The sequence below is a fragment of the Variovorax sp. MSC1_012 genome, assembly GCF_023667525.1.
GTDB classification, from domain to species: Bacteria; Pseudomonadota; Gammaproteobacteria; order Burkholderiales; family Burkholderiaceae_C; genus Variovorax; species Variovorax beijingensis_B.
Genome location: NZ_CM174443.1, coordinates 338,210 through 793,076, shown reverse-complemented (window position 1 = coordinate 793,076; position 454,867 = coordinate 338,210). Strand labels below are relative to the sequence as shown.

Here is a 454,867-nt window from a genome sequence, read left to right as displayed (position 1 = left end):
GCTGCGTGGGCTACCGGCAGGCCTGGGAAATGCTCGACGCATGCAGTGGCGCGCAGCCCGACGCCAGGGCCATGGACGAGCTGCGCGAACGCGGCATCGCGGCCACGCGCCAGCTCGCCAAGCGGCAGATCACCTGGCTGCGCAGCATGCCGTCGCGCACCGTCATCGCCTGCGACGCGCCGGACGCGGTGCAGACGGCCGTCCAACGCATGGCAGGCACCACCGCATGACGCTGCGCATCTCCGGGCTCGCCAAGCACTACGGCGACGTGCCTGTCTTCGAGAACGTGACGCTCAGCGTCGAGCCCGGCGAGTTCGTCGCCATTGTGGGCGAATCGGGCGTCGGCAAGTCGACGCTGCTCAACTGCATGGCCGGGCTCGACCGCTGGGACGCGGGCACGGTCACGCACGGCGGCATCGACATCGGCGCACTCGACGGCGAAGCCTGCGCGCTCTGGCGCCGGCGCCACGTGGGCTTCGTGTTCCAGGCCTTCCACGTGCTGCCGCACCTGGACGTGGCGCAGAACGTCTCGCTGCCGCTGATGCTGCTGGGCGGCAAGCGCGACGAAGGCCGCGTCGCGCACATGCTCGAGGCGGTGGGCCTGCCCGGCATGGGCGCGCGCCTGCCGCAGACGCTCTCGGGCGGCCAGCTGCAGCGCGTCGCGATCGCGCGCGCGCTGGTGCACCGGCCCGCCCTGCTGCTGGCCGACGAGCCCACCGGCAACCTCGACCCGGGCACCGCTTCGAAAGTGATGGAACTGCTGATCGGCCAGACGCGCGAGCAAGGCGCCTCGCTGGTGCTGGTGACGCATTCCGAGAGCGCGGCGGCCCGCGCGGACCGCCTGCTGCACCTCACGGCCGAGGGAATCCGCGCCTGAGCGAGCTAGGGCCTGTTAACAGGCCCTAGGCGAGCAGCGCCGCGTAGCGCGAGAGGTCGACGTTGCCGCCGCTGACCACGATGCCGACGCGCTGGCCCGCGATGGCCTTGCCCGCGGCAATCGCGCCCGCGAAGGCGAGGCAGCCGGTCGGCTCCACCACGATCTTCATGCGCTCGGCAAAGAAGCGCATCGCCTCGACGAGCTGCTCGTCGGTCACGGTGAAGATGTCGTCCACGTCGCGCCGGATGATGCCGAAGGTGTATTCGCCCAGGTGCTGCGTCTGCGCACCGTCGGCAATGGTCTTGGGCGTTTCGATGTGCACGATCTTCCCGGCGCGCAATGATTGCTGGCCGTCGTTGCCCGCTTCGGGCTCCACGCCGTAGACCTTGCAACCGGGCGCCAGCGCACGCGCCGACAGCGCCGAACCCGACAGCAGCCCGCCGCCGCCCAGGCACACGAACAGCTGGTCGAGCGGGCCGGCTTCCTCGATCAGTTCCTTCACCGCCGTGCCCTGCCCCGCGAGCACGTCGGGGTGGTCGTAAGGCGGGATCATCGTCATGCCGCGTTCCTGCGCGAGCCGCTTCGTGAGCGCCTCGCGGTCTTCGGTAAAGCGGTCGTACGTCACCACTTCGGCACCGTAGCCGCGCGTGGCCGCAACCTTGGCGGCGGGCGCGTCCTTGGGCATGACGATCACGGCCAGCATCGACAGGAGCCGGGCCGACAGCGCGATGGCCTGCGCATGGTTGCCCGACGAGAACGCGATCACGCCGCCCTTGCGCTGCGCGGCGTCGAACTTCGACAGCGCGTTGAACGCGCCGCGGAACTTGAAGGCGCCCATGCGCTGAAAGTTCTCGCACTTGAAGAAGAAGCTGGCGCCCCAGCGTTCGTCGGCCGTCTGCGATCGCAGCACGGGCGTGCGGTGGGCATGGCCCTTAAGCCGCGCGGCCGCGGCGATGACGTCGTCGTAGGTAGGGAGTTGCATGGGCCGAGCTTAGCGGCGGGTTACGTTCTTTTGCACCCCCATGGGTAAAAACCCGGGATGCGCGGTGGATCCGGATTCCGTACTCTGTATACAGAGTTAAAGGAAAGCCATCCATGCCCGCCCAGCTCGTCAGCATCGAAGCCACGCCCGACCTCGTCGACCAGGTCTATCGCGTCCTGCTCGGCGCCATCAGCAGCGGCGCGCTGGCACCCGGCGAGCGGATCACGCAGGAAGACATCGCGCAGCGCCTCTCGGTGTCGCGCCAGCCCGTGCTGCAGGCGCTGCGCCTGCTCAAGAAAGACGGCTTCGTGCATGACGCACCCGGCCGCGGCGTGCTCGTGGCGCCGCTCGACGCCGACTGGATGCGCAAGGTCTACCAGGTGCGCGGCGCGCTCGACGTGCTGGCCGCGCGGCTCGCGGCTGCGCAGCGCTTTCGCATCGACGCCAGGCTGCTGGAGCGCGGCCGCCGCGCGGCGCGCGGGCGCAATGTCGAAGCCATGATCGATGCCGACATGGCGTTCCACCAGGCCATCTACGAGGCCTCGGGCAATCCGCTGATCGGCCAGAGCGCCGACCAGCACTGGCGCCACCTGCGCCGCGCAATGGGCGCGGTGCTGCAGGCCGAGCCGCAGCGCGAGACGCTCTGGGACGAGCACGAAGCCATCGCTGCCGCCATTGCGGCCGGCCATGCGCAGCGCGCCGCGCAGCTGAGCGAGGAACACGTCGCCCGGGCCAGCGAGGCACTGGGCCGGCGGCTCGCGCAGCAGCTCGCGCGCACCGCATCCGCATCCACCCCCACCCGCAAAGGAGACAAGGCATGAAGTTGACCCCCGAGCAGCGCGCGCAATTCGAGCGCGACGGCTACCTGTTCTTTCCCGGCCATTTCTCGCCCGAAGAAACCAGGGCGCTGACCGATGCGGTGCCCGACCTGTACAGCCGGCGCGAGGCCTTCAACGTGCGCGAGAAAGGCTCGGATGCGGTACGCACCAACTTTGCCGCGCACCTGATCAGCGAGCCCTTCGCGCGGCTCGCGCGCCATCCGCGCATGGTCGGTCCGGTGATGGATCTCTTCGACGAAGAGGTCTACATGCACCAGTTCAAGATCAACGGCAAGATGGCCTTCGAAGGCGACGTGTGGCAGTGGCACCAGGACTACGGCACCTGGCTCAACGACGACCTGATGCCCACCGAACGCGCGATGAACGTCGCGATCTTCCTGGACGACGTGAACGAGCACAACGGCCCGCTGATGTTCATTCCGGGCAGCCACCGCAAGGGCGTGGTGGATGCGAAGCACGACCTCACGACCACCAGCTATCCGCTGTGGACGGTGGACAACGACCTGATCCGGCAGCTGGTCGATCGCGCCGGAGGAAAGAACGGAGGCATCGTTTCGCCCAAAGGGCCTGCCGGCTCGATGATCCTGTTCCACAGCTGCCTCGTGCATGCCTCGGGCAGCAACCTCTCGCCCTTCAACCGCGTGGCGGTATACCTGAGCCTGTGCGCCGTCAGCAACCACATTCGCCGCCACAAGCGGCCCGAGTACATCGCGCACAGAAACTTCACGCCCATCGAGATGCTGCCCGACGACTGCCTGCTGAAGCCCTACCCGGTCGAGGTGCCATGGAAGAACGGACTGCCCGAGAGTGCGCTCAAGACCTCGCTCGAAGTCCTCGACACCGCGGAGGCCTGACGCCATGAGCCTTTACACCCGCCTGCAGCAGCGCGCCGCCGAGGGCCACCCCATCCGCATCGGCCTGATCGGCGCCGGCAAGTTCGGCTCGATGTACCTCGCGCAGATTCCGCGCACGCCCGGCGTGCAGTTGGTGGCGATTGCCGACCTCTCGCCCGCGGCGGCACGCGCCAATCTCGAACGCGTCGGCTGGAAGCCCGAGCGTGCCGCGGCGGGCTCGATGCAGGAGGCCCTGAAGACGGGCAGCACCTGGATCACCGACGACTGGCAGGCCGTGACGCGCGAGCCCTCGATCGACATCGTGGTCGAGTGCACCGGCAACCCGGTGGCCGCCGTCGAGCATTGCCTGGATGCGTTTGCGCATGGCAAGCACGTGGTCAACGTGACGGTCGAGGCCGATGCCTTCTGCGGCCCGCTGCTCGCGCGCCGCGCGCAGCAGGCCGGCGTGGTCTATTCGCTGGCCTTCGGCGACCAGCCCGCGCTGATCTGCGACCTGGTCGACTGGGCGCGCACCTGCGGCTTTCCGGTAGTGGCGGCCGGGCGCGGCCACAAGTGGCTGCCGCACTTCACCGAATCGACGCCCGAGACCGTCTGGGGCAACTACGGCCTCACGCCCGAACAGGCGCTGCGCGGCGGGCTCAATCCGAAGATGTTCAACAGCTTTCTCGACGGCTCCAAGCCGTCCATCGAAAGCTCGGCGGTGGCCAACGCCACCGGCCTCACAGTGCCTTCGGACGGCCTGCTCTACCCGCCCGCGAGCGTGGAGGACATTCCCTTCGTCACGCGCCCGCAGAGCGAGGGCGGCGTGCTCGAGCGCAAGGGCATGGTCGAGGTCATTTCCTCGCTCGAAGCGAACGGGCGAAAGATTCCCTACGACATCCGCATGGGCGTGTGGGTCACGGTCGAGGCCGAGACCGACTACATCAAGAACTGCTTCGAGGAATACAACGCCCACACCGATCCGAGCGGACGCTACTTCACGCTCTACAAGCGCTGGCACCTGATCGGCCTGGAGGTCGGCATGTCGGTGGCCAGCGTCGCCTTGCGCGGCGAGCCGACCGGCGTGGCCACCTGCTGGAACGCCGACGTGGTGGCCACGGCCAAGCGCGATCTCGCGCCCGGCGAAATGCTCGACGGCGAAGGTGGCTACACCGTCTGGGGCAAGCTGCTGCCGGCCGAGCGCTCGCTCGGCCTGGGCGGCCTGCCGCTCGGGCTCGCGCACAACCTCAAGCTGGTGCGCCCGGTGAAGAAGGGCCAGAGCCTCTGCTGGGCCGACGTGGCCATGGACACCTCGATCCCCGCCTACAAGCTGCGAAGCGAGATGGAGGCCATGTTCGCGCCCGCCGCCCAGGCCAAGGCGGCCTGAAGCCCTAGGTAGCGCAACCGTTGCGCCAAACGTCAATAGCGTAAAAAATCATCTGCTCGACACGGACGCCGTGTCGAAATGACCGGCAGCGGGCCGTCATTGTGGTGAGCGATCCTGCTCAGCATCTTTTCCACGATGGAGAGACACCATGCAGTACATGTTGATGTTCTATCAGCCCGCGGCCGAATTCGAACAACGGGACGACGCTTCCTCGCAGGCCTACCGGGCCAACTGGATCGCGTATGCCGATGCGGTGCGCCAGTCGGGCATTTCGCTCGGCGGCCACGGCCTCTTCCCGCCAATGACCGGCACCACGCTGCGCGTGCGCGGCGACAAGCGCCAGGTGCAGGACGGCCCCTTCGCCGACACCAAGGAGCAGCTCGGCGGCTACTTTGTGGTGGACGTGCCGGACCTCGATGCCGCGCTCGAATGGGCGGCCCGTGCGCCCTGCGCAGCCAGCGGGGGCGTGGAAGTGCGACCGGTCTTCACGGCCACAGCCATCGCTGCGGCGACACCGTGAACGACCCGGCGGCTCACCAGGCCGCCGAACGTGCGGCGCGCGAGTCGTACGGCCGCCTGCTGGCCATCCTGAGCGCGCGCACGCACGACATCGCCGCATCGGAAGATGCGCTCGCCGAGGCCTTCGCGCGCGCGCTGGAGCGCTGGCCGGCCGACGGCATCCCCGCGCAGCCCGACGCCTGGCTGCTGAGCGTGGCCAGGCACCGCAAGCTCGACGCCTGGCGCCACAGCCGCGTGCAGGACAACTCGACACAGACCCTGCTGCTGCTGGCCGGCGAGGTGGACAACGCCGCCGGCACCGAAGGCGCGGCCGTGCCCGACGAGCGGCTGCGGCTGATGTTCGTCTGCGCGCATCCGGCCATCGACGCGGCGGCCCGCGCGCCGCTGATGCTGCAGGCCGTGCTCGGGCTCGACGCGGCCCGCATGGCCGGCGCCTTTCTCACCGCGCCTTCCACGCTCGGCCAGCGGCTGGTGCGGGCCAAGGCGCGCATCCGCGCCGCGGGCATTCCCTTCGAGTACCCGCAGGCGCGCGAACTTCCGCAGCGGCTGCAGGACGTGCTGGACGGCATCTATGCGGCCTATGGCACCGGCTGGGACGACGTCGACGGCGCCGACGCCCTGCCGCGCGGACTCACCGCCGAGGCCATCGACCTCGGCCGCATCCTGTGCAGCCTGATGCCCGCCGAGCCCGAGCCGCTGGGCCTGCTCGCGCTGATGCTTTTTTGCGAAAGCCGCGCCGCGGCTCGGCGCAGCGAAACCGGCGCCTACGTGCCGCTGGACCAGCAGGACCCGCTGCGCTGGAACCCCGACCTGCTCGCGGAGGCCGAACGCTGCCTGCGCCGGGCTTCGGACATGAAACTTCTCGGCCCCTACCAGCTGGAGGCAGCCATCCAGTCGGCCCATTGCGAGCGCCGCGTCGGCGCGCCCGTGCCGCCCGAAGTGCTGGTGTCGCTCTACGAAGGATTGCTGGCGCTGCGGCCCAGCATCGGTGCCCAGGTCAGCCTGGCCTGCGCGCTGGCCAATGCGCGCGGTCCCGACATCGGCCTGCGCGCGCTGGAGGCCATGCCAGCGGCCGAGGTGCAAAGCTACCAGCCGTTCTGGGCCGCCCGCGCGCACCTGCTCGCAGCCGGCGGTGCGCGCGCGGCGGCACGCCAGGCCTACGATCGCGCGATCGGCCTCAGCAGCAACGCCGCCGTACGCGCCTACCTCAACGCAATGTCGGAACGACTTTGATCTTCTGGCGCCGGAGCGGTCAATCCTGCGGAACCGCCACCGCCTCGCTCACCACTTTCTGCGCATCGAGCCGGCTGCCGCCCTGCGCCAGCGTCACGCCGACCACCGCATTGCCTTCGCCGCGCCGGAACCTGACCTCGGCGCCGATGGCCGTGACCGCGAAGCGGTCGCTGCCGATGGGCGTGAGCGCGTTGTAGCCCCGGCCCGTCTCGCGCACCTGCAGGCGGCCGCTGCGCGCCGCAAAGCCCAGCGTCTTGGCCTTGTTGATGCGGAACTCGCCTTCGTAATCCGCAAGGCGCTGCGGATCGACGGGCACCTCCACGGTCGGCACCGGGTAGCGGCTTTTGCCGATGGCCAGCATCACGGGCTGAAGCGGCGCGCGCGCGTTGCTGCCGAACACGATCAGCGCTTCTGCGGTGTCGGGCGCAAGCAGCCACAGCGTGCGGTAGCCCTCGGTCACGCCTGCGTGGTAGTAGGTGCGCCGGCCGCCCTCGGGGCCGCGCACCATCACCGCGTAGCCAATCTCGGCACCTTCGTAGCGCGCGAGCGGCGTGAGCATGCGCACGGCCGCAGGACCCAGCGGACCGCTGGCGCCCGCAAGGATCGCGCGGCTCAGCGTGAGCATGTCGGCCGCCGTGGAACGCAGCGCGCTGGCCGGCGCATAGGCTGCCATGTCGAGCAGCCGCTGGCGCCGGTCGCCGGCAAAGGCCGGGGCCATGCGCGAGGCCTTGTCGCCGAGCTGGATCACCGTGTCGTTCATGCCCAGCGGCTCGGTGATGCGCGCGCGCACCAGCTCGCCCCAGGTGGTGCCGTCGTGCTCGGCCAGGATCTGTCCCAGCAGCGCCATCCCGAAATTGCTGTACGCCGCCTCGCAGGGCGGCGCCGGCGCCGTGAGCCTGATTCGCGACAGCGCGGCCCAGAACGCCGCCTTGTCGAAGGCACGGAACTGCGCGGCCAGGGCGGGCCCGCCGGTCACGCCGTCGGCCATCACGGGCATGCAGCCGGTGTGGGTCACGAGTTGGCGCAGCGTCACGGAAGCCACCGCAGGAGAGAGCCGCGCCGCCAACTTGCCGGCCAGCAGCTGACCCACGGTGTCGTCGAGCTTCACCTCGCCACGCTCCACCGACTGCGCCAGCAGCAGGCCCGTGAACACCTTCGTCACGGAGCCGATCTCGAACATCGGCTGCTCGGCGCTGTTCGGCTCGATGGCGCGTGGTGCCGCAGACGGCTCGGGGTTGTGCGCCACGCCATAGGCGGCCTTGCCGCCGCGCAGCACGCCGACCACGAGCGTCCCCCTTTCGGCGCCCAGCGCCATCTTCGCGATGGCGGCGGGATCGCTGGCCAGGGTGATGGGCAGCGGCTGCGCCAAGGCGGCGGCTGCCGGCAGCAGGGCAGCAAGCCAGGCCGCCATCCATCGGCGGACCAAGGCGGAGCAAGAAAGCCGCATCGTGGAATTCCCCAGGCATCGAAGAGGCGCCATGGTGCCACGGCGGCAGAACTTCGCGCGCGGCGGCCACAATCGCGTCATGCGTGCCTTGCTCTCCACCTTCTCATGGCAGGAACTGCGCCACCATCCCTGGCGCAACGCCGCGGCCGTGCTGGCCGTGATGTTGGGCGTGGCGCTGGCGTTCTCGGTGCAGCTGATCAATGCCTCGGCGCTCGACGAATTCTCAAGCGCCGTGCGCTCGGTCAACGGCCAGCCCGATCTCGAAGTGCGCGCCGTGCAGGGCAGCTTCGACGAAGCAGTGTTCGCGCGGCTCGTGCAGCATCCGCAGGTGGCGCTGGCGAGCCCGGTGCTCGAGTTCCAGGGGCTCGCGCTGGCCGGCGAACGCCAGTTGCCGATGCGCGTGATCGGCATCGATGCGCTGGCGCTGCCCACCATTGCGCCGGCGCTGATGCCGCAGCCCGGCAGGAACGCCGCGCGCTTTGCGATGCTCGCGCCGGGCCATGTGTTTCTCAACGCCGCCGCGCGCAACGCGCTCGGGCTTCCGGCCGAAGCGACGGAAGCCCGCGTGGAGACGGTGCAGCTGCGCACTGGCGGCGGCGCCTGGCAGCGGCTCGAGGTCGCAGGCCACATCGCCGCCGGCGGCGCGGCGCTGGCGGTGCTGGACATCGCGGCCGCGCAGGACCTGTTCGACAAGCTCGGCCAGCTCAGCCGCGTCGACCTGAGGCTCGCTCCCGGCACCGACCGGGCGGCCTTCACCGCATCGCTGCAGCGCTCGCCGGCCTGGCCCGCCGGCCTGCAGTTTGCCGAGCCGGGCGATGCGGCCGAACGCGTGAGCAATCTCTCGCGCGCCTACCGCGTCAACCTGACGGTGCTCGCGCTGGTGGCGCTTTTCACCGGGGCCTTCCTGGTGTTCTCGGTGCTGGCGCTCAGCGTTGCCAAGCGGGCGCAGCAGTTCGCGCTGCTCGGCGTGCTGGGCCTGACGCCGCGCGGGCGATTGCGCCTGGTGCTGATCGAGTCGCTGGTGCTGGGCCTGATCGGAAGCGGCGCCGGCCTCGCGCTGGGCACGGCACTCGCGGCCTTCGCATTGCGGGTGCTCGGCGGCGACCTGGGTGGCGGCTACTTCGAGGGCGTGGCGCCCACGCTGCACTGGAGCAGCGCCTCGGCGCTGCTGTACGGCGGGCTCGGCGTGCTCGCGGCGCTGGTGGGTGGCTGGTGGCCCGCACGCGCGGCGCAGGCGCTGCCTGAAGCGCAGACGCTCAAGGGCCTGGGCGCCGCGCCGGTGCAGGGCCACAGCCACTGGCTCGCGCTCGGCCTCATTGCCGCCAGCGCGGCGCTGGCCAACATGCCGGCCGTCGGCGGCATTCCGGTTGCGGCGTATCTTTCGGTGGGCTGCCTGCTGGTGGGCGGCATCACCGCATTGCCCTGGCTGATTGCGCTGCTTTACGACCGCGTCGCGCCTGCGTTCGCCCAGCGCGTGCTGCCGATGCTGGCCATCGAGCGCGCACGGCGCATGCGCGGCACCGCGGCCGTGGCGGTGAGCGGCGTGGTCGCGAGCCTGAGCCTCGCCGTGGCGCTCACGGTGATGGTGGCGAGCTTTCGCGATTCAGTCACCCGTTGGCTCGACGTGGTGCTGCCGGCCGACCTCTATGTTCGCGCCACGTCCAGCGGCCGTTCCGGCAATTCGGGCACACAGAGCGGCAGCGACACGGCCACCTTTGCGCCGGCCTTCGTGCAGGCGCTGGCACGGCTGCCTGGCGTTGCGCGCATCGGTACGCTGCGTACCCGCTCGCTGCAGCTCGACCCTGCGCGGCCCGCGGTCACGCTGATCGCGCGAAGCCTCGAGGGCGGCGCGTCGCAGGCGCTGCCGCTCGTAGGCCCCGCGCTGCCGGTGCCTGCTGGCCAGGTCGGCATCTACGTGAGCGAGCCGATGGTCGAGCTGTACGGCGCGAAGCCGGGTTCGCTGTTTGCGCCGCTTTCGCCGGCATTGGCCACCACGGGCTCTGCCCCGGCTGCGTTCTTCGTCGCGGGCGTGTGGCGCGACTATGCGCGGCAGTTCGGCGCCATCACCATGGACGCGCGCGACTTCGAGCGCCTGACGGGCGAACGCAACGTGAGCGATGTGTCGCTGTGGCTTGCGCCCGGCACGTCCGAGGGCGCGGTGCAGGCCGCGGTGCGCGATCTGGCGGCACGCGGCGGCGGCTCCGATTCGACTACGAACGTCGAGATCTCGTCGGTCGGACAGATCCGCGCCACCTCGCTGCGCATCTTCGACCGCAGCTTTGCAGTGACCTACTGGCTGCAGGCCGTGGCCATTGCCATCGGCCTGTTCGGCATTGCGGCGAGCTTCAGCGCGCAGGTGCTGGCGCGGCGCAAGGAGTTCGGGCTGCTCGCGCACCTGGGCTTCACGCGGGGGCAGGTGCTGGCCGTGGTGGCGGGCGAAGGCGCCGCATGGACCGCGATCGGCGCCGTGGCGGGGCTCCTGCTCGGGCTCGCGGTGTCGGTGGTGCTGGTGAAGGTGGTCAATCCGCAGAGCTTTCACTGGACGATGGATTTGCTGGTGCCCTGGGGGCGGCTGCTGATGCTCTGCGCTGCCGTGGTTGCTGCGGGGACGGCGACTGCGTGGCTGGCGGGGCGGGCTGCTGCGGGGAGGGATGTCGTGCTTGCTGTGAAGGAGGATTGGTAGTTTTTTTGAGTTCGGGGGCCGGGACTCGCCCCGGCGGGCGACTCACTTTCTTTGCTTCGCCAAAGAAAGTAAGCAAAGAAAGGCGACCCCTACTGTCTGCGTCCCTCCGCTTCGCTGCGGGCAACCTGCGGTGCTCACGTTTCGCGGGGTCTCGCAGAACTCGCTTCGCTCAAACAGCTGCGAGCCCTTGTCCGCGAAACGCTGCGCTCCTCGGCGCATACAGAAGGGGTGGGAGCCGACGGGCCATCGCTTCGCTCGGCCCGATACCAATCCCAACAGCCAATACCAACCACCGCGGCGCTGCGCGCCGCGGTGGCTTGGTGGCCGAGCGAAGCAAAGGCCCGTTCGGTTTGCCTTCCCCTCTGGCTGCGCCGAGGAGCGCAGCGTTTCGCGGATCAGGGCTCGCCCTTGTTTGAGCGAAGCGAGTTTGGGCGAGACCCCGCGAAACGTGAGCACCGCAGGTTGCCCCGTAGCGAAGCGAAGGGGTCGCAGACAGTGGGGTCGCCTTTTCTTTGCTTACTTTCTTTTGGCGAAGCAAAAGAAAGTGAGGCCGCCGCCGGGCGGAATCCCGGCCCCGGAACCCCAAAAAACTCACGGCAAAGAAGGCACCAACCGAATCCGCTCCACAGTCTCCCTCTCCACCGCAGACCGGCTGTACACCAGCGGCACATACTTCCCCTCAAGCCAAAGCGGCGCCAGATCCCGATAGTGCGGACTGTCGGGATCCCCCGACTGCCCCGGCGTATTGATCGCCCGCGAAGCATCCCAATTCCCCACGTCCAGCACCATCCGGAACGAAGCCCCCGACGTGAGCCTGTAGTCGCTGGCGCGGTAGCTCGCAGCCATGGGAGTGAACGCCGAACCCGACATCGGCCAGTCGCCGACTTCCAGCTTCTTGCGCGTGGCCGCATCGACCACGCCGCCGAGCGGATGGCGGAATTCCGCGCGGTGCAGCGCGCCCCACTTCCATGCCGCCATGTCCGGCCCGAGCTTGGCCGTGAGCTCCTGCATCGCGGGCGGCAGGGTCTCCAGAAGCAACGCATCGCGCTGCGCATCGCTGATCCAGCCGAAGGGGTTCTCCAGCAGCAGCACCATGCGCGTGTTGTCCCCCGGCGCAGCCAGCGAGGCCGCGGCTTCGCCGGCACCGGCCTTGAGCACCGCCGCGCGCAGCGTCCTGGCGCTCCACACCTCGTACAGCGCAGCGGCGGCGCTGTCGCGGTCCATGGTGCCGTCCCAGCCTTGCAGCAGCCGCAGCCCGGCGGCCGTGCGCGCATCGTCGCTGCGCAGGCCGGTCAGGAGCTTGAGCAGCCGCTGGGCCGGCGTGGCAACGATGTCGTTCTGCATGCGCTCCGAGTCCTCGAGCGTGAAGCGCGAACCCGAGGCCGCCTTTTTCTCGAACAGCTCCTTGAGCCGGCGCGAACGCGCACTGTCGCTCCATTCGTAGCCGATGCCTTTCTTCGCCGCCGGATGATCGGGCGGAATGTTGTTCTCGTTCGCGGTCACAACATAGCCGCGCGCGGGATTGAACTCCGAGGGCAGTTCGTCGCCATTGCGAAAGCCCGACCACTCGTAGCGGCCATCGCCCGGCACCGGCATCAGGCCGTCCCAGTTGGGGCGGATCGGCGTGAGGCCGCCCGGAATCCAGCCGACGTTGCCATTGCGGTCGGCATAGACCTGGTTCTCGCCGGGCGCGCCCCAGCGGTTCATGGCGGCGCGGAACTGGTCCCAGTTCTGCGCGCGCATGTAGTCCATCGAACCGAAGTACGGCGCCATGCCGGACTCGAGCCACGCGGCGCGCAGCGCGAAGGCGCGCCGCTTGCCGGGCTCGGACAGCAGCACCGGGCCGTGGCGCGTGAAGGTGTTCACCACCTCGCGCGGCGCGCTCTCGCCGCGCACGGCAATGCGCTCGGTGACGCGGGTCATCGGCTCCCATCGGCCCTGGTAGCGGTATTCGTTGGGGTTCCTGGGATTGAGCTGGTAGACGTACAGGTCTTCCTGGTCCATGTAGAAGCGCGTGAGGCCGAAGGCGATGGTGCCGTTGTGGCCGATCGAAAGGCCCGGCAGGAAGGGCTCGCCGGCGCCGATGGCGTCCATGCCGGGCGCGCTGAGATGCGCCATGTAGCGCAGGCTCGGGGCGCCGTGGGCGCGGTGCGGATCGTTGGCGAGGATCGGGCGCCCGGTGGCCGTGAGCCTCGGCGCGATGACCCAGTTGTTGCTGCCATAGGCGGCCGTCGGGTCGCCTTGCAGCGCCTGCTGCCGCTCTTGCTCCTCTTCGGCGCTGCCGGGCGGCACGAGCGCGGACGCAGCCGCCGCGCCGGCCAGCCGCGTGTTGTCCTTGGTGAAGCGCGGCGGCTCCGTGGCGCGCAGGTAGGCCGCGCGCAACTCGGCCGACGGGATGGTGCAGGGATCGAGCCCCACAGGCACCTTGGGCGTGACCGGCGGATCGAGCTCGCGGCGCAGCCAGTCGGCCTTGATGCCCTGGCCGCCGGCGCAGAAGGCGCGCGCGCGGTCGATCTCGGAACTGAAGTTGAGCGTGAGGCCGTGGTGGCGAATGCGCACCACGTCCTCGGCCGACCAGGACGATGGCTCGTAGCCCAGCAGCGCGAATTCCTTCGGCAGCAGCGCCGGCTGCGCGCGCACCTGCGCCACATAGGCGTTGACGCCGACCGTGAAGGCCTCGGCCACGCGCTTGGCATCGGAGCCGTAGGCCAGCCATTCGCGGTACATGTCGCCGCGGTAGAGCACGGCGCGCGCGGCGCGGTCGCTCTCGACCCAGGCGGGGCCGAAGTCCTTGGCCATTTCGCCCAGGCCGCGCTTGCGCCAGAGATCCATCTGCCAGAGCCGGTCGCGCGCGGCAATGAAGCCCTGCGCAACGAAGGCGTCGTAGAGCGTGCCGGCGTAGAGATGCGGCACGCCCCAGCGGTCGACCAGCACCTCGGCCGGCTTCTCCAGGCCGGGCACCGTGAAGGACGACGGCGCGCGCGGTGGCGTCTGCACACCCGGAGGCCCCGATGCGCAGCCCGCAAGCACAAGGGCCGCGAGCGCCGTGGCGCCAATGGAATGCCTTTGACCTAACGAGCGCCGCGACGTGGGGCGCAGGTGTCTTGTTCTCATGCGTCTTGTCTCCTGCCGGGTGGAATTTGGCAGCGCACAGTATCCCGATTTGCGCGTTCGCTGGGTGCTGCGAGGGATGACTTGTAGACTTCCTCCTACATGCAGCAAACACCCTCCTCTTCCTCCTGCGGCGGCTGGCTCGGCGGCGCGATCCGCCGCATCGAGGCCGACTACCAGCGCAGCGCCGACACGCACCTGATCCCGCTGCCGCTGCCCGCGCTCGCCGCGGCCGGCATCGACCTGTACCTGAAGGACGAATCGACCCATCCCACCGGCAGCCTCAAGCACCGGCTCGCGCGCTCGCTCTTCCTCTATGCGCTGTGCAACGGATGGGTGCGCGAGGGCACCACCATCGTCGAGGCCTCGAGCGGTTCGACGGCGGTCAGCGAAGCCTATTTCGCGCGGCTGCTGGGGCTGCCCTTCATCGCCGTGATGCCGCGCAGCACCTCGCCCGAGAAGGTGGCGCAGATCGCCTTCTACGGCGCGCGCTGCCACTTCGTCGACCATGCGGCACAGGTCTATGAGGAAGCGCACGCGCTCGCCGAGCAGACCGGCGGCCACTACATGGACCAGTTCACCTATGCCGAGCGCGCCACCGACTGGCGCGGCAACAACAACATCGCCGAAAGCATGTTCCAGCAGATGGCGCACGAGCGGCATCCGGTGCCGGCGTGGATCGTGGTGGGCGCGGGCACCGGCGGCACCAGCGCCACCATCGGGCGCTATGTGCGCTATCGCTGCCATGACACGCAGCTGTGCGTGCCCGACCCTGAAGGCTCGGTGTTCTCGGCCTACCACCGCACCGGCGACGCCACGCTGACGGCGGCAGGCTCCCGCATCGAAGGCATCGGCCGGCCGCGCGTGGAGCCGAGCTTCATCCGCACGCTGGTCGACCGGATGATCGAGGTGCCCAACCTCGATTCGGTGGCGGCCATGCACGCGCTCTCGGCGCTGCTCGGCCGCAAGGTGGGCCCGTCGACCGGCACCAACTTCGTCGGCATGCTGGCCGTTGCCCATGAGATGCACGCGGCCGGCCGGCAAGGCTCCATTCTTTCGCTGCTGTGCGATGCGGGCGAGCGCTACCTGCCGAGCTATCACGATGCGGACTGGGTGCAGAACGCGTTCGGCGACATCGGGCCGGCGCAGCAGCGCATCGACGCACTGGTTGCGGGGTGATGCCGCCGCCTGCCTTCTTTCACGAGCTCTCGCGCCGCAGCCTGCTGCTTGCGGCATTGGCCGCCGTGCCCGTCAGCTGGGCGCTGCCCGCGCGCACGCTGCAGTTCCCGCGCGACTACGGCAGCCACCCCGATCTGCAGACCGAGTGGTGGTACATCACGGGCCATGCGAAGACTCCGGCGGGACGCGAGTTCGGCTTCCAGGTGACTTTCTTCCGTTCGCGCGTCGACGCGGCGCAGGGCCTGCGCTCGGCCTTTGCGGCCAGGCACCTCGTGTTCGCGCATGCGGCCGTCACCGATCTCGAAGGCCGCGTGCTGCTGCACGACCAGCGCATTGCGCGCGCGGGCTTCGGCGTTGCATCGGCCAGCGAAGCCGATACCGACCTGCGCCTGCGCGACTGGTCGCTGGTGCGCAGGGAAGACGGCAGCTATTCGGCGCGCATCCCGGCCGGCGAGTTCTCGCTCGACCTGCGCTTCACGCCGACGCAGCCGGTGCTGCTGCAAGGCAAGGCCGGGCTCTCGCGCAAGGGACCGGAGGAAGCGCAGGCAAGCTACTACTACAGCGAGCCGCAGCTGCGCACGCAGGGCAGGCTCACGCTCAAGGGCCAGGCCTTCGATGTCGACGGCACCGCCTGGCTCGACCACGAATGGAGCGAGGCGCTGATGCATCCCGAGGCCGTGGGCTGGGACTGGATCGGCATGAACCTGGACGACGGCAGCGCCCTCACCGCCTTTCGCCTGCGGCGCCGCGACGGCAGTGCGCTGTGGGCCGGCGGATCGTTTCGCACGCGCGATGGGGCGCTGCGCGTTTTCGGCAACGACGAGGTGCGCTTCGAAAGTGCGACTACGTGGACCAGCCCGCGCACGCAGGCGAAGTACCCGACCCGATGGCGCGTGCAGACGCCCTCAGGCAGCTTCGAGGTGCGCGCACTGCTCGACGATCAGGAGCTCGACAGCCGCGGCTCCACCGGCGGGGTGTACTGGGAAGGCCTGAGCGACCTCGTCGATGCGCAAGGCCGCCGCGTCGGCCGGGGCTACCTGGAGATGACCGGCTACGCCGCACCACTGCGGCTCTGAGCCGCGCAGCCCTGTGCGACTGTCATCACGCCGTCATGCCGGGCCACTGAACTCGGCATTCGACGTTTGCACGATGGACGTGCGCCGAGGCTTGAATGAACAGAAGATCCCGGGTCATCGCACTGCTGATGGTTCTGCTGGCTGCCGCGGGCGCCGCCTGGGTGTTCACAGCCGCGCGGCCGGCGCCAGCCGCAACGAACGCCGCGCTTGAAATCCGCTGGCACGGCAACGGCATCATCCTGCAGGGCGCTGTCAGGGATGCGGCCACGCAGCGCGCGCTGGTGGACGGCGCGGCCGCGCGGCTCGGCGGCGAAGCCGACCAGGTGGTGGACTGGCTCGACATCGTGCCCGCGGCACTGCCCATCGCGGATGCCGCTTCGCTCGCCAGCCTGATCCGCATCGGGCAGGAGGGCTGGCACCTGCAGCGGCGAGCCACCGAGGGATGGCTGGCCGTGCAGTCGCCCGGCGATGCACAAAGCGCCCAGGCCGGCGAATTGCTGCAGCGGGCCTTCGGCCCCGGCGTGGCCATTCGCGTGGTTCCCCTGCCCTGATCACTCTTTCTGCGGGGGGTGGTCATGGCGACGTCATCTGCCATGTCCAGCATGCGCTGCATTCCATCCAAAGAGGAGAGGCTCATGCACGCATTGTTGAAACATCTCGCCATGGCGGGAGTGGTCCTGGCCACCTTGTCCGCCTGCGGCGGAAGCAGCGGCAATTCGAACGGTTTCATTCCGTTCCTCCCGCCCGCCCCTGCTCCCGCGCCCCCGGCACCGCCCCCGCCCGCCGCGCCCGGCAGCATGGACGTGAAGCTCATCGCCTTCAACGACCTGCACGGCAACCTCGAGCCGCCCCGGCTTTCCATCGCCGCGCCGGCCAGGGAAGGCGGCACGGTCCCGGTGCCCGCCGGCGGCGCCGCGTATCTCGCTTCGGCCATCGCGTCGCTCAAGGCGAAGAACGAGAACAACGCCGTGGTCTCCGCCGGCGACATGATCGGCGCCTCTCCGCTGGTGTCGGCGCTGTTCCTCGACGAACCGACCATCGAAGCCGTGAACGCGATGAAGATCGACTTCAACGCCGTCGGCAACCACGAGTTCGACAAGGGCCAGACCGAGCTCCTGCGCATGAAGAATGGCGGCTGCGCCAAGAACACGCCGCTGGAGCCCTGCCGCGTGAACAAGGCCTTCCCGGGCGCCAACTTCGGGTTCCTGGCGGCCAACACCGTGAAGAGCGACGGCACCACGCTGTTCCCCGCCACCGGCATCAAGACCTTCACCAAGGACGGCGCCACGGTGAAGGTGGCGTTCATCGGCATGACGCTCAAGGGCACGCCCAGCATCGTGACGCCGGCCGGTGTCGCGGGCCTGAGCTTCAAGGATGAAGCCGACACGGCCAACGCGCTGATCCCGCAGCTGAAGGCCCAGGGCGCCGACGCCATCGTGGTGGTGGTCCACGAAGGCGGCACCACCACCGTGGGCTACAACGAAAAGAGCTGCGCCGGCCTGAACGGCGACATCCTGCCGATCCTCAACAAGCTCGACGCCTCCGTCGACGTGGTGATCTCGGGCCACACGCACCGCTCCTACATCTGCGACTACGGCAAGACCAACCCGGCCAAGCCTTTCCTGCTGACCAGCGCCGGCCAGTACGGCACCCTGCTGACCGACATCAACCTGACGATCGACACGCGCACCCGCAAGGTCACGGCCAAGTCGGCCGACAACGTGATCGTCCAGGGCGAGGCCTACACCAGCGGCGCGACCACCGTCGCACTGACCGACCAGTACCCCGTGTTCGGCAAGAACCAGGAAGTGGCCGCGCTCGTCAGCCAGTACCTGTCCGTCGCGGCGCCGCTGGTGCAGCGGGTGGTGGGCACGCTCTCCGGGCCGGCCATGCGCACGCAGACGGCGTCGCGCGAAAGCGTGCTCGGCAACCTGATCGCCGATGCGCAGCTCGCCGCGACCAGCGCCAGCGACAAGGGCGGCGCCCAGATCGCCTTCATGAACCCGGGCGGCGTGCGCGCCGACCTGGTGCCGGCCGGCGACGGCAGCGTGACCTATGGCCAGATCTTCAGCGTACAGCCTTTCGGCAACAGCCTGGTGGTGAAGACGATGACCGGCGCGCAGATCAAGGCCTTGCTCGAGCAGCAGTTCAACAGCGAGAGCAACACGGTCACCTCACCGAGGGTGCTGCTGCCTTCGCGCAGCCTGAGCTACAGCTACAGCCTCTCGGCGCCCGCGGGCTCGCGCATCAGCAACATGGCGCTCAACGGGACCGCGATGAGCGACGGCGCGAGCTACCGCGTGACGATGAACAGCTTCCTGGCCACCGGCGGCGACAACTTCACGGTCTTCAACCAGGGCACCGACACGCTCGGCGGCGACCAGGACGTCGACGCCCTCGAGGCCTACATCAAGGCGAACAGCCCGCTGGCGCCGCCCGCGGCCAACCGCATCACGGCACTGCCCTGAGCGGGCTTGCGCCAGAAGCGAAGAAGGCGGACAGGGTCCGCCTTCTTTCGTTTCAGGCCTTCCTGCCGCGGCGCCGGTCGACGAAGGCGATGATCTCGCCCATGATCCCGCGCCGGAACGCCAGCACGCAGATCACGAAGATCAGGCCCGTGACCATGGTGACCGACTCGCCCAGCGTGTTGAACCAGTCGACACCGGTGAGGCGCGCCATGAAGGTGCCGAAGTCGCCCACCTTGTTCTCCAGCAGCACCACGACCGCCGAGCCCACCAGCGGGCCCGACAGCGTGCCGAGGCCGCCCACCAGCGTCATCAGGATCACATGGCCCGATGCGGTCCAGTGCACGTCGCTCAGCGAGGCGAAGCCGAGCACCAGCGTCTTGAGCGAGCCGGCCAGGCCCGACAGGGCGGCCGAGATCACGAAGGCCAGCAGCTTGAAGCGGTTGACGTCGTAGCCGAGCGAGATGGCGCGCGGCTCGTTCTCCTTGATGCCCTTGAGCACCTGTCCGAACGGCGAATGCACGGTGCGCGCAATGAGCAGGAAGGCCGCCACCACGATCACCAGCGCCACGTAGTACATCGTGAGGTCGTCGCTCAGGTCGATGAGGCCGAAGAGCTTGCCGCGCGGCACGCTCTGCAGTCCGTCCTCGCCGCCCGTGAACGGTGCCTGCAGCGCGACGAAGTACATCATCTGCGCCAGTGCCAGCGTGATCATCGAGAAGTAGATGCCCTGGCGGCGGATGGCCAGCCAGCCGAATACCAGTCCCAGCAGCGCGCCGGCCAGCGTGCCCATGACGAGGCCGAGCTCGGGCGTGAAGTGCCAGACCTTGAGCGCCTGTCCCGTGAGGTAGGCCGAGCCGCCGAGGAACGCGGCATGGCCGAAGGACAGCATGCCGGTGTAGCCCAGCAGCAGGTTGAAGGCGCAGGCGAAGAGCGCAAAGCACAGCACCTTCATCACGAACACCGGATAGAAGCCGATGAAGGGTGCGGCGACGAGTGCCAGCAGCAGCACCCCGTAGACGACGAGCGATATTTTCTTCATGGACTTCACTTCTCGCTGCCGAACAGGCCCGCGGGGCGGATCAGCAGCACCACGACCATGATCACGAACACTACTGTGGCCGAAGCCTCCGGGTAGAACACCTTGGTCAGGCCCTCGATCACGCCGAGCCCCAGGCCCGTGAGGATGGCGCCCATGATCGAGCCCATGCCGCCGATCACGACCACCGCGAACACGATGATGATGAGGTTCTGCCCCATCAGCGGCGAGATCTGGATCACCGGCGCCGCGAGCACACCGGCAAAGGCCGCCAGCGCCACGCCGAAGCCGTAGGTCAGCGTCACCATCAGCGGCACGTTGACGCCGAAGGCCTCGACCAGCCGCGGGTTCTCGGTGCCGGCGCGCAGGTAGGCGCCCAGCCGCGTCTTCTCGATTGCATACCAGGTGGCAAAGCACACCACCAGCGACGCCACCACCACCCATGCGCGGTAGTTGGGCAGGAACATGAAGCCCAGGTTGGTGCCGCCGCTCAGTGCCTCGGGCGTGCTGTAGGCCAGGCCCGACACGCCGTACACCGAACGGAAGCCGCCTTCGATCAGCAGCGTGAGGCCCAGCGTGAGCAAGAGGCCGTAGAGGTGGTCGAGCTTGTAGATCCAGCGCAGCAGCAGCCGCTCGATCAGCACGCCGAACAGGCCGACGATGAGCGGCGCCACCGCCAGCATGACCCAGTAGTTGACGTTGAAGTAGTTCATCGCCATCCACGACAGCACCGCGCCCATCATGAACAGCGCGCCATGCGCGAAGTTGATGACGTTGAGCAACCCGAAGATCACCGCCAGCCCCAGGCTCAGGATCGCGTAGAACGACCCGTTGACCAGCCCCAGCAGGAGCTGGCTCAACAGGGCAGGCATAGAAATATTCATCGTGAATGGAATCGAGGTTCAGAAAGGAGGCAGCGGCTTTGCGGGGGGGCCACCGCGTACGGCCGCCTCCCGCTCAGGCAACAGTTACTTCCACAGCGCGCAGGTGCTTTCTTCCTTGGTCGTGTAGACCTGGTCGCCCGGCACCTTCTTGATGATCTTCAGCAGGTCCCACGGGCCCTTGGATTCGGACGGCTTCTTGACCTCGGCCAGCAGCATGTCGTGCACCATGCGGCCGTCGGGGCGGATCACGCCCTTGGCGTAGAAGTCGTTGATCGGCGTCTTCTTGAGGTGCGCCATGACCTTGTCGGCATCGGTGCTCTTCACCGCTTCCACGGCCTTGAGGTAGGCCATGGTGGCCGAGTAGTCGGCGGCCTGGATGTCGGTCGGCTTGTTCTTGGTCTTGGCTTCGTAGCGCGCGGCCCACTTGCGCGACTCGTCGTCGGCATCCCAGTACCAGCTGGTGGTGTGCAGCAGGCCCTGCGTGGCCGGCAGGCCCAGGCTCTTCACGTCGGTGAGGAACACCAGAAGGCCCGCAACCTTCATCGACTTGTCGATGCCGAATTCCTTCGATGCCTTCATCGAATTGATGAAGTCGCCGCCGGCATTGGCCAGGCCCAGCACCTGGGCCTTGGAGTTCTGCGCCTGCAGCAGGAAGGAAGAGAAGTCCGACGCATTGAGCGGCGCCCGCACCGTGCCCACCACCGAGCCACCCTTGGCCTTGACCACCTTGGCGGTGTCGGCCTCGAGCGCATGGCCGAAGGCATAGTCAGCCGTCAGGAAGAACCAGCTCTTGCCGCCCGTATCGACCACCGCGCCGCCGGTGCTCTTGGCGAGTGCAACCGTGTCGTAGGCGTAGTGCACGGTGTAGGGGCTGCACTGCGCGTTGGTGAGCGCCGAGGTGGCCGCGCCGTTGGTGAAGAACACGCGCTTCTTTTCCTGCGCCACCTTGGCGGTGGCCAGCGCCACGCCCGAATTGGTGCCCGCGAAGATCATCGTGGCACCCGCCGTGTCGATCCACTCGCGCGCCTTCGAGGCGGCGATATCGGGCTTGTTCTGGTGGTCGACGCTCAGCACCTCGACCGGCTGGCCGAGCACCTTGCCGCCCATGTCGTCGATGGCCATCTGGATAGCCGTTGCGCCGCCCTTGCCTTCCAGGTCGGCGTACAGGCCCGACAGGTCGCTGATGTAGCCGATGACGACCTTCTCCTGCGCCTGCACGGCATGGCTCGCAAGACCCGCGGCCCCGAGCATGAGAGCAATGATTTTGAGCTTGGTTTGCATGGTGTCTCCTGGAATGGTTGAGAGAATCAACGGAAAAAAAACGTGGCCGCGGCTACACGCCCAGCAGCTCGCTGAGCACGGGCATCTTGGCGTCGAGCTCCTTGGCGCCGAAGGCCTCGACCATGCGGCCGTGCTCCATCACGTAGAAGCGGTCGGCCAGCGGTGCGGCAAAGCGGAAGTTCTGCTCCACCATCACGATGGTGTAGCCCTTGCCGCGCAGCGTGTGGATCATCCGGGCGAGCGCCTGCACGATGACGGGCGCGAGACCTTCGGAAATCTCGTCGAGCAGCAGCAGCCTGGCGCCGGTGCGCAGGATGCGTGCCACCGCCAGCATCTGCTGCTCGCCGCCCGACAGCCGCGTGCCCGGGCTGTTGCGGCGCTCGGCCAGGTTGGGGAACATCTCGTAGATCTCGGCCACCGACATGGCCGGCCCCGCACCCTTGACGTTCTTGAGCGGCGGCGGCAGCAACAGGTTTTCCTCGGCCGAGAGGCTGGCGAAGATGCCGCGCTCCTCGGGGCAATAGCCAATGCCCAGGTGCGCGATGCGGTGCGTGGCCATGCCGATGGTCTGCACGCCATTGACTTCGATGCTGCCCTTGCGCGAGCCGGTCAGGCCCATGATCGCGCGCAGCGTGCTGGTGCGCCCCGCGCCGTTGCGCCCGAGCAGCGTCACGACCTCGCCGGGCTGCACCACCATGTTCACGCCGTGCAGCACGTGCGATTCGCCGTACCAGGCGTGCAGATCCTTGATTTCCAGGGCAGCGGTCATAGGGCCTCCTGCCGGGCCGCCCCAAAGGAGGCCCGCGCCCCCTCGGGGGGCAGCGCATACACGAAGTGAGGAGCGTGGGGGCTCATATCAGTGCGCCCCTTGAAGCTGGCCGTCGGTGGTGCCCATGTAGGCCTCCATCACCCGCGGATTTTTTGAGACTTCGGCATAGGGGCCTTCAGCCAACACGGCGCCGCGCTGCAGCACGGTGATGGTGTCGGCAATGGTCGAGACCACGCTCATGTTGTGCTCGACCATCAGGATGGTGCGGCCGGCCGACACGCGCTTGATGAGTTCGGCCACGCGGTGCACGTCCTCGTGGCCCATGCCCTGCGTGGGTTCGTCGAGCAGCATCAGTTCGGGGTCCATGGCCAGCGTGGTGGCGATCTCGAGCGCGCGCTTGTGACCGTAGGGCAGGTTCACCGTGAGCTCGTCGGCCTCGTGCGCCAGGCCGACCTCGTCGAGCAGTTCGCGGGCACGTGTGTTGAGCGGCTCGAGCGTCTTCTCGCTCTTCCAGAAATGGTACGAGGTGCCGAGCGCGCGCTGCAGCCCGAGGCGCACGTTCTCCAGCAGCGTGAGGTGCGGAAACACCGCCGAGATCTGGAACGAGCGGATGATGCCGCGCCGCGCGATCTGCGCCGGCCGCTCGCCCGTGATGTCGTGCCCGTTGAAGAGGATCGTGCCGCTGGTGGGTTCGAGAAACTTGGTGAGCAGGTTGAAGCAGGTGGTCTTGCCGGCCCCGTTCGGGCCGATCAGCGCATGGATCGAGCCGCGCACCACCGAGAGATCGACCTTGCTGACCGCAGTGAACCCCTTGAACTCCTTGGTGAGCTGGCGTGTTTCGAGGATGACGTCGCTCATCTCGCGAAGTCGCCCGGGTTCAGGAAAGATATGTCGGTCATGCGGTCCATCTCATCGCGCCACTGTCGAGCGCGGACCGATTGTTCGTGGCCGCCTCCCGCTTGCATACTGGGGCAAATGCCTATGCTGCAGTGCAACCTGCCGTCGCGACTGTCTCCGGCGGCGCACGACTGTCGTCACAATGACAATGACTCATCGGTTCGAACCCTTACGCCCATGCCGAACTTCCGCTCGCCCGAATTCCTGACCGGCCACATCCTGCACACGCTGGCCTTCTACGAGCCGGTCAGCCGTGACTCATCAGGCGGCTTCTTCCACTTCTTCAAGGACGACGGCACGGTGTACGACCGGCGCACGCGGCACCTCGTCAGCAGCACGCGCTTCGTCTTCAATCATGCGATGGCGTACCGGCGCTTCGGCGATCCGAAGCACCTCGACGCTGCGCGCCACGGCCTGGCTTTCGTGCTGCACGCGCATGCGCAGCCGGGCGGCGGCTATGCGTGGCAGATCGACTGGCACGACGGCCGCGCCGCCGTGCAGGACGGCACGCAGCATTGCTACGGCCTGGCCTTCGTGCTGCTCGCGCATGCGCATGCGCTCATGGCCGGCATCGAAGAAGCGCGCGCGGGGCTCGAAGCCACCTGGCAGCTGATGGAGCGGCATTTCTGGGAACCGCAGCACGCGCTCTATGCCGACGAGGCCACCCCTGATTGGCATGTGGGTGCGTACCGCGGCCAGAACGCCAACATGCACGCCTGCGAGGCGATGCTTGCAGCCTTCGAGGCCACGCAGGACGCGCGCTACCTCGATCGCGCGCTCGCGCTCGCGGAGTCGATCACGGGCCGGCAGGCTGCGCTGGCCGGCGGGCTGGTCTGGGAGCACTACCGCGACGACTGGTCGGTCGACTGGGACTACAACCGCGGCGACAAGAGCAACATCTTCCGGCCCTGGGGCTTCCAGACCGGGCATCTCACCGAATGGGCCAAGCTGCTGCTGCAGCTGGAGCGCGCGCTCGTTGCCGCGGGCCGCGAAGCGGATTGGGCCGTGCCGCGCGCCAGGCACTTCTTCGATACCGCGATGCTCCACGGCTGGGACGCGGCGCATGGCGGCCTCGCCTACGGATTCGGCCCCGACGGCGCGGTGTGCGACGGCGACAAGTACTTCTGGGTGCAGGCCGAGAGTTTTGCCGCCGCCGCCCTGCTGGCCGTGCGCACCGGCGATGCCGGCTACTGGAGCTGGTATGACCGCATCTGGGCATACAGCTGGGCGCATTTCGTCGACCACCGCCATGGCGCGTGGTACCGCATCCTCGCGCCCGACAACCGCAAGATCAGCGACGAAAAAAGCCCGGCCGGCAAGACCGACTATCACACCATGGGCGCGTGCCACGACGTGCTGCGGGCACTCGGCGCCTGAAGCGCAACGCGTGCCCTCAATGGGCGCCGGCCGCGGCGTCGCCACCGCCCGCACCGCCGCGCTGCGGCCTGGCCAGCCACACCAGCGGAATCAGCAGCAGGAACAGGATCGCCGACGCATAGAAGATGTCGTTGGTGGCCAGCATGAACGACTGCTGGTCGACGATGCGGTTGATCTGGCCCATCACCTGTTCGGTGCTCAAGCCGCTGCTCGCCAGCCCCGACATCGCGCTGGCCGCTGCGTTGTTGCCCTGGTTCACCGACTCCGCGAGCTGCGAGTGGTGCAGCGCCGCGCGGTTCTCCCACAGCGTGGTGGTGATCGACGTGCCCATGGCGCCCGCGGTGATGCGCAGGAAGTTCGACAGCCCCGACGCGGCCGCGATGCGGTCGGGCGTGAGGCCCGAGAGCGTGATGGTCACGAGCGGGATGAAGAAGAACGCCATCGCGATGCCCTGGATGATCGTCGGGATGATGATCGTCACGAAGTCGGCCTGCGTGTTGAAGTTCGACCGCATCCACAGCACCAGCGCAAACACCAGGAATGAGAACGTGGCATAGCGCCTCGGATCGATCTTGGCCACAGTGAGCCCGACCAGCGGCGAGAAGAAGATCGCCAGCAGCCCCACCGGCGCCATGATCATGCCGGCCTGCGTGGCGGTGTAGCCCATCCACTGCTGCAGCCACAGCGGCAAGAGCACCACGTTGCCGAAGAACAGGCCATAGGCGATGGCCGTGGCCACGGCGCCCGACCAGAAGTTGCGGCGCTTGAAGAGCGACAGGTCGACCACCGGGTGCTTGTCCGTCAGCTCCCAGATCAGGAAGAACGCGAAGCCGACCACCGCGATCACGGCCATCGTGACGATCTCGGGCGAGTGGAACCAGTCGAGCTCCTTGCCCTTGTCGAGCATGAGCTGCATCGCGCCGACCCACAGCACCAGCAGTGCGAGGCCGATGGCGTCGATCGGCACCTTGTGCGTGCTGCTCTCGCGCTTGCGGTAGAGCGCCCAAGTGATCGCAGCCGCGACGATGCCTACAGGAATGTTGATGTAGAAGATCCACGGCCACGAGATGTTGTCGGTGATCCAGCCGCCCAAGAGCGGCCCCATCACCGGCGCAACCAGCGTGGTCATCGACCACATCGCCATCGCGAGGCCCGCCTTGGCGCGCGGATAGCTCGACAGCAAGAGCGTCTGCGACAGCGGAATCATCGGCCCCGCGACGAAGCCCTGCAGCGCCCGGAACAGGATCAGCGTGGTCATGTTCGGCGCCAGGCCGCACAGCAGCGAGGCGACCATGAACAGGATCACGCTCGCCATGAACAGGCGCACCTGTCCGAAGCGCTGCGTCATGAAACCCGTGAGCGGCACCGCGATGGCGTTGGCCACCGCGAAGCTGGTGATGACCCAGGTGCCTTGCGTGGTGCTCACGCCAAGGTCGCCCGAGATGGCCGGCAGCGACACGTTCGCGATCGACGAGTCGAGCACGTTCATGAAGGTGGCGGCCGACAGCGCGATCGTGCCCCAGACGCGGGCGGCGCCCTCGAGCGGCGGATGCGCGACGTAGGCGGGAGCAGCAGTGGCCATTGGCTTTGCCTCGGGAACCGTGAGCGGCGATCAGCCGGGATGGGACTGCGAAGCGCCGTGTGCCGCGGTTCCGGCCGTTGCCGCGGGCGTGGCGGAGCGGCCCGCCGCGGGCACTATGGCGGCCGTCGGCGCGCCGCGGCCGAGATTCGCGGCCACGATGCGGTCGACTTCGGCATCGGCGCCGTGGTCGAGCTTGCTGTAGACCTGCGTCTGCGAAATGGCGGTGGCGCGCGGCGCGTCGGCCAGCATCTTGCCGCCCTTCTGCGAAATGTCGATCTCGGCATCCATCGACAGACCGATGCGCAGCGGATTGGCCTTGAGCTGCTCGGGGTCGAGCGCGATGCGCACGGGCACGCGCTGCACCACCTTGATCCAGTTGCCGGTGGCGTTCTGCGCGGGCAGCAGCGCAAAGGCGCTGCCGGTGCCCACGCCCAGGCCCGCGACCTTGCCGGTGTATTCCACCTTCTTGCCGTAGACGTCGGCCGTGAGCTTCACGGGCTGGTCGATGCGGATGTTGCGCAGCTGCACTTCCTTGAAGTTGGCGTCGACCCACAGCTGGTTCAGCGGCACGATTGACATCATCGGCGTGCCGGCCGCCACGCGCTGGCCGAGCTGCACGGTACGCTTGGCGACGTAGCCGTCGACCGGCGCGGGCATGGCCACGCGCTGCGTGGCCAGGTAGGCCTCGCGCACCTTGGCGGCGGCGGCCTGCACGCTCGGGTGCTGGGCCACGCTGGTGCCTTCGGTCAGCGACTGGTTGCTGGCCAGCGCTTCGCGCGCGGCCACCACGCCGGCCTGCGCGGCGGCGAGCTGGCTCTTCGCGTTGTCGAGCGCCGTCTCGGCATGGTTGAGTTCTTCCTTCGAAACCGCGCCGTTGCCCGAGAGCGCGCGGCGGCGCTGCAGGTCGTCCTGCGCCTTGGCGATGTCGCTCTGCGCCTTGACGATGTCGGACTGGCGCAGCGTGACCTGCGCGGCCAGCGAGCCGTTGTTGGCGTAGAGCGTGCGCACCTGGCGCACCGCCTGCGCGAGCGCGGCCTCGGCCTGCTCGAGCGCCACCTTCGCATCGGCGGGGTCCAGCTGCACCAGCGGCTGGCCGGCCTTCACGAAGTCGGTGTCGTCGGCGTTGATGGCCATGACGGTGCCGCCGATCTGCGGCGTGATCTGGATCACGTTGCCCTGCACGTAGGCGTTGTCGGTGTCCTCGTAGTGGCTGGCGACCAGCCATTCGTAGAGGCCCCAGCCGCCGCCGGCCACGATCACCACGGCCGCCAGCGCGGTCAGCGCGCGGCGGCGCTTGCCGTTGCCGGCGGGTGCTTCGGGAGCTGCGGAAGCGTTGGCTGCAGCGGGCGTCGGAGTGTTGTTGTCGCTCATGATGGAGTTCTTTCCGAAGACGAAAAAAGTCGATTCAGTTCAGTTCAATGCAGCAGATGAGGCGGGCGCCGTGGCGGTGGCGGTTGCCGGCGGCTGCCAGCCGCCGCCGAGCGCGCGCGCCAGGCCCACCTGCGTGTCGAGCGCGCGCGCGGCCAGGTCGACCGCCAGCCGGCGCTGCGCGAGCACGGCGGTTTCGGCGGTCAGCACGTTGAGGTAGTTGCCCAGGCCCGCGCGATAGCGCTGCACGGCGATGTCGTATGCCCCTTCGGCGGCGGCCTGCGCGGCGCGCTGTTCGGCCTGCTGGCGCGTGATCGACTGGGCGCTGGACACCTGGTCGGCCGCGTCATGCACCGCATCGAGCACGGTGGCGTTGTAGCTTTCGATCGCGGCATCCAGGTCGGCCGCCTTGCCGCGCAGGTTGGCGCGCAATTGGCCGCCTTCGAAGATCGGCAGATGGATCGCGGGGCCCACGCCCCACTGCTCGCTGCCCGACTTGAGCAGCTTGCCGAAACCCAGGCTCTGGAAGCCGACGAAGGCCGTGAGGTTCACGTTGGGATAGAACTGGGTTCTGGCATTGGCCACGTCGCTGGTGGCGGCCTCGACGCGCCAGCGCGCGGCGGCGATGTCGGCGCGGCGGCCCAGCAGGTCGGCCGGAATGCTGGCCTGCAGCGCGATCGGCTTGACGGCCTCCAGCATCGGCGGCTTGAGCGATGCGGACACCTCGGGCTGGCCCACGAGCGCATCGAGCGCGTGCTGCTGCAGCGCGATCTGCTCGCCGAGGGCTTCGATCTGCTGGCGCGCTTCGGGCAGGCCGCCTTCGCTCTGGCGCAGCTCGAGGCGGGTATCGAGGCCCGCGGACACGCGGTCGCGCACCAGCTTGAGCGTTTCCTCGCGCTGGGCCAGCGTGCGCCGCGCCACCCCGAGCTGCTCGTTCAGGCGCGCCCACTGGAAATAGCTGCGCGCCACGTTGCTGGCCAGCAGCACGCGCGCGGCATCGGCATCGGCCGCCGCGGCGTTGGCGCTGCCGATGGCGGCTTCGAGCGCAGTGCGGTTCTTGCCGAAGAAGTCGAGCTCCCAGCTCGCGCCGAGCTGCAGCAGGCCGATGTTCTGCGTGGAGCCGCCGAGCGGCTCGGGGTAGATGTAGTTGCTGTTGAACTTCTGGCGGCTCAGGTCGAGTTCGCCATTGACCTTGGGCTTCAGTGCCGCCCCGGCGATGTCCGCCGAGGCCTGCGCGCGCGCGAGCCGCGCCCGCGCCACCTGCAGGTTCGGATTGCCGGCCACGGCCTGGTCGATTAGCGCGTTGAGCTGCGCATCGCCAAAGGCCAGCCACCATTGGCGCTCGACAGCCGGCACGGCGGCGGCGCTGCGGTCCGCGGCAATGCCCAGCGACGAGGCGTCGCGCAGCCTGGCCTGGGAGCCGATGCCGGCCATGTCGGCACAGCCGGCCAGCGCGGCCATCAGCAGCACGGCGGCAACAATGGAGGTGCGGCGAGCGGCGCGCACGGCAAGGGATTCAGTCATTTTTATCTCCACGGGCCGCCAGGGCCTGGGCGTTGTCGAGAATGCGGCGCAGATAGCCCTTGAGCTGCTCCCACTCTTCCCTGGTGAAACCCGCCAGGTGCTCGTTCTGCACGCGGCTCAGCACGTACGGCACTTCCTGGGCGGCGGCGCGGCCTTCTTCGGTGAGCTCGATGTTGACGACGCGTCGGTCTTCGAGCGAGCGCACGCGCCGGCACAGGCCCTTGGCCTCGAGGCGGTCGAGCAGGCGCGTCATGGCACCGGCGTCAAGTTCGCAGGCCCGGGCGAGTTCGGCCACCGTGGTGGCTGCGCCGACGTGCAGCTTGTACAGCGGCAACCATTGCGGAAAGGTGGGACTGCCGGGCTCGCACATACGGGTTTCTACCGCCTGGGCCACCGCGCTCAGGATGCGGCGCATCAAATACCCGATGCTTTCCTCGGCCTTGTAGGTCTCGGCCCGGTAGAAATCGACCGGCCGGCGCTCGGTGTCGCCGGAGGCTGGCGGGACTTGCGGATTGTCTGCATCGCTCATTGGTCAAAATATTAATTGTCTGGGCAATTATTGTCAAGGCCGCCTTTGCGATGGCAAGGGTCGGTAGAATCCGGGCCATGGCTTCCTCCCCTCTGTCTTCACCGGCCAAGGGCTCGCCCCGATCGCTGTCGGGCCTGAGCCCTTTTCTTCGGCCCTACCGCGTCCAGATCGTGCTGGCGGGCATCTTTCTGGTGATGGCCGCCGTCACCACGCTGGTGTTTCCACTGGCGCTGCGCAGCCTGATCGACGGCGGATTGGTGAGCACCGACAAGGGCGCGCAGACCATGGCACTGCGCGAGCACTTCGGCGCCCTGTTTGCGGTGGCCGTGGCGCTGGGCCTCTTTTCGGCGGCGCGCTTCTATACGGTGAGCTGGCTCGGCGAACGCGTCACGGCCGACCTGCGCAACGCCGTCTACGGCCATGTGCTGCGCCAGAGCCCGGCATTCTTCGAAACCACGCAGACCGGCGAAGTGCTGTCGCGCCTCACGGCCGACACCACGCTGGTCCAGACCGTGGTCGGCTCGTCGCTGAGCATGGGCCTGCGCAATGCCGTCATGGGCGTGGGCGCGCTGGCGGTGCTGATCTGGACCAATCCTTATGTGATGGTCCAGGTGCTGGGCATCCTGGTGCTGGTGGTGCTGCCGAGCATGTGGTTCGGCCGGCGCGTGCGCAAGCTCTCGCGCGCGAGCCAGGACCGGGTGGCCGATTCGAGCGCCATCGCGGCCGAGGTGCTCAACGCGATTCCGGTGGTGCAGAGCTACACCGCCGAATCGCGCGAGGCCGGCCGCTTCAATGCCTCGACCGAAAACGCCTTTCGAACCGCCGTGCGCCGCACCAGGGCGCGTTCGGTGCTGGTGGCCTTCATCATCATCGCCACCTCGGCGGCGCTGCTCTGGGGCCTGTACCAGGGCACGCAGGCGGTGCTGCGCGGCGACATCACGGCCGGCCACCTGGGCCAGACCGTGGTCTACGTGGCCATTCTTGCGAGTGCGACCGCCGTGCTCGGCGAGGTCTATGGCGACCTGCTGCGCGCTGCCGGCGCAACCGAGCGCCTGATGGAACTGCTGCATGCCCCGGCGGCCATCGTTTCGCCGCCCAACCCGGCGGCCGCGCCCGTCCCCGTGGCGGGCAGCGCCGTCAAGCTCGAGGCGGTGACCTTCCACTACCCCTCGCGGCCCGGCACGCCGGCGCTCAAGGACTTCAGCCTCGACATCGCGCCCGGCGAAACCGTGGCCCTGGTGGGATCGAGCGGCGCCGGCAAGAGCACGGTGTTCCAGCTGCTGCTGCGCTACTACGATCCGCAGTCGGGCCGCCTGCTGCTCGACGGCGCGCCGCTGGCCTCGCTCGCGCTGCCCGAGCTGCGCACCCGCATCGGCCTGGTGCCGCAGGATGCCGTGATCTTCTCGGCCAGCGCTTTGGAGAACATCCGCTACGGCCGTCCCGACGCGACCACCGACGAGGTGCATGCCGCCGCCCGCGCGGCCTTTGCGCACGATTTCCTGCAGGCGCTGCCCGAGGGCTACGACACTTTCCTGGGCGAGCGGGGGGTGCGCCTGTCGGGCGGGCAGCGCCAGCGCATCGCGATTGCGCGCGCCATTCTCAAGAACCCGCCGCTGCTGCTGCTCGACGAAGCCACGAGCGCGCTCGATGCGGAGAGCGAGCGCATGGTGCAGGCCGCGCTCGAATCGGCCATGGAAGGCCGGACCACGCTGGTGATTGCGCACCGCCTGGCCACCGTGCAGAAGGCCGACCGCATCATCGTCCTGGACCACGGCGGCATCGTCGAACAGGGAACGCACGCCACGCTGGTGGCGCAAGGCGGGGTCTATGCCCGCCTGGCCGCTCTCCAGTTCACGGCTTGATGAACCGGCGGCGGCAGGCTGCTGCTACTGCAGCGTTTCCTTGAGCGCCGCGGGGATGGCCAGCGGCAGCACCGGAATGCCCTCTTCGAGCAGCGCTTCGGTCTGCTCGCGCGTCGCCTGGCCGCGGATCCCGCGCTCTTCGGCTTCACCGTAGTGCATCCTGCGTGCCTCGTCGGCAAAACGGTCGCCCACGTCCTCGGTCTTTGCGAGAACCTCGCGCACGGCGCGCATCCAGCGGGCCTCCGGCGACTGTTCGGCCGGTGCTTGGGCCTTGGCAGGCGCCGGAGATGCCGACGGCGATGCTGCGGCGCCCTCTGCCGGCGCCTTCGCATTGCCCAGGTTCAGGCGCGGCGCGCTCAGCAGCTTGACGATGCGCGTGTCGGCGCATACCGGGCATTCCACCAGTCCGGCGGCAAGCTGGGTTTCGAAAGCTTCATTGGACGCAAACCAGCCTTCGAAGCCGTGGCCATGCGAGCAGCGCAGATCGAGAACCTTCATGCGCGGATTATCCCGCGCCGCCCTGCGAAGCGGTGGCCTGCCAATCGAGTGACCATGCACCCGAAAGAACGTTCTGCAGCCAGAGCGTGCAGGTCAGCGACTTGGCATCGGTGAGCGTGCCGTCGCGGCACCAGAGCCCAACTTCGTCCGGTGTGGCCGTGAACACGTCGAGAAACTCGCCGTGGTCGAGCTGCCGCTTGCCGAGCGACAGGCCGCGGGCAAAGTAGATGTGGATGATCTCGGTGGAATACGCCACGGCCAGGTGCATGGCACCGGCGTAGGCCCATTCGCTCGCGGTGTAGCCGGTTTCCTCGAGCAGTTCGCGCTGGCCGCAGACGAGCGGGTCTTCGCCCGCATCGAGCTTGCCGGCCGGAAACTCGACCATCACATGTCCGACCGGATAGCGGTATTGGCGCTCCATCACCACACGGCCGTCGTCGAGCAGCGGAATCACCACCACCGCGCCCGGGTGGATCACGTACTCGCGCGTGGCGCTGTGGCCGTCGGGCAGGCGCACGGTGTCGCGGCAGACCTGGAGGAAATTGCCCTTGACCAGGACCTCGCTGGCCGTGCGTTCTTCCTTCAGGTGCGAATCGGCGATGGGAGAAGTCATGTCGGTCATCCGTGCCTGTGCTTCATGAGGTAGCGCCAGGTGAACCCTGGAAAGGCCAGCACGATGAAAAGCGCGCCGGTCACCGCATAGAACTCCCAGCCCTGCGGGGCGATCTGCCCGGCCCGGCTTTCGAACAGCAAACCCACGCCGCCCGCGGCGAAATACAGCACCACCAGTTCGGCGAGCCGCACCGCCAGCGGCTTGGGCCGCGTGGCCAGTGGCACGACGCCGAACAGCCGGTCATTGAAGAACGGCAGGTTGGCCGCCACCAGCGCCACCAGCAGAACGACCCAGACCGATGCGGTTTGCGACACCGTGGGCAGGCCGGGGTCAGTTCGCCAGCGTGGCCACGATGGCCTTGGCGCACAGCGTCATGAGGCCGCCGGGAACAATGCCCAGCACGAGAATCAGCAGGCCGTTGATCGACAGCACGGTGCGCACGTCGCGCGGCGCCGACACGGTGCTGGCCGTGACCGGAGCGTCGAAGTACATGACCTTGACCACCCGCAGGTAGTAGAAGGCGCCGATCAGCGACATGATCACCGCGAACACCGCCAGGCCGATGTAGAGCGCCTGGCCGGAGGCGATCAGCGCCTGCAGCACCGCCAGCTTGGCGTAGAACCCGACCAGCGGCGGCAGGCCCGCGAGCGAGAACATCGCGATGGCCATCACGCCGGCGTACAGCGGGCTGCGCTGGTTCAGGCCGGCCAGGTCGGTGATCTCTTCGCTTTCGAAACCCTCGCGCGCCAGCAGCAGGATGATGCCGAAGCTCGCCAGCGTGGTCAGCACGTAGGTCACGATGTAGAACATCGAAGCGCTGTAGGCGAACTGTGCGTTGTAGGTGTTGCCGTTGACCACGCCCGCCACCAGGCCGAGCAGCATGAAGCCCATCTGCGCAATGGTCGAGTAGGCCAGCATGCGCTTCAGGTTGGTCTGGGCGATGGCGGCCAGGTTGCCCACCAGCAGCGATGCGATGGCCAAGAGCGCCAGCATCTGCTGCCAGTCGATGGCCAGCGGCAGCAGCCCTTCCACCAGCAGGCGGATGATGATGGCAAAGGCGGCCAGCTCGGGCGCCGCGCCGATCAGCAGCGTGACCGCCGTCGGAGCGCCCTGGTACACGTCGGGCACCCACATGTGGAAAGGCGCCGCACCCACCTTGAAGGCCAGGCCCGCCACGATGAACACGAGGCCGAATACCAGCACCTGGTGGTTCACCTTGCCGCTGGCAATGATCTTGAACACTTCGTTGACGTCGAGCGAACCGGTCGCGCCGTACAGCATCGACAGGCCATAGAGCAGGAAGCCGCTGGCCATGGCGCCGAGCACGAAGTACTTCATGGCTGCCTCGCTGGCCACCGCGTTGTCGCGGCGCAGCGCCACCAACGCGTAGCTCGACAGCGTGAGCAGTTCGAGGCCCAGGTAGATCAGCAGGAAGTTGCTGCCCGAGATCATCACGAACATGCCCAGCAGCGCGAACATGCCAATGGTGAACATCTCGCCGCCGCGCAGCATGTCGCGGTCCGCCGCATAGGGCCGTCCGTAGACCAGCGTGACCATCAGGGCCACCGTGGCAAAGCACTTGAGCCAGTTGCCCATGGGATCGCTCACGACCATGCCGCCGAAGCCGTAGACCGTCTTGCCCTCGTTGGCGGCAAGGCCGGTCAGCACGGCCACCGCAGCCAGCGTGAGCAGCGTCAGGACGTAGGTGCGCGTGCGGCGGGCGTCGGTGGTCGACAGGTCGACCAGTGCAATGATGCAGGCCATGACCAGCAGCACGATTTCGGGGTAGATCGCGACCCAGCTGAGTTTGTCAATCATCTCGTTCTCTTCTTCAGCGTGGCATCAGGAGGGCAGCTTCGAGATCGCCACGTGGCGAAGAAGCTCGGTCACGGAAGCATCCATCACGTCGGTGAAGGGCTTCGGATGGATGCCCATCCACAGCACGGCAATGGCCAGCAGCGACAGCATCAGGAACTCGCGGGCATTGATGTCGGTGAGTTCCTTGACATGGTCGTTGCCGACCGGGCCGAGGTACACGCGCTTGTACATCCACAGGGTGTAGGCCGCGCCAAAGATCAGCGCGGTGGCGGCGCCAGCGCCGATCCAGAAGTTGGCCTTGACCGCACCCAGGATCACCATCCACTCGCCCACAAAACCGGCGGTGCCCGGCAGGCCGCAATTGGCCATGGCGAACAGCAGCGCGAACGCGGCGAACTTGGGCATGGTGTTGACCACGCCGCCGTAGTCGGCGATCTGGCGCGAATGCACGCGGTCGTAGAGCACGCCGATGCCAAGGAACATGGCGCCCGACACGAAGCCGTGGGCAATCATCTGCACGATGCCGCCGGACACGCCCAGGTCGTTGAAGATGAAGAAGCCGAGCGTCACGAAGCCCATGTGGGCAACCGACGAGTAAGCCACGAGCTTCTTCATGTCTTCCTGCACCAGCGCCACCAAGCCGACATAGATCACCGCGATCAGCGACAGCGCGATCATGAGCCAGGCCCATTCGTGCGAGGCGTCGGGCGCGATCGGCATCGAGAAGCGCAGGAAGCCGTAGGCGCCGAGCTTCAGCATGATCGCGGCCAGCACGGCCGAGCCGCCGGTCGGCGCCTCGACGTGCACGTCCGGGAGCCAGGTGTGGACCGGCCACATCGGCACCTTGACGGCAAAAGCGGCAAAGAACGCGAAGAACAGGAAGGTCTGCGCCGTCGAGCCCAGCGGCAACTTGTGCCAGCTCAGGATGTCGAAGCTGCCGCCCGACTTGTTGTACAGGTAGATCAGCGCCACCAGCATCAAGAGCGAGCCGAGCAGGGTGTAGATGAAGAACTTGAAGGCCGCGTAGATCTTGTTCGGGCCGCCCCAGATGCCGATGATGAGGTACATCGGGATCAGCGTGGCTTCGAAGAACACGTAGAACAGGATGCCGTCGAGCGCGGCAAACACGCCGATCATGAAGCCCGAGAGAATCAGGAACGCGCCCATGTACTGGTTCACGCGCTCTGTGATCACTTCCCAGGCCGAGATCACGACCACCACGGTGATGAACGAGGTCAGCAGCACCAGCCAGAGCGACAGGCCGTCGACGCCCAGGTGGTAATTGACATTGAAGCGCGCGATCCAGCTGCCCTTCTCGACGAACTGCATCGCGGCGGTGCCGTTCTCGAAGCCCGTGTAAAGCGGCACGGTCACCAGGAAGCTCACGATCGCGCCGACCAGCGCGACCCAGCGCACGCCCCTGGCATGCTCGTCACGGCCGAACGCCAGCAACGCGACACCGAATGCGATCGGCACCCAGATGGCAAGGCTCAACAAACCCATTTTTGTTTTTCTCCAGCGCTAAAGCTCAGCGTTTGAACCAGACGAAGTACGTCATCAGGATGAAGATGCCGAGCAGCATCGCGAAGGCGTAGTGATAGATGTAGCCCGACTGCAGCCAGCGCACCGCGCCAGAGATGCGGCCCACGACCTTCCACGAGCCGTTGACCACCGCGCCGTCGATCAGCGCCTGGTCGCCGCCCTTCCACAGGCCGGTGCCAAAGGCACGCGCACCGCGGGCGAGGATGTTCTCGTTGATCCAGTCGAGGTAGTACTTGTTCTCGAGCAGGCGATAGACCGGGCCGAAGGCGCGCTTGATCGCGGCCGGCAGCGCCGGGTTGACCATGTACATGTAGAACGAGAGCACCACGCCTGCCAGCGCCAGCCAGAACGGCGCCGTCTGCAGGCCATGGATCGCCATGGCCAGCGGGCCGTGGAAGGCTTCTCCGAGTTCCTTCATGGCATGGTGCTTGTTTGCGTCGACTGCGATGGCGTCCTTGAAGAACTCGCCGAAGAGCATCGGCTCGATCGTCATGAAGCCGATCACCACGGACGGAATCGCAAGCAGCACCAGCGGCAGCCACACCACCCAGGGCGATTCGTGCGGCTTGTGGTCGTGGTGGCCGTGGTCGTCGCCGTGCGCGGCATGATCGTCGTGGTGCGCGTCGGGGTTCTGGTCGTAGCGCTCCTTGCCGTGGAACACCAGGAAGTACATGCGGAACGAATAGAACGCCGTCACGAACACACCCGCCAGCACCGCGTAGTAGGCGAACTGTGCGCCCCACAGGTGGCTTTCATGCACCGCTTCGATGATGCTGTCCTTCGAGTAGAAGCCGGCGAAGAACGGCGTGCCGATCAGCGCGAGCGACCCCAAGAGCGACGTGATCCAGGTGATCGGCATGTATTTGCGCACGCCGCCCATCCAGCGGATGTCCTGGTTGTGATGCATGCCGATGATCACCGAGCCCGCGCCTAGGAACAGCAGCGCCTTGAAGAAGGCGTGCGTCATCAGGTGGAACACCGCGACCGAATAGGCCGACGCACCGAGCGCCACGGTCATGTAGCCGAGCTGCGAGAGCGTCGAGTACGCCACCACGCGCTTGATGTCGTTCTGGATGATGCCGAGGAAACCCATGAACAGCGCCGTGATGGCACCGATCACCAGGATGAAGCTCAGGGCCGTGTCGCTCAGCTCGAACAGCGGCGACATGCGCGCCACCATGAAGATGCCGGCCGTGACCATGGTCGCGGCGTGGATCAGCGCGGAGATGGGCGTCGGACCTTCCATCGAATCGGGCAGCCACACGTGCAGTGGGAACTGCGCGCTCTTGCCCATGGCGCCGATGAACAGGCAGATGCAGATCACGGTCACCAGCATCCACTCGGTGCCGGGGAAGGTGATGCCGGCCAGCGTGCCGGCCTTGGCAAAGGCTTCGCCGTAGTTCAGCGTGCCGGCGTAGGCGGCGATCAGGCCGATGCCGAGGATGAAGCCGAAGTCGCCCACGCGGTTGACCAGGAAGGCCTTCATGTTCGCGAAGATCGCTGTCGGCTTGTTGAACCAGAAGCCGATCAGCAGGTACGACACCAGGCCCACCGCCTCCCAGCCGAAGAACAGCTGGAGCATGTTGTTGCTCATGACGAGCATCAGCATCGAGAAGGTGAAGAGCGAGATGTAGGCGAAGAAGCGGTTGTAGCCCTCGTCCTCTTCCATGTAGCCGATGGTGTAGACGTGCACCATCAGCGAGACGAAGGTCACCACGCACATCATCATGGCCGTGAGGCCGTCGACCAGGAAGCCGATTTCCATCTTCAGGCCGCCCACCACCATCCATTCGTAGATGGTGGCATTGAAGCGGGCGCCGTCGGCCACCACGCTCTTGAGCGTCATGGCCGAGATGATGAAGGCGACGAGCACGCCGAGGATGGTCAGCGAGTGCGTGACCTTGCGGCCGATGTGATTGCCGCCGAACTTGGTGCCGAACAGGCCGGCGACGACGGCGCCGACCAGGGGTGCCAGCGGAACGGCCAGCAGGGTGGATGCGGAAAGGGTTGCGCTCATGTTGCTTTCAACCCTTGAGCGAGTTGAGTTCGTCCACGTTGATGTTCGACTTGTTGCGGAACAGCAGGACCAGCAGCGCAAGGCCGATGGCCGACTCGGCCGCGGCCACCGTCAGGATGAAGAACACGAAGATCTGGCCGTGCATGTCGCCCAGGTAGTACGAGAACGCCACGAAGTTCATGTTCACCGCAAGCAGCATCAGCTCGATGGCCATCAGCAGCACGATGAGGTTCTTGCGGTTCAGGAAGATGCCGATCACCGACAGCGCAAAGAGCATGGCGCCGAGCGATAGAAAGTGTCCGAGCGTGAGCGTCATGCCTTGTTTTCCTTTGCCGCTGCTGCTGCGTCTGCGGGTGCTTCCACCACGGGCTCGGCGGCGCGCGTGACCGGCATCTGCACGATGCGCACACGGTCCCGCGCCTTCACGCGCACCTGGTCGGACGGGTTGACGTACTTGCTGTCCTTGCGGGTGCGCAGCGTCAGCGCAATGGCCGCCACGATCGCCACGAGCAGGATGACGGCCGCGATCTCGAGCGGATACAGGTACTCGGAGTACAGCAGCTTGCCGAGCTCGAGGGTGTTCGAGCTGTTGGCCGCCATGGCGGCTCCGGCGCGCGGCGGCTCCGCCAGGCGGAAGCCGCCCATCAGCACGGCGGCCATTTCGAGCGCAATGAGCGCGCCCACGCCGGCTGCCAGCGGAAAGTGCTTCCAGAAACCCTGCCGCAGACCGTCGACGTTGATGTCCAGCATCATCACGACGAACAGGAACAGCACCATCACCGCGCCCACGTAGACGAGCACCAGCGAGATCGCCAGGAACTCGGCGCGCAGCAGCAGCCAGATCGCCGAAGCCTGGAAGAAGGCCAGCACCAGGTACAGCGCGGCGTACACGGGATTGCGGGCAGTGATGACGCGGAAGGCTGCGAACAGCAGCACCGCGGCAAAGAGATAGAACAGACCGGTCTTGACGTCCATTGGAATTCGAGTTGGTACGGGGTTCGGACTGATCGGGATCAGCGGTACTTGGCGTCGGCCGCCTTGTTCGCTGCGATTTCTTTTTCGTAGCGGTCGCCCACGGCCAGCAGCATGTCCTTGGTGAAGTACAGGTCGCCGCGCTTTTCGCCGTGGTATTCGAAGATGTGGGTCTCGACGATCGAATCGACCGGGCAGCTCTCTTCGCAGAAGCCGCAGAAGATGCACTTGGTCAGGTCGATGTCGTAGCGCGTGGTGCGGCGCGAGCCGTCGTCGCGCACATCGGATTCGATGGTGATGGCCAGCGCCGGGCACACGGCTTCGCAGAGCTTGCAGGCGATGCAGCGCTCTTCGCCGTTCTCATAGCGGCGCAGCGCATGCAGGCCGCGAAAGCGCGGCGACAGCGGCGTCTTCTCTTCGGGAAACTGCACCGTGATCTTGCGGGCGAAGGCGTACTTGCCGGTGATGGCCAGGCCCTTGAACAGTTCGAACAGCATGAAGCTGCCCAGAAAGTCCTTGAGCGAGAACGGCGCGGACGCAAGCTTGGAAGGGCGCGCGAGCGCGCCGGCGGTATGCGCAGCAGTCATGATGTTGGCGCTTCCAGTTATTTCCAGATGTTGAACGGGGTCTGCATCCAGGCACCGACCACAACCAGCCACACGAGCGTGACCGGAATGAAGATCTTCCAGCCGAGCCGCATGATCTGGTCATAGCGGAAGCGCGGGAAGGTGGATCGGACCCATAGGAACATGGTGACCACGCAGAAAGTCTTGGCGCCGAGCCAGATCCAGCCCGGGATGAAGCTCAGGAACTCGAACGGCGGCAGCCATCCGCCGAGGAACAGCACGGCGCACAGGATCGAGACCAGCCACATGTTGGCGTACTCGGCCAGGAAGAACATCGCGAAGCTCATGCCCGAGTACTCGATCATGTGGCCCGCAACGATCTCGGACTCGCCTTCGACCACGTCGAAGGGGTGGCGGTTGGTTTCCGCCAGGCCCGAGATGAAGTAGACGACGAAGATCGGCAGCAGCGACAGCCAGTTCCACGACAGGAACCCGATGCCCATGTCGGCGAAGATGCCCTTGCCCTGCCCCGTCACGATGTCGGTCATGTTCAGGCTGGCCGAGACCATCAGCACCACGACAAAGCAGAAGCCCATCGCGATCTCGTAGCTCACCATCTGTGCCGAGGCGCGCAGCGCGCCCAGGAAGGCGTACTTCGAGTTGGATGCCCAGCCCGCGATGATCACGCCGTAGACCTCGAGCGAGGTGATCGCCATCACGAACAGCAGGCCGGCGTTGATGTTGGCCAGCGCCACGTCGGGACCGAAGGGAATCACGGCCCATGCGACGAGCGCCGGCATGATGGTCATGATCGGGCCCAGCAGGAACAGGCCCTTGTTGGCGACCGTCGGAAGAATGATTTCCTTGGTCATCAGCTTGAGCGCGTCGGCGATGGGCTGCAGCAGGCCCAGCGGTCCGATGCGGTTCGGGCCGATGCGGATCTGCGTGAAGCCGATCGCCTTGCGCTCCCAGAGCGTGAGGTAGGCCACGGCCCCCATCAGCGGAAGCACGACCACGATGATCTTGATCAGTGTCCAGATCACCGGCCAGGCCAGGCCTGTCCACCAGCCCGCGTGGACCAGTCCCTGGCCGAAAGCATGCACTGCGTCGATCATGCCAATGCCTCCTCGGCACGGGCCGGAGCAGCCGATGCGTTGCGTGCATCGGCGGTGAGTTGCAGCGACGGTGCACGGCGCACGATCGAGTCGAGTTGATAGATGCTCGCAACCACGGGCACGGCAACCGCGCCATTGGAAGCCACGGCCTTGGCGGCGGTGGCATTGTTCAGCGCATTGGCCGGTACGCTGCCGTTGTCGCCGATGGTGCGCAGCACGTCGGCGGTCGATTCGAATGCAAAGCCCGGCAGGCCGAGCAGGTTGGCCAGCACGCGCAGCACCTTCCAGGCCGGACGCGCTTCGCCTTGCGGCTTCACGACAGCATGGAAACCCTGCACGCGGCCTTCGGCATTGACGAAGGAACCCGGCGTCTCGGTGAACGGTGCGATCGGCAGCAGCACGTCGCTGAACTCGAGGTTGGCCTTGAAGGGGCTGAACGTGACGACCATCTGTGCATTGCCGATGACATCGGCGGCTGCGGCACCCGCGGCTGAGTCGAACACCGGTTCGGTGTTGAGCAGCATCACGGCCTTGAGGCCGGAACCGGCTGCCAGCATGCGGCCGGCGTCGAGGCCGCCGTTCTTGGGGAATGCGCCGACGAGTTGCGCACCCACGGTGTTGGCGGCTTCGGTCAGGTAGCCCACGGTGGCGCCCGTCTGCGCGCCGATCCAGTTTGCAAGGGCCAGCAGGCTGCTGGCTTGCGCGTGGTGGGCGGCGGCATTGCCGAGCAGGATGGCCTTGCGCTCGCCGCTGAGCAGCGAGGCTGCGATGGCTTGCGCGGCAGTGTCGGGCTCGCTCTTCGGTGCCAGCGGTGCGGTCGCGCCGTTGGTCTTGCCGATCGCGGCAGCGACGGCAGCGAGTGCCTCGACCCACTGGTCGGCTTCGACGACGGTCGATTGCGCCACGCTGATGGCCCACGCGTCGCGGTCGGCCATCAGGCCGGCCGAGGTGATCACCGACAGCGCCGCGCCCTTGCGCACAGCCTGGCGGATGCGCTGTGCGAACAGCGGATGGTCCTTGCGCAGGTTCGAACCGACGACCAGCGCGCGCTGCAATTGCGTGAGCGATGCGATCGAGGTGCCGAGCCAGCGCACGCCTTCGAACGCCGCGAATTCGGCATTGCGCAGGCGGTAATCGATGTTGTCGCTGCCGAGTTCACGCGTGAGCATGGCGGCAAGCTGCAGCTCTTCGAGCGTGCTGTGCGGGCTGACCAGCGTGCCGATGCTCTGCGCGCCGTGGTCGGCCTTGATTTGCTTCAGGCCGTTGGCCACGTATTCGAGCGCGGTCTGCCAGTCGACCTGCTGCCACTGGCCGCCCTGCTTGAGCATGGGCTGCGTGAGGCGCTCGGGGCCGTTGAGGGCTTCGTACGAGAAGCGGTCGCGGTCGGCGATCCAGCACTCGTTGACCTCTTCGTTCTCGAGCGGCACCACGCGCATCACGCGGTTGTTCTTGACCTGCACGATCAGGTTGGAACCGGTGGAATCGTGCGGGCTCACCGACTTGCGGCGCGACAGCTCCCAGGTGCGGGCGCTGTAGCGGAACGGCTTGCTCGTGAGCGCGCCGACCGGGCAGATGTCGATCATGTTGCCCGACAGTTCGGAGTCGACCGAATCGCCGAGGAAGGTTTCGATTTCGGAGTGCTCGCCGCGCTGGGTCATGCCGAGCTCCATCACGCCGGCCACTTCCTGGCCAAAGCGCACGCAGCGCGTGCAGTGGATGCAGCGGCTCATTTCTTCCATGCTGATCAGCGGGCCGACGTCCTTGTGGAAGACGACGCGCTTTTCTTCTTCGTAGCGCGAAGAAGAACCGCCGTAGCCCACGGCCAGGTCCTGCAGCTGGCACTCGCCGCCCTGGTCGCAGATCGGGCAATCGAGCGGGTGGTTGATCAGGAGGAACTCCATGACCGACTGCTGCGCCTTGATGGCCTTTTCGCTCTTGGTGCGAACGATCATGCCCTGCGTGACGGGCGTGGCGCAGGCCGGCATCGGCTTGGGCGCCTTTTCCACGTCGACCAGGCACATGCGGCAGTTGGCCGCGATGCTGAGCTTCTTGTGATAGCAGAAGTGCGGGATGTAGGTGCCCGCCTTGTCGGCCGCATGCATCACCATGCTGCCTTCGGTCACTTCGACCTTCTTGCCGTCGAGTTCGATTTCGATCATGAGTAGTGTTTCTTCTCGCGCTCAGGCCTGGACGGGCGCCTTCGGGACGTAGCCCGGAATCAGGGCCTCGAACTCGTGACGGAAGTGCTTGATCATGGCGCGCACCGGCATGGCCGCCGCGTCGCCGAGCGCGCAGATCGTGCGGCCCTGGATGTTGTCTGCCACGGAGTTCAGCAGGTCCATGTCCGACGCCCTGCCCTGCCCGTTGTGGATGCGGTCCACCACGCGGTACAGCCAGCCCGTGCCTTCGCGGCACGGCGTGCACTGGCCGCAGGATTCGTGCATGTAGAAGTACGAAAGGCGCCGCAGCGACTCGACCATCGAGCGGCTGTCGTCCATCACGATCACCGCGCCCGAGCCCAGCATGGAGCCGGCCTTGGCGATGGAGTCGTAGTCCATCGTGCATTCCATCATGATCGAAGCCGGCAGCACGGGCGACGACGATCCGCCAGGGATCACGGCCTTGAGCGTGCGGCCCTTGCGAACGCCGCCGCACAGTTCGAGCAGCTTGGAGAACGGCGTGCCCATGGGCACTTCGTAGTTGCCCGGCAGTTCGACGTCGCCGCTCACCGAATAGATCTTGGTGCCGCCGTTGTTCGGCTTGCCGCATTCGAGGTAGGCCGGACCGCCGTTGTTGATGATCCAGGGCACCGCCGCGAAGGTCTCGGTGTTGTTGATGGTGGTCGGCTTGCCGTAGAGGCCGAAGCTCGCCGGGAACGGCGGCTTGAAGCGCGGCTGGCCCTTCTTGCCTTCGAGCGATTCGAGCAGCGCCGTTTCCTCGCCGCAGATGTAGGCGCCGAAGCCGTGGGCCGCGTGCAACTGGAAGTTGTACGTACTGCCCATGATGCCGTCGCCAAGGTAGCCGGCGGCGCGCGCCTCTTCGAGCGCTTCCTCGAAACGGTCGTAGCTCTGGAAGATCTCGCCGTGGATGTAGTTGTAGCCCACGCTGATGCCCATCGCATACGCGGCGATGGCCATGCCTTCGATCACGATGTGCGGGTTGAACTGCAGGATGTCGCGGTCCTTGCAGGTGCCCGGCTCGCCTTCGTCCGAATTGCAGACGAGGTACTTCTGGCCCGGGAACTGGCGAGGCATGAAGCTCCACTTCAGGCCCGTGGGGAAGCCTGCGCCGCCGCGGCCGCGCAGGCCCGAGGCCTTGACTTCGGCGATCACCTGGTCGGGCGTGAGGCCCTCGGTGAGGATCTTGCGCAGTGCCTTGTAGCCGCCGCGCGCCTCATAGTCGGCCAGGCGCCAGTTGGTGCCGTCGAGGCCGGCGTAGATCTGCGGCTCGATGTGGCGGCCATGGAAACAGGTCTGGACGCCCGTGGCCTGGAATTGCTGGAGCACTTGTTCGGGCGACATCAGGCGGCCTCCCCTTTGGTTGAGCCGCGCAGACCGTCGATGAGCTGGTCGAGCTTCTCGTTGCTCATGAAGCTGCACATGGTGCGGTCGTTGACCAGCATCACGGGCGAATCGGCGCAGGCGCCCAGGCATTCGCTCTGCTGCAGTGTGAACATGCCGTCGGCCGTGGTCTCGCCCATCTTGATGCCGAGCTTCTTCTCGAGGTGGACCAGCGCGGTGACGCCGTCGCGCAGCTGGCACGGCAGGTTGGTGCACACGTTGAGCTTGAACTTGCCCACCGGGTGCTGGTTGTACATGTTGTAGAAGGTCGTGACCTCATGCACGGCGATGGGCGCCATGCCGAGGTACTCGGCGATCTCGCGCTCGCGCTGCATGCTGATGAAGCCTTCGTCCTGCTGGACGATGGCCAGGCAGGCCATCACGGCCGACTGCTTGCCCGCTTCGGGGTACTTGGCGACTTCGCGCGCAAAGCGCTCGAGAATTGCCGGCTTCAGAGGAGCAGAAGGCGCCGAGGGCGCCGTGTCATGGTGGGTCGAGGAAGTCGTCATTCGCTCTTTCTCACCTGTCGATTTCGCCGAACACGATGTCCATCGTGCCGATCACCGCGACAGCGTCGGCGATCATGTGGCCGCGCGACATTTCGTCGAGGGCGGCGAGGTGCGGGAAACCGGGCGCGCGGATCTTCAGGCGGTACGGCTTGTTGGCGCCGTCGCTCACCAGGTAGATGCCGAACTCGCCCTTCGGGTGCTCGACGGCGGCATAGGCCTCGCCTTCGGGCACGTGGAAGCCTTCGGTGAAGAGCTTGAAATGGTGGATCAGCTCCTCCATGTTCGCCTTCATCGATTCGCGCGCGGGCGCGGCGACCTTGTGGTTGTCGGTGATCACCGGGCCGGGGTTGGCACGCAGCCAGGCCGAGCACTGCTGGATGATCCTGTTGGCCTGGCGCATTTCTTCCACGCGCACGAGGTAGCGGTCGTAGCAGTCGCCGGTCTTGCCGACCGGCACGTCGAACTGCATCTGGTCGTAGACGTCGTAGGGCTGCTTCTTGCGCAGGTCCCATTCGACGCCCGAGCCGCGCAGCATCGGGCCGGTGAAGCCGAGGTTCAGCGCGCGCTCCGGCGTCACGACGCCAATGCCCACGGTACGCTGCTTCCAGATGCGGTTGTCGGTGAGCAGCGTCTCGTACTCGTCGACCATGCCGGGGAAGCGCTTGCAGAAGTCGTCGATGAAGTCGAGCAGCGAACCCTGACGGTTCTCGTTGAGCTTCTCGATCGCCTTCGCATTCTTGATCTTGCTGACCTTGTACTGCGGCATCGCGTCGGGCAGGTCGCGGTAGACGCCGCCCGGACGGAAATAGGCCGCATGCATGCGAGCGCCCGACACGGCTTCGTACATGTCGAACAGGTCTTCACGCTCGCGGAAGCAGTAGATGAGCATGTTCATCGCGCCGCAGTCCAGGCCGTGCGCGCCGAGCCACAGCAGGTGGTTCAGCAGCCGGGTGATCTCGGCGAACATCACGCGGATGTACTGCGCGCGGATCGGCACGTCCAGGCCCATCATCCGCTCGATGGCCAGGCAGTAGGCGTGCTCGTTGCTCATCATCGACACGTAGTCGAGACGGTCCATGTACGGCAGCGACTGGATGAAGGTGCGCGATTCGGCGAGCTTCTCGGTCGCGCGGTGCAGGAGGCCGATGTGCGGATCGGCGCGCTGGATCACTTCGCCGTCGAGCTCGAGCACCAGGCGCAGCACGCCGTGCGCGGCCGGATGCTGGGGACCGAAGTTGAGTGTGTAGTTCTTGATTTCGGCCATATCAATGCAAACCGCTGCCGTAGTTGTCTTCGCGAATCACGCGCGGCGTGATTTCCCGCGGCTCGATCGATACCGGCTGGTAGACGACGCGCTTCTGCTCTTCGTCATAGCGCATTTCAACGTGGCCGGACACCGGGAAGTCCTTGCGGAACGGATGGCCGATGAAGCCGTAGTCGGTCAGGATGCGGCGCAGGTCGTCGTGGCCTTCGAACACGATGCCGTAGAGGTCGAAGGCTTCGCGCTCGAACCAGGTGGCAGCGCTCCACACGGGCTGGAGCGAATCGACCACGGGCAGGTCTTCGCTCGGCGCAAACACCTTGAGGCGCACGCGCTGGTTGAGGCCCACCGACAGCAGGTGCGTGACGACGCCATAGCGCTCGCCCTGCCACTCGCCTTCGCGGTAATCGGAGTAGTCCATGCCGCAGAGGTCGATCAGCTGCTCGAAGCGGCAGCCGGGCGCATCGCGCAGCAGCATGGCCGCCTCGATGTAGTCGGCAGCGCCGACCACCACGGTCACCTCGCCCAGCGCAACCGTGACGCTCCTGGCCTTGGCACCCAGGGTCTCGGCAATGGTGGCGCGCAGCACCTCCGGCGAAATTGCAAAATCAGTCATCGTCGGCAATCCCTCAGGCGCGCGCAATGGTGTTGGTGCGGCGAATCTTCTGCTGCAGCTGGATCACGCCGTAGAGCAGCGCTTCGGCGGTGGGCGGGCAACCCGGCACGTAGACATCCACCGGCACGATGCGGTCGCAGCCGCGCACCACCGAATAGCTGTAGTGGTAGTAGCCGCCGCCATTGGCGCACGAGCCCATGGAAAGAACCCAGCGCGGCTCCGGCATCTGGTCGTAGACCTTGCGCAGCGCCGGCGCCATCTTGTTGCACAGCGTGCCGGCCACGATCATCAGATCGGACTGGCGCGGGCTGGGCCGGAACAGCATGCCGAAACGATCGATGTCGTAGCGGGCTGCGCCTGCGTGCATCATTTCGACGGCACAGCAGGCCAGACCGAAAGTCATCGGCCAAAGTGATCCGGTCTTCGCCCAGTTCACCACCGAGTCGTAGGTGGTGGTGACGAAGCCTTCCTTCATGACGCCTTCAATGGCCATTTTGTCGATTCCTTGTCATTCCCAGTCGAGCGCGCCTTTTTTCCACTCGTAGACAAAGCCCACGACGAGGATGGCGAGAAAGATCATCATGGCCCAGAAGCCGACGGCGCCGATTTCCTTGAGCGCAATGGCCCACGGAAAGAGAAAGGCAATCTCGAGATCGAACAGGATGAAGAGAATGGCGACGAGGTAATAGCGCACGTCGAATTTCATGCGCGCATCCTCGAAGGCCTCGAAGCCACACTCGTAGGGAGCGTTCTTCGCTGCGTCGGGCCGGTTGGGACCCAGGATGTAGCCGATGACTTGCGGTGCGACGCCTACACCGACACCGACCAAAATGAACAAGAGGACGGGGAGATAGGAATCGAGGTTCATCGGGAGATTTTTCACCGCTTGCCACCGGCAGGAAAACACTCTGGATGAGGCTTTCTGCCGGTGAGATTTGGTGCGGTCGGCGAGACTCGAACTCGCACAGCTTTCGCCACTACCCCCTCAAGATAGCGTGTCTACCAATTTCACCACGACCGCGGTTTTTTGTTCGGATGGCATGAGGTACCTGGAAAGGTGTTTGGCTTTCCGAACAGCTTTAGAGTTTACCCTGAAATGAAGCAGTTTCTCACCGACGGCTTCATGAAAACAACTTGATTATTTGCTCGGGATCTGGCCCGCGCCCGAAACAGGTGCGGCAGGCGCCGAAGCGGGCGCACCGGCAGGCGCTGCGCCCGAGGTGCCGCCCGGAATCTGCCCCGCCGCGCCCGAAGCGGGCGTCGCCGGCGTACCGACAGCCGCGCGCTCCAGCAGGCTGCCGCCGCCCGCAGGCCGCGCATGGCTGAAGTAGGCCAGCAGCAAGGTGCATGCAAAGAAGACCGCCGCCAGCACAGCCGTGGTGCGCGAAAGGAAATTGGCGCTGCCGCTCGCACCGAACAGGCTGCCCGCGCTGCCGCTGCCGAAGGCCGCGCCCATGTCGGCACCCTTGCCGTGCTGGATCAGGATCAGCCCGATCATTGCAAGGGCCGACAGCATCTGCACGCCGACCAGTAGATTGAGGACCACATTCATTCGTTCTTACTCCTAATTGATGTCGGCCACTGCCCGCGTTCAGCGGGAAGCGGCGGAAATGATCTGCAAAAAGTCGGGGGCCTTGAGCGACGCGCCGCCGATCAGGCCGCCGTCGATGTCGGGCTGCGACAAGAGCTGCGCGGCGTTGGCCGCGTTCATGCTGCCGCCGTAGAGGATGCAGATGCCGGCGGCGTGCTCGCTCGCGGCATGGTGCAGCTGCGCGCGCAGCACGGCATGCACCGCCTGTGCCTGTTCCGGCGTGGCCGTCTTGCCGGTGCCGATGGCCCAGACCGGCTCGTAGGCCACGACGATTTCGCTGATGCAATGGCCATTGACGTGGATCACCGCAGCCAGCTGGCGCTTGACGATTTCTTCGGTGCGCCCTGCTTCGCGCTCGGCCAGCGTTTCGCCCACGCAGACGATCGGCGTGATGCCGTTCGCGAGCGCAGCCGCCGTCTTGGCCGCCACGGCATCATCGGTTTCGCCATGGTATTGGCGGCGCTCCGAATGGCCGACGATGGCATAGCGCACGCCGAAATCCTTCAGCATGGCCGCCGATTGCTCGCCCGTGAACGCACCCTGCGGATGCGCCGAGATGTCCTGTGCGCCCAGCGCCATGGCCGTGGAGCCCGCCAGCAGCGATTGCAGCTGCGCGAAGTACGGGGCCGGCGCGCAAAGCGCGATGTCGCAGCTGGCCGGCGCCGCGGCCAAGCCCTGCTGCAGGGCCTTCACCAGCGCCTCGTTGGCAGCCAGGCTGCCGTTCATCTTCCAGTTGCCCGCGATCAGCTTCTTTTTCGTGGTCATCGTGTTGTTGTCCGTCACCATGTCAGCACGATCTTGCCGATGTGCTGGTTGGATTCCATCAGCGCATGCGCCTGCGCCGCGCCGCTGGGTTCGCCATCTGCCGCGAAGGTGCTGTGGATCACCGGCTTGACCGCGCCGCTTTCGAGCAGCGGCCAAACCTTTTCGCGCAGCGCCCTGGCGATGGCACCCTTGAACGCCACCGGCCGCGGACGCAGCGTGGAGCCGGTGATCACCAGCCGCTTGCGCAGCACCAGGCCCGCATTGAAGTCGCTCTTGACACCGCCCTGCACCGCGATGATCACGAGCCGGCCGTCTTCGGCCATGCACTCGATCTCGCGCGCCACGTAGTCGCCCGCGACCATGTCCAGGACCACGTCCACGCCCTTGCCGCCGGTGAGCTTCTTCGCCTCTTCGGCGAAGTCGCTCGTGCGGTAGTTGATGGCGTGGTCGGCGCCCAGCTTCCTGCAGGCCTCGCACTTGTCGTCGCTGCCCGCCGTGGCGATCACGGTGGCGCCCAGCGCCTTGGCGATCTGGATGGCCGTCACGCCGATGCCGCTCGTTCCGCCCTGGATCAGCAGGGTCTCGCCCCTTTGCAGGCGGCCGCGCTCGAACACGTTGCTCCAGACCGTGAAGAAGGTCTCGGGCAGCGAGGCGGCCTCGATGTCGCTCCAGCCCCTGGGCACCGGCAGGCATTGCGCCACGGGCGCCACGCACAGCTGGGCATAGCCGCCGCCCGCGATCAGCGCGCAGACGCGGTCGCCGATCTTGAAGCCCGCCTCGGCCAGGGCCGCGGCGTCGCCCGACACGATCTCGCCGGCCACCTCGAGGCCCGGCAGGTCGGAGGCGCCCGGCGGAACCGGGTAGTGCCCCTTGCGCTGCAGCACGTCCGGACGGTTCACGCCGCTCGCCGCGACGCGGATCAGCAGTTCGCCCACGCCGGCCACCGGATCGGGGCGCTCCACGGCGCGCAGCACCTCGGGGGCGCCGTACGAAGTGATTTCAATGGCTTTCATGGTCTTTGGCCTGCAACGCCCGCTCCCGGGCGTGGTTAGCAATACTGGAAAGATGGATGGCAGCGGCATGGTGCCGCTGCGCCCTTCTTTCTTACTCTTGCGGTTCGCGCGGTGCGTACGGCTGCTCGCCGACGGGCGCCGGCTGCTGCTCGTTGCGCGGCTGCTGTTGCTGCTCGTTGTTGAAACGCGGAGCGCGTTCACCGCGATCGCCACCACGGTCGCCGCGGTCCGAACGCTCACGGCGCTCGCCGCCGCGGTCTTCGCGCGGCGGGCGCTCGCTGTATTCCATGCCGGCCGGACGCTCGGTCAGGGCCTTCATGGACAGCTTGACGCGGCCCTTTTCGTCGGTCTCGAGCACCTTGACCTTGACGATCTGGCCTTCGCTCAGGTAGTCGGTCACCTTCTCGACGCGCTCGTGCGCGATCTGGCTGATGTGCAGCAGGCCGTCCTTGCCGGGCAGCAGGTTGATGAGCGCGCCGAAGTCCAGGATCTTGGTGACCGGGCCTTCGTAGACCTTGCCGATTTCGACTTCGGCCGTGATCTGCTCGATGCGCTTCTTGGCGAATTCGGCCTTTTCAGGGTCGGTCGAGGCGATGGTGATGGTGCCGTCTTCGTCGATGTTGATCGTCGTGCCGGTTTCTTCCTGCAGGCCGCGGATGACCGCGCCGCCCTTGCCGATCACGTCGCGGATCTTCTCGGGGTTGATCTTCAGCGTAGTCAGGCGCGGTGCGAACTGCGACACCTCGGTCTTGGCCTCGCCCATGGCTTCCTGCATCTTGCCGAGGATGTGCATGCGCGCTTCCTTGGCCTGGGCCAGTGCGACCTGCATGATTTCCTTGGTGATGCCCTGGATCTTGATGTCCATCTGCAGCGCGGTGATGCCGTTGGTCGTGCCGGCCACCTTGAAGTCCATGTCGCCCAGGTGATCTTCGTCGCCCAGGATGTCGGTCAGCACCGCGAAGCGGTTGTCTTCCTTGATCAGGCCCATGGCGATGCCGGCCACGTGGGCCTTCATCGGCACGCCGGCGTCCATCATCGAGAGGCAGCCGCCGCACACCGATGCCATCGACGAGGAGCCGTTCGACTCGGTGATTTCCGACACCACGCGGATGGTGTACGGGAATTCTTCCTTGGTCGGCAGCACGGCGACGAGCGCGCGCTTGGCGAGGCGGCCGTGGCCGATTTCGCGGCGCTTGGTCGAGCCCATGCGGCCCACTTCGCCGGTGGCAAAGGGAGGCATGTTGTAGTGGAACAGGAAGCGGTCTTCGTACTCGCCGGCCAGCGCGTCGATGCGCTGCGCGTCGCGTTCGGTGCCGAGCGTGGTGATGACCAGGCCCTGCGTCTCGCCGCGCGTGAACAGCGCCGAGCCGTGGGTGCGCGGCAGCACGGAGTTGCGGATCTCGATGGGGCGCACGGTGCGCGTGTCGCGGCCGTCGATGCGGGGTTCGCCCGAGAGAATCTGGCTGCGCACGATCTTCGATTCGATCGAGAACAGCAGGTCGTTGACCTTGCCGGCGTCGAAGGGCTCGCCGCTTTCCTTCAGCGTGCTCATCACGCTGGCATTGGCTTCGCGCAGGGCTTGCGTGCGGGCCTGCTTGCTGCGGATCTGGTAGACGGCGCGCAGCTTTTCCTCGGCCAGGCTCTTGACCTTGGCGACGAAGGCTTCGTCTTCGGCCGGCGCTTGCCAGTCCCACACCGGCTTGCCGGCATCGCGCACGAGTTCATGGATTGCGTTGATCGCGATGTTGGCCTGCTCATGGCCGAACACCACGCCGCCCAGCATGATTTCTTCGCTGAGTTGCTGTGCTTCGGATTCGACCATCAGCACGGCGGCTTCGGTGCCGGCCACGACGAGGTCCATTTGTGAATCCTTGCGGGCGGTCTGGCCCGGATTCAGCACGTACTGGCCGTTGATGTAGCCCACGCGGGCAGCACCGATCGGGCCGCTGAACGGAATGCCGGAGATCGACAGGGCAGCGCTCACGCCGATCATGGCGGCGATGTCGGCGTCGACTTCGGGGTTGAGCGACAGCGTGTGGATGACCACGTGCACTTCGTTCAGGAAGCCCTCGGGGAACAGCGGGCGGATCGGGCGGTCGATCAGGCGGCTGGTCAGGGTTTCGTGTTCGCTGGGCTTGGCTTCGCGCTTGAAGAAGCTGCCGGGGATCTTGCCCGCGGCGTAAGTCTTCTCGATGTAGTCGACGGTCAGCGGAAAGAAGTCCTGGCCCGGCTTGGCGGTCTTGGAGGCGACCACGGTCGCGAGGATCACGGTGCCGTCGATGTCGACCACCACGGCGCCGCTGGCCTGGCGGGCGATTTCACCCGTTTCCATGACGACGGTCTTGTCGCCCCATTGGAAGGACTTGGTGACTTTGTTGAAGAGGCTCATGTTTTGCTCCTGTTTTGAGAGCGGATGACCTGCATTCGGCACAGGTTCCGCAGGGACGGAGGCTTCTCAGAACACGATGCCATTCCAGCGAAGCTCGGCGGGAACTTCATTGGAATGACACAGCTTCGCTCTGTTTTGGCACTCCGAAAGTGGATCGCGAAGTAAAAAACGCCTGAGCTAGCGGACTAACCCAGGCGTTTTTTCATGCGATTCGGTTTACTTGCGCAGACCCAGCTTGGCGATCAGCGCGGTGTAGCGGTCGGCATCCTTGGACTTGAGGTAGTCCAGGAGCTTGCGGCGGCGGCTCACCATGCGCAGCAGGCCGCGACGGCCGTGGTGGTCCTTGGCGTGCGTCTTGAAGTGGGGGGTGAGCTCGTTGATACGGGCGGTCAGCAGTGCGACTTGCACTTCGGGGCTGCCGGTGTCGTTGGCGGCGCGGGCGTTGTCCTTGACGACTTCGGCCTTGATGGAGGCTGCGATCATTGAATTTCCTTTGTTCCGGGATGTTTGACTTGCGGTGAGCGCTGGAACTGCCCTCACCGTGCGCCTTGCGTATGCAAAGCCATGGAATTATAGCTCGCCCCCAGGCTCCGCGCACTTCGTGTCGCTCCTCCCTCCCCCTACCGGGGGCGACGCCTGCGGCCCGGCGGAGCCGGTTCCGCGGCATCCCTGGAACGGAGGGCTCGCCTTCGGCCTCGCTATTTCTGAGCGGCGAGCCAGGTTTTGAGGCGCTCCACGCCCTGGACGAGGCGCTGGGGGTCCTTGGAGGCAAAGCACCAGCGCAGCCAGCCCTGGGCCTCCGGGGCGAAGGCGTTGCCGGGGGCCAGGCCGAGGCCGGCTTCGACGACCAGGCGCTTGGCCAGGTCGAGGGAGTCGCCGAAGCCTTCGAGGCGGAAGAAGGCGTACATGCCGCCCTTGGCTGGAGCCACCTGCACGCCGGGCAGCGCGGCCAGGAGGGGCACGAGGGTGTCGCGGCACTGCTTCAGGTGGGCCACCACGCGAGGGGTGATCTCCGCGGTGTGCTCGATGGCGGCAACGGCGGCGCGCTGCGTGAAGACGCTGGCGCAGGAGGTGTTGAACTCGATCAGCTTGCCAATGCCGTCGACCAGCGCGGGCGGCAGCACGAGCCAGCCGAGGCGCCAGCCGGTCATGAGGAAGCTCTTCGAGAAGCTGTGCGTCACCACCAGCCGGTCGTCGGGCCGGGCGATGTCGAGAAAGCTCGGCGCGCAGCCGTTGGGCGTGGGTTCGAAATACAGCCGCTCGTACACCTCGTCGGCCAGGATCCAGGCGCCGGTTTCGCGGCAGTGGTCGAGCACGGCCTGCTGCTCTTCGCGCGTCATGGTCCAGCCGGTCGGGTTGTTGGGCGCGTTGACGATCAGCAGCTTGGTCTTTAGCGTGACCGCCTTGCGCAGCGTGGCCAGGTCGAGCGTCCAATGGCCCTCGGCGGGCACCAGCGGCACCGTACGCACGTGGGCGCCGAGGATCGCGGGCTGCGCCGTGAGGTTGGGCCACACGGGCGTGACCGCGACCACCTCGTCGCCCGCATCGACCAGCGCCTGCACCGCGAGCATCAGCGCGCTGACGCCGCCGGACGTGACGGCAATGCGCGACGCATCGACCGCGGGATGCAGCGCGCTGGTGTAGCGCGCGATGGCCTCGCGCAATTCGGGCAGGCCGAGGTTGTGCGCATAGAAGGTTTCACCGCGCTGCAGCGAGTCGATGGCCGCCTGGCGGATCACCTCGGGCGTGACCTCGTCGCTTTCGCCGAACCAGAACGCAAGCACGTCGTCGCGGCCGAGCCCGGCATTGGCAACCTCGCGGATCTTGGAGGCTTCGAGGTTGTGGATGGCTTCACGCATGTCTTCGTTTCCTAGATTCTTTTCATCTTGCAGGTGGTCGGCAGTTCGGCGCGCTCGGGGGCGATGGTCTTGACCACGCGAAAGCCGTAGCCCGAACCCTCGACATCGAACTGCACGCCCGGCCTGCCCTGCTTGTCCATCACGCCGACCACCAGCTGCTGCTGGAACTGATGGTCCGCCGCGCGCATGCGGCCGCGCTGTCCGTAGAGGTTCACGTCGGCCTGCTCGAGCGCGCGCGCCACGGCCACTGCGTCTACGCTGCCCGCACGCGCTATCGATTGCGCGAGCGACTCCACGAGCAATTGCATGCGCATGTGCACGTAGTCGTCGGCAGGCTTGGGAAAGCGCGTGCGGAAGGCGCGGTAGAAGGCCTCGGACTGCGCGGTCTGCACGTTGGGCAGCCAGTCGGCCACCGCGATCACGCGGCCGATGCCCGCATCGCCGATGGCCGCGGGCGCGCCGAGCGCGTTGCCGTAGAAGGTATAGAAAGTGCCGTTGAAACCGGCCTCGCGCGCGGCCTTCACGAGCAGCGTGAGGTCGTTGCCCCAGTTGCCGGTGAACACCGCCTGCGCGCCGCTCGCGATGATCTTGCTGGCGTAGGGCGCGAAGTCCTTCACCTTGCCCATCGGATGGAGTTCTTCCGCGACGATCTCCACGTCGGGCCGCTGCAGGCCGAGCTGGCGTTTCGATTCGCGCAGCACCGCCTGGCCAAAGCTGTAGTCCTGTCCGATCAGGTAGGCGCGCTTGATGGCCGCATCGTCCTTCACCACTTCCATGAGCGCCGCCACGCGCATGTCGGCATGCGCGTCGAAGCGGAAGTGCCAGAAGCTGCAGCGCTCGTTGGTCAGCACCGGATCGACCGCCGCGTAGTTGAGGAAGATCACGCGCCGCGCGGGGTCGCGCTCGTTGTTCTTCTCGATGGCATCGACCAGCGCCGCGGCGGTGGCCGACGAGTTGCCCTGCAGCACGATGCGCGCGCCATCGTCGATGGCCGCGCGCAGTGCCGACAGCGCTTCTTCGTTCTGCCCCTTGCTGTCGTAGCGGTCGAGCTGCAGCGGCCGCGCGCCGCCGGGCAGCTTGATGCCGCCGCGCGCATTCACGCGCTCCACGGCCCACAGCAGGTTGCGGAACACTGCCTCGCCGGTGTTGGCGAACGGCCCGCTCATGCTTTCGATCAGCGCGAGGCGGATGGGCGCGGGCGGTGTCTGCGCCGGCGCTGCGAAGGGGGTCGCGCATAGCGCCAGCGCCGCAAATTTCAAGGCCTTGCGACGCCAAATAAAGGGGGGACTCATTGTCTTGAAACGGGTGCGGCTGTGCCTAGATGGGTGTCAAGCGGCACTCAGCATTGAATGGCCGCGCAGTGTAAGGGACACACATTCCTTGTCCCCATTGTGTTCATTCAGGAGTTCTCACATGTTTTTCGCACCCACCCTTCGCACCGCCCGCTTTGCACCCCGTTCGTACGACCGCGCCTTCGAGCGCTTCGTCAACGATGCCTTCGCCGGAACGCGCCCTTCGCCGCTCGTCGAGCAGGACGACAAGAGCTGGACGCTCTCCATCGACGTGCCGGGCCTCTCGCGCGAAGACCTCGCCATCGGCATCGAGGGCGCCGTGGTCCGCATCGACAGCAAGGTAGAAGCCAAGCGCCAGTTCAAGGCAGCCTACGAATTGCCGCTGGACATCGACGTGGCTTCGAGCGAGGCCAGGCTCGAGAACGGCGTGCTCACGCTGAAGCTGGGCAAGCAGGTGCCGGTCAGCCAGGTGGCGCAGCTGCCGATCAACTGAGCCTGCAAAGCCCACAAGAGGAAAGTGTCGTTATCTATTGTTTTTGACTTTGAAGACGCTCCCTAATCACAATACGACAGCGAATAACGTCACATCATGTGACGTTTTCACATTTTCCTTTCTTCGTGGGCGTTTCGACAGACGCACCGAATCCATGGCGGTGTGGATTCGGGTGCCCCTCAAGGCACGCCATGATCACGCACCTCAAGTCAGCCAAAGACGATGAACGGTCCGATACGCTCCTGGTCTTCCTGCCGGGCGCCTACCTGAAACCCGACGAGTTCGAGCGCGAAGGCTTCATCAGCGCCGTGCGCGAGCGCCACCTGGCGGCCGACTCGCTGCTGGTGGATGCCGACGTTTCCTACTATTACGACCAGACGCTCAGCGAGCGGCTGCATGCGGACGTCATCGAGCCGCAGCGCGCCAAGGGCTACAAGTCGATCTGGCTGGTTGGAATTTCCATTGGCGGCTTCGGCGCGCTGATCCATGAACTGTCGCGGCCGGGCTCGGTCGATGGCATCGTCGCGCTGGCGCCCTACCTGGGGCGGCGCGTCCTTGGTGCCGAGATCCTCAAGGCTGGCGGCCTGCGCACCTGGCAAGCGCCGGCCGGCCCCTTGCCCGACGAGGAAGTCGACCGCAAGCTGTGGCCCTGGTTCCAGCAATACCTCGAGCCGCAGAAATCACAAAGCCTGCCCCAGCTCTATCTCGGATTCGGCCTCAGCGACCGCTTTGCCAGCAATCACAAGCTGCTGGCGGACGCCCTGCCCGAAGGCCGCGTCTTCACCACCGAGGGCGGCCACGACTGGCCGCAATGGCGACAGCTCTGGCGCAATGTGCTCGACGTGCTGCCGCTGCCGTCGCTCGGCCGTTCGCGTCCGTCGCCGGCTATGCGGGCACCGGCGCCGCGGATGACGTCATCAGCGAAGCCATGGGCCATCGCGGCTTGACGTCGAAGGCATAGCGTTCGCTCGCCTGCGCGAGGCCCGACTGCAGCCGCATGGCGGCCGCCATGGCAATCATGGCGCCGTTGTCGGTGCACAGGTGCAGTTCCGGATAGTGCACGCGCACGCCGCGTTTGGCGCAGGCGGCGTTCAACTGCTCCCGCAGGCTTCGGTTCGCGCCCACCCCGCCGGCCACCACCAGCCGCTTGAGGCCCGTCTGCCCGAGTGCGGCCAGCGATTTCTTCAGCAGCACCTCGACGATGGCCGCCTGCGTGGACGCGGCCAGGTCGGCCTTGTTCGCCTCGAGCTCGGCGCCGAGCTTCTTGGCCTGCGTCAGCACGGCCGTCTTCAGGCCGGCGAACGAAAAATCCAGATCGCCGCTGTGCAGCAGCGGCCGCGGCAGCTTGAACGCCGCGGGGTTGCCCGCCTCCGCCAGCTTGGCCAGCCAGGGGCCGCCCGGATAAGGCAGGCCCATGAGCTTGGCGCTCTTGTCGAAAGCCTCGCCGGCCGCATCGTCGATGGTTTCGCCCAGGAGTTCATACCGGCCCACGCCGTCGACCCGCATGAGCTGCGTATGGCCGCCCGATACGAGCAGCGCCACAAAGGGAAATTCCGGCGGATCGGCACTCAGGAACGGCGACAGCAGGTGCCCTTCGAGGTGATGCACCCCGAGTACCGGCTTGCCGAGCGCCGCCCCCAGCGCGCAGGCCACGCCCGCGCCCACCAGCAGGGCCCCGGCCAGGCCCGGCCCGCGCGTGTAGGCGACCACGTCGATCTCGGCCAGCGTGCGGCCCGCTTCGGCCATCACGGCCTCGGTCAGGGGCAGCACGCGGCGGATGTGGTCGCGGCTGGCCAGCTCGGGCACCACGCCGCCATAGGCCTGGTGCATGGCGATCTGGCTGTGCAGCGCATGCGAGCGCAGCTGCGGCAGCGCGCTGCCATGCGTTTCCACCAGCGCCACGCCGGTTTCGTCGCAGGATGATTCGATTCCCAGGAGAAGCATGCCCGGGAGTGTAGGCGGCGAGGAATGCCCGTGCGGCACGGATGTTGCAGCAAGCCTTTTGCTTCCCCTCCCCCACCATGAAATCCGGACTGAGTTTTCTGATCGCCGCCAGAAAGTGCGAAATCGACGAGCTGGACCAGCTCGCGCGCACCAGCGACCTGGTCGGCCTGATCGCGCGGCTCGTCCATGCGCTGCAGCGGGAGCGCGGCATGTCCAACGTGTTCCTCGCCTCGCGCGGCGGCCGCTTCGCCGAACAGCGCGATCCGCAGATCGCCGAATGCCTGGCGCTCGAGCAGGAGGTGCGCGCCGGATTCGACCAGCTCGAGACCGAAGCGCACCCCGGCGCCACCGCAGGCAACAGCGCCCGCCTCTTCAGCCGCATTGCCTGGGTGCTTCCGGGGCTCGACGGCCTGCCCGCCCTGCGCCGGCGCATCGGCGCGCTCGAGCTGACGCCTGCGCAGGCCACCGCCGCGTTCGCGAAGCTGGTTGCCGGCCTGCTGGCGGTGGTGTTCGAAGCGGCCGACGGCGCCACCGACCCCGAAATCTCGCGCCTGCTGGTGGCGATGTTCAACTTCATGCAGGGCAAAGAATTTGCCGGCCAGGAGCGCGCCTTTGGCGCCGCGTCGCTGGCACTGGGGCGCAGCGACGAGGCGCAGCGCCAGCAATGGCTGCACCTCATCGAACTGCAGGAGCGCTGCTTCCAGGTCTTTACCGATTTTTCGAGCAGCGGCGTGCTGGCGCTCTGGCACCAAAGCCAGTCCGATGCCGTCATGGCCGAGATCGAGCGCCAGCGCCGCATGAGCGTGAGCCCGCCCCAGGCGTCCTCGGCGTGCGTTCCCGACGCCCGGCTGAGCCAGGCCTGGTTCGACTGGTGCACGCGCCGCATCGACGCAATGAAGACCGTCGAACACCGGCTCGCCGCCGACCTGCGCGAGCTCTGCGCCCGCAAGACCGCGCAGGCGCGCGGCGAACTTCAGAAATACCAAGAGGTGCTCGGCAACCTGGCGCCGCAGCCCGAGGGCGCGGTGTTCTTCGACGATGCCGACACCCGGGCCACGGAGCCCGCGCAGTACGGGCGCCATCTCGAGCGCTCGGTGCTCGACATGGTCCAGGAGCAGTCGCGCCGCCTGCAGGCCATGAGCGACGAGCTCGAGACCGTGCGTGCCTCGCTCAACGAGCGCAAGCTGGTCGAACGCGCCAAGGGCCTCCTGATGGCGCACCGCCGCATGAGCGAGAACGAGGCGCACAAGATGCTGCTCCAGACGGCCATGAACCAGAAGCGCCGCCTCGTCGACGTGGCCGAGTCGATGCTCGCCATGGCCGACTACCTGCCGCTCGATGCAGCGCCCCGGCGCTGAGCCGCCGCCCGAAAAGCGTTCGAATTGGTGCAGCGCACAACAACCGTGCATGGATCAGGATTTCCGCCTTGCAGCCGTTTCGGATACGCCGGCAACCGCTCTCCTGCTGCCGATTCGATAGCAATCGGCAGCCATGAAAGCTGGCATGTAGTTTGCTGAAGTAGTACATGGACCCTCGGGTCCCAGGCAGGCGGCACCCAACGGCGGGTGTCGTCCACCGAAACCGGACAAAGGCGTCCCCATCCCGCAAGGGCTCGTTTTCGAGCAGCCCCTGCGCGGTGCGGACGCCTTTTTTGTTTTCTGCTTTTGTTCGTTCTTCTTCCTTCATTCACCGGAGCCCGCCACATGACCGACCCGCTGACAACCCGCCTCAGCCGCCGCCGCGTACTGCAAGCCGCCGCCATTGGCGCCGTGGCCATCGATCCCGCGCTGCGCGCCGCCGTCTGGGCCCAGGGCTCCGACAAGCCCGAGAAGGAGGAAGTGAAGATCGGCTTCATCCCGCTGACCGACTGCGCCAGCGTGGTGATGGCCTCGGTGCTGGGCATCGACAAGAAGTACGGCGTGAAGATCGTGCCCAGCAAGGAAGCCAGCTGGGCTGGCGTGCGCGACAAGCTGGTCAACGGCGACCTGGACATGGCGCACGTGCTCTACGGCCTTGTCTACGGCGTGCACCTGGGCCTGAGCGGCCCCAAGAAGGACATGGCCGTGCTCATGACCCTCAACAACAACGGCCAGGCGATCACGCTGTCGAAGAAGCTCGCGGACAAGGGCGCCGTGGATGCGGCCTCGCTCGCCAAGATGATCGCGGCCGAGAAGCGCGAATACACCTTCGCCCACACCTTCCCCACGGGCACGCATGCGATGTGGCTCTACTACTGGCTCGCATCGGCCGGCATCGACCCCTTCAAGGACGTCAAGAACATCACGGTGCCGCCTCCGCAGATGGTGGCCAACATGCGCGTGGGCAACATGGACGGCTACTGCGTGGGCGAGCCCTGGGGCCAGCGCGCGATCATGGACGGCATTGGCGTGACGGCCATCACGACGCAGGACATCTGGAAGGACCACCCGGAGAAAGTGCTCGGCACCACGGGCGACTTCGTCAAGAAGTACCCCAACACCGCGCGCGCCGTCACCGCGGCCATCATCGAGGCCGGCAAGTGGATCGACGCCGGCCTGCAGAACAAGAACAAGATGGCCGAAACCATCGCTGACAAGAGCTACGTCAACACCAGCGTGGACGCGATCAACCAGCGCATCCTGGGGCGCTACGTCAACGGCATGGGCAAGAGCTGGGACGACCCCAACCACATGAAGTTCTACAACGGCGGCGCCGTGAGCTTCCCCTACCTGTCGGACGGCATGTGGTTCCTCACGCAGCACAAGCGCTGGGGCTTGCTGAAGGAGCACCCGGACTACCTGAAGGTGGCCACCGAGATCAACCGCATCGACATCTACAAGCAGGCCGCCGCCGCCACGCAGACCCCCGTGCCAAAGGACGTGATGCGCAGCAGCAAGCTGTTCGACGGCACGTTGTGGGATGGCAAGGATCCGAAGAAGTACGCCGATTCTTTCAAGCTGCATGTCTGAGGAGAAGCACATCATGGTCAGCGCCGTATTTCATTCGCCGATGGACGCATCTCTCCCACTCCCGCGTGCGGGAGAAGGCCGGAGCGAGGCTGCGGCCCGCTCCGAAGCTGCCCCTTACCCCGCCCCCCTTCCCAAAAAGGAGAGGGAGCAAAAACAACGCACGTCCATCGACCTGCGCGCCTTCTGGATGCGCGTGCTGCCGCCACTCGCGGGCTTCGGCCTGCTGGTGCTGGTCTGGGAACTGGTGGCCATGAAGAGCACCACCGGCTTTCCGTCGCCGCTGGCCACCTGGCAGCAGGCGCTCACGGTCTTCAGCGACCCGTTCTACAGCAAGGGCCCGAACGACCAGGGCGTGGGCTGGAACGTGCTTTCGTCGCTGCAGCGCGTGGCGCTGGGCTTCGGGCTGGCGGCGGCGGTCGGCATTCCGGCGGGCTTTGCGATCGGGCGCTTCGAGTTCCTTTCGCGCATGTTCAATCCGCTGATCAGCCTGCTGCGCCCGGTGTCGCCGCTCGCCTGGCTGCCGATCGGCCTGCTCGTCTTCAAGGGCGCCAACCCGGCGGCCATCTGGACCATCTTCATCTGCTCGATCTGGCCGATGGTGATCAACACCGCGGTCGGCGTGCAGCGCGTGCCGAGCGACTACATGAACGTGGCCAAGGTGCTGAACCTGTCGGAGTGGAAGATCTTCACGAAGATCCTGCTTCCCGCCGTGCTGCCCTACATGCTGACCGGCGTGCGGCTGGCCGTGGGCACCGCCTGGCTCGTGATCGTGGCAGCCGAAATGCTGACCGGCGGCGTCGGCATCGGCTTCTGGGTGTGGGACGAGTGGAACAACCTCAACGTCGCCAACATCATCATCGCGATCTTCGTGATCGGCATCGTCGGCCTGGTGCTGGAGTTCGCGCTCATCAAGCTTGCCACTGCATTCACGTTCGAAGAGGTGAAGTCATGAACGATGATTCCAAGTACATCGAGATCCACGGCGTCGAGCAGCGCTTCAAGACCGCCAAGGGCAGCTTCCTCGCGCTGCAGGGCGTCAACCTGAACGTGGCCAAGGGCGAGTTCGTCACGCTGATCGGCCATTCGGGCTGCGGCAAGTCGACGCTGCTGAACCTCATGGCGGGCCTGACCACGCCGACGCAGGGCGTGCTGCTGTGCGCGAACAGGGAAATCAAGGGCCCGGGCCCGGAGCGCGCGGTGGTGTTCCAGAACCACTCGCTGCTGCCCTGGCTCACCTGCTTCGAGAACGTGTACCTGGCCGTCGAACGCGTCTTTGCCGCCACCGAAGGCAAGGCGCAGCTGCGCGCGCGCACCGATGCGGCGCTTGCGATGGTCGGCCTCTCGGCCGCCGCGCAGAAGCGCCCCGGCGAAATCTCCGGTGGCATGAAGCAGCGCGTGGGCATTGCACGCGCGCTGTCGATGGAGCCCAAGGTGCTGCTGATGGACGAGCCCTTCGGCGCCCTCGACGCACTCACGCGCGCCAAGCTGCAGGACGAGCTGCTCGCCATCGTGCAGAAGACGCAGAGCACCGTCGTCATGGTCACGCACGACGTCGACGAGGCGGTGCTGCTCTCCGACCGCATCGTGATGCTCACCAACGGCCCGGCCGCCACCATCGGCGAGGTGCTGCAGGTCGACATCGCGCGTCCACGCAACCGTGTCGAACTGGCCGAAGACCCGGCCTACGTTCACGCCCGCAAGGCGGTGATCGATTTCCTCTACACGCGCCAGGCGCACGTGGAGAAAGTCGCAGCCTGAGGCGGCGCGCAAGGCGGAAGATGCGATGTCTCCCCTTCGTGGAACACCGCGGAACCGGCTTCGCCGGGCCGCTGGTGTTGCCCCCGGTGAGGGGGTTGGCGAAGCGACACGAAGTGCGCGCAGACTGGGGGTGAGCCAGGCTCAGGACATGATGACCTGCAGGCTGTGCTCGTACCAGGCGGTGAGGCGCTCGAAGGTGTCGACGAGCGCCTCGCTCGAACGCACCAGCGTCGCGCGGCCTTCGGGGCTGGCCTGCGCCTGCACGCCGCCGACCAGGCGCAGCCATTCATCTCGCGCGGCCGCCAGCGCGGCGCGGATTTCGGGTGAACTGAGGGGCGCGCGCTCCAGCTCCAGCAGCGCGGCTTCGAATTCGTTCATGGTCGGCAGCAGCCGCTCGCGCGACGCCTCCGCCGCGATGGTCGATGCAAGCAATGCGTCCTTCGCGAGGCGCTGCGCGCGCATGCGCTGGCGCCCGCAGATGTTGACGATGCGCAGCGCACGCCGCGCGCCCGAGGCCTCCAGCGCTTCGGTCATGGCCTCGGCGGCCAAGAGCAAGGCCTCGCCGCGCGCGTCGATCTCGGCCAGCCCCGGCTGCGTGGGACGCGCGGCCAGCGAGCCGGCAAGCCCCTCCCAGGCGGCCTGCACTTCGCCCAGCGCGAGCACGCCGGCCGCGCCCAGCTCGAGGGTGCCCAGATGATCCAGGTTCTGCTGCACCCGTTCGGTCGACTGCGTGCGCAGGACCCGGGCGCGCTGCACGTCGATGCCCGACAGCAGCTGCGCCGCCACGCGCACCAGCCGCTGCGAGAGCATGCGCAGCTGCCCGGCGCGGTTGATCGCGTCGGCCCACTGCGCCGCCTCGATCACGGAGCGCGACACCTCGCCCAGCCGCAGGTTGGCATGCATCGCGGCACCGCGCAGCAGGCCGAAGGCCTCGTCTTCGCCGATGCCGCGTGCCGACATCAGCAGGCCCTTGGCACGGTCGACCCACTTGCGCTCGTCCATGCGCGTGCGCAGGGCGTCGAGCTCGGTGCGCAGTGCGGCCTCGCGCTGCCAGCGGGCCTGCGCGCGGGCGAGCAGTGCCGCGAGCGACGGGGCGTCCAGCGCATCGATGGGCGCCCAGGCATGCACACCGAGCGCGGCCAGCGCCTCGTGCTGTTCTCCGCTCAGCGGCGCACTGGCCAGGCTCAGCGCGCAAGGCGGCGCGCCGCCCCAGGCCTGCAGTGCTTCGACCAGCTCCGGCAGCTGATCCGCCGGCTCGGGCAAATGGACCCATGCCTGTTGCGGTGCAAGTGCACTCACCTGCTGCACCAGCGTGTGGCAGGTGGCCCTTCCGAGCACGTTGGCATTCGCTCCCTCCAGCGCCAGCCGCAACGGCTCCGGCAGGGCCGGCAAAGGCGCGGAGCCGGCGAATTCATTGGGCAGGACGGCGAGAAGAGAAATCATGGCAAGGTGATGCAGAGCAGTGCAAGCATAGGCCAGGCCCGCGCGCTTTCGCAGGCACGTCTCTTGCGTAGAACAGGGTGCGGTGTAACGAAGCACCGCTTTGGTGAGGCTGCAGGCTCCTGCATCCGTCCTGGCACTGCACGTGCCGGGAAGCACCCCCACGCCGACAGCGTCCGCTGCCGGCATCCCGCCCCAACCCCGTCCGTCGACACGGCTCCTGCAAGGCCGCGCCGCGGCATTTCGCACGATTGAACGCCATGTCCAGCTTCAAGACCTTTCTGCATTCCGGCCACGGGCCGACGCTGTTTGCGTCCTTCCTGTACTTCTCGTTTTCGTGCTGCATCTGGGTGCTCAACGGCGCGATGGCGCCCTTCATCGGCGAGACCTTCGACCTCTCGCCCGCGCAGAAGGGCCTGATGCTGTCGGTGCCGATCATCGCGGGCGCGCTGATGCGCTTTCCGCTCGGCATCCTGTCGCAGTACATCGGCCGCAAGAACGCCACGCTGGTCGAGATGGGGCTGATCGCCGTGGCGATGCTGTTCGGCTTCTTCTTCGTGAAGAGCTTCAACGACCTGCTCGCCATGGGCGTGCTGCTGGGCATTGCCGGCGCGAGCTTCGGCGTTGCGCTCTCGCTGGGCTCGGGCTGGTTCCCGCCGCAGCACAAGGGTCTCGCAATGGGCCTTGTAGGTGCCGGCAACGTGGGCACGGCGGTGTCGGTGCTGGTGGCGCCGCCGCTCGCGCAGTGGCTCGGCTGGCAGGCGGTGTATGCCGTGGCGGCTGCCGCGATCCTGGTGCCGATGATCGTGATGATCGTGTTCGCCAAGGAGCCGCCCGACGTCGACAGCCATGCGAGCTTCCGCGAGCACATCGCCTGCCTGTTCGAGAAGGACGGCTGGGTGTTCAGCCTGATCTACGGCGTGACCTTCGGCGGCTTCATCGGGCTCATCACCTTCCTGCCTTCCTACTACTACGACCAGTTCGGCGTGAGCAAGGTGCAAGCCGGCCAGCTCACGATGCTGGCCGCCTTCATGGGCGCCGCGGTGCGCATCGTCGGCGGCTGGATCTCCGACCGCTGGGGCGGCGTCAACACGCTGACCGTGGTGCTGCTGGTGGTGGCCGTCGGACTGGTGCTGGTGGGCATCTCGTCGGCGTCGCTCGCGCTCACCACGCTGCTGCTGATCCTGTGCTTTGCCGCGCTGGGCGCGGGCAACGGCGCGCTGTTCCAGCTGGTGCCGCTGCGCTGGCCCACGAGCACCGCGGTGGCCGGCTCGATGATCGGCGAGATCGGCGCACTGGGCGGCGGGCTGGTGCCCAACGCCATGGGCCTGTCGAAGCAGTACCTGGGCAGCTACGTCTGGGGGTTTGTGTTCTTCGGTGCGCTGTCGCTGGTGATGCTGGGGGTCATGCGCGTGATGCAGATCCGATGGACGCGCACCTGGGCAGAAAAAGGCGGCCGCGCGCGCACCTCGCCCCACACGGCCGACGCCAAGTACGTGCCTCCAAGGAAGACGGCGCGGCCATGAGCTTCCTCCGCCCGTCCTCACCGTGGCAAGAAGAGCAGCCACACCACCAGCAGTGCGTTGAACAGCAGCGACACGGCCAGCGCGATCTTGTAGAGCGCGGCCGGGTCGCGGCGGATCAGCGGCGTGGCGGCGGGCGCGCTCACGGGGCGGGAGGCGCCGCGCTCCAGCGCGAGCAGCATTTCCTCGGCGGTCTCGAAGCGCTCGCGCGGATCGCGCGCGACGGCCTTGCGCACCAGGTGGTCGAGCCACACGGGCACGTCGGGCCGCAGGCGCGAGAGCGCGGCCGGATCGCGCCGGTAGCGCGCCACCTGGTAAGGCTCGATCTCGCCGTAGGGCAGGTGGCCGCCGAGCCACTGGTACAGCGTGACGCCGAGCGCGAACAGGTCGCTCGCGGTGTCGGCTTCGGCACCCTCCCACTGCTCCGGGTTGATGTAGCTCGGCGTGCCGGCATGCAGTTCCCGCTGGGCCGCGCCTTCGCGGCCCGACAGCGCCACGCCCAGGTCGAGGATGCGCCAGCGGCCGTCGTCGCCCAGGTGCAGGTTGCCGGGCTTGATGTCGCGATGCACCACGCCATGGCGATGCAGCCGGCCCAGGGCCTTGGTCAGCTCGATGGCCGCGGCAACCACCTCGGCCACCGCGCCGCGCGCGCCAGCCTTGCGCATCTGCTCCAGCGTGCGCCCGCCGTGCCAGTCGAACACGATGTAGAGCGCGCTGGCGTTCTCGGCGCGCTCGTGCACGCGCACGAATCCGCTGTTGCCCACGCGCTGGCCCAGCCAGGCTTCGTGCGCGAGCATCGCGCGCTCCTGCGGGTCGCTGGCGCGCGAGGGATGCAGCGTCTTGAGCGCCACCAGTTCGCGCGTGGCCGTATTGCGCGCCTGGTACAGCAGGTGCACGCCGGTGTCGGCCACCAGCGCGGTGACGACGTAGCCGTCGAGCGCGTCGCCCACCTTCAAGAAGGGCGGCGGTGCCAGGCGGCGGCCGTCGCCGAGCTCGTCGTCCAGCTGCCGCACATCGAGGCCGACGACGCGGATGACCAGCGCGGTCGCGTTGTCGCGCGTGCCGGCGTCGAGCGCCGCGCGCACCAGCGCCTCGCTCGCTTCCTCGGCACTGCCCTGCAAGGCGAGCACGGCCAGGCGCTGCGGCTTGAGCACGCCGTGCACGCCGTCGGTGGTGAGCACGAAGCAGTCGCCCACACGCACGTCGCCCTGCGCATAGTCGACGCGCACCTGGTCGTCCAGGCCGATGGCGCGCGTCAGGCGGCTGCGCATGTCGGGATGCTCGAAGGCGTGGTCCTGGGTCAGCGGCATGGCCGGCTCGCCGCCGGCGCGCACGCGCCAGGCGCGCGTGTCGCCCACATGCGCGAGCGTGTAGCTCTGGCCGTGCAGCACCAGCGCCGTCAAAGTGGTGAGCGCGGTGGCGCCGCCCTGCCGCCGCCGGTTGTGGTCGGCGAGCCAGGCGTTCTGCGCGGCGACCAGGCGGTCGAGCGCGGCGGTCGGCTCCCAGGTGTCGGGCGTCGCGAAGTAGTCGGCCAAAAGGCCCATGACGGTGGTCTGCGCCGCCTCCAGGCCGCGCCCGCCGGTGGACACGCCGTCGGCAATGGCCGCGATGAGCCCGCGCGACTCTTCGCCCGGCGGCGCGTTCACGGCGCCGGCAAAGTCTTCGTTCACGTCGCGCGGTCCGCGCTGGCTGCTGTAGCCGATGTCCACTTCAAAGCTCATGGCGCCATTCTCCATGTGCTTTTCCACGCGCGCCGTGCGCTTCCCCTTGCTTGATTTTCGGAAGGCCCCACCCATGATGAAGAAACTCAACCTCGTGATGGTCGGCAACGGCATGGCCGGCGTGCGCACGCTGGAGGAGCTGTTGAAGCTCGCCCCCGACCTGTACGACATCACCGTCTTCGGTGCCGAGCCGCACCCCAACTACAACCGCATCCTCTTGTCGCCCGTGCTCGCGGGCGAGCAGACCGTCGACGAGATCGTGCTCAACAGCTGGGAGTGGTACGCCGAGAACAAGATCACCCTGCACGCCGGCAAGAAGGTGGTCGAGGTCGACCGCGTCAAGCGCATCGTGCGCGCCGAGGACGGCACCGAAGCGCCCTACGACCGCCTGCTCATGTGCACCGGCTCCAACCCCTTCATGCTGCCCGTGCCCGGCCGCGACTTGAAGGGCGTCATCGCCTACCGCGACATCGCCGACACCGACTACATGATCGAGACCGCCAAGACCCACAAGAGCGCGGTCGTCATCGGCGGCGGCCTGCTCGGGCTGGAGGCGGCCAACGGCCTGATGCTGCGCGGCATGGACGTCACCGTGGTGCACGTCATGCCCTGGCTGATGGAGCGCCAGCTGGACGACGTCGCGGGCAAGCTCTTGCAGAAGTCGCTGGAGGACCGCGGCCTGAAGTTCCTGATCGGCGCCCAGACCCAGGAGCTGGTGGGCGACGCCGAGGACGGCAAGGCCGGCCGGGTCCGGGCCATCCGCTTCAAGGACGGCACCGAAGTGCCCGCCGACCTGGTCGTCATGGCCGTGGGCATCCGCCCCAACACCGAGCTGGCCGAGAAGATGCGCCTGCACTGCCACCGCGGCATCGTGGTCAACGACACGATGCAGACCGTGACCGATGCGCGCATCTACTCGGTCGGTGAATGCGCGGCCCACCGCGGCATCGCCTACGGCCTGGTCGCCCCCCTCTTCGAGCAGGCCAAGGTCGCGGCCAACCACCTGGCGCAGTTCGGCATCGGGCGCTACCTGGGGTCGCTGACCTCCACCAAGCTCAAGGTCACCGGCATCGACCTGTTCTCGGCCGGCGAGTTCATGGGGGGCGAAGGCACCGAGGAGATCGTCATGAGCGACCCCTTCGGCGGGGTCTACAAGAAACTCGTGATCAAGGACGACAAGCTGGTGGGCGCGTGCCTGTACGGCGACACGGTGGACGGCAGCTGGTACTTCAAGCTCCTGCGCGACGGGCGCAGCGTGCACGACATCCGCGACAAGCTGATGTTCGGCGAATCCAACATCGGCGACACCGGCCACGAGGGCCACAGCAAGGCCGCCAGCATGCCCGACGAGGCCGAGGTGTGCGGCTGCAACGGCGTGAGCAAGGGCACCATCTGCAAGGCCATCAAGGACAAGGGCCTGTTCACGCTCGATGAGGTCAAGAAGCACACCAAGGCCAGCGCCAGCTGCGGCTCGTGCACCGGGCTGGTCGAGCAGATCCTGATGTTCACCGCCGGCGGCGACTACTCGGCCACGCCCAAGAAGAAGGCGGTGTGCGGCTGCACCGACGCGAGCCACCAGGACGTGCGCGACGCGATCAAGAAGGAGCACTGGCTCAGCCACGACGCGGTCTACCGCGGCCTGGGCTGGCGCACGCCCAATGGCTGCGCCACCTGCCGCCCGGCCGTCAACTACTACCTGATCAGCACCTGGCCCAAGGAGGCCAGGGACGATCCGCAGAGCCGCTTCATCAACGAGCGCAGCCACGCCAACATCCAGAAGGACGGCACCTACTCGGTCATCCCGCGCATGTGGGGCGGCCACACCACGCCCGACGAGCTGCGGCGCATCGCGGACGCGGCCGACAAGTACCAGATCCCGACCGTCAAGGTCACGGGCGGCCAGCGCATCGACCTGCTGGGGGTGAAGAAGGAGGACCTGGAGGGCGTGTGGAAGGACATCGGCATGCCCTCGGGCTTTGCCTATGCCAAGAGCCTGCGCACGGTGAAGACCTGCGTGGGCAGCGAGTGGTGCCGCTTCGGCACGCAGGATTCGACCCAGATGGGCAAGGACCTGGAGCGCGCGCTCTGGGCGATGTATTCGCCGCACAAGGTCAAGCTGGCGGTCTCGGGGTGTCCGCGCAACTGCGCCGAGGCCGGGATCAAGGACGTGGGGGTGATCGGGGTGGATTCGGGCTGGGAGCTGTATGTGGGGGGCAACGGCGGCATCAAGACCGAGGTGGCGCAGTTCCTGGTGAAGGTGAAGACGGCCGAGGAGGTGATGGAATATTCGGGCGCCTTCCTGCAGCTGTACCGCGAGGAAGGCTGGTACCTGGAGCGCACGGTGCACTACATCGGGCGGGTCGGGCTGGACTATGTGAAGAAGAAGATCCTCGAAGACACGGAAGGCCGCAAGGCGCTGTGGGAGCGGCTGCAGTTCGCACTCGATGGCGAGCCGGATCCGTGGTTCGCGTCGAGCCAGGCGCAGGTGGATGTGCGGCAGTTCACGCCGGTGGCGGTGGTGGATGACAACGCGACCCAGGCGGCCTGAACGGCAAGGAGAAACAACCCATGAGCAACAACAGCAACAACACCACCACCAACAACCCCAACGAATGGCAGGTGATCTGCCGCGTCGAGGACATCCCGGTGCTGGGGGCGCGCCGCGTGGCGCGGCCGGTGGGGGTGGATGTGGCGGTGTTCCGCAATGCCGAGGACCAGGTGTTCGCGCTGCTGGACCGCTGCCCGCACAAGGGCGGGCCCTTGAGCCAGGGCATCGTGTTCGGCACCAGCGTGGCCTGCCCGCTGCACAACTGGGCCATCGGGCTCGATGACGGCTGCGCCAAGTCGCCCGATGAGGGGTGCACGCCCAAGTTTGCGGTGAGGCTTGAGGATGACCAGGTCATGATGAACATCGTCGAACTGAAGACGCACGCGCTCGACCTGGCGCCGCCGCGCGCCGGCCCAGGTGCCGCAACGGCCGGCAAGCTGGGCGACGAGAGCTTCGACGTGCAGGCGCCGCACGGCAGCTAGGCGCGAAACCGAGGCATCGATCCATGGCTGAGACTCGCTCCACTTGCCCCTATTGCGGCGTCGGCTGCGGCGTTGTCATCGAATCCGATGGCGCGCAGATCACCGGCGTGCGCGGCGACCCGGACCATCCGGCCAACTTCGGGCGCCTGTGCACCAAGGGCTCGACGCTGCATCTGACGGCCACGGCCACGGTCACGCGCCAGACCCGGCTGCTGCAGCCGATGCGGCGCGCCGAGCGCGGCGCCACGCCCGAAGCCATCGGCTGGAACGGCGCGCTCGACACGGCGGTCGACAAGTTCGCCCAGGTCATCCGCGCCCACGGCCCCGACGCCGTGGGCTTCTATGTCTCGGGCCAGCTGCTCACCGAGGACTACTACGTCTTCAACAAGCTCGCCAAGGGCCTGATCGGCACCAACAACATCGACACCAACTCGCGCCTGTGCATGAGCAGCGCGGTGGCCGGCTACAAGCAGACGCTGGGTGCCGACGCGCCGCCGGCCTGCTATGACGACCTCAAGCATGCGCAATGCCTTTTCATCGTGGGCAGCAATGCCGCGTGGGCGCACCCCATCCTGTTTCGCCGCATCGAGGATGCGAAGGCCGCGAACCCCGGGCTGAAGATCATCGTGGCCGATCCGCGCCGCACCGACACGGTGGAAATCGCCGACCTGTTCCTGCCGATCCAGCCCGGCACCGACGTCATGCTGTTCAATGGCATGCTGCACCTGATGCTGTGGGAGGGCTGGACCGACAACGGCTACATCGCGGCCCACACCAGCGGCTTCGATGCGCTGAAGACCACGGTGCGCGAATGCACGCCCGACAAGGTGGCGCAGATCTGCGGCATCTCGAAGGACGACCTGCTCGCCGCGGCGCGCCTGTTCGCCACCTCCGCCGCCACGCTGAGCCTCTACTGCCAGGGCCTCAACCAGTCGTCGAGCGGCACCGCGAAAAATGCGGCGCTGATCAACCTGCACCTTGCCACCGGCCAGATCGGCAAGCCCGGTGCCGGCCCGTTCTCGCTGACCGGCCAGCCCAATGCGATGGGCGGGCGCGAAGTGGGCGGCCTGGCCAACCTGCTGAGCGCGCACCGCGACCTGGCCAATCCCGCGCACCGGGCCGAAGTGGCGGCGCTGTGGAACGTGCCCTCCGTGCCCGAAAAGCCCGGCAAGACCGCGGTCGAGATGTTCCAGGCCGCGGCCGACGGCGAGATCCGCGCGCTGTGGATCGCCTGCACCAACCCCGCGCAGTCGATGCCCGACCAGGCCACGGTGCGCCGCGGCCTCGAGCGCGCCGAATTCGTGGTGGTGCAGGAGGCTTTTTCGACCACCGCCACCTGCGCCTTCGCCGACCTGCTGCTGCCCGCCACCACCTGGGGCGAAAAGGAAGGCACCGTGACCAACAGCGAACGCCGTATCTCGCGCGTGCGCCCCGCGGTGGCGGCGCCCGGCGAGGCGCGGCACGACTGGTCGATTGCCGTGGACTTCGCGCGCCGGCTCGAACAGCGGCTCGGCCGCAGCACCACGCTGTTTCCCTATGACAGCGCCGAACGGGTGTGGAACGAGCACCGCGAATCCACGCGCGGGCGCGACCTCGACATCACCGGCATGAGCTACGCGATGCTCGACCGCGCGGGGCCGCAGCAATGGCCGCTGAAGGAAGGCGAAGCCACCGGCCGCGCACGCCTCTATCAAGACGGCGTCTTCCCCACGCCGGACGGCCGCGCGCGCTTCGTCGACACGGTCTACAAGCCGGTGGCCGAGGCGCGCGAGGCGCGCTATCCGTTCTCGCTCAACACGGGGCGCCTGCGCGACCAGTGGCACGGCATGAGCCGCACCGGCACCGTCGGCCGCCTGTTCGGCCACGTGGCCGAGCCGCTCGTGCAGATGAATGCGCAGGACATGGCGCGCCGCCAGCTGAAGGACGGCGACCTCGTGCACCTGACCTCCAAGCGCGGCTCGATCCTGCTGCCTGTGCAGGCCAGCGCCGAGATCGGCCTGAGCCAGGCCTTCGTCGCCATGCACTGGGGCGAGGAATACCTGAGCGGCTGCTCGTCGACCGGCACGCCGCTGGCCGGCATCAATGCGCTGACCACTTCGGCCTACTGCCCCACCTCGAAGCAGCCCGAGCTCAAGCACACTCCGGTCAAGATCCTCAAGGCCGAGCTGCCGTGGTCGCTGCTGGCCATGGCCTGGCTGCCGCCCGACGCCGCGCTGGCCGCGCACCAGGCGCTCAAGCCGATGATGGCGATGTTTCCGTTTGCCACCTGCGTGCCGTTCTCGGGCAACACGCCTGGCGAGGAGCGCAGCGGCATCCTGTTCCGCGCCGCCGCGCACGATGCGCCGGCCGACGAAACCATCGACCGCATCGAAGGCCTGCTCGGCCTGCGCGGCAGCGATGCCCTGCGCTACGCCGACCGCCGGCGCGGCCAGCGCCGCGTGGCGCGGCTGCTGCGGCGCGCCGACGGCAACGCCGGCCTCGAAGCCTTCCTGCTGGGCGGCGACACCAGCGCCGAAGCCTGGATCGGCACCCTGCTGCGTGAGGAGATTCCGGCGCAGAGCTACGGCCGGCTGCTGCTGTCGCCGGGCGCGCGCGCGCCGGTGGCGGTGCAATCGCGCGGACATCCGGTCTGCACCTGCTTCAACGTGACCGATCTGGCGATCCAGGCCGAGCTGGGCCGCTGCACCGGCACGCCCGACGAACGCCTGGCCGCGCTGCAGGGTGCGCTGAAATGCGGCACCAACTGCGGCTCCTGCCTGCCCGAACTCAAGCGCATGGTGCGCGCAACGCCCGCCGAGACCGTGGCCGAGGGTGCATAAGCCGACTTGCATTCCGGCATAAGCATTGCGGGACAATCGGCGCACCCATGGGAATCAGCCAATACATCAAGGAAATCGGCCGCGGCGCGCGAGGCGCCAAGCCGCTCACGCGCGAACAGGCCACGGACCTGTTCGGCCAGGTGCTGGACGGCACCGTCACCGACCTGGAGATCGGCGGCTTTTGCCTTGCCATGCGCATCAAGGGCGAAACGCCCGAGGAGATGGCCGGCTTCCTCGATGCCACCCATGCGCGGCTCAACCACCTGCCCGCCGCCGACCGCCCGCTCATCGTGCTGCCGAGCTACAACGGCGCGCGCCGGCTGCCGGTGCTCACGCCGTTGCTGGCGCTGCTGCTGGCCCGCGAAGGCCTGCCGGTGCTGGTGCACGGCAGCGCCACCGAGACCTCGCGCGTGCTGGCGTCGAACGTGCTGGAGGCCCTGGACGTGCCCGCGCTTTCGGCGATCCGGAAAATCCCGTCCGGCGAGGTGGGCTTTGCGCCGACCGAACTGCTCAACCCCGCGCTCAAGCGGCTGCTCGACGTGCGCCGCGTGGTCGGCCTGCGCAACCCCGGCCACAGCGTGGTCAAGCTGATGCAGCCAACCACCGGCCCCTGCGTGGTCGTGGCTAGCTACACGCATCCGGAATACGCGCGCACCATGGGCGAGACCTTCGAGCTCATGGGCATGACCGCCCTGCTCTCGCGCGGCCTGGAGGGCGAGGTCGTTTCAGACCCGCGCCGCACCGCGCAGATCGACGGCTTCGTGCGCGGCGTGCGCAGCGAACTGCAGGCCCAGGAAAGCGGCACGGCAAGCGAAGTGCCGGGCCTGCCGAAGGAGATCGACGTCGCGACCACGGCCGAATACACGCGGCGCGTACTGAATGGCGAGCTTCCCGTGCCTGAAGCCATCGCCACGCAGGTGAGGCACATCACGCAACTGGCATCCCACGCATGACCAAAGCCACTTCTTCATCCGCCGCCGGAAGCTGCACGCTGGTGGGCGCCGGCCCCGGCGACCCCGAACTGCTCACCATCAAGGCCGTCAAGGCGATCCAGGCCGCGACCGTGCTGCTGGTGGACGACCTCGTGAGCGAGAGCATCCTGGCGTCGTATGCGCGGCCCGATGCGCGCATCGTGCACGTGGGCAAGCGCGGCGGCTGCAAGAGCACGCCGCAGGCCTTCATCGAACGGCTCATGATCACCGCGGTGCGCGAAGGCGAAACCGTGGTCCGCCTCAAGGGCGGCGACCCCTTCATCTTCGGCCGTGGCGGCGAAGAGGTCGAGCACCTGCGCGAAGCCGGCATCGAATGCACGGTGGTCAACGGCATCACGGCCGGCCTCGCGGCCGTCACCTCGCTGGGCGTGCCGCTGACCCACCGCGACCATGCGCAGGGCGTGGTGTTCGTCACGGGCCACGCCAAGACGGGCGCCGGCGCGGCCGAAGATCCGACCGACTGGCGCGCCCTGGCCGCCACCGCGCACAGCGCGCGGCTCACGCTCGTGATCTACATGGGCGTGGCGGGCGCCGGCCACATCGAACGCGAACTGCTGCACGGCCTGCCCGGCGACACGCCCGTGGCCGTGGTGCAGCACGCGAGCCTGCCGCACCAGCGCCACGTTGCGACCACGCTCGACAGGCTGCAGGCCGGCATTGCCGAAGCCGGCATCGCGAGCCCCGCGGTGATCGTGGTGGGCGACGTGCTGCGCGGATTGGCCGCGGCGGCGCTGCCGGCCGACGCGAACCGCTTCGGCACCTAGGCTTCCGGGGATTTCGCGGCGGGGCCATGGGCCCTTGAACCGCCAACGTGGCATGGAGCGTGCTTAACGCCAGCATGCTCGCCTTCCGATCATTTCCCGCACCCGGGGCCCATCGATGACCGCCGCCATCGCGCCCCCGCCCGCCGCCGTCGAGGTCGTCGCGCTCAGCAAGCGCTATGCCGCGGGCACGCCCGCCGCCGTCGACCGGATCGACCTGCGCATCGCGAGCGGCAGCTACTGCTGCCTGCTGGGCCCGTCGGGCTGCGGCAAGAGCACCACGCTGCGCATGATCGCGGGCCACGAGTCGGTCACGAGCGGCGACATCCTGCTGGACAACCGCAACATCACCAACCTGCCCGCGGCCGCGCGCGGCACCGCGATGATGTTCCAGAGCTTCGCGCTGTTCCCGCATCTTTCGGCGCTCGACAACGTGGCCTTCAGCCTCAAGATGAAGGGCGTCGGCAAGGCCGAGCGCCAGCAGCGCGCGCGCGAGCTGCTCGAGCGCGTGGCGATGGGCCACCTGGCCGGGCGCAAGCCCGGCGAACTCTCCGGCGGCCAGCAGCAGCGCGTGGCGCTCGCGCGTGCGCTCATCACCGAACCGCGCGTACTGCTGCTCGACGAGCCGCTGTCGGCGCTCGATCCGTTCCTGCGCATCCAGATGCGCGCCGAGCTGCGGCGCTGGCAGAAGGAACTGGGGCTGACCTTCGTCCACGTCACGCACTCGCAGGAAGAAGCGATGGCATTGGCCGACACCATGGTGGTCATGAACCACGGCGTGATCGAGCAGGTCGGCTCGCCGCACCAGGTCTACAACCATCCGGCGACCGAGTTCGTGGCGCGCTTCATGGGCGGCCACAACGTGTTCGACACGCCCGCCGGCCCGGTCGCCGTGCGCAACGACCACATGAAGATCGCCCGTGGCGATGCGAGCGGCGGCCTTGCCGCCACGGTCACCGACGTCGAGTACCAGGGCACTTACGTGCTGCTCGGCCTCGCGCTGCAGGACGCCGCGCCCGGCCGCGGCAGCGTCTCGGTGCTGCTGGGCGAGGCCGCCTTTCTTGCGAGTCCGCATGCGCCTGGCGATGCGGTGCGCCTGTCCTGGGCCGAGGCCGATGCACGCGTGCTCGGCCCCGGCGCCAAGCCACCCGCCGAGCGTGCGCCGGAACCGGCCGGCAACAGCAGCAGCCTCGCGCGCGACGACCTGGCCGCGCTCGCGAGCATGCCGCTGTGAGGGCGCGGCCGTTGGTGCATTGCCTGCATTCGCGTTTGCCCTTCACGTCCCTTCCCCTGATTTTTTCCACGGAGACTCTTCCATGACCGACCCCATCGACTCGTCCACCGGCCTCCAGCGCCGCACCCTGCTGCAAGGCACCGCCGGCATCCTGGCCACGGGCATCGCGCCCTTCGTGCATGCGCAGGAAAAGATCGTGCTGCGCTACCTGGGCACGGCGGTGAACCAGGACAAGGCCATCGCCGAGAAGTTCAAGGCCGACACCGGCATCGAGATCCAGTACGTGGCCGTGACCACCGACGACGTGACCAAGCGCGCCGTCACCGCGCCCAACAGCTTCGACCTGATCGACACCGAGTTCTTCTCGCTCAAGAAGATCGTGCCCACCGGCAACCTGAAGGGCATCGACACGAAGAAGATCAAGAACGCGGACAAGATCACCACGCTCTTCACCAAGGGCGAAGTCGCCGGCAAGGCCGTGGGCGACCAGGGCACCGCGCCCAAGAAGGTGATCTATCTCGAAGGCGAGAAGTCCAAGAAGTTCGCGACTGCGCCGACACAGTTCATGTCGCTCATTCCCACGGTCTACAACGCCGACACGCTGGGCATCCGTCCCGACCTGATCAAGCGGCCCATCGGCTCCTGGGCCGAACTGCTGAACCCCGAGTTCAAGGGCAAGGCCGCAATCCTGAACATTCCGTCGATCGGCATCATGGACGCGGCGATGGTGGTGGAGGCCAAGGGCATCCACAAGTACAAGGACAAGGGCAACATGACCAAGGCCGAGATCGACCTCACGATCAAGACCCTGATCGAAGCCAAGAAGGCCGGCCAGTTCCGCGCGCTGTGGAAGGACTTCAACGAGTCGGTCAACCTGATGGCTTCGGGCGAGGTGGTGATCCAGTCGATGTGGTCGCCGGCCGTCACTGCCGTGCGCACCAAGGGCATCGCCTGCAACTTCCAGCCGCTCAAGGAAGGCTACCGCGCCTGGGCCGCCGGCTTCGGCCTGCCGGCCACGCTCTCGGGCAAGAAGCTCGACGGCGCTTATGAATTCATCAACTGGTTCCTCGACGGCTGGGCCGGCGCCTACCTGAACCGCCAGGGCTACTACAGCGCCGTGCTCGACACCGCCAAGGCCAGGATGGAAGCCTACGAATGGGCCTACTGGATGGAAGGCAAGGCCGCCACGCAAGACATCAAGGGCCCGAACGGCGACCTGCTGGCGAAGGCCGGCGCGGTGCGCGACGGCGGCAGCTACGAGCAGCGCATGGGCGGCATTGCCTGCTGGAACGCCGTCATGGACGAGAACGAGTACATGGTCAGAAAGTGGAACGAGTTCGTCGCGGCCTGACCTCGTGAGCGCCCCCACCGCCAGCGCCCACGCGCCCAGCCCGTCCGTTCACGCCGTGAAAGCGTGGTGGCAGGCCGCGCCGTTCGCGCTGGTGTTCCTGCTGTTCTTTTTGGTTCCGCTGGCGCTGGTCGCAATGGTCAGCCTGTGGAACTTCAATGAGTACGAGCTGATCCCGGCCGTCACGCTGCGCAACTACCTGAGCCTGTTCGAGGGCTGTTCGCATCTGACCGACAACGGCGACCTGTGCGTCACGCTCAACACCTATCTGAGCACCTTCAAGTTCTGCCTGCTGGTGTGGGGCATCACGCTGCTGCTCGGTTTTTCGGTGGCCTACTTTCTCGCGTTCCACGTGCGATCGCCGGGCATGCAGACGGCGCTGTTCGTGCTGTGCACGGTGCCCTTCTGGACTTCCAACGTGATCCGCATGATCTCGTGGGTGCCGCTCCTGGGCCGCAACGGGCTGGTGAACCAGGCGCTGATGGGCCTGGGCGTCGTCAACCAGCCGGTCGAGTGGCTGCTGTTCTCCAATTTCTCGGTGGTGCTCGCCTTCGTGCATCTCTACACGATGTTCATGATCGTGCCGATCTTCAACAGCATGATGCGCATCGACCGCTCGCTGCTCGAAGCGGCCAGCGACGCGGGCGCCTCGGGCTGGCAGACGCTCTGGAACGTGGTGGTGCCGCTGTCGCGCACCGGCATTTTGATCGGCTCGATCTTCGTCATCACGATCGTGATGGGCGACTTCGTCACCATCGGCGTGATGGGCGGGCAGCAGATCGCATCGATCGGCAAGATCATCCAGGTGCAGACCTCCTACCTGCAGTTTCCTCTGGCCGCGGCCAACGCGATGATCCTGCTGGCGGTGGTGCTGATGATCATCTGGGGTCTCACCCGGCTCGTCGATATTCGCAAGGAGCTCTGAATGGGACCTTGTTTTTCTGCTCGCCGCGTTGTGCGCTGTTCAGGGCGCGCTCCCGCCGACGGGGTACGCGGCGAAGCGAATGTCCCCCGCCCTTCGGGCTCCTCCTTGATTTCGCTGCGCAAGGCACCCCATCGGCGTGAGCGTTATTCGCAGCGCTGGTTGATCGGCCGCAAACCAACAGCGTGCCCGGTGCCGAGAGCATCGGGTGCTCCCCGCAGCGAAATAAAGGAGGAGCCGAAGGCGGGGGACATTCGCGGAGGGGAGTACCCGATGTTCTCGGCACACGCCCTGAAGGAAAAACACAAATGACCCAACGCATCGGAGAACAACGCGCCCCCGGCTTCTGGCCCCTGGCCACGGTATTCAGCCTGTTCGTGCTGTTCCTCTACGGCCCGATGATCACGATCTTCATCCTGAGCTTCCAGGGCCCCGAAGGCGGGCTGACATTTCCGCTGCGCGGCGTCTCGCTGCACTGGTTCCACAAGCTGGCCGAGGGCCTGGGCACCGTCGACATCGGCGCGGCCTTCCGACGTTCGCTGGCGCTGGGCGCGGTGGTCATGGGCTTCACCGTGGTGCTGTCGGTGCTGGCCGGGCTCGCGTTCCGCAAGAAGCTCGCGGGCAGCAACGCCCTGTTCTTCGTCACGGTGGCAAGCCTGATCATGCCGTCGATCATCATCTCGCTCGGTATCGGCCTGCAGTTCCGGCTGCTCGACACCGGCATCAAGAGCGTGCTCACGGCGGTGGACGCCACCACGCTGCTCGAAGGCTACGGCACCGCGCTCGGCCTGTTCAGTTCCGCGCTCGGCGCGCACCTGACCTGGACCCTGCCCTTCGGCCTGCTCATCATGTTCGCGGTGTTCAACCGCTTCAACCCGGCCTTCGAGGAAGCCGCGCGCGACCTCGGCGCCACGCCGTGGCAGACCTTCCGCTTCGTGGTGCTGCCGCTGATCGGCCCGTCGATCGTGGGCATCGGCATGTTCGGCTTCACGCTGTCGTGGGACGAGATCGCCCGCACCTCGCAGGCCATCGGCGACGTCAACACGCTGCCGCTTGAACTGCAGGGCCTGACCTCGACCGTCACGACGCCTTCCATCTATGCGCTGGGGACGGTGACCACCGTCGTGTCGCTGCTGGTCATGGCCGTGGCGCTGGGCACGGCTGCGCTGCTGCGCCGGCGCGCCGTGCGGCCGCGCTGAGGCCCGGACGGCATGGCCATGCCTGGCCGTTCGGCCGACGTGAGAGTTTTCCTACAGCCGCCTAAAATCGCGCCCAACAAGACACAACACGAGCGAGAGAGAGGCGGGCAATGCTGGACATCGACAAACTCAACGAATTCACCCAGACCCACGGCGAACTGCAGCGCGGCCGCGGCCTCGTCACCGGAACCATCGCGCTGAGCCTGGGCATCCTGTGCTTCCTCGGCGTGCTGGCCTTCCACTTTCCCCAATACCTCACGACGCCCGAGCTGCGCAAGAGCTACAACGTCGACGTAATGCGCTTCATCCTGCTGGCAGCCATGGTGGTCTCGGGCGGGCTGGCGCTGGTGAACATCATCTTCAACCGCTCGCGCTGGCTCTCTTCGGCCGCCTTCCTGCTGGTGGCCGCGGCCGCGCTGCTGGGCGGGCACAAGGTGCCGGTGAACGACTTTGCCGACAACACGCCCTACATCGGCCTTGACTGGTTCATCCTCGACCTGCTGGGCTCCTCGCTGATCTTCATCTTCATCGAGAAGCTGTTCGCGCTGCGCAAGGACCAGCCGGTGTTCCGCGCCGAATGGCAGACCGACTTCCACCATTTCGTGGTCAACCACATGATCGTGGGCTTCGTCCTGCTGGCCACCAACCTGATGGTGCACAAGTTCTTCGGCTGGGCCGCCAACGACGGCGTGCGCGGCTGGGTGGGCGGCCTGCCGTTCTGGGCCGGGCTGCTGCTGATCGTCCTGGTGGCCGACCTGGTGCAGTACTGGACCCACCGCGCCTACCACGAGGTGCCGGTGCTGTGGCGCCTGCACGCGGTGCACCACAGCGTGAAGAGCATGGACTGGATGGCCGGCTCGCGCCAGCACATCCTCGAGCTGCTGATCACGCGCACGCTGGTGCTGGCGCCGATCTACGTGCTGGGCTTCTCCAAGGAAGTGATCGACGCGTACATCGTGGTGGTGGGCTTCCAGGCGGTGTTCAACCACTGCAACGTGAGCGTGCGGCTCGGGCCGCTGCGCTACATCGTCGTCACGCCCAACTTCCACCACTGGCACCACAGCCAGGACGTGGAGGCGCTCGACAAGAACTATTCGGCGCACTACGCCTTTCTCGACTATCTCTTCGGCACCGCGGTGAAGAGCACCAAGCTCTGGCCCGAGAAATACGGCGTGCTCGGCGACTACGTGCCCAACGGCTTCTTCAAGCAGTTGAAGTTTCCTTTCGTCTGGAAGGGATGATGCGGCGCCACCTCCGCGCGGCGGCGCTCGGCGCTGCCGCATTGCTGCTGCTGTCGGCCTGCGCCACCCGCGTCGACCTGCCGTCGAAAGACGCGGGGCTGCGCCTGCGCGTGCAGAGCTCGGTCATCGCGCCCGGCAACGGCGGCGAGCTCATTGCCGCCGACGCGCTGCAGCCCGGCGACATCCTGCTGACCTCCATCGCCACCGTCAATTCCTTCGGCATCCGGCTGGGCACCTTCTCGCCCGTGAGCCACGCCGTGCTTTATTTAGGCGACGGCCTGATCGCCGAGGCGGTGGGCAGCGGCGTGCGCGCGCGGCCGCTGGCCGACGTGGTGGACGAAGAGCAGATGGTCGTGGCCTTCCGGGTGCCCGGGCTCGATGACTCGGGGGCCCAGAAACTGCGTACCTGGGCCAACTCGCAGGTGGGCATCCGCTACAACACCACCGGCGTGCTGCTGAATGCGCCCTTCGTGCTGAACCGGCGCCTGTGCGAGCTGCCGCTCATTCCTTCCGCCGTCAGCCACTACTGCATCAGCGGCATGGCCATGGTGCAACTGGGCGCGAGCCGCGACGACCAGTTCTTCTGCTCGCAGTTCGTGCTCGAGGCCTACCGGCGGGCCGGCCTGCCGATCACCGACGCCGACCCGCGCTGGGTCAGCCCGGCCGACCTGCTGCACATGCGCGAGGGCGACGTGCCCTCGATTGCCGCCACGCAGCCGCTGCGCTACGTGGGCCACCTCAAATACAACCCGCCGCCGCTGCTTGCCGCGGACGGCCCCTGACCGCCTTGAGCAATTCTTCTCCGGTTCATTTTTTCGACGCCGTCGTGGTCGGCGCCGGTGCCGCGGGCCTGTTCTGCGCGGCATTGGCCGGGCAGCGCGGGCTCAAGGTGCTGCTGGTCGACCACAGTGAAAAGATCGCGGAAAAAATCCGCATCTCGGGCGGCGGGCGCGCCAATTTCACCAACCGCGACCTCGACGTGCGCGCGCCGCAACGCCACTTCATCGGCGACAACCCGAATTTCTGCCGCTCGGCGCTGTCGCGCTATGCGCCGCAGCAGTTCATCGAGCTGGTGCAGAAGCACGGCATCGCCTTCCACGAGAAGCACAAGGGCCAGCTGTTCTGCGACGGCTCCTCGCAGCAGATCATCGACATGCTGCTGGCGGAGTGCGATGCGGGCCATGTCACGCGCTGGCAGCCGTGCAGGCTCGGAAAGATCGTGTTTTCGGCTTCCGGAGCCGATACAAGCGGCGCAGGCAGCTACCAGATCGATAGCACCAAGGGTCCCATCGAAACGCCCAGGCTGGTGGTCGCCACCGGCGGCCTGTCGATTCCGCAGATCGGCGCCAGCGATTTCGGCTACCGCCTGGCCGAGCAGTTCGGCCTGCGCGTCGTCACGCCGCGCCCGGCCCTGGTACCGCTGACCTTCGGCGGCGAAGCCTGGGCGCCGTATGCCGGACTGGCCGGGCTGGCGTTGCCGGTGCGCATCGAAACCGGCGCCAAGAAAGAAAGGATGGCCTTCCTCGAAGACCTGCTGTTCACCCACCGCGGCCTGTCGGGCCCGGCCGTGCTGCAGATTTCGAGCTACTGGAAGCCCGGCAGCCCGCTCACGCTCGACTTCGCGCCCGGCGTGGACGTGGCCGAAGCCCTGGGCGCAGCCAAGCTGCGCTCGAAGAAGCGCATCGCCAACGAACTGGCCGCGCTCGTGCCCTCCCGGCTGGCGGATGCCTGGGTCGGGCAGGACCCGGCCCTGCAGCGCCCCGTCAACGAGGCTGCCGACAAGGCCCTGGCGGCGCTTTCCGAGCGCATTGCCCGCTGGCAGATCACCCCCAGCGGCACCGAGGGTTACAAGAAGGCCGAAGTCACGGCCGGCGGCGTCGACACCCGCGATCTGTCCTCCCAGACCATGGAATCGAAACAGCCGGGCCTGTATTTCATCGGCGAAGTGGTCGATGTGACGGGCTGGTTGGGCGGATACAACTTCCAATGGGCCTGGGCGAGTGCACATGCGTGCGCAACCGCGCTATAATCGCGGGCTAACTTTGGCCTTCCCTCAACGGCCGCAAAAATTTTTCAGTTGAGGAACCCCGGCTTGGGGCCTCGATCTCCCCAGGCCAAATTCAGTTCAACGATTCATCAATGACCACCATCCGCGTTAAAGAAAACGAGCCTTTCGACGTCGCCCTGCGCCGCTTCAAGCGCACCATCGAAAAGCTCGGCCTGCTGACCGACCTGCGTGCCCGCGAGTTCTACGAAAAGCCGACCGCCGAGCGCAAGCGCAAGAAGGCAGCCGCCGTCAAGCGCCACTACAAGCGCGTGCGCAGCATGCAGCTGCCCAAGAAGCTGTACTAAGCAACACCCGGGCCCGGCCGTCGACGAAAGTCACCGCCAGCGCTCCGTTGCCTCAGCCGCGCCAGGGAAACCTGCCGCGGCTTTTGTTTTTTCCGAAAGGTTGTGCTGAATGACACTCAAAGAACAGATCACCGAAGACATGAAGACCGCGATGCGCGCCAAGGACTCGGAGCGCCTGGGCACCATCCGCCTGCTGCTGGCTGCGCTGAAGCAGAAGGAAGTCGACGAGCGCGTGGAACTCGACGACGCCATGGTCGTTGCCATCGTCGACAAGATGGTCAAGCAGCGCAAGGACTCGATCGCCGCGTTCACCACCGGCGGCCGCACCGACCTGGCCGATAAGGAATCGGCCGAGATCAAGGTGCTCGAGGTCTACCTGCCGCAGCGCATGAGCGCCGACGAGGTGGCCGCCGAAGTGAAGGCCATCGTGGCCGAGCTGGGCGCCAAGGGTCCCGGCGACATGGGCAAGGTGATGGGCGCGGTCAAGACCCGCCTCGCGGGCAAGGCCGACATGGGCCAGGTGAGCGCCGCCGTCAAGGCCGCCCTCGCGAACGCCTGATGAACGACAGCAGCAGCGGCCACACCAGCCCGATCCTGAAGGCCTGCGCCTGCCTGGTCGACGCCAGGGGCCGGCTGCTGGTGTTCCGCCACCCCGGCGACGGCAACATGCAGCTGCCCAAGGGCACCATCGAGCCCGGCGAATCGCCCGAGGTGGCGGTGCGCCGCGAGTTGCTGGAGGAATCGGGCATCAACCACGTCGGAGAGCTGCAGCCGCTCGGCACCCTGCAGCGCGACTGCGAAGCCGGCATCGAGGGCAATACGCTGCGCCACCCCCAGCTGTGGCATCTGTTCCTGATGCGCGCCGATGGCCCGCTGCCCGAAACCTTCGACCACGTGGCCATGGGCAGTCCCGAGGAAGACGGCCTGGTGTTCTCGTTCAGCTGGCTGGCGGCCGGCGACGACACGGCCAACTTCACCCTGCCCTACCAGCAGGCCATCGAGCGCGTTCGCGCGGCCCTGCTCGCAGCGTAAGTCCCGTCGGGTTCACGCCAGCGCGCGAACCACCATGTAGAGCCCCAGCAGCGCCAGCCCGGCCAGGAAGCAGCGCCTGAACACCGCCACCGGCAGCCGCTTGCGCAGCCAGGTGCCGATCGCCATGCCGCCGATGGCCGGCACGAGCATGGCGAGCGATCCCCCCACCGCCGCCATCGGATAGCCGCCGTTGCCCGCGAGTCCGATGGCGAGCACCACGGTCGAGGTGGTGAACGAGATACCCATCGCCTGGATCAGCGTATCGCGCTGGAAGCCCAGGGCCTGCAGATAGGGCACGGCCGGCACCACGAACACGCCGGTCACCGCCGTGACCAATCCGGTGGCGGCGCCCACCACCGGCCCGAGCCAGCACTCGTGCGCCGCGGGCACCTGCAACTGCCGCCCCGTGAGGCCCCAGAGCGCATAGGCCACCAGCGCCACGCCCAGCGCCACCGAGGCCCAGGTGCCCGCCGGCACGCCGAGCCACAGTGCGCCGCCCAGGGTGCCCGCCGCGATGCCCGCCTGCATGCCGCCGATGCGGCGCAGCACCGCCCAGAAGCTCGCGCGCGGCCCGGTCTGCCAGAGGTTGGTGACGAGCGAAGGCGCGATCAGCAGCGCCGCCGCGCGCACCGGCGGCATCCAGAGCGCGAGCAGCGCCATCGACACCGTCGGCAGACCGAGCCCGATCACGCCCTTGACCACGCCGGCCAAGAGAAACACCAGGGTGACCGCCGCCCAGTGGCCTGTTGCAAGATCATTCGAAATCGTCATTGCGGCGCAGTCTGCCGGCCGGCGCCACGCCTGGAAATGCGGCATTCGCGCAGCCGGCCTCAGGCACACGCTGAGGCTCGCGTGCTACCTTGCGGACCATGCGATTCGATCTCACCGACCTGCGGCTTTTTCTCCACGTGGTCGAGGCCGGCAGCCTCACGGCCGGCGCGGCGCGCTCGCACATGACGCTCGCTTCGGCCAGCCAGCGCGTGCGCGGCATGGAAGACGCCCTCGGCAGCCCGCTGCTCACGCGCCATGCGCAGGGCGTACGCCCCACCGAGGCCGGCCGTACGCTGCTGCACCATGCACGCGTCGTGCTGCAGCAGATGGAGCGCCTGCGCGGCGAGCTCGGCGAATATGGCCAGGGCCTCAAGGGCCATGTGCGCTTCATGTGCGGCACCTCGGCACTGACCGAGCACCTGCCCGAGGTGCTGAGCCGCTTTCTCATGCAGCATCCGCGCATCTCGGTCGATCTCGAGGAGCGCCCCAGTCCGGACACGGTCGACGCGCTGCGCGGCGGCCGGTGCGACATCGGCATCGTCTCGGACGCCATCGACACCGAAGGCCTCGAATGCCATCCGTTCCGCCGCGACGACCTGGTGCTGGTGATGCCGCGCGGCCATGCGCTGGCCGGCCGGCGGCGCGTGATGCTGGCCGAGGTGATCGACAGCGAATTCGTCGGCCTGCCCGCCGACAGCGCGCTGCAGCTGCTGCTCACGCAGCATGCCCGCGCACTCGGCAAGCACCTGGCTTACCGCGTGCGCGTGGGCAACTTCGAGGCCGTGTGCCGCATGGTGGAGCACGGCATCGGCGTGGGCATCGTGCCGCAGACGGCGGCCGAACGCTGCGCCCGCTCGATGAAGATCGCGCGCGCCGCGCTCGGCGACGCCTGGGCCGAGCGCACGCTGATGGCATGCGTGCGCTCGTCGCAGGAGCTGCCGCTCAATGCGCGGCGCATGCTCGAGCACCTGGTGGCACCGGTGGAACAGGTTGCGGCGAAGTAGCCGCGGCGCCCTTCCCCGGTCGGCTCAGCGCGCGGGCGCGGCGAGCAGTTCCGCCATCTTCTGCAGCGCCGCTTCCGGCGTCGGCGCCATGTGGATCGAGCAGGCCAGCATGAGGTTCAGCGGCTGCCCGAAGTCCTCGACCGCGATGCCGCTGCTGCTCTCGCGCAGCACCCCGGCCGCATCGGGCGCGCACTGCAGCGCCGAGCGGGCGCGGTCCGCATAGCTGCCCGCGGGCACGCCGTAGGCCACGACCGGAATCTGCAGCGCCACCGCGGCGCCCACCTCGAACACCGTGCCCGAATCGGGCTCCAGGCCGCGGAAGCACGCGAGGTTGGCCACCACGCCGTCGGCGCCGCGAAGGCGCTGCATGTTGGCCTGATAGATCTGCATTTCCGGCGGCTGTGCACCCGGCTCCTCGTTGCCGTCGGCCGGCAGCAGGGCCGCCAGCCCCAGCGCCTCGCAAGCTGCCGCGAGCCGCACGAAGTGCTCCCTGGCGTCGGGGCGAAAGACGTCGGGGCCGGCAAGGTAGATCCGAGGGCGCGCCGGGTTGTCGGAAGATGTGTCCATGAAGGGCACATCTTAGGTTTTTGCGGCCCGCCGTACTACGATGGCATTTCCTCACGACGAAGGAGCCGCCATGCCTCTCTATCTGATCGAGCGCAATTTTGCGGATCAACTCGAGGTCTCGCCCGAGGCCGCGGCCGGCATCATCCGCGTCAACGACGACGTGGGCGTGCGCTGGCTGTATTCGTTCCTCAGCGCCGACAAGAAGAAGACGTACTGCCTGTACGAAGCGCCCGGCATCGAGCCGATCCGCGAGGCGGCGCGGCGCAACGGACTGCCGGCCGATGTGGTGGTCGAGGTCGGCGAGCTGCGCCCGCCGCCGCTGCCGGCCGACCTCATGTCGGCCTGAAGTTCACTTCGCCCGCGGGTCGTCCGCCGGATTGACGTAGGTGACGCCCCAGGGGCCGGTGCCGTGCAGCTGCACCACGGTTTCCTCGCTGGTCCAGGCGAAGTGCGGCGTCTTGGCCTGCAGGATCATCATGCCGCCCGCAACCACCGGCATCGACTTCTGCATGTCGAGCTTGTCGCCCAGGCCCATGTGGAAGGTGCCCGAGAGCACGGTCACCCGCTCGACGGCCGGATGCCAGTGCGACGGGATCCGGTAGTTGGCCGGCACCTTGATGCGCACCGTGAAGGGCACGGCCTCGCTCATGGGGCCTTCGATCACCGCGAGCTTCGCACCAGGCGGGAGCGACGGAACATCGGCCCATTTGAGGTCGGCGGGCGAGATCATCCGGTGGTCGCCGGACTGGGCCCAGCTGGTGACGAGGCCCGCGATCAGGGCGGCGCCGATCGCCCAGGCGGCAAATGGTTGGCGTGTCATGGGGAGGTTCCTTTCCTTCCGTGTCACCGGCGAAGCGCCGCCGGGGGCGCGAGCGAGAGCTGCGGCTTCGTCTACAGCCGCACCACGTCGCCCTTCAGCGAATAGAGGATCGCGACCACCTCGTTCTTCTCGGCCTGGTCGTAGCCGTTCTTGGTCATGGCCGCGACGATGTCGTCCATTGCGGCGACCAGCTCCTGCTCGCTGATGTTCATGCCCTTGTGGGCCGACACCAGGTCCTTGCCGGTGTAGCACTGCGGGCCGCCGCTGCCGGAGCAGAGGAACTCGACCACGTGGCGCTCGACCTCGGCGCGGTTGCTGTTCGCAAAGCGCGAACGGATGAGCGGGTTGGAGTAGTGGTTCTCGACGACGTCGGTGACGAGCCGCTGGATGCGCTCCTCTCCGCCAAGTCGTTCGTACAGGGTTGCGGGCATGGGGCGCACTCCTTCGGGTTGAGGGCCCGGCGGCGCCGAGCCCGAGACCCGAAGTTAGGCCTGGGCGCGCGGCCACGCATCGCCCGAATTGACCATTTCGCGCCGGGCCGCCACGGCGATCAGGATTGCTCCAGGCCCTCGGCCGCGACGTGGTGGCGGTGCGCCCAGGCCGCGGCTTCGGTACGGCTGCGGCAGTCGGTCTTCGAAAGGATGTGACGCACATGGTGTGCCACCGTGTGCGGGCTGATGAACAGTCGCTCGGCGATCGCCTGGTTGCTGCAGCCGGCGCAGAGCAGCCGCAGCACGGCGAGCTCGCGCCGGCTCAGGCCCTCGGGGGATGCGGACGGCGCCGCGCCGGCGCCTGCCAGTTCGCGCTGCAGTGCCTCGCAGCGCCGCGCCAGGCTGGCCATGCCCAGTTCGCGGCCGAGTGCGAGTGCCGCATCGAGCTGCATGCTCGCGGCCGCTGCATCGCCGCGCGCGGCCAGCCAGCGCCCCCATTCGAAGCGGCTGTGCGCGAGCCAGGGGCGGCCGCCGCAGCGCTCGTCCAGGGCGACCGCGGCCTGCAGATGCGCCGCGGCGTTCGCATCGTCGCCGGCCAGCGCGGCCAGCATGCCCCGGTAGCGGTCCACGGCGCCGAAGCAGGCGATGTTGGTGCCGGTCACCACGTTGCGGCCGGCATAGGGCGCGAGCAGCCGGTACAGCAGCGCCGCGCGCGGCCGGTCGCCGAGGCGGGCGCAGACCTCGGCCGCAAAGACGATGTTGGTCAGCCACATGCCGTCGCGCGCAATGCCGGCAAAGCCATCGGCCGCGAGCGTCTCGTAGGCCTCGCGGGCCGGCTCGTGCAGGTCGAGCTCGGCGCAGATCAGCGCGAGGCCGGGCTGCCAGAGGCTGTCGCGCGGCACGCTGCCGACCAGGCCGCGCAGCACCGGCAGTACCTCGCCAAGGCGGCCCTGGTGCCGCCGCAGCACGAATATCTGCAGGCTGTAGGCGCCTTGCGCGTTGCCGGGCAGGAAGCGCTGCCCGATCGTGAAGGTCTCGCCGGCCAGTCGCTCGGCATCCGCGAAGCGGCCCTCGTAGGCGGCGAGCAATGTGAGGCTGGCCAGCCCCATGGCCTGCATGAAGGGCTGGCGGATCGCGTCCGCCACCCGCGCATGGACCTGCGCCAGCGGACGCGCCGCGCCGAGTTCGCCTTTCTCGACCAGGTCGCCGAAGTACCAGCCGGTCAGCGCGTCGACCCACTCCATGTGGCCGGCACGCTCGGCCACTTCGAGTGCCTCGCGCGCACAGCGCAGGCGCTCGTCGAGCTGGGTGGGATCGGCGCGCGCCGGCAGGATCGCCGCCAGCGCCTTGAACAGCGGCTGCGGCATCGCCAACCCGCGCGCCAGCGCAACCGCCTGGCGCTGCGCCGCGTTGGCCTGCGGCTGGCGGCCGCAGAAGATGCAGGCGCGGCACAGCGCGGCCAGCAGGTCGACCCGCAGCGCGGCGTCGAAACTGTCCGATGACGCCAGCGCTTCCTCGAGCAACGCCACCGCCTGCTCGCCCGGGCGGCTGATGCGCCAGCCGTTGTTCTCGAAGCCGAGCGCCGCCTGCGCGAACAGGTCCGCGTCGCCGAGCGACCGCGCCAGCGTGGCCGCTTCCAGGAAGGTGGCGGCACTGGCGTCGTTCTCGCCGGCGTGCGTCTGCACCGCACCGAGCGCCAGCAGCAGCGCGCCATGCCGCGCACGCTCGGCCGGCAGCCAGCGTTCCTGCAGTTGCAGCGCGAGGCGGTAGCAGCGCAGGGCCTCTTCGTAGGCCATCAGCGCCACGGCCCGCGCGGCGGCCTGCTGCGCGATGTCCAGCGCGCGCGCCGCGTTGCCCGCGGGCAGGGCCGCGGCCGCGTGGTAGGCAAGCTGTGCCAGCACCGCGTCGAGCCCCCCCGCGTGGCGCGCCTCGAGCGACTCGGCGATGCGCGCGTGCAGCGCGACGCGGCGCGCCGCTGGCAGCTCGTCGTAGAGCACCTCGCGGATCAGCGCGTGGCTGAACTGGTACTGCGGCCCGGGCAGCACGAGCTCGATGACGCGCTGCGCCAGCGCCTCGTCGAGCCTGCCCAGCAGCGCGGCCTCGCTGCCGGTGCCGGCCAGCTCGGCCAGGAGCGGCAGGTCGAAGTCGCGGCCGATGCACGCTGCGATCGCAAGCAGTTCGCAGCACGGCGCCGAGAGCTGGTCGAGCCGCCGGCCGATCACCGCGCGGATGCCGCTCGGCACCGTCTCGGCCCGCGCCGCGGTGGCGTGCGGGTCGTTGCCGCAGTGCCCCTGGTGCAGAAAGCGCAGCGTCTCGACCAGGTACAGCGGATTGCCCTCGGTGCGGCGATGCATGGTCGCAATCACGGCGGGCGGCGGCGTCACGGCGCTGGCCGCGGCGACCATCCGCTCGGTTTCGTCGAGGCTCAGGCCCTGCAGCGGCAGGCGGCAGAACTGCCGGGTGTTCAGCAGCTCGGCCAGGGTGGCCGCCAGCGGATGCTGGCGCGACAGGCCGGCCTCGCGGTAGGAGCCGAGCAGCAGGATGCGGGATTCGCCGACATCCTGGGCGATGAAGGCCAGCAGCCGCAGCGACGAGGCGTCGGCCCAGTGCAGGTTGTCCAGGATCAGCAGCAGCGGGCGCAGCGTCGCCACCTGACGCCAGAAATGCGCGACCGCGGCAAACAGCCGGAAGCGCGCCTGATCGCCCTCGCCGATCGCCGGCACCGCGGTGCCGGGGGGCAGCCGCCCGGCGAGTTCGGGCGCAATCTCGACGGCCGCGGCGGCTTCGCGGCCGAGCAGCACGGGCAGGCGCTCGTCGCGGCAGGCCCGCAGGCAGGCCTGCATCGCGCGGGTCCACGGCAGGAAGGGCGGCGCGCCGGGTTCCTCGAGGCAGCGGCCCCACAGCGTCAGCATGCCGCGCCGCAGGGCCAGCGTCGCCACCTCCTGGGCCAGCCGCGTCTTGCCGATGCCGGCCTCGCCGCTCAGCATGACGACGCGGCCGCGCCCGGCCAGCGCCCCGCCGAGCGCATCGTGCGCCAGCTGCAATTCACCGCGGCGGCCGACGAAGGGCTCGTTCGCGCCCGCTGCCGCCGCTCCCGCGGCAGGCGCCGCGCCGCAGGCCGGACATGGCGCATCGGCGTGCAGGCGAACGCGCCCGCAGCGATGACAGCCGATCCGGTCCAGCGTAGCCATGCCGCTCCTTGTGCTTTGCCGGCCATGGGGACCGGCAAGCGCGAGTCTGCGCGCGGCGAAGGGTTATAGGACTTAGGACTTACGCCACAGTGAAGGGAGGCCGAGAGCCCGGTGGTCCCGGCCGTGATGCCAAAGCATCGCGGCGCGCACGCAACACCCATGGCGTGGCCAGCAGGGCCAGCAGCCGCACCAGTGCGATCTCCTGCTGCGTCCAGCGCGCGCGTGTGCCCAGGACGTTGAAGGTGGCCGCGCATCGGCCGTCTTCCAGCAGCGGCACGTTCACCACCGCGCGCAGGCCCAGCGCAGCAATGAGCGCATGGTCGTCGAACACCTCGGCCAGCGCCGCCTCGCCTTCACCGACGAAGACCTCGGCGCGCACCAGCAGCTGCTGCGTCCAGCGCGTGAGCGTCTTGCGCTTGCGGCCGGCCACCGGGTAAGCCTGCGGGTCGGAGGACCAGAGGCGCTGCAGCTGCACTTCGTCGGGCGGATCGTTCGGGGCTGTCGCGTTCAGGTTCACCGTGAGCAGCCCCGGACCGAGCAGCGCGCGGCGCGCCGACTCGATGTGCCCCAGCGCGGCATCGACCGTGGCGGCCCGCGGCAAAGCGTCGCAGAGTCGCTCGCACACTTCGGCGGACAGCACCTCAGTCAAGCTTGATCCCGAGGTCCCGGATGACCTTGCCATAGCGCTCGGTGTCCCTGCGCAGCGCCGCGGCCAGCTGCTCGGGTGTGCTCTTCACCAGCTCGACGCCAATCGCATCCATGCGGGTGCGCACCTCGGGCATCGCCAGGGCCTTGTTGATTTCGGCATTGAGCCGCGTGACCAGCTCGGCGGGCATGCCCGCAGGTCCGAATGCGGCGTACCACACGCTCATCTCGTAGCCGGGCAGCGTCTCGGCGACGGTGGGCGTGTCGGGCAGCAGCGCGGAGCGCTTGGGCTCCGTCACGGCCAGCAGGCGCAGCTTGCCCGCCTTGACGTGCGGCAGCGTCTGCGTGCCGGCGGAGAACAGGACCTGGGTCTGGTTGCCCACGGTGTCGAGCACGGCCGGCGCGCCGCCCTTGTAGGGCACGTGCAGCATGTCGATGCCGGCCGCCTTCTTGAACATCTCGGCGCTCAGGTGGTTGGTGGAGCCGCCGCCGGCCGAGGCGTACGCCAGCTTGCCGGGGTTGGCCTTGGCGTAGGCGATGAACTCGCGCAGGTCCTTCGCCGGCACCGAGGGGTTGACCACCATCGTGTTGATGACGTTGGCAACCAGCGCAATGGGCGTGAAGTCATCCGCGCCCTTGAAGGGCATGCCGGGCATAAGCGTGGGGTTCATCGCGTGCGTGCTCATCGAGCCGATCAGGAGCGTGTAGCCGTCCGGCCTGGCCTTGGCGACGAAGTTGGAGCCGATGTTGCCGGAAGCGCCGACGCGGTTGTCGACCACCACCGGCTGGCCCATCGACTTGCCGAGCTGCTCGGCAATGGCGCGCGCCAGGATATCGGTCGAGCCGCCGGCGGCCCAGGGGACGATCAGCGTGATCGGCTTCTCGGGGTAAGCAGCCAGCGCAGCCTGCGCGGCGCATGAGAGGGCCAGCAGAAGCAGGCCCCGGAAGGCACGTTGGAGCATGGTGATGTCCTTGGAACGAAGGTGAGGAAATTGAAGCGAAGGCGGCGGAAATCAGCGGCCCACCGCATAGCCCTGCATGCCGCGCGGATTGGCCCCGGCGCGCAGCACCAGCCGGCCCTGTGCGTCGTGTTCGCGGCTGCAGGCGGACATGCGGCTTTCGGACCAGGCATCGCCGACCAGTACCTGGTGGCCCATTGCGCGCAGCTGTTCGAGCGCCTCGGGGTCGAAGCGCGATTCCAGCGTCAGCGTGTTGAGCGTGGTCTGGCGCGGCCAGAAGGAGCCGGGAGCGTGCTTGACGTGCCAGGCCGGTGCGTCGATGGCCTGCTGCAGGTTGAGGCCGTGCACCGCGTGGCGCAGGAAGAAGCCGACCGACCACTGGTCCTGCTGGTCGCCGCCGGGCGTTCCAAACGCCATGTAGGGCTCACCGTCGCGCAGCGCCATCGACGGCGACAGCGTGGTGCAGGGTGCGACGCGCGGCTCGAGCGAGCTGGGCAGCCCCTCGTCGAGCCAGCTCATCTGCAGCCGCGTGTTGAGCGCGAAGCCCAGCGCCGGAATCGCGGGGCTCGAGGACAGCCAGCCGCCCGAAGGCGTGGCCGCGACCATGTTGCCGTGCCGGTCGATCACGTCGATGTGGCAGGTGTCGCCCACGAAGATCTCGCGCTCCGCCCATTCGGCGACCGGCGGCAGCGCGGCGAAGGTGGGCTCGCCGACGCCGAAGCGCGTGTCGGCCGTGCGCAGGGTTCGCGTACTCACCTTCAGGTCGGGCAGGCGCGGCGCAAGGCCGAGCGGCTCGCCGGGCCGCAGCGTGTCGGAAGCGCGCTCTGGATCGACCATGGCCCAGCGTTTGCGCAGGTAGGCATCCGACAGCAGCGCCTGCTGCGCATCGGCGCGCGCGCCGGACGCCGCGCCATACCACGCCAGCCGGTCGGCCAAGGCCAGCTTGGCGGCTTCGGTGATGCGGTGCACGAAGCCCGCCGTGCCGGGCAGGTGATGCTCGAGCCCCGCGTGGCGCAGCATGCCGATCTGCTGCAGGAACGCCGGCCCCTGGCTCCAGAAGCCGCACTTCGCGACCGTGTAGCGGCCGAACTGCGCTGTGAGCGGCGCCTCGGTGGCAACGCGCCATGCGGCCATGTCGTCGAAGCGCAGCAAGCCGGCATGCGCCTCGCCGCTGCTGTCGCGCACGGCCGTGCCGCGGCAGTAGCTATCGATCTCGCGCGCCACGAAGCCCTGCTGCCAGGTGCGGATCGCCGCATCGATCACACCGGTGCGGCCGCTGCCTTCGCGCTCGGCGGTCTCGACGATGCGGCTGTAGGTGGCCGCCAGCGCCGGCAGCCGGAACAGCGAACCCGGCTGGGGCAACTTGCCGCCCGGCAGCCACACATCGGCTGACGAATGCCAGTGTTCGAGGAACAGGCCGCGCACGGCAAGAATTGCCTCGGCGACGCGCGGCACCAGCGGAAAGCCGTCGCGCGCATAGCCGATCGCCGGCGCCAGCACGTCGGCGAGCGGCCAGGTGCCGTGCTCGCGCAGCATGATGAGCCAGGCGGGGAACGCACCCGGCACCGTGGCCGCCAGGAGGCCGATGCCCGGCACCTGCTCGAAGCCGAGCGCACGGAACGCCGCGGCGCTGGCCTCGGCCGGCGCGCAGCCCTGTCCGCGGACGGCGTGCATGCGCCGCTCGCGTTCGTTCCACAGCAGGATCGGCACCTCGCCGCCGGGGCCGTTGAGGTGCGGCTCCACCACCTGCAGCACGAAGCCCGCAGCCACGGCGGCGTCGAAGGCGTTGCCGCCGCGCTCGAGCACGCCCATCGCGGTTTGCGAGGCCAGCCAGTGGGTCGAAGAGGCAACGCCGAAAGTACCGGCGATTTCAGGACGGGTCGTGAACATCCGGCCGAGTGTAGAAATGCTGAATAGCCGTAGTTGCATATTTTCTGATGAATCCATGCATTGGCTGCTATGGCTCTCGCATAGGATCGGCGGCATGCCGGCGCCGACACTGCAACACCTCACGCCGCGGCTCAAGCTGCGCCACTTCGCCCTTCTCGCGGAGCTCGAGCGCCAGCGCTCGGTCAGCCGCGCGGCGCAGCACCTCGGCCTGAGCCAGCCCACCGTCACGCGCGCGCTGGGCGAGATCGAGAACATCTTCATGACGCCGCTGTTCACCCGCGGCCGGCGCGGCCTGGAGCCCACGGCCGCGGGCCTGCTGGTGCTGGCGCGGGCGCGGCTTGCGCTTTCCGATGCGCAATCGCTGGGCCAGGACCTGGCAGCGCTCGGCACGGGGCTGCAGGGGCGGCTGCGCATCGGTGTCATCCCTTTTCTTTCGCGCGTCACGCAGGACGCCCTCTGGCAGCACCTGCTGGCGGTGCGGCCGCGCCTGGGCTTCGTGGTCGAAGAGGCCACGACCCATGCGCTCGTGCAGGCCGTGCGGGCGCGCACGCTGGACTGCGCGATCTGCCGCTTCACGCCGGCCAGCGCCGAAGCCGGGCTGGCGCAGCAGTTTCTCTACAAGCAGGAGCCGCGCCTCGTGGTGTCGCGCACGGCCGCCCAGCGGCTGCTGCGGCGTGGGCTCGACTGGGAGGCCTTCGTGTCCCTGCACTGGATCTTCCCGCCGGCGGACACGCCGATCCGCCAGATGATCCATTCGATCTTCGCCTCGGCCGGGCAGCCGGTGCCGGTGCCCCTGCTGGAGGCCTACGCGCACAAAACGCTGGTGTCGGTACTGCGGCACATGCCCGACGCGATCACCATCCTGCCCGACGACATTGCGCAGGAGGTGGCCGATGCGAGCGGCGCCCGCGTGATGCCCCAGCGCCTGCAGTGGAACCTGCCGCCGGTGGGCGTGGTGCGGCTGCAGGATGCGGCCAATGCCGCCATCGTGGATGCGATGACCGAAGCGCTTCGCAGCGCGCGGCCCTAGCGGCTCGAAAGCGCCTGCGTGGCCCTGGCCAGCCCGGCATCGGCCTGGCTGCGGAACTGCCGCGGCGTGACGCCGTTGTGCAGCCTGAAGCGACGGCTGAAGTAGACCGCGTCGCCGAAGCCGCACTGCCGCGCGATGTCGCCGATGCGGGCGTTCGAGGTCAACAGCAGCTCCTTCGCGCGCTCGAGGCGCCGTTCGGTCACCAGTTCGGTGAAGGTGCGCTGGGTCTGCTTCTTGAGCAGGTGCGCAAGGTAGTTGGGCGAGAGCATGGCAGCTGCCGCGGCATCGTTGAGCGACATCTCCTCGCCCAGGTGCTCTCGCACATAGCGCATCACGCGCTGCAGCGCATCGTTGCCCGCGCTGCGGCCGCTCTGCAGCGCTGCCTGGGCGACCAGCGGCGCCTCGTGCCGGCGGCAGGCGAGCGCCATGAGCTGCAGCAGGATGCCGCGGATCGCGCCCACGGCGCCGAAGCGTCGCTCCCGGTTCAGCACGGCGAGCTCATCGAGCCATCCGAGGATGCGCGCGAAATCGGCATCGCCGAAGTGAAAGTCCATGTATTCCTGGAACAGGAAGGGCGCGAGCTCGGGCTGGCGCGCAGCCGGCAACTCCTCCAGGTCGAGCGCCTCGACCGCCAGCTCGGGCCAGAGAAAGCCCTGGTCGAAATTCACGATGGCATAGCGCGCCCCGGGCGGATGCGGCACCACATGCACGCGATAAGGCAGCACGAAGCTCAGGTGCCCCGCGGTGAACGGCCGCACCGCGCCGCCGATCACCTGCTGCGAGCCGCCGTGGATGCTGACCTGGATCTGGAAATACTCGTGGCGGTGCGGCCGCGCCAGCACGTCGCGCGCGCCTTCGAAGCGAATGTCGAAGTCGAGGTGGTTCGCGCGCTCCTGCATGCCGTAGAGGCGCAGGCTGCTGGATGGAAGGGCCGACATGGCGCGATGGTAAGCCTCTGACCAGGGCTGGGCCTGCAGGCGGCCCGGTGTTGCTTGCGTCCTGTTTTTGCGTAGATGCGTACGCAAGCGCCGCCGCGGCGCACTCCAGAATGGCCCGGCTGGCTGCGGCCGGCCTTCATCGCCTTTCATCAAAGATCCAGGAGACAAAGACCATGTCCAATTCACGACGCGGCCTGCTGGCCGGCTCCGCCGCCGTGGCCGCCAGCGCCATGGCCGGCTGTGCGCTGCCAGCCGGCGCATCGCGCTCGGCGCCAACGCCCTTCACGGTCGCGCAGACCACGGTGCCGATCGTCGGCAGCGAGCAGGCGTTTCCGGTGCGCCGCATCTACTGCATCGGCCGCAACTATGCGGCCCACGCGCGCGAGATGGGTTCCGACCCCAACCGTGAACCGCCCTTCTTCTTCCAGAAACCAGCGGACGCGATCCAGGTCGTCACGCCCGGCACCGTGGCCGACCATCCCTACCCGTCGCTCACGAAGAACTACCACTACGAGGTGGAACTGGTGGTCGCACTCGGCAAGGGCGGACGCAACATCGCAGCGGCGGATGCGCTGGGCCTGGTCTACGGCTACTCGCTCGGCCTGGACATGACCCGGCGCGACCTTCAGCGCGAGATGGGCGACCAGAAGAAGCCCTGGGAAATCGGCAAGAGCTTCGACCATTCGGCGCCTATCGGGCCGATCCATCCGGTGGCCAAGGTCGGCCACTACACCGACGGCGCGATCTGGCTCAAAGTGAACGGCCAGACCAGGCAGAACGCCACGCTCAAGCACATGATCTGGTCGGTGGCGGAGCAGATCAGCCGCCTGTCGCAGGCTTTCGAGCTGATGCCCGGCGACATCATCTATTCGGGCACGCCCGAGAACGTGGGTCCGGTGGTGCGCGGCGATGTGATCGAGATCCACATCGACGGCCTGCCGAACCTGTCGGTGCGCATCGTCTGACGCGTCGGCCGGCTAGCTGCCGGCCACCTTCATGCGGTTGACCAGCACCGAGCCCGTGGTCTTGGCGCCGAAGGTGTAGGCATCGGCGCCGATGGCCTCGATGCCCATCAGCATGTCTTTCAGGTTGCCGGCAATGGTGATCTCGTGCACCGGGAAGGCGATGCGGCCCTTCTCGACCCAGAAGCCGCTCGCGCCGCGCGAGTAGTCGCCGGTCACGTAGTTCACGCCCTGTCCCATCAGCTCGATCACGAAGAGGCCGGTGCCGAGCTTGGCGAGCATGGCGTCGAGGTCGTCGCCCGGCTTGGTGAGGCGCGAGCTCAGGATCAGGTTGTGCGAGCCGCCGGCGTTGCCGGTGGTCTTCATGCCGAGCTTGCGCGCGGAATAGGTCGAGAGGAAGTAGCCTTCGAGCCGGCCCGCATCCACCACCTTGCGCGCACGGGTCACCACGCCTTCGTCGTCGAAGGGCGAGCTGCCCTTGCCGCGCAGGACGTGCGGGTCTTCAGCCACGTCGACGTGCTTCGGCAGCACCGGTTTGCCGAGTGAATCGAGCAGGAAAGTGCTCTTGCGGTACAGCGCCCCGCCGCTCACCGCCTGCACCAGCCCGCCCAGGAGGCCCACGGCCAGCGGCGACTCGAACAGCACCGGACATTCGGTGGTCTTGATCTTGCGCGACTTGAGCCGGCTCAGCGCCCGTTCGGCGGCATAGCGGCCCACCGCCTGCGGGCTGGCCAGTTCGTCGGCCGAGCGCATGGAGCTGTACCAGGAGTCGCGCTGCATGTCGTCGCCCTTGCCGGCGATGGGCGCGACCGACATCGAATGCCGCGAGCTGGCGTAGCCGCCGCGGAAACCGTGGGTGTGGGCGCTGAAAAAGTGGCTCTGCTGGGCCGAGACGCCCGCGCCTTCGCTGTTGGTGATGCGCTTGTCGGTCGAGAGCGCCGCCTCTTCGCATTCGAGCGCGAGCTTGGCCGCTTGCTCGCTGGTCACGCTCCAGGGATGGAACAGGTCGAGCTCGGGGTGCTCCTTGGCAATATCCTCTTCGTCGGGAAGGCCGCTGACCGGGTCTTCGGCGGTGAAGCGGGCAATGTCGTAAGCCGCCTGCACGGTCTGGGCGATGGCGGCTTCGGAGAAGTCGGAGGTGCTGGCATTGCCGCGGCGGTGGCCCACGTAGACCGTGATGCCCAGCGACTTGTCGCGGTTGCGCTCCACGTTCTCGAGCTCGCCCTTGCGGACCGAGACGCTGAGGCCGCAGCCCTCGGAGGCCTCGGCGCCGGCATCGGTTGCACCGAGCTTCTTGGCGTGGGCCAAGGCCGTGTCGACCAGGTTTTCGAAGAAGGAGCGGCTGTAGGCGAAGCCGGAATCGGCGCGCGAGGAAGATGTCGTCATGTGGTGGCTATGATACTTGCGCCCCCCATATCCCGTTTTGCCCCCCGGCTTCCCACTGCGCATTGCACGCGTTGCAACGCCGCACGGTGCGGCCCAGAATCCACCCCATGTCCCGCAAACCCAAAAAAGGCTATTTCGTCCGTGGCCAGTTCGTAGCCGAAGGCAGCGAGCTCGACCTCGAGCTCAAGCGCGAGCTCAAGGGCACCGACGAAGCCAGCCGCACCGATCTCAAGCGCGAAAGCGATGAACTGCAAAAGCTCGGCACCGAGCTGCTGGGCCTGCGCGCCGGCCTGTTCGACGCGCTCCCGCTGGGCGAAAAACTGGTCGACGCCGTCGCCGAAGCCAAGCGCATCACCAATTTCGAGGGCAAGCGGCGGCAGATGCAGTTCATCGGCAAGCTGATGCGCAAGCTCGAACCCGAAGTACTCGAAGCCGTGAAGCTCGCCCTGACCGAGCAGAACAGCGTGCCCGCAGCCGAAACCGCCGCGCTGCACGAGGCCGAACGCTGGCGCGACCGGCTGATTGCCGACGACGACGCGCTGGGCGGCTGGATCGAAACCCACCCCGCCACCGATTCGCAGCAGCTGCGCGCCCTGGTGCGCCAGGCCCGCAAGGATCTGAAGGCCGGGCCGGCCGGCGAGGCACCGCGCCAGGGCAAGGCCTATCGCGAGATCTTCCAGCTGGTGCGCGCGCAGCTCGCGGTGCACGGCGGTGCGGACCATGCGGCCGCCGCGGCCGCGCAGGACCGGGAAGAGGACGCATGAGTGCCCCGTCTTTCTCCCCTCCCCTCCCGGGGAGGAGCAACACCATGACCACACCCGACTCCGTCCGCATCGGCATCGTCTCCATCAGCGACCGCGCCTCCAGCGGCACCTACGAGGACAAGGGCCTGCCCTCGCTGCAGGCCTGGCTCGGCCGCGCGCTGAAGAACCCGATCGATTTCGAGGCCCGGCTGATTCCCGACGAAGCGGCCCTCATCAGCGCCACGCTGATCGAGCTGGTGAACGCCGGCTGCTCGCTGGTGCTGACCACCGGCGGCACCGGCCCGGCCCTGCGCGACGTCACGCCCGAGGCCACCCTGGCCGTGGCCCACAAGGAAATGCCCGGCTTCGGCGAGCAGATGCGCCAGATCAGCCTGCGCTTCGTGCCCACCGCGATCCTGTCGCGCCAGGTGGCGGTGATCCGCGACAAGAGCCTGATCATCAACCTGCCGGGGCAGCCGAAGTCGATCGCGGAAACGCTCGAAGGACTCAAGGACACCGAAGGCGTGCAGGCCGTGCCCGGCATCTTCGCGGCAGTGCCCTACTGCATCGACCTGATCGGCGGGCCGTACCTGGAGACCGACGACACGGTCTGCAAGGCGTTCCGGCCGAAGTCGGCCATCAGGCGCTGAGCGGGCCGGCCTCCTCATGATCATCCTCATCGCGCCGGTGCGCCATGCGATAGAGCAGCGGCAGCACCAGCAGCGTCAGCACGGTCGATGACAGGATGCCGCCGATCACCACCGTGGCCAGCGGCCGCTGCACCTCGGCGCCGGTGCCTGTGGCGATGGCCATCGGCACGAAGCCCAGCGACGCGACCAGCGCGGTCATCAGCACCGGCCGCAGCCGGGTGAGCGCGCCTTCGCGGATCGCCGCGTCGAGCGGCAGCCCGCCTTCGCGCAGCTTGCGGATGAACGAGATCATCACCAGCCCGTTGAGCACAGCCACACCCGACAGCGCAATGAAGCCCACCGCCGCCGAGATCGACAGCGGAATGCCGCGCAGCCACAGCGCGACGATGCCGCCCGTGAGCGCGAACGGAATGCCGGTGAACACCAGCAGCCCATCCTTCAGGTTGCCGAACATCGCGAACAGCAGCGTGAACACCAGCAGCAGCGACACCGGCACCACCACCTGCAACCGCTCGGCGGCCGAGGCCAGGTTCTCGTACTGGCCGCCCCAGGCCGTCCAGTAGCCCGGCGGAATGCGCACCTTGCGCATTGCTTCCTCGGCCTCGGCCACGAAGGAGCCGAGGTCGCGCCCGCGCACATTGGCGCTCACCACGATGCGGCGCTTGCCGTCTTCGCGGCTCACCTGGTTCGGGCCCGGCGCAAGCTCCAGCGTGGCGACTTCGCCGAGCGGGATGAAGCTGGCGCGCTGCGCCTCGGCACCAGCCGCCCTGGGCAGGGCCAAAGGCAGGCGCTTGATTGCCTCCAGGTCGGTGCGCAGGTTCTCGGGCAGCCGCACGATGATGCCGAAGCGCCGGTCGCCGTCGAACAGCGTGCCTGCCTCGCGGCCGCCCACCGCAATGGAGACCGCGTCCTGCACGTCGCCCACGTTGAGGCCGTAGCGCGTGGTCTTTCCGCGGTCGATGTTCACCGTGAGCATCGGCAGGCCGGTGGTCTGCTCGACCTTCACTTCGGCGGCGCCGGAGATCCGGCCCAGGGTTTGCGACACCTCCGCCGCCGTCTTGTTGAGCACCTCCATGTCGTCGCCGAAGATCTTCACGGCCACGTCGCTGCGCACGCCCGAGATCAGCTCGTTGAAGCGCAGCTGGATCGGCTGCGAGAACTCGTAGTTGTTGCCCGGCAGCTTCTCGACTTCTTCCCGCACCGCGGCCAGCAGCTCGTCGCGCGTGCGCCGCGGCTCGGGCCACTCGCTCTCCGGCTTGAGCATGATGTAGCCGTCGGAGATGTTCGGCGGCATCGGGTCCGACGCGATCTCGGCCGTGCCGGTACGCGCGAACACGCGCTCGATCTCCGGAAACTTCGCCTTCAGCGTGCGTTCGATCTGCTTTTGCATCTCGACCGACTGCGTGAGGCTGGTGCCCGGAATGCGCAGCGCCTGGATGGCGAAGTCGCCTTCGCCGAGGCTCGGCACGAACTCCGTGCCCAGGCGCGTTGCCAGCAGGCCCGAGAGCAGCACCGCCACCACCGCCGTGGCGATGACCAGCGGCCTGGCCGCCATCGCGCGCGCCAGCAGCGGCTCGTAGCCGCGCCGGGCCCACTGCATCAGGCGGTTCTCCTTCTCGCTCACCCTGTTGCCGATGAAGAGCGCCACGGCCGCGGGAATGAAGGTGATCGACAGGATCATCGCGCCCAGCAGCGCGATCACCACGGTGAAGGCCATCGGGTGGAACAGCTTGCCCTCCACGCCCGCGAGCGCAAAGATCGGCAGGTACACGACCATGATGATCAGCTGCCCGAACAGCAGCGGCCGCCGCGCCTCCTGCGAGGCCGCGAACACCTCGTGGAAGCGCTCGCTGCGCGTCAGTGCCCGCCCATGCCTGGCCTGCGCGTGCGCGAGGCGCCGCACGCAGTTCTCCACGATCACCACCGCGCCGTCGATGATGATGCCGAAGTCCAGCGCGCCCAGGCTCATGAGGTTGGCGCTGACCTTCTGGTTCACCATGCCGGTGAAGGTGAAGAGCATCGACAGCGGAATCACCAGCGCGGTGATCAGCGCCGCGCGCATGTTGCCGAGGAACAGGAACAGCACCGCAATCACCAGCACCGCGCCCTCGAACAGGTTCTTCTTCACCGTGGCAATGGCCTTGTCGACCAGCACCGTGCGGTCGTACACGGTGACGGCCTTCACGCCCACGGGCAGCGTGCGGTTGATCTGCTGCATCTTCTTGTCGACCGCCTGCGAGACGGTGCGGCTGTTCTCGCCGATCAGCATGAACACCGTGCCCAGCACCACCTCGCGGCCGTTGTCGGTGGCCGCTCCGGTGCGCAGCTCCTGGCCGATGCCGACCTCGGCCACGTCCTGCACCCGCAGCGGAATGCCTCCGGCACTGGCGCTGGAGTTCGCGAGGATCACGTTGCCGATGTCCTCCACCGACTTCACTTGGCCCGGCGCGCGGATCAGGTACTGCTCGCCGCGCTTCTCGATGTAGCCCGCACCCACGTTGGCGTTGTTGCGCTCCAGCGCGGTGACCAGGTCGGTCATCGCGAGGCCGTGCGCCAGCAGCTTGGCAGGGTCGGGCGCGATCCGGAACTCCTTGGCGTGGCCGCCGATGGAATTGATCTCGGTCACGCCCTTCACGTTGCGCAGCTGCGGCTTGATGATCCAGTCCTGGATCTCGCGCAGGTCGGTGGGCGTGTAGGGTGTTCCGTCGGCCTTCTTCGCGCCCTCTTCGGCCTCCACGGTCCAGAGATAGATTTCGCCCAGCCCGGTCGATATCGGCCCGATCACCGGCGAGATGCCGCCGGGCATGCGCTCGCGCGCCGACTGGATGCGCTCGTTCACGAGCTGCCGCGCAAAGTAGATGTCGGTACCGTCCTCGAAGATCACCGTCACCTGCGAAAGGCCGTAGCGCGACAGAGACCGGGTCTGCTGCAGCCCCGGCAGGCCGGCCATCACCGTCTCGATGGGATAGGTCACGCGCTGCTCGGCCTCGAGCGGCGAATAGCCGGGCGCGGCAGTGTTGATCTGCACCTGCACGTTGGTGATGTCGGGCACCGCGTCGATCGGCAGCTTCTGGTAGCTGAAGACGCCGAGGGCCGCCATGCCCAGTACGGCCAGCAACACCAGCCAGCGCTGCTCGATGGAAAACCGGATGATTCGTTCGAACATGCGGCGTCCTCAGTGGGTGTGCGTGGCAGAGCTCTTGCCCTGCTGCGACTTCACGACGAAGCTGCCGCTCGCGGCATGGGCCGTGCCGGGCGCGAGGCCGCTCAGGACCTCGATGCGCCGGCCGTCGCTGCGGCCGGTCTGCACGTGCTGCGGCAGGAAGCCGCCGGGCACCTTGAGGAAGACGGTGGGCTTGTCTTCCACCGTCTGCACCGCGTCGGCCGAAACCGTCACCGCGGCCTCCGCTTCGGACGAGACGAGGTCCACATTCACGAACAGCCCGGGCCGCCAGATGCGCTGCGGATTCGTCACCGTGACGCGTGCCGTGGCGGTGCGCGTCTGCGCGCCGATCAGCGAGCCCACGTAGGACACCGTGCCGCTGGCCGCCTGCTCGAATGCGCTGGAGCGGATGCTCACCGGCTCGCCGATGCGCACCAGGTTCAGGTTGTTCGCGGCCACGCTGATCTCGGCCCACACGGTCGAGAGGTCGGAAATGGTGAAGACGCTGGCGTCTTCCTTCACCGATTCGCCGAGCGAGATGTGCTTCTCGACCACCATGCCGTCGAAGGGCGCGCGCAGCTCATAGCGGCCAAGAACCGAAGAGGCGGGCGCGGCGCCCAGCGCCAGCAGCTTCTGGTTCGCATTGGCCACGGCGATCTGCGCTTCCTGCATGGCCTGCTGCGCCTGCAGGTAGTCCTGCTGGGCCGAGATCTTTTCTTCCCAGAGCTTCTTCTCGCGCTGGTAGGTGCTGCGGGCCAGCTCGAGCCGGCGCTCTGCCGACCGAAGCTCGCTGCGCTGCTCCGAAAGCATCGGGCTCGAGAGCACCGCCAGCACCTGTCCGCGCTTCACCTCCTGCCCGAGGTTGGCCGGCACGCTCTCGACCACGCCCGCCACGCGCGGCACCACGTGGGCCGTGCGGTCTTCGTTGAACTTGATCTCGCCGGGCAGTTGCAGCGACGATTGGATGCGCGCCGGGCCGGCGCTTTCGATGGCGACGCCGGCGGCCTGGATCTGCGCGTCGGTGAAGGCGATCGTCTTCTCTGTCTTCTCTGTCTTCTCTTTTTCCTCGTTGTGCTCCTCGCCGGCATGGCCCCTGGCTTCGCCGTGACCGTGGCCGTGGTCCTCCTTGCCCTCGGCCTTGCCTTCCTCATGGTGCTCGCCATCGGCATGCCCCTCGGCTTCCGAATGCCCGGCGGCTTCGGGCGCGGGCGGCGCGGTGCGCAGAATCATCGCGCCTACGCCGAGGCCCATCGCCAGCACGACCGCGATGGCCATCCACTGCTTCCCGCCGACGCGTTCGGCGAAAGACTTGCGTTCTTCTTCCGTGTTCATGATTGATGCATTCCTTGTCAGCGCGCGGCGGGTGCCGCATCAGGGGTTTCTTCTTCGCCGCCGGTGCCGAGCAGCCGGTCGAGCTCGGCGGCCGCGCGGTGCGCGGCCGCCGCGGCCAGCAGGTGCTGGTTGCGCACCTGGAACAGCGTGCGCTGCGCATCGAGCGCCTCGAGAAAGCTGAACTTGCCGAGCTCGAAGCCCCTGGCGGCGGCCTTGTAGGCGGCTTCGGCGCCGGGCAGTGCATCGCGCTGCAGCGTCTGGGCAGTGGCGCGCGCCGAGCGCAGTTGCTCGGTGGCCCGCGCCGCGTCGGCGCCCAGTTGCAGTTCGGCCGCGGCGAGTTCGTCGCGCGCCTTTTCCTCGCGGCTCAGCGCCTCGGCCACATTGCCGCGGTTGGTGTCGAAGATCGGCAGCGGCACCGACAGGCCCACCACGACCTGGTTGCGGCCGCTGCCGCTGCCCATGCCCTCATCGGCCGGCACGCGCTTGGCGCCCAGCGACACCGTGACGTCGGGCACGCGCCGGGCCTGCTCCAGGTCCGACAGCGCCTGGCGCCGCTCGACTTCGAGCCGCGCCAGACGCAGCACCGGCGCCGCGGAGAGCCGGCCCTCCACATCCGCAGCAGCATCAGCCGGCAGCCGGTCGAGCGCGCCGTCCGCCTGCGTGAAGCGCGGGTTCGGGTTGCCCCAGAGCGCGGCCAATTGCTGGCGCGCCGACCGCAGCGCGCCTTCGGCCTGCAGCAGTTCGACGCGGATGCCGGCCTCGGCCACGCGCGCGCGGCTTTCTTCCAGCGGCGAGACCTTGCCGGCCGCCACGCGGTTGACGGCGGCGCGGGTGGCCGCCTCCGCAAGCCCGACCGAGTCCTGCGCCAGGCGCAAGCGCTCCTGCGCGGCCAGCACCTCGAAGAACAGCGTGATCGCCGATGCGCGCAGTTCGGAGCGCCGCGCGAGCAGTGCCGAGGCGGCCTGGTCGCGCGCGCGCTCGGCCGCCGTCACGCGGGCGGCGCGCTTGCCGCCCAGTTCGATGGGCTGGCTCAGCTGCAGCGTGGTGGTGCGGTTGCCGCGGCGCAGGTCTTCCACCTGCGCGTCGAACACCGGATTGGGCCAGGCACCGGCCTGCAGCACGGCCGCATCGCTGGCCGCGCGCTCGCGCGAGGCGGACGAAAGCCCCGGGTTGAAGCGCAGTGCGAGCGCGAGCGCGCTGCGCAGGTCCAGCGGGCCGGCGGGCTCCGCCGTTGCCGCGGCCGCGTGCCGGATCGGCGAAGGGTTGGAACCGGCAGCGGCTGGTGAAAATGCCGGGGGTACCGCCAAGGCCATGACGGCCAGCGGCACGAAGAGCGTGCGCATCGAATTCTCCTGGGTTGCAAAACAACGGGCAGACGAATTCGGCGAGAGCTCAGCGGCTGATGTCGGGTATCAGGGATGTGGGTGCTTGTTCTCTCGCCGAATCAAAGGGCGAGAGGCCACGCAGGAGGCACGGGCACTTCGGAGATGTGCGAGATGAAATGTTCGGCGGTCACGGCGCGCAGCGCCTGCGCCATTGGCTGCAGCGCATGCGCGCGATCGGAAGCCGACGGCAGGTGTTGGGCCTGGCCCAGGTGGCAGGCGGCGCAATCGCCGAGGGCGGTGTTGGGCTGGTTGCCGGGGCTGTTCTGCGCGTCGTCGGTGCGGGAGCTGCCCGCGCTGCGGTCCGGCTCGTGCTCGTGATGACCCCAGTGGCGCGGCTGGGCATCGCGCTCGTGCTGGCAATAGGCGGCCGATGCCGCCCAGCTGAACTGGAACGGCAGCAGAAGCAGCAGGAAGATCGGAAGCCAGCGGCGCATGGAGCAAAAAGTATATCGGCGGCACGTGGCATGCCGGTCTGCAATGCCCCTGCGGTTTGCAGGTTGCGCGCAATGTAAGACGAGCGCGCCGGGCTTTGTCCGTCGCCGGGATTACGAATTCGTAACCTCCACGGGCCCCGTCCCATCGTTAACATCCGTCGATGCGAATTCTGGTCATTGAAGACGAGCCCAAGCTGGGCGACTACCTGAAGAAGGGCCTGGAAGAGAACGGCTACGTGGTCGACATCGCGCGCGACGGCATCGAAGGCCGCTACCTCGCCACCGAGGGCGACTACGCACTGATCCTGCTCGACGTGATGCTCCCCGGCATCGACGGCTTCGCGGTGCTGCAGGCGATCCGGCGCACCAGCAACGTGCCAGTGCTGGTGCTCACCGCGCGCGACAAGGTCGAGGACCGGGTCAACGGCCTGCAGCAAGGCGCCGACGACTACCTCGTCAAGCCCTTTTCCTTTTCCGAGCTGCTGGCGCGCATCCAGGCGCTGCTGCGCCGCGGCAAGCCGCAGGAGTCCACCGTGCTGCGGCTGGCCGACCTGGAGCTCGACCTGGCCAGCCGCAAGTGCTTTCGCAACCGCACGCGGCTGGACCTCACGGCCAAGGAGTTCACGCTGCTGGTGGTGCTGCTGCGCCGCCGCGGCCAGATACTTTCGCGCAGCACGCTGGCCGAGCAGGTGTGGGAGATGAACTTCGACAGCGACACCAACGTGGTCGAAGTGGCCATCCGCCGGCTGCGCAGCAAGATCGACGATCCCTTCGACGTCAAGCTGCTGCACACGGTGCGCGGCATGGGCTACGTGCTCGAGGATCGTTCCTGGTCGTGAGCCCGGCACGGCCGCATTCGATCCGCAACCGGCTCACCTCCTGGTTCGCCGCGCAGGCCTTCTTCTGCCTCAGCGTGGCCTGCCTCGCGGTCTACCTGGTGACGGCATGGAGCTTCGGCGAAAAGCAGGACGGCGAGCTCGACCACAAGGCGCAGCTGGTGCGGCACCTGCTCGAGGAAGGCGAGAAGGACGGCGATCTTTCGTTCCTGCGCCACAAGCTCGAGGACTTCTTCTCGCTGCAGGACGACGTGAGGCTCTCGATTGCGCGGCAGTCCGACGGCAGCGTGTTCTTCCGCTCCGAACCGCCTGCGGGCGGGCGCTGGATCCAGCGCGACTTCGTGCACACGTGGGGCCAGGCAGCCGGCGGCACGCCGCTTTCGATCCGCATCGGCATCGACGTTGCAAGGGACGTGGTGCTGCTGCGCCGCCTTGCATGGACGCTGCTTGCGGCCGCCGTGCTGGGCACGCTGCTGGTGTCGCTGACCGGCGCGCACCTGGTGCGGCGCGGGCTGCGGCCGCTGGAGGCGCTGGCCGAGCGCACCGCCGCATTGACGCCGGACCACATCAACCAGCCCGTCGATGCATCGGCGTTCGCGCGCGAACTGCACCCGTGGATCACACAGTTCAATGCCCTGCTCCTGCGCGTGCAGAAGGCCTATGTACAGCTCGAATCGTTCAATGCCGACGTCGCGCACGAGCTGCGCACGCCGCTCGCCAACCTGATCGGCTCCACCGAGCTCGCGCTGTCGCGCCCGCGGCCGAACGACGAGCTGCAGGCCGTTCTCGCCTCCAATCTCGAGGAAGTCGGCAGGCTCTCGGGCATCGTGACCGACATGCTCTTTCTCTCGCAGGCCGAACGCGGTGCGCCGCTGCGCGTGAAGGCCGGCACGAGCCTGGCCGCGCAGGCGCGCGACGTGATCGACTTCCACGAAGCCATGCTCGAAGAGGCCGGACTCGCGGCCACGGTCACCGGCGAGGCCGTGGCCGACGTCGATGCCTCCCTGGTGCGGCGTGCGCTTTCCAACCTGCTGGGCAATGCCATCCGCTTCGCAGCGCCGGCGTCGCGCATCGGCATCGAGATCGGCACTGGCCCGGACGAAACCACGCTCACCGTCGTGAACCGCGGCGAGCCGATCGCGGCCGAGACGCTGCCGCGCCTGTTCGAGCGCTTCTACCGGGCCGACCCCGCACGCGACGGGTCGGCGCGCCACCACGGCCTGGGGCTTTCGATCGTGGAGGCCATTGCGCGCATGCATGGCGGCCGCGTGTTCGCCTCCAGCGCGAACGGCGAGACCCGCATCGGGTTCACGGTGCCGCTCGCGCGCTGACGTGCTACGGCTTGGCGCGCGCCTGCGCTTCGGCCTCGGCCTTCTCGGCCACGGTGGAAGCCTTTGCGCGCCCTATCACCAGGTTGATCAGCGGCCCCGTCATCGCGGTGGTGACGAGCGCCATCACCAGCAGCATGGTGAACAGCTCGGGACCGATCAGCCCCACGTCGAGCCCGATCTTGATCACGATGAGTTCCATCAGGCCGCGCGCATTCATCAGCGAACCGGTGGCCAGGCTGTCGCGCCAGCTGTAGCCGGCCATGCGCGCCCCAGCCGCGCCGCCGGCGATCTTGCCGACGGTGGCAACGCCCACGATCAGCAGCATCGCACCCAGGCTCGCGCCGGAAAAGGCATTCGCCGTGGTGCCCAGCCCGGCGAGGGCGAAGAACAGCGGCATCAGCACGACGATGGAAATCGGCTCGATGCGTTCGCTCAGGGAGCGCAGCAGGCGGTCGTCGCGCGGCAGGCAGGCGCCGAACAGGAAGGCGCCGAACACCGCATGCAGGTGCAGCCATTCGGTCAGCAGCGCGGTGACCAGCAGGCCGATCATGAGCGAGGCCATCACCGTGGTCGAAGGCTCGCCATCGGGCGCCTTCACGCGCAGCAGCCAGGCAAAGGCCGGCTTCAGGCCGAAAAACAGCAAGGCAAGCATCACGACCACGCCGACCGTGATCTTGACGAGGCCCGCGTAGCCCTCGCCCGCGCCCACCAGGGCCACCACGAAGGCCAGCAGGATCCAGGCGAACACGTCGACCACCGCGGCGGCACTGAGCGAAAGCTGGCCGAAGGAGGTGCGTGTCATGCCGCGGTCCTTGAGGATGCGCGCCATGACCGGAAAGGCCGTGATGGAGAGCGCCGCCGCCATGAACAGCGCAAAGGGCCAGAAAGCGACGCCGGCCGGCGCGAGCGTGGGATACAGCGTCGGCGAGATCGCGAGGCCCAGCGCCAGCGGCACGATCACGCTGAGCACGCCCACGGCGCCCGCCGCCTTGAGCTGAGAGCGCATGTTCTGCGAGGCGCGCAGTTCCAGGCCAACGACGAACATGAACAGCACCAGTCCCACCGTCGAGAGCGACGAAAGGCCCTGCAGCAGGTCCTTGGAGAACAGCTGCGCGTGCAGCGACGGAAAGAGCGCGCCCATGACCGCCGGCCCGAGCATGAGCCCCGCGGCCATTTCGCCCACGACGCTGGGCTGGCCTACATGGCGAAGCACCCAGCCGCAGATGCGCGCAGTGGTGAGGATGACGACGAGCTGCAGCAGCAGTGAGGTGACGGACATGGACGAAACGGCGGTGACGGGTATCGCTCGATCTTAGTTCGCCGCGCGCCTGCCGCTGGAGAAGTGGGCGGCACGCTGGTGAGTTCCCTCAGTCGGTCTTCGGGGAGCGCATCAGCCGCAATCCGTTGGCCACCACCAGCAGGCTCGCGCCCATGTCGGCGAACACGGCCATCCACATGGTGGCGCTGCCGAACACCGCGAGCATGAAGAACACGGCCTTGATGCCGAGCGCCAGCGTGATGTTCTGCCACAGCACCGCATGCGCGCGGCGCGAGAGGCGAATGGTTTCGGGCAGGCGCCGCAGGTCGTCGTTCATGATGACCACGTCGGCCGCCTCCATGGCGGTGTCGGTGCCGGCGCCGCCCATCGCAAAGCCGATGTCGGCCTGCGCGAGCGCGGGTGCATCGTTGATGCCGTCGCCCGCCATGCCGGCCATGCCGTGGCGCTGCTGCAGCGCCTTGATGGCCTCGAGCTTCTCCTCGGGCAGCAGGTTGCCGCGCACGTCGTCGATGCCCGCGTGCATGCCGATTGCCCTGGCCGTGGCGGCGTTGTCGCCGGTCAGCATCACGGGCGTGACGCCCAGCGCGCGCAGCTCGGCCATGGCCGCCTTCGAAGACGGCTTGATGGTGTCGGCCACCGCGAACAGCGCCAGTACGGCCTGGCCGGAGGCCAGCAGCGTGACGGTGCGCCCAGCTTCCTCATGCTGCTTCAGCTCTGCCTCGAGCGCAGAGCTGCACAGCCCCCGCTCTTCGATCAGGCGGTGGTTGCCCAGCACATAGCTGCGGCCTTCGTGCTCGGCCTGCACGCCGCGTCCGGGCAAGGCCCTGAAGTCTCCGACCGGCTGGTGCTCGCGCTTCAGCCCGTCGGCAATGGCCTTCGACACCGGATGGTCGGAGCGGCCCGCGATGCTCGCGGCAATGGCGAAGATGGCGGCTTCGTCCGCCGCGGGATCGAGCAGGCGCGATGCGACCAGCTTCGGCTTGCCTTCGGTGATGGTGCCCGTCTTGTCGAGCGCCACGGCCTTGAGCTTGCGCGCCTCTTCGAGATAGGTACCGCCCTTGATCAGGATGCCGCGCCGCGCGGCCGAGGCCAGCGCGCTCACCACCGTGACGGGCGTCGAGATGACGAGCGCGCACGGGCATGCGATGACCAGCAGCACCAGCGCCTTGTAGATGGCCTCGGTCCAGCTCCAGCCCATGAGCCAGGGCGTGAGCAGCGCCACGGCAATGGCCAGCACGAAGACCGCGGGCGTGTAGACGGCCGCGAACCGGTCGACGAAGCGCTGCGTGGGCGCGCGCGTGCCCTGCGCTTCTTCGACCGCATGGATGATGCGGGCGAGCGTGGTGTTGGCCGCCACGGCGGTCACGCGGAATTCGAGCGCGGCCGCCTGGTTGATGGTGCCCGCGAACACCGGGTCTCCCACCGTCTTGTCGACCGGGATGCTCTCGCCCGTGACCGGCGCCTGGTCGATGGCGCTCGCGCCCTCGGTCACCACGCCGTCCAGCGGCACGCGTTCGCCGGGCCGGATGCGCACGACGGCATCGAGCGCCACCGCATCGGCCCTGGCCGTCTTCCAGCTGCCGTCGGGCTGCCTGACCTCGGCCAGCTCGGGCGCCAGCGCCAGGAGGCCCTGGATGGCGTTGCGGGCGCGGTCGACGGCGCGCGCCTCGATCAGCTCGGCAATGGCATAGAGCGCCATCACCATTGCGGCCTCGGGCCAGTGCCCGATCAGGAAGGCACCCGTGACTGCCGCGGCCATCAGCGCGTTGATGTTCAGGCGCCCGCGCAGCAGCGCGGCAAAGCCCTTCTTGTAGGTGTCGAGGCCGGCCAGCGCGATGGCTGCGAGCGCCAGCCCCATCTCCGCCGCCATGAACCCGGCGCCTTCCAGTGCGAGAAAGGAAACGGCCTCGGCCGCGATGGCCAGCGCCAGCGCGGCAATGAGGCGCACGAGGCCGCTGCCCATGCCCGCGATGCCCGCGGGGGCGGCGGCCTGCGCGCCGGCAGCCGGGCTGCTTGCCGCATCGTTCAGCGGTTCGGGCTTGAAGCCGGCCTTGCGGATGGCGTCGAGTGCACCGGGCAAGGCACCGTCGTCGGCCGTGATGGCCATCGTGCGGTCGCCGAGCCGAAAGCGCAGCCCTCGCACTCCCGCGACCGGTTCGAGCGCACGCCGGATCTCCGACTCTTCGACCGCGCAGTCCATCGTGGGAATGCGAAAAAGCAAGGCGCCCTTGGGGATGTCGGCAGCGGCCATGGCCACGGCCGGCGAGCCGCAGGCCGGGTTGCCGCAGCAAGCCGTTTCGGGAGCGGCCGGCGAATGGGGATGAGGATGCGGCGCCATCGGTTTCAGGGCATTCTGGTTCGTCATGAAGCCGATTGGAAACCCTGAAGCAGGTGTAGAGTCAAACGACTCCTCCACTTCATTCTTGCCGCATCATGAAAATCGGAGAACTGGCCAAGGCCGCGAACACGCCGGTCGAAACCATCCGGTACTACGAGCGCGAGCAGCTGCTGCCCGAGCCCGCGCGCACCGAAGGCAACTACCGCATCTACGACGACGAGCATGCGCAGCGCCTGGGCTTCATCCGCCGCTGCCGTTCGCTGGACATGACCCTCGACGAGATCCGCAGCCTGCTCAGGTTCCGCGACGCACCGGGGGAAGACTGCGGCGAGGTCAACCAGCTGCTGGACGACCACATCGGGCATGTGGCCGCGCGCATCCGAGAACTCAAGACGCTGGAGAAGCAGCTGAAGGCGCTGCGCCAGCAATGCTGCGGCGCCGAATCGGCGCGCAACTGCGGCATCCTGCAGGAGCTGGACACCGCCGCGCCCGCCACCGAGCCCTTCGGGCAGCACGCGGGGCATGTGCATGGGCCGCTGCACAACGCGGTGGCGAAGCGTTCAGCTTGAGGAACAAGAGGGCCCTCCAGCCCGGTCACTTCCCGACCAGCTGCGTCAGCTTCTCCGCCTCGAAGCTCTCGTCGCGCGCCGCATCGCAGGGCACGCAGTCCTTGGTGCCCGGCTGCGACGACAGCTTCTCGATGGCCTGCCACAGCAGCGCGATCTGGTGTTCCTGGCTCGCGGCACTGTCGATCAGCCCGCGCATCGCCAGGCTCAGCGGGTCGTCGTCCTGCGTGATGCCGTAGGCGGAGAACTTCTGCGGCGCGGCCACATCGGCGCTCTCGCCGGCCTTCGACGGGATGATGCGTGCGGGAATGCCCACCGCGGTCGCTCCTGCCGGCACCGGCTTGATGACCACCGCGTTGCTGCCGATCTTGGCGCCATCGCCGACGACGAAACCGCCCAGCACCTTGGCCCCCGCGCTCACCACCACGTTGCGCCCCAGCGTCGGATGGCGCTTGGTGCCCTTGTAGAGCGAGGTGCCGCCCAGCGTCACGCCCTGGTAGATGGTGCAGCCGTCGCCGATCTCGGCGGTCTCGCCCACCACCACGCCCATGGCATGGTCGAAGAACACCCGCTCGCCGATCTTCGCCGCCGGGTGGATCTCGATGCCCGTGAGCCCGCGCGCGATGTGCGCGATGAAGCGGGCCGGCCACTTGAAACCGTGCGTCCAACAGGCGTGCGCCCAGCGGTGCAGCACCACGGCATGGAAGCCGGGGTAGACCGTGATCACTTCCCAGGCGCTGCGCGCGGCCGGGTCGCGTTCGAGGATGCACCGGATGTCGGCGCGCAATCGAGAGAACATCGCAGCCTTTGTTGTCGTTATATCGATAGGGCCGCGAAGTCTAAGGCCGGCCGTCTTCGCGTATCGCCGATGGGGTTTTGTCAGCCATGGCGCGGCCCGCGCGCCGTATCGGCCATGGCCTTGGCAATGCCGCGCAGGATGTGGATCTCCTCCGGCGTGGGCTGGGCGCGGTTGAAAAGCTGCTGCAGCCGCGGCATCAGCTTCTTGGGCGCCGCCGGATCCAGAAAGCCGATCTCCACCAGCGAACGCTCCCAGTGGTCGAGCATGCCGGCCACCGCCTTTGCATCGGCCGCCTCGATGGGCGCCGTGGCATCGCGCACCTCGTAGCCGCCCAGGGCAAGCCGCCATTCGTAGGCCACCACCTGGATCGCGGCCCCGAGGTTGAGCGAGCCGAACTTCGGATCGGTGGGGATGCTCAGCGCCACGTTGCAGCGGTACACGTCTTCATTGCGCATGCCGAAGCGCTCCGAGCCGAACAGGAAGGCCACGTGCTGGTCGCCCTGCTTCGCCAGCGGTTCCAGGTGCTCCCGGGGCGTGCGGGTGGGCGGTCCGAAGTCGCGCGGGATCATGGCGGTGGCGCACAGGTGGGTCACGCCGTCGAGCGCCTCGTCGAGCGTCTCGACGATGCGGGCGTTGGTCAGCACGTCGAGGGCGCCGCTCGCGCGCTGGATGGTTTCCTCGCGCCGCAGCACGTTGGCCCACCTTGGGGCGACCAGCACCAGGTCGTCGAAACCCATGGTTTTCATGGCGCGGGCGGCGGCGCCCACATTGCCGGCGTGGCTGGTCTGGATCAGGATGAAACGGGTGCGCATGGCGGGGTTGGGAGACACAAGGCGGCGGAGCCGGTAAAATGCCCGATTCTCGCCGCCCGCATCGCCGGACCGCAGGGTCGCCTCCAGGGGACCTACCCCACCGTTCTTCTCACAATCCAGAATGTCGTCCCCCAACCTGCATCCCATGCTCAATGTGGCCGTCAAGGCCGCACGCGCCGCCGGCGCCATCATCAACCGCGCCGCCCTCGACGTCGAGGCCGTGCGCATCTCGCAAAAGCAGGTCAACGACTTCGTCACCGAAGTCGACCACGCCAGCGAGCAGGTCATCATCGAAACGCTGCTTGGCGCGTATCCGGGGCACGGCATCCTGGCCGAGGAATCGGGCACCCAGCATGGCGCCCAGGATTCCGAGTACGTCTGGATCATCGATCCGCTCGACGGCACCACCAACTTCATCCACGGCTTCCCGGTCTACTGCGTGTCCATCGCGCTGTCGGTGCGCGGCAAGATCGAGCAGGCGGTCATCTACGACCCGAGCCGCAACGACCTGTTCACCGCCACCAAGGGCCGCGGCGCCTACATGAACGAGCGCCGCATCCGCGTGTCCAAGCGCACCCGGCTCAGCGAATGCCTGGTGTCCACGGGCTTTCCGTTCCGCAGCGGCGACAACTTCAAGCAGTACCTGGCCATCATGGCCGACATGATGCCCCGCATGGCGGGCCTGCGCCGCCCCGGCGCCGCGGCGCTCGACCTGGCCTACGTGGCGGCCGGCTTCACCGACGGCTTCTTCGAGACCGGCCTGAACCCCTGGGACGTGGCCGCGGGTTCGCTGCTGGTCACCGAAGCCGGCGGCCTGATCGGCAACTTCACGGGCGAGCCCGACTTCCTGGAACAGCGCGAATGCCTGGCCGGCGCACCGCGCATCTACGGCCAATTGGTGCCGCTGCTCGCCAAGTATTCCAAGTTCGCGGGCATCGACGACAAGATGCGCGCCAGCGACCGCGTGCGCGCCGTGTCGGCCGCCGCGCGGCCCGGTGCCGACGAATCGGTCGACCTGTACGCCCGCAGCACCGTGACCGACCTCACGGCGGCGCCGCTCGACGGCGAGGCGCCCGCGGCCGCACCGGCCGCGCCCGTGCAGCGCAAGCTCACGCGCGTGCGCCGCGACGCGCCTGCAGGCGGCGGCTCCTCCGAAGGCGACGCTTCCGCCAAGTGATGCAGGGGCCAGGTGCCGCCCTCCGGTTCCGTGCGGCGCTGCGCATTGCGCTGAGCCAGTACGTCGCCAGCGGCCTCACGGTCGCGCTCGGCCTGCTCGTCATCTCGGCCGGTGCGCATCTGTGGCTCGGTGCCATCGCGGCCTCCACAGCCGCGGTGGGCGTGATCGTCACGGCCCCGCCCGACCTGCCCGGCCCGCGCCGCGGCAAGTTCTTCCAGATGCTGCCGGCCCCGCTGATCGGGCTGCCGCTTTTCTTCTTCGTGCAGCTGCTGCACGCCGCGCCGATCCGCCTCGGCCTGGTGCTGGTGCCCGCCACCTTCGTCGCCTTCCTGGCCATGGCGTGGGGCAAGCGGGGCATTCCCATCGCCATCGCGGTGATGTTCTCGATGATCTTCTCGATGGCCACGCCCGCGCCGAGCGGCATGGCCGAGGCGCTCGAGCGCACCTGGCACTTCGGGCTGGGCGCCGGGCTCTACGTGATCTGGGCCACGCTCGCCAACCATGCGCTGAATTCGCGCTTTCGCGTGCAGTCGGTCTCGGACGTGCTGTATTCGCTGGCCGCGCTGATGCGCACCGAGGCCAGCCAGTTCACGCCACGCGACGACACCAGCGACATCCGCGAAACCCCCGCGCCTTTGCTGGGCCAGCTGCTGCGCGAGCAGGCCGCGCTGGCCGACCAGCTGCAGGCCACGCGCGACATCGTGCTCGAATCGCCGCGCACGCCGCGCCGGCAGCGGCTGGCCGCCATGCTGGTGATCGTGCTCGAGATGCGCGACCAGCTGCTCGCGAGCGAGCTCGACCTGGACGCGCTCAAGAGCCATCCCGCGCATGCGCAGGCGCTCATCGAGATGCGCCGCGTGCTCGAGGAACTGGCCGACGACACCATTGCGCTCGGCGACGCGCTGCTCATGGGCCGTCAGCCCGAGGCGGTGGCCGACCGGCGACCGCGGCTCGCGTCCATTCATCTCCCGGGCGAGGATCATGCGCCGAGCCACGGCCTGCCGGGCCCGAACGCCGCCATGCTTGCGCGCGGCCTGGCCAGCCGCATCGGCCACATCAACGACGAGGTGCTGCGGCTGTCGGCCATGGCGCGCGGCGATGCCGAACCCAACCTTGCGGTGGTGCGCGCCAACTGGCAGATGTTCGTGAGCCCGACCGACTGGTCGCTGCTGCCCTTTCTCACGCTGTGGCGCTGGGACGCGCCGCCGTTGCGCCACGCGATTCGCGCGGCGCTGGCCATCGCGGCCGGCTATGCGATTGCGGTGTCGCTGCCCTGGGGTTCGCACGACTACTGGATCCTGCTGACCATCGTGGTGGTGCTGCGCGGCAGCCTCTCGCAGACGCTGGAGCGGCGCAACAGCCGCGTCGCCGGCACGTTGCTGGGCAGCGTGCTCGCGGTTGGCCTGCTCTCCGCGCATCCGTCGCCGCTCATGCTGCTGGTCATCCTCACGGTGGCGCAGGCCATTGCGCACAGCTTTGCGGTGCGGCGCTACCTGATCACGGCGGTGGCAGCCACGGTGCTGGGCCTGGTGCAGGCGCACATGCTCAACACCGGCGCCGCGCCCATCTTCGCGCTGTTCGAGCGCATTGCCGACACGCTGATCGGCGCCGCGCTGGCCTGGGGCTTCTGCTATGTGCTGCCCTCGTGGGAGCGCGGGCAGATTCCAGCGCTGGTGGCGCGCACGCTCACCGCGCAGGCGCGCCATGCACGGCTGGCGCTCGGCCTGGGCCAGCTGCAGGCCGTCGACAGCAGCCCCGAGCTCGAATGGCGGCTCGCGCGCCGCGAGGCCTACGACAGCCTCTCGGCCCTGGTGCAGGCCACGCAGCGCTCGCTGTCGGAGCCGCGCGCGGTGCAGCCACCGCTGGAGCCGCTCGAACACCTGCAGGCGCACAGCTACCAGTTGCTGGCGCAGCTCAGCGCCGTCAAGTCGATGCTGGTGCTGCGGCGCGACCGGCTCACGGCCGCCGAGATCGAAGGCCCGCTCGCGCGCACCGCGCAGCGCATCGAGGCCGCCATCGGCACAGCGCCGACCACCGGCCCCTCGCTCCCCGAAAGCCCCGGCTCCACCACCGTGGGCGGCCCGATTCCCCTGCCCGACCCGTTCGACAACGACATCAGCCCCTGGCTGCTGCGCCGGCTCGACCTGGCCACGGCACTTTCGACGCAGCTGCGCGACGACGCGGCGCGCATTCTTCAACACCTGGACGAGACAACAGAAGCAACGCCCACCACCGCCTGATGAACCAAGAGCTTCTTGCCCACCCCTGGTTCGGTACCTGGCTCGCAGCCCTGATTGCCGTTCCGCTCGCGCTGCTGATTCACCGCATCGGCGGCCTCGTGCTGAAACGGATCACCCGCCCCGCGCCCGCGGTGCACGCAATGGTGATCAACTGCAACGCACCGGCGCGGCTCGTGCTGCCGCTGGTGGCGCTGCTGCTCATCTTCCAGGCCGCGCCCGAGGACCTGCGCTTCCTCGGCAGCGTGCGGCATTTCAACGGCCTGCTCCTGATTGCCGCGACCACCTGGCTCGCGGTGCGGGCCATCAGCGGCTTTGCCGACGGCGTGCTCGCGCAGCATCCCTCCGACGTTGCCGACAACCTGCAGGCGCGCCGCGTGCTCACGCAGACGCGCGTGCTCGCGCGCACGGCCATGTCGGTGGTGCTGGTGGCCGGCGGCGCGATGATGCTCATGACCTTTCCCGGCGCGCGCCAGGTCGGCGCCAGCCTGCTGGCCTCCGCGGGCGTGATCGGCATCGTGGCCGGCCTGGCCGCCAAGCCGGTGTTCAGCAACCTGATTGCCGGGCTGCAGATTGCGCTGGCCCAGCCGATCCGCATCGACGACGTGCTGGTGGTCGAAGGCGAATGGGGCCGCGTCGAGGAGATCACGGGCACCTTCGTGGTGCTGAAGATCTGGGACGACCGGCGCCTGATCCTGCCGCTCAGCTACTTCATCGAGAAGCCGTTCCAGAACTGGACGCGCCATTCGTCGCAGCTGCTCGGCTCGGTCTTCATCTACGTGGATTACGGTATGCCGCTGGCGCCGCTGCGCGAAGAGGCCGAGCGCATCGTGAAGGCGGCGCCCGAATGGGACGGCCGCTTCTTCAACATGCGCATCACCGATGCGACCGAACGCAGCATGCAGGTTCGCGTGCTGTGCACCGCCGCCACCTCGGGCCTGGCCTTCGACCTGCGCTGCACCGTGCGCGAAGGACTCCTCGACTTCATGCAGCGCGAGTACCCGCAGTTCCTGCCGAAGATGCGCGTCGAAGCCGATCCGCTCCAGGGCGCGGCGGCAGGCTGAAGAAGCGCGCCGCGGCGCGTCACCCGGACACGGCGCCCGCCGGCGCCGCCACTGCGCGCGCCGGGATCGGCACCGACATGACGATCGATGTGCGCGTCTCTCCCAGGTGGTTGATGCTGCTCACGAAGGCCTCGAGATGCTCGATGTCCCGCGCGACCACCTTCAGCACATAGGAGTCCTGCCCGGTGACGTGAAAGCACTCGAGCACTTCGCGCCGGCCATCGAGCAGCTTCAGCAGCCGGGCCTTGTCGGGCTGCGCGGTCGTGATGCCGATCAGCGCCGTCACCGTATAGCCCGCCTTGCGCGGCGGAACCACCGCGCGGTAGCCCTCGATCACGCCGGCCTCCTCGAGCCGCTTCACACGCTCCGAGGTCGAGGGCACGGACAAGCCCACCTGCCGCGCCAGCGCCGTCAGCGAGGTGCGCGCGTCCTGCTGGAGCGCGTCGAGGATTTGCCAGTTCTTGGAGTCGATTTCCATGAATCTAAGGTGCAGTTGGGAATTTCACTTCCGATTTCAGGCTGGGCACGCTGCACGCCTGAATTTCGCCATTCTCGCTACCCAGCCTGCCCCGAACAATTCAGGCATGGACTTTTCTCTTCTCCTCAAGGCCCTGGTCATCGGGCTGTCGATCGCCGCACCCGTGGGCCCCATCGGGCTGCTCTGCATCCAGCGCACGCTCGCGCACGGCCGCGCCATCGGTTTTCTCAGCGGCCTCGGGGCCGCGCTGGCGGATGCGTGCTACGGCGCGATCGGCGCGTTCGGCGTGTCGGCGGTCATCTCGTCGATGGTGGCGGCGCGCGTGCCGCTGGCGCTTGGCGGCGCGGCCTTCCTGGCGTGGATGGGCGTGCAGCTGCTGCGTGCACCGGCCGCCACGCAGGCCTGCACCGCGCAGGACGCGGCCACGCCGCTGAAAGCCATGCTGTCGGTGTTCATGCTCACCCTCGCGAACCCGATGACGATCCTGTCCTTCGTCGCGGTGTTCGCATCGATCGGCACCGGACATGCGAGCAGCAGCAGCGGCGCCGCCGTGACGATGGTGGTGGGCGTTTTCCTTGGGTCGGCGCTGTGGTGGCTGGGCCTGTCGACCGTGGTGTCGATGGTGCGGCACAAGCTCGGTGCGCGGGTGCTCCAGTCCATCAACCGGCTGTCGGGCGCGCTGCTGCTGGGTTTTGCCGTGTTTCAGCTCTCGGCGCTGCTGTCGCGCTGAGCCGCATGCCGGCGCCGCCGCATCGGCGGCCACTCGAGGTTGGTGAACGCCCGCAGCAGCCACTCCGCCGGGCCGTAGGCAAAGCGGTGCATCCACCACCGGCTCAGCGCCAGGTTGCCCGCGAAGATGGCGAACGCGACTGCGAATGTGGCCAGCGGCCCCATCGTTCCGATCCAGCGCAGCCCGTAGGCAAGAAAGATCCACGCGCAGGCCGCCGATTGCAGCAGGTAGTTCGACAGCGCCATGCGCCCCGCCGGCGCCAGCAGCTGCACCAGCACCCGGCCGCCGCGCCCGCGCTGGAACACGAGCAGCATGCCGGCCGCATACGCGGCAGCCAGGAACGGCGCCGTCAGCAGCGTGACCGCGAGGCCCTGGATGTCGCGCACCGGGTCGTTCAGCCGCAGGGTCGGCCAGGCGTAGGCCAGCGCACCCGGCAGGCCGATGACAAGGCCCCACCAGAACATCCGCCGCAACAGAGTGCGATGCGCTTCGACATGCGCGAGGAGCCCGCGCTTGCCGGCGATGAAGCCCGCGAAGAACATGGCCAGCGCCTCCGGCGCCTGCACCAGCCCTGTGATCCACCAGGTCTGAGAGAGATCGCGCAAGTGCTGCACGATCACCATGGCGGGCGTGGCGCGGTAGGCGGCCAGCGCCGCGGCGGCTTCGGCATACGCCGCCTGCGTTGCCATCAGCATGTCCATGTGCGTGTACATCTGGCCGACGGCAGCCCACAGCAATGAAGTGAGCAGCACCAGCGCGATGCCCGCGCACGCCAGGAACACATCGCCGCGCCTGCGCAGCATGAGCAGCACGGCGCCCAGCACCGCATAGGTGGTGAGGATGTCGCCGTAGTAGAGGAGCACGGCATGCACGACGCCGATGACCCACAGGCCGACGTGCCGCCGCACCATGCGCGGCACGAAAGCTTTTCCGCCGCGCTCCGCCGACCGCATCTGCAGCGTGAAGCTGTAGCCGAACAGGAAAGAGAACAGCAGGTAGAACTTGGTCTCGAACACGAAGGCCCGCACGAACGATGCGCCGCGGTCGGCCAGCGAGAGCGCCATCGGATCGGGAATACCCAGGCCGTAGTAGGTCGATGCGAAGCTCGCGATATTGACCACCAGGATGCCCAGCAGCGCGAAGCCGCGCAGCGCATCGACCATCTGCTGGCGTTCGTTCGGGGCGGCGGCGCCCGGGCTGTGCGCGGGAGAGTTGTGAGGCGCCATGTCTTTGGGAGCGGTGTTCATGCGGTATTCCCGAGTCTGGCACCAGCCCGGCCCCCGCGCGCCGCGGCCGCGACAATTCCGCGGATCGCCTCGACCAGCAGCCGCGCGCCCTCGCCCGCTTCGCCGCCGCGCTGCACCGTGAAGCCCACCGGCCCTTCGGTGCTCGAGGTGTCGATGGCCACGCGCTTCAACACGCCCTGCGCAATGAAGCCTTCGACGGCACCCTGCGGGGCGAACCACACCGCGTCGCAGCGCTGCAGCAGCCCGACCACGAAACTGGTGTCCGTCGCCTCCACCAGTCGGCTCGGCAGCGCCATGCCCTGCGCAATCAGGAAGGCATCGGCCGTGTGCCGGATCAGGGTGCCCGAGACGGGCAGCACCAGCGGATGGGCGGCCAGCGCATCGAGCGTGGGCTTGCGCCGCGCGGCGAGCGGATGGCCGGGTCGGACCACCAGCAGCAGCGGCTCGCTGTAGAGCTGCTCGAACGCCAGGTCGGCCATGGCCGAGGCCTGCGCGAGCCGGCCGAGCACGAGGTCGATCTCGCCCTGGCGCAGCTGCGTCATCAGCTGCGCGTTGGTGCCGCTCACCACGCGCACGCGCAACGCCGGATGCGATGCATACAGCCGAGCGATGGCCTCGGGCAGCAGGTTGGCCGCCATGTTGGGCAGGGCGCCCACGGCCACGCGCAGCTGGTCGGCTTCGGGCTGGTCCATGGCCAGGCCCATGCCTTCGCGCAGTCCGCGCAGCGCGGAGACGGCATGGCGCACCAGCACCTCGGCCGCCGGCGTGAGCTCGACGCCGCGGCGGCGGCGCAGCAGCAACTGGCGCCCGACGATCTCCTCGAGCTCGGCGATGGTCTTGGACACCGCGGGCTGCGTGAGCGACAGGGCCTTGCCCGCGCGCACGAGGTTGCGCTCCTGCGCCACCATCACCAGGCATTGCAGGTGGCGCAGCTTGAGGCGCGCAAAGTTGTTCATGGCTGACATGGGTGTCTTCCCTGTGAAGCGGCCGCTCAAATATAACCAGATGGAATAGCTGGCAGAAGAGCTTTCAGTTGTGCGGGCCGCTTCCGCCTTCTAGAGTGGCCCCCGATACGGAGACAAGCAAAGACATGACCACCGGTTTCTCGAAGAAGAACGCCCAGGGCGCATCGCGCCGCCTGGCCCTTGCCGCCGCAGTCACCTGCGCTGCGCTTTCCCTCGCCCTGGGCAGCCCGGCCGCGCACGCCGACGCGGCCTACCCCGCCAAGCCGGTGAAATTCATCACCAACTTCCCGGCCGGCGGTCCGCTCGACATCCTCGGCCGCGCGCTCGGCGACGTGCTGCAGAAAGAGCTCAAGCAGCCCTTCGTGGTCGACAACCGGCCAGGCGCCGGCGGCAACATTGGCGCCGATCTCGTGGCCAAGAGCCCGGCCGATGGCTACACGGTGCTGCTGAGCATCGACAGCACCTTCACCATCAACCCGCACCTGTATGCGTCGATGCCCTTCGCGGCCAGGGACCTGAAGCCGCTGATGATCTTCAGCTCGTCGGGCCTGAGCTTCGGCGTCGGTCCCGCCGTGAAGGCGAAGACGCTGCCTGAATTCATCGCGCAGGCCAAGACCAAGGCGACCGAGGCCGCCACCTTCAGCTCCGCCGGCAACGGCAGCCCGGGGCATCTTGCGTCCGGCATCTTCTCGACCGCGACCGGCGCGAAGATCACGCACGTGCCCTACAAGGGCAACGCGCCAGCCGTGATGGCGCTGCTGGGTGGCGAAGTGCAGGCCGGCATCCTCGCCACGCCGGGCCTGCTGCCCCAGGTGCAAGCCGGCAAGCTGCGCGCGCTGGCCGTGACCGGCCGCCAGCGCTCGCCGCTGCTGCCCGAGGTGCCCACGGTGGGCGAACTCGGCCTGAAGGACCTGGAGTTCGAGGTGCTCTACCTCGCGATGGTGCCGGCAGCCACACCCGAGCCCGTGGTGCAGGTGCTGCGCCAATCGCTGCAGAAGGCGCTGGCGCTGCCCGAGGTCAAGGCGCGCCTGGCTTCGCTCGACATGGTGGCGCTCGGCGAGACCGGCGCCCCCGCGGCCGAGCGCCTGGCAGGCAACCAGGCGCGCTACGGCCGCATCGTCAAGGCGACCGGGATGAAGGTGGACTGATGCCGCCCGCCCCGCGGCGCCCGCGGTCGGCCTTGGGCAGCACCGCCTTTTGCACCATGCGCTCGGCCTGCGCCTGCAGGCGGTCCAGGAATCCGTCCAGGCGCGCCGCGTCCTCCTTGTCGAGCGCTTCCATCAGCTCGGCATTGATCTTGGTGACGAGCGGAAAAAGCTCCTCGTACAGCGCCTGCCCGCTCTCGGTCAGGCCCAGCAGCACCTGCCGCCGGTCGCCCGCGCGGGCCACGCGCGAGACCAGCTGTTTTTCGACCAGCGAGCCGACCGCCTTCGAGGTGCGGGCACGGTCGAGCTGGGCGTGCTCGGCCAGTTGGGAGGAGCCCAGTTCGCCGCGGCTCGCGAGCACCGCGATCAGCCGCCATTCGCGCCGCGTGATGCCGAAGCGGCCCTCGCACAGCCGGATCACCATGCCGCCCGCCACCCCGACCAGCCGCGAGAGCCGGTACAGCAGCAGGTCGTCCAGCGAACGGCGTGGCGCGGTCATTCGGGGTTAGTCCGGGGGATGGTTGATTAGATCAATCGAATGTAGCGTCTCTAAAGTCCTTCGGGATCCACAAAACCAATCCCAGAAGATCCCGGAGACACCGCCCCATGCCCAGCACGCCCCTTTCTTTGAGCTTCGACCGCCGCCGCGCACTCGCCGCGCTGGGCGGACTCGCCCTGGCGCCGCTCGCCCTCGATGCGCAGGCCCAGGCCTTCAGGCCCGGCCAGCCGGTCAAGGTGCTGATCGGCGTGCCCGCCGGCGGCACGCAGGACGTGCTGACGCGTGCCATCGCGCAACAGGTGCGCGACGCATTGGGCCCGCTCATCATCGACAACCGCGCGGGCGCGGCGGGCCGCATCGCGGCCGAAACCGTCAAGACGGCCGCGCCCGACGGCCACACGCTGCTGCTGGGCACGGCCAGCATGATGACCATGTTCCCGAGCGCGTACCGCAGCCTGCCGTACGACCCGATCAAGGATTTCGTGCCGATCATCAACGCGGCGCGCTTCGAGCTGGCCCTCACCGTCCACAAGGACGTGCCCGCCAACACGCTGGCCGAATTCATCGCCTGGGCCAAGGCGCAGGGCGACAAGCTGAGCTTCGGCTCCTATGGCGCGGGCACGCCTTCGCACTTTCTCGGCGAAATGCTCAACCGCGCGGCCGGCCTCAAGATGGTGCACGTGCCCTATCGCGGCTCCACGCCCGCGCGGCAGGACCTGATGGGCGGCACCGTGCCCGTGTACTTCGACACCGTCGGCGGCGCGCAGCAGATGCTGCCCACGGGCCGCGCAAAGGTGCTGGCTACCAGCGGCGAGAAGCGCTCGCCGCTCATGCCCAACCTGCCGTGCTTTGTCGAGGCTGGCTACAAGGACGTGGTGGCCACCGCCTGGTTCGCCTACTATGCGCCGCTCAAGACGCCGCAGGCCACCATCGACACGCTGCGCGCCGAGTTCACCCGGGCCGTCAACGCGCGCGAGGTGCGCCAGCTGCTGCTGCAGAACGGCATGTACCCCGTCGGCGACGGCAGCGAGGCGCTGCTGAAGACCATGCGCGAGGACACCGCGCGCTGGGCGGGCATCATGAAGGCCGTGAATTTCCAGGCCACCGACTGAACCAACCGAACGAACGAACGACCGAACGAGGAGGAACCCCGACATGCCCAAGACCGCCCCCATCACCCGCCGCCTTGCCGCACTGCTTGCCGCAGCCGGCTTCATGGCATCCATCGCCGCCGTGCCCGCCAGCGCGGGCGCGCAGACGCTCGACAGCCCGCTGCACATCGTCGTCGGCTACGCCCCAGGCGGCGCCACCGACCGCGTGGCGCGCATCGTCGGCGACAAGCTCGGCGCGAAGCTCGGCGTCCCGGTCATCGTCGACAACAAGCCCGGCGCGGGCGGCCGCCTTGCCGCGCAGCAGGTCAAGAACACGCCCGCCAGCCAGAACGTGCTGATGCTCGCCAACCCGGCCGTGATGGTGGTGGCGCCGCTCGTCTTCAAGGACAACAACTACGACGCCGAGCGCGACTTCGTGCCCGTGTCGCACGTCAACGCCTATGACTTCGCGCTGTCGGTGTCGCCCACGCTGCCGGTGCGCGAACTGAACCATCTGCTGGCGTGGATGCGCGCCAACCCCAACCAGGCCAACGTGGGCGTGCCGGCCACCGGCAGCCTGCCGCACTTCTTCGGCCTCATGGTGGGCGAGAAGGCCAAGGTGCAGACGCAGGTGATCGGCTACCGCGGCTCGGCCCCGCTGCTGAACGACCTGATCGGCGGCCAGGTGCCCATTTCGGTCGATACCGAGGACGTGGTGCTGCCCCAGCACAACGCCGGCAAGCTGCGCATCCTCGCGCTCTCGGGCGAAAAGCGTTCGCCCTTCGCGCCGAACATCCCGACCTTCAAGGAGGCCGGCCTCGACCTGGCCGCCACCGGCTGGAACACCTTCTTCGCGCCGGCCAGCATGCCCAAGGCCAAGGCCGAGCGCCTGGCCGCCACCATCCGCGAAGTCATGCAGGATGCGGACACGCAGCGCAAGTTCAAGGACGCCGGCATGACGCCCGTGGTGAGCACGCAGGCGCAGACCGCCGCGATGCTCAAGGCCTACAAGGCGCAATGGGCCCCCGTCGTCCAGAAATCCGGCTACCAGCCCTGAGCCTTTCCAAAGACATGACCCGACCCAACATCATCTTCATCGTGGCCGACGACCTCGGCTATGCCGACCTCGGCTGCTATGGCGGCCGCGATGCCGCGTTCGGCCCCGTGTCGCCCGTGCTCGACGGCCTGGCGGCCAATGGGCTGAAGCTCACGCAGGGCTACTCGAACTCGCCCGTGTGTTCGCCCACGCGCTTCGCGATGATCACCGCGCGCTACCAGTACCGCCTGCGCGGCGCGGCCGAGGAGCCCATCAACAGCAAGAGCCGCGGCAGCACCACGCTCGGCCTGCCGACCGACCATCCCACGCTGCCTTCGCTGCTGAAGGCCGGCGGCTACCAGACCGCGCTCATCGGCAAGTGGCACCTGGGCTACCCGCCCACCTTCGGGCCGCTGCGCTCGGGCTACGACGAGTTCTTCGGACCGATGTCGGGCGGCGTCGACTACTTCACGCACTGCGACTCCACTGGCCGCCACGACCTGTGGTTCGGCGAGGAAGACAAGAAGGAAGAGGGCTACCTCACCGACATCCTTTCGAAGCGCGCCGTCGACTACGTGGAGCGCATGTCGAAGCAGCACGCGCCCTTCTTCCTGAGCCTGCACTACACCGCGCCGCACTGGCCCTGGGAAACGCGCGACGACGCCGAGAAGGCGCCGCTCGTGAAAGACAACCTGTTCGACCTGGCCGGCGGCAACATCCATGTGTACCGCCGCATGATCCACCACATGGACGAAGGCATCGGCTGGATCATGGCCGCGCTCGAGAAGCACGGGATGGCCGACAACACGCTGGTGGTGTTCACCAGCGACAACGGCGGCGAGCGCTTTTCGGACAACTGGCCGCTGGTCGGCGGCAAGATGGACCTGACCGAAGGCGGCATCCGCGTGCCATGGATCGCGCACTGGCCCGCGGTGATTGCCAAGGGCGGCGAGAGCCGGCAGCTGTGCATGACCATGGACTGGTCCGCCACCATGCTCGACGCGGCCGGCGTCAAGGCCGATGCGGACTACCCGCTCGACGGCGTGTCGCTGATGCCGGTGCTGAAGGACGCGAAGCACAGCTTCCGCCGCCCGCTGCACTGGCGCATGAACCACCGCGGCCAGCAGGCCATGCGCGACGGCGACTGGAAGTACCTGAAGGTCGATGGCAACGAATACCTGTTCAACATTCCGGCCGACGAGCGCGAGCGGGCGAACCTGGGCAAGAAGGAGCCGCAGCGGCTCGCGGCCATGCGGGAAGACTGGCTGGCCTGGAACGCCACGATGCCCGCGATTCCGGAGGATGCGACAGTGAGCCTGGGGTACTCGGCCAAGGACATGCCGCAGCGCTGAGGGCGCCCGGGTGTTGCTGGAAGTCTGCAGCCGGGCCATGGGAACCGGCCCGATTCCGAAGACATCAACATGTAACACTAAGGTTGCAGGACAATCCCGGGCAGCAAAAAACTACAGCCCGAGATCGCCATGACCCTGGACGAACTGTTTACCGACAGCCACTTGCTCCCTACGGTGCCCAAGGTGGTGTTCGATCTCATCGAGCTCCTTCGCAATGAGGACGCCGCGGTTTCCGTGGTGGCACGCAAGATCGAGCTCGACCAGGTGCTGACGGCCCGGGTGCTGCGCATGGCCAACTCGCCGTATTTCGGGCTGCGCCGCAAGATCCTGTCGATCCAGGACGCGATCCAGCTGCTGGGCTTTTCCTCGATCCGCTCCCTGGTGGTGAGCTCCGGCCTCACGGGCACCTTCCGCAAGGTCGAGGGCGTGCACCTGCCGGCCTTCTGGTCGCACAGCCTGCGCGTGGCCGCCGTGGCCCGCTACCTCGCGGGCAAGACGCGCCGCGTGGACCAGAGCCTGGCCTTCACGGTCGGCAGCATGCACGCCATCGGCCACCTGATCATGGCCGGCGCCATGAAGCAGCCGATGGCCGAGCTCAACGCCGTGCATCCCTTCGACCGCATGGGACGGCTCGAGGTGGAGCGGCAGAAGTTCGGCTTCCATTACGGCCAGGTCGGCGCGCGGCTGGCTGCCCGCTGGGAATTCGCGCCCGAGTTCGTCAGCGCGCTGTCCTGGTTCGCCAACCCGATGGAGGCCGAGCAGGTCGATCCGCTCGCCAGCGTGCTGCACCTGGCGGTCTGGCGCGTCGCGCTGGAGCGCGAAGGGCTGCGCATCGGCGACGCGCAACACGTATGGCCAGCCCAGCCTGCCGACGCGATCGGCATTTCCGAGGACGCGATGCAGGAAATGCCCGCGCCCCGCGAGCTGGCGTCCGACCTGGAATCGATGATCGCCTGATCACCGGACGGGCGCCGCCCGCCCGTTTGCCTGGGCCTCCGCCCAATCCGCCTGACCCGCCTGTAGATGCGCCGCAGTGACGCGCAGGCAGAGTTGTTTGACTTTTTTAGATATATCGAAAATAATTTCGATATAAATCGAGAGGACATCGACATGCGGCATTTCCATTTCGGCCACCACCATCATCACCACTGCCACTCTCCGCGCGGCGAACACGAAGACGGCTTCTCGGGCGGCCGCGGACGCCACGGCGGCGACGAGCGCATGCACGGAGGCCGCGGCGGACGTGGCGGCAGCCGGGTGTTCGGCCATGGCGGGCTGCGCTTCGTGCTGCTGCAGCTCATCGCCGACAAGCCTGCCCACGGCTACGAACTCATCAAAGCCATCGAAGACCGCCTGGGCGGCAGCTATGCGCCGAGCCCCGGCGTGGTCTACCCCACCCTCACGCTGCTCGAGGAGATGGGCTACCTGAGCGTGGAAACGGCCGACACCGGCGGGCGCAAGCGCTACAGCATCACCGCGAGCGGCCGGGATTTCCTGGCCGCCAACCGCGACACGGCCGACGCCATGATGGCCCGCATGAACGGCGGCGTCGACGGCGCCGGTCCGCGCGGCGGCCGCCCGCCGCAGGTCACGCGCGCCATCGAGAACCTCAAGCTCGCGATGCGCATGCGCCTCTCGGGCGCCCCCCTCACCGAACAACAAGCCCACGATTTCGCCGCGGTGCTCGACAGCGCCGCTCAACAGTTAGAGCGCATCTGAACTTCTTCTTTTGAAATGACCGACTTCACAACCACTTCTGCTTCCGTCACGCCCGACCGCACGCCGCGCCGCGTGCGCCACGAGCTTCGCTTTCGCCGGCTCACGGTCAAGACCGTGCAGCGCGTGACACCGCACTTGATCCGCATCACGCTCACGGGCGACGACCTCGCGGGCTTCACGAGCCCGGGCTTCGACGACCACGCAAAGATCTTTTTCCCCGATGCGGCGACCGGCCAGCTCACGCTGCCGACCGTGGGGCCCGACGGCCCGGTGTGGCCCGCGAGCGGCCGGCCCACCATGCGCGACTACACGCCGCGCCGTTACGACGCCAGCGCCAACACGCTGGAGCTCGACTTCGCGCTGCACGACGCCGGCCCCGCCACGCAATGGGCCGAGCAGGCCAAGCCCGGGGACGTGCTCGGCGTGGGCGGCCCGCGCGGCTCGTTCATCGTGCCGACGGCGTTCGACTGGCACCTGCTGATCGGCGACGACACGGCCCTGCCCGCCATTGCGCGGCGCCTGGCCGAGTTGCCGGCCGGTGCGCAGGTGGTGGTGCTGGCCGAGGTCGACAGCGAAGCCGACCAGGTTCCGTTCGACACGCAGGCGCAGCTCACGCTGAAGTGGGTGCACCGCAACGGCGTCGAACCGGGCCTGAGCCCGGTGCTGCTCGATGCGCTCAAGGCCATGAAGCTGCCGGCCGGCGACTTCCACGCGTGGGTGGGTTGCGAATCGGCGATTGCGAAGGCCTTGCGCGCGCACCTCGTGGGCGAACGCGCCAACCCCAAGTGGATTCGCGCCTCGGGCTACTGGCGGCGCGGCGCGGCCGCCACGCACGATACGCACGACGAGTAAGCCCCTTGGCGTATGGCTCCTTCCCCTCCCGGGGGAAGGTCGGGATGGGGGCACGCGGCGCTTGCAAGGCCGCCGATACTTGATACGCCGCCTGCCCCCACCCCTGCCCTCCCCCGGAAAAGAAAAGCTCAGAGCCAGCCCGCGCGCCTGAACCGGTAGTAGAGATAGCTGCAGGTGGCCGCAATCAGCCCCAGCGCCACCGCGTATCCGTAGCGGAATTTCAGCTCCGGCATGTGCTCGAAGTTCATGCCCCAGATGCCCGCGAACGCGGTGCACACCGCAAAGATGCTGGCCCAGGCCGCCAGCCGCTTGGTGACTTCGCTCTCCTCGATGGTGACCATCGAGAGATTCACCGAAATGGCCGTGCCGATGGTGTCGCGCATCGCGTCGATCGAGCCGTTGATGCGGCCCAGGTGGTCGGCCACGTCGCGAAAGTACTCCTGCGAGGTCACGCAGATCTGCGGCACCCGCCCGCCGTGCAGCTTGCCCGCCGCCTCGACCAGCGGCGCCACGGCGCGCTTGAGGATCATGCTGCGCCGCTTCAGGTCGTACAGCTGCTTGATCTTGTCGCGCGCCGCGCCGCCCTGCGCGAAGATCTGCTGCTCGATGGATTCGAGTTCCACCTCGAGCGCATCGATGACGGGAAAGTAGCGGTCGACCACCGCATCCATCAGCGCATACAGCACAAAGCCCGCGCCGTTGCGCAGCAGCTCGGGCTCGCGTTCGCAGCGCTCGCGCACGCCCAGGAAGCCCTGCTGGCTGCGGTTGCGCACCGAGAGCACGTAGTTGCGGCCGACGAACACGTCGACCTCGCCCACGTTCACGCAATGCTCGCCTTCGGGGGACGGCTCGACGAGATGCATCACCACGAAGAGCGAATCGCCGTATTCCTCGACCTTGGGACGCTGGTGGCCGTGATGGGCGTCTTCCACCGCCAGCGGGTGCAGGTTGAATTCGTCCTGCATCTGGCCCAGCTCCTGCGGCGTGGCGTCGCTCAGCGCCACCCAGACAAAGCAGCCGGGCCGGGAGATGTACTCGCTGATGTCCTCGACCGGAATGTCGGCGAGCTTGGCGCCGTTTTCGTAGGCCACGCAGTTGATCAGCATCGGTACTTGTCCATGGTCGGTCTTGAAGGAAGCGGGTCAGGCCACCGCATCCGGATTCGAAGCGGCGGCCAGCTGGCCGGTGGCCGCCAGCGCGGCCTCGATGGCCTCGGTCTCGCTCCTGAGCAGGGCGAGACCCTTTTCGGCGAGTGCAGCGTGGCTTGCCATGTCGGCCCACAGGCTCGCGGCGGCTTCGGCGCATGTCAATGATGTGAAGCGGATGCGGCCCTTCGCCAGGTCGGCGAAGCGTTTCTCGCGCAGGGGGTCCGCCCGGTCCCAGGCACCGCCGATAAGCACCCGTCGGCCGCGTTTGACGCGGGGTTCGCGCTCGGCAAAGAAAGGCAGCTTGGCGGACACCCAGCCCGGCAACCCGGAGTCCAGCGCGGTGTCGAAGGCAGTGGGGGCGGTGTGCGACTTGGCAAATTCGCGCAAGGTGCCGAGCCTGTAGAGCACCGCGTCTTTCGGCCCGGCTGCTGCGCCGCTCTCCACGGGCTTGATGATGGACGCGCCATTGGCTGCTCGCCCGTCGGGCCGTTTCGATTTGCGCAGGTCGGCCAGTTGGGCCGGCGGCATGCAGAGGTACAGCGCGGCGAGTTCTGCGGGCAAGGTGGCGGTGTCGGGCAGCGCGTCCGCTTCGGGGCCTTTGAATTCATCCGGGTGGACCATGGGCACCTTGTTTCTTCACGCGGGGTTCGCGCCGGCGGATTTTAAAGGTGAGCTGCCGGCCCGGCCGAGCCGTTCGCCGTCCGCCGTCCGCCGTCCGCCGTCCCCGATAATCGTCCGAGTGAAAACGACGACTGCGCAAACCTCCCCCTCGACCAGCGACTTCTCCGGGCATACGCCCATGATGGCGCAGTACCTGGGCCTCAAGGCCAACCATCCGGACACCCTGCTGTTCTACCGGATGGGCGATTTCTACGAGCTGTTCTGGGGCGATGCCGAAAAGGCCGCGCGCCTGCTCGACATCACGCTCACCCAGCGCGGCCAGTCGGCTGGCCAGCCCGTGGTGATGTGCGGCGTGCCCTTCCATGCGGTCGACACCTATCTTGCGCGGCTCATCAAGCTGGGCGAATCGGTGGCCATCTGCGAGCAGGTGGGCGAGGTCGGCGCCAGCAAGGGGCCGGTCGAGCGCAAGGTGGTGCGGGTGGTCACGCCCGGCACGCTGACCGATTCGGAACTGCTCAACGACAAGAGCGAATCGCTGCTGCTCGCGGTGCATGCGGGCACCCGCAACTTTTGCGGCCTGGCCTGGCTCAGCGTGACCGGCGCCGAACTGCGGCTGGCCGAATGCCCGGCCGATGCGCTCGAAGCCTGGATCGCGCGCATCGCGCCGAGCGAGCTGCTCTACAGCGCCGAGGTGACCCCGGCCTTCGAGCAGCGCCTGAAGGCCGCGCGTTCGGCCACGCCCTTCACGCTCTCGATCCGGCCCGCATGGCAGTTCGACGGCGGCCTGGGCGAGCGCAAGCTCAGCGAGCAGATGGGCAGCAACAGCCTCGCGGCCTGGAATGCCGAGTCGCTCGCCAACGCGCATGCCGCCGCAGCCGCGCTGCTGGGCTATGCCGAGCACACGCAGGGCCGCGCGCTGTCGCACGTGCAGCGCCTGTCGGTGGAGCGCGACGGCGACCTGGTCGAGCTGCCGCCCACCACGCGGCGCAACCTCGAACTGGTGCAGACGCTGCGCGGCGAAGACTCGCCCACCCTGTTCTCGTTGCTGGACACCTGCATGACGGGCATGGGCAGCCGCCTCGTGAAGCGCTGGCTGCTCTCGCCGCGGCGCGACCGCAGCGAGGCGCAGGCCCGGCTCGAAGCCATTGCCGCGCTCCAGTCCACGGTGCTGGGTGGGACGGCCGCGCCCTGGCGCACCTTGCGCGAGCAGCTCAAGAACACCAGCGACGTGGAACGCATCGCGGCGCGCATCGCACTCAGGCAGGTGCGTCCGCGCGAACTGCTCGCGCTGCGACTCGCGCTCGCGAAGGCCGGGCAGCTGGCACCGGCGCTTCCGGCATCCGGCGAGCTGCTGGGCCGCATCATCGAACGGCTCGCGCCGCCGCCGGGCTGCGCCGACCTGCTGGCGAGCGCGATCAAGCCCGACCCTTCGGCACTGGTGCGCGACGGCGGCGTGATCGCCACCGGCCATGACGCCGAGCTCGACGAGCTGCGCGCCATCAGCGAGAACTGCGACGATTTTTTGCTGAAGCTCGAAGTCAGCGAACGCGAGCGCACCGGCATCAGCAACCTGCGGGTCCAGTTCAACCGCGTGCACGGCTTCTACATCGAGGTGACGCAAAGCGCGCTCTCCAAGGTGCCCGACAACTACCGCCGCCGCCAGACGCTGAAGAATGCCGAGCGCTTCATCACGCCCGAACTCAAGGCCTTCGAGGACAAGGCACTGAGCGCGCAGGACCGTGCCCTCGCCCGCGAGAAGTGGCTCTACGAGCAGTTGCTCGACGCGCTGCAGCCCTCGGTGCCCGCACTCACGCAGCTGGCCGGCGCCATCGCCACGCTCGATGCGCTGTGCGCACTGGCCGAACGCTCGCACACGCTGCACTGGCGCGCGCCAAGCTTCGTCTCGCATCCCTGCATCGAGATCCAGCAGGGCCGCCATCCGGTGGTGGAGGCGCGGCTGGCCGAAAAATCGTCGGGCGGCTTCATCGCCAACGACACGCAGCTCGGGCCGCAGCAGCGCATGCAGGTGATCACCGGCCCCAACATGGGCGGCAAGTCGACCTACATGCGGCAGGTGGCGATCATCGTGCTGCTGGCGTCCATCGGCTCGCACGTGCCGGCGGCGGCCTGCCGGCTCGGGCCGATCGACGCCATCCACACTCGCATCGGCGCCGCGGACGACCTGGCCAATGCGCAGTCGACCTTCATGCTCGAGATGACCGAGGCCGCGCAGATCCTGCACAGCGCCACCGCCCAGTCGCTGGTGCTGATGGACGAGATCGGCCGTGGCACCAGCACCTTCGACGGCCTGGCGCTGGCCGCGGGCATCGCGGCCCAGCTGCACGACCGCAGCAAGGCCTTCACGCTGTTTGCCACCCATTACTTCGAGCTGACCGAATTCCCGGCCACGCACCACTGCGCCGTGAACATGCACGTGAGCGCCACCGAGGCAGGCCGCGACATCGTGTTCCTGCACGAAATGCAGCCAGGCCCGGCCAGCAAGAGCTACGGCATCCAGGTGGCGCGGCTCGCCGGCATGCCGGCCGCGGTGGTCAACCACGCGCGGCAGGCGCTCGAGGCGCTGGAGTCGCAGCACGCCCAGACGCGCGCCCAGGTCGACCTGTTCGCCCCGCCCCCGGCAGCCGAAACGCCCATGGCCAGCGCCGTAGAATCCGCCCTGGCCGCGCTCGACCCCGATGCGATGACGCCACGGGAGGCGCTCGACGCGCTCTATGCCTTACAAAAACTGAACACGCGCGAACGCGGCGCCGCGTAGCGGGCATCCTTCGTGCGAGATGAAAAAATGACTTATTGCGTAGGCATCAAACTCAACGCCGGCCTGGTGTTTCTCTCCGACTCGCGCACCAACGCGGGCGTGGACCACATCAGCACCTTCCGCAAGATGATCGTCTACGAGCAGCCGGGCGACCGCGTCATGGTGCTGCTGTCCTCGGGCAACCTGAGCATCTCGCAGTCGGTGCGCGAAATCCTGCAGATCGAGGAGCTGCGCGAAACGCGCGAAGACGGCTCGCAGGGCGACCCCATCACCATCTGGAACGCCAAGAGCATGTTCGATGCCGCGCGCGTGCTCGGCTCGGCCGTGCGCCATGTGTACGACCGCGACGCCGAGGCGCTCAAGCATGCGGGGCTGGACTTCAACGTGTCCTTCATCTTCGGCGGCCAGGTCAAGGGCGAAGGCATGCGCCTCTTCCTGGTCTATGCGGCCGGCAACTTCATCGAGGCCACCACCGAGACGCCCTACTTCCAGGTGGGCGAATCGAAGTACGGCAAGCCAGTGCTCGACCGCGTGCTCACGCCCGAGACCCCGCTCGACGAAGCCGCCAAGTGCGCGCTGGTGTCGATGGACTCGACCATGAAGTCGAACCTCTCGGTGGGCCTGCCGCTCGACCTGGTGGTGTACGAGGCCAACAAGCTCGAGACCGACCGCGTGATCTGCATCGACGCCGACAACCCCTACTACCGCATGATGCACAACAGCTGGGGCCAGAAGCTGCGCGAGGTGTTCGACAGCATCGAGGACCCGGTGTGGGACGACTCCGCCACCGAGCATCCGCTGAAGATGCCGGCCACGCGGCACAGCCCGCTGCGCAAGATCTCGACGCCCGACGAAAAGCTGATCTGAAGCCGACCGCGGCCATGCCGATGCCTCCCGTCGTGTTCTCGCACGGCAACAGCTTTCCCGCGAGCACCTACCGCGTCGTCCTCGACAGCCTGCGCAGCCGCGGCTTCGAGGTCGACGCCATCGAGAAATTCGGGCACGACCCGAAATACCCCGTCACCGACAACTGGCCGCACCTGGTGCAGCAGCTGTCCGACTTCGCACAACGGCACGCCGACCGCGCCGGCGGCCCGGTGTTCCTGGTCGGCCATTCGCTGGGCGGGATCCTGAGCCTGATGTGCGCGGCGCTGCATCCGGCGCTCGCTTGCGGCGTGGTGCTGCTCGACTCGCCGGTCCTCAGCGGCTGGCGCGCGAACACGCTCAATGTCGTCAAGCGCACACCGCTCATGAAGAGCATGTCGCCCGGCGCCATCAGCCGCAAGCGCAGGAACAGCTGGGCGCACCGCGAAGCGGTGTTCGAGCATTTCCGCAGCAAGAAGGCCTTTGCCAGGTGGGACGAGCAGGTGCTGCACGACTACATCGACCACGGCACCTTCGCCAGCGAAGACACGCGCGAACTGAGTTTCGACCGCGACGTGGAAACGGCCATCTACGACGCCCTGCCCCACAACCTGGGCGCGCTGCTGCGCAGCCATCCGCTCAAGTGCAAGGCGGCCTTCATCGGCGGGCGCCAGTCCGCGGAGATGAAGCAGGTCGGCATGGCAATGACGCAGAAGGTCACCAGGGGGCGCATCGCCATGCTCGACGGCACGCACCTGTTTCCCATGGAAAAGCCGCTGGCCACAGCGGCGGCGGTCGAGGCGGCGCTGCGCAACCTGATGGGCTGAATCAGCAAAACAGCCTGCTGGCCCTGCCTCCGGTCAGAATGCCGATTCCATGTCCATCTCTCCGTCCGAAGCCGTCGAAGCCGTTTCCTTGAATCCCTCGCTGGTAGTGGAGGACGACCCGGCGATGCGCGAACGCCTGGGCCACGTGCTGGCCACGCTCGGCAACGCCGCGCCGCAGATCGCCTGGGCCGACAGCATTGCCGCGGCCAAGGAACTGCTCGGCGCGCAGAGCTTCGGCATCGCGCTGGTCGACATCGGACTGCCGGACGGCAGCGGGGTCGAACTGATCGCCTGGATGCAGGCGCAGCATCCCAAGGTGCCCGCGGTGGTGATCTCGGCCTTCCGGACCGAGGACGTCATCTTCGCGGCGCTGCGTGCCGGCGCCATCGGCTACCTGCTGAAGGACCGCGACGATCTCGAACTGGGCATTGCGCTGCGCAGCATCGAGCAAGGGGGCTCGCCGATCGACCCGGCCATTGCACGCCATATCCTCGGCTGGCTTGCGGCGCAGCGGGCTTCGCCGCCCGCCGTGTCGGTGGCCGATGCGCCCGCGGCACTGCCCGTCGCGCTGACCCCGCGGGAGCGCCGGATCCTCGAACTCGTGGCGCAGGGGCTGAGCAACCGCGACATGGCCGAATCACTGTCGATCTCCAGGTTGACCGTGGAATGCCACACCAAGAACATCTACCGCAAGCTGGCCGTCAGCTCCCGCACCGAAGCCGTCTACCAGGCCCGCAGGCACGGCTTGTTGCACTGATGGCCGGTGCACGCGCTCTTCCCTGCGGCACGCCTCACCAGGAGTAGCCGGCCTGCACGCGGGCGGCAATGCGGTTGCTGCTGCCGCTGCTGGTGGCGGTGGAAACCCCCAGCCCCAGGTTCAGGTTGTCGTTGACCTGGTAGCCGAAGGCAAAGCCGATGGCCGCTGCGCCGGCGTAGTTGCCGACGGCGGCACCCATCCACTTCTTGCCCGCCGACAGGGCCGGCATCGACGGCATGGCCAGCGCCGACGCCACGCCCTGCGCGGCAAAGGCGTTCGCCTGGCTGGTCGCGCTGCTCACCGCCTGCTGCAACTGGTTGACGTTGACGGCATCGGTGCCCAGCACGCCGGGCGCGACATTCGCGATGCCGCGCAACTGCCCGGTGGCTGCATTGCCCACCGACACGGTGTTGTCGCGGTCCGCCACCGAACCCTGGCCCAGCGCCACCGCATTGCTGCCCGAGGCCAGCGCGTTGGCGCCCAGCGCCACCGCGTTGTTGCCGGCGGCCACTGCGTTGTTGCCCACGGCTGTGGTGGGATCGGCCAGCGCCCTGGCGCCGGCGCCGATGGCCACCGAGCCGGCATGGCGGGCCTCGGCGCCGCTGCCCACCGCGGTGGTGCCCTCGCCGTCGGCAATGGCATTGGTGCCCATTGCCGTGGCACCCGCACCGGTGGCCTTGCTGCCCGTGCCGCAGGTCACGCTGCCCCCGCTGAAGCTGCACAGGCCGTTGGCAAGGGCCTGGTTCATGACGCTCTGCAGTGCGCTCACCTGCTGCATCGCGAAGCTGTTGGAGGCCGTGACAGCGCCCTGTTCCGCCTGCTGAACCTGCCCGACGTTGGCGGCATCCGTCGCGGCCGTGCCGGCGCGCACGTTGTTGAGCGTGGTTCCCGCGCCGTCGTTGGCGTTCAGGCTGACGCTCGTACCGCCCGGGCCGTACTGGACCGAGTTGTTGGCCACGCCCAGGGCGGTGTTCGCCGTGCCCTGGGCAGCGGCAGCCGCAGTCTGGGCACCGCTGGCTGTGGTCTGTGCAGTGGCCGCATTCGCGAGCGCGGTATTCGCCGTGCCCTGGGCAGCAACGGCCGTAGTCTGGGCGCCGTTGGCTGCGATCTGCGCGGTGCTCGCAGCGCTCTGCGCAGCGACCGCCGCCGTTTGAGCGCCGTTGGCCGTGGCCTGTGCGATGCCAGCGCTGGCAAGCGCGGTGTTCGCCGTGCCTTGGGCCAGCGCCGCATCAGCCTGGGCAAGAACCGCGGTTCCCGTTGCGGCGCTGGCAGTTGCCTGAGCCAAGTCTGCCGCATTTTGTACGCCGTACAGCTGGCTGCCGTTGACGGCGTCGGTGCTCGTGGACGTCACCGATCCGGCGCTGACGTTGACCAGGCCGCGCGTCTGGCCAGTGGACCCGAAGGACACCGTGTTGGCCGCCGTGGCGACGGAGTTCGCGCCAATGGCCACGCCGCCGGTCGCGCCACTCGCGACCCGGCTGCCGGTGCCGATCGCCACGCCGCCCGCGGCCAGCGCAGACGCGCCCGAAGCGCCGTTGCCTGCGCCGCCGATCGCGGTGCTCCCACTCCCGGACGCCACGGCGCCGGCCCTGGTGCCGGAGGCGCTTCCGATGGCGATCGCGGCCTCCCCCGTGGCCTGCGCGCCGTTGCCACCTGCCTGCTGGACGCCCCCGCAGCAGCCCTCACCGCCCGTGCCACCTGCACCGACCGCGATGGCGCCTCCAGCCGACGCCTGGGCGCCGCGCCCTCCGGCACCGCCCGTGCCACCTGCACTACCCTCGCCACCGCCACCTCCGCTGCCAATGGCTGTCGCGCCTGCTGCGGTTGCGCCTGCCCCGGTACCGCCTGCACCCCCTATGCCACTTGCAAGACCTGCCCCACCGCTGCCGCCGCCGCCAATGCCTGTCGCGCCGCCTGCGGTTGCGCGGGCTCCCGCGCCGCCCGCGCCGCCGGTGCCGCCAGCAGCGCCCCCGCCGCCATCACCGCCCGCACCGAGTGCGGCAGCCCCGTCTCCCGAGACAGCGGCCGCAGCGCCGCCGGCCCCTCCGGTACCACCGGAATTCGCCGGACCGATGCCGCCCGCGACACCATCGGCAAACCCCGCCGCGTAAGCGCTTCCCCCGACCAGCAGCGCAACCACCGGCAGATGCCGGAAGGCGCGCGCCAGCCACTCTTTTCTGGTGGATGCCTTGTGCGCACTTCCGCGGACGCCGTGTGCATGGATTCGTGTGGGCATGGACTTCTTTCTTGAAAGCAAATAAAACAAGTAAGACTAAGTGTGTCTTTCCCGTCTCGACCAAGCCATCCCCGAAAGCTGGTAAATGCCATACGAAGAATCTCCCCCGCAGGCTGGCCGCCGACTCGCGCGCCCTGGCCTCGCGGCATGGCTTGCTGCACGGATCGGCGCCTGCTTCCTCTTTCTTGCTCTGCTCATCGCGGCCGGCATGGCGCAGGCGCAGCCCGCCCCTGAATTCCATGTCGAAGCCGTGCGCGGCCCCGGCTGGGACGAGGCCACCCCGCCGGCCGATGGCTGGACGCCCGTCGCCCTGCCTGACAGCTGGGCCGCACGCTGGCCCGGCTTCGACGGCGTGGTCTGGTACCGGCTCACCTGGGACCAGCCCGCCGAGATCACCGAGGTCGGCTTGCTGCTGCACTACCTCAACATGGCCGGCGCGGTGTCGCTCAACGACACCCCGATCTGGCGCGACCAGAGCCTGGTCGAGCCGCTGACCCGCGCCTGGAACAGCCCGCGCTACTGGCTGCTGGCGCCGCCGCTGCTGCAGGCGGGCCGCAACACGCTGCTGGTACGCGTCTCGGGCCTGTCCGCCTACCAGGCCGGCCTCGGCCCGGTCAGCCTCGGCACACCCGCGGCCATGCAGGCGGAATACGGGCAGGAGCGGCTCTTGCGCCGCGATCTACAAATGCTTGGCCTCGCGGTGAGCGCCGCGGTCTCGGCCTTCTTCGCCGCGCTGTGGATATTGCGCCGGCGCGAGGCGGCCTATGGCTGGTTCGCGCTGATGTCGGTGCTGTGGCTCTTGTTCGGCTACAACCAGATCGCGACCAGCCCCTGGCCCTTTGCGAGCAACCACAGCTGGCAGGCGCTGAACACCTCGCTGCTGCTGCTCTTTTGCGTTTCCTACGCCGTGTTCGCGCTGCGCTTCTGCGAGCGGCGCATGCCGCGGCTGGAAGGCCTTGCGCTGCTGGTCGCGGTGGCCGGCGTGCTCGACCTGTGGCTCGCCGGCTCCGCCAACCTCCTCACCCACCGCGCCGTCTGGACGCTGGTGGGCGGCCTCACGATCATTGCGGTGAACGGCGCTGCGCTGATCCATGCCTTGCGCCATCGCCACAGCCCGATGCGCTCGCTCGCGCCCTTCATGGCCCTGTCGGCGGCAACGGGCGCGCACGACCTGCTGGTGTTCACGCAGGTGCTCGACAGCAACATCTACTACACGACGATGTCCTCGTACGGCCTGCTGCTGGGCATGGCGCTGACGCAGGCCGGGCGCTTCGTGCAGAGCCTGAAACGCATCGAGAACTTCAACACCGAGCTGATCGAGGAAGTGAACGCGGCCAAGGCCGAACTGGGCGTCACGCTGGCGCAGCAGCATGCGCTCGAGCTGGCGCATGCGCGCATCGGCGAGCGCGTCAATCTCGCAAGCGACCTGCACGATGGCCTGGGCGGCATGCTGGTCGGCAGCATCGCAACGCTCGAACGCAAACCCGAGAAACTCTCCGCGCCCGAACTGCTCGCCATGCTCAAGCGCCTGCGCGACGACCTGCGGCTGATCATCGAGGCCACCGGCCAGCACGACGGCACGCGGGCCTTCGGCGAACTGCTCGTACCCCTGCGGCACCGCACCTCGCAGCTGCTCGACGCCAACGGCATCGACTGCCGTTGGCACGTGTCGAACATCGAGACGCTCGAGCTCCCTCCCTCGCAGAGCCTGGACCTGCTGCGCTTCCTGCAGGAGGCGCTGACCAACGTGCTCAAGCACAGCGCGAGCCGCCGCGTGGACGTAGCGGTGACGCGCACCGGCGCCGAACTGCAGCTCAGCGTGCGCGACGACGGCCGCGGCTTCGCGGTGGATGGCGCCGACAAGGGCGTCGGCGCGGGCTTGCGCAGCCTGCGCACGCGCGCGCGCCGCCTGGGGGCCGACCTGCAGCTGCAGTCGCGACCCGGCCAGACGCAACTGGCGCTGCGCATGCCGCTGGCAGCGGCGTCCTGAGGGGCCTGCGCGCCCTCCCGCCCGGCCTTCGCCGGAGCGGGTTGCGCCACCCGGGTCGAGCCATCTGTCAAGGCCCTGTTCAAGGCATGGGCAAACCGAGGGACATAAATGTGAATTCCGGCAACATTCGCGCAAAATAAGTCGAAACGTCCCAGTTTCTCGGCCACAGCCTCAGAATGCCGCCCAAATGTTCTCCTCGGAAGCCGTCGAAACCGTTTCGCTGAGTTCGGTGCTCGTGGTCGAAAACGACACGGCGATGCAGGAACGTTTGCGCTACATCCTGCCTACGCTCGGATGCGACGAGCCGCAGATCACCTGGGCCGACGATGTCGAAACGGCCATGCAGCTGCTGGAAAAGCCGAGCTTCGGCGTGGTGCTGGTGGACATCGGCCTGCCTGACGACGAGGCGGTCGAGCTCGTCGAGTGGCTGCAGGCGCAACATCCGCAGGTGCCGGCCGTGGCCATTTCCGCCTCCCGCAACGAAGAAGCTATTTTTTCCGTGCTTCGCGCCGGCGCGGTGGCCTATCTCCTGAAGGAGCGCGACGACCTCGAACTGAGCATCGGCCTGCGCAGCATCGAGCAGGGCGGTGCCACCATCGATCCGGCCATTGCGCGGCGCGTGCTTGCCTGGCATGCGGGGCACGCGGCCGATCCGGGGTCGATGCCCGATGCGACGCTGGCGCCTCAGGAGCGCAAGACGCTCGAACTCGTGGTGCAGGGGCTCGAGCACCGCGACGTTGCCGAAGCGCTGGCCATGCCCCGGCTGGCGGTGGAATGCCGCATCAAGGCCATCTACAGAAAGCTGGCACTCGGCTCGCGCGCCGAGACGGCGCACATGGCCGGCGGGCACGCCCTGCTGCGCTGACGAACGCTAGAGCTCGAGCACCAGCCGGCCTTCGCAAGCGCGCGAGCAGCAGGCCATCATCTTGTTGTGGGCCTCGCGCTCCGGGCGGGTCAGTACCACGTCGCGGTGATCGACTTTGCCGGACAGCACCCGCACTTCGCACGAGCCGCACAGGCCCTCTTCGCAATCGCTCTGCACGTCGACGTTGGCCGCGCGCAGCGCCGACAGCAGGGTCTGGTCGGGCGGCACGGTGACGACGAGGCCGGAATCCTTCAGCTCGACTTCGAAGGCCTGCTCCTTCGACGGATCGAGCGTGGCGAGCGTCGACTCGAAATGCTCGACGCGCAACGCACCCTCGGGCCAGGCGGCGCAGCAGTCTTCGAGCGCCTCGAGCATGCGCAGCGGACCGCAGGCATAGACCTGCGCACCGGCCGCCGGCTCGGCGAGCAGCGCGCGCAGATCGCAGCGCCGCCCTTCGTCGCTCGCATGGACCTGCAGCCGCTCGCCGTGCAGCGCCGCGAGCTCGTCCAGAAAGGCCATGCGCGCCCGGCTGCGGCCGCTGTAGTGCAGCGCGTAGTCCATGCCGAGCGCCTTCGCGCGGCGCGCCATCGCACTCACGGGCGTGATGCCGATGCCGCCCGCGATGAAGATCGCCTTCGCAAGCGACTCGTCGAGCCGGAAGTGGTTGCGCGGCCCGCGGATGCGCAGCCGGTCACCGGCCTTCACCTGCGTGTGCACCCAGGCCGAGCCGCCGCGGCCCCCGGGCTCGTGCAGCACCGCGATCTCCAGCACGCCGGCCTCGTCCGGGTCGCCGCACAGCGAATACTGGCGCGACAGCTCGGGCGAGCCGCATTCCACGTCGATGTGCGAACCCGCGGTCCAGCGCGGCAGCGGCTTGCCATCGGGGGACACGAGCCGCAGCTTCACGATGCCCTCGGCCACCGGCGTCACGCGCTCCACCACCACGGGCCGCGTGATCGCGTGCCGCGAGGGCTCGCCGATGCGCACCGGCACCTGCACCTCGCGCAGCGCGGGGTTCTTGCGCTCCGGATTGGCCGCAGGATCCCATTCGACCCACAGGTGCTCGGGCCCGCGGAACGAGGTGTTCGGCACGTAGCTGAAGCGCTGCTCCGAGAGCCGCATGTGCGGCAGCCGCCGCGTGAATTCCTCCAGGAAGACCTGCATCTCCATGCGCGCGAGGTTCTTGCCCATGCACTGGTGCGAGCCATAGCCGAATGTCAGATGGTCGCTGGCGTTGTCGCGGCGGATGTCGAACAGGTCGGCGTCGGAAAAATGCGCCTCGTCATGGTTGGCCGACGAGGTGACGATCAAGAGCCGCGAGCCGGCCGGCAGGTCGACGCCGCCCACCTGCGTGTTCCGGGTGACGAGGCGCCGCCAGGCGGCCACCGAGCCGTTGTGGCGCAGGCACTCTTCCACCGCGTTGGGAATGAGGCCCGGGTCTTCGCACAGCTCCTTCCACACCTGCGGATGCTGCAGCAGCAGCTTCACCGCGTTGGCGGTGGCGTTGGCGGTGGTCTCGTGCGCGGCCACGATGCCGGCCATCATCATCGAGTGCAGGTACGAATCGGTCACCACCTCGGGGTGCAGCTTCTGCTTGCGGATGCCGTACTGCATCCAGCCGGGTGCGTCGGGGTCCTGCCGCATCTTCTCGAGCACCTTGCCGGCGTACTGCCAGAAGTTGCCCACCGCATGCGCCACGGCCACCTGCTCCTCGGGCTTGGGCCGGCCCCAGGTGTTGACGGTGTGCGCGATCGAATACTTGCGCAGCGTGTCCATGTCCTCCTCGGGCACGCCAAGGAAGTGCAGCGCCACGGTCAACGGAATTTCCCACAGCATCTGGTCGACGAGATCGGCGCGGCCGTCGTCGATGAAGCGGTCGACATAGCTGCGCGCCAGCTCGCGCACCATCGGCTCGTGGTGCCTGAGCGCCTCGGGCGTGAACGGGTCCATCAGCACGCGGCGGCGCGGCATGTGGGCGGGCTCGTCCTCGTTCACCAGCGTGCGGTTCAGCGCGAAGCCGTAGGAAGCGAGCACGGCGTTGGCCTCATCGCCGGTGGGCGTGATCTTCTCGAGCGCGTTGGAGGGGCTGAAGGTGATGTTGTCGCGGAACACCGCCTTGATGTCGTCGTAGCGCGTGATCACCCAGTAGCCGAGCTTCGGGCTGAAGAAGATCGGCTCCTTCTCGCGCGCCCAGCGCACGTACTCGGGCGGGTCCTGCTGGTAGCCGTCCTCGAAGGGGTCGAACTCGGCGGCGCGCGCGCTCACTGGGCAGCCGGTGGGCGTGCGCTCGGAAGACAGCGGCCCGTGCGCGACAGGACAGCCTGCGACGCGCGGGGGATTGGCGGTATCGGACATGGGCGATGCTCTCTCGGGTCTCGTCAATCCAGCGTGATCTTCAGGTCGCGGATCAGCTTGTGCCAGCGCGCCGTCTCGCTCTTGAGCAGCGCGGCGTACTGCGCGGGCGTGCTGCCCACGGGCTCGACGCCAAAGTCGGTCATGCGCGTGCGCACCGAAGGTTCGTTGATCGCGGCCACGAGCTGGCGGTTGAGCGTGTTCACCACCTCCGGCGGCGTGGCCGAAGGCACCACCACGCCGACCAGCGCGGCGGCCTCGACATTCTTGTAGCCGAGCTCGGCGAAGGTGGGCACGTCGGGCAGCTGCGGCAGCCGCGTCGGGTTGGCCACCGCCAGCGCGCGGACCTTGCCGCCCTTGATGAAACCGGCGCCGGCCGCCAGGTCGACCATCATGGCCGGCAGCTGCCCGCCGGCCACGTCGGCCAGCGCCGGTGCCGCGCCGCGGTACGGCACATGGACCATGAAGAGGCCCGCCTCCACCTTGAGCAGCTCCATCGCCAGGTGGTGCGGGCTGCCCGCGCCGGCCGAGGCGTAGCTCAGGTCGCCCGGCTTGGCCTTGGCCCTGGCGATGAAATCCTTGGCCGTGGCAATGCCGGAGTTGGCGCCGACCACCAGGATCATCGGGAACTTGCCCATCAGCGTGACGGGTGCCAGGTCCTTGGTCGGGCTGTACGACAGCGACTTGTAGAGCGCCGGGTTGAACACCAGCGTGCCGTTGTCGGCCGACAGCACCGTGTAGCCGTCGGCCGGCGCGCGCGCCGTCTCGGCCGCGGCCAGCGCGGTGTTGCCGCCGGGCTTGTTGTCCACCAGCACCGGCTGCCCCACCTGCGTGGAGAGCGTCTGCGCCACCGTGCGCGCAAGAAAGTCGGAGCCGCCGCCGGCCGCGTACGGAACGAGCCAGCGGATCGGCTTGGCGGGAAAGGTCTGGGCGCCGGCGCTTGCTGCGGCAGCGAGGGAAAGAACGGCAAGGCACCGAACAAGGCGGTTTTTCATGGATGTCTCCGGCATGATTTCGTATTGCGTAATTATCATACGCATTGCGTAATCATGGTTCAAGGGACAACCCTGAACCCGAGCGGCCGCTCGGCGCCCGGCCCCAGCACCTAACATGAAGCCCACATGACCCAAGCTCCGGAGCGCCCCCTTCTCTCCCCCGCGACCCGCGAACGCCGCCAGCGCGTGCAATCGGCCGAAACCGGCATGGCGGTGCTCAAGGGCCTGGCCCACCTGGGCGGCCGCAGCAGCCTGACGGCCCTGTCGGCCCACGTGGCCGAAAGCCCGGCCAAGGTGCACCGCTACCTTGCCAGCCTGATGGAGGAAGGGCTGGTACTGCAGGACGCCGTCTCGCAGCATTACTACCTGGGCACGGAAGCCATCCAGATCGGCCTGGCCGCCATGCGCCAGGCCGACCCGATCCGCGCGGCCGAGCCCTGCCTCGTACGGCTGCGCGAATCGCTGGAAGTGACCTGCTTCGTCGCGGTCATGGGCAACAAGGGGCCGACCATCGTGCGCTTCGAGGAGCCGGGACTGCCGGTCACGGTGAACGTGCGCGCCGGCTCGGTGATGTCGATGCTCTGGTCGGCCACCGGACGCGCGTTCCTAGGCCTGCTCGACGAGTCGCGGGTGCTGGCGCTGGCCGAACAGGAACTGGCGGAATCACCGGAAGACATGCGGGCCACGCTGGATGCGAAGGACCCCATCGGCCAATTGCGCCGCGAGGTGCAGGAGGCGCGCTGCGCGAGCGTGAAGGACACCTACCTGCGCGGCATCAGCGCCGTGGCGGCGCCGGTTTACGACTATGCGGGCCGGGTGTGCGCGGTGCTGACCGCGCTGGGCGCAACGGGCGGCTTCGACCCGGCCATCGACGGCCCGATCGCCACCGCGGTGCGGCAGGAAGCCCGTGCCGCGAGCGCCATCCTGGGGCACGGGAACGGCGCCTGAGCGCCGGGCCTGCCGCCGCGCCTGTTTCCTATTCCGCCCAGACCACCGTGCCGGTCCATGCCGTGGCCAGCACCACGATGCCGAAGGCGATGCGGTACCAGGCAAAGGGAATGAAGTCGTGCGTGCTGATGTACTTCAGCAGCCAGCGCACGCAGAGCCAGGCGCTGATGAAGGAAAACACCAGCCCCACGGAGAACAGCGGAATGTCGGCCACCGACAGCAGCGCGCGCTCCTTGTAGAGGCTGTAGGCACCGGCGCCGATCAGCGTCGGGATGGCAAGGAAGAACGAAAAGTCGGTGGCCGCCTGGCGCGACAGGCCGAGCAGCATGCCGCCGATGATGGTCGAGCCGCTGCGGCTGGTGCCCGGGATCATCGCGAAGCACTGCACCAGGCCGACCTTGAGGGCGTCCCACATCGTCATGTCGTCGACATGTTCGATGCGCACCGAGCCCGGCGGGCGCTTCTCGGCCCACAGGATGATGAAGCCGCCGATGATGAAGGTGCTGGCCACGACCACCGGGGTGAAGAGGTGCGCCTTGATCATCTTGCCGAACACGAGGCCCAGCACCACGGCGGGGATGAATCCGAGCACCACGTTGATGGCCAGGCGCCTCGCCTTGGGCTGCCTCGGCAGCGCCACCACGGTGGAGTGGATCTTCTGCCAGTACACCAGGATCACCGCGAAGATCGCACCGGTCTGGATGGCAATGTCGAACACCTTGGCCTTGTCGTCGTCGAAACCGAGCAGCGAGCCCGCAAGAATCAGATGCCCTGTCGACGAGATCGGCAAAAACTCGGTCAGCCCCTCGACGATGCCCATGATGGCGGCCTTCACCAGCAAAACGATGTCCACGCTTACTCCTTTAAAGAGCACCAATTATGGCGAGGCATCGAGTCAGGCCAGGTTCAGCTGTCCCCTGGCATCCGCGGGCTTTATCGTGGAGCTTGATCTGTGCGCAGCCGCAGGGCCCGCACAGCGCTGTCGACGGTAGTGAGAATCGGCAGGCCGCTGGCCGCTTCGCAGGCGGCACGCGCGCGCGCCATGCTGAACTGCGCGAGCGCAATGCGCGTGCAGCCGCGCTCGCGCAGCACCGCCGCCTGGGCGGCGATCAACGCGTCGTGCCGCTGCGTGTCGCCGGCGTTCAGCGCGTCGAGCGCGCCTTCGGCCAGCACGGGCTCGAGCGCGATGCCGGGCGGAAACTCCGGCGGCATCGATACCAGCGTAGCCGCAAAGGTGGCGATGAGGCCGAGCCGGCCCTGCCCTTGTGCGGCCTCGGCCACCATGGCCTCGTTGGGCTTGAGCACCGGAATGCCCGCATGCCGCCGCGCCACCGCCTCGACGCAGGACCCGAAGGCCGAGCAGGTGAAGAGAATGCCCTCCGCACCCGTGTCGACCGCGTACTGCGCGAGCCGCTGAAAGCGCTCGTGCATGGCCGCGTCGAGCCCTTTGCCGCTACGCGCCAGGTCGGCCGAGAGGCTGTCGTCCAGCAGGTTCATGCGCACGGCCTCGGGCCAGTCGCGCTCGAAGGCGGCGTTGATGGGCGCAACCGAGTGCGAGAGCGCGTGGAGCAGTGCGATGCGGGTCATGCGGTGCGGCAGGAAGGGTCAGATGCCCTTGGACGACGGGTTGGCAAAGGCCTCCTTCGTCTCGGCGTTGAGCGGATAGTTGATATTGATGCCCTTGGGCGGAATCGGCGACATGAACCACTTGTTGTAGAGCTTTTCCATCTCGCCCGACTTCATCATGCCCGACACCACGCGGTCCACCAGCGCCTTGAAGGCCGGATCGTCCTTGCGGAACATGAGCGACTGGTTCTCGGTACGCAGGCTCTCGCCGGTGATGATGAAGTCCTTCGGATTGCGCGCATTCGCGATCTGGCCGGCCAGCAGGATGTCGTCGAGCACGAAGGCCTGCGCACGGCCGCTCTCCACCAGCAGGAAGGAGTCGCTGTGGTCCTTGCCGCCCAGGTTGTTCACCTCGAGGTTGCGGCCCTTGTCGGCCTCGCGCAGCAGGCGGAACGAGGTGGTGCCGGTGGTGGTGGCCACCGTCTTTCCCTGCAGGTCGGCGATGCTCCTGATGCCCGAATCGGCCTTCACCAGCATGCGCACGTTGTAGCGGAAGATGTCGGGCGAGAAGGCCACCTGCTTCTGGCGCTCGACCAGGTTGGTGGTGGAGCCGCACTCGATGTCCACGGTGCCGTTCTGCACCAGCGGAATGCGGTTGGCCGAGGTCACGGCCTGGTACTTGATCTCGACGGCCGGCAGCTTGAGCTCGCTCTTCACCGCCTCGACGATGCGGTTGCAGATCTCGATGCTGTAGCCCACCGGCTTCAGGTTGCCGTCGAGGTAGGAGAAGCCGAACGACGACTCGCGGTAGCCGAAGGTGATGGCGCCGCTCGCCTTGATCTTGGCGAGCGTGTCGTTCTCCTGGGCCTGCACGGCTACGTGCGACAACAGGGTGGCGAAGGCCACCGCGAGAGCGGCAGCACCGAAAGGGTTCGGCAGACGAAGCTTGGGCATGGAAGCGCTCCTCGGAACGGCGGTTGAAGAAAACAGCGAAAGAAAATTGAGTGCGGTCAGCGCGCGGCGGTGCGCGTCACCGCATCGATCGAAGCCGCGAGGCGGGCAGCGATTTCCTGCAGCTCCTGCCGCGTGGCAATGAAGGGCGGCGCGAGCAGCACGTGGTCGCCCTGCCGGCCATCGACCGTGCCGCCGAAGGGGTAGCACAGCAGGCCGCGCGACATGGCTTCCTTCTTGACCAGCGCATGGACCTTCCGCGCCGGATCGAACGGCGCCTTGCTTGCGCGGTCGGCCACCAGCTCGATGCCCCAGAAGAAGCCGCGGCCGCGGATGTCGCCCACATGCGCATGGCTGCCGAGCGCCTCGGCCAGCATCGCGCCGAAGGCCGCGCCGTCTTCGCGCACCTTGGCAACCAGGCCGTCGCGCCGGATCACCTGCTGCACCGCGAGCGCCGCCGCGCAGGCCATCGGATGGCCGAGGTAGGTGTGGCCATGCTGGAAGAAGCCGCTGCCCTTCGACATGGCCTCGACGATCCTGCGCTGCGCCAGCACCGCGCCGATCGGCTGGTAGCCGCCGCCCAGGCCCTTGGCGATGGTGATCAGGTCAGGCACCACGCCCTCCTGCTCGCAGGCGTGCAGCGTGCCGGTGCGGCCCATGCCGCACATCACCTCGTCGAGGATCAGCAGCACGCCGTATTTGTCGCACACCGCGCGCACCGCCTTGAAGTAGCCCGGCACGGGCGTGAGCACGCCGGCCGTGGCGCCACCCACCGTTTCGGCCACGAAGGCGATCACGCGGTCGGCACCCTGCGCGACGATGGCCGCCTCGAGCTCGGCCGCAAGGCGCAGGCCGTACTGCTCGGCGCTTTCATCGGCGCGCTGCTCGCGATACGGATAGCACGGCGCCACATGGGTGGCCGGCACCAGGATGGGCGCGAACGGTTCGCGCCGCCACGCGTTGCCGCCCACCGCCAGTGCGCCCAGCGTGTTGCCGTGGTAGCTCTGGCGGCGCGCGATGAAGTGCGTGCGCTGCGGCTGGCCGGTCTCGACGAAAAACTGCCGCGCCATCTTGAGCGCCGCCTCCACCGCCTCGGAGCCGCCGCTCACCAGGTACACGTGGCTCATGCCCTCGGGGGCGGAAGCGATCAGCTCGTCGGCCAGCTGCTCGGCCACTTCGCTGGTGAAGAAGCTGGTATGCGCATACGCCAGCCGGTCGAGCTGCGCATGCATGGCGGCCAGCACCTCGGGGTGCGCGTGGCCGAGCGAAGACACGGCCGCGCCGCCCGAGGCGTCGAGGTATTCGCGCCCATCGGCATCGCGGATGAACATGCCCCTGGAGCCGGCGGCAACCGGCGGGGTGTGGCGAAGGTGGCGGTGGAAGACGTGCGTCATGGCGGGTGGCTGGCGGATCCGGTTTTGGAACTAACGTTTCCGATGAATTATTATTTGGAACATTTGTTCCGTCAACTGTTCCAGCGTTCCATGTCCGGTACATTCGTTCCAACGACCGCCAGAAGAGAGACACCGCCATGGGCGCCAGAGACCAGATCCGCCAGCGTTTCAACGAACTGAGCCCCGCGCTGCAGCTGGTGGCGCGCTATGTGCTCGACCATCCCAACGAGGTGGTGACCGCGTCGATGCGCAACGTGGGCACGCGCGCGCAGAGCACGCCCGCCACGCTGGTGCGCTTTGCGCAGCACCTGGGCTATGCGGGCTGGCCGCAGCTGAAGGAAGCCTTTGCCGGCGACATGGGCCTGGCCAGCGAAACCTACGGCGGACGCGCCAAGCAGCTGATCGGCCGCGCGCAGGACCGCAGCCTCACGGCCGAGATGTTCGAGGTGCAGCGCCGCAACCTGGAGGCCACGCACCAGCAGAGCGAACAGGCGCTGCAAAAGGCCTGCGCGCTGATCGAGAAGGCGCCTGCCGTGCATGCGGCGGGTTTCAGGGCCTGCTTTCCGATCGCGTTCTCGTTCGTCTACGTCTACCGGCTCTTCCGCGCCAGCGTGCACCTGGTCGACGGCCAGGGCGGCTCGCTCGAAATGCAGCAGCGCGCCTTCGCCAAGGGCGACGCGCTGGTGGTGGCCAGTTTCATGCCCTACTCGCGCGAGGCGCTGCAGGTGGCCGAGGCGGCCCGGGCGGCCGGCTGCCGCATCGTGGCCATCACCGACAGCGTGGCCTCGCCGCTGTCGCTGCTGGCGGACGAAACGCTGCTCTTCACGATCAACAGCCCCTCGTTCTTTCCGTCGGTGGCGGCCGGCGTGGCCGTGACCGAAGCACTGGTCGAGCTGCTCGCGAGCCGCGCGGGCAAGCCGGTGATCCGGCGCATCGACCAGGCCGAGGCGCAGTTGTTCGAATCGGGTGCCTATCTGGTGGCGCCGGTGGCGCGCGGAGGCTAGGCCCGGCAGGCCCGATTGCATGTTGCAGCGCCGCATCGCGGAACCCCGCTGAAACGGCACGGTCCAACCGCTGTCGCGGTTTTGTGTCGCGACAGGAGGTAATGACCATGAAGCAAGTGAAGCATTGGCAAGATCCGGTCAACGTCGCCCTGGGCGCGTGGCTGATCATCTCGCCCTGGGTCCTGGGCTTCCAGGGCGTCACAGCCGCCATGTGGAGCGCAGTGGTGACGGGTGTCCTGCTGGGCGCCGTAGCGCTGGGCGCAACGCTGGTACCGCGTGCATGGGAAGAGTGGACCGAAGGCGCACTCGCCATCTGGCTGGCCGTGTCGCCCTGGGTGCTCGGCTTTGCCACCGTGGAGAACGCGATGGTCAACGCAGTGCTCGTGGCTGCGGCCATCCTGGTGCTCGCGCTGTGGGTGCTGGTCACCGACAAGGACTACCTGGGCGGGAGCATGGATCGCCACGCCCACTGAGCACACGGGCGATCGCATCGTGAGAAGCAGTCCCGCGCGCCTGGCGCAGCGGGGCTGAGGGGAACGGGCAGCCGCCCCTCCCCGGGCAGCTACTTCACTCCGCTTTGCGGAGCACGGTAGCCTGCGCCGCCGGAGGCGCGGACGAAAAGGTTTCGCCCGCCCAGCCGGCTTGCCAGCCGCCGCCCAGGGCCTGGATCAGCGCCACCGCGGCGGTCTGGCGATTCACCTGCAGCTGCACCAGCGTGCGCCGCGCGCTGAGGGCGGCGGCCTGCGCCGTGACGACCTCGGTGTAGCTCACCTGGGCCGCGCGATAGCGGTTGAGCAACTGCTGCTCGGTCTTGTCGGCCGCGGCCGAGGCTTCGCGCCGCAGGCCTTCCTGCTGCGCCAGCGCGGCGCCGGCAGTGAGCTGGTCTTCCACGGCCTGGAAGGCGGTGAGCACGGTCTGGCGGTAGCGCGCCACGCTGGCTTCGTGGGCCGCCTTGGCCGAATCGACCGTCGCACCGATGGCACCGGCATCGAACACCACCTGAGCGACCGACAGGCCGAGCGCCCACAGCGTGTTGGACGCGTTGAACAGATCTTTCACCCGGCTCGCGCTGCTGCCTACCGAAGCGCTGAGCCCGAAGTTGGGGAAATACGCCGACCGCGCGATGCCGATCTGCGCATTGGCCGCGGCCACCGAACGCTCGGCCGCCGCGATGTCCGGCCGACGCTGCAGCAGCGTGGAAGGCACGCCCGTCGGAATGCCGGGCACCGTGGGCGTCCACTGCGCCGCCGGCAGGTTGAAGTCGGCCGGCGCCACGCCCACCAGCATCGCAATGGCGTGCTCCAGCGTGGCACGGGTGCGCTGCAGGCCGACGCGGTCCGCCTGTGCGTTCACCAGCTGGGTCTGCGCCTGCAGCACGTCGGTCTGCGCGGCAATGCCGGCCTTGTAGCGGTTGCTCGTGATCTCGAAGGCGCGCTGGTAGCCCTCGATGGTCTGGTCGAGCAGCACGATCTCGGCATCGGCCTCGCGCAGCGAAAAATAGTTGGTCGCCAGGTCGCCGATGGCCGACAGCCGCGCCGACGCCAGGTCGGCCTCGCTGGCCTGTGCATTGGCCTGCGCACTGCTCACGGCCTGCCGCAGGCGCCCCCACACGTCGGGCGCCCAGTCGACGCCGAGCGTCGCCGAAAACGCATTGGATGCGTTGCTGGTGCCGCCGATGTTGCCGCTGCGCCGGCCGCTGCCGTCGAGCGACACCGTGGGAAACAGCGCGGCGCGCTCGCCCCGCACCAGCGCCTGGGCCTGCGCATAGTTGGCCACGGCCGCGGCGATGTTCTGGTTCGATACCTGCACGCGGGCGGCCAGCTCGTCGAGCGTGGCGTCGCCGAAAAGTTTCCACCATTCGCCGCGGTCGAGCGCATCGGCCGGTGCGGCGGGCAGCCAGCCCTCGGCGGTCTTCTGCTCCTTCCAGCCGGCGGGCATGGCGGCGCCAGGCACCTCGTAGGCAGGGCCCACGGCGCAGCCGGCCAGCACGGCCGTCAATGCAAGGGCAGACAACCTGCCGGGCAGCTGTGAAAGGATGCGTTGTCGGTGTGTCATGGCAGCTTCATTCATTCTTCCGGGTCTTTCACCACGCGACCGCTTTGCCCGCGGCGGCTGAAACCACGCAGCCCCAGGCCAGGAACACCGCGGAACCGGCTTTGCCGGGCCGCTGGTGTTGCCCCCCTCGAGGGGGGAGTCGAGCTACACGAAGTGAGCGAGGGACGGGGGTGGGTCATATGCTTGCGGCGCGGCTCAGGTGCCGCTCGTTGCCCGAGCGCCGGCGCAGCTTGTCGAGCAGTACGTAGACCACCGGCGTCGTCAGCAGCGTGAGCAGCTGGCTCGCGATCAGGCCGCCGATGATCGCCACGCCCAGCGGCTGGCGCAGCTCGGCGCCCTGGCCGAAGCCGATGGCCAGCGGCAGCGCGCCCAGCGCGGCAGCCAGCGTGGTCATGAGGATCGGGCGGAAGCGCAGCATGCAGGCCTCGCGCACCGCTTCCACGGCCGAGATGCCGCGCGCGCGCTCGGCCTCAAGCGCAAAGTCGATGATCAGGATCGCGTTCTTCTTCACGATGCCGATCAACAGGAAGAGCCCGATCAGCGCAATGATCGAGAAATCCATCCGGAACAGCAGCAGTGCCAGCACCGCGCCCACGCCCGCCGAAGGCAGCGTGGTCAGCACCGTGATCGGGTGGATCAGGCTTTCGTAGAGCACGCCGAGCACGATGTAGATCACCACGATCGCCGCCAGGATGAGCGCCAGCTGCTGCCCCTGCGACTGCTGCGCCGCGAGCGCCGTGCCCTGGAAGCTGCCGCGCACGTTGACCGGCATCGCAATGTCGGCCTCGGCCTGCGCGACGATGCGGCGCGCGTCCTGCAGCGTCACGCCCTCGCCCAGATTGAACGAGACGGTGCTTGCGAGTTCGGTGTCCTGGTGGTCGATGGAACTCGGCACCGCGCGCTCGCTCACCTTGGCAATGGCCGAGAGCGGCACCATGAGCGTGGTGTTGGCCGCCAAGGCCTGGCCGGTGGAAGCGGTGCGCAGGCCCGGGTTGGCCGAGGTGGTGGTCGAGGTTCCGGTGCTCGCGTCGGTGGTGTTGGCCAGCGAGCTCACCGTGGTGGCGCCGCTCGCGGTGGTGCTGGTGGTGAGCGTCGAGGGCACGTACAGGTCCTTCAGCACGACGGGCGCGCGCTGGTAGCGCGGGGCCCATTCCATGATCACGGAATACTGGTTGAGCTCGTCGTAGATGGTGGCGACCGAGCGCTGGCCGTAGGCGTTGTAGAGCGCGTTGTCGACCGCGCTCGATGTCACGCCAAGGCGCGCGGCGCTATCGCGGTCGACGTCGACATAGGTCTCCACGCCGTTGTCGGCCTGGTCGCTGTCGACGTCGGTGAGCGCGGTCTCCTGGCGCAACCGGTCGGCCAGTTTGGCGGTCCAGGTGCGCAGGTCGGCCAGGTTGTCGCCCTTGAGCGTGTACTGGTAGGTGGAATTGCTCGAGCGCCCGCCCATGCGCAGGTCCTGCACCGGGCTCAGGAACACGCGCAGGCCGGTGAGCTGGTTGAGCTGCGGGCGCAGCCGGTTGATGACGGCGGCGGTCTTCTCGGTACGCTGCGACAGCGGCTTCAGGTTGACGAACATGAAGCCGCCGCCCGAGCGGCTGCCGCCCGCGAAGCCCACCACGGTATCGACCGCCGGGTCCTTGTGGATGATGTCGACCGCCTGGCGCAGCTTCTCGCTCAGCGCCACCGACGAAATGCTCTGGTCCGCGCGCAGGCCGGCGTTGAGCTGGCCGTTGTCCTGCTCCGGGAAGTAGCCCTTGGGAATGGCGGAGAACAGGTACACGTTGAGGCCCACCACCGCCAGCAGCACCACCATGACCACGGCCTTGCTCGCGAGCGCCCAGTCCAGGCTGTGTGCATAGGTGCGCAGGCTCCACTGGTACACGCCCTCCGCCATGCGCGCCAGGCGTCCCGGCGGCTTGGCATCGGGTTCCTCGGCCCGCAGCAGCATGGCGCACAGCATGGGCGTGGTGGTGAGCGAGATGACGAGCGAGATCAGCACCGCCACCGACAGCGTCACCGCGAATTCGCGGAACAGCCGGCCGATCTGCCCGTCCATGAACAGCAGCGGAATGAACACCGCCACCAGCGACAGGCTGATCGACAGCACGGTGAACCCGACCTCGCGCGCGCCGCGCAGGGCCGCCTCGATGCGGCCCATGCCGGCCTCGATGTGGCGGCTGGTGTTCTCCAGCACCACGATGGCGTCGTCAACCACGAAGCCCGTGGCCACCGTGAGCGCCATCAGGCTCAGGTTGTTCAGGCTGTAGCCGAACAGGTACATCGCGCCGAAGGTGCCGAGCAGCGACACCACCGTGGCCACCGCCGGAATGATGGTGGCGCGCGCGCGGCGCAGGAACAGGCCGACCACCAGCACCACCAGCGCGATCGAGATCATGAGCGTGGCCTCGATCTCGCGCAGCGAGGCGCGGATGGAGTTGGTGCGGTCGGAGGCCACCTGCACCTCGATGTCCTGCGGCAATTGCGCGCGCAGTTCGGGCAGGAGCTCGCGCACGCCGTCCACGGTGTCGATGATGTTGGCGCCCGGCTCCTGCGTGACCAGCACGATCACCGCGGGCTGGCCGTTGAAGAGGCCCAGCGTGCGCGTGTTCTCCACGCTGTCGATCACCCGCGCGACATCGCCCAGCCGCACGGCCGCGCCGTTGCGCCAGGCAATCACCATGTCGCGGTATTCCACGGCATGGCGGCCCGGCGAGGGCGTGTAGATCTGCAGCCGGCGCTCGTCGTTCTCGATCGCGCCCTTGGGCCGGTTGGCGTTGTTGGCCTGGATGGCGGCGCGCACGTCCTCGCTGCTGATGCCGAAGCGGTTGAGCGAGAAGGGCTCCAGCTCCACCCGCACGGCCGGCAGCGAGCCGCCGCCGATCTCGACCTCGCCCACGCCTTCCACCTGCGAGAGCTTCTGGCTCACGATGTTGGACACGGCCTCGTAGATCTGGCCCGGCGTGCGCGTCCTGGAAGTGAGCGCCAGGATCGCGATGGGCGCGGCGGTCGGGTTGCGCTTGCGGTAGGTCGGGTTGCTGCGCAGGGTGGCCGGCAGATCGGCCCGCGCCGCATTGATGGCCGCCTGCACCTCGCGCGCGGCGCTGTCGATGTTGCGCTTGAGGTCGAACTGCAGGCTGATGCGGGTGGAGCCGTTGGAGCTGGTCGAGGTGAGTTCGTTGACACCGGCAATCACCCCGAGCCGGCGCTCCAGCGGCGTGGCCACGCTCGACGCCATGGTGCTCGGGCTCGCGCCCGAGAGGCTGGCCGTCACCGAGATGGTGGGAAAGTCGACCTGCGGCAGCGGCGACACAGGCAGCACGAAGAACGCCGCGATCCCGGCCAGGGCAATGCCGATGGTCAGCAGGACCGTGGCAATCGGACGCTCGACGAAGGGCCTGGACAGGTTCATGCGGCTGCGGCCTCCCGCTTGCGCCCGAACCGGCGGCCCATGCGGTCGAAGGCCAGATAGACCACCGGCGTGGTGAACAGCGTGAGCACCTGGCTCACCACCAGGCCGCCGAAGATGGCCAGGCCCAGCGGCCGGCGCAGCTCGGCGCCCTCGCCCCAGCCGAACATCAGCGGCAGCGCCGCGAAAAGCGCCGCCAGCGTGGTCATCAGGATCGGCCGGAAGCGCAGCAGTGCCGCCTGGTGGATGGCTTCCTGCGGCGACTTGCCCTCGCGCCGCTCTGCATCGATGGCAAAGTCGATCATCATGATCGCGTTCTTCTTGACGATGCCGATCAGCAGGATGATGCCGATGATGCCGATCACGCCCAGGTCGTTGCCCGTGACCATCAATGCGAGCAGCGCGCCCACGCCGGCCGAGGGCAGCGTCGAGAGAATCGTCAGCGGATGGATGTAGCTTTCATACAGCACGCCCAGCACGATATACACGCACACCACCGCCGCCAGGATGAGCCACAGCTGATTGGAAAGCGATTTCTCGTAGGCGCCTGCCGCCCCCAGGAAAGTCATGGTCATGCTCGCGGGCATGCCGATTTCCTTGGCCGCCGCGCGGATGGCCGCCACCGACTTTCCGAGCGCCACGTTCTCGGCCGTGTCGAAGCCCACCGTGGCGGCCGGGTACTGCGCCACGTGCGTCACCTGCAGCGGCGCGGCCTGCTCGCGCACCGTGGCAATCGACGACAGCGTGGTGGCGCCGCCGCCGCCGGTGCGCAGCTGCAGGTTGCCCAAGAGCTGCGGAGAAGCCAATGACTCGCGCTGCGCCTCCAGGATCACGCGGTACTGGTTGGTTTCGGTGAAGATGGTCGAGACGATGCGCTGGCCGAACGCGCTGTAGAGCGTGTCGTCCACCGAGCTGGCCGTGACGGAGAGGCGCGAGGCCGTGTTGCGGTCGATGTCCACGTAGGCGGCCAGGCCCTTCGCACCCGCGTTGGTGGTGGCGTTGCGCACCAGCGGTTCGGTGCGCAGGCGCTCCACCAGCTTCTGCGCCCAGGTATCGACGGTGCTGGTGTCCACCCCTTCGAGCGAGACGCGGAATTCGGTCGGGCCGGTCTCGGCGTCGATGGTCAGGTCCTGCGTGGGCTGCAGGTACAGCGTCACGCCAGCAACCGCTCGCACCCGCTCGCGCAGGCGCTGCATCGTGGCCTCCTGGTTGCCGCGGTCGGCGCGCATGTTGATGAGCATGCTGCCGGTGTTGAGCGCCGTGTTGTTGGCCGCATCCACGCCCACCACCGAACTCACGCTGGCCACCTCGGGATCGGCCAGGATCGCGTTGGCGGCCTGCTGCTGCAGCTCGGCCATGCGCGTGTACGACACATCCTGCGCGGCCTCGATGCGCGCCTGCAGCTGGCCGGTGTCCTGCGTCGGGAACAGGCCCTTGGGAATCACCACGTAGAGCAGCACCGTGAGCGCGAGCGTGGCCACCGCCACGACAAGCGTGAGCGGCTGATGGCGCAGCACCCATTGCAGCCACACGTCGTAGCGACCGATCACGCGGTCGAAGAAGCGCTGCACGCTGGCCCCGAAGCGCCCGCCCTCCTCGGCCTGCGGCTTGAGCCAGCGCGCCGACATCATCGGCACCAGCGTGAGAGACACCACGGCGGAGATCAGGATGGTGATGGCCAGCGTGACCGCGAACTCGCGGAACAGCCGCCCCACCACGTCGCCCATGAACAGGAGCGGAATCAGCACCGCGATGAGCGACACCGTGAGCGAGATGATGGTGAAGCCGATCTGCGTGGCCCCCTTGAGCGCGGCCTTGAACGGCGGATCGCCCTCTTCCAGGTAGCGCGCGATGTTCTCGATCATCACGATCGCGTCGTCCACCACGAAGCCGGTGGCGATGGTCAGCGCCATCAGGCTCAGGTTGTTGAGGCTGTAGCCCAGCAGGTACATCAGCCCGCAGGTGCCCACGAGCGAGATCGGCACCGCCAGGCTGGCAATGACCGTGGCGCGCACGCTGTGCAGGAAGAAGAAGATCACCAGCACCACCATCACCACGGCCAGCCCGAGTTCGAGCTGCACGTGCGAGACCGAAGCCCGGATGCCGGTGGTGCGGTCGCTCAGCACCTCCACCTTGAGCGAGCCCGGCAGCGAGGCCTGCAGCTCGGGCAGCTGCTTCCTGATGGCATCGACGGTGCCGATCACGTTGGCGCCCGGCTGGCGCTGCACGTTGAGGATGATGGCGGGATAAAGCGTGGCCGGCTGCTCGCCCGCGCGCAATGCGGCCCATGCGCCCAGCTGCGTGTTCTCGGCGCCGTCGACCACGCGCGCCACGTCGGTCATGCGCACTGGCGCACCGTTCTTCCACGCGACGATCAGGTTCTTGTAGTCGTCCGCCGTCACGAGCTGGTCGTTGGCGTTGATGGTGTAGGCCCGCCGCGGTCCGTCGAAGCTGCCCTTGGCGCTGTTGGCGTTGGCCGCGGTGATGGCGCTACGCAGCGTGTCAAGCCCGATGCCCACCGAAGCGAGCGCGTTGGTGTCGGCCTGGATGCGCACGGCCGGCCGCTGCCCGCCCGAAAGCGACACCAGCCCCACGCCGCTGACCTGGCTGATCTTCTGCGCGAGCCGCGTGTTCACGAGGTTCTGCACTTCGGTGAGCGGCATGGTCTGGGAACTCACGGCCAGCGTCAGGATGGGCGCATCGGCCGGGTTCACCTTGGCGTACACGGGCGGCGCCGGCAGGTCGGCCGGCAGCAGCGAGCCGCCGGCGTTGATGGCGGCCTGCACCTGCTGCTCGGCCACGTCGAGCGTCTGGTCGAGCGCGAACTGCAGCGTGACGATCGACACACCCGCCGAGCTCACCGAGCTCATGCGGTTGAGCCCCGCCATCTGGCCGAACTGGCGCTCGAGCGGGGCCGTGACGGTGCGGCTCATGACCTCGGGGCTGGCGCCGGGGTAGAGGGTCTGCACCTGGATGGTCGGGTAGTCGACCTGCGGCAGCGCGGCCAGCGGCAAGAGCCGCAGGCCCACCAGGCCGGCCAGCACGATAGCCACCATCAGCAGCGCCGTGGCCACCGGCCGTTCGATGAAGGGGCGGGAGGGGCTCATCGCGAACGCGCTCGCTTGTTCCGTGGGTTGTGGCGGTTGCTCGTCATTGCGGGGCGCGCTGGCGCCGCCGCTCTCCACCGCCTTCGCCGCGCTGTCCGCGCGGGCCTGAAGCCGCAGCGCGCGGGCTTGCCGCGGGCCGCTCGCCCTGCAGCTGCACGACCGCGCCGTCCTTGATGCGGTCGCCGCCCTCGGTCACCACGTTCTCGCCGGCCTTCAGGCCCGAGGTGATGGCCACCACCTCGACATTGGCCTCACCGCGCTTCACCGCGCGCATCGACACCGTGCGGTCCTCGTTGATCACATAGACGTAGTCGCCATTGGGGCCGGTGCGCACCGCCGTCACCGGCACCACCACCGCGCGCACCTTGCGCAGCAGCATCTGCACATTGACGAACTGGCTCGGGAACAGCGTGGTCTGCGCATTGCCGAAGCGCGCCTTGGCCTTGACCGTGCCGGTGGTGGTGTCGACCACGTTGTCGAGCGTGGAGAAAGTGCCCGTGTCGAGCGTTGCCGCGCGGGTGCGGTCGAAGGCGGTGACCGGCAGCGGCTCGCCCTTGGCCAGCTGCGCCTGGATGTCGGGCACGCGGTCTTGCGGCACCGAGAACTGCACGTCGATCGGGTTCATCTGCGTGATGACCGCGATGCCCGTGGTCGCGTTGGCCGTCACGGTGTTGCCCGCATCCACCGCGCGCAGGCCAATGCGGCCGGCCACCGGCGAGGTGATGCGGGTGTAGTCGAGGTTCAGCTTGGCGGCGGCCTCGGCCGCCAGGTCGGTGGTGACCGTGCCTTCGAGCTGGCGGACCAGCGCAGCCTGGGTGTCGACGTCCTGCCGGGCGATGGAGTCCTGCCCCAGCAGCGTGCGGTAGCGCGCCAGCGTGACGCGCGCGGCTTCGAGCTGCGCCTCGTCGCGCTGGCGCGTGCCGCGGGCCTGCATCAGCGCCTGCTCGTAGGGCCGCGGGTCGATGCGCGCGAGCAGCTGGTTCTTTGCCACGGTCTGCCCTTCGGTGAACAGCACTTCGGTCAGCACGCCGCCGACCTGCGCCTTGAGCGTGATGGTCGCGAGCGGCGTGACGGTGCCGAGCGCATCGATGGTCACCGGCAATTCGATCTCGCGCGCCACCGCATTGCCCACCGTGACGGTGGCGCCGCCGAAGCCCGGCCCGCCAGCGGTGCTGCCCTTGCGGTTGATGAGATACCAGGCGCCGCCCCCCAGCACCAGCAGCAGCACCAGCGCGATCAGGCTGCCGAGCCAGAGCCTGCGGCGCGAAGGCGGCCGCGGAGGCGGGGACGAAGAAGGTGGGGTTGCCGGTTGGACAGCAGGCGAATCGCCGGAAGAAGGCTCGGAGTTCGGAGATTCCATGGGGTGGGGCAGTGCGCAAGTACAGCCGCTAGTGGAGCGCCGGATCGTAGCGCGCCTGTCTCATGAACCGTAAAGCGCCGGTAAAGCTGCGGACAAGGGCTGCATTTCGCGCCGGTTCGCCGCGGCTGGCGCCGCCGATCCGCATTTCGTCGCAGGACCGTGGCGGCTGCACGGGGGCGCCGGCACAGTCCGGCCCATCGAATCGTCTTTTCATTGGAGAAACACCATGCTGCTGCAGATCATTCTTCACACCCCGAAATGGGTCTTCGCCGTTTTCGCCCTCCTGCTGTGGCTTGGCTGCAGGCAGTTGCTGACCGGCCGCGTCAGCTTGGCGAAGATGACCGTGATGCCCATTGCCATGACCGGCCTCTCGCTGGCCGGCGTGATCTCGGCCTTCGGCGATTCGCCCGGCGCCCTGCTCGGCTGGGCCGTGGCGGCCGCCGCGCTGGTGTTGCTGGTGCTCCAGAGCCCCCTGCCCGCCAGCACGCGCTACGACCGCGCGGCGCGCGAGTTCCACGTGGCCGGCAGTGCAGTGCCGCTGCTGCTGATGATGGGCATCTTCTTCACCAAGTACGTGGTGGGCGTGGCCCTTGCCATGCACCCCGAGCTGCGCCAGCAGGCCGGCTTTGCGGTCGGGATTCCCCTGCTTTACGGCGCCTTCAGCGGCATCTTCGCGGCGCGCGCCGTGCGGCTCTGGCGGCTGGCCATCAGCACCGACGCCATGGCCGCAGACGCCCGCGCGGCCTAAGATCACCGGCCGCTTCATCGACCGCCTCCAGTCATTCATCCATTCGGACAACCGTCATGAACTCCACACAAGCCAACACCTCCGTTTCCGACATCGAAAAGCTCGCCCGCCGCCGCGCCGGCGCCAAGATGGGCTGGTACATCCATGCCCTCGTCTATGTGCTGGTGAACCTTGGGCTGGTAGCGATCTCCGCATCGCGCGGCCACAGCTGGGCCGTGTATCCGCTCATGGGATGGGGCCTGGGCCTCTTGATCCACGGCGCCGTGATCTGGTTCATCGCGCCCGGCGGCAGCTTCTACGACCGGCTGGTGGAGCGCGAACGGCGTGCGCTGCGCTCCGGGGAGCGCGGATGAGCGGAGCGCAGGGCCGCCCCAAGCCCGCTCGCTCCCGCTTGGCGGGACGGCGCGCAGCGCCAAGGGTGCACCGATGAGCGTCGAAGCGCTCCCTCGTTTTCGCGCGGAGAACGTCCGGGGCATGCTCCGGCATGGCCTGATCACCGTCGTGTTCTGCTGCTTCATCGCCGCGGCGCTGGCCATCACGCAGCACGGGGACTGGGGCGCGCAGATGGTGTATTCGCTGTCGATCGGGCTGATCAGCTGGCTCTTCATCGACGTGGGCCGGCTGCTGATCAGCGGCCACCGGGAGATCCTCTGGCCGTCCGGCCCCTGGGGCTACCTGCTGGTGGCGGGCGGCGTGACGGTCGGCTTCCTGGGGGGCAATGCCATTGGCGACGCGTGGACCCATCAGCCCCTGCTCGACTTCGGCAGCTTCACGGAACGCAAGCTCGCGACCACGATCATCATCACGGTGACGGCCACCGTCTGCATGTGCTTCTTCTTCTACAGCCTGGGCAGGAGCAAGCACATGCGGCGCCAGATCGACCTGGCGCAGCGCAACGCCACCGAAGCGCGGCTCAAGCTGCTCGAAACCCAGCTCGAACCGCACATGCTGTTCAACACGCTGGCCAACCTGCGCGCGCTGATCACGGCCGACCCGCCGCGCGCCGTGGCCATGCTCGACCGCCTCAACAACTACCTGCGCATGACGCTCAGCGGCTCGCGCGCCCTGGCGCATCCGCTCGCGGCCGAGTTCGAACGGCTGGCCGACTACCTCGAGCTGATGTCGGTGCGCATGGGCGAGCGCCTGCGCTACACGCTCGATCTGCCGGATGAACTGCGCGGCACGCCGGTGCCGCCGCTGCTGCTGCAGCCGCTGGTCGAAAACAGCATCCGCCACGGGCTCGAGCCCAAGGTCGAAGGCGGCGCGATCGCCGTGCGCGCACGGCAGCTCGACGGCCGGTTGATCATCGAAGTGAGCGACACCGGCGTCGGCCTGGATGCGGCGCAAACTTCCGCAGGCAGCGGCTTCGGGCTCGAGCAGGTGCGCGAGCGGCTTGCCGCCGTGCATGGCGACCAGGGCCGAATGAGCCTGGCCGCGGGGCCTTCGGGCGGAACCCTTGTCACCCTCGGCTTTCCCCTGCCGCCACAAGCATGAAGCCCACCGCCCTCATCGCCGAAGACGAGCCGCTGCTCGCCCAGGCCCTCAAGGCCGAACTCGCCGCTGCATGGCCCGAACTGCAGCTGCTCGCCATCGCGGGCGATGGCCGCAGCGCCGTGCGGGAGGCACTGCGCCTGCTGCCGCAGGTGCTGTTCTTCGATATCCGCATGCCCGGCCTCGATGGCTTGGCCGCCGCCGCCGAACTGGCCGACAGCTGGCCCGTCGACGAGGCGCCCATGCCGCAACTCGTCTTCGTGACCGCCTACGACGAATACGCCGCCCGCGCCTTCGAGACGCAGGCCATCGACTACGTGCTCAAGCCCGTGCAGCCCGAGCGTTTGCGCAAGACCGTGCTGCGACTTCAGCAGGCGCTGGCGGTGCAGCAGCAGCAGGCAAAGCCAGCCCCTGCCGCCGACGAAGCGCTGGAGAGGACCCTTGAGCAGTGGCGCCAGGTGCTTGCTGCCGCAGCAGGCAACGGCGCGTCGGCCTCGCCCGCCGCCTCCACCGCGCCGCTGAAGATGATTGCCGCCAGCGAAGCCGGCGGCAGCACCGTGCGCATGGTTCCGATCGACGAGGTGCTGTATTTCGAGGCCGCCGACAAATACATCCGGGTGCTCACCGCCACGCGCGAATACCTGATCCGCACGCCACTCAAGCAATTGCTGGCCCAGCTCGACCCAGAGACTTTCTGGCAGGTGCATCGCGCCGTGGTGGTGCGCAGTTCGGCCATCGAGGCCGTGCACCGCGACGAGGCCGGCAAGCTGCACCTCGACTTGCGCGGCCGGACTGAAAAGATTCCCGTCAGCCGGCTTTACGGCCATCTTTTTCGCGCCATGTGAAATCGAGCGAATGGCCTGCCCATGAAAAAAGCCGGTTCTCGCGAACCGGCTTTTTCAGATGGCGGGATTACGCACCCGCGGCGCTCAACGCCAGTGGCGGTGACCGTGGTGATGGCCGCGGTAGTAGCCACGCGGACCGTAGTAGCGCGGTGCATAGTAGGCCGGCGGCGCGTAATACACCGGGGCCGGACGGTAGTAGACCGGCGGCGGCGGGCGGTAGTACACCGGGGGCGGCGGCGCGTAGTACACCGGCGCAGGGGCCGCATAGACCGGTGCCGGGTAGTACGCCGGAGCGCCCACGCCCACGGCAACCCCTGGCAGACCCACGCCGATGGACCAGCTCACGTCGCCACGGGCACTGGCCGAGGTGGCCGCAAACAATGCACCGGCTGCCACGACACCCGCGGCGGCCCATTTGAAGAAGGTTGAACGTGTGAGGCTCATGATCTTGGACTCCTTGTTGGGGCGTTTCCCGCCCATGTAGGTATTGAACGCGCCAAATGCAAAGCGGTTGCCCGCCGTAATGTGAAGAACGTAGCCAAAGGTAACCGGCAGGGGGTGCGTTCTAGAATGCCGCAATGACCTCCCCGACCGACAAAGACAGCGCAAAAACAGCCGCTGCACCGAGCAATTTCCTGCGTCACGTGATCGAAAACGACCTTGCGCAGGGGGCTTATTCTGGCCGCAAATGGGGTGGCTCGCCCGGCGACGCCGCCCATCACGCCCAGGGCATGGCCGACCCGGCCAAGGTGCGCATGCGCTTTCCGCCCGAGCCCAACGGCTACCTGCACATCGGCCACGCCAAGAGCATCTGGCTCAATTTCGAGCTCGCCAGGGAATACGGCGGCGTTTGCCATCTGCGCTTCGACGACACCAACCCCGAGAAGGAAGAGCAGGAATACGTCGATTCCATCCGCGACGCCGTCCAGTGGCTCGGCTACGAAACCTGCCTGGCCGACCGCCCGGCTGCGCCGGGCACCCTGCAGCCGCACGAATACTTCGCGAGCGACTATTTCGACTTCATGTACCGGGCGGCCGAATACCTGATCGGTGCCGGCCTGGCCTATGTGGACGAGCAAAGCGCCGAGGAAATCCGTGCCAACCGCGGCGACTTCAATACGCCCGGCACCGACAGCCCGTTCCGCAGCCGCAGCGCGGAAGAAAACCTCGCCCGCTTCCGCGCCATGCGTGACGGCCAGCTGCCCGACGGCGCCGCCATCCTGCGCGCCAAGATCGACATGGCGAGCCCCAACATCAACATGCGCGACCCCGCGCTCTACCGCATCCGCCGGGCCACCCATCACAACACCGGCGACAAGTGGTGCATCTATCCGATGTACACCTTTGCGCACCCCATCGAAGACGCACTCGAGCAGATCACCCACTCCATCTGCACGCTCGAATTCGAAGACCAGCGCCCCTTCTACGACTGGCTGCTCGACCGCCTGGCCGAAGGCGGCCTCATCGCGAGCCCACATCCGCGCCAGTATGAATTCGCGCGCCTCAACGTCACCCACGTGCTCACCAGCAAGCGCAAGCTGCGCCAGCTGGTCGAGGAGAAGTACGTCGACGGCTGGGACGACCCGCGCATGCCCACCCTCGCGGGCCTGCGCCGCCGCGGCTACACGCCCGAGGCGCTGCGCCTGTTCTGCGAACGCAGCGGCACCACCAAGTCCGGCGGCTGGATCGACTACGCGAGCCTGGAAGCCGCGCTGCGCGACACCCTCGACCCCATCGCGCCACGCGCCATGGCCGTGCTCGACCCAGTCAAGCTGGTGATCACGAATTGGGGCGAACTGATGGGCGGCGATGAGGTGCTCGACGACTGCTCCGCCCCGGTGCATCCACACCACCCCGAGATGGGCAAGCGCGAATTCAAGCTCGGCCGCGAGGTCTGGATCGAGCGCACGGACTACGAGGAAGTGCAGCCCAAGGGCTTCTTTCGCCTGTTCCCGGGCAACAAGGTGCGCCTCAAGTACGGCCACGTCATCGAATGCACCGGCGGCACCAAGGACGCGAGCGGCAAGCTCGTCGAAGTGCAGGCCACGCTGGTGCCCGACACCAAGAGCGGCACGCCCGGCGCAGACGCCATCAAGGTGAAGGGCAACATCACCTGGGTGGCTGCGGCGGATGCGGTGCAGGCCGAAGTGCGGCTGTACGAGCGGCTTTTTGCGGCGGCGAATCCCGGCAGCGGCGAACTGCTCGACGAACTCAACAAGGCGAGCCTGGAGGTTTGCTCTGCATTCGTCGAGCCGTCGCTGGCCAAGGCGCAGGACGGTGCGGCGTTCCAGTTCGAGCGGCACGGGTACTTCGTGCTGGATGCGAAGGCGAGTGCCGGCGGCAAGCGCGTGTTCAATCGCGCTGCGGGCATGCGGGACAGCTGGGGCAAGTAAAGCTACCCTTTGCACGTACAAAGCCGGCGGCCGCGATGGCGCCGGATTTTTATTGCCTATTCCGGCCGCTTGTAGACCACGCCCAGTACCGCGCTGTTTTCATCCGTCGTGCACAGCGCCGGTCGTCCCTGCGGGCCGATCTTCAGGTTGACCGCATAGACGCCGTCACGCGGCGTCGAGCCCTTGTCCGCAACGACACTCGACGCCGGCACGCGAAATTCGCGCGAGGCCGCGGTCACGCAGTTTTTGATGCTCGCCTCGGGCGCGCCGCCTACACGGATCGCGGTGCTGTTGCACCCGGCGGCCACGGCGGCCGCACTTACCATCAAGACCCATCGGGCCAGTGCTCGAATGCTCATTTCCGCTTCCTTTGTGTTCGCTGCGCCCTTGTTTGTTCGCTTCGCAAGCCTTGAGTTCAACGCCATGCATCCCTCGCTCCCCGATTCCTCTCCATCCGGCCTCGACCGCCGCTCTGCCCTGCTCGGCACCTTCGGCTTCATGGCATTGGCCTCGGCGCGCGCCGTTGCGGCGGCTCCCTCGGCCAAAAAGACGCAGCCCGAGGTCTGGCCGCATGCATCGCAGGTGCCGGGCGGCGTGGCCCGCCTGTCGCTCGGTCCGGCGGCCAGGCGACCGCAGGCCTACTCCGGCGACGTGCCGCTGCTGGTGATGGGCGATGCCATCGAATGGACCGCGCTCGTGGGCATTCCGCTCGCGGCCGTGCCGGGCGAGGCCAGCATCGTCGTGCGCACCGAGGGCGGCAACGAAAAGCAGATCGCCTATACCGTGAGCCCCAAGCAATACCGCGAGCAGCGTTTGACGGTGCCGCCGCGCACCGTCGATCTGTCGCCCGAGGACGAAGCGCGCTACGAGCGCGAACGCGCGCACCTCGCCACCGTGATGGCCACCTTCACCGACCTGCGGCCCGACGCCGCGCTGCAGATGCGCGTGCCCGTGCCCGGGCGCCGCTCCAGCTCGTTCGGCCTGCGCCGCGTGTTCAATGGCCAGTCGCGCAATCCGCACAGCGGCATGGACATCGCCGCCGGCACCGGCACGCCCGTGCTGGCGCCGTTGCCGGGACGCGTGATCGACACCGGGGACTACTTCTTCAACGGCGGCACCGTGTGGCTCGACCATGGCGGCGGCCTGCTGACGATGTATTGCCACCTGAGCCGCATCGACGCAAAGGTGGGCGAGGTGCTGAAGACCGGCGAGCAGCTGGCCGCCGTCGGCGCCACCGGGCGCGTGACGGGGCCGCACCTGCATTGGTCCGTGATGCTGAACCGGGCGATGGTGGATCCGGCGCTGTTTGTTGCCGCCTAGACCCAGGCTGGCCTGCCTGGGTCTGCCAACCGGCCCGTTTCAGATCGGCTTCGTCAGGTACACCGCCTCGCGCCCCACAATCACCCGCTGCGCCGGCATGAAGATCGTGCACTCGTCGCACGGCGCGCGGATCTCGTCCGGGCCGTTGGTGGCGATCAGCTCGCCCTTGGCAAAGGTCTCGAAGCCGATCAACGGGCGCACGAACGCGAAGTCTTCCGACTTGATGACGTGCGTCTGCAGCAGCTCGAAGCGGCGCTGCGGGCCGGGCGCCGGCGCGGCGGGATCCTTGTCGATGAGGCCGAAGTGCGCCAGGAAGTCGAAAGAGATGGCGGTGGCCAACTCGGAGGCCGAGCGCAGGAAGTGCTGGCCGCATTCGGCCACCAGCGCCACGCCCTTGCCATCGGGCAGGCCATGGCGGCCGTGCTGGATCAGCGGCGTGCCGGAGCCCAGGCCGTCGGGCATCACCAGGTGCACCGACGGGCGGCCGATGGCCAGCGCCGCCTCGGCATTGCGGTCATAGGCGGGATACACCCAGAACGGGATCACCGGCTGGCTGGTGGAGTGGATGTCCAGGATGTGGTCGGCCGCGCTCACCACCGGGCGCAGCGCGCGGGCGCGGCGCAGCTCGGGGCTGTCCTCGGTGCCGTCGAGCCATTCGGGCGACCAGATGCGGTTGAGGTTGTGCACCAGCTGGCGGCTGTCGAAAGGCAGCGCCTGGTCGAAGGACTCGTACGCTTCCACATTGGCAAAGCTCACGGTGAGCGTGCCGATCTTCGGGCGCACCTGGGTGTCGAGCAAGTGCGTGGCGGCGGTCATTCCGCAGATTTCGTTGCCATGCGTGAGCGCGTTGATCAGCACGTGGGGCCCCGGCTTGCCGGACTCGAAGCGGTGCACGTAGTCGATGCCGACATTGCCCTTGCGGTAGGCGGAGAGATCGCGGGGGAGGACTTCGAGGGCGGGGGGCGTTTGGGTCATTGGGCGGTGGTGAATATTCAAGCGGAGCGGTCGGGCGAGTTTGCTACAGGCCGCGGTTTTGTGCTCTTGGGCTGCTCGCTCGCGGCTATGTAGAGCAGATGAGCGCATACCGGGTGGCCTTGCCCTGCCCCGTTCTTTCGAGCAAGCCGGATGCATACGCTTCAAAATTGAAGCGTATTCGGAGCAAATACGCTTCAACAGATCGCGTTACCAGTTCACCTCGCGCTCCGGCGTCGCCGAGATATGGTGGATCGACAGGTCGGCGCCGTCGTATTCCTCTTCCTGCGTCAGCCGCAGCCCCATCGTCGCCTTGAGCGCCCCATACACCAGCGCCCCTGCCAGCGCAGCCCATGCCACACCCATCAAGGTGCCGATGAGCTGCGCCCAGACGCTCACGCCGCCGATGCCGCCCAGCGCCTGGGTGCCGAAGATGCCGGCCGCGATGCCGCCCCAGGTGCCGCACAGGCCGTGCAGCGGCCAGACGCCGAGCACGTCGTCGATCTTCCATTTGTTCTGCGTGAGCGTGAACATGGCCACGAAGATGGCGCCGGCCACGCCGCCCACCACCAGCGCGCCCAGCGGATGCATCAGGTCGGAACCCGCACACACGGCGACCAGCCCGGCGAGCGGGCCGTTGTAGACGAAGCCGGGGTCGTTCTTGCCCAGGGCCAGTGCCACCAACGTGCCGCCAACCATCGCCATGAGCGAGTTGACGGCCACCAGGCCGGAGATCTTGTCGATGCTCTGCGCGCTCATCACATTGAAGCCGAACCAGCCGACGCAAAGCACCCAGGCGCCCAGCGCCAGAAAAGGAATGTTCGACGGCGGATGCGCGCTCAGCGAGCCGTCGCCGCGATAGCGGTTGCGGCGCGCGCCCAGCAGCAGCACGGCCGGCAGCGCGAGCCAGCCGCCCACCGCGTGCACCACCACCGAGCCGGCAAAGTCGTGGAACTCGCTGCCTGTGACAGAGGCGATCCACGCCTGGATGCCGAAGGCCTTGTTCCAGGCAATGCCCTCGTACAGCGGATAGACAAAACCGACGATGACCGCCGTAGCGATCAGTTGAGGCCAGAACTTGGCGCGTTCGGCAATGCCGCCCGAGACGATCGCCGGAATGGCCGCCGCGAAAGTGAGCAGGAAGAAGAACTTCACGAGCTCGTAGCCGCTCTTGGCCGCAAGCTCGGTCGCGCCCACGAAGAAGTGGGTGCCGTAGGCCACGCCATAGCCCACGAGAAAGTACACGATGGTCGAGACCGAGAAGTCGACCAGGATCTTGACCAGCGCATTGACCTGGTTCTTCTTGCGCACCGTGCCCAGTTCCAGAAAGGCGAAACCGGCATGCATGGCCAGCACCATGATCGCGCCGAGAAGAATGAACAGCGCGTCTGCGCCCTGTTTGAGTGCGTCCATTGGAGCTTCTTGCAGTTTTTGGTTTGAATTGGTGCATGCACCCGAATTGCTCGGAGCAGCACCGCAAGAAAGCAAAAATGGTGCCTGGAAGCTCTCTCGTGGTGCGTCTTCTTCGGAAATGGGCGTTAGCAGTGCAGAGGCCGCACCGGAACAGGACGGATTGGCGCGCCGCCCGGATCAGCTCGCCCCGGCACGCAAGGCATCGCGATAGCGCCGGCTGCAGGGCACCGTGCTGCCGTCGTGCATGTGCAGCCGGGCATCGCCGCCGTCGAGCGGCTCGATTTCCTTGATCCGGCCGAGGTTGACGGCGTGGCTTCGGTGCACGCGCACGAAATGGGCGGGGTCGAGCTGCGCCAGAAAATCGGTGAGCGTGGCGCGCAGCAGGTAGTCGTGGCCGTTGACATGCAGGCCGACGTAGTTGCCTTCGGCCTGGAGCCAGTCGATGTCGCTGGCGGCAATCAGGAATTCGCGCCGCAGCTTGCGCACCAGGAAGCGCTCGGGGCGCGGGGGCGGCGCGGCTGCCTGATGGGCTTCGGCGGGCTCGGCCGGCGCTGCTGCCGCCTCCTCGGGCTGGTCCAGCACTCGCGCCTCGCCCTGCAGCCGCAGCATGAACACGCCGTAGACCCAGATGCCGAACACCATCGACAGGTAGGCGCGCACGTCCTTCAGGTATTCGTAGCCCCAGCGCCCGGTCCAGCCCGCGAAGTCGTAGCGTTCGCCGGCCGCCGCGTAGACCATCGCACGCAGCGCGAACATCGCCGCCACGTGCACCACGCTGAAGACCACGCTGGCGGCCAGGTGCCAGCCCAGGTAGCGCAACAGATGGGTGCGCGCGAGCGCCGACAGCCGGTGCTGGATGGCCACCACCGCCGGCACCAGCGCCAGCAGCACGAGGTGGCTCGACACCTCCCAGGTGATGATTTCCCAGGCAGCGCGGGGCACGGCGCGGTCGCGCGCATCGACCAGCGCCACGGTGGTGTTGAACGCCGCCTGCAGCGCCATGAAGACGATCCAGAAGCCCACTTCCACGCGGCGGCGGATGGGTTCGTAGCGCTCGTACAGGTTCTTTCGGGAATCTCCCATGCCCGGGATTCTCGCGATCCGCGCGTCCCGTGGGCGAATTTCGTCCCCCGCAGGCCACCGCTCGTCACAAAAGGGCCGGGATCCGTCCCTTGTGCAGTCGGCGCGCGGCGGGTGGACGCCACCATCGCGCCTTCCTTCCCGCGTTTTCGAGGAGCCCCCGATGAGCACGATCCCAGCTACCCTGCCCGACCGGCGGCACGACATCGACGCGCTGCGCGCGCTGGCCTTCCTGCTGGTCATCCTGTACCACGTGGCGATGTACTACGTGGCCGACTGGCCCTGGCACCTCAAGAGCCCGCACGCGGCCGAATGGCTGCAGTGGCCGATGCGCGTGCTCAACCTCTGGCGCATGGACCTGGTGTTCCTGGTCTCGGGCGTGTCGCTGGGCTTCCTGGGCCGCAGCCAGAGCACCTGGGGCCTGCTGCGCGGCCGCAGCCTCCGGCTGATGCTGCCGCTGGCCTTCGGCATGGCGGTGGTCGTGCCTTACCAAGCCTATGCGCAAGGCGTGGCCAGCGGCCTGGTGGCGCCGGGCTTCGGCACCTTCCTGCTGCGCTATCTTTCCATGAGCGATCCGTGGCCGAAGGAGGCCTTCGCCGGCGCGGAGTTCGGCATCACCTGGAACCACCTCTGGTACCTGCCCTACCTGTTCAGCTACACGGCGCTCATTGCCCTGACGCTGCCGCTGTGGCGGTCGCCCGCCGGCCAGTGGATGCACCGCCGATTCAACGGGCTGCGCGGCTGGAAGCTGCTGTTGCTGCCGGCGCTTCCGCTGCTGGTCTGGACGATGCTGCTGGCCCGGCACTTTCCGCCCACGCACAACCTGGTCCGCGACTTTCACCTGCACAGCATCTATTTCACCGTGTTCCTCTACGGCTACTGGATGGGCGTGGACACGGGCGTGTGGCGCGAACTGGAACGCCTGCGGCGGGTGTCGCTGGCGCTGGCGGCGGCGGCGATCACCACTTTCATCGTGCTGCGGCTCGGCGCCAAGGGGCCGCCCTCCGGCGTGCCGATGGACGCCTTGCGCATGCTCTACCTGTGGCTGGCGGTCGCCACCATCCTGGGCCACGGCCATCGCCACCTGAACCGCCCTTGGCCCTGGCTGCGCTGGGCCAACGAGTCGGTGTACCCGTGGTACGTGCTGCACCAGACGCTGATCATCGCGGGCATTGCGCTGCTGGCCCCGCTCGCGCTGGGGCCGGTGCTGGAGCCGGCCTTGCTGGTCGCGCTGACCATCGTGGGCTGTTGGCTGCTCACCGACGGGTTGATCCGCCGCTTCAACTGGCTGCGGCCGCTGTTCGGGCTCAAGCCCCGGCGCGCCGGCGCCGAGGCGGCTGTCACTTTGCCGGCGGAGGCTCTTCCACCGGAACCAGGATGGCACTCCCCGTCGCCACGAGCTTGAGGCTGTCGCCATCGCCCTGGCCATAGAGCTCGGCGGTGGCGAACACCTGCTTGCGCCCCGCCTTCACCACCTTGCCGCGCGCGATGAAGGCACGGCCCAGCGCGGGCGACAGGCAGTTCACCGAGAAATGCGAGGCCAGCACGCGGCCCGCCACCGTGGCGGCAGCGAAGCCGCAGGCCGTGTCGAGCATGGCGCCGATGAGCCCCGCATGCAGGAAACCGGCGTACTGGCCCATGTCTTCCTCGCGCCATTCCATGCGCAGTTCGGCTTCGCCGTCGGCGGCGCGGGTGACTTCGAAGCCGGCCCAGCGGTTGAAGGCAGCGGTCTTGTTGGCGGCCTGGATGGTGTCGAGCATGGAGGATCTCCTTGGAACGGAAATGCGTTGGCGTAGCGGACGGCCCCACTCTACGAAGCGCAGCCGCCACGCGTCGTCGCGCGCGTGACCGGCAACGCCGCCGCGGTTGCATTGGCGACAGCAACGCCCGCGTCGAAAAAAAATTCGCAATGACTTGACCCCGTTGGACGAGCCCGGCCGTAGGAGTGGAGACAAGCCAACCATTCCACTTCCGAAGGTTCTCCATGCAAGCACCCTCCTGCGCCTTTCTTCTCCGTGCCAGCTTCGCCGCCATCGCCTGGCTGGCGGCGAGCGCCGGCGCCCATGCGCAAGCCGCAGCCGACAGCTCGCGCATCACCCAGGTCAAGGTCTATCCCGGCAGCGCCACGGTGGAGCGAGTCACGCGTGTTGCGGCCGGCAGCCGGTCGGTCACCTTCGCCTGCCTGCCCGCGGGCCTCGACGTGCAGAGCCTGCAGGTGTCGGCCGGCGCATCGGTGCGCGTGGGCGAGACCTCGGTGCTCAGCGAGGCGCGCGAACTGTCGCCCCGCTGCGCCACCAGCGCGCTCGACGGCCGCATCCGCGAACTCGAGGACCAGAAGGCCGCACTGCAGGCCGAGAACGACGCACTGGGCATGGTGACGGGCTACCTGAAAGGCCTCTCTGGCGGCAGCGGCGAATCGGCCCAGGGCGCCCGCGCGCCGATGGATGCGCGCAACCTCGCCGCCATGGCCGAGGCGATGCGCCGCACCGGGCAGGACTCATTGCTCAAGCAGCACCAGATCCAGCGCAGGCAGGCCGACATCGACCGGCAGCTGAATCCGCTGCTGGCCGAACGCAAGCGCTCGCAAGGCCATGGCGTGCAGGTGATGGCCGTGACCGTGACACTGGCCGCCAACGCCGATGCCGACGTAAAGCTGAGCTACCAGGTCGCCGGCCCCGGCTGGACGCCCACTTACCGCGCGCTGCTCGACACCGCCACGAGCAAGGTGCGCATCGAACGCCAGGCGCTGGTGGCGCAGGCCACGGGCGAAGACTGGCGCGGCGTGAAGCTGGTGCTCTCCACCGGCCAGCCGCGCCGCGAAACCGCTGGCCGCACGCCCACGGCGTGGCGCATCGGCATCGAGCCGCCGCCGCGTGTTCAGGGGGGCATGGCCGCGATGATGGCGCCCGCGCCCGCCGCGCCCGCTGCATCCGTCGACCGGCGCGCCATGGTCGAGGCCACGGAGCCCCTGTTCGACGTGAACGTGTTCGACAACAGCTTTGCCACCGAATTCGCGGTGCCCCAGAGCATCGACGTGCCCTCCAGCGGCCAGCGCGTGACGCTGGCGCTGGGCCAGCACGAGGACACGGCAAAGCTCGCCGCGCGCACCAGCCCGCGCGTGGACGCCAGCGCGTTCCTGGTGGCCGAGCTCGCGCAGCCGGCGGGCGTATGGCCGGCCGGTGCGCTGCAGCTCTACCGCGACGGCAACTTCGTCGGCAGCGGCCGGTGGAGCGCGCCGAGCGACGCCAGGCTCACGCTTTCCTTCGGCCGCGACGAACTGGTGCGCGTGCAGGCCGAGCCCGAGAACGACAGCCAGGGCACGGGCGGCTTTGCCGGTTCGCGCGCCGAGCGCAAGGTGCAGCGTGCCTACGTGGTGGAAAACCGCCACCGCACGCCGATCGCGGTGCAGGTGCTCGAGGCGGCCCCCGTCTCGGTCGACGAGCAGGTGCGCGTGGCCGCGCAGTTCTCGCCGCAGCCCGGCGAGCTGGCCTGGAACAAGCAGCCCGGGCTTGCCATGTGGCGCTTCGACCTGGAGCCCGGAAAGACCGCGCGCGTCGCGGCCGACTACACCATCAGCTATCCGAAGGATGCGCGCCTGCAGGTGCGCTGACCCGCCGCCGAGCGTCAGTGCGCCTTCGGCGACCGTGCCTTGCGGGTGGCACCGGCGCAGGCCGCGCACACGCCATGCAGCGTCACTTCATGGCTCTTCACCTGGAAGCCCTTGGGCACGAGGTCGGTCATGGGCCCGGGGCATGCATGCAGCATGAAGACCTGCCCGCAACTGCCGCAGTGAAAGTAGTGATGGTGGTGGTCGGCCTCTTCGCCGTGATGGTGCGAGTGGCGGTGCGCATCAGGCTTGCAGGCCACTTCGTAGCGCGCCGGCTCGCCCGGTAGCTCGACCTTGGCGATCTCGCCATCGGCCAGCAGCATGGAGACCTGGCGGTACACGGTGGAGAGGCTGATCTCGGGCACGATGGCACGGGCGCGTTCGAGGATTTCAGGTGCGGTCAGCACCATGCCGGTGTCGCTGAAGGCGGAGAAGACCGCGTTGCGCTGGCGCGTGAGGCGTTGCATGCCTCGATGATAGTGGGCGGGCGCCACCCGTTCAGCGAGCGCGGCGATTGGCCCGCATGCACAAGGCGGCCAGCGCCAGCGCGAAGGCCGCCGCGCTGGCGAACGTGCGCCAGAGGTTCGCCGCGTTCCAGCGTTCGCGCGTCTGCGTCCAGTCAGGCGGCAGCGCCCGTGGATTCCAGGATTCCGTATAGGCATTGAGCGGCAGGTTGACCTGCGCCGTGAACAGCACGATGCCAAGGGCATACAGCACCCCGGCGATCGCCAGGCACCACAGCCAGTACTCGCGCCACGCCGGCCACGCAGCCAGCACGGCCAGCGCGCAGAACAGCGGCGGACCGAAGAAGAGGCCGAAGAACATCGCGTGCCGCACGTTGCGGTTCAGGCTGGACTGCACCAGCGCATAGGTGGTGCCGTCCATCTGCAGGGTGGCAAAGTTGACGTTGGCACTGTAGGTCCAGAAGAAGCCGGCCATCAGGCCCAGCCAGAAGACAGCGAGCGCGTGCAGCCCGAGCTGCAGGGCCATCGGCGAGAAACGGAACATGGCGGTGTCCCCTCACGAAAAGCCCCAGTGTTCCAGCCCAGCCCGGAGCGCGCCTTAACCGTCGTTAAGCCCCATGCCTGCGCGCAGCCGCGACAACGAGACATCGGTCATTCCCAGGTACGACGCCAGGTGCCGCAGCGGAATGCGCTGCGTCCATTCGGGCCGCTCGTGCAGCAGGGCCTCGTAGCGCTGGCGCGCCGTGCACTGCAGGAAGACCTGCTCGCGCCGCATCTTGTCGTCGAGCAATCCCGCCAGCGCATGAAGCTGCAGCGCGGTCCATGAAGGCAGGTGCGCCACAGCGGCTTCGAGCGCGGCATACGGAAGGCGCCACACGATGGCTGGCACCAGCGCCGCAATGAAGAAGGCTGCGGGCTCGCGGCGCAGCAAGTCGGTCACGGGCCAGATGAACGCATCCTCGGCATGGAAGTTCTTGTTCGACTCGCGGCCTTCGCTGTCGATGTAGAAAAGCCGCAGCAGCCCCTGCTCCACCCAGAAGGCATGCTGCCACGGCTCGCCGGCCGCCAGCAGCGTGGCGTGGGCCGTCAGCGTGGTGCGCTGCGCCTGGCCGGCCAGTGCGGCCAGCGCGGCAGGCGCCAGTTCCGGGAAGCGCCGCGCGAGCGCCTGCGCCATGCGTGGCCTGCGGATTCGGCGCCCGTCGGTCTCATGCGTCCTGTTCGGGCGCGGCCTCGGGCTTGGGTTTGCCCTTCTTTCCGCGTGCCGCCTTCTTTGCAGCACGCTCCGCATCGGCGCGCAGCCCCTCGGCGAGCCACTGGGCAAACTCTTCGGGCGTTTCGAGCGTGATGCGCCCGAGGTTGCCCGCGCGAAACTCGTGCATCACGATCTCGGCCGCCTTCTGCAGGTTGACGCGGCCCTTGCCCAGCAGCGCGCCGCGCTTGCGCCCGATGGCGTCGAGCACTTCCTCGTCCTTCATGGCTGCGATGGCCGCGGCGTCGTGCTCGGCCAGCTTGAAGCGCTCGGTGATGCCCGCCGCGTAGTGCGTCTTCAGGTAGTTGAGCAGCTCCAGCGCCACTTCTTCCTCGTCGAAGGCGTTGCGCCCGATGGCGCCGCTGGCCGCCAGGTTGTAGCCGCTCTTGGGCACCACGATGCGCGGCCACAGCATGCCGGGCGTGTCCCACAGGTAGAAGTCGTCGGCCAGCGTGATGCGCTGCTCCAGCTTGGTGATGCCGGCCTCGTCGCCGGTCTTGGCCTTGCGGCTGCCGGTGAGCGTGTTGATGAGCGTCGACTTGCCGACATTCGGAATGCCGCAGATCAGCACGCGCATCGGCTTGGCCATGCCGCCGCGGTTGGGCGAGAGCTCGTGGCAGGCGCGCACGATGGCCTGTGCGGGCGTGGTCAGACTCGCATCGAGCGCAATGGCGCGCGTGGCCGGCAGCGCGTTGTAGTGCGCAAGCCAGAGCGCAGTGCGCGCCGGGTCGGCCAGGTCCTGCTTGTTGAGCACCTTGAGCGTGGGCCGGCCAGCCGTGAGTTCGGCCAGCATCGGGTTGGCGCTGGAGCCCGGCAGGCGCGCGTCGAGCAGCTCGATGACCACGTCGATGTCCTTCACCCGCTCGGTGATGGCTTTCTGGGTCGTGTACATGTGCCCGGGGAACCACTGGATCGCCATCGATGGATGTTCTTTCTTTCGCTCTATGGGGGAAGGCGCGGGCCCGAAGGCCGGGTGCGCATTGTGGACCGCGATGTGCGGCAAATCACGCCGCTACGCTTTCTGTAGCGGCACAGGCCCATTTTGCCTGCGCCCGGGCGCACCACGCCTCTAGAATCCGCGCGCTGCATGCGCAGCCATTTTCAATAAATACCGAGGGAAATCCATGTTCAAGCGCCTTGCCGCTGCCGCCCTGCTGGCAGCCACCGTCGTTCCCGCGACCGTCGTCCATGCCCAGCGTCCCTCGCCGCCGCCGGGCCCGCTGGTCAGCGGCTACCTGTGCTGCAACATGCGCACCTACGGCAACTCGATCAGCGACATCAACTACGACGAGCAGGGCACCAGCATCGTGGCCGTGGGCACGCCGGCGCGCATCACAGGCTACGATTTCCGCTGGTTCAACCTCGATCTCGCGGGCAAGCCCCAGCGCATCAAGAACGACTACAGCCGCAACGTCAGCTTGATCGACTTCGCGCAACGCTACGTGGTGACCGAAGACCCGAAGCAGAAGATGGCGGCCTTCGCACCCGCCGTGCGCGACGCCATCGTGGCCGGAAAGGTGGCGCCCGGCATGACGCGCGAACAGGTGCTGATGGCCATCGGCTACCCGGTGGCCAGCGAGAACCCCAGCCTCGATGCGCCCACCTGGCGCTACTGGCGCGACAGCTGGTCGGAGTACCAGGTGAGCTTCGACGACAAGGGCCTGGTCAAGACCGTGGTGGGCGACCCGGTGGCGCTCAGCCGCGTGCTCGCACCAACACCTTAGTTCGCGTCGGCGCGCGCCCTTGGGCGACACGCGCATTCCCCTAGAGGTTTTTGCATCGCAGGGATGGTTCCGCCCCTATCATTTGGCCGAGTGCGGCGCATGGACGCGCCGGCCCGAGCCAAATTTTCTTGATGGAGCTACCGCGATGAAACCCGTCTCCGAACTGCTCAAGCGCCACGATTCCGCGGCCTGGCGCACCTCGCCCGACACCAGCGTGTTCGATGCGCTGGCCACCCTGGCGCGCTTCGAGGTCGGCGCGCTGATGGTGATGGACGGCGACCGGCTGGTGGGCTTTCTGTCCGAGCGTGACTACACCCGCAAGGTGGCGCTGCAGGGCAAGAACTCCAAGGAGATGAAGGTCTCCGAGATCATGACGCCCGACGTGATGACCGTGACCCCGCAGACCCGCACGCGCGCCTGCATGGCGCTGATGAGCCAGCGCAAGTTCCGCCACCTGCCGGTGGTCGACGGCACCAAGGTGGTGGGCATGATCTCCATCCAGGACCTGATGGACGACATCATTGCCGACCACGAGGAAACCATCGCGCAGCTCACGACCTATATCCAGAGCTGAATCCCGCCCCGTCCCGGGGGTTGGGGAACATGCCTACGCGTACCTGGGCCGTTTAGGGCGCACAGTAGAGGCTCGTTCATCCATCATCAGGGACAAGACAATGCAGATTCAGGTCAACACGAGCAACGGTGTCAACAACAAGGACGCGCTGGAGCGCTGGGCCGATGCGGAAATCAAGCAGCAGCTCGGCCGCTTCGTCGACGATGTCACCCGCGTCGAAGTGCATCTGAGCGACGAGAACCACGACAAGGCTGGTGCCGGAGACAAGTGCTGCGTGATGGAAGCACGCTTGGCTCACCACCAGCCGCTGGCCGTCACCCAGCACGCCACCACCCTCGACGAGGCCTTTCGCGGCGCGGCCGACAAGCTCAAGCGCCTGCTCGACAACACGCTCGGCCGGCTGAACAACCACCGCGACCGCGATTCGATCCGCAAGGACACGGGCTTCATCGCGGAGTAGGCGGGCACCACACCGGCTATCGCGCCTTTCGCCTGGGCGGCGGCGCGCGCGGCGCTTCGGCAGGCAGCAGGGGCGGCCTGTGGCCGCTTTGCATCCAGTCGTCGTAGAAATCGATCTTGCGCTCGACCAGCGACAGCGCCTGGTTCCAATCCGCAATGGTTTCGGCCACGCGCGCGCGGTGCGCGGCAAGCAGGTCGCGGCGCTGGCGCAGCGTGGCCTTGCCCTGCAGCGCAAGCGCGGTGTATTCGCGCATCTCGGCGATCGACATGCCGGTGCGGCGCAGCCGGTCCATCAGGTCGAGCCAGCCGACGTGGAGTTCACCGTACAGGCGCCGTCCGCCTTCGTCGCGCACGACGCCCGGCACCAGGCCCTGCGTTTCGTACCAGCGGATGGCATGCACGGTGCGGCCGGTGCGCTGGGCCAGTTCGCCGATGTGAAAAGGCGCGCCGCCGTCAGCCGGCATGGGCATGGACCGCAGCCGGTGGCGCCTCGAGCGCCTGCTCGACCAGTGCGGTGTCGAAGTACTCGGTCAGTTCTTTCACCTTGCCTCCTTCGATGCGGTAGATGTAGCAGTAGCGGTTGTTGTAACGCTTGCCGGCCCGGGTGGGCACGTCGCCGCTGAACAGCACCACCACCCGGTCGCCCTCGGCAATGATGCGCTCGGTCTTGCTCACATAGGGCCCCGCGAACTGCGCGAACAGCGGCTTGATCAGCTCTTCGCGGATCGCGGCCTTGCCCGCGTAGGTGCGCGACCACGGCGTGCTGCCTTCGAGCGTCCAGCGGGCGTCGTCGGCCAGGCTGTCGATGAAGAGCTGGCCGTTGCCCTTGTCCAGCTCGGAATGGATGCGCTGCACCAGCGCCCTGCTGTCGTCTGTCGTGTCCATGGCTGCTTTCCCCGGATGGATGAATGAACCGGAAGGCCCGGCGAATCCATTGGAAATGCTCGAGTGCACTCGAGGTCAAGCGGCCATGGACCGGATTGCGGTCAGCCGTTGCGGGCGTTCGCCATTGCCTTGCCGACCTCGTTGCTGCCCTGGGCCGAGCCGCTCTGCGGCACGATCTCGCCCTCGCGCGAGGTCACCTCGGCGAGCCGTGCGGCCAGCTGCTCGGGCGTGTCCGCGCCGATGCCGAGCCAGGCGCCCTGCGTCAGCGTGATGTGCGCGGCCTCGAAGGTGCCGGCGCCGGCGCAGAGAATGGTGCGGTTCGGCGCGCTCTCGGCCGCCAGCACCAGCATGGCCGGAACCACGGCCTCGGGCTTGAGCGCATCCAGCACTTCCTGCGGCATCAGCCCCTCGGTCATGCGGGTGGCCGCGGTCGGCGCCAGGCAATTGACGCGGATGTCGTTCTTAGCGCCTTCGATGCTCAGCGTCTGCATCAGCCCCACGAGCGCGAGCTTGGCCGCGCCGTAGTTGCTCTGGCCGAAGTTGCCGTAGAGGCCGGAAGACGAGGTGGTCATGACGATGCGGCCGTACTTCTGCTCGTTCATGAGCGCCCAGACGGCCTTGGTGCAGTTCACCGCGCCCATCAGGTGCACGTCGACCACCAGCTTGAAATCGGCGAGCTCCATCTTGGCAAAGCTCTTGTCGCGCAGGATGCCGGCGTTGTTGACCAGGATGTCGACCCGGCCCCAGGTATCGACCGCCTGCTTCACCATGGCCTGCACCGCCTCGAAATCGGTGACCGAGGCGCCGTTGGCCATGGCCTCGCCGCCCGCGGCCTCGATTTCGTCCACCACGGCCTGCGCCGCGCTCACCGAGGCGCCGGAGCCGTCACGGGCGCCGCCCAGGTCGTTGACCACCACCCTGGCGCCGCGCGCCGCCAGGGCCAGCGCATGCTGGCGGCCCAGGCCGCCGCCCGCGCCGGTCACGATGGCCACTCGGCCCTTGAAGTCGATGGTGCTGTTGCTCATGTGCTGGTCTCGCTGCTTTCCTTGGGGGTTGGGGTATACCGATGGCCGCTGCGGCGGCCGCGTGGCGTTTTACCCCAGAAAAGCGCGCCGGCAGGGCCGCCCCAACGCCGGCTCAGTCGCGCGCGTGACGCAGCGTTTCGCAGTAGGCCACCAGCTGGTCGAGTTCGGCCGACTTGTCGAAGAAGGCATCGGCGCCCAGCTGCGCGGAGCGCTGGCGCATTTCGGACGTGGCGTAGTTGCTCAGCACCACGACTTTCTGTTTCGGCGCGCGGCCGCGGCAGGCCCTGACCACGCCCAGGCCATTGCCGCGTTCAAGGAAAAGATCGACGATGGTCAGGTCCCAGTCGTCGCGGTGGTGGTCCAGCCAGTGCACGGCCTCTTCCTCGCTGCTGGCGCAGGCCACCACGTCCGCGTCGGCAACGTCGTGCAGGAAGCCGACGAGGTTTTCGCGAATGAGAGGGCTGTCCTCAACAAGGTAGGCCTTGAAAGTCATGCCGCAATCTCCGGCCGAACCACGGGCCGGAGTGGAAATCTGAAGCGTTCGGGATGCATGTCGCCCATGGTCGCCGCGGTGGCGGCGCGCACGGTGAGCCATGCCGGCCAATGCCTGTAGGCCATCGCCCCCCTCGCCTGTCGTCAGGCGGGTCGTGTGGCAGTGGGAAGCGCCGGACGACGGTCAGGCCGCAACGGCCATCCGCCCGCGGCCCAGCCCCAGGCGCGCCGGGGACACGTACTGCTCGCGGTAGATCTCGAAAGGCATGGTGTCGGCGGCCTCGATGCGCTTTTGCTCCTGGATCGATTCCTCGGTCATGCGCTCGAACTGGGCCTGCTGCTCGGCCGAGAACGGCAGGGCCAGCAGCGTGGCGCGGGTCTGCTCCGACTGCGCGCGCACGAAGCCGATGAAAGAGTTGCCATGGTGCTCTTCGACCGCGGCCAGCACGCGCGCCGAAGGCAGGCTGCCGGGGTTCTGCAGGGCAGCCATCGCGGCGCGCACCGCGTCGGCATGCTGCGTGCCGCCGTTCGCGGCGTCGAGCGCCGCGGCGATGGGCCGGCATTGTTCGACCAGCTCGATGCCCCAGTCGGCCAGTCCCACCTCCCGCCCGCCGCGCTGCAGCTGCAGGCCCGGCTCGCGTCCGCGTGCCGCCGTGAGGTGCTGGTTGTGGGCCAGTTCGGCAATTTCCTGGGGCGTGTCGGCCGGGCTGTCGCTCAAGAGGCACTGCAGCAGGAACACGTCGAGAAAGCGCATGGTCTGCGCGTTGATGCCCACCGGCTCGAAAGGATCGAGGTCCATCAGCCGCACTTCGACATACTCGACGCCGCGCTCGCGCAGCGCATGCAGCGGGCGCTCGCCGGGGTTGATCACGCGCTTCGGCCGGATCGTGCCGTAGAACTCGTTCTCGATCTGCAGCAGGCTGGTGCCCAGCTGGTTGTAGTCACCGCCGAGGTTGCGGATGCCGATGGCCTCGTAGGCCGGCCAGGGCCGCGTGAGCGCGTCCTGCAGCGAGGCGCCGTAGCCCTCGAGGCTGTTGTAGCTCACGGCCAGCGAGGCCTGGGCGTCGCTCTGGTAGCCCAGTCGCCCCATGCGCAGCGAGGTGCCGTGCGGCATGAACATGCTGCCGTCGCCCAGTGGCTGCAGCTCGTGCGGGCGCCCCGCGACAAAGCTGGAGCACAGCGCGGGCGAAGCGCCGAACAGGTACAGCAGCAGGAAGGCATGGCGCCGGAAATTGCGGATGAGCGCGAAATACTGTTCGCTCGACACGTCGGGCAGCGACCAGTTGTAGTGGATGCCCGAGATGGTCTGCATGCGCCGCCCATAGCGGTGGCTCAGGCCCATGCGGTAGACGCTCTTGGCGCGCCCGACGTTCGAGGAGCCGTAACGCCCGATGGGAATGGTCTCGTCGGTCGGCAGGCCGCAGGGCATGCTCGACACCCAGAGCCGCTCGTCGCCGAGCGAGGCGAGCACGCGGTAGGTGAACTGGTGGACGCGGGTGAGCTCCTCCAGCGCCGACTCGGCGCTGGCATGCACGCCCGTGATGAGCTCGAGCTGCGATTCGCTGAAGTCGGTAGTGATGTGCGGATGGGTCAGCGCCGATCCCAGGGCCAGCGGGTGCGGCGTGAGCGCGAGCTTGCCGTCCGGCAGCGCGCGCAGGCTTTCCTTCTCGATGCCGCGCCGCATGCTTTTCAACCGCGCGGCCGAGAGCGCACCCAACCTCTCCTGCAATCTGCTGCTCATATTGTTATGACCCGTCAATCTCTGAGGGGCTGGAAGGTAGCACGGCCGCGCGGGCGCTGCTCGTGCAGGGAATCCCGGCATCCGCTATGCTGCGTGCCGCTATTGTTTTGATAGCTTGGCTCATGCGGGATCGATCTCTTCCGACTGGTAGATGGAGATCTGCGGCGTGCCGTCCGCCATGGCGGCCAGCGCCTTGCCGAAGGCGCGCGACGCCTCGTCGCGGAAATGCGCCTTCAGCGCCGCCATGTCGCTCCAGCGCTCCACGAAGCTGAGCCGCAGCGGCTGCTGGACGTCGGCGCTGACCTCGTGCGAGATGCAGCCCGGCTCGGTGCGCGAGCGCAGCACATGCTCCACGCTGATGGCCAGCATCGCCTGCAGGGTTTCGGGTTTCGCCATGGCGTGTCCGATGACGAGGATCATTTTTTCGTCTCCAGCACGTGCAGGAGAAACCGGTTCAGGTCGGCGATCTCATCCATGCAGACCGAGTGCGCCATCGTGTATTCGTGCCACTCGACGGGGTGGCCCAGCGCGACGAGCGCGTCACGCGACTGCAGCGCCCGTTCGAGCGGCACCACCGGATCCTGCCGGCCATGGGCCAGGAAAACCGGCGTGTCGTGATTGGCCGCATGCCGCTCGGCCGCGGTGGTGGCGGCAATCGGCAGGTAGCCCGAGAGGCCGACGATGCCGGCCAGCCGCTCGGTGTGGCGCAGCCCGGTCAGGAGCGCCATGGCGCAGCCCTGTGAGAAACCCGCCACCACGATGCGGTTGGCCGCGATGCCGCGGGCCTTCTCGCTGGCGATCAGCGCCTCGATGCTGGCCTGCGAGCGGCGCAGGCCGGCCTCGTCCTCGCGCGCCGCCAGGTCGGCCACGGCAATGTCGTACCAGGCCGGCATGCGGTAGCCGCCGTTGATGGTGACGGGGATCACCGGCGCATTGGGAAACACGAAGCGCACCGGGCCCACGCTCGACAGGTCGAGCTCGTTGGCAATCGGCACGAAATCGTTTCCGTCGGCACCCAGGCCGTGCATCACGATGACCGTGGCGGTGGGATGGGGAGCGGTTTCGATTTCGATCGGGGAACTGGACATGGTCGGTAGAAGGTATTCAGAAACGCGAAAAGCAGACCTTAGCGCATTCGGGCCGCCCGGGGCGCGAGCTCACGGAATGCAACACAATGTCGGTTCCAGGAAAACCAATGAGCCCGCATCCGAAGCCCCCCATCGCCGTCACGGCGCCCGACAGCGAAACCCTGCTGCGCAGCAGCGGGCTGCGCGTGACGCGCGCCGCGCAGACCGTGCTCGAATTGCTGGAACACGCCTTGCAGCCGCTCACGCACGACGACGTGGTGGCCGCCTACACCACTGCCACCGGCGAAGCGCCCGACCGCGTCACGGTGTACCGCGTGCTCGACCGCCTGGTCGACGCCGGCCTGTGCGACCGCCGCGTGGGCGCGGACCGCGTCAACCGCTTTTCGCGCCATGTGGAAGCCGCTTCGGGCAACACCTTCGAATGCGACCAATGCCACAAGGTGCTCGCGCTCCCCTCCGATCCCGAGCTGCCCAAGGTGATGAGCCGGCTCGGCCGCGAACTGCGCAAGCAGGGCATCGACACCCGCCACACCGCGCTCACGCTGCACGGCACCTGTGGGGAATGCAGGGGCTGAGCCCCAGGGCCGGCTACGCGTTCCAGGACGGAAAGGGATCGGGCAGATCCGCCCACGACGCGGCGCCCTGGCGCATTTCGCTTTCGGTCAGCAGGCAGGCATCGAGCCGCGCGCGCAGGGCGGCCTCGTCCATGCCGATGCCGATCAGCACCAGTTCCTGGCGGGCATCGCCCGTGGCCGGGTCCCAGTTCCTGCGGATGGCCGCCAGCGCTTCCTCGTCGGCCGGCCAATGCTCGCGCGGCACGGCGGCCCACCACAGGCCTGCGACGCCGTAGCGGCAGGCACCGCCCGCCTGCGACCATGAGCCGGCCCGCGTGGCGCGGCTCGCAAGCCAGAAGAATCCCTTGGAACGCACCACGCCCTCCCACTCGCTTTGCACCAGCTCCCAGAAGCGCTGCGGATGAAACGGCAGGCGCGCGCGGTAGACGAAGCTGCGGATGCCGTAGGCCTCGCTCTCGGGCTGGTGCTCGCCGCGCAGTTCGGCCAGCCAGCCGGGTGCGCGTTCGGCCTGCTCGAAGTCGAACAGGCCGGTGTCGAGCACGCGGTCGAGCCCGACGCGGCCGAACGCCGCAATTTCGATGCGCGCACGCGGATTGAGGCTGCGGAGAATGGCCACGAGCCGCTCGCGCTCTTCGGCGCTCACGAGGTCGGTCTTGTTGACCACCAGCACGTCGCAGAACTCGATCTGCTCGATCAGCAGGTCGACCACGGTGCGGGCGTCCTCGTCGCCCAGCGACTGGCCGCGCTGGCCCAGGCTGTCGGGCGAGCCGTAGTCGCGCAGGAAGTTGAAGGCATCGACCACCGTCACCATGGTGTCCAGTCGCGCCACGTCGGCCAGGCTCTTGCCGTCCTCGCCGGCAAAGGTGAAGGTCTCGGCCACCGGCAGCGGCTCCGAGATGCCGGTCGACTCGATCACGAGCTGGTCGAAGCGCCCTTCCCTCGCGAGCCGGCCCACTTCGAGCAGGAGGTCCTCGCGCAGCGTGCAGCAGATGCAGCCGTTGCTCATCTCGACCAGCTTCTCGTCGGTGCGCGAAAGCTCGGCACCGCCGTTTCGCACCAGGACCGCGTCGATGTTGACCTCGCTCATGTCGTTGACGATGACCGCCACGCGGCGGCCCTCGCGGTTGTGCAGGATGTGGTTGAGCAGCGTGGTCTTGCCGGCGCCGAGAAAGCCGGACAGCACGGTGACGGGGAGGCGGTCGATCATGGGGATGGCCCTATATGCAACAGAATTGCATTATATGAACCAGTGCAACCCAGTTGCATTTGAGTGCAGCCGGTCTTCCGCCGGCACAGCCGCGCGCATAGACTCCTGCGCTCGATGCAAGCCACAAGCCTTCCCGTCCTCTACAGCTTTCGCCGCTGCCCCTACGCGATGCGCGCCCGGCTCGCGTTGGCTGCGAGCGGCGAGCGCTGCGAGCTGCGCGAAGTGGTGCTGAAGAACAAGCCGCCCGACATGCTCGCCGCCTCGTCCAAGGGCACGGTGCCGGTGCTGGTGCTGCCCGATGCCACCGTGCTGGAGCAAAGCCTCGACATCATGCTGTGGACGCTGGGCCGCAACGATCCGCTGCGCTGGCTCGCGCCCGAGGCGGGCACGCTCGACGACATGCTCGCGCTCGTGGCCGCATGCGACAACCGCTTCAAGCCGCAGCTCGACCGCTACAAGTACCCGGGCCGCTTCGCGGACACGTCCGCCGGCGGCGCGCGCGAACTGGGCGCACAGTTCCTGCTGGAGCTGGAAGCACGGCTCGCCAGTGGCCCCGGGCCGCAACTCTTCGGCGCGCGGGCGGCGCTGGCCGATGCCGCCGTCATGCCCTTCGTGCGGCAGTTCGCGATGGTCGAGCCCGCGTGGTTCGAAAGCCAGCCCTGGCCACTGCTGCGCGCCTGGCTCGCGGGCTGGACCGCCTCGCCGCTGTTCGAGCGTGCGATGCACAAGTACGCGCCCTGGGCCTCGGGCGAAGCCGGCGCCATCTCCATCTATCCGCCGGCCTGATTCGCCGTACTGCTGCGAACGCGACAAAGCCCGCAAGAGGCCTGAGGCGCGCCGTCAGCCGAAGTTCGGCGCGCGCCGTTCGCGCAGCGAGGCCACGCCCTCGCGCACGTCGGCACCCGCAAAGCCCATGAATTCGAGCGCCAGCGAGGCATCGAAGGTCGGGCCGGCCTGGCGCAGCCAGTTGTTGAGCGCGTACTTGGTCAGGCGGATCGCGCTCTGGCTGCCGACCGCGAGCCGGTCGGCCACTTCGTAGGCGCGCGCCAGCAGATCGGCCTCGTCCACCGCGAGCGACACCAGGCCGATGCGCTCGGCCTCCGCGCCGCTCACCGGCTCGCACAGCAGCAGGTGGTACTTGGCCTTGGCCATGCCGCACAGGAGCGGCCAGACGATGGCCGCATGGTCGCCCGCCGCCACGCCCAGGCGCGTGTGGCCGTCGACGATCTTCGCGTCCCTGGCGGCAATCGAAATGTCGGCCAGCAGCCCCGCCACCAGGCCCGCGCCCACCGCCGGGCCGTGCATCGCGCTCACGATGGGCTTGTCGCAGTTGATGATGTTGTAGACGAGGTCGCGCGCCTCTTTCCAGACGCGCTGGCGCACCGCGTCGTCGGTGGTCATGTCCTGCACCATCGCCAGGTCGCCGCCGCCCGAGAAGCCCAGCCCTTCGCCCCGCAGCACCGCGCAGCGCACCGTGTCGTCGGCCGCCACGTCGCGCCAGATCTCGGCAAGTTCGCGATGGCCGTCATGGCCCGCCGTGGGCAGCTTGCCATTAGCCGCGCGCATCTGGATGTCGAGCACCGCGCCATGGGCGCCGCGGCGCGTGATGGCAAGGGTCTGGTAGCGTGTGTATTCCATGGCGTGTCTCCGCCCCGCACTGCCTGCCTGCCTGCGGGGACTTTCTTTTGCGTCGAAGGACGGGACGCCTATTTTCGCGCCGCCACCTCGCGGCAGCGCTGCACATTCGCCTCGAAGCGCGGCGCCAGCCCGGGCTCGCACCCATCGCTCGCGGGATTGAGCCTGCACATGCCGACGACCACGTAGTCCATCACCGCCTCGGTGCACATCGGGTACTTGGCCAGATCCGGATTGGCCTGCGCCTTGAAGCCCCAGCGATCGGAGAACTCCACCGTGCGGGCCATCGCGCCGTGGAAGAAGCTGCGGTCCCTGGCGGCAATGGCGGCTTCCATGCGCGGCAGTTCCTCGTTCAGGTAGCCGACCGAATCCAGCGGGAACGACGCGGGGTCCTGCTGGGCGGCCGCGAGGGAAGCGGCCAGGACGAGTGGCAAGGCGGCAAGGGTGCGCAGCAGCGAAGATGGCGCAAAACGCGAAATGGGACGGTGTGGTTGCATGGCTTGGGATTTTGCAACGTTTGGAAGCATCTTTGAACGGCGGGCGATGCTTGTGCGCGACGCCAGGCGCCGGCTATCGGCTCTTTTTCTGCCGCTCGAACTTGCGCCAGTACTGGAACTCGTCCTCGTGCACTTCGAGATCGACCTCCGAGATGCGCGACTGCAGCCGCTCCTGCACGTCGGCCACGGCCTTGTTGTAGACGATGGGGCCGATCTCTTCAAGAAAGAAACCGAGCAGCGCGCCGGCCGCGATGTTGCCGATCTTCTCGTCCATGTTCTCGTTGAAATAGCGCTCGATCGACGCGATGGCCTGCTGGCGTGCTTCCTTGGCGATCTCGATGCTCATGCGGGTTCCCTCCGGTTTTTTGCGCCTCGATTCTGCGGTGCATCCGTCTTGCGACAATGTCGGTCCTGCAGACCCGCACCAGATTCAACCAAGACCCATGGCTTCAAGACAACTCCGCACGCTCGAACGCGGCATCCTCTGCATACTGATCGGCGCCGCCGTGCTGCTGGGGCCGCGCTTCCTGCAAGGCACGCGCTGGTTCGAGATGGTGGCTGGCGCATCGATCGTCGGCTGGTTCGCCCTGGTCCTGGGGGCAGCGCTGATCGTGGTCGACCTGGTGCAGCGCGCCAAGGCGCGGCGTTGAAGGCGGCCGGGCTCCCGCTCAGCGGCGGAGCTTCTTGACGAGTTCGACCACCGCCAGCACCACGGCACCGGCCACGAGGCCGATGCCCGCATTCACCCCCATCGACCCCAGCGCGCCGAACACGCCGCCGGTGGCCGCGGCCCAGTCTTCGACGGCATGGCCGAGGGCCGGCACGCCGTGCACCAGGATGCCGCCGCCCACCAGGAACATGGCCGCGGTGCCGGCGATCGACAGCCCCTTCATGAGCCACGGCGCCGCCGCGAGAATGCCGCGCCCAAAGGCCTGCGCGGCCTTGCTCGCCTGCTGGCTCAGGTAGAGGCCCGCGTCGTCGAGCTTCACGATGCCGGCCACCAGGCCGTAGACGCCGACGGTCATGATCAGCGCAATGCCTGCGAGCACGGTGAACTGCGTGAGAAAGGACTGGCCCTGCACGGTGCCCAGCGTGATGGCGATGATCTCGGCCGAAAGAATGAAGTCGGTGCGCACCGCGCCCTTGATCTTGTCCTTTTCGACCGCGACCACGTCGACGGCCTCGTCGGCCACGGCGCGCTCGTGGCGCGCGGTTTCGGCCTCATGCTCCTGCTTGTGCAGGAACTTGTGGGCGAGCTTCTCGCAGCCTTCGAAGCAAAGGAAGGCGCCGCCCACCATCAAGAGCGGCGTGACCAGCCAGGGCAGCCAGGTGCCGATGGCCAGCGCCGCAGGCACCAGGATGAGCTTGTTGACGAACGAGCCCTTGCACACCGCCCAGACCACCGGCAGCTCGCGGTCGGCCTTGACGCCCGAGACCTGCTGCGCGTTGAGCGCAAGGTCGTCGCCGAGCACGCCGGCCGTCTTCTTGGCGGCAACCTTGGTGAGGATCGAGACGTCGTCCAGGACGGTCGCGATGTCGTCGAGCAGCAGAAGCAGGCTGGTGGCCATGGCAAGGGTCGGTGTGGAAAAAAGAAGCGGCGAGCTTAGCCGCAACCGCGGCGCCCGCCGGCAATACCCGTACGCGGGCGGCAGCGTCAGGCGACGCTGCGCTTGAGGCGGATCTCTTCGACCCGCACGGTGCCCAGCGCGGTGGTCTTGGCGGTCTTCATTTCGCGCTTGAAGCCGGCGAGTTCGTGGAAGCGCATGGCGCGGTCGTTGCGAATGGGCACCCAGACCGTGACCGTGGTGCAGCCCTCTTCCTCGAGGCCTTCGCGCGCGGCGTCCCAGAGGGCGACGCCGATGCCCTTGCCCCAATGCTCGGGCTTGACGTAGATGGCCCAGATCTCACCCGTGGTGGACGGCGTCTTGGGGTCGCGCGAGCGGTCGAAGCCGACGAAGCCGACAATTTCTCCGTCGAGCACCGCCACCTGCACCTGCGGCTCGCTGAACTCGATGGCTTCGCGCCATTTGGCTTCGCGCGAGGCGGGCGCGAGCACGCGCAGCTCTTCTTCGGGCAGGATGCCTTCGTAGGCAGCCTTGGCGGCCAGGGCATGGACTTCGGCGACGGCCTTGGCGTCGCGCATGGTGGCGGGGCGAACTTCGTAATCTGACATGAATGCGGGGAAATCAAAAGGAACTGCGTATTGTCGCCGCACCGCTAAACTGCCCGCTACCACGCCGCATACGCAGCATCAAAAAAGGAGTCGATATGGCCAAGGGTCAACAGCGCGCAAACAAGGAAGCCAAGAAACCGAAGAAGGACACTTCACCGCCCAAGCCGGTGGGCACCGGCGGCATCGAACCCGTCCGCACGATCACCACGGCGGTGATCCCGCGCGGCAAGCTCAAGAACAAGTGACCAACGAATCGCCGGCTCCCGCCAAGCCGGCCCAGCCCCGCAACCCGCTGCACGGGCTCACGCTGGAGGCCATCGTGACGGCGCTGGCCGATCACTACGGCTGGGAGCAGCTCGGCGAACTCGTTCCCATCCGCTGCTTCGCCATCGACCCGAGCGTGGGCTCCAGCCTCAAGTTCCTGCGCAAGACCCCGTGGGCGCGCGAGAAGGTCGAAAGCCTCTATCTCTTCATGCTGCGCGAACAGCGCCGCGAGCAGCAGCAACAGCCTCCGCAGCGATGAGGGTCCGGCTCGAACCGTCGGGCCTCGGCTTCGACGCCGAGGCCGGCACCACGCTTCTGAAATCGGCCGAGGCGGCCGGCATCGAGATGCCGAGCTCCTGCCGCAACGGCACCTGCCGCACCTGCATCTGCCAGCTGGTGGCGGGCTCCATCCGCCACATCGTCGAATGGCCCGGCCTGAGTGCCGAGGAAAAGGCCGAGGGCTGGATCCTGCCCTGCGTGGCCGAGGCGCAGAGCGACCTCACGATCGATGCGCCCCAGGCGTTTTCGGTCTTCTGAAGGCCGCGGCGCGGCGCCCTACTTGGCCGCCGCGGGCATCGCGACCACCAGCCGGTCGCGCTGCGCCAGCGATGGAAACAGCTTGAACCAGCCCAGCGCGACCATCATGGTTCCCACGCCGCCCACCACCACCGAGCCCACCGGCCCGAGCAGCGCCGCCGTGGCGCCCGATTCGAACTCGCCCAGCTGGTTGCTGGCGCCGATGAAGATCGAATTGACCGCACTCACACGGCCGCGCATCGCGTCCGGCGTCTCGAGCTGGACCAGGGTCTGGCGGATCACCACATTGACCATGTCGGCCCCGCCGGACACCGCCAGCGCGATCAGCGAGACGATGAAGCTGCGCGAAATACCGAACACCACCATGCAGAGCCCGAAGAGCCCGACGGCCATCAGCAGCGTGCGGCCGATGTTGCGCTCGATGGGCCGCCGCGTGAGGGCGATCGACATCACCAGCGCGCCCACCGCCGGCGCGCCGCGCAGCAGGCCGAGCCCCCAGGGCCCCGTGTGCAGGATGTCCTTGGCGTAGATCGGCAGCAGCGCCACCGCACCGCCCAGCAGCACCGCGAAGAGATCGAGCGAGACGGCGCCGAGCACCGGCTTGCGCTTCCAGATGAAATCGACGCCCGCAAACACCGTGGCCAGCGTGACCGGCTCCCGCGCCGCCGGCGTGTAGGCATAGCGCAGCCGCAGCACCAGCACGCAGGCCACCGCGAAGCACAGCACGCTGGCGCCGTACACCACCGCCATGCCCGCCACGAACAACAGGCCGCCGAGCGCCGGCCCGCCGATGATCGCGCCCTGCATGCCGGCTGAACTGAAAGCCATGGCGCGCGGCAGCATGGCGGGCGGCACCAGCAATGGCGTCAGCGCCTGCTGCGCCGGCATCTGGAAGGCGCGCACCGCGCCCAGCACCAGCGACAGCCCCAGCAGCAGGCCGCGCGTGTCGAAGCGCTGCACCACCGCGAGCAGCAGCACCAGCGCCACCAGCCCCTGCACCGCAAAACAGGCCGCCACGATGCGGCCGCGATGGTGGCGGTCGACCACGTGGCCGGCCAGCAGCGCGAGCAGCAAGGCAGGCACGAACTGGTACAGGCCCACCAGCCCGAGGTCCCAGGCGCTGCCGGTGAGCTCGTACATATGCCAGCCGATGGCCACCAGCAGCATCTGCGAGGCCGCCGTGCCGAAGAGCCGCGCCACCCACATCTGCATGAACGGGCGCTCGCGCCTGAGTTCGGTAAAGCTCGGGGGTGGGGGGACGGAGGCGGAAACGGAGGCTGGGGAGACGGGGCCGGACATTCGCCCGAGGATAGCCTAGGCTTCATGAGCCTTGCGTGAGCGCAGGCTCTGCGCTCTCCTCTCTACACTCCCGCCTACCCATGCCGGACATCGACCTCATCCACGAAGACGTCCACCTGCTGGTTTTGAACAAGCCCGCCGGCCTGCTCTGCGTGCCCGGGCGGGGCGAAGACAAGCAGGACTGCCTGAGCGCGCGCGCCATGCGTCGCTGGCCCGACGCGCTGATCGTGCATCGGCTCGACATGGCGACCAGCGGGCTGGTGCTGATGGCGCGCGGCGCCGCCATGCAGCGCGCACTCGGCGATGCCTTTGCCGAGCGCCGCGTGCACAAGCGCTACGAGGCCATCGTGGATGGCGCGCTGCCGGTGAAAGACGAATGGTCGATCATCGATGCGCCGCTGATGGCCGACTGGCCGAACCGTCCGCTGCAGAAGGTGGACCCGGCCGGCAAGCCCAGCCTCACGCGATGGCGTGCGCTGTCTTCAGCTTCAGCGACGGGCGGAAGGGCCGAGGCCACGCACCTGCTGCTGGAGCCGCTCACGGGGCGCTCGCATCAATTGCGCGTGCATCTGCTGTCGATCGGCCATCCGATCCTGGGAGACGCGCTCTACGGCAACGCCGCCGTCCAGGCGCGTGCGCCGCGACTGCTGCTGCATGCCAGCGAACTGGGTTTCGTGCATCCGGTCACGCAGCAGGCCCTTTGCTTGCAGAGCCCGCCGGACTTCTCCGGCACCTCTTTTACAGCCCGCCCTTGACCACGAGCACCGGCATGGGCGCGTCCTGCAGCACGCGCTGCGTGACGCTGCCCAGCAGCAGCTTTTCGATGCCGCTGCGCCCGTGCGAGCCCATCACGATCAGGTCGGCCGCAATGGCAATGGCGGTGTCGACGATGCCTTCGTGCACCACGTGGCCATCGATCACGCGCTGGTCGCTGTGCAGGCCTTCGGCGGCGAGCGCCGCGACGCCGCGGGCGAGTGCCGCATTCGCGCTGGCCGTGGCCGCGGCCAGGTATTCGTTCTGGCCCAGCGCATAGTCCGCACCCACGCCGATGAAGGGATAGTTGTCGATCACGTGGATCAACGTGATGCGGCTTCCGAACGCCAGCGCCAGGCCGCTGGCCTTGCTGACCGCGAGCATGGAAGTTTCGGAGCCGTCGATCGGAACCAGGATGTGATTGAACATGGCGGACCTCACTTTTTCGTTCGCGGACAGGCGCGGCTCGCAACCGAGCCGGGCCCCGAATTTAACCTCTGCGCCGGAGAGTGGCTGTAGGACTCAAGCCAGCGGGATCAATCCCCCTGGAAACCCTCGGCGCGGCAGGTGACGACGAGCGTGTCCCGCCAGCCGGCGCCGCCCTCCTCGAGCGGCTGGATCGGCGTGGACTCGTGGATCACGCGCGCGTCGTCGAGCAGGAGCAGCGTCCAGGGCTCGGTCATGGTGAAGCGCTCGCCGCGGCGTCCGCTGGCTTCGAACACCCGCGTTTCGCCGCCCTTGATGCCGCTGCGCCCGACCAGTGCCACTGCCACCAGGTCGACGCCGTCGCGGTGCGCGCCTTCGGGCGTGGGCCGGCCGATGCCGCCCGCGGTGTCGATGCGGAACTGGTGCGCCTCGACGAACCACGGCTGCGCCGCCGCCGCGCCGCGCATGCCGCTCGCGGCTTCGCCCAGGCGCTGCAGCAGGCGCTGCCAGGCTGGCTGCGCCACGGTGGCTTCGTGCATGGGCGCGAACCAGCGCTGCATGCCGCCATGCAGCGCGTTGTATTCGACCGGCTGCCAGTGCGCGCGGTGCGGCGCCTGCGCGATTGAATCGCCTTCGACCGTGAAACAGGCGTGGCGCCGCGTGCGATAGCGGCCGCCGTCCTTCAGGTATTCGTCTGGCGGGAGATCGTTCCAGTCGGCATGCAGCGCTTCGAGTTGTTCGAGCGGCACGCCCAGCCAGTCGCTCACGCCTTGCGGGCTCAGCACGGCATAGCCCTGTTCGCGCAGCGCGGCCTGCAGCTCGGCAGGCTGGACGAAGGGTGGAGCGAACGCGGCCGTGGTCACGACGCGGTGACTTTCACGTCCTTCCAGAACGCCACGCGGTCGCGGATTTCCTCGGCCTCGGGCTTCGGGTCTGCGTAGTACCAGGCGGCGTCGGTGTTGAGCTCGCCGTTGACCAGCAGCGAGTAGTAGCTAGCCGTGCCCTTCCAGGCGCAGGTGGTCTTGTGGTTGCTGAAGGTCACGTGGTCGCGATTGAGCGAGCTCATCGGGAAATAGTGGTTGCCTTCGACGAGCACGGTGTCGTCGCTTTCGGCGATGGTGACGCCGTTCCAGGTTGCTTTCATGTCTTGCACTCCAAGGGGCGGGTGGCGCGGGGCGCAGTTGGCGGGTGCGCCCCGCACGGGGAAGGGATATTGTGCCCGTTGCTTTTGGCGGGGATTTTGTGTGGCTTATGGGTTTTGTTTTCCGGAGCCGGGACTCGCTCCGGCGGGCGACCTACTTTTCTTTGCTTCGCTCGGCCACCAAGCCACCGCGGCGCTGCGCGCCGCGGTGGTTGGTATTGGCTGTTGTGGGTTGGTATTGGGCCGAGCGAAGCGAAGGCCGCCCGCTCCCACCCCTTCTGTATGCGCCGAGGAGCGGAGCGTTTCGCGGATCAGGGCCGCAGCTGTTTGAGCGAAGCGAGTTCTGCGGACCCCGCGAAACGCGAGCACCGCAGGTTGCCCCGTAGCGCAGCGAAGGGGTCGCAGACAGTAGGGGTCGCCTTTCTTTGCTTACTTTCTTTGGCGAAGCAAAGAAAGTGAGTCGCCCGCCGGGGCGAGACCCGGCCCCGGACCTCAAAACAATTCAAGCCCCCAACCAATGCACGCTGAAGAGCCTCTCCGGATCCGTCCACACCGCCCCCGGCCGGAACCCCGCCTTCACCGCCAACGCCCGCAACCCTTCGACGGTGAACTTGTGCGAGTACTCGGTGTGGATGGTCTCCCCTTCCTCGAACGCAAACCGCTCGCCGTTCAGCGAAACGATCTGGTCCCGCCGGCTCACCAGGTGCATCTCGATGCGCTGCTTCGGCGCGTTGTAGAACGCCGCGTGCGCAAAGCCGTCGAGGTCGAAGTTCGCGTCGAGCTCGGCATTGGCGCGCCGCAGCAGGTTGAGGTTGAACGCCGCGGTCACGCCCTGCGCGTCGTTGTAGGCCGCATGCAGGCGGGCCGGGTCCTTCACCAGGTCGACGCCGATCAGCAGCCCGCCGCCGCGCAGCATGCGCGCCGCGAGTTGCAGGAAGGCCAGCGCCTCGTCGGGTTCGAAATTTCCGATCGTCGAGCCGGGGAAAAAACCCACGCGCTTGCCCGCACCGGCGAGCGGCGCGGGCAGCACCAGCGGCATCGTGTAGTCCGCCGCAATCGGCTGCACCGCCAGCTGCGGGTAGTCGGCCCTGAGCCGCTCGGCGGCCGCCGCCAGGTGCTCGCCGGAAATGTCGATCGGCAGGTAGCGCCTGGGCGTCTCGAGTGCATCGAGCAGCAGCCGCACCTTGGTGAGCGAGCCGGCGCCGAACTCGACGATCTCGGCGCCTGGTCCCACCTGCGCGGCGATCTCGCCCGCGCATTCGCCGAGGATGCGCAGTTCGGTGCGCGTGGGGTAGTACTCGGGCAGCTCGCAGATGCGGTCGAACAACTGCGAACCCGCGGCGTCATAAAAATACTTGGGCGAAATGCTGCGCGGCCTGCGCGCAAGGCCCGCCTGCATCTCGCGGCCGAACTCGGAGAGCCCTGCGCCTTCCGGGGCGGGCGCGACAGGCTGGCGCGGCTGCTGTTGGGCGGCGGCAAACGAAAGAGAGGACGAGGAGCTTGGATTGCGCATGATTCAGATGTCTTTCGCGAGCCGCAGCCCCGAGAACTGCCAGCGCGCCGCCGGCGGAAAGAAATTGCGGTAGCTGGGCCGCGTGTGCCCGGCCGGGGTGGCCACGCTGCCGCCACGCAGCACCAGTTGACCCACCATGAACTTGCCGTTGTATTCGGCCGCGATGCCGGGCATGGGCCTGAAGCCGGGATACGGGTCGTAGGAGGAGCGCGTCCACTGCCAGACATGGCCGGTCATCTGCGAGATGCCGGCCGCATCGAAGGCCGCTTCCCATTCGAATTCGGTGGGCAGGCGCGCACCGGCCCATTCGGCATATGCGGCGGCCTCGTAGAAGCTCAGCTGCGACACGGGCGCGTCGGCTTCCATCGGCCGCAGGCCATGCAGGCCGAACACCTGCCAGCCGCCCTGCGGCTGCTGGGTTTGCAGCCGGGGATCGTCGGCGGCCAGCCAATAGGCCGGATGGCGCCAGCCTTGCGCCTGCACCGCCGCCCAGCCGTCGGAAAGCCAGAGCTCGGGGCGCCGGTAGCCGCCATCGGCGATGAACTGCGCATAGTCGCCGCAACTCACCAGCCGGTCGGCAATGGCATAGGGCTGCAGCAGGGCCGCATGGCGCGGCGTTTCGTTGTCGAAGGCAAAGCCCTGCTGCGGCCCCTCATGTCCCACCTGCACCATGCCGCCGGGCTGCGGCAGCCAGCGCATGGCCGGCGGCACGGCGGCCAGCCGCAGCGCGGGCCCTGCCGCGGGCCGGTAGGCGGGCAACAGCGGGTTGCACGACAAGGCATGCAGGATGTCGGTGAGCAGCAGCTCCTGGTGCTGCTGCTCATGGTGCAGCCCGAGCGTGACGATGGGTTCGATGGCCGCCCAGTCGCGCTCGCCGTCGCCGCCGTCGAGCAACGCCAGCACCGCCTCGTCGACATGGGCGCGGTAGGCATGCACCTCGTCGACCGAAGGCCGCGTGAGCAGCCCCCGCTGCGGGCGCGGATGGCGCGGGCCGAGCGCTTCGTAGTACGAGTTGAATAGGTAATGAAACCGCTCGTCGAAAGGCCGGTAGCCCGCCGCATGCGGCTGGAGCAGCACGGTCTCGAAGAACCAGGTCGTGTGCGCGAGATGCCATTTGGTCGGGCTCGCGTCGGGCATCGACTGGATGCACTGGTCTTCGGCGGAGAGCGGCGCGGCGAGTGCCAGGCTGGCGGCGCGCACTTCGCGGAACTTGCCGCGCAATGCGCTCGCCGCCTGGGTGATCGGCCGGGAAAGCGTCATGGTGTCTCCAGTCGGGTCAACCGCAATTTGTAGCCGATGGCCGTTGCAGCAGCGCGTAGGACAAGTTCGCGCCCTTGAAGCGCCGTGTCACGCCGCGCCGCAGTGCAGGCATCGGTGGGGGGAGCCACTTTGGCACAAGTTCGGCCGGCGTGCAGGGCGGCTGCGTATCATCTGTTCGATGCAAACGACCAACGCCTCCGCCCGCCCCCATGTCGTCATCGTCGGCTGCGGATTCGGCGGGCTCGAAGCCGCCCGCCGGCTCGAAAGCGCCGACGTGGACGTGACGGTGATCGAAAAGACCAACCACCACCTGTTCCAGCCCCTGCTCTACCAGGTGGCGACCGCCGGCCTGGCCGCGCCGTCGATCGCGGCGCCGGTGCGGGCCCTGTTCCGGCAGCAGCCGCGCATCACCACGCTGCTCGGCGAAGTGAGCGCCATCGATCCGGCCGCGCGCGCGGTCCGGCTGGCCAACGGCAGCGTCGTGAGCTACGACCACCTGGTGGTCGCGGCCGGCGCGGCCCACAGCTATTTCGGGCATGACGAATGGGCGCCCCTGGCGCCGGGCCTCAAGACGCTGTCGGATGCCTTCGAGATCCGCCGCCGCGTGCTGATGTCCTACGAGGCGGCCGAAACCGCCACCGACCCCGAGCACCGCCGCGCCCTGCTCACCTTCGTGGTGATCGGCGCCGGCCCCACGGGGGTCGAGATGGCCGGCACGCTGGCCGAGATCGCCAAGCACACGCTGGCCGGCGAGTTCCGCCGCATTGACCCGGGCAGCGCGCAGGTGCTGCTGATCGAGGGCGGGCCGCGCGTGCTGCAGGCCATGCCCGAGAGCCTGAGCCAGAAGGCGCTGGAGCAGCTCCAGCGGCTCGGCGTCGAGGTGCGGCTCAATGCGCGCGTGACCGCCATCGACGCCACCGGCCTCGAAGTGGAGGTCGGCGGCGGCCCCGGCGACGCTTCTGCCAGCAGCTACCGCATCGACAGCAACTGCGTGGTGTGGGCGGCCGGCGTGGCGGCGTCGCCGCTCGGGCGCATGCTCGGCGAGGCGACCGGTGCCGAATGCGACCGCGCGGGCCGCATCAAGGTCGAGCCCGACCTGAGCCTGCCCGGCCATCCCGAGATCAGCGTGGTGGGCGACCTGGCCGCGGCCCTGAGCTATGCGCCCGGCAAGCCGCCCAAGCCGGTGCCCGGCGTATCGCCCGGCGCCAAGCAGATGGGCCGGGCGGCGGCCGCCAACATTCTTCGCCGCATCGCGGGCGAGCCGACGGTGCCTTTCCGCTACCGGGACTACGGCAACCTGGCCACCATCGGCCGCAACTCGGCGGTGGTGGACCTGGAAACGCCCCTCGGCCCGCTGCGCTTCAGCGGCCGGCTCGCATGGCTGTTCTGGCTGTTCGCGCACGCGTACTTCCTGATCGGATTCCGCAACCGCATCGTGGTGATGATGGACTGGGCCAGCGCCTACTGGAGCTTCCAGCGCAATGCGCGCGTGGTGGCGGACGTGCAGGGCAAGAGCGAGTCCTAGCGGCACGCCCGAAGGCCTCTTCGGAGCGCCCTGCCCCTTCCCGCCTCAGGTTCCGATCACGCCGCCGTCGTTCTTCGTGATGGCGACCGTCGCCGAGCGCGGGCGCCCGGCGCCGTCCGGCCACTTCGACACGGCGAGCGGACGTTCCGGGTCGCTGCGCTCGTTGGCCGGCTCGCCCGGATGCTGCACGTTGATGAAGAGCGTGCGCAGATCCGGCGTGGCCGTGAGGCCCGTGATCTCGCAGCCGGCCGGCCCGAGAAGGAAGCGGCGGATTTCGCCCTGGGTCGGGTCGCAGGCCAGCATCTGGTTGTTCGGCAGGTTGGCGTATTCGCCCTTGCCGAGCGTGGAGGTCGAGACGTCGGTCTGGATCCACAGCACACCGCGCGCATCGACCATCAGGCCATCGGGGCTGCCGAAGGCGTCGCCCTTGATGTTGCCCTGCGCTTCGTAGCGCGGCTGCTTCGGATCACCCGCAAGCACGAGATGGTTCCAGGCGAACTTCGTCGCATCGAGGTCGCCGCTTTCCTTCCAGCGAATGATCTGGCCCATCGTGTTGTTGGAGCGCGGATTGGCCGCGTCCATGAAGGGCTGGCCCGGCGCGCCGCGGTTGCTGTTGTTGGTGAGCGTGCAGTAGACCTCCTTCGTCAGCGGATCGACGGTGGTCCATTCGGGGCGGTCCATCCTGGTGGCGCCCAGCAGGTCGCTGGCCTGGCGCGCCTTGATGAGCACGTCGCCCTGGCTCGCGAAGCCCTTGTCGGCGACGAGCCCGTTCCTGCCCTGCACCAGCGGCAGCCACTCGCCGGTGCCGTCCACGTCGAAGCGGCCCACATAGAGCGTGCCGTGGTCGAGCAGGTCGCGGTTGGCGGCCGCGCCGCCGGGCTGCACCTTGTCGCGGCTCACGAACTTGTAGATGTATTCGAAGCGCGAGTCCTCGCCCATGTAGATGACCGCGCGGCCATCGTTGGTGAGCGCGGTGGCGGCGCCTTCGTGCGCGGCCCGGCCGAGCGCGGTGCGCTTGCGCGGCGTCGACGCCGGGTCCTGCGGATCGATCTCGACCACCCAGCCGTAGCGGTTCGATTCGTTCGGGTGCTTCGCCACGTCGAAGCGCTCTTCGTGCTCGTGCCAGCGGTACTTGGCGCCATTGCCCTTCTTGATGCCCCAGCGCTTCTGGTGCGCGTCGGGCGCATCGGTGCCTTCGAAGTAGTCGGCGAAATTTTCTTCGCAGGTCAGGTAGGTGCCCCACGGCGTCTGGCCGTTCGAGCAGTTGTTGTAGGTGCCCAGCACCTGCGTGCCCGTGGGGTCGGCCGCGGTGCGCAGCATCGGGTGGCCGGCGGCGGGGCCGGTGAGCGTCATCGGCGTGAGCGCGGTGATGCGGCGCGCGAAGCGCGAAGGCAGCACCTGCGTCCACTTCGTGCCTTCGCGCTGCAACTCGATCACCGAGACACCATGCGCGTTCATCGACTTGCGCACCTTCTCGGGCGTCCAGGTCTTCATGCCGTCCGGGTGCAGCAGGCCGTCGTCGACATATTCATGGTTCAGCACCAGCAGGCCGCGGTTCGATCCGCCCTGCGGAAAGAAGGCCATGCCGTCGTGATGCATGCCGGCCTGCAGGGCCTGCTCGTCCGCGGTGTTGGAGGCGTCGGTCTTGAAGGCGGGCATGCGGCCGGCGATGCCGGTGGCGTCGCCCCAGCGGTAGAGCACCTGCGCGCTGTAGCCCTCGGGTACGACGACGCGGTCGACGGCGGCCATGGGCACGCTCTTGAAGCCGATGGCCCGGCCCAGCGTGCTGACCGAACTGCCGGTGGTGGCGCAGCCGGCCAGCGTGCCGGCCGCCAGCGGCCCGAAGAGGCCGGCCACTGCCGCCGCCAGGCCGCCGCGCACGAACACGCGGCGCTTCGGGTCGGACACTTCGTGGATGGTGGGGTTGGCGGAGGGGTTGGAGTCTTCCATCCGCTCGAAATCTTTGGCCATCTTTTTGTCGTCATGGGGTTGCGAGAACCCGCGATGGTCTCGCGTCCGCATGAAGCCCCCATGACAGCGGCCCGGAGGCTCAGAAGAAGCCGTCGCTCCAGTGGGCCTCGCGCTGCTGTCTGCGCCAATCCCAGGGCGCAACCGGCTTCGAGCCGGTCCACAGCCCCAGGCCTTGCGCACGCGCGGCATCCTGAGCCCGCCTCCGCGCTTGGTCGCAATGCCGTCGTAGTCGTACACCCAGGCCCAGCCGCCGGACACCATGCGGCTGGCGGCGTCCTCGCCGTTGCACGCCACGTCGGCCACCATGCGGCCGTAGCGGTCGGTGTCGCGCGGCGTGATCTGCGCCTCTTCGGCGTAGCAGAGCCGGCTCAGCGCCTGCCGGCTGCGCTGGCCATAGGGCTGCTTGCTTTCGGGTGCATCGATCGCGGCGATGCGCACCTTGATCTGCTCATAGGAGCCGGCGTGCCCGCAGCGCGCCGTGAGCGTGTCGCCGTCGCTGATGCCGACAACCACGCAATTGCGGGGCGCGGCATGAGCCAGCAGCGGCAGGAAGGCGAAGGCGAAAGGAAGAAGAAAGACGGGGCGAAAGCGCATGCAGGCAGGAGCGGAACGGACACGTTGCAAGGAGCGTTGATTCTCGGCGCGAAGTGGCCGCCCCATCCGGCTGAATCATTTGTTTTCGTCTTCCTGCAGCAGCCGCCACATGACCTTGCCGCTGCCGCTCTTGGGCAGCGCGTCGACGAACTGCACCTTGCGCGGGATCTTGTAGACCGCCATGTTCTCGCGGCACCAGTCGATGATCTGCTGCTCGGTGGTGTCCTTGTGCGTGGCGCGCAGCACCACCACCGCCTTGACCGATTCGCCGCGGTAGTCGTCCCTGGTGGAAATGACGCAGGCCTCCTGGATCGCGGGATGGCGGAACATCAGCAGCTCGACCTCGGCCGGCCAGACCTTGAAGCCGCTCGCGTTGATCATGCGCTTCAAGCGGTCGGTCATGAAGAAGTAGCCGTCCTCGTCCATGCGGCCCATGTCGCCCGAACGGAAGAAGCGCTTGCCCTCGAACTCGACGAAAGCCGCCTGGGTGGCGTCGGGGCGCTTCCAGTAGCCCTGGAACACCTCGGGGCCATGGATGATGATCTCGCCCGATTCGCCGACCGGCATTTCGGCCAGCGTGTCGGGGTCGACCACGCGCGCATCGGTGCTCATGAACGGAATGCCCAGGCACTGCTGCTTGGGGTGGTCCGATGGGTTGGTGTGCGAAGGCGCGGCGGTTTCGGTGAGGCCGTAGCCCTCCTGGTACTTGAGGCCGTACTGCTCGAAGAGGCGCTGCGCCACGGCCTGCGGCATGGCCGCGCCGCCGCCGCCGATGTGCGTGATGCTCGACAGGTCGTAGCTCGCGAAGTTCGGGCTGGCCATGAGGTCGATCACCATGGTGGGGATGTTGGTCCAGCTCGTGACCTTCCAGCGCGAGATGAGCCGGCCCGCCACCTCGCGGTCCCAGCGCGGCATGATGACCAGCGTGGCCGCAGCCAGGATGGAGGTGTGCATCATGCTCACCACGCCCGTGATGTGGAACATGGGCACCACCGCCAGCACCACCGCTTCCGAGGTGGCCTGGCCCCAGAGCTGGCTGGCCACCGCGTTGTGCATGAGACTCGAATGATGGTGCACGCAGCCCTTGGGCAGGCCGGTGGTGCCGCTGGTGTAGGGCAGCAGGGCCATGTCGTTGGCGCCCACCACATGCTCGGGCGCCGCATGGCCGGCTTCGAGCGCCTCGGTCCAGGCCATGGCCTTGCCGCCCGCGAGCTCGGGCAGCGGATGGCGCGTGGCGAGCCACTCTTTCCAGGCCGGCGCGGGAGCGTCGTCGCCGCTCGCCTCGGCGTCGAAGGCGTCGGTGAACTGGGTGACGATCATGTGGGCCAGCTGCTGCCCGGGCGGCAGCGCGTTGCTGGCCTTGGCGAGCTCGCCGGCCAGGTCGCCGGTGGTGATGGCCACCCGGGCGTCGGGGTCGACGATGTAGTGCTTGAGCTCCTCGGCCCGGTTCATCGGGTTGACCGGCACCACCACCGCATTGGCGCGCAGGATCGCGAAATGCGCGATCACGAGCTGCGGGCAGTTCTGCATGTCCAGCACCACGCGGTCGCCGCGTTTCACGCCCAGGGCATGCAGCGTGCCGGCCAGGCGCTCGACCTGGTCCGCGAAGCCGCGGTAGCTCAGCACCCGGCCGAAGAAGACCAGCGCGGCCTTGTCCGGGTAGCGCGCCGCCGAAGTTGCGAGGTTGTGCCACAGCGAGGTGGCGGGAACGGTGATCGAATGCGGGAGGCGCTTGGGCCAGAACTTGTGGTGCGGGCGTGGTTGCATGGTCAAGGCGGGCGGGCGAGGAAGACAGAGAGAAGGAAGACAGGCCGCAGCCTAAGCCGAGCCGCGTGCCGCTCCCATCGGGGAAGCCCCCGGGAGCGTCACCTTGGCGACGCCCTGCCCGCCATTGCGCAGCCTTCGCAATCTTCATCGCATGCGCCCTGCGACTACAGACAAGCGCGGCGTTCCGCGCGATACCTGCGTCTCCCACCACCCGTCACCCGAATGAAGGAGAGTTTTCATGGCAGCAGACAAGCACGCAAGCGTTCACTGGGAAGGCGCCGGCAAGACCGGCAAGGGCCAGGTCAGCACCGAGACCGGCGCCCTCAAGGACTACCCCTACGGCTTCGCAAGCCGCTTCGAGGACGACAAGCGCGGCACCAACCCCGAGGAGATCGTCGGCGCGGCCCATGCGGCCTGCCTGACGATGGCCTTAGCCTTCGCGCTGGAGAAAGAGGGCTTCACCGCCACCCGCATCGACACCAAGGCCGCTGTGCGGCTGGCCAAGGACGGCGAAGGCTTCAAGATCGACCGCATCGCGCTCGAGCTCGACGCCGCCGTGCCGAAGCTCGAAGAAGCGAAGTTCCAGCAGATCGCGGCCGCCGCCAAGGCCGGCTGCCCGCTGTCGAAGGCGCTGGCGAGCGTGCCGGAAATCACGCTGAAGGCCACGCTCGCGGGCTGAGCCGCTGCTTATGATCGTCTCCACTTGAAAAAAGAGGAGACGATCCATGACCCGACCCGTGCGCGCCGCCATCCTGGCGGCTTTTTCAATCGCCTCGTTCGCCATCGGCGGCGCCGCCCTGGCCGCCTACCCCGACAAGCCGATCAAGGTCGTCATCGGCTTTCCGGCCGGCGGCCCGCTCGACCAGCATGCGCGCCTTCTGACCGACAAGCTGCAGGCGGTGCTGGGCCAGCCGCTGATCGTCGACTACAAGCCTGGCGCGGGCGGCTCGGTGGGCGCCGATGCGGTCGCCAAGAGCCCCGCCGACGGCTACACGCTGATGCTGGCCAACACCGGCGTGGCCGTGATCAACGGCGCGCTCTACAGCAAGCTGCCCTACAACACGCAGCGCGACTTCGTGCCCATTGCACGCACCGCGATGCAGCCGCTCGCCCTGCTGGTCACGCCCAAGCTGCCGGTGCAGAACCTGCGGCAGTTCGTCGACTACGCCAAGGCACGGCCCGGCCAGGTCAACTACGGCTCGGCCGGCAACGGCGGCATCAGCCACCTGGTGCCCGAGATGTTCAAGACCGCGACGGGCATCTTCATGGTGCACATCCCGTATCGCGGCAGCGCTCCGGCCTTTACTGACCTGATGGGTGGGCAGGTGCAGTTCATGGCCGAGTCGATTCCGCAGGCCGCCAACTATCACAAGCAGGGCAAGGTGCGCGCGCTGGCCGTGACCAGCCGCGAGCGCAACCCCGCTTTGCCGGATGTGCCAACTGTCATCGAGTCGGGCGTCAAGGGCTTCGAGGTGGTGGGCTTCTACGGTTTCTTCGCACCCAAGGACACGCCCAGGGACGTGGTCGCCAGGCTCAGCGAGGCGTTCAAGCAGGTGCTGACGAGCGCCGAGGTGCGCGACCGGATGGTGAGCCAGGGCGCGGACCCGGCCTATCTGGGCAGCGAGGACTTCGCGCGCTTCCTGGCCACCGAGACGCCGCGCTGGGACAAGGCGGTGAAGGCTTCGGGCGCGCGGATGGATTGACCGCTGGCGGTTGGGGCGCTGTCGTTCGGGGCGCTGTTGTCCAGGGCGCGTGCACAGGCCACCGGGTACTCCCCTCCGCGAATGTCCCCCGCCCTTCGGGCTCCTCCTTGATTTCGCTGCGGGGAGCACCCGATGCCCTGTGCACCTGGGCACGCTGCTATTGATCTGGCGATCAACCACCACTCTGAATAACGCTCCCGTCGATGGGGTGCCTTGCGCAGCGAAATCAAGGGGGAGGCCGCAGGCCGGAGGACATTCGCGGAGCAAGGTACCCCGTCGGCGGGAGCGCGCCCTGAACAGCAGCGCCCTGAACGACGGCACCCAAACAAAGCACCAAAACTCACAAGTGCGCACCACCGGCACGCAGCGTTGGCCCATTTCGGTGCACATATCTTGCATACCAGTTGGCACAAAAGCTGCTGGTATGCATGCCAATGTCTACATCCGCATCCGAAATCAGTGCACGCATCGTCGAAGCGGTGATGGCGCAGAAGCTCGCGCCGGGCTCGCGCCTGGGCGAGCAGCCGCTGGCCATGCTGTTCGACTGCAGCCGCACCATCGTGCGCGAGGCCCTCACCCGACTGGCGGCGCGCGGCATCGTCACGGTGAGTGCGCGGCGCGGCTGGTTCGTGATCGAGCCCTCGCAGGACGAGGCGCGCGAAGCCTTCGAGGCGCGCCGCGTCATCGAGCTCGGCCTGATCCGCAGTACGGGCAGCACCGGCAAGATCGACAAGGCCGCGCTGCGCCAGCTGAAGACGCACCTGCAGCGTGAAAAGGCCGCACTGAAGGAGAGCGACGTCGGCAACCGCAGCTTCCTGCTCGGCGACTTCCACGTGTGCCTGGCCGAATGCCTGGGCAACACGCTGCTGGCCGACACCTTGCGTGACTTCACCGCGCGCACCACGCTGATCGCCATGCTCTACCAGTCCACGCACGACGCTGTGCAGTCCTGCGAGGACCACGTGCAGATCGTCGCCGCCCTCGAGCGGGGCGACCACGCCGCCGCCGAGGCGCTGATGGCCTCGCACATCGGCACGGTGCAGTCGGCGCTGCGCGTGCAGGCACCCACCGATCCGCTCGCGCAGCTGCGCGATGCGCTGGCGCCGCTGCAACAAAAGAGCGCCGCGGCCAGGCCCGCGCGCCGGAAGGCCACCACGCCCTCCCCCGACGACACCGATTCATCGACTTACCTAGGAGCCCTGCTATGACCTTCTCTTCGTCCAAACGCCACCTCTCGCTCGCGCTTGCTTCCGTCGCCATGCTGGCGGCAGCCGGCACCGCCCAGGCCCAGAACGCCCTGGACAACGTGCTGAAGGCCAAGACCATCAAGATCGCCGTGCCCACCGACTATCCGCCCTACGGCTCGGTCGACAGGAACATGAAGCCCCAGGGCCTGGACGTGGAAATGGCCGAGCTGATCGCCGCCAAGCTCGGCGTCAAGGTCGAGCTGGTGCCCGTGACCAGCGCCAACCGCATTCCCTACCTGCAGACCCGCAAGGCCGACCTCGTGATCTCCACGCTCGGCAAGAACGCCGAGCGCGAGAAGGTGATCGACTTCTCCGCCGCCTATGCGCCCTTCTTCCAGGCCGTGTATGCCGCCAAGAGCATGAAGCTCACCAGCTTTGCCGACATGGCCGGCAAGACCGTCGCCGTGACGCGCGGCGCGATGGAAGACCAGGAGCTGAACAAGGTAGCGCCGCCGAACGTCGACTACCGCCGCTTCGAGGACAACAACGCGACCATCGCGGCCTTCGTGGCCGGCCAGACGCAGACCCTTGCCACCAGCGCGGCCGTGGCGGGCGACATGCTCGCCAAGAACCCGAAGGTGAGCGCCGAGTTCAAGCTGCTGCTGAAAGACAGCCCCTGCTTCGTCGGCGTGGCCAAGGGCGAAACCGCATTGAAGACCAAGGTCAACGAGATCATTGCGGCCGCCAAGAAGGACGGCACGCTGGACGCCATGTCGAAGAAATGGCTCGGCAAGGCCGCCGGCGACCTGCCGGTCTGAGCCTCGCTCGCTGAATCCCGAACAAAGGCGCGGCCATGGAATTCGACTTCGGTGCAGTTCTCGTCGACTGGCGGCTGCTCGCCAAGGGCATCGCGTGGACGGTCGGCCTGACGGCCATCGCCACCGTCATCGGCATGGCCGTGGGCGTGGCCTGCGCCTGGGCGCGCGCCAGCGGGCCGGCGTGGCTGCGCTGGGTGGTCGGCAGCTATGTGGAGCTGATCCGCAACACGCCCTTCATCGTGCAGCTGTTCTTCATCTTCTTCGGGCTGCCCGCGGCGGGCGTCAAGCTCACGCCGGAGGTGGCCTCGGTGATCGCGATGGTGTTGAATCTCGGGGCCTACGCGACCGAGATCATCCGCGCCGGCATCGAGGCCACGCCCAAGGGGCAGATCGAGGCGGCGGTGAGCCTGGCGCTCGACAAGGTGCAGGTGTTCACCCGCGTGGTGCTGCCGCCAGCGCTCAAGAAGGTGTGGCCCGCCATGGTGAGCCAGATCATCATCGTGATGCTGGGCTCGGCCGTGTGCGGACAGATCTCCACCGAGGAGCTGAGCTACGCGGCCAACCTCATCCAGAGCCGCAACTTCCGCGCCTTCGAGGCCTTCATCGTCGCCACCCTGCTCTACCTGGCGCTGGCGGTTGCGCTGCGCAGGCTGCTCAACTGGGCCGGGCCGAGATTCTTCTTCGGCCGCTGAACGCAGGACGCCACCACCATGGTCGATTTTTCTCTCTGGGACATCCTGCGCAACCTGCTGATGGCGCTGCGCTGGACCGTCGTGCTCTCGCTCATCGCCTTCATCGGCGGCGGGCTGGTGGGCGCGCTGCTGCTGTTCCTGCGGCTGCGCGGCGGCAACGCCATGGGCCGCGCCGTCGGCCTCTACGTGCAGCTGTTCCAGGGCACGCCGCTGCTGATGCAGCTGTTCCTTGCCTACTTCGGCATTGCGCTGTTCGGCATCGACGTGTCGGCGTGGACCGCGGCCAGCGTGGCGCTCACGCTCTACACCAGCGCCTTCCTCACCGAAATCTGGCGCGGCTGCGTGGCCGCCATTCCCAAGGGCCAGTGGGAAGCCTCGGGCAGCCTGGCGCTGAGCTTCAATGAGCAGATGCGCCACGTGATCCTGCCGCAGGCGGTGAAGATCGCCATCGCGCCGACAGTGGGCTTCCTGGTGCAGGTGATCAAGGGAACTGCGCTCGCCTCGGTGATCGGTTTTGTCGAACTCACCAAGGCCGGCAGCATGATTTCGAACGCCACCTTCCAGCCCTTCGTGGTGTTCAGCTGCGTGGCGCTGCTTTACTTCGTGCTGTGCTTCCCGGTAAGCCTGTACGCCAAGAATCTCGAGAGGAAATCCCATGGCCGCCGTGCTTGAACCCCAGACCTTTGCCGCGCCGATCGTGCGCGTGACCGCGCTGCGCAAGTCGTACGGCGCCAACGAGGTGCTCAAGGGCATCGACCTCGACGTGAAGCGCGGCGAGGTCATTGCCATCATCGGCAAGAGCGGCTCGGGCAAGAGCACGCTGCTGCGCTGCATCAACGGGCTCGAGGTGTTCCAGGAAGGCTCGCTCACGGTCGATGGCAAGCCCCTGCTGCACGAGAGCGCCATGGCCATGCGCGAGCTGCGCCAGCGCGTGGGCATGATCTTCCAGAGCTTCAACCTGTTTCCGCATCTCACAGTCGGCAAGAACGTGATGCTCGCACCCACGCTGGTGAAGAAGCGCAGCGGCATGGAGGCGGCCTCGCAGGCGCGCAAGCTGCTCGAGCGCGTGGGCCTGGCCGAGAAGTTCGACGCCATGCCCGAGCAACTCTCGGGCGGCCAGCAGCAGCGCGTGGCCATCGCCCGCGCACTGGCGATGGAGCCGGCCGTGCTGCTGTGCGACGAGATCACTTCGGCGCTCGACCCCGAACTGGTGGGCGAGGTGCTGCGCGTGGTGGAGTCGCTGGCCGACGAAGGCATGACGCTGCTGATGGTCACGCACGAGATGAGCTTTGCGCGCAAGGTGAGCGACCGCGTCATCTTCATGCACCAGGGCCGCGTGCACGAGATGGGGCCGCCTGCGGACATGTTCGGCAATCCGCAGACGGCCGAACTGAAGCAGTTTCTTTCGTCGCTGCACGACTGAGGCGGTACGCAGCGCTGCGCTACTTCTTGCCCGGCCGCGCACGCGCCGGCTTTCGCACTTCCATGCCGGGCGGCAGTTCGAAGCTGTCGTCTGCCCCCAGGCCGGTGGCCACGCCGAGCCGGGCCGCCAGATGCGCGGCATCGTAGGGCGCATGCACCTTGACGTCGTTGTCGAAGTAGCAGAACACATCGCGCCCCTTGCGACCGGAGAGCCGGCGCGAAGGCACGGCCAGCCTTGCATCCTTCACCTGACGTCCATGGCGCCAGGCGTCGATGCGCTCGGCCCAGCGGTCGAGCGCGGCATCGTCGTAGCCGCTCGCATAGAGCTCCTTGTCGCCATGCAGCCGCATGTAGACGAAGTCGGCGCACAGGTCTTCGAGCAGGGGCCAGCGCCCCGCCGTGTCGGCAACCACCAGTGCGACGCCATGGCGGCGCAGCATCGCGATGAAGTCCGGATTCGCGAAGCTCGCATGGCGCACTTCCACCGCATGCCGGATGCGCAGCTTCGCGGGCGCCTTCAGCAACGCACGGTCGTCGCTGAGCTTCTCGTTGTGCTGCCGCGCGAGCTTGAGGGCGGACCTGCCGTCCCTGGGCAGCAGCGCCAGGAATTCCTCGAGGCGATCGGCGTCGTAGGCGAACGACGGCGGCAGCTGCCAGAGAATCGGACCCAGCTTGGCGCCCAGTGCGAACACGCCCGATGCAAAGAAGTTGGCCAGCGCGCCGCGTGGTTCCTTGAGCCGCAGGTTATGCGTGATGTAGCGCGGCCCCTTCACCGCAAACACGAAATCGTCGGGCGTCGCGTCGTGCCACGCCTGCCAGGACACGGGGCGCTGCAGCGAATAGAACGAGCCGTTGATCTCGATGGTGGGCAGCATGCGCGATGCAAAGTCGAGCTCGAAGCGCTGCGCCAGCCCCTTGGGATAGAAGTGGCCGCGCCATGGCGCATAGCGCCAGCCAGAAATTCCGATTCGCGTGGCGCCCTGCATCGTTCGTCTTTTTCCTGCCGAGGCCTCGAACGTGGCCTGCCGGGCGGCGCCGTGGCGTAGGAATTCTTCCCATCCGCGTAGCAGCATGGGCCCAGCGCGCCGGCCGGAGTCCCGGACTCGCCGGAACCCCGCAGGCTGTGGCAAGCTCAGAGAAGTATGCAAATCCGCCCCTTGCCCCTCCCTTCCCGCCGCTGGATGCTGCTGCGCGCGCTGTGCGGCGCCGCCGCCCTGCAGGCGCCGCTTTCCGCGCTGGCCGGCTTCAACTTCTTCACCAGCGAATACACCGCCACGCGCGACGAACTGCAGGCGCAGATCGCCAAGCGCTTTCCGGTGGCCGAACGCTATGCCGAGATCTTCACGGTCGGGCTGCGCGACCCGCAGCTGGGCCTGGACGCGCGCGGCAACCGCGCGGCCATCACGGCCACGCTGACCATTGCCAGCCCCCTGCTGGCCGCCTCGCCGGTGCAGGGCCTGGTCTCGGTCAGCAGCGCGCTGCGCTACGACGCCGCCGCGCGCGCGCTGCGCCTGGACCAGCCCAAGGCCGAGCGCCTCGAACTGCAGGGCGTGCAGGGCCGCGATGCGGAACGGCTGCAGCAGGTGGGCGCGGTGGTGGCGCAGGAGCTGCTGCAGGGGCAGGTGCTGCGCAGCTTCACGGCCGAGGAGCTCACGGTGGGGCGCAAGACCTACGAGATCGGCGACATCACGGTGCAGGACGACGGCATCAAGGTGCAACTCAAATGAAATACCCACTGCTTGCCGCCGCATTGCTTGTCGCGGGCTGCGCGGCCATTCTCCCCACGGCCAAGCAGCACTTCGACCTGCAGGCGCACCGCGGCGGGCGCGGGCTCGCACCGGAGAACACGCTGGCGGCCTTCTCCAACGCCATCGATCTGGGCGTGAACACGCTCGAACTCGACATCGGGCTCACGGCCGACGGCGTGGTCGTGATCTCGCACGACACCGCGCTCAATGCCGACCACACGCGCGACGCGAACGGTGCGTGGCTCGCATCGAAGACCGGCCCCACCGTCCGCTCTCTGACGCTGGCCCAGCTTCAGAGCTACGACGTCGGTCGGCTGAATCCCGCGAGCAATTACGGCAAGCAGTTCGCGCTGCAGCTGCCGCGCGACGGCGAGCGCATCCCGACCCTGGCCGCGCTGTTCGACCATGTGCGCGCACGCGGCGCCGCGGCCGCCACGGTGCGCTTCAACATCGAAACCAAGATCGACCCTTCCAAGCCCGACGAGACCGCCGCGCCCGAGCCGATGGTGCGCGCCCTGCTCGCCGAGATCGACAAGGCGCAGATGGGCGGCCGAGTGACCATCCAGAGCTTCGACTGGCGCACGCTCGCGCTGGTCGGCCAGCTTGCACCGCAATTGCCGCGCGCCTACCTGAGTTCCCCGCGCACGCTCAAGGACAGCCGCTGGACGGCCGGCCTCGACGCGGCCAACTTCGCTTCGACGCCGCAGCTGGTCAAGGCCGCCGCCGGCAAGCCCGGCGCGCCCCTGACCTGGTCGCCGGCGTATGGCGACCTGACGCGCGCCGCCATCAAGGAAGCGCAAGGACTCGGCTTCAAGGTGCTGCCCTGGACCGTGAACCAGCGCGCCGACATGCTGCGGCTGATGGACTGGGGCGTGGACGGCATCATTACCGACTACCCCGACGTGCTGCGCGATCTGATGCGCGAACGCGGCCTCTCGCTGCCGCCACCTGGAAAGGCTTCGTCATGAGCCCCCGCCCGGCCGCTCCGAAGGGGGCTCGCACCGCAGCGCGTAGCGCGGAGGTTGCCTTATGAGCACCGCCGCACGGCAGCTCGACGCCATCGGCGGCGGCATCGCGGCGCTGCAGGGCGGCGGCGGATCGGTCGCCACGCTCTCGAACGAGGCGCGTGCGAGCAGCGAACTGCTCGCTACCCTGCCGCCGCGCTATGGCGAGGTGCTGCTGAACCTGCTCGACCGGCTCGAATCGAGCGCGCTGTTCAGCGAGGAGAGCTGTTCCTTCAGCCAGAAAGACCTGCTCGACAACCTGCAGGCGTGGGCCGACAAGGCCCGCGCGCAGCTGCCGTCCTGAGGAGAAACAAGCCATGCAAAGACGCACCCTTCTTCTGCGCGCCGCCCCGCTGCTCGCGCTCGCATCCACGGCGGCATGGCCGCTGGCCGCGTCGGCCGCCGCGCCGATGGTCGAGATCTGGAAAGACCCGAACTGCGGATGCTGCCAGGACTGGGTGAAGCACCTCAAGGCGAACGGCTTCGCCACCCGCGTGCACGACGATGGCAACAATGCCGTGCGCAGCCGGCTCGGCATTCCCGCCAGGCTGGGCTCGTGCCACACCGGACTGATCGGCGGCTACGCGCTCGAAGGCCACGTGCCCGCGCGCGAAGTGCACAGGCTGCTGCGCGAAAAGCCCAAGGCCATCGGCCTCGCGGTGCCCGGCATGCCGGTGGGATCGCCGGGCATGGACGGCGCCGCCTACGGCGATCGGCGCGATCCCTACGACGTGCTGCTGGTGCTGGCCGATGGCGGCAGCCGCGTCTACCAGAGCTACCGCTGAGGAAAACCGCGCGGTCCGTCAGCTGAAGCGGGCGGGATCGAAAGGGGCCAGCGCCGTCTCGGGCGTGGTGCCTGCGAGCAATTGCGCCGCGAGCCTGCCGGTGCGTGCCGAGCCGCACAGGCCGACGTGCCCATGCCCGAAGGCCAGCACGACATCCGCACTGGCCGCGGATGCGCCGATACAGGGCAGCCCGTCGGGCAGGCTGGGCCGGTGGCCGAGCCAATGCTTCACGGCCACCGCCTCCGGCGCCTGGGTGGCAAGCGCCGGAAACATCGACAGCAGGTGCCGGTGCAGGATCTCCGCGCGCCGCCAGTCGGGCGCGGCATCGAGCCCGCCAATCTCGACCTGGCCGGCCGCGCGCAGGCCGCCGTCCATCCAGTGCGCGATGAGCTTGCCGTCGGCCACCATCGTCGGCGTGCGCGGTCCCGCCGAAGCGCCCTCGACGACGACGTGGTAGCCGCGTTCGGATTCGAGCGGCACTGGCGATCCGGCGGCCGCGGCCAGCGGGCCCGAGCGCGCACCGGCGCAGATGGCGGCGGCGTCGCAGGCGATCTCGCCCGCATCGGTGCGCACCGCGCGCAATCGCCCGCCTTCGATGCGAAAGCCGGTGGCGCGCGCCGCCACGCGCTGCGCGCCGGCCTCCTGCGCATGCCGTGCGAGCGCCGCCACATAGGCACCGGGATTGCGGCAGTGCCCGGCCTCGGGCACGAAGATGCCGAGCGTGTAGCGCGCGTCGAGGTCGGGCTCGCGCCGGCGCAGTTCAGCCGCCGGCCATTCCTCCCATTGCACGCCGGTGCGCTGGCGCACGCGCCAGCCGAGCGCATCGCCGTCGAACTCCTCGCGCGACCGGTACGCATGCAGCAATCCGCGCTGCTCGATGAGCTGCGGCACGCCAGCCTCGGCGGCGAGCCGGGCATGCAGGGCCGGGGCATCGGCCAGCAGCGTGCGCAGCGCGTCGGCCGTGCGCTGCACGCGCGCCTCGGTCCAGCCCGAGGCCAGGTAGCGCAGCAGCCAGGGCAAGGCCCGCGGCAGATAGCGCCAGCGCAGCGCGAGCGGCCCCAGCGGATCGGCCAGCCAGCCCGGCACCTTGCGCCAGGCACCGGGCAGCGCGGGCGGGACCACGGAATGGGACGAGAGCCAACCCGCATTGCCGTAGCTCGTGGCTTGCGGACCGCCCGGCTCTCCGGGTTCCACCACCGTCACGCGCAGGCCGGCGCGCAAGGCCTCGATGGCGGTCGCGCTGCCCACGGCGCCTGCGCCGATCACGACCACATGGCGTCCCGCGCCCTGCGCGGAGAAACTTCTTGCAACTGTCATGGGGGCCTATCGTAGAGGGCGCGGTCCCATAATCGGCCGCCATGCCCGCTTCGTCATCCGTTCCCTCTTCCCTTGCTTCGTCTTCCGGCGCCATCACCGATGTGGCCGGCATCGAAGTCGGCCATTTTTCCGACACGCGCCGGCCCACCGGTTGCACCGTGGTCCTCGCCCGCGAAGGGGCCGTTGCCGGCGTCGACGTGCGCGGCGCCGCACCGGGCACGCGCGAAACCGACCTGCTCTCGCCCGGCAACCTGGTGCAGCAGGTGCACGGCGTGATGCTGGCGGGCGGCAGCGCCTGGGGCCTGGCCGCGGCCGAAGGCGCGATGCGCTGGCTCGAGGAGCGCAATATCGGCATGGACGTGCGCTTCGGCACCCTGCCCATCGTGCCGGCCGCCGTGCTGTTCGACCTGCCCATGGGCGACGCGCGCATCCGCCCCGACGCCGCCGCCGGCTATGCGGCCTGCGAGGCGGCCACCCGCGATGCGCCGGAAGAAGGCAACGTGGGCGCCGGCAGCGGCGCGCTCGTGGGCAAGCTCTTCGGCGTGCACCGCGCGATGAAGGGCGGCATCGGCACCGCCTCGGTCACCGTGGGCGGCGTGACGGTGGGCGCGCTCATCGCGGTCAACGCGCTGGGCGACGTGATCGACCCCGACACCGCGCAGCCCGTGGCCGGCGCGCGCACCGAGGACGGCCGCGCGCTGCTCGACACCCGCCGCGCCCTGCTGCGCGGCGAGCTGCCCAAGCCCCTGCTCGCGGGCACCAACACCACGCTCGGCGTGATCGCAACCGACGCGGCGCTGACGAAGGTGCAGGCCAACCGCCTCGCCAGCGTGGCGCACGACGGCCTTGCGCGCGCCATCAACCCGGTGCACACCATGAGCGACGGCGACACGCTGTTCGCGCTGGCCACCGGCCGCGTTCCGCTCGAAGGCCCCGGTGCCGAATCCAGCCCCGGCATGACCGTGCTCGGCACCATGGCGGCCGAAGCGGTGGCGCGCGCCACCTTGCGCGCGGTGCTGGCGGCGCGTTCCGTCACCGTTGGCGAGCTGCACGTGCCGTGCGCGGCCGATCTCGCCGCAACGAAAGGTTGAGTACCCCATGGCCATGCCCAAGACACTGAAGCTGATCCTGCTGTCGATCCGCGACCTGATCGCCTCGGCCGGTCCCGTCGTGTTCCTCGTGATCGGCCTCTTGATTGCCGCCTATTGGTGGCTGCAGCCGCAGCCGCCCAAGCACGTGACGCTGGCGACCGGCCCGACCGGCAGCGCCTATTCGCAGTTCGGCAAGCGCTATGCCGAGCTGCTCAAGGCGAGCGGCATCGAGGTGGAGCTCAAGGCCACCACGGGCTCTTCCGAGAACCTGGAACTGCTGCGCAGCGGCGGCGCCGACGTGGGCTTCGTGCGCGGCGGCAGCGCCGACCCGGTGGCCGACGAGGAAGCTGGCCTCACCTCCCTCGGCAGCCTGTTCTTCGAGCCGATCTGGCTCTTCTACCGCGCCGACAGCGCGCAGAAGATCGACCGCAAGACAGCCACCTTGACTTCGCTCGCCCAGCTGCGGGGCCTGCGCGTGAATGTCGACCTGGCGGGCAGCGGCCTGCCCGAGATCATGGAAAGGCTCTTCAAGGCCAACCACCTCGAGCCCGATGCGCTGCTGCTTTCCAACCTCGAACAGGCGGCCGCGGCCGAAGCGCTGCAGGCCGGCCTGCTCGATGCGATCGTGCTGGCCTCGGCGCCGCAGTCGCCGCAGGTGCAGCGGCTGCTGCGCGCGCCCGACATCAAGCTCATGGACTTCGGCCAGGCCGATGCGTACACGCGGCGTTTTCCGTTTCTCTCGGCGGTGACGCTGCCGCGCGGCGTGGTCGACCTGTCGAAGGACCTGCCGCCTACGGACGTCTCGCTGCTCGCGGCCACCACCTCGCTGCTTTCGCGCGACGAGACCCACTCCGCGCTGCGCCAGCTCTTCGCGCAGGCCGCGCAAGGCGTGCACAGCGACGCCGGCTGGTTCAACCGGGCGCGCGACTTTCCCAACACGCGCACCAGTGAACTGCCCGTGAGCCCCGAGGGCGACCGCGCCATCAACGGCACGCCGCCGTTCTGGCAGCGCTACCTGCCGTTCTGGGCCAGCAACCTGATCGAGCGCATGTGGCTGGTGCTCGGCGGCCTCCTGGTGCTGATGCTGCCGCTGAGCCGCGTGGTGCCGCCGCTCTACCAGTTCCGCGTGCGGCGCCGCGTCTTCCGCTGGTATGCGCGGCTGCGCGACATCGAGGCCAAGGTCGATTCCCGCCAGGGCGGGCGCGACGAATTGCTCGACGAACTCGAGGAGCTCGACCGCGTGGTCAACAAGGTGGCCGTTCCGCTGTCGTACGCCGACGAACTCTACGCGCTGCGCAACAACATCCACACGGTGCAAAAGCGCGTGCAGATGCGCTGGCCGCAGCCCGGCGATTTCGCGCCCCGGACACCGCCGCCCGCCGAAGTCGCAGAAGGCGCTTGACTTCGAGCGCGCTCCAACTTCGAGAATTCCCGCCATGGAAGCCCACTTGACCATTGCGGAAGTCGCGCAGCGCACCGGCCTCACGGCCCACACGCTGCGCTACTACGAACGCATCGGACTGATCGCCGCGGTGCCCCGTGCACCAGGTGGCCAGCGCCGCTATGCGAGCGCCGACATGGACTGGCTGGCCTTCCTGTTGCGCCTGCGCGAGACCGGCATGCCCATCCAGGGCATGCAGGCCTTCGCCAGGCTTCGAAGCCAGGGGGACGCCAGTGTCGGGGCGCGGCGCGAGATGCTCGAACAGCATCTTGCCGAGGCCCAGGCCAAGGTGGCGGCGCTGCAGCAATCCATGCAGGCGCTGTCGCTGAAGATCGAGCACTACCGAGCCATCGACAAGAAGCGTCCCTCGTCACCGGGCACAGCCCTCGAAGGAAAGACGAGCGATGACCAACGCACAAGCAAGCCACAACGGCAACGACAACAACCTGCGCTACGAGCGCGGGCTGGCCAAGCTCCAGCAGATCGACGGTGAAGGCGGCGTCAAGGTCGTCGAAAGCCTGGCCGGCATCGCACCCGATTTCGCGCGCCTCCTGATCGAGTTTCCGTTCGGCGACATCTACTCGCGCCCCGGCCTCGACCTGCGTTCGCGCGAGATCGCGGTGGTGGCCGCGCTCACGGCCATGGGCAATGCGGCGCCGCAGCTCAAGGTGCATATCCAGGGCGCGCTCAACGTCGGCGTGACACGCACCGAGATCGTCGAAACCATCATGCAGATGGCGGTGTACGCGGGCTTTCCGGCCGCGCTCAATGGACTGGCGGCCGCGCGCGAGGTGTTTGCCGCGAACACCCCGCAGGAGGAGCCCGCATGAAGCACCGCAGTTTTCGCGTCCGCCTGCCGCTGCTCGGCCTTGCGCTGCTTGCGAGCGCGACCCATGTGCCCGCCTCGGCGCGAACGCCCGCCCCGCGGGCCTGGACGCTGGAAAAACGCCCCGTGCACGACGAGCTCTCCTCGCCGGTCGGCATGGCCTACGACGCGGCAGGCCATCTCTATGTCGCCAACTGGTCGGCCGGGACCGTGCTGCGCTTTGCGCCCGACGGTGCCCGCTCGGTGTTCGCATCGGGCTTGAGCGGCCCCAGCGGGCTGGCAATCGGCTCTTCCGGCGACGTCTTCGTCGCGTCCTACAGCCAGGACCTGGTGTGGCGCTTCACGCCCGGCGGCAGGCAGAGCGTATTCGTGCGCGGCCTGGCAACGCCGGCGGGCCTGAGCTTCGACCGCAAGGGCCGGCTGCTGATCGCCAACCGCCGAACCAATCAGATCCTCGCGGTGCATCCCGACGGCAGGATCGAAGTCGCTGCAGAGGGACTGCAAACGCCGGTCGGCGCGGTCGAACTGCCGGGCGGCGAGCTGATGGTCAGCAACATCGCGGGCGGCATCTCGCTGGTCGGGTCGGACGGCCGCGCGCGAAGCATCCACGACGGGCTGCGCAGCCCGGGCCCCGGCATCGTCGCGGACCCCGAGGGCGCTGCCGCCTATGTGGTCGACTACGGCGGCACGACAGTCAGCCGCATCGACCGCGAAGGAGGCCGCGTCGTGGTGGCGGACGGCCTGTCCAGCCCGGTCGGACTCGCCCGCACACCCGACGGGAACCTGCTGGTCGCCACGTGGGGAGCGAATGCGGCCTTTCGGCTGGTGCGGCTGCGTTGAGACGCCGGCTTGCCCGCCCCATGAAAAAAGCGCGCCGCCCTCGAAGGGCCGGCGCGCCGTTCGCGCTCCGGAAGAACCGGCGCAGCTTTACTTGAGGGCTTTGTAGCGCATGCGCTTGGGCTTGGCACCCTCTTCGCCCAGGCGCTTCTTCTTGTCGGCTTCGTACTCCTGGTAGTTGCCGTCGAAGAAGGTCCACTGGCTGTCGCCTTCGGCCGCCAGGATGTGCGTGGCAATGCGGTCGAGGAACCAGCGGTCGTGGCTGATGACCATCACGGTGCCGGCGAACTCGAGCAGCGCATCTTCCAGCGCACGCAGCGTTTCCACGTCAAGGTCGTTCGAGGGCTCGTCCAGCAGCAGCACGTTGCCGCCCGCGATCAGCGTCTTGGCCAGGTGCAGCCGGCCGCGCTCGCCGCCCGACAGCGTGCCGACCTTCTTCTGCTGGTCGGCGCCGTTGAAGTTGAAGCGGCCCGCGTAGGCGCGGCTCGCCATCTGGAACTTGCCGACATTGATGATGTCCAGGCCGTTCGAGATGTCTTCCCACACCGTCTTGTTGTTGGCAAGCTCGTCGCGGTGCTGGTCCACGAAGGCCATCTTGACCGTCGAGCCGATGATGACCTCGCCCGAATCCGGCTTTTCCTTGCCCGCGAGCAGCTTGAAGAGCGTCGACTTGCCGGCGCCGTTCGGGCCGATGATGCCGACGATCGCGCCCGGCGGCACGGTGAAGCTCAGGTTGTCGATCAGCATGCGGTCGCCGAAGGACTTGCTGACGCCGTGGAACTCGAACACCTGCTGGCCCAGCCGCTCCGCCACAGGAATGAAGATTTCCTGCGTCTCGTTGCGCTTCTGGTATTCCATGTCGCTCAGCTCTTCGAAGCGGGCCAGGCGGGATTTGCTCTTGGCCTGGCGTGCCTTCGGGTTCTGGCGCGACCACTCCAGTTCCTTCTTCAGCGCCTTGGCGTGGGCTTCTTCGCTCTTCTGCTCCTGCGCCAGGCGTTCGCCCTTCTGCTCGAGCCAGGTGCTGTAGTTGCCCTTCCAGGGAATGCCGCGGCCGCGGTCCATTTCCAGGATCCACTCGGCCGCGTTGTCGAGGAAGTAGCGATCGTGGGTGATGGCCACCACGGTGCCCGTGAAGCGCTGCAGGAACACTTCGAGCCACTCCACCGATTCTGCGTCCAGGTGGTTGGTCGGCTCATCGAGCAGCAGCATGTCGGGCTTGGACAGCAAGAGGCGGCACAGCGCCACGCGCCGCTTTTCGCCGCCTGACAGCAGGCCGATCTTCGCGTCCCACGGCGGCAGGCGCAGTGCGTCGGCGGCGATTTCCAGTTGATGTTCGGAATCGGTGCCGGCAGTGGCGATGATGGCTTCGAGCTGGGCCTGCTCGGCCGCCAGCGCGTCGAAGTCGGCGTCTTCGGCACCATAGGCGATGTACACCTCTTCGAGGCGCGCCTTGGCCGCAAACACCGCGCCCATGGACTCTTCGACCGATTCGCGCACCGTGTGCTCGGTGTTGAGCTTGGGTTCCTGCTCCAGATAGCCGATCGTCATCCCCGGCATGGGCAGCGCCTCGCCCTCGAACTCCTTGTCCACACCCGCCATGATCTTGAGCAGCGTGGACTTGCCCGAGCCATTCAGGCCGAGCACGCCGATCTTGGCGCCGGGGAAGAAAGAGAGCGAAATGTCTTTCAAGAGCTGCCGCTTGGGCGGCACGGTCTTGCTGACACGGTTCATCGAATAGACGTATTGAGCCATCTGTGAATAGTTACCTTGGGTAGCGGAAATTGGGCGAAAAGTGCGGGCGCCCGAAGAAGCTTTCGGACGCGGCAAACCATGGATTATCGACTCATGCGACAATAGCCACCGTTGCCGGGTCCAGTTGCCCGCAACACCGGCTCTCTGCCGGGGACGAAGAAAGCGCCTTTCAACCCTCTTGCGAGGGCGGACTTTCTGGCTCCCACCCCTGACCTTCATCAGCCTTGACTGGCTCGGCGTCACAAAAGACGCCAAGCGGGCCGATGCCACTGCGCCGTGTATGGCGCTTATTGTTTCCAATGAATTTTGACGAACTGAAGCTGGCTCCCGCCATCTTGAAGGCTGTGCACGAGCACGGTTACGACACCCCCACCCCCATCCAGGCGCAAGCCATTCCCGCGGTCCTCGAAGGCCACGACCTTCTGGGCGGCGCCCAGACCGGCACCGGCAAGACCGCTGCGTTCACGCTGCCGATGCTGCACAAGCTCAGCGTCGGCACGAGCGCCACCAACAAGTTCGGCGGCATCGGCATTCGTGCGCTGGTGCTCACGCCCACGCGCGAACTCGCGGCCCAGGTCGAAGAGTCGGTGCGCACCTACGGCAAGTACCTGGAACTCGACTCCACCGTGATCTTCGGCGGCGTGGGCATGAACCCGCAGATCAGCAAGCTCAAGAAGGGCGTCGACATCCTCGTGGCCACCCCCGGCCGCCTGCTCGACCTGCAGCAGCAGGGCATGCTCGACCTGAGCCAGGTCCAGATGCTGATCCTCGACGAAGCCGACCGCATGCTCGACATGGGCTTCATCCATGACGTGAAGAAGATCCTGGCGCTGGTGCCCAGGGAAAAGCAGAGCCTGCTGTTCTCGGCCACCTTCAGCGACGAGATCCGCGACCTGGCCGCCACGCTGCTCAAGAACCCGCAGAGCATCCAGGTCACGCCGCGCAACACCACCGTGCAGCGCATCACCCAGGTGATCCACCCGGTGGGCCGCGGCAAGAAGAAGGCGCTGCTCGCGCACATCATCAACGAGAACAAGTGGAGCCAGGTGCTCGTGTTCACGCGCACCAAGTTCGGCGCCAACAGCGTGGCCGAGTTCCTCACCAAGAACGGCATCGAGGCGATGGCGCTGCACGGCAACAAGAGCCAGAGCGCCCGCACCCAGGCGCTGGCCGGCTTCAAGAGCGGCGACATCCGCGCGCTGGTGGCCACCGACATCGCGGCCCGCGGCATCGACATCGACGAGCTGCCGCACGTCGTGAACTACGAGATCCCGAACGTCAGCGAAGACTACGTGCATCGCATCGGCCGCACCGGCCGCGCCGGTTCGAGCGGCGAGGCCGTGAGCTTCGTCTGCATGGACGAAGAGGGCTTCATGCAGGAAATCGAACGCTTCACCAAGCAGACGATTCCGGTGCAGTTCGTCGAAGGCTTCGGCCCTGAGGAAGGCGAACGCGCCGAGCCGATCGCCATGGGTCGTCAGACGATCTGGGGCGGCGCCGGCCGTCCGCCGAGCCGCGACGTGATGCAGGCGGCCGCCAAGGCTGCCCGCACCGAGATGCTGTCGCGCATCCGCGAGAACAAGGCCGGCCAGGGCGGTGAGCGCGCCGGCGGCGGTGGTGGTGGCGGCCAACGCCGCGGCGGCGGCCAGGGCGGTGGCGGCCAAGGCCGCAATGCCAATGGCGGCGGCCAGGGACAGGGCCAGGGCCCGCGCGGCCAGGGCGCCCGCCCGGCACAAGGCCGCGGACCGCAAGGCCCGGCACGTGCGCCGCACCATGCGCCGCAGAACCATCTGCCGCATGACGAGCGCCAGCCGCGCCATCACGGCAACAGCCACAGCCCGACCCAGGCCAACCAGGTCGCACACCTGCGCGCCGAAGCGGTCGCCGGCGGCGACGGTCAGCCGGATCCGCTGCGCACGAGCGTCGACCACATGGGTGGCGGCCGCGGGCGCGGCCGTCCGGGCGGCGGCGGTGGCGGCTACGGCGGCAATCGTTCGGGCGGCGGTGGCCGTTCGGGTGGCGGCGGCTACGGTGGCGGTGGCGGTGGCGGTGGCAACCGCTCCGGCGGCGGCGGACGCTCGTTCGGGCGCTGACCGGCGCAGCGGGTAGATGGAGCATCTATCCCGCAACAAAGACAAAGGGCACTTCGGTGCCCTTTGTCTTTTGCGCCGCCGACACGGCATCTCCCGCTCGTCACCCGCTGCGGACACAATCGCGTGCCATGCAAGACATCCCGCCCAACTACGCCACGCTCTTCGTCGCCACCTGCAACCTGCTGAATCTCGCGAACCCGCATCGGGTGTATTACGAGAACCAGGACGCCTACGACGAACGCGAATACGAACGCAAGATCGGCTGGACCGGCGAGCGCTTCCATGCACTCAACGCCGACGTGCTCGCGGTGCAGGAGGTCTGGGACGAGAGCGCGCTGAAGGCCGCCATCGCGCGCAGCGGCCTGCGCTACGACTTCGTCTCGGTCCCGGGCGCGGAGAACACGCCGCCGCCCGCGAGCCCGCCGGGCACGCCTGCACGGCCGGGCGCGCAGGGCACGCCGCGGGTCGGCATTGCCACGCGGCTGCAGGTGGACCAGGTCCGGTCCTTCGTCGACTTTCCGTCCGGCTTCGGGGTCGAGGTGCCGGGCCTGGGCCCGCACACGCGCTTCGAGCGCCCGCCCCTCCTGGCCACGCTGCGCATGAAGCACGGGCAGCAGGTGCACGTGCTGACGGTGCACCTCAAGTCCAAGCGGCCCAAATTCCTGCAGGACGCGCAGGGCAATGCCCTGGAAGACCGGGAGGACCGCAAGGTCGGCGCCATGGCTTCGCTGCGCTCGCTCGTCATGCGCGGCGTCGAGGCGGCGGCCCTGCGCTGCATCGTGATCGACCTGCTGCAGGGCACGAACACGCCGCTGGTGGTGATGGGCGACTTCAACGACGACCCGCACAGCGTCACCACGCAGCTGGTGGCCGCCACCTCCGAGGTGGCCTACGACAAGGCGGCGCGCGACGTGGCGCTCTTCAATGCCTACGAGATGCAGGGCGAATCGGCGCTCAAGAAGGACGTGGCCTATTCGCACATCCACCAGGGCTTTCCGGCGGTGCTCGACCAGATCTTCGTGAGCGAGGAGTTCGTTGCGACGAGCCGGCGCAGCCTGGGCGACGTGCGCCGGGTCGACTACTTCAACGACCACCTGCACGAAGGCCGGGACCGCTCGCGCTCGGACCACGGCTTCGTGCGCGCGCTGCTGCGGCTGCGCACCGACTAGGGCCTGTTAACGCTATGGAAGGGGTCGCGAAGCTCGCCACAGCCCGCCCATCAAGGCGCGTGACGCCGTGCGTGCGTCCGCACGCACAAGGAACGCAACGCCGAGGGGCGGGCTGTGGCGAGCTTCCCTGCGGGTTGCTTCGCCAAGGGGCCGTCTGCGGCGTTGCCCACGCTTGCAAGGCCAAAGCCTTGCTGCGCCCAGGCGCCTTGCATCCAGCCCCTTGGCGAAGCAACGCGATCCCCTTCCATAGCGTTAACAGGCCCTAGCTGAAGCTCAGGGCATGCGCCGGCCGCTCTGGCGGTCGAACAGGTGCACGCGGTTGGCATCGATCGCCAGGCCCACGGTCTGGTCGGGCTGTGCGTCGACGCGGCCATGCACCGCCAGCACCAGCTTCGCCTCGCCGACCTGCACCAGCAGTTCGGTCTCGGCGCCCGTGGGCTCGACCACGATCACCTGCGCATCGACGCCGCTGCCGCCGCCCAGCGTGATGTCGCCGGGGCGGATGCCGTAGTGCACCGGCTGGCCATCGGGCGCCGAGGTGCCCGGCGGCACGGGCCAGCGCGCGCCGTGTGCCTCGACGTGGCATTCGCCGCCCGAGCGCCGCACCGTGCCCTCGATCACGTTCATCGACGGCGAGCCGATGAACTGCGCGACGAACAGGTTGTCGGGACGGTCGTACAGGTCGAGCGGCGTGCCGATCTGCTCGACGATGCCGTCGTGCATCACCACGATGCGGTCGGCCATGGTCATGGCCTCGATCTGGTCGTGCGTCACGTAGACAGTGGTGGTCTTCAGGCGCTGGTGCAGCGCCTTGATCTCGGCACGCATCGCCACGCGCAGCTTGGCGTCCAGGTTGGAGAGCGGCTCGTCGAACAGGAACACCTTGGGGTCGCGCACGATGGCGCGCCCCATGGCCACGCGCTGGCGCTGGCCGCCCGACAGCTCGCGCGGATAGCGCCCGAGCAGTGCATCGAGGTTGAGGATCTTCGCGGCGCGCGCCACGCGCTCGTCGGTCACCGACTTCTCCGCATTGCGCAGCCGCAGGCTGAAGCCCATGTTCTCGCCGACCGTCATGTGCGGATAGAGCGCGTAGCTCTGGAACACCATGGCGATGTCGCGGTCCTTCGACTCGAGGTCGTTGACCACGCGGCTGTCGATCATGATCTCGCCGCCGCTGATGTCCTCCAGGCCCGCAAGCATGCGCAGCAAGGTCGACTTGCCGCAGCCCGAAGGCCCGACCAGCACCACGAACTCGCCGTCGGTGATGTCGAAGCTCAGGCCCTGGATGATCTGGACCTTGCCGAAGGATTTCTGGATATTGCGAAAGGATACGGATGCCATTTTTATTCCCAGGGTTCGCTCAGCTCTTGACGGCACCAGCGGTGAGTCCGCCCACCATGTAGCGCTTGAAGGCGTAGTAGATCGCCGCGGGCGGCAATGCATAGATGAGGCCGGTGGCCATCAGCAGCTCCCACGGCGAATCGTCGGCCGAAAGGAAGTTGCCGAGCGCCACCGCCAAGGTCACGCTCCGGTCGTTGGACAGCAGCAGGAAGGCGTAGAGGTATTCGTTCCATGCCAGCAGCAGCGAATAGGTGCCCACCGCCACCAGAGACGGCACCATCAGCGGCAGGTACACCAGGCGAAACAGCTGCAGCGGCGAGGCGCCGTCCATGCGCGCGGCCTCGTCGAGTTCGTAGGGCAGCTTGTCGGAAGCCTGCTTGAGCACCCAGATGCAGTACGGCGAGGCGATGGTCACCATGGCAAGGATCAATGCCCACTGGCTGTTGAGCAGCCCGTAGTTGCCCATCGTCTTGTACATGGGCACGGCCAGGAAGGCCGCAGGAATGAAGTACGTGAACAGCGCCAGGTTCATCACCGTGCGCCCGCCGCGCACGCGCAGCCGGCTGATCGCAAAGGCGGCCGTGGTGGCGACGAAGAGCGTCAGCGCCCCTACCGTCAGCGCGATCAGCAGCGAGTTCCCCAGCTGCAGCCAGAAGTGGTCGAGGTAGAAGTGCTTCTGCTGGAACACGATGCGGAAGTTGTCCAGCGTCGGATTCTTGGGCCACAGGTGGCCCGAGGTCGCGGAGTCTTTCGACGAGATCGCGAAGAGCACCATGTGGTAGACCGGGATCAGCGTCCACAGCAGCACCGGAATGCCGATCAGCAGCAGCTTGGCCTCGGTCGCCATGGCCTTGGGGGTCCAGCGTTTCATACCGTCCTCCGACGAGCCGCCTCTAGGAGGGCGGGCGCCCCCTCGGGGGGCAGTGAATACACGAAGTGATGAACGTGGGGGCTCATTTCGAGAGCCTCTTCATCATGAAGTACACGAGCGGCAGCACCAACGGGAGTGCCACCACGATGGAAGCCATCGAGAGATCGACCTGGTCCAGGCGCAGGTAGCGAATGCCGAGCGTGGCCAGCACATGCGTCAGATCTGCAGGTCCGCCACCGGTCAGCAGGTAGACGCTGTTGAAGTCGCCCAGCGTCCAGATCATCGAAAGAATGAGCGACGTGACGTAGAGCGTCTTCAGCGCGGGCCAGCTCACGAAGCGGAACTTCTGCCACGACGAGGCGCCGTCGACCGAAGCGGCTTCATACTGTTCGGTAGGAATGGCCAGCCGCCCCGCCACCAGGATCAGCGTCCAGAACGGCAGCGACTTCCATATGTGCACCACCATCGCCAAGGCCAGTGCCAGCGAAGGATCGTTGAGCCAATTGGGACCATCCGCGCCGGTAAGGCGGAAGATGGTGCTGTTGATCACGCCCCACTCGGGGTTGAGCATGAAGCGGATCGACAGGATGGTGGGAATCGAGGGCATCGCCCACGGCAGGATGAAGATCGCCGAGACGATCTTGATCCACCAGCGCGATGTCACGAAAAAGCCCGAGAGCACCAGGGCCACGAGCATCTTGATGTTGATCGCCACGACCAGGAAGATGGCCGTGTTGATCACCGAGCGAAAGAAGATCGGGTCTTCGACCAGCTTGACGTAGCTTTGCGGATGGCGCGCGAGCCAGAGCCCGTACCCCACCGGATAGAGCACGAACACCACGAACACCAGCAGGTAGGGCACGACCATGACCGCGCCCCAGAACTGCCAGCGCGCGTGCCGCGCCCCGAGATTGACAACAGGCGCCGGGGATGGCGCGGCGGTGGCAGTGGAGCTCATGCGAATCGGCCCGGTGAAGGTGTTTCCAGATGCGGCTTACTGCGCCGCGACCGTCTTGATGCGCGCGATCATCTCGTCGACCGCCTTGTCCACAGGCACCTTGTCGGTGACGACGCGGCTCATGGCCTTGGCCCAGACGTTCTCGTTGTTGAGCACGGTGAACTTGTAGTTCTTGGTGAACTCGAAAGTCACGGTGCCGGCGGCGTACTGGTTGAAGACCGAGAGGCGGTGCGGATCGGCCTTCCAGAAGTCGCGCTGCTGCGCGGCCTTGGTCACCGGGAACCAGCGGCCCAGCGAACCCTCCACGTACGGCGTGAGGTTTTCTTCCTGCAGCAGGAAGGCGACGAACTCCTTGGCGCGCGCCTTGTTCTTGGCGTCCTTGAACACCACGCCGGTCTTCACCGCGGTGCGGTAGACCATCTTGCTGCCGTCAGGCTTGCTCGGGAAACCCGCCGTGCGGATGCGCTCGGTGTAGTTCTTGCGGGCTTCCTCGCGCTGCTCGGGCGTGAGCGACGCGTTGTTCGAATCGTCGAGCCACTTGGCGGCGATGGAGATGGTCGCGTTGTGCGTCATCAGCGTCGTCTTGTTGTGGAACGCGACGTTGTTGTCCGGGTCCTTCCAGCTCGTCGACGAGGGCGGCGTGCAGCCCTTGGTGTAGGGCGTGGTGTAGTCGGTCAGCGCACCGATGAGGCCGGTGCGGACCTTCGGGTCGTCGACCAGCAGCTTGCCGTTGTCGTCCACCAGCTTGACGTTGTGCGCGTCCATGAAAGTCAGGAACGAATAGAACGAGTCGCTCGAATCCACGCCCATGGGCATGCCGATGCCGAAGGTGCGCTTGCCGCTCTTCTGGCGGCTGGCGGTTTGCGCCTTCTCGCACCAGAAGGTCCAGTAGTCCTTCCAGGTGGTGGGAATGTCGCTTTCCTTGAGCCCGGCCTCGGTGAGCATGTCGAGCCAGTACTCGATGTGCATCGTCTGCTGCTTGATCGGGAAGGCGTAGTAGGCCTTGGCCTTGCTCTGCTCGTTGTAGAGATAGGTGGTCTCCAGCGTGTTCGGCGCGAAGCGGTCCTTCATGGGCGTGAGCACGCTGCTGAGGTCTTCGAGCTTGCCGTCGTAGGCCCACTTGCCCGTGACCTGGAAGTCGTACACGTCGGCGTAGGCCACGTCGGGCGGGCTGCCGGAGTCGAGCGCGGACACGGTCTTGGGAATCATGTCCTGGATCGGGTACTGCGACAGCTCGATCTTCACGTTCTTGTTCTTGTCCTCGAACTTCTTGATGGCGGCGAACAACGCATCGTCCTCGGCCTTGTAGAAGCCCTTCACCCACCAGACGGTGAGCTTTTCCTGCGCGGCAGCGGGACCTGCCGCCGCCAACAACCCCAGCGCGAACAACGTCGGCGCTATCAGCGACTTGACGACTTTCATGGTGTCTCCTTCTTTTTTCGGTGGAATGCTCGAACACGAGCGTGGGTGAAAAAATCTGTTGCAACCTGCGCCGGCTCGCACCCGGACCCGGGCTGCCCGGCTAGTTCGCCTTCAGCCGCGGCGGTGGGCGGCTGAGCCGCGGCAGCCGGCGGCGCGAGCCGAGCACGTCTTCGATGTCCTGCCGCGCGCCGTCGATGAGGCGAATGACCGCCTGCTCGGCCTTGGCCGGATCGTGCGCAATCACCGCGTCGAGCACCGCGCGATGCAGCGGCAGTGAAAGCGCGGGACCGTCGGGCTTGCTGGTCGAGATTTCGAAACTGGTGCGAAGCAGTGCGTTGAGCGCCTTGCTCATCTGCGCGAGCATGCGGTTGCGCGCTGCGCTCAAGAGGCCGGTATGAAAGCGCAGGTCGAAGGTGACGTAGTCGCCGCCGTTCTCCACGGCTTCCTTCATGCCGGCGTAGGCGCGTTCTATTTCTTCGATGTCCTGCGGGCTGGCCCGTTCGGCCGCGAGCCGCACGGCCGCCGGCTCGACCACGCGCCGCAGGTCCTGCAGGTCGCGCAGGAACTCGGGCGTGAGCCCGGCACGCGACTGCCAGGTAATGACATCGGGGTCGAACCAGTTCCACTTGTCCTGCGGCAGCACCCGCGTGCCCACCTTTGGGCCCGTCACGATCAGGCCCTTGGCCGCCAGCGACTTGATGGCTTCCCGCACCACGGTGCGGCTCACGCCGAGTTCCTCGCCCAGAATGGGTTCGGCCGGGATCGACGCACCGATCGCATAGCGGCCGGCCACGACAGCTTCGCCGAGCAGCTCGAGCGTGCGACCGTGGATGTTCTTGATCATGTGCGTGATGTGAAATTTGATATGCCGACACTCGAAAACACTAAGGGTCCGGCAGGTTCTTCGCACTTATCATATGATGATTGAAATGATCGATCGGCAGGACAAACCCTGAGGTTTGGGGCCGTAAGCGGTCGTAAACGGAGACAACCCGATGAGCACTTCCCCCAAGAAAAAACCCGAAGACCTGCGCAGCCAGCAATGGTTCGGCCGCAATGACCGCGACGGCTTCATCTACCGAAGCTGGGTCAAGGGCAAGGGCGTGCCGCACGACCAGTTCGATGGGCGTCCCGTCATCGGCATCTGCAACACCTTCAGCGAGCTCACGCCCTGCAACTCGCATTTCCGCACGCTCGCCGAGCAGGTGAAGATCGGCGTCTACGAGGCGGGCGGCTTTCCGCTGGAGTTCCCGGTGATGTCGCTCGGCGAAACGCTGCTGCGCCCCACCGCCATGCTGTACCGCAACCTTGCAAGCATGGACGTGGAAGAGAGCATCCGCGGCAATCCGCTCGACGGCGTGGTGCTGCTCATGGGCTGCGACAAGACCACGCCCGCGCTCATGATGGGTGCGGCCAGCGTCGACCTGCCGACCATCGGCGTCTCCGGCGGTCCGATGCTTTCGGGCAAGTGGCGCGGCCAGGAACTGGGTTCGGGCACCGGCGTGTGGCAGATGAGCGAGCAGGTGCGCGCCGGCACGCTCAAGCTGCAGGAATTTTTCGAGGCCGAGAGCTGCATGCACCGCAGCCACGGCCACTGCATGACCATGGGCACCGCGAGCACCATGGCCTGCATGGTCGAGTCGCTCGGCATCGGCCTGCCCGGCAACGCGGCCTACCCGGCCGTGGATGGCCGGCGCAATGTGCTGGCGCGCATGGCCGGCCGGCGCATCGTCGACATGGTCCATGAAGACCTGAACATGTCGAAGATCCTCACGCGCCAGGCGATCGAGAACGCCATCAAGGTCAATGCGGCCATCGGAGGCTCCACCAACCTCGTCATCCACCTGCTGGCCATCGCGGGGCGCATCGGCGTGGATCTCTCGCTGGACGACTTCGACCGGCTGGCCTCGGACCTGCCCTGCCTGGTCGATCTGCAGCCTTCGGGCCGCTTCCTGATGGAAGACTTCTGCTATGCGGGCGGGCTGCCGGTGGTCATCAAGGAGATCGCGCAGTACCTGCACAAGGACGCCATCACGGCCAACGGCCAGACGCTGTGGGACAACGTGAAGGACGCCGAGAACTACAACCCGCAGGTGATCCGCCCGCTGGCCGAGCCCTTCAAGGACAAGGCCGGCATCTGCGTGCTGCGCGGCAATCTCGCGCCCAATGGCGCCATCATCAAGCCCAGCGCCGCCACGCCCGAGCTGCTGGTGCACAAGGGCCGCGCGGTGGTGTTCGAAAGCGCCGACGACCTGCACAAGCGCATCGACGACGAGAACCTCGACATCGACGAGCACTGCGTCATGGTGCTGAAGAACTGCGGCCCGCGCGGCTATCCGGGCATGGCCGAGTCGGGCAACATGCCGCTGCCGCCCAAGGTGCTGCGCAAGGGCATCACCGACATGGTCCGCATCAGCGACGCGCGCATGAGCGGCACGGCCTACGGCACGGTGGTGCTGCACACGGCGCCCGAGGCGGCCGCGGGCGGACCGCTCGCACTGGTGCAGGACGGCGACATCGTCGAGCTCGACGTGCCCAACCGCAAGCTGCACCTGCATGTGAGCGACGAAGAGCTCGCAAGGCGGCTCGAGAAGTGGGTCGCACCCAAGGCGCCGCTCGACTCGGGCTACTGGAAGCTGTACGTCGACACGGTGCTGCAGGCCGACCAGGGCGCCGACCTGGCCTTCCTGCGTGGTCGCCGCGGGGCCTTCGTGCCGCGCGACAATCACTGACATGACAAGACTGGTCGCCATCGATTGGGGCACGAGTTCACTGCGCGGCGCACTGCTCGATGCCGACGGCAAGGTGCTCGAAGAGCGCAGCGATGCGCGCGGCATCCTGAAGGTGCCGCAAGGCGGGTTTCCCGCGGTTTTTGAAGCGCTGTTCGGCGACTGGATGCGCCTCGACGGCGCGCGCTGCCTGATCTCCGGCATGGCCGGCAGCAAGCAGGGCTGGGTCGAGGCGCCGTATTGCGCCTGCCCCGCCGGCCGCGTCGAAGCAGGCCGCAGGATCATCGACATCGACGTGCGGCCAGGCTCGCGCATCTCCATCGTGCCGGGCCTCAGCGACGAGCATGACGGCGTTCCCGATGTCATGCGCGGCGAAGAAGTGCAGATCTTCGGCGCCATGGCATTGATGGACGTCGACGAGGGCGTCTTCGTGCTGCCGGGCACGCACAACAAGTGGGCCACGGTCAAGAAGGGCCGCGTCACGGGCTTTCGCACCTTCATGACCGGCGAGTTCTATGCGCTGCTGAGCCAGCATTCGATCCTCGCGCGCACGCTCGATGCCGATGCGCCGCTCGACGAAGCCGCTTTCGTACAGGGCGTCACGCGTGCCGACAACGGCCAGGGCCTGCTGCACAACGCCTTCGGTGCTCGCACGCTGGCGCTGTTCGAGCGCATGGCCACGCAGGAACTCTCCAGCTACCTCTCGGGCCTCCTGATTGGCGAGGAACTTCGCACGCAGTCGCTGCAAGGGGCCGGCGAAGTCGTGCTGATCGGATCCTCCGCCCTCACCCAACGCTATGCCCTGGCCCTGCGCGCCACCGGCACCGCCACGCGCACGCTTGGCGCCGAAGCCACCTGGGCCGGGCTGCATGCGCTGTCCGGCTTTCTCGACGCAGACCGGAATCCGCCATGACCACACCGCAAGAAAAATTCGAAGCTGCGATGCACGAGCTGCCGCTGGTCGCCATCCTGCGCGGGCTCACGCCTGCCGAGGCCGCCGACGTGGGCGATGCCATCGTCGAATCGGGCTTCCGGCTGCTCGAGGTGCCGCTCAACTCGCCCAAGCCCTACGCCAGCATCACGCTGATGCGCACGCGCTTTCCGCAGGCCCTGGTGGGCGCCGGCACGGTGCTCGACGTGCAGCAGGTGCGCTATGTGCATGCGGCCGGCGGCGAGCTGGTCGTGTCGCCCAACTGCAATGCCGAGGTGATCGCCGAAGCCGTGCGGCTCGGCATGGTCTGCCTGCCTGGCGTGATGACGCCGACCGAAGCCTTCGGCGCGCTGGCCGCGGGCGCGACCGGGCTCAAGCTGTTTCCGGCCGAGCTCGCGTCGCCCGCGGTGGTGAAGGCGCTGCTCGCGGTGCTGCCCCAGGGCACGCCGCTGATGCCCGTGGGCGGCATCACGCCTGCCAACATGGCCGAATGGCGTGCGGCCGGCGCGGCCGGCTTCGGCATCGGCTCCGCGCTCTACAAGCCGGGCAAGCAGGCTTCGGCCGTGCGCGCCGATGCGCAAAGATTCGTCGCGGCCTTCACGGGCGCGACCGCCATCTGAGAATCTTCTTTCCAACGTCCACGAGGGAGCGTCGATGTCCGCCGATTCAGATTACGCCAGCCCGGCCGTGCGCAAGCTGCGCGAAGACCTTGCGCTCGCGCTGCGCGCAGCCGCCCACCACGGCTTGTCCGAAGGGGTCTGCAACCATTTCAGCGTGCTGCTGCCGGGCGCGCAGGACCGCTACCTGATCAATCCGCGCGGCCTGCACTGGAGCGAGATCGGCGCCGACGACATCGTGCTGATCGACGTGCACGGCGAAGTGCTCGCGGGGCGCCACCGGGTGGAGCCGACGGCTCTCTTCATCCATGGCGCAGTGCACCGCATCACGGGCCACGCGGTCGTGCTGCACTGCCACATGCCCTACGCCACAGCGCTCACGCTCACGGCCGAGCGCGCGCTCGATCCCACGCTGAGCCAGAACGCGATGCGCTACATGAACCGCATCGCCATCGATGCGGTCTACAACGGCCTGGCGCTCGACGATGCCGAAGGCGAGCGCATCGCGCGCGCCATGGCGGGCAAGGACATTGCCTTTCTGGCGAACCACGGCGTGATCGTGGCGGGCGCCTGCATTGCGCATGCCTACGACGATCTCTATTACCTGGAACGCGCGAGCCTGCACCAGGTGATTGCGCAATCGACCGGGCGCCCGCTGGTCCCGGTGGACGCCAAGATGGCCGCGCATGTGGCGGCGCAGATCCAGGGCGAGCGCGAGCAGTCGGACCTGTTCTTCGAGGCGTTGCGGCGGCTGCTGCCTCCGCCACGCGGCTGACGTCCGTTCGGCCGATTCCGGATCGCGAAAGAGCCGCGCAGAATCGCGCAATGGCCGCGCAGCGGCTTACAGCTCTTCATCCGATTTCGCTCCAGCCTTACAAAGCGTTCACATGGAGCCACGACGATAGAGCTTCCAACCACTCCATTGGAGTTGCCATGAAAAAGCTCACATTCGCCATCGGCGCCGCGGCCCTGCTGTCGCTGGCTGCACTCACCGCCCCGGCACAGGCACAGACCGGCGGCCACTTCATCCAGGCCCAGGTCTACGTGGTGCCCGCACCGCCTCCGCCACGCCACCACTACTACGCGCCGCCGCCTCCGCGGCATCACTACTATGGCCCGGGCTACCACCATGGGCATGACCGCTACGAGCGCCGGCATCGTCACTGGGAAGAGCGCCGCTACGGCCGCAGGGACTACGACGGCGACGGCGTGCCCAACCGCTACGACCGCCGGCCCGAGAACCCCTACCGCTACTGATCGGCCGGCCGCCCTGTGCGGCGGCCACTGCCGCCGCACAGGCGGGCGCATCGACCTGAAGCGGTTCAGGCCTGCGCCACGCGCCGCAGCAGGCCGCGGGTCGTGCGCGGCCAGCCCACGCGGCCGAACCAGGCGCCGCCGGCAATCGCCGAGGCGATGACGATGCCGTACACCACCAGCGCCACGCCCTGCGCCGCAAACACGCCCGCCAGTCCGCCGCCCCAGCGCAAGGCCAGCCAGCCGCCCACGCCGGCCACGGCGAGCCGCGCGATGTTGCCGAGCACCGGCCACAGCAGGCGCCCCGCGCCCTGCGAGGCAAAGTACAGCACCAGGCCCACGCCGAAGAAGCCATAGAGCGGCCCCACCACGTGCAGGTACTGCGTCCCGGCCTCGAGCATGGCCGGGTCGCTGCCGAACAGCAGCAGCCACGGTCGCGGGAACAGCGCCGCGGCAAGGCCGACGGCTTCGGCCAGCACGAAGGCGATGGCTGCTCCGGCCCAGGTCGCGCGCAATGCACGCTCGCGCTGGCCCGCGCCCATGCAGGTGCCCACCATCGCGATCAGCGGCGCGCCGAGCCCGAACACGAGCGGGACGAGCAGGTATTCGAGCCGCGCGGCGGTGCCGTAGCCCGCGATCGCGCCGGCGCCGAAGTGGCCCGAGAGCGCCGTGGCGATGCCGATGCTGAGGTTGGTCGCGACGGTCGACACCGCGCCCACCACGCCGACGCGCAGGATGTCGCGGAACAGCGGCCAGCGCAGCTGCAGCGTCGCGAGCACGGGCCGCAGCAGGCTGCGCGGCGAGCGCAGGTACAGCCACAACGCCAGCGTGCCGGCGGCGTAGTAGACCAGCAGCGCGAGCGCACCGCCCGCGATGCCCATGCCGGGGATCGGGCCCCAGCCGAAGATCAAGAGCGGCGACAGCGGCACCAGCATCAGCACGCCGATCACGGTGACGTTGGCCGGCACCGCCATGTTGCCGGTGCCGCGAATCACCGCGGCGAGCGAGTTGAAAAGCCAGACCAGCACGGCGCCTGCGAACACCCAGTTCGAATACACCATGGCCGCATCGAGCGCCGCGCCCGTGCCGCCCATCAGCGTGTAGAGCCAGCGCCCGCCGAGCCACAGGGCGAACGTGAAGGCCACGCCGAAGCCGAGCGCGATGACGATGGCATGCCACACCAGTGCGTCCGCGTCGCCGCGGCGGCGCGCGCCCAGCGCCCGCGCGATGGCCGAGGCGATGCCGCCGCCCATGGCGCCGGCCGAGGTCATCTGCATCAGCATGACGATGGGAAACACCAGTGCCATGCCGGCCAGCGCATCGGTGCCCAGCTTGCCGACGAAGTAGGTTTCGATCAGGCCGGCGGCGGCCTGAGCCACCATCACCAGCACGTTGGGAACGGCCAGGCGCAGCAGGGTCGCCACGATCGGCGCCTCGAGCAGCATGCGCGTGCGCGGATCGAGTCCTCCGCTCATGCGGCCACCAGCTTCGCAGGCGCCAGCCGCGCTTCGCGGATCGGCAGGTGCACCAGCGCGGCGCCCGCGGCGAGTGCGATGTCGATGTACCAGACGATGTCGTAGTTGCCCGTGGCCTGGAAGACGTAGCCGCCCAGGTATGCACCCAGGAAGCCGCCGACCTGGTGCGCCAGCATCACGATGCCGAACAGCATCGCCATGTTGGCCGGCCCGAACATCTTGGCGACCAGGCCGGCGGTCGGCGGCACGGTCGACAGAAAGGTCACGCCCATCACGGCGGCGAACACCAGCATGACCACCGTCGTCTTCGGCGCCAGCAGGAACACCAGCACGGCGATGCCGCGCGTGGCATAGACCAGCGACAGCAGCGACTTCATGCGCCAGCGCCCCACGGCCCAACCCATGGCCAGGCTGCCGACGATGTTGAACAGTCCGATCATCGCGAGCGCCCAGCCGCCGACCTCGGCCGGCAGCCCGCAGGCCGCGACAACGCCGGGCAGGTGCGTGGCGAGGAAGGCGACGTGGAAGCCGCAGACCAGGAAGCCCAGGCTCAGGTAGCGGTAGCTCGGTGTCGCGAGCGCCTGGCCGATGGCCTGGCGCGCACTCAGCGGCTTCGTGCCCGATGCGGCGGCCGAGGCCGCGGCCATTGCGTTCGAGTTGCCCTTGAGCACCCACGCGGCCGGCAGCGCCAGCAGCACCAGCACGCCAAGCCACTGCATCGCGCCGGCCCAGCCTACGGCGGCCGTCAGACCGACGGCGATCGGCGCCATCGCGAACTGTCCGAAGGAGCCGCCAGCGTTGACCAAGCCGGTGGCCAGGCCGCGTTTCTCGGCCGGCACCAGGCGCGTGGTCGCAGCCATCAACACCGAAGGGCCCGCCATGCCGGCACCACCGGCCGCCAGCACGCCGATCGCGAAGATCAGGCCGGCCGTGCTCGTCATCAGCGGCGTGATCAAGGTGCCGATGGCAACCAGCAGCACGCCGAGGAACACCACGCGGCCGGTGCCGATGCGGTCGGCCACCGCGCCCGCGAAGGGCTGCGTGAGCCCCCACCAGAGCTGCCCGAATGCGAACGCCAGGCTGATGCTGCCGATGCCGAGCGCGGTCGAGGTGTTGAGTGCCGAGAGGAACAGCCCCATCGTCTGGCGCACCCCCATCGTGAGTGCGAAGGCGCCCGCGGCCGCCAGCAGCACGAGCCAGAGCGCATGGCGCCGCAGAGCGGTTTCATTCATCGCTGGCTCCCGTTTCGTCTTCCGGCTGCCCATCGCCCAGCCCGGCGCGCTGCAGCAGCTCCAGGCTCTCGTCGAGCAGCGCATGCAGCGCCAGCACGCGCTCGGTGCCGAGGATGTCGTTGAGCGCCAGCTGCGCGTCGTGCCACAGGCGCTGCGCCTCGGCTCGCTTTTCACGGCCTGCGTCGGTGATCGCCAGCATGCGGCTGCGCGCATCGGGCCCCTCCGTCTGCACCAGGAAGCCCGCCGCCAGCAGCGGCTTGAGGTTGCGCGTGAGCGTGGAGGCGTCGACGTTCATCTCGCGCGCCAGGTCGACCGGGCGCAGCGGCCCGAAATGCAGCACGTGTGAGAGCAGCGAATACTGCGTCGTCTTGAGCCCGCTGGGCGCGACATGCGTGTCATAGAAGCGCGAGGCCAGCCTGGAAAGCCGGCGCAGGCGGAAATTGGTACATCCTTGGGGCCTCAGCTGAGGAGGCTTCAGAGCGGTGTTCATGCCGTTCATTGTAGCTACAATGATTGCATATACAACTATCAAGGAGTTTTTTCATGACCGAGCCGCATGCCACCCTCGACGCCTGGATCGCCCAGGAGGCCGAGATCGTCCAGCGCCTGGACGCGGGCCCGGGCCCTGGCTTGGCACGCCCCGAGCAGATTGCCGGCAAGACCGGGCTCGAAATGATGCAAGCGATGCTGCGCGCCGAAATCCCCTTTGCCGCCATCGCCAAGACCCTCGACTTCGTCCTGCTGGAGGTCAGCCCGGGCCGGGCCGTGTTCCAGGGCACGCCGCTCGCGCAGCACATGAACCCGCTGGGCACGGTGCACGGCGGCTGGGTCGCCACGCTGCTGGATTCGGCGCTGGGCTGCTCGGTCCACACCATGATGCCGCCCGGGCGCGCCTACACCACCGCCGAACTCAGCGTGAACTACGTGAAGGGCCTCACGCCCAAGGTGCAGCGGGTGCGCGCCGAGGGCAAGGTGATCCATTGCGGCCGGCAGCTCGCCACCGCAGAGGCGCGGCTCGTGGGACCCGACGGCACGCTGTATGCGCACGCCACCACCACCTGCCTGGTGTTCGAAACCCCCTCGCCGCGCTGATCGATCGGCCCGCAGCCCATGCCCTCCTCCATCCCCCACGACCCCGCGCTCGCGTCGGCCCTCAAGGCCCTGCTCGCCGAGCGGTACAGCTGCCGCGGCTACCTCGCCGAACCCGTCGCGCGCGAGACGATCGATGCCATCCTGCAACTGGCGCAGCGCACCGCCTCGTGGTGCAACTCGCAGCCCTGGCAGGTGATCGTGGCCAGTGCCGCGGCCACCGAACGGCTGCGCCAAGCCTTCGATTCGGACGAGGCCGCGGCCGATGCCGCATTCGACATCGCCCCCCCGGCGGAATATCGCGGTGTCTACCGCGAGCGCCGCCGCGACTGCGGCTTCCAGCTGTATGAAAGCGTGGGCGTGGCGCGCGGCGACCGCGAGGCCTCGCAGCGGCAGGCGCAGGAGAACTTCAGGTTCTTCGGGGCACCGCATGTGGCCCTCGTCACCACCGAGGCGCTGCTCGGCACCTACGGCGCGCTCGACTGCGGCGCCTATGTCAACAACTTCATGCTGGCGGCGCGCAGCCTGGGCGTGGCCAGCATCGCCCAGGCGGCCGTGGCCTCGCGTTCGAAGTTCCTGCATCGCTGGTTCGACATTCCGGACGATCGCCAGGTGGTCTGCGGCATCGCGTTCGGCTACGAGGATCCGTCGCACCCCGCCAACCGGTTCCGCACCTCGCGCGCGCCGCTGGCGCAGGTTTGCCAATGGGTGGATTAGCAATGTAAGTGCAAGGACGTAAAACCGCCCCCAGGGCAGTGATAATGATTCTCATCGTCACCGTCCCGGTTGCGATGACTTTCCACAACACGTCTATGCACCTGGAGGATCCTCATGACCGACCGCCCCGGCGTCCAAGGCCGCGCCGCCCGCGCACTGATCGGCGTCACCGCCGCCTGGCTGGCTGCCGCTGCCCTGCCCGCGCACGCTGCCAACGATGAGCTCACGCTCTACACCACGCGCGAAGCCGCGCTGATCCAGCCCCTGATCTCGGCCTTCAGCGCGCAGAGCAAGATCAAGGTGAACACCGTGTTCGTGAAGGACGGCCTGCTCGAACGGGTCAAGGCCGAAGGCGCGCGCTCGCCGGCCGACGTGCTGATGACGGTGGACATCGGCAACCTGATGGACCTGGTCGACGGCGGCGTGACGCAGCCGGTGAAATCGGCCGCGCTCGAATCGGCCGTGCCCGCCAACCTGCGCGGCACCGACGGCCAGTGGTTCGCACTCTCGCTGCGCGCGCGCGTGCTCTACGCCGACAGGGACCAGCCGATCACCAGCTTCCGCTACGAAGACCTGGCCAACCCCAAGTGGAAGGGCAAGGTCTGCATCCGCGCGGGCCAGCATCCCTACAACACGGCGCTGATCGCGGCCATGATCGCGCACGACGGCGAGGCCAAGACCGAGCAGTGGCTGCGCGGCGTCAAGGCCAACCTGGCCCGCAAGGCCACCGGCGGCGACCGCGACGTGGCGCGCGACATCCTGGGCGGCATCTGCGACATCGGCCTGGCCAACTCCTACTACGTCGGCCAGATGAAGAGCGCCAAGGAAGGCAGCGACGCGCGCAAGTGGGGCGACGCCATCAAGGTAGTGCGCCCGACCTTTGCCGGCGCCAAGGGCGGCACGCACGTCAACATCAGCGGCGCGGCCGTGGCCAAGAATGCGCCGCAGCGCGCCAACGCGGTCAAGCTGCTCGAGTTCCTTGTGTCGGAATCGGCGCAGTCGCTCTACGCGCAGGCCAACTACGAGTATCCGGTGCGCAAGGGCGTGGCGCTCGATCCGATCATCGGAGAGACCATCGGCGAGCTGAAGGTCGATCCGCTGCCGCTCACCGAGATTGCCAAGTACCGCAAGCAGGCCAGCGCCTTGGTCGACAAGGTCGGTTTCGACTTGTAATGTTGCTCGCCCCCAGGCTTCGCGCACTTCGTGTCGCTTCTCCCTCCCCCTACCGGGGGCAACACCAGTGGCCCGGCAGAGCCGGTTCCATGGTGTTTCCCGAAGGAACGGGAGCAATGGAAGGCCTGTGTTTCGCATGAGCTTCGGCGGTTTGCAGGCCGCGGGGCCGATCTGGCGCTGGGCCTCGTTCGGCATCGCCGTCGGCGTGCTCGCGCCGGTGCTCATGCTCGCCTGGCTCGCCTTCGGCTCGGGCGTCGCGCACTGGGGGCCGCTGTTTGCGCACGTGCTGCCGCAGGCCGCGCTCAACACGGCCTTGCTTCTCATGGGCGTGGGCACACTGGTGCTGCTGATCGGCACCGGCTACGCATGGCTCGTGACGGCCTGCGACTTTCCGGGGCGCAGCGTGCTGAACTGGGCGCTGCTGCTGCCGCTCGCAATGCCGACCTACATCGTCGCCTTTGCCTACCTGGACCTGCTGCATCCGATCGGTCCGGTGCAGGGTGCGATCCGCTGGGCACTGGGCTTCGACAGCCCGCGCCAGTTCCGCCTGCCTGACCTGCGCTCGATGCCGGGTGCGATCTTCGTGCTCGGCTTCGTGCTCTACCCCTACGTCTACATGACCGCGCGCGCCATGTTCATGACGCAGCCCGCGCACCTGATGGAAGCAGCGCGCACGCTGGGCGAAAGCCGGCGCGGCGCCTTCTTTCGCGTGGCGCTGCCGCTGGCCCGGCCGGCGCTCGCGGTGGGCCTGAGCCTGGCGCTGCTCGAAACGCTCAACGACATCGGCGCCTCCGAATTCCTGGGCGTGAACACGCTTACGGTGGCGGTCTACACCACCTGGATCACGCGCTCCGACCTGGCCGGTGCGGCGCAGATCGCCTGCGCCATGCTGCTCGTGGTGGTCGCGCTGGTCTGGCTCGAGCGCAACGGGCGCCGGCACCAGCGCTTCGGCTCGGCGCAGCGCATGCGCGCCATGCAGCCGCGGCGCCTGCACGGCGGCGCCGCATGGCTCGCCACCGCCACGGCGTCGTTGCCGGTGCTGATCGGCTTCGTGGCGCCCGCCCTCTATCTGGTCTGGGAAAGCGCCAAGCGGCTGCGCCAGGGCGGCGGCGTGTCGCAAGGCCTGCTGGCAAGCCTCGGCAACACGATCACGCTGGCCGCCGGCGTCACGGTGGCGGCCGTGGCCGCGGGGCTGGTGGTGGCATGGGCCACGCGCAGCCAGGGACCGCGCCCGAACCGCGCACGGTGGCAGGCGCGCGCGGCCACGCTGGGCTATGCGCTGCCCGGCACGGTGCTCGCCATCGGCCTGCTCACACCGGCGCTCGCGTTCGATGCCGCACTGGCCGGCATGCTCGGCCTGCAGGGCCTGCCGCTCATGGGCGCGGGCATCGTGCTGGTGGTGGCCTGCGCGATCCGCTTCCTCGCCATGCCGGTCGGCGGCATCGAGGCCGGGCTCGCCCGCATTCCGCCCGCCATCGAGCAGGCTTCGCGGCTGCTGGGCGAAACCAGCGGCGGCACGCTCAGGCGTGTACACCTGCCGCTGCTGCAGCCCGCCATTGCCACGGGTGCGCTGCTGGTCTTCGTCGATGCAATGAAGGAACTGCCGGCCACGCTGCTGCTGCGGCCGGCCAATTTCGACACGCTGGCCACCTGGCTCTACGCCGAGGCCGCACGCGGCACGTATGAAGAAGGCGCGATCGCGGCGCTCGCCATCGTGGCGGCCGGCCTGCTGCCGGTGATGCTGCTGGCGCGCAACCAACTGGGCACGCCAGCCGCAGAGACACAATGAGTTCCCCCCTTTCCATCGAATCGATCCAGCTCGCCTACGAGACGCCGCGCGGCCTGCATGCCGTAGTCAACGACTTCTCGCTTTCGCTGCGCGCCGGCGAGATTGCCTGCCTGTTCGGCCCCTCGGGCTGCGGCAAGACCACGGTGTTGCGGGCGATCGCGGGCTTCGAGCCGCTGCGCGCCGGCGCCATCCGGCTCGGCGACGTGCTGCTCTCCTCCACCCAGGCGCACCTGCCGCCCGAGCAGCGGCGCGTGGGCATGATGTTCCAGGAGTACGCGCTCTTTCCCCATCTGTCGGCCAGCCGGAACGTGGCCTTCGGCCTGCGCCGCTCGAGCCGTGCGCAGCAGCAGGCGCGCGTGGCCGAGATGCTGGCGCTGGTGGGCCTGGCCGATGCTGGCGAGCGCTTTCCGCATGAGCTCTCGGGCGGCCAGCAGCAGCGCATCGCGCTCGCCCGCGCACTGGCGCCTTCGCCCGAACTGCTGCTGCTCGACGAGCCGTTCTCGAATCTCGACGGCGGCACACGCGAGCGCCTCACGGCCGAGGTGCGCGGCATCCTCCAGCGCGCCGGGCAGACCGCGATCCTGGTCACCCACAACGAGGCCGAGGCCCATGCCATGGCCGACCGCATCGGCGTGATGCACGGCGGCCGCATCACGCACTGGCTGGACACCTCCAAATAGCACAGGGTGCCCGTTCGGCGAATGGGCTTTTCGGGAAAAGGTTGTTCGGGGCCGCAAGAATTGCCGCGGTCCCAACTGCAACTTTTCCGGAGCGCCCACGCCATGTCCAACAAGCCCCTCACCCTCGTCAGCCACCTGCTGTGCCCCTATGTGCAGCGCGCCGCCATCGCGCTGGCCGAAAAGAACGTGCCCTTCGAGCGCGTGGTGATCGACCTTGCGAACAAGCCGGACTGGTTCATTGCCATCTCGCCACTGGGCAAGGTGCCGCTGCTGCGGCTCCAGCGCCCCGACGGCAGCGAGGCGGTGCTGTTCGAAAGCAACGTGATCTGCGAATACCTCGAAGAGACCCAGCCCGGCCCGCGCCTTCATCCCGAAGATCCGCTCACCCGCGCCGAGCATCGCGCGTGGATGGAGTTCGGCTCGGCCATCCTGGGCGACCTGTGGGGCTACGAAACCACGCGTGACGCCGAAGTGTTCGAGCAGAAGCGCCTGGCCCTTGCCGCCAAGTTCGAGCGCGTGGAAGCCGCGCTGGGCACCGGCCCCTACTTTGCAGGCGAAAACTTCAGCCTGGTCGATGCGGTGTTCGCGCCGATCTTTCGCTACTTCGAGGTCTTCGACGAAATCAGCAACTCGCACATCTTCGATGCCCTGCCCAAGGTGAATGCCTGGCGCAAGGCACTGGCGGCGCGGCCGAGCGTGCAGAGCGCGGTGGTGCCGGAGTATCCGCAGCACCTGCGCGAATTCCTGCGCAAGCACGAGGCGCACTTGCTTGCGCTCGCCTAGCGCCGACAATGGAATTCTTCCCCCGCAACAACAGAGATCCCACGAGATGCGACTTCTCCACACCATGCTGCGCGTCGGCAACCTCCAGCGTTCGATCGACTTCTACACCCAGGTCCTTGGCATGAGCCTGCTGCGCACCTCGGAGAACCCCGAGTACAAATACAGCCTCGCCTTCCTCGGCTATGGCGGCGGCAACCCCGGGCAGGCCGAGATCGAGCTCACCTACAACTGGGGCACCGAAAGCTACGAACTCGGCACGGCCTACGGCCACATCGCGCTCGGCGTGCCCGACGCCTACGCGGCCTGCGAAAAGATCAAGGCCGCCGGCGGCAACGTCACGCGCGAAGCCGGCCCCGTGAAAGGCGGCACCACCGTGATCGCCTTCGTGACCGATCCCGACGGCTACAAGATCGAGCTCATCCAGGACAAGGCAAAGGCTTCCGGCGACGGCGGCCCCGCCGGTTCGGACGCCCTGCGCGCGTCCTAGCCAGGCCCACCGCGGCGCCGGCGCCCGGCGCCGCCCCCAGCGCTTCACGGCCGCTGAATTGAGGATACAAATGATCACCTTTTAAAGGCGATCGGCATATTCTTTGCTGGTATTTTCAAGGGGTAGTGCTGATGCAGGACGCATCACATTCTGATACCCGGAATCGCGATCAAAGAGCTTCACAGTTCAGCAAGATCGTCCATTCGGACGCGGCGCCGAATGCTCCTTACTCCTTGAACTATCTTCTACATGGGCGCTTCCTTCCAAGCGGAATGAAAATTGACGATTCTGAGCATACGCGGCAAGCCTATTGATCCGGCCATATCGCTGATCATCTTTTTCTTTTCCGCCTTGATCGTCGGCGTGATTCCGTTTCTCTACCACGACACGGCGGCCCAGAATTTTCCGGATGAAGAAACGCTATTGAGTTTCTTCGGCGCCGATTTGTGCCAGCTCACCTCCACCACGATCGAGGAAAGAAACTCCTACGCCTGCAGCGCATTCCTGCTGGAGTCGGCCGGGCTCAGCGCCAAGACGGCGCCCATTGCCGGCGCGTTTCTGAGCGTCACGCTGACCGTCATACCGATACTCCAATTCAGCAGAATTCCCCTTGGCGTCTTTTTCGTATCGCTCGGATGGGGATTCATCAGGGCCATTTTCCTTTCGGTTCTTTCGAAGGACATGCTGTCGGCCTGCGTGGTTCTGCTCTCGGTCATGGCAGCGCAGCACAGCGGGTTCGGGCTGACGTGGTTCCTGTCGTCGACGATCTACGGCTGGGTGGTCAGAAAGTACTGGCTGCTGGTCAGCGCGGTCTGGCTCGGGCTGCGGCTGATAAGAAAGCAACTCACCGTATTCAGGCTTCTGGTCATCATCGTCGTGGTCTATATCGCGCTCGCGCTGACCTTCCAGATCGCACTCGGCGTCACCCTGGACTTTGCCCGCGCAACGGTCAACGAGAACCGGGAAGTCGGCGCCGAAGGATCGCGGACGGTCATCGAGGCGGTCATCGCTTCCGACAATGCCCTGCTGCAGGCGCTCAACGCCACGATCACGTTCTTCCGCCTGGCTTTTCCGCTCGAGCTTCTGCGCTTCGGGTCGGTCAGCCAATTGGCGTTCATCTCGATCATGCCTTTCACGTTCATATGGATGGTGAAGGTTGTCGTCGAGGGCGCGAAGTCGGGCAACAAGAACCTGATCCAGGCCGGCAAGGTCGCCCTTGCGCCTTTGTCCTTCCTCATCATCGAGGGGGTGTTCGAGCCCGACTTCGGCTCGTTTGCCCGCCACTTCGCCATCGTGAGTCCGCTCGTCTTTTCGGCCATGGCGCTGGCGCAGAAAACCGAGCTGGCCGAAAAAAGGCTGCTGCTGCGGCGCAGGCAGGCTGCCGCCGCAATTTCAAGCAACCCGCTTTTTGTCCGCCCCACCACCCGTCAGGATCGAATTTCGTGAAATCCCAATCCATTGCGGTGAACCAGCCACAGTACGTCGAATCCATTCAGGCCGGCAGAGGCATTGCCGCGCTGCTGGTCGTGATTCATCACGCGGCGCAGAAAGCCCATGCGCTTTCCGGCGGCGCCATTCCGTTGTTCGATTTCGGGATCATCGGGGTCGATATCTTCTTCATGATCAGCGGCTTCATCATCTACTTTGTCACGGCCAACAAGACCATGACCCACGTGGAATTCATGGAGAAGCGGATCATCCGGGTGTTTCCCCTTTATTGGGGGCTGTCCTTGCTGGCCCTGGTGGTCTTCATCCTTGCGCCGAAGCTGATCAACAGCAATGCCCAAGAGCCCACCGATATTGCCGCGTCGTTCTTTTTGTGGCCCACGTCCGCCCCGTACCTGGTCAACAACGGATGGACGCTCACCTACGAAATCATTTTCTACGGCTTGTGGGCGCTGGTCGCGCTGCCGACCGCAAAGCCGAAGAACGCCTATCTCGCGTGCCTGGCATTGGTCGCCGCATCGTTCATTGGATTGCTTTCCGGCCTCGACTACAAGGTCATGAATTTTTCATTGTTCCTGGAGTTCGCATTCGGCGTGGCCATTGGCGTCGCGTTCAAGAAAGGGCTGATCCGGCAGAGCACGCCGGTGTCCATCGTCTTGATGGCCGCCGGGGCTTTTCTTGCGCACCTGGCAATTTCGGAAGGCCTTGGCAGCAGCGAACTCCGGGGATTTGCGCTGGCAATTCCCTCCGCAATGATCTTCTTCGGGTTGATATCGCTCGGATCGTTCTGGGCCAGGCTGCGCGTGATACTGGCCATTGGGGACAGCTCCTACTCGCTGTACCTGTTTCACCCGTTCATCCTGGTGGCCATCCCTCTCACGGTCAAATTGCTCGGCTTCACCTCGGTGCCTCAGATCCTTGCCATTTCCGTTGCGATCTGTATCGCGTCGATCTGGGCTTCGCACATGGTCTACAGGTTCGTGGAATTCCCGCTCACGCAGATGATGCGGGGAATGATCAAGTCCGCGAAATCGTTCAGCGCGGCCAGGGCCAGGTGATTGCGCCGCACGCGGATGGCGGCAAGCCGGCGGTTCAGCAGCCCAGCAGGTCGGCCAACTGCCTGATGTTGCGCGCGTGCAGGTTGTTGTCCGGATTCGGCGAAACGTCCTTCGGCTGGGTGCGGCCGAATTCATGGGGCCGCTCGATGTAGGCGGTCTTGAGGCCGCAGGTGCGCGCCGCCGCCAGATCGTCGTGGTGCGCCGCCGCGAGCATCACTTGCCCGGGCGTTGCGTCGAATACGCCCGCCACGCCGAGGTAGGTGCGCGGATCGGGCTTGTAGGCCTTGAACACCTCGGCCGACAGCACGCAGTCCCAGGGCAGGCCGGCACGCTTGGCCATTTCGGTCAGCAGGCCGATGTTGCCGTTGGAGAGCGTGCAGATGGTGAATTTCTTCTTGAGGCGCGTGAGTCCCTCCACCGCATCGGGCCATGCGGGCAGGCGGTGCCAGGCCCGGCTCAGTTCGCGCTTGGCAGCGGCATCGAGCCGGTCGGCCAGGCTGAAGTCGTGCAGCACCTGTTCGAGCATGCTCAGGTGCAGCTCGTCGAGCAGCGTGAAGCCGCCCTCGCCCGCCGCGATGCGCTCCATCACGGATTTCATGGCAGGCTGGTAGCCCGCGCGCCAGGCGAGCGCAAAGGCGGCGCCATCGACGCCCGGCAATGCGCGCTCGGCCTCGGCGGCGATGCCGCTGTGCCAGTCGACCACGGTGCCGAAAACGTCGAAGGCAATGACCTTCAGGTCACTGGCGTCGAAATCCGCACGCATGATCGGCTCAGCGTGCGAGTTGGCTCGCCGCGCGCGCGAGCTGTTCGATGCGCGCCCAGTCGCCGTTGCGGATGGCGTCGGCCGGCACGATCCACGAGCCGCCCACGCAGGCCACGTTCGAGAGCGCAAGGAACTCGGCCGCGTTGTCTGCATGGATGCCGCCGGTCGGGCAGAAGGTCACGTCGCCGAACGGGCCCTGCCACGCCTTCAGCATGGGGATGCCGCCCGCCTGCAGCGCGGGAAAGAACTTGAGTTCGGTGTAGCCGTCTTCCTGCGCCGTCATGATCTCGCTGCCGGTGGCCACGCCGGGCAAAAGCGGCAGGCCGAGGTCGTGGCAGGCCTTGCCGACCGCGCGCGTATAGCCCGGGCTCACGCCGAACTTCGCGCCGGCCAGCGCAGAGGCCTGCGCGTCGGCCGCGCTGCGGATGGTGCCCGCGCCGGCCACGGCCTCGGGCACGTCCCTGGCAATGGCCTCGATGCATTCGAGCGCCTGCGGCGTGCGCAGGGTGACCTCGAGCATGCGGATGCCGCCGGCCACCAGCGCGCGCGCCAGTGGAATGGCATGTTTCACGTCGTGCAGCACGATCACCGGAATGACCGGTGCATCGCGCATGACCTCGAGTGCGGTGAGTTTGTCTGTCATTTCATTGCTCCATTGTTCACAGCCACGAGCATGCGCCCTCTTCCGCCGTCAGCGCGTTGCGCCGCATGCCCGCGAACAGTTCGCGGCCCAGGCCGTGGCCGTCGGCGATGCGCTTGGCCTCGGGCAGCTTCGCGATCTCGCGCTCGGCCCATTCGTCGTCGGGCACCAGCACCGCCAGTGTGCCCGCCACGGCGTCCAGGCGCACGACGTCGCCATCGCGCACCTTGGCGAGCGGGCCGCCCGCGGCGGCTTCCGGAGAAACATGGATGGCGGCCGGGATCTTGCCCGAGGCGCCGCTCATGCGGCCGTCGGTGACCAGCGCCACGCGAAAGCCCTTGCCCTGCAGCACCGACAGCGGCGGCGTGAGCTTGTGCAGCTCGGGCATGCCATTGGCCTGCGGTCCCTGCCAGCGCACCACGCAGACCACGTCGCGTTCGAGCTCGCCGGCGGTGAAGGCCTGGTGCAGCGCGGCCTGCGAATCGAAGACGCGCGCCGGCGCCTCGATCACGTGGCGGTCGTCGGGCACCGAGGACACCTTGATCACGCTGCGCCCCAGGTTGCCATTGAGCAGCTTCAGGCCGCCGGTGGCGCTGAAGGGATTCTCCACCGGCCGCGCGATGGCTTCATCCTTGGAAGGCGCGGCGGAAGTCCAGACCAGGCGGCTGTCGTCCGCAAGGGACGGAATGCTCGCGAACTCGCGGATGCCGCCGGCACGCACGGTCAGCACGTCGGCGTGCATCAGGCCGGCGTCGAGCAGCTCGCCGATCACGAAGCCCGGGCCGCCCGCGGCCTGGAACGCGTTCACGTCGGCGCTGCCGTTGGGATAGACGCGCGTCAGCAGCGGAATCACGTCGGAGAGCCGGGAGAAGTCGTCCCAGTCGATCACGATGCCGGCCGAGCGCGCCACGGCCACCCAGTGGATCAGGTGGTTGGTGGAGCCGCCGGTGGCCAGCAGCGCCACCATGGCATTGACGATGCAGCGCTCGTCGACCATTTCGCCGATGGGCGGGCAATTGAATTTCGCCTCGCCCGCACGGCCCAGCACCGTGCGCACGGCCTCGCGCGTGAGCGTCTCGCGCATCACGTCGCCGGGCTGGATGAAGGCGGTGCCCGGCACGTGCAGGCCCATGGCCTCGAGCAGCATCTGGTTGCTGTTGGCCGTGCCGTAGAAGGTGCAGGTGCCCATGGTGTGGTAGGCCGCCATCTCGGCGTCGAGCAGGCCCTGCCGGCCGACCAGGCCTTGCGCCGCCTGCTCGCGCACCTTCGACTTCTCGCCGTTCGACAGGCCCGAGGGCATGGGGCCGGCTGGCACGAACACCGTGGGCAGGTGCCCGAAATGCAGCGCGCCGATCAAGAGGCCCGGCACGATCTTGTCGCACACGCCCAGCAGCAGCGCGCCGTCGAACATGTCGTGCGTGAGCGCGATCGCGGTGCCCATGGCGATCACGTCGCGGCTGAACAGGCTCAGCTCCATGCCGGGCGTGCCCTGGGTCACGCCGTCGCACATGGCGGGTACGCCGCCGGCCACCTGCGCGGTGGCGCCGAGGCTGCGCGCCTCCTGTTTGATGATGTCGGGGTAGCCCTGGTACGGCGCGTGGGCCGAGAGCATGTCGTTGTAGGCGGTGACGATGCCGATGTTGGGCGCGCGCTCCGTCACCACCTTGAACTTGTCGTTGGCCGGGATGCCGGCCACGGCGTGCGCGACGTTGGCGCAGCCCATGCGGTCGGAGCCCCGGTCGCGGTTGCGGATTTCCGCCAGCCGCCGGAGGTACGCGCTGCGCGGCCCCTGGCTGCGCTCGCGAATGCGATCAGTGACGTCAAGGACGGTGGGATGTGTGCTCATGGGGATGGTTGCGGTCGCGCTGCCGGCATCTGGCCACTGTCGCTTTTGCGACCTTCGACGTGGAAGTCAATGGTACCAAGACCCTGCGACCGAGGCCGATGGAAATCCGCACCCCGGCAATACGGATTGGCGGACTCGGTGCGGCCCGCTGCCGGCTCAGTCGACCAGCTTGACTTCCACGCGCCGCGCCTGGGCATCGTTGCCCGAGCCCGCGGTGATGGCGGGCCGCTGCAGGTCGACCTTGTCGGCCGGCACGCCCAGGCCCACCAGCACGTCACGGACTGTTTCGGCGCGCTTCTTCGCGAGCTGCTCGTTCATGGCCGCGTCGCCCGTGGTGTCATGGAAGCCCGAGACCACGGCCTTTCGGCCGCTCTCCACGCCCTTGATGACGGCGGCCAGCGCCTCCGCCGCGCCGGGCGCCAGGTCGGCGCTGCCGGTGGCGAAATAGAAGTTCACCACGCCGTCGGCCACGCGGATGCTGGCACCGTCGGGAATGACGACCGTCACCGTCTCGGTCACTTCGGCCACCGTGGTGTTGGTGGCCGGCCCTGCGGCCACCGCAGCCACTGCGACAGCGGGCATGGCCGCCGGCGCCGCGCCATGGCTCTTGTGCCAGAGCACGATGCCCAGCACGAAGAAAATCACCAGCGCAATCAATGCCAGGAGAAATCCGAGGATGAAGTTTTGCTGGCTGTCGTCGTCGCTCATGAGGGGTCGTACTCCGTAGGAAGAAAGAGGTCGGTAAATAATGGTGCGGTGAACCATGATCGCGAAATTGTAGGCGGCGGCCCCTCCGGCCCCGCACCCGATCCCGGACCGCCGGGCCTGGACCCGCTGCCCAGGCCGCTGCGCGACCCGCAGCCCATGCTTGAACAGGCCATTGCCGACTGGGGCGGGCGTGACGACCTGTGGCTCTTCGGCTACGGGTCGCTGATCTGGCGCCCCGAGTTCGATTTTGCGGAGCGCCGGCCGGCCTGGGTGCATGGCTGGCATCGCGCGCTCAAGATGTGGAGCCGCATCAACCGCGGCAGCGTCCAGACGCCCGGTCTCGTCTTCGGCCTGTTGTCGGGCGGCAGCTGCCGCGGCATGGTGTTCCGGGTGCCGTCGGCGCACGGGCTCGACACGCTTCGCAGGCTCTGGCTGCGCGAAATGCCCACCGGCGTGTACGACCCCAGGTGGCTCAAGTGCACCACGCCCGAAGGCCCCGTGCGCGCGCTCGCCTTCACGCTTTCGAGGCGCAGCCCCAACTTCACCGGCGAACTCAGCGACGAGCGCTACCGCCACATCTTCACGCATGCCGTCGGCCGCTACGGCAGTTCGCTCGACTACGCGCGCCAGACCCTGCTGGAGCTGCGTCGCCACTCGATCCACGATGCGGCCCTGGCACGGCTGGTTGCGCTGGCCCAGGAGCGGCAGCAGGAACAGGAACGCCAGGCAGCGGCCGGGGCGGCGGCCGATTGCGGGATGCCGCCGGCTCCGGTATATGTTCCAGGGTCTCCGGACAAATCTCCTTCTTCTTCCCTTCCCCAACAATCCTCCGGACCGTCCAAGGAAAAACCATGAACCATCGCCTTCTCGCCGCCACCGGCACCGCCCTTCTCGCCAGCGCCCTGCTTTCGGCCTGCGGCAGCATGATGGGCGGCAAGCCGAGCGCGGCCGCCGAACTGATGCCCACCGCGGCGATCTCGCCCAACCCCACGCGCGGCACGGTGACCTTCACCGCGCTGGACCATGGCGTGCGCGTGGCCGGCGAGGTGCGCGGCTTCGTGCCAGGCAGCGAGCACGGTTTCCACATCCATGAAAAGGGCGATTGCGGCGACAACGGCAACGCCTCGGGCGGCCACTTCAACCCGACCGGCGGCACGCACGGCAAGTTCAGCGCACCGGGCAGCCATGCCGGCGAACTGCCGAGCCTGGTGGCCGATGCGAACGGCGTGGCGCGTTTCAGCGTCGACGTGCACACGATCTCGCTGACCGAAGGCGCCGCCAACAACGTGGTGGGCCGCGCGCTCGTGGTGCACCGCGACCGCGACGATTTCACCACCCAGCCGGCCGGCAACTCCGGCCCGCGCACCGCCTGCGCGGTGATCGCGCGGCGCTGAGCGGCTAGCCCGAAAAACGCGCCAGCCAGAGCGCCTCGGCAGCGGCCAGGGCCTCGGGCGTGTCGACGTCGGTCACGATGCCCACGTCGTCCACCACGAGGTCTGCCACGGCATCGATGGCGCGCATCGCCTTCAGGATGGAGGATGCGCCCAGAGGCCCCTTCAGCGCCGCGAGCTGCGCGCCGCAGCCGGCCGAAAAGCCGACCGGATGGCCGCTCTCCCCCCTGTATTGCGGCTGCACCGCGCGCACCCGGCCGGTTAGCGCGCCGGCCACGGCCCGCAGCGTCTCGGGACGCACCAGCGGCAGGTCGCCCGGAAGAATGAGCCAGCCGGCGGCATCCGGCGTGGCGCGCACCGCGGCGGCAATCGAGTCGCCCATGCCCGGATGGCCGGCGTCTTCGAGCCGCCACGGCAGGCCGCTCGCGCGCACCGCGTCCAGCGTGCGTTCGAGCAGCGGCGTGCCTGCCAGCAGCGCCTGCAGCTTGGGGCCGGTGCCACCGGCCGCGATGAAGCGCTCGCCGCGGCCCGAGGCCAGCACGATCACGCAGGGAGAATTCGCCTTTGTCGCCATGCGGCGAGTATGTGCGCGGAATGCCCGCGGTGCCTTGCGGCGGCGGCGCATGCGCAACAATGCCGGCATGAGTTCTTCCTCTTCCCCTCCCACCAGCGAAGCGCTGGCCGCGCTGCGAAAGAGCTACGAGCGCGCCGAACTCGGCGAATCCCACAGCGCCGAAGATCCGCAGAAGCAATTCGAGCGCTGGCTCGGCGAAGCCATCGACGCGCAGGTGCCCGAGCCCAACGCCATGACCCTGTGCACCGTGGGCGGCGACCTGCGGCCTTCGAGCCGCATCGTGCTCATCAAGGGCTATGACGCGCGCGGCATCGTCTGGTACACCAACTACGAAAGCCGCAAGGGCCGCGAACTTTCGGGCAACCCGTACGCGGCCTTGCAGTTCCACTGGGTCGAGCTCGAACGCGTGGTGCGTATCGAGGGCCGCGTGGAAAAGGCAAGCGCACAGGAGAGCGACGCCTACTTTGCGAGCCGCCCGCTCGATTCGCGCATCGGCGCCTGGGCCAGCCCGCAGAGCGAAGTGATCAGCGGCCGCGACGTGCTGGTCAAGAACGCGGCCGTGGCAGCCGCCAAACACCTGCTCTCGCCGCCGCGCCCGCCGCACTGGGGCGGCTATCGGCTCGTGCCGGACCGCTGGGAATTCTGGCAGGGCCGCAAGAGCCGCCTGCACGACCGGCTGCGCTACCGGCTCGAAGGCGCCGCCTGGGTGCGTGAACGCCTGGCCCCCTGAGCTTCCCCGGCTTTTTCGCGGAACACCGCGGAACCGGCTTGGCCGGGCCGCTGGTGTTGCCCCCTTGAGGGGGAGGCGGCTACACGAAGTGAGCTGCTACGGGGGTGGGTCAAGCCTCGCAGGGTGCCACTTTGAACTCGACCCGGCGGTCGAGTGCATCGCTCGCATCGTCGGCGCCCGTACCCACGATGTTCTCGCGGAATCCCATGCCGGATTCGCGCAGCTTCTTCGACAGCGGCGGCGCCTCGCCCACCAGCCGGGTCTTCACGCTGAGCGCGCGCTGCAGCGACAGGCGCTCGTTGACCGATTCCGAACCGGTGCGGCTGGTGTGGCCTGTGACCACCACGCAGGAGTCGATCTGCGCCGCCTGGCGCGCGATCTGCCGCAGCCACATCGGATAGGCGGCGCTGATCTTCGGGTCGGCCAGGAAATCGGTCGAGCCGGGCTTGAACAGGAACTTCACGCTCAGGTTGTTGGTTTCGAGCCCGAGCCGCGCCAGGGTGCCGAAGGTCTTCTCCGCGTCGGCCGTCCGGCCGAGCTGGGCCTGCGTGAGATACAGGCCGCTGTAGATGCGCAGCTGCTGGCCGTCGGGCCGGCGCGAAGCGGCCTCGTAGCGGCTGAGCGCCTCGCTCATTCGGCCGGCCTCGTAGGCGGCAGTGGCCTCCTGCAGCACGGTCGACGTGGGCAGGCGCTCCAGGTACAGCGCATCGGCGGCTTGCCCGGGCTGCGTTTCGGCGGTGCGGATGTAGCCTTCCACGCCACGGTCCTTGCCGTTCACCGGGCTGTCGCGAAAGAAGGCCGTGGGCCGCGTGTCGAGCGTCGCGTCGCTGATGCGCGCCACCGATTGCGCGATGACCATGCCGCTCCTGATCTCGGTCAGCGCCAGGTTCAGCCGGTAGCGCCCGTCGGCCGAATCCTTGTCGCGCACCAGCGTGCCGTTGAGCACGTACTGCGCGCGCTCGATCTCGGTGTTGTTGAAGGGCGTGACGGTGAACTGCTTGAACTGCGACTGCATGCGCTGCACGATGCGCTGCTCGGCCACGCGCGTGACCTCGGTCTGCTGGCCGCTCGCGCCCTCGAGCAGCGGGTCGATCACGATGCGGCTCTGCTTGATCGACGACTCCACCTTGGCCAGGAAGGCCGGCAGCTTCTGCGTCTGCACGATCAGGTCGTCCACCGCCTGGTTGACGGCCTGCTCGAAAGGCATGGCATTGCCCGGCGCCGGCCGGTGCGCGCAGGCGGCGCAAAGCAGCGCGGCGCACGACAGCGCCAGCACGCGCATGGCCGTGCGGATCGGGTGGGTGGTCTTCGTCATCAGCATTGGCTCCTCAGGATCTTCATGTCTTCGTCCGACAGCGGCTCCCCCACCGCTGCGCGCATGTTGATTTCGCTGCAGCGCCTGGAGGGCGGCGGCCTTTTCGGGGCCGGGGCCTTCTCCGCTTCCAGCGGCTGCGGCGCGGCCACGGCAATCGCCTGCGGCTTCGGCCTGGCGCTCGGCTTCGAAGCCGGAGCGGGCGCCGGCTTCGGCTGCACCGGGCTGGCCGCAGCCGACGGGGCCGGCGCCGGCTCGCGCGGCACGGCGGCTGAAAGGCAGGGCGTTCGGCACGGCTTCGTATCGGCGGCCGCCGGCATGGCGCCGCCGCACAGCGCGATCACCATCGCAATCGGCGCCATGGCGGAAAACGGCGAAGACCGCAGCTGGTAAATCATCAGCGGGCAAATGTAGAACGAGAGGCGCCGCCCGCCATCTCGCCAAATGGCCACCCTGCCGAATGGCCTAGTCCTGCCCGCGCTATGGAAGCCTCAAGGCAGCCACTGCACCAGGGTCATGACCAGCGTCAGGGTCGCGAGCGCGAGCACCGTCGACACCGCGACGCTGGCCGTGACCAGGTCTTCCGATGTACGGTAGCGCTGCGAAAAGAGAAAGACGTTGGCGCCAATCGGCAGCGCCGCCGCCACCACCATCACGGTGAGCGGTATGCCGCGCACGCCCAGCAGCCAGCCGATGCCGGCCACCAGCAGCGGATGCAGCAGGTTCTTCACCAGCGCCTGCACCGTCGCTTCGCGCCAGTGCCGCCCGACGGGCGTCAGCGCGAGCGTGATGCCCACCATCACCAGCGCCACCGGACCGAAGGCCTGGCCGAGCAGCAGGATCGGCTTGTCGAGGAAACCGGGCATCGCAAGCCCGGTCTGCGCGAACAGCAGCCCGGCGATGATCGGCATCGGCACCGGGTGGATGATGGCGTTGCGCAGTGCGCGCAACACGGTGCGCGCCATGGGGCGCTGTTCGTGACCTTCCCGCTGCGCATGCTCGCGCGCCACGGCCAGCTCGAGCACGACCGTGGCGCTGGTCAATAGCACCAGCGAATGCAGCGAGATCAGCGTGAGCAGCACCACCATGCCCTGCTCGCCATAGGCCAGGCCAACCAGCACGATGCCGATCATCACCGTGTTGCTGTAGGTGTTGGCCAGCGCAATGACGGCTGCCGTGCGGTTGAAGCCGCGCAGCGCCAGCGTGCCCGCGAACAGCAGACCCGAGGCAATGAAATAGGCCGCCACCGGCTTCAGGCTCAGCTCCTGCACGTGCACCGTGCTCATCGCGCGGAAAAGCAGCGCCGGCGCAAGCAGCAGGAAGATCAGGTTGGAAAGGTCCTTGACGGCGTTGCCGCCGATCCAGCGGCGCCGGCCGGCCAGGTAGCCTGCCGCGATCAGGACGACGACCGGCAGCAGCGAAGAGATGACGAACGAATTCACCCGCCGAGGATAGCCTCTTGCCTGCAGGCAACGCCGGCGGGTTCGTTCAGAAGGTCACGCGCAACCCGACCTTCAGCGAGCGTCCGGGCAGCGGCGCGTTCGGGTACACCGTCGTCGTCAGGATCGAGGTCGGGCTGTAGGCCAGCTTGTTCGTGATGTTGTCGATGCGCGCATACCAGGTGAGGTTGGCGCGCTGCACCTTCATGCGATAGGCGATCGAGGCATTCCACAACGTGTAGGCATCGGTTTCGCGCGCGCCGATGCTCGGCACGTGGCGCTGCGCCGCGTTGTAGTCGAAGCCGAAGCGTGCGCTCCAGGGGCCGTTGCCATAGGCCAGCGTCGCGCCCGCGCGGAAGGGCGCGATGCGCGGCAGCGGCTCGCCGGTGTCGAGATTCTTGGCACGCACCACGTCGCCGCGCCATTCGAGGTCGAGCGTCGAGGCATCGGCCAGCCGCCCGAAACCGTCGGTGCCCAGCAGGCGCAGGTTGCCGCTCGCCTCGATGCCTGTGAAGCGCGCGCGCACGCCGCTGTAGAGGTACTCGGCCAGCGTGTCGGTGGCTTCGGGGTCGGTCACCACCTGGCCTTCTTCGTCGAGCGTGCGGCCCGATGCCGTCAGGCCGATGTAGTTGCGAAAGCGTGTGACGTAGGCATTGACGCGGGCCGTGTTGGCACCCGACTTCCATTGCGCGCCGACGTCGAAGCCGACCGACTTTTCCTTCTCGAGGTTCGGATTGCCGACCTCCCAGGCCGCCGTTGCCACGTGCGGGCCGTTGGCGAGCAGCTCGTAGTCCTTCGGTGCCCGCTCGGTGTAGGCCAGGTTCGAGGTGAGCTGCCACTGCGGCGTGAGATTGACGAGCGCGCCCACGGCCGCGCTGTGCGGGTTGAACGTGCGCTCGCCAATGGCAAAGCGCGTCACGGTCGGGTCGTCCGGATAGCCGAGCGACGTGACGCGGACCTTCTCGGTGCGCGCGCCAAAGCTCAGCCGGCCCCAGGAGGTGCCGAGTTCCTCGTACAGGAACAACGCATTGGAGCGCGTGCGGCTGTGCGGCGCAAAGGCTTCTGCGCCGTCCGCGGCAAAACGGTTGCTCTCGCTCGCGAAGCCGACCAGGCCCTCGAAGTTGCCGATCTTCTGGTGGCGCGCCTCGATGCGCAGGTCGTTGCTCATGTTCGAGAAGGTGGTGCCGGCCTCGGCGCCTTCGTACTCGGTGTGGCGGTAGTTGGTGTGGCTGGCCTTGGCGTGGATGCTGCTGATGAAGCCGCCCGGGCGCCACTCGCCTTCGATCGCCTGGCGGTCGGACTTCATGCCGATGGTCACTTCGTCCTCGGCCACCGTGCCGTAGGTGCTGCGATAGGTGCTGGCGGAGGCGCCGATCCAGCCCTGGTCGAAGAACAGCGTGCCGCCGATCGCGCCGCCATGCGCCTCGTTGGCCGAATTGCAGATCTTGCGCGCAAGCCAGGGCCGGCCGGGCTTGCTGCATTCCAGGTCGATGGGCACCGAGACATCCTTGGAGTCGCGGTTGAACGCATCGACGTGCAGCGCGAAGCGGTCGTTGCCGCCTTCGAGCACCACGCCGCCGTTCTTCTCCTTGTTGCCGGTGGAAAAGCCCAGGTCGGCGCGACCGCCGAAGCCGTTGATCGGCTCGCTCGGAATGCGGTTGTCGATCACGTTGACCACGCCGCCCACCGCGCTGCCGCCGTACTGCAGCGCCGACGGGCCGCGCAGCACCTCGACGCGTTCGGTGACCAGCGCGTCCATCGGCACCGCATGGTCGTAGCTCAGCGACGAGGCGTCGGGCGCGCCGCCGCCGTTTTGCAGGATGCGGATGCGGTCGCCGTCCAGCCCGCGAATGATCGGCCGGCTGGCGTTGGGGCCGAAGTAGCTGCTGCTCACGCCGGGCAGGTTGTCGAGCGTTTGCCCCAGCGTCGATTCGGAGCGCATCAGGAGCCTGTCGCCCGAGAGCGTGGTGGTGGGCGCGATCAGTTCGCTCGCGCCCAGCGGATTGCCGGTGACGGCGATCTCTGGCAGGGCCGACGCGGCCGCTTCGGCGGGCTGCGCCCGGAGTACCGGTTGGGGCTGGGCCTGGGCCATGGCCGCGAAGGAGGCCAGCGAAAGAACGGCAGCGCCGATGGCGTTGCGACGGAAATTGGGAATCATGATGAACACTCGTTGAACCAAGGGGCGATCGCCGCCATCCGCAAGGCGCGGAGCAGCAACCGGAACACAGGGGGATTCAGCGAGTGGAAGGCGGGCCGCGCGCGTCGAACAGCGCAACCCAGCGGGCGATGGCCTCGCCCTGCAGGTAGGCAAAGGTGGCCGAGGGCAGCAGCACCGGCAGCACCACCATCGGCACCCCGGGCGCACCCGAACCGTGCGAGAGCTGGTCGTAGAGCCGGCATTCGGCGTCGGAGTGATGGCCGAACAGGTCGCCGATGCCGTGGGCCGCATGCTCGTGCGCGCCCTCCGGGTGCGCCGCCAGCGCAGCCGCCGCATGGGCCTGCGCCAGGCCGGGCACGTGCAGCGTCCGGTGGATCAGCCCCAGCGTGCCCGCGAACCACAGCGCCACCACCAGCGCGACGGCGATCGCGCGGGTCGACGCGATCGACCGGGTCGGGACTGGGCTGGCGATGTGCACGGGAAGCGGGGCCTGAAGGAGAACGCTCAGGCCTTGACGCGCGACGCGAAGGTTTTCTGGAACTTCTCGACCTTGGGTCCGACCACGAAGGCGCAGTAGCCCTGGTTCGGGTTGTTCAGGAAGTAGTCCTGGTGGTAGGCCTCGGCCGCCGAGTAGTTGGCGAGCGGCGCCACCTCGGTCACGATGGGAGAGCCGTAGGTCTTGCTCGCCTCGATCTCGCGGATGACGTCCCCGGCCACCTGCTTTTGCGCATCGCTCGTGAAATAGATGCCGCTGCGGTACTGCGTACCCACGTCGTTGCCCTGGCGGTTCAGGCTCGTGGGGTCGTGCACCACGAAGAAGATCTCGAGAATTTCGCGCAGGCTGATGGCCGCGGGGTCGAATTCCACCTTCACCACCTCCGCATGCCCGGTGCGGCCGGTGCAGACCTGCTCGTAGCTCGGGTTGACCGTCTGGCCGTTGCAGTAGCCCGATTCGACGTCCACCACGCCCTGCACCCGGTCGAACACGGCCTCGGTGCACCAGAAGCAGCCTCCGCCGAGCACGATGGTTTCAGTGGGCGACGATGAAGAGGACATGGCTGCTCCGGCAGGTGGGGAAAAAGCGAACCCGATATTGTCGCGGCTTGACGGGCCGGATGCTGGTCACTACATTACTAACCAGCGAGTCATTAAAATCATGCCGACCCCCCGATTCTTTGCCGACAAGATCTGCCCGGTGCGCGCCAAGCGCGAGCGCCGCAAGGAGGCGCGTCCGGGCGAACTGCTGGCGGCGGCGCTCGACCTGTTCGTCGAAAAAGGCTTTGCCGCCACCCGCGCCGAGGAAGTGGCGGCGCGCGCGGGCGTCTCCAAGGGCACCCTCTTTCTTTACTTCCCGAGCAAGGAAGAGCTCTTCAAGGCCGTGGTGGTCGAGAACCTCGGGGGCCGGTTTGCCGAGTGGAACGACGAGTTCGAGGCCTTCGAGGGCACCACCGCCGACATGCTGCGCTACTGCATGCGCGTCTGGTGGGAGCGCGTGGGCATGACCAAGGCCTCGGGCCTGACCAAGCTCATGATGAGCGAAGGCACCAATTTTCCCGAGCTGGCCGAGTTCTACCGCAAGGAGGTGGTGCGCCCGGGCCATACGCTGCTGCGGCGCATCCTGCAGCGCGGCATCGACCGGGGCGAATTCGCGCCGGTCGACATCGACCACGCCATCTACGCGGTGGTGGCGCCCATGGTCTTCCTGATGCTGTGGAAGCACTCGGCCATGGTCTGCGTCGACGCGGAAACCTCGCTCGACCCTGAAAAATACCTCGCCACGCAGGCCGAGACCGTGCTCTACGGCCTCACCCGGCAGCCCGGAGCCGCCGCATGACGCGCAAATGCATCGCCGGCCAGCCGCGCGTCCGCGCCGCGCAACCTAAAATTGAAGGTTTGTCCTGAGCCCCACAAGGAAAAGCCTCCCATGAACCCCACTCCCTCCCTCGAGCGCCTGCGCTTCAACATGATCGAACAGCAGATCCGGCCCTGGGATGTGCTCGATCTGGAAATCCTCGACCTGCTGGCCTCGATCCGGCGCGAGGACTATGTGCCGCCCGCCCACCGCGCGCTGGCCTTCTTCGACATGGAACTCCCGCTGGGCGACGGCGCCGTTCCCGGCCAGGTGATGCTCTCGCCCAAGGTCGAGGCGCGCATGCTGCAGGACCTGCATGTGCAAAAGCACGAATCGGTGCTCGAGATCGGCACCGGATCGGGCTTCATGGCCGCCCTGCTCGCCCATCGCGCGGCCCAGGTGCTGTCGCTCGAAATCGATCCCGCGCTGGCCGCCCGCGCCGCCGAGACGCTGCGCCAGAACGGCGTGACCAATGTCGAGGTGCGCAATGCCGATGGCGCCGTGCCGCTGCCGAGTGGCCCGAGCTTCGACGTGATCGTGCTCAGCGGCTCGGTCGCGCGCATTCCGCAGAACCTGCTCGGCTCGCTCAAGGTGGGCGGCCGCCTCGCCGCCATCGTGGGCGAGGAACCGATGATGCGCGCGCACTTCGTCACCCGCAGCAGCGAAAGCAAGTGGGACACGATCCAGCCCTGGGACACGGTGGCGCCGCGGCTGCTCAATTTCCCCGAGCCCTCGCGCTTCTCGTTCTGAACGGGTTCACCGAATGATCGACCAAGTCCGCCCCGCCGATCTTGCCGCCTGGTTTGCGCAGCACCCCGAGGCGGCGCCCGTGCTGCTCGATGTGCGCGAACCCTGGGAGCTGCAGACGGCCAGCGTTGCGCCGCAGGGCTTCACGCTCGTGGCCATCCCGATGAACGAGATTCCGGCGCGGCTTGCCGAACTCGACGAAGGCCAGCGCATCGCATGCCTGTGCCACCACGGTGCGCGCAGCCAGCGCGTGGCGGCCTTCCTGAGCCAGAACGGCTTTGCCGAGCTGGCCAACGTGGCCGGCGGCATCGACGCCTGGTCGGCACAGCACGATCCCTCCGTGCCGCGCTACTGATCCGATTCTTTCTCCAAGGACGTTCAATGCCTTTCAGGCCCAGGCTTTTGCCTCTTTCCGCAGCGCTCGCAAGTCTCTTTGCCACCCTGCTCGCACTGCCGGCCCAAGGCCAGACATTGAACGAACTCTACGAATCCGCACGCGGCTTCGACGCCACCTACCAGGGCGCGCGAGCCCAGTACGACGCGAGCGTGGCACGCGCCGCGCAGGCCAAGGCCGGCATCCTTCCCGCCGTGGGGCTCACGGCCGGCGCCACGCGCAACAACCTCGACATCGACACGCTCACCGGCGCCGGCCGCGGAACGACCACGCCGCGCGACTTCACCACGCAGAACATCGGCGTCAACGCCACGCAGCCGCTGTACCGGCCCGCCAACTGGGCCACCTACGAGCAGGGCAAGCGCCAGGCCGAGATCGCACAGTCGGTGCTCACCATTGCCGAGCAGGACCTGATCGTGCGCGTGAGCCAGGCCTACTTCGACGTGCTCGCGAGCCAGGACAGCCTGACACTGGTGCGCGCGCAGAAGGTGGCGGTGGCCGAGCAGCTCGCGTCGGCCAAGCGCAACTTCGAGGTCGGCACTTCCACCATCACCGACACGCGCGAAGCCCAGGCCCGCTACGACCTCGTCATTGCGCAGGAGATTGCCGCCGAGAACGACCTGCAGGTGAAGAAGGTGGTGCTCGACCAGTTGGTCGGCCGGCCGGGCAGCGTGCCGGTGCCGCTGGCGCAGCCGGTGGTGCTGCCGACCGCCACGCCGGCCAACATCGAAGCCTGGGTGGCGCAGGCCGAGGAAGCGCACCCGGCCATCCGCCAGGCGCAGCTCGGGCTCGACGTGGCCGGGCTCGAAATCCGCAAGGCCGAAGCCGGCCACAAGCCCACGCTCGACGCCAACCTGGGCTACAACATCACGCGCAATCCGCACGGCACCAGCACCAGCACCGTGGGCACGCGCATCGACGCCGCCTCGGTCGGCGTGGTGTTCAACCTGCCGCTTTTCGCGGGCTTTGCCACCGAGAACCGCATCAAGGAAACGCTCGCGCTCGAGGACCAGTCGCGCAGCGTGCTCGAAGGCACCCGCCGCAGCGTCGCGCAGGCCACGCGCGCGGCCTACCTCGGGTTGGTGTCCGGCGCAGGCCAGGTCAAGGCGCTCGAAGCGGCCGAGGCTTCGAGCCAGAGCGCGCTCGATGCCAACCGGCTCGGCTACCAGGTGGGCGTGCGCATCAACATCGACGTGCTCAATTCGCAGAGCCAGCTCTACCAGACCAAGCGCGATCTCGCGCAGGCGCGCTACAACGTGCTGCTGGGCAACCTGAAGCTGCGCCAGGCCAACGGCACGCTGACGGTCGAGGACATGAACGCGATCAATGCGACGCTGGCGAAGAATGGCAGCACGGCGGTTTCGCCTGCGCCCGGCGAACGGCCGCAGGCCGCGCCTTCGGTGCCCGTGACACCGCCGCCCATTCCCGTGGTGCCGCCGGTGCCGGTGCCGCCGTTCAATCCGCCGGCACCAACGATGCCGCCGGCACCGGTGCCGCCGGTGATCCTCAATCCGCCAGTGCGCTGAGGATTTCTCCCTCCCCTCCCGGGGGAGGGCCGGGGTGGGGGCACGACGGCTTCGACCCGATCATGGCGCTCGCCCCCATCCCAGCCTTCCCCCAGCGGGGGAAGGAGCCATGCACACTCAGTCGAGGGTCGGTTCGGCGCGCGGCGCTTCGCTTTCGAGCGGCGCATGTTCCGACGCCACAGGATCCGCCGCCTGTGCGATCGCCAGCACCGCGGCCGCCGTGCGTTCGGCCGCGCCGCGGTTCGATGACGAGAAAGCCAGCGCGGCCTCGGCCATGGCGGCGCGCCGGTCGGGGTTCTCGACCAGCTTGAGCGCCGCAGTGACCGCCTGCTCCATGTTCTCGACGCGCAGCGAGGCACCGGCGGCCAGCGAAAGCTGCGCCGCCTCGGCAAAGTTGAAGGTCGAGGGGCCCATGACCACCGGGCAGCCGCAGGCGGCCGGCTCGATGAGGTTCTGCCCGCCCAGCGGTTCGAAGCTCCCGCCCAGCAGCGCGACGTCGGCCAGGCCGTAGTACAGCGCCATTTCGCCGAGCGAATCGCCCAGCCAGATCTCGGCGTCCGAAGGCTCGCCCGCGGCGCTGCGGCGCGCCACGGCAAAGCCTTCGGATTCGATCAGCGCAGCCACTTCGTCGAAGCGCTGCGGATGGCGCGGCACGATCATCCACTGCACGTCGTGCACGCGCTTGGCGATGGAGCGGATGGCGCCCTGCTCGGGCGGCACGGGAGAGGTGGCGCCGAAGCGCCTGAGCACGTCGAGCAGCATCCGCTCCTCACCGTCGCGCGAGCTCGCGAGCACCACCATCGGCTTGGGCAGCCGCTCGCGCAGCGTCACGGCCGCAGCCAGCTGGCGCGCATCGGGCGAAGCGTCGAACTTGAGGTTGCCGTAGATGCCGGCCACCTTGGCGCCCAAGGACACCAGCCGGTGCGCGTCGGCTTCGGTCTGCGCCCACACGGCGGCCAGCGCCGAATACGCGGGCCGCGCGAGCCAGCCGAGGCGCTCGGCCGCGGCCAGCGATTTTTCGTTCAGCCGCGCATTGGCCAGCACCAGCGGAATACGGCGCTCGGCGCAGGCGGCGGCCATCTCGGGCCAGACCTCGGTTTCCATCAGCACACCGATGCGCGGCTGGAAGCGGTCGAGAAAGCGCTGCACCGCGCCGGGCATGTCCCAGGGCTGCCAGACCTGCGTGTCGCCGGGCTGAAGCAGCTTGGCGCCCTCTTCGCGGCCGGTGGCCGTGCCATGCGTGAGCAGGATCGGTATGCCCGGATACTGCCTGCGCAGCTCCTCGATCAGGATGGCGGCGGCGCGCGTTTCGCCGAGCGAAACCGCATGCACCCAGCACTGGCCCTCGCCGTTGGTTGCATCGTCGTAATAGCCGAAGCGCTCCTCGACGGCCACGCCGTAGCCGGGCTCGGCCTCTGCCCGGCGCCGCAGCTTGCGGCGAACCAGCGGTTGCACGACGGTGGTGAAGGCGCCGTACAGGCGCAGCAGCAGCGAACGCACGGTGCTCAGTGCGACGCTTCGGCCAGCGTAGCGTCAGCCTTGACGGTTTTGAGGAGCGCGAGCATCTCGGCTTCGATGCGCTTCAGGGCCGCATCGGTCTGGCCCTCGAAGCGCAGCACCAGCACCGGCGTGGTGTTGGAAGCGCGGATCAGGCCGAAGCCATCGGGCCAGTCGACGCGCAGGCCGTCGATGGTCGAGACCACCGCGGGTGCCGCGAAGCTCGCGCCTGCGACGAGTTTGTCGACCACCGCATGCGGTTCGCCTTCGGCGCATTTCACGTTGAGTTCGGGCGTGGAGAAGCTCGTGGGCAGCGCGTTGAGCGTGTCGCTCGCATTGGGCGTCTTGCTCAGGATCTCGAGCAGGCGGCAGCCCGCGTAGGTGCCGTCGTCGAAGCCGAACCAGCGCTCCTTGAAGAAGATGTGGCCGCTCATCTCGCCGCCGAGCGGCGAATCGATTTCCTTCATCCTGGCCTTGATCAGCGAATGGCCGGTCTTGAAGATCATCGGCTTGCCGCCCGCGGCCTCGATGGCCGGCGCCAGGCGCTGCGAGCACTTCACGTCGTACACGATGGTGCCGCCCGGCACGCGCGAGAGCACGTCCTGCGCAAAGAGCTGCATCTGGCGGTCGGGGAAGATGTTCTGGCCGTCTTTCGTGACGATGCCCAGCCGGTCGCCATCGCCGTCGAAGGCCAGGCCCAGTTCGGCGTCGCCTTCGGCCAATGCGGCCATCAGGTCCTTGAGGTTCTCGGGCTTGCTCGGATCGGGGTGGTGGTTGGGAAAGTCGCCGTCGACCTCGCTGAACAGCTCGGTCACTTCGCAGCCGATGGCGCGGAAGATGGCCGGCGCCGTGGCGCCCGCAATGCCGTTGCCGGAATCGACCACGATCTTCAGCGGGCGGGCCAGCTCGATGTCGCCGACGATGCGCTTCGTGTAGGCGTCGGTCACGTCGACCTTGCGCACGCTGCCGCCGGGGGCGAGCCTGGCCGTGCCTTCCTCCATCACCTTGCGCAGGCCCTGGATCTCGTCGCCGTAGATGGCGCGCCCGGCCAGCACCATCTTGAAGCCGTTGTAGTCCTTGGGGTTGTGGCTGCCCGTGACCTGGATGCCGCTCGTGCACAGCGTGTGGGCCGCAAAGTAGAGCATCGGCGTGGTCACCGCGCCCACGTCGATCACCTCGATGCCGGTGGCCACCAGGCCGCTGATCAGTGCTTCGGCGAGCGCGGGCCCCGAGAGGCGGCCATCGCGGCCCACGGCCACGGTCTTTTCACCGGCGGCGCGGGCGGCGCTGCCGAAAGCCCGGCCGAGTGCTTCCGCGACCTCGGCATCGAGCGTGACGGGCACCACGCCTCGGATGTCATAGGCCTTGAAAATCGACGCACTGAGTTGCATGAAGAGGCATTCCCTGTAGGTTCTGGAGAACGGGCCATTGTAGGCAAGCGCCTGGGTGCCCACATGTCCGAAAACGGCCAGTTGAAACGAGTCGAAACCGTATCATTTGCCCATGCCTACCTCACACGCATCCACCGAAGCACTCGAGAGCGACGCCTGTTACCTGGCGATGAAGACGCACGATGCGCGCTTCGACGGCTCGTTCTTCACCGCGGTGACCTCCACCGGCATCTACTGCCGGCCGGTCTGCCGCGTGAAGCTGCCGCGGCGCGAGAACTGCCGCTTCTTCCGCCACGCGGCGCAGGCCGAGGCCGAAGGCTTCCGCCCCTGCCTGCGCTGCCGGCCCGAGCTCGCGCCGCGGGCGGCGAGCTGGTCGACCGAGGATGCCTCGCGCATCCTCGCGCTGCAGGCCGCTCGGCTCATCGACGAGCCCGATGCCTGGTCCGAGGACGGGCCGGGCGCGGCGCAGATCGCCGCACGGCTCGGCGTGAGCGACCGCCACCTGCGGCGCATCTTCGAGGCGCAGTTCGGCGTCTCGCCGCTGCAATACCTGCAGACGCGCCGACTGCTGGCCGCCAAGCAGCTGATCGCCGACACGCGCCTGCCGATGACGCAGGTGGCGCTGGCCAGCGGCTTTGCGAGCGTGCGCCGCTTCAACGCCGCGTTCCTGGAGCACTACGGCCTCAACCCGAGCGCGCTGCGGCGCGCCGGCGGTGCCGCGGGCGGCGAGGGAAAGGCCATCGAGGTGCGGCTGGGCTTTCGCCCGCCCTACGACGTGGGCGCGATGCTCGGCTTCTTCGCGCGGCGCGCGCTGCGCGGCGTCGAGCTGGCCACCGCGGCTGACGGCAAGGAGCCTGCCAAGGGCAGCACGCCCGTCTTCGTTCGCCTGGCCCGCACGCTGCGCGTGCAGCAAGGCGGACAGGTGCACGCCGGCTGGCTGCAGCTGCGCTTCGACATGGAGCGCGAGCAGATGCTGCTGTCGGTCAGCGACTCGCTCGCCGCGGTGCTGCCGATCGTGATCAGCCGCGCACGCGCCATGCTCGACCTCGATGCCGAACCGATGGCCATCAACGCCGCGCTGCACGAGGCCTTTCCGCACGGCGACGGCCTGCGCGTGCCCGGCACGGTCGACGGCTTCGAACTCGCGGTGCGCGCGGTGCTGGGCCAGCAGGTCACCGTGGCCGCGGCGCGCACGCTGGGCTCGCGGCTGGTGGAGGCTTTCGGCGACTCCATCGCCACGCCCATCAAGGGCCTCGACCGCCTGTTTCCCACGCCCGCGGCACTGGCGGCCGCGAGCGGCGATGCACTCGGCAAGCTCGGCATCGTGCGGCAGCGCCAGGCCGCGCTGCAGGCCATCGCGCGCGAGGTCGCCAGCGGCAAGCTGGCGCTGCATGCGGGCGCCGACGTGCCTTCGACCATTGCCGCGCTGCAGGAGCTGCCCGGCATCGGCGCCTGGACCGCGCAGTACATCGCGATGCGCGCGCTGCGCTGGCCCGACGCCTTTCCCGCGGGCGACGTGGCGCTGCAGAAAGCGCTGGGCGTGAGCACCGAGCGCGCGGCCAGCCAGGCGTCGCAGGCTTGGCGGCCCTGGCGCAGCTATGCGGTGCTGCGCGCCTGGCATGCGCCGTCCTCTTCCCCTCCCGCTTCCGCCGCAACAGCCCCCTTGGCGGCGGCAGAGCCTTTCAACAACCTCACTACGGCAGGCGCCTCCGCCTGAAATGTCATGAAGTTCAAGAGCAAAGTCATCTATACCTCGCACATCGACACGCCGCTCGGCGGCATCACGATGGCGGCCACCGACGAAGGCCTGGCGGGCGTCTGGTTCGACCAACAGCGCCACTGGCCCGACACCACAGGCTGGCAGACCAAGGACGACCATCCCGCGCTGGTCGAGGCCGGCGCCCAACTGCGCGACTACTTCGCAGGCAGGCGCGACACCTTCGACGTGAAGCTCGACCTCTCGCACGGCACCGCGTTCCAGCAGAGCGTGTGGCAGGCGCTGCTCGCCATTCCGGCGGGCAAGACCCTGACCTACGGCGCGCTGAGCGTGAACGTGGGCAACCCGGCCGCGGTGCGCGCGGTGGGCGCGGCCGTCGGGCGCAACCCGATCAGCGTGATCGTGCCCTGCCACCGCGTGCTGGGCGCCGACGGCTCGCTGACCGGTTACGCTGGCGGGCTCCACCGCAAGACCGCGCTGCTGGAACTCGAAGCGAAATAGAGAGAGCCCGCCGCAGGGCTGCGAAGACCATATGAGCACGACAACAAACGACAACAGCACCACCGTCCTCCCCTCGCCCAAATCCAAGCCCTGGCTCATCGACCTGGTGCTGCTCGGCGCGCTCTGGGGAGCGTCCTTTCTTTTCATGCGCATCGGCGCGGCCGAGTTCGGCGCCTTGCCGGCGGCTGCGGTGCGCGTGGCGGTGGCCACGCTGTTCCTGCTGCCGCTCCTGTTCATGCGCGGCCACGGCGCGGCACTGGCACAGAACTGGAAGGCATCGATGGCCATCGGCGTGCTGAATTCGGGCATTCCGTTCGCGCTGTTCTGCTTTGCGCTGCTGACCATCAACAGCGGCCTGGCGGCGGTGATCAACGCCACGGTGCCGATGTTCGGCGCGCTGGTGGCCTGGGCCTGGTTTCGCGACCGGCCCGATGGCTCGCGCATCGTCGGCCTGGTCATCGGCTTCGCGGGCGTAGCCATGCTGGCGAGCCGCAGTGCGGGCCTGCACGCCAATGCCGACGACAGTGCCGCGCTGTGGGCCGTGCTGGCCTGCCTCGGCGCCTGCGCCAGCTATGGCGTGGCGGCCAGCGCCACGCGGCGCTACCTGGGCGGCGTGCCCGCGCTGGCCACCGCCACCGGCAGCCAGATCGGCGCCACGCTGTTCCTCGCGCTTCCCGCGCTGTGGTTTTGGCCCGCGCAGATGCCGAGCCTGCGCGCCTGGTTCGCGTTGCTGGCCCTGGGCATTGCATGCACCGGCCTCGCGTACATCCTTTTCTTTCGGCTCATCGCCAATGCGGGACCGGCGCGCGCGCTGACGGTGACCTTCCTGGTGCCGGTGTTCGCGGTGTTCTACGGCGCCGTGTTCCTGGGCGAGAACATCACGCAATGGATGCTGATCTGCGCAGCCGTGATCGTCTGCGGCGTGGCGCTGTCCACCGGCCTCGTGAAGCTGTGGCCGCGCGCAGGCAGCGCGGCCGCTACATCGCCCCCGCGACCACGTTGACCGACAGCGCGAGCACCAGCATGTTGAAGGCGAAGGCCAGCACGCTGTGCACCAGCGTGATGCGCCGCATCTCGCGCGAGGTGGCCTGCACGTCGGACACCTGCGTGGTCATGCCGACCACGTAGGCGTAGTACAGAAAATCGAAATAGTCGGGCTCCTGCTTGCCCGGAAAATCCAGCCCGCCGTCGGGCGAGCCGTCGCGCCGGTCGATGTAGTAGCGGTGCGCATAGTGAAAGGCGTAGATCGTGTGCATCATGAGCCACGAGCCCACCAGCGCCACCAGTCCCAGCGCGATGTGGCCCGCCCGCGCCGGCCCGCTCATCAGCTTGACCTGCTGCAGCAGCATCGCAATGGCCACCACGCTCACGCAAATGGCCACCAGCATCGATACCAGGATCAGCACGTTGGGCTGGTCCAGCGACTGCGCGCGCGCGCGGGTGCGCTGCGCATCGAAGGTGTCGGCCAGCCACCACGTGAGCACCTGGTAGACCGCGACCGCGGCGCACCAGCCTGCGAGCCCGCGTGCCACGGCATCGAGCGGCCACAGGGTGGCCGCGACGACGGCGCCCACCGCGCCGCCATAGAAAAGACGCTGGGGGCCGGTCGTCGCTGAAAGGTGTTTTCGCATGTTCGAAGCTTAGCTCTAGTACTTTCTAAGACGTGCGAGCGTTGGCATCAACATCGTCCTACATGCACAGCGGCAATCGGCGCATGGGCGCTTTCGCGAAGGTCCGATCAACTTGGCGGTCATCAACAGGGAGCAACCGCCCGGACGCCTGGCGCGCATAAAAATTGCGTGTCGAGCCCGAGGCGTTTTTTTTGCCTTCTCCTCTTAAGGATCTCTTCATGCTGTTGCTCCGCTCCTGCCCGTTTGCCAGCCCTGCACGGTTGACGAAACTGGGCGCACTGGCCGGCGTCGGATTTCTCTTCGCTCCCGCATTGGCCTGGGCCGAACCGTCGCCCGCACTGGACCGTTTCAGCTTCTCGGTGGGGGCTTTCAGCGCCGATCCGAAATTCAACGCATCGGTCAGCTCGCCCTATGGCGCGCTGCGCACACGCGACCTCGAGCCCGGGCGCGTGACCATGCCGCGCGTCACGGCCGACCTGCTGATCGGCGACAGCCATGGCATCTCCTTCGACTACTACCGCTACAAGCGCGACTACTTCGGCCAGGCCTCGGGCAGCGATTCCTTCGGCGGCTTCGGCAGCGTGACCGCGGTGGGCAATGCCAACCTCAACGTGAAGCTCGACTTCGCGAAGCTCTCGTACAAATGGTGGCTCGGCTCGGGCAACACGGTGTTCGGCCTCGGCGCCGGCGCGGCCTACTACCGCATCGGCGTCGGCACCAACGCCAACATCGCGGTGAACGGACGGATCCGCACCTTGAACGAAGACTCGAGCGATGACGCGATCGCGCCGCTGCTCGAGGTCGGCGTGCGGCATGCCATCACTCCCGACCTGCGCCTGTTTGCCGACCTCTCCGGCGTGCGCAAGGGCGGCGGCCGCTTTCACGGCAGCATCTACAACGCCACCGCGGGCGTGGAGTGGTTTCCCGTGAAGAACGTCGGCGTGGTGCTGGCCTATGGCGCCACCAACATCGACATGGCGCGCGAGAGCAGCACGGCGGAGACCCGCGTCAAGGTCAAGCTGCACGGGCCTTCGGCCTTCGTCAAGGCGCGGTTCTGAGGTTCCCACAGCGCGGCTGCCATGCCATGGACGGACGGCTGCGCGCATAGGTGCTTGCGATCATCAGCGGCCGCGCGTCGGCCCCTATGATCTTTTGATGTACATCTCAGCCAGCCCCCGCCCCGACAAACCCGATGGGGGCGCCGCCAGTGCGCGCGGCATCCGCAATCCACGCTCGCTTCGCCCTGCCGTCTCGGCGGCGGCAGCGCTGCTGCTGGCAGCGGGCGCACCGGCGCACGCGCTGGTCATCGGCGTGACGGAGGGCGTGAGCTACCAGGCCGCCGAAAGCCAGATTGCGCCGCGCTTCGAGCCCATCGCCGAAATGCTGAGCAAGGCGCTGAAGCAGCCCGTGACCATCAAGGTGCTGATCTCCTACACCAGCGCGCGCGAAGCCTTGAAGGAGCAGCAGGTCGACCTGGCCTTCATCCATCCGGCCCATGTGGCGCTCGAAGCCATCAAGAGCGGCCGCTACCAGGCGCTGGCCTGGACCAGCGGCTTCACCGCGTACAAGGTGTCGCTGCTGTGCAAGGAGCCGCAGCCCATCTCCAATTGGAAAAGCATCGCCGGCAAGGGCCTGGTGATGCCCGACGCGGATTCGATCACCGCGGTGATCACGCGCGCGATGCTGCGCGAGCAGGGCGTGCAGCCCGCCGCGCTCAAGCTCACCAACACGCGCTACCAGGACGCGGTGCCCTTCTACGTGCAGAACGGCTTTGCCGCCTACGGCGCCACCGCGGCAGCGGGCGTGGTCAAGACCTGGAAGGATGGCGGCGGCAATGTGTGCGCGGAATCGCGCGCGGTTCCCATCAAGCAATGGCTGGTGTCGCGCAAGCTCGATGCCGCCACGGCCGGCGCGGCGCGCGACGCCCTGATCGGCCTGGCACAAAGCGACGCCGGCAAGCGCGCGCTCGCCACATCGACCTACACTGGTTTTGTCGCACCCTCCGCCGAAGTCGAGGCAGCCCTGATGACCTGGCTGGGCATCTGAACCTGGCGGGCGCGGCGTTCCAACTCCGCTTTCGATGAATCACCCATGACCGACCTGTCCCGCTTTCCCATCACCAAGAAATGGCCCGCGCTTCACCCTGACCGGCTGCAGCTGTATTCGCTTCCCACGCCCAACGGCGTGAAGGTGTCGATCATGCTGGAGGAAACCGGCCTCGCCTACGAGCCGCACCTGGTGAGCTTCGAGACTCACGACCAGATGTCGCCCGAGTTTCTCTCGCTCAATCCGAACAACAAGATTCCCGCGATCCTCGATCCCGACGGACCCGGCGGCAAGCCGCTTGCGCTGTTCGAATCGGGCGCCATTCTTCTGTACCTGGCCGACAAGACCGGCAAGTTCATTCCGCAGGATGCGGCGGGCCGCTACGAGACCATCCAGTGGCTGATGTTCCAGATGGGCGGCATCGGTCCGATGTTCGGCCAGCTCGGCTTTTTCAACAAGTTTGCCGGCAAGGACTACGAGGACAAGCGCCCGCGCGACCGTTACGTGGCCGAATCGAACCGGTTGCTCGGCGTGCTCGACAAGCGCCTTGAAGGGCGCAACTGGATCATGGGCGACAGCTACACCATCGCCGACATCGCCATCTTTCCGTGGGTGCGCAACCTGATCGGGTTCTACGAAGCGGGCGATCTGGTGGGTTTCAAGGACTTCTCGAACGTGGCGCGCACGCTCGAAGCCTTCGTGGCGCGGCCGGCCGTCGTCACCGGGCTGGGCATTCCGAAGCGGGGCTGAGCCCCGCGCCGTCGCGCCGCGATCCGGGACTCAAGGTCGCAGCGTGCGCCGCTGGAGTGCGGGATCGCGTGCGATGTCCTCCTCGCGGAACGGGAAGCGCAGCCAGTCCTTGCGCGCATAGCGCGCCACCGGCGCGATGCCCTTGCCGTTCGTCACCGCGGTTTCGCGTTCGCCGTGCGCGAGCAGCGTGTGCGCCTGCACGCCATGCCGGTCGAAGTACACGACCTGGAGGTAAGTGTTGCCGTGGGAGCGATCGCCCATGGTGTAGTCGCCCTCGCTCGCACAGGCGTTCGTGAAATAGCCCTCGGCGTCGCAGCCGCCGGGCAATGGGATGCGGCGGCCTTCGCTGCGGGCGAAGCGGTACTCGCCGAGCGGCGCGTCCAGTGTCCATCCCTTGCGCGACATGTCCTCGACCGCGCCGGCCAGCGCGCGCGCGATACGGGGATCCGCGGCGTTGATGCCGGATGGCGTTTGCAGCGGTGCGGACGTCGAGAACGGCTGCGTGTACAGATCCTGCGCGGGGATCTTCTGCACCCGTGTCCAGAAGGCGTCCCACAGCAATGCGCCCCGGTCCCTGGCATCGGCTCGGTTCGGCCAGTTCCGCAGCACCTGGCAAGCTTGCCGTATGTCGATCGTCCGCGCCGTTGCCTCCGCGCCGTCGGCCGCCAGTTCCACCCGCCCGGGCGCGCAGGCGCCGTCGAGCATGGCGGCCTTGAACTTGTCGGCGGTATAGCCGCGGGCCTCCAGCGTCTTTCGCATGACCTGGCTTGCGAGCCCCTTGGCGGAGCTTTCGCCCATGCCGGCAAGTTCACCGGCGATGCGATGGCCTTCTCTTCCACGCATGGAAAGCGGCCGGCCTTCGCTGCCGAGGATCGATGCGAAACCCGTCAACGGCTGCGCCGGATTCGTGAGCCAGTAGCTGTCATTCATGTTGGCGACATAGTCCTCGCGCAGAAGGCTCGGCATCCGGCCGGCGGCCAGGGTGCCGGGCTGCGCCGCGTTCTTCGTGGACTGCCACTCGCAGGCAGAGCGGCTGCCGTCGAGCATGGGCGTTGCCGGATCGAGTGCGGCAAAGGCCTTCGACAGCGGCGTGGCGCAGGCCGCGCGCAAGTCGTCCGCCACACCGGGCACCGCGCCGATGTCGGCATACCAGGCACGGCCGTCGCCGCGCCCGATGGCCGCGGTGTTGACCCATGGCATCGCGCTCTCCTGCTTCTGGATAGCGATGAATTCGTCGAGCGAACGCGCCTGGTTCCAGCGCAGGAAGTTGCGGAAGATGCGCGGGTTGCCGGCATTGACGTCGCGCATGGCCAGCGCCTTGCGGGCACTCCAGCCCAGCGCGGCATTGCGCGCACCCAGGTCGACCACCGGTCCGAAGCGCGTGCGGTAGAGCGTGCGCTGAACCAGGTCCACGGTGCCGTCCGGCTTGCGCACGGCCACGGCAAGCGTCCGGGACTGCATGGCCTCGGAACGGCCATCGACCATGTAGCGGGTGGGATCGGCAGGGTCCAGCGTCAGGTCGAACAGCCCGAAACGGCGCGCGGCCGACACTGTATGGCTCCAGGCGACGTCGTTGTTGAAGCCGATCATGATCATCGGAATGCCGAGGAAGGACACGCCCGCCACGTCCATCTTCCCCGGCAGCGTGAGATGCGCCTGGTAGAAGCGGTCGGGACCACCCCAATACCAGTGCGGATTGCCGAACAGCACGCTGCCGCCCCGCTCGCCCGTGGCGGCTTGGCCGAAGGCCAGCACGTTGCTGCCGATGCCGCGTGCATCACCCACCGGAATATCGAGTCGGGACGACAGCGAGAGCTTGTCCGAGGGCGAAGGCGGTGCGGCCGCGGCGGGCTTCGCATTCACGATCTCGGAGACGAAACGCGCGTACCCGCCGGCCAGCGCCGCGGCGATCATGCGGCGGTAGATATCGTCGGGTTCGATGGTCCGCACCCAGGGCTCGCCGCTGCAGGCATGCCGTGCGTCCTTGCCGCCCTGCCGGAGCGAGCGCACGTGGCGGTTGTAGCCCTCTGCGTAACCCTCGATGAGTTCGACAAGCTCGGCCGGCTGCTCCCGCTTCAGGGCCTCGATCGCCTCCTGCCCTGCGAAGGCCTTGAAGAAAAAGTCGAGATCGAGATTGACCGGCTCGCCGAAGGTCGAGCGCGTGGCCGGCTTGCCGGCGGCGCCGAAGTACAGGGAGCGCTGTCCGCTGTAGGTCACGAAGGCGTCGGCCAGCGTGCACAGCGCGTCCTCGGCCTGTACCTGTCCGTAGCCGATGCCCAGCCCTCGCCAGGTGGTGGCCCGCACGTGGGGGATGCCGTCGCCGGTGCGGCGTACCTCGACCGACGCCGCCGGAGCTTCACGCCGGGCCCATGCCGGTGCGGTGCCAACGAATGTGCCGGCGATAGCGATGGCGGCGATGCAGCGGCTCAACGCACGGGCACCATGTCTGAGGGTTGTTTTCACGTGTTCCTTGAACAGTACGGAGTTGGCTATTGCAGATCGGAGCCGCTGCGTTGCGCTTCCTGCTGCACGGGCTCGATCAGGGCGGCGCCCGCCAGCGCCCATAGCGTGAGCGCCTCGTCGAAGGCCCGCACATGCCGGGGGTCTTCGCCGAGCCAATGGACAAGCTGGTACGCATGGGCGCACGAGGGCGCATCGTGCAGCCGGCAGAAAAGCTCCCAGGCCCGGCCGATGGCAGCCTCTGAAGAAACGGAAGTGTTGGTGGCCATCGTCGACTGCGTTGAATGTGCCGGGGTTGGCTTCGTCTTTCGTATTGACGCAGCACCCGCGCATATGTTCATTTCAGGCACTTCCGGGGAAGCAGGCGCTCACGTGGCATTCGATGGAACGGCTTCACCGCCCGCCTTGCGCGAGCAGGCCGCCATCGTTGCGCCAGCCACCGCCCAGCGCGCGGTACAAGGCCACGCGCGCCTGCAGCCGGGCCTGCCGCAACTGGACGTCCAGGTCCTGCGCGGCATACAGCACGCGCTGCGCGTCGAGCAGCACCAAGAGCGTCTCCGCGCCTGCCCGAAAGCGCAGTTCCGACAGCTCCGCCGCGCGGCGTGCCTGCAGCAACTCGTCGGCCTGGGCGGTCGCCTGCGCATCGATGCCCGCGGCCGCATGAAGCGCCGTCTGCACATCCGCGAAGGCGGCGATGACCGCGGCGCGGTAGGCGCCGAGCAGTTCCTCGCGCCGCGCCTCGGCAAGCTCGCGTGCGCCCGCGAGCCGGCCGCCGTCGAAGATCGGCGCCGCGAGTCCCGCGGCAAGGCTGTAGAGCGGGTTGTCGAACAGCGCGCCGGGCGCCTGCCCCTGCACGCCGATGGAGGCGCTCAAGGTGATGCGCGGCAGCAGCGCGGCACGTGCCGCCTGCACGTTCGCATTGGCGGCGGCAAGCCGGGCCTCGGCCTGCGCGATGTCGGGGCGGCGCACCAGCAACTGGGACGGCAATCCGGCCGAGATGGCGGGAACCCGCACTGCGTCGAGCCGCACCTCTGCCGCCGCCGGCTCCGGCGCAGGCAGGCCGAGCAGCAAGGCCAGCGCGGTTTCGGCATTGCGGGCCTCCTGCCGAAGGCGCGCAAGTTCGCGCTCCCGCATGGCCACCAGGCCGCGCTGCTGGGCCAGTTCCAGCGGCGCCGCCGCACCGGCACGGGCGCGCGACTCCACCAGCCGCAAGACGCGCTGCGCGTTCTCCAGGCTGTGCTGCGCTATGGCCGTGCGCTCGCGCAGACCCAGCAGCTGCAGCCAAGACGATGCGACCTCGGCCGCGACACTGATCTGCGCCGCATCGCGCGCGAACACGCTGGCACGCAGGCCTTGCTGCGCCTCCCGATGCAGTGCGCCCTGGCGCCCCCACAGGTCGAGTTCGTAGCGCGCAGCGAAGCCGACCATGCGCTCATTGCCATCGACCTCCGCGCGGCCGCCCAGGCGGGCCTCGCGGCTGGCATCGATCCGGCCCGTCAGTTCGGGCACAAGTTCCGCACCCGCAATGCGCGCCTGTGCCCGGGCACCGCTGACACGGGCCAGCGCCATTGCCAGGTCCTGGTTGCGCGCCTGCGCCTGCGCGATCAGCGCGTCGAGTTCGTTGCTGCCGAAGTACCGCCACCAGCGCGCATCGAACGCCGGAGCATCCGCATCGGGCGGTGCGCCCTGCCAGGATGCGGGCGGGCTCACCGCATGCGGCGGCGCCTCCGTGGGCGCGGCACAGCCGGCGAGCGACAGCGCGCAGGCCCAGGACGCGAGCGAAAGGCAGGGATGGCGAAACTCTTTTGTCAGCATGATGCGATTGCGGCTATTGCGACGCCAGCGCCACGACCGGGTCCAGCCGGGCCGCATTCCGCGCGGGCATGAAACCGAAGATCAGGCCGGTCAGCACGGCGCAGCCGAAGGCCCCGAGGCTCGCAAGAAGCGAGAACACCACCGGCACGCCGGCCAGCATCAGCACCAAGACGATCGCCAGCCCCGCGACCACGCCCACGGTGCCGCCGACCGAGGTCACGAGCACGGCCTCGGTCATGAACTGGCGCAGGATGTCGACCTGGCGCGCGCCGGTGGCCATGCGGATGCCGACTTCGCGGGTGCGCTCGCGCACCGTCATCAGCATCACGTTCATCACGCCGATGCCGCCCACCACCAGCGAGATCGCGGCGATCAGGCCCAGCATCATCGTCATGGTGCGCGCGGTGGCCGATTGCATCCGGATGGCCTCGACCCGGTTCCACACGCGCACGTCACGCACGCGCCGCTGCTCGGCCAGCCGGGTCTCGATCTCCTCGGCCGTGGCGAGGGCCTTTTCCATGTCGCGGACCTTCACTCCGATCCAGGTGGGGTTCTGGTGGCCGAACAGCCGCGCGGCAGCGGCGGAGAACGGCACGACGATGCGGTCGTCCTGGTCTTCGCTGTTGCTCGTTCCCTTGGCCGCGAGCACGGCGACCACCTGGAATGGCACCTTGTCGACCAGGATGTCCTGCCCGATCGGATCGCTGCCATCGGCAAACAGGGCCTTGCGCACCGTCTGGCCGATGGCCGCTACCTTGGCTGCGCTCGCCTCGTCGGCCTGGTCGAACATGCGGCCCTCGCTGGTCGTCCACCCGAGCACTTCGGCGAACCCGACCGTCGTGCCGCCGCCTTCCGTCGAATGGTCGACATTGCCGCGGCGCACGACGACACGTTCTTCGATGTAGGGCGCGATGCCCTCCACATTCGGCAGGCTGGCAATGGTCTCTGCATCGCCGAGCGTCAGCGGCGCGCTCGGCGAACGCACGCTGCCTTCGCGCGCGGCGACGAACATGGTGCGCACGCCGAAGGTCTCGAACTGTGCGAGCACCTGCCGCTGCGAACCGCCGCCCACCGCAAGCATCGCAATGACCGAAGCCACGCCGATGACGATGCCGAGCAGGGTCAGGCCGGTGCGGAAGCGGTTGCTCCACATCACGCGCCAGGCCGCGCGGGCCGCTTCGTGCAGGTCGGCAGCGAGCGATGCGTGGGTGTTACGGGCCTGGCGAACGTCCGGTGCCGGTGCCATCGCGGCCTCGGCTGCCGGATGCGGCGGCGCACGGCCGCTGCCCGAATCCGCCACGATCTGCCCGTCGCGTATCTCGACGATACGCCGAGCCTGCGCCGCCACGCTGCGGTCGTGCGTGATCAGGATCACGGTGTGGCCCGCGTCCGCCAGCTCGTGCAGCAGCCTCATGACCTCGGCGCCGCTGCGGCTGTCGAGTGCGCCGGTGGGTTCGTCGGCCAGGATGACGCGGCCGCCGTTCATCAGCGCGCGGGCGATCGCGACGCGCTGCTGCTGCCCTCCCGAAAGCTGGTTCGGCCGATGGTCCAGGCGCGCGCCCATGTCCAGCCGTTCGAGCAGCGCGGTGGCGCGCGCACGGCGTTCGGATTCCGGCATGCCGGCATAGAGCGCGGGAATCTCGACGTTCTCGCGCGCCGATTCGGTGGGCACGAGGTGATAGCCCTGGAACACGAAACCGAAGGCCTCCCGCCGCAGCCAGGCCAGCGCGTCGGCATCGAAGGTGGACACGTCCTGCCCCTCGAACAGGTAGCGGCCGCTGCTGGGCCGGTCGAGGCAGCCGAGGATGTGCATCAGCGTGGACTTGCCCGACCCTGAGGCACCGACGATGGCGACGAACTCGCCCGCATGCAGGCGCAGCGAGATGCCGCGCAACACCAGCGCGGCGGGCGCCGCTTCGCTATCGCCCCCGCCTGCGCTGGGGCCGTGCGGCCGGCCGTAGGACTTGCGGATGTCCTGCAGTTCGATCAGCGGCAAGGCCATCGGCGTCATGGCTTCGCGGCCATGCGGTCGATGCTGCCGGCGACGATGCGGTCGCCCACCTCCACGCCCTCGAGAACCTGCGCCATGAGGCGGTTGCGAACGCCGATGCGCACTTGCCGGCTCTCGACCGCTCCGTCGGCGCGCAGCACCCGAACGGCGAAGCGGTCGGCGCCGCCGCCGGACACCGGCACGAGCGCCGCCGCCGGGACCGCCGGCACGTCCCTGGCGGAGGCTTCGACAAAGGCGACCTGCGCCGTCATCTGCGGCATGAGCGCGCCGTCGGCGTTGTCGACATCGAAGAGCGCCGTGTAGACCACGACCTTGCTGCCCACGGCCGAAGGGTTGGCATTGTTTTCACCGCCGCCGGGCTTGAACGCGGGCGTCGGCGGCGCGGGCAGCAGCTGGCGCACCGTGCCGTGCCAGCGGCGCTGGTCCGCGCCGAGGGTGGTGAAGTACACCGGCATGCCGGCCTTCACGCGCCGCACGTCGGCCTCGGACACCTCGGACCACACCGTCATGGACGACAGGTCCGCGATGCGCAGCACGTTGGGGGTCTGGTAGGTGGCGTTGAGGGTCTGCCCTTCGCGCGCCTCCACGGAGACGACCGTGCCGGCCATCGGCGCATAGATGCGCGTGTAGCCGAGGCGGGCTTCGTCGGCCTTGAGTGTGGCCTGGGTCTGCGCGATCTGCGCGCCGAGGTGGTCGATGCGGGCCGCGGCGGATGCCAGCGCGGCCTCGGCGCTCTGCACGTCCTCCTCGCGTGTGGCGCCGTCGGCAGCCATCCGGCGCTGCCTTGCATGCTGCTGCTGCGCCAGCCGGTGCTGGGCGTGCTGCTCGGCAAGCTGCGCGCGCAGGCCGGCCAGCGAGGCCCGGCCCGCATCGACCGTGGCGCGCTGCACGCTGGGGTCGATCTCCACCAGCAGCTGCCCCTTGGCCACGACGTCGCCGGGCTGCACCGGCAGGCGCTGGATCTGCCCCGAGACCTGGGCGCCGACATCCACATAGCGCCGCGGCTGGAGCGTGCCGAGCGCGGTCACGCTGGATTCGATGGTCGAGCGCGCCACGGGCACGGAGTCGAACGCCGTGGCGGGACGACGCGCCCAGAGCAGCCCGGCACCGACGGTGACCAGAAGAAGAACAAGAGCGAAAGGAACGATTCTGCGCATGGAGGGGGAGCGGGACGTTCGGGCGCCCCCGCCGCCGAAACGTGGCACGCCCCGGAACAGGGAAGGAGACCCGCGGCCGGGCCGCAGCTAGATCTGGACGGCCTGGGCCGCGTCGCGCACCGTGCTGCGCGCACGGGACTGGGCGGCAAGCAGCGCATTGCCGATCTCTCCGGTGCGAACGGAGGTCACCGAAAGCAGCGTGTCGCTCAGGCCGTGGCTGTCCTCGCAGGCGCCCTGCAGGTAGATGCCCGGGTGGAAATCGGGCGTGGCCTTCAGGCGGTAGTAGCGATCGACGTCGTGATCGCCGAGGTAGGGCGCGAGCGGCAGCAGCAGGTCCCTGTGCTGGTCGCGCGCATAGCCGGTGGCGAGCACCACGGCGTCGTAGCGGACCGTGCTCTCGCGCTGCACGTCGCGGTCCAGCAGCGTGAGATGGACCCCGTCCGTTGCGGCGCGGACCTCGCGCACATCGTGCTGGCGCAGCATGCGCAGGCGGGTGCCGCGCGCCACCTTCTGGTCGTAGAAGACTTTGTAGATCTGCTGGATCAGGTCGAGGTCGGCCACCGCGTAGTTGGTCTGCGAGAACTCGTCGAGCAGCGCGGCGCGCTCGTCGCTGCCGCGGCTGTACATGTAGTCGGTGAAGTCGGCGTTGAACACTTCGTTCACGAAGGGGCTGTCGTCCGAAGGCCGAATGGAGCGCGCACGCATGATGAGGTCGACCTGCGGCGCGCCCGGGCGCCCCTGCAGGTCCATGAAGATCTCGGCCGCGCTCTGGCCCGCGCCGACGATGGCGACCCTGCGTGCCTGCGGATGCCCTGCCATGTCCTTCAGGTAGCTGCTCGAATGGAACACGCGCGGATCGTCGCGCAGCCCCCGGAAGCCCTCGGGAATGTTGGGCACGCCGCCGATGCCGACCACCAGGTTGCGCGCGAGCCGCTCCTGCACCCGGCCGCCGGCGTCGCGCGAGCGCACGCGCAGCAGCGACACCTCGCCGCCCTGCTTCTCGGGCAGCACCTCGAACACCTCCTCGCCGTAGCGGCAGGCCTCCTCGAACTGGCCCGCGGCCCAGCGCAGGTAGTCGTTGAACTCGTGGCGGCTCGGAAAGAAGCTCTTGAGGTTGATGAAGTCCGTGAGCCGCCCCTGTTCGTGCAGGTAGTTCACGAAAGTGAAGCGGCTCGTGGGATTGCGCAGCGTCGCAAGGTCCTTCAGGAAAGAGATCTGCATGTGCGCCTGGTCCAGCAGCATGTGCGGGTGCCAGGCGAAGCTGGACTGCCGCTCGATGAACAGCGCGTCCAGCGGCTTGCCGCCGTGGCGCTTCTCGTCGAGCGCGATGGCCAGCGCAACGTTCGACGGGCCGAATCCGATCCCGATCAGGTCATGGATGTGCTGCATGGGATGTCAACTCCTCTGTGTATGGAACGTGATCGAAAAAAGGCGCCGGCTTCACGCGGCGAGACTCGCCGGTGCACGGGCCCGGTCTTCCGCAATGCGGCCGGCCTTCATGGTGATCACGCGGTCGGCCAGGTGGAAGTAGCGGTCGTCGTGCGAGATGACCACCAGCAGGTGGCCCTTGGCGCGCAGCTCGGGAAGCAGCTCGGTGTAGAAGAGATGGCGGAAGGTCGGGTCCTGGTCGGCCGCCCATTCATCGAACACCAGCACCGGGCGGCCTTCGAGGTAGGCATGCACCAGCGCCAGCCGCTTGCGCTGGCCAGTCGACAGGTCGACGGTGCTGAACGAACCGTCCTTGATGCTCACCTTGTGGGCGATCTCCAGGCGCTGCAGGTAAGGCAGGGCGGCCTGGGGCAGCGCCTGCGCGTTCTCCTCGCCGTTGCCGTCGCCGGCGAGGTCCTCGAACAGGTAGAAATCGGAGAACACGGTGGTGAAGAGCTGGCGGTAGTCGTCGCGGCCCTCGGGCGTGACGGCGGCGCCGTCGACCAGCACATCGCCCTGCTGCGGCGCGTAGAGGCCCAGCAGCAGCTTGATCAGCGTGGTCTTGCCGGAGCCGTTGTCGCCCACCACGAACACCATTTCGCCGCGGCCCAGTTGCAGGTCGATGGGGCCGAGCACGAAAGGCTCGCCGCCGTCGGGCGCGTCGAAGGCATAGCGCACGCCGCGCATCCCGATGTCCCGCGTGAGCGTGGCGCCGGCACCGGGCCGCTCCAGGTGCAGATGCGGCTCGGGCGTGGCAAAGCGCGCCGACAGGTCGGCGATGCGCTGGAACGCGACCCTGGCGCGCCCCACGCTGGGCAGCGTGCCGGCGATCTGGTCGATCGGCCCCTTCAGGAACAGCATCACCAGCACGAAACCGCTGAGCACCACCGGCTCTGTGCTGCGAAACGCGGCCCAGCCCAGGATCAGCGCGATCAGCAGGAAGAACAGGGCCGAGCCGAAGGCGGTGGCGATCACATAGGTATTGATGGCACGGCCGTTGACGATGCGTATCTTGTCGACGATGTGCTCGATCTGGCCGCCGAACATGCGGGTGCGGCGCTCGCGGTGCATGCGCAGTTCCTTGGCGCCCTCGCTGATCGCGCGGTAGGTCTTGTGCAGCTGGTCCTCGTGCTCCCGCGCCTTCCAGAAGCCGGCCTCGGCGCGGGTCTGCGCAGCGACCTGGATGCTGGCGCCGATCACCAGCGCCACCGTCAGCAGGCCGAACAGCGGAAGCGAAAGCCAGGCCAGGTAGGCCAGGCATCCCAGCGCGACGGCCACCGCGATCAGCGTGGAGGAGAGCACGAAGGCCGCGTCGCTGATCATGTCGACGTCTTGCGACAGCACGGGCATGAGGCGGTGCGTGCGGTAGCGCTCCAGCGCGTCGATGGGCGCCGAAAGAATTTTCTGGGCCAGGCTCTTGCGCACCTGGGCCACCAGCCGCTGGCCGACGGAATTGGTCGAGACGTCCGATGCCATGCGGCCGAACAGCGCCACCAGGCACAGGCCGATGAAGGTCAGCAGCAGCCCGCCGGCCATGCCGCCTTCCTGGTTCAACACCTCGTTGATGGTGCGCAGCAACGCAACCGTGGCGATGCCCGAGCAGATGCCGGTGACCGCGGACAGCACGATCCACGGAGCGAAGGGTTTCAGCAGGTGCGTGGCTTCTGCGGCGTTGCCGCTCTTGGATGTCATGCAAGGACTCTTTCCGCCCTGGAGGCGACTACTGCTGCCCGGCAGCACGGAACATCCGCGGCCGGGCCGGAACTGGCTGCAGGAACTCCGTCCGGCGGACAAGCGTTCCGGGCGGCACGACGCCGCCCACTGGGTAGACGCTCGGGCTTCGCCGATGTTCATCGCCGGCCGCCTCAGGGACGTGGCGCATCCGACTCCCGATGAACATCCGGCGTGCGGAAACGTCTTGTCCGGATGCACCGCGCGCATCGCTTCGACATCCCTTCGCAGGCCGGCCCTTGATCGCGCTGCTGGAGCCCATCTTCCAGGGCGCGCTGGCACCGCTCGGCGAAAGACTGCAGTGCGGGACGACCAGCCCTTCCGACGCCGTGCGCATCGAGGACCTGCTGCAGCCCGATACGCTGCTCCCGCTGCTGCACCGCCAGGCCAGGCTCAGGCGCAGCATGGGCAACGATCTGCGGGCCGTGGCCTCCGCATGGACCCTGGAGTACCTCGGTGCCCTGCTGCCGCCGGTGGTTGCCGCGGCCAGCGTGCTGCAGCACGTTTTTCCGATGGCGGCATCGCAGGTTCGGGTGCAGCTGGACGGCCGTGGCAATCCGCTTGTCTTTCACATCCAGGACATGGGCGAATCCCGCGCCGGCGCGAGCACCGCGCAACGCTATGGCCCCTTGCTGTGGCTGCACCTGCGGCCACTCTTCGCGGCGTTCGGCGAGCTGACGCGCGTGGCGCCGAAGATCCTGTGGGGCAATGCGTCGCGCAGTCTCGAGCCAATCTTCGACCAGGCCCTGGCGCTCACCGGCGGCGCAGTGCCGATCCTGCGGGACCGCGAGCACCTGCTGCACAGCCCCGAGTGGCCGACGGACGGCGATGGCCGGCCCTGCGCCAACCCCCTGCACGGCCGCCGGCGCGCGATCCACCGGCTGCACGACGGACAGCGCGCTCCCCTGAAGCTGCACCGGCAGTGCTGCCTCTACCACCTGCTGCCCGGCGAAACATATTGCGGCGCCTGCCCCCTCGCACCGCAGCACCGGCAAGGCGAGGATGAAGACGAGGGCGAAGGCGCGATCGGTATGCCGGCAGCCTGAGCGCGCCCGCGATGAACAGATCGCGCGCTGCCCCGTCTTGTCCTGAAGGTGCCGCGGCAGCTTGGGTCCATCCGCGCCCGTTCGCCGAACCGGCTTTCATCCACCCACATCCTCAGCTCCCATGTCCAAGGCAAAGCTCGTCTACATCCTTTCCCTGCGAAACGCCGCCGCCGACAAGGCCGGCCAGTACATCGACTTCAAGGGCGAGCAGCGCTACATGAAGTCGCCGCTCGAATACCTGGCCGAGGCGCTGGACGGCACGCCGCTGGGCGACGCCTACTCGCTCGAAGGCATCGTGTACGACGACGACGCGCACTCGCCGCGCGACCAGGCGGTGCTCGCGGACTACGGCTTCGCATGGCATCCGGACCGGAAATGGATCTTCCCGAAGGACCTGCAGGCCCAGGGCCGGCTGCTGCGCGACATGCTCCATGCGGTTCCGTCGACCTACCGGCGGCTGCCGCTCGACTCGGCCGACCGCGTGGCGGCAAAGAGCGCCTACGAGCGCACCCTGCTCGACAAGCTGCTGACCCTGCAGGCCGACGTGGTCGTGCTCGACGGCCTCCTGATCATCCTGGACGAGCTGGTGCGGCCCGGTGCGCACTTTCATCGGAAGATGGTCAACATCCACCCGGGCATCACGCGCATCGAGTCGCCCTACGAACGCCGCGGCGCCTGCGCGACGCTGGACGCCCTGCATGGCGTGCAGGGCACCAAGGTGGTGAACTGGACCACCATGGAAAAGGTGCCGGCGCCCACGGTCACCAAGACCGGCGCTTCGCTGCACTACGTGGACAACGGCATCGATTCGGGCGAGGTCATCTTCGACGTGCTCGGCACCGACATCGCACCGGAAGACACCATCCTCGAGCTGCGCTGGAACAACTTCAATCGCAGCCTCTTCCCGGCACTGCACCAGGGCCTGGCCCTGCTGGCGCCGCATGTCCGGCGCGCCTCGGCCTCCTAGCCGACAGCGCCGCCGCGCCGGCTCCAGGCCAAGGCGACCGCCTCTGCGTGCAGCGATTGCGCCTCAAAGTGCATGCATCGGCCGAGGACTGTCGCAAAAACACGACCAGGTGTTGCGGCGCGTACACCAAAATAAGAACCATTCTCATTACACTCTCCGCGGTTCATTCACCAACGAGTCCTTTCCATGCGCACTCTCCCCTTGCCTCGCCAACGTTTGCTGAACGCCTCGCTTGCGGCGGCCTTCGGAACCGCTACCGCCCTGCTGGGCTTTTCCGCCTCGGCCCAGACCGTCCGCACACCGGAAACACCCAGTGCATCCAGCACCCTGCCAGAGGTCACGGTGAGCGGCGAACAGCCGGAAACCGCCACCGGACCTGTCCGGGGCTATGTGGCCCGGCGCAGCGCGACTGGCACGAAGACCGATACGCCGCTGCTCGAGGTCCCACAGTCGATCTCGGTAATCGGGCGCGAAGAAATGGATGCACGCGGCGTCCAAGACATCATGGAAGCCGTGCGCTACACACCCGGTGTCACGGTCAGTAACTGGGGCTTCGATCCCCGTGGTATCGACTGGATTCTGATGCGCGGCTTCGACGCGACATCGGGCATTGCCGGCTACCGCGACGGTCTCGTCCTGCCCGCCTATTCCGTGACCGAACCCTACGGCGTCGAGCGCGTCGAAGTGCTGCGCGGACCGGCCTCGGTCGTCTTCGGCCAGGGTGATGCCGGCGGCATCATCAACCGCGTGAGCAAGATGCCGAGCAAAACTCCCGTGCGAGAAATCGAGGTGAAGTACGGCAACTTCCAGCGCAAGCAACTGGCCTTCGACCTGGGCGGAGTCGCGAGCGACACGTTGAGCTACCGACTGGTCGGCCTGGGTCTGGACTCCGAATCGCAGATGCGCTACGGAGACGGCACGCCGTTCGCAAACAAGCGCACTTACCTGGCCCCCTCGCTGCGCTGGCAGCCCTCGGCCGACACGTCGTTCACGCTGCTCGGCGAGTTTCTCGACAACAAGGCCGGCGACGACGTCTTCTATGTCATGGACAACGCGGGCCGCAACACTGGCATCGTCCGCGGCGACCCCAAGTTCAGCCGCATCCGGAACCGCCAGGAATCACTGGGCTACCTGTTCGAACACCATGTGAACAGCGACTGGACGGTGCGCCACAACCTGCGTTACTCCAATGCCCGCGTCGACAAGCACATTCTGCGCGACGCCCTGCTGCCGGACAACTACACGCTCACGCGCAGCGCACGCTCCTTTCCGGAGAGGTACAGCCAATGGACCTCGGACGCACAGCTGCAGGGCCGTGTGCGCACAGGGATCGTCGAACATACACTGTTGTTCGGCGTCGACGCGACCCGTATCCGCTACAGCTCCAAGGAGTTCTCGGGCCCGGCACCCAGCCTCGACCTGCGCAACCCCGTCAACGTCCTGCCGGTGCAAGAGCCTTTCATTCCCGAGAGCAGCAACACCCAGGTCACCCAGCAGCTCGGCGTCTACGCTCAAGACCAGATCAAGATCGATGATCGCTGGGTGCTCACGTTCAGCGGCCGACAGGATCGTGTGAAGTCCGAGACCATCAATCGCATCAGCAACTCCCGCACAAATCAGACCGACAATAAATTCAGCGGCCGTGCGGGCCTGAGCTATTTGGTCGGCAATGGCTGGGCGCCGTATGTCAGCTATGCCACGTCTTTCATGCCGACCAGCGGCGTCGACCTCAACGACAACCCCTTGCAACCGACTCGCGGCAAGCAGGTCGAAGCCGGTATCAAGTACCAGCCCGAAGGTTCGCGCACGTCGTTCACCGCCGCCATCTTCGACCTGCGCAAGTCGAACGTGGTCACTTACGACCAAGACACTTTCGAGGCTCGTCAGATCGGGCGCATCCGCTCGCGCGGCCTCGAACTCGAGGCCAAGGCCGAGTTGGCTCGTAACCTGAACTTCACCGCCTCCTATACCGTGCTCAACATGAAGGTGCTGGAGAGCGCCAACCAGAGCGAGCTCGGAAAAATGCCGATCCAAGTGCCCAAGCAATCGGCATCCCTGTGGATCGACTACACCATGGACAACGGCCTCGGCTTCGGCGGCGGGGTCCGCTATATCGGCAGACGCTGGAATGATGTGACCAACACCTCGGCCGAAGGCGGCGTCGCACTGCTCGACGCCACGGTGCACTACACGACTGGCCCATGGCGCTTCTCGCTCTCGGCAAGCAACCTGGCAAACCGCAAGTACACGGCTTCGCGCGCATACAACAACTACTATCCCGGCAACGAGCGAACGGTGGTCGCCTCCGCAAAGTACCAGTTCTGATCCAGCAGTAAGCACAAGAACGAAGCGCCCGTTGCCATCGGCAGCGGGCGCTTTTTCTTTGGGAGCGCCTGGCGTCGCTCAGATCAGGCTTGGACTGCCGCGACGAGTTCATGCATGACGGGATGCTCGAACACATCGGCGAGCCGCATCTTTCGCACCCGCGCCGCTCCAGCCTCAGTCCGCGCGTTCCATTGCAGAACCAGACGGGCCGCGAGCAGCGAGTCTCCACCCAGTTCGAAGAAATTCCCGTCGTACAGCCTCGAAGAGGAAAGGCCGGCCTCGCCAGCCTGCGCGAGAAGACTTTGCCAGAGCTCACCCATCAATGCCAGCGAAGTCTCCTCTTGCGCATCGATGAGCAGCGTTGAAGCGGCGGTTGTCGGCGCAAAGGGCTTCAGCAGCTTGATGCGAGCCGTTGGAAATCCATCCAACAGCGACGCCACCGTCCTTTCCGAGCCTTCGCGTAGCGCATCCAGCACGTCGCGCATCCGTTCGGCCAGCAACACCATGCCCTCGGCGTCGAACACATCGCGTGCATATTCCAGAGTCAGCAGCAGTTCATCGCCTTTGGTCTCGACGATCAACAGCAGCGGCACGCCAAGAATCCCGCGATCGGACGATGCGCGAATGCCCAGTCTGGCGCCGGCTCCGCGCGCCACCGCTTCGTCGACCGGATAGTTCTCGAAGATCATCAGCGTGTCGTACAACGGCTGCCCCGGGCGGCCGAGCCACCCCTGGATGGCCGGCAGCGACGCATGCTCGCGCTGGCGCAGTTCGAGGTTGGCCGAGACGATCTGCCGCAGCCATGCGCCCACGCCCAGGGCGGGCTCGGGGCGCAGCATCAGCGGCAGGCTGTTCATGCACAGGCCCACCACGTCGTCGATGCCACGCATCTCCAGCGAACGGCCGGACATGGTCACGCCGAAGCAGGCCTCTGCGCGGCCTGTGCACTGCATCAGCAGCACGCTCCACGCGGCCTGCACCAGCGTGTTCATCGTCACCTGCTCGGCCTGCGCCATCGCACGCAACGCGCGCACCGTGTCCGCGCCGAGCCTTGCCTTGGTGCTGCCGCATCCGTGGCGTGCCCATTGTTGCATCGGCACGTTAGACAACAGCATAGGTGCCCCGCCGATGTCCTCGTAGCGGCCGCGCCAGTAGGCCGCTTCGTCCAGACCTGCATGGCGAGCAGCGCGCACAGCACCGACAAAGTCCGCATAGGGCTGCAATGCCGACGACACGCGCTCACCCGCATAGAACGCGAACAGCTCGCCCGTCACCCGGGAACCGCTCCAGCCGTCGAAGAGCACGTGATGCCAGGTCCATGCCAAGCGGTAGGCCTGCTCGTCGACCTGCACCACGGTCCACCGCGCCAGCGGTGGACGCGCCATGTCGAAGCCCCGCACGCGCTCCTGCTCGCACAGCGCCTCCCATGCGGTCTCCAGGCTGGCTTCGTCGACGTGGCGGCCACGCCAGTCGATCAGCTCGATGACCGCTTCCGCCTGGCGGAGCACCACCTGCACAGGCTCGGCATCGGGCAACCAGTGGAATCCGGTCCGGAGCACCGCATGACGCGCCACCGTGGCCTGCCAGGCCGCGCGCAGCTTCGCGAGATCGAGGTCCTGCATCTGCACCAGTGTCTGGACGACATTGACCTCGGTAGCCGGCGCGATTGTGCATTCGACCAGCATGCCCTGCTGGCCCGGCGTGAGCGGATAGATGTTCTCGATCTCCGACGCGGCAACGGGCAGCTGCGACACCAGCGCATCCAGGGTCGGCATCGGCATCGATGCCACCAGCGGAAAGTCGCTAGGCGTCACGCCCTGCGCCTGCGCGAGACCGCCTGTGCAATGCGCGATCAGGGCCAGCAGTTCCCGCTTGAACGCCTCTACCCATTGCCGCACGCTGGCCGCGTCATGGCGCGCCTTGCTATACATCACGCGCAAGGCCAGTTCGCCGGCATACACCTGGCCGTTGACCAGGAACTCGTGCCCGAGCGGTGCACTCGCGTTCACCGTCACGCCCATGCCCTCGGCGGCCGGGGTCCACGGGGCCTGCTCATCGAACCCGCCGTCGAACTGCCCCAGGTAGTTGAAGACCACCTGCGCCTTGGGCAATGAAGCCATGCGCGATGCATCGCGCTGGCGCAGCAGGCCGAAGCCCAGCCCCTTGCCCGGAATGCTGCGCAGGCTTTCTTTCACCCGCTTGAGCGCATCTCCCGGTTCGCCCAGCGGCGCCAGCGCCACCGGATATGCACTGGTGAACCAGCCTACCGTGCGCGTCAGGTCGATACCCTCGAACAGGTCTTCGCGCCCGTGCCCTTCAAGGTCGATGAGCACGCGGGGCTGCCCGCTCCATGCGCACAACGCACGACCAAGCGCCGTCAGCAGAATGTCGTTGACCTGCGTGCGATACGCGGCCGGTGCATCCCTCAGCAAAGCGTCGGTCGCGGTGCGGTCCAGGCGCATTTCGATTTCGGCCTGCTCGGCCACGGTGGCTGCGCCGTGCGGGCGGTCACAAGGCAGTTCCGCAGGCACGTCGGCCAGCGATTGCCAATGCGCCAACTCAGTGCCGCTGGACAGCAGTTGCGCGGCATGGCCCTGCAGCGCCAGCGCCCAGTCCTTGTAGCTGCTGGTCTTTTCGGGCAGCACGATGGCGGCTCCTTGTACACCGGCTTCGTAGGCGGCGCCAAGGTCTTCGAGCAGGATGCGCCACGACACGCCGTCGATCGCCAGATGATTGATGGCCAGCAACAGCCGCTGGCTGCCGTCCTCGACCTCGATCGCCAGCGCGCGCAGCAGCGTGCCACGCTCGATGTCCAGGCTGCGCTGGGCCTCGTCGCACAGCGCTTCGATCTGCGCGCCGTCCCTCGCCTTGCGCACCCACAGCAACTCCTGCAGCTGGTTCGCCGGAACGTTTTCGTAGCGCTGGGTCCACTCGCCGCCGGCACCCCGCGTGAAGCGCAGCCTGAAGGCATCATGATGCACGACCACGGCTTCCAATGCTCGGCGCAGGACTGTCAGGTCGATCCTGCGGCGAGGCTGCAGCAGGATGGCCTGATTCCAGTGGCTGGGCACGGGCAGGCCCTTGCCCAGGAAGTCGGCCTGGATTGGCAGCAGCGGCACGTCACCGTCCAACTGGCTGGCCAGGCGGCGTGGCGCATCCTGCAACGTTTCCGCCACCGCCGCCAGTTGCGCCACTGTCTGCCGCTCGAACAGTTGCCGCGGGGTGATGCGCCAGCCCGCCCTGCGCATGCGCACCACGATCTGCAGGCTGAGGATGGAATCACCGCCGAGTTCGAAGAAGTTGTCGTTGCGGCCCACGCGCGGCACACCCAGCACGTCGCCCCAGCAGCGCGCCAACGCCGCTTCGACATCGCCTTCCGGGGTCTCGTAAGCATCGTCTGCGCCCGTAAGCTCGGGCTCGGGGAGCGCATTGCGGTCGATCTTGCCGTTGGCGTTCAGCGGCAACTTCTCCATCACCACGATGGCGGCGGGCACCATGTAGTCGGGCAGCACCCGGCCCAGCGCCGCCCTGAGCTGCCCGACGTCGATGGCATCGCCAGCGCCGACGTAGCCCACAAGCCGTGTGCCGCCCTGCCCCTGGCGCGCCACGACCACGGTTTCGCGTACGCCGGGCTGAGCCAGCAGTTGCGCCTCGACCTCGCCCAGTTCGATCCGCAGGCCGCGGATCTTCACCTGGTGGTCGATGCGGCCCAGGTACTCGATCTGCCCTGCTGCGCTCCAGCGCACCAGGTCGCCGGTGCGGTAGAGGCGACCGCCCTGCGGGTCGAACGGATCGGCGACGAAGCGCTCGGCCGTCAGGCCCGGTCGGTTCAAGTAGCCCCGCGCCAGACTGATGCCGCCCAGGTAGAGCTCGCCAGCCACGCCTTGCGGCACCAGGTTCAGCCCGGCGTCCAGCACGTAGGTCTGCGTCTGCGAGATCGGCCGGCCGATCGGCACCTGGTTCTGCCCGTCGTTGCGGCAGGCCCAATGCGTGACGTGGATCGTCGTCTCGGTCGGGCCGTACAGGTTCTGCAGGCTCGCGCCCTGCAAGCGTTCCAGCGCCTCTTTCTGGGTGGCCGCGGGCATTGCCTCGCCACCGCAGATGATGTGGCGCAGACGCGTGCTGGCCTCGATGCCGTCGTGCGCCAGGAAGGCCTGCAGCATCGACGGCACGAAGTTGAGCGTGGTGATCTGGTGGCGCTGAATCAATTCCACCAGCCGGGTCGGGTCGCGGTGATCGTCCGGCCGGGCGACCACCAGCCGCACGCCCGCGGTAAGCGGCCAGAACATTTCCCACACCGACACGTCGAAGCCGAACGGCGCCTTGTGCAGCACCGTGTCGGCCTCGGTGAGATGGTAGGTGTCCTGCATCCAGCGCATGCAGCTGTACAGCGCGCCGTGGCGAACCGCTGCGCCCTTGGGTTTGCCGGTCGAGCCCGAGGTGTAGATCACATAGGCCAGGTTCTCGCCATGCAACGGCACGCGCGGGTCGTGGCCGGGCTCGCCGCTGACATCCAGCGTGTCGATTTCCAGCACCGTCAACCCCTCGCTGCCGGGCACGCGCGCGCGAATGCGCCCTTGCGTCAATAGCAGCGCCACGCCGCTGTCCTCGAGCATGTAGGCCAGCCGCTGTTCGGGGTACTCCGGGTCCAGCGGCACGTAGGCGGCGCCCGCCTTCAGGATCGCGAGCAGGCCGACCATCATCTCGACCGAGCGCTCCACTGCAATTCCCACCTTGGCCTCGGGCCGCACACCCAGCGCGATCAGCCGGTGCGACAACCTGTTGGCACGCTCGTTCAGTTCACCGTAGGTCAGCGCCAGCTCATCGAAGAGCAACGCCACGGCATCAGGCTGGGTCCGTGCGCGACGCTCGAATGCGCCGATGACGGTCTGTGCCTCGCCGTTCGCGCCGGTCTCTTGCGACGCTGCGGCGGGGTTCACGCCCCACTGGCTCAGCAGCGCCTTTTCGTCGCCGGTCATCACGCCGAGTGCGGACATGCGCTGCGATGGATGCACAGCCAACGCGGTCACCAGCGCGCGCACGGCCTCCTGCATGAAGCCGCAGACGCGCCGCGCACCGACAGTGGCCGTCACCTGCGCACCGATGTCGAATCCCTCACCCATGTCGTCCACCGACATCGCAAGCGGATAGTTGCTGCGCTCGCGGCTGCCGACCATCTCGACACCGGCCCATGCGTCCGACGGCTCGCTCCGGCCCTGCGTTGCATGGCGGCAGTTGAGCAGCGCGGTAAACAACGGTGCGCCGCCGGAAAGCCCGCTGCAGCGCTGGGCCAGCGAGAGGCTGGCATGCTCGTGATGCAGCAGCCCGCTGAGCGCCGCATGCGTCTGCCGCAGGCACTCCTCGACGGTCTGCGCCCCCAGCCGCACGCGCAGCGGCAGCGTGTTGATGAACAGGCCCAGTGCCCGCTCACCGCCCTGCATGCGGCCGAACAGCACGGTGCCGAACACGACGTCGTCGCGGCCCGTGGTTCTTGCCACTACCAGCGCCCACGCCAGGTGGAACAGCGTTGCGGAGCTCACGCCGTAACGCTGCGCCTGCTGCCGCACCTGCGCGGCAAGCGCCGGCTCCAACTGCTGCCGCACGCTTTCGGCCAGCGATCCGTCCCCCTGCACATCGAGCAGGCCGAACGGTGCCGTAGTCTCCTCGACGTCGCCCAGCAGCTTTCCGAAGAAGGTCTCATGCTCCGCCCGGCTCATGCCCAGCCTGGCCTGCGCCACGAAGCGGCGGAACGGCACCGGCACCGACAGTTCGGTGCGCCGGCCCTGCTGGATGAGTGCAATCTCCTCCACGACCAGCTTCAGCGTGGTGTTGTCGTCCACCAGGTGGTGATTGAGCAATTGCAAGAGCCATCGCTGCCGCACGGTGTCGTGCACCGCGACAGCGTGGATCATCGGCGCCTGGCGCACGTCGATGCGGTAGCGCCCGGGGGCCGCGTAGAGAGCCAGTCGTTCTGCAGCATCCGATGATGCCGCGGCGCCTTCGGGCGGCGCCACCTCGCTAAGCCACCGCAGCTGCATCCGGGCATGCCGGAACACCACCTGCACCGGCTCGGCCAGTTCTTCCCACAGCACCGCGGTGCGCAGGATGTCATGCCGGGCGATCACTTCGTTGAAGTTCTCCACGAACTGCTCCAGCCGCTCGCGGCTGTCGAAGCCCAGCGCGCTCGACGTGACATACGCATCACCCTCGGTTTGCAGCAGGTGGTGAAAAAGCATGCCTTCCTGCAACGGCACCAGCGGATAGATGTCCTGGATGTTGGCCGCGCCACCGGGCACCGCGGCCTCGATGCGCCTCAGCTGCGGCGCATCGAGCGCGATGAGCGTGACCATCTCGGGCCGGAGGGCCCCGCAGCCTTCGGGAATGCCGTTGGGCGGCACGACCACTTCGCGACGAGCCTGCAGCTGCTCCTGTTCCACGGCCTGCGCGAAGCGCGCGAACTGCGGCCACTGGAACAACGTGCGGACCTGCACCGTCCAGCCTTTCGCGCGGATGCGTTCGAGCAGGCCCAGCGCCATCAGCGAATGGCCGCCCAGCTCGAAGAAATTGTCGTTGCGCCCGACCCGCTCCACGCCGAGCGCCTGTGCCCAGATGGCGGCCAGGGCTTCCTCGAACTCGCCCTGCGGTGCCTCGTACGCGGCACTCGCGGTGAACTCCGGCGCCGGCAGCGCCGTGCGGTCGACCTTGCCGTTGGCGTTCAGCGGCAGGGCCTGCAGTTCGACGATGACGCTGGGCACCATGTACTCCGGCAACTGCCGGGCCAGCCGTTCGCGCAAGCCCGCCACCTCCAGAAACTGCCCGGCCTTTGCCGACACGTAGCCGGCCAGCCACGCGCCGCCGGAGCCGTCCTTCGCCACCACGATGGCCTCGCGCACTTCCGGCTGCGCCAGCAGTTGCGCCTCGATCTCGCCCAGCTCGATGCGGAACCCCCGCACCTTCACCTGGTGGTCGATGCGGCCCAGGTACTCCAGCTGGCCCTTCCCGTTCCAGCGCGCCAGGTCGCCGGTGCGGTACAGGCGCCCGCCGCGCGCGTCGAACGGGTCCGCGACAAATCGCTCGGATGTCAGTGCCGCCCGCCGCAGGTAGCCGCGCGCAAGCCCTTCGCCCGCAACGTACAGCTCGCCTGGCACACCGATCGGTGCGGCATTCAGTTCGCCGTCCAGCACTCGCAGGCCCAGATCCGGGATAGGCACGCCGATGGGGCTGCGCCCGCCGTCGAGGTCGCGTCGCGTAATGGGCCGATAGGTGACGTGAACGGTTGTCTCGGTGATGCCGTACATGTTGACCAGCCTGGGCGTTTCGTCGCCGAAGCGGTCCATCCACGACCTCAGGGTCTCGGGCTCCAGCGCCTCGCCGCCGAATATCACGCAGCGCAGCGCTAGGCCGCCTTCGGCCAGCGCGGGCAGGCGCGTGAGCTGCCCGAACGCCGAAGGGGTCTGGTTCAGCACCGTCACGCGCTCCGTGCGCAGCAGCGACAGGAAGTCTTCCGGCGAGCGGCTGACCCAGAACGGCACCACTACCAGCTTGCCGCCGGTGCACAGCGCGCCGAAGATCTCCCACACCGAGAAGTCGAAGGCATAGGAGTGGAACATCGTCCACACGTCGTCGGGCCCGAAGCGGAACCATCCGTCGGTGGCGGCCAGCAGGCGCGCCACGTTGCGATGGCACAGCTGCGCGCCCTTGGGCCGCCCGGTCGACCCCGAGGTGTAGATCACATAGGCCAGGTTCTCGGGACCGACCCCGACACCGGGGTCGTGCGCGGGCTCGCCGCCAAGGTCCAGCGTGTCGAGCGCCAATACCTGCACGGTCTCGCCGACGGGAATATTTTCCCGCACGAAGCTCTGCGTGAGCAGCAGCGCGATGCCGCTGTCTTCGACCATGTAGGCCAGGCGGTCGCGCGGATAGTCGGGGTCGAGCGGCACGTAGGCGCCACCGGCCTTCAGGATCGCGAGCAGCCCGACCACCATCTCGGTCGACCGTTCCATGGCGATGCCGACCCGCGTCTCGGGTTTCACACCGCAGCGGATCAGGTGGTGCGCCAACCGGTTGGCGCGCGCGTTCAGTTCGGCATAGTCCAGCGTCCGGCCCTCGAAGCTCAGCGCCGCGGCGCCGGGCCGCGCGGCGGCCCGGCGTTCGAACAGGCAATGGATCGGCTCGACGTCGTGGCGCTGGCGTGCGCCACCCTCCCATTGCTTCAGGCGCTGCAGGTCCGGGGCGTCCGACAGCGTGAAGTTGCCGCTCGGGCATTCGATGTCGGCCACCATCTGCCGCAGCACCTCGACATAAGCCCGCGACAGGCGATCGACGGTCTCCGGCTCATAGAGCGCCGTGTTGTATTCGAGTCGGCCACCGACGCGCCCGCCGGCAATGGTGACGTCGAGCGACAGTTCGAACTTCGCGCTGCGATGCGGCGCCATCACAGGCCCGACATCGAGGCCCTCGAAGGTCGGGCCCTGGCTGCCGTCGTCCATCTGCAGGCCGAACATGACCTGGAACAAGGGGCTGCGGCCGGCCTCCCGGCGGTCGTTCCGGCTCGCCAGCAGGACATCGAAGGGAAGGTCCGCATGGTCGAGCGCGGCCAGCACGTCGGCACGCACCTGGCGGCACACGTCCCGCAGCGGCATGCGCGGCGTCAGCCGTGCGCGAAAGACCTGCGTCGTGACGAAGAAGCCCATCAGGCCGTGCAGTTCCTCCCGGTGCCGCCCCGCCGAAGGCACGCCCACGGCGAAGTCGTACTGGCCGCTGTAGCGCGCCAGAAGCACCTGCCATGCGGCGAACAGCAGCACGAAAGGCGTGCTGCGTTCGGCCCGGCAAAGTTTCTGCAGCGCCTCGCACAGCGGGCCGTCGAGACCGAAATCCATCACCGCGCCGTCGAAGCCCAGCCGCTCCGGCCGCGCATGATCGGTCGGCAGCTCGAGCGCCGGCACCCCGGCGCCCAGGTGCGCGTTCCAGTAGTCCAGATCGCGCTGCATCCCGCCGCCGGCTTCGCGGGCGCGCTGCCACTGCGCATAGTCCGCGTACTGCAGCGGCAGGGCCGGCAGGCGAACAGGGCCCGGCACGCGCAGCGCAGCGCCATAGGCATCGGCCAGGTCCTTGGCCAGGATCGGATTGGACCAGGCATCCGAGACGATGTGATGCAGGCAGATCGCGAGCACGTGCTCCTCTTCGCCGAGCCGCACCAGCCGTGCCACCAGCGCCGGCGCCACGCTGAGATCGAAGACGTGCGAGACCGTGCGCCGCACGGCATCTTCGAGCCTGGCCTCGCGCGACGCCGCCGCCTCGCCGCTCAGGTCGATGCGCTCGATCCGGAATGGGGCGCTGTCCTGCACCAGCTGCAGGGCCGCACCGTCGCGGCTGAAGAAGCGCGTGCGCAACACCGCATGGCGCTCGACAAGCGCCTGGAACGCGCGCTCCAGCACCTCGTCGTTCAGCGGGCCCGTCAGGCGAAACACACGCGGCAGGTTGTAGGCCGTGAGCTGCGGCTCGAGGTTTTGCAGGAACCAGAGCTGCTGCTGGGCGAAAGACATCGCCACCGCCTCCCCCGCCACCGTGCACGCGACGATCGCATCCGGATCGGTGCCCGCCGGCATCTTCTTCATCTCGTTCATCAAACGTTTTTCCTGTTCAAGAGACGGCAGCCTCGGAGGCGAGGCGCCAGGCGTCAGCCAGTTGCTCGGTTTGCGCACGGTCGGTGCTGGCGCTGCGCACAGCCTCGGCCAGCGAGGACGCGCTCGGGTGATCGAACACCAGCCCCGGCGCGATGTCGACACGCAGCAGCCGGCGGATGCGCGCGGCCAGCTTGATGGCCAGCAGCGAATGCGCGCCGAGTTCGAAGAAGTCGTCGTCGACACCGATGGCCGGCCGTCCGAGCAGCTCGGCCATTCCGCTGGCAAGCAGGTGCTGGAGCGCGTCGCCGGGCGATTGCACGGGCTTCGCCTCTTCCAGCCGGGGCGCGGTGCGAGCCAGCGCGAGCCGGTCCACCTTGCCGTTGGCCAGCCGCGGGAAGGCCGCCACCTCGATGCAGCGCGACGGCACCATGTGCGCCGGCAGCAGCGCGCCAAGGCGCTCGCGAAGCGCATGCACGTCGCCGACCACGCAGGCCACCAGCTCCACGCCGCCCGCGGCAGCGGCAACAGGCAGCACCACGGCCTGCCGCACGCCCTCCTGCGCCAGCAGCACGGCCTCGATCTCGCCGGGTTCGACGCGAAAGCCGCGCACCTTCAGCTGGTGGTCCGCCCGCCCGGCGATGCGCACCGAGCCGTCAGGCAGAACGCACGCCAGGTCGCCCGTGCGATAGAGCCGCTCGCCCGGGCGGAAGGGGTCTTCGACGAAGGCATCGGGCGAGACGCCACCAAGGTAGCCGCGGCACAGCTGCGCGCCGCCGATATGCAGTTCACCCAGCACCCCGACCGGCACGAGCCGCAGGGAGGCGTCGAGCACGCGCACGCGGTTGTTGGCCAGCACGCGGGAGAGTGGCGCCGCATCCGGCAGCGACCCAGCGATGTCGAGCCTGTGCACCATCACGCCGACCGTGGTTTCGGTCGGCCCGTAGTGGTTGTAGACGGCGCACGAAGGCGCCAGGCGCGCGATGCGCTCCAGCAGCAGGCGCGATGCCGATTCGCCGCCGAGCACGAGCAGCCGGGGCAGCACCGGCGCCTCGGCCTCGAGCAATGCCTCGAGGTGCGACGGCACGATCTTGAGCGCGTCGATCCGGTGCGCGGCCATGAAGCGCGTAAAGGCCGCGGCGTCGTGCGTGGCCTGTGCATCCGCCACCACCAGGCAGGCGCCGTTGAAGAAGGCGCCGAACAGCGCGGTGTTGCCGAGGTCGGCCGCCACCGTGCTCGTCAGTGCCCAGCGATGGAATTGCTCGAACTGCATTTCCCTTGAGACGGCCGCGACGTAGTTGAGCAGTTGCGCCTGTTCGATCACCACACCCTTGGGGCGCCCGGTCGAGCCGGAGGTGTAGAGCACATAGGCCAGGTCCTGCGGCCCGGTCTGGACATCGGGCGCGGTGACGTCGAAGCCGGACAGGTCGATGTCGGCGGCCACCGCCACGCGCCAGGCAGTCCCGACGATGTCCTGCGTCATCGGCTCGGCCTGCAGCAGCAAGGCGGGCTGCGCATCGGCCAGCACCGCGGCGCGGCGCGCCCCGGGCCATTCGGGTTCGAGCGGCAGGTAGCCCGCGCCCGCACGCCAAGCCGCGAGCATCGCAACCAGCAGGTCGAGCGAGCGCGGTAGCGCGAGCGCCACCAGCGAACCGCGCACCACGCCTTGCGTCTGCAGCCAGCGGGCCATGCGATTGACGCGGACATGGAGCGCGGCGTAGCTCAGGCACTGGTCACCGTCTTCGATGGCCGGCGCGTCGGGAGTGGTTCGCGCCCAATGCGCGATGCGGTCGGCAATGCCCTGCGTGCCCACGTCCAGCGACACGCCCTCCAGCGCGAGCAGCGCCTTGCGCTCCTCGGCATCGGTCAGCGGCAGCTCTTGCACCGGCGCCGCGGGCATGTCGGCCACGCCTTGCAGCAGACAGAGAAACTGCCGCAGCAGGTGCTCCGATGCGGCCTGCCCATAGCGGCGTTCATCGGCATGCAGCGCGAGCGTGACGCCCTGCGCCGACCAGTCGGCTTCCAGCGCCAGTTCGAAACATGGCAACGGCCCCGGACGCTGCGTCACCCGCCAGTCCGCATGGGTACTGCCCGGTGCGGCGGGCGCGTGCAGCGCAAATCCGACGGCGAGATGCGCCGCGTCGGCGGGCACATCGAGCATCCAGTATTCCTGCGCCTCGACGTGCGTGCGGGCCAACGCGCCAAAGCGGGCGAGCCAGTCCGAGAACGGCGTATCCGCGGCAAGCTCCACATGCACCGGCAGTACCTTTTCATAGACGCCAATGGCCCCCTGCATCACTTCGTAGTCGCGCCGGCAATCGTGTTGCCAGCCACCTGCGAACCGGGAAAAACCCGTCACACGGGCGAGCAGAGCCCACCAGGCGGCCTGCAGCACACCCGCGGCCTGCATGCCGTGTGCCTGGGCCAGCGCGCCGATGCTCGCCAGCAGGTCGTGGTCGAGAGCGCGCGCCACCATGCGGCGTGCCGCAGGCACCGAGGCCGTCGCGACGGCCTCTGCCTGGCGCAATGCGAGGCGCGGCGGCGCCAGTGTTTCGGTGGCCGGCATGTGACTGGCCCAATAGGCGCGGCCCTGCACGGCGTCTTCTTCTCCGTCGTCCTGCGCCAGCGCCTCCCGCCAGGCTGCGAACTGGGTGTACTGGAAGGGCTCGGTCGACTCGGCGGGTATGCCGCGGTGGGCATCGGCGATCCTGGCGAACAGCGTCGCCAAGCTGCCGCCATCGGCCGCCAGCGGATGAGCGGCCAGCGTCAGCCGATGCCGCGATGCATCCAGCGCGGAGAGTTCCGACAGGACCACGCCGCCCTCCGGCGCCTGCGAGGCGTGCAGCACGCCCGCCACGGCGGTGCACAGCTGCCCCGCATCGACCGTGCCCTCGATCTCCACCGACATCACCAGCGGCTGCACCGCCGCGTCGCCGTACATGGCCTGCACGGCGCGCTGCTCGGGACTGAGCGACCAGGCCGCATTGAAGTTCTCGAACCGGTCCGGCGCCGTCATTCGTTCACCGCCATTTCAGCCGCACGCAGCGCCGAGCGTTCGAACATCGCGCCCATGGCCACGACGATCTTGCGTGGCCCCTGGTAGGGATCGCGTGCATGGGCCGCGAGCATGTTGTCGAGCATCACCACATCGCCCTGCCGCCAGTCGAAGCGCACCGCGCAGGCTTCGTAGGTTCGGCCCACGATGGCCATGGTCTCGTCGGCGATGGGCGTGCCGTCACCGTAGCAGACGTGGCGCGGCATGCGTTCCGCGCCAACCAGCGCGAGCAGGTCCTCGCGCACGTCGGCTTCGAGGCAGGCGGGGTGGTGCAGCTGCACCTGGTTGAAGAACACGCGCTCGCCGGTCAGCGGATGCTTCATGACGGCAGGGCAATGGGTGCGGGTCTGCAGCGTTTCTTCGTCGAGCCAGCGCCATTCGATGCCGCCGGCGGCGAGGCGGGCCTCGACTTCGGCGCGCTGGTCGGTCTTGAAGAAATCGCGCCAGCTCACGTCCAGGTGCGGCGTGAAGGTGCGCACGTAGGTCAGCGCCTTGCGCTCGAAGGCCTCGACGATCTCCGCCGGCAGGCGGCGCAGCATCTCGCGGCAATCGACGATGGGTGTCGCGCCGCCCACGGGCGACGGCAGCTCGCAGTAGAACCACTGCTTGCGCGGCCAGCGCTCCATGTGCGAGCTCTCGTTGTGGTACAGGATCATCTGCCGCTCGGGGTATGGCGTGGAGCGGTAGGTGCGGCGTCCGCCCTCTTTCTTGGGCAGGTCGCCGTAGCTGCCGTAGAGCTCGGGCTCGACGTTCTCGGCGAAGGCCTCGAAGTCCTGCGGCGTCGCCAGGCCGAAGTTACGGAACAGCAGCCCGCCGTGGCGCGCCAGCGCATCGTCGACGAAGCCGCGATGCTCGCGCACCCAGGCGATCGCGTCGAAGTCGTTGCCCGCGGGCTCGATGACGAGCGGGAACTCGCGCCTTTCGGAAAGGAACGAGGTCTTGACCTGCGAGCGCGGCCCCGCGGCCGCAGGGCTGGAGGCGATATTCGTGGCTGCTGCGGCAGCCGGAGGCCGGGCCGCGAGTTTCTTGAGCTTGTCCAGCTTGCCGGGCTGGGGCGACGGCATCGGATTCATTGGGAATTCCTTGCGATCAGGTGATGAAAACAGTTGTTCGACCGCCGCATCGGGCGATACGGCCAGTTGCCGCAGCAGCGCGCACCAGCCGGCGGCCCAGCGTCCGACTGATTCGGGGCGGTACAGCCCGGTGTCGTAGATCCACTCGGCGCTCCAGTCCCCCGGGCCTTCGTGGACGAACACGGCAATGTCGAACTTGGCCTGCCGCACGCGTTGCGGCAGCACGTCGATGCGCAGGCCGGGAATCTCGAAATGGCTGGCGGGCGTGTTCTGCATGACGAACAGCAGCCTCACGGGCCCCCCTTGCGCGCGCGGCAGGCCGGCGGCATCGAGAATGCGGTCGAACGGAACCGCCGCGTGCGCGAGGGCCGATTGCGTCCTGTCGTGCACCTGGGCCAGCCACTGTGCGAAGCCGCCGGCGGCTACGGGCCGGCGCGAACGTAGCGGCACGACGTTGACGAAAAAGCCGATCAGCTTCTCGAGTTCGGGATGGTCGCGCCCCGCGACGTCCGTTCCGACCACCAGGTCATCGACGCCGGCCTCGCGGTGCAGCTGCATCAGGAAGGCCGCCAGCATCACCGTGAACAGCGAAGTCTTGCCGCCGCGGGCCAGCGGCACGAGCGCGTCCACCAGCGCACGCTCGACCGGCAGGCGAACGCTGCCCGCGGTGCGTGCCGATGCCGCCGGCATCCCGCGGTCGACCGGAAAGCGGGTGTGCTGCGGCGCATCGGCAAGGTAGTGCTTCCAGAACGCCGCGTCTTGCGCGCGCGCTCCTTCAAGCAGCCTGTCCTGCCACACCGCGTAGTCGGCGTACTGCACGCGCAACGGCGGCAGCGCCGAGGGGCTGTCGGATCGCAGGGCCTCGTACGCGGCAACGAAATCGCTCGCAAAAACGGCTTGCGACCACCCGTCGAAGGCAATGTGGTGCACGCACAGCAGCAGTGCATGCCGGGACGGGCCGAGGTGCAGCAGCGCGGCGCGCAGCGGTGGGGCCGAGGCCAGCTCGAAAGGCCGCGCGGCCATCGCGTCCAGCGCGCTGTCGATGCGCGGCGCCTCGTCTTCCGGCAACACCGGCGAAACATCGCTCCATGGCAACTCGAATACACCGGGCGGGATGATCGAAGCCACGGGTTCACCCTGGTCATTTTCGGGGTAGACGGTGCGCAATGCTTCGTGCCGCGATACGACGGTCTCGAGCGCACGCCGCAGCGTGTCGGGATCGAGGGGGCCATCGAAACGCAGCGCGGCCGCCATGTTGTAGGCCGCACGCGCATCGGCGCTGGCCAGCCGGTCGACGAGCCAAAGTCGGTGCTGCATCGGAGACAGGCCCATGTGCGGGGCGCGCGCCACCGGCACCAGCCGCGGCTCGGGCGTCGTGTTGCCGGCGTCCATCCCGGCGCCGCGCAGCCTTAGCGCCATGTCGCGCAGCACCGGGTGCTCGAACACCTCGCGCAACGGCAACTGGAGCCCGTGGCCGGCACGCAGCCGCGAGACGAGCTGCGCCGCCATCAGGGAGTGGCCGCCGCTTTCGAAGAAATGGGCATGGCGGCTGATCTCGCCCGCACCGAGCAGCTCGCGCCAGAGCCCGGCCAGCATCGTTTCGTGCGCGCCGCCGGGCGCCTCGAACCCGTCGGCATCGGCGGCCTGCACCTGGGGCAGTGCCTTGCGGTCGATCTTTCCGTTGGCGTTGAGCGGCAGGCGCTCCAGCGTCATGAACAGCGCAGGCACCATGTACTCCGGCAGCTCGCGGCCAAGCCATTCGCGCAACGCCGCGGGCGCCAGATCCGGTCCCGCGTGCAGCGAGACATAGCCGACGAGCCTCGACCCGCCGGCGCCCTGCTGCACGGCCACCACGGCCTCCCGCACGCGCGGATGCGCGAGCAGTTGCGCTTCGATCTCACCGAGCTCGATACGCAGGCCGCGGATCTTCACCTGGTGGTCGAGACGTCCGAGGTAGTCGAGCTGGCCTTCGCGGTTCCAGCGCACGAGGTCGCCCGTGCGGTAGAGCCGGCCGCCGCCCGAGGGGTCGAAGGGATCGGCGACAAAGCGCTCCGCCGTCAGCCCGGGACGATTCACGTAACCTCGCGCCAGGCCGACACCGCCAAGGTAGAGCTCGCCCGCCATGCCCGGCGGCACGCGGTTCAGGGACGCGTCGAGCACGTGCGCCTGCACGCCGGAAATCGGCCGGCCGATGGCGACCTGGCTGCGCCCGTCTTCGGCGCAGGTCCAATGCGTGACGTCGATGGCGGCCTCGGTCGGCCCGTAGAGGTTGTAGAGCGCCGCATGAGGCAAACGGCGGAACACCTCGTTCTGCGCTTCGGCCGGCAATGCCTCGCCGCTGCAGACGATGCGCCGCAGGCTCGTGCAGGTCTCGACATCGGGCTGTGCCAGGAACGCCTGCAGCATCGAAGGGACGAAGTGCAGCGTGCTCACGCCGTGCCGGCGAATCAGTTCGACCAGGCGTGCCGGGTCGCGGTGATCGCCCGGCGCAGCCACGGCCAGCCGCGCGCCGTACATCAACGGCCAGAAGAACTCCCACACCGACACGTCGAAGCTGAAAGGCGTCTTCTGCAGCACCGTGTCGCCCGGTCCGATGCCGTAGGCCTGCTGCATCCACGCCAGGCGGTTGTGCAGCGCGTTGTGCCGGTTGGCCGCGCCCTTGGGCTTTCCGGTCGAGCCCGAGGTGTAGATCGCGTAGGCGAGGCCCTCGCCGATCAGCGGCACGTCAGGGTCGCTCGCCGGACAGTCCCCCAGGTCGATGGCGTCGAGCACCGCCAGGCGAACACCGTCCTTCGCATGCAAGCGCAGCTGTACGCGGCTGTGCGTGAGCACCAGCGCAAGGCCGCTGTCTTCCACCATGTACGCGATGCGGTCGGCGGGATGCTCCGGGTCCAGCGGCACATAGGCGCCGCCGGCTTTCATGATGGCAAGCAGCGCGACCACCAGTTCGGTGCTGCGCTCCAGCGCCACGCCGACGAGCGTCTCGGCGCGCACGCCCTGGCCAAGCAACCAGTGCGCAAGCCGGTTGGCCCGGCCGTTGAGCTCGGCATAACCGAGCGCCTCGTCGCCGAAGACCAGCGCGGGCGCCAGGGGCTGCTGCCGCGCCTGGCGTTCGATCGCCCGGTGCACCGGCTCCGGCGCGCCACGCGCCTGGGTGTTGATGCTCCACAGGTCGAGCTGCGCGCGCTCGCCTGGACTCATCAGGGACACGTCCCCGATCGCCTGCCGAGGCTGCAGCGCGAGCGCACGCAGCACTGCCAGGCAGTGCCCGGCCATGCGTTCGATCGTCTGCGCATCGAACAACTCCGGCGCGTAGTTGAAGCAGGCGTCGACCTCGCCGCGCTCGTTTTCACAGGTCTGCAGCATCAGCTCGAACTGCACGGAACGCTCGTCGAGATGCATGCGCCGGACCGACAGCGCGGGCCACTGCTCAAGAGAGCGATGGTCTTGCCGCAGATGGTTGAACATCACCTGGAACAATGGGCTGATTCCGGGGCTGCGGTCGGGCCGCAGCGCTTCGACCAATTGCTCGAACGGCAAGTCCTGGTTCGACTGCGCGCCGATGGCCGCATCCCGGGTCTGCGCCAGCGCTTCGACCAGCGTCATGCGGGCGTCCAGCTTTGCGGACAGCACCTGCGTGTTGACGAAGAAGCCGACCACGCCGGCCGTCTCGGCCCGGTTGCGGTTGGCAATGGGCACGCCTACGCGAAGCACGGACTGGCCCGAGTGGCGGAACAGCACCACGCCGAAAGCCGCAAGCAGCGCCATGAACAGCGTCGCGCCTTGTGCCTGCGCCTGCCGCTTGAGGACCGCCAGCAGGTCGGCGGGAAGCTTGAAGTCGTGCCGTGCGGCCGAATAGCGGCCGTCGCCGCGGCGCGGATGGTCGGTGCTCAAGGCCAGCACAGGATGCTCTTCTCCCAGATGCTGCCGCCACCACGCCAGCTGGCGTTCGCCCTCGCCCCCTTCGAGCCACCGCCGCTGCCAGGCAGCATAGTCGGCGTACTGGACCGGCAGCCCCGGCAGCTCTGCGTCACGGCCCAGCGTGCGCGCACGGTACAGCACTGCCAGCTCATCGAGGATCACCTGGATCGACCAGCCGTCCGAGATGATGTGATGCATCACGACAACGAGCCGGTGATCGCGCTCGCTCGACCTGAGCAGCACCGCGCGCAGCAGGGGGCCGCGCGCCAGATCGAAAGGCGCGTCGCAAACCGCGCGCGCCGCGTCGCCGAGCCGCGACGCACGCTCATGGGCCGGCAGTGTGCCCAGGTCGATGCAGGGCAATTCGACACGATGCGCCGGCAGGATGACCTGTTGGACCACGCCGTCGCGGCCTTCCTCGAACACCGTGCGCAGCGACTCGTGGCGGGCCACGAGCGCTTCAATGCCGGCGCGCAAGGCTTCGGCGTCGAGCTGCCCCTCCAGCACGAGGCCGCCGCTCACGTGGTAGGCCGTGCTCGCAGGATCGAGCTGCCAAAGGAACCATTGCCGCTGCTGCGCGAAAGAAAGCTCCGCCCTGTCGCCTGGCTGCGCGCGCGGCGCAATGGCGCAAGCGCCCTGCGCCGCGTCCGGCGCCCACGCGCCGCGCAGCCGCTGGGCCAACTTCGCACGTTGCTCGGCGGTCAGGCCGGCGCGGCGCGCGGAGATATCTCTAAGTTCGGACATGTCGGGTCTTCAAACGGTTTCGGGCAAGGCATCCGGCGCGGCGTCCACCGCGGCGGCGCCTTCGATTTCCTCGATCAGCCGGGTCTCGACCAGGATCGCGAGGTCGCGGATGGTGGGCGCCTTGAAGAAGGCGGCCGGATGCAGTTCGACGTCGTAGGCCTTGCGCGCCCGCGCCAGGATCTGGATCGCGAGCAGCGAATCGCCGCCCAGCTCGAACAGGTTGTCGCCTGCACCGACGCTGACGATGCCCAGCATGTCCTGCCAAATGGAGGCCAGCCCGGTTTCGAGGTCGCCTTCGGGCGCGACGAAGGGAGTGTCGAGCGCGGGACGCGGATGGTCGCGGCGCTTCTTCTTCGCGACCGGGCCGGTCTCCAGCAGTTCGAGCATGCCGTTGTCGAGTTCGCCAAGGCGCTGGTTCAGGTCGGTGGTGGAGATCACGACCTGCGCGAACGCCGGGCCGTTGACGATGCGCTCCAGCGCCCGCGCGCCCTCGGGCCCGTCCATGCCGATGCCTTCGGGGAGCACGCGGCCGGCGGCCATGCCGAGGTCGCGCCACGCGTCCCAGTTGACCGAGATGACGGGGTGTTTCGCGCTGCGCTGCCACAGCGCGGCCAGCGCATCGAGGTAGGCGTTGGCAGCGGCGTAGTCGCTCATGCCCAGGCCGCCGGCCATGCTGGAGATCGACGAGCACAGCAGCACGAAATCGAGCGGCTCTTCGCGCAGGGCTTCGAGCAGGAAGCGGGTGCCTTGCAGCTTGGGGGCGAACACCTCTTCGACCATGGCACGGGTGCGGTTCGAGATCATTCCGCTGTTCGCATGGCCGGCCGCATGCACCACGCCGTGGACCCTGCCGAAACGCGCGCGAGCCTGCTCGGCGGCAGCCTGCATCGAGGCTGCATCGGCCACGTCGGCGGAAACGACGAGCACTTCACCGCCCAGTTCTTCTAGTTCGAGCAGTTGCCTGAGCTTGGTGCGCAAGGCTTCGGGTTGGTCTTCGGCTGCGGCGACGGCTTCCCACGTGCTGCGTTCAGGAAGCGGCGTGCGCCCCAGCAGCACGAGCCTGGCCTGCCACGACTCGGCAAAGTGCCGGGCGACCGCGAGCCCCACTCCGCCGAGACCACCGGTGATCAGATAGACACCCTTCGAGCGCAGGCGCTGCTGCGGCGCGGAGGCAGGCGGCAGCGGCTCGTAGGTCTTGATCCAGCGGTGCGGCCCGCGATAGGCCACGAGCATTTCGCTCCGGGGAGCCTGTGCTTGCGCAGCGAGTTGCCGTGCCAGCCATGCCTCGGCGGCGCTGCCCGGTACCGGCAGCACGATGTCGGTCACCCAGCAGGCAATGTGCGGGTATTCCTGCGCGATCACCTTGCACAGGCTGAACAGCGTTGCCTTCTCGGGGCACAGTGCTTCAAGGCCGGAGACGTCTTCCATCTGGTTCGCAACGACCTCGATCGACAGCTTGCGCCCGCGTCCGTCGGAGGTGCTGTCGATGGCCTGGGCCAGCGCGAGCAGGCTGAAGTAGCCGCGTTCCAGAACTTCCCCCGATGGCGACGACGGCAACGGCTGGCCGTCCACGCACCACAGGTGAAAGACCCTGGCGACAGGCCCGCACTCGCCCTGCACCTTGCGCAGGAGTTCTTCATGGTCCGCACGCTCGCCGGGGCGGACCGTGAAATGACGCGAGCTCGTTTCGGCATAGCCCGCTCCCGGCGTCACGCGAATGATTGGGCGTTCGGGCGATCCGTCCTGCAGTTGCCGGATCAATGCGTCGCTCAGTCCGCTGGCTTCCGCGAACACCAGCGTGCAACTGTTGGCTGCTGCGGGGGCCGGCGAGGCGTTCGAAGGTTCCGTGCGATGCCAGGTCGGCACGTAGAACGCATCGGCCGCCTTGCGCCCGGACGTGCCCGCCGCGTCTGTGCCCGGTTCGGGCACGTCCATCCAGTACGACTGGCGCTGGAACGGATAGGTCGGCAGCGGCACCCGGCGCGCCTGCCGCCCGGGATGGCATGCAGCCCAGTCGATGTCGACACCCGCGCACCAGAGCTGGCCGATCACGGACGCCATCTGGCGCTCGTTCTGGTCCTGCTTCTGCGGATGGGCCTGGCTCGACAGGATGCCCGCCGCCGAATCGGCCAGCGGGTGCTGGCGTGCCAGGCCGGCCAGCGTCTCGCCGGGGCCGACTTCGAGCAGCACGCGGCCTTCGGCGCGAAGCAGCTCGGCCAGGCCATCCGCAAAGCGCACGGTGCCACGCAGGTGCTGGCCCCAGTAGGCCGGATCGACCGCCTGCTGCGCCGTGATGGGCTTGCCGGTGACGTTGGAGATGAAGGGAATGCGCGGCGTGTGCCGGGGCACGGCGGCCACCACCTGCTGCAGTTCGGCCACGATGGCCTCGGTCATCGCCGAGTGGGAGGCGATCGAGACCAGCAGGCGGCGCGGCATGAACCCGCGCGCGAACAGCTGCTGCTCGGCCGCCTCGATCGCCGCCATCGGCCCGGCGAGCACGCACAGCTGCTCGCCGTTGATTGCCGCGATGTCGCAGCCGGTGGCGAGGAAAGGCGCAAGTTCGGATTCCGAAAGTGCAACGGCGGTCATCGCGCCCGGCTGCATGGACTGCATCAGCCGGCCACGCGCAGCCACGATGCGTAGCGCATCCTCCAGGCTGAACACGCCCGCCAGGCAGGCGGCGACGTACTCCCCCAGGCTGTGGCCCAGCATCACGGCAGGCTGCACGCCGCGCGACATCCAGAGCCGGGCCATCGCGTACTCGACGATGAAGAGCACCGGTTGCGTGTATTCGATGCGGCCGAGCTTTTCGTCGGCAGCGGCCTCGCCGCCTGCGGCCGGATAGAGCAGCTGCCGCAGGTCCATGCCCATCGCGTCGCGCAGCGCGTCGCAGCAGCGGTCGACCTCTTCGCGGAACACCGGATGGTCGCGGTACAGCGCGAGCCCCATGTTCGCGTGCTGCGTGCCGCCGCCCGGAAACAGGAACGCGACCTCGGGCGCCGACGCGGGAACGCCGGCCGCCAGGTCGAAGTCGCTCTCGGGTGCGCGCAGCGCCTGCACGGCGTTCGACATCCCGTCGGCGACGACCGCGCCGCGTACCGCCATCGCGCGCCGGCCCGCCTGCAAGGTGTACGCGACATCGGCCAGCGATGTGCCGGCATCGGCTTCTTCGAGATGACCGGCAAGCCGTTGCGCGGTTTGCTGCAGGACGTCGGTGTTGCGGGCCGAGAGCGGCAAGACCTGCCAGGCCGGCGCCTGTGCGGACGGACGCGACACCGGCGCTTCTTCGAGCACCACGTGCACGTTGGTCCCGCCGATGCCGAACGAGCTCACGCCCGCGCGGCGCGGCGTGGAGCCTTTGGGCCAGGGCTGGCGCTGCGCATTCACATAGAACGGGCTGCCCGCGAAATCGATCTGTGGATTGGGTTTGGTGAAATGCAGGCTGGGCGGCAGCACGCCGTGCTTGAGCGCCATCGTGGCCTTGATGAGCCCCGCCACGCCGGCCGCCGCATCGAGGTGGCCGATGTTGGTCTTGACCGAACCGACGGCACAGAAGCCGCGCCGCTCGGTGTCGGCGCGGAAGGCCTGCGTGAGCGCCGCGATCTCGATCGGGTCGCCCAGCGTGGTGCCTGTGCCGTGCGTCTCGATGTAGCCGATGGTGTCGGCCGAAACGCCTGCGATCAGTTGCGCCGAGCGAATGACCTCGGCCTGCCCGTCGATGCTGGGCGCGGTGAAGCCGACCTTGGCCGAACCGTCGTTGTTGGCCGCTGTGCCCTTGATGACCGCGTGGATGGTGTCGCCGTCGCGCAGTGCTTCGTCGAGGCGCTTGAGCACGACCACGCCGGCGCCGCTGCCGATCACCGTGCCGGCCGCATCGGCGTCGAAGGCGCGGCAATGGCCATCGGGCGAGAGGATCGCGCCGGCCTGGTAGCGGTAGCCGCCCTCTTGCAGCAGGTTGAGCCATACGCCGCCGGCCAGGGCCATGTCGCAGTCGTGGCTCAGCAGCGCCTGGCAGGCGGTGTGCACTGCCGTGAGCGACGTGGAACAGGCGGTCTGCACGCTCACGGCGGGGCCGCGCAGGTTGAGCTTGTAGGCCACGCGCGTGCACAACGAGCCGCCGGAGTTGCCGCTCATGAGCCCGAGCAGGTCGGCGATGCCGGTGTGCGCGCCGAGACCGAAGGACGGCAGCAGGTTGCGGATCAGGTAGACGTTGGCGCCCTCACCCGCATACACGCCAACCTTGCCGGGCCAGCGCTCGGGGTCGCAGCCCGCATGCTCCAGCGAGGCCCAGGCGCATTCGAGAAAGATGCGCTGCTGCGGGTCGAGGTTCTCGGCCTCGCGCGGCGTGTAGCCGAAGAAGCCCGCATCGAACTGGTCGAAGCCTTCGAACAGCACGCCGGCCTTCACGTAGTCGGGATCGTCCAGCAGGGCTTGCGGCACGCCGCGTTCGCGCAGCTGGTCGTCGGTGAAGCGCGACACCGACTCCACGCCGTCGCGGATGTTGCGCCAGAAGGCATCCACGTCGTCTGCGCCGGGGAAGCGCCCGGACAGGCCGACGATGGCGATCTCGAGGCCGGAGGGTTCGGAAGATTCGTGGGAAGTGGACATCAATTGACTCTCTCCGCAGGCTTGCGGCGTTGAAGCATGGCGGCGCGCTGGCGCAGCGCGCGTTCGTCGCCGGCCGTGGACGATGGCGCGGCCTGCGCCCCGCCCTGCTCGATCCACCGGGCCAGCGATCCGACGGTGGGGTACTTGAAGAGATGGACCAGTGGAACCGCGCGCTGCAGCCGGTCTTCCAGCAGCCGGTGCGCGCGGATGAGCAGCAGCGAGTGCCCGCCCAGGTCGAAGAAGTTGTCGTTCAGGCCGACCTGCCCGACCTGCAGCACCTCGGACCAGATGGCTGCCAGCGTGCGGGCCACGTGGCCCTGCGGCGCCTCGTAGGTGTTCGCGCGGCCGATGCCCTCGGGCTCGGGCAACGCCTTGCGGTCGACCTTGCCGTTGGCGTTCAGCGGCAGCGCATCGAGCACCACCACGGCGCGCGGCACCATGTAGTCGGGCAACACCTGCCCCAGTTGCTCGCGCAGTGCGGCGGTGTCGACGGCCCGGTCCGCGTGCACCGCGATGTAGGCCACCAGCGACACGCCGCCCGCGCCCTCGCGCGCCACGACGACGGCCTCGCGCACCGCGGGCTGCGCGAGGATCTGCGCCTCGATTTCGCCCAGCTCGATGCGAAAGCCCCGGATCTTCACCTGGTGGTCGATGCGACCCAGGTATTCGATCTGGCCCTCGGTGTTCCAGCACACGAGGTCGCCGGTACGGTAGAGCCGGTCGCCGTTGCCGAAGGGATTGGCCACGAAACGCTCCGCGCTGAGGCCGGGCTTGCCGAGGTAGCCGCGCGCAAGGCTCACGCCGCCGAGATACAGCTCGCCGGCCACGCCGCGCGGCACCAGGTTGAGCTCGGCATCGAGGATGTGGCACTCGGTGTCGCTGATCGGCTGGCCGATCGGCACCAGGCTCTGGCCATCGTCACGGCAGGTCCAGCGCGTGACATGGATGGTGGTCTCCGTCGGGCCGTACAGGTTCTGCAGTGTGGCGCCGCCCAGGCGCTGCAGCGCTTCTTTCTGCGTCTCGGCGGGCATGGCTTCGCCGCCGCAGATGATGTGCTTCAGTTGCGTGCTGGCCTCGATGTCCTTGTGCGCCAGGAAAGCCTGCAGCATCGAGGGCACGAAGTTGAGCGTGGTGATCCTGTGCCGCTGGATCAGCTCGACCAGCCGGGCCGGGTCGCGGTGGTCGCCGGGGTTGGCGATGACCAGCCGCGCACCCGCGGTCATGGGCCAGAACATCTCCCACACCGACACGTCGAAGCCGAACGGCGCCTTGTGCAGCACGGTGTGGTCGCGGGTCAGGCCGTAGGTCTGCTGCATCCAGGCCATGCAGCTGTGCAGCGCCGCGTGGCGCACGGCCGCGCCCTTGGGCTTGCCGGTGGAACCGGAGGTGTAGATGACGTAGGCGAGGTTCTCTGCGTGCAGCGCGACCTGCGGGTCGTCTTCGGGCTGGTCGGCGAAGTAGCCGCCGTCGAGCTCCAGCTTGGCCAGTCCGGAGCGACCCGCGATGAGGTCGCGCGTGGCACGGTGCACGAGCAGCAACGCGATGCCGCTGTCTTCCACCATGTAGTCGAGGCGCTGCACCGGGTACTCCGGATCCAGCGGCAGATAGGCGCCACCAGCCTTGAGGATGCCCAGGATGCCCACCACCATCTCGACGGAGCGCTCCATCGCGATACCCACGCGCATGTCGGGCCGGACACCGAGCGCGATCAGCCGGTGCGCGAGGCGATTGGCGCGGCGGTCGAGTTCGGCAAAGCTCAGTGCCTCGTCGTCGAACAGCAGTGCGATGGCGTCGGGCTGCTGTGCGGCATGGCGCGCGATGGCGTGGTGCACCGGCTCCAGTTGCGGTTCGCGGCGCGCGTTCACGCTCCACTGCGCAAGCTGCAACTTCTCGGGCGCGCCCAGCAGGTCGATGTCCCCCACTGCACAGCCCGCATCGGCGCAGAGCGCACCGAGCACCGCCACGTAGTGCTGCGCCATGCGCGCGATGGTCTCTCGCTCGAACAGGTCCCCGGCGTAGATCACGTCGAGCAGCAGGCGCCCGTCGGGCCGCTCGCGGGCTTCGAGCACCCAATCGAACTGGGTCTGGAGGTCGGGCAGCGCTTGGTCGCTCACCTCGATGCCGTCCAGGCGCTGCAGCGCGCGGTGGTCTTCGAACAGGTGATTGAACATCACCTGGAACAGCGGGCTGTGGCTCATGCTGCGCTCGGGCTGCAGCCGCTGCACCAGCTGCTCGAAGGGCAGGTCCTGGTGCGCCTGCGCGCCGAGCACTGCTTCCCTGGCCTGCGCGAGCACGCGTGACACAGGCGTGCGGCCATCGATCGGGTTGCGCAGCACCAGCGTGTTGACGAACAGGCCGATCACGTTCTCGAACTCCACGCGGTTGCGGTTCGCAATGGCGGCGCCGACGCGGATTTCCTCCTGCCCCGTGTAGCGGTGCAGCAGGGCCTGGAGGCCCGCAAGCAGCACCATGAACAGCGTGGCGCCTTGGGCCTGCGCGAGATTGCGCAGCTGGCCGAGCAGTGGCGCGGGCAGTTCGAAGGCATGCCGCGCCGCGTTGTAGCTGGCCTGCGGCTTGCGCGGATGGTCGGTGCGCAGTTCGAGCACCGGATGCTCGTCGCCGAGCTGCGCGCGCCACCAGCCAAGCTGTCGCTCCGCTTCGCCGGCGGCCAGCCATTCGCGCTGCCACACGGCGTAGTCGGCGTACTGCACGCGCGGCACGGGCAGCGCCGCGGCTCGCCCCTGCAGCCGCGCAGCATAGCCGGCAGCGAGCTCGTCGATCAGCACCTGCATCGAGGCGCCGTCGGACACGATGTGGTGCATCACCACGACCAGCACCTGTATGTCGTCCTCCAAGCGAATCAGCGCCGCACGCAGCAGGCCGCCCTGGGTGAGGTCGAAGGGCGCGCTCTTGATGCGGCGGGTTTCGCTCTCGAGCCGGGCTTCGCGCTCGGCGAGGGGCACGTCGCGCAAGTCGACACGCTCCAGCGCGAGCGTGCTCGAGGGCTTGATCCATTGCGCGGCGATACCGTCGCCGCCCGCACGGAACACGGTGCGCAGCGATTCGTGGCGCGCGACAAGATCGTCCAGCGCGCCTTGCAGCGCATCGGCCTGCAAGGCGCCGGTGAGGCGCAGCGCGCCGCTCATGTGGTACGCCGCACTCGCCGGATCGAGCTGCCAGAGGAACCACTGGCGCTCCTGCGCATGGGACAGCGGCAGCGCATGCAGCCGGCGCTCGGCCGGCAGCAGCGCGATGGGTGCGGGCCGTGCGTGCACGCCCTGCGCCAACCGTTCCCGAATGGCCGCCGCACTCTCATGCAGCCGTGGATGCTCGAACATCAGCCGCACCGGGTAGTCGATGTCCCAATGACCGGAGATGCGTGCCGCAACTTGCGTGGCGGTGAGCGAGCTGCCGCCGCGCGTGAAGAAATGCGCATCGCGCGCAAAGAGCTTCGCATCGGCCGGCCGCAGCACTTCGCGCCAGATGGCGTCGACGGCGCGTTCGGTCTCGTCGAGCACGGGCGCTTCGGCCGGCGCCTCGACAGCACCGCCCTTGACGAAGGCGCCGCGCTCGTAGATGACATAGGCGTCGGCGCTGCGGTCCAGCCAGCCGGCGCGGCAAGCACTGCGCTGCAGCTTGCCGCTGGTGGTCTTGGGCATGCCGCCCGGGTTGAGCAGCAGCACGGCCGACAGCGGCTCGCCGAACACTTCGCTGACGGCGGCGCTGAGCGCCTCGACCAGCACCTGCGGCGGCACCAGCTTCTGCATGCTGCGCGACACCTCGGCCGCCGCGCCGATGCCCTCGCCGTCGGGCCCGCTGGCCGCGAAGACCGCGACGCGGCCCTTGCGCACCGCATCGACCTCGGCCTCGATGACGCGCTCGATGTCCTGCGGATAGATGTTGTGGCCGCGGATGATGATCAGGTCCTTGATGCGGCCGGTGACGTAAAGCTCGCCGTCGCAGACGAAACCGAGGTCGCCGGTGCGCAGCCAGCGGCGCCCCGCGTGTTCGACGAAGGTCTCGCGCGACTCGCGCTCCTTGCCCCAATAGCCGGCGCCGATGCTCGGCCCATGGACCCAGATTTCGCCGATGCGGCCGGGCGCCACGGCGGACAGCGCGGCGGAGTCGACGATCTCGACTTCGTGGTGAACGGCCACGCCGCCGCAGCCGACCAGCAGCGTGCCGTCTTCGCTCGGCGTGCCGGCACCGCTGGCCAGGCCGTCGGCGCTGAAGCCGCGCGCGACCATGCCGCTGCCGCGCCGGCCGCCCGTCACGAACAGCGTGGCCTCGGCGAGGCCGTAACAGGGATAGACAGCGCCGGGGTCGAAGCCGGCCGGAGCAAAGCGCTCGATGAATTCGAACTCCGTGTCGGCGCGCACCGGCTCGGCGCCGGTGTAGGCCACGCGCCAGCTCGAGAGGTCGAGCTGCGCGATCTGCGCATCCTTCACGCGCTCCAGGCACAGGCGGAACGAGAAGTCGGGTCCGCCGCTGAGCGTGGCGCGATGGCGCGAGATCAGTTCGAGCCAGCGCACCGGCCGCTCGAGAAAGTAGCGCGGCGAGGTCAGCACCAGCGGGATGCCGCTGTACAGCGGCTGCATCAGACCGCCGATCAGGCCCATGTCGTGGTACAGCGGCGCCCACGAGACGAACTTGTCGCCGGGGCCGATACCCATGCCGACCTGGATCGCATGTTCGTTGGCCATCAGGTTGCCGTGCGTCACGATGACTCCCTTGGGCGCAGAAGTCGAACCCGAGGTGTATTGCAGGAAGGCGACGTCGTCGTCGGCCGGCTCGAAGGGCTGCCATGCGTCGGCGAGCGCGGCGTCCACCGCATCGACGGCGACGATGGCCACCTCGCCGAACTGGTGGCCGGCCGTGGCCATCGCGTCGCTGAAAGCGGCCGAGGTCAGCACGCAGCGCGCCTGCGAATCGGTCGCCACACCGGTGAGCCGCGCCAGGTGCTGGGGCCGCGTCGACTCCGGCGGAAACACGGGCACCGCGATCACGCCGCAGTAGAAGCAGGCCAGCATGCTCACGGCATAGTGGTCGCCGTTGTCGAGCATGACGAGCGCGCGGTCGCCCTTGGCGAACTGCTGTTGCAGGCGCGCGGCAAGCGCACGCACGCGCCGCTCGAAGACGGCATAGGTGATGGGCAGCTCGCTCTGGACGCCATCGGCCTCGTCGACCACGGTGAGCCAGACGTCGTCCGCCCGCTGTTCGGCCAATGCGCGCAGGTGGGCCACGAAATTGCGCGGGCGCGGGCCGCCGGATTGCGTCGCAAGCAGTTCATTCATATCGAGTCTCTAGTGCGCAGAAAGATGTGTCGGCAGATGCCGTGCGAGCGCAGCGAGGAATTCGGTCTCGCGCTGCCGCAGGAAGAAGTGGCCGCCCTCGAACCAGTCGAGCGTGAAGACGCCTTCGGTCTCTTTCGACCACGCGGCCATGGCCGACACCTCGATATCGTCCTGCCGGCCCGCGAAGGCATGCACGGGCAGCAGCAGGGGCGGCGCGCCTGCCGTGGCGCGCGCGTCGTGGCTGCGGCAGACACGGCGGTCGGCGCGCAGCGTGTCGAGCGTGATGCGCATGAGCTCGTCGCTGGCAAACACCTCTTCGGGCGTGCCGCCTTGCTTGCGAAGTTCGGCGATCAGCGAGGCGTCGTCTTCTCCGCCGGCGAAGCGCTCAGGGTCGCGCCGCGAGGGGGCGGCACTGCCGGACACCAGCAGCGCGCGCGGCAACGGCCGCTGCGACGCCTGAAGCCGGCGGGCCACGCCATGGGCCAGCTGCGCGCCCATGCTGTGGCCGAAGATCGCGAAGTCGCCGCGCATCGCCTCGGCCTGCTCGGCGCATATCCGCGCGACCATGACATCGAAGTCTTCGACGAAGGCCTCGCCCATCCGCGCACCGCGCCCCGGCAGCTCCACTGGCACGATGCGGACCCACGGCGGAAGGAAGCGGCGCCAGCGCAAGTACATGGCGGCGCTCGCACCGGCGCACGGCAGGCACAAAAGCGAAAGTGGCCCCCGCATGACCATCAGCTGGCCGCGCGCTCCGCGGTCCGCTCACCTTGCTGTTCTTCCTGCTGCCGCATCCATTCGCGCAGCGAGCGCGGCCGCATGTCGGTCCAATGGCTCTCGACGTAGGCCAGGACGGCTTTCTTGTCGCCCTGCACGCCTTCAACGGCGGTCCATCCGCCGGGAACGGCCTTCCAGTGGGGCCAGATGGAGTACTGGTCTTCGTGATTGACCAGAACAATGAAGGTCTCGTCTTCACGGTCAAAACAGCTCGTCGACATCGATGCATCCTTGTGTGATTGAACAGAAGGAGCGCCGGATGGCCGGTCGCGGACCGGATCGAATCGCAGCGCCCCTGCCAACAGGACGCTTCGCAGGCGAATCTGTTCATTTCACGAGGTGCTTGCAGGGGGAGACGGCTGCATCCGCCGGGCCGGGCCGGCGGGGCCATTGCGAAAACGCGCGGCATGGCGCGCGCTGGCGAAAAAGCCTGGCTTTACTTGCCGGCCCGAGGCGCGGCGCCGGCGCCGCTGTCGGGCGATTCGTCGCCGTCGCCGAAATCATTGGCCGGCGGCACGAAGCCCGCAAGCAGCCAGAGTTGCGCGGCCTTGTCATAAGCGCGGCGATGCGAAGGCTCCGCCACCAGCCAGGCCGTCAGTTCGGCGCGCGCAGCTTCGTCGAAGCTCTCGCGGTCGTGCTCGCGCTGTACCCAGTCCCAGGCGGTGTTCCAGATGGGATCGTCTTGTTCGTGTGTCATTCTCGAAGCTGCTCGCGGTTGCCCGTGTAGAACAACGCGCATTCTCGCGGGAAACCGGGCTGCTTCTTTCCCGTTCCCACTACAGCTTCTAGCGAGAGCCGCTCTCGAACAGCAGATGGCCGCACGACTTGATGGCCGTCGCAGCCTCGGCGATCAGGCCATTCACGAGCCCCAGCGCGCAACCCAGGCGCGCGGCAATCTCGCGCTGCGTCAGCCCTTCCAGCCGGTAGAGCTCGAAGACCAGGCGCGTTCTTGGCGCGAGCCCGGAAAGAACCTTGTCGATCGCAGTGATGACCTGGCGCTCGCACATCATGCGGTCCGGCGTGGCGGCAGCCGGCACGTCGAGCAGTTCCACGTCGACATCGAAAGTGCGATAGCTGGCCTCGACGCGATGGCGGCGGCAGTAGTCGAGCGCCATGTTGCGCACCACCTGGCAGCAGTAGCCAATGGGACGGTCGGCCTGCCGGACGCAGGGGCCGTCGACGATCTTCAAATAGGCGTCCTGCACGACGTCGTCGGCCAGATCCGCCGTATTCACGATCTTGCGGGCAACGCGCCAAAGCTGGGCGCGGTTGGCGATGAAGACCTCCCCGAGCGAAGGCTCGGACGAATGCAATGGCATGTTCAACACCTCTTCCTCCAGTGAGCGAGCCGAAACGGGCCGCAGGTCCGAATTACTACTTTCTCCGTAACAATCTAAATAAGAATCATTTCTATTTATAATTGGATTTCGAGTCACCCTGATGACCCTTCCAGATCAACGTTCAAACAAGTGGATTGAGGCTCCGAGATGGTCTCGGGCGGCGATGCGTGCGGCCTGAAGATCCGCGAAGAAATGCGGAATCCGGCTTCGCTCATGCGGGGGGAGCGCAATGATAGACCACTTCGCTTCATGCCATCATCCGCAGAAAATTCCGTCCGCGGCCAATGCGCCGCGACCAGTCCATGCCAAGCGCCGCCCCTCTCATCTCCTTGCCCGCGGGCGACATCCACCTCTGGTTCTGCTTTCACGGTGACACCGGCAACCCCGCGTTGACGGCGGAATATTTCTCTTTGTTAACGCCCGAAGATCGATCGAGGCACGACCGCTTCCACTTCGCTCGCGACCGGCACCGCTACCTGTTGACGCGGGTGCTGGTGCGCTCGGTGCTGTCGCGCTATGCACCGGTGCAAGCGCAGGCCTGGCGCTTCGCCACCGGCTCCTTCGGCCGACCTCGGATCGAGGCACCCCTCGCGGAAGAAGCCCATGGCCTGGACTTCAACCTGAGCCATACCGACGGCCTCATCGTGATGGCTGTTGCGCGTGAAATCGACCTGGGTGTCGATGCAGAAAACCTCGGGCGCAAGGCTGCGCTGGAGGTGGCTGGCCACTTCTTCTCGCCCTCCGAGTCGGCCGCATTGAATGCACTGCCGCCCTCGCTGCAGGCAGAGCGCTTCTTCGAGCTGTGGACGCTGAAGGAAAGCTACATCAAGGCACGCGGCATGGGGCTGCAGATACCACTCGACAGCTTCAGCTTTGCGCTGGCCGACCCCGGCAGCATCGAATTCACGCTCGCAGATTCGCTCGACGGCACCGCGCAGCGCTGGCATTTCTGGCAGCTGCAGCCCACGCGCGAGCATCTCGTGTCGGTGTGCGCTGCGCCCGGCCATTCGTCCCCGGCGCGCATCGTGTGCCGCGAAGTCGCACCGCTGCAATGGGAGAGGCCGCTGGCGGTCCGCACGGCCCGCGCCAGCGGGTGCATCTAGAATCCCGCCCCTTTCCCCGATCCCTCCCCCATGAACATCGTCGTCAACGAAGAACTCAAAGCCTATATCGATCCATTGACTCCGGAGGAGCACGAAGCGCTGGAACGCAGCATCCTCACCGAAGGCTGCCGCGACGCGCTGGTGCTGTGGGGCGATGTGCTGGTGGACGGCCACAACCGCTACGGCATCTGCCAGAAGCACGGGCTGCCGTTCCAGACGGTGCAGAACACGCGCTTCAAGACCATCGAGGACGTGCACCTCTGGATGATCGACCAGCACCTCGGACGGCGCAGCATCTCGGACTTCCTGCGCGGCGTGCTGGCGCTCAGAAAGAAGGACATCGTCGACGAGCGCCGTGCGCGTGCGCTGTCCGATACGGCTCGGCCGGACGACGACCCGCCCTTCGACGCCGACACGCCCGCTGCCGAGAGCGCCGCGGTCCTGCCCCCGCCCGCCCCCTTGAGTAGCCGCGAAGCCATCGCGAGGGCCGCGCGCCTGAGCAGCAACCAGGTCGTGATGATCGAGAAGATCCAGAAGCAGGCCGCGCCCGAACTGGTGGCGGCCGTGAAGTCTGGCGTGATCTCCATCAACACGGCAGCGGCCGTGGCCAGCCTGCCTGCCGAAGAGCAGGTATCGGCGGCGAACGCGGGCAAGGACGAACTCAGGCAGGCCGCCAAGCGGGTTCGCGAGGCCAGGCGCAAGCCGCGCGAGGAATCGGCCGAATCGGATGCGGCCGATCAGCCCACGGGGCAGCAGCCCGACGCCGTTCAAATGCTGGAACGGCGCGTGGCCGAACTGACGGCCGAGAACGACGGCTTGCGCAGGCAGGTCGCCGAACTTCGGGCGCAGCTGGCTACAGCCGGATCTCTGTGATCTTCGCGCCCGACAGCGAAACGCCCGCCTCGAGCCCCACGTTGGTCAGCACGAAGCCGACCACCGGCTGGCGCAGCGTGTTGGTGTCGATGCTGCCATTCGCGCCGATGGTTGCGGCGGCCACGGTGGCATCGGCCCCTGCCGTCCATCCCTTGCTGTTGCGGAACTTGTCGAGCGCTGCCTGCGTGGTGAACACATAGATCACGGCCTTCGACTGCGCGCCGGCCTGGAAGCCGATCGAGCCCGCTGTGGTGCTGTAGTAGGCCTGCGTGCGCCCGTTCACGCGCAGCGCACCCCGGCCGTACTCGGCGCCGATGCCCATGCTGGCGCCGACCACGGCGGGAAACACCAGCACGCCGCTGGATGAGGAAACAACCTCGCGCGAGCCCTTGACCGTGTCGTACAACTTGGACAATGCGGCATCGACCTGGGCATCGATCGATGCACGCGTTGAAGTGGTGCTGGCCTGGTCCTGGGGCCGCGTGGTGGTGCAGCCCACCACCGCGGCGCCGCCCACTGCAACGGCGCACGCGAGCGCAAGGCTTCGGAACTGGATGGATCGCATGACGCTCTCCTTTGCTGGCTGGAACGATGGAAAGGCCGAGGCGCTTTCTTTCGCGGCCCTCGGCGGCCTGTTCGAACACTCATGCTAAGACCGCAAAGTACCGCTGAAGCCGACTTGGGAAAACGGCCTACGCGAAGTCGAGCCATTGAAGAACGATGGGCCGATCGGCCGCCTTGCGGTGCCGATGGCATACTGGCGCGCCGCCACGCCACCCCCACCAATGGATGAGTTCCGGCCTGCCGGAACTACCTCCAGCGAAGCCGCCATGAACCACTCGCGAGACGCCTTGTCTGCACCTTCCAGGCCGCGCCAGGCCCTGCACTGATGGGCGTCGCGATCGAGGCACCTGACCGGCGTGCCGGGGTCTACCGCGCCATGCTGCGCGCCGTGCGCTCATGCCTGCCGGTCTACCGCATCCTGCTGGCACACACGCCGGGCCATGTGGTCCTGGTCGTGGGAACGGTCCTCGCATCGCAGCTGAGCCTGCTGATGACGCTCTGGCTGCCGTGGAAACTCGTCGTCATGCTGACCGGGTCCCAGGGGCCCACGCTGCTGCCGCGGGTCCTTTCCGACATGCCGCAGAAGACCCAGGTGCTGGTCGTCGGCGGTGCCATCGTCGCGGCCTATGTTCTGCATTTGGCCGCCGAAAAGCTCATCGACTGGCTGTGCGAGCGCGGCGCGCAAAAGCAATGGCAGGCCAGCGAGAAAACGGGCCTGTTCAACAACCAGTCGAAGACCGCGCGGCAGGCCTACCAGCGCCTGCTGCGCAGCGCCGCTGCCCTGGTGTTCGCCGGCCTGGCCATGGTGGCATTGGCCGCTCTGTACCCCGCCATGCTGCTGGCGGCGCTGCTGTGGTGCGGCCTCGTGCCGTTGGCCTTGCACGGCGCCATCGCGTGGCGGCCGAGCCTCGCACATGGCATGCGCGATTCGCTCAACCGCCTGATGGGCGGGTTCGTGCAAGGCGGGTTCTTTTGCGCGCTGGCCATCGTGGTGTGGCAATACTGGCGCGATGCGCTGCCGCCGCTCTTGGTGATGCTGGTGGCGCTGATTCTTCTGCGCCAGGCGCTGCAGCAGATCGCCTTCGTGGTGCTTCATTTCGCCACGCTGGACAGGCAGCGCAGCCAGGTTCGCGCGCTCTTCCTGCCCGACGTGCGATGGCAGGCACCCGCGGCGGTTCGCAGCCCCTTCGACGAGCTGCTGGAGCCGGTCCGGCGCGAGCAATGGATGCGCGAGGTCCTCCACTCGCAGCTCGGCCTGCCGCTCGAAGGCATGCGGCTGGACGTGCAGACCCGGACCCTGGGTACCGGCAACATCAAGGCACTGTTCGTGAAGCTGCTCGACGACGGGGCTGCCTCGAACCATGGCTTTCTCTTCAAGCTCTTCGATCACGCGCGCGACGCGGCGGCTCAACAGGAGGCCGACCTGCTGGACCTTGGCGCGGCCGGACTGCCTGCCTTCGAATGGCTCGGCAAGACGCGCGTGAGCGGCTTTGCCTGCCACCTGATGCGCTGGAACACGCAATCCCGGCGCACGAACGGAGCGGAATATGCGCAGGGCGTCTCGGCATTGCGCATCCGGCTGATGACGTTCGAGCCGCCGCCCGGCCTTGTCGAGCGCTATCGCCGCTCGCGCGCCCTTCTGCCGGAGCGGCTCCCGCACATCCGCTTCGACGCACTGCGGGAAGCCGCAGCCCATCAGGCGCAGGCGGACGCCATCGAATCGCTGCGGCTCGCCTGGCCCTCCTTCATGCAGGCGATGCAGGCCATGCCGCTGCAGCTGATACAGCCCCATCTCTCCAGCAATGCCGTCTTCAGGGAAGAGGATGGCAGCTTCCGCATCCACGACTGGGCCGATTGGCGGCTGGAGCCATTGGGCGCTGGCTGGCCGCTTTCGCAGCACATGGCCAGGGACCTGGAGCAAGCGCTGGCGCAGGTGTCGGCCGTGCGTGCACTGCCGGCGGGCGTGACAGCGCAGCAAGCCGGGCTCGCTGCGCGGCTGCACGAATTCGAACGCCGCCATGCGCGCGAGAACTACCAGGGCGCGGCCAACATGGTGGCCGGCCTGCTGCGTTGACGCGCCGGAAAACCCCAGGCTGATCCGTCACGGGGCCTGCGCGGCGTGGAAGAATGAAGCTCCTTCTTCCAGCACCGCAAACGCAGGCGGCCCCGACTCCATGCCCAAGCTCACCGAAGACCGGATCAGCGAAGCCGCCATCGTGGAGGCCGCCCACGCGTTGCGCGCGCCGGCCGTTCGAATGCTCGAGCAGCTCGTCGCTCGTCCTTCGCTGCTGGGACACGAGCAAGGCGCGCAAGCCTTCATGGCCGAGACCTTCGCGAAGCTGGGCCTGCGCGTGCACCAGTTCGAGATCGACGAGCAAAAGATCCGTCAGCATCCGGGCTACTCGCCCTCCATCGTCCCGTACGAGGGGCGCACCAACGTCGTCGGCATTCACCAGCCCCGCGGGCCGCAGAAGGGCCGCTCGCTGATCTTCAACGGCCACATCGACGTGGTGCCAACCGGCGCCGAGGTGCTCTGGAAGCACCCGCCTTTCAATCCCGTGATCGAGGGAGATCGGCTCTACGGCCGCGGCGCGGCCGACATGAAGGCCGGCATTGCGGCCTACACGATGGCGTATGCGGCGCTGCAGTCGCTCGGCCTCGAACCGGCATCGCCAGTCTATTTCCAGTCGGTGGTGGAAGAAGAGTGCACGGGCAATGGCGCGCTGGCCTGCCTGGTCGAGGGCTATCGCGCCGACGCGGCCATCATCCCCGAGCCGCTCGGCGGCGTGATGACCTGCCAGATGGGCGTGCTGTGGTTCGCGCTCGAGGTGCTGGGCAAGCCGGTGCATGCCTCGGTGGCCCAGACCGGTGTCGGCGCGATCGACTTCTCGCTGTATCTTTTTTCGGAACTCAAGAAGCTCGAGCAGCGCTGGAACGAGCCTGCCAACCGCTATCGCAGCTACGCGCATCACGCGCATCCGATCAACTTCAACCTTGGAAAGATCCAGGGCGGCGAATGGGCTTCGTCGGTGCCCTCGGCCTGCCGCAGCGACATCCGCATCGGCTTTTATCCCGACATGAACGTGGCCCGCGCCAAGGCCGAGGTCGAGGCCGTGCTGGCTGCCGCCTACGCCGCTCATCCGGCCCGCGAGAGCCTACGCTACCAGCTGATCTACGAAGGCTTCCAGGCCGACGGCTTCGACCTCGAGCTGGATTCGCCGATCGTCACCGAACTCTCGAAGTGCCACCAGGACATCGTCGGGCAGGCACTTGAACCCACGGCCTTCACGGGCACGACGGACGCGAAGTTCTTCAACATCTATGGGCAGACTCCCGCAGTCTGCTACGGCCCCACGGGCTCGAGCATCCACGGCATCGACGAGTGGGTTTCCCTCGACAGCCTGGTGCAGGTGACCGCCGTGCTGGCGGTGTTCATGGCGCGCTGGTGCGGCGTCGACCACATCGATTGATCGAGACCGAAGAAGCGTCGTGTCACACCCACTGGCGAAGGTCGTTTTACGATGCACGCCACGTCGTTCGCGTGGACGACTCGACCCGCAAGGAAAGTGAATCAAAAAGGATGCATCCGCTGAATCTCGCCCTCTTCGATGCACTTGCGGCGGGCTTTTCTCCCTCGCCCGCGGTGCTTCAGCTGGCGTCGGCCATCGCGGTGGGTTCGTCGTGGGCATGTGCAGCGGTTCTTGCCTGGGCCGCATGGCGCCGCGCGGCGCAGCGGCCTTGCGTGCTGGCGGTGCTGGCCGCCGGCGGAGCGGCTTCCCTGATCTCGCAGGAGATCGCTGCCTCCGTGGGCGTGCCGCGTCCCTTCATGATGGGGCTGAGCCCTGCGCACGTTCCCCACGGCCTGCGCGCGGGGCTGCCCAGCACGCACGCCTCGGTGATGTTCACCATGGCCTTCATGCTGCTGCTGCGACGCTCGATGCGCGACGTGGGAATGGTTATTCTTGCCGCCGCCGTGGCCACGGGCTGGGCTCGCATCCATGTGGGCATTCATTTTCCGTTCGACGTGGCGGCAGGTGCGCTGCTGGGTGCGGCCATTGCCGCAGCGCTATTTGCGATGCAGGCGATTGCGCCGAGGTTCGCTCCCCAGGCTGCGGCAACCCTGGCGCGGCCGTTGCGCGCCTTGGCCGACGGCAGGACCGGGCCATGCCTGGTGCTGTTGTTCGTCTTCGCCGCCACCTGGGTCGGCTTGAACACGCCGCAGGCGATCGGGCTGGAGGTGCTGGAGGAAAACGGGCCCGTCGAGAAAAGCACGGTTCTCCTGTACCTGGCCGCGGTGTTCTGCGCCTTGATGGTTCGCGTGGCGTTTCTCTCGCGGTTGGACCGGCTGGCCATCTGCGTCCTGCTTCTTGCTTTCGCAGCCCGGGAAGCGGATTGGCATCTGGCGCATTTGGGCACCAGCCTGCTGGAAGCGCCGCTCTCGCGCATTCTTGCTGCGATGGCTGCCCTCGCGCCTGTCGCCATCGCGGCCGGGTGGCTGGCCAGACGCGCCTGGTCCGCAAGCCGTGCGATGCGCGCCTGGCGGCAATGGCGGCCCGAAGCCACGACCTTGCTGACCTTCGCCACGGTCATCGGGGCCGCGATCATCCTCGATCAGCTACCCGCTTCCCTCGCAGGGCAGCAGCCAGACCTGTTCACCGCTGGCTCTTCTTCTGCGGCCTTTCGCGGCTACCTGATGCTCAGTTTCGAGGAAATCCTGGAACTGGCCCTGCCGGTCCTGGCGCTTTTGGCCATCCTGCAGGCGAGACTGGGTGGGAGCCGGGATTCGGCTGTCAGTGGCATCGAGCGCTCGTACGCATAGCGCGTGCAACCCAAAGAAAAACGGGTTGCACCATTTCTGATGCAACCCGTTCTTTGACTGGCGGAGTGGACGGGACTCGAACCCGCGACCCCCGGCGTGACAGGCCGGTATTCTAACCAACTGAACTACCACTCCTGGTAGACAACGTTTACTCCTTGCGGAGCCAAGTGCTGACGACTTGTGCCTGCTTCACTTGCGCGAAACTGGCGACCCTACGGGGATTCGAACCCCGGTAGCCACCGTGAAAGGGTGGTGTCCTAGGCCTCTAGACGATAGGGTCAAAACCTTAGGAACCGTGCTGCGATCAGCACTTATCTTCTCGACACTTTGATGGTGGAGGTAAACGGGATCGAACCGATGACCTCTTGCATGCCATGCAAGCGCTCTCCCAGCTGAGCTATACCCCCATTTGACTTTCAGGCTTTTCTTTTCAGAATCACCCTGCGTCGCTGTCGAGCCTCAAATTATAGACCGAAAAATCAGGCCCTTTTCAAACGCTCGATAACTTTTTCACGAGAAAAGATCGCGAGCACCGAATCGAGGGATGGCGTCTGCGGTGTTCCCATCACGAGGACGCGAACCGGCATGGCCAACACGGGCATTTTCACCGAATGCGCGGCCAGGACTTCCTTGATGGCCGCAGCGATCGAAACTTTTTCCCACGTCACGCCCGTGAGCTTCTCGGCGAGCGTGGCGATGACGGGCTTCACCGCATCGGTCACGTGCTGCGCGAGATCGGCTTCGCTCGGCACCACCTCCGCGTAGAACGCGGCGGCCCAGTCGGCCAGCGCGACCGTGGTTTCGCAGCGGTCCTTGAAAAGTGCGCAGATAGCGGGCAGGCGATCGTCGGCCTCGATGCCGCGCTTTTTCAGCTGCGCGGCCACGAGCGGCGCGAGCTCCGCGTCGGCCTTGGCCTTGATGTACTGGGCGTTGACCCATGCCAGCTTCGCGGCGTCCCATTGCGCGGGGCTCTTCGAAAGGTGCGAGCCATCGAACCAGCTCACCATCTGCTCGCGCGTGAAGAGCTCGTCGTCGCCATGACTCCAGCCGAGGCGCGCCAGGTAGTTGAGCATGGCTTCTGGCAGGTAGCCGTTCTCCTCATAGGCGGTGACGCTCACGGCGCCGCGGCGCTTGGACAGCTTCTGCCCGTCGTCGCCCAGGATCACCGGTACATGGCCGAACGCAGGCAGCGGCGCACCGAGCGCGCGGAAGATGTTGATCTGCCACGGCGTGTTGTTGATGTGCTCGTCGCCGCGGAACACGTGCGTGATGGCCATGTCCCAGTCGTCGACCACCACCGCAAAGTTGTAGGTGGGCACACCGTCGGGCCGCAGGATGATGAGGTCGTCGATCTCGCGGTTGTTGATGGTGATCTCGCCCTTGACCAGGTCGTTCCAGGTCACATCGCCTTCCGGCGGGTTGCAAAAGCGCACCACCGGCGGCACGCCTTCGGGCACGGGCGGCAGCACCTTGCCGGGCTCGGGGCGCCAACGGCGGTCGTACAGGGTCTTCTCGCCGCGCGCGCGCTGCGCCTCGCGCATTTCGTCGAGCTCGGCCGGCGTGCAATAGCAGTGGTAGGCCGTGCCGGCCGCGAGCATCTGCGCGATGACTTCGCGGTAGCGCTCGAGGCGCTGCATCTGATAAATGGGGCCTTCGTCGTAGTCCAGGCCGAGCCAGTGCATCGAGGCCAGGATCTGGTCGGTCGAGTCCTGCGTGGAGCGGGCCACGTCGGTGTCCTCGATGCGCAGCACGAACTCGCCGCCGTGATGGCGTGCATAGGCCCACGAGTAGAGCGCGGTGCGGGCCGTGCCCAGGTGAAGGAAGCCGGTGGGAGACGGAGCGATGCGGGTGCGAACTTTGCCGGTCATGGATCAATCAGGATTTCAGGGTGCCCAGGCCACGCAGCAGGTCGGCCTTGATGTCGTCGATGTGCTCCAGGCCGACCGCGAGGCGGATGAGCCCCTGGCTGATGCCGGCGGCCTGGCGCTGTGCTTCGGTCAGGCGGCCATGCGAGGTGGTGCCGGGGTGCGTGATGATGGTCTTGGTATCGCCGAGATTGGTGGCGATGCTTACCACGCGCGTGCTGTTGATCACGTGGAAGGCATTGGCGCGCGCGGTTTCCGGGTCGTTGCCGACCACGTCGAAGGACACCACCGCCCCGCCCTGCCCCGACTGCTGGCGCATGGCCAGTTCGTGCTGCGCATGCGAGGCCAGGCCGGGGTAGTAGACGCGCGCGATGCCGGGCTGCGTTTCAAGCCACTGCGCGACAGCCAGCGCGTTGGAGCACTGCGCCTGCATGCGGATGCCCAGCGTCTCGAGGCCCTTGAGCACCACCCACGCGTTGAACGGCGAGAGCGCCATGCCGGCGGTGCGCACCACCGGGCCGAACACGTCGACGATGAGCTTGGAGGGGCCGCAGATTGCGCCAGCCATCACGCGGCCCTGGCCGTCGAGGTACTTGGTGCCCGAATGAATGATGAGGTCGGCCCCCAGTTCGGCCGGGCGCTGCAGCGCGGGCGTGCAGAAGCAGTTGTCGACCGCGAGCAGCGCGCCGGCGCCGTGCGCCAGGTCGGCCAGCGCCCGGATGTCGCACACCTCGGTCAGCGGGTTGGTCGGCGTTTCGGCGAACAGCAGCCTGGTGTTGGGCTTCAGGGCCGCGCGCCATTCGGCCACGTCGGTCTGCGAGACGAAGGTGGTCTCGACGCCGAACTTGGCAAACTCCTTGCCGAACAGGTTGAGCGTGGAGCCGAACACCGAGCGCGAGCACACGACGTGGTCGCCGGCCTTGAGCAGGCCCATGCACATCATGAGGATCGCGCCCATGCCGGTGGAGGCGCCGATGGCGGCTTCGGTGCCTTCGAGCGCAGCCAGACGCTGCTCGAAGCTGGTGACGGTGGGGTTGGAAGTGCGCGAGTAGGTGAAGCCCTGCTCGGTGCCGGCAAAGCGGCGCGCCGAGGTCTCGGCATCGGGCTGCACGAAGCCGCTGGTCAGGAACAGCGCTTCGGAGTGCTCGCCGTGCTGGCTCGGCGCCAGGCCGGTGCGCAGCGCGAGCGTGTCGCGGTGCAGTCCGGGCGGCAGGGTTCGTTCATCGGTCACTTCTTCGGCTCTCACTCGCTGTGGTTGGGAAGCGCCAGGCGCGAAGAATCTTCTTCGGTCTCTTCGACGCGCGGACGGTTGCCGTTCATGCGCGAGATGGCTTCGGTGTCGATGTCGCCGGTCACGTACACGCCGTCGAAGCAGGAAGCATCGAAGCCGTCGAGCTTGGGGTTGAGAGAGCCGATGGCGCGCTTCATGGCGTCGACGTCCTGGTAGATCAATGCGTCGCAGCCGATCAGCTCGCGGATCTGCTCGACGGTGCGGTCATGCGCGACCAGCTCGTCCTTGGTGGGCATGTCGATGCCGTAGACGTTGGGGTAGCGCACGGGCGGCGCCGCGCTGGCCAGGTAGACCTTGCGCGCACCGGCGTCGCGCGCCATCTGCACGATCTCGCGGCTGGTGGTGCCGCGCACGATGGAGTCGTCGACCAGCAGCACGTTGCGGCCCTTGAACTCGCTGGCAATCACGTTGAGCTTCTGGCGCACCGATTTCTTGCGCACGCCCTGCCCCGGCATGATGAAGGTGCGGCCCACATAGCGGTTCTTCACGAAGCCTTCGCGGTACGGCACGCCCAAGAGGTGCGCGAGCTGCGTGGCGCTCGGCCGGCTCGATTCAGGGATGGGGATGATGACGTCGATCTGGTTCGGCGGCACGGTGGACACCACGCGCTTGGCCAGCGTTTCGCCCAGGTTGAGCCGCGCCTGGTAGACCGAGATGCCGTCGAGCACCGAGTCGGGCCGCGCGAGGTAGACGAATTCGAAGATGCAGGGGTTCAGCGTGGGCGCCTCGGCGCACTGCATCGAATGCACATTGCCCTGCAGGTCGATGAACACGGCTTCGCCGGGCGCGATGTTGCGCTCGAACACATGGCCCGAGCCTTCGAGCGCCACCGATTCGCTCGCCACCATCACGGTGCCGTCCTTCTCGTTGCGGCCCATGCAGAGCGGGCGAATGCCGTACGGGTCGCGGAATGCCAGCAGTCCGTGGCCGGCGATCAGCGACACCACGGCATAAGAGCCGCGCAGGCGCTTGTGCATGTTCTTGACCGCGGCAAACACCTCGGCCGGGTTCAGCGGCACGCCGCGCGATGCGCGCTCGAGCTCGTGCGCGAGCACGTTGAGCAGCACTTCGGAGTCGCTCTCGGTGTTGGTGTGGCGGTGGTCGGTGGAGAACAGTTCCGAGCGCAGCGCATGCGCGTTGGTCAGGTTGCCGTTGTGCACCAGCACGATGCCGAAGGGCGCGTTCACGTAGAAGGGCTGCGCCTCTTCCTCGCTGTAGGCGTTGCCCGCGGTCGGGTAGCGCACCTGGCCCAGGCCCACGCTGCCCGGCAATGCGCGCATGTTGCGCGTGCGGAACACGTCGCGCACCATGCCCTTGGCCTTGTGCATGAAGAACTTGCGCTCCAGCAGGGTGACGATGCCGGCCGCATCCTGGCCACGGTGCTGCAGCAGCAGCAAGGCGTCATAGAGCAGCTGATTGACGGGTGCGTTGCTGACAACGCCGACGATTCCACACATGAACGATTCCTCTCAGGGCAGGTAGCTTGCCAACTTTTCAGGCAGCGCGGGTTTCAGGCCCTGCAATGCCGCATCGAGAACATTGGCGCTGTGCGATTCGTGCCACCAGGCACTGTCGCTCAACGCCAGCAAATGAACAATGACCGCCAGCACCAGCAGGGCAACCGCACCCCGCGCCGCTCCGAAGGCCCCACCCAATATCCGGTCCACCGGCCTGAGGCCGACAGCCGCAATCAGCTTTCGCGTCAGCGCAGCCACCAGGCCCACGCCGAAAGCCACCCCGACGAACACCAGCACAAAGGCCAGCGGATAGCGCCAGGTGGCCTGCGGGTCGCCGAACGGCAGCCAGGCCGCCACATCCGACGCCAGCCACTGGGCGGCAATGAATGCAGCCACCCAGCCCGCCAGCGAAATCACCTCGAACACCAGGCCCCGCATGAGGCCGAACAGCATCGACACGACGACGAGCGTGACGGCGATCCAGTCGAGCAGGGCCACGGCGGCGGGCGATGGCTACTACAACGTGAGGATGGCAGCCGACAAAGACAAGCCCTTGACCTTCTCGGCGGCCTTGTCCGCCTCGGCACGCGAGCCGAACGGGCCGACACGCACACGCGTGCGCTCGCCATCGGCCGTCTTGGCCACGTGCACATAGGTCTTGAGGCCGGCCTTCTCGAGTTTCTGCCGTACTTCGCGGGCCTTGTCGGCATCGGCAAAGGCGCCGACCTGCACCACGAAGCGGCCGCCGTCTTCGGAAGCGGCGGGCTTGGTGCTGGTGTTGGACGGCTTGCCTTCGAGCAAGGCGCGCGCGCGGTTGCCGTCGTCGGTCGAAGCCGGCTTGGGGGCCGCGGGCTTGGGTTCAGGTTTGGCTTCCGGTTTGGCTTCCGGTTTGGCTTCTGGCTTTGGCTTCGGCTCGGGTTTGGGTTCCGGCTTGGGCTCGGGCTTCGGTTCGGGCTTGCGCTCCGGCTTGGCTTCGGCCGCGGGCCGGGTCTCGACCGGGGGCGTGCTGGCCGCCGGCTTGCCGGGATCGGTGATTTCGGTGCCGTCGGCGGTCTCGGTGATCATGCCGCCGCCGGTGGACGGCGCCGCTGCCACGCGGGCGCCGGGGTCGGCCGCGCCGGTCGTCGGTGCGGCGGGTGCCGGCGTGGCGGGCACGGGCAATGGCTTGACCTTGTTGCGGTCGGGAATCTCGATCGGAATGTCGACCGCGATCGGGCGCGGCTGGGTGTCGAACAGCAGCGGAAATCCGATCACGCCAAGCAGCACCAGGACCGCCGCACCCACCAGCCGGTGGCGCGCACGGCGACGCATGGTTTCGACACTTTCCGCGGGGACGGCGGCCGGTGCGCTGCGTCCTTCGTTGCCTTGCTGGCCGCGCGTGCGGAACTTGAAAAACGCCATGAAGTTCGATCCCTGAAGGAGTGCAGCGAGGTGTGTGCCAGATGGTGCGGACGGGCCGGCGATCAGCCGCCGGGCAGCAGGTGTTTGGCTTGCAGCCGCGGAGTGCCATGCTCCAGCACGCCACCCACGGTGAAGAACGATCCGAAGACCACGATTCTATCAGCGGGGTCCGCGTGCCCGATGGCTGCGCGCAGCGCCTCCATCGGGTTCGCGTGCACGCTGCCGGAGACGTCGGTGCGCGTGTTCTGCGCCTGCCAGCTCGCAAGCAGATCGCCGGCCTTGGCGGCGCGCTGGGTCGGCAGGTCGGTGAAGTACCAGCGGTCGATCATCGGGCCGATGCGCGCGAGGATCGGGGCCAGGTCCTTGTCGGCCATGACGCCGAAAACGCCGTGCGTGGTGGGGTAGAAACCCATCGCGTCGAGGTTCTCGGCCAGCGCCGCCACCGCATGGGCGTTGTGCGCCACGTCGAGCACCAGCGTGGGCTCGCCCGGCACGATCTGGAAGCGGCCGGGCAACTCGACCATCGCGAGCCCCGTGCGCACCGCCTGCGCGGTGATCGGCAACCGGGGCCGCAGCGCTTCGAGCGCCGCGAGCACGCCCGCGGCATTGAGCAGCTGGTTGGCACCGCGCAGCGCGGGATAGGCCAGCCCGCTGTAGCGCCGGCCGCGGCCCGACCAGCCCCACTGCTGCTTGTCGCCCGACACATTGAAATCGTGCCCGAAGCGCCAGAGGTCGGCGCCGATGGCTGCCGCATGGTCGATCACGCTTTGCGGCGGCATCGGGTCGCTCACGATGGCAGGCTTGCCCGCGCGCATGATGCCGGCCTTCTCGAAGCCGATGCTTTCGCGGTCGGGCCCGAGGTAGTCCATGTGATCGAGGTCGATGCTGGTGATGACCGCGCAGTCGGTGTCGATGATGTTGACCGCATCGAGCCGGCCGCCGAGGCCGACTTCGAGAATGGCCACGTCCGGCTTCTCTTCGATCATGCAGCGCAGGATGCCCAGCGTGGTGAACTCGAAGTACGTCAGGGGCATGTCGCCCCGCGCCACTTCCACCGCCTCGAAGTTTGCTATCAGTTTGGAAGCATCGACCGCTTCGCCCGCCAGCCGCAGCCGCTCCTCGAAGCGCACCAGGTGCGGCGACGTGAACACCGCCGTGCGGTAGCCGGCGTGCGTGAGGATCGATTCGAGCATGGCGCAGGTCGAGCCCTTGCCATTGGTGCCCGCCACGGTGATCACCGGGCATTCGAAGCGCAGGCCCATCCGGGCGGCCATTTCCTTGGCGCGGTCGAGGCCGAGCTCGATGTTCTTCGGATGGAGTTGCTCGGCGCGTGCGAGCCAGTCGTTAAGGGTTTCCATGGAGCCCGGCATTGTCGCCGACCCGCAAAGCGCCCGGCGCCCCACGTTTTATCGGCATCATTGGCGTCCATGACAACCCTCTACGGCATCCCGAACTGAAAGTGGCTGCGGTGTTCCCGCATGTTCCCGCGTTTCCGTGAAGTGGCGATTTCCGAGGGAAGCAGGCCTCCAATTAGGCCCAACGACTTCTCTCTGATTCCCGGCTGTTCCCGCGAGGTTCTAGCTGGATTCCTAGCCATGACCACATTCGCATTCACCAAGTCAAAAATCCTCAGCGCCACTGCGGGGGAGCACACGGACTCCGAGCGGTCCTACCTTCGCCTGTATGTCACCGACAAGGGCAAGCGCACCCTCGGCGTTTACAAATGGAGCCCCGAGCTTCAACGGCCCGTCCGCATTTCGCTGGGCGAGTACATGGGGGACGAGGCGTCAGTAGTCCGGGACCGGGCGCTCGACGCCTTTCGGGCTCACGAAGTGAAGGCCAAATGCCGCAAGGCAGGCTTACCGGACTCGGAGAAACCGCTCATCCTGCGCGAGTACCTGACGGCGTACACGACTGCGCTCAAAGCCGATCCGACGACTGGGGACCCCCGGTGGGCCGAAAAGATTTTCAATCGCTTCTACAAAGACTGGCTGGACAAGCCCTTGGCGTCCATCACACAGGCCATGCTAGACGACCGCCACACACGGACAGTGGTCGCGAACGGGCCAGCGGCGGCGAGCAGGGCTGCAAAAGCGTTCAAGGCCGTTTTTTCCTATGCGAGGAAGAAACGCGGCTATCAGGGCCGGGACATTACCCTAGGCCTCAAGATTCAGGAGTCCCCGCAGCGCACCCGAATACTGGACAGCGACGAACGCGCCCGCGTCATTGCCGCCCTTGACGACCCCACCCTCCTTCCCTACGTGAAGCCATTCATCCGGCTACTCATGCTGACAGGCGTCCGCTGGGGCAACCTCGCGTCGGCCCGCTGGGAAGACATGGACCTCGACACAGGTGAGTGGCTCATTCCCTGGCAGAAGAGCAAAAACCGGGAAGAAATCCGCGTGCGTTTGCGGCCCGATGCTGTTCAGGTACTCAAAGAGTGGCGCAGCTACCAAGAACTAGACGAGACCGAAGGTGAATGGGTCTTCCCCTCCCCCAAAAACTCCAGTAGCGGGCATATCGAGGAACCTTCATTCGCATGGAACCGCGTGCAGGAACTTGCCGGACTGAAGAAGCACGCCACCCTGCATGACCTTCGGCGCACGTTCGGCTCCACGCTGCTACAGGCGGACGTGCCGATGGCTGTAGTGCGGGATGCGCTCGGGCACAAGTCCATCGCCGTCACAGAGAAGCATTACGCGTTCTTGAACAAAAGAGCCATCGACTCGCACATCGACCGCGTGACGCTATGATCGCTCGCCGTGTGATAGCTATCTTTTCAGCCTGCAGGCAGCCACCGAGGTAAAAAGCGGCCGACCTGAGTTCGGTTCTTTCATCTTGAGAAGCTCGGCGGCCGAGTTAAGGCACCTCAACTCGGTTATGGACGAGACGACAAGCGACGGTCCGAAAAGCTCATCGCGTAGTACCGCCTCATACGGAAGCAGGGAAGCTACGCTTGTTGACGAGCAACTGAACACGATCCCGTTCATCGACATGCCTTCTGCCACCTGCTTCTTAGATGCCTCGTCGTAGGCTCGACATAGCTCGGGCGTAGCAAAACCCACCTGAACTATCGGGTCCGCACCCATTGAGAACCGCATGTATTTCGCGCCATCTGCCGTCTGGGCCGCCACTCCAGCGCTGGCAAGCGAGGCAAAGACTGTCAGTACCAACTTCTTCATCGCCTTCTCCTTTTGTTAGTCGCGGATCGTAAGTTGAAGGCAATGGATACCGCTAGCCCAAGCAAGGATTCATCCCAGTTGCGGCGGCGCTTGGGTCATGTCATAAATCGTTACCAACTACGAGGAGCGACAGTGGCCGACTTGATCAGCAAAAATGACCTTCAGTTCAAGGACTATTCTTGGAAAGCAATCCCGCCTGATGACGCTCGGGTTACAGGCAAACCCGATTCGACTTTGCTCAATCGGGGAGAGGGCTATGAAGTGCTCGCCTTCCTCAATCGCATCTCGAAGACAAAAGAGAGCGCGCTGAAGGGAGAGCGCATGATCAAGAACAATCTGCCGGGCGTTGTACGCAGCCACAGGAACGTGCACCAATGGATCGTCGATAACTGGAACAAGCACGCTTAATCAAGACACAGACGCCGCTCCGCCGCCAGCAAATCCGCCTTAATACGCGCAGGTCTGATCTCCCCCCGCAGGTACTTGACCTTGACCTGAAGTGCCACGTCCGGGTCAAGCCCCACGTACAAAAGATGGTGGATGAATGTGGGGCTCACGACATAGGCCAGGTCGTCGTCGGCGAGCCCTTGCGCCACGATGGCGAGCATCAGTTCCTGGCATGCCTCGATGGGCGTGTACGGCAGGCCGGGGCGCAGCGGCGGGAGGTCTGGACCGACCGGCCCCTTGTGTAAGGTCGCCTTCGGTAGATCGAGCCCCGTAAACGCGCCGACCGGGCCGGACGGTACCCGAGTACCCTCCCCGCCCGCCGTCGCTGCCAGCGCCGATCTGTCAGCTTGCACGGGGCATTGATCGGGGGGCGCTACGGGCGAAACTCCCGGGCTACCGTCCGAAAGCGCCTCTACATTTGTGCAGAACGGCGTTGAATCCACCATTCGCCCCTTAGTGCTTGGTGGCTCCAGCGCTCTCTTCACGAATCCGCTGCGCCTCCGCAACGATGGCGAGGTACACCTGATCCTGGTCGATGCCCGCCGCCGACGCGGGGTGGATCGTGACCAGATCGCCGATGTCGATGCCGACCGAGAGCATGTACTCCAGCATCTGAAGCAGCGCCCACGTGACGGCTGTGTCGAACCGCCCGAACCGCCCTCGCATGCTGGCGACCATTTGATTGCCTTGCGCGTCCACGGACCGCACACTCATCGAGTACGCGTCGGGGCCGACCTCCGGATGATCGAACAGATGGCCGATGTAGACGTGGTCCTCGATGGCGAGGGTGCCGAGATACGCGACGTGCCGGGAAGGATTAGAAGCCACGGGGTTCCTTGTCTCGTTGAGCGAGGCGCGCCACCAGTTCTGCGGCGATAACGGAGGTGTCCGATTTGTCCGCCGAAGCGAGCGTGGCGGAGGGGGTGCCGGTTTGCCCCATGATGGTGACCGGAGGGTTGGGACGAACTGTCGAACGCCGTGCCTCTATGAGGCGGCTGGCTTCGTCGGCCATCCATCGTTCGCGTTGCCGCAACTGCTCGGGGGTCAACTTATAGTGCGGTTGTCCTGAGAACGGTATCGCGCTTGGGTTCACGAAGCTCATTGCGCCTCCTGAGTCGAGGGGTTCTGGGTCGCCATGGCTCGGGCCACCTGGGGCACCAGTTCCCTCAACCGGTCGCCCACGGCGGGAATTTGAGCCGCAAGATGTTCGAGCGCCGTCCGTTGGTCGGCTGGCGGCAGCGAGGCAATATGGCTGATGACTTTGTCCGGCACGACACCCCGGAGCCCATTCACCAAGAACGACATGCCGGGGCCGGAATAGAGCGCCGCAGCGAGCGTTGCCCCGGCCGCAGGCCCACCCAGAGATACCCCTCCCGCCGCAGCCGCGCCAAGCAAGGCTCGACCTGCCGTGCCGCTGTCGGGCACGGTGTTCGGCAGCACACTTTGACCGGCGCGATTGAGAGCGCCGGGCGTCTGGTTGTATTGGCCGCTCGCCCGGTTGAGTTGACGGGGCGTGAACTGGCCGGTGACGCTCTTGTCAGCCGCGCTGACGACAGGCAGCAGGTTGCGATAAGCACTGCGGGCCGCGCCAAGCACCTTGATCGCCTCCGGCGTCACGCCCTCGACAGTGTCCCGCAACGACGCTTGAAGCTGGTACAGAGCCTCGCCCAGCGAATGGTCGGCGGGGTTCATCGAGGCGCTGTTCTTCCTTGCGAGAAACCCAATCTCGGAATCGATGCCCTTCGCCACGTCGCCGCTGATCGGGCCGCCGCGCTGCGCCGCTTCGCTGATCGCAGGCATGATCTTCTGAGCGGCGTATTTCATGATCGCGCCCTTCTGCTCGTCCGTAATGAGCGGGATTTTGTCGATGGAGACGAGGGCACTCGAAAGCGCCGTTTTCACCTTATTCGGCTGAATGAAGGTCTGCGGGAGCACGCGGTCATATGCATCCGAAACGACCCTGCTCGCTTGCTCGACCGCCTCCGCGCCGGAACCCTTGACGGTGACGCCGAGCGGCTTGAGCGCGGCATTGATTTCTGCGTTGCCGTATTCGCTGATGGAGCGGCCCCGGGCGTACTTGATGACGCTGCCCACGAGTGGGATCGACGTGGCGCTGTCCTCTAGGCCGCGAACGGCGCTGCCGATAGGGCCGTCCCCGAACAATTGGCCCGGCGTCGGCCGCACGCCAGCGTCGATCAGCGCTTGAGCCTCTTTGGAAACGAATGGCCGAGCCAAGCCCCCGAGCGTGCGCGTCAGCACTCTGCCACCAGCGGCCCCGGCTCCGCCCGCGAGAGCCGCAGCGCCGCGCTCGTCAGGATCGGCAGTAGCGGCGGCATAGCCAGCATTGGCACCGATATCGCCGGCAACGCGCAACGACTTGCCGGCGAGGCCATTCATCGTCTTGGTAAGCACGTTCACGGCCCGATTGGCCGCGCCAACCGGCGCAAGAGACGCCGCAACATCCGCGCCGACCTCCCCGACCGCTCCTGCCGTCCCCAATTCGCCTTTGTGCTGCTTGTAGTAAGCGGCCTCCGCATCCATCTGCGAGGGGTCTATGCCACCCAGACGGCCCCCGTCCACGGTCGGCACCATGGGGCGAACGACACGGCGCAACGCACCCTTCGCTCCTTCAAGCACCCGCTCCGCTGTGCCCATGGCCTCGTATTTGGTCGGCTCCTTGGGCGGGAACTGCTTGCGAAGCACCGCGGTGATCGCGTCGTCATCCATGTCATCCGGGAACGAGCCGGTGGACCCGTCCGGGAGCGCGATCAGCTTCGCCATGACTTACTCCAGTCGCCCAGTGGCGGGGTTGTAGACCCGCATCTTCGGAGCGGGCGCGGACTGCCGATCGATAGCGGCCTCGACTGCATCACGGATCGATAGGCCGGCAGGCGTTTGGGCGGGTGCCGAGCCGTTCGCGGCGCGACTCATGATCCGACGCACCTGCTTGAGCGCAGCAAGGCGCGTCTCGGTTGGCAACTCCTTGTTCGCGAGGTCGCCACCCTGCTTCTTGAGAAACGCCAAGTCCGCATCCGACACCTGACCCGCCATGCGGGGAATGTTCGCCACGATTCCGTTCGCCACGGTTTCCAGAGCGGCGGCGGCCTTCGCCCCGTCCGTTGAGATGCCCGCAGCACCGGCGATGGCGTCACGAAGCGCTCCGCCCTTGGAACCCGTGGCCGTCTTCAGCAACGTTTCGGCCTCGTTCAGGTCTTCGAGCGCCTTGGCAGCATTGCTCTTGTTTTCTCCCTGCTTCGTGCGGTCCGCGGTGAGTGATGCCGTCTCCCGGCCGATTGCGCCAAGGGGACTCACTTCCCCCGTGAGCTTGTTGACTCGATACGCATTGCCTTGGGCGTCCTGAACGATCTGGTAGTTGCTGGCCCTGTCACCGCCTCCACCGCCGCCCATACTCTTCATCGCGCGCAAAGTTTCGTCGTGCTCACGCTGGCGAGCGGCTTGGTCCTCACGCGCCTGCTGGCGATCTTCGAGGGTGGCTTGCAGCGCCTCCTTCTTGGCGGCGAGCGCTGCCGCTTGAGCCTCTTTCTTGTCGGTGCGAACCGCCACCCGCTCCGGCTCATTAACAAGCTGGTCTTTTTGATAGTCCATCATGAGGGATCGGAGCGCGGGAATTTGAGCGCCCTGCTGGGCCCATGCGAGCTTGGTCGGTTGCGGGGCATCGTCCGGCGGCTTCATCGCCAGGTGCCGAGCGACGGCCTGCATCTCATATTTGTCATACCCGGTCTGGTCGGCGTCCAAGCCCTTCTTCTCCAGCGCTTGCGTGAGTTGCTCGACCAACGGGGTCAGCATCTGCGCTTTGGACGGGGGCACGTAGTAGCCCGAGACCATTTGCCCCTGCGGTGCTGCTTTCTCCCGGGCGGCCTTGATCCGCTCCTTGAGGTCGGCTTCGCGGTCGCGCAGGCGATGCTGCTGCAGGATGAGAGAGGCATTGCCAAAGCTGGCGGGCAGCTGGTCAACGTCGCCGTAGTAGTCCATTGAAGACATGGTGTGCTCCTGTTACTCGTTGCCCTGCGTACCCACGACATTCACCGCCGCCTCGATGTGATCGCGCAACGTCTCCGGGGGCAGCGGGCGATCCGCGTCCGTACCCATTTGTTGCTGGAGCGCATCGGTCAATTGCTCGTCCTCCAGCCGCTGGTTGGCCTCACGGAGATAAGCCATCACCTCGGGATTCGCGGCGCGGTCGGGGCGGTGCGTATCCCGGGGAGCGAACGGCATCGCGAGGCCAGCGGCCCACGCCGGGTTCGCCTTGCGGTCTTCATCTGTCACCGACGAGTTGTTGATCGCGTCGGGCCTGGCACGAGCCCCGCTCTCGGCGCGTCGGAACTGCTCGATGTCCCGAACGAAGTGCTTGTAGGCCTCGGGATTCGATTCACGCAGCAATCGCATATGCGTGAGGATGCCGGGCCGCGATAGCACCGCCATCTCATCGTCGGCCAGGTAGTTCGGGTGGATGTTTGGAGGCATTTCAACTCCTGTGGGTTGCGGGTTTCCACGGCCGCGGACCCGTGTGGGAAATGGATGCACCGGGCGAATACATCGGGGTGCGTTGCTCTTGCTTGCGGAGCCGCGACTCAGCGGCACGCGCGGCCTCAGCGACTCCGAAATATTCGGCCAGCAGCGGGGGCAACCCGATCAGGCCGGACTCGGGGCTGTCCTTCAGGTACGGGCGCAATTCCTCGTCGGGGGTGAGAGGCACGTGCTCTGGGTGGTACGGCGAGAACACCGGCATCGGCGTCGGCGTGCGCTGGGGACTCTTTGGCGCTGCCGCCTGCGCGAGACCGGCTTCAACCGTGGTGAACGCGGCGTTCAGATACGCGCCGGGCTTCGGCCGTGGAAGGTGGGCCTTGCGCAGATGGGGGTAGAGCCGATCCATGGCGGCGGGATCGACCCTGAACGCTTCCAGCAACGCGCGCTCGGCTTCAACGGCGTGGCGCTCATAAATCCGTAGAGATTCGCGCAAACGATCTTCCCTAACAAGCGGCTCCCTGCCACTATCGGGGCATGTCCCGTTACTTTCAGAATCAACGGCTGACAAAGAATTCCGATTCATTTTGCAATTGCCTGAGAATAGTTAATTCTCGCCGAATTACGGAATTCGGTAAATTAAAATCATTAATTGAGGGAATTAGGTTTTACCCCTAATTGATAAAATGGTTTTTGATTTGTACTCCAAAAGAAAACGGCAACTCAACAAAGATGCGCCAGATATATTCGTCTACGACGTCTTTCCCCATGCGTTTCGGGTGCAGGTCATTTATCTCTGGAATTTTGGATTTGGAGAGAGCGTCTCCCCAGATATTTACGACGCCTACGCTACGATCGTTAAAATACTGCGCGAGGAAGCTGGAAAATTCGCATTGATCGACCTCGGCTATCACGGCAAAACTTCAGCCGAAGAGCTTCAAGGATATTTACTCAGCAACCTCGATTCCGATCAAATTCTGGACGTCATTGAACTGTCATTCAAGGTAATGAATCATGTTGCGCGCAGGAAATATTTTGCCCATCGAGCGGATGCAAGTAATTATGTTGACAAAGCCATTGGCGACCTGAATATCCGATTTCGTGAACATAACATTGGCTACCAATTCACGAATGATGAGATCATCCGAATAGACTCAGAACTGATCCACGCCGAAGTTGTTAAGCCGACTTTAAAATTACTGAGCCAACCTCATTTCAAAGGCGCCCAAGAAGAGTATTTAAAGGCACATGAGCATTACCGCCATGGCAATGCAAAGGAGGCGCTTAACGAATGCCTCAAAGCCTTCGAAAGCGCGATGATGAGCATATGCAAGAAGCGTGGGTGGGCTTATGGACCTAAGGACAACGCCAAGACGCTGATCGGAATCTGCTTTACCAACCATCTGATACCCAGTTTCTGGGAATCTGAGATGACTGGGTTGCGAGCACTGCTGGAAGGAGGGGTTCCCACGGGCAGGAATAAGCTGGCGGGCCACGGGCAAGGAGCGGAGCCGGTAAGCGTGCCACCGCATATCGTGAGCTACATCATGCATATGACGGCGGCGAATTTAAAATTCCTCGCAGAAGCAGATGCTGCGTTAGGATAAGATGCAAGCCAGCGATTGGATTTCTTTAGGCGCGCTCGCAGTTTCCCTGGCTAGTGCAGGGTTCACCGCCTTCTATGCGCGCGCACAGCACCAGCTCAACAAAATGCAGCTGCTCGAAAAGCAGGCTCTGATTGAGGACGCAAAGAAGGCAAAGCTCACCGCCCTGCTTCACGGAAATCAAATACTTTCTTTTAGGTTGGAGGTTATTAACTCGGGACAGAGCGTCGCACGTAATGTTCAACTTATTCTTGAACAAGGTCTTGTTCCTAAGTCGTCTCTAGGTGACGTTTTTCCTCTCGCGCGACTACTACCTGGAGGGCGGGTCTTTGTAGACCTGAACGAACCAGAAAACTGGGATGGTCATACCTGCGAATTGATGTGGGAGGACAGCGCTGGGAGTCACGTCCAACCGACCCCAATCAATCGCGTCAAGATGCGGTGATGCAACGTAGATAGCTGCATGCACTTCCAATGGCAGCTTGCGGATGCCTCACGTTGATGTGCGCACCGAACACTGCCAGGTTGCGAAGGGGGCTCAACACAGTACAGCCACCCACCCGGCCCCGCCGCTTCATGGGTATCCATGTGAAACTTGGCCAGCCCACCCCCATGTCTAGCCTGCCGCGTGTCGCGCATGGTCGTGCTGGGTCATGGATCAGAGGCAGCAGAACTCAGCCTCCGAGCCCAGCTAGCCGCCCTGTCGCAGAAGGCCCCGGCGCACACGCTCTTCCCCTTCGGAACGCCGTCATCATTGCACCGCAATGACTTAGCTTTGCGTGGCTAGGCGGTGGGCTAGACCCGGGCCGCTCGGCGCGAAATCCGGCCCGTAGACGCGCTATCGCCCGAATCGATATCCGAGTACCTATTCGCCGGGAAAGCCGCTTCTGCCAGCCTCTGGCAAGGCGGGATCGTCATCAGCGGTTTCGACGCTCGGGGCGGTTTTCGGGGTCGCGTCGGTAACGGCCAACCCGGATTCAATAAGCTTCACGGCATCCGCGCCGAGCCGGTACGCGTGACGCTGCGCACTGAGCCACGGCATTTCATCGAGTCGGATATTGACCGTTGGTGACGCTGTCTCAGGCACCACGGCCTTGGCCAGAATCTTGTCGAGCAACTCGGGATTGCGCTTGAGATAGGCCGCGCCGCCCAACTCGATATACGCCTGCCGTGCGTCGTGGCGCAGCAGGTCGCGCAGCGCGAGCGGAGGCGCATCAGCGTCGATGGGTGCGGCAGGGACAGGCTCCGGCTCTGGACGCGGCGTACCAACCTCTGCAACCGTGCAGAGCCCACTATTTACGTCTTCGATTTTCCAGTATTTCACTTTTCGCTCCGATTCAGGGGGGACACCACTGCAGGGTCGGGAGGGTCGGGTAGGGTCGGGTAATACCTATTGTTTCTATCGAAATAAGAGGGGGTCCCTCGGTTTTTAAAAACTTCCCGGAAACGCGTCCCTTCCCGACCCTCCCGACCCTGTCAAATTAGTTCTAAGCGCGGTTTTCAGTATTTCCCTCGCTTAACAATTCCTTTTAGGACGCGAACCCCGTTGCTCTTGCCGGATTCGATTTGGCCTTTGGCATACTCGATGAGACGCTTGCTAAAGGTCGGAGCCGATCCGGCTTTCACGCCCTCGCCGTCGCACCAATGCTGGTAGGAGCCGAAAACCTCGGTGCTTGGGGTGCTCCCCTTCGATGGACCGACAATTTCGTAGCCCATGTCATCCAGCCATCGGCCCAGCTTGTCTTGTGCCCCCCGGTACGCCTCAGCGTTACGCACCAGATCGGCAGGCGGTTTCGGCAACCCCTCCCGTTCCCACTCAACCCCGCCTCGGATCGCCCACCAAAGAAGCCAGCGCAGGGCATCGAGGTCGCGGCCCTCGGCCATCACGTTCTGCAGCCACTGGTCGGCCTCAGGCATCGACAGGTCATCGCCATCCGTCGCAGACAGCACCCCGGCACGCCGCCATCGCACGAGGAAGGGAAACGGCGCAAGGCGGTCCCATAAAGCCGCATCGCCCTCCGCCACGTTCGGCAGTGGGTTCGTCAGCAGAATGAGGGTGAACGTCACGGCGTACTCGCCGCCGTCTTGGTAGTTGCCCCGGACGTTGATCTTGTCGCCGCCCGTCAACATCTTCACACGCGGCTCATCCAGATATGCCGTGTCGCTGGTTTCGCTGGCGAACACCATGCGGGTGCCGATGGCGCGCACGAGAAACGGCGATGCACCCTCGGGGTCGCGGCCCCGCGCGTTCGTCAGCAGAGCGCCAGCAGGCACGGTCGCGGCATAGTCACCGAGTGCGGCCGTCAGCGTCTTCGCCAGCACGCTCTTGCCGTTTGCGCCCTTGCCGTGCCAGATCTCCATCTGCTGAAGCGCATTTCGACCGCGCAGCGCAGCGCCAATCCGCATCTGGAGCCAGCGCTCCCGCTCCGGGTCGGCCATCCCGTGCTGTAGGCCGGTGATGCCTTCGACAAAATGCCTCGCGCGGTAAGCGCCCTCGCCGGTCGGCTCAACGCCGTCATAGGCAACTGCGCAGCGCTTCAGGATCAAATCTTCTTGCCGCTCTGGACGAACCTCGCCGGTGCGCAGGTCGACAACGCCGTTCGGCACGGCCAGCAAGTCGCCGTCTGTATCAAAGTCCGATAGCCGCCCCTGGATCTGTTTGCGTTCGGCAGCGTCCTTCAGCATGGCCTGACGCCCGGGCACGGACGAGCACTTGCTTTCGGCCCACTTGTGCTTGGCCGCTGCCTCGTCTTTCAGTGCTTGCCGCCGCGTTTTGTGCTCATCGTCAGCAGACATAGCCGCCGCCATGAGTTGCAATCGCTGGGCCCGCAGGAAGTAGTAACGGCTGACGACGTTCGTCATCTCATAGGGTGTCGAGCCGACGTTCACCCACCGCGAACCGTTCCAATGAACCCATTCATCAACGTCCTTCAGGTATCGCACGTTGTTTTTGCCCAGCAAGCGCAGAAGCAAAGAGGCGTTGCCGCGGTCGCTGAGGTCGGTATAGCTCTGGTTGAAACGGTCGAGGGTGGCGAGCGCCCATTTCTTCGCTTCTTCAAGCTCCGTAACCGGCACCTGCGGCAGCGCGAAGATCGCCTTGATGACGTCTTCAGGCAAAGGCCAGTACTCGCGATCCGTGCCGTACTTGGCAACGAACCAATCGTCATACCCTTGCTTGTTGCCGTGCTCATCGGTGCCGAAGTCCGGAAATCGGGCCTGCACCCCGAAGCTGTCGAGTTCGAGGGCGAACGTCGCCAGTGCACGGGCGACGTCAGGGTTGCTCGCCCAGTCGCCGTCGAACATGGCGAGGTGCACTTTTCCAGGTCGCAGGCCATCCAGAATATCGAGCCTCACGGTTCTGCTCTGGGCGCCGTCTTCGCCATCGCTACCGTTCTCGGCGAAGTCGTTGCAGCTATCCATCACCATCGTCGGAATGCCCGTGGTCAGGTGAAACAGAACTGACTTCTTGAAGCCCTCCACTGACGCGTTCATGTGCCCGGTGTTGAACTCGACAACGGAGCCGACGCAAACATGCGCTGCAGGCCTGCCCTTGGGGGCCAGGTACTTGTTTTCGGATCGGTCGATGCGGTCCTTGTAGTAGTCGCTGTCGTACCAAAGACGGTATCTGGCATGGCCCTCATCGGTGGGCACCAAAGGCTTTGGAGGAATTGGAAAATCCGTGGGCACCAGCCCTGAGCGCATCAAGTCGGCCAGCATGAACGCTTCAGAATCCGCAGTGACATTGGTCACGTTCATAACAGCGCTCACGGTGCACCTCCATTCCGGCCAACACGCGGCCCCTGCGCGCGGCGCACTGGCGGCTTCTTCGGCTGATATCTGGGCCCGTAGGTCAGCATGCCCAGCCCGGGGGTGGCGTCTCGATCCGCCGCAGGCGGTTTGGCCAGAGCGCGCTTGAGGATGGGTTCGGTCATGTCAGCCTCCCGCTCTGCTCGTTGAGGTAGACCGCACGTTCGTACGCATCAGCGGACAGGCGTTCGAACTTCGGCGGCGGCGGCTCGATCAGCGGGTCGGGCAGGTAGCGCCGCATGACGTGGCGGTACTCCTTGCGGAACGACTTGATCCGACTGCGCGGCCAGCGTTCGTACTGGTCTTGATGGCTTAGGTGCTGTTGCCGCTTGAGTTGTTCGAGGTGGCGCGGCTGGACGCGGAGGTCGCAGAGAAGCGTCACCAGCGACCGCCCGTCATAGAAGCGGAAGTTAGGAGGTAGCTTCATGTGCTCCCCTTACATGCGCCCCAAGCGCCGCTGCGTCTCTTCTTGCTCTTTGCGCAGGGCCTCATCACGAGCCGCGAATTCGTCCTGCATCTTCTTCAGGGCAGCGTCGGCCTCCTGCTGCTTTTTGTACCTTTTCTGACCTTCCTCCAACTTCTGCAGAACCCGCTGCTCCTGCTCAAGCTTCCTAGCTGCGGCGCGAAGCGGTGCTTCGTCGCGCCATTCTTGAAGACGCTTAAGCCAGTCGTTCGCCTCGAACTCGTTGTAAAGGTGCGCTCCACCGATGCGATATGACGGCTCGATCCTGGGCGCATCGACTTGACTCAAAATCACTCGCAAATGACCGGTGGTGGTTCCCACGCGGGCGGCTAAATGGGCGAAAGTGACGAAGCCGGGCAAAGGCGAGTCAGGGTCAGCCCTTGGGATGTTGTCCGGGATTTTCGGCAACTGCGATGCATTGGCCATTTGTAAATCTCCATGCGGCAGCACAACCGGGTAGGTTGAAGCTGCGAAATGTTGAGGGGGAGTCCCGGTGGCCGCCACAGGCGCGGTCCGGGACGAAGGCTGTTAATCCGCGAGGACTAATACCTTTAGATCGTAGAGGCTCGCCCGAGGAAAGTCGCGCGCTATCCTCGGGTGCGGCCGTCTTTCTTTAGCTGGGCGCCAGACCTACGCCGGACGAATACAGGCTAGAACTTCTTCCAGCTTGTAAACGACTCTTCTGCCAATCTTGTAGCGAGGCGGCGCCCAACTCGCGCCGCGACTGTGCGAGTTGTAGAGGGTCTTGGGTGCAATGTTGAGCAGGCTCGCTGCCGTCTTAGTCGGGATGTATTTTTGAGTAGGGAGCGACACGATTTGGCGTTTCTTGAGGCCCGCCATCGGCCACAGCGACATAGATGAGTCGCATACATCCCGAGATTTGTGGATGACCTTCGGGGAACCAATCAAGTCCAGCGCGCTTACGGCTATGGCATCCGATGAGCTGCTGGCAGGGCGAATATAGCCGTGAGAAAAGGAGGCAATCAAGGGCCTTAAAGTCGCCAGAGCCGGCTACGTAACAAAATGCTGAGTGGGTCCCGGCAAGTTACACCGTATTCACATCTAATCGCGTCTGTGAATGGCTTCCCCACAGCTGATTGTCAACATCAGAATAGGTTGTTCCGATCAACTTTCTGAAGGAACAGACATGAGCAGCTTCAACTTGACCATCGGCCTGAACCAGCCCACGCGGCTGGCAAATGTGGAGGCCACCAAGTACGCCGCAGCCCCTCGGACGAATCAATTTGAGGCCGAAGTGAACGGCATGCCGCGCGAAGCATGGACGACCTCGGGCCGTGGCAATTACTACGTTTATTTCATGAGCGGGGCTGATCTGTACTACGTGAAGCTGGGCGGCGAGGGAGAACTGCTCGCGGCACGTCAGAAGCTGATCGTCACGACCGACGAGTGGGAAGAATCGCAGCCCAAGAACGTCATCCGTGCGGCCAACAAAGCCCGTAGAGTCAAAAAGACCCGCGTGGCGACGGCCTAGTACGATTCCTAGCTGCGCAACCAATCCGACACCTGTTTTCCCTCGTAATGATCGCCCTCTACGGAATTCCGAACTGCGACACCGTCAAGCGCGCCCGCAGCTGGCTCGACGACCACGGCGTCGCCTACACCTTCCACGATTTCAAGAAACAGGGCGTGCCCGAGGCCGAGCTCGACCAATGGCTCAAGAAGCCCGGCTGGGAGGCGCTGGTCAACCGCCGCGGCACCACCTGGCGCAAGCTCGACGAAGCCACCCGCAACGCGGTGGTCGACGCCGCTTCTGCCCGCGCCGTGCTGCTGGCCAATCCCAGCCTGATCAAGCGGCCGGTGGTCAACTGGGGGCCGAAAACCGGCGTTACGACGGGGTTCGACGCCGAAGCCTGGGCCACCGTGAACGCCGTGTAAACGCAGGAACCCCGCCTCGCCGGCCGGCCTCCAACCCCGATCTGCAGGAGAGAACACCATGAACAAGCACGTTTTTCGCACCCTTGCGGGTCTTTCCGTGGCCGGCCTGCTGGCAACGGGCGCCGGCGTGGTACAGGCCCAGCAAGTGGTTCAGGCCCGGGTGATTTCCGCGACCCCGATCCGCGAGACGACCGGCAGCGACGTCAGCTACAACGTCACCTACGAATACAACGGCCGCCAGTACACGACCCGCACCGACAGCCGGCCGGGCGCCACCATCCCGGTCGAGGTCAACGCCTACGGCGTGACAACCTCGCCGGTCGCGCCGCAGCCGCAGTTGCAGCCCTACCCGGTCGAGGCCAACAACAGCGGCCAGCAGCAGTACCAACAGCAGCAGCCGCAATACGCGCAGCCAGGCGGCTCGGCCTGGGACAACGTCGTGCCCGAACCTGGCGTGGTGGTCTCCAACGCGCCGGCCGCGCCGGTGTACGTGCGGCCCGCACCCGTCTATGTGCAACCGGCGCCCGTCTATGCGCCGCCGGTGTACGTGCAGCCGGGCTACGCCTATCCCTATGCGCAGCCGTACGTCTACCCGCCGGTCGGCATCTCGCTGAACCTCGGCTACTCCAGGGGCTGGGGCGGTTATCGCGGCGGATGGGGCCATCGCCACTGGCGCTGAAGCGCGCGCAAGCGAGGGGCGGGAGACGGCCGGTGCCGCCCAAGCCCTAAAATCGAGGACTTTTCCAACCTCTAGGGGTGCGCCGCCGCGGCGGCGCGTCCTCGACCAGCCGACCGCGCATGCGCCGGCGCCATCCAATGACGACGACTACCGACACTCTCAACAGCGCCGCAGTGGCGACCAAGGCCAATGTGTATTTCGACGGCAAGTGCGTGAGCCACAGCCTCACGCTGGCCGACGGCACCAGGAAATCGGTCGGCGTGATCCTTCCGTCCACCCTGACCTTCAACACCGGCGCGCCCGAGATCATGGAAGGCACCGCCGGCAGCTGCGAATACCAGCTGGCGGGAACCACCGAATGGATTGCCTCGGGCGCCGGACAGAAGTTCAGCGTGCCGGGCAATTCGAGCTTCCAGATCCGGGTCACTGGCGAGCCCTACAGCTACATCTGCCATTTCGGCTGAACCGCGAACCGGACACCCACATGTCGACCATTCTCCAAAACGTTCCCGCCGGCCAGAAGGTCGGCATTGCCTTTTCGGGCGGCCTGGACACCAGCGCGGCACTGCACTGGATGAAGCTGAAGGGCGCGATTCCCTACGCCTACACCGCCAACCTCGGCCAGCCCGACGAGCCCGACTACGACGAGATCCCGCGCAAGGCGATGCTCTACGGCGCCGAGAACGCCCGCCTGATCGACTGCCGCGCGCAGCTCGCCAACGAAGGCATCGCCGCCCTGCAGGCCGGCGCCTTCCACGTCACGACCGCCGGCGTCACCTACTTCAACACCACGCCGCTCGGCCGCGCGGTGACCGGCACCATGCTGGTGTCGGCCATGAAGGAAGACGACGTCCACATCTGGGGCGACGGCAGCACCTACAAGGGCAACGACATCGAGCGCTTCTACCGCTACGGCCTGCTCACCAACCCGAACCTCAAGATCTACAAGCCCTGGCTCGACCAGCTGTTCATCGACGAGCTCGGCGGCCGGGCCGAGATGTCGGCGTTCATGACGAAGGCCGGCTTCGGCTACAAGATGTCGGCCGAGAAGGCCTACAGCACCGACTCCAACATGCTCGGCGCCACGCACGAGGCCAAGGACCTGGAGAACCTCGACAGCGGCATGCAGATCGTGCAGCCGATCATGGGCGTGGCGTTCTGGAAGGACGAAGTCGAGGTCAAACGCGAAACCGTCAGCGTGCGCTTCGAGGAAGGCCGCCCCGTCGCCCTCAACGGCGTCGAGCACGCGAACCTCGTCGAGCTGATCCTGGAAGCCAACCGCATCGGCGGCCGCCACGGCCTGGGCATGAGCGACCAGATCGAGAACCGCATCATCGAGGCCAAGAGCCGCGGCATCTACGAGGCTCCGGGCCTTGCGCTGCTGTTCATCGCCTACGAACGCCTGGTGACCGGCATCCACAACGAAGACACGATCGAGCAGTACCGCGACCACGGCCGCAAGCTCGGCCGCCTGCTCTACCAGGGCCGCTGGTTCGACCCGCAGGCCATCATGCTGCGGGAGACCGCACAGCGCTGGGTGGCGCGCGCCATCACCGGAGAAGTGACGATCGAGCTGCGCCGCGGCAACGACTACTCGATTCTCAACACCGTCTCGCCCAATCTCACGTACCAGCCCGAGCGCCTGAGCATGGAGAAGGTCGCGGGCGCGTTCACGCCGCTGGACCGCATCGGCCAACTCACGATGCGCAACCTCGACATCGTCGACACGCGCGAGAAGCTCGCGATCTACACCCGCACCGGGCTGCTGTCGCCGGGCCAGGGCACCTCGGTGCCGCGGCTCTCGAACGACGACGAGAGCAAGTAAGCTCCGCACGCTTTCTCCAATGACGAACGGGCCCTTGCGGGCCCGTTTTCATTGGTGCGTCGTGCGCGGGGTCGCCGGCCGGTCAATCGCCGCCACCGCCTCCGCCGCACCCACCACCGCAGCCGCCGGAGGAATCCCCTCCCCCGCTGCCGCCATCGCCGCTGCCGCCGCTCGATTCGCTGCCGCCGAAGCCGCCGGCATCGCCCGCGCCGCCGCCATCCGACGACGATGCGCCGAAACTGGTGCCGCAATGGGCGTCGGAGCCGGCGTGCCGGTCGACCGCCTTGCAGTCGGGCACGTAGTCGAAGCCGCCCGGAATGCCGAACTTCACGTCGAGCGCGAACAGCAGCGGCAGGCGCGCCGGCGTGCGCGGATCGATGCTTTCTTCCTTGCAGGCCCAGTACCAGCTGCGCCGCAGGCCGTCGTTGCGCTTCGGGTCCTTGCCCAGCACCTCGGCGGGGCTGTGGTGCAGCATGCCGCCGAAGGCCGCCTTGCACCAGTTCTGGTAGCCCTGCGTGTGCAGGATGAACTCGTGCCAGGCCGTATCGACCACCTTGGACGGCATGGCGACGAACTTGCGGCCGCTGCGCAGATGGGCCATGAAGAACTGGCGCAGCCCGCGCAGCACCAGTTCGGCGTCGCGCTGGCTGAGCCCGGGGTGGGCCGCGCGCAGCTTGCCGGCCAGGAAGGGCGGCAGCCGGGCCTCGCGGATGAACTGGCGGCGCAAGCTGATTTCGATCCGGCCCAGCAGCGCCGCAAAGCAGAAGGCCGCGATGAACAGCAGTCCCGACGCCCACCAGCGCGCGGGAACCAGGAACACCGCGGCGATGCCCGCCGCCATGACGAGCCGCTGCGCCCACACCAGCGCCGCGATGCGCCGCCGGTAGTTCAGGTGGAGAAAATCGAGATCCACCGGGTCAGACGACCACCGGCTCCGGCTCCAGCCGGATGCCGAAACGCTCGTACACGCTGGTCTGGATGGCCTTGGCCAAGGTCATGACCTCACCACCCGTGACCGGGTTCTCGAGGCCGCCGCGGTTCACCAGCACCAACGCCTGCCTTTCGTAGACGCCGGCATTGCCGACCGACTTGCCCTTCCAGCCGCAGGCGTCGATGAGCCAGCCGGCCGCGAGCTTGATGCTGCCGTCGTCCATCGGGTAGTGCACGATCTTGGGGTCGCGCGCAATGATGTCGGCACACTGCTCGGGCGTGACCGTGGGATTCTTGAAGAAGCTGCCGGCATTGCCGAGCACGCGCCAGTCGGGCAGCTTGGCGCGGCGAATGGCGCAGACCCAATCGAACACGTCGGTGGCGCTGGGCGTGAAGTTGCCGGTCTCCCCCATCTTGCGCTCGAGGTCGAGGTAGCCCACCACCGCCTTCCAGGGCTTGGGCAGGCGAAAGCGCACGCGAGTGATCAGCGCCCGGCCCGACAGGCCGAAATCGTTCGGCCCGCTGCGCACGTGCTTGAACACCGAGTCGCGGTAGCCGAAGGCGCACTGGGCGGCATCGAGCGTGAAACTGCGCCCGGTGTCCAGGTCGATGGCATCGAGCGAATCGAACCGGTCCTGCAGCTCGACACCGTAGGCACCGATGTTCTGCACCGGCGCCCCGCCCACCGTGCCCGGAATGAGCGCGAGGTTTTCGAGCCCCGGATAGCCGTGCTCGAGCATCCATTGCACCGCGTCATGCCAGATTTCGCCCGCGCCGGCCTCCACGATCCAGGCGCGCGGGGTCTCCTCGACCAGCCGCAGCCCCTTGATCTCGACCTTCAGCACCAGCGGCTTGACGTCGCCGGTGAGCACGATGTTGCTGCCGCCGCCCAGCACGAAGCGGGGCGCGTCGCGCCAGCGGAGGTCGGCCCGCAGCTCGGCCACGTCCGCCTCGCTGGCGATGCGCACCAGGTTCTGCGCGCGCGCGACGATGCCGAAGCTGTTGTACGGCTGCAGCGGGACGTTGTTCTCCACGATCATGGGAGAATTGTCGCATCCAGCACCCCGTGAATTCAGGAGAGCCCATGCCGTCGTTCGATACCGTCTGCGAACCGAATCTGCCCGAAGTGAAGAATGCGGTCGAAAACACCGCCAAGGAAATCGCAACGCGCTTCGATTTCAAGGGCACGGCCGCCGCCGTCGAGCTCAAGGACAAGGAAATCACCATGATCGGCGACGCCGAGTTCCAGCTGGTGCAGGTTGAGGACATTCTTCGCGCCAAGCTCACCAAGCGCAGCGTCGACGTGCGCTTCCTCGACAAGGGCGACGTTCAGAAGATCGGCGGCGACAAGGTCAAGCAGGTCATCAAGGTGAAGAGCGGCATCGAATCCGAGCAGGCCAAGAAGATCACCCGCATCATCAAGGACAGCAAGCTCAAGGTGCAGGCCGCCATCCAGGGCGACGCGGTGCGCATCACCGGCGCCAAGCGCGACGACCTGCAGGCTGCCATGGCACTGATCAAGAAAGACGTGCCCGACATGCCGCTGTCGTTCAACAACTTCCGCGACTGAGCCGTAAATGAAAGCCCTCGTCGTCGCAGCGCAGCTCCTGGCTGCCGCTGCAGGGGCGCATGCAGCCAGCTCCGTGATGCTGACCGGCACCATCGGCAGCCGCGCGATCCTGATCGTGAACGGCGCACCTCCCAAGACCGTGGCGGTCGGCGAGACTTTCCAGGGCGTGAAGCTGGTGTCGCTGCAGGCCGAGCAGGCGGTGGTCGAGCTCGAGGGCAAGCGCGTCAACCTGCGCATGGACACGCCGGTCAGCATTGGAGGCGGGGGAGGCACCGGTGGCGGCAGCCGCATCGTGCTGCCGGCCGACAGCCGCGGCCATTTCATGACACAGGGCGCCATCAACGGCCGTCCCGTCACCTTCATGCTCGACACGGGCGCCACGTCCATCGCACTGTCGGCCGACGATGCCCAGCGCATCGGCCTGGACTACAGCAAGGGGCAGCGCATCCAGATCAGCACCGCCAACGGCGTGTCCAGCGGCTACAGGCTGCGGCTTCGGTCGGTGCGCGTGGGCGATGTCGAGGTCTACGACATCGACGCCATCGTCTCGCCGCAGCCCATGCCCTTCGTGCTGCTGGGCAACAGCTTCATCAACCGTTTCTCGATGCGCCGCGACGCGGACCAGATGGTCTTGGAGAAACGCTATTGACAGTCCGCGTCAGGCCTGGGCGGCCGTGACCACGATCTCGATCTTGTAGGCCGCATTGGCCATCTTGGCCTGCACCGTTGCGCGCGGTGGGGTGTTGCCGGCGGGAATCCACGCATCCCACACCTCGTTCATGGCCGTGATGTCGGTGATGTCGGCCAGGAAGATCTGCGTCATGAGGATGCGCGACTTGTCGCTGCCGGCCTCGGCCAGCAGGCGGTCGACCATCGCCAGCACCTGCGCGGTCTGGCCGCGGATGTCCTGCGTGGTGTCGTCGGGCACCTGGCCCGCGAGGTAAATGGTGCCGTTGTGCACGGCCGTCTCGGACAGGCGCGGGCCGACGTGGAAGCGGGTAATGGATGCCATGGTGTTTATCAAGCCTTTTTCTTCGAGCCGAGTTTCGACTCCGTGCCGGCCGCGAGCCGGCGGATGTTTTCGCGGTGCCGCCAGATCAGCAGCAGGCTCATGATGATGATCGCAATCAGCACCGTGCGGTCGAGCGGCCACGCAATATTGCCGCCCAGCAGGTAATAGGCCGGCGCAAAGAAGGCCGCCACCAGCGACGACAGCGACGAATAGCGGAAGAACACCGCAATGATCAGCCAGGTGGCGCCGGTAGCCAATCCCAGCCAGGGCGCGATGCCCACCAGCACGCCGGCCGCCGTGGCCACGCCCTTGCCGCCCTGGAAGCCGAAGAACACGGGGTAGAGGTGGCCCAGGAAGGCCGCCAGGCCCGCCAGTGCGGCCACGCCCTCGCCCAGGCCCCACTGCGCGCCGAAATGCCGGATCAGGAACACCGGCAGCCAGCCCTTGAGCGCATCGAGCAGCAGCGTGGCCAGCGCCGCGCCCTTGTTGCCCGAGCGCAGCACGTTGGTGGCACCGGGGTTCCCGCTGCCGTAGCTGCGCGGGTCGGCCATGCCGAGCGTCTTGCTCACGATGACCGCAAAAGACAGCGAGCCGATCAGGTACGAGGCCAGAATGGCGATGAAAGACGGCAGATGAAAGCTCAAGGCGGCGCTCCGCGGGGGAATGGTTGTTCTTGTCCAGCGACGCCGGCCGGGGCCGGACTGCGCCGCGCCGGCTATTCTGCCAGCGCGCACTGCACCGGCGTGGCGCCCAGCAAGGCGACGCACGCCTGCGGGTCGATGCCCACCAGGTAGCCGCGCCTCCCGCCGTTGATCGCGATCCTCGGCAGTTCGAGGATCGTCGACTCGATGTAGACCGGCATCCGGCGCCGCGTGCCAAAGGGCGAGGTGCCGCCCACCATGTAGCCGCTGTGGCGCTGCGCGACCTCGGGCTTGCAGGGCTCGACCGACTTGGCGCCGATCTGCCGCGCGAGGTTCTTGGTCGACACGGTGCGGTTGCCGTGCATCAGCACGATCAGCGGCCTGGCGTCCTGGTCCTGCATCACCAGCGTCTTCACCACCGTGAAGGGGTCGAAGCCCAGCACGGCGGCGCTGTGCTGGGCGCCGCCGTGCTCCAGGTACTCGTACGGATGCTCGGTGAAGGCGACCTTGTTCGCGCGCAGCAGCTGCGTCGCGGGGGTTTCGGAAACGTGGGCCTTCTTGCTCACTGGTGCACCCTTGGCGCTGCGCGCCTTCCCGCCAAGCGGGAGCGAGCTTGCTTGGGGCGGCCCGGCGCGGCGCTCACGCCGCCGGATCCCGGATGTCCCACCGGATCCTGTCGATCTCGGCCAGCACCTCGGGCGACAGGGTGGTGCCGTAGGCATCGATGTCTTCGTCGAGCTGCGCCACCGTCGTCACGCCGAGGATCGTGCTCGCCACCTGCCACTTGGTGTAGCAGAAGGCCAGCGCAAGCTGCGTGGGCGTGAGGCCGTTGTCGCGCGCGAGCTGGTTGTACAGGCGCGCGGCCTTCAGCGCATCGGGGCGTCCCCAGCGCAGCTTGCGCACCGACTCGTAGCGCGTGATGCGCGCGGCCTGGGGCGCATCCGGCCCGGTGATGCCGCTCTGGTCGTACTTGCCGGTGAGCAGGCCGTAGGCCAGCGGCGAATAGGCCAGCAGCGACACGCCCAGCCGGTGCATCGTCTCGTCCAGGCCGTTCTCCACGCCGCGGCTCGCGAGGTTGTAGACGTTCTGCACCGTGGCCACGCGCGGCAGCCCGTGCTGCTCGGCCAGCCGCACGAACTCGTGCACGCCATACGGCGTCTCGTTCGACAGGCCGATCGCGCGGACCTTGCCGGCCTTCACCAGCCCGCCGAGGGCTTCGAGCTGCTCGCGGATGGGCGTCTGCGAGACCTCCTTGGCCGGGTCGTAGTAGATGTTGCCGAAGGCCGGCACGTGGCGCTCGGGCCAGTGGATCTGGTACAGGTCGATGACGTCGGTCTTCAGCCGCTTGAGGCTCGCGTTGCACGAGGCCACGATGTCGGCCGCCGTCATGCCCACGCCTTCGCGCACCCACGGCGTATTGCGCAGCGGGCCGGCCACCTTGGTGGCGAGCGTGAGCTTCTGCCGCGCACCGGGGTTGGCCGCGAACCAGTTGCCGATGATGGTTTCGGTGACGCTGTAGGTTTCCTGGCGAGTGGGCACCGAGTACATCTCGGCCGTGTCGATGAAATCGACGCCGCGCTCGAGCGAGCGGCTCAGGATGGCATGGGACGTGGGCTCGTCCACCTGTTCGCCGAAGGTCATGGTGCCCAGGCAGATGGGGGTGACGTGCAGGTCGCTCTGGCCGAGTTGGATTTTTTTCATGCGCGGGATGCTACCGCCCTCCTCTGCGACGCGCTGACGGTACAGCCTAAACCCGAGCGCGCGCTGTCCTGTGCCGGACTACGCCCCCGCGCCGGGCTCCTTATCATCGACGTCCATGTACCAAGCCCTCCGTCCCTCGCGCAGCGAATTCGTGCCCGTGCGCAACCTCCGCTACCACGTGCGCCTCTGGGGCGAGCCCTCGGCCGCGCGGCCGCCACTGGTGTTGCTGCATGGCTGGATGGACGTGGCAGCCTCGTGGCAGTTCGTGGTCGATGCACTGGCCGAAGAGCGCTTCATCATCGCGCCCGACTGGCGCGGCTTCGGGCTCACCGACGGCGGCGGTGTCGACAACTACTGGCTGCCCGACTACCTGGCCGATCTCGAATGGCTGCTCGACCACTACGCGGGCGAAGGCGATGCCGCGCGGCCGGTCGACCTGGTCGGCCACAGCATGGGCGGCAATGTCGCCATGCACTATGCGGGTGCCAGGCCCGGGCGCATCCGCCGCCTCGTCAACCTCGAAGGCTTCGGCATGCCGGCGCGCAAGCCCGAGGAAGCGCCCGCGCGCTACGGGCAATGGATCGACGAGCTCAAGCGCCTGCACCGCGGCGAGATGGCGCTGGCGGGCTACTCGGCCGTGGACGGCGTGGCGCGACGGCTCATGAAGACCAACCCGCGCCTCACGCCCGACAAGGCCGAGTGGCTCGCCAGCCACTGGTCCGCGCTCCAGCTGCAGCCCGACGGCAGCGAGCGCTGGCAGATCCTCGGCGACGCCGCGCACAAGATCATCAACGCGAACATCTTCCGGGTCGACGAAACGCTTGCGCTCTATGCGCGGATCTCGGCGCCCACGCTGATGGTCGAGGCCGCCGACGACAGCCTGCACGGCTGGTGGAAGAACCGCTACACGCTCGATGAATTCCACGAACGGCTGAAGTCCGTGCCTTCGGTGCGCATCGAGCAGGTGGCCGAGGCGGGCCACATGCTGCACCACGACCAGCCGCTGCGCGTGGCGGGATTGATCGAGCAGTTCCTGGCCGGCTGAGGCGGCCGGCGCTTCAGGCCGCGGCGCGCCGCAGCGCCGCGCGCGCCAGCAGCCGCGTGGAGTCGAGCGTGGGCAGCGGCGAATTCACGTCGTTCATGATGAGCGGAATCTCGGTGCATCCGAGCACCACCGCATCGCAGCCGTCTTCGTCCTTCATGCGCTGGATCACGCGCCGGAACGCCAGCACCGCATCGGGCGTGAACACACCGCGCACCAGCTCGTCCATGATGATGCGGTTGATCTCCTCACGCTCCAGGGCCGTGGGCCGGACGTATTCGAGCCCCCTGGCCGAGAGCTTCTCGGGATAGACCTCGCTGTCGACCAGCCAACGCGTGCCGGTGATGGCAAGGCGCCGGAAGCCGCGCTGCGCGGCCTCGTCGGCCACGCACTCGGCAATATGCAGCCACGGCAGCGGCGAGCGCGCCTCGATGAAGGGCAGCGCCTGGTGGATCGTGTTGTCGGGGCAGACCAGGAAGTCGGCGCCGATCTTCGCGAGCTTGCTCGCCGAGGCAAGCATCACCTCGCCCACGCCATGCCAGTCGCCGCGGTAGATGTGCGCCATGTAGTCCGAAAGCGATGGCGTGTGCATGGCCACTTCCGGATGCGCATGCGGGCCGAGCAGCTCGGCCCCCTCCACGCAGATGGTCTGATAGCAGAGCGCCGCGCCTTCGGCGGAACACCCGACGATTCCGATGTGCTGGGTCATCCGCACATGCTACAAGCCCCGCACCCGCAGCGCGCCGGGCTGACTGGAAAACTCAGTCTTCTTCGGCGGCGTCGTTGCCCGTGAGCATCAACACATGCTCGACGAAGGCGTCGAAGTGCGGCAGCGCGGCGGGCAGCGGCTGCAAGGGCTCGCCGGCCGGCAGGCTCACCCATTCGCCCGCCTCGAACAGCAGGCCCAGGTAGCCGCTTTCCGCACGCACATAGAACAGGGCCGCACGGTCGAGCACCCGCTGGCCCTCCGGCGCGTCGTCTTCGCGGCCCCATGCAACGCCCTGTCGCGCCAGGCACTCGGTGATCCATCCGTCGCACACATGCGTGTCGCGCCAGCTTCCTTCGGTATCGAAAACGGCGAGCACGGGCATGGGCGTCCTTGGCTTGAGAAGAAGATTTACTGAAGGAAGCTGGGCTTGGCGTAGCCCTGGAACTTGCTGTCGACCACGGCCTTGAATTCCTTCGAGCGGTAGGCCTCGGCAATGTCCCTGGCCCACGGCGCGTTTTTGTCCGCGCTCTTCACGGCCACCACGTTCAGGTAGTAGTCGGGCGTCTTCTCGAGCACCACGGCTTCGCTCAGCTTCAGGCCCGACGAGATCGCGAAGTTGCCGTTGACGATGGCGTATTCGGTATCGCCCAGCGAGCGCGGCAGCTGCGCGGCCTCGAGCGGAATGAACTTGAGCTTCTTCGGGTTCTCGGCCACGTCCTTCTCGGACGCGCGCAGCGCATCGACGCCGGGCTTGATGGTGATGAGCTTGTTCTGCTCCAGCAGCACCAATGCGCGGGCCAGGTTGCTCGGATCGTTGGGCAGCGTGAAGCGGTCGCCCTCCTTCACCTCGGCCAGCGTCTTGCGCTTGGTGGAGTACACGCCCAGCGGCGCGATCGGGCCCTGCACCAGTTCGGCGAGGTCGAGCTTCTGGTCGGCCGAGAACTTCTTCAGGTAGACCTGGTGCTGGAAGAAGTTGGCATCGAGCGAACCCTGCGCGAGCGCGAGGTTGGGCTGCACGTAGTCGTTGAACTCGACCAGCTTCACCTTGTAGCCCTTCTTTTCGAGGATGGGCACGATGCCGACCTTGAGCTGGTCGATGTTGGAGCCGGCGGTGCCGCCGATCACGAGGTTCTTCTTGGCTTCCTGGGCCTGCGCCAACGAAAGGCCGCTGAACGACAGGGCAACCAGGGACAGGGCAAGGACGGAGCGGCGCAGCAGAGCGGTTTTCATGAAATCAAAAAAGGAAGGAACGAGAGAAAAAAAGATTCAACGCTTGTCAAGCCTGCGCGCCGTGGTGTTGCCCACGAACTGCAGGATCTGTACCAGCACCACGAGCAGCGCCACGGTGAGCACCATCACGTCGGTCTGGAAGCGGTAGTAGCCATAGCGGATCGCCAGGTCGCCGATGCCGCCGCCGCCCACCACGCCGGCAATCGCCGAATAGGAGAGAAAGCTCACCGCCAGCACCGTGAGCGCCAGCACCAATCCGGAGCGCGCCTCGACCACCAGCACGCGCCAGACGATCTGCAGCTCCGAGGCACCCATGGCATGCGCCGCCTCGATCACGCCGCGCGGCACTTCGCGCAGGCACTGGTCGACCAGCCGCGCAAAGTACGGAATGGCCGCGAACGACAGCGGCACCGCGGCCGCCAGCGGGCCGATGGACGTGCCCGCGATCACCCGCGTGAACGGCACCAGCGCCACCAGCAGGATGATGAAAGGAAACGAGCGCACGGTGTTCACGATCCAGTTGAGGATGAGGAACGCCGGCTTGTTCTCGAGCGACTGGCCCGGGCCCAGCAGGAACAGCAGGATGCCCAGCGGCCCGCCAATGAGCACCGCGGCCGAGAGGCCGATGGCCAGCATCAGGAAGGTCTGACCCGTGGCCACCCACAGCTCGGGGAGGATGGGGGCGATGTTCTCAAACATAGGCCACCTCCTGCGCGCTGCGCTGCGCTGACACGGGGCGCGGCGCGATGGGTTCGCGCGCCTCGCGTTCGCGGCGGCGCACCAGTTCGTCGATCTCGCGGCCCAGGGCCGTTTTGCGCTCTTCGCTCGGCGCATCGACCGCGAACTGCTCCACCAGCCGGCCCTTCTCCAGGATGGCCACGTTGCGGCACAGCACCTCGACCACCGAGAGTTCGTGCGTGACGATCACGATGGTCACGCCGATCTTCTGGTTGATGTCGCGCAGCGTCTCGAGCAGCGCGCGCGTGGTTTCGGTGTCGAGCGCCGAGGTGGGCTCGTCGCACAGCAGCACCTGCGGCCGCGGCGCCAGCGCACGCGCAATGGCCACGCGCTGCTTCTGCCCGCCCGAGAGCTGCGCCGGATAGGTGTCGATCTTCTCGGCCAGCCCCACCAGTGCCAGGCACTCGCGCACCCGGGCGTCGATCTCGGCCTTGGAATGCCGGCCGTGGATCTTCAGCGGGAAGGCCACGTTGTCGAACACCGTGGCGTTCTGCAGCAGGTTGAACTGCTGGAAGATCATTCCGATGTTCTGGCGCGTGTCGCGCAGCTCGCGGCGCGAGAGCGTCGTGAGGTCGCGCCCGCCCACGAAGACCTGGCCCGCATCGGGCCGCTCCAGCAGGTTGATGAGGCGCAGCAGGGTCGACTTGCCGGCGCCGCTCTTGCCAATCAGGCCGAACACGTCGCCCTGGTGGATGTCGAGCGAGAGCGACTGCACGGCGTCGAACACCTCGCCGCTGGGCAGTGCGAATGACTTCTGCACGGATTGAAGACGGATCACGGGCTGCGCGTTGCCGCGGCCCGCATCGGACGAAAGGTTGCTCATGAAAAAGGCAGCGGCGGGCGCGGAGTCAGCCGCAAAGGTTCGCAAAAAGGGGCCGAGTATGAGAACAAAGGCGTCAAAAGGGAACGAACAAATCGGCTCATGCATATGCATGAAAACGCATAAGACACTTGGATTGCCCGGCGAGGACGCCATATCGATATGCGCATTGGTTCGTTTCCAAATGTGCCGGGCAATGCCACATTCGCGCCTTCCTTTTTTTGATTTCGCGCAACAACATGCACACCACTTTCCGCCGCCGCACCCTCGCCGTTGCAACGCTGGCCACCGCCCTTCTCGCCGGCAACCCCGCGCTTGCGCAAGACAAGAACACCCTCAAGGTCGGTGTCTCCGTCGGCAGCGCCGAGCAGGTCTTCGAAGTGGTCAAGAAGGTCGCTGCCAAGGATGGCCTGAACATCCAGGTCGTGGTGTTCAACGACTATCAGCTGCCCAACGCGGCGCTGGCCTCGGGCGACCTCGACGCCAACGCCTTCCAGCACCAGCCCTTCCTGGACAACCAGAACAAGGCGCGCGGCTTCGACATCGTGCCGGTGGGCCTTACCATCACCGCGCCGCTGGGCTTCTACTCGCGCAAGATCAAGGCCATCGACCAGTTGCCTGATGGTGCCTCGGTCGGCATCCAGAACGATCCGTCGAACGGCAACCGCGCCCTGCTGCTGCTGCAGACGGCGGGCCTCATCACGCTGAAGCCGGAAGCGGTGAAGAACAACACGGCCACGCCGCTGGACGTGGTGAGCAACCCGAAGAAGCTCAGGCTGGTGCCACTCGATGCCGCCCAGCTGCCGCGCTCGCTCGACGACCTGGCGATTGCCGCCATCAACAACGACTACGCCGAGAAGGCCGGGCTGTCGCTGAACAAGGACGCCGTGATCAAGGAATCGGCCAAGAGCCCGTACGCCAACCTGATCGCCGTGCGCCGCGCGGACAAGGACAAGCCCTGGGCCAGGCGGCTGGTGGCGGCCTACCAGTCGCCGGAGGTGAAGAGCTTCATCGAGACGCAGTTCAAGGGGTCGCTGGTCCCGGCGTTCTGACTTTCCTTCTCCCTCCCCTCCCGGGGGAGGGTTGGGGTGGGGGCAAGCGGCGCTCGCAATGGGCGCCCTGCCCGCCCCATCCCAGCCTTCCCCCAGAGGGGGAAGGAGCAATACAGGGCATCCGCAGGGCGGGTTATCGGTCCGTGAGAAAATGCCGGGTTTCCCCCGAACACAGTCAGGACACCCCATGGACGCAGAACAAATCAACCAGATCGGCGCAACGCTTGCAGACCTGAGCGCCCGGACTGCGGATTTACGGAGGTATCTTTGACTACGATGCCAAAGCCGAACGACTGAGGACAGTCAACGCATCGCTCGAAGATCCCAACGTCTGGAACGACCCCAAGAAGGCCCAGGAACTGGGCCGCGAGAAAAAGTCGCTCGACGACGTGGTCGTCACGCTCGACCGCCTCACCAGCGGCCTGTCGGACAACACCGAGCTCTACGAGATGTCGAAGGAAGACGGCGACATGGACGGCTTGCAGTCCATTGCCGATGACGCCGCCGCGCTCGAAGCCGACATCAAGCAGCTCGAATTCCGCCGGATGTTCAACAACCCGGCCGATCCGCTCAATGCCTTCGTCGACATCCAGGCCGGCGCCGGCGGCACCGAGGCCTGCGACTGGGCCAGCATGCTGCTGCGCCAGTACCTGAAGTACGCCGAGCGCAAGGGCTTCAAGACGCAGATCGAGGACGAAACCCCGGGCGACACCGCGGGCATCAAGGGCGCGACCATCAAGGTCGAGGGCGACTACGCCTTTGGCCTCTTGCGCACCGAGACCGGCGTGCACCGCTTGGTGCGCAAGTCGCCGTTCGACTCGTCGGGCGGGCGCCACACCAGCTTTGCCTCGATCTTCGTGTACCCGGAAATCGACGACTCCATCGAGATCGAGATCAACCCGGCCGACGTGCGCACCGACACCTTCCGCGCCAGCGGCGCCGGCGGCCAGCACATCAACAAGACCGACTCGGCCGTGCGCCTGACGCACATTCCCACCGGCATCGTGGTGCAGTGCCAGGACGGCCGTAGCCAGCACAGCAACCGCGACGTGGCGTGGAAGCGCCTGCGCTCGCGCCTGTACGACCACGAGATGCGCAAGCGCCAGGAAGAGCAGCAGAAGCTCGAGGACAGCAAGACCGACGTGGGCTGGGGCCACCAGATCCGCAGCTACGTGCTGGACAACAGCCGCATCAAGGACCTGCGCACCAACGTCGAGGTCTCGGCCACGCAGAAGGTGCTCGACGGCGACCTCGATGTGTTCATCGAAGCCTCGCTCAAGCAGGGCGTGTAAGCGATGAGCTTGATGCACGGGAAGGTCGAAGCCTTCATCTTCGACATGGACGGCACCATGATCGACTCCATGCCGTGGCATGCGCGCTCATGGGTGGAGTTTGCCGAACGCCACGGGCTGAAGCTCGACGTGACCGACATCCTTGCGCGCACCACGGGCCGCACCGGCGCCGAGTGCATGCGCGAACTGTTCGAGCGCGAGCTTTCCGACGACGAGTGCTTGGGCCTGGTGCACGAGAAGGAAGAAATCTACCGCGCCCTCTTCCACGACAACTTCACCGAAGTGGCCGGCTTCACCGCCTTTGCCAAGGCCGCCGTCGCGCGCGGCCTGAAGGTGGCCGTGGGCACCGCCGGCGACCGGCACAACATCGAGTTTGCGATGTCGCGCCTGAAGATGGACCCGCTGCCGCTGGCCATCGTGGGCGGCGACGAAGGCTTTGCCGGCAAGCCCACGCCCGAGATCTTTCTGGAAGCCGCGCGCCGCATCGGCGTGGCGCCCGAGCGCTGTATCGTGTTTGAAGATGCCCCCTTCGGCATCGAGGCCGCGCGCCGCGGCGGCATGCGTGCCGTGGCCGTGTGCAGCACCCATACCGCCGCCGAGCTTGCCGGCCCCCATGTGATTGCCGCCGTTCGCGACTACGACGAACTCGCCCATTCGAATTTTCTGGAGACACTCGATGCTGCTGCAGCGTGACGCCCAAGGGCAACCGATTGCCATTCGCCGCGAAGACTATGCCGCTCCGGCATTCTGGATCGACACCGTCGACCTGACCTTCGACCTCGACCCCGCCAAGACCCGCGTGCTCAACCGCATGCAGCTGCGCCGCAATCCCGACGCGCCGGCCCAGCCCCTGCGCCTGGACGGCGACGAGCTGAATCTGGCGCGCGTGCTGGTCAACGGCCAGGGCGCATCGTTCCGCATGGAGGGCGACCAGCTCGTCATCGACGGCTTGCCCGATGCCTTCGAGCTCGAGATCTTCACCACCTGCTGCCCCATCAAGAACACCAAGCTGATGGGCCTGTTCGTGAGCGAGGACACCTTTTTCACGCAGTGCGAGGCCGAGGGCTTCCGCCGCATCACCTACTTCCTCGACCGTCCGGACGTGATGGCGATGTACACCGTCACGCTGCGCGCCGCCAAGGCCGCCTACCCGGTGCTGCTGTCGAACGGCAACCTCGTCGAGCAGGGCGACCTGCCCGAGGGCCGCCACTTTGCGAAGTGGGTCGACCCCTTCAGGAAGCCCTGCTACCTGTTCGCGCTGGTGGCCGGCAAGCTGGTGGCGCGCGAGCAGCGCATCACCGCGCGCAACGGCAAGGAGCACCTGCTGCAGGTGTACGTGCGCGCCGGCGACCTCGACAAGACCGAGCATGCGATGAACTCGCTGGTCAACTCCGTGCTGTGGGACGAGGCCCGCTTCGGCCTGCCGCTGGACCTGGACCGCTTCATGATCGTCGCCACCAGTGACTTCAACATGGGCGCCATGGAGAACAAGGGCCTGAACATCTTCAACACGAAGTACGTTCTGGCCAACCAGGCCACCGCCACCGACGCCGACTACAGCAACATCGAAAGCGTGGTCGGCCACGAGTACTTCCACAACTGGAGCGGCGACCGCGTGACCTGCCGCGACTGGTTCCAGCTCTCGCTGAAGGAGGGCCTCACCGTCTTCCGCGACCAGGAGTTCAGCCAGGACCTGTGCGCCGACGCCTCGGCCCGCGCCGTGAAGCGCATCGAGGACGTGCGCGTGCTGCGCACCGCCCAGTTCCCCGAAGACGCCGGCCCCATGGCCCACCCGGTGCGGCCCGACAGCTACATCGAGATCAGCAACTTCTACACCGTCACCATCTACGAAAAGGGTGCCGAGGTGGTCCGCATGATGCAGACGCTGGTCGGCCGCAAGGGCTTCGAGCGCGGCATCACCCTCTACTTCGAACGCCACGACGGCCAGGCCGTGACCTGCGACGACTTCGCCCAGGCCATTGCCGACGCCAACCCCGATTCGGAACTGGCCCGCCTGCTGCCGCAGTTCAAGCGCTGGTACAGCCAGGCCGGCACGCCGCGCCTGGCCGCCCACGGCGTGTACGACGCGCAGAACCGCAGCTACACCCTGAGCGTGGTGCAAAGCTGCCCGCCCACGCCCGGTCAGCCCACCAAGGAACCCTTCGTCATTCCGCTGAACATCGGCCTGCTCGACGCGAGCGGCCGCGAACTGCCGATGCAGCTCCAGGGCGAAAACGAAGTCACGCGCGGCACCCGCACGCTGGTGCTCTCGCGCGCCGGCGAGCAGATCACCTTCGTGGGCCTCGACGCCGAGCCCGTGCCTTCCATCCTGCGCGGCTTCAGCGCGCCGGTGATCCTGGACTTCGAGTACACCGACGCCCAGTTGCTCACCCTGCTGGCCAACGACCCCGATCCGTTCAACCGCTGGGAAGCCGGCCAGCGCCTGGGCCTGCGCGCCGCGCTGCAGGGCATTGCGGCGCTGGCGACCGACACCACCCCGGTGCTGAACGACGCCTACATCGACGCCATGCGCAGCGTGCTGCGCAACCCCCAGCTCGACGCCGCCTTCAAGGAACTGGTGCTCACGCTGCCCTCGGAAACCTACATTGCCGAGCAGCTCGACGTGGTCGATCCGCAGCGCGTGCACCTCGTGCGCGAGGCCATGCGCGCCCAGCTGGCCACCGCCCTCTTCGCCGACTGGCAGTGGGCGTATGAAGAGAACCACGACACCGGCGCCTACACGCCCGACCCGACCTCGTCGGGCCGCCGCGCGCTGGCCGGCATGGCGCTCAACTTCCTGTGCCTGGCGGCGCGCTCCTCGGGCGACACCGTGTGGCCCGGCAAGACGCTGCAGCGCTTCAAGGACGCCGGCAACATGACCGACCGCTTCAACGCGCTTAACGCGCTGGTGTCGTCGGGCCACACACTGGCCGCACAGGCTCTGGCGCGCTTCCACGCCCTCTTCAAGGACGAAGCGCTGGTCATCGACAAATGGTTCTCGCTGCAGGCCGGCGCGCCCGACCGCGGCGGCGATATCCTGCCGCTGGTGAAGCAACTGATGAAGCACCCCGACTTCTCCATCAAGAACCCCAACCGCGCCCGGAGCGTGATCTTCAGCTATTGCAGCGCCAACCCCGGCGCGTTCCACCGCCCCGACGCGGCCGGCTACGTGTTCTGGTGCGAGCGCGTCATCGAGCTGGATGCCATCAACCCCCAGGTGGCCGCCCGCCTCGCCCGCGCGCTCGACCGCTGGAGCAAGCTGGCCGAACCGTACCGCAGCGCCGCGCGCGAAGCCATCGCCCGCGTGGCGGCCAAGCCCGACCTGAGCAAGGACACGCATGAGGTGGTGACGCGTGCGCTGGCTGGCAACTGAACGACACCTGAAGCGGCCGGCCCTCGCGCTGGTAGTGCTGCTTTGCGTGGCGCTGGCCGGCTGTGCGGGCGGCAGCTCGCGCCAGCCGTGGATCAAGACCTCGCAACTGGCCACCCTGCCCGGCTCGACCGTGCAGGTGGTTGTGCCCGGAGCCGGTGTCGAGGTAGAGAACGACCTCGACGCCGGTTCGAAACGCATGCGCATCATCGGTGCCGGCATGGCGGCCATTCCCGGCGTGGGCATCCTCGGCGCCATGGCTCTTGGCGGCGCGACCGGTGCGGCCAACCAGAGCTACCAAGCCTCAGTCCAGGAAGAGATCCAGTCGCGATCGGCCCTCTACCTGAAGGTTGTGGGCAACTACGAGCTGGCACCCCAACTTAGCGCGCGCCTCGAAAAGGCATTGCGCACCAGCCCGAACTATCGCGACGCCACGTACCGCGAGCCCGCGACCAGCATGTTCAGGAGCAGCCCGCTGAACCCCGACAGTGCACAGACCGTGATCGAAGGGTGGGCCAACGTATCCGACGACGAAGACGAAGCCGTGGTGCGCGCCAACGTGCGCATCAGCTCCCCCGACAAGCGCGCGCTGTGGCACGAGTACGCGTACCGCTCGACCGTGAGCCTCGCGGACCTCGTCGGCCCTTCGCTGAAGCAGGAGTTGCGCGGCAAGGACGCCAATACCCAGCGCAGCACCCGCCGCGCGCTTTGGCTGGCAGACCAGGGCAAGCTGCTGAATGAAGGACTGGCCAGAGCCACCGCCGACGTTGCAACGCGCATTGCCTATGACCTTGGCGCCCCTTGGCCCGAAGACAACGCCGACTGATCCCGGCAGACCACGATATCGAAATCATCGACCCTATCCAGGAAACAGAACCGTATGACCCAGAAGATTTCCCTCACCCGCTACCTCGTCGAAAAGCAGCGCGCCGACGGCCTCATTCCCGGCCAGCTGCGCCTCTTGCTCGAAGTGGTCGCCCGCGCCTGCAAGAGCATCAGCCAGGCCGTCAACAAGGGCGCGCTGGGGGGCGTGCTCGGCACCGCCGAGAGCGAGAACGTGCAGGGCGAGATCCAGAAGAAGCTGGACATCATCGCCAACGAAGTGCTGATCGAGGCCAACGAATGGGGCGGCCACCTCGCGGCCATGGCCAGCGAGGAAATGGACAGCATCTACGTGGTGCCCAACCGCTATCCGCAGGGCGAATACCTGCTCATGTTCGACCCGCTCGACGGCAGCAGCAACATCGACGTGAACGTAAGCATCGGCACCATCTTCAGCGTGCTGAAGAAGCCCGACGACACCCCCGGCGTGCAGGAAGCCGACTTCCTGCAGCCCGGCACCCAGCAGGTGGCGGCCGGCTACTGCATCTATGGCCCGCAGACCACCCTGGTGCTCACCGTGGGCAACGGCGTGGCCATGTTCACGCTCGACCGCGAGCAAGGCAGTTTCGTGCTCACGCAGGAAGACATCCAGATTCCGGCCGACACCAAGGAATTTGCGATCAACATGAGCAACATGCGCCACTGGGACGAGCCCATGAAGCGCTACATCGACGAATGCCTGGCCGGCAAGGAAGGTCCGCGCGGCAAGGACTTCAACATGCGCTGGATCGCCAGCATGGTGGCCGACGTGCACCGCATCCTGATGCGCGGCGGCGTGTTCATGTACCCATGGGACAAGCGCGAGCCCGAAAAGGCCGGCAAGCTGCGCCTGATGTACGAGGCCAACCCGATGAGCTGGCTGGTCGAGCAGGCCGGCGGCGCGGCCACCAACGGCAAGCAGCGCATCCTCGACCTGAAGCCCACCAAACTGCACGAGCGCGTGAGCGTGATGTTGGGTTCACGTAACGAAGTCGAGCGTTTGACCAGGTACCACGCCGAAAAGGCCTGACGGTGTTGCTATAATCCGAGGCTTCGCCGGTGTAGCTCAGTCGGTAGAGCAGCTCATTCGTAATGAGAAGGTCGGGTGTTCGATTCATCTCTCCGGCACCAAATAGAAAGCCCCTGATTCGTAAGAGCCAGGGGCTTTTTGCCTTTTTGACCCGCAAATGGGCCGTGGACACGAAGTCAGGCTGGCCCAGACGCCTCAAGAACCTGCAGCCTTTCCTTCAACTGTTTGATTCCACCGATCTCTGACCCTAGATTTCCATTGAATACTGACCCGCCCGCTTTGTGAGCCCAAAGGCTTCACGGCGTGGATAAGTGCTTGATGTGCTCCTTTTTAGATTGAGGTGTGTGGATCTGCCGCAGATTGCGCCGCTGTTTCCGCGATTTGGTTGCCTCGACCGCGAGCCAGGTCGAGAGCTTGTCGGCATAGGGATCGAGCTTGCTTGAGCTCGTCCGCTTGGCGTAGCGCGGCTCTTCGTCGCCAGCTCGCAGGTACTTCTTTAGGTGTTGCGAGACAGGCCTGTACGCCTGGCTATCTCGCGGATGGACATCTGCTCGCGCAGGGCCCAGCGTCTGATGACACTCAATGTCGCCACGTCTATCACTCCTAGGATCCCCTGCTTTAAAAATGAGCAGGGTAGGGTTTTACGTGGGTCAGTCTTAGACGGAAATTACTGCGTTTATGGAGTGAACCCCATCGACTGGACCACTGGGGTCATCAGAACTAAGCCGCCTGCTGAGCGAGTTGGGATTCGAATTCGTTGGGTGGGCGGTAACCGAGCGCCGAATGCAGCCGCTTGGCGTTGTAGACCTCTTCGATGAACCGCGGCAGTCGCGTTGCCACGTCTGCGAAGGTCTCGTAGCCGGCCAGGTACACCTCCTCGACCTTGAGCGTCTTCATGAAGCTCTCGGCCTGGGCATTGTGATACGGATTGCCCGGCGAGCTCATCGAGCCTCGGAGCCCGGCCTCCTGCAATGCGCGTCGGTACGTCTCGCTCGCGTACTGACAACCGCGATCCGTATGGTGGATGCAGCCCGGCTGCGGCTGTCGGCTTCGGACGGCCGAACGCAGCGCCGCCAACGCGAGCGGTGTGTCGATGCGCCGCGAGATCGCATAGCCCACGACCTTGCGGCTGCACGCATCGAGGATGGCCGCCAGATAGCAGAACCCGGACTCGATGCGGATGTACGTGAAGTCCGCCACCCACACGAGGTCCGGGCGGCTCGGAATCACGTTGCGATAAAGGTTAGGGAAGATCGGCGAGTCGTGGTCGCTATCGGTGGTGCGAACGAAGCGTCGGCGCGGCTTGATGCCCAGACCGTGCAACTTCATGAGGCGCGCGATCCGCTTGTGATTGATGAGGTGACCGCGGCGGCGCAGTTCATGGGTCACACGGCGATAGCCGTAGCCGGCAAGCTCATCCTGGATGCTCTCGATAAGCTGAACGACCTGAAGATCGCTCAAGGCTATGGCGGGCTCGTTGGCTTGGTAGTAGAACGTGCTGCGCGGCAGTTCGATCACTTGGCACCCCCGTCGGATGGAGCAGGCTTCGGGCCGGTGATGATGGAGGAATTCTCGCTGTCGCTCACGAGGCGCAGGCGCGGCGTTTTTTTGACCAGCTCGAGCTCCATCGTGAGCTGCCCCACCTTGCGCTCCAAGGCTGCGATCTTCGCTTCGTAGTCGGCCACCACAGATGCTTCGGCCTCCTCGTTGCTGAGCTCGCCGCGGTCGAACTGCGTCAGCCACATCTGGATGAGATTGGCTGAGAGGGTGTACTTCCGCTGGGCGTCGCGCCGGCCCAGGGTGCCTGAGCGGATGTCATGGCACAGCTGCAGTTTGAACTGCGCCGAGTGCCTGCGATACGGACCTCTTGAGGACATGGACCTTCTCCTTCTATGAAGGCCCAGCCAGCGTATCAGTTCATCTTTCCCCAGTGGTCCAGTCGATGGGGTTCACTCCATTAGTGGGTCAATTTTCGGTGGCAATCAACACTCAAGAATGTCTGACGCGTCCAAGACAAACTCCCTCATTTACTAAGCAATCCTTAGTGTATCCCGCGCCAGAAACTTTGAGCATCCCTGATCAAAATTGTTAGGGGTGCTTTTTTTGTCGGTACTTGCAAAGCGCCTGAAGGCCGCTCGACTTCGAGCCGGCTTGTCGCAGGAGAAGTTGGGGATCATGGCCGGCATCGACGAGATGTCATCGAGCGCCAGGATGAACCAATATGAACGGGGCAAACACGCGCCGGATTGGTTGACCGTCGAGCGATTGGCTGCTGTGCTCAACGTCCCGGTCGCCTATTTCTACGCCACGGATGACGATGCAGCAGAACTGCTGCTCGCCTTCTATGCGCTCGCGCCCGAAGCGCGCGGTCGCGCGCTCGAGTTGATCAAGGCAATGTCGTGATGCGTTGCAGAACTCGTTGAACCACCCAACCTCCGGAGCCCGCATGGCGCCGTCAACTCTCTCCGCCTCCCACCCCCACTACGACCGCCTGATCGCCGCCGCCCGCGCCCTCCCACCGCTCCGCGTCGCGGTCGTCCACCCGGCCAACGCCGTGTCGCTCGAAGCCGCCTTGGCTTCAGCCGCGCTGGGCCTCATTGCGCCGGTGTTGGTCGGCCCGCGCGCAAAGATCGAGGCTGCCGCACGCGAAGCCAACGCAGACCTCTCGGCCATCCCCATCATCGACGCCCCCCACAGCCACGCCGCAGCCGACGCCGCCGTCGCCATGGCCTTGCGCGGCGAGGTCGATGCGTTGATGAAGGGCAGCCTGCACACCGACGAACTGATGGGCGCGGTGGTGCGGCGCGAAGGCGGGCTGCGCACGTCGCGGCGCATCAGTCACTGCTTCGTGATGGACATTCCGGGCCACGCGCAGCCGCTGATCATTTCGGACGCCGCGATCAACATCGCGCCCACGCTCGAAGAGAAGGTCGACATCGTGCAGAACGCGATCGACCTCGCGCATGCGCTGCAGATGCCGGCGGTGCGGGTGGCGATTCTCTCGGCCACCGAAACGGTCAACACCAAGGTGCCCTCCACGCTCGACGCCGCCGCGCTGTGCAAGATGGCCGACCGCGGGCAGATCACCGGCGCGCAGCTGGACGGGCCGCTGGCCATGGACAACGCCATCGACGCCGAGGCGGCGCGCATCAAGGGCATCGTCTCGCCGGTGGCGGGACGCGCCAACGTGCTGATCGTGCCCAGCCTGGACGCGGGCAACATGCTGGCGAAGAGCCTCAGCTTCCTGGGCGGAGCCTATGCGGCGGGCATCGTGCTGGGCACCAAGGTGCCGGTGATCCTGACGAGCCGCGCCGACTCGGAGCCGGCACGCCTGGCCTCGTGCGCGGTGGCGTCGATGGTGGCCAAGGCGGGGCGGGAACGAACGATCAAGGCGGTGGGGTGAGGGCGACGCTCAGCCCTTGATCTCTTTGGCCTTCAGCCGTTCATTTCCTTTTCGGCGCAAGCTCAATCGCTGAAGGCAACCAGGCCTGCGCCCTTGGCCAATGCCGTCTCGAAGATGCCGCGCATCGCCTCGAACGCAGCCAGCGCCTGGCGGTTGCTGCCGAGTTCACGCGCGTTGGCCACGAATATCTTCATGAGCGTTGCGACCTGCGCGGGCTGCAGAAACGAATCCTCGAAGTACTTGAGCCCCGCACCGGCCTGGCTGCCCTTGTCGAACAACACCGCCAGCGAGCGGTGGGCATCGAGATCGATGGAGCCCGCCAGTTCAAGGCTGCCGGGATCGTCGGGCATGTCGGTGGCGGATGGATCTGTGTAGTAAATGTCCAGCATGGTCAATCCAGCGGGTGGAAGGTTCGAACGGTTCCGTCTTCGTTGACGGTGGCGCGATAGCGCTTGTATTGTCCGCCGTACTTCAGCCTGGACTCGAACACCGCCTTGCCCTCGTAGCTCGACTCCTTGCCGTGCTTGAGCGTCTTGCCCAGCAGCGAAGAAATCTCTCCCTGGCCCATGCTGGCGTCGAACTTCGACTTGCCGGTGAATCGGGTGGGGTCCACATGGCGGTCGTAGATGTGCTTCCACCCCGAGGTGGCATTGCCCTGCTCCAGCAAGAAGTTGCGGCTTCCCCTGTTGAAGCCGACCGGCCGGGCCAGCGTCTCTCCGCAGGCCCATCCCAGCGGGTCGATCCAACGCGTCGGATTGGGTGCGTAGCTATGCAGGTTGTCGCCGCCTTCCAGCCCGATCGGATCGGGGCTGATAAAGCGCCCGATGTCCGGGTCATAGAAGCGGAAGGTGTTGTAGTGCAGGCCGGTGTCGCGGTCGAGGTACTGCCCCTGGAAGCGCAGGTTCTGCTCGGCGGGTTGCGGCGCCTCTTCGCCCGGCCGGGCGGAGCGGCCGTCCAGCGCGGTGACTTCCCATTGCTCGGTAACGGTGGCGCCCCAGGTCCTGTAGCTCGCGCGCCAGCACAGGTTGCCGTCGCCGCTGCTCAATTCCTCCGGCAGGCCGGCGGGGTCGGTGTGGAAGTGCAGGATGCGCGCGGCCGATGCCGCGGCAGGCTCGGCCTTCGCGTCGAGCCGTGCCATGGGCACATGGCTGTCGGGCTCGTACACGTAGCTCACCACCCGCGAGCCGCGCCGCTCTTCGATCAGCCGCAGGCCCTCCCACACGAACCGCGTGCAGCCGAACGCATCGTGCTTGGCCACGCGGCGCCCCATGGCGTCGTAGTCGAAGCGCGTGACCTGCGTGGTGGCCTCGGGGGTGTGCGGGCGGCGCGTGGTGTGCACGGCCACAAGGCGGCTTTCGTCGTCCCATTCGAAGCGCTGCTCGGTGTGCCTGCCGGACTTCTTGCACACGAGCCGGCCGTGGCCGTCGTAGATGTAGCGCTTGTCCTCGAACACCCGCACGAGGTTGTCGCGCACATAGCCCGACACTCCGCCCTGCGCCGCCGGGCCTGCCAGCGATGCGTCGAGCAGGTTGCCGGCGGGGTCGTAGGCAAAGCGTTCATGGTTGGCCGCGCCATGCGCCGCATGCGCGTAAGGCGTCGGCGTGCGCACGGTTTCATCGATGCGCCCGGTGGCGTCGTAGCGATGGCTGGCGGCCCCCTGCAGCGAATGGCGGCTCTGGCGCAGTTCGCCCGCGGGGTCGTAGCTGTACTCCTTCATCAGCCCGTCGAGCAGGCGGGCGTGCGGGGTGCCGGCGCTGTCGAGGGCCTGGCGCCAGGCGGCGTCCCGCGTGGTGAAGGGCGCGGTCAACGATGCCGGCCGGCTCCAGGCGGCGGCGCGGCGGCCCAGCGGATCGAGCGCGAAGCGGGTGGAGATCGCGCCCTGGCTGCGCGCAATCTCGCGGTGCAGGTCGTCGCGTTCGATGTCGCTGATCAGTTGGTGAACAGCCGGTGCATCGCCGTGCTGCAGCGAGAAGTTGACTTGGTGCAGGTGGCCCGAGCCGTAGTGCAGGTAGTTCAGCCCGCGCACGGTGCCGCCGTGCCCCGCGAGCGCGGGCAGGAGGGTGCGCGTGCGGTTGCCGAGCGCATCGTGCTCGTGGCGCAGCTCGTGGCGCTCGCCGCTGACTTCGTCGATGGCGCTTTCGCCGACGAGGCGGCCGAGCTTGTCGTAGTCGAAGCAGGTGCGGTGCAGCGCACGCAGCGTTGGCAGCGCCTCGCCGGCCCCCGCGCTCACCACTTCGAGCTTGACTGCGTCGATGAGTCGGTCGAGCACGTCGTAGCGGTAACGGTAGCAGTGGGTGGCGGTGCGTTTCTCGACGAGCCGGCCCACGGCGTCGCGCAACAACTCGGTGCGCAGCGGCTGCGCCACGCGGAGCCGGCCCGCTTGCGGGTCGTCGAGCGCAAGGTCTTCGTCGCCAATGCCGGGCAGGTGGGTGATGACGACGGGCCAGCCGCCCGCGTCGTAGGCGACCTGCACGCGCGTGCCGCCCAAGCGACGCTCTTCGACCACGCGGTCGGCTTCGTCGCGCACGAACTCGAAGCGCATGCCGTTCTCGTTGACGAGCGACTGCAGTCGCTGGGCGCTGTCGTAGTTCCACGCCATGCGCCGGCCTTCGGCATCCTCGCGCAGCAGCGGCTCGCCGCGGCGGCCAAGCGCGAAGCGGGTGGTGCGGCTCAGCGCGTCGGTGGCGGCGACCAGGCGGCCCGCCGCATCGCGGTGAAAGGCCTGGTGGCTGCCGTCGGGCTGCGAGATGGCCAGCAGGCGGCCCATGGCGTCGTGCGTGAGCCGGGTCTGCTGGCCCATCGCATCGGTAACGGTCTTCAGGTAGCCCCATCCGTCGTAGGCATAGCGCGTGGTCTTGCCGGAGCAGTCGGTCAGTGCGAGCAGCTGCGCGCATTCGCTCCAGGCCATGCGGCTGCGCCCGCCCCTGGCGTCGGTCACGAGGATCGGCAAGCCGCGCTTGTCGTAGCTGTATTCGGTGGTGTGGCCGAGCGGGTCGGTCTCGCGCACGAGGTTGCCCTCGTCGCTGTAGGCATAGGTCCAGGCGCTGCCGTCGGGCAGGGTCTCGCGCCACGGCAGGCCGGACTCGGTCCAGCCGGTGCTGTGCGTGCGGCCGAGGGCGTCGGTCCGGCTGCTCATGAAGCCCTGTGCGTCGTAGGCGCAGCGAGTGACCGCGCCGTTGGGCTCGGTCATTGCGACGAGCTGGTGCAGCTCGTTGTAGTGCGCCTGCCAGTGCTGGCCTTCGGCGTTGGTGTACGCGGTGAACTGGTGCTCCGCGTTCCAGCGCCAGACGAAGACGCGGTCGAGCTGGTCGACGACGCGGGTCTCGCCGATGGCGGCGTTCGGATTCTCGGCGCCGCTTGCATCTTCCGGCAGCAGGGACGCGTAGCCGATGTCGTAGCGCTGGCCGTCGTTGGTCCAATGGCGACCGACGCGGGCCTCCTTCGCGGCCCCGGTCCATTCGTAGTGGCACTCCAGCCCTGCCGCATCGGCGTGAAAGTTCATCAGTCCGCGACTGTCGTAGCCGAAGCGGCGCACCGATGCTCCGCTGCGGTCCGTCACGCCGGCAAGGCGGCCCTGTGCATCGTGGCGGTAGGCGACGAGCAGGCCCGGGGTTTCGCCCGGTGCGCCAACCGCGAGGCGCACCGCGTCGAGCCGCCCGCTCTCGCCCGCATGGTCGAGCGCGATCAGGCGGCCGGTGCTGTCGGTCACTTCGCCCAGGCGCCCGAGTGCGTCATGGCGCAGCTCGACAAAGTTGCCGTTGCGGTCTTCGATGCGGATGAGCTTCAGCACCTGCGGGCGCGCGCGGCCGGCCGAGGGCTCTTCGAAGATGAAGAACAGCCCGCCCGGAATGTGGAAGAAGTAGTGCCCGCCTTCCGTGCAGCACAGGTCCAGGCCCTCGCGCAGGCTGTATTGCCGGGTACCCGGCTCGATGTCGGGAAACTCCACCTCCCTGCCCCGCTCGTCGACGAGGACGATGACGGGTTGTCCGTCGGAGCCGGTGCCGAGCCACAGCTCCATTGCATACGGCAGGCTCCAGCCCTGCCCCAGCGGGCCGCCGCTGCGAACATCGCGGCTGTTGTAGAAGCGCTGCCAGACAATCGGCAGCGGCCCCGGCAGCGTGAAGTCGAGTTCGCTCTCGCCGCCCAGAAACTTGACGCCCGTGGCCGCATGCACCGGGTTGCCGATGGAGCTGACCATGCCGTGAATGCCCATGCCCAGGCCAATGGCGCCTTCGATGAGGCAAGGCAGCGCGGCCTTGCCCTGCCGCGCGAGCTTGGGCAGGCAGCGCAGGCCCTTGTAGATCAGCACCAGGTTGAAGACGGTCACCGCGATCTTCGAGATCAGCGGCACCTCGTCGGCCACGTCGCGCACGCGGGCGGTGGGCCCGCCGATGAAGACGTTGGGCGACCCCTCGCTGATCTTGGCGCCGCACTCGGTGTGGTCGTTCTTGCGCGAGGCCACGCCCATGTTGATGAAGACGGTCTCGGCGCCTTCGGCCAGCAGGATCTGCGGCGAGTCCTTGGCGCAGGTCACCGTGTCCATCGGTATGTCGGGCGAAGCGCGCGCCGCGCCGGTGCCCTTGCTGTTGATGAACACGTCCGACGAGCCACTGCTGATCTGGCCGGTGACGGTCAGGGTCTCGGGCACCAGCGCGTCGGCCACCGCCTCGCCGAGCCCCGCGCCGACGTAGCCGCCGGCCACGCGCGCACCAACCACCACCAGCCCCACCACCAGCGGCCCGGCCAGCCCGCCGGTGCCGACGATGGCGGCCGCCGCCAGCCCCGCCGCAAAACCCACCGCGATGCCGCCGACCAACCCGCCCGCGAACCTGGCCCAGAACCTCGCGTGGGCGTTGGTGTGAGCGATGGGGTCGTGCAGGCGTGCTGCTGCTTGGCCGGCCATGGGGTGTGCGTTGCCGGGGTGGGCGGCTTCAGTCAGGCGCGCGGCTGGAAGCTCGCGAGGGCGCGCTGCCAGATCGCCAGGGCTTCGGCGTCGAAAGGGACAGCGCTGCTGGCCGTGAGGATCAGCACGTTGGGGCTCGGGGCCGCGAGCTGGAACACCGCCTGCCGCTGGTACAGCGCCTGCCCGTTCTGCCTGAACTGCGTGACGAGCTCGATGCCGCGCAGCTCCCGCATCGGCGATCCGATGGCGACCTCGCCGCGAGACACTTCCTTGAGCTGGCTCACCTGTCGCGTCAGGTCGCGCATCTGGCGGGTGACGAACTGCGCCAGCGTCTCCTGCGTCTGCAGCGCGTCGCGGCTCACGATGAGCGTGGTGCCAGAGCCGTCAGGCATTGCGAGCACGTTCATCGAACGGTCGATGCGGCCGTCGTCGGGGATGTCGAACTGGCCTTCGTTGAGGTGGTAGTGCATGGAGATTTTTCCCGATGTGTTCAAGCCGGATCGAAGACGACGTAGCCCAGGCACGCCGGGTTGCGTTCCCTGAAACCGAACGACAGTTGGCCCCAGCCGAGCGCCGTCGAATAGCTGGTCGCCTCATCGAGCGAGCGGCCGGTCGGCATGCCGAAGATCTGCAGGTTTTTGTAGCGCTGCCGCACTTCATCGAGCGACACGCACTGCCCCTTCAGATCCAGCACCAGGAAGCCTGGATGCGATCCCTCGCGCTTAATGCGCAGATCGATTTTCGACACCTCAACGCCGTCGCCGAGTTGCACAGGCGTGCCGTCGAAGAACCGGAAGACCTCGCTGCCCGGGGCCTCGGTGTCCCTGAGGCGGGTCGGGATGGCGCTCTCGACCTTTTCCTTCGAGAACGGGACTTGCGCGGCCAATGCGTCGATCGCCTGCCACAAGGTCATTGCCGCTTGGTTCATGGTCCTCCCTTGGATGTACCGCCGAACGGTTCGCAGCGCCTAGTGGCCACCGCCGCCGACGCGGTTGTCGTACCAGTTGCCGTAATACGTCGTGTAGAGCTCTTTGGTGGTTGAGGTCTTCAGCGTGCCGATGTACTTGCCGGCCGTGCGATGGGCCCCTGCCCAATTGCCTGTCTCGGCTGCTTTGTTGAACGCGGCGTTGTAGACGTTCATCTTCGCCTTGGGCTCGATCGCCATGATGTTTCGACCGGTGGCGTTCTGGATCTCGCGCTGTACCCAGATCTGGTTCATGGCGGCGGCGCCCTCGCCGTCCAGTTTGCTGGTGACATAAGCTTGCCTGGACGACATGTCCGGCGGAACCGTATAGGTTGCGTGCCCCACCTCATGAGCCACGGCGGACGTGACCTGGTGGGGATCCGAAGCCGTGTTGCTGTCGATCACGATGACCTTCTCGCCCCTCTTGACGTATGAGCCCGCTCCGGCCGTCCCGTAGATCATGCTCCAGCCGTCGTCCTTGAGAGGACCCCACTGACGCTGCAGCTTGGGCGACCGGGCGGCGAGTCCGTCGACGCCGGCGCCCAGGCCAGTCGGTTTCCATTGGCCCCGGGGCACGAGCGACGACTTCGCCGGCGCAGCAGCGGCGGAGGCTGGTGCCGGCATGGCCGCCTCTTCCTCCGCCACGGTCTGCTGGCTCTCGCTGCCCACCGGCGCCTCGCAGTTCAGGAAGATCTTCCCGCCCCGCTGATCCAGCTCCCCCGTGAAGTTGACCAACCCCTTCACCCCATTGATTTGCACCGTGCCATCCGCCAGCAGCACGATCGACGACTTGCCGCAGATCAGCGAGATGCTTGTCTTGGCCGTGACGAACACATCCTGCTCGGCCGCTTGGATCAGCACAGACTTCTGACCGGTGAGATTGGCGTTGCTCGCGGTGGAAGTTACCGAGGCGTCGGTCTTCGACACCAGGTTGATCGCCCCCGCGCTCGCGTGCGAGACGATGTCGCCATCCGACACCACATTGACCTGCCCGCCCTCGCTCACCTGCGTGAGCATGCCCTTCGCGGCGAGTTGCGTGAGCTGCGCGCCGGTGGTCATGGTCATTGCGGACGTCGAACGCATCGACACGCTCTGCCCCGAACTCACGACGATGGGTTTGGGGCTGATCATCGTCTGGCCCTCGGGGCTCACGATGGAGACGACGGGCTTGTCGATCTTGCGCGACAGGTCGAGCATGTGCTGCGCGTCGGCCATGGCCGGGTCGGGGTTGTCGGACACGCCTGCCTCGGGCGATCCGCCGCCGGCCAGCGCGGTGATGGCTTGCGAGAGGCCGCCCGCGGCCTGCACGCCCTGCACCAGCCCCATGAGCGTCTGGTTCTTGCCCTGCGCAATCGCACCGACCAGCGCCTTGGTGGAAGAGATGGCCTGGCCCGCGGCCTGCATCAGTGCATTGCTTTGCGCGAGCGCGGCGCCCATGTGCTCGTGGCCGTCGGGGTTGTCGTGCGAGGCGCGCTGTGCGTAGTCCTGCGTGTAGGTGGTTAGCAGCAGGCCCTTGTCGGCACGGATGGAACCCCACTCGTTGGTGCGCAGCTCGAAGCCGTAGCTGCGCTGCACGCCGGAGCCCTGGTTCATCAGGTAGCCCATGTGCAGGTGGGTGTTGCCGTGGTCGGTCGACAGCTCGATGTGCTCGGTGCCGCGGCTGTCCTCGAAGCGCAGCATGTGCTTGCCGCCGCCGCCCTTGCTCCAGTTCGTCTGGAAGCCGGTCTGCGTCTTGTGGCGCGGCAGCTCCCACGGCGGCATCTGGGCGGCGTTGTAGACGCAGCCAGTGACGATCGGATGGTCGGGGTCGCCGTTGAGAAAATCGACGATCACCTCCTGGCCGACGCGCGGAATGTGCATGGCGCCGTAGTTGCTTCCGGCCCAGGTCTGCGACACGCGAACCCAGCACGACGAGTTCTCATCGCGCCGGCCGTGACGGTCCCAGTGGAACTGCACCTTGATGCGACCGTATTCGTCGGTGTGGATCTCCTCGCCCGCCGGCCCCACCACGACGGCGGTCTGTGGACCGGTGGTGCGCGGCTTGGGCGTGACGCGGGCGGTGCGGTAGCTCGCGTTGTCGGGCAGCACCTCGAAGGTCTGCCGGTAGCTCGTGCTGCTGGTCGATTCGCTGTAGGCCGCATCCACGCCGCCGACCACGCGCAAGGCGTTCTCCCGGAAGTCGTAGCTCACCGCCTCGATCATGTAGCGCCGGTTGTCCTCGGCGTTCGGGTGGCGCGCCAGTTCGAACAGGTAGCCGGGCGCCATGTGGCGCAGGTTGCCCTCGGCGCTGATCAGTTCGCGGCGCCCGGCCAACTGCTCCAGCCGTACGCGCGCGTAGTTCTCGCCGTCGTCCAGTTCGGTGTAGCCGCCAGGCCAGTCGTACGTCTCGAAGCTGTCGTGGCTATGGCCGGCCGGCTGGCGGCGCATGGTGTCGATCCTGGCGTTGGGCTTCCTGAAGTCGTAGTCGTCGGCGGCGAAGTGGCCGCTGGCGATGTCCTCGGCGTGATGCCAGGTGTCGATGAAGTCCTGCTTCGGGATCTGCGCCGCGCGAACGCCCGCGTAGTACGGCACCCGCACCGGGCCGCCGGGCAGCTCGGCGTGCGAGTCGGGGCCGTCGCACAGCACGAGCTGGTGGCCGTCTCTGGCGTGCGAGAAGAAGTAGTAGATGCCCTCCTGCTCCATCAGACGGCTGACGAAGTTGAAGTCGGTTTCGGCGTACTGCACGCAGTATTCCCACGTGCGGTAGTTACCACCCAGCCGGGCATCGATGGCGAAGCCGTAAGGCGCGAGCACCTCCTGCAGGATCTCTGGGGCTGTCCTGAACTGGAAGATCCTGAAGTCCGACCGGCGCGTGGCGTACCAGAGCCACGGGCGCAGTATGGCCTCGTACATGTGCATGTCGCCGTCGTCCTTGCCGACGCTGGCAAAGCGCGTGACCTGCCCGCTCAGGAAGCGCCGACCCGGCCCGCCCAGCTCGGTGGCCAGGTTGACTTCGATGGTCATGTTCTCGCCGAGCATGCGGCCAGGCGCAATGCCGGGCATCTCGCTCACGAGCAGCACGCGCGACTCGAACAAGGTGGAGATGCGCTCCTGCCCCGTCATTGAGCGGAACTTGAGGCGCTCGCCCAGCGTACTGTGGGCGATGAAACTGCGGGTCATCCGAAAGTCGTGCCGGGGGAATTCAGCTTTCCCTGTTTTCCTTGATGTTCCAGGCCAGCACGGTCTCGGCGCCCTTGCCGCCCTTGTCGGTCTGCTCCCAGTACTGCTGCTTCACCTTGGCCGCCTGGAACGCGAACTGCACCAGCACCGCATCGCCGCCCTGCTCGGCCGTGTACTGCACCGAGGTGACCAGCACTTCTTCCAGCGTCACGCGCGTGTATTCGATCTGCGAGCCCCCGGCCTTGCACACCGACACTTCCACCTTGCTCAGGTGCTTGCCGCTCGCGCAGTTCTTCATCACCGACGGCGCCGCCTTGTCGATGCGCGCGAGCACCTGCAGGTCATTGAAGCTCGCCTTGCCCACACCGCCCCCGCCGCCACTGACCATGTTGCCAGGCTGCGTCGCTCCCCATGCGAACGACTTGATATCCGTCCAGTCCTTGTGGTTCGAGTCCTTGGATTCGCCGTTCGCGCCCTCGACGCGCATGAACATGTCTACTGCCATGATTGTTCGCTCCCCTAGTTATCGTGCCCACTCCGCGCACCTTGAACAATTGCAGCCATCGATGGCTGCAACATCGAAAACCGGTCGACCCGACGAAGTGAAGGCACATTCGCGAACCGGCCAGCCTATGTCCAAAGATAGTCAAGGAACGACGAGCCCACCAGTGTCCTTAGGCACTAGAAAAAGGGATTAACCGCCATCCCGACGAGCCGCGCCGTATCGGGAATCAATGGGAGAACCCGCCTTTCTATGCCGACATGCCGGCAGCCCGCATAGGTAGTTCTCCCGCTTTGAAGTCCGTCATGTGCAACACAAAGTGCTACAAAAGGCGCATCATTGCCATGAACGAACCCGCGGTGCGGACTGTGTGCGAGGCAGAGCATGACAAGGTTCAAGAGGGTCTTCTGGATCAGCGGCGGGCTCGCCGTGCTGGGTGCGCTTGCCGGATACGCGGTTGTCAACGAGTTGAAGACTTCTCGATGGCAATCGGCCTTCTGGCGCGACTTTGCCAGCGGTACCGGCTTCAGCGTCAGCGCCGGTGCCAGCGATGCGATCCGCTTCCCCCAGACCGGGCCGTACGACGAACGGCTGGGCTACCACGATCTTCCCCACTTCATCGACCGCCTGGAGCCCCAGGGCTTTGCCATCACGCGCCAGGCGCGCATGTCGCCGCGGCTGGTCGAACTGCAGGAGCACGGGCTTTTCACCCCCTACCGCGAGAAGAACCAGGCCGGCCTGACCGTGCGCGACTGCCGCAATGCGGCGCTGCTGCACACGCGCGTGCCCCAGCGCGCCTACGAGCGTTTCGAAGATGTGCCGCCACTGCTGGTGAGCGCCCTGCTGTTCGTCGAGGACCGCCACCTGCTTGACGCGGAATCGGCGCAGCGCAACCCCGCGCTCGATCCGGAACGCTTTGCCAAGGCCGCGGTCGAGCAGGGACTGCGGGTGTTCAACCCGCGGGGGTCGGCGACGGGCGGCAGCACCCTGGCCACGCAGATCGAAAAGTACCGCCATTCGCCACAGGGCCGCACCGGCTCGGTGCGCGAGAAGCTGCGCCAGATGGTCTCGGCCTCGGTGCGCGCCTACCAGGACGGCGAGGACACGCTGGCGCGGCGCCGCCAGATCGTCGTCGACTACCTCGATACCGTGCCGCTGGCCGCACGCCCGGGCATCGGCGAGGTGCACGGCCTGGGCGATGGCCTGTGGGCCTGGTACGGCCGCGACTTCCGCGAGGTCAACCGCCTGCTCGCCGACAACGCCGAGGGGGCGGCGCCCACGCCCGAGGCGCTCCGGCGCCAGGCAGAAGCCTTCAAGCAGGCGCTGTCGCTGATGATCGCGCAGCGCCGCCCATCGCAGCACCTGCTCGGCGACGGCACCGGCCTCGCGCGGCTGACCGACAGCTACCTGCGGCTGATGGCCGAGGCGGGCCTGATCGCGCCCTCGCTGCGCGATGCGGCACTGCCGCTGCCCCTGCAGCTGCGGCCCGAACTGCCGTCGACACCGCGCCCGGACTTCGTGCAGCGCAAGGCCACCATCGCGCTGCGCACCCACATCTCCACACTGCTCGACGTGCCGCGCGCCTACGACCTGGAGCGCCTCGACCTCGAAGCTGAAACCAGCCTGGACGGCGAAGCGCAGGCGCTGGCTGCGCACGTGCTGGCCGGCCTGCGGACGCCCGCTGCGGCCAAGGCCGCGGGATTGTTCGGCCCCCATCTGCTCGACCCGGGTGCGGATCCGGCCCCGCTGATCTACAGCTTCACGCTGTTCGAGCGCGGCGCGCAGGCCAACCTGCTGCGGGTGCAGGCCGACAACATCAACCAGCCCTTCGACGTGAACCAGGGCGCGCGTCTGGACCTGGGCTCGACCGCCAAGCTGCGCACGCTGGTGAGCTATCTCGAGCTCGTGGCCGAGCTGCACGCGCGCTGGTCCGACCTGAGCCCCGCCCGGCTCGCCGCGCTGGCGAACAACCCACGCGATCCGCTGGGTGCGTGGGCGCGCCAGTACCTGCTGCGCGCCAAGGATCGCCGCCTCACGCCGATGCTCGAGGCGGCCATGGAGCGAAAGTATTCGGCGAACCCGGGCGAGTCCTTCTTCACCGGCGGCGGCCTACACCAGTTCGAGAACTTCGAGCGCTCGCGCAACAGCGAATCGATGACGGTGCGCGAAGGCTTCAAGCATTCGATCAACCTGGTGTTCATCCGACTGATGCGCGACGTGGTGCGCCACCGCATGTTCGGCGGCACGTCGGATGCCGAGCGCCTGCTGAAAGACCCGGCCGATCCGCGCCGGCGCGAGATGCTCGCGCGTTTTGCCGACCGCGAAGGCTCGGCCTTCCTGATCCGCTTCTATCGCAAGTACCAGCGCCAGTCAGCCGCGGGCGCCGAAGCGCTGCTGCTGCGGGGCCTGAAGCCATCGGCGCCGCGCCTGGCGAGCGTGCTGTTCACGATCGAGCCCGAGGCCAGCGAAGAGCGGCTCGACGAGCTGCTCACGCAGCGGCTGGGCAAGGGCTTCGCCGGATCGCCGCGCGCACTGCGGGCGCTGCGCACCACCTACGCGGGCCTTTCGCTTGCCGACCGCGGCTACGTCGCGCGCGTGCATCCGCTGGAACTCTGGCTTGTGGGATACCTGCGGCGCCATCCCGGCGCAACTCTGACCGAGGTGCTGGACGCGAGCGCGAGCGAACGCCAGGAGGTCTACGCCTGGCTCTTCAAGACGCGCCACAAGAGCGCGCAGGACAAGCGCCTGCGCGAACTGGTCGAGCTCGATGCCTTCGCGGAGGTCCACCGCTCATGGCAGCGCCTGGGCTACCCGTTCGAATCGCTGACACCGTCCTATGCGAGCGCGATCGGCGCCTCGGGCGACCGGCCGGCCGCGCTGGCGGAACTGATGGGCATCATCGCCAGCGACGGCGTGCGGCGGCCGGTGCAACGGGTCGACGCCCTGCACTTTGCGCGCGACACGCCCTACGAGACGCGGCTCGAACCGCGCGACGCGGGCGCCGAGCAGGTGCTGCCCGCCGAGGTGGCCGCCACGGTGCGCCGCGCACTGGTGCAGGTGGTACAGGACGGCACGGCGCGGCGCCTGAAGGGCGCGCTGGTGGACGCGAATGGCCGCGCGATCGAGATCGGCGGCAAGACCGGCACCGGCGACCATCGCTACGGGCACAACGGCCGCGGCGGACGGGCGGGCGCCGAGCGCAGGATCAGCCGCTCGGCCACCTTCGTGTTCACGATCGGCGACCGCTACTTCGGCACCATCATGGCCTACGTGAACGAACCGTACGCCGCCCGCTACCGGTTCACGAGCGCGCTGCCGACGCAGCTGCTGAAGTCGCTGGGGCCGCAATTGCTGCCGGTGCTGGAGCGCAGCGGGTGCGGGGGGGATTGACGGGGACTACGCGCCGTAGATTGCCAGCATGACGACGAAGGTCACCCACATCGCGGCCCATCCCAGGAGGACATGGCGGCCAGGAAGGCAGCAAAGTAGCCGGCTCGGCGCCATCTGCTTGACGTGCTCGGCACGCAACGCCAGTAGATCACGCCGGCCCACAGTGACAGCACGGCTGCGGTCATCGGAACAATGTTCTCGGAGATCGAGACGATCTTGTGGTGATGGAGTGCCGCCGCTGAAACGAAAAGTGCAGGCATGGCCAGGAACCATGCGAACGCGTTCAGCACGAGGCGCAAGGCGGCCTTCATTGAATCGCCTCGCATGCGGGAGCCTTGCTTGGCTCCGTATGCTGGGCTTGCGCCGCGGCATTTGGATTTGTCGGCATATCTCTCCCCTGCTGAATCATATCGACCGACACGCAGCGCAGGATGGCTTGAGCAGGCCCCCGCAGGTATAAAAAAAACCGATGCCTGCAACAAGTTATCGATGGCTAAGCTGAGAAATCGACGCCTCTGAAAAGCGCATGGGCCACGCCCCGTGCGGCGAGGTCCCTTCATCGATCGATCCATCCCCAGGTGCCACCCACGATGACATCCCTCCTTTCCGATGAACGGCAAGCCGATGATTTGCCTGACGACGACGACAACAGCAACCCTCTTCTCCCCTCACCCGCCGGCCAGCTGACCCGCCGCGCCTTCCTTGCGGAAAGCGGCACGACCGGCATCGCCGGCATCCTGGCGTCCGCGCCTATGGCCGCGTCGGTGGCATCGGCCGCGCAGGCGGATGCCAACGCAGCGCCGCCCTCTTCTTCCATGGCCCTGGCCCTGCGCGTCAACGGCAAGCCGCATGCGCTGCAGGTCGATCCGCGCACGACCCTGCTCGACTTGCTGCGCGAGCAGATGGCGCTGCCGGGTACGAAGAAAGGCTGCGACCACGGCCAATGCGGCGCGTGCACGGTGCTCGTGAATAACCGCCGCATCAATTCCTGCCTGGCACTCGCGCTCTCGCACGACGGGGCGGAGATCACCACCATCGAGGGGCTGGCGCGCGGCAGCGAGCTGCATCCGATGCAGGCCGCCTTCATCAAGCATGACGGGTTCCAGTGCGGCTATTGCACCTCGGGGCAGATCTGCTCGGCCGTGGGCATGCTGCGCGAGGCCGAGCAAGGCGCGCCGAGCCACGTCACGGCCGATGTGCGGCGCACCGGGCCGGTGGCGCAGCTGAGCGACGCCGAGATCCGCGAGCGCATGTCGGGCAACATCTGCCGCTGCGGCGCCTATCCGGGCATCGTGGCCGCGGTGCGCGAAGTGAGCCTGATGCCGCGCGCGGCCAGCAGCAGAAGGAGCCGCGCATGAAGCCCTTTGCATTCACCCGCGCCACCGACGTGGACACGGCCGTTCGGGCGGCCACGCAGCCCGGCGCAAGATTCCTGGCCGGCGGCACCAACATCGTCGACCTGATGAAGGAAGGCGTGGAAGCGCCCGACCAGCTGGTGGACATCAACCGCTTGCCGCTCGCGGCCATCGAGGCGCAGCCCGGGGGCGGCCTTCGGCTAGGGGCTCTGGCGCGCAACAGCGACACGGCCAACCACCCCGTGCTGCGCACGCGCTACCCGCTGGTGGCGCAGGCCATTCTTGCGGGCGCCTCGGGCCAGTTGCGCAATGCCGCCACCAACGGCGGCAACCTGCGCCAGCGCACGCGCTGCCCGTACTTCTACGAGGTGACCCAGCCCTGCAACAAGCGCGAGCCGGGCACGGGCTGCAGCGCGCTGCAGGGCTTCAACCGCAACCACGCGGTGCTGGGCACCAGCGCGAAGTGCATCGCGAGCTATCCGGGCGACATGGCGCAGGCGCTGCACGCGCTCGATGCGGTGGTGCAACTGCAGGGGCCGGCGGGCCGCAGGACGATTCCGATTGCGCAGTTCCACCGCCTGCCGGGCGAGACGCCCGAGCTCGACGCCAACCTGGCACCGGGCGAACTGATCACCGCCATCGACCTGCCGGCCGAGAGCGCACGCTTCGCGCAGCGCTCGCACTACCTGAAGGTGCGCGACCGTGCCAGCTATGCCTTTGCGCTGGTGTCGGTGGCGGCCGCACTCGACATGGAGGGCAGCCGCATCCGGCAGGCGCGCATCTGCCTGGGCGGCGTGGCCCACATGCCCTGGCGCGCGCGCGAGGCCGAGGCTCTGCTGCAGGACGCCGAGCCCAACATGGCGCTGTTCCGCCAGGCGGCGGATGCCGCGCTGGCCGCCGCCACGGGCTTCGAGCACAACCGCTTCAAGATCGAACTGGCCAAACGGAGCATCGTTCGCGCGTTGGAAACCACGAGCAGGAGCACGGCATGAACAGGCAAGCGAATCCCCTCATCGGACAGCCGGTCGACCGCGTGGACGGCCGCCTCAAGGTGACCGGCCAGGCGCGCTATGCGGCCGAATTTTCTTACCCGGGGCTGGTGTACGGTGTTGCGCTGGGCAGCACCGTGGCGGCCGGGCGCGTGCGCGACATCGACACCGCGGCGGCGGAGCAATCGCCCGGTGTGCTGCTGGTGCTCACGCACAAGAACGTGCCCAAGATGGCGCCGCCCGCGCCCGAAACGCCGCAGAACCGCTTCACGCGCGCCACGCCGCTGCTGCAGGACACGGCCATTCACCACCACGGCCAGCTCATCGGCTTCGTGGTGGCCGACACGCTGGAGCAGGCACGCCATGCGGCCACGCTGGTGAAGGTGAGCTACGACGCAGCCCAGCCCCGCATCGGCTTCGATGCCAACGTCAAGAACGCCTATGCGCCGGCCGCCATCAACGCCGGCTACAAGACCGACACGCGGCGCGGCGACCTCGACCAGGGCCTGCGCGCCGCGGCGGGCACGGTCGATGCGGTCTACAACACGCCCATCGAGCACCACCACCCGATGGAGATGCACGCCACGGTGGCCGCCTGGGAGGGCGACAACAAGGTCACGGTGCACCACTCGCTGCAGATGGTGAGCGATGCCGCCCCGGCGATTGCCGCCACCTTCGGCATTCCGCGCGAGAACGTGCGCGTGGTGTGCCCGTTCGTGGGCGGCGGCTTCGGCAGCAAGATCCTCACGCGCGACAACGCGATGCTGGCGGTGCTGGCCGCGCGTCTCGTGAAGCGGCCGGTCAAGCACGTGCTCACGCGGCAGCAGATGTTCATGGTGGTCGGCCTGCGCCAGCACAACCGACAGCACATGCGGCTGGGCGCGGATGCGAGCGGCCGGCTCACGGGGCTGGGCCACGACACCGTCACCCACACCTCGGTGCACGAGGAGTTCGTCGAGCAGACCGGCGTCATCTCGCGGATGATGTACGAGGTGCCCAACTCGCAGATCACCCACCGCGCCTTCAGGCTCAACGTGCAGACGCCGAAGTGGACCCGCGCACCGGGCGAGGCGCCCGGCAGCTTTGCGCTCGAATCGGCGATGGACGAGCTTGCCGAGCAGCTGAAGATCGACCCCGTGGAGCTGCGCGTGAGGAACGACGCCAGGACCGACCTGGACACGGGCAAGCCCTTCGGCAGCCGATCGCTCATCGAATGCATGCGCATCGGCGCCGAGAAATTCGGCTGGAGCAACCGCAGCGCCATGCCGCGCAGCCGCCGGCAGGGCCACTGGCTGGTGGGCTACGGCATGAGCGCGGCATCGCGCGGCGCACCGCACCGCGGCGCCTCGGCCAACCTTGTGCTCACGCGCAGCGGCCGCGACGTGCGCGCGGTGGTGGAGATGTGCGCCACCGATCTCGGCACCGGCAGCTACACCGTCATTGCGCAGACCGCCGCCGAGGCGCTGGGGCTGCCGCTCGACAAGGTCGAGGTGCGGCTCGGCGATTCGGCCCTGCCGCCCACGCCCGGTTCGGGCGGCTCCTGGGGCGCCAACACCTTCTGCACCGCGGCGCTCGCGGTCTGCGAAGCGGCCAAGCAGCAGCTGCGCGAGAAGGTCAACCTGCGCTTCGTGCGCGAACCCAGCGTGGCGGAGTTGCTGCAGGCGGCCCAGCTGAACGAATGGCGCGCCAGCAACACGGCCACGCCGGGTGCGGACATTGCCGCCTGGTCGCACTACGCCTTCGGTGCCAACTTTGCCGAAGTGTGGGTCGACGAAGACCTGGGGCTGGTGCGCGTGCCGCGCTACCTGGCGGTGATTGCGGCCGGGCGCATCCTCAACCCCAAGACCGCGGCGTCGCAGATCATCGGCGGCATCGTCTGGGGCATCGGCAACGCGCTGATGGAAGAGTCGGTGCTCGACGAGCGCAGCGGCCATTTCGTCACGCGCACGCTGGCCGACTACCACGTGCCCGTGAATGCGGACATCGGCGACGTGCAGGTGCTCTTCGCGCCCGAAACCGACACCCGGGTCAACCGCATGGGCGTGAAGGGCGTGGGCGAAATCGGCATCACCAGCGTGGCCGCCGCCGTTGCCAACGCGGTCTACAACGCCACCGGGCGCCGCGTGCGCGACCTGCCCATCACGCCCGACAAATTGCTGATGCCGGTCCAGGCATGACGAAATAACCAGGAAGAAGCAAACTCGGAGCCCTGCACAGAAGAAAAGGGGCTCCCGATGCACATCCGCGAACTCGCCGCCGGCCTGCAGTTTCCCGAAGGGCCCGTTGCCATGGACGATGGCTCCGTGCTGCTGGTCGAAATTGCCCGCGGCACGCTCACGCGCGTGCGGCACGACGGACTGGTGCAGGTGGTGGCCGACCTGGGCGGCGGGCCGAACGGCGCGGCCATGGGGCCCGACGGCGCGGTGTACGTGTGCAACAACGGCGGCTTTCGCTGGCACACCGAGGCCGACGGCTGCCACCGACCGGTGGGCCAGGCCGACGATTATTCGGGCGGCCGCATCGAGCGCGTGAACCTGGCCACGGGCCGGGCCGAGCGGCTCTACGACACAGCCGACGGGGCTGCGCTGTGCGGCCCGAACGACATCGTGTTCGATGCGCAGGGCGGCTTCTACTTCACCGACCTGGGCAAGACGCGCGAGCGCGACATGGACCGCGGCGGCGTGTTCTACGGCCACGCCGACGGCAGCGGCGCGCATGCGGTGGCGCGGCCGGTGATGACGCCCAACGGCATCGCGCTGTCGCCCGACGGCCGCACGCTCTACTACGCCGAGACCGAAGGCGCACGGCTCTGGGCCTTCGACATCGCGGCGCCGGGGCGCGTGCGCAAGGACGGCTGGCCTTCACCGCACGGCGGCCGCATGCTGTGCGCATCGCCGGGCGGGCACTACCAGCGCTTCGACTCGATGGCGACCGATGCGCTCGGCAACCTGTGCGTGGCCACGCTGCTGCACGGCGGCATCACCATCGTCGCGCCCGACGGCAGCAGCTGCGAACACGTGCCGCTGCCCGACCGCTACACCACCAACATCTGCTTTGGCGGACGCGGCATGCGCACGGCCTACGTCACGCTGTCGGGCAGCGGGCGGCTGATTGCCATCGACGACTGGCCGACGCCGGGCCTCCGGCTGAACTTCCAGGTCTGAACGGAGCCCTTGGTCCGGTCCTCAGGACACCACCTGGTAGTACAGGTTCTGCGGGTGCTTCGCCTGCGCGAAGAAGAACCAGCGCTCCGCGAGCAGCCCCGGTGCCTGCACCAGCACCGCCAGCAGCCACGGCCACACGGCCCCGCTGGCAACGCCCCACAGCAGCAACAGCGAAGGCAGCGCGAAGGCCAGCAGCAGGAAGCCGAGCTTCATGTTCCTGAGCGCGGCCAGCGTGGCGCCGTGAAAGAACTCGCGCGTGTTGAACGAGCCGGCCGACATGCCCATCGACTTTTGCACGAGCTTCTCGGCGTGGATGCCGGTGGCCGATTGCAAGGTCGACTTGTGGCGAATCGCCGCGTTGCGCCTGAGCGCCCCGCCGCGTGCGGCCCATGCCGCGAGCGTGGCGGCGAGCGCCCAGGGCCCGAACAGCTGCACGAAGCGTGTTTCGCCCGACAGCACCGCCATCGCACAGGCCAGCACCAGCCCCGACGACAGGCCGATGAGCGTGAAGTTGACGATGGTGAGCGGGTGCGCCCATTCCTCGATGAAGCGCAGGCAGGCGTAGATCATGGCGGTGCAGTACCAGAGCGCGGCCGCGCCGCACAGCACCAGCACCGGCAGCAGCCACGACCACGGCGCACCGGCGCCGAAGCGCAGCGACAGCCACCACAGCGCCACCAGCGCGATGAAGCCCGGCAGCACGATGACTTCGCGGGACATCCACGAGGTGCGCCACATCAGCACGGCGCGCCAGGCGCGGCTCTTGCGGCCCAGGTGCATGAACGAGGCCGCGAGGCCGGCCGCGAGCAGCACCTCGGCCACGCCCAGCGCCAGCGCGAGAAAGCCGGGCGCGAGGCCCAGGCCGAACAGCACCGCAAGCGCAAGCGCGACGACCAGGCCCTGCGCGGCGCCGGCCAGCGTGGTGAAGAAAAGAATGGAGAACGCGGGATGCATCGGGCTACTCCTGCGTTTCGATCGAGGGGGTGGTCTGCTGCGTGACGTGGCGCGGCAGGTACTGGTTGGCCGGGCTGGTTTCCCACTCGGGCATCAGCTGGTAGCCGCCGCGTTCGCGGATGGCCCTGGACACTTCGGAGTCCGGATCCTTCACGTCGCCGAACAGGCGCGCGCCGGTGGGGCAGGCCTTGACGCAGGCGGGCTTGCGGTCTTCCTTGGGCAGGTGCTCGTCGTAGATGCGGTCGACGCACAGCGTGCACTTGGTCATGACCTGGCGCTCTTCGTCGAGTTCGCGTGCGCCGTAGGGACAGGCCCATGCGCAGTACTTGCAGCCGATGCACTTGTCGTAGTCGACCAGCACGATGCCGTCTTCCTTGCGCTTGTAGCTTGCCCCCGTGGGGCACACGGGCACGCAGGGCGGATCTTCGCAGTGCAGGCAGCTCTTGGGGAAGTGAACGGTCTGCGTGGCCGGGAAGGTGCCGGCCTCGTAGGTCTGCACGCGGTTGAAGAAAGTGCCGGTGGGATTGGCGCCGTAGGGCTGCGCATCCGCGAGCGGGCCAGCGCTGCCGGAGGTGTTCCACTGCTTGCACGACGTGACGCAGGCATGGCAACCGACACAGACGTTGAGGTCGATGACGAGGGCGAGTTGCCTGGCGAGGGTTTCGCCCGGTTCGGCGCGTACGGATTGACTCCCTCTCCCGCTTGCGGGAGAGGGTTGGGGTGAGGGCGCAGCAGCCCGCATCACCGCACTGCTTCCAATTCCAGCGCCGCCGCCCTCACCCCAACCCTCTCCCGGAGGGAGAGGGGGCAAGGCCGAAGAAACCGGAGCCATCAGGTCCTTGAGCCACTGCATCATTTCTTCCCCCTCCCCGCAAAGTACGTCAGCACGCTCGCCGCCTTCCCCAGCACCCCCGGTGCACTCGGCATGCTCGCCATCTGCGGAAAGCTCTCTTCCGGCTCGCCCGGTTCCGCGGGCCGTATGCGCACGCGCACGTCGTACCAGCCCGCCTGCCCCGTGACCGGATCCGAATTGCTGATTCGGCCGCTCGCGGTGCCCGCGCAAGGCAGCTCCTCGCTGATCAGGTGGTTGAGCAGGAAGCCCTTGCGCGCCTCGTCCGCACCGGGCGCCAGCTGCCATGCGCCATCGGCCTTGCCGATCGCGTTCCAGGTCCATACCGTGCCGGGCTCCACCGCCTCGCTGTAGCGCAGCATGCAGCGCACCTGGCCCCACTGGCTCTCGACCCAGCACCAGCCGCCGTCGGCAATGCCTGCGGCCTGCGCGGTGAGCGGGTTCACGTGAAGATAGTTGTGGCTGTGGATCTGCCGCAGCCACGCGTTCTGCGAATCCCACGAGTGGTACATCGCCATCGGCCGCTGGGTGATGGCGTTGAGCGGATAGGCGTCGAGATCGGTCGAGGCCTCCTCGAGCGGCGGGTACCAGAACGGCAGCGGATCGAAGTAGGTGTCGATGCGCTCCCGCAGCGCATCGGGCGGCTGCCGGCCCGGGCTCTTGCCCTGCGCGGCCAGGCGGAAGCTCTGCAGCGTGTCGGAGTACAGCGCCAGCTGCACCGGGTCGTTGCGCTGGCGCCAGCCCTTGTCCTTCGCGAAGTCGAGGTACTCGCGGTTCCAGTTGCGCATGTAGTGCATGGTCTCGGGCATGTGGTACTGGAACACGCAGTTGTTCTGCGCATAGGCCTCCCACTGCTTCGGGTTGGGCTCGCCGCGCAGGTGCTCGGTGCCGTCCTTGCCGCGCCAGCCCATCAGAAAGCCGATGCCCGGCTGCGGCTGGAAGTTGACGACAAAGTCCGGATAGCCCGAGAACCTGCGCCCGCCCTCGGGCGTGGTGAAGGCCGGAAACTTCAGGCGCGAGGCCAGCTCGATCAGCACTTCCTGGAAAGGCTTGCACTGGCCGGTGGGCGGCACCACCGGAATACGCACCGAATCGACCGGCCCGTCGAACTCCGAGATCGGCCGGTCGAGCATGCTCATCACGTCGTGGCGCTCGAGATAGGTGGTGTCGGGCAGCACCAGGTCGGCAAAGGCCACGGTCTCGCTCTGGAAGGCGTCGCACACCACCAGGAAGGGGATCATGTGTTCGCCCTTCTCGTCCTTGCGGTTGAGCATCTCGCGCACGGCCATGGTGTTCATGCTGGAGTTCCAGGCCATGTTGGCCATGAAGATCAGCAGCGTGTCGATGCGGTAGGGATCACCCTTCACCGCGTTGGTGATCACGTTGTGCATGAGCCCGTGCGCCGACAGCGGGTGCTCCCACGAGAACGCATGGTCGATGCGGATCGGCGAGCCGTCGGGGTTGATGGCCAGCTCTTCCGGGTTGGCCGGAAAGCCCAGCGGCGCGGCATTGAGCGGCGTGTTGGGCTGGATCATGCCGGGGTCGTTGAAGGCCCGGTAGTTGGGCACGATGTGGCGCGGGTACGGAGCCTTGTGCCTGAAGCCGCCGGGCGCGTCGATGGTGCCGAGCACGCTCATCAGCACCGCCAGCGCGCGCACGGTCTGGAAGCCGTTCGAATGCGCCGCGAGCCCGCGCATGGCGTGGAAGGCCACGGGCCGCGCCTGCGTGGTCGCATGCTTCTTGCCCCAGGCATCGGTCCACGCAATGGGCAGTTCGAAGGCCTGCCTGAGCGCGGTCTCGCCCATCTCGCGCGCGAGCTTGCGGATGCGCTCTGCATCGATGCCGGTGATGGCCTCGGCCCACTCGGGCGTGCAGCTGGCCACGCGATCGCGCAGCAGCTGGAACGACGGCGCCACCCGCGTGCCGTCGGCCAGCGTGTAGTGGCCCTCGAGCGCGGGGTCGCAGCCGTTGGCAATGCCTTCGGGATACGCGTTCTTCACCCCACCGCTGCTCTTGTCCCACACCAGCTTGTTGTGCGGATTGCGTCCGTCGCCGGGTGGCCCGCGCGTGGGGTCCGGGTCGAAGGCGAACAGGCCCTGGCGCTCGCAGTCGTCCAGCACCACGAGCTGCGGCGCGTTGGTGAAGCGCTTGAGAAAAGCGTGGTCGATCAGGTCGCTCGCGATCAGCTCGTGCAACAGTGCCATGAACAAGGCGCCGTCGGTGCCGGGCTTGATCGGAATCCACTCGTCCGCAATGGCCGAATAGCCCGTGCGCACCGGGTTGATCGAAATGAAGCGGCCACCCGCGCGCTTGAACTTGCTGATGGCGATCTTCATCGGGTTGCTGTGATGGTCCTCGGCCGTGCCGATCATCACGAACAGCTTGGCACGGTCGAGGTCGGGCCCGCCGAATTCCCAGAAGCTGCCGCCGATGGTATAGATCATTCCCGCGGCCATGTTGACCGAGCAGAAGCCGCCGTGCGCCGCATAGTTGGGCGTGCCGAACTGGCGCGCGAAGAGGCCCGTGAGCGCCTGCATCTGGTCGCGGCCCGTGAAGAGCGCGAACTTCTTCGGATCGGTCGCGCGGATCTTGCCGAGCCGCTCGGTGAGCATGTCGAAGGCGCGCTCCCAGCTGATGGGCTCGAACTCCCCGGCCCCGCGCTCGCTGCCGGCCTTGCGCAGCAGCGGCTGCGTGAGGCGCGCGGGCGACACCTGCTTCATGATGCCCGACGAGCCCTTGGCGCAGATCACGCCCTTGTTCAGCGGATGCTCGGGGTTGCCGTCGATGTAGCGCACCTCCGGGCCATGCGCGCCTTCGCGCAGGTGCACGCGAATGCCGCAGCGGCAGGCGCACATGTAGCAGGTGGTGGTCTTGACCTGGGTGTCCGCCGTGGGCGTGGGGGCGACGAGCGGATCGTGGACGGGCTCTCGGGACAGGAAACTGAACACTGGCGGTCCTTTGTCTTCATGCGGGGCTGCGCCGATGTTAGAGAGCATCGATCAAACGAAAAAGCGGAGAATATCGCTCACGATGACCGGAAAAACAGATCAGCAGCACACCGCGCAGCGGCTTCGCCTCAACCTGCGCCAGCTCGAGGTGTTCGTGGCCACGGCCCGGGGCGGCAGCACGCGCGCCGCGGCCGACCGCGTCGCGCGCTCGCAGTCGGCCGCGAGCAGCGCGCTGGCCGACCTGGAGTCTTCCGTGGGCGCCCTGCTGTTCGACCGGCTCGGCCGCCGCCTGGTGCTCAACGAGAACGGCCGCGCGCTGCTGCCCAAGGCCCAGGCGCTGCTCGACCAGGCCGGCGAGGTGGAGGCACTCTTCAGCGGCGAGCATGCGGCGCCGCTGCGCGTGGCGGCCAGCTTCACCATCGGCGAATACCTGCTGCCCGAGCGCGTGTCGCAATGGACGGCGCTGCATCCGCAGAGCCAGGTGCACCTGCACATTGCCAACACGCGCGACGTGATCGAGGCGGTGGCGGGCTTCGACGTGGATGTCGGCTTCATCGAGGGGCCGCAGACCCACCCCGACCTGGTGGTGCGCGCATGGCGCGAGGACGAGCTGGTGATCGTCGCGGCGCCGGGGCATCCGCTCGCAAGGCGCATCGCCACTCACCACCAGCTCTCGCAAGCCACCTGGGTGCTGCGCGAGCACGGTTCGGGCACGCGGCAGGTCACCGATGCGTGGCTGATCCAGAACCTGGAGCAGGTGCGCGTGGGCTTTGAACTCGGCAGCACCGAGGCCATCAAGCGCGTGGTGGCCTCGGGCACGGGGCTCGCCTGCCTCTCGCGCTACACGGTGGCGCAGGCGCTGGAAGACGGCCACCTGATCGAGCTGCGCACGCGGCTGCCCGCGGGCATGCGGCGGCTGGCCACGGTGATGCATCGCGACAAGCTGCTCGGCCGCGCCACCGCCGACTTTTTGCGGCACTGCGGGGCGACCGTGCCGCGCGCCTCGTCGGTGCGTTAGCCGGCCGCCAGCGGCAAGAGCGCGTTGCGTCGACCCGGCAAATTGCCCGGGCCGGGCGGGGGTGTCTCGGGGGCTACACACAAGAACCGTAAAACGCCGGCTATCCGCGCGCTGTTCCCCTCTTTCATCCAGAAAATTCCCATGACATCTCCAGCATCGAGATCGTTCCGCCAACTCAAAGCCCTGGCCCTGGCACTGGCCGTCGCACTGACCGCTTGCGGCGGCGGCGGCAACGGCGGGGCCTCCTTTCCGTTGATCCCCCCGCCACCGGCAGGCAGCGCGCCGCCAGACACGCCCCCGCCGGTGGCGCAGCCGCCTGTCGCGCCCACATGCACCGCCACCGTTCCGGCCAGCGCGCCCCTCGCGCCCATCTCATCCATCCAGGGCACGGGCGACACCAGCCCCTTGGCGACGCAAGCCGTGACCGTGCGTGGCGTGGTCGTGGGTGACTTCCAGAACACCGGCTCAACGAGCGTGAAGCTGAACGGCTTTTTCGTGCAGCAGCTCGTGCCCGATGCCGACCCGCTGACCTCCGAAGGCATCTTCGTCTATGCGCCGGGCAACGCCACCCGCGTGGCCGCGGGCGACTTTGTCCAGGTCTCCGGCGTGGTGACCGAGTTCGGCCAGACCGCGGGTGCCGGGGCCAAGCCCGACAGCATCACGCAGATTGCCGGCACGACTCAGGAGCCCGTGTCCATCAGCATCTGCGGCAGCGGCGTTGCCCTCACCCCGACACAGGTCACGCTGCCGGTGGCGGACGCCGCCACGCTCGAGCGCTACGAAGGCATGCTGGTCGAGATTTCGCAGCCCCTGGCCGTGACGGAAATGTTCGAGCTGGGCCGCTACGGCCAGATGGTGCTGGCGTTGAACGGGCGGCAGTTCAATGCCACCAACGGCAACACGGCGGCCACGCATGCGCAGAACCTGCTCTCGCGCATCGTGCTGGACGATGGCTCCTCGCGCCAGAACCCGAGCCCCATTCCCTATCTGAGCGCGGCCGGCACCGACGGCACCCGGCGGATGGGCGACACGACGCAGAAGCTGACCGGCATCCTGAGCCACAACTTCGGCGCCTACCGCATCCAGCCCACGGTGGCGCCCGAGTTCGCGCAGGCCAATGCGCGCCCGGCGACCGCGCCGGTGGTCGGCGGCTCGCTCAAGGTGGCCAGCTTCAACGTGCTCAACTACTTCACCACGTTCCAGAACGGGGAGACTTCCTCGGGACTGACCGGCCAGGGCTGCTCGTTCGGCACCGGCCCCGCATCCGCGGCCAACTGCCGCGGCGCCAACAACCGCAACGAGTTCGATCGGCAGCAGGCCAAGATCGTGGCCGCCATCGCGGGCCTGGACGCCGACGTGGTGGGACTGATGGAGATCCAGAACACCGACGTGGCAACGACCGATCTGCTGGCGGCCCTCAACGCCAAGGTGGGCGCGGGCACCTATGCCGCGGTCAACAGCGGCGTGTTCGGCACAGATGCGATCAAGGTCGACATCCTGTACAAGCCAGCGAAGGTCCAGCGCATCGGCAACGCCGTTCTTCCGACCGGCACGGACCTGGCGGACTACACCGCCGCCAGCGGACGGCCGCCGCTGGCCCAGCGATTCAGCGCCGTGGGCAACAACGGTGGCTTCTGGTTCGTGGTCAACCACTTCAAGAGCAAGGGCAGTTGCCCCGGCACGGGCGACATCGACCTGGGCCAGGGCTGCTTCAACCTGGCGCGCATCCAGCAGGCGAAGGCGCTGAACAGCTTTGTCGGCAAGCTCAAGCTCATGGGCGAATCCGACGTGCTGATGATGGGCGACTTCAACAGCTACCTGCTGGAAGACCCGACCAGGGAACTGGAAGCCGCCGGCAACGAGAGCCTGCTCAAGCGCATGGCCGCCAGCGACCGCTACACCTACGTCTTCGGCGGCGAGACCGGGGCGCTGGACCACGCCTATGCCTCAGCTTCGCTGGGCGCGCAGGTCGGCGGCGTGAGCGTGTGGCACATCAACGCCGACGAGCCGACCGCGCTCGACTACAACACCGACTTCACCACCGACGACCGGTATGCGCCCACGCCCTTCCGGGCATCGGACCATGATCCCGTGCTCGTCGGCCTCACCCTGGCGGCCGATGCGGCAGTGACGCAGCCCATCGTCACCGCGTCGATCCCGGCGGCCGTCAAGGTCGGGGAAACCTACAGCGTGAACATTTCGGAAGCGCTGCCCGGCGGCTCGACCACGCTGTCTTCTCTTGCAGTCGACTGGGGAGACGGCACCGCCGCGACCGCGGCACCGGGCACGGGCACCGTCACTCACACCTATGCGGCTGCCGGCAGCTTCAACGTGGTGGTCACGCTGACCAACTCCGCCGGCCAGACCGCAACCCAATCGGGCAGCGTGAACGTCAGCACCGTGGTGGTGGTGACGCCGCCCGCGGACCATGAGCTGTTCTTCAGCGAATACGTGGAAGGCACGTCGAACAACAAGGTGATCGAGATCTACAACCCGACCGCCGCGGCCGTGGACCTGAGCCTGTACACCGTCAAGCTGTACGCCAATGGCGCGGTCGCACCGACCAACTCGCTGCCGCTGACCGGCACGCTGCCGGCCGGCGGCGTGCTGGTGCTGGCTAACGCCAGTGCCGCAGCGGCCTTCAAGCCGGCAGGCACCATCACCAGCGGCGTCGCCAACTTCAACGGCGACGATGCGCTGACGCTGGAGAAGTCAGGCGTGGTGGTCGACCGGTTCGGCCAGCTTGGGGTGGACCCCGGAACGGCCTGGACCGGCGGCGGCGTCGGCACGCAGGACCAGACCCTGCGCCGCAAGCCCGGCATCACCGCGGGCGATGCCGACGCGGGCGCCGCGTTCGACCCGTCGGCGCAATGGGTCAGCTTTCCGGTGGACACCTCCTCCGGCCTGGGCGCGCACACGCTGAACTGAGCGGCGCCGCTCAGGCCGGCCGCGACAGCAGGTGCACGTACTCGTACTGCGCCGTGTTGATGGTCGACACGCGGTACTCCACCGGCTTGTCGCCGAAGGTGAGCGCGGTACGCCGCACCTCCATCACTGGTGCGCCCGGCGCCACGCCCAGGATGCGCACCACGCTGCGGTCGGCCGCCATCGCGCGTGCGCGCTCGCGCGCCAGCGTCACGGTGATGCCGAACTCGGTCTGGTAGAGGTGGTAGATGGTGCTCGGCCGCTCGCGAAAGCGCTTCTCGGTCAGGCCCTTGAAGAGCAGCGCCGGCAGCGTGAGCCGGTCGTGGATCACCGCCCGGCCCTGCAGCAGCAGCCGGTTGTCGATCTGGATGGCAGGCTCCCCCGTTCGCAGGCCCAGCGCCTGCGCGGGCTCCTCGTCCATGCGCACGCGCTCGAAGGCGACAAACTCCACCTGCGGCGCCTGCCGCAGGCCGTCGCTGCGCTCCACATGGAAGAACTGGAACATGAAGCGGTCGTCGTTGTGCACCGCAACGAAGGTGCCGCGCCCCTGCCGCCGCACGAGGATGTGCTCGGCCACCAGGTCGTCGGTGGCGTGGCGTAGCGTGCCGATCGACACGCCGAGCGCCGCCGCCAGCTCGCTCTCGCTCGGCAGCACGCTGCCGGCTGCGCAGCGCCCCGACTCGATGGCGCGCAGCAGCGAGCGCTTCACGAGCCGGTAGAGCGGCGCGCCCGCCGACTCGGCGGGAATCGGTTCGAACGCGGAGATGTCTGTCGAGCGGGGCATGGCGCATTGTGGCGGCCGCATTGCGATTCATTCAAGTCATTCATATGACCTGTTTGACACGCGGAGACGCGCACTCGGACACTGGCCCGGCTGCAAATTCTCAGCGACTCAAACAGGAGACAACGATGATTCATTTCGTTCTGCACGACGCGAAGGACACGGTCGCGGTCGTGGTGGTGGAAGGCGTCAAGGCCGGCATGTCGCTCAGCGGCTGGATCATGGACGAGGACCGCATGACCAGCGTCGACGCGCGCCAGGACATCCCGATCGGCCACAAGGTCGCGCTGAAGGACATGGCGCCCGGCGACACGGTGTGGAAGTACGGCATCGACATGGGCAAGGTGGTCGCGCCGATCAAGGCCGGCGAGCACGCGCACGTCCAGAACATCAAGACCAAGCGCTGGTAAGGCCCTGTCCCGCTTCGCGAATTCCACATCACCCACGAATCCGAAAGAACCGCATGTCCATCATTTCCAAAGACACCACCTTCCTCGGCTACCGCCGCGAAAACGGCCGCGTCGGCGTGCGCAACCACGTCATCATCCTGCCGCTGGACGATCTCTCCAACGCGGCCGCCGAAGCGGTGGCCCACAACATCAAGGGCGCGCTGGCCATTCCGCATCCCTATGGCCGCCTGCAATTCGGCGCCGACCTGGAGCTGCATTTCCGCACGCTGATCGGCGCGGGCTGCAACCCGAACGTGGCGGCGGTCGTCGTCATCGGCATCGAGGACAGCTGGACGCAGAAGGTGGTCGACGGCATTGCCGCCACGGGCAAGCCTGTGGCCGGCTTCGGCATCGAGGGCCACGGCGACCACGACACCATCCTGCGCGCGAGCAAGGTGGCGCGCGAATTCGTGCAGGCCGCCAGCGAGAAGCGGCGCGAGCCCTGCGGCATCCACGAGCTGTGGGTGTCCACCAAGTGCGGCGAGAGCGACACCACCTCGGGCTGCGGCTCCAACCCCACCGTGGGCAACGCCTTCGACAAGCTCTACGAGACCGGCAACACGCTGGTGTTCGGCGAGACCTCCGAGATCACCGGCGGCGAACGCATCGTGGCCGACCGCTGCCGCACGCCCGACGTGAAGGAGCGCTTCATGTTCATGTTCAACCGCTACCAGGACATGATCAACCGCCACAAGACCAGCGACCTGTCGGACTCGCAGCCCACCAAGGGCAACATCGCGGGCGGCCTCACGACCATCGAGGAAAAAGCGCTCGGCAACATCCAGAAGATCGGCAAGAAGTGCATGGTGGACGGCGTGCTCGACAAGGCCGAGGTGCCCACCGGGCCGGGGCTGTGGTTCATGGATTCGTCCAGCGCGGCGGCCGAGATGGTGACGCTGTGCGCCGCATCGGGCTACGCGGTGCACTTCTTCCCCACGGGCCAGGGCAACGTGATCGGCAACCCGATCCTGCCGGTCATCAAGATCTGCGCCAACCCGCGCACCGTGCGGCTCATGAGCGAGCACGTCGACGTCGACACCTCGGGCCTGCTGCAGCGCGAAATGACGCTCGACCAGGCTGGCGACCAGCTGCTCGAATGCATGCTGCGCACCGCCAACGGCCGGCTCACCGCGGCCGAAGCGCTGGGCCACCGCGAGTTCGTGCTGACGCGGCTGTACGAGTCGGCCTGACGGCGCCCGCGCAAGCATCATGAAGCGGATAGTGATTGCGGAGTTCATGGACGCCGCCGCGGTTGCGCAATTGCGCGAGCGGCACGACGTTCTCTACGACGTGGCGCTGGTGGACGACGGCGCCCGGCTCTACCAGGAAGCGAAATGGGCCCACGCGCTCATCGTGCGCAACCGCACGCAGGTGCGCGGCGAACTGCTGGATGCACTCACGCAGTGCACGGTGGTCGGCCGCCTGGGCGTGGGCCTGGACAACATCGACGTGGCGGGCTGCGAAGCGCGTGGCATTCGGGTGATTCCGGCCACGGGCGCCAATGCACTGAGCGTGGCCGAGTACGTGATTGCAAGCGCCATGCTGCTGCTGCGCGGCGCCTACGGTTCCACCGCCGCGGTGGCCGCGGGGCGCTGGCCGCGCAGCGCGCTGTCGAACGGGCGCGAGCTGGCGGGCAAGACGCTCGGGCTGGTCGGCTTCGGCGCCATCGGGCAACTGACGGCGCGACTCGCGCAGGCGCTCGGCATGCGCACGGTGGCCTTTGACGCCATGATGGACGGCAGCCACCCCGCCTTCGGCGCAACCGGCACGCAGCCGCTGGGCCTCGACGCGCTGGTGGCGCAGGCCGACGTGGTGAGCCTGCATGTGCCGCTGGTGGACGGCACGCGCAACCTCTTCCATGCGCCGCGCATCGCGGCCATGAAGGGCGGCGCGGTGCTCGTCAACACCTCGCGCGGCGGCATCGTCGACGAAGCCGCCGTGGCGCTTGCGCTGCGCGAAGGCCGGCTCGGCGGTGCGGCGCTCGACGTGTTCGAGGCCGAGCCGCTCGCGGCCAGCCCGCATTTCGACGGCTGCCCCAACCTGCTGCTGACACCGCACATCGCGGGCGTGACGGCCGAGTCGAACGAGCGCGTGAGCAGCCTCATTGCGCAGAAGGTGCTGGAGGCGCTGGAACCATGACGACGATGAGTCTTCCGCAAGCGCGCGATGCCGTGGCCGCGGCACTGCGCACTGCCGGCGCGAACGAGGCAATGGCGGCGGCTGCCGCGCGCGCGCTGGTGCTGGCCGAAGCCCAGGGCCTGGGCTCGCACGGCCTCGCCCGCGTGGCCCAGTACGCCACGCACCTGCGCAACGGCCGGGTGAATGGCGACGCAATGCCGACACTGCGCCGCCAGAAAGGCGCGGCGGCGCTGATCGATGCGCACGAAGGCCTGGCCTTCGCTGCCTGCGAGATGGCCGTTGCCGAGGCCATCGGCCGCGCGCGCGACTTCGGCATTGCGATTGCGGGCGTCACGGACAGCCACCACTGCGGCGTGGTGGTCGACCACTTGCGGCCGGTGGCCGAGGCCGGCATGGTCGGGCTCGGCTTTGCCAACTCGCCGGCCGCGATGCCGGCGGCCGGCGGGCGCCATCCCGTCTTCGGCACCAACCCGGTGGCAGCGATCTTCCCGCGCCGCGGTGCGCTGCCGCTCGCCATCGACCTGAGCCTGTCGGAAGTGGCGCGCGGCAAGGTCATGGTGGCCGCGAAGCAGGGCAAGTCCATACCGATCGGCTGGGCCGTCGACCGCCACGGCCAGCCGACCACCGACGCGCAGGCCGCGCTCGAAGGCTCGATGCTGCCCATCGGCGCGGCCACCAGCCCCAAGGGCGCGATGCTGGCGCTGGTGGTCGAGCTGCTGGTCACGGCGCTGATCGGTGCGCAGTTCGGCTTCGAGGCATCGAGCTTCTTCGAGGATGCCGGCAACCGGCCGCGCATCGGCCAGGCTTTCATCGTCATCGACCCCGGCGCGCTCGCGGGGTCGGCGAGCTACCTCGACCGGGTCGAGGCGCTGGTGGGCGAGATGCTGCGCGACGACGGCGTGCGCCTGCCCGGCGCGCGACGCGAGGAACTACGGCTGCGCGCCGAGGCGCAGGGCATCGAGGTGCCCGAGGCGCTGCTCGCGCAGTGGCGAAGGTAGGCGCCGGCCAGCGTCAGGACCCCACACAACAACAGGAGACAACACGATGAAACGACGCGAATGGATGCAGGGGACCGCCGCCCTGGCTGCGGCGGGATCGCTGGGCGCGCTCATGCCGATGCTTGCCCGGGCGCAAGGCGGCGACTACCCCAAGCCGGACGCCACGCTGCGCTACGTGGTGCCCTTTCCGCCGGGCGGCCTGACGGACGTGATGGCGCGGCAGATCGGCCAGCAGCTGGGCGAGCGCTGGAAGGTCAACGTGCTGGTGGACAACCGGCCCGGCGGCAACGGGCAGATCGGCGCCGACCTCGTGGCCAAGGCGCCGCCCGACGGCAACACGCTGCTCGCGGTCACGCTGACGCATGCGGCCAACGTCACGCTGTTCCCGAAGTCGCCGTTCAGCTTCCAGAAGGACCTGCGGCCGGTGGCGCTGCTGGCCGGCAGCCCGATGCTGATCGTGGTGCCCGTGGCCAGCCCCATCCAGGACATGAAAGGCCTGGTCGCAGCGGCGAAGGAGCGCAAGCTCAATGCGGGCTCCAGCGGCAACGGCACGCCACCCCACCTGACGCTCGCGCTCTTCAACGACCTCAACAAGTCCAACATCCAGCACGTGCCCTACAAGGGTGGCGCGCCGTGCATCACCGACCTCATCGGCGGCCAGCTCGACGTGGTGTTCTCGAACATCCCGGAGTCGATCGCGCATGTGAAGGGCGGCAAGCTGCGCGCACTTGCCATCGCCAGCAAGGACCGCTACCCCTTGCTGCCCGAGGTGCCGACCACCGCCGAAGCCGGCATGCCCGCGCTGCAGGTCGAGAACTGGACCGGCATGATGGCGCCCGCCGGCATGCCCGACGCCGCGGTGCAGAAGCTGGGCGCGGAGGTGGTGAAGATCCTCGCGCAGCCCGGCCTCGATGAACGCATGCGTCAGCAGGGCTTCGTGATCGATGCGCGCGGGCCGGACCGCTTTGCGCCCTTCCTGGCCGACGAGATTGCGCGCTGGGCGCACGTCATCAAGGCGGCGGCTATCCAGCCTGGTTGAGCCGCAGCAGCCGCGCGGTGTGGCGTGCGATCACGGCCTCTTCGTCGGTGCGCAGCACCCAGGCGCTGACGGGGCTCTCGGGCGTGGTGAGTTGCGCCTTGCCCGCGCGGTTCGCCTGCGCATCGACGCGAAGGCCGAGCCAGCCGCACTGCGCAAGGATGCGCTCGCGCAGTGCAGCGGCGTTCTCGCCGATACCGCCGGTGAACACGATGGCATCCACGCCGCGCAGCGCCGCAGCCAGCATGCCCATGTGCTGCACCACCTGCTCGACGAAATGCGTGATGGCTTCGGCGGCGGCGGGCGTGGCCGAAGCCTCGAGCTCGCGCATGTCGCTGGAAATTCCCGACAGCCCGAGCAGCCCCGATTCGCGGAACAGCAGCTTCTCCACATCGTCCGCCGACATGCCCTGCGAGCGCATCAGGTACAGCACCACGGCCGCATCGAGGTGCCCGCAGCGCGTGCCCATGGTGAGGCCGTCGAGCGGCGAGAAGCTCATCGTCGTGGCGACCGACCGGCCCTCGGCCATGCCGCACATCGATGCGCCGTTGCCCAGGTGCGCGACGATCACGCGCTGCTGCGCGAGCTGCGGCGCCAGCTGCGCGAACTGCGTCACGATCGATTCGTAGGACAGGCCGTGGAAGCCGTAGCGCCGCACGCCCGTATCGTGCAGCGCGCGCGGCAGTGCGAAGCGGCGGTTGACATCAGGCTGGCTGGCATGAAAAGCGGTGTCGAAGCAGGCCACCTGCGGCACGCCATCGAAAGCCTTCACGGCGGCACGCACGCCCGCGAGGTTGTGCGGCTGGTGCAGCGGCGCAAGCGGCTCGAGCGCAGCCAGTTCGGCAAGCACCGCATCGTCGATGCGCACCGGCGCCACGAAGTTCGCGCCGCCATGCACGATGCGATGGCCTACCGCCGCGATGCGGCCGCCATCGCCCTGCCGGGCATGCCATTCGAGCAGCGCGGCAAGCGCACCCTGGTGCGAGCGGCTGTCGCCTTCCAGCGCCGCGTCGTGCAGCGTGCGGCCTTCGGCATCGCGCACACGCAGCCGCGCCTTCAGCCCCGCGCCCAGGCCATCGGCCTGGCCCGACCAGCAGGCGGCGGGCAGCGCACCGTTCTCGCCCGGCGCCGCGAACAGCGCCACCTTGATCGACGACGACCCGGCGTTCAGCGTGAACAGCGATTCGCTCAAACGTAATCCTTGTACTTGTCGAGGAAGCGCACCGGCTTGGCCAGCGCATCGCGGCGGAACGGATCGCCGAGCTCGCGGGTGCACATGATCTCGATCACGCAGGTCTTCTTCTGATTCATCTGCATGTCGATCGCCTTCTTGAGCGCGGGGCCCACGTCTTCGAGCCTGTCGACCACGATGCCTTCGGCACCCATGGCCTTGGCAATGCCCGCGAAGCTCTCGCTCTCGAGCTCGCCCGCGACGAAGCGGCGGTTGTAGAAGTCGACCTGGTTCTTCTTCTCGGCGCCCCACTGGCGGTTGTGGAAGACCACGGCCGTCACCGGAATGTCGTGCCGCACGGCGGTCATGATCTCGACCATGCTCATGCCCCAGGCGCCGTCGCCGGCATAGGCCACGGCCGGGCGGTCGGGTGCCGCGCACTTGGCGCCGATCATGGTGGGCAGCGAGTAGCCGCAGTTGCCGAAGCTCATCGGCGCGAAGAAACTCCTCGGCTCCTCGAAGCGCAGGTAGCTGTTGGCAATGGCGTTGATGTTGCCGATGTCGGTGGAGACCATCACGCGCGGCGGCATGGCCTTCTCGAGCTCGCGCAGCACCTGGCGCGGGTGCAGGTAAGTGCCGCCGGTGGGCGTCTTCTCGCCCTTGGCCTCTTCGATGGCGTCGAGGCTGAAGGGGTCGCGCTCATGGGTCCACTCGTCGAGTTCCTTTTCCCACGCGGCCTTCTCGGCCTTGATCTTGTCGGCGCGCTGGGCCTTGGTGGCGTCGCAGGCCAGGGTCTTGCCCTGCAGGCGCCTGAGCAGTTCCTTGGCCGTGGCCTTGGCATCGCCGTGGATGCCCACGGTGATCTTCTTCACGAGGCCAAGGTTGGTGTGGTCGGCCTCCACCTGGATGATCTTCGCGTCCTTCGGCCAGTAGTCCATGCCGTGCTGCGGCAAGGTGCCGAAGGGGCCCATGCGCGAGCCGAGCGCGAGCACCACGTCGGCTTGCGCGATCAGCTTCATCGCGGCCTTGGAGCCCTGGTAGCCCAGCGGGCCCGCGGCAAGCGGATGGCTCGCGGGGAACGAGTCGTTGCGCAGATAGCCGTTGGCCACGGGTGCGCCCAGGCGCTCGGCCAGGGCCTTGCATTCTTCGACCGCATCGCCCATCACCACGCCGCCGCCCGAAAGAATCACGGGAAACTTCGCCGAAGCCAGCAGCTCGACGGCCGCGTTCAGGCTCATCTCGCCGCCCGCGCCGCGCTCCACGCGCATGGGCTTCGGGATCTCGGTGGTGATCTCGCCGTAGAAATAGTCGCGCGGAATGTTGAGCTGCGTCGGGCCCATCTCGGAGATGGCGCGGTCGAAGCAGCGCGCCGTGTACTCGGCCATGCGCTTGGGGTTGTTCACATGGCCTTGGTACCTGGTGAACTCCTGGAACATCGGCAGCTGGTTGGCTTCCTGGAAGCCACCCAGGCCCATGCCCATGGTGCCGGTCTCGGGCGTGATCATCACGACCGGGCTGTGCGCCCAGTAGGCGGCCGCGATGGCCGTCACGCAGTTGCTGATGCCGGGGCCGTTCTGGCCGATCACCACGCCATGGCGGCCCGAGACGCGCGCATAGCCATCGGCCATGTGGGCGCCGCCCTGCTCGTGCACCACCGGGATCAGGCGGATACCGGCGGGCGCGAAGATGTCCATCGCGTCCATGAAGGCCGAGCCCATGATGCCGAAGATGTCGGTCACGCCGTTGGCGACCATGGTTTCGACAAAGGCCTCGGAGGGCGTCATCTTCTGCACGCCGGCGACGGCTTCGCGGGTGGGTGCGGCGGGTTGCTTCTGGCTCATGGAAGGCGTCTCCTGAAGGGGATGGGGCGGTCTGCGGTTTTCAAAAGACGGAACGGGTTGTTCCGAATTTTTCTTCGGGGGAATATAGGTCGGCAAGTCCTCGGCGTCAAACAATTTACAAAAATCGGTACGTCTTGTCTTGATTTTTGTAAAAAGACTATGATCCGGCCCATGAAGATCGTCAAGGGGCCCACGCCCGAAACTCTGGAGCCGGCGCCGGGCGATACGCCCACCATGCGCCTGTTCGGGCTGCTCGAAGTCATGGCCGCCAAGGACCAGCGCTACTCGCTGCAGGGCCTGGTGGAAGAGACCGGCATGCCCAAGCCCACCCTGCACCGCATGCTCCAGCAGCTCGAAGGCGCAGGCCTGCTGCAGCGCGAGGGCGACGGCCGCCACTACGGCATCGGCACGCGGCTGCGGCGGCTGGCCGAGAACCTGCTGCTCAACGACAGCCTCCACGGTGCACGCCATACGGTGCTGCGTCAACTGGTGGAAGAGATCGGCGAGAGCTGCAACCTCACCGCGCTCTCGGGCAGCGAGGTGGTGTACCTCGACCGCGTGGAAACCGCCGCGCCGCTGCGCTTCTACCTGCACTCGGGCTCGCGCGTGCCGGTGCACTGCTCGGCCAGCGGCAAGATCTTTCTCGCGCAGATGAGCGCGGCGCAGCGCCGCCGCCTGCTGTCCAACGCGCCGCTGGAGCCCTACACGCCCCGCACGCTCACCGACCCCGAGGCGCTCGAAAAGGAAGTGCAGCGCGTGCGCAAGGACGGCTTTGCCATCGACAACGAAGAGTTCCTGCCCGGCCTGCTGTGCATTGCCGCGCTGGTGCCTTCCGGCGACGACGGCCCCTCGAACCTGTGCATCGCGGTGCAGGCGCCGGTCATGCGGCTCGATGCCGCGAAGGCGAAGGCGCTGCTGCCCGCCCTGCAGCGCGCCGCCCAGGCGCTGAGCCGCATCGATGCCGATGCGGGCACCACCAGCCGCGCGCAGGCCTGATCCACTCCATTCTGGAAAGCCCATCGTGACCGACATCGCAGACCTTCGGCCCGACCGCATGCTGAGTGTGCGCGAGGTGTTCGGCATCGACACCGAGCTGCAGGTGCCGGCCTTCAGCGAACGCGACGACCACGTGCCCGAGGTGGATGCGGTCTACCGCTTCAACCCCGACGTGACGCTCGCCATCCTCGCGGGCTTCATGCGCGACCGGCGCGTGATGGTGCAGGGGCTGCACGGCACCGGCAAGTCGAGCCACATCGAGCAGGTGGCGGCGCGGCTGAACTGGCCCTGCGTGCGGCTGAACCTCGACGGCCACATCAGCCGGCTCGATCTTGTCGGCAAGGACGCGGTGGTGCTGCGCGAAGGAAAACAGGTCACCGAGTTCCAGGAAGGCATCGTGCCGTGGTCGCTGCAGCGGCCGGTGGCGCTGGTGTTCGACGAATACGACGCGGGCCGCCCCGACGTGATGTTCGTCATCCAACGCATCCTGGAGCGCGACGGCAAGTTCACGCTGATGGACCAGAACAAGGTGCTGAAGCCGCACCCCTTCTTCCGGCTGTTCGCCACCGCCAACACGGTGGGCCTGGGCAACCTCAACGGCCTGTACCACGGCGCGCAGCGGCTCAACCATGCGCAGATCGACCGGTGGAACATCGTGGCCTCGCTCAACTACCTGCCGGCCGATGAAGAGATCGCTATCGTGCAGGCGCGCGTGCCGTCGCTGGCGGGCGATGCGGGCCGCGCGCTGGTCGCATCGATGGTGGCCGTGGCCGATCTCACGCGCAAGGGCTTCGCGGCGGGCGACCTCTCGACGCTGATGTCGCCGCGCACCGTGATCACCTGGGCCGAGAACGTCGAGATCTTCAAGGACCCGGCGCTCGCGTTCCGCCTGTCCTTCGTCAACAAGTGCGATGACGCGGAGCGGCCGCTCGTGGCCGAATATTTTCAGCGCTGCTTCGACCAGGAACTGAAGGAGTCGCACCAGCTGTCGTCGGGACCGCGCGAATGACCGAGGCGCCTGCCCCCGCTACCGCATCTGCCAGCGCCATGCAGCGCCGCGTGCGGCAGGAGGAGCAGGTGGCCGAACTCTGCGCGGGCGTGGTGCGCGCGTTCAGCGGCGAGCGCGAGCTGCACTTTCGCGGACGGCGACTGCATCGCGGCCGCGTGGCGCTGCCGTGGTTCGCGCCGCACCTGCATCCCTCGCCCGAGACCGACGACTTCGCCTCCTTCCGCGGCGTGGCCGATGGATTGGCGCTGCGGCTCACGCTGTCCGATGCCGCGCTGCACGAAAGCCTGCGGCCCGAAGAGCCGGTCGAGCGCATGCTGTTCGAGATGCTCGAGCAGTTTCGCATCGAAGCCATGGCGCCCGAGATCATGGCCGGCATGCGGCGCAACCTGCGGCACCGCCATGAACAGTGGTCGCTGGCCTTCCACCATTCGGGGCTGACCGACACCGCGCGCGGCCTGCTGCTCTATGCCGTGGCGCAGATCTGCCGCGCCCGCGTGAGCGGCCAGCAGGTGGTGGAAGAAACCGAGGACATGCTCGAAGCCACGCGCTTTCACCTTGCGCCGCTGATCGGCCACGCGCTCGCGGGCCTGCGCCGCGACCGCGCCGACCAGGCTGCCTATGCGGTGCACGCGCTCGCCATCGCGCGCACCGTCGCCGCGATGCTGCACGAGGCCGGCGAGGACAGCAGCGACGCGCGCGACCCGCATGTGGACGACAAGCGCAGCGTGTTCATGCTCGTCGCCGACATGGACCGCGAGATCATCGAGCGCTTCACCACCGCCGAGTCAGGCCGCAGTGAGGTGCTCGACGGCGCGGGCGGCGCCTACCGCGTCTTCACCGCCGCCTACGACCGCGAGCACGACGCCGCCACGCTGGCGCGCAAGGAAGTGCTCGTCGGCCACCGCGAAAAGCTCGACCGCCGCATCGCCGCGCAGGGCGTGAACATCGCCCGCCTTGCGCGCGAGCTGCGTGCGCTGCTGTCCGACCCCACGCGCGACGGCTGGGACGGCGGCCAGGAAGAAGGCCTGGTCGATGGCCGCCGGCTCGCGCAGCTGATCGCCTCGCCGACCGAGCGCCGCCTGTTCCGCACCGAGCGCATGGAGCCGGTCGCCGACTGCATCGTGACCTTCCTGATCGACTGCTCGGGTTCGATGAAGGAGCATGCCGAATCGGTCGCGATGATGGCCGACGTGTTCGCGCGCGCGCTCGAGCAGGCCGGCGCGGCCAGCGAGGTGCTGGGCTTCACCACCGGCGCCTGGAACGGCGGCCGTGCGCAGCGCGAGTGGGTGCGCGCCGGCAAACCAGTTCACCCCGGCCGCCTCAACGAGCGCTGCCACATCGTCTTCAAGGCCGCCGCCACGCCCTGGCGCCGCGCGCGCCCCGCGATGGCTGCACTGCTGAAGGCCGACCTGTTCCGCGAAGGCATCGACGGCGAGGCGGTCGACTGGGCCTGCGCGCGCCTGCACCAGCGGCCCGAGGCGCGCAAGCTGCTGCTGGTGATTTCCGACGGCTCGCCGATGGACAGCGCCACGCATCTGGCCAACGACGCGCACTACCTTGACCACCACCTGCGCGACGTGGTGGCGCGGCAGGAACAGCGAGGCGACGTCGAGATCGCGGGCATCGGCGTCGGACTGGACCTGAGCCCGTACTACAGCCGCAGCCATGTGCTGGATCTTGCGACGTCTACGGGCAACACGATCTTCCGCGAAGTGATTGATTTGATGGCGGGGCGGCACAGGCGCTGATTGACTGTCTGCGGTCTATCGGCGCGCTGTTCAGGGCGCGCTCCCGCCGACGGGGTACCTTGCTCCGCGAATGTCCTCCGGCCTGCGGCCTCCCCCTTGATTTCGCTGCGCAAGGCACCCCATCGACGGGAGCGGTGTTCAGAGCGGTCGTTGATCAGAGATGCGCAACGAGCGTGCCCTCGTGCACAGGGCATCGGGTGCTCCCCGCAGCGAAATCAAGGAGGAGGCCGAAGGCCGGGGGACATTCGCGGAGGGGAGTACCCGGTGGCCTGTGAACGCGCCCTGAAAAAAGGCAAAACCTGAAACGTTTAGAACTACATCCAAGTCCCCGATTGACAAAGCGGACGATCAGTCCAAACATTGCGTCTCATATCCAGGAACAACGTTCCAATATTTGGAACATTCGGAGCCTCATGGATTCCACCCTCGCCAAAGGCCTTGCCGCCATCGAATGGATGACGCGGCAACAGCGCGACTGCCGCGTCACCGACCTGGCCCAGGCCTTCGGCATGGCGCGCAGCAATGCGCACCGCACGCTGCAGACGCTGGTCGATTGCGGCTGGGCCGTGCAGGACCCGGGCACCAGCGCCTACCGCCCGAGCCTGCGCCTGTTCGAGCTGGGCGCGCTGGTGTCCGAGGCCACCGACATGGGTTCGCTGCTGCGGCCGCACCTCGCGGCGCTGGCGCAGCAGACCGGCGAGACCATCCATCTTGCAGTGCTCGACGGCGCCGAGATCGTCTACCTCGACAAGTTCGACAGCCCCCTGCCCGTGGCCGCCTATTCGCGCATCGGCGGCCGGGCCGCGGCGTATTGCGTGGCCTCGGGCAAGGCCCTGCTTGCCGCAGCTGCGCCAGACCTTTCCGCGCTGCACGAGCGCCTCGGCACACTCGCGGCGCATACGAAGAACAGCATCACCGACTTCGATGCCCTTCTCTCGGAACTCGAACGCACACGCGTTCGCGGCTACGCGGAAAACCGCGAGGAATGGCGCCTCGGCGTCTGCGGTCTCGGCGTGCCGGTGTTCAACGCGCGCGGCGAGGCGGTCGCGGCCGTCGGCATGAGCGTGCCTTCGATCCGCTTCGCGCGGACGCAGGCGCGCGGACTGGCCGACCGCCTGATGGCCTGCGCGCGCGACGCGAGCGTCACGCTGGGCTACCGGGCAAGCCCGGTGCCGGCCTCGGCGCCGCTGCCGGCATCCACCACAAGGAGAAGGAGACTCGAATGAAGCTGTTGTTCCCCGCCCCCTGGCTGCGCGCCGCGCTACTGGCGGCCGCCACCCTGGCCATACCTTTTGCCGCACAGGCGCAAAACGGCACCGACTATCCGAACAAGCCGATCAGGCTCATCGTTCCGTACCCGCCCGGCGGCGGCACCGACGTGATCGCGCGCATCGTGCAGGAGCGCTTCTCGACGCTGCTCGGCCAGCAGGTGCTCATCGACAACCGTGGCGGCGCGGCCGGCTCCATCGGCACCGAGATCGTGGCCAAGGCCGCACCCGACGGCTACACGGTGCTGTTCACGCTGTCTTCGCACACCATCAACCCGGCGATCTACACCAAGCTTTCGTTCGACACCGCGAAAGACTTCGCGCCCGTGGGCCTAGTGGCCTCGCTGCCGCAGATCCTGGTGGCCAACACGCAGTTCGCACCCAACACGGTGGCCGAGCTGGTCGCGCTCGCCAAGGCCAAGCCGGGATCGCTTTCCTTCGCCTCGGTGGGCAACGGCTCGCCCGGGCACCTGGCGGGCGAGCTGCTGAAGCTGCGCACCGGCACCCAGATGACGCACATCCCCTACCGCGGCGGCGGCCCGGCTGTGACCGACGTGATGGGCGGGCAGGTACCGCTGCTGTGGGTGTCGATTCCCGCAGCCGCGCAGTTCGTGAAGGCCGGCAAGCTCAAGGCGCTGGCGGTGTCGACCACCAGGCGCAGCGCCGCCTTCCCCGATGTGCCCACGATGCAGGAAGCGGGCATTGCCGATTTCGACGTCGACTCCTGGTACGCGGTGTTCGTGCCTGCGAAGACGCCGCAACCCACCATCGACAAGCTCAACCGCGTGATCAACACGGTGGTCAAGGAACCGGAGATCCGCGACAAGCTGCTGGCACAGGGCAGCGAAGGCGTCGGCGGCACGCCGGAGCAATTGGGCAAGGTGGTGGCAACGGAACTCGTGCGATGGCAGAAGCTCGCCAAGGAAGCCAGCATCAAGGTGGATTGACCCGCAACAGGCAGACCCATGGAAAACTCATCCGCACCCTCTTCCCCCATCGCCGAGCTCGTGGCGCGCGCCCGCGCTGCGCAGCGCATCTACGAAACCTGGTCGCAGGAGCAGGTCGACACCGCCGTGGTGGCCGCGGGCTGGGCCATCATCGAGCCGGCGCGCAACCGCGAGTTGGCCGAGCTGGCGGTGGCCGACACCGGCGTGGGCAATGTCGAAGACAAGGTGCGCAAGAACCACCGCAAGACCTTCGGCCTGCTGCGCGACCTGCGCGGTGCGCGCTCGGTGGGCGTCATCTCGGAAGACCCGGCACGCGGCATCGTCGAGATCGCGCGGCCCGTGGGCGTGGTGTGCGCGGTCACGCCGTCCACCAACCCCGGTGCCACGCCGGCCAACAAGATCATCAACGCGCTCAAGGGGCGCAACGCAGTCATCGTGGCGCCATCGCCCAAGGGCTGGTCGACGGCGGCGCGGCTGATCGAGTTCATCCATGCGCAGTTCGACCGCATCGGCGCGCCGCGCGACCTGGTGCAGCTGCTGCCCTCGCCGGTCAACAAGCAGTCGACGGCCGAGCTGATGCGCCTGTGCGACCTGGTGGTGGCCACCGGCTCGCAGGCCAACGTGCGTGCGGCCTACGCCAGCGGCACGCCGGCCTTCGGCGTGGGCGCGGGCAACGTGGCGGGCATCGTCGACGAAACGGCCGACGTGAATGCGGCAGCCGACCGCATCCTGCTGTCGAAGACCTTCGACAACGCGACCAGCTGCTCGTCGGAGAACAGCCTGGTCGTCGTGGACGCGGTGCGCGCCCAGATGCTCTCGGCGCTGAAGGACCGCGGTGCATTCATGCTCGCGGCCGCGCAGAAGGCCACGCTGCAGTCGCTGATGTGGCCAGAAGGCAAGCTCTCCGCCGCCGTCATCGGCCAGTCGGCGCGCGTGATCGCCGAGCGCGCGGCGGCCCTCGATGGCGCCAACCGCGAGGGCTGGCTGGCCATTGCGGCGAGGGACCCGCGCATCCTCATGGTGGCCGAGGACGGCGTGGGCCACGAGCATCCGTTCTCGGGCGAGAAGCTGAGCCCGGTGCTCGCGATCTATTCGGCACGCGACTTCGATGAAGCCGCCGCTACCGTCGAGCGCATCTACGCCTACGAAGGCGCGGGCCATTCGGTCGGCCTGCACAGCACGGTGCCCGAGCGCGCATTGACGCTCGGCCTCACGCTGCCGGTGTCGCGCGTGATCGTCGACCAGGCGCACTGCATTGCCACCGGCGGCAGCTTCGACAACGGCCTGCCGTTCTCGCTGTCGATGGGCTGCGGTACCTGGGGCAAGAACAACTTCTCCGACAACATGACCTTGCGGCACTACCTGAACATCACGCGCGTGTCGCGGCCGATTCCGGAACGGGTGCCCAGCGAGGACGATATCTTCGGCGCCTTCTTCGCCGAATACGGTGCGGGCTGAATGTGGCGGCCTCCACCGTTCATGAACTGATCGAGCTGCAGGCGGCGGCAGGGCCGCAGGCGGTGTATGCGCTTTCCACCGAGAGCGGGCGCAGCAGCATCGGCTTTGGCGAACTCGCGCGCGGCTGCCGCACGGTGGCGGCGGTGCTGCACGCGCATGGCGCGCGGCCGGGCGACACGGTGTCGGTGGTCATGCCCAACGGCCTGCAGACGCTGCGCCTGCTGCTCGGCGCCATGCATGGCGGCCTGTGCGTGAACCCGGTCAACCTGCTGTCGCAGCCCGAGCAGATGCGCTATGTGCTCGCGCATTCGGATTGCCGCGTGGTCTGCGTCGCACCCGAGTGGGAAGCACGCGTGCGCGCGATGCTCGAAGGCATCGGCCGCCCGGTCGAAATGCTGGTGGCCGGCCCCGACGCCGATGCCCTGCCGGGCGAGGCGCAGGCAACGCCCTTGCATGAGGTTGCCCCACCTGCTGCCGGCGACGTGGCCCTGCTGATGTACACCTCGGGCACCACCGGCATGCCCAAGGGCGTGATGCTCACGCAAGGCAACCTCGCGGCCAACGCGCATGCGATCAGCGCCGAGCACGCGCTGCAGCCCGCCGACCGCGTGCTGGCCGTGCTGCCGCTCTATCACATCAACGCCTTCGCCGTGACCATGCTCGCGCCGCTCGCCCACGGCGGCAGCCTCGCGATGCCGCCGAAGTTCTCGGCCGGGCGCTTCTGGGAACAGGCGGCAGGCACGCAGTGCAGCTGGATCAACGTGGTGCCCACCATGATCTCGTACCTGCTCGAAGGCGAAGAGCCGCCGCGCGCGCAGACCGCTGCCATCCGCTTTTGCCGCTCGGCATCGGCCGCGTTGCCGCCGGAGCACCACCGCGCCTTCGAGCGGAAGTTCGGCATCGGCATCGTCGAGACCATGGGGCTCACCGAAACCGCGGCGCCGTCCTTCTCCAACCCGCTCGAACCCGCGCTGCGCAAGCTCGGCTCGGTGGGCCGCGCCTCGGGCTGCGAGGCCCGCGTCATCGACGCCGCGCTGGCCGAGGTGCCCGACGGCAGCACTGGCGAGCTGGCCATTCGCGGCCCCAACGTGATGCGCGGCTACTACAAGAACGAGGAAGCCACCCGTGCGAGCTTCACGCCCGACGGATGGCTGCGCACCGGCGACCTCGGCCACCGCGATGCCGATGGCTTCTTCTTCGTGACCGGCCGCATCAAGGAGCTGATCATCAAGGGCGGCGAGAACATCGCCCCGCGCGAGATCGACGAGGCGCTGCTGCGGCATCCTGCCGTGCTCGAGGCCGCGGCGGTGGGCGTGCCCGACCGCCACTACGGCCAGGAGATCGGCGTGTGCATCGTGCTGCGCGACGGCTGCGCCTGCACCGAAGACGAGCTGCGCGCCTTCAGCGCCGAGGCGCTCGGCCGCTACAAGGCGCCGGGCCACTACCGCTTTGTCACGGACCTGCCGCGCGGGCCTTCCGGAAAGGTGCAACGGCTGAAGCTGCTGCCGCTGTTCGAAGCATGAGCCGCCGCCCGGCCGTTCCGAAGACGGCTCGCACCGCAGCGCGCAGCGCGGAGGTCATTCGGTGACGCCGGCGGAACTGCTGGTGCCGCCGCTGGCGCCGGCGCTGCTCGCCTACAGCCTCTGCGTGGTGTTCGCGGCCGGCGTGGTGCGCGGCTTCGCGGGCTTCGGCTTCTCGGCCGTCACGGTGGCGGGGCTCTCGCTGGTGGTGTCGCCCGCGCTCGTGGTGCCGGCCATCTTCATGCTCGAGATCCTCGCGAGCCTGAGCCAGCTGCGCGGCATTGCGCGCGACGTCGACCTGCCCTGGCTCGGCTGGCTGATGCTGGGCAACCTGCTGTTCATTCCACTCGGGGTCGCGTTGCTGGCCTGGCTGCCCGAGACGCCGCTGCGCCTGCTGATCGGCGCGCTGCTGATGGCCGCCGCGCTGCTGCTGCGCGCGGGCACGCGTGCCACGCTCGTGCCCACGCGCGCGGTGCGCTTCGCGGCCGGACTGGTCTCGGGCTTCATCAACGGCGTGGCGGCCATCGGCGGCATTGCCATTGCGGTGCTGCTGAGCACCACTGCGATGGCACCCGCCGCGCTGCGCGCCACCATGATCGCGCTGCTGCTCTTCAGCGACGTGGTGTCGCTCGCCAGCGCCGCACTCATGCCCGCGGCCGCGCATGCATCGTCGGGTCACCTGCTCGGAGCCGGCACGCTCAAGTGGGCGCTGTGGCTCGCGCCCGCGATGCTGGCCGGCATCTGGTGGGGCCAGCGCTCGTTCAAGGGCGTGTCGCCCGCGCAGTTCCGCCGGCATGTGCTGAACCTGCTGGTGGCGCTGGCGGCGGTGAGCGTGGCGCGCTCGGTGGTCTCGCTGGCAACGGCCTGACCGGCAGGATTCCGCACGGCAAGGCCCCGCCCTGGCTATGCTGCGCGCGACATGCTGACTTCTTCATTCTTTGCCGCGCCGCCGGCACGCACGCTGGCGGTGGCCACGGTGCTGCTGTTCGCATCGGCAGGTGCCGCCGCCGAATCGGCCTGCCTGGACACCGTAATGCGGACGCCGCCCCCGCGCGCCTTGGCGATGGCCGCCGCCGCACAGCGCGAGCACTTGGCCTTCGGCGCACAGACGATGGACGCCGAAGGCCGGCTCGTCGAGTCCGGCCGTTCCGAGGCCGAGGATGCGCGCTCCGCGCTCGCCGCCCCCGCGCCCTGGCAGCGCGTGCTCGGCTACTGGGAGGCGGTGGCGCAGCCCCGCACCCCGCTGCCTTCGCTGGTGCGCTTCGGCGCGCTGCGGCCGGCCGACCGCACGTTGCTGCTGCAGGCGCTCAACCAGGCGAGCGCCTCGCACCTGCGGGGGCTGGGCGTGGGGCCGGACCAGGGCCTCGACGCGGCCGAGCTGCGTGCGATGGCCACCGCGGTCAACCGCGTGGCGGCCATCGACACGCCATGGTCAGCGGCCTTCGTGAGCTGGCTCGCTCAGCAGGCGGGGCTGGGCGCGGACGAGTTCGCATTCTCGGAAGCGCATGCGGACTACGCGGGCGCCGCCTGGCAGGCCGGCGCGGCCGAGGCGGCCGGGCGCGAGACGCGCTACGCGATGCGCGCCTGCGACCTCGCGCGCACGCCGCCGCGCGTGGGCGACCTGGCCTGCCACACGCGCGGCGCCGCATCGGAGCTCGACAGCTTCGAAAGGATCGGCGCCGTGCTGGCAACGCGGGCCACGGGCGGCGAGGCGCTGCCGATGCATTGCGACGTGGTGGTGAAGGTCGACGAGCGGGGCTTCGACACCATCGGCGGCAACGTGCTGCAGTCGGTCACGCGCAGGCGGCTGGACTTCGCGGCCGGCACACGGATGCTCGATCCCAGCTACCTGCCCGCCGGCTGCACCATCGGCGCGGCGGGCTGCACCGACCGCCACATGAGCTGGCAACCATGGTCGCTGCTGCTGCAGTGGCGTTGACGCGGCGCACGCGCGGCCAAGGACCCGGGCTCAGAGCAGCGTGCCCATGCGCTGCGCGGCGGCCTTGAGCGCATCGATGCGCTTCACCGCTTCTTCCATCGACATGCGCGCGGTCGGCGCATGCACCGCGAGCGCCGCGCGCACCTGCCCGGCCGCGTCGCGCACCGGCACCGCCACAGCCACCAGCCCCGCGATGAATTCCTCGCAGTCACGCGAGTAGCCGCGCCTGGCGATCGCATCGCATTCGGTGCGCAGCGCATCGGCCTTGACGAGCGTGTTGGCCGTCATGCGCGCAAGCGGCAGCCGGTCGATGAGTGCATCGCGCTCCTTCTTCGGCATCTGCGCGAGGAACAGCTTGCCGCTCGCGGTGCAGTGCAGCGGCACGTGCGAGCCCACGTCGAGCGTGAGCCGCAGCGGCCACTGCGCCTCCACGCGGTCGAGGTAGAGCACCTGGGCGCCGTCGAGCGTGGTGAGGTTGCAGGTCTCGCCCACCTGCCGCACGAGTTCGGACAACACCTCATGCCGCAGGCCGCGCACCGTGCCGTGGTTCAGGGTGTCGAAAGCCAGCTTGCGCAGCGCCGGACCGACGCTGAACGAGCGCTCGTCCACGTCGCGCGCGAGGAAGCCGGTGGCCAGCAGCTGAGTGCAGATGCGGTGCGCCGTGCCCTTGGGCAGCCCCAGCTGCGCGGCCAGGTCGGCCAGCGTGAGCGCGCGGCCTTCGCTCGCCAGCAAGGCCAGCAGGCGAAGGCTGCGCTCGGCCGACGAGCCGGAGGCGGACTCCTCCGGGGCGGGCACGGAAAGCGATGGCGAAGACACGGCGGCTGCGGGGCGCGCGGGACGTGGCATGCGGGTAAACCTTAAAAATGGAACATTGCGTTCCGAAAATCAATGACCTAGGATGCAAGCAAGCGAAGCGATTGTTCCACTCCCCGGGTGCCCTGCATGCGTGATGAAGAGTTCGACTACATCGTCGTCGGCGCCGGTTCGGCCGGCTGCGTGCTGGCCGGCCGGCTGAGCGAAGACCCGGCCACGCGCGTCCTGCTGCTCGAAGCGGGCCCGGTGGACCGGTCGCTCTGGATCCACCTGCCCATCGGCTACGGCAAGACGATGTGGAGCCCCACCTACAACTGGCGCTTCGAGACCGACCCCGACCCCAACATGAACGGCCGGCGCATCTACTGGCCCCGGGGCAAGACGCTGGGCGGCTCGAGCTCGATCAACGGGCTGATCTACATCCGCGGCCAGCGCGAGGACTACGACCACTGGGCCGCACTCGGCAACCCCGGCTGGAGCTACGACGAGGTGCTGCCCTACTTCATCCGCTCCGAAGGCAACCAGCGCGGCGCGAGCGCCTTCCATGGCGGCGACGGACCGCTGAAGGTGTCGGACATCGCAGCGAAGCACGAACTCATCGAGGCCTTCATCGGCGGCGCGCAGCAGATCGGCGTGCCGCGCACCGACGACTTCAACGGCGCCGCGCAGGAAGGCGCGGGCTACTACCAGCTCACCACGCACAAGGGCTGGCGCTGCAGCACGGCCAAGGCCTACCTGGTGCCGGCGCGCCACCGGCCCAACCTGCGCATCGAGACCGATGCGCTGGCCAGCCGGCTGGTGTTCGATGGCCGGCGCGCCGCGGGCGTGAGCTACCGCCAGGGCGGCGAGATGAAGACCGCGCGCTGCCGCGCCGAGGTGCTGCTTTCGGCCGGGTCGATCCAGTCGCCGCAGCTGCTGCAGCTCTCGGGCATCGGCCCGCGCGCGCTGCTCGAGCGCATGGGCATTGCGCCGGTGCAGGTGCTGCCGGGCGTGGGCGAGAACCTGCAGGACCATCTGCAGATCCGGCTGGGCTACGAGTGCAGCAAGCCCATCACCACCAACGACCAGCTCAACTCCTGGTTCGGCCAGGCGAGCATGGGCCTGGAATGGCTGATGCGCCGCACCGGCCCGCTCGCGGTGGGCATCAACCAGGGCGGCTGCTTCATGCGCGCGCTGAAGGACGAAAACGGCCGGCCGGTGGCCGCCACGCCCGACATCCAGTTCCACGTGGCCACGCTGTCGGCCGACATGGCGGGCGGCAAGGTGCATCCGTATTCGGGCTTCACGATGTCGGTGTGCCAGCTGCGGCCCGAGTCGCGCGGGCACGTGCGCATCCGCTCGCTCGACGCGGCCGAGCCGCCCGAGATGCAGCCCAACTACCTGGCCACCGAGCTCGACCGCGCCACCACCGTGGCCGGCGTGAAGGCGGCGCGCGCCATTGCAGAGGCGCCCGCGATGCGGCCCTACGTGAAGCGCGAGGTCAAGCCCGGCCCCGAGGCCGCGAGCGACGCCGACCTGCTGGAGTTCTGCCGCAACAACGGCGCCACCATCTTCCATCCCACGGGCACCTGCCGCATGGGCAGCGACCCGCTCGCGGTGGTCGATGCGCGCCTGCGCGTACACGGCGTGGCCGGGCTGCGCGTGATCGACTGCTCGGCCATGCCCACGCTGGTGTCGGGAAACACCAACGCACCCGCCGTGATGATGGCCGAGAAGGCCGTCGACCTGATCAGAGAGGACGTATGAGCGGCAGCCGCCGCGACAACCACATCGGAGACAACGACATGAGCGCAAGCGACGAGAAAGCGATTCGCAGGGTGGTGGTTTCAGCCCTGGTGGGCGCCACCATCGAGTGGTACGACTTCTTCCTGTACGGCGTGGTGGCCGGCATCGTGTTCAACAAGCTCTACTTTCCGGGCAGCGACCCGGTGGTGTCGACCTTGCTGGCCTACACCACGTTCGCGGTGGGCTTTGTCACGCGGCCGCTGGGCGGCGTGATCTTCGGCCACTTCGGCGACAAGATCGGCCGCAAGAGCATGCTCATCATCACGCTGATGATCATGGGCGTGGCCACCTTCCTGATCGGGCTGGTGCCCACCTATGCGCAGATCGGCATCGCGGCGCCCTTGCTGCTGTTGCTGCTTCGCATCGCGCAGGGCATCGGCCTGGGCGGCGAATGGGGCGGCGCGGTGCTGATGGCGTATGAATACGCGCCGAAGGGCAAGCGCGGCTTCTATGCGTCGCTGCCGCAGATCGGGCTGGCCATTGGCCTGTGCATGGCCTCGGGCGTGGTGGCGCTCCTGTCGTGGCTGCTGACCGACGAGCAGTTTCTTTCCTGGGGCTGGCGCATCGCGTTCCTGATTTCCGGCGTGATGGTGGGCGTGGGCATGTACATCCGGCTCCATGTGCAGGAAACGCCGGAGTTCGCGGCCGTGAAGGCGCGCAACGCCGAGCTGCGCATTCCGTTCATGGACATGCTGCGGCGCTATCCGGGCAATGTGCTCAAGGGCATGGGCGCGCGCTACATCGACGGGGTGTTCTTCAACATCTTCGGCGTGTTCTCCATCAACTACCTTACCGGCACCCTCAAGATCAGCCGCACCGACGCGCTGCTGGGCGTGATGGCCGCCGCCGTGGTGATGATCTTCTTCATTCCCTTCTTCGGCCGCCTGTCCGACCGGATGGGGCGCGGCAAGGTCTACATGTGGGGTTCGCTGATCACGGCGGTATCGGCGTTTCCGGGCTTCTGGCTCATGACGAACAGCGGCGGCAGCGTGCTCTTGGTGTGGCTCGCGATCATCATTCCGTTCGGCATCCTGTATGCCTCGGTGTACGGGCCGGAGGCCGCGCTGTTCTGCGACCTGTTCGACGCCAAGGTGCGCTACACCGGCATCTCCTTCGTCTACCAGTTCTCGGGCATCTTTGCCTCGGGCATCACGCCGATCATCGCGACCGCGCTGCTCAAGTCGGGCGGCGGCCAGCCGTGGCAGATCTGCTTGTACGTGCTGTTCGCGGGCGTGGTGTCGGCCGCGTGCGCGTGGATGATCGGGCGCTCGCCGTCGCCGGCGGACGCACCGGTGGCGGTGGCCTCACGCTGACCGCGAAGGCCGGCCGGCGGCCGGTGCGACCTTTGTTCCTTGGAGGCCGTTCACGATCTATTCAGGGCCATGCAGATGCCTGTGGGGACGGGTGCGCGGTCAGTTCGGGGGTGCGTGCACAGGACACCGGGTACTCCCCTCCGCGAATGTCCCCCGGCCTGCGGCCTCCTCCTTTATTTCGCTGCGGGGAGCACCCGATGCCCTGTGCGCGAGAGGCGCGGCTCTTGTGCTGGCCATTCAACGACTGCTCCGCCCAACGATCACGTCGATGGGGTGCCTTGCGCAGCGAAATTAAGGGGGAGGCCGCAGGCCGGAGGACATTCGCGGAGCAAGGTACCCCGTCGGCGTGATTGCGCCCTGAACAACGCGACCCCAAGCAGATCGCAGACAGGCTCTCAGGAGGCCCTGCCCGTGGCAAGCGCGCGCACCACGGCCGCGGTGCGCGTCTCGACGCCCAGCTTCACGTACACATGCTCCAGATGCTTGTGGACGGTGCGCGGGCTGATCTCCAGCAGGGCGGCGATCTCGGCGTCGGTCTTGCCGCGCGAGAGCCAGCGCATGACATCGCCCTCGCGCGGCGTGAGGCCGGCCAGCGGTACATCAGCCAGCGGCGCATCATGCAGCGGCGCCGCGGCGCGGCAGGCGAGCCCATACAGGAAGGCCACCGCCACCGCATGCTCCAGCCCCGCGCGCCGGTAGCGGTCGGCCTGCCACGCGGCGCGGCGGAACTCGCTGCGGCCCGGCGCCCTGGTGGCAATGCGGAGGCTTGCGCGCAGGCCGCTGCTGCCGGTGCCATGGGGCCGCATCGGCGAATGCCCTGACTCGAGTTGCTCCAGCAGGCGAAGCGCGCCCGCACGGTCGTTGCGCGAGAGGTGTGTCATGGCATGCCCCTTTCACGGTGCATACGCATTGCTGCGTATGGCGCCCGCACGCATCGAGACGCAGGATGCTCGCAGGCCCTTTACCACCAAAGCAGTATAGGCAGGCAGGGGGCGCGCAGGCCGCTTGCCGGCGCAGGGGATACACATGGCCATCGACGAAACACGGCTTAACGCCTGCATGGGCAGCCCCGGCCAGCCCTCTTCCGACCGGCCTGACCTTCGAATCACGTCCGAAAGGACACTCCAGGAGCCACCATGTCACGCCAATACATCGACTGCCGCGAGTTTCCAAGCACGATGAACTGCAGCGTCGCGCTCTCTGCCGACACCGAGGGCGAACTGCTCGAAGCCGCCGTCCAGCACGCCGTGGCCGTGCACGGCCATGCCGACACGCCGGAGTTTCGCAAGCAACTCGCAAGCATGTTCAAGACCGGCACGCCGCCGCTGCAGGCGCCGGCGCAGACCACTCCCGCCTGAGGCCGGTTGGCCCCGATCACCGCCGCCGCCGTGCGCGGCGATGAACACCTGCGGGTGCTTTCGGGAGCCGCCGGAAGCCGGTATCCGCGAACCGGGGGAAAAGGGCGATGCCCCTACGGCCCGCGCCCCCAACCTCGATGCTGAAACAATGCGGCCACCATGGACGGCCTCGATCTCATCAAAACATTCCGCGAAGTGGCGTTCCGGCGCAGCTTCTCCCGCGCAGCCATTTCGCTCGGCATGTCGAAGGCCACGGTTAGCCGCTACGTGGCCGAGCTCGAGACGCGCAGCGGCGTGCGCCTGCTCAACCGCTCCACCCGTTCGCTGAGCCTGACGGACGCCGGCCAGGTGCTGCTCGACCGCAGCACCGAGCTGGTGGCCATGGCCGAGAACACGCTCAACGACCTGCAGGCCCACGGCTCGCACCCCCAGGGGCGGCTGCGCATGAGCGCGCCGCACGGGCTGATCGCGGGCTGGCTGTCAGACGTGATCGCCGAGTTCATCCAGCTCTACCCCGACGTGTACGTGAGCCTGGTGTTCACCAACGACGACCTCGACCTGATCGAGGAAGGCATCGACATCCACCTGACGGGCGGGCGCATCGACGACATGAACCTGATCGTGCGCCGGCTGGTGCCGTTCGACATGGTGGTCTGCGCGAGCCCGGCCTACTGGGCGCGGCGCGGCATTCCCAGGGTGCCCGAAGACCTGGGCCGCCACGACGTGCTCACCTACTCGGCCAAGCCCACCACCCACCTGCCCTTCGAGACCGACGGCAAGGCGGTCGACGTGCCGGTGCACAGCCGCATGGAGGCCAACGATGCGGTCGCGCTCATCGAGCTGGCGCTGCGCGGCGCGGGCGTGGCCTACGTGCCCGAGCCGCTGGCGCAGTCGCACCTGGAGCGCGGGGCGCTGGTGCCGGTGCTGCGCGAGCACATGCCGAGCGACCACTGGCTGTATGCCGCCTACTCGCAGCGCCGCCACAACAGCGCCGCGATGCGCACCATGCTCGACTTTCTGGAGCAGTCGATGGTCCGGCACGGCAATCCGCCCGCGATGCCGCCGCTGCCGCCCGCATTGCAGGTGCTGGCTTCTCCTTCTTCTGCTGCTGCTACATGCGCCCTTTCCAAGGCACCAGACGCCGCTCGAGCCACCGCATCAGCAGGTCGAACAGATAGGCCACCACGCCGATGACGATGATGCCCATGATGACGATGTCGGTGCGCAGGAAGTTCGACGCGTTCAGCACCATCTGGCCCAGGCCCATGTTGGCCGCCACCATCTCGGCGGCCACCAGCGTGGTCCAGCCGAAGCCGATGGCAATGCGCATGCCCACCAGGATGTCGGGCAGCGCCGAGGGCAATATGACGTGCCGGATCACCTGCATGTAGCTGGCGCCCATCGAATACGCGGCGTTGATCTGTTCCTGCGACGCGCTGCGCATGCCCGAGCGCGCGGCCAGCGCCAGCGGCGCGAAGCAGCTCAAAAAGATCAGCAGCACCTTGGGCAGCTCGTCGATGCCGAACCAGATGATGATCAGCGGCAGGTAGGCCAGCGGCGGCAACGGCCGGTAGAACTCCAGCGGCGGATCGAAGATGCCACGCCAGAAGCGGCTCATGCCCATCGCAATGCCCACCGGAATGGCCGTGGCGCAGGCCAGCAGGAAGGCCGAGAACACGCGGAACATGCTCGCGAGGAAGTGCTGCCACAGCGGCTTGTCGTTGGCCTGGCCCGTGAGATATTCGTAGAACTGCTGGAACACCGCCTGCGGCGTCGGCAGGAACAGCGGCTTGACCCAGCCCATGTTGGTCACGAGGAACCACAGCGCGACCAGCGCCACCACCGTGACCACGCTGATGGTCACGCTCGAGCCCTCGCCCGGCACCTTGAAGGCGCTGGTCTTGAGCTTGGCGCCGGCCGGTGGAGGCGGCGGTGCGGCAGGCTTGGAGGGCGGTGTCATGGCGACAGGCGTTGCGATGGTGGCCTCAGGCATGTGCAGCCTCGCGATGATGAATGATCGAAAGAACCTCTTCGCGCATGCGGATGAATTCGGGCTCCGACTTCACCTTGCGCGAGTCGCCATGCGACAGGAACTGGCGCGAGAACGGAACCTCGTCGTACACGTGCGAAATGCGCCCCGGGCTCGGGCTCATCACGATCAGCCGCGTGGCCAGGAACAGTGCTTCCTCGACCGAATGGGTGATGAAGAACACCATCTTGTTCGACTTGGACCAGGCCTTGAGCAGGATCTCCTGCACCTGCTCGCGCGTGAACGCGTCGAGCGCGCCCATGGGCTCATCCATGAGCAGCACAGCCGGGTCGCTGGCCAGCGCGCGCGCAATGCCCACGCGCTGCTGCATGCCGCCCGAGAGTTCGTACACCGCGCGCTCCGCGTATTGCTGCAGGCCGACCAGCGCGAGCTTTTCTTCCGCGACGCGGTCGCGGTCGGCCTTGCCGGCGCCGGCCAGGCGCAGGCCCAGCGCCACGTTGTCGCGCACGTTGAGCCAGGGCATCAGCGCATGCTTCTGGAACACCACGCCGCGGTCGGCGCCGGGACCGACCACGGGTTTGCCGTCGAGCAGGATCTGGCCGGTGGAAGGCGGCAGGAAACCCGCAATGCTGTTGAGCAGCGTGGTCTTGCCGCAGCCCGAGGCGCCGAGCGCCACGACGAAATCGCCGTCGCGCATCGTGAGGTTGACCGGGGCCAGCGCCTGCAGGGTGCCGCCCTTGACGGCGTAGTTGACCGTGAGGTCGCGGATGTCGAGCGTGGGCATGCGGCTTACTTCCCCATGGCTTTCTCGACGTAGGCCGTGGTCACGAAGGCGCTGTAGTCGGGCTTGACCTCCTGCACCCGGCCCTGCTCCTTCAGGAACGCCGCCGTGCCTGCCATCGCCTTGGCCGCGCCGCCGCCCAGCCACGTGGGCGAGACCTGCTCGGCCATGGTCGGGAAGGTGTAGAGCGACATCGCCGCCGACACGTCCTTCGGATCGGCCTTGGTCCACTTGGCCATCGCCTTGGTCTGCGGCGAATCGGGCGTCCAGCTCTTGCCGCTGGCCTTGTATTCCTCGTTCGCGCGGTTGAGCGCCTTCACGAAGGCGATCATGAACGGCTCGTTGGCCGCGGCCCACTTGGCGTTGACCACGATGCCTTCGAAGGTGGGCGCGCCGCGCTTGCCGATGCTGCCCGAGGTGGCGATGGTCTTGCCCGTGCCCTTGATCTTGGAGAGCACGGGGTCCCAGATGAAGGTGGCGTCGATGTCGCCGCGCTCCCAGGCCGCCGCGATCTCGGGCGGGCGCATGTTCATCACGTTGACGCTCTTGGGATCGACGCCGTCCATCTTCATGCCGGCCATGAGCTGGTAGTGCGCGGTCGAGACGAAAGGCGTGGCCACCTTCTTGCCGGCCAGGTCCTTCATGCTGTTGATGCCCGACGCATTGCGCGCGATGAGCGCCTCGGCGTTGGCGATGTCGGCCGAGATCCAGAACAGCTTGATGTCCTGCCCCTGGCTGGCCGCGGCCGTGAGCGGGCTGGAGCCGGTTTCGCCCATCTGCACGTCGCCCGACGCCATGGCCCGGATCACGTCGCCGCCGCCGGAGAACATGCGCCAGTTGATCTTGTAGCCGGTGGCTTTTTCGACCTCGCCCGATTCCATCACGAGGCGCAGGGGGACCAGCATGTCCTGGTGGGCGAAGGTGAGTTCCTTGGCTTGCTGTGCGGAAGCGGTGCCGCACAGGCCTGCCAGCGTGGTGGCCAGCACGGCGAGTTGCAGGGGGAGACGGCGGGACATGGTCATCGGGTTTCTCCGGTAGGTGAATCTCGCAGCGACTTTGCACTCATCGCATCCAGCCAGGAAGTACCAGCACCGGGGCGGGCATGGAGCCAGCCTGTCCGTGAATACCCTTGTTCTGGTGCGAGTGCACGGGGGAGGTGCGTTTTTGGGGGGCGGGGGGCCGGGTCTCGCCCCGGCGGGCGACTCACTTTCTTTGCTTCGCTAAAGAAAGTAAGCAAAGAAAGGCGACCCCTGCTGTCTGCGTCCCTCCGCTTCGCTGCGGGCAACCTGCGGTGCTCGCGTTTCGCGGGGTCTCGCAGAACTCGCTACGCTCAAACAGCTGCGAGCCCTTGTCCGCGAAACGCTGCGCTCCTCGGCGCATACAGAAGGGGTGGGAGCGGGCAGCCTTCGCTTCGCTCGGCCCCAAACACCAACAGCCACAGCCAACCACCGCAGGCGCGCAGCGCCTGCGGTGGCTTGGTGGCCGAGCGCAGCAAAGGCCCGTTCGGTTTCCACTCCCCTCTGTATGCGCCGAGGAGCGCAGCGTTTCGCGGATCAGGGCTCGCCCTTGTTTGAGCGGAGCGAGTTTGGGCGAGACCCCGCGAAACGTGAGCACCGCAGGTTGCCCCGTAGCGCAGCGAAGGGGTCGCAGACAGTGGGGTCGCCTTTCTTTTGCCTACTTTTCTTTGGCGAAGCAAAGAAAAGTAGGTCGCCCGCCGGGGCGAGACCCGGCCCCGGAACTCAATGCGCCCTCACCTCCCCTCGAGCCAACGCCAACTCCTCAACAGCCATCCCCAAGGCCTGAATCCCCAAAGGAATCTGCGAAGCCGCAATGGACGACAACCGCAGTCGAAAGAACGGACACGGATAGGGCGGTTTCGCAAAGAACACGTCGCCCGCTTCGATCAGCACCCCATGGCTGCGTGCCATCAACGACAGCTCCGTCGCATCCACCCACGTCGGCGCCTGCACCCAGATCGAAGCTCCGCCCGAAGGCAGCCGGAACTCGAAATCGGGCAGGTGCTCGCGCAGCGCCTGAGCGGCCAGCACGAGCCGCTCCTGCATCGCATGGTTCACCCGCCGCGCATGCGACTCGTGGTGCCCCAGCGAGAGAAACAGTGCATATGCATGCTGCAGGAATGCGCTCGGATGCCGCACCATCGCATGCCGGATCACGCGCAACTCCTTGATCAACGCACGCGGCGCCACGATGAAGCCCAGCCGCAAGGCCGGCGACAAACTCTTCGACACCGACCCCACGTAGATCACCCGCCCCGTCTTGTCCAGGCTCTTGAGCGCGGGCATGGGCGTGCCTTCGTACAGGTTCTCCGCCTCGTAGTCGTCCTCGATGATCACGAAGTCCTGCAGCTCGGCCTTGCGCAGCAGCCACTGCCGGCGTTCCAGGCTCAGCGTCGCGGTGGTGGGGCTTTGGTGCGAGGGCGTCACGAACAGGTAGTCTGCCGCCGGCAGCGCATCGACCACCAGCCCGTCTTCATCGACATCCACCTCCACCCACTTCGGCTGCCGCAGCGAGAAGCTGTTGCGCGCATGCGGATGGCCCGGCTCCTCCAACCCCACGCGCGTCCGCTCGTCGAACAGCGCCTCGGCCAGCAGGTAGTAGGCATGCTGCGCGCCCATCGTCACCAGGATCTCTTCCTTGAGCGCAAATACCCCGCGCTTGGGCAAGAGGCGCGTGCGGATCTGCTCGATCAGGTCGGGCACGTCGTCGGTCTCGAAATCCGGCGTCCAGTGCGGCAGCTGCGAGCGCGCCAGGCTGCGGGCGCAGCACTCGCGGAAGTCTTCGGTGGGAAACAGCTGCGGGTCGTAGTTGCCGTAGACAAAAGGGTACGGATAGTCGCGCCACCGGTCGGGCTTCGACAGCGTGGGCTTGTCGACCAGCGAACGCAGCACGCGATTCGACCAGTCGGGCGGCTGACTCGCCTGGCCGCTGCGGCCCACCAGCGGCTCGGCGTGCACGGCTGACAGCGGACGGGCATCGTGCGCCACGAACACTCCGCTGCGCGGACGCGCTTCCAGAAAGCCTTCGTCGATCAGTTGCAGGTAGGCCGAGGTCACGGTGTTGCGGCTCAGCCCCAGCAGGGCTGCAAGCTCGCGCGACGAAGGCAGCGGTGCGCCGGGCGACAGGTGTTCTTCAAGAATGGCCTGCACCACGGCGGCGCGCAGACGGGCCTGCAGCGGCAGCGCCGGTTGATCGGGCAGCGCGAAGAGCTGCGCCCACTGGGTGGCTCGCGGATTCGGGGGCATGGTGCGCCGCAGTTTAGGGCAGCGCATACGGTTCGTGGTGCTCTGGCTCGGTCGAATCTTCCCAACTGGCCCTATCGCGCCGGCAGGCGGCTGCCTACGCTTGCCGCATCAATTTCCGGAGTTTCCGCGTGACCGCAATGCCTTCCTCCACTTCCGTGACCACCGACACCCTCGCCGCGTTCAGCGACGCCTGGAACCGCCACGACATCGACGCGCTGATGGGCTTCATGACCGCCGACTGCATCTTCCAGACAGCCGCCGGCCCCGACGCCTGCGGCACCCGCCACGTGGGCACCGAGGCGGTGCGCAAGGCCTTCGCGGCGGCATGGCAGGCGGTGCCCGATGCGCAGTGGATCAATGGCCGGCATTTCGTGCACGGCGATTTCGGCACCTCGCAGTGGACCTTCACGGGCACCGCGGCCGACGGCAGCCGCATCGAGACCGATGGCATCGACGTCTTCACCTTCAGGGGCGCAAAGATCCACCTGAAGAACGTGTTCCGCAAGGCCCGGCCCAACCTGCCGGCGGCCCGCTAGGCCCGCTGTACCGGAGCCTCCGCATCATGACCCTGTCCGGCACCGCATCCTTCTCCGCCTCGCAACCGCAGCAACAGCCCGCGGCCCGGCCCTACGACCCGCGCTACGACCCCCTGGTCGCGCCCGATCCCGGCGCGGGCCGCGCCTATGCGCCCACCTGGTGGGTGGCCAGCGCCGGCACGCCGCCCGAGGACGACGGCCCGCTCGTGCGCGACATCGATGTGGACGTGGCCATCATCGGCTCGGGCGCCACCGGCATGTCGACCGCGCTCTACCTGGCACAGGAGCACGGCATCCAGGCCACGGTGCTCGAAGCCAACCAGGCGTCGTGGGGCTGCTCCAGCCGCAGCGGCGGCCAGGGGCAGAACGCCAGCGGCCGGCTCAAGCGCTCGCAGTGGATCCAGCGCTGGGGCCTCGACACCGCCAGGCGCCTCGACGCCGAGATCCGCGGCGGCTTCGAGAACTTCAAGCAGCTCACGACGCAGATCGACTGCGACGCCTTCGACGGCGGCCATCTCTATCTGGCGCACCGGCCCGAAAAGCTCGCGGTGCTCGAAGCCGAGGCGCGCGTGATGCGCGAGCAGTTCGGCTACGCCACGCGCATGCTGACGGCCGAAGAGGTGCGGCGCGACTACTGCGACGAGCGCGAGGCGGCCGGTGCCATGTTCGAGCCCGAAGGCGTGGGCATCCATCCGCTGAAGTTCACCTTCGGCCTGATGCGCCGGGCCCGTGCGCTGGGCGTGAAGGTGCACACCTCGAGCCCCGTGCAGGGCTGGCAGACCATCGACGGCGTGCACCACCTGCGCACGCCCGGCGGCGTGGTGCGCGCACGCCGCGTGGCGGTGTGCACCGGCGGCTACACCGGGCAGGCGCTGAGCCCGCTCCTGAAGAACCGCATCATGCCGATCCTCTCCAACTCGGTGGTCACGCGGCCGCTCACCGAGGCCGAGATGCAGGCCACCAACTTCAGGTCGCTGACCTTCCTGACCGACACGCGCACGCTGCGCTTCTACTACCGGCTGCTCAAAGGCAACCGGCTGCAGATCGGCAGCCGCAGCTCGGTGAGCGGCGCCGACGCCGAGCACCCGGTGCACCTGAAGCTGCTCACCGATGCCATCGCGCGCAAGTTCCCGCCGCTCGCGGGCATCCGCATCGACTACTCCTGGTGGGGCTGGGTCGACATGAGCCACGACATGATGCCGCGCATCACGCAGCCCGAGGCGGACAGGAAGATCTGGTATGCGGTGGGCTACGGCGGCAACGGCGTGTCCTTCTCGACCTGGGCCGGCAAGCGGCTGGCCGAGCGCGTGGCCGGCAAGGACACGGGCAAGGACGTGTTCGAGCTTCCCATCTACAAGTCTGCGCTGCCCTTTCCCAATGTGCTGGGACTGGTGGAATCGCCCGCCTTCGCGCCGTTTCGCCGCATCGGCCAGCGCATGCTCTACAAGTGGTACTGGCTGCGCGACGAGAAGTAGCAGCATCTGCGGTGCGCATTCACCGAAGTGGCGCATCGCACCGCTACACAACGGGGCAAACCCGTGGCTTCTGGCCCTGCAGGTCGCGCGCGGCTGGCTCTTCGCGTGCACGGGGCAAGCGCCTATCTTCGAGCGCAAGGCCCACGGGCCGAATCAATCCGTCCGCCTGCCTTGTGTCGAACTTCAGAGGTCCTGCCATGCCCCTTCTCCGCCTTGCGCGCCGCGCCACTTTGCTCTCGGCCGCGCTGATGACCGCGAGCACCCTCCTGCCGCTGCCCGCCTCCGCCGCCGAGGAGCCCAGGCGCGGCGGCACGCTGGTGATCGGCAGCACGCAGACGCCGCGGCACCTGAACGGCGCGGTGCAGTCGGGCATTGCCACCGCGCTGCCTTCCACGCAGATCTTCGCGAGCCCGCTGCGCTTCGACGACAAGTGGAACCCGCAGCCCTACCTCGCTGAAACATGGAAGCTGTCGGAAGACGGCAAGTCGCTCACGCTCAACCTGCGCAGGAACGCGGTGTTCCACGACGGCAAGCCGGTCACCTCGGCCGACGTGGCCTTTTCGATCATGGCCATCAAGGCCAACCATCCGTTCACCACCATGCTCGGCCCGGTCGACAAGGTGGACACGCCCGACCCCTACACCGCCGTCATCCGCATGAGCGTGCCGCACCCGGCCATCGTGCTCGCGATGTCGCCCGCGCTGTGCCCCATTCTTCCCAAGCACATCTATGGCGACGGGCAGGAACTGAAGAACCATCCGCGCAACACCACCGACGTGGTCGGCTCGGGCCCGTTCCGGCTGACCGAGTTCAAGCCGGCGCAGCGCATCGTGCTGGAGCGCTTTGACAAATTCTTCCTGCCCGGCAAGCCGTACCTCGACAAGGTGATCGTCAACGTCACGCCCGACATGGCCAGCCTGGTGCTCGGGCTGGAACGCGGCGACGTGCAGATGCTGCCCTTCGCCACGCTGCCCACCGATCTCAAGCGCTTCGCGAACGACCCGAAGGTGTCGCTCACGCCCAAGGGCTACGACGGCATCGGCGCGCTCAACTGGCTGGCCTTCAACACCGCAAAGAAGCCGCTCTCGGACGTGCAGGTGCGCAAGGCCATTGCCATGGCCATCGACAAGAACTTCATCGCCAAGGCGCTGATGGGCGGCTTTGCCACGGTGTCCGACGGCCCGCTGGTGGCAAGCAGCCCCTTCGCGGTGCCTGACCTGGTGCGCTATCCGCTGGACCTCAAGAAGGCCGGCGAGATGCTCGACGCCGCGGGCTACAAGGCCGGCGCCGGCGGCGAGCGCTTCAAGCTCACCATCGACTACCTGCCGGGTGCCGACGACCAGCAGAAGAACGTGGCCGAATACATCCGCGGCCAGCTCAAGAAGGTGGGCATCGCGGTGGAGGTGCGCGCCTCGGCCGACTTCCCGGCCTGGGCCAAGCGGCTGGCCTCGCACGACTTCGACATGTCGATGGACCTGGTGTTCAACTGGGGCGACCCGATCATCGGCGTGCACCGCACCTACCTGTCGACCAACATCAAGCCCATCGTCTGGACCAACACGCAGTCCTACGCCAACCCGAAGGTCGACGAGCTGCTGAACACCGCCGGCAGCCTGGCCGACCCGACCCAGCGCAAGGCCTACTACGCCACCTTCCAGAAGATCGTGACCGACGAGCTGCCGATCGAGTTCATCAACCAGGTGCCCTACCACACCATCACCAGCAAGAAGGTAGGCAACGTGCCGGCCACCATCTGGGGGCCGCTGTCGCCGCTGGACGAGGTCTACCTCAAGTAAGGCGGCGCGACATGGGCACATTGCGCTATGCCGCCTCGCGACTGCTCCAGGCCCTGGGCCTGGTGCTCGCGGTGGTGGTGCTCAACTTCGTGCTGGTGCACGCGGCGCCGGGCGACCCGGTGGAAACCATTGCCGGCGCCAGCGGCGGCATGTCGCCCGAGCTGATGGCGCAGCTGCGCACGCAGTACGGGCTCGACGAGCCGCTGCCGGTGCAGCTGGGCGTGTACCTGGGCAAGGTGGCGCGGGGGGACCTGGGCTACTCGTACTTCTTCAACCTGCCCGTGACGAGCATGATCGCCGAGCGCGTGCCGGCCACGCTGCTGCTGGTGCTGAGTTCGGTGCTGCTGGCCTTCTTTGCTGGCACCGCGCTGGGCGTGCTGTCGTCGCGCAAGCCGAACGGCTGGCTGTCGCAGTTCATCACGCTGCTGTCTCTGGTGGGCTTTGCGGCGCCGGTGTTCTGGCTCGGGATCATGCTGGTGATATTGCTGGCCTCGGTGTTCCCCATTCTTCCGGTGGCGGGCATGCGCTCCATCGACTCGACCGGCGGCGGCCTCAAGGACGTGCTAGACGTAGCGCATCACCTCGTGCTGCCCACGCTCACGCTGAGCCTGGTGTACCTGGCGCAGTACAGCCGGCTCGCGCGCTCGTCGATGCTCGACGTGCTGGGCTCCGACTTCATCCGCACCGCGCGCGCCAAGGGCCTGGCCGACCGCGTGGTGCTCTACAAGCATGCGCTGCGCAATGCGCTGCTGCCGGTGGTCACGGTACTGGGCCTGCAGTTCGGCAATGTGCTGGCCGGTGCGATCCTGGTGGAGACGGTGTTCAACTGGCCGGGCCTCGGCCGGCTGGCCTTCGAGTCGGTGCTGCGGCGCGACTACCCGACCATCCTCGGCGTGCTGCTCTTCTCTTCCATCGTGGTGGTGGTGATGAACCAGCTCACCGACCTGTGCTATCGCTTCATCGACCCGCGGATCAAGGCCTCATGAACAAGCTTGCAACGATGCCCTCCGTTTCCGCCGCACCTGACGCGCCCGCGAAGCCGGCCCTGCGTGTCGAGCACCCGGGCGTGGAGGCGATGCGCATGTTCCTGCGCAATCCCGCGGCCATTGCGGGCATGGCGATGCTGCTCGCAATGCTGGCGGTGGCCATCGCCGGACCCTGGTTCCATCCAGCCGACCCCTTCGAAATCAAGGCCGCGCCGCTCACGCCGCCTTTCAGCGAGGAAGCCTGGCTCGGCACCGACTACCTCGGCCGCGACGTGCTCACGACATTGATCTACGGCGGGCGCGCCACGCTGCTGGTGGGCGCGGTGGCCGCGCTGCTGTCGGTGCTGATCGGCATCACGCTGGGCGCCTTCGCGGGCTACTACGGCGGCAAGGTCGATGCGGCGCTGATGAAGCTGACGGAGTTCTTCCAGGTGCTGCCCGCGCTGCTGTTCGCGATGGTGGTGGTCACGCTGTTCTCGCCCACGCTGGTGACGGTCACGCTGGCCATCGGCATCGTGAGCTGGACCGGCACCGCGCGGCTCACGCGCGCCGAGTTCATGAAGTACCGCGGCCTGGAGTTCGTGCGTGCCGAGCGGGCCATCGGCGCGCGCGACGCCCGCATCATCTGGAAGGTGATCCTTCCCAACGCGCTGCCGCCGCTGGTGGTGTCGGCCACGCTGGCCATCGGCGCGGCGGTCCTGTTCGAGGCGGGGCTGTCGTTCCTTGGTCTGGGCGACCCCAACCAGATGAGCTGGGGTCTGATGATCGGCTCCAGCCGGCAGTACGTGCTGTCGTGCTGGTGGGCGGTGGCCTTTCCGGGTGCGGCCATCTTCATCACCGTGCTGGCCGTGAGCCTGATCGGCGACGGGCTCAACGATGCCCTCAACCCCAAGCTGAGGGAGCGCTGATGGCAAACGACGACGCACTGCTGCGGGTTCAGGACCTGCACGTCGAGTTCAAGACCCGCCGCGGCCAGGCGCTGGTGCTCAACGGCGTCGACTTCGAGATCCGCAGCGGCGAGACGCTGTGCGTGGTCGGCGAATCGGGCTGCGGCAAGAGCATGACGGCGCTCGCGCTGCTGCGGCTCGTTCCTTCGCCGCCGGGCCGCATCAGCGGCGGGCGCGTGATGTTCCAGGGCGAAGACCTGGTGCGGGCCAGCGATGCCCGCATGCGCGAGGTGCGCGGCAACCGCATCTCGATGATCTTCCAGGAGCCGATGACCTCGCTGAACCCGGTGTTCACCGTGGGCGACCAGATCGGTGAATCGCTGCGGCTGCATGCGGGCATGAATGCCCAGGCGGCCCGCGAGCGCGCCATCGAGATGCTGCGGCAGGTGGGCATTCCGGCGCCCGAGCGGCGCGTCGACGAGTACCCGCACCAGCTCTCGGGCGGCATGCGCCAGCGCGTGATGATTGCCATGGCGCTGGCCTGCCGGCCCGACATACTGATTGCCGACGAGCCCACCACCGCGCTCGACGTGACGGTGCAGGCCCAGATCTTCGACCTGCTGCGCGAGCTGCAGCGCGAGAAGGGCACGGCCATCATGCTCATCACGCACGACATGGGCGCGGTCGCCGAAATGGCCGACCGCGTGATGGTGATGTATGCGGGCCGCGTGATCGAACAGGGCAGCACCGAACAGGTGCTTTCGCAGCCGGGCCATCCCTACACACGCGGCCTGATCGACTGCCTGCCCGAACTCGGCAGCAGCGCGGCCTTCGGCGACGGCGCGCGGCCTGAACTGGCCGAGATCGCGGGCGTGGTGCCGTCGATCTGGGAGCTGGGCCGGGGCTGCGCATTCCGCGAGCGGTGCCCGCATGCGATGGCGCGCTGCGCCGCGGAGGCGCCGCCGATGCTCGCGCTCGAAGGCGCTGCAGAAGGCGCAGGCGCAGGCGCACCGCACGGCGCCGCCTGCTGGCTGCATGCCGAGGCGCCGCAGGCGCGCATGAAGGAGGCGGCATGACATTCATCGGCAAGACCGACACGCTGCTCTCGGTCGACGATCTCAAGGTGCACTTCGCGCGCGGCAAGGCACGCTGGGGCAAGCCCGCGGAAGTGGTGAAGGCGGTGGACGGTGTCTCGTTCGAGATCCGGCGCGGCACCACGCTGGCGGTGGTGGGCGAATCGGGCTCGGGCAAGACCACGACCGCGCTCGCGGTGATGCGGCTTTCGCCCGTCACCTCGGGCCGCATGCGGCTGGGCGACACCGACCTGGGCGCGCTGCAGGGCGAGGCGCTGCGGCGGGCGCGCACGCGCATGCAGATCATTTTCCAGGACCCGTTCTCCTCGCTGAATCCGCGCGAGCGCGCGGGTGCCACGGTGCGCGCCCCGCTCGAGCTGATGCAGGTGGGCACACCCGAAGAACGCACGCACCGCGTGGCCGAGCTGTTCGAGGCCGTGGGCCTGCGGCCCGAGCAGCAGCACCTGTTCCCGCACCAGTTCTCGGGCGGGCAGCGCCAGCGCATCAACATTGCGCGCGCGCTGGCCACCAACCCGGAGCTGGTGGTGTGCGACGAGCCGGTGTCGGCGCTGGACATTGCGATACGCGCGCAGATACTGAACCTGCTGGTGCGGCTGCAGCGCGAACTGGGGCTGACCTACCTCTTCATCTCGCACGACATGGCGGTGGTGGAGCACATCTGCGACGACATCGCCGTGATGTACCTCGGCCAGATCGTGGAGCGCGCGCCGCGCCGCAGCTTCTTCGCGCGGCCGCTGCACCCCTACAGCGTGGCGCTGATGTCGGCCGTGCCGACCGTGGGCGGCGGCCGCCGCCGCGCCGCGAGCCGCATCAAGCTTTCGGGCGATCCGCCGAGCCCGATCGACCCGCCGCCCGGCTGCCGCTTTGCCGGCCGCTGTCCCGTGGCCGAGCCGGCCTGCGCGGCCGAACTGCCGCCGCTGCGCGAAGTGGCGCCCGATCATTGGGTACGCTGCAGGCGTGTTGACATCGTCGACGGCACGGCCCTTCCTCCTCTTTCGATGCCTGAACTGCCATGAGCATGCCCATCACCACCGTCTACCCCGCGCGCAGGATCATCACCATGAACCCGATGCAGCCGCACGCCACGCACGTGGCGGTGCGCAGCGGCCGCGTACTGGCCGTGGGCACGCTCGCCGACATGCAGGCCTGGGGCGCATTCGCGCTCGACGAGCGCTTTGCCGGCAAGGTGCTGATGCCGGGCCTGGTCGAGGGCCACTGCCACCTCAAGGAAGGCAGCATGTGGGACTGGACGTACCTCGGCTGGTTCGACCGGCGCGACCCCCAGGGCAAGGTGTGGAGCGGCCTGCGCTCGATGGACGAGGTGGTGGCGCGCCTGCGGGAAGTGGCCGCGCAGATGGCGGCCGACGGCATTCCCGACACCGAGCCGCTGATCGCCTGGGGCTTCGATCCCATCTACTTCGGCGGCGAGCGCATGACGGTGGCGCACGTCGACCGCGCCAGCGCCACGCGGCCGGTCGTCATCGGCCATGCCAACGGCCACCTGATGAACGTCAACAGCGCCATGCTGCGCATCGCCGGCATCACGCGCGACAACGAGGTCGAGGGCGTGGTCAAGTTCGCGGCCGGCGAGATGGCGGGCGAGCCCACCGGCGAGCTGCAGGAGCCGGCCGCGATGTTCCTGGTGCTGCGCAGGATCGGCAACGCCGGCCTGCTCGCGCCGATGACCGAGGCCGGCGTGCGCTCCTTCGCGCGCCTGGCCTGCATGCAGGGCGTGACGACCGCGACCGACCTCGTCAACAAGCTCACCGACGAGGACTGCGGCGTGCTCGAGAACGCGACGCGCGACGAGGGCTTCGGCGTGCGCATCCTGCCGGCGTTCCAGGCCTTCCACGGCACGCACGGCGCGGCCCAGGGCGCCGAACATGTGAGGGCCCTGGTGCCGCGCAGCACCGACCGGCTGCGCTACGGCCTCGTGAAGATGATGCTCGACGGTTCGATCCAGGGCTTCTCGGCGCGGCTGCGCTGGCCGGGGCATTTCAACGGCGCACCCAACGGCATCTGGGTGACGGCACCCGCGCAGTACGAGGCCGACTTCGAGACCTATCACCGCGCGGGGCTCACCATCCACACGCACACCAACGGCGACGAGGCCAGCGAGGTGGCCATCGACGCCATCGAGCGCGTGCTGGCGCGCGCGCCGCGCCCCGACCATCGCCACACGCTGCAGCACGGGCAAATGATCGATGCGCCGCTGTTCCGGCGCATGGCGTCGCTCGGCCTCGGCGCGAACCTGTTCGCCAACCACCTCTGGTACTGGGGCGACCAGCACTACGAAATGACCATGGGCCCCGACCGCGCGAACCGGCTCGATGCCTGCGGCAGCGCGCTGGCGGCCGGTGTGCCGCTGGCCATCCATTCCGATGCGCCGGTCACGCCGCTCGGGCCGCTCTTCACCGCGTGGTGCGCCGTGAACCGCATCACGCCCAAGGGGCGGCTGCTCGGCGAATCGGAGCGCATCACGGTGCCGCAGGCGCTGCACGCGATCACGCTCGGCGCGGCCTGGACGCTGAAGCTCGACGGCGAGATCGGCAGCATCGAATGCGGCAAGCGCGCCGACTTCTGCGTGCTGGAAGACGATCCGCTCGAGATGGACCCGATGGCGCTGAAGGATGCGCGCGTGTGGGGCACGGTGCTGTCGGGCCGCGTGTTCGAGGCGCAAAGAAGTTGAGCATCGCGTGACGCAAGAGAACAGGCGCCTGCCGCTCACCGTCATCGGCGGCTTCCTGGGCGCGGGCAAGACCACGCTGCTCAACCGCTGGCTGCGCGAGGCGCAGGGCCTGCGCATCGCGGCGCTGGTGAACGACTTCGGCGCGCTCAACATCGATGCGGAACTGGTCGCCGCCACGCACGGCGAAACGCTGGCCCTGACCAACGGCTGCGTGTGCTGCCAGATCGGCGACGACCTGGGCCGCGCGCTGGTGCAGGTCATCGAGTCGGCCACGCCCTTCGATGCGGTGGTGATCGAGGCCAGCGGCGTTTCGGACCCGTGGCGCATTGCGCAGATCGGCATGGCCGCGCCCGAGCTGAGCCTCGAAGGCGTGATCGTGCTGGTCGACGCGGCCGCGGTGGCGCAGCAATCGCGCGACGTGCTGCTGGCGGACACGCTGGCGCGGCAGTTGAAGTCCGCCGATCTCGTGGTGCTCAACAAGGCCGATCTCGCAAGCGCCGCCGCACTCGCGCAAGCGAACGCGTGGGCCGAAGCCACCGCGCCCGGCACGCCGCGCCTCGAAGCCACCCAGTCGGCGGTGCCGCTCGCGCTGCTGTCGGGCCTGCCGCTGCCGGCCACCGGCCGCGAGCCCTGCGGGGGCGGGTGCGAGCACGGCCACGATCACGGCCATCACCACGCCCCCGACCACGGCGCGATGTTCCAGACCTGGAGCGCGCAACCCGCGGCCGCCATTCCCGCCGAGCTGCTGCGCGCGTGGCTGCGCGACGTGCCGCCGGGCGTGCTGCGGCTCAAGGGCCTGCTGCGCACCGGCCAGGGCGCGAACGGCGACGAGTGGTCCGAGATCCAGTTCGCCGGCCGCCATGGCTCGCTGCGCAAGGCCAGCCCGCCGCGGGAGGCGCGCGCCGGCGTGGTCGCCATCGGCCTGCGGCATCGATTGCCCACGCAGGCACTGGAGCATTTCTTCGCGCGTTGAGCCGGCCGTGTTGCAATCGCATGTTTTCAACGTGCAGACCACCGACGCATGATGACTTCTTCGCTCCTGATCCGCCCCCCGACGCCCGACGACTACGCCGCATGGAAGCCGCTGTGGGACGGCTACAACGCCTTCTACCAGCGCGAGGGGCCCACGGCCCTGCCCGACGAGATCACGCAGGTCACCTGGCAGCGCTTCTTCGACGCCTACGAGCCGGTGCACGCGCTGGTGGCCGAGCGCGACAGCCAGCTGGTGGGCCTCACCCACTATCTCTTTCACCGCAGCACCACGCGCATCGAGCCGAACTGCTACCTGCAGGACCTGTTCACGCTGCCCTCGGAGCGCGGCCGCGGCGTGGGGCGGCAACTGGTCGAAGGCGTGTACGCGCATGTGAAGCGCGTGGGCGCACACCGCGTCTACTGGCAGACGCACACGACCAACATCGCCGGGCGCGCGCTCTACGACAAGGTGGCCACGCACGACGGGTTCATCGTGTACGGCACCTTCGTCTGATAACGGCAAAGGAAGATCAGTACTTGATGGTCACACCGGCCTTCACGCCGTTGTTGCTCTTGCCATCCGTCAGCACGCCGCCGGTGAGCGACACGTTGCCGCCCGTGCTCGCGCCCAGCGAGTAGGTCGGCCGCGGCGTGGAGGTGTCGGTGCCGATGTAGCTTCCGCTGCCGTCGGGCCGCTGCACGCCGACCGTCGCGCCCTTGGTGTAGGCCGAGGTTTCGGTGGAATTGACGTTGGGTGCCACGTAGACGGTGCCCTTGTCGTCGCTGTCCAGGGGCACTTTCACCGGCTCCGCCATCGCGGCGGTGGCGGCTGCGCAGCACGCGGCCGCGCTCACCCACGCAAAGATCGATTTGCTCATGCCTCCGATCCTCGCGGCTGGGCCGCGCCGTGCCTGTAGGACAAGAGGCAGGCCGGCCTCGGCCGGCAGGCGCTTTGTCATGGTTGCGGCGCGCACGGGCGGGACGCTTGTCTCCCCGCAGAAGGGACGCACCGCTCATGTGCGCGGGCGGCGCAATTCCTACAGTGATTTCACGGGGCAAGGCCTGGGTCCGCCCTGGACTGCAGGCATTGCCAGTTGGCAGATCACCTAGGGGAAACAAGCCGTGAAAAAGGTAAGACCATGAACAAGACATTCCGAACCCTCTGGAATCCAGCGCTCGGCGCATGGGTGGCCGCGCCCGAAATCGCACGCGGCCATGTGCGCACGACCGGCCTGCATGCCGTTGCCATGGCGGTGCTGTGCCTGAGCGCCGGCTCCACCCTGGCCGAGGGCGGCGCGGGCGGCCAGCCCGTGGACAGCGCCGCGCTGCACGCCGGTTCCGGCGGCAGCAATGGCGGCGGCGGCGCGGGCGGGCTCAATGACAGCTCCATCGCCGCGCACGGCGGCGACGGCGGGTCGTCGACCGATGCCGGCGTCACCGCGGGATCCTCCGCCGACGTGGGCGCCTTCCCAGGCGCCACGGCAGGCGCAGGCGGTGCAGCAGGCAGTTCGAACACCATCGTCTCTCCCGGCGTGCTGCAGGGAGCCGACGGCGGCGCGGGCGAATCGCAGACCGGCGATTTCAGCAGCGGCAACGGCTATGGCGGCGGTGGTGGCGGCGGCTACCACGGCTTTCCGATGGGCTCCAGCACCTTCGCTTCCTCCGGCAGCTACACCGGTGGCAGCGGCGGCGCGGGCGGCAACGGCTACTGGGCCGCCGGCGGCGGCGGCGCCGGCGGCTATGGGTCCACATTGATCGGCCCGCTCGGCAACTACGACGCCTCCGGCACCTCCACCGGCGGCGCCGGCGGCAAGGGCGGCGACGCCTACTCGCAGGCCGGCGGCGGCGGCAGTGGCGGCGGCGGATTCTTCATCGGCGCGGCAACGCCCGGGCTCGGCTTCGGCAACAGCGGCACGCTCACGGGCGGCGCAGGCGGCGCCGGCGGGTCCGAACTGCTGCCGGCCCGAAGCAATGCCTCGGGCGGCGGCGGCGGCGCGGGCGGCGCCGGTGCCACGCTGGCCGGCAGCAGCCTCGTCATGACCAACACCGGCCAGATCACCGGCGGCGCGGGGGGCGCCGGCGGTGCGGGCGGCGGCGGCGCGGGCGGCACCGGTGCGCCCGGCGGCGGCGGCGACGGCGGCGTGGGCCTCCTGTCCACCGGCAGCGGCGCGACGATTGCCAACAGCGGCACCATCGCCGGTGGCGCAGGCGGCACCGGCGGGGCCAACAGCAACGGCGGCGCAAGCGGTGCGCACGGCGCCGGCGGCGCCGGCATCGCAGGCGCCAACCTGAACATCGCCAACAGCGGCACCATTTCAGGCGGCCTTGGCGGCGACGGCGCCACGCGCGCATCGGCCGTGTCGTTCACCGGCGGCAGCAACAGCCTGACGGTGAACACGGGCTCGTCGATGCTGGGCGCCATTGCCATCGGAAGCGGTGCCAGCGCCAGCGTGATCGCGGGAGCCGACGGCCTGAGCCTGAACAACGCACTGCTGCTGGGCGGCACGGGCACCATCGACACCAACGGCCACGGCATGGGCTGGTCAGGCCCGATCTCGGGCACCGGCGACCTGGTGAAGGTGGGCGCAGGCACGCTGACCCTGAGCGGCACCAACACGAACACCGGAGCCACCAACGTCGCAACCGGCACCCTGCGCGCCGGCGCGGCCGACACCTTCAGCAGCGCGAGCGCCTTCACGGTCAACGCGGGCGCCACGCTCGACCTGGCGGGCCACAGCCAGACCATCGGGTCGATGGCCAACAGCGGCATCGTCTCGCTGCTGAGCGGCACGCCCGGCGCCACCCTGACGGTGCGCGGCCCCTGGGTCGGCAACGACGGCACGCTGCGCCTGGGCACGGCGCTGGGCACCAGCGCCAGCCTGAGCGACCGGCTGATCCTCAGCGGCTGCACCGCCATTGCCAGCGGCAGCACCAACATACAGATCACCAACCTGGGCGGCCTGGGCGCGCTGACCATCGGCAACGGCATCGAAGTGGTGACCGCGATGAACGGCGCCACCACCACGGCGCAGACCACGCGCGACGCCTTCCGCCTGGCAGGCGGCCACGTCGACGCCGGCGCCTACGAGTACCGGCTGCACGCCGCCGACGCGAGTGGCGCGGGCGAGAACTGGTACCTGCGCTCCGGCATCATCGTCGCGCCTCCGCCGCCCCCTCCTCCACCTCCTCCGCCTCCCCCCCCACCGCCTCCGCCACCTGCACCACCGGGGCCGCCTGCGCCACCCGCACCACCGGCACCACCGGCACCACCGGCACCGCCTGCACCTGCGCCTGCGCCGGCGCCGGCGCCGGACGACGGTGGCACCCCGCGCAGCAGCGACGGCAACACCCCGCCCACCGCGGTCGGCGTGACGGTGCCCACCTACCGTGCCGAAGTCCCGCTGTACGCAGCACTGCCCGAGCAGTTCCGCCAGTCCAACCTGGCCATGGTGGGCAACCTCCACCAGCGCGTGGGCGACGACGGCGCGGCCGGGCTTGCCACGGCCACGCCCGAGCAGGGCTACCGCCAGGGCTGGGCCCGCATCATCAGCATGGACCGCACCATCGGCCAGGGCGGCACCGTGAGCCCCACCAGCGAGGGGCGCCTGACGGGCTTCCAGGCCGGCAACGACCTGTGGGCCAATCCCAACTGGCGCGTCGGCATCTATATCGGCCAGCTTGAGGGCGACATGCGCGTGAACGGCTTTGCCCGCGGCGTGCAGGGCTATGGGGTCGGCTCCAGCGACCTGCGCAGCCAGTACCTGGGCGCCTACGCCACCTGGAAGAACGACAGCGGCCTGTACGTGGACGGCGTGCTGCAGGCCGGCCGCCACCGCTACACCGCGGCCACGACACTGGGCTCGGCCGGCTCGGGCAAGGGCCACAGCCTGCTGGCTTCCGTGGAGGTGGGCCAGGGCTTTCGCATCTCGCCGGAATGGATCGTCGAGCCGCAGCTGCAGCTGGTGCATCAGCGCGTGAGCCTGGACGACGCCGGCATCATCGGCGCCATGGTGCAGCAGCACAGCCACAGCGGCTGGCTGGTGCGCGCCGGCGTGCGGGTCAAGGGCGAGATGACCACCAGCGCCGGGCCGCTGCAGCCCTATGCGCGGCTGAACCTCTACCGCAGCAGCAGCGGCGCGGACGTCACGCGCTTCATCGGCCCGGCGGCCTACACCGACATTGCCACGCGCACCGGCGGCACGAGCACCGAACTGGCGGCGGGCGCCACGCTGCAGCTCACGCAGAACATGAGCCTGTATGGCGAGGTCGGCAAGTTCTGGGCCTCGGGCGGCGGCGCGCGCATGAAGAGCGGCCTGAACGGCAGCGTGGGCCTGAAGATCCGCTGGTGAGCGCGGGGCCTGCGCCCGGCGGTGCGGCTACTTTCGCTGCACCGCTGCGGCGGCCGGCGCATCGGGCATCGCCAACGGATTGAGCCCCGGCCCCTCGACACGCGTCAGCGTGTTGCGGTCGGTGTGATGGAAGGGCTCGGCCTGGCCCTGGATCTGCATCACGGTGTCCTGGTCGTAGGACCAGGTGCCATCGGCATTGATGGTCACCGTGATGTTCCACGCCAGCGTGGTGAAGGCGTGCTCGATGAAGGGGTTCGAGACGATGCCGTTCACCAGGCTGCCGCGCTCGGCGCTGAGCGTGAAGCGCGTGTCGTCCGCCTTGGCATGGCCGCTTGCCATGGCCACCTGCCCGCGAGGAATGGCCAGCGTGTGCAGCACCGTGCCGGTAGCCGGCTCCCAGAGCCAGTAGCCCACCTGGTCGTGGTACATCTTGGTGAGGCCGGGCTTGTGGATGTAGGTGTGGTAGCGCAGGCCGTACAGCAGCTGGGGGCCGTTGGTCTGCGGATCGATCGGCTGCAGCTCGTAGCGCTCGACGTAGACCTGCGTCTTGGGGCCTTCGCGCTTGGGCTTGACGTCCACGCCGCGGCTGCCCTCCCAGATGCCGGCCATGGCGCGCAGCGGCCCGAGGTTGGCGAGCGTGTCGGGGTCGGCGTTCGGCTCGGTGTAGATGTCTTCGGTGGGGTTCATGGTGTGCGTGAGCTTCGGATTTCTGATCTGGTGAACGGGTCCTAGTCGTCCCGCGACGCCGACTTGTCGGCCATGGCCAGCACCCGGTCGATGCGGCGCCCTTCGAGCGCGGCGATCTCGAAATGCCAGCCCGCGCAGTCGATGACTTCGCCGGTCTTGGGCAGGTGGCCGGAGACGGCCATCAGCAGGCCGGCTACGGTGTTGTAGCGCCCGCGCTCCTCTTCCGGCAACTCGCGGATGCCGAGCCTCGCGCGCAGCTCCGACACCGGCATCAGGCCGTCGAGCTCCCACACGCCATCAGGCCGCTCGCGCGCCCAGGCATCGGTCAGCGTGCCGGGCTGCAGTTCGCCAGTGATGGCTTCGAGCATGTCGCGCGGCGTCATGAGGCCCTGCACCACGCCGTATTCGTCGACCACGAACACCAGCCGGCCGCCGCGTTCGCGGAACTGCTCCAGCAGTTCCATGCCGGTGAGCGTCTCGGGCACGAACACGGCGGGCGCGGCCTCCTGGCCCAGCACGCCGACATGGCCGGTGCCAAGGCGCAGCAGGTGAGCCACGCTGATCACGCCGACCACGTCGTCGAGCGAGTTGCGGCACACGGGGTACCAGGAATGCACCAGGTTGAGCGCGCCCGCGTCTGCCACCTTCTGCAGCGCCTCGGCCACGGTATCGGAGGCGTCGAGCCATTCGATGTCGGCGCGCGGGATCATCAGCGACGACAGCCGCCGGTCGTCCAGGTGGAACACGTTGCGCACCATCTGGTGCTCGTGCTGCTCGATCACGCCGGCGTCCACGCCCTCTTCCAGGCTGGCCGAGATTTCCTCCTCGGTCATGGAGCGCGCGGCGTTGGCGTCGATGCGCAGCAGCTTCAGCACGGTGGCCGTGGCTCCTGCCAGCAGCCAGACGAACGGCTTGGCGCCCTTGGCGAGCCCGCGCATCGGGCGCGACACCCAGCGCGCCACGGGTTCCGGGTAGAGCTGGCCGATCCGCTTGGGCACCAGCTCGCCGAAGATGATGGTGAAGAAGGTGATGCCGGTCACCACCACCGCGGTGGACACCACGCTGGCCGTGCCGCGGCCCAGCCCCAGGTTCTCCATCCAGGCCGCGAGCGGCGCCGCAAATGCAGCCTCGCCCACGATGCCGCTGAGCATGCCGATCGAGGTGATGCCGATCTGAACGGTGGAAAGGAAGTGGGTCGGCTCCTCCATCAGCCGCAGCGCGGCCTCCGCCCCGGTATCGCCCGTCTCGGCCAGCGCTGCCAGGCGCGCACGCCGGCTGGTTGAAAGGGCCATTTCGGACATCGCGAACAACGCATTCAGCGTGGTCAGCAAGGCCAGCAGGAGAACATCCATGAACGGGGGGTGAAAATGAGGACATGGCACTTTACTTGATCGGCGATATCCAGGGCTGCGACGCCGCCCTCCAGAAACTGCTCGACAAGATCGGTTTTTCACCCAGCCGCGACACCATCGTGCTGCTGGGCGACCTGGTCAACCGGGGTCCCGATTCGGCCGCCGTGCTGCGACGCGTGCAGGGCTACGGCGCCTCGGCGCTGAGCCTGCTCGGCAACCACGACCTGCACCTGCTGGGCGTGGCGCACGGCGCGCGCAAGTCCAGCCGCAAGGACACGCTGGCCGGCCTGCTCGAAGCGCCCGACAGCGAGGCCATGCTCGAATGGGTGCGCCAGCAGCACATGGCGCTGCACATGCAGATCGACGGCGGCGACCTGCTCATGGTGCACGCCGGCGTGCTGCCGCAGTGGACGGTCGGCGACACGCTCGCGCTGGCGGCGGAGGTCGAATCGGTGCTGCGCGGCCCGGCGCTGGGTGAATTCCTGCTTGGCATGTACGGCAACGAGCCCGCGCAATGGAGCGACACGCTCAGCGGCAGCGCGCGGCTGCGCGCCATCGTGAACGCGCTCACGCGGCTGCGCTTTTGCACCGCCGAGGGCGTGATGGAGTTCGAGAACAAGGACGGCATGCTGCCCGGCCCCGAGGGCTTCATGCCCTGGTTCGACGTGCCCGGCCGCAAGACCGCCAATGCCACCATCGCCTTCGGCCACTGGTCCACGCTGGGCTGGCTCTCGCGGCCCGACCTGCTCTCCACCGACACCGGCTGCGTCTGGGGCGGCTGCCTGAGCGCGGTGCGCATCGGCGCCACGCTGGACGAGCGCGAGCTGATCCAGGTGAAGTGCGAGCAGTCGCAAAAGCCCGGCAAGCCGGACTGACCGCCCTCAGCCGCGCGGCAGCCTGAAGCGGTCGAGCGCCATGCGCTGCCGGCCCTCGGCATCGAAGTTCGCGGGCGCGAGCCAGCGCTCGAAGGCCGTGCGCAGCATCGGCCACTCGCCGTCGGTGATCGAGAACCACGCGGTGTCGCGGCTGCGGCCCTTGTAGACCACCGCCTGCCGGAAGACGCCCTCGAACTGGAACCCCAGGCGCGCGGCTGCGCGCTTCGATGGTTCGTTGAAGTTGTCGCACTTCCATTCGTAGCGCCGGTAGCCGAGTTCGTCGAAGGCGAGCTTCATCAGCAGGTACTGCGCTTCGGTCGACATCGGCGTCTGCTTCAGCAGCGGAGAAAAAGTGACGCTGCCGACCTCGATCGCGCCGTGGGCCGGGTCGATGCGCATCAGCGCGAGCGTGCCGATGGCCCGGCCGCTGTGCCGGTCGATCACCGCGAAGTGCATCGGATCGACGCTCTGTGCGGCGCGTTCGATGTGGGCCCGGGTGCCCGCCGGATCGATGGGCCGCTCGACGAACAGATAGGTCCAGTCGCGGCCGTCGGGCGCCTGCGCGTAGGCCGCGTGGAGGTCGTCGGCGTGCCTGGCGGCATCGAGCGGTTCGAGCACGCAGTACCGGCCTTCGATGGGGCGGCGCGGCGGCAGGGAGCGCGGCGTCCATCCGGGCACCAGGGGACCGATGGGTTGGCCGTATTCGTTATGGCGAGCTGACATGGGAGGCTTTCGGAAGCGATGAGGCGGCAGTGCCGGGGAACGATACAGTACGCCCTGCGTGGCTCCACCAGAAGCACCACGCTCGTTCAATTTCATGGTGCCACGTTTTCGCTCATGAGCAACCCGCCCCACCTTGCCGCCGCGGCACTGTTCGAATCCCCTCTGGCCAAGGAGCGCGAAGCCGGCCCGATGCAGCGCCAGCTGCACGAGCGCCTGAAGCGCGCCATTCTCGACGGCGGCCTTGCGCCGGGCGGCCGGCTGCCCGGTTCGCGCGCGCTGGCCGAGGCCCTCTCGATTTCCCGCAACACCGTCACCGCAGCCTACGAGCACCTGGCGGCCGAAGGCTATGTGCAGCCCGACCGGCAGGGCACGCGCGTGACCGAGCTGGCACCGTCCGCAAAGGCCATGCGCGCCGTCAAATCTGGCGCTGCGCCGGCCACTGCGCGGCGGCTCGCACGCATCCAGCCCGGCGCGCCGCGCGCCGAGATGGACGCCGCCCTGCGGCCCGGCATGCCCGCGCTCTCGCACTTCCCCGCGGCCGCATGGCGGCGCGCGATCGACCGTGCGATCCGCGATGCCAGCCCCGCCACGCTCGGCTATGGCGATCCGCTGGGCGAACCACCGCTGCGCGCGGCCATCGCGCGGCACCTGGCGATTGCGCGCGGCGTGCGCTGCGAGCCGCACCAGGTCGTGATGGCCGAGGGCGCGCAGGAAGCCATCGCGCTGTGCGTGCGGCTTCTGTCGAACCCCGGCGACACCGGCTGGGTCGAAGACCCGGGCTACCGCGGCGCGAAGGCGGCCATGCACGCCGGCGACATGCGCATCGTGCCGATGCGCGTCGATGCCGAAGGCCTGTGCGCGAGCGAACGCGACTGGCACAGGCACCCGCCCCGGCTGGTCTACACCACGCCTTCGCACCAGTACCCGGCCGGTGCGGTGCTGAGCATCGCGCGCCGCCTCGCGCTGATCGCGCAGGCGCGCCGGCATGGCGCGTGGATCATCGAGGACGACTACGACAGCGAGTTCCGCCACACCGGCGAACCCATCGGCGCGATGCAGGGCCTGGTGGACGATGCACCGGTGCTGTACGTGGGCACCTTCAGCAAGACGATGTTTCCGTCGCTGCGGCTGGGCTTCGTGGTGCTGCCCGCGGCGCTCATGGCCGCGGTGCAGCAGCCGCTCGAGGAGATGCTGCGCGGCGGGCACCGCCACGCGCAGCTCGCGATGGCCGACTTCATCGAGAGCGGCCAGTTCAGCCGGCACCTGGGCCGCATGCGGCGCCTCTATCGCGAGCGGCAACAGGCGCTGCGGGCGGCGCTCGACAGGCATTTCAAGGTACCGCACGAGATCGACGGCGGCCATTGCGGACTGCACCTCACGGTGCGGCTGCCGCCGCGCTTCGACGACCGCCGCATCGCGGCCGATGCGCTGCGCTACCGGCTCGCGCCCGCCGCGCTGTCGGGCTTTGCGATCCGGCCGCGGCCCTCGGACAACGGGCTGGTGCTGGGCTACGGCAACACCTCGGCGGAGCTCTTCGAGCCGCTGGTCAAGCGACTGTCGCAACTGGCGCGTGCGGCGGAGCACGGCTAGGAGTTCTTTTGTTTGAATAAAAAGTGGACCGGAATCCATTGACTACATACGTCGTATGAGTGCAATTGCTGCGCAATTCAAATCGCTGGTGCAACTGCAACAAAATCCCCAAAAAGCGAAAGAAGACTCGCGCCTTGCCACGCATTGAAATCGCATAATTGCGGTCGCTTGAAACGTCTTGTCGCAGCGCACGACGACGACGCATCGAGAGCGGCCACATCGCCCTCTTAAGCAAAAAGTAATCAACAAAAAGTCTGCAGGGAGTCCGCGTGAAAAACGCCATTGCGACATCGTCCGTCGCGTCCCCGGCGATCTTGTCGATCCCGTGGAGATGCAATCCGTGAGCCGCCGCGTCACCCTCCAGACGCCGCTGGGCGGAGCCCTGCAATTCCATCGCCTGGCGGGCCGCGAGGCGCTCAGCCAGCTGTACGCGTTCGACCTCGAGCTGCTCGGGCGCCACAACGCCATCGACGCGAAGGCCCTGCTCGGCCAGCCCGCCACCGTCGTGATGGAAACCGAGCGCGGCGGCGTGCGCCACCTGGGCGGCCTCGTCACCCGCTTCGGCCTTGCGCGGCAGGACGACCGCCAGGCCTTCTACGGCATGCGCCTGCGCCCCTGGCTGTGGCTCGCCACGCGCCGCAGCGATTTCAGGGTGTTCCAGGACCAGACCGTGCCCGAGATCGTTGCGGCCGTGCTCGGGCGCTACGGTTACCCCCTCGAGCAGAAGCTCAGCCGCAGCTACCGCACCTGGAACTACTGCGTGCAGTACCGCGAGGACGACTTTTCCTTTGTGTCCCGCCTGTGCGAGCACGAAGGCATCTATTACTACTTCCGCCACGAGGCCGAGCAGCACGTGCTCGTCTTCGCCGACGACATCGCCAGCTCGCACGCCCCCTTGCCCGGCGGGGAAACCGTGCGCTACCACCCGCACGAGAAGGCCGGCATGACCGGCGGGCTGGAGGCCAGCGAACGCATCTACGAATGGGCGTCCTCGGATGAGGTGCGCCCGGGCCACTATTTCAACGACGACTACGACTTCGAGAAGCCCCGGGCCGAGCTGTCGCACCTGCGGCAAATGCCGCCCGGACACGACCACGACGCCTTCGAGCGCTACCAATGGCCCGGCGGCTTTACCCAGCATGACGACGGCGAGACCTACGCGCGCATCCGCACTGAAGAACAGCTGAGCCAGCGCAGCCGGGTCACAGGCCGTGCCAACCGGCGCGATCTGGCCCCGGGCTGCACCTTCACGCTCACGCATCACCCCCGTGAAGATCAGAACAAGGAGCACCTGCTGCTGGCCGTGGACTACGACCTGCAGGAGAACCTGCAGGCCAGCGAAGGCACGAACGCCTCCGAGGGCTCGGTCCAGCGCTTCGCCTTCGAGGCCCAACCCACGAGCTATGCCTGGCGTCCTCCGCGCACCACGGCCAAGCCGTGGACCGAGGGGCCGCAAACAGCGTTGGTGGTCGGCCCGGCCGGCGAGGAGATCTGGACCGACAGGTACGGGCGCATCAAAGTCCAGTTCCACTGGGACCGCATCGGCCAGCGCAACGAGAATGCGAGCTGCTGGGTGCGCGTGTCCACCGCCTGGGCCGGCGCCACCTTCGGCGCGGCCGCGCTGCCGCGCATCGGGCAGGAGGTGATCGTCGATTTCCTCAACGGCGACCCCGACCATCCGATCGTCACCGGCCGGGTGCACAACGCCGACGAGATGCCGGCTTGGCAGCTGCCCGGCCAGGCCCACCTCTGCGGCCTGCGCAGCCGCGAGCTCGGCGGCAGCCGCTCCAACCACCTGGCTCTCGATGATTCGAGCGGCAAGGTGCAGGCCCAGCTCAAGAGCGGCCACCAGAGCACGAGCTTGAGCCTGGGCCATGTCGGGCGCCTCGACGACGTCACGGGTCGCAAGGACGACCGCGGCCAGGGGGCCGAGCTGCGCACCGACGGCCATGGCGCGCTGCGTGCCGCCAAGGGCCTGCTGCTGAGCACCGAGGCGCGTCCCAACGCTCAGGCCCACATCACCGACATGCCCGAGACCACCGCCCGGCTCACGCAGGGACGCGATCTGCACGAGAGCCTGGGCCAGGCCGCGCAGGCAGCCAAGGCGCACGAGGCCGGCGACCAGGACGAGGTGGCCAAGGCACTCAAGGCACAGAACGAGGCCATCGCGGGCAGCGGCGGCGACAAGGCGCATGGCCTCTTCCCCGAGTTCCAGGACCCGCACCTCACGCTTGCCAGCCCCGCGGGCATCCAGACGACGGCGCAAGGCTCGACCCACATCGTGAGCGGCGAGCACACCGCCATCACCAGCGGCGCGCACACCAGCGTGGCCACCGGCAACAGCTTCCTGGTGAGCGCCAAGGAGGCGGTGCGCCTGTCCGCGGCCAGGGCCGGCATCCGCATGACCGCCGCGAAGGACGACATCGACATCACGGCGATGAAGGCCAGCATCCATGCGCTGGCCAAGCTCAACATCAAGATGGAGGCCAACCGCATCACCATCACGGCCAGGGACGAGGTGCTGATCAACGGCGGCGGCAGCTACACCCGGTGGAATGCGGATGGCATCGAGAGCGGCACCAACGGGGTGTGGCGGGCGCATGCGGCTTCGCATTCGATGGTGGGGCCGAAGAGCCTTCCAACGTCCAAGGGTTACGAAGCCAAGTGCGACCTGCAGGACAACGGCGCCGCGGGCGGCGCATCGGCCTCGCGTTGATGGCTAGCGTGTTGCCCGTGCACCCGGATGCCTCGCTTCTGCTGCGCAGTTTGCAAAAAGGCTTTGCCAGGGCGCAGACGCCGGGGGCGCCTGCGCAAGCCTCCGTCGCCCCACCATTGTCGGCCTTCCTGGTGCTCGAACGGTGGCGAGACAATCCGCTCGCCGAGCACCTGCAGGAGCACCATCCGCTGTTGGCCGATGAACGAGTCGACGTCCCCGACGAGATCTACCGCGGACGTCCCGAAGCCGCGCCCACCCTCGTGCCACTGCCTGAAGGCTGGGTAGCCGATGCGCTCGATGCCAGTACCCAGGCTGTCCTGCACACGATAGAACTCGCGCTGGCCGCAGCACGGCTGCAGAGCGAGCGCCGCCTGGTGGACCAGATGTTGTGCGCCGTCGTCTTCAGTCCGTCAACGCCTGCGAGCATTGCAATGCACTGGACCCGCCTCGGCTTTCAGACCTCGCCCGCCGACGGCAAAGACAAACTTTTCCGCTACCAGGATGCACGCGTCATGCAGCGCGTGTGGCCGCTGCTCGACGACGAGCAGCGCTTGCAGTGGCTCGGACCAGTGACAGGGTGGTGGGCATTGAGCCAACCCTGGCGGCCTTGGTCATACGAGGAGGCCTTCGCCACGGGTGGAGAAGTACCTACCGGCAGTGGCGCAGACTCGCCCGAATGGTTCATTGCCACCCGGCCGGTCCTGTCCCAGGCAGCGACTCGAGAGCCACGGCACGAAACCATGCGCCATCTTTTGCGCCTCGATCAATGGCATGCGGCGCACAGTGCGACGACAGGTACGCGGCTGTGGTTGAGCATGGCTTCGCGACGAATTCCCATTCGACGCCAACCCGATGGAAAAACGATGACCCGCCTCCTTCGCCAAGGGGCTGCATTGGGATTGACCCAGGAATCGGATCTATCCGAATTCGTCGACGCGTCATGGAGGGCACACCACTACGATGACCGACTCATCGCACGCGACTGGTCGGCGCCCCGCGATGCGGCCGTGCTGCGGCAGGCGCTCGCCCTGATGCATCCGGCACGCGATCACACGAACCAGCCGGCCAACAGCCGCGTTGCTTCACCTGGCTTTGCCAGCGCACTGCATGAAGCCGAGCAAGCCTTCTCGATCTCGACCAACCCCAACACTTCGCGAAGAGACTGAAGTCCATGCCTTGCGCCACCCCCTGCCGAAACTGCGATCGCAAGGGCCTGCCGATCCTGTTTACCCGTTATGCCGCCGCCTTCAGCGCGCAGGAGCAGGGGCTCGCTGCGCTCAAGCAGTTGCAGCCCACGGGAAATTTCCAGGCCCAGCCCGGCGGCGTGGCCATGCGCACGGCGCTCTACGGCGTGCGCATGCTGCGGCCGGGCTACCTGTACGTGCGGATTCAGAACGTATGCAAGGCCCACCCCGAGTGGCTTGCCTACATCGTGCACCCCCACGGCTACCTGGCGCAATTCGACGTCGGGTTTCCGGAGGCTGCCAAGTCGAACCCGGCCTGCGAAATGGAAGTGCGCGGCGCCAACGCCTCCATGGTGTGGGTGGCGGACGCGAAGAACGTCACCGAGCTGCACTACATGTTCCACCCGGATCCGGTCGTGCCCAAGCACCTGTTCGAGGACATCGAGCCCCAGCGCGACACCTACATGCAGAAATTCGATGTCGCAGGGTGGCTGGGCGGCAACACGAGCCAGAAGGACACCTGCCAACCGGGACAGCTCAACAGCCAGGTGATGGAGTTTTCGGCGCTGAAGGACACAGCCGTACAGACCGTGGGCAGCGAACAGCATTACGGACTCATGGGTGTGCACGGCGCCGAGCGCGAATGGGGTACCTACGAGGAGGCACGGACCGGCCGGCATTTCGAAAAGGTGCGCAACGAGACCCGCCGCGCCGACGGCAGCGTGGCCGTCACCGACACAGGCCCCGTCACCGGCATGGCGATTGGCCCCTACATCGCACGCATCACCGGCCCGCTCTACAAGGACGCGCATGGCCCCCGGCTGCGAAAGATGGCCGAGTTCCTGACGCAGCACAAGGGCGCCGTCGTCGCATGCGACGACCCCATCGGCATTGCCCAGGAACTCAGCCTGCACCATCTCACCGCCGCCATGCCGTATGTGCAGTGGCTCAAGGAGGTCGATGCTTCGGACCCCGGCAACGCGACCGTGACGAATGCATGGAAGCACGCCGCCAGCGAGAGCATCAAGACCGTGCGCGGAGCCCTCTACAAGAAGGCCATGGGCATGTATGACGCCGAAACGGACCGCCTGAAGAGCGTGCACGACGTCCTGGGCCAGCGCCGCGCCTACCCCGTGAGCACGACGATGGTCCGGCAAAAGGACGGGACCTATGCCGAGATGTCCGTCGAGGCGATGCGGGCGCAGCGCAGAGAGGCACTGGAGGGAGAAATTGCCGCGCGTGAATCGGACCGTAGGCTCATCAGCGATGCGGAATCCGAAGCCGCTCTCAAGACGACGCTTGCGCATGTCGATGAGGCCCGGCTCACGAAATTCGACGCCGATCACATGGCGCAGATCAAGGAGCGGGACAAGCGCATGGACAAGATCAGCGAGGACCTGATCGCCTGGCTCCAGTGCGATGCCCTCCTGGTCAAGACACTGGGGCGTTACGACCGCAAGCCGAGCGGCATCGAAACCCGCGATGGCGCGCGCTGCGCGGGCCAGTTGTGCGCCATTCTGGAAACCATGGACAGCAGCCCGCGCGGGCGCAAGTGGTATGCCGATCTTCAGTTGTTCAAGGACGAACCGAAGAACCTCGTGTGGCGCATGGCGACGCTGAACAACGAGGCGATCTCGCAGGAGTTGCTGCGCGTGCTGGACACACTGAAGGACACGCTGCCGCCGGCCACCGAGGTGGCGGATGCGGAAACGGCCGAAGAGAGCGCGCGCCAGCAGCGGGCCTGGGCCGCAATGGCGGCGGCGCTCGAGAAGATCCCGAAGACGCTCAAGGGTAGCCAGACGCTGATCAAGGAAGCGTCCAAGCTCGTCGACCCCGGAGCCGGCACGATGCAGAAGATTCAGTCACTGCAGAAGATCGCCGAGACGGCCGCGAAGAATGTTCATTCGGTGTGGGGAATTGCGGTGGTGCGGGCGGCCCAGAAGTTGGGTGCTTCGGCGATGGAGCTGAACCTAGCCAAAGGGCAGATCGTGTTGCTCTCGCACGGCCTGGGCGACAAGGCGATTGAGTTCGTGCGAGCGGAGCAGCGCCTGCTGGACGAGAAACTGCATGCCGAGGGAAGGCAGGTGGTCTACAGCAACAAGCACAATCCCCGGCCGGGCGGACGAGCGTGGAAGCGGCACTACGACCACAAGGGCGAGAAGATGCAGGCCCGGGTGGATCGGGCGTTGGCGCTGGGCGCAGACAACGCAGTGAAGAACATGCGCATTCCGTCGGTGGTCGGGGGCCTGGAGATCATGAGCCTGATCCCGACCTTCGGTCGCGCGAGCGAGCGTGGCGATGACCCAAGGGCGGGCAGCCAAAGCGCTGGCGCACTGGCCGGCGCAATGGGAACCTGGAAAAGTTGGCGGTCCGACTACTACGAAAAGAACGTCTACGAGGCGATCAAAGCCGAAACGCCGCTGGCCGCGCGGGCAAATCTGGTGACGGCATTGGACAATGAACTGCGCATGCTGAAGATCGGTGCGGCGCACTGGGTTGCGTCTGCTGCGGTGGTGGGGGTGGTTTGGGATGCGATTGATGGTGGAGCGGCGCGTCGAGAAGAAAATCATCTCCTCGCTCTCGCCTACTATGGCCGTGCCATTGTTGGTGGCACAACCATCGGATCAGTACTTTTGAGCGCTCATAATCTCAAGAATGTGAAGGTCGTTCTTTGGTGCACTCGCATCAATCTCGTGACAGGCGCTGCCACATTGGCGCTCAGCTATGCCATCGAGAAGATGAAGGAAAAAGAGTGGATCGACTGGCTCATGGCCGAACCTTTCCGGAAAGCCGACAGCAAAAAGATTCCGCATAGCAGCGAGCAATTCATGCTCAATCAGCTCGCCAATGCGATTGCAGATAT

The 454,867-nt window shown here is 67.8% G+C and carries 399 protein-coding genes, 5 tRNA genes and 3 pseudogenes (2 of these 407 cut by a window edge); 200 read left to right on the top strand and 207 right to left on the bottom strand.

Going from position 1 to position 454,867, the window contains the following annotated elements; translation table 11 throughout:
* Both miaA and L1081_RS03650 read left to right on the top strand, forming a co-directional pair.
* Positions 1 to 230, top strand: partial view of a tRNA (adenosine(37)-N6)-dimethylallyltransferase MiaA gene (gene miaA, locus L1081_RS03655; RefSeq protein ID WP_489415232.1) — the 3' portion only. 760 nt of this gene lie to the left of the window's left edge; 230 of the gene's 990 nt are visible here — the last part of the coding sequence; its start codon lies off the left edge, out of view; its stop codon occupies positions 228 to 230.
* On the top strand, positions 227 to 877 hold the full coding sequence (locus L1081_RS03650) for an ATP-binding cassette domain-containing protein (protein ID WP_489415231.1): 651 nt from the start codon (positions 227 to 229) through the stop codon (positions 875 to 877). The genes miaA and L1081_RS03650 overlap by 4 nt, the downstream gene beginning before the upstream one ends.
* Positions 878 to 902: 25 nt before the next feature.
* Here the strand turns inward: L1081_RS03650 and L1081_RS03645 are convergent, their stop codons facing one another.
* Positions 903 to 1,859 (bottom strand): threo-3-hydroxy-L-aspartate ammonia-lyase, encoded by a 957-nt coding sequence (locus L1081_RS03645; RefSeq protein WP_489415230.1) that lies wholly within the window; start codon positions 1,857 to 1,859, stop codon positions 903 to 905.
* Between the two features lie 113 nt (positions 1,860 to 1,972).
* Between L1081_RS03645 and L1081_RS03640 the strand changes: the two genes are divergently transcribed.
* From L1081_RS03640 to L1081_RS03620, 5 genes are all read left to right on the top strand, one after another.
* Positions 1,973 to 2,680, top strand: a complete 708-nt coding sequence (locus L1081_RS03640) for an FCD domain-containing protein (RefSeq protein WP_489415229.1) — start codon at positions 1,973 to 1,975, stop codon at positions 2,678 to 2,680.
* Positions 2,677 to 3,552: a phytanoyl-CoA dioxygenase family protein gene (locus L1081_RS03635; RefSeq protein WP_489415228.1), complete on the top strand. Its 876-nt coding sequence runs from the start codon at positions 2,677 to 2,679 to the stop codon at positions 3,550 to 3,552. The genes L1081_RS03640 and L1081_RS03635 overlap by 4 nt, the downstream gene beginning before the upstream one ends.
* A gap of 4 nt (positions 3,553 to 3,556) precedes the next feature.
* Positions 3,557 to 4,918 (top strand): Gfo/Idh/MocA family oxidoreductase, encoded by a 1,362-nt coding sequence (locus tag L1081_RS03630; protein WP_489415227.1) that lies wholly within the window; start codon positions 3,557 to 3,559, stop codon positions 4,916 to 4,918.
* Between the two features lie 148 nt (positions 4,919 to 5,066).
* Positions 5,067 to 5,438 carry a YciI family protein gene (locus L1081_RS03625; RefSeq protein ID WP_319438647.1) on the top strand — a complete coding sequence of 124 codons (372 nt, stop codon included), beginning with the start codon at positions 5,067 to 5,069 and terminating at the stop codon, positions 5,436 to 5,438.
* Positions 5,435 to 6,670: a DUF6596 domain-containing protein gene (locus tag L1081_RS03620; protein WP_489415226.1), complete on the top strand. Its 1,236-nt coding sequence runs from the start codon at positions 5,435 to 5,437 to the stop codon at positions 6,668 to 6,670. The genes L1081_RS03625 and L1081_RS03620 overlap by 4 nt, the downstream gene beginning before the upstream one ends.
* A 19-nt stretch (positions 6,671 to 6,689) precedes the next feature.
* On the opposite strand, the gene L1081_RS03615 is transcribed toward L1081_RS03620, so the two are convergent.
* The gene (locus tag L1081_RS03615; RefSeq protein ID WP_489415225.1) at positions 6,690 to 8,096 is read right to left on the bottom strand and encodes a serine hydrolase; all 1,407 of its coding nucleotides are present in this window, start codon (positions 8,094 to 8,096) and stop codon (positions 6,690 to 6,692) included.
* 100 nt (positions 8,097 to 8,196) lie between these two features.
* Between L1081_RS03615 and L1081_RS03610 the strand changes: the two genes are divergently transcribed.
* Positions 8,197 to 10,800 (top strand): FtsX-like permease family protein, encoded by a 2,604-nt coding sequence (locus L1081_RS03610; protein WP_489415224.1) that lies wholly within the window; start codon positions 8,197 to 8,199, stop codon positions 10,798 to 10,800.
* A gap of 591 nt (positions 10,801 to 11,391) precedes the next feature.
* Here the strand turns inward: L1081_RS03610 and L1081_RS03605 are convergent.
* The gene (locus L1081_RS03605) at positions 11,392 to 13,914 is read right to left on the bottom strand and encodes a penicillin acylase family protein (protein WP_489415223.1); all 2,523 of its coding nucleotides are present in this window, start codon (positions 13,912 to 13,914) and stop codon (positions 11,392 to 11,394) included.
* 99 nt (positions 13,915 to 14,013) lie between these two features.
* On the opposite strand from L1081_RS03605, the gene L1081_RS03600 reads away from it, so the two are divergent.
* The 4 genes from L1081_RS03600 to L1081_RS03585 all read left to right on the top strand — a co-directional run bounded on the left by L1081_RS03600 (position 14,014) and on the right by L1081_RS03585 (position 18,634).
* Complete coding sequence (locus tag L1081_RS03600) at positions 14,014 to 15,090, top strand: pyridoxal-phosphate dependent enzyme (RefSeq protein WP_489415222.1); 1,077 nt, start codon at positions 14,014 to 14,016, stop codon at positions 15,088 to 15,090.
* Positions 15,090 to 16,166, top strand: coding sequence for a lipocalin-like domain-containing protein (locus tag L1081_RS03595; protein WP_489415221.1), 1,077 nt, complete (start codon positions 15,090 to 15,092; stop codon positions 16,164 to 16,166). Before L1081_RS03600 ends, L1081_RS03595 begins: the two co-directional genes overlap by 1 nt.
* A gap of 95 nt (positions 16,167 to 16,261) precedes the next feature.
* Complete coding sequence (locus L1081_RS03590; protein ID WP_489415220.1) at positions 16,262 to 16,717, top strand: hypothetical protein; 456 nt, start codon at positions 16,262 to 16,264, stop codon at positions 16,715 to 16,717.
* Positions 16,718 to 16,801: 84 nt separating this feature from the next.
* The gene (locus tag L1081_RS03585; protein WP_489415219.1) at positions 16,802 to 18,634 is read left to right on the top strand and encodes a 5'-nucleotidase C-terminal domain-containing protein; all 1,833 of its coding nucleotides are present in this window, start codon (positions 16,802 to 16,804) and stop codon (positions 18,632 to 18,634) included.
* Between the two features lie 52 nt (positions 18,635 to 18,686).
* On the opposite strand, the gene L1081_RS03580 is transcribed toward L1081_RS03585, so the two are convergent.
* From L1081_RS03580 to L1081_RS03560, 5 genes are all read right to left on the bottom strand, one after another.
* Complete coding sequence (locus tag L1081_RS03580) at positions 18,687 to 19,673, bottom strand: ABC transporter permease subunit (protein ID WP_489415218.1); 987 nt, start codon at positions 19,671 to 19,673, stop codon at positions 18,687 to 18,689.
* A gap of 5 nt (positions 19,674 to 19,678) precedes the next feature.
* The gene (locus tag L1081_RS03575) at positions 19,679 to 20,554 is read right to left on the bottom strand and encodes a branched-chain amino acid ABC transporter permease (RefSeq protein WP_354375753.1); all 876 of its coding nucleotides are present in this window, start codon (positions 20,552 to 20,554) and stop codon (positions 19,679 to 19,681) included.
* Positions 20,555 to 20,638: 84 nt separating this feature from the next.
* Positions 20,639 to 21,835: an ABC transporter substrate-binding protein gene (locus L1081_RS03570; RefSeq protein ID WP_489415217.1), complete on the bottom strand. Its 1,197-nt coding sequence runs from the start codon at positions 21,833 to 21,835 to the stop codon at positions 20,639 to 20,641.
* A gap of 52 nt (positions 21,836 to 21,887) precedes the next feature.
* A complete protein-coding gene (locus L1081_RS03565) occupies positions 21,888 to 22,604 on the bottom strand; it encodes an ATP-binding cassette domain-containing protein (RefSeq protein WP_489415216.1) in 717 nt (238 codons plus the stop codon).
* Positions 22,605 to 22,691: 87 nt separating this feature from the next.
* On the bottom strand, positions 22,692 to 23,462 hold the full coding sequence (locus L1081_RS03560) for an ATP-binding cassette domain-containing protein (RefSeq protein WP_489415215.1): 771 nt from the start codon (positions 23,460 to 23,462) through the stop codon (positions 22,692 to 22,694).
* A gap of 216 nt (positions 23,463 to 23,678) precedes the next feature.
* Here L1081_RS03560 and L1081_RS03555 point away from each other — a divergent pair, with 216 nt between their 5' ends.
* On the top strand, positions 23,679 to 24,878 hold the full coding sequence (locus L1081_RS03555; protein WP_489415214.1) for an AGE family epimerase/isomerase: 1,200 nt from the start codon (positions 23,679 to 23,681) through the stop codon (positions 24,876 to 24,878).
* Positions 24,879 to 24,894: 16 nt separating this feature from the next.
* Here L1081_RS03555 and L1081_RS03550 read toward each other — a convergent pair whose 3' ends face one another.
* From L1081_RS03550 to L1081_RS03535, 4 genes are read right to left on the bottom strand one after another with little or no spacing between them, the layout of a single operon-like run.
* Entirely contained in the window at positions 24,895 to 26,460 is a 1,566-nt protein-coding gene (locus L1081_RS03550; protein ID WP_489415213.1) for a DHA2 family efflux MFS transporter permease subunit, read from the bottom strand.
* Between the two features lie 30 nt (positions 26,461 to 26,490).
* Positions 26,491 to 27,831: an EmrA/EmrK family multidrug efflux transporter periplasmic adaptor subunit gene (locus tag L1081_RS03545; protein WP_489415212.1), complete on the bottom strand. Its 1,341-nt coding sequence runs from the start codon at positions 27,829 to 27,831 to the stop codon at positions 26,491 to 26,493.
* 39 nt (positions 27,832 to 27,870) lie between these two features.
* Complete coding sequence (locus L1081_RS03540) at positions 27,871 to 29,352, bottom strand: efflux transporter outer membrane subunit (protein ID WP_489415211.1); 1,482 nt, start codon at positions 29,350 to 29,352, stop codon at positions 27,871 to 27,873.
* Positions 29,345 to 29,881, bottom strand: coding sequence for a MarR family winged helix-turn-helix transcriptional regulator (locus tag L1081_RS03535; RefSeq protein ID WP_124961626.1), 537 nt, complete (start codon positions 29,879 to 29,881; stop codon positions 29,345 to 29,347). Before L1081_RS03535 ends, L1081_RS03540 begins: the two co-directional genes overlap by 8 nt.
* A 77-nt stretch (positions 29,882 to 29,958) precedes the next feature.
* Here L1081_RS03535 and L1081_RS03530 point away from each other — a divergent pair, with 77 nt between their 5' ends.
* Entirely contained in the window at positions 29,959 to 31,743 is a 1,785-nt protein-coding gene (locus tag L1081_RS03530; protein WP_489415210.1) for an ABC transporter transmembrane domain-containing protein, read from the top strand.
* A 24-nt stretch (positions 31,744 to 31,767) separates the two neighbouring features.
* Here the strand turns inward: L1081_RS03530 and L1081_RS03525 are convergent, their stop codons facing one another.
* The 25 genes from L1081_RS03525 to L1081_RS03405 all read right to left on the bottom strand — a co-directional run bounded on the left by L1081_RS03525 (position 31,768) and on the right by L1081_RS03405 (position 55,739).
* The gene (locus tag L1081_RS03525; protein WP_489415209.1) at positions 31,768 to 32,241 is read right to left on the bottom strand and encodes a DUF1178 family protein; all 474 of its coding nucleotides are present in this window, start codon (positions 32,239 to 32,241) and stop codon (positions 31,768 to 31,770) included.
* 7 nt (positions 32,242 to 32,248) lie between these two features.
* Complete coding sequence (locus L1081_RS03520) at positions 32,249 to 32,854, bottom strand: NUDIX domain-containing protein (protein ID WP_489415208.1); 606 nt, start codon at positions 32,852 to 32,854, stop codon at positions 32,249 to 32,251.
* Between the two features lie 5 nt (positions 32,855 to 32,859).
* Entirely contained in the window at positions 32,860 to 33,168 is a 309-nt protein-coding gene (locus L1081_RS03515; RefSeq protein ID WP_319426793.1) for a DUF2818 family protein, read from the bottom strand.
* Between the two features lie 16 nt (positions 33,169 to 33,184).
* Complete coding sequence (gene nuoN / locus L1081_RS03510; RefSeq protein ID WP_489415207.1) at positions 33,185 to 34,672, bottom strand: NADH-quinone oxidoreductase subunit NuoN; 1,488 nt, start codon at positions 34,670 to 34,672, stop codon at positions 33,185 to 33,187.
* A gap of 24 nt (positions 34,673 to 34,696) precedes the next feature.
* Complete coding sequence (locus L1081_RS03505; RefSeq protein ID WP_319426796.1) at positions 34,697 to 36,175, bottom strand: NADH-quinone oxidoreductase subunit M; 1,479 nt, start codon at positions 36,173 to 36,175, stop codon at positions 34,697 to 34,699.
* 25 nt (positions 36,176 to 36,200) lie between these two features.
* Entirely contained in the window at positions 36,201 to 38,231 is a 2,031-nt protein-coding gene (gene nuoL / locus L1081_RS03500; RefSeq protein ID WP_489415206.1) for an NADH-quinone oxidoreductase subunit L, read from the bottom strand.
* Between the two features lie 7 nt (positions 38,232 to 38,238).
* Positions 38,239 to 38,547, bottom strand: coding sequence for an NADH-quinone oxidoreductase subunit NuoK (gene nuoK / locus L1081_RS03495; RefSeq protein ID WP_012748597.1), 309 nt, complete (start codon positions 38,545 to 38,547; stop codon positions 38,239 to 38,241).
* Positions 38,544 to 39,206 carry an NADH-quinone oxidoreductase subunit J gene (locus tag L1081_RS03490; protein WP_489415205.1) on the bottom strand — a complete coding sequence of 221 codons (663 nt, stop codon included), beginning with the start codon at positions 39,204 to 39,206 and terminating at the stop codon, positions 38,544 to 38,546. The genes nuoK and L1081_RS03490 overlap by 4 nt, the downstream gene beginning before the upstream one ends.
* Positions 39,207 to 39,244: 38 nt before the next feature.
* Positions 39,245 to 39,790, bottom strand: a complete 546-nt coding sequence (gene nuoI / locus L1081_RS03485) for an NADH-quinone oxidoreductase subunit NuoI (protein WP_012748599.1) — start codon at positions 39,788 to 39,790, stop codon at positions 39,245 to 39,247.
* Between the two features lie 17 nt (positions 39,791 to 39,807).
* Entirely contained in the window at positions 39,808 to 40,884 is a 1,077-nt protein-coding gene (gene nuoH, locus L1081_RS03480; RefSeq protein ID WP_489415204.1) for an NADH-quinone oxidoreductase subunit NuoH, read from the bottom strand.
* Entirely contained in the window at positions 40,881 to 43,043 is a 2,163-nt protein-coding gene (nuoG, locus tag L1081_RS03475; RefSeq protein WP_489415203.1) for an NADH-quinone oxidoreductase subunit NuoG, read from the bottom strand. The genes nuoH and nuoG overlap by 4 nt, the downstream gene beginning before the upstream one ends.
* Positions 43,044 to 43,064: 21 nt before the next feature.
* On the bottom strand, positions 43,065 to 44,405 hold the full coding sequence (gene nuoF, locus L1081_RS03470; protein WP_489415202.1) for an NADH-quinone oxidoreductase subunit NuoF: 1,341 nt from the start codon (positions 44,403 to 44,405) through the stop codon (positions 43,065 to 43,067).
* The gene (locus L1081_RS03465) at positions 44,405 to 44,953 is read right to left on the bottom strand and encodes an NADH-quinone oxidoreductase subunit NuoE family protein (RefSeq protein WP_225613275.1); all 549 of its coding nucleotides are present in this window, start codon (positions 44,951 to 44,953) and stop codon (positions 44,405 to 44,407) included. The genes nuoF and L1081_RS03465 overlap by 1 nt, the downstream gene beginning before the upstream one ends.
* Before the next feature lie 10 nt (positions 44,954 to 44,963).
* Positions 44,964 to 46,217: an NADH-quinone oxidoreductase subunit D gene (locus tag L1081_RS03460; protein ID WP_018905852.1), complete on the bottom strand. Its 1,254-nt coding sequence runs from the start codon at positions 46,215 to 46,217 to the stop codon at positions 44,964 to 44,966.
* Position 46,218: 1 nt separating this feature from the next.
* Positions 46,219 to 46,830 carry an NADH-quinone oxidoreductase subunit C gene (locus L1081_RS03455; RefSeq protein ID WP_489415201.1) on the bottom strand — a complete coding sequence of 204 codons (612 nt, stop codon included), beginning with the start codon at positions 46,828 to 46,830 and terminating at the stop codon, positions 46,219 to 46,221.
* Between the two features lie 13 nt (positions 46,831 to 46,843).
* On the bottom strand, positions 46,844 to 47,323 hold the full coding sequence (locus tag L1081_RS03450) for a NuoB/complex I 20 kDa subunit family protein (RefSeq protein WP_012748606.1): 480 nt from the start codon (positions 47,321 to 47,323) through the stop codon (positions 46,844 to 46,846).
* A gap of 15 nt (positions 47,324 to 47,338) precedes the next feature.
* Positions 47,339 to 47,698, bottom strand: coding sequence for an NADH-quinone oxidoreductase subunit A (locus L1081_RS03445; RefSeq protein WP_055805154.1), 360 nt, complete (start codon positions 47,696 to 47,698; stop codon positions 47,339 to 47,341).
* Between the two features lie 68 nt (positions 47,699 to 47,766).
* Positions 47,767 to 47,851, bottom strand: a tRNA-Leu gene (locus L1081_RS03440).
* Between the two features lie 117 nt (positions 47,852 to 47,968).
* Complete coding sequence (secG, locus tag L1081_RS03435) at positions 47,969 to 48,382, bottom strand: preprotein translocase subunit SecG (RefSeq protein WP_489415200.1); 414 nt, start codon at positions 48,380 to 48,382, stop codon at positions 47,969 to 47,971.
* A gap of 39 nt (positions 48,383 to 48,421) precedes the next feature.
* Entirely contained in the window at positions 48,422 to 49,207 is a 786-nt protein-coding gene (gene tpiA / locus L1081_RS03430) for a triose-phosphate isomerase (RefSeq protein ID WP_489415199.1), read from the bottom strand.
* On the bottom strand, positions 49,201 to 50,199 hold the full coding sequence (locus tag L1081_RS03425) for a putative NAD(P)H-quinone oxidoreductase, PIG3 family (RefSeq protein ID WP_489415198.1): 999 nt from the start codon (positions 50,197 to 50,199) through the stop codon (positions 49,201 to 49,203). Before L1081_RS03425 ends, tpiA begins: the two co-directional genes overlap by 7 nt.
* Positions 50,200 to 50,290: 91 nt before the next feature.
* Complete coding sequence (gene pnp, locus L1081_RS03420) at positions 50,291 to 52,588, bottom strand: polyribonucleotide nucleotidyltransferase (RefSeq protein ID WP_489415197.1); 2,298 nt, start codon at positions 52,586 to 52,588, stop codon at positions 50,291 to 50,293.
* Positions 52,589 to 52,804: 216 nt separating this feature from the next.
* Positions 52,805 to 53,071 carry a 30S ribosomal protein S15 gene (gene rpsO / locus L1081_RS03415; protein ID WP_007837783.1) on the bottom strand — a complete coding sequence of 89 codons (267 nt, stop codon included), beginning with the start codon at positions 53,069 to 53,071 and terminating at the stop codon, positions 52,805 to 52,807.
* 215 nt (positions 53,072 to 53,286) lie between these two features.
* Positions 53,287 to 54,447, bottom strand: a complete 1,161-nt coding sequence (locus L1081_RS03410; protein ID WP_489415196.1) for a pyridoxal phosphate-dependent aminotransferase — start codon at positions 54,445 to 54,447, stop codon at positions 53,287 to 53,289.
* Between the two features lie 11 nt (positions 54,448 to 54,458).
* Positions 54,459 to 55,739, bottom strand: a complete 1,281-nt coding sequence (locus L1081_RS03405) for an ABC transporter substrate-binding protein (protein ID WP_489415195.1) — start codon at positions 55,737 to 55,739, stop codon at positions 54,459 to 54,461.
* Positions 55,740 to 55,860: 121 nt separating this feature from the next.
* Between L1081_RS03405 and L1081_RS03400 the strand changes: the two genes are divergently transcribed.
* Entirely contained in the window at positions 55,861 to 56,232 is a 372-nt protein-coding gene (locus tag L1081_RS03400; RefSeq protein ID WP_489415194.1) for an Hsp20 family protein, read from the top strand.
* Between the two features lie 191 nt (positions 56,233 to 56,423).
* Positions 56,424 to 57,179: an alpha/beta hydrolase-fold protein gene (locus L1081_RS03395; RefSeq protein WP_489415193.1), complete on the top strand. Its 756-nt coding sequence runs from the start codon at positions 56,424 to 56,426 to the stop codon at positions 57,177 to 57,179.
* Here L1081_RS03395 and tsaD read toward each other — a convergent pair.
* The gene (gene tsaD, locus L1081_RS03390) at positions 57,118 to 58,176 is read right to left on the bottom strand and encodes a tRNA (adenosine(37)-N6)-threonylcarbamoyltransferase complex transferase subunit TsaD (RefSeq protein ID WP_489415192.1); all 1,059 of its coding nucleotides are present in this window, start codon (positions 58,174 to 58,176) and stop codon (positions 57,118 to 57,120) included. The two genes, L1081_RS03395 and tsaD, sit on opposite strands and share 62 nt — an antisense overlap.
* A 77-nt stretch (positions 58,177 to 58,253) precedes the next feature.
* Between tsaD and L1081_RS03385 the strand changes: the two genes are divergently transcribed.
* The 4 genes from L1081_RS03385 (at position 58,254) to L1081_RS03370 (ending at position 62,882) form a co-directional block, all read left to right on the top strand.
* The gene (locus L1081_RS03385; RefSeq protein WP_489415191.1) at positions 58,254 to 59,534 is read left to right on the top strand and encodes a nitrate- and nitrite sensing domain-containing protein; all 1,281 of its coding nucleotides are present in this window, start codon (positions 58,254 to 58,256) and stop codon (positions 59,532 to 59,534) included.
* A 345-nt stretch (positions 59,535 to 59,879) separates the two neighbouring features.
* A complete protein-coding gene (locus L1081_RS03380) occupies positions 59,880 to 61,124 on the top strand; it encodes an ABC transporter substrate-binding protein (RefSeq protein ID WP_489415190.1) in 1,245 nt (414 codons plus the stop codon).
* 13 nt (positions 61,125 to 61,137) lie between these two features.
* A complete protein-coding gene (ntrB, locus tag L1081_RS03375; protein ID WP_489415189.1) occupies positions 61,138 to 62,076 on the top strand; it encodes a nitrate ABC transporter permease in 939 nt (312 codons plus the stop codon).
* A complete protein-coding gene (locus tag L1081_RS03370; protein WP_489415188.1) occupies positions 62,073 to 62,882 on the top strand; it encodes a nitrate ABC transporter ATP-binding protein in 810 nt (269 codons plus the stop codon). Before ntrB ends, L1081_RS03370 begins: the two co-directional genes overlap by 4 nt.
* A 141-nt stretch (positions 62,883 to 63,023) precedes the next feature.
* Here the strand turns inward: L1081_RS03370 and L1081_RS03365 are convergent, their stop codons facing one another.
* On the bottom strand, positions 63,024 to 64,325 hold the full coding sequence (locus tag L1081_RS03365) for an ANTAR domain-containing protein (protein ID WP_489415187.1): 1,302 nt from the start codon (positions 64,323 to 64,325) through the stop codon (positions 63,024 to 63,026).
* A gap of 257 nt (positions 64,326 to 64,582) precedes the next feature.
* Between L1081_RS03365 and L1081_RS03360 the strand changes: the two genes are divergently transcribed.
* On the top strand, positions 64,583 to 65,848 hold the full coding sequence (locus L1081_RS03360; RefSeq protein ID WP_319438684.1) for an MFS transporter: 1,266 nt from the start codon (positions 64,583 to 64,585) through the stop codon (positions 65,846 to 65,848).
* Between the two features lie 17 nt (positions 65,849 to 65,865).
* Here L1081_RS03360 and L1081_RS03355 read toward each other — a convergent pair whose 3' ends face one another.
* Positions 65,866 to 67,566, bottom strand: a complete 1,701-nt coding sequence (locus L1081_RS03355; RefSeq protein WP_489415186.1) for a protein kinase domain-containing protein — start codon at positions 67,564 to 67,566, stop codon at positions 65,866 to 65,868.
* 76 nt (positions 67,567 to 67,642) lie between these two features.
* On the opposite strand from L1081_RS03355, the gene nirB reads away from it, so the two are divergent.
* The 15 genes from nirB (at position 67,643) to L1081_RS03280 (ending at position 84,496) form a co-directional block, all read left to right on the top strand.
* The gene (nirB, locus tag L1081_RS03350) at positions 67,643 to 70,114 is read left to right on the top strand and encodes a nitrite reductase large subunit NirB (protein ID WP_489416750.1); all 2,472 of its coding nucleotides are present in this window, start codon (positions 67,643 to 67,645) and stop codon (positions 70,112 to 70,114) included.
* A gap of 20 nt (positions 70,115 to 70,134) precedes the next feature.
* Positions 70,135 to 70,596: a nitrite reductase small subunit NirD gene (gene nirD, locus L1081_RS03345; protein WP_489415185.1), complete on the top strand. Its 462-nt coding sequence runs from the start codon at positions 70,135 to 70,137 to the stop codon at positions 70,594 to 70,596.
* 23 nt (positions 70,597 to 70,619) lie between these two features.
* Positions 70,620 to 73,415, top strand: coding sequence for a molybdopterin-dependent oxidoreductase (locus L1081_RS03340; protein WP_489415184.1), 2,796 nt, complete (start codon positions 70,620 to 70,622; stop codon positions 73,413 to 73,415).
* Positions 73,416 to 73,462: 47 nt separating this feature from the next.
* Positions 73,463 to 74,368, top strand: coding sequence for a DNA-binding protein YbiB (ybiB, locus tag L1081_RS03335; RefSeq protein WP_489415183.1), 906 nt, complete (start codon positions 73,463 to 73,465; stop codon positions 74,366 to 74,368).
* Entirely contained in the window at positions 74,365 to 75,171 is an 807-nt protein-coding gene (gene cobA, locus L1081_RS03330; RefSeq protein ID WP_489415182.1) for a uroporphyrinogen-III C-methyltransferase, read from the top strand. Before ybiB ends, cobA begins: the two co-directional genes overlap by 4 nt.
* Positions 75,172 to 75,286: 115 nt before the next feature.
* Positions 75,287 to 76,402 carry an ATP-binding cassette domain-containing protein gene (locus L1081_RS03325; RefSeq protein WP_489415181.1) on the top strand — a complete coding sequence of 372 codons (1,116 nt, stop codon included), beginning with the start codon at positions 75,287 to 75,289 and terminating at the stop codon, positions 76,400 to 76,402.
* 82 nt (positions 76,403 to 76,484) lie between these two features.
* A complete protein-coding gene (locus L1081_RS03320) occupies positions 76,485 to 77,753 on the top strand; it encodes an extracellular solute-binding protein (RefSeq protein ID WP_489415180.1) in 1,269 nt (422 codons plus the stop codon).
* Between the two features lie 4 nt (positions 77,754 to 77,757).
* Positions 77,758 to 78,675: an ABC transporter permease subunit gene (locus L1081_RS03315; RefSeq protein ID WP_489415179.1), complete on the top strand. Its 918-nt coding sequence runs from the start codon at positions 77,758 to 77,760 to the stop codon at positions 78,673 to 78,675.
* Between the two features lie 305 nt (positions 78,676 to 78,980).
* Positions 78,981 to 79,871, top strand: coding sequence for an ABC transporter permease subunit (locus tag L1081_RS03310; RefSeq protein ID WP_489415178.1), 891 nt, complete (start codon positions 78,981 to 78,983; stop codon positions 79,869 to 79,871).
* Positions 79,872 to 79,981: 110 nt separating this feature from the next.
* Positions 79,982 to 81,112, top strand: coding sequence for a sterol desaturase family protein (locus tag L1081_RS03305; RefSeq protein WP_489415177.1), 1,131 nt, complete (start codon positions 79,982 to 79,984; stop codon positions 81,110 to 81,112).
* Positions 81,109 to 81,894 (top strand): YaeF family permuted papain-like enzyme, encoded by a 786-nt coding sequence (locus tag L1081_RS03300; RefSeq protein ID WP_489415176.1) that lies wholly within the window; start codon positions 81,109 to 81,111, stop codon positions 81,892 to 81,894. Before L1081_RS03305 ends, L1081_RS03300 begins: the two co-directional genes overlap by 4 nt.
* A 5-nt stretch (positions 81,895 to 81,899) precedes the next feature.
* Complete coding sequence (locus tag L1081_RS03295; protein WP_489415175.1) at positions 81,900 to 83,141, top strand: aminoacetone oxidase family FAD-binding enzyme; 1,242 nt, start codon at positions 81,900 to 81,902, stop codon at positions 83,139 to 83,141.
* A gap of 110 nt (positions 83,142 to 83,251) precedes the next feature.
* The gene (gene rpsU / locus L1081_RS03290) at positions 83,252 to 83,464 is read left to right on the top strand and encodes a 30S ribosomal protein S21 (RefSeq protein WP_007833691.1); all 213 of its coding nucleotides are present in this window, start codon (positions 83,252 to 83,254) and stop codon (positions 83,462 to 83,464) included.
* Between the two features lie 109 nt (positions 83,465 to 83,573).
* Complete coding sequence (locus tag L1081_RS03285; protein WP_319438699.1) at positions 83,574 to 84,023, top strand: GatB/YqeY domain-containing protein; 450 nt, start codon at positions 83,574 to 83,576, stop codon at positions 84,021 to 84,023.
* Positions 84,023 to 84,496, top strand: a complete 474-nt coding sequence (locus tag L1081_RS03280; RefSeq protein ID WP_489415174.1) for an NUDIX domain-containing protein — start codon at positions 84,023 to 84,025, stop codon at positions 84,494 to 84,496. Before L1081_RS03285 ends, L1081_RS03280 begins: the two co-directional genes overlap by 1 nt.
* Before the next feature lie 12 nt (positions 84,497 to 84,508).
* Here the strand turns inward: L1081_RS03280 and L1081_RS03275 are convergent, their stop codons facing one another.
* Entirely contained in the window at positions 84,509 to 85,267 is a 759-nt protein-coding gene (locus tag L1081_RS03275; RefSeq protein ID WP_489415173.1) for a TSUP family transporter, read from the bottom strand.
* Positions 85,268 to 85,365: 98 nt separating this feature from the next.
* Between L1081_RS03275 and L1081_RS03270 the strand changes: the two genes are divergently transcribed.
* Positions 85,366 to 86,271: a LysR substrate-binding domain-containing protein gene (locus L1081_RS03270; protein ID WP_489415172.1), complete on the top strand. Its 906-nt coding sequence runs from the start codon at positions 85,366 to 85,368 to the stop codon at positions 86,269 to 86,271.
* Positions 86,272 to 86,295: 24 nt separating this feature from the next.
* Here L1081_RS03270 and L1081_RS03265 read toward each other — a convergent pair whose 3' ends face one another.
* On the bottom strand, positions 86,296 to 86,838 hold the full coding sequence (locus L1081_RS03265) for a nucleoside 2-deoxyribosyltransferase (RefSeq protein WP_489415171.1): 543 nt from the start codon (positions 86,836 to 86,838) through the stop codon (positions 86,296 to 86,298).
* 70 nt (positions 86,839 to 86,908) lie between these two features.
* Here L1081_RS03265 and L1081_RS03260 point away from each other — a divergent pair, with 70 nt between their 5' ends.
* Positions 86,909 to 87,184 (top strand): DUF4242 domain-containing protein, encoded by a 276-nt coding sequence (locus L1081_RS03260; RefSeq protein ID WP_124961781.1) that lies wholly within the window; start codon positions 86,909 to 86,911, stop codon positions 87,182 to 87,184.
* A gap of 3 nt (positions 87,185 to 87,187) precedes the next feature.
* Here L1081_RS03260 and L1081_RS03255 read toward each other — a convergent pair whose 3' ends face one another.
* The 6 genes from L1081_RS03255 to L1081_RS03230 form a co-directional block, all read right to left on the bottom strand.
* Positions 87,188 to 87,658 carry a cupin domain-containing protein gene (locus L1081_RS03255; protein WP_489415170.1) on the bottom strand — a complete coding sequence of 157 codons (471 nt, stop codon included), beginning with the start codon at positions 87,656 to 87,658 and terminating at the stop codon, positions 87,188 to 87,190.
* Between the two features lie 71 nt (positions 87,659 to 87,729).
* Positions 87,730 to 88,089, bottom strand: a complete 360-nt coding sequence (locus L1081_RS03250; RefSeq protein WP_012748643.1) for a group I truncated hemoglobin — start codon at positions 88,087 to 88,089, stop codon at positions 87,730 to 87,732.
* 119 nt (positions 88,090 to 88,208) lie between these two features.
* Positions 88,209 to 91,280: an AAA family ATPase gene (locus tag L1081_RS03245; protein ID WP_489415169.1), complete on the bottom strand. Its 3,072-nt coding sequence runs from the start codon at positions 91,278 to 91,280 to the stop codon at positions 88,209 to 88,211.
* 79 nt (positions 91,281 to 91,359) lie between these two features.
* The gene (locus L1081_RS03240) at positions 91,360 to 91,920 is read right to left on the bottom strand and encodes a GAF domain-containing protein (protein ID WP_489416855.1); all 561 of its coding nucleotides are present in this window, start codon (positions 91,918 to 91,920) and stop codon (positions 91,360 to 91,362) included.
* A 1-nt stretch (position 91,921) separates the two neighbouring features.
* A complete protein-coding gene (locus L1081_RS03235) occupies positions 91,922 to 92,887 on the bottom strand; it encodes a tripartite tricarboxylate transporter substrate-binding protein (RefSeq protein ID WP_489415168.1) in 966 nt (321 codons plus the stop codon).
* Positions 92,888 to 92,938: 51 nt separating this feature from the next.
* Positions 92,939 to 94,774 carry a gamma-glutamyltransferase gene (locus tag L1081_RS03230; protein WP_489415167.1) on the bottom strand — a complete coding sequence of 612 codons (1,836 nt, stop codon included), beginning with the start codon at positions 94,772 to 94,774 and terminating at the stop codon, positions 92,939 to 92,941.
* 94 nt (positions 94,775 to 94,868) lie between these two features.
* Between L1081_RS03230 and L1081_RS03225 the strand changes: the two genes are divergently transcribed.
* Positions 94,869 to 95,804, top strand: a complete 936-nt coding sequence (locus L1081_RS03225) for a LysR family transcriptional regulator (RefSeq protein ID WP_489415166.1) — start codon at positions 94,869 to 94,871, stop codon at positions 95,802 to 95,804.
* Here the strand turns inward: L1081_RS03225 and L1081_RS03220 are convergent.
* Positions 95,801 to 96,703 carry a helix-turn-helix domain-containing protein gene (locus L1081_RS03220; RefSeq protein ID WP_489416854.1) on the bottom strand — a complete coding sequence of 301 codons (903 nt, stop codon included), beginning with the start codon at positions 96,701 to 96,703 and terminating at the stop codon, positions 95,801 to 95,803. The genes L1081_RS03225 and L1081_RS03220 overlap by 4 nt on opposite strands.
* Before the next feature lie 212 nt (positions 96,704 to 96,915).
* Here L1081_RS03220 and L1081_RS03215 point away from each other — a divergent pair, with 212 nt between their 5' ends.
* Positions 96,916 to 97,707, top strand: coding sequence for a fumarylacetoacetate hydrolase family protein (locus L1081_RS03215; RefSeq protein ID WP_489415165.1), 792 nt, complete (start codon positions 96,916 to 96,918; stop codon positions 97,705 to 97,707).
* Positions 97,708 to 97,719: 12 nt separating this feature from the next.
* Here L1081_RS03215 and pmbA read toward each other — a convergent pair whose 3' ends face one another.
* Positions 97,720 to 99,090 (bottom strand): metalloprotease PmbA, encoded by a 1,371-nt coding sequence (gene pmbA / locus L1081_RS03210; RefSeq protein WP_489415164.1) that lies wholly within the window; start codon positions 99,088 to 99,090, stop codon positions 97,720 to 97,722.
* Positions 99,091 to 99,197: 107 nt separating this feature from the next.
* Between pmbA and yjgA the strand changes: the two genes are divergently transcribed.
* Both yjgA and mog read left to right on the top strand, forming a co-directional pair.
* A complete protein-coding gene (gene yjgA / locus L1081_RS03205; RefSeq protein WP_012748648.1) occupies positions 99,198 to 99,854 on the top strand; it encodes a ribosome biogenesis factor YjgA in 657 nt (218 codons plus the stop codon).
* Positions 99,855 to 99,898: 44 nt separating this feature from the next.
* Positions 99,899 to 100,483: a molybdopterin adenylyltransferase gene (mog, locus tag L1081_RS03200; protein WP_489415163.1), complete on the top strand. Its 585-nt coding sequence runs from the start codon at positions 99,899 to 99,901 to the stop codon at positions 100,481 to 100,483.
* Here the strand turns inward: mog and L1081_RS03195 are convergent.
* The 4 genes from L1081_RS03195 to czcI form a co-directional block, all read right to left on the bottom strand.
* Positions 100,473 to 103,649, bottom strand: a complete 3,177-nt coding sequence (locus L1081_RS03195) for a CusA/CzcA family heavy metal efflux RND transporter (protein ID WP_489415162.1) — start codon at positions 103,647 to 103,649, stop codon at positions 100,473 to 100,475. The genes mog and L1081_RS03195 overlap by 11 nt on opposite strands.
* Positions 103,650 to 103,658: 9 nt before the next feature.
* On the bottom strand, positions 103,659 to 104,978 hold the full coding sequence (locus L1081_RS03190; RefSeq protein WP_489415161.1) for an efflux RND transporter periplasmic adaptor subunit: 1,320 nt from the start codon (positions 104,976 to 104,978) through the stop codon (positions 103,659 to 103,661).
* Positions 104,979 to 104,995: 17 nt separating this feature from the next.
* Complete coding sequence (locus L1081_RS03185) at positions 104,996 to 106,321, bottom strand: TolC family protein (RefSeq protein ID WP_489415160.1); 1,326 nt, start codon at positions 106,319 to 106,321, stop codon at positions 104,996 to 104,998.
* A gap of 101 nt (positions 106,322 to 106,422) precedes the next feature.
* The gene (czcI, locus tag L1081_RS03180; RefSeq protein ID WP_489415159.1) at positions 106,423 to 106,797 is read right to left on the bottom strand and encodes a cation efflux protein, CzcI family; all 375 of its coding nucleotides are present in this window, start codon (positions 106,795 to 106,797) and stop codon (positions 106,423 to 106,425) included.
* A 161-nt stretch (positions 106,798 to 106,958) separates the two neighbouring features.
* Between czcI and L1081_RS03175 the strand changes: the two genes are divergently transcribed.
* Positions 106,959 to 107,636, top strand: a complete 678-nt coding sequence (locus L1081_RS03175; protein ID WP_062366367.1) for a heavy metal response regulator transcription factor — start codon at positions 106,959 to 106,961, stop codon at positions 107,634 to 107,636.
* On the top strand, positions 107,633 to 108,964 hold the full coding sequence (locus L1081_RS03170; RefSeq protein WP_489415158.1) for a heavy metal sensor histidine kinase: 1,332 nt from the start codon (positions 107,633 to 107,635) through the stop codon (positions 108,962 to 108,964). The genes L1081_RS03175 and L1081_RS03170 overlap by 4 nt, the downstream gene beginning before the upstream one ends.
* Before the next feature lie 4 nt (positions 108,965 to 108,968).
* On the opposite strand, the gene L1081_RS03165 is transcribed toward L1081_RS03170, so the two are convergent.
* Both L1081_RS03165 and L1081_RS03160 read right to left on the bottom strand, forming a co-directional pair.
* On the bottom strand, positions 108,969 to 110,243 hold the full coding sequence (locus tag L1081_RS03165; protein WP_489415157.1) for a cation:proton antiporter domain-containing protein: 1,275 nt from the start codon (positions 110,241 to 110,243) through the stop codon (positions 108,969 to 108,971).
* Positions 110,244 to 110,331: 88 nt separating this feature from the next.
* Positions 110,332 to 112,608, bottom strand: coding sequence for a heavy metal translocating P-type ATPase (locus L1081_RS03160; RefSeq protein ID WP_489415156.1), 2,277 nt, complete (start codon positions 112,606 to 112,608; stop codon positions 110,332 to 110,334).
* Positions 112,609 to 112,676: 68 nt separating this feature from the next.
* On the opposite strand from L1081_RS03160, the gene cadR reads away from it, so the two are divergent.
* The gene (gene cadR / locus L1081_RS03155) at positions 112,677 to 113,150 is read left to right on the top strand and encodes a Cd(II)/Pb(II)-responsive transcriptional regulator (RefSeq protein ID WP_489415155.1); all 474 of its coding nucleotides are present in this window, start codon (positions 112,677 to 112,679) and stop codon (positions 113,148 to 113,150) included.
* 25 nt (positions 113,151 to 113,175) lie between these two features.
* On the opposite strand, the gene cysE is transcribed toward cadR, so the two are convergent.
* The gene (cysE, locus tag L1081_RS03150) at positions 113,176 to 113,946 is read right to left on the bottom strand and encodes a serine O-acetyltransferase (RefSeq protein ID WP_489415154.1); all 771 of its coding nucleotides are present in this window, start codon (positions 113,944 to 113,946) and stop codon (positions 113,176 to 113,178) included.
* An 80-nt stretch (positions 113,947 to 114,026) separates the two neighbouring features.
* A complete protein-coding gene (locus tag L1081_RS03145) occupies positions 114,027 to 114,758 on the bottom strand; it encodes a TrmJ/YjtD family RNA methyltransferase (protein WP_489415153.1) in 732 nt (243 codons plus the stop codon).
* 121 nt (positions 114,759 to 114,879) lie between these two features.
* Between L1081_RS03145 and L1081_RS03140 the strand changes: the two genes are divergently transcribed.
* The 3 genes from L1081_RS03140 to L1081_RS03130 are packed head-to-tail and all read left to right on the top strand — an operon-like array spanning position 114,880 to position 119,236.
* Complete coding sequence (locus tag L1081_RS03140; protein ID WP_489415152.1) at positions 114,880 to 115,935, top strand: inositol monophosphatase family protein; 1,056 nt, start codon at positions 114,880 to 114,882, stop codon at positions 115,933 to 115,935.
* Positions 115,935 to 118,175 (top strand): FUSC family membrane protein, encoded by a 2,241-nt coding sequence (locus L1081_RS03135; RefSeq protein WP_489415151.1) that lies wholly within the window; start codon positions 115,935 to 115,937, stop codon positions 118,173 to 118,175. Before L1081_RS03140 ends, L1081_RS03135 begins: the two co-directional genes overlap by 1 nt.
* Positions 118,175 to 119,236, top strand: a complete 1,062-nt coding sequence (locus L1081_RS03130; RefSeq protein WP_489415150.1) for a mechanosensitive ion channel domain-containing protein — start codon at positions 118,175 to 118,177, stop codon at positions 119,234 to 119,236. The genes L1081_RS03135 and L1081_RS03130 overlap by 1 nt, the downstream gene beginning before the upstream one ends.
* A gap of 19 nt (positions 119,237 to 119,255) precedes the next feature.
* Here the strand turns inward: L1081_RS03130 and L1081_RS03125 are convergent, their stop codons facing one another.
* Positions 119,256 to 119,714 carry an Lrp/AsnC ligand binding domain-containing protein gene (locus tag L1081_RS03125; RefSeq protein ID WP_489415149.1) on the bottom strand — a complete coding sequence of 153 codons (459 nt, stop codon included), beginning with the start codon at positions 119,712 to 119,714 and terminating at the stop codon, positions 119,256 to 119,258.
* Positions 119,715 to 119,820: 106 nt separating this feature from the next.
* On the opposite strand from L1081_RS03125, the gene L1081_RS03120 reads away from it, so the two are divergent.
* Entirely contained in the window at positions 119,821 to 120,444 is a 624-nt protein-coding gene (locus tag L1081_RS03120) for a LysE family transporter (RefSeq protein WP_489415148.1), read from the top strand.
* Here L1081_RS03120 and L1081_RS03115 read toward each other — a convergent pair.
* Positions 120,417 to 121,670, bottom strand: coding sequence for a DUF418 domain-containing protein (locus L1081_RS03115; protein WP_489416853.1), 1,254 nt, complete (start codon positions 121,668 to 121,670; stop codon positions 120,417 to 120,419). The two genes, L1081_RS03120 and L1081_RS03115, sit on opposite strands and share 28 nt — an antisense overlap.
* Before the next feature lie 17 nt (positions 121,671 to 121,687).
* Complete coding sequence (locus L1081_RS03110) at positions 121,688 to 122,656, bottom strand: LysR substrate-binding domain-containing protein (RefSeq protein ID WP_489415147.1); 969 nt, start codon at positions 122,654 to 122,656, stop codon at positions 121,688 to 121,690.
* 125 nt (positions 122,657 to 122,781) lie between these two features.
* Between L1081_RS03110 and L1081_RS03105 the strand changes: the two genes are divergently transcribed.
* Positions 122,782 to 123,804, top strand: a complete 1,023-nt coding sequence (locus L1081_RS03105; RefSeq protein ID WP_489415146.1) for a tripartite tricarboxylate transporter substrate-binding protein — start codon at positions 122,782 to 122,784, stop codon at positions 123,802 to 123,804.
* Here L1081_RS03105 and L1081_RS03100 read toward each other — a convergent pair.
* Positions 123,776 to 124,300, bottom strand: a complete 525-nt coding sequence (locus L1081_RS03100) for a MarR family transcriptional regulator (protein WP_489415145.1) — start codon at positions 124,298 to 124,300, stop codon at positions 123,776 to 123,778. The two genes, L1081_RS03105 and L1081_RS03100, sit on opposite strands and share 29 nt — an antisense overlap.
* A gap of 107 nt (positions 124,301 to 124,407) precedes the next feature.
* Here L1081_RS03100 and L1081_RS03095 point away from each other — a divergent pair, with 107 nt between their 5' ends.
* The 4 genes from L1081_RS03095 (at position 124,408) to L1081_RS03080 (ending at position 128,736) form a co-directional block, all read left to right on the top strand.
* Complete coding sequence (locus L1081_RS03095) at positions 124,408 to 125,412, top strand: tripartite tricarboxylate transporter substrate-binding protein (RefSeq protein ID WP_489415144.1); 1,005 nt, start codon at positions 124,408 to 124,410, stop codon at positions 125,410 to 125,412.
* 43 nt (positions 125,413 to 125,455) lie between these two features.
* Positions 125,456 to 126,448, top strand: a complete 993-nt coding sequence (locus L1081_RS03090; RefSeq protein WP_489415143.1) for a tripartite tricarboxylate transporter substrate-binding protein — start codon at positions 125,456 to 125,458, stop codon at positions 126,446 to 126,448.
* Positions 126,449 to 126,462: 14 nt separating this feature from the next.
* The gene (locus L1081_RS03085) at positions 126,463 to 127,779 is read left to right on the top strand and encodes a sulfatase-like hydrolase/transferase (RefSeq protein WP_489415142.1); all 1,317 of its coding nucleotides are present in this window, start codon (positions 126,463 to 126,465) and stop codon (positions 127,777 to 127,779) included.
* Between the two features lie 129 nt (positions 127,780 to 127,908).
* A complete protein-coding gene (locus L1081_RS03080) occupies positions 127,909 to 128,736 on the top strand; it encodes an HDOD domain-containing protein (protein ID WP_489415141.1) in 828 nt (275 codons plus the stop codon).
* On the opposite strand, the gene L1081_RS03075 is transcribed toward L1081_RS03080, so the two are convergent.
* Positions 128,737 to 128,898 carry a hypothetical protein gene (locus L1081_RS03075; RefSeq protein WP_489415140.1) on the bottom strand — a complete coding sequence of 54 codons (162 nt, stop codon included), beginning with the start codon at positions 128,896 to 128,898 and terminating at the stop codon, positions 128,737 to 128,739.
* Between L1081_RS03075 and L1081_RS03070 the strand changes: the two genes are divergently transcribed.
* Positions 128,890 to 129,498, top strand: a complete 609-nt coding sequence (locus L1081_RS03070; protein WP_489415139.1) for a helix-turn-helix transcriptional regulator — start codon at positions 128,890 to 128,892, stop codon at positions 129,496 to 129,498. The two genes, L1081_RS03075 and L1081_RS03070, sit on opposite strands and share 9 nt — an antisense overlap.
* A 15-nt stretch (positions 129,499 to 129,513) precedes the next feature.
* Positions 129,514 to 130,350, top strand: a complete 837-nt coding sequence (locus L1081_RS03065; protein WP_489415138.1) for an SIP domain-containing protein — start codon at positions 129,514 to 129,516, stop codon at positions 130,348 to 130,350.
* A 128-nt stretch (positions 130,351 to 130,478) separates the two neighbouring features.
* On the opposite strand, the gene L1081_RS03060 is transcribed toward L1081_RS03065, so the two are convergent.
* Entirely contained in the window at positions 130,479 to 131,456 is a 978-nt protein-coding gene (locus L1081_RS03060) for a CorA family divalent cation transporter (protein ID WP_489415137.1), read from the bottom strand.
* Positions 131,457 to 131,492: 36 nt separating this feature from the next.
* Complete coding sequence (locus L1081_RS03055) at positions 131,493 to 132,119, bottom strand: hypothetical protein (protein ID WP_489415136.1); 627 nt, start codon at positions 132,117 to 132,119, stop codon at positions 131,493 to 131,495.
* Positions 132,120 to 132,237: 118 nt separating this feature from the next.
* Between L1081_RS03055 and mutS the strand changes: the two genes are divergently transcribed.
* The 4 genes from mutS to L1081_RS03035 are packed head-to-tail and all read left to right on the top strand — an operon-like array spanning position 132,238 to position 137,343.
* A complete protein-coding gene (gene mutS, locus L1081_RS03050) occupies positions 132,238 to 134,895 on the top strand; it encodes a DNA mismatch repair protein MutS (RefSeq protein ID WP_489415135.1) in 2,658 nt (885 codons plus the stop codon).
* Positions 134,896 to 134,922: 27 nt separating this feature from the next.
* On the top strand, positions 134,923 to 135,762 hold the full coding sequence (locus L1081_RS03045) for a proteasome-type protease (RefSeq protein ID WP_012748685.1): 840 nt from the start codon (positions 134,923 to 134,925) through the stop codon (positions 135,760 to 135,762).
* Between the two features lie 14 nt (positions 135,763 to 135,776).
* The gene (locus L1081_RS03040; RefSeq protein WP_489415134.1) at positions 135,777 to 136,586 is read left to right on the top strand and encodes an alpha/beta fold hydrolase; all 810 of its coding nucleotides are present in this window, start codon (positions 135,777 to 135,779) and stop codon (positions 136,584 to 136,586) included.
* Positions 136,587 to 136,635: 49 nt separating this feature from the next.
* Positions 136,636 to 137,343 (top strand): response regulator, encoded by a 708-nt coding sequence (locus L1081_RS03035; protein ID WP_489415133.1) that lies wholly within the window; start codon positions 136,636 to 136,638, stop codon positions 137,341 to 137,343.
* 34 nt (positions 137,344 to 137,377) lie between these two features.
* On the opposite strand, the gene L1081_RS03030 is transcribed toward L1081_RS03035, so the two are convergent.
* Positions 137,378 to 138,922, bottom strand: a complete 1,545-nt coding sequence (locus L1081_RS03030) for a YadA-like family protein (protein ID WP_489415132.1) — start codon at positions 138,920 to 138,922, stop codon at positions 137,378 to 137,380.
* A gap of 742 nt (positions 138,923 to 139,664) precedes the next feature.
* Between L1081_RS03030 and L1081_RS03025 the strand changes: the two genes are divergently transcribed.
* Both L1081_RS03025 and L1081_RS03020 read left to right on the top strand, forming a co-directional pair.
* Positions 139,665 to 141,569 (top strand): ATP-binding protein, encoded by a 1,905-nt coding sequence (locus L1081_RS03025; RefSeq protein ID WP_489415131.1) that lies wholly within the window; start codon positions 139,665 to 139,667, stop codon positions 141,567 to 141,569.
* A gap of 187 nt (positions 141,570 to 141,756) precedes the next feature.
* On the top strand, positions 141,757 to 142,434 hold the full coding sequence (locus L1081_RS03020; RefSeq protein ID WP_489415130.1) for a response regulator: 678 nt from the start codon (positions 141,757 to 141,759) through the stop codon (positions 142,432 to 142,434).
* Between the two features lie 6 nt (positions 142,435 to 142,440).
* On the opposite strand, the gene L1081_RS03015 is transcribed toward L1081_RS03020, so the two are convergent.
* Both L1081_RS03015 and L1081_RS03010 read right to left on the bottom strand, forming a co-directional pair.
* A complete protein-coding gene (locus L1081_RS03015) occupies positions 142,441 to 144,789 on the bottom strand; it encodes a cytochrome P450 (RefSeq protein ID WP_489415129.1) in 2,349 nt (782 codons plus the stop codon).
* Between the two features lie 23 nt (positions 144,790 to 144,812).
* The gene (locus tag L1081_RS03010) at positions 144,813 to 145,781 is read right to left on the bottom strand and encodes a tripartite tricarboxylate transporter substrate-binding protein (RefSeq protein WP_489415128.1); all 969 of its coding nucleotides are present in this window, start codon (positions 145,779 to 145,781) and stop codon (positions 144,813 to 144,815) included.
* A gap of 126 nt (positions 145,782 to 145,907) precedes the next feature.
* Between L1081_RS03010 and L1081_RS03005 the strand changes: the two genes are divergently transcribed.
* Positions 145,908 to 146,729 carry an IclR family transcriptional regulator domain-containing protein gene (locus tag L1081_RS03005; RefSeq protein ID WP_489415127.1) on the top strand — a complete coding sequence of 274 codons (822 nt, stop codon included), beginning with the start codon at positions 145,908 to 145,910 and terminating at the stop codon, positions 146,727 to 146,729.
* A 28-nt stretch (positions 146,730 to 146,757) separates the two neighbouring features.
* Here L1081_RS03005 and L1081_RS03000 read toward each other — a convergent pair whose 3' ends face one another.
* The 4 genes from L1081_RS03000 to L1081_RS02985 all read right to left on the bottom strand — a co-directional run bounded on the left by L1081_RS03000 (position 146,758) and on the right by L1081_RS02985 (position 150,640).
* Positions 146,758 to 147,582 (bottom strand): undecaprenyl-diphosphate phosphatase, encoded by an 825-nt coding sequence (locus L1081_RS03000; RefSeq protein ID WP_489415126.1) that lies wholly within the window; start codon positions 147,580 to 147,582, stop codon positions 146,758 to 146,760.
* An 80-nt stretch (positions 147,583 to 147,662) separates the two neighbouring features.
* Positions 147,663 to 148,316 carry an aspartate/glutamate racemase family protein gene (locus tag L1081_RS02995; protein ID WP_489415125.1) on the bottom strand — a complete coding sequence of 218 codons (654 nt, stop codon included), beginning with the start codon at positions 148,314 to 148,316 and terminating at the stop codon, positions 147,663 to 147,665.
* An 18-nt stretch (positions 148,317 to 148,334) separates the two neighbouring features.
* A complete protein-coding gene (locus tag L1081_RS02990; RefSeq protein ID WP_489415124.1) occupies positions 148,335 to 149,249 on the bottom strand; it encodes a transporter substrate-binding domain-containing protein in 915 nt (304 codons plus the stop codon).
* A 56-nt stretch (positions 149,250 to 149,305) separates the two neighbouring features.
* The gene (locus tag L1081_RS02985) at positions 149,306 to 150,640 is read right to left on the bottom strand and encodes an aspartate aminotransferase family protein (RefSeq protein WP_489415123.1); all 1,335 of its coding nucleotides are present in this window, start codon (positions 150,638 to 150,640) and stop codon (positions 149,306 to 149,308) included.
* 137 nt (positions 150,641 to 150,777) lie between these two features.
* On the opposite strand from L1081_RS02985, the gene L1081_RS02980 reads away from it, so the two are divergent.
* Complete coding sequence (locus L1081_RS02980) at positions 150,778 to 151,644, top strand: SIS domain-containing protein (RefSeq protein WP_489415122.1); 867 nt, start codon at positions 150,778 to 150,780, stop codon at positions 151,642 to 151,644.
* Positions 151,645 to 151,751: 107 nt separating this feature from the next.
* A complete protein-coding gene (locus L1081_RS02975; RefSeq protein ID WP_319438754.1) occupies positions 151,752 to 152,117 on the top strand; it encodes an SPW repeat protein in 366 nt (121 codons plus the stop codon).
* A gap of 94 nt (positions 152,118 to 152,211) precedes the next feature.
* On the opposite strand, the gene L1081_RS02970 is transcribed toward L1081_RS02975, so the two are convergent.
* The 4 genes from L1081_RS02970 to L1081_RS02955 form a co-directional block, all read right to left on the bottom strand.
* Positions 152,212 to 153,699 (bottom strand): efflux transporter outer membrane subunit, encoded by a 1,488-nt coding sequence (locus tag L1081_RS02970; protein ID WP_489415121.1) that lies wholly within the window; start codon positions 153,697 to 153,699, stop codon positions 152,212 to 152,214.
* 175 nt (positions 153,700 to 153,874) lie between these two features.
* Positions 153,875 to 157,111 carry an efflux RND transporter permease subunit gene (locus tag L1081_RS02965; protein ID WP_489415120.1) on the bottom strand — a complete coding sequence of 1,079 codons (3,237 nt, stop codon included), beginning with the start codon at positions 157,109 to 157,111 and terminating at the stop codon, positions 153,875 to 153,877.
* The gene (locus L1081_RS02960; protein ID WP_489415119.1) at positions 157,108 to 160,215 is read right to left on the bottom strand and encodes an efflux RND transporter permease subunit; all 3,108 of its coding nucleotides are present in this window, start codon (positions 160,213 to 160,215) and stop codon (positions 157,108 to 157,110) included. The genes L1081_RS02965 and L1081_RS02960 overlap by 4 nt, the downstream gene beginning before the upstream one ends.
* Positions 160,216 to 160,258: 43 nt before the next feature.
* Positions 160,259 to 161,575, bottom strand: a complete 1,317-nt coding sequence (locus tag L1081_RS02955) for an efflux RND transporter periplasmic adaptor subunit (RefSeq protein ID WP_489415118.1) — start codon at positions 161,573 to 161,575, stop codon at positions 160,259 to 160,261.
* A 226-nt stretch (positions 161,576 to 161,801) separates the two neighbouring features.
* Between L1081_RS02955 and L1081_RS02950 the strand changes: the two genes are divergently transcribed.
* From L1081_RS02950 to L1081_RS02935, 4 genes are all read left to right on the top strand, one after another.
* Positions 161,802 to 162,323: a DUF6622 family protein gene (locus L1081_RS02950; RefSeq protein ID WP_489415117.1), complete on the top strand. Its 522-nt coding sequence runs from the start codon at positions 161,802 to 161,804 to the stop codon at positions 162,321 to 162,323.
* A gap of 56 nt (positions 162,324 to 162,379) precedes the next feature.
* Positions 162,380 to 162,676 (top strand): 2TM domain-containing protein, encoded by a 297-nt coding sequence (locus L1081_RS02945; RefSeq protein WP_489415116.1) that lies wholly within the window; start codon positions 162,380 to 162,382, stop codon positions 162,674 to 162,676.
* 73 nt (positions 162,677 to 162,749) lie between these two features.
* Complete coding sequence (locus tag L1081_RS02940) at positions 162,750 to 163,817, top strand: histidine kinase (RefSeq protein ID WP_489415115.1); 1,068 nt, start codon at positions 162,750 to 162,752, stop codon at positions 163,815 to 163,817.
* A complete protein-coding gene (locus L1081_RS02935) occupies positions 163,814 to 164,659 on the top strand; it encodes a LytTR family transcriptional regulator DNA-binding domain-containing protein (protein ID WP_489415114.1) in 846 nt (281 codons plus the stop codon). The genes L1081_RS02940 and L1081_RS02935 overlap by 4 nt, the downstream gene beginning before the upstream one ends.
* 84 nt (positions 164,660 to 164,743) lie before the next feature.
* Here L1081_RS02935 and L1081_RS02930 read toward each other — a convergent pair whose 3' ends face one another.
* The gene (locus L1081_RS02930) at positions 164,744 to 165,103 is read right to left on the bottom strand and encodes a hypothetical protein (RefSeq protein ID WP_124955792.1); all 360 of its coding nucleotides are present in this window, start codon (positions 165,101 to 165,103) and stop codon (positions 164,744 to 164,746) included.
* Between the two features lie 134 nt (positions 165,104 to 165,237).
* Between L1081_RS02930 and L1081_RS02925 the strand changes: the two genes are divergently transcribed.
* The gene (locus L1081_RS02925; protein ID WP_489415113.1) at positions 165,238 to 167,052 is read left to right on the top strand and encodes a glutamine--tRNA ligase/YqeY domain fusion protein; all 1,815 of its coding nucleotides are present in this window, start codon (positions 165,238 to 165,240) and stop codon (positions 167,050 to 167,052) included.
* Between the two features lie 56 nt (positions 167,053 to 167,108).
* Here the strand turns inward: L1081_RS02925 and L1081_RS02920 are convergent, their stop codons facing one another.
* Positions 167,109 to 167,411 (bottom strand): hypothetical protein, encoded by a 303-nt coding sequence (locus tag L1081_RS02920; RefSeq protein ID WP_489415112.1) that lies wholly within the window; start codon positions 167,409 to 167,411, stop codon positions 167,109 to 167,111.
* Between the two features lie 64 nt (positions 167,412 to 167,475).
* Between L1081_RS02920 and L1081_RS02915 the strand changes: the two genes are divergently transcribed.
* Positions 167,476 to 168,372, top strand: coding sequence for a peptidoglycan DD-metalloendopeptidase family protein (locus L1081_RS02915; RefSeq protein WP_489415111.1), 897 nt, complete (start codon positions 167,476 to 167,478; stop codon positions 168,370 to 168,372).
* A 39-nt stretch (positions 168,373 to 168,411) separates the two neighbouring features.
* Here L1081_RS02915 and L1081_RS02910 read toward each other — a convergent pair whose 3' ends face one another.
* The 3 genes from L1081_RS02910 to L1081_RS02900 all read right to left on the bottom strand — a co-directional run bounded on the left by L1081_RS02910 (position 168,412) and on the right by L1081_RS02900 (position 171,840).
* On the bottom strand, positions 168,412 to 169,347 hold the full coding sequence (locus tag L1081_RS02910; RefSeq protein WP_489415110.1) for a M14 family metallopeptidase: 936 nt from the start codon (positions 169,345 to 169,347) through the stop codon (positions 168,412 to 168,414).
* A 207-nt stretch (positions 169,348 to 169,554) separates the two neighbouring features.
* Complete coding sequence (locus L1081_RS02905; protein ID WP_489415109.1) at positions 169,555 to 170,757, bottom strand: ammonium transporter; 1,203 nt, start codon at positions 170,755 to 170,757, stop codon at positions 169,555 to 169,557.
* 177 nt (positions 170,758 to 170,934) lie between these two features.
* Positions 170,935 to 171,840, bottom strand: coding sequence for a LytTR family transcriptional regulator DNA-binding domain-containing protein (locus tag L1081_RS02900; RefSeq protein ID WP_489415108.1), 906 nt, complete (start codon positions 171,838 to 171,840; stop codon positions 170,935 to 170,937).
* 160 nt (positions 171,841 to 172,000) lie between these two features.
* On the opposite strand from L1081_RS02900, the gene L1081_RS02895 reads away from it, so the two are divergent.
* A complete protein-coding gene (locus L1081_RS02895) occupies positions 172,001 to 173,242 on the top strand; it encodes an acyltransferase family protein (RefSeq protein ID WP_489415107.1) in 1,242 nt (413 codons plus the stop codon).
* Here L1081_RS02895 and L1081_RS02890 read toward each other — a convergent pair.
* Positions 173,178 to 173,597 carry a hotdog fold thioesterase gene (locus tag L1081_RS02890; RefSeq protein WP_489415106.1) on the bottom strand — a complete coding sequence of 140 codons (420 nt, stop codon included), beginning with the start codon at positions 173,595 to 173,597 and terminating at the stop codon, positions 173,178 to 173,180. The genes L1081_RS02895 and L1081_RS02890 overlap by 65 nt on opposite strands.
* A 224-nt stretch (positions 173,598 to 173,821) precedes the next feature.
* Here L1081_RS02890 and L1081_RS02885 point away from each other — a divergent pair, with 224 nt between their 5' ends.
* The gene (locus L1081_RS02885) at positions 173,822 to 175,447 is read left to right on the top strand and encodes a mucoidy inhibitor MuiA family protein (RefSeq protein ID WP_489415105.1); all 1,626 of its coding nucleotides are present in this window, start codon (positions 173,822 to 173,824) and stop codon (positions 175,445 to 175,447) included.
* Positions 175,448 to 175,461: 14 nt separating this feature from the next.
* Here the strand turns inward: L1081_RS02885 and L1081_RS02880 are convergent, their stop codons facing one another.
* Genes L1081_RS02880 through ylqF form a run of 4 tightly spaced genes read right to left on the bottom strand, consistent with a single transcriptional unit; the run spans position 175,462 to position 178,076 of the window.
* On the bottom strand, positions 175,462 to 175,911 hold the full coding sequence (locus L1081_RS02880) for a transcriptional repressor (protein ID WP_489415104.1): 450 nt from the start codon (positions 175,909 to 175,911) through the stop codon (positions 175,462 to 175,464).
* 31 nt (positions 175,912 to 175,942) lie between these two features.
* Complete coding sequence (locus tag L1081_RS02875) at positions 175,943 to 176,452, bottom strand: anthrone oxygenase family protein (protein WP_489415103.1); 510 nt, start codon at positions 176,450 to 176,452, stop codon at positions 175,943 to 175,945.
* Positions 176,453 to 176,506: 54 nt separating this feature from the next.
* Positions 176,507 to 177,082: a cyclic nucleotide-binding domain-containing protein gene (locus tag L1081_RS02870; protein ID WP_489415102.1), complete on the bottom strand. Its 576-nt coding sequence runs from the start codon at positions 177,080 to 177,082 to the stop codon at positions 176,507 to 176,509.
* 31 nt (positions 177,083 to 177,113) lie between these two features.
* The gene (gene ylqF, locus L1081_RS02865; protein ID WP_489415101.1) at positions 177,114 to 178,076 is read right to left on the bottom strand and encodes a ribosome biogenesis GTPase YlqF; all 963 of its coding nucleotides are present in this window, start codon (positions 178,074 to 178,076) and stop codon (positions 177,114 to 177,116) included.
* Between the two features lie 205 nt (positions 178,077 to 178,281).
* Between ylqF and bamE the strand changes: the two genes are divergently transcribed.
* From bamE to L1081_RS02850, 3 genes are all read left to right on the top strand, one after another.
* On the top strand, positions 178,282 to 178,881 hold the full coding sequence (bamE, locus tag L1081_RS02860) for an outer membrane protein assembly factor BamE domain-containing protein (protein ID WP_489415100.1): 600 nt from the start codon (positions 178,282 to 178,284) through the stop codon (positions 178,879 to 178,881).
* 145 nt (positions 178,882 to 179,026) lie between these two features.
* Complete coding sequence (locus tag L1081_RS02855; protein WP_319426944.1) at positions 179,027 to 179,455, top strand: CBS domain-containing protein; 429 nt, start codon at positions 179,027 to 179,029, stop codon at positions 179,453 to 179,455.
* A 100-nt stretch (positions 179,456 to 179,555) separates the two neighbouring features.
* Positions 179,556 to 179,915 carry an HPF/RaiA family ribosome-associated protein gene (locus tag L1081_RS02850; protein WP_145746170.1) on the top strand — a complete coding sequence of 120 codons (360 nt, stop codon included), beginning with the start codon at positions 179,556 to 179,558 and terminating at the stop codon, positions 179,913 to 179,915.
* Positions 179,916 to 179,931: 16 nt separating this feature from the next.
* On the opposite strand, the gene L1081_RS02845 is transcribed toward L1081_RS02850, so the two are convergent.
* From L1081_RS02845 to L1081_RS02815, 7 genes are all read right to left on the bottom strand, one after another.
* Positions 179,932 to 180,378 carry a MerR family transcriptional regulator gene (locus tag L1081_RS02845; protein WP_319426947.1) on the bottom strand — a complete coding sequence of 149 codons (447 nt, stop codon included), beginning with the start codon at positions 180,376 to 180,378 and terminating at the stop codon, positions 179,932 to 179,934.
* Positions 180,368 to 180,799, bottom strand: a complete 432-nt coding sequence (locus tag L1081_RS02840) for a nuclear transport factor 2 family protein (protein ID WP_489415099.1) — start codon at positions 180,797 to 180,799, stop codon at positions 180,368 to 180,370. The genes L1081_RS02845 and L1081_RS02840 overlap by 11 nt, the downstream gene beginning before the upstream one ends.
* Positions 180,800 to 180,900: 101 nt before the next feature.
* Entirely contained in the window at positions 180,901 to 181,824 is a 924-nt protein-coding gene (locus tag L1081_RS02835; protein WP_489415098.1) for an SDR family NAD(P)-dependent oxidoreductase, read from the bottom strand.
* A 112-nt stretch (positions 181,825 to 181,936) separates the two neighbouring features.
* A complete protein-coding gene (locus L1081_RS02830; RefSeq protein WP_489415097.1) occupies positions 181,937 to 182,317 on the bottom strand; it encodes a response regulator in 381 nt (126 codons plus the stop codon).
* Between the two features lie 183 nt (positions 182,318 to 182,500).
* Positions 182,501 to 184,057 carry a glutamate--cysteine ligase gene (gene gshA, locus L1081_RS02825; protein ID WP_489415096.1) on the bottom strand — a complete coding sequence of 519 codons (1,557 nt, stop codon included), beginning with the start codon at positions 184,055 to 184,057 and terminating at the stop codon, positions 182,501 to 182,503.
* A gap of 120 nt (positions 184,058 to 184,177) precedes the next feature.
* On the bottom strand, positions 184,178 to 184,477 hold the full coding sequence (locus L1081_RS02820) for an antibiotic biosynthesis monooxygenase (RefSeq protein ID WP_489415095.1): 300 nt from the start codon (positions 184,475 to 184,477) through the stop codon (positions 184,178 to 184,180).
* Positions 184,474 to 185,145, bottom strand: a complete 672-nt coding sequence (locus L1081_RS02815; RefSeq protein ID WP_489415094.1) for a dienelactone hydrolase family protein — start codon at positions 185,143 to 185,145, stop codon at positions 184,474 to 184,476. Before L1081_RS02815 ends, L1081_RS02820 begins: the two co-directional genes overlap by 4 nt.
* Positions 185,146 to 185,252: 107 nt before the next feature.
* On the opposite strand from L1081_RS02815, the gene L1081_RS02810 reads away from it, so the two are divergent.
* The gene (locus tag L1081_RS02810) at positions 185,253 to 185,720 is read left to right on the top strand and encodes a transcriptional repressor (protein WP_489415093.1); all 468 of its coding nucleotides are present in this window, start codon (positions 185,253 to 185,255) and stop codon (positions 185,718 to 185,720) included.
* 13 nt (positions 185,721 to 185,733) lie between these two features.
* Here the strand turns inward: L1081_RS02810 and zigA are convergent, their stop codons facing one another.
* On the bottom strand, positions 185,734 to 186,927 hold the full coding sequence (gene zigA / locus L1081_RS02805) for a zinc metallochaperone GTPase ZigA (protein ID WP_489415092.1): 1,194 nt from the start codon (positions 186,925 to 186,927) through the stop codon (positions 185,734 to 185,736).
* Positions 186,928 to 187,041: 114 nt separating this feature from the next.
* Here zigA and L1081_RS02800 point away from each other — a divergent pair, with 114 nt between their 5' ends.
* Complete coding sequence (locus L1081_RS02800) at positions 187,042 to 187,713, top strand: glutathione S-transferase N-terminal domain-containing protein (protein WP_489415091.1); 672 nt, start codon at positions 187,042 to 187,044, stop codon at positions 187,711 to 187,713.
* Positions 187,714 to 187,767: 54 nt separating this feature from the next.
* Here the strand turns inward: L1081_RS02800 and L1081_RS02795 are convergent, their stop codons facing one another.
* The 3 genes from L1081_RS02795 to L1081_RS02785 form a co-directional block, all read right to left on the bottom strand.
* On the bottom strand, positions 187,768 to 188,565 hold the full coding sequence (locus L1081_RS02795; RefSeq protein ID WP_319426959.1) for an enoyl-CoA hydratase/isomerase family protein: 798 nt from the start codon (positions 188,563 to 188,565) through the stop codon (positions 187,768 to 187,770).
* 68 nt (positions 188,566 to 188,633) lie between these two features.
* The gene (locus L1081_RS02790) at positions 188,634 to 189,059 is read right to left on the bottom strand and encodes a hypothetical protein (protein ID WP_489415090.1); all 426 of its coding nucleotides are present in this window, start codon (positions 189,057 to 189,059) and stop codon (positions 188,634 to 188,636) included.
* A gap of 73 nt (positions 189,060 to 189,132) precedes the next feature.
* The gene (locus L1081_RS02785; protein ID WP_489415089.1) at positions 189,133 to 189,405 is read right to left on the bottom strand and encodes a DUF2164 domain-containing protein; all 273 of its coding nucleotides are present in this window, start codon (positions 189,403 to 189,405) and stop codon (positions 189,133 to 189,135) included.
* Between the two features lie 97 nt (positions 189,406 to 189,502).
* Here L1081_RS02785 and L1081_RS02780 point away from each other — a divergent pair, with 97 nt between their 5' ends.
* Complete coding sequence (locus L1081_RS02780) at positions 189,503 to 189,709, top strand: hypothetical protein (RefSeq protein ID WP_489415088.1); 207 nt, start codon at positions 189,503 to 189,505, stop codon at positions 189,707 to 189,709.
* Positions 189,710 to 189,727: 18 nt separating this feature from the next.
* On the opposite strand, the gene L1081_RS02775 is transcribed toward L1081_RS02780, so the two are convergent.
* Entirely contained in the window at positions 189,728 to 190,627 is a 900-nt protein-coding gene (locus L1081_RS02775) for a DUF808 family protein (protein WP_489415087.1), read from the bottom strand.
* An 86-nt stretch (positions 190,628 to 190,713) separates the two neighbouring features.
* On the bottom strand, positions 190,714 to 191,232 hold the full coding sequence (locus L1081_RS02770) for a GNAT family N-acetyltransferase (protein WP_021008309.1): 519 nt from the start codon (positions 191,230 to 191,232) through the stop codon (positions 190,714 to 190,716).
* Positions 191,233 to 191,327: 95 nt separating this feature from the next.
* On the opposite strand from L1081_RS02770, the gene L1081_RS02765 reads away from it, so the two are divergent.
* The 3 genes from L1081_RS02765 to L1081_RS02755 are packed head-to-tail and all read left to right on the top strand — an operon-like array spanning position 191,328 to position 192,033.
* Positions 191,328 to 191,477, top strand: coding sequence for a hypothetical protein (locus L1081_RS02765; protein ID WP_015866429.1), 150 nt, complete (start codon positions 191,328 to 191,330; stop codon positions 191,475 to 191,477).
* Complete coding sequence (locus tag L1081_RS02760; protein WP_489415086.1) at positions 191,474 to 191,755, top strand: VF530 family DNA-binding protein; 282 nt, start codon at positions 191,474 to 191,476, stop codon at positions 191,753 to 191,755. The genes L1081_RS02765 and L1081_RS02760 overlap by 4 nt, the downstream gene beginning before the upstream one ends.
* Positions 191,752 to 192,033 (top strand): 2Fe-2S iron-sulfur cluster-binding protein, encoded by a 282-nt coding sequence (locus L1081_RS02755; RefSeq protein WP_489415085.1) that lies wholly within the window; start codon positions 191,752 to 191,754, stop codon positions 192,031 to 192,033. The genes L1081_RS02760 and L1081_RS02755 overlap by 4 nt, the downstream gene beginning before the upstream one ends.
* An 18-nt stretch (positions 192,034 to 192,051) precedes the next feature.
* Here the strand turns inward: L1081_RS02755 and L1081_RS02750 are convergent, their stop codons facing one another.
* On the bottom strand, positions 192,052 to 193,245 hold the full coding sequence (locus L1081_RS02750; RefSeq protein WP_489415084.1) for an MFS transporter: 1,194 nt from the start codon (positions 193,243 to 193,245) through the stop codon (positions 192,052 to 192,054).
* A gap of 167 nt (positions 193,246 to 193,412) precedes the next feature.
* On the opposite strand from L1081_RS02750, the gene L1081_RS02745 reads away from it, so the two are divergent.
* Positions 193,413 to 194,087: a pseudouridine synthase gene (locus L1081_RS02745; RefSeq protein ID WP_489415083.1), complete on the top strand. Its 675-nt coding sequence runs from the start codon at positions 193,413 to 193,415 to the stop codon at positions 194,085 to 194,087.
* Here the strand turns inward: L1081_RS02745 and L1081_RS02740 are convergent.
* The 5 genes from L1081_RS02740 to egtB form a co-directional block, all read right to left on the bottom strand.
* Complete coding sequence (locus tag L1081_RS02740) at positions 194,071 to 194,514, bottom strand: universal stress protein (protein WP_015866434.1); 444 nt, start codon at positions 194,512 to 194,514, stop codon at positions 194,071 to 194,073. The genes L1081_RS02745 and L1081_RS02740 overlap by 17 nt on opposite strands.
* Positions 194,515 to 194,621: 107 nt before the next feature.
* Positions 194,622 to 195,374: a 2OG-Fe dioxygenase family protein gene (locus L1081_RS02735; RefSeq protein WP_319426971.1), complete on the bottom strand. Its 753-nt coding sequence runs from the start codon at positions 195,372 to 195,374 to the stop codon at positions 194,622 to 194,624.
* Positions 195,371 to 195,655 (bottom strand): DUF427 domain-containing protein, encoded by a 285-nt coding sequence (locus L1081_RS02730; protein ID WP_124955857.1) that lies wholly within the window; start codon positions 195,653 to 195,655, stop codon positions 195,371 to 195,373. The genes L1081_RS02735 and L1081_RS02730 overlap by 4 nt, the downstream gene beginning before the upstream one ends.
* Before the next feature lie 499 nt (positions 195,656 to 196,154).
* Entirely contained in the window at positions 196,155 to 197,165 is a 1,011-nt protein-coding gene (egtD, locus tag L1081_RS02725) for an L-histidine N(alpha)-methyltransferase (protein ID WP_489415082.1), read from the bottom strand.
* A gap of 3 nt (positions 197,166 to 197,168) precedes the next feature.
* Entirely contained in the window at positions 197,169 to 198,425 is a 1,257-nt protein-coding gene (gene egtB / locus L1081_RS02720; RefSeq protein ID WP_489415081.1) for an ergothioneine biosynthesis protein EgtB, read from the bottom strand.
* A gap of 178 nt (positions 198,426 to 198,603) precedes the next feature.
* Here egtB and L1081_RS02715 point away from each other — a divergent pair, with 178 nt between their 5' ends.
* Positions 198,604 to 199,950 carry an FAD-dependent oxidoreductase gene (locus L1081_RS02715; protein ID WP_489415080.1) on the top strand — a complete coding sequence of 449 codons (1,347 nt, stop codon included), beginning with the start codon at positions 198,604 to 198,606 and terminating at the stop codon, positions 199,948 to 199,950.
* 45 nt (positions 199,951 to 199,995) lie between these two features.
* Here L1081_RS02715 and L1081_RS02710 read toward each other — a convergent pair whose 3' ends face one another.
* The 3 genes and pseudogenes from L1081_RS02710 to L1081_RS02700 form a co-directional block, all read right to left on the bottom strand.
* Positions 199,996 to 201,900 (bottom strand): alkaline phosphatase PhoX, encoded by a 1,905-nt coding sequence (locus tag L1081_RS02710; RefSeq protein ID WP_489416852.1) that lies wholly within the window; start codon positions 201,898 to 201,900, stop codon positions 199,996 to 199,998.
* Positions 201,901 to 202,203: 303 nt separating this feature from the next.
* Positions 202,204 to 202,515: pseudogene (locus L1081_RS02705) on the bottom strand (thermonuclease family protein); the annotation flags it as partial.
* A 75-nt stretch (positions 202,516 to 202,590) separates the two neighbouring features.
* Positions 202,591 to 204,282, bottom strand: a complete 1,692-nt coding sequence (locus tag L1081_RS02700) for a long-chain-fatty-acid--CoA ligase (protein ID WP_489415079.1) — start codon at positions 204,280 to 204,282, stop codon at positions 202,591 to 202,593.
* 238 nt (positions 204,283 to 204,520) lie between these two features.
* On the opposite strand from L1081_RS02700, the gene L1081_RS02695 reads away from it, so the two are divergent.
* From L1081_RS02695 to L1081_RS02665, 7 genes are all read left to right on the top strand, one after another.
* On the top strand, positions 204,521 to 204,961 hold the full coding sequence (locus tag L1081_RS02695; RefSeq protein WP_489415078.1) for an OsmC family peroxiredoxin: 441 nt from the start codon (positions 204,521 to 204,523) through the stop codon (positions 204,959 to 204,961).
* Positions 204,962 to 205,007: 46 nt separating this feature from the next.
* On the top strand, positions 205,008 to 205,985 hold the full coding sequence (locus tag L1081_RS02690; protein ID WP_489415077.1) for a tripartite tricarboxylate transporter substrate-binding protein: 978 nt from the start codon (positions 205,008 to 205,010) through the stop codon (positions 205,983 to 205,985).
* 434 nt (positions 205,986 to 206,419) lie between these two features.
* Positions 206,420 to 207,193 carry an FCD domain-containing protein gene (locus tag L1081_RS02685; RefSeq protein ID WP_489415076.1) on the top strand — a complete coding sequence of 258 codons (774 nt, stop codon included), beginning with the start codon at positions 206,420 to 206,422 and terminating at the stop codon, positions 207,191 to 207,193.
* On the top strand, positions 207,190 to 207,990 hold the full coding sequence (locus L1081_RS02680; RefSeq protein WP_489415075.1) for a transporter substrate-binding domain-containing protein: 801 nt from the start codon (positions 207,190 to 207,192) through the stop codon (positions 207,988 to 207,990). The genes L1081_RS02685 and L1081_RS02680 overlap by 4 nt, the downstream gene beginning before the upstream one ends.
* A 35-nt stretch (positions 207,991 to 208,025) precedes the next feature.
* The gene (locus L1081_RS02675) at positions 208,026 to 208,682 is read left to right on the top strand and encodes an amino acid ABC transporter permease (protein WP_124955875.1); all 657 of its coding nucleotides are present in this window, start codon (positions 208,026 to 208,028) and stop codon (positions 208,680 to 208,682) included.
* Positions 208,683 to 208,700: 18 nt separating this feature from the next.
* Positions 208,701 to 209,354 (top strand): ABC transporter permease subunit, encoded by a 654-nt coding sequence (locus L1081_RS02670; RefSeq protein WP_489415074.1) that lies wholly within the window; start codon positions 208,701 to 208,703, stop codon positions 209,352 to 209,354.
* Positions 209,338 to 210,105, top strand: coding sequence for an amino acid ABC transporter ATP-binding protein (locus L1081_RS02665; RefSeq protein ID WP_319426987.1), 768 nt, complete (start codon positions 209,338 to 209,340; stop codon positions 210,103 to 210,105). The genes L1081_RS02670 and L1081_RS02665 overlap by 17 nt, the downstream gene beginning before the upstream one ends.
* A 19-nt stretch (positions 210,106 to 210,124) precedes the next feature.
* Here the strand turns inward: L1081_RS02665 and L1081_RS02660 are convergent, their stop codons facing one another.
* Positions 210,125 to 211,090 (bottom strand): DUF72 domain-containing protein, encoded by a 966-nt coding sequence (locus tag L1081_RS02660; protein ID WP_489415073.1) that lies wholly within the window; start codon positions 211,088 to 211,090, stop codon positions 210,125 to 210,127.
* 171 nt (positions 211,091 to 211,261) lie between these two features.
* Here L1081_RS02660 and L1081_RS02655 point away from each other — a divergent pair, with 171 nt between their 5' ends.
* The 4 genes from L1081_RS02655 (at position 211,262) to L1081_RS02640 (ending at position 213,641) form a co-directional block, all read left to right on the top strand.
* Positions 211,262 to 211,831 (top strand): YceB family lipoprotein, encoded by a 570-nt coding sequence (locus L1081_RS02655; RefSeq protein WP_489415072.1) that lies wholly within the window; start codon positions 211,262 to 211,264, stop codon positions 211,829 to 211,831.
* Complete coding sequence (locus tag L1081_RS02650; RefSeq protein WP_489415071.1) at positions 211,828 to 212,820, top strand: glycerophosphodiester phosphodiesterase family protein; 993 nt, start codon at positions 211,828 to 211,830, stop codon at positions 212,818 to 212,820. The genes L1081_RS02655 and L1081_RS02650 overlap by 4 nt, the downstream gene beginning before the upstream one ends.
* Before the next feature lie 61 nt (positions 212,821 to 212,881).
* On the top strand, positions 212,882 to 213,160 hold the full coding sequence (locus L1081_RS02645) for a hypothetical protein (RefSeq protein WP_489415070.1): 279 nt from the start codon (positions 212,882 to 212,884) through the stop codon (positions 213,158 to 213,160).
* Positions 213,161 to 213,173: 13 nt separating this feature from the next.
* Positions 213,174 to 213,641: a DUF411 domain-containing protein gene (locus L1081_RS02640; protein ID WP_489415069.1), complete on the top strand. Its 468-nt coding sequence runs from the start codon at positions 213,174 to 213,176 to the stop codon at positions 213,639 to 213,641.
* A gap of 18 nt (positions 213,642 to 213,659) precedes the next feature.
* On the opposite strand, the gene L1081_RS02635 is transcribed toward L1081_RS02640, so the two are convergent.
* Positions 213,660 to 214,958: an FAD-dependent oxidoreductase gene (locus tag L1081_RS02635; RefSeq protein ID WP_489415068.1), complete on the bottom strand. Its 1,299-nt coding sequence runs from the start codon at positions 214,956 to 214,958 to the stop codon at positions 213,660 to 213,662.
* Positions 214,959 to 214,999: 41 nt separating this feature from the next.
* Between L1081_RS02635 and L1081_RS02630 the strand changes: the two genes are divergently transcribed.
* Genes L1081_RS02630 through L1081_RS02610 form a run of 5 tightly spaced genes read left to right on the top strand, consistent with a single transcriptional unit; the run spans position 215,000 to position 219,156 of the window.
* A complete protein-coding gene (locus L1081_RS02630) occupies positions 215,000 to 216,049 on the top strand; it encodes a P1 family peptidase (protein ID WP_489415067.1) in 1,050 nt (349 codons plus the stop codon).
* A 7-nt stretch (positions 216,050 to 216,056) separates the two neighbouring features.
* On the top strand, positions 216,057 to 217,451 hold the full coding sequence (locus tag L1081_RS02625; RefSeq protein ID WP_489415066.1) for a TAXI family TRAP transporter solute-binding subunit: 1,395 nt from the start codon (positions 216,057 to 216,059) through the stop codon (positions 217,449 to 217,451).
* A gap of 34 nt (positions 217,452 to 217,485) precedes the next feature.
* Positions 217,486 to 217,983: a MerR family transcriptional regulator gene (locus tag L1081_RS02620; protein ID WP_489415065.1), complete on the top strand. Its 498-nt coding sequence runs from the start codon at positions 217,486 to 217,488 to the stop codon at positions 217,981 to 217,983.
* Entirely contained in the window at positions 217,895 to 218,320 is a 426-nt protein-coding gene (locus L1081_RS02615; RefSeq protein ID WP_489415064.1) for a carboxymuconolactone decarboxylase family protein, read from the top strand. Before L1081_RS02620 ends, L1081_RS02615 begins: the two co-directional genes overlap by 89 nt.
* On the top strand, positions 218,317 to 219,156 hold the full coding sequence (locus L1081_RS02610) for an NHL repeat-containing protein (protein ID WP_489415063.1): 840 nt from the start codon (positions 218,317 to 218,319) through the stop codon (positions 219,154 to 219,156). Before L1081_RS02615 ends, L1081_RS02610 begins: the two co-directional genes overlap by 4 nt.
* Positions 219,157 to 219,243: 87 nt before the next feature.
* Here the strand turns inward: L1081_RS02610 and ettA are convergent, their stop codons facing one another.
* On the bottom strand, positions 219,244 to 220,905 hold the full coding sequence (gene ettA / locus L1081_RS02605) for an energy-dependent translational throttle protein EttA (RefSeq protein WP_319438815.1): 1,662 nt from the start codon (positions 220,903 to 220,905) through the stop codon (positions 219,244 to 219,246).
* Positions 220,906 to 221,204: 299 nt separating this feature from the next.
* Between ettA and L1081_RS02600 the strand changes: the two genes are divergently transcribed.
* Together L1081_RS02600 and L1081_RS02595 are read left to right on the top strand one after the other, a co-directional pair.
* A complete protein-coding gene (locus L1081_RS02600; protein WP_489415062.1) occupies positions 221,205 to 222,998 on the top strand; it encodes a DEAD/DEAH box helicase in 1,794 nt (597 codons plus the stop codon).
* Positions 222,999 to 223,126: 128 nt separating this feature from the next.
* Positions 223,127 to 224,167, top strand: coding sequence for an endonuclease/exonuclease/phosphatase family protein (locus L1081_RS02595; protein WP_489415061.1), 1,041 nt, complete (start codon positions 223,127 to 223,129; stop codon positions 224,165 to 224,167).
* Between the two features lie 273 nt (positions 224,168 to 224,440).
* On the opposite strand, the gene L1081_RS02590 is transcribed toward L1081_RS02595, so the two are convergent.
* From L1081_RS02590 to L1081_RS02570, 5 genes are all read right to left on the bottom strand, one after another.
* A complete protein-coding gene (locus L1081_RS02590) occupies positions 224,441 to 225,508 on the bottom strand; it encodes an ABC transporter ATP-binding protein (protein ID WP_015866462.1) in 1,068 nt (355 codons plus the stop codon).
* Between the two features lie 19 nt (positions 225,509 to 225,527).
* Positions 225,528 to 226,379, bottom strand: a complete 852-nt coding sequence (locus tag L1081_RS02585) for an ABC transporter permease subunit (protein WP_489415060.1) — start codon at positions 226,377 to 226,379, stop codon at positions 225,528 to 225,530.
* Between the two features lie 82 nt (positions 226,380 to 226,461).
* Entirely contained in the window at positions 226,462 to 227,337 is an 876-nt protein-coding gene (locus tag L1081_RS02580; RefSeq protein ID WP_319427013.1) for a carbohydrate ABC transporter permease, read from the bottom strand.
* A gap of 36 nt (positions 227,338 to 227,373) precedes the next feature.
* A complete protein-coding gene (locus L1081_RS02575; protein ID WP_489415059.1) occupies positions 227,374 to 228,759 on the bottom strand; it encodes an extracellular solute-binding protein in 1,386 nt (461 codons plus the stop codon).
* 100 nt (positions 228,760 to 228,859) lie between these two features.
* On the bottom strand, positions 228,860 to 229,603 hold the full coding sequence (locus tag L1081_RS02570) for a FadR/GntR family transcriptional regulator (RefSeq protein ID WP_124955915.1): 744 nt from the start codon (positions 229,601 to 229,603) through the stop codon (positions 228,860 to 228,862).
* Positions 229,604 to 229,754: 151 nt separating this feature from the next.
* Between L1081_RS02570 and L1081_RS02565 the strand changes: the two genes are divergently transcribed.
* The 5 genes from L1081_RS02565 to L1081_RS02545 all read left to right on the top strand — a co-directional run bounded on the left by L1081_RS02565 (position 229,755) and on the right by L1081_RS02545 (position 234,293).
* Complete coding sequence (locus L1081_RS02565; RefSeq protein ID WP_489415058.1) at positions 229,755 to 231,491, top strand: dihydroxy-acid dehydratase; 1,737 nt, start codon at positions 229,755 to 229,757, stop codon at positions 231,489 to 231,491.
* Between the two features lies 1 nt (position 231,492).
* A complete protein-coding gene (locus L1081_RS02560) occupies positions 231,493 to 232,401 on the top strand; it encodes a 2-dehydro-3-deoxygalactonokinase (protein ID WP_489415057.1) in 909 nt (302 codons plus the stop codon).
* Complete coding sequence (locus tag L1081_RS02555; protein ID WP_489415056.1) at positions 232,398 to 233,039, top strand: 2-dehydro-3-deoxy-6-phosphogalactonate aldolase; 642 nt, start codon at positions 232,398 to 232,400, stop codon at positions 233,037 to 233,039. Before L1081_RS02560 ends, L1081_RS02555 begins: the two co-directional genes overlap by 4 nt.
* Positions 233,040 to 233,073: 34 nt before the next feature.
* Positions 233,074 to 233,811: an aldolase gene (locus tag L1081_RS02550; protein ID WP_062366211.1), complete on the top strand. Its 738-nt coding sequence runs from the start codon at positions 233,074 to 233,076 to the stop codon at positions 233,809 to 233,811.
* A 158-nt stretch (positions 233,812 to 233,969) separates the two neighbouring features.
* Positions 233,970 to 234,293, top strand: a complete 324-nt coding sequence (locus L1081_RS02545; protein ID WP_489415055.1) for a hypothetical protein — start codon at positions 233,970 to 233,972, stop codon at positions 234,291 to 234,293.
* 65 nt (positions 234,294 to 234,358) lie between these two features.
* Here the strand turns inward: L1081_RS02545 and L1081_RS02540 are convergent, their stop codons facing one another.
* From L1081_RS02540 to L1081_RS02530, 3 genes are read right to left on the bottom strand one after another with little or no spacing between them, the layout of a single operon-like run.
* Complete coding sequence (locus tag L1081_RS02540) at positions 234,359 to 235,765, bottom strand: MATE family efflux transporter (RefSeq protein WP_489415054.1); 1,407 nt, start codon at positions 235,763 to 235,765, stop codon at positions 234,359 to 234,361.
* Positions 235,762 to 236,997 (bottom strand): MFS transporter, encoded by a 1,236-nt coding sequence (locus tag L1081_RS02535; protein WP_489415053.1) that lies wholly within the window; start codon positions 236,995 to 236,997, stop codon positions 235,762 to 235,764. The genes L1081_RS02540 and L1081_RS02535 overlap by 4 nt, the downstream gene beginning before the upstream one ends.
* The gene (locus tag L1081_RS02530; protein ID WP_489415052.1) at positions 236,990 to 237,487 is read right to left on the bottom strand and encodes a MarR family transcriptional regulator; all 498 of its coding nucleotides are present in this window, start codon (positions 237,485 to 237,487) and stop codon (positions 236,990 to 236,992) included. Before L1081_RS02530 ends, L1081_RS02535 begins: the two co-directional genes overlap by 8 nt.
* 53 nt (positions 237,488 to 237,540) lie before the next feature.
* Between L1081_RS02530 and L1081_RS02525 the strand changes: the two genes are divergently transcribed.
* From L1081_RS02525 to L1081_RS02485, 9 genes are all read left to right on the top strand, one after another.
* On the top strand, positions 237,541 to 238,089 hold the full coding sequence (locus L1081_RS02525) for a hotdog fold thioesterase (protein ID WP_489415051.1): 549 nt from the start codon (positions 237,541 to 237,543) through the stop codon (positions 238,087 to 238,089).
* Between the two features lie 18 nt (positions 238,090 to 238,107).
* On the top strand, positions 238,108 to 238,803 hold the full coding sequence (locus L1081_RS02520) for a nitroreductase family protein (protein WP_489415050.1): 696 nt from the start codon (positions 238,108 to 238,110) through the stop codon (positions 238,801 to 238,803).
* A 114-nt stretch (positions 238,804 to 238,917) separates the two neighbouring features.
* Positions 238,918 to 239,976: an extracellular solute-binding protein gene (locus L1081_RS02515; RefSeq protein ID WP_489415049.1), complete on the top strand. Its 1,059-nt coding sequence runs from the start codon at positions 238,918 to 238,920 to the stop codon at positions 239,974 to 239,976.
* A 136-nt stretch (positions 239,977 to 240,112) separates the two neighbouring features.
* Positions 240,113 to 241,765 (top strand): ABC transporter permease subunit, encoded by a 1,653-nt coding sequence (locus L1081_RS02510; protein ID WP_489415048.1) that lies wholly within the window; start codon positions 240,113 to 240,115, stop codon positions 241,763 to 241,765.
* Complete coding sequence (locus tag L1081_RS02505) at positions 241,762 to 242,445, top strand: ATP-binding cassette domain-containing protein (protein ID WP_489415047.1); 684 nt, start codon at positions 241,762 to 241,764, stop codon at positions 242,443 to 242,445. The genes L1081_RS02510 and L1081_RS02505 overlap by 4 nt, the downstream gene beginning before the upstream one ends.
* Before the next feature lie 102 nt (positions 242,446 to 242,547).
* Positions 242,548 to 243,228, top strand: coding sequence for a glutathione S-transferase N-terminal domain-containing protein (locus L1081_RS02500; RefSeq protein ID WP_489415046.1), 681 nt, complete (start codon positions 242,548 to 242,550; stop codon positions 243,226 to 243,228).
* A 46-nt stretch (positions 243,229 to 243,274) separates the two neighbouring features.
* A complete protein-coding gene (gloA, locus tag L1081_RS02495; RefSeq protein WP_489415045.1) occupies positions 243,275 to 243,715 on the top strand; it encodes a lactoylglutathione lyase in 441 nt (146 codons plus the stop codon).
* Positions 243,716 to 243,994: 279 nt separating this feature from the next.
* On the top strand, positions 243,995 to 245,161 hold the full coding sequence (locus L1081_RS02490) for a hypothetical protein (RefSeq protein ID WP_489415044.1): 1,167 nt from the start codon (positions 243,995 to 243,997) through the stop codon (positions 245,159 to 245,161).
* The gene (locus L1081_RS02485; protein ID WP_489415043.1) at positions 245,158 to 246,219 is read left to right on the top strand and encodes an acyltransferase family protein; all 1,062 of its coding nucleotides are present in this window, start codon (positions 245,158 to 245,160) and stop codon (positions 246,217 to 246,219) included. Before L1081_RS02490 ends, L1081_RS02485 begins: the two co-directional genes overlap by 4 nt.
* Before the next feature lie 34 nt (positions 246,220 to 246,253).
* Here L1081_RS02485 and L1081_RS02480 read toward each other — a convergent pair whose 3' ends face one another.
* The 4 genes from L1081_RS02480 to L1081_RS02465 all read right to left on the bottom strand — a co-directional run bounded on the left by L1081_RS02480 (position 246,254) and on the right by L1081_RS02465 (position 250,176).
* Entirely contained in the window at positions 246,254 to 246,982 is a 729-nt protein-coding gene (locus L1081_RS02480) for a haloacid dehalogenase type II (RefSeq protein ID WP_489415042.1), read from the bottom strand.
* Between the two features lie 7 nt (positions 246,983 to 246,989).
* Positions 246,990 to 247,625, bottom strand: coding sequence for a bifunctional 4-hydroxy-2-oxoglutarate aldolase/2-dehydro-3-deoxy-phosphogluconate aldolase (locus L1081_RS02475; RefSeq protein WP_489415041.1), 636 nt, complete (start codon positions 247,623 to 247,625; stop codon positions 246,990 to 246,992).
* A gap of 16 nt (positions 247,626 to 247,641) precedes the next feature.
* Complete coding sequence (gene edd, locus L1081_RS02470) at positions 247,642 to 249,468, bottom strand: phosphogluconate dehydratase (protein ID WP_489415040.1); 1,827 nt, start codon at positions 249,466 to 249,468, stop codon at positions 247,642 to 247,644.
* A gap of 156 nt (positions 249,469 to 249,624) precedes the next feature.
* On the bottom strand, positions 249,625 to 250,176 hold the full coding sequence (locus L1081_RS02465) for an OmpA family protein (RefSeq protein ID WP_489415039.1): 552 nt from the start codon (positions 250,174 to 250,176) through the stop codon (positions 249,625 to 249,627).
* A gap of 126 nt (positions 250,177 to 250,302) precedes the next feature.
* Between L1081_RS02465 and L1081_RS02460 the strand changes: the two genes are divergently transcribed.
* Entirely contained in the window at positions 250,303 to 251,031 is a 729-nt protein-coding gene (locus tag L1081_RS02460; protein WP_489416851.1) for a gamma-glutamylcyclotransferase, read from the top strand.
* Positions 251,028 to 251,570, top strand: coding sequence for a superoxide dismutase family protein (locus L1081_RS02455; protein WP_489415038.1), 543 nt, complete (start codon positions 251,028 to 251,030; stop codon positions 251,568 to 251,570). Before L1081_RS02460 ends, L1081_RS02455 begins: the two co-directional genes overlap by 4 nt.
* Before the next feature lie 4 nt (positions 251,571 to 251,574).
* Here L1081_RS02455 and L1081_RS02450 read toward each other — a convergent pair whose 3' ends face one another.
* Positions 251,575 to 252,141, bottom strand: coding sequence for an NTP transferase domain-containing protein (locus L1081_RS02450; protein WP_489415037.1), 567 nt, complete (start codon positions 252,139 to 252,141; stop codon positions 251,575 to 251,577).
* Positions 252,142 to 252,190: 49 nt separating this feature from the next.
* On the opposite strand from L1081_RS02450, the gene pdxH reads away from it, so the two are divergent.
* The gene (gene pdxH / locus L1081_RS02445) at positions 252,191 to 252,871 is read left to right on the top strand and encodes a pyridoxamine 5'-phosphate oxidase (protein WP_489415036.1); all 681 of its coding nucleotides are present in this window, start codon (positions 252,191 to 252,193) and stop codon (positions 252,869 to 252,871) included.
* Positions 252,872 to 252,980: 109 nt separating this feature from the next.
* Here pdxH and L1081_RS02440 read toward each other — a convergent pair whose 3' ends face one another.
* Positions 252,981 to 254,192 carry an OmpA family protein gene (locus tag L1081_RS02440; RefSeq protein WP_489415035.1) on the bottom strand — a complete coding sequence of 404 codons (1,212 nt, stop codon included), beginning with the start codon at positions 254,190 to 254,192 and terminating at the stop codon, positions 252,981 to 252,983.
* Between the two features lie 18 nt (positions 254,193 to 254,210).
* Between L1081_RS02440 and L1081_RS02435 the strand changes: the two genes are divergently transcribed.
* Complete coding sequence (locus tag L1081_RS02435; RefSeq protein WP_489415034.1) at positions 254,211 to 254,576, top strand: hypothetical protein; 366 nt, start codon at positions 254,211 to 254,213, stop codon at positions 254,574 to 254,576.
* Positions 254,577 to 254,674: 98 nt separating this feature from the next.
* On the opposite strand, the gene L1081_RS02430 is transcribed toward L1081_RS02435, so the two are convergent.
* The 4 genes from L1081_RS02430 to msrA form a co-directional block, all read right to left on the bottom strand.
* Positions 254,675 to 255,625, bottom strand: coding sequence for an AEC family transporter (locus L1081_RS02430; protein ID WP_489415033.1), 951 nt, complete (start codon positions 255,623 to 255,625; stop codon positions 254,675 to 254,677).
* A 46-nt stretch (positions 255,626 to 255,671) separates the two neighbouring features.
* Entirely contained in the window at positions 255,672 to 257,780 is a 2,109-nt protein-coding gene (locus L1081_RS02425) for a TonB-dependent receptor domain-containing protein (protein ID WP_489415032.1), read from the bottom strand.
* 76 nt (positions 257,781 to 257,856) lie between these two features.
* Positions 257,857 to 258,258, bottom strand: coding sequence for a hypothetical protein (locus L1081_RS02420; RefSeq protein WP_489415031.1), 402 nt, complete (start codon positions 258,256 to 258,258; stop codon positions 257,857 to 257,859).
* Positions 258,259 to 258,284: 26 nt separating this feature from the next.
* Positions 258,285 to 258,836 (bottom strand): peptide-methionine (S)-S-oxide reductase MsrA, encoded by a 552-nt coding sequence (msrA, locus tag L1081_RS02415; protein ID WP_489415030.1) that lies wholly within the window; start codon positions 258,834 to 258,836, stop codon positions 258,285 to 258,287.
* Between the two features lie 100 nt (positions 258,837 to 258,936).
* On the opposite strand from msrA, the gene L1081_RS02410 reads away from it, so the two are divergent.
* The 4 genes from L1081_RS02410 to L1081_RS02395 all read left to right on the top strand — a co-directional run bounded on the left by L1081_RS02410 (position 258,937) and on the right by L1081_RS02395 (position 262,299).
* Positions 258,937 to 259,614: a TetR family transcriptional regulator gene (locus L1081_RS02410; RefSeq protein ID WP_489415029.1), complete on the top strand. Its 678-nt coding sequence runs from the start codon at positions 258,937 to 258,939 to the stop codon at positions 259,612 to 259,614.
* A 90-nt stretch (positions 259,615 to 259,704) separates the two neighbouring features.
* Positions 259,705 to 260,382 carry a methyltransferase domain-containing protein gene (locus L1081_RS02405; protein WP_489415028.1) on the top strand — a complete coding sequence of 226 codons (678 nt, stop codon included), beginning with the start codon at positions 259,705 to 259,707 and terminating at the stop codon, positions 260,380 to 260,382.
* A gap of 13 nt (positions 260,383 to 260,395) precedes the next feature.
* Positions 260,396 to 260,734, top strand: a complete 339-nt coding sequence (locus L1081_RS02400; RefSeq protein WP_319427058.1) for a rhodanese-like domain-containing protein — start codon at positions 260,396 to 260,398, stop codon at positions 260,732 to 260,734.
* A 26-nt stretch (positions 260,735 to 260,760) separates the two neighbouring features.
* Positions 260,761 to 262,299 (top strand): TolC family outer membrane protein, encoded by a 1,539-nt coding sequence (locus L1081_RS02395; RefSeq protein WP_489415027.1) that lies wholly within the window; start codon positions 260,761 to 260,763, stop codon positions 262,297 to 262,299.
* A gap of 117 nt (positions 262,300 to 262,416) precedes the next feature.
* On the opposite strand, the gene L1081_RS02390 is transcribed toward L1081_RS02395, so the two are convergent.
* Together L1081_RS02390 and L1081_RS02385 are read right to left on the bottom strand one after the other, a co-directional pair.
* On the bottom strand, positions 262,417 to 263,799 hold the full coding sequence (locus L1081_RS02390) for a glycosyltransferase N-terminal domain-containing protein (RefSeq protein ID WP_489415026.1): 1,383 nt from the start codon (positions 263,797 to 263,799) through the stop codon (positions 262,417 to 262,419).
* A gap of 5 nt (positions 263,800 to 263,804) precedes the next feature.
* Positions 263,805 to 265,187 carry a phosphomannomutase/phosphoglucomutase gene (locus tag L1081_RS02385; RefSeq protein WP_489415025.1) on the bottom strand — a complete coding sequence of 461 codons (1,383 nt, stop codon included), beginning with the start codon at positions 265,185 to 265,187 and terminating at the stop codon, positions 263,805 to 263,807.
* Between the two features lie 112 nt (positions 265,188 to 265,299).
* Between L1081_RS02385 and L1081_RS02380 the strand changes: the two genes are divergently transcribed.
* The 3 genes from L1081_RS02380 to L1081_RS02370 are packed head-to-tail and all read left to right on the top strand — an operon-like array spanning position 265,300 to position 268,408.
* Complete coding sequence (locus L1081_RS02380) at positions 265,300 to 266,904, top strand: Ada metal-binding domain-containing protein (RefSeq protein WP_489415024.1); 1,605 nt, start codon at positions 265,300 to 265,302, stop codon at positions 266,902 to 266,904.
* A 6-nt stretch (positions 266,905 to 266,910) separates the two neighbouring features.
* Positions 266,911 to 267,405: a methylated-DNA--[protein]-cysteine S-methyltransferase gene (locus tag L1081_RS02375; RefSeq protein ID WP_489415023.1), complete on the top strand. Its 495-nt coding sequence runs from the start codon at positions 266,911 to 266,913 to the stop codon at positions 267,403 to 267,405.
* Positions 267,406 to 267,436: 31 nt separating this feature from the next.
* Positions 267,437 to 268,408: an EamA family transporter gene (locus L1081_RS02370; protein WP_489415022.1), complete on the top strand. Its 972-nt coding sequence runs from the start codon at positions 267,437 to 267,439 to the stop codon at positions 268,406 to 268,408.
* Here L1081_RS02370 and L1081_RS02365 read toward each other — a convergent pair.
* On the bottom strand, positions 268,383 to 269,036 hold the full coding sequence (locus L1081_RS02365) for a DUF1345 domain-containing protein (protein ID WP_489415021.1): 654 nt from the start codon (positions 269,034 to 269,036) through the stop codon (positions 268,383 to 268,385). The genes L1081_RS02370 and L1081_RS02365 overlap by 26 nt on opposite strands.
* A 218-nt stretch (positions 269,037 to 269,254) precedes the next feature.
* Between L1081_RS02365 and L1081_RS02360 the strand changes: the two genes are divergently transcribed.
* The 3 genes from L1081_RS02360 to L1081_RS02350 all read left to right on the top strand — a co-directional run bounded on the left by L1081_RS02360 (position 269,255) and on the right by L1081_RS02350 (position 271,832).
* Positions 269,255 to 270,094, top strand: coding sequence for a hypothetical protein (locus tag L1081_RS02360; RefSeq protein ID WP_489415020.1), 840 nt, complete (start codon positions 269,255 to 269,257; stop codon positions 270,092 to 270,094).
* A gap of 97 nt (positions 270,095 to 270,191) precedes the next feature.
* Complete coding sequence (locus L1081_RS02355; protein WP_489415019.1) at positions 270,192 to 271,082, top strand: PhnD/SsuA/transferrin family substrate-binding protein; 891 nt, start codon at positions 270,192 to 270,194, stop codon at positions 271,080 to 271,082.
* Positions 271,083 to 271,127: 45 nt separating this feature from the next.
* Positions 271,128 to 271,832 carry a glutathione S-transferase N-terminal domain-containing protein gene (locus L1081_RS02350; RefSeq protein ID WP_489415018.1) on the top strand — a complete coding sequence of 235 codons (705 nt, stop codon included), beginning with the start codon at positions 271,128 to 271,130 and terminating at the stop codon, positions 271,830 to 271,832.
* A gap of 30 nt (positions 271,833 to 271,862) precedes the next feature.
* Here the strand turns inward: L1081_RS02350 and L1081_RS02345 are convergent, their stop codons facing one another.
* The 7 genes from L1081_RS02345 to L1081_RS02315 form a co-directional block, all read right to left on the bottom strand.
* Entirely contained in the window at positions 271,863 to 274,262 is a 2,400-nt protein-coding gene (locus L1081_RS02345) for a penicillin acylase family protein (protein WP_489415017.1), read from the bottom strand.
* A 59-nt stretch (positions 274,263 to 274,321) separates the two neighbouring features.
* Positions 274,322 to 274,561 carry a hypothetical protein gene (locus L1081_RS02340; RefSeq protein WP_489415016.1) on the bottom strand — a complete coding sequence of 80 codons (240 nt, stop codon included), beginning with the start codon at positions 274,559 to 274,561 and terminating at the stop codon, positions 274,322 to 274,324.
* Between the two features lie 124 nt (positions 274,562 to 274,685).
* Positions 274,686 to 276,107 (bottom strand): efflux transporter outer membrane subunit, encoded by a 1,422-nt coding sequence (locus L1081_RS02335; protein WP_489415015.1) that lies wholly within the window; start codon positions 276,105 to 276,107, stop codon positions 274,686 to 274,688.
* A 13-nt stretch (positions 276,108 to 276,120) separates the two neighbouring features.
* Positions 276,121 to 278,118 (bottom strand): ABC transporter permease, encoded by a 1,998-nt coding sequence (locus tag L1081_RS02330; protein ID WP_489415014.1) that lies wholly within the window; start codon positions 278,116 to 278,118, stop codon positions 276,121 to 276,123.
* Positions 278,115 to 279,275 (bottom strand): efflux RND transporter periplasmic adaptor subunit, encoded by a 1,161-nt coding sequence (locus tag L1081_RS02325; RefSeq protein ID WP_489415013.1) that lies wholly within the window; start codon positions 279,273 to 279,275, stop codon positions 278,115 to 278,117. The genes L1081_RS02330 and L1081_RS02325 overlap by 4 nt, the downstream gene beginning before the upstream one ends.
* Positions 279,276 to 279,362: 87 nt before the next feature.
* Complete coding sequence (locus tag L1081_RS02320; RefSeq protein WP_489415012.1) at positions 279,363 to 280,664, bottom strand: SidA/IucD/PvdA family monooxygenase; 1,302 nt, start codon at positions 280,662 to 280,664, stop codon at positions 279,363 to 279,365.
* Between the two features lie 51 nt (positions 280,665 to 280,715).
* Positions 280,716 to 282,395 carry a cyclic peptide export ABC transporter gene (locus tag L1081_RS02315; protein ID WP_489415011.1) on the bottom strand — a complete coding sequence of 560 codons (1,680 nt, stop codon included), beginning with the start codon at positions 282,393 to 282,395 and terminating at the stop codon, positions 280,716 to 280,718.
* Positions 282,396 to 282,673: 278 nt separating this feature from the next.
* Between L1081_RS02315 and fhuF the strand changes: the two genes are divergently transcribed.
* The 3 genes from fhuF (at position 282,674) to L1081_RS02300 (ending at position 286,772) form a co-directional block, all read left to right on the top strand.
* The gene (gene fhuF, locus L1081_RS02310) at positions 282,674 to 283,480 is read left to right on the top strand and encodes a siderophore-iron reductase FhuF (protein WP_489415010.1); all 807 of its coding nucleotides are present in this window, start codon (positions 282,674 to 282,676) and stop codon (positions 283,478 to 283,480) included.
* Between the two features lie 121 nt (positions 283,481 to 283,601).
* Positions 283,602 to 284,447: a formyltransferase family protein gene (locus L1081_RS02305; RefSeq protein WP_489415009.1), complete on the top strand. Its 846-nt coding sequence runs from the start codon at positions 283,602 to 283,604 to the stop codon at positions 284,445 to 284,447.
* Positions 284,448 to 284,633: 186 nt separating this feature from the next.
* Positions 284,634 to 286,772, top strand: a complete 2,139-nt coding sequence (locus L1081_RS02300; protein WP_489415008.1) for a TonB-dependent siderophore receptor — start codon at positions 284,634 to 284,636, stop codon at positions 286,770 to 286,772.
* Positions 286,773 to 286,855: 83 nt separating this feature from the next.
* Here L1081_RS02300 and L1081_RS02295 read toward each other — a convergent pair whose 3' ends face one another.
* From L1081_RS02295 to L1081_RS02255, 9 genes are all read right to left on the bottom strand, one after another.
* Positions 286,856 to 296,398: a non-ribosomal peptide synthetase gene (locus L1081_RS02295; protein WP_489415007.1), complete on the bottom strand. Its 9,543-nt coding sequence runs from the start codon at positions 296,396 to 296,398 to the stop codon at positions 286,856 to 286,858.
* A 16-nt stretch (positions 296,399 to 296,414) separates the two neighbouring features.
* Entirely contained in the window at positions 296,415 to 299,411 is a 2,997-nt protein-coding gene (locus L1081_RS02290; protein WP_489415006.1) for an amino acid adenylation domain-containing protein, read from the bottom strand.
* Complete coding sequence (locus L1081_RS02285) at positions 299,408 to 305,188, bottom strand: non-ribosomal peptide synthetase (RefSeq protein WP_489415005.1); 5,781 nt, start codon at positions 305,186 to 305,188, stop codon at positions 299,408 to 299,410. The genes L1081_RS02290 and L1081_RS02285 overlap by 4 nt, the downstream gene beginning before the upstream one ends.
* 9 nt (positions 305,189 to 305,197) lie before the next feature.
* Positions 305,198 to 309,796, bottom strand: coding sequence for an SDR family NAD(P)-dependent oxidoreductase (locus L1081_RS02280; RefSeq protein WP_489415004.1), 4,599 nt, complete (start codon positions 309,794 to 309,796; stop codon positions 305,198 to 305,200).
* Complete coding sequence (locus L1081_RS02275; protein WP_489415003.1) at positions 309,796 to 315,090, bottom strand: non-ribosomal peptide synthetase; 5,295 nt, start codon at positions 315,088 to 315,090, stop codon at positions 309,796 to 309,798. Before L1081_RS02275 ends, L1081_RS02280 begins: the two co-directional genes overlap by 1 nt.
* Positions 315,091 to 315,099: 9 nt before the next feature.
* Complete coding sequence (locus L1081_RS02270) at positions 315,100 to 315,822, bottom strand: alpha/beta fold hydrolase (protein ID WP_489415002.1); 723 nt, start codon at positions 315,820 to 315,822, stop codon at positions 315,100 to 315,102.
* A 5-nt stretch (positions 315,823 to 315,827) separates the two neighbouring features.
* Positions 315,828 to 316,088: an MbtH family NRPS accessory protein gene (locus L1081_RS02265; protein ID WP_489415001.1), complete on the bottom strand. Its 261-nt coding sequence runs from the start codon at positions 316,086 to 316,088 to the stop codon at positions 315,828 to 315,830.
* A 215-nt stretch (positions 316,089 to 316,303) separates the two neighbouring features.
* The gene (locus L1081_RS02260) at positions 316,304 to 316,564 is read right to left on the bottom strand and encodes a DUF4880 domain-containing protein (protein WP_489415000.1); all 261 of its coding nucleotides are present in this window, start codon (positions 316,562 to 316,564) and stop codon (positions 316,304 to 316,306) included.
* Positions 316,565 to 316,652: 88 nt separating this feature from the next.
* A complete protein-coding gene (locus L1081_RS02255) occupies positions 316,653 to 317,186 on the bottom strand; it encodes a sigma-70 family RNA polymerase sigma factor (RefSeq protein ID WP_354373240.1) in 534 nt (177 codons plus the stop codon).
* Between the two features lie 323 nt (positions 317,187 to 317,509).
* Here L1081_RS02255 and L1081_RS02250 point away from each other — a divergent pair, with 323 nt between their 5' ends.
* Both L1081_RS02250 and L1081_RS02245 read left to right on the top strand, forming a co-directional pair.
* Positions 317,510 to 318,310, top strand: a complete 801-nt coding sequence (locus L1081_RS02250; protein WP_489414999.1) for a 4'-phosphopantetheinyl transferase superfamily protein — start codon at positions 317,510 to 317,512, stop codon at positions 318,308 to 318,310.
* A gap of 30 nt (positions 318,311 to 318,340) precedes the next feature.
* Positions 318,341 to 319,183 carry a ParB N-terminal domain-containing protein gene (locus tag L1081_RS02245; protein WP_489414998.1) on the top strand — a complete coding sequence of 281 codons (843 nt, stop codon included), beginning with the start codon at positions 318,341 to 318,343 and terminating at the stop codon, positions 319,181 to 319,183.
* Here the strand turns inward: L1081_RS02245 and L1081_RS02240 are convergent.
* Positions 319,164 to 319,748, bottom strand: coding sequence for a BPSL1445 family SYLF domain-containing lipoprotein (locus tag L1081_RS02240; RefSeq protein WP_489414997.1), 585 nt, complete (start codon positions 319,746 to 319,748; stop codon positions 319,164 to 319,166). The genes L1081_RS02245 and L1081_RS02240 overlap by 20 nt on opposite strands.
* 324 nt (positions 319,749 to 320,072) lie before the next feature.
* Here L1081_RS02240 and L1081_RS02235 point away from each other — a divergent pair, with 324 nt between their 5' ends.
* From L1081_RS02235 to L1081_RS02225, 3 genes are all read left to right on the top strand, one after another.
* Positions 320,073 to 321,821 carry a hypothetical protein gene (locus L1081_RS02235; RefSeq protein WP_489414996.1) on the top strand — a complete coding sequence of 583 codons (1,749 nt, stop codon included), beginning with the start codon at positions 320,073 to 320,075 and terminating at the stop codon, positions 321,819 to 321,821.
* Between the two features lie 100 nt (positions 321,822 to 321,921).
* Positions 321,922 to 323,217 (top strand): ArgE/DapE family deacylase, encoded by a 1,296-nt coding sequence (locus tag L1081_RS02230; RefSeq protein ID WP_489414995.1) that lies wholly within the window; start codon positions 321,922 to 321,924, stop codon positions 323,215 to 323,217.
* The gene (locus L1081_RS02225; RefSeq protein ID WP_489414994.1) at positions 323,214 to 324,566 is read left to right on the top strand and encodes a phosphatase PAP2 family protein; all 1,353 of its coding nucleotides are present in this window, start codon (positions 323,214 to 323,216) and stop codon (positions 324,564 to 324,566) included. Before L1081_RS02230 ends, L1081_RS02225 begins: the two co-directional genes overlap by 4 nt.
* 58 nt (positions 324,567 to 324,624) lie before the next feature.
* Here L1081_RS02225 and L1081_RS02220 read toward each other — a convergent pair.
* From L1081_RS02220 to folC, 9 genes are all read right to left on the bottom strand, one after another.
* Positions 324,625 to 324,701: transfer RNA gene (locus L1081_RS02220), tRNA-Asp, on the bottom strand.
* A 69-nt stretch (positions 324,702 to 324,770) separates the two neighbouring features.
* Positions 324,771 to 324,846: transfer RNA gene (locus L1081_RS02215), tRNA-Glu, on the bottom strand.
* 51 nt (positions 324,847 to 324,897) lie between these two features.
* Positions 324,898 to 324,973 (bottom strand) — tRNA-Ala (locus tag L1081_RS02210).
* A gap of 72 nt (positions 324,974 to 325,045) precedes the next feature.
* A complete protein-coding gene (gene gltX / locus L1081_RS02205) occupies positions 325,046 to 326,434 on the bottom strand; it encodes a glutamate--tRNA ligase (protein ID WP_489414993.1) in 1,389 nt (462 codons plus the stop codon).
* A gap of 7 nt (positions 326,435 to 326,441) precedes the next feature.
* Positions 326,442 to 327,662, bottom strand: coding sequence for an O-succinylhomoserine sulfhydrylase (locus tag L1081_RS02200; protein WP_489414992.1), 1,221 nt, complete (start codon positions 327,660 to 327,662; stop codon positions 326,442 to 326,444).
* Between the two features lie 11 nt (positions 327,663 to 327,673).
* Positions 327,674 to 329,179, bottom strand: coding sequence for an amidophosphoribosyltransferase (gene purF, locus L1081_RS02195; protein ID WP_489414991.1), 1,506 nt, complete (start codon positions 329,177 to 329,179; stop codon positions 327,674 to 327,676).
* Positions 329,180 to 329,191: 12 nt separating this feature from the next.
* Positions 329,192 to 329,677, bottom strand: coding sequence for a CvpA family protein (locus tag L1081_RS02190; RefSeq protein WP_319427102.1), 486 nt, complete (start codon positions 329,675 to 329,677; stop codon positions 329,192 to 329,194).
* An 18-nt stretch (positions 329,678 to 329,695) separates the two neighbouring features.
* On the bottom strand, positions 329,696 to 330,580 hold the full coding sequence (locus L1081_RS02185; RefSeq protein WP_489414990.1) for an SPOR domain-containing protein: 885 nt from the start codon (positions 330,578 to 330,580) through the stop codon (positions 329,696 to 329,698).
* Positions 330,581 to 330,642: 62 nt separating this feature from the next.
* On the bottom strand, positions 330,643 to 331,950 hold the full coding sequence (folC, locus tag L1081_RS02180) for a bifunctional tetrahydrofolate synthase/dihydrofolate synthase (protein ID WP_489414989.1): 1,308 nt from the start codon (positions 331,948 to 331,950) through the stop codon (positions 330,643 to 330,645).
* Positions 331,951 to 332,175: 225 nt separating this feature from the next.
* Here folC and L1081_RS02175 point away from each other — a divergent pair, with 225 nt between their 5' ends.
* Positions 332,176 to 333,333, top strand: a complete 1,158-nt coding sequence (locus L1081_RS02175) for a tyrosine-type recombinase/integrase (protein ID WP_489414988.1) — start codon at positions 332,176 to 332,178, stop codon at positions 333,331 to 333,333.
* A gap of 18 nt (positions 333,334 to 333,351) precedes the next feature.
* Here the strand turns inward: L1081_RS02175 and L1081_RS02170 are convergent, their stop codons facing one another.
* Positions 333,352 to 333,762 (bottom strand): hypothetical protein, encoded by a 411-nt coding sequence (locus L1081_RS02170; protein ID WP_489414987.1) that lies wholly within the window; start codon positions 333,760 to 333,762, stop codon positions 333,352 to 333,354.
* A gap of 132 nt (positions 333,763 to 333,894) precedes the next feature.
* Between L1081_RS02170 and L1081_RS02165 the strand changes: the two genes are divergently transcribed.
* The gene (locus L1081_RS02165) at positions 333,895 to 334,170 is read left to right on the top strand and encodes a hypothetical protein (protein WP_489414986.1); all 276 of its coding nucleotides are present in this window, start codon (positions 333,895 to 333,897) and stop codon (positions 334,168 to 334,170) included.
* Here the strand turns inward: L1081_RS02165 and L1081_RS02160 are convergent.
* The 7 genes from L1081_RS02160 to L1081_RS02130 all read right to left on the bottom strand — a co-directional run bounded on the left by L1081_RS02160 (position 334,167) and on the right by L1081_RS02130 (position 339,190).
* Positions 334,167 to 334,562, bottom strand: coding sequence for a hypothetical protein (locus L1081_RS02160; RefSeq protein ID WP_489414985.1), 396 nt, complete (start codon positions 334,560 to 334,562; stop codon positions 334,167 to 334,169). The genes L1081_RS02165 and L1081_RS02160 overlap by 4 nt on opposite strands.
* Positions 334,563 to 334,662: 100 nt before the next feature.
* Positions 334,663 to 335,037, bottom strand: a complete 375-nt coding sequence (locus tag L1081_RS02155) for a hypothetical protein (RefSeq protein WP_489414984.1) — start codon at positions 335,035 to 335,037, stop codon at positions 334,663 to 334,665.
* The gene (locus tag L1081_RS02150) at positions 335,027 to 335,311 is read right to left on the bottom strand and encodes a hypothetical protein (protein ID WP_489414983.1); all 285 of its coding nucleotides are present in this window, start codon (positions 335,309 to 335,311) and stop codon (positions 335,027 to 335,029) included. Before L1081_RS02150 ends, L1081_RS02155 begins: the two co-directional genes overlap by 11 nt.
* Entirely contained in the window at positions 335,308 to 336,990 is a 1,683-nt protein-coding gene (locus tag L1081_RS02145; RefSeq protein WP_489414982.1) for a hypothetical protein, read from the bottom strand. Before L1081_RS02145 ends, L1081_RS02150 begins: the two co-directional genes overlap by 4 nt.
* Positions 336,991 to 336,993: 3 nt before the next feature.
* Positions 336,994 to 338,211 (bottom strand): hypothetical protein, encoded by a 1,218-nt coding sequence (locus tag L1081_RS02140; RefSeq protein ID WP_489414981.1) that lies wholly within the window; start codon positions 338,209 to 338,211, stop codon positions 336,994 to 336,996.
* Positions 338,212 to 338,223: 12 nt separating this feature from the next.
* Positions 338,224 to 338,694 carry a hypothetical protein gene (locus L1081_RS02135; protein ID WP_489414980.1) on the bottom strand — a complete coding sequence of 157 codons (471 nt, stop codon included), beginning with the start codon at positions 338,692 to 338,694 and terminating at the stop codon, positions 338,224 to 338,226.
* Position 338,695: 1 nt separating this feature from the next.
* Positions 338,696 to 339,190 (bottom strand): hypothetical protein, encoded by a 495-nt coding sequence (locus tag L1081_RS02130; protein WP_489414979.1) that lies wholly within the window; start codon positions 339,188 to 339,190, stop codon positions 338,696 to 338,698.
* A gap of 190 nt (positions 339,191 to 339,380) precedes the next feature.
* Here L1081_RS02130 and L1081_RS02125 point away from each other — a divergent pair, with 190 nt between their 5' ends.
* The gene (locus L1081_RS02125; RefSeq protein WP_489414978.1) at positions 339,381 to 340,301 is read left to right on the top strand and encodes an abortive infection family protein; all 921 of its coding nucleotides are present in this window, start codon (positions 339,381 to 339,383) and stop codon (positions 340,299 to 340,301) included.
* 1 nt (position 340,302) lies between these two features.
* Positions 340,303 to 340,743, top strand: coding sequence for a hypothetical protein (locus L1081_RS02120; RefSeq protein WP_489414977.1), 441 nt, complete (start codon positions 340,303 to 340,305; stop codon positions 340,741 to 340,743).
* A gap of 420 nt (positions 340,744 to 341,163) precedes the next feature.
* On the opposite strand, the gene L1081_RS02115 is transcribed toward L1081_RS02120, so the two are convergent.
* The 4 genes from L1081_RS02115 to L1081_RS02100 form a co-directional block, all read right to left on the bottom strand.
* Positions 341,164 to 341,622, bottom strand: a complete 459-nt coding sequence (locus tag L1081_RS02115; RefSeq protein ID WP_489414976.1) for a hypothetical protein — start codon at positions 341,620 to 341,622, stop codon at positions 341,164 to 341,166.
* Between the two features lie 176 nt (positions 341,623 to 341,798).
* Positions 341,799 to 344,054 carry a phage/plasmid primase, P4 family gene (locus L1081_RS02110; protein WP_489414975.1) on the bottom strand — a complete coding sequence of 752 codons (2,256 nt, stop codon included), beginning with the start codon at positions 344,052 to 344,054 and terminating at the stop codon, positions 341,799 to 341,801.
* A gap of 172 nt (positions 344,055 to 344,226) precedes the next feature.
* Positions 344,227 to 344,532 (bottom strand): hypothetical protein, encoded by a 306-nt coding sequence (locus L1081_RS02105; RefSeq protein WP_489414974.1) that lies wholly within the window; start codon positions 344,530 to 344,532, stop codon positions 344,227 to 344,229.
* 9 nt (positions 344,533 to 344,541) lie between these two features.
* Positions 344,542 to 344,994 (bottom strand): hypothetical protein, encoded by a 453-nt coding sequence (locus tag L1081_RS02100; protein ID WP_489414973.1) that lies wholly within the window; start codon positions 344,992 to 344,994, stop codon positions 344,542 to 344,544.
* Between the two features lie 721 nt (positions 344,995 to 345,715).
* Between L1081_RS02100 and L1081_RS02095 the strand changes: the two genes are divergently transcribed.
* The 5 genes from L1081_RS02095 to argG all read left to right on the top strand — a co-directional run bounded on the left by L1081_RS02095 (position 345,716) and on the right by argG (position 348,968).
* The gene (locus L1081_RS02095; protein ID WP_489414972.1) at positions 345,716 to 346,060 is read left to right on the top strand and encodes a hypothetical protein; all 345 of its coding nucleotides are present in this window, start codon (positions 345,716 to 345,718) and stop codon (positions 346,058 to 346,060) included.
* 47 nt (positions 346,061 to 346,107) lie between these two features.
* Positions 346,108 to 346,464: an ArsC family reductase gene (locus tag L1081_RS02090; protein ID WP_489414971.1), complete on the top strand. Its 357-nt coding sequence runs from the start codon at positions 346,108 to 346,110 to the stop codon at positions 346,462 to 346,464.
* A gap of 58 nt (positions 346,465 to 346,522) precedes the next feature.
* Positions 346,523 to 347,143 carry a hypothetical protein gene (locus L1081_RS02085; RefSeq protein ID WP_489414970.1) on the top strand — a complete coding sequence of 207 codons (621 nt, stop codon included), beginning with the start codon at positions 346,523 to 346,525 and terminating at the stop codon, positions 347,141 to 347,143.
* A gap of 137 nt (positions 347,144 to 347,280) precedes the next feature.
* On the top strand, positions 347,281 to 347,607 hold the full coding sequence (gene ppnP / locus L1081_RS02080; protein ID WP_015866543.1) for a pyrimidine/purine nucleoside phosphorylase: 327 nt from the start codon (positions 347,281 to 347,283) through the stop codon (positions 347,605 to 347,607).
* A 20-nt stretch (positions 347,608 to 347,627) separates the two neighbouring features.
* The gene (argG, locus tag L1081_RS02075; RefSeq protein ID WP_124956059.1) at positions 347,628 to 348,968 is read left to right on the top strand and encodes an argininosuccinate synthase; all 1,341 of its coding nucleotides are present in this window, start codon (positions 347,628 to 347,630) and stop codon (positions 348,966 to 348,968) included.
* A gap of 82 nt (positions 348,969 to 349,050) precedes the next feature.
* Here argG and L1081_RS02070 read toward each other — a convergent pair whose 3' ends face one another.
* Positions 349,051 to 349,881: a UCP032817 domain-containing protein gene (locus L1081_RS02070; RefSeq protein ID WP_489414969.1), complete on the bottom strand. Its 831-nt coding sequence runs from the start codon at positions 349,879 to 349,881 to the stop codon at positions 349,051 to 349,053.
* Positions 349,882 to 349,885: 4 nt separating this feature from the next.
* Positions 349,886 to 350,938, bottom strand: a complete 1,053-nt coding sequence (murB, locus tag L1081_RS02065) for a UDP-N-acetylmuramate dehydrogenase (protein WP_489414968.1) — start codon at positions 350,936 to 350,938, stop codon at positions 349,886 to 349,888.
* Positions 350,939 to 350,982: 44 nt separating this feature from the next.
* On the opposite strand from murB, the gene L1081_RS02060 reads away from it, so the two are divergent.
* Positions 350,983 to 351,468 (top strand): YajQ family cyclic di-GMP-binding protein, encoded by a 486-nt coding sequence (locus tag L1081_RS02060; protein ID WP_015866547.1) that lies wholly within the window; start codon positions 350,983 to 350,985, stop codon positions 351,466 to 351,468.
* 7 nt (positions 351,469 to 351,475) lie between these two features.
* The gene (locus L1081_RS02055) at positions 351,476 to 352,117 is read left to right on the top strand and encodes a TIGR02281 family clan AA aspartic protease (protein ID WP_489414967.1); all 642 of its coding nucleotides are present in this window, start codon (positions 351,476 to 351,478) and stop codon (positions 352,115 to 352,117) included.
* A gap of 9 nt (positions 352,118 to 352,126) precedes the next feature.
* Here L1081_RS02055 and L1081_RS02050 read toward each other — a convergent pair whose 3' ends face one another.
* From L1081_RS02050 to L1081_RS02035, 4 genes are all read right to left on the bottom strand, one after another.
* Complete coding sequence (locus L1081_RS02050; protein ID WP_489414966.1) at positions 352,127 to 352,480, bottom strand: Rid family hydrolase; 354 nt, start codon at positions 352,478 to 352,480, stop codon at positions 352,127 to 352,129.
* A gap of 8 nt (positions 352,481 to 352,488) precedes the next feature.
* Positions 352,489 to 353,124 (bottom strand): glycerol-3-phosphate 1-O-acyltransferase PlsY, encoded by a 636-nt coding sequence (gene plsY, locus L1081_RS02045; protein ID WP_489414965.1) that lies wholly within the window; start codon positions 353,122 to 353,124, stop codon positions 352,489 to 352,491.
* Between the two features lie 71 nt (positions 353,125 to 353,195).
* Positions 353,196 to 353,687, bottom strand: coding sequence for a YbaK/EbsC family protein (locus tag L1081_RS02040; RefSeq protein WP_489414964.1), 492 nt, complete (start codon positions 353,685 to 353,687; stop codon positions 353,196 to 353,198).
* Positions 353,688 to 353,760: 73 nt separating this feature from the next.
* Positions 353,761 to 354,822 carry an aldo/keto reductase gene (locus L1081_RS02035; protein ID WP_489414963.1) on the bottom strand — a complete coding sequence of 354 codons (1,062 nt, stop codon included), beginning with the start codon at positions 354,820 to 354,822 and terminating at the stop codon, positions 353,761 to 353,763.
* Positions 354,823 to 354,937: 115 nt separating this feature from the next.
* Here L1081_RS02035 and L1081_RS02030 point away from each other — a divergent pair, with 115 nt between their 5' ends.
* Positions 354,938 to 355,867, top strand: a complete 930-nt coding sequence (locus L1081_RS02030; protein WP_489414962.1) for an alpha/beta fold hydrolase — start codon at positions 354,938 to 354,940, stop codon at positions 355,865 to 355,867.
* Positions 355,868 to 355,880: 13 nt separating this feature from the next.
* Here L1081_RS02030 and L1081_RS02025 read toward each other — a convergent pair whose 3' ends face one another.
* The 5 genes from L1081_RS02025 to L1081_RS02005 are packed head-to-tail and all read right to left on the bottom strand — an operon-like array spanning position 355,881 to position 359,364.
* Complete coding sequence (locus tag L1081_RS02025; protein WP_369663223.1) at positions 355,881 to 356,573, bottom strand: aspartate/glutamate racemase family protein; 693 nt, start codon at positions 356,571 to 356,573, stop codon at positions 355,881 to 355,883.
* A 52-nt stretch (positions 356,574 to 356,625) separates the two neighbouring features.
* Positions 356,626 to 356,955, bottom strand: a complete 330-nt coding sequence (locus L1081_RS02020) for a hypothetical protein (RefSeq protein ID WP_489414961.1) — start codon at positions 356,953 to 356,955, stop codon at positions 356,626 to 356,628.
* Positions 356,956 to 356,981: 26 nt separating this feature from the next.
* On the bottom strand, positions 356,982 to 357,803 hold the full coding sequence (locus tag L1081_RS02015) for a MetQ/NlpA family ABC transporter substrate-binding protein (protein ID WP_489414960.1): 822 nt from the start codon (positions 357,801 to 357,803) through the stop codon (positions 356,982 to 356,984).
* Between the two features lie 36 nt (positions 357,804 to 357,839).
* Positions 357,840 to 358,502 (bottom strand): methionine ABC transporter permease, encoded by a 663-nt coding sequence (locus L1081_RS02010; RefSeq protein WP_489414959.1) that lies wholly within the window; start codon positions 358,500 to 358,502, stop codon positions 357,840 to 357,842.
* Entirely contained in the window at positions 358,495 to 359,364 is an 870-nt protein-coding gene (locus tag L1081_RS02005; RefSeq protein WP_489414958.1) for an ATP-binding cassette domain-containing protein, read from the bottom strand. Before L1081_RS02005 ends, L1081_RS02010 begins: the two co-directional genes overlap by 8 nt.
* 236 nt (positions 359,365 to 359,600) lie before the next feature.
* Here L1081_RS02005 and L1081_RS02000 point away from each other — a divergent pair, with 236 nt between their 5' ends.
* The 7 genes from L1081_RS02000 (at position 359,601) to L1081_RS01970 (ending at position 367,067) form a co-directional block, all read left to right on the top strand.
* Positions 359,601 to 360,413: a MetQ/NlpA family ABC transporter substrate-binding protein gene (locus L1081_RS02000; RefSeq protein WP_489414957.1), complete on the top strand. Its 813-nt coding sequence runs from the start codon at positions 359,601 to 359,603 to the stop codon at positions 360,411 to 360,413.
* Between the two features lie 187 nt (positions 360,414 to 360,600).
* Positions 360,601 to 361,705, top strand: a protein-coding gene (gene prfB / locus L1081_RS01995; protein ID WP_125964635.1) for a peptide chain release factor 2 whose coding sequence is annotated in 2 segments (ribosomal slippage) — positions 360,601 to 360,681 and positions 360,683 to 361,705 — 1,104 coding nt in all. Because the reading frame shifts where the segments join, the coding sequence is not laid out codon by codon here.
* Between the two features lie 3 nt (positions 361,706 to 361,708).
* Positions 361,709 to 362,398, top strand: a complete 690-nt coding sequence (locus L1081_RS01990) for an HAD-IA family hydrolase (RefSeq protein WP_489414956.1) — start codon at positions 361,709 to 361,711, stop codon at positions 362,396 to 362,398.
* Positions 362,382 to 365,078, top strand: a complete 2,697-nt coding sequence (gene pepN, locus L1081_RS01985) for an aminopeptidase N (protein WP_489414955.1) — start codon at positions 362,382 to 362,384, stop codon at positions 365,076 to 365,078. The genes L1081_RS01990 and pepN overlap by 17 nt, the downstream gene beginning before the upstream one ends.
* Positions 365,059 to 365,901, top strand: a complete 843-nt coding sequence (locus tag L1081_RS01980) for a hypothetical protein (RefSeq protein ID WP_489414954.1) — start codon at positions 365,059 to 365,061, stop codon at positions 365,899 to 365,901. The genes pepN and L1081_RS01980 overlap by 20 nt, the downstream gene beginning before the upstream one ends.
* A gap of 54 nt (positions 365,902 to 365,955) precedes the next feature.
* A complete protein-coding gene (locus L1081_RS01975) occupies positions 365,956 to 366,966 on the top strand; it encodes a class 1 fructose-bisphosphatase (RefSeq protein ID WP_489414953.1) in 1,011 nt (336 codons plus the stop codon).
* A gap of 25 nt (positions 366,967 to 366,991) precedes the next feature.
* Positions 366,992 to 367,067, top strand: a tRNA-Thr gene (locus L1081_RS01970).
* A gap of 243 nt (positions 367,068 to 367,310) precedes the next feature.
* On the opposite strand, the pseudogene L1081_RS01965 reads toward L1081_RS01970, so the two are convergent.
* The 3 genes and pseudogenes from L1081_RS01965 to L1081_RS01955 all read right to left on the bottom strand — a co-directional run.
* A pseudogene (locus L1081_RS01965) lies at positions 367,311 to 367,567 on the bottom strand (IS21 family transposase); the annotation flags it as partial.
* Positions 367,568 to 367,686: 119 nt separating this feature from the next.
* Positions 367,687 to 368,505, bottom strand: a pseudogene (locus L1081_RS01960) (IS3 family transposase); the annotation flags it as partial.
* Complete coding sequence (locus L1081_RS01955; RefSeq protein ID WP_489414952.1) at positions 368,481 to 368,843, bottom strand: transposase; 363 nt, start codon at positions 368,841 to 368,843, stop codon at positions 368,481 to 368,483. The pseudogene L1081_RS01960 and the gene L1081_RS01955, both read right to left, overlap by 25 nt.
* Before the next feature lie 217 nt (positions 368,844 to 369,060).
* On the opposite strand from L1081_RS01955, the gene L1081_RS01950 reads away from it, so the two are divergent.
* Positions 369,061 to 369,369 carry a helix-turn-helix domain-containing protein gene (locus L1081_RS01950; protein WP_489414951.1) on the top strand — a complete coding sequence of 103 codons (309 nt, stop codon included), beginning with the start codon at positions 369,061 to 369,063 and terminating at the stop codon, positions 369,367 to 369,369.
* Positions 369,370 to 369,412: 43 nt separating this feature from the next.
* Positions 369,413 to 370,369 carry a phosphate acetyltransferase gene (locus L1081_RS01945; protein WP_489414950.1) on the top strand — a complete coding sequence of 319 codons (957 nt, stop codon included), beginning with the start codon at positions 369,413 to 369,415 and terminating at the stop codon, positions 370,367 to 370,369.
* A 62-nt stretch (positions 370,370 to 370,431) separates the two neighbouring features.
* Here L1081_RS01945 and L1081_RS01940 read toward each other — a convergent pair whose 3' ends face one another.
* Genes L1081_RS01940 through L1081_RS01915 form a run of 6 tightly spaced genes read right to left on the bottom strand, consistent with a single transcriptional unit; the run spans position 370,432 to position 379,900 of the window.
* The gene (locus L1081_RS01940; protein ID WP_489414949.1) at positions 370,432 to 370,758 is read right to left on the bottom strand and encodes a hypothetical protein; all 327 of its coding nucleotides are present in this window, start codon (positions 370,756 to 370,758) and stop codon (positions 370,432 to 370,434) included.
* Between the two features lie 2 nt (positions 370,759 to 370,760).
* The gene (locus L1081_RS01935) at positions 370,761 to 375,272 is read right to left on the bottom strand and encodes an RHS repeat-associated core domain-containing protein (RefSeq protein ID WP_489414948.1); all 4,512 of its coding nucleotides are present in this window, start codon (positions 375,270 to 375,272) and stop codon (positions 370,761 to 370,763) included.
* Positions 375,273 to 375,304: 32 nt separating this feature from the next.
* Entirely contained in the window at positions 375,305 to 375,742 is a 438-nt protein-coding gene (locus tag L1081_RS01930; protein WP_489414947.1) for a DcrB-related protein, read from the bottom strand.
* Positions 375,743 to 375,762: 20 nt separating this feature from the next.
* On the bottom strand, positions 375,763 to 376,200 hold the full coding sequence (locus L1081_RS01925; protein ID WP_489414946.1) for a hypothetical protein: 438 nt from the start codon (positions 376,198 to 376,200) through the stop codon (positions 375,763 to 375,765).
* A 39-nt stretch (positions 376,201 to 376,239) separates the two neighbouring features.
* Positions 376,240 to 379,395 carry a type VI secretion system tip protein TssI/VgrG gene (tssI, locus tag L1081_RS01920; protein ID WP_489414945.1) on the bottom strand — a complete coding sequence of 1,052 codons (3,156 nt, stop codon included), beginning with the start codon at positions 379,393 to 379,395 and terminating at the stop codon, positions 376,240 to 376,242.
* Positions 379,396 to 379,417: 22 nt separating this feature from the next.
* The gene (locus L1081_RS01915; RefSeq protein ID WP_319427133.1) at positions 379,418 to 379,900 is read right to left on the bottom strand and encodes an Hcp family type VI secretion system effector; all 483 of its coding nucleotides are present in this window, start codon (positions 379,898 to 379,900) and stop codon (positions 379,418 to 379,420) included.
* Between the two features lie 381 nt (positions 379,901 to 380,281).
* On the opposite strand from L1081_RS01915, the gene L1081_RS01910 reads away from it, so the two are divergent.
* Positions 380,282 to 383,287 carry a transglycosylase domain-containing protein gene (locus tag L1081_RS01910; RefSeq protein WP_489414944.1) on the top strand — a complete coding sequence of 1,002 codons (3,006 nt, stop codon included), beginning with the start codon at positions 380,282 to 380,284 and terminating at the stop codon, positions 383,285 to 383,287.
* 41 nt (positions 383,288 to 383,328) lie between these two features.
* On the opposite strand, the gene L1081_RS01905 is transcribed toward L1081_RS01910, so the two are convergent.
* Entirely contained in the window at positions 383,329 to 383,598 is a 270-nt protein-coding gene (locus L1081_RS01905) for a hypothetical protein (RefSeq protein WP_489414943.1), read from the bottom strand.
* Positions 383,599 to 383,877: 279 nt separating this feature from the next.
* Between L1081_RS01905 and L1081_RS01900 the strand changes: the two genes are divergently transcribed.
* The 4 genes from L1081_RS01900 to L1081_RS01885 are packed head-to-tail and all read left to right on the top strand — an operon-like array spanning position 383,878 to position 388,795.
* The gene (locus L1081_RS01900; protein ID WP_489414942.1) at positions 383,878 to 384,645 is read left to right on the top strand and encodes a 2Fe-2S iron-sulfur cluster-binding protein; all 768 of its coding nucleotides are present in this window, start codon (positions 383,878 to 383,880) and stop codon (positions 384,643 to 384,645) included.
* Positions 384,642 to 385,634, top strand: a complete 993-nt coding sequence (locus tag L1081_RS01895) for an FAD binding domain-containing protein (RefSeq protein WP_489414941.1) — start codon at positions 384,642 to 384,644, stop codon at positions 385,632 to 385,634. The genes L1081_RS01900 and L1081_RS01895 overlap by 4 nt, the downstream gene beginning before the upstream one ends.
* Positions 385,631 to 387,808 (top strand): molybdopterin cofactor-binding domain-containing protein, encoded by a 2,178-nt coding sequence (locus L1081_RS01890; protein WP_489414940.1) that lies wholly within the window; start codon positions 385,631 to 385,633, stop codon positions 387,806 to 387,808. Before L1081_RS01895 ends, L1081_RS01890 begins: the two co-directional genes overlap by 4 nt.
* A 57-nt stretch (positions 387,809 to 387,865) precedes the next feature.
* A complete protein-coding gene (locus L1081_RS01885; protein WP_489414939.1) occupies positions 387,866 to 388,795 on the top strand; it encodes an SMP-30/gluconolactonase/LRE family protein in 930 nt (309 codons plus the stop codon).
* Positions 388,796 to 388,816: 21 nt separating this feature from the next.
* On the opposite strand, the gene L1081_RS01880 is transcribed toward L1081_RS01885, so the two are convergent.
* From L1081_RS01880 to L1081_RS01870, 3 genes are all read right to left on the bottom strand, one after another.
* On the bottom strand, positions 388,817 to 389,749 hold the full coding sequence (locus tag L1081_RS01880; RefSeq protein WP_489414938.1) for a DmsC/YnfH family molybdoenzyme membrane anchor subunit: 933 nt from the start codon (positions 389,747 to 389,749) through the stop codon (positions 388,817 to 388,819).
* Positions 389,750 to 389,753: 4 nt separating this feature from the next.
* Positions 389,754 to 390,491 (bottom strand): 4Fe-4S dicluster domain-containing protein, encoded by a 738-nt coding sequence (locus tag L1081_RS01875; protein WP_489414937.1) that lies wholly within the window; start codon positions 390,489 to 390,491, stop codon positions 389,754 to 389,756.
* Between the two features lie 110 nt (positions 390,492 to 390,601).
* Positions 390,602 to 393,547, bottom strand: a complete 2,946-nt coding sequence (locus tag L1081_RS01870; protein ID WP_489414936.1) for a molybdopterin-dependent oxidoreductase — start codon at positions 393,545 to 393,547, stop codon at positions 390,602 to 390,604.
* An 82-nt stretch (positions 393,548 to 393,629) separates the two neighbouring features.
* Between L1081_RS01870 and L1081_RS01865 the strand changes: the two genes are divergently transcribed.
* Positions 393,630 to 394,565 (top strand): LysR family transcriptional regulator, encoded by a 936-nt coding sequence (locus tag L1081_RS01865; RefSeq protein WP_489414935.1) that lies wholly within the window; start codon positions 393,630 to 393,632, stop codon positions 394,563 to 394,565.
* A gap of 141 nt (positions 394,566 to 394,706) precedes the next feature.
* A complete protein-coding gene (locus L1081_RS01860; protein WP_489414934.1) occupies positions 394,707 to 397,493 on the top strand; it encodes an ExeM/NucH family extracellular endonuclease in 2,787 nt (928 codons plus the stop codon).
* A gap of 10 nt (positions 397,494 to 397,503) precedes the next feature.
* Here L1081_RS01860 and L1081_RS01855 read toward each other — a convergent pair whose 3' ends face one another.
* A complete protein-coding gene (locus L1081_RS01855; protein WP_021008462.1) occupies positions 397,504 to 398,274 on the bottom strand; it encodes a GntR family transcriptional regulator in 771 nt (256 codons plus the stop codon).
* A gap of 125 nt (positions 398,275 to 398,399) precedes the next feature.
* Here L1081_RS01855 and L1081_RS01850 point away from each other — a divergent pair, with 125 nt between their 5' ends.
* Genes L1081_RS01850 through L1081_RS01830 form a run of 5 tightly spaced genes read left to right on the top strand, consistent with a single transcriptional unit; the run spans position 398,400 to position 402,896 of the window.
* Entirely contained in the window at positions 398,400 to 398,681 is a 282-nt protein-coding gene (locus tag L1081_RS01850; protein ID WP_015866594.1) for a UxaA family hydrolase, read from the top strand.
* A gap of 53 nt (positions 398,682 to 398,734) precedes the next feature.
* The gene (locus L1081_RS01845) at positions 398,735 to 399,910 is read left to right on the top strand and encodes a UxaA family hydrolase (protein WP_489414933.1); all 1,176 of its coding nucleotides are present in this window, start codon (positions 398,735 to 398,737) and stop codon (positions 399,908 to 399,910) included.
* 19 nt (positions 399,911 to 399,929) lie between these two features.
* Positions 399,930 to 400,859 carry an NAD(P)-dependent oxidoreductase gene (locus tag L1081_RS01840; protein ID WP_489414932.1) on the top strand — a complete coding sequence of 310 codons (930 nt, stop codon included), beginning with the start codon at positions 399,930 to 399,932 and terminating at the stop codon, positions 400,857 to 400,859.
* Positions 400,856 to 401,857: an Ldh family oxidoreductase gene (locus L1081_RS01835; RefSeq protein WP_489414931.1), complete on the top strand. Its 1,002-nt coding sequence runs from the start codon at positions 400,856 to 400,858 to the stop codon at positions 401,855 to 401,857. The genes L1081_RS01840 and L1081_RS01835 overlap by 4 nt, the downstream gene beginning before the upstream one ends.
* A gap of 46 nt (positions 401,858 to 401,903) precedes the next feature.
* Positions 401,904 to 402,896 (top strand): tripartite tricarboxylate transporter substrate-binding protein, encoded by a 993-nt coding sequence (locus tag L1081_RS01830; protein WP_489414930.1) that lies wholly within the window; start codon positions 401,904 to 401,906, stop codon positions 402,894 to 402,896.
* Here the strand turns inward: L1081_RS01830 and L1081_RS01825 are convergent.
* Positions 402,880 to 404,085, bottom strand: coding sequence for an acetate/propionate family kinase (locus tag L1081_RS01825; RefSeq protein ID WP_489414929.1), 1,206 nt, complete (start codon positions 404,083 to 404,085; stop codon positions 402,880 to 402,882). The two genes, L1081_RS01830 and L1081_RS01825, sit on opposite strands and share 17 nt — an antisense overlap.
* Positions 404,082 to 405,905 (bottom strand): sulfoacetaldehyde acetyltransferase, encoded by a 1,824-nt coding sequence (gene xsc, locus L1081_RS01820; RefSeq protein WP_489414928.1) that lies wholly within the window; start codon positions 405,903 to 405,905, stop codon positions 404,082 to 404,084. Before xsc ends, L1081_RS01825 begins: the two co-directional genes overlap by 4 nt.
* A 159-nt stretch (positions 405,906 to 406,064) precedes the next feature.
* On the opposite strand from xsc, the gene L1081_RS01815 reads away from it, so the two are divergent.
* The 9 genes from L1081_RS01815 to L1081_RS01775 all read left to right on the top strand — a co-directional run bounded on the left by L1081_RS01815 (position 406,065) and on the right by L1081_RS01775 (position 416,790).
* Positions 406,065 to 406,901: an IclR family transcriptional regulator domain-containing protein gene (locus tag L1081_RS01815; RefSeq protein WP_489414927.1), complete on the top strand. Its 837-nt coding sequence runs from the start codon at positions 406,065 to 406,067 to the stop codon at positions 406,899 to 406,901.
* 25 nt (positions 406,902 to 406,926) lie between these two features.
* The gene (locus L1081_RS01810) at positions 406,927 to 407,910 is read left to right on the top strand and encodes an AAA family ATPase (protein WP_489414926.1); all 984 of its coding nucleotides are present in this window, start codon (positions 406,927 to 406,929) and stop codon (positions 407,908 to 407,910) included.
* A complete protein-coding gene (locus L1081_RS01805) occupies positions 407,907 to 409,658 on the top strand; it encodes a cobaltochelatase CobT-related protein (protein WP_489414925.1) in 1,752 nt (583 codons plus the stop codon). The genes L1081_RS01810 and L1081_RS01805 overlap by 4 nt, the downstream gene beginning before the upstream one ends.
* A 413-nt stretch (positions 409,659 to 410,071) precedes the next feature.
* On the top strand, positions 410,072 to 410,884 hold the full coding sequence (locus L1081_RS01800) for an IclR family transcriptional regulator domain-containing protein (RefSeq protein ID WP_489414924.1): 813 nt from the start codon (positions 410,072 to 410,074) through the stop codon (positions 410,882 to 410,884).
* The gene (locus L1081_RS01795) at positions 410,881 to 411,873 is read left to right on the top strand and encodes a tripartite tricarboxylate transporter substrate-binding protein (protein WP_489414923.1); all 993 of its coding nucleotides are present in this window, start codon (positions 410,881 to 410,883) and stop codon (positions 411,871 to 411,873) included. The genes L1081_RS01800 and L1081_RS01795 overlap by 4 nt, the downstream gene beginning before the upstream one ends.
* Before the next feature lie 18 nt (positions 411,874 to 411,891).
* Positions 411,892 to 413,331: an acylating sulfoacetaldehyde dehydrogenase gene (gene sauS / locus L1081_RS01790; RefSeq protein WP_489414922.1), complete on the top strand. Its 1,440-nt coding sequence runs from the start codon at positions 411,892 to 411,894 to the stop codon at positions 413,329 to 413,331.
* Positions 413,332 to 413,333: 2 nt separating this feature from the next.
* A complete protein-coding gene (locus L1081_RS01785) occupies positions 413,334 to 414,854 on the top strand; it encodes an AMP-binding protein (protein ID WP_489414921.1) in 1,521 nt (506 codons plus the stop codon).
* A gap of 61 nt (positions 414,855 to 414,915) precedes the next feature.
* Positions 414,916 to 415,719 (top strand): TSUP family transporter, encoded by an 804-nt coding sequence (locus tag L1081_RS01780; protein ID WP_489414920.1) that lies wholly within the window; start codon positions 414,916 to 414,918, stop codon positions 415,717 to 415,719.
* 51 nt (positions 415,720 to 415,770) lie between these two features.
* Positions 415,771 to 416,790, top strand: coding sequence for a DUF2272 domain-containing protein (locus L1081_RS01775; protein WP_489414919.1), 1,020 nt, complete (start codon positions 415,771 to 415,773; stop codon positions 416,788 to 416,790).
* Between the two features lie 30 nt (positions 416,791 to 416,820).
* Here the strand turns inward: L1081_RS01775 and L1081_RS01770 are convergent, their stop codons facing one another.
* The gene (locus L1081_RS01770) at positions 416,821 to 417,636 is read right to left on the bottom strand and encodes an IclR family transcriptional regulator domain-containing protein (RefSeq protein WP_489414918.1); all 816 of its coding nucleotides are present in this window, start codon (positions 417,634 to 417,636) and stop codon (positions 416,821 to 416,823) included.
* A 96-nt stretch (positions 417,637 to 417,732) separates the two neighbouring features.
* On the opposite strand from L1081_RS01770, the gene L1081_RS01765 reads away from it, so the two are divergent.
* Positions 417,733 to 419,349, top strand: coding sequence for a choline dehydrogenase (locus L1081_RS01765; protein ID WP_489414917.1), 1,617 nt, complete (start codon positions 417,733 to 417,735; stop codon positions 419,347 to 419,349).
* Positions 419,350 to 419,387: 38 nt separating this feature from the next.
* On the top strand, positions 419,388 to 420,701 hold the full coding sequence (locus L1081_RS01760; RefSeq protein WP_489416850.1) for an MFS transporter: 1,314 nt from the start codon (positions 419,388 to 419,390) through the stop codon (positions 420,699 to 420,701).
* Positions 420,702 to 421,096: 395 nt separating this feature from the next.
* On the opposite strand, the gene L1081_RS01755 is transcribed toward L1081_RS01760, so the two are convergent.
* Positions 421,097 to 421,582 carry a LuxR C-terminal-related transcriptional regulator gene (locus L1081_RS01755; protein ID WP_489414916.1) on the bottom strand — a complete coding sequence of 162 codons (486 nt, stop codon included), beginning with the start codon at positions 421,580 to 421,582 and terminating at the stop codon, positions 421,097 to 421,099.
* Between the two features lie 255 nt (positions 421,583 to 421,837).
* On the opposite strand from L1081_RS01755, the gene L1081_RS01750 reads away from it, so the two are divergent.
* Both L1081_RS01750 and L1081_RS01745 read left to right on the top strand, forming a co-directional pair.
* Complete coding sequence (locus L1081_RS01750) at positions 421,838 to 422,059, top strand: DUF1059 domain-containing protein (protein ID WP_489414915.1); 222 nt, start codon at positions 421,838 to 421,840, stop codon at positions 422,057 to 422,059.
* A 159-nt stretch (positions 422,060 to 422,218) separates the two neighbouring features.
* Entirely contained in the window at positions 422,219 to 423,253 is a 1,035-nt protein-coding gene (locus L1081_RS01745) for a LysR substrate-binding domain-containing protein (RefSeq protein ID WP_489414914.1), read from the top strand.
* Here L1081_RS01745 and L1081_RS01740 read toward each other — a convergent pair.
* The 4 genes from L1081_RS01740 to pdxR (L1081_RS01725) form a co-directional block, all read right to left on the bottom strand.
* Complete coding sequence (locus tag L1081_RS01740; RefSeq protein ID WP_489414913.1) at positions 423,171 to 424,019, bottom strand: ABC transporter permease subunit; 849 nt, start codon at positions 424,017 to 424,019, stop codon at positions 423,171 to 423,173. The genes L1081_RS01745 and L1081_RS01740 overlap by 83 nt on opposite strands.
* Positions 424,020 to 424,044: 25 nt before the next feature.
* The gene (locus L1081_RS01735; protein ID WP_489414912.1) at positions 424,045 to 424,833 is read right to left on the bottom strand and encodes an ATP-binding cassette domain-containing protein; all 789 of its coding nucleotides are present in this window, start codon (positions 424,831 to 424,833) and stop codon (positions 424,045 to 424,047) included.
* A 5-nt stretch (positions 424,834 to 424,838) separates the two neighbouring features.
* The gene (gene tauA, locus L1081_RS01730) at positions 424,839 to 425,852 is read right to left on the bottom strand and encodes a taurine ABC transporter substrate-binding protein (protein ID WP_489414911.1); all 1,014 of its coding nucleotides are present in this window, start codon (positions 425,850 to 425,852) and stop codon (positions 424,839 to 424,841) included.
* Positions 425,853 to 426,569: 717 nt separating this feature from the next.
* Positions 426,570 to 428,093, bottom strand: a complete 1,524-nt coding sequence (pdxR, locus tag L1081_RS01725; RefSeq protein WP_489414910.1) for a MocR-like pyridoxine biosynthesis transcription factor PdxR — start codon at positions 428,091 to 428,093, stop codon at positions 426,570 to 426,572.
* 137 nt (positions 428,094 to 428,230) lie between these two features.
* Between pdxR (L1081_RS01725) and L1081_RS01720 the strand changes: the two genes are divergently transcribed.
* The 10 genes from L1081_RS01720 to L1081_RS01675 all read left to right on the top strand — a co-directional run bounded on the left by L1081_RS01720 (position 428,231) and on the right by L1081_RS01675 (position 439,042).
* Positions 428,231 to 428,629, top strand: a complete 399-nt coding sequence (locus tag L1081_RS01720; RefSeq protein WP_489416849.1) for a nuclear transport factor 2 family protein — start codon at positions 428,231 to 428,233, stop codon at positions 428,627 to 428,629.
* Between the two features lie 26 nt (positions 428,630 to 428,655).
* Positions 428,656 to 430,104, top strand: a complete 1,449-nt coding sequence (locus L1081_RS01715; RefSeq protein ID WP_489414909.1) for an FAD-dependent oxidoreductase — start codon at positions 428,656 to 428,658, stop codon at positions 430,102 to 430,104.
* 197 nt (positions 430,105 to 430,301) lie between these two features.
* The gene (locus tag L1081_RS01710) at positions 430,302 to 431,900 is read left to right on the top strand and encodes an ABC transporter substrate-binding protein (RefSeq protein WP_489414908.1); all 1,599 of its coding nucleotides are present in this window, start codon (positions 430,302 to 430,304) and stop codon (positions 431,898 to 431,900) included.
* Positions 431,901 to 431,911: 11 nt separating this feature from the next.
* Complete coding sequence (locus L1081_RS01705) at positions 431,912 to 432,886, top strand: ABC transporter permease subunit (protein WP_489414907.1); 975 nt, start codon at positions 431,912 to 431,914, stop codon at positions 432,884 to 432,886.
* Positions 432,883 to 433,794 carry an ABC transporter permease subunit gene (locus tag L1081_RS01700; RefSeq protein WP_489414906.1) on the top strand — a complete coding sequence of 304 codons (912 nt, stop codon included), beginning with the start codon at positions 432,883 to 432,885 and terminating at the stop codon, positions 433,792 to 433,794. Before L1081_RS01705 ends, L1081_RS01700 begins: the two co-directional genes overlap by 4 nt.
* Positions 433,794 to 434,849, top strand: a complete 1,056-nt coding sequence (locus tag L1081_RS01695; RefSeq protein ID WP_489414905.1) for an oligopeptide/dipeptide ABC transporter ATP-binding protein — start codon at positions 433,794 to 433,796, stop codon at positions 434,847 to 434,849. The genes L1081_RS01700 and L1081_RS01695 overlap by 1 nt, the downstream gene beginning before the upstream one ends.
* Positions 434,846 to 435,883, top strand: coding sequence for an oligopeptide/dipeptide ABC transporter ATP-binding protein (locus L1081_RS01690; RefSeq protein WP_489414904.1), 1,038 nt, complete (start codon positions 434,846 to 434,848; stop codon positions 435,881 to 435,883). Before L1081_RS01695 ends, L1081_RS01690 begins: the two co-directional genes overlap by 4 nt.
* Before the next feature lie 2 nt (positions 435,884 to 435,885).
* Positions 435,886 to 437,556: an amidohydrolase family protein gene (locus tag L1081_RS01685; protein WP_489416848.1), complete on the top strand. Its 1,671-nt coding sequence runs from the start codon at positions 435,886 to 435,888 to the stop codon at positions 437,554 to 437,556.
* Positions 437,557 to 437,563: 7 nt separating this feature from the next.
* A complete protein-coding gene (locus tag L1081_RS01680) occupies positions 437,564 to 438,529 on the top strand; it encodes a GTP-binding protein (RefSeq protein WP_489414903.1) in 966 nt (321 codons plus the stop codon).
* Positions 438,530 to 438,580: 51 nt separating this feature from the next.
* A complete protein-coding gene (locus L1081_RS01675) occupies positions 438,581 to 439,042 on the top strand; it encodes a GNAT family N-acetyltransferase (protein ID WP_489416847.1) in 462 nt (153 codons plus the stop codon).
* Positions 439,043 to 439,058: 16 nt separating this feature from the next.
* On the opposite strand, the gene L1081_RS01670 is transcribed toward L1081_RS01675, so the two are convergent.
* Positions 439,059 to 439,406 (bottom strand): hypothetical protein, encoded by a 348-nt coding sequence (locus L1081_RS01670; protein WP_489414902.1) that lies wholly within the window; start codon positions 439,404 to 439,406, stop codon positions 439,059 to 439,061.
* A 261-nt stretch (positions 439,407 to 439,667) separates the two neighbouring features.
* On the opposite strand from L1081_RS01670, the gene L1081_RS01665 reads away from it, so the two are divergent.
* The gene (locus L1081_RS01665; RefSeq protein WP_489414901.1) at positions 439,668 to 442,877 is read left to right on the top strand and encodes an autotransporter outer membrane beta-barrel domain-containing protein; all 3,210 of its coding nucleotides are present in this window, start codon (positions 439,668 to 439,670) and stop codon (positions 442,875 to 442,877) included.
* 27 nt (positions 442,878 to 442,904) lie between these two features.
* Here L1081_RS01665 and L1081_RS01660 read toward each other — a convergent pair whose 3' ends face one another.
* Both L1081_RS01660 and L1081_RS01655 read right to left on the bottom strand, forming a co-directional pair.
* Positions 442,905 to 443,564, bottom strand: coding sequence for a heme-binding beta-barrel domain-containing protein (locus tag L1081_RS01660; RefSeq protein ID WP_489414900.1), 660 nt, complete (start codon positions 443,562 to 443,564; stop codon positions 442,905 to 442,907).
* Positions 443,565 to 443,605: 41 nt separating this feature from the next.
* Complete coding sequence (locus tag L1081_RS01655) at positions 443,606 to 444,916, bottom strand: CNNM domain-containing protein (protein WP_489414899.1); 1,311 nt, start codon at positions 444,914 to 444,916, stop codon at positions 443,606 to 443,608.
* Between the two features lie 23 nt (positions 444,917 to 444,939).
* Here L1081_RS01655 and L1081_RS01650 point away from each other — a divergent pair, with 23 nt between their 5' ends.
* Positions 444,940 to 445,791, top strand: a complete 852-nt coding sequence (locus L1081_RS01650) for a symmetrical bis(5'-nucleosyl)-tetraphosphatase (protein WP_489414898.1) — start codon at positions 444,940 to 444,942, stop codon at positions 445,789 to 445,791.
* A gap of 6 nt (positions 445,792 to 445,797) precedes the next feature.
* On the opposite strand, the gene L1081_RS01645 is transcribed toward L1081_RS01650, so the two are convergent.
* Positions 445,798 to 446,514: a GNAT family N-acetyltransferase gene (locus L1081_RS01645; RefSeq protein WP_489414897.1), complete on the bottom strand. Its 717-nt coding sequence runs from the start codon at positions 446,512 to 446,514 to the stop codon at positions 445,798 to 445,800.
* 114 nt (positions 446,515 to 446,628) lie between these two features.
* Between L1081_RS01645 and pdxR (L1081_RS01640) the strand changes: the two genes are divergently transcribed.
* From pdxR (L1081_RS01640) to L1081_RS01625, 4 genes are all read left to right on the top strand, one after another.
* Positions 446,629 to 448,104, top strand: coding sequence for a MocR-like pyridoxine biosynthesis transcription factor PdxR (gene pdxR / locus L1081_RS01640; protein ID WP_489414896.1), 1,476 nt, complete (start codon positions 446,629 to 446,631; stop codon positions 448,102 to 448,104).
* Positions 448,105 to 448,444: 340 nt separating this feature from the next.
* Complete coding sequence (tssI, locus tag L1081_RS01635) at positions 448,445 to 450,820, top strand: type VI secretion system tip protein TssI/VgrG (RefSeq protein WP_489414895.1); 2,376 nt, start codon at positions 448,445 to 448,447, stop codon at positions 450,818 to 450,820.
* Positions 450,820 to 451,986 (top strand): DUF4123 domain-containing protein, encoded by a 1,167-nt coding sequence (locus tag L1081_RS01630; protein WP_489414894.1) that lies wholly within the window; start codon positions 450,820 to 450,822, stop codon positions 451,984 to 451,986. Before tssI (L1081_RS01635) ends, L1081_RS01630 begins: the two co-directional genes overlap by 1 nt.
* A gap of 5 nt (positions 451,987 to 451,991) precedes the next feature.
* A protein-coding gene (locus L1081_RS01625) for a T6SS effector BTH_I2691 family protein (protein WP_489414893.1) crosses the window boundary here: on the top strand, positions 451,992 to 454,867 show its 5' portion. Its footprint extends 7 nt past the window's final position; only the first 2,876 of its 2,883 coding nucleotides appear in the window; it begins with the start codon at positions 451,992 to 451,994; the stop codon falls past the right edge of the window.

Coding starts and splice junctions, on each gene's coding strand:
- L1081_RS03650 (WP_489415231.1), top strand. CDS start 227: ATGACGCTGCGCATCTCCGGGCTCGCCAAGCACTACGGCGACGTGCCT.
- L1081_RS03645 (WP_489415230.1), bottom strand. CDS start 1,859: ATGCAACTCCCTACCTACGACGACGTCATCGCCGCGGCCGCGCGGCTT.
- L1081_RS03640 (WP_489415229.1), top strand. CDS start 1,973: ATGCCCGCCCAGCTCGTCAGCATCGAAGCCACGCCCGACCTCGTCGAC.
- L1081_RS03635 (WP_489415228.1), top strand. CDS start 2,677: ATGAAGTTGACCCCCGAGCAGCGCGCGCAATTCGAGCGCGACGGCTAC.
- L1081_RS03630 (WP_489415227.1), top strand. CDS start 3,557: ATGAGCCTTTACACCCGCCTGCAGCAGCGCGCCGCCGAGGGCCACCCC.
- L1081_RS03625 (WP_319438647.1), top strand. CDS start 5,067: ATGCAGTACATGTTGATGTTCTATCAGCCCGCGGCCGAATTCGAACAA.
- L1081_RS03610 (WP_489415224.1), top strand. CDS start 8,197: ATGCGTGCCTTGCTCTCCACCTTCTCATGGCAGGAACTGCGCCACCAT.
- L1081_RS03605 (WP_489415223.1), bottom strand. CDS start 13,914: ATGAGAACAAGACACCTGCGCCCCACGTCGCGGCGCTCGTTAGGTCAA.
- L1081_RS03600 (WP_489415222.1), top strand. CDS start 14,014: ATGCAGCAAACACCCTCCTCTTCCTCCTGCGGCGGCTGGCTCGGCGGC.
- L1081_RS03595 (WP_489415221.1), top strand. CDS start 15,090: ATGCCGCCGCCTGCCTTCTTTCACGAGCTCTCGCGCCGCAGCCTGCTG.
- L1081_RS03590 (WP_489415220.1), top strand. CDS start 16,262: ATGAACAGAAGATCCCGGGTCATCGCACTGCTGATGGTTCTGCTGGCT.
- L1081_RS03585 (WP_489415219.1), top strand. CDS start 16,802: ATGCACGCATTGTTGAAACATCTCGCCATGGCGGGAGTGGTCCTGGCC.
- L1081_RS03580 (WP_489415218.1), bottom strand. CDS start 19,673: ATGAAGAAAATATCGCTCGTCGTCTACGGGGTGCTGCTGCTGGCACTC.
- L1081_RS03575 (WP_354375753.1), bottom strand. CDS start 20,554: ATGAATATTTCTATGCCTGCCCTGTTGAGCCAGCTCCTGCTGGGGCTG.
- L1081_RS03570 (WP_489415217.1), bottom strand. CDS start 21,835: ATGCAAACCAAGCTCAAAATCATTGCTCTCATGCTCGGGGCCGCGGGT.
- L1081_RS03565 (WP_489415216.1), bottom strand. CDS start 22,604: ATGACCGCTGCCCTGGAAATCAAGGATCTGCACGCCTGGTACGGCGAA.
- L1081_RS03560 (WP_489415215.1), bottom strand. CDS start 23,462: ATGAGCGACGTCATCCTCGAAACACGCCAGCTCACCAAGGAGTTCAAG.
- L1081_RS03555 (WP_489415214.1), top strand. CDS start 23,679: ATGCCGAACTTCCGCTCGCCCGAATTCCTGACCGGCCACATCCTGCAC.
- L1081_RS03550 (WP_489415213.1), bottom strand. CDS start 26,460: ATGGCCACTGCTGCTCCCGCCTACGTCGCGCATCCGCCGCTCGAGGGC.
- L1081_RS03545 (WP_489415212.1), bottom strand. CDS start 27,831: ATGAGCGACAACAACACTCCGACGCCCGCTGCAGCCAACGCTTCCGCA.
- L1081_RS03540 (WP_489415211.1), bottom strand. CDS start 29,352: ATGACTGAATCCCTTGCCGTGCGCGCCGCTCGCCGCACCTCCATTGTT.
- L1081_RS03535 (WP_124961626.1), bottom strand. CDS start 29,881: ATGAGCGATGCAGACAATCCGCAAGTCCCGCCAGCCTCCGGCGACACC.
- L1081_RS03530 (WP_489415210.1), top strand. CDS start 29,959: ATGGCTTCCTCCCCTCTGTCTTCACCGGCCAAGGGCTCGCCCCGATCG.
- L1081_RS03525 (WP_489415209.1), bottom strand. CDS start 32,241: ATGAAGGTTCTCGATCTGCGCTGCTCGCATGGCCACGGCTTCGAAGGC.
- L1081_RS03520 (WP_489415208.1), bottom strand. CDS start 32,854: ATGACTTCTCCCATCGCCGATTCGCACCTGAAGGAAGAACGCACGGCC.
- nuoN (WP_489415207.1), bottom strand. CDS start 34,672: ATGATTGACAAACTCAGCTGGGTCGCGATCTACCCCGAAATCGTGCTG.
- L1081_RS03505 (WP_319426796.1), bottom strand. CDS start 36,175: ATGGGTTTGTTGAGCCTTGCCATCTGGGTGCCGATCGCATTCGGTGTC.
- nuoL (WP_489415206.1), bottom strand. CDS start 38,231: ATGAGCGCAACCCTTTCCGCATCCACCCTGCTGGCCGTTCCGCTGGCA.
- nuoK (WP_012748597.1), bottom strand. CDS start 38,547: ATGACGCTCACGCTCGGACACTTTCTATCGCTCGGCGCCATGCTCTTT.
- L1081_RS03490 (WP_489415205.1), bottom strand. CDS start 39,206: ATGGACGTCAAGACCGGTCTGTTCTATCTCTTTGCCGCGGTGCTGCTG.
- nuoI (WP_012748599.1), bottom strand. CDS start 39,790: ATGACTGCTGCGCATACCGCCGGCGCGCTCGCGCGCCCTTCCAAGCTT.
- nuoH (WP_489415204.1), bottom strand. CDS start 40,884: ATGATCGACGCAGTGCATGCTTTCGGCCAGGGACTGGTCCACGCGGGC.
- nuoG (WP_489415203.1), bottom strand. CDS start 43,043: ATGATCGAAATCGAACTCGACGGCAAGAAGGTCGAAGTGACCGAAGGC.
- nuoF (WP_489415202.1), bottom strand. CDS start 44,405: ATGTCGCCCGAACAAGTGCTCCAGCAATTCCAGGCCACGGGCGTCCAG.
- L1081_RS03465 (WP_225613275.1), bottom strand. CDS start 44,953: ATGACGACTTCCTCGACCCACCATGACACGGCGCCCTCGGCGCCTTCT.
- L1081_RS03460 (WP_018905852.1), bottom strand. CDS start 46,217: ATGGCCGAAATCAAGAACTACACACTCAACTTCGGTCCCCAGCATCCG.
- L1081_RS03455 (WP_489415201.1), bottom strand. CDS start 46,830: ATGACTGATTTTGCAATTTCGCCGGAGGTGCTGCGCGCCACCATTGCC.
- L1081_RS03450 (WP_012748606.1), bottom strand. CDS start 47,323: ATGGCCATTGAAGGCGTCATGAAGGAAGGCTTCGTCACCACCACCTAC.
- L1081_RS03445 (WP_055805154.1), bottom strand. CDS start 47,698: ATGAACCTCGATTCCTATCTCCCCGTCCTCTTGTTCATTTTGGTCGGT.
- secG (WP_489415200.1), bottom strand. CDS start 48,382: ATGAATGTGGTCCTCAATCTACTGGTCGGCGTGCAGATGCTGTCGGCC.
- tpiA (WP_489415199.1), bottom strand. CDS start 49,207: ATGGTGACGGACAACAACACGATGACCACGAAAAAGAAGCTGATCGCG.
- L1081_RS03425 (WP_489415198.1), bottom strand. CDS start 50,199: ATGAAAGCCATTGAAATCACTTCGTACGGCGCCCCCGAGGTGCTGCGC.
- pnp (WP_489415197.1), bottom strand. CDS start 52,588: ATGAGCCTCTTCAACAAAGTCACCAAGTCCTTCCAATGGGGCGACAAG.
- rpsO (WP_007837783.1), bottom strand. CDS start 53,071: ATGATCGCAGCCTCCATCAAGGCCGAAGTCGTCAAGGACAACGCCCGC.
- L1081_RS03410 (WP_489415196.1), bottom strand. CDS start 54,447: ATGCGTGAAGCCATCCACAACCTCGAAGCCTCCAAGATCCGCGAGGTT.
- L1081_RS03405 (WP_489415195.1), bottom strand. CDS start 55,739: ATGAGTCCCCCCTTTATTTGGCGTCGCAAGGCCTTGAAATTTGCGGCG.
- L1081_RS03400 (WP_489415194.1), top strand. CDS start 55,861: ATGTTTTTCGCACCCACCCTTCGCACCGCCCGCTTTGCACCCCGTTCG.
- L1081_RS03395 (WP_489415193.1), top strand. CDS start 56,424: ATGATCACGCACCTCAAGTCAGCCAAAGACGATGAACGGTCCGATACG.
- tsaD (WP_489415192.1), bottom strand. CDS start 58,176: ATGCTTCTCCTGGGAATCGAATCATCCTGCGACGAAACCGGCGTGGCG.
- L1081_RS03385 (WP_489415191.1), top strand. CDS start 58,254: ATGAAATCCGGACTGAGTTTTCTGATCGCCGCCAGAAAGTGCGAAATC.
- L1081_RS03380 (WP_489415190.1), top strand. CDS start 59,880: ATGACCGACCCGCTGACAACCCGCCTCAGCCGCCGCCGCGTACTGCAA.
- ntrB (WP_489415189.1), top strand. CDS start 61,138: ATGGTCAGCGCCGTATTTCATTCGCCGATGGACGCATCTCTCCCACTC.
- L1081_RS03370 (WP_489415188.1), top strand. CDS start 62,073: ATGAACGATGATTCCAAGTACATCGAGATCCACGGCGTCGAGCAGCGC.
- L1081_RS03365 (WP_489415187.1), bottom strand. CDS start 64,325: ATGATTTCTCTTCTCGCCGTCCTGCCCAATGAATTCGCCGGCTCCGCG.
- L1081_RS03360 (WP_319438684.1), top strand. CDS start 64,583: ATGTCCAGCTTCAAGACCTTTCTGCATTCCGGCCACGGGCCGACGCTG.
- L1081_RS03355 (WP_489415186.1), bottom strand. CDS start 67,566: ATGAGCTTTGAAGTGGACATCGGCTACAGCAGCCAGCGCGGACCGCGC.
- nirB (WP_489416750.1), top strand. CDS start 67,643: ATGAAGAAACTCAACCTCGTGATGGTCGGCAACGGCATGGCCGGCGTG.
- nirD (WP_489415185.1), top strand. CDS start 70,135: ATGAGCAACAACAGCAACAACACCACCACCAACAACCCCAACGAATGG.
- L1081_RS03340 (WP_489415184.1), top strand. CDS start 70,620: ATGGCTGAGACTCGCTCCACTTGCCCCTATTGCGGCGTCGGCTGCGGC.
- ybiB (WP_489415183.1), top strand. CDS start 73,463: ATGGGAATCAGCCAATACATCAAGGAAATCGGCCGCGGCGCGCGAGGC.
- cobA (WP_489415182.1), top strand. CDS start 74,365: ATGACCAAAGCCACTTCTTCATCCGCCGCCGGAAGCTGCACGCTGGTG.
- L1081_RS03325 (WP_489415181.1), top strand. CDS start 75,287: ATGACCGCCGCCATCGCGCCCCCGCCCGCCGCCGTCGAGGTCGTCGCG.
- L1081_RS03320 (WP_489415180.1), top strand. CDS start 76,485: ATGACCGACCCCATCGACTCGTCCACCGGCCTCCAGCGCCGCACCCTG.
- L1081_RS03310 (WP_489415178.1), top strand. CDS start 78,981: ATGACCCAACGCATCGGAGAACAACGCGCCCCCGGCTTCTGGCCCCTG.
- L1081_RS03305 (WP_489415177.1), top strand. CDS start 79,982: ATGCTGGACATCGACAAACTCAACGAATTCACCCAGACCCACGGCGAA.
- L1081_RS03300 (WP_489415176.1), top strand. CDS start 81,109: ATGATGCGGCGCCACCTCCGCGCGGCGGCGCTCGGCGCTGCCGCATTG.
- rpsU (WP_007833691.1), top strand. CDS start 83,252: ATGACCACCATCCGCGTTAAAGAAAACGAGCCTTTCGACGTCGCCCTG.
- L1081_RS03285 (WP_319438699.1), top strand. CDS start 83,574: ATGACACTCAAAGAACAGATCACCGAAGACATGAAGACCGCGATGCGC.
- L1081_RS03280 (WP_489415174.1), top strand. CDS start 84,023: ATGAACGACAGCAGCAGCGGCCACACCAGCCCGATCCTGAAGGCCTGC.
- L1081_RS03275 (WP_489415173.1), bottom strand. CDS start 85,267: ATGACGATTTCGAATGATCTTGCAACAGGCCACTGGGCGGCGGTCACC.
- L1081_RS03270 (WP_489415172.1), top strand. CDS start 85,366: ATGCGATTCGATCTCACCGACCTGCGGCTTTTTCTCCACGTGGTCGAG.
- L1081_RS03265 (WP_489415171.1), bottom strand. CDS start 86,838: ATGGACACATCTTCCGACAACCCGGCGCGCCCTCGGATCTACCTTGCC.
- L1081_RS03260 (WP_124961781.1), top strand. CDS start 86,909: ATGCCTCTCTATCTGATCGAGCGCAATTTTGCGGATCAACTCGAGGTC.
- L1081_RS03255 (WP_489415170.1), bottom strand. CDS start 87,658: ATGACACGCCAACCATTTGCCGCCTGGGCGATCGGCGCCGCCCTGATC.
- L1081_RS03250 (WP_012748643.1), bottom strand. CDS start 88,089: ATGCCCGCAACCCTGTACGAACGACTTGGCGGAGAGGAGCGCATCCAG.
- L1081_RS03245 (WP_489415169.1), bottom strand. CDS start 91,280: ATGGCTACGCTGGACCGGATCGGCTGTCATCGCTGCGGGCGCGTTCGC.
- L1081_RS03235 (WP_489415168.1), bottom strand. CDS start 92,887: ATGCTCCAACGTGCCTTCCGGGGCCTGCTTCTGCTGGCCCTCTCATGC.
- L1081_RS03230 (WP_489415167.1), bottom strand. CDS start 94,774: ATGTTCACGACCCGTCCTGAAATCGCCGGTACTTTCGGCGTTGCCTCT.
- L1081_RS03225 (WP_489415166.1), top strand. CDS start 94,869: ATGCCGGCGCCGACACTGCAACACCTCACGCCGCGGCTCAAGCTGCGC.
- L1081_RS03220 (WP_489416854.1), bottom strand. CDS start 96,703: ATGCAGGAGCGCGCGAACCACCTCGACTTCGACATTCGCTTCGAAGGC.
- L1081_RS03215 (WP_489415165.1), top strand. CDS start 96,916: ATGTCCAATTCACGACGCGGCCTGCTGGCCGGCTCCGCCGCCGTGGCC.
- pmbA (WP_489415164.1), bottom strand. CDS start 99,090: ATGACGACATCTTCCTCGCGCGCCGATTCCGGCTTCGCCTACAGCCGC.
- yjgA (WP_012748648.1), top strand. CDS start 99,198: ATGTCCCGCAAACCCAAAAAAGGCTATTTCGTCCGTGGCCAGTTCGTA.
- mog (WP_489415163.1), top strand. CDS start 99,899: ATGACCACACCCGACTCCGTCCGCATCGGCATCGTCTCCATCAGCGAC.
- L1081_RS03195 (WP_489415162.1), bottom strand. CDS start 103,649: ATGTTCGAACGAATCATCCGGTTTTCCATCGAGCAGCGCTGGCTGGTG.
- L1081_RS03190 (WP_489415161.1), bottom strand. CDS start 104,978: ATGAACACGGAAGAAGAACGCAAGTCTTTCGCCGAACGCGTCGGCGGG.
- L1081_RS03185 (WP_489415160.1), bottom strand. CDS start 106,321: ATGCGCACGCTCTTCGTGCCGCTGGCCGTCATGGCCTTGGCGGTACCC.
- czcI (WP_489415159.1), bottom strand. CDS start 106,797: ATGCGCCGCTGGCTTCCGATCTTCCTGCTGCTTCTGCTGCCGTTCCAG.
- L1081_RS03175 (WP_062366367.1), top strand. CDS start 106,959: ATGCGAATTCTGGTCATTGAAGACGAGCCCAAGCTGGGCGACTACCTG.
- L1081_RS03165 (WP_489415157.1), bottom strand. CDS start 110,243: ATGTCCGTCACCTCACTGCTGCTGCAGCTCGTCGTCATCCTCACCACT.
- L1081_RS03160 (WP_489415156.1), bottom strand. CDS start 112,608: ATGACGAACCAGAATGCCCTGAAACCGATGGCGCCGCATCCTCATCCC.
- cadR (WP_489415155.1), top strand. CDS start 112,677: ATGAAAATCGGAGAACTGGCCAAGGCCGCGAACACGCCGGTCGAAACC.
- cysE (WP_489415154.1), bottom strand. CDS start 113,946: ATGTTCTCTCGATTGCGCGCCGACATCCGGTGCATCCTCGAACGCGAC.
- L1081_RS03145 (WP_489415153.1), bottom strand. CDS start 114,758: ATGCGCACCCGTTTCATCCTGATCCAGACCAGCCACGCCGGCAATGTG.
- L1081_RS03140 (WP_489415152.1), top strand. CDS start 114,880: ATGTCGTCCCCCAACCTGCATCCCATGCTCAATGTGGCCGTCAAGGCC.
- L1081_RS03135 (WP_489415151.1), top strand. CDS start 115,935: ATGCAGGGGCCAGGTGCCGCCCTCCGGTTCCGTGCGGCGCTGCGCATT.
- L1081_RS03130 (WP_489415150.1), top strand. CDS start 118,175: ATGAACCAAGAGCTTCTTGCCCACCCCTGGTTCGGTACCTGGCTCGCA.
- L1081_RS03125 (WP_489415149.1), bottom strand. CDS start 119,714: ATGGAAATCGACTCCAAGAACTGGCAAATCCTCGACGCGCTCCAGCAG.
- L1081_RS03120 (WP_489415148.1), top strand. CDS start 119,821: ATGGACTTTTCTCTTCTCCTCAAGGCCCTGGTCATCGGGCTGTCGATC.
- L1081_RS03115 (WP_489416853.1), bottom strand. CDS start 121,670: ATGGCGCCTCACAACTCTCCCGCGCACAGCCCGGGCGCCGCCGCCCCG.
- L1081_RS03110 (WP_489415147.1), bottom strand. CDS start 122,656: ATGTCAGCCATGAACAACTTTGCGCGCCTCAAGCTGCGCCACCTGCAA.
- L1081_RS03105 (WP_489415146.1), top strand. CDS start 122,782: ATGACCACCGGTTTCTCGAAGAAGAACGCCCAGGGCGCATCGCGCCGC.
- L1081_RS03100 (WP_489415145.1), bottom strand. CDS start 124,300: ATGACCGCGCCACGCCGTTCGCTGGACGACCTGCTGCTGTACCGGCTC.
- L1081_RS03095 (WP_489415144.1), top strand. CDS start 124,408: ATGCCCAGCACGCCCCTTTCTTTGAGCTTCGACCGCCGCCGCGCACTC.
- L1081_RS03090 (WP_489415143.1), top strand. CDS start 125,456: ATGCCCAAGACCGCCCCCATCACCCGCCGCCTTGCCGCACTGCTTGCC.
- L1081_RS03085 (WP_489415142.1), top strand. CDS start 126,463: ATGACCCGACCCAACATCATCTTCATCGTGGCCGACGACCTCGGCTAT.
- L1081_RS03080 (WP_489415141.1), top strand. CDS start 127,909: ATGACCCTGGACGAACTGTTTACCGACAGCCACTTGCTCCCTACGGTG.
- L1081_RS03070 (WP_489415139.1), top strand. CDS start 128,890: ATGCGGCATTTCCATTTCGGCCACCACCATCATCACCACTGCCACTCT.
- L1081_RS03075 (WP_489415140.1), bottom strand. CDS start 128,898: ATGCCGCATGTCGATGTCCTCTCGATTTATATCGAAATTATTTTCGAT.
- L1081_RS03065 (WP_489415138.1), top strand. CDS start 129,514: ATGACCGACTTCACAACCACTTCTGCTTCCGTCACGCCCGACCGCACG.
- L1081_RS03060 (WP_489415137.1), bottom strand. CDS start 131,456: ATGCTGATCAACTGCGTGGCCTACGAAAACGGCGCCAAGCTCGCCGAC.
- L1081_RS03055 (WP_489415136.1), bottom strand. CDS start 132,119: ATGGTCCACCCGGATGAATTCAAAGGCCCCGAAGCGGACGCGCTGCCC.
- L1081_RS03045 (WP_012748685.1), top strand. CDS start 134,923: ATGACTTATTGCGTAGGCATCAAACTCAACGCCGGCCTGGTGTTTCTC.
- L1081_RS03040 (WP_489415134.1), top strand. CDS start 135,777: ATGCCGATGCCTCCCGTCGTGTTCTCGCACGGCAACAGCTTTCCCGCG.
- L1081_RS03035 (WP_489415133.1), top strand. CDS start 136,636: ATGTCCATCTCTCCGTCCGAAGCCGTCGAAGCCGTTTCCTTGAATCCC.
- L1081_RS03025 (WP_489415131.1), top strand. CDS start 139,665: ATGCCATACGAAGAATCTCCCCCGCAGGCTGGCCGCCGACTCGCGCGC.
- L1081_RS03020 (WP_489415130.1), top strand. CDS start 141,757: ATGTTCTCCTCGGAAGCCGTCGAAACCGTTTCGCTGAGTTCGGTGCTC.
- L1081_RS03015 (WP_489415129.1), bottom strand. CDS start 144,789: ATGTCCGATACCGCCAATCCCCCGCGCGTCGCAGGCTGTCCTGTCGCG.
- L1081_RS03010 (WP_489415128.1), bottom strand. CDS start 145,781: ATGAAAAACCGCCTTGTTCGGTGCCTTGCCGTTCTTTCCCTCGCTGCC.
- L1081_RS03005 (WP_489415127.1), top strand. CDS start 145,908: ATGACCCAAGCTCCGGAGCGCCCCCTTCTCTCCCCCGCGACCCGCGAA.
- L1081_RS02995 (WP_489415125.1), bottom strand. CDS start 148,316: ATGACCCGCATCGCACTGCTCCACGCGCTCTCGCACTCGGTTGCGCCC.
- L1081_RS02990 (WP_489415124.1), bottom strand. CDS start 149,249: ATGCCCAAGCTTCGTCTGCCGAACCCTTTCGGTGCTGCCGCTCTCGCG.
- L1081_RS02985 (WP_489415123.1), bottom strand. CDS start 150,640: ATGACGCACGTCTTCCACCGCCACCTTCGCCACACCCCGCCGGTTGCC.
- L1081_RS02980 (WP_489415122.1), top strand. CDS start 150,778: ATGGGCGCCAGAGACCAGATCCGCCAGCGTTTCAACGAACTGAGCCCC.
- L1081_RS02975 (WP_319438754.1), top strand. CDS start 151,752: ATGAAGCAAGTGAAGCATTGGCAAGATCCGGTCAACGTCGCCCTGGGC.
- L1081_RS02970 (WP_489415121.1), bottom strand. CDS start 153,699: ATGACACACCGACAACGCATCCTTTCACAGCTGCCCGGCAGGTTGTCT.
- L1081_RS02965 (WP_489415120.1), bottom strand. CDS start 157,111: ATGAACCTGTCCAGGCCCTTCGTCGAGCGTCCGATTGCCACGGTCCTG.
- L1081_RS02960 (WP_489415119.1), bottom strand. CDS start 160,215: ATGAGCCCCTCCCGCCCCTTCATCGAACGGCCGGTGGCCACGGCGCTG.
- L1081_RS02955 (WP_489415118.1), bottom strand. CDS start 161,575: ATGGAATCTCCGAACTCCGAGCCTTCTTCCGGCGATTCGCCTGCTGTC.
- L1081_RS02950 (WP_489415117.1), top strand. CDS start 161,802: ATGCTGCTGCAGATCATTCTTCACACCCCGAAATGGGTCTTCGCCGTT.
- L1081_RS02945 (WP_489415116.1), top strand. CDS start 162,380: ATGAACTCCACACAAGCCAACACCTCCGTTTCCGACATCGAAAAGCTC.
- L1081_RS02940 (WP_489415115.1), top strand. CDS start 162,750: ATGAGCGTCGAAGCGCTCCCTCGTTTTCGCGCGGAGAACGTCCGGGGC.
- L1081_RS02935 (WP_489415114.1), top strand. CDS start 163,814: ATGAAGCCCACCGCCCTCATCGCCGAAGACGAGCCGCTGCTCGCCCAG.
- L1081_RS02930 (WP_124955792.1), bottom strand. CDS start 165,103: ATGAGCCTCACACGTTCAACCTTCTTCAAATGGGCCGCCGCGGGTGTC.
- L1081_RS02925 (WP_489415113.1), top strand. CDS start 165,238: ATGACCTCCCCGACCGACAAAGACAGCGCAAAAACAGCCGCTGCACCG.
- L1081_RS02920 (WP_489415112.1), bottom strand. CDS start 167,411: ATGAGCATTCGAGCACTGGCCCGATGGGTCTTGATGGTAAGTGCGGCC.
- L1081_RS02915 (WP_489415111.1), top strand. CDS start 167,476: ATGCATCCCTCGCTCCCCGATTCCTCTCCATCCGGCCTCGACCGCCGC.
- L1081_RS02910 (WP_489415110.1), bottom strand. CDS start 169,347: ATGACCCAAACGCCCCCCGCCCTCGAAGTCCTCCCCCGCGATCTCTCC.
- L1081_RS02905 (WP_489415109.1), bottom strand. CDS start 170,757: ATGGACGCACTCAAACAGGGCGCAGACGCGCTGTTCATTCTTCTCGGC.
- L1081_RS02900 (WP_489415108.1), bottom strand. CDS start 171,840: ATGGGAGATTCCCGAAAGAACCTGTACGAGCGCTACGAACCCATCCGC.
- L1081_RS02895 (WP_489415107.1), top strand. CDS start 172,001: ATGAGCACGATCCCAGCTACCCTGCCCGACCGGCGGCACGACATCGAC.
- L1081_RS02890 (WP_489415106.1), bottom strand. CDS start 173,597: ATGCTCGACACCATCCAGGCCGCCAACAAGACCGCTGCCTTCAACCGC.
- L1081_RS02885 (WP_489415105.1), top strand. CDS start 173,822: ATGCAAGCACCCTCCTGCGCCTTTCTTCTCCGTGCCAGCTTCGCCGCC.
- L1081_RS02880 (WP_489415104.1), bottom strand. CDS start 175,911: ATGCAACGCCTCACGCGCCAGCGCAACGCGGTCTTCTCCGCCTTCAGC.
- L1081_RS02875 (WP_489415103.1), bottom strand. CDS start 176,452: ATGTTCCGTTTCTCGCCGATGGCCCTGCAGCTCGGGCTGCACGCGCTC.
- L1081_RS02870 (WP_489415102.1), bottom strand. CDS start 177,082: ATGGCGCAGGCGCTCGCGCGGCGCTTCCCGGAACTGGCGCCTGCCGCG.
- ylqF (WP_489415101.1), bottom strand. CDS start 178,076: ATGGCGATCCAGTGGTTCCCCGGGCACATGTACACGACCCAGAAAGCC.
- bamE (WP_489415100.1), top strand. CDS start 178,282: ATGTTCAAGCGCCTTGCCGCTGCCGCCCTGCTGGCAGCCACCGTCGTT.
- L1081_RS02855 (WP_319426944.1), top strand. CDS start 179,027: ATGAAACCCGTCTCCGAACTGCTCAAGCGCCACGATTCCGCGGCCTGG.
- L1081_RS02850 (WP_145746170.1), top strand. CDS start 179,556: ATGCAGATTCAGGTCAACACGAGCAACGGTGTCAACAACAAGGACGCG.
- L1081_RS02845 (WP_319426947.1), bottom strand. CDS start 180,378: ATGCCGGCTGACGGCGGCGCGCCTTTTCACATCGGCGAACTGGCCCAG.
- L1081_RS02840 (WP_489415099.1), bottom strand. CDS start 180,799: ATGGACACGACAGACGACAGCAGGGCGCTGGTGCAGCGCATCCATTCC.
- L1081_RS02835 (WP_489415098.1), bottom strand. CDS start 181,824: ATGAGCAACAGCACCATCGACTTCAAGGGCCGAGTGGCCATCGTGACC.
- L1081_RS02830 (WP_489415097.1), bottom strand. CDS start 182,317: ATGACTTTCAAGGCCTACCTTGTTGAGGACAGCCCTCTCATTCGCGAA.
- gshA (WP_489415096.1), bottom strand. CDS start 184,057: ATGAGCAGCAGATTGCAGGAGAGGTTGGGTGCGCTCTCGGCCGCGCGG.
- L1081_RS02820 (WP_489415095.1), bottom strand. CDS start 184,477: ATGATCCTCGTCATCGGACACGCCATGGCGAAACCCGAAACCCTGCAG.
- L1081_RS02815 (WP_489415094.1), bottom strand. CDS start 185,145: ATGTCCAGTTCCCCGATCGAAATCGAAACCGCTCCCCATCCCACCGCC.
- L1081_RS02810 (WP_489415093.1), top strand. CDS start 185,253: ATGAGCCCGCATCCGAAGCCCCCCATCGCCGTCACGGCGCCCGACAGC.
- zigA (WP_489415092.1), bottom strand. CDS start 186,927: ATGATCGACCGCCTCCCCGTCACCGTGCTGTCCGGCTTTCTCGGCGCC.
- L1081_RS02800 (WP_489415091.1), top strand. CDS start 187,042: ATGCAAGCCACAAGCCTTCCCGTCCTCTACAGCTTTCGCCGCTGCCCC.
- L1081_RS02795 (WP_319426959.1), bottom strand. CDS start 188,565: ATGGAATACACACGCTACCAGACCCTTGCCATCACGCGCCGCGGCGCC.
- L1081_RS02790 (WP_489415090.1), bottom strand. CDS start 189,059: ATGCAACCACACCGTCCCATTTCGCGTTTTGCGCCATCTTCGCTGCTG.
- L1081_RS02785 (WP_489415089.1), bottom strand. CDS start 189,405: ATGAGCATCGAGATCGCCAAGGAAGCACGCCAGCAGGCCATCGCGTCG.
- L1081_RS02780 (WP_489415088.1), top strand. CDS start 189,503: ATGGCTTCAAGACAACTCCGCACGCTCGAACGCGGCATCCTCTGCATA.
- L1081_RS02775 (WP_489415087.1), bottom strand. CDS start 190,627: ATGGCCACCAGCCTGCTTCTGCTGCTCGACGACATCGCGACCGTCCTG.
- L1081_RS02770 (WP_021008309.1), bottom strand. CDS start 191,232: ATGTCAGATTACGAAGTTCGCCCCGCCACCATGCGCGACGCCAAGGCC.
- L1081_RS02765 (WP_015866429.1), top strand. CDS start 191,328: ATGGCCAAGGGTCAACAGCGCGCAAACAAGGAAGCCAAGAAACCGAAG.
- L1081_RS02755 (WP_489415085.1), top strand. CDS start 191,752: ATGAGGGTCCGGCTCGAACCGTCGGGCCTCGGCTTCGACGCCGAGGCC.
- L1081_RS02750 (WP_489415084.1), bottom strand. CDS start 193,245: ATGCAGATGTGGGTGGCGCGGCTCTTCGGCACGGCGGCCTCGCAGATG.
- L1081_RS02745 (WP_489415083.1), top strand. CDS start 193,413: ATGCCGGACATCGACCTCATCCACGAAGACGTCCACCTGCTGGTTTTG.
- L1081_RS02740 (WP_015866434.1), bottom strand. CDS start 194,514: ATGTTCAATCACATCCTGGTTCCGATCGACGGCTCCGAAACTTCCATG.
- L1081_RS02730 (WP_124955857.1), bottom strand. CDS start 195,655: ATGAAAGCAACCTGGAACGGCGTCACCATCGCCGAAAGCGACGACACC.
- egtD (WP_489415082.1), bottom strand. CDS start 197,165: ATGCGCAATCCAAGCTCCTCGTCCTCTCTTTCGTTTGCCGCCGCCCAA.
- egtB (WP_489415081.1), bottom strand. CDS start 198,425: ATGACGCTTTCCCGGCCGATCACCCAGGCGGCGAGCGCATTGCGCGGC.
- L1081_RS02715 (WP_489415080.1), top strand. CDS start 198,604: ATGCAAACGACCAACGCCTCCGCCCGCCCCCATGTCGTCATCGTCGGC.
- L1081_RS02710 (WP_489416852.1), bottom strand. CDS start 201,900: ATGGAAGACTCCAACCCCTCCGCCAACCCCACCATCCACGAAGTGTCC.
- L1081_RS02700 (WP_489415079.1), bottom strand. CDS start 204,282: ATGCAACCACGCCCGCACCACAAGTTCTGGCCCAAGCGCCTCCCGCAT.
- L1081_RS02695 (WP_489415078.1), top strand. CDS start 204,521: ATGGCAGCAGACAAGCACGCAAGCGTTCACTGGGAAGGCGCCGGCAAG.
- L1081_RS02690 (WP_489415077.1), top strand. CDS start 205,008: ATGACCCGACCCGTGCGCGCCGCCATCCTGGCGGCTTTTTCAATCGCC.
- L1081_RS02685 (WP_489415076.1), top strand. CDS start 206,420: ATGTCTACATCCGCATCCGAAATCAGTGCACGCATCGTCGAAGCGGTG.
- L1081_RS02680 (WP_489415075.1), top strand. CDS start 207,190: ATGACCTTCTCTTCGTCCAAACGCCACCTCTCGCTCGCGCTTGCTTCC.
- L1081_RS02675 (WP_124955875.1), top strand. CDS start 208,026: ATGGAATTCGACTTCGGTGCAGTTCTCGTCGACTGGCGGCTGCTCGCC.
- L1081_RS02670 (WP_489415074.1), top strand. CDS start 208,701: ATGGTCGATTTTTCTCTCTGGGACATCCTGCGCAACCTGCTGATGGCG.
- L1081_RS02665 (WP_319426987.1), top strand. CDS start 209,338: ATGGCCGCCGTGCTTGAACCCCAGACCTTTGCCGCGCCGATCGTGCGC.
- L1081_RS02660 (WP_489415073.1), bottom strand. CDS start 211,090: ATGCAGGGCGCCACGCGAATCGGAATTTCTGGCTGGCGCTATGCGCCA.
- L1081_RS02650 (WP_489415071.1), top strand. CDS start 211,828: ATGAAATACCCACTGCTTGCCGCCGCATTGCTTGTCGCGGGCTGCGCG.
- L1081_RS02645 (WP_489415070.1), top strand. CDS start 212,882: ATGAGCACCGCCGCACGGCAGCTCGACGCCATCGGCGGCGGCATCGCG.
- L1081_RS02640 (WP_489415069.1), top strand. CDS start 213,174: ATGCAAAGACGCACCCTTCTTCTGCGCGCCGCCCCGCTGCTCGCGCTC.
- L1081_RS02635 (WP_489415068.1), bottom strand. CDS start 214,958: ATGACAGTTGCAAGAAGTTTCTCCGCGCAGGGCGCGGGACGCCATGTG.
- L1081_RS02630 (WP_489415067.1), top strand. CDS start 215,000: ATGCCCGCTTCGTCATCCGTTCCCTCTTCCCTTGCTTCGTCTTCCGGC.
- L1081_RS02625 (WP_489415066.1), top strand. CDS start 216,057: ATGGCCATGCCCAAGACACTGAAGCTGATCCTGCTGTCGATCCGCGAC.
- L1081_RS02620 (WP_489415065.1), top strand. CDS start 217,486: ATGGAAGCCCACTTGACCATTGCGGAAGTCGCGCAGCGCACCGGCCTC.
- L1081_RS02615 (WP_489415064.1), top strand. CDS start 217,895: ATGACCAACGCACAAGCAAGCCACAACGGCAACGACAACAACCTGCGC.
- L1081_RS02610 (WP_489415063.1), top strand. CDS start 218,317: ATGAAGCACCGCAGTTTTCGCGTCCGCCTGCCGCTGCTCGGCCTTGCG.
- ettA (WP_319438815.1), bottom strand. CDS start 220,905: ATGGCTCAATACGTCTATTCGATGAACCGTGTCAGCAAGACCGTGCCG.
- L1081_RS02600 (WP_489415062.1), top strand. CDS start 221,205: ATGAATTTTGACGAACTGAAGCTGGCTCCCGCCATCTTGAAGGCTGTG.
- L1081_RS02595 (WP_489415061.1), top strand. CDS start 223,127: ATGCAAGACATCCCGCCCAACTACGCCACGCTCTTCGTCGCCACCTGC.
- L1081_RS02590 (WP_015866462.1), bottom strand. CDS start 225,508: ATGGCATCCGTATCCTTTCGCAATATCCAGAAATCCTTCGGCAAGGTC.
- L1081_RS02585 (WP_489415060.1), bottom strand. CDS start 226,379: ATGAAACGCTGGACCCCCAAGGCCATGGCGACCGAGGCCAAGCTGCTG.
- L1081_RS02580 (WP_319427013.1), bottom strand. CDS start 227,337: ATGAGCTCCACTGCCACCGCCGCGCCATCCCCGGCGCCTGTTGTCAAT.
- L1081_RS02575 (WP_489415059.1), bottom strand. CDS start 228,759: ATGAAAGTCGTCAAGTCGCTGATAGCGCCGACGTTGTTCGCGCTGGGG.
- L1081_RS02570 (WP_124955915.1), bottom strand. CDS start 229,603: ATGATCAAGAACATCCACGGTCGCACGCTCGAGCTGCTCGGCGAAGCT.
- L1081_RS02565 (WP_489415058.1), top strand. CDS start 229,755: ATGAGCACTTCCCCCAAGAAAAAACCCGAAGACCTGCGCAGCCAGCAA.
- L1081_RS02560 (WP_489415057.1), top strand. CDS start 231,493: ATGACAAGACTGGTCGCCATCGATTGGGGCACGAGTTCACTGCGCGGC.
- L1081_RS02555 (WP_489415056.1), top strand. CDS start 232,398: ATGACCACACCGCAAGAAAAATTCGAAGCTGCGATGCACGAGCTGCCG.
- L1081_RS02550 (WP_062366211.1), top strand. CDS start 233,074: ATGTCCGCCGATTCAGATTACGCCAGCCCGGCCGTGCGCAAGCTGCGC.
- L1081_RS02545 (WP_489415055.1), top strand. CDS start 233,970: ATGAAAAAGCTCACATTCGCCATCGGCGCCGCGGCCCTGCTGTCGCTG.
- L1081_RS02540 (WP_489415054.1), bottom strand. CDS start 235,765: ATGAGCGGAGGACTCGATCCGCGCACGCGCATGCTGCTCGAGGCGCCG.
- L1081_RS02535 (WP_489415053.1), bottom strand. CDS start 236,997: ATGAATGAAACCGCTCTGCGGCGCCATGCGCTCTGGCTCGTGCTGCTG.
- L1081_RS02530 (WP_489415052.1), bottom strand. CDS start 237,487: ATGAACACCGCTCTGAAGCCTCCTCAGCTGAGGCCCCAAGGATGTACC.
- L1081_RS02525 (WP_489415051.1), top strand. CDS start 237,541: ATGACCGAGCCGCATGCCACCCTCGACGCCTGGATCGCCCAGGAGGCC.
- L1081_RS02520 (WP_489415050.1), top strand. CDS start 238,108: ATGCCCTCCTCCATCCCCCACGACCCCGCGCTCGCGTCGGCCCTCAAG.
- L1081_RS02515 (WP_489415049.1), top strand. CDS start 238,918: ATGACCGACCGCCCCGGCGTCCAAGGCCGCGCCGCCCGCGCACTGATC.
- L1081_RS02510 (WP_489415048.1), top strand. CDS start 240,113: ATGAGCTTCGGCGGTTTGCAGGCCGCGGGGCCGATCTGGCGCTGGGCC.
- L1081_RS02505 (WP_489415047.1), top strand. CDS start 241,762: ATGAGTTCCCCCCTTTCCATCGAATCGATCCAGCTCGCCTACGAGACG.
- L1081_RS02500 (WP_489415046.1), top strand. CDS start 242,548: ATGTCCAACAAGCCCCTCACCCTCGTCAGCCACCTGCTGTGCCCCTAT.
- gloA (WP_489415045.1), top strand. CDS start 243,275: ATGCGACTTCTCCACACCATGCTGCGCGTCGGCAACCTCCAGCGTTCG.
- L1081_RS02480 (WP_489415042.1), bottom strand. CDS start 246,982: ATGCGTGCGGATTTCGACGCCAGTGACCTGAAGGTCATTGCCTTCGAC.
- L1081_RS02475 (WP_489415041.1), bottom strand. CDS start 247,625: ATGACAGACAAACTCACCGCACTCGAGGTCATGCGCGATGCACCGGTC.
- edd (WP_489415040.1), bottom strand. CDS start 249,468: ATGAGCACACATCCCACCGTCCTTGACGTCACTGATCGCATTCGCGAG.
- L1081_RS02465 (WP_489415039.1), bottom strand. CDS start 250,176: ATGAGCGACGACGACAGCCAGCAAAACTTCATCCTCGGATTTCTCCTG.
- L1081_RS02455 (WP_489415038.1), top strand. CDS start 251,028: ATGAACCATCGCCTTCTCGCCGCCACCGGCACCGCCCTTCTCGCCAGC.
- L1081_RS02450 (WP_489415037.1), bottom strand. CDS start 252,141: ATGGCGACAAAGGCGAATTCTCCCTGCGTGATCGTGCTGGCCTCGGGC.
- pdxH (WP_489415036.1), top strand. CDS start 252,191: ATGCGCAACAATGCCGGCATGAGTTCTTCCTCTTCCCCTCCCACCAGC.
- L1081_RS02440 (WP_489415035.1), bottom strand. CDS start 254,192: ATGCTGATGACGAAGACCACCCACCCGATCCGCACGGCCATGCGCGTG.
- L1081_RS02435 (WP_489415034.1), top strand. CDS start 254,211: ATGTCTTCGTCCGACAGCGGCTCCCCCACCGCTGCGCGCATGTTGATT.
- L1081_RS02425 (WP_489415032.1), bottom strand. CDS start 257,780: ATGATTCCCAATTTCCGTCGCAACGCCATCGGCGCTGCCGTTCTTTCG.
- msrA (WP_489415030.1), bottom strand. CDS start 258,836: ATGTCCTCTTCATCGTCGCCCACTGAAACCATCGTGCTCGGCGGAGGC.
- L1081_RS02410 (WP_489415029.1), top strand. CDS start 258,937: ATGCCGACCCCCCGATTCTTTGCCGACAAGATCTGCCCGGTGCGCGCC.
- L1081_RS02405 (WP_489415028.1), top strand. CDS start 259,705: ATGAACCCCACTCCCTCCCTCGAGCGCCTGCGCTTCAACATGATCGAA.
- L1081_RS02400 (WP_319427058.1), top strand. CDS start 260,396: ATGATCGACCAAGTCCGCCCCGCCGATCTTGCCGCCTGGTTTGCGCAG.
- L1081_RS02395 (WP_489415027.1), top strand. CDS start 260,761: ATGCCTTTCAGGCCCAGGCTTTTGCCTCTTTCCGCAGCGCTCGCAAGT.
- L1081_RS02385 (WP_489415025.1), bottom strand. CDS start 265,187: ATGCAACTCAGTGCGTCGATTTTCAAGGCCTATGACATCCGAGGCGTG.
- L1081_RS02380 (WP_489415024.1), top strand. CDS start 265,300: ATGCCTACCTCACACGCATCCACCGAAGCACTCGAGAGCGACGCCTGT.
- L1081_RS02375 (WP_489415023.1), top strand. CDS start 266,911: ATGAAGTTCAAGAGCAAAGTCATCTATACCTCGCACATCGACACGCCG.
- L1081_RS02370 (WP_489415022.1), top strand. CDS start 267,437: ATGAGCACGACAACAAACGACAACAGCACCACCGTCCTCCCCTCGCCC.
- L1081_RS02365 (WP_489415021.1), bottom strand. CDS start 269,036: ATGCGAAAACACCTTTCAGCGACGACCGGCCCCCAGCGTCTTTTCTAT.
- L1081_RS02360 (WP_489415020.1), top strand. CDS start 269,255: ATGCTGTTGCTCCGCTCCTGCCCGTTTGCCAGCCCTGCACGGTTGACG.
- L1081_RS02355 (WP_489415019.1), top strand. CDS start 270,192: ATGTACATCTCAGCCAGCCCCCGCCCCGACAAACCCGATGGGGGCGCC.
- L1081_RS02350 (WP_489415018.1), top strand. CDS start 271,128: ATGACCGACCTGTCCCGCTTTCCCATCACCAAGAAATGGCCCGCGCTT.
- L1081_RS02340 (WP_489415016.1), bottom strand. CDS start 274,561: ATGGCCACCAACACTTCCGTTTCTTCAGAGGCTGCCATCGGCCGGGCC.
- L1081_RS02335 (WP_489415015.1), bottom strand. CDS start 276,107: ATGCTGACAAAAGAGTTTCGCCATCCCTGCCTTTCGCTCGCGTCCTGG.
- L1081_RS02330 (WP_489415014.1), bottom strand. CDS start 278,118: ATGACGCCGATGGCCTTGCCGCTGATCGAACTGCAGGACATCCGCAAG.
- L1081_RS02325 (WP_489415013.1), bottom strand. CDS start 279,275: ATGCGCAGAATCGTTCCTTTCGCTCTTGTTCTTCTTCTGGTCACCGTC.
- L1081_RS02320 (WP_489415012.1), bottom strand. CDS start 280,664: ATGCAGCACATCCATGACCTGATCGGGATCGGATTCGGCCCGTCGAAC.
- L1081_RS02315 (WP_489415011.1), bottom strand. CDS start 282,395: ATGACATCCAAGAGCGGCAACGCCGCAGAAGCCACGCACCTGCTGAAA.
- L1081_RS02305 (WP_489415009.1), top strand. CDS start 283,602: ATGTCCAAGGCAAAGCTCGTCTACATCCTTTCCCTGCGAAACGCCGCC.
- L1081_RS02300 (WP_489415008.1), top strand. CDS start 284,634: ATGCGCACTCTCCCCTTGCCTCGCCAACGTTTGCTGAACGCCTCGCTT.
- L1081_RS02295 (WP_489415007.1), bottom strand. CDS start 296,398: ATGAACGAGATGAAGAAGATGCCGGCGGGCACCGATCCGGATGCGATC.
- L1081_RS02290 (WP_489415006.1), bottom strand. CDS start 299,411: ATGACGGCGCCGGACCGGTTCGAGAACTTCAATGCGGCCTGGTCGCTC.
- L1081_RS02285 (WP_489415005.1), bottom strand. CDS start 305,188: ATGTCCGAACTTAGAGATATCTCCGCGCGCCGCGCCGGCCTGACCGCC.
- L1081_RS02280 (WP_489415004.1), bottom strand. CDS start 309,796: ATGTCCACTTCCCACGAATCTTCCGAACCCTCCGGCCTCGAGATCGCC.
- L1081_RS02275 (WP_489415003.1), bottom strand. CDS start 315,090: ATGAATGAACTGCTTGCGACGCAATCCGGCGGCCCGCGCCCGCGCAAT.
- L1081_RS02270 (WP_489415002.1), bottom strand. CDS start 315,822: ATGCGGGGGCCACTTTCGCTTTTGTGCCTGCCGTGCGCCGGTGCGAGC.
- L1081_RS02265 (WP_489415001.1), bottom strand. CDS start 316,088: ATGTCGACGAGCTGTTTTGACCGTGAAGACGAGACCTTCATTGTTCTG.
- L1081_RS02260 (WP_489415000.1), bottom strand. CDS start 316,564: ATGACACACGAACAAGACGATCCCATCTGGAACACCGCCTGGGACTGG.
- L1081_RS02255 (WP_354373240.1), bottom strand. CDS start 317,186: ATGCCATTGCATTCGTCCGAGCCTTCGCTCGGGGAGGTCTTCATCGCC.
- L1081_RS02250 (WP_489414999.1), top strand. CDS start 317,510: ATGCCAAGCGCCGCCCCTCTCATCTCCTTGCCCGCGGGCGACATCCAC.
- L1081_RS02245 (WP_489414998.1), top strand. CDS start 318,341: ATGAACATCGTCGTCAACGAAGAACTCAAAGCCTATATCGATCCATTG.
- L1081_RS02240 (WP_489414997.1), bottom strand. CDS start 319,748: ATGCGATCCATCCAGTTCCGAAGCCTTGCGCTCGCGTGCGCCGTTGCA.
- L1081_RS02235 (WP_489414996.1), top strand. CDS start 320,073: ATGGGCGTCGCGATCGAGGCACCTGACCGGCGTGCCGGGGTCTACCGC.
- L1081_RS02230 (WP_489414995.1), top strand. CDS start 321,922: ATGCCCAAGCTCACCGAAGACCGGATCAGCGAAGCCGCCATCGTGGAG.
- gltX (WP_489414993.1), bottom strand. CDS start 326,434: ATGACCGGCAAAGTTCGCACCCGCATCGCTCCGTCTCCCACCGGCTTC.
- purF (WP_489414991.1), bottom strand. CDS start 329,179: ATGTGTGGAATCGTCGGCGTTGTCAGCAACGCACCCGTCAATCAGCTG.
- L1081_RS02185 (WP_489414990.1), bottom strand. CDS start 330,580: ATGGCGTTTTTCAAGTTCCGCACGCGCGGCCAGCAAGGCAACGAAGGA.
- folC (WP_489414989.1), bottom strand. CDS start 331,950: ATGCCGGGCTCCATGGAAACCCTTAACGACTGGCTCGCACGCGCCGAG.
- L1081_RS02175 (WP_489414988.1), top strand. CDS start 332,176: ATGACCACATTCGCATTCACCAAGTCAAAAATCCTCAGCGCCACTGCG.
- L1081_RS02170 (WP_489414987.1), bottom strand. CDS start 333,762: ATGAAGAAGTTGGTACTGACAGTCTTTGCCTCGCTTGCCAGCGCTGGA.
- L1081_RS02150 (WP_489414983.1), bottom strand. CDS start 335,311: ATGAGCTTCGTGAACCCAAGCGCGATACCGTTCTCAGGACAACCGCAC.
- L1081_RS02145 (WP_489414982.1), bottom strand. CDS start 336,990: ATGGCGAAGCTGATCGCGCTCCCGGACGGGTCCACCGGCTCGTTCCCG.
- L1081_RS02140 (WP_489414981.1), bottom strand. CDS start 338,211: ATGTCTTCAATGGACTACTACGGCGACGTTGACCAGCTGCCCGCCAGC.
- L1081_RS02135 (WP_489414980.1), bottom strand. CDS start 338,694: ATGCCTCCAAACATCCACCCGAACTACCTGGCCGACGATGAGATGGCG.
- L1081_RS02125 (WP_489414978.1), top strand. CDS start 339,381: ATGGTTTTTGATTTGTACTCCAAAAGAAAACGGCAACTCAACAAAGAT.
- L1081_RS02120 (WP_489414977.1), top strand. CDS start 340,303: ATGCAAGCCAGCGATTGGATTTCTTTAGGCGCGCTCGCAGTTTCCCTG.
- L1081_RS02110 (WP_489414975.1), bottom strand. CDS start 344,054: ATGAACGTGACCAATGTCACTGCGGATTCTGAAGCGTTCATGCTGGCC.
- L1081_RS02105 (WP_489414974.1), bottom strand. CDS start 344,532: ATGAAGCTACCTCCTAACTTCCGCTTCTATGACGGGCGGTCGCTGGTG.
- L1081_RS02100 (WP_489414973.1), bottom strand. CDS start 344,994: ATGGCCAATGCATCGCAGTTGCCGAAAATCCCGGACAACATCCCAAGG.
- L1081_RS02095 (WP_489414972.1), top strand. CDS start 345,716: ATGAGCAGCTTCAACTTGACCATCGGCCTGAACCAGCCCACGCGGCTG.
- L1081_RS02090 (WP_489414971.1), top strand. CDS start 346,108: ATGATCGCCCTCTACGGAATTCCGAACTGCGACACCGTCAAGCGCGCC.
- L1081_RS02085 (WP_489414970.1), top strand. CDS start 346,523: ATGAACAAGCACGTTTTTCGCACCCTTGCGGGTCTTTCCGTGGCCGGC.
- ppnP (WP_015866543.1), top strand. CDS start 347,281: ATGACGACGACTACCGACACTCTCAACAGCGCCGCAGTGGCGACCAAG.
- argG (WP_124956059.1), top strand. CDS start 347,628: ATGTCGACCATTCTCCAAAACGTTCCCGCCGGCCAGAAGGTCGGCATT.
- murB (WP_489414968.1), bottom strand. CDS start 350,938: ATGATCGTGGAGAACAACGTCCCGCTGCAGCCGTACAACAGCTTCGGC.
- L1081_RS02060 (WP_015866547.1), top strand. CDS start 350,983: ATGCCGTCGTTCGATACCGTCTGCGAACCGAATCTGCCCGAAGTGAAG.
- L1081_RS02055 (WP_489414967.1), top strand. CDS start 351,476: ATGAAAGCCCTCGTCGTCGCAGCGCAGCTCCTGGCTGCCGCTGCAGGG.
- L1081_RS02050 (WP_489414966.1), bottom strand. CDS start 352,480: ATGGCATCCATTACCCGCTTCCACGTCGGCCCGCGCCTGTCCGAGACG.
- L1081_RS02035 (WP_489414963.1), bottom strand. CDS start 354,822: ATGAAAAAAATCCAACTCGGCCAGAGCGACCTGCACGTCACCCCCATC.
- L1081_RS02030 (WP_489414962.1), top strand. CDS start 354,938: ATGTACCAAGCCCTCCGTCCCTCGCGCAGCGAATTCGTGCCCGTGCGC.
- L1081_RS02025 (WP_369663223.1), bottom strand. CDS start 356,573: ATGACCCAGCACATCGGAATCGTCGGGTGTTCCGCCGAAGGCGCGGCG.
- L1081_RS02020 (WP_489414961.1), bottom strand. CDS start 356,955: ATGCCCGTGCTCGCCGTTTTCGATACCGAAGGAAGCTGGCGCGACACG.
- L1081_RS02015 (WP_489414960.1), bottom strand. CDS start 357,803: ATGAAAACCGCTCTGCTGCGCCGCTCCGTCCTTGCCCTGTCCCTGGTT.
- L1081_RS02010 (WP_489414959.1), bottom strand. CDS start 358,502: ATGTTTGAGAACATCGCCCCCATCCTCCCCGAGCTGTGGGTGGCCACG.
- L1081_RS02005 (WP_489414958.1), bottom strand. CDS start 359,364: ATGAGCAACCTTTCGTCCGATGCGGGCCGCGGCAACGCGCAGCCCGTG.
- L1081_RS02000 (WP_489414957.1), top strand. CDS start 359,601: ATGCACACCACTTTCCGCCGCCGCACCCTCGCCGTTGCAACGCTGGCC.
- L1081_RS01990 (WP_489414956.1), top strand. CDS start 361,709: ATGAGCTTGATGCACGGGAAGGTCGAAGCCTTCATCTTCGACATGGAC.
- pepN (WP_489414955.1), top strand. CDS start 362,382: ATGCTGCTGCAGCGTGACGCCCAAGGGCAACCGATTGCCATTCGCCGC.
- L1081_RS01975 (WP_489414953.1), top strand. CDS start 365,956: ATGACCCAGAAGATTTCCCTCACCCGCTACCTCGTCGAAAAGCAGCGC.
- L1081_RS01955 (WP_489414952.1), bottom strand. CDS start 368,843: ATGTCCTCAAGAGGTCCGTATCGCAGGCACTCGGCGCAGTTCAAACTG.
- L1081_RS01945 (WP_489414950.1), top strand. CDS start 369,413: ATGGCGCCGTCAACTCTCTCCGCCTCCCACCCCCACTACGACCGCCTG.
- L1081_RS01940 (WP_489414949.1), bottom strand. CDS start 370,758: ATGCTGGACATTTACTACACAGATCCATCCGCCACCGACATGCCCGAC.
- L1081_RS01935 (WP_489414948.1), bottom strand. CDS start 375,272: ATGGCCGGCCAAGCAGCAGCACGCCTGCACGACCCCATCGCTCACACC.
- L1081_RS01930 (WP_489414947.1), bottom strand. CDS start 375,742: ATGCACTACCACCTCAACGAAGGCCAGTTCGACATCCCCGACGACGGC.
- L1081_RS01925 (WP_489414946.1), bottom strand. CDS start 376,200: ATGAACCAAGCGGCAATGACCTTGTGGCAGGCGATCGACGCATTGGCC.
- tssI (WP_489414945.1), bottom strand. CDS start 379,395: ATGACCCGCAGTTTCATCGCCCACAGTACGCTGGGCGAGCGCCTCAAG.
- L1081_RS01915 (WP_319427133.1), bottom strand. CDS start 379,900: ATGGCAGTAGACATGTTCATGCGCGTCGAGGGCGCGAACGGCGAATCC.
- L1081_RS01910 (WP_489414944.1), top strand. CDS start 380,282: ATGACAAGGTTCAAGAGGGTCTTCTGGATCAGCGGCGGGCTCGCCGTG.
- L1081_RS01905 (WP_489414943.1), bottom strand. CDS start 383,598: ATGAAGGCCGCCTTGCGCCTCGTGCTGAACGCGTTCGCATGGTTCCTG.
- L1081_RS01900 (WP_489414942.1), top strand. CDS start 383,878: ATGACATCCCTCCTTTCCGATGAACGGCAAGCCGATGATTTGCCTGAC.
- L1081_RS01895 (WP_489414941.1), top strand. CDS start 384,642: ATGAAGCCCTTTGCATTCACCCGCGCCACCGACGTGGACACGGCCGTT.
- L1081_RS01890 (WP_489414940.1), top strand. CDS start 385,631: ATGAACAGGCAAGCGAATCCCCTCATCGGACAGCCGGTCGACCGCGTG.
- L1081_RS01885 (WP_489414939.1), top strand. CDS start 387,866: ATGCACATCCGCGAACTCGCCGCCGGCCTGCAGTTTCCCGAAGGGCCC.
- L1081_RS01880 (WP_489414938.1), bottom strand. CDS start 389,749: ATGCATCCCGCGTTCTCCATTCTTTTCTTCACCACGCTGGCCGGCGCC.
- L1081_RS01875 (WP_489414937.1), bottom strand. CDS start 390,491: ATGCGGGCTGCTGCGCCCTCACCCCAACCCTCTCCCGCAAGCGGGAGA.
- L1081_RS01865 (WP_489414935.1), top strand. CDS start 393,630: ATGACCGGAAAAACAGATCAGCAGCACACCGCGCAGCGGCTTCGCCTC.
- L1081_RS01860 (WP_489414934.1), top strand. CDS start 394,707: ATGACATCTCCAGCATCGAGATCGTTCCGCCAACTCAAAGCCCTGGCC.
- L1081_RS01855 (WP_021008462.1), bottom strand. CDS start 398,274: ATGCCCCGCTCGACAGACATCTCCGCGTTCGAACCGATTCCCGCCGAG.
- L1081_RS01850 (WP_015866594.1), top strand. CDS start 398,400: ATGATTCATTTCGTTCTGCACGACGCGAAGGACACGGTCGCGGTCGTG.
- L1081_RS01845 (WP_489414933.1), top strand. CDS start 398,735: ATGTCCATCATTTCCAAAGACACCACCTTCCTCGGCTACCGCCGCGAA.
- L1081_RS01840 (WP_489414932.1), top strand. CDS start 399,930: ATGAAGCGGATAGTGATTGCGGAGTTCATGGACGCCGCCGCGGTTGCG.
- L1081_RS01835 (WP_489414931.1), top strand. CDS start 400,856: ATGACGACGATGAGTCTTCCGCAAGCGCGCGATGCCGTGGCCGCGGCA.
- L1081_RS01830 (WP_489414930.1), top strand. CDS start 401,904: ATGAAACGACGCGAATGGATGCAGGGGACCGCCGCCCTGGCTGCGGCG.
- xsc (WP_489414928.1), bottom strand. CDS start 405,905: ATGAGCCAGAAGCAACCCGCCGCACCCACCCGCGAAGCCGTCGCCGGC.
- L1081_RS01815 (WP_489414927.1), top strand. CDS start 406,065: ATGATCCGGCCCATGAAGATCGTCAAGGGGCCCACGCCCGAAACTCTG.
- L1081_RS01805 (WP_489414925.1), top strand. CDS start 407,907: ATGACCGAGGCGCCTGCCCCCGCTACCGCATCTGCCAGCGCCATGCAG.
- L1081_RS01800 (WP_489414924.1), top strand. CDS start 410,072: ATGGATTCCACCCTCGCCAAAGGCCTTGCCGCCATCGAATGGATGACG.
- L1081_RS01795 (WP_489414923.1), top strand. CDS start 410,881: ATGAAGCTGTTGTTCCCCGCCCCCTGGCTGCGCGCCGCGCTACTGGCG.
- sauS (WP_489414922.1), top strand. CDS start 411,892: ATGGAAAACTCATCCGCACCCTCTTCCCCCATCGCCGAGCTCGTGGCG.
- L1081_RS01775 (WP_489414919.1), top strand. CDS start 415,771: ATGCTGACTTCTTCATTCTTTGCCGCGCCGCCGGCACGCACGCTGGCG.
- L1081_RS01770 (WP_489414918.1), bottom strand. CDS start 417,636: ATGCCACGTCCCGCGCGCCCCGCAGCCGCCGTGTCTTCGCCATCGCTT.
- L1081_RS01765 (WP_489414917.1), top strand. CDS start 417,733: ATGCGTGATGAAGAGTTCGACTACATCGTCGTCGGCGCCGGTTCGGCC.
- L1081_RS01760 (WP_489416850.1), top strand. CDS start 419,388: ATGAGCGCAAGCGACGAGAAAGCGATTCGCAGGGTGGTGGTTTCAGCC.
- L1081_RS01755 (WP_489414916.1), bottom strand. CDS start 421,582: ATGACACACCTCTCGCGCAACGACCGTGCGGGCGCGCTTCGCCTGCTG.
- L1081_RS01750 (WP_489414915.1), top strand. CDS start 421,838: ATGTCACGCCAATACATCGACTGCCGCGAGTTTCCAAGCACGATGAAC.
- L1081_RS01745 (WP_489414914.1), top strand. CDS start 422,219: ATGGACGGCCTCGATCTCATCAAAACATTCCGCGAAGTGGCGTTCCGG.
- L1081_RS01740 (WP_489414913.1), bottom strand. CDS start 424,019: ATGACACCGCCCTCCAAGCCTGCCGCACCGCCGCCTCCACCGGCCGGC.
- L1081_RS01735 (WP_489414912.1), bottom strand. CDS start 424,833: ATGCCCACGCTCGACATCCGCGACCTCACGGTCAACTACGCCGTCAAG.
- tauA (WP_489414911.1), bottom strand. CDS start 425,852: ATGACCATGTCCCGCCGTCTCCCCCTGCAACTCGCCGTGCTGGCCACC.
- pdxR (WP_489414910.1), bottom strand. CDS start 428,093: ATGCCCCCGAATCCGCGAGCCACCCAGTGGGCGCAGCTCTTCGCGCTG.
- L1081_RS01720 (WP_489416849.1), top strand. CDS start 428,231: ATGCCTTCCTCCACTTCCGTGACCACCGACACCCTCGCCGCGTTCAGC.
- L1081_RS01715 (WP_489414909.1), top strand. CDS start 428,656: ATGACCCTGTCCGGCACCGCATCCTTCTCCGCCTCGCAACCGCAGCAA.
- L1081_RS01710 (WP_489414908.1), top strand. CDS start 430,302: ATGCCCCTTCTCCGCCTTGCGCGCCGCGCCACTTTGCTCTCGGCCGCG.
- L1081_RS01705 (WP_489414907.1), top strand. CDS start 431,912: ATGGGCACATTGCGCTATGCCGCCTCGCGACTGCTCCAGGCCCTGGGC.
- L1081_RS01700 (WP_489414906.1), top strand. CDS start 432,883: ATGAACAAGCTTGCAACGATGCCCTCCGTTTCCGCCGCACCTGACGCG.
- L1081_RS01695 (WP_489414905.1), top strand. CDS start 433,794: ATGGCAAACGACGACGCACTGCTGCGGGTTCAGGACCTGCACGTCGAG.
- L1081_RS01690 (WP_489414904.1), top strand. CDS start 434,846: ATGACATTCATCGGCAAGACCGACACGCTGCTCTCGGTCGACGATCTC.
- L1081_RS01685 (WP_489416848.1), top strand. CDS start 435,886: ATGCCCATCACCACCGTCTACCCCGCGCGCAGGATCATCACCATGAAC.
- L1081_RS01675 (WP_489416847.1), top strand. CDS start 438,581: ATGACTTCTTCGCTCCTGATCCGCCCCCCGACGCCCGACGACTACGCC.
- L1081_RS01670 (WP_489414902.1), bottom strand. CDS start 439,406: ATGAGCAAATCGATCTTTGCGTGGGTGAGCGCGGCCGCGTGCTGCGCA.
- L1081_RS01665 (WP_489414901.1), top strand. CDS start 439,668: ATGAACAAGACATTCCGAACCCTCTGGAATCCAGCGCTCGGCGCATGG.
- L1081_RS01660 (WP_489414900.1), bottom strand. CDS start 443,564: ATGAACCCCACCGAAGACATCTACACCGAGCCGAACGCCGACCCCGAC.
- L1081_RS01655 (WP_489414899.1), bottom strand. CDS start 444,916: ATGGATGTTCTCCTGCTGGCCTTGCTGACCACGCTGAATGCGTTGTTC.
- L1081_RS01650 (WP_489414898.1), top strand. CDS start 444,940: ATGGCACTTTACTTGATCGGCGATATCCAGGGCTGCGACGCCGCCCTC.
- L1081_RS01645 (WP_489414897.1), bottom strand. CDS start 446,514: ATGTCAGCTCGCCATAACGAATACGGCCAACCCATCGGTCCCCTGGTG.
- pdxR (WP_489414896.1), top strand. CDS start 446,629: ATGAGCAACCCGCCCCACCTTGCCGCCGCGGCACTGTTCGAATCCCCT.
- L1081_RS01630 (WP_489414894.1), top strand. CDS start 450,820: ATGGCTAGCGTGTTGCCCGTGCACCCGGATGCCTCGCTTCTGCTGCGC.